We start from the raw sequence: 461,373 nt of genomic DNA on the forward strand, positions 1-461,373 counted from the left end.
TCGAAAATTTCTTCCTGTACATAGTAAGACGGGACAAGAAACAGAAAGGAAACGGTCATTGTAATGAGAAGACCGCGCCGGTAGCGGTCCGTTTGTCGGAAAAGTCCGATCTGCCCCGCCCATAATCCAAGCAGAAACAGTCCCCAAATCTCCAAAAGAAATACCGTAAAACAACCGGCGATCGTCAGGATAAAACCCGTCAAAAACACGACGGCCGGTTTTAGCTTAAAGAAAGGCATCAGCAGAAACCCGAGGATCGAATAGATCAAAAGTGCTTCTCCAGGCTGGAAGAAGTGATGCACCAGACCAATCGCCAGCAGCAGCAGCCTCCGCGTAAACAAGAGCATGGCGCGATCTCCCCGTTCTTTCGCCCGGGATACGAAAAGGTAGAAACCGACTCCGAAAAGAAAGGAAAAGATAACAAAAAAACGGTGACTGACAGCTATGTCCAAAAACGTATTGACAGCAGTATCCGCGGCATTTCTGTCCGTTGTCGCGAAAACCATCTGGCCGATATTAATGAAAATGATCCCGAGCAGCGCAAACCCTCTTAAATAATCCAGCGTTTCAATTCGGTTGTTGTTCTTCACGCTTGCCTCTGTTTTCATAAATCTAAACCATCCATTTGTTCAAGGTGCGCACGTAGCGCGAACGCACGATGACGAAGTAAACCGCCTGCGCGGCGAGAAAACCGGCCGATGCGATTAGGGCTGGGCCAAGCGAATTGGCAACCCCAAAACGGTTCATGACGGGGCCCAGAACGACGACGGTCTGAACGGTAGAGACGACGATCGGCGTAAAAAACAGCAGCGCGATCTGAACCGTCGCCGATTTTCTCATTTCGCCGGCGCTTAAACCGATCTTGGAAAGCGCGCGGTACATTTGGCTGTCCGCAGCCAGCTCCGTATGAAGCTTGAAATAGAGAAAGCTTGCGGTCGATATCGAGAAAATAAGCGCGATAAACACCCCGATAAACCGGAACAGCGATGTAGCCTGCTGCAGCTGCAAGAAGCTGTGGGCCCGGGTTGAAATGAAGCTGTCCGTTTGGCGCTTATTTTGAAGCTCGTCGTGCCATTCCAGCAATTTTTTGCCGGCAATCGATTCCGGGCTGTCGAATTCGGGCAGCTTGCCCGTGTTCCACTCGGGAACCACAAAGGCGAATCGCCGCGAGCTAATTCGGTTCTCTTTCTCGGACTCGGCTTTTAACCGTTTAAACTCGTTATCTTCCAAGACAAGCAGCGTTCCGGAGCTGAACATGGAACCGAGTGATTCCGCGGTCCGTGTCTCGGTGACTTTCAAAGCCCCCGGCAGATTTTCCAGTTCGATCGTGCCCGCCGGAATCTTCTTTCCCCCCGGATCTTTCGTATAAAATACCGCGGCTTCGCCTGATTGAAGAGCTTCCATTCTAGTCAGCTCGCGATTGTAGGTATCCGCGATCATATTAAACTGGCTGACCGAGATCGGTTCGACATAATAGCGTGGCATTCCTTTAAGAGAAGCATAGAAAGTCTCCGTCTCCAACTGCTTATAAGAGACACCGGCCGCCTTAAGTATGCCGTCTATGACTTTCACTTCTTTGTCTGTGTTCTCCAAGGCGTAGGAAGTGAACCGAAACGCCGATGGATCGTTTAAATAATACGCCCGGCTCTCCTGCTCGTAGGACAAGACGAAGCCCGCACTCATACAGGAAACGGACGTCACGACCGTCACAAGAAATAACATCCTGGCGTTGTCTTTGAGCTTGTAGCTGAACTCAGACACCCACAACAGCCGCGTGCCCCGCCACACTCTCTTCCGGCTGCGCTTCACGATACGGATGACCAATACGGTAAGCTGTGAATAAAACAGGTACGTACCCGCAATCCCCGTTACTGCCGCTATAAAGATATTGCCGGGTTCCAGTTCCCCGATCTGCAGCGCCATAAGGCCTGCTGTGAGCAGAACAATACCGAGCAGACAGAGCCAGATCGACAGCTTCGGCTCTTTTTTCGGCTTTTTGCTGCCGTTCAGAAGCTCCAGAACGTTATTTTTACGGATAAAAAGCAGGGTCAGCAGGGAAATAACGAGAAACAGAAGCGCGAAGGAACCCGCGGTCAGAAGAATAGCCCGGACCGGCCAGTAAAACGGCAAATCTTCCATTCCCGTCATTTTCATACTGATGAGCAAGAACAGCTTGGACAGAAAAATCCCGCTGAAAATGCCCGTAACGATGGAGGCGGCTCCGACCAGCATGTTTTCCAGGAAAATCAACCGGTTGATCTGGCTCGAATCCGCGCCGAGAATCGTTAAAATGCCGAATTCCTTGTTTCTCGATTTGAGAAACATGCTGATGGAATACAGAACGAAGAAAAATGAAAAAACGAACACGACATAAGCGGCGGCCTGCATCCCGGCTCGGGTCATCGGTCCCATCAAGGAACGGTCGAGCTGAGGATGATAAATGAATACGGCATACGTGAAAAAAATCATCACCGTAAACGCGCTGCTCAAAAAATAGGCAAAGTAAGCCCGGCCGTTGCGCTTGACGTTGTTAAACGCGAATTGAGGAAAGTTCATTCGTATTCCCTCCCCAGAAAGACAGTGTGTCGATGATGTTCTGGAAAAACGTCTGCCTGCTGTCGCCGCGGTGAATTTCGGCGGCCAGCTTCCCGTCCTTGATAAAAACTATGCGGTGACAGTAGCTTGCCGCGAGAGGATCGTGCGTCACGAGCATAAGCGTCGTACCTTCGCGCTCGTTGATTTCCGTGAGAGACTCCATCACGACGCGGGATGCGTTGGAGTCCAGCGAGCCTGTCGGTTCGTCCGCAAGAAGCAGGACCGGCGAGGTGATGACAGCCCTCGCGATGGCCGTCCGCTGACGCTGTCCGCCGGATATCTCGTACACGCGTTTGCCGAGAATATCCGTAATGCCAAGGCGCTCGGCAACTTCCTGCAGCTTGCGCTCCATTTCGCCGAGCTTGCGGTTGTCCAGCGTCAGCGGCAGCACGATGTTTTCCGCAACCGTCAATGTGTCCAGCAGGTTGAAATCCTGAAAGACGAAGCCGAGCTGCCTGCGGCGGAACACGGCGAGGTCTTTTTTCTTCATCCGGTACGGATTTTCCCCGTTGATGTTTACTTCCCCCGAGCTCGGCCGGTCAATGGTCGACACCATGTTCAGCAGCGTCGTTTTCCCGCTTCCCGAAGGGCCCATGACTCCGACAAACTCGCCTTTCCCGATCGTTAAATGAATATCCGTCAGAGCGTGGGTCACGACTTTGCCCGGATACGTTTTATGAAGGGCTTTGACTTGCAAAATATCCATGTTTCTCACTCCTGTCCCGGAATACTCTGTCCGGTTTCTGTTCGTGAATCAGCTAGCTTACTCCTACTGTACAAAATTCCGGGCTGACCGGCTATGGATTTACCTTAACGTATCCTTACAATCGCTGTAAGACTATGTTCGCCTTTCCGTTCGGAAGTATTCGCAGGCCGCGCCCCCACGGGCAGAAAAAAGAGCGCTGCAGCTTGCAGCGCCCTGCTTGTACGGGTTGCCTCCGGTCAGATTCGTTGTCCCGGCCGGAAAAGGATCCGCACGGTCGTGCCGGCACCCGCCTCCGATTCCAGCTCGACAGCGTGTCCGAGTTTCCCGGCGATCTCTTTGACCAGGTACAGGCCCATTCCCGTCGACTCGTGGTACTGCCTGCCCCTCTGGCCCGTGTAATACGGGTTGAACACCCGTTTCAAGTCTTCGCAGGCTATCCCGATTCCCTGATCCGTAATTTCCAGCACGGTGGCGTTTCCCTGTGTGAAAGCGGCAATCGAGACGCTGTCCCCTTTTCCGGCGGAATAGTTAACGGCATTGGTCAAAATCTGACCGAGCATAAAACGCAGCCATTTCCGGTCGGTGTACACTTCCAGACTCTCGCCGATATGAAGCTTCGGGGCAATCCCTTTGCGGATGAAAAGCCGCCGGTTTTCCGCCACCGACTCGCCGACCACCCGCAGAAGGTTCGTCGTTTCCACGCGAAAATCTTCGCTGAACCGGTCCAGCCGCGAGGTGTAGAGCACCATCTCCAGCCCTTTCCGGATGCGGTCGAGTTCCTCCTGAAGGCTCTGCATATGCTCGTCTTCCAGCTCCCGGAGCGTAAGCTGCATGACCGACAGCGGGGTTTTCATCTGATGGACCCAGCGGTTCATAAACTCGATATGCCGGTCCATCTTGCTCTGATACGCATGAAGCTGCTGCTCGTACGTCCGCTCCTTCGCGCGAAGCACTTCCCGGAACGCCTCCGCGAGCGCCGAGTCCCCCGGCATCTCAAAGCTGCCGTCCGCGGCGGACGAAGGATGGTCCAGGCTGTTGTAAAGCGCACTTTGCTGCCAGTACCGGAAAAGGAGATACAGCAGAAGCACGGCGAAGCTGATCGCCATCCCGTAAAGCACGATCCCGGGCGGGCGGCCTTCCCCGCTCAGCCAATAGAGGGCGGGCACCAGCAGCATCTGGGCCAGATAAAACAGCAGCAGCGGCCTGTGGTCTTTCCAGAACAGGCTCATACGGGTCCGGGAGGCGCTGCGCCGAAGCGGTAACCGGCCCCTCTTACGGTTTCCACGGCCTGCGGGCAGCCCAGTTCCTTGAGCTTTTTGCGGACCCGTGTGATATATACGTTCAGCGTGTTGTCGTCTATAAAATGCTGGTCTTCCCACATCAGGTCCAGCAGCCGTTCCCGGCCGACGACGCGTCCCTGCTTCTCCATCAGCGCCTCCAGCAGCACCGATTCCTTCTGCGTCAGTTCGGCGGACCGGCCGTCCACGCTGACGACATACCGCTCGGGATACAGCACGAGTGAACCGCACTGCACGGTTCTTTCCTCCTGCGTCTGAGCGTACGAGCCGTAAGCTCTCCGCAGATGACTGCGGATTTTGGCCAGAACGATCTCCATATCGTAAGGTTTCGTTATATAATCATCCGCCCCGTTCTCCAGCGCCATCACCTGGTCCATCTGGCTGTCCCGGGCGGAAATAAACAGAATCGGACAGACGGAATGGGCGCGGATCTGGCGGCACCAGTAAAATCCGTCATAGCTCGGCAGATTGACGTCCAACAGGATCAGATGAGCCCCGGACGCCAGAAACGCGTCCAGAACGCGGCCGAAATCTTCCGCTTCGTCCACCTCGTATCCGTACTTGACGAGATACGAACGCAGAAGGCCGGCGATTTTCGGGTCATCTTCCACGATGAAAATTTTATACATGACAGCCTCACAACCTCTTCAGCAGTTAAATAGTGGAACAGATTTACCTTACCATGCCGCTAAAAGAGGTGCAAAGTGAGGAGACATCAATCGTGAATTATCCTGAGTCTCTTGGCCACTGCGCTCTTGTTAAAGTTGATAGCTTGTCTATGATATTCTTCGGATGTCTGATCCTTTGCGGATCAATATCAGGTCCTCTGACTGGAACGAAAAACTGCCGATCCATGATGGTACCAGCAGCTGAATATTGAGTATTCCGCTGAGTTTTAATGCAAAAAAAGCCGCCGGTTTCCCGGCGGCCTTCGCGTATCTACAGCCTCTAGCTTCGTCAGAACGGCTTCATTCCCAGCGTATCCAGCTTCTCCCCGGAGATATCGACGCCCATCCGGCTCGTAATATCCCGGTAATGGGCCGCACGGCGGGTTTCAGGCTGATTTGCTTCCAGCCCGTTAAGCACCATCGTCGTAATGCCGAAACCGGCGGGCTTCAGCCCTTTCTCGGCCAGCTCTTTCGACGGTTTCCACTTGCCGATCATGACATCGTGCGCGGACGGCTTCGGCGCCTGAGGCGTCATCCAGAACAGAATCGCCGTCATGAACCCGATTTTGCCTTCGGCCGCCACGATCTCCGGATTTTTAAGCAGAATGTTCTTGTCTCCGTAAATGATCGAGCTGAACAGGCCGTAGTTGAAGTTCCAGCTGAGCATGATCGGCCCGCGCCCGTAATAACGCTTATCCCCGAAGCCCGGGTACAGCTTGGAACTGTCGGGATCGACGAAATTGGACATATTCTGCCCCGTTCGGCCGGCGATATTTTCATTCCAGAACAACCCCCAGCGCAGCGGTCCGCCCGGAGCGGCATCCCATCCGCCGCCCGTCTCGTGGGAGAGATGGGCCAGCAGAGCGGCAAGCTCCCGCTTGCGGTTTTTCTTCGTGCCTTCTTTCAGGAAGGTGCCGTAATCCACGATCTCGGTTTCGATGATTTTGCCCCGGTTGGCTTCCGAATTGAAATCGGCCGAACGGGAGACTAACGTTTCCGTCTTCCCTTCTTTGTCCAGCCGGAAAACCTCCTGCGAATTTTTGGACCCCTTCCGCGTCCCGACCTTGTACTTGATGTTTGCCGCCTCGGTTACGGCCTGAATGAGGTTCTCGTAAGAGAAATAATCGGTCTGGCTTTCCTTGTCGTACTCCTTCCCTTTGGCGGCTTCATGCCACTGCGCCGATCCGAGCCGGTACGAGAACAGCTCCTCGTAATCCTTTTGCGGCAGTGCCGCTTTGACGGCCTCTACGGCCTTATCCGGGCTGTATTCGGGCTCGATGCCGTCCCATTCTTTGCGGATTTCCTTGGAGCTGAGCACACGGCTTTCGCCGACCTCCAGCTGGCTTCCCTGAGTCAGACGCTTATGCTTGCCGCCTTTTCTGTAAGCGTTATCATTTTCGCTTTTATGAGAAGAAAAAGAATTTCCCGCCTCAACGGCATGCGACGTTTCAGATGCTGCAAGCGCTTGCAAAGGTGACAAAAGAATGGCGCTCCCCAAAGCAAAACAGAGGGCACGATACATAAACCGGGTAGAAAGCGGATATTTCCAATGAGACATAATCATTCTCCTTTAACTATAAATATTTGTTTGCATTACTAATCTATAGGAAAATGGATATTTATGTATATAGTCTTATAATCCTATCGAAATCGGGACCTTTTAACTAAGTAACGCGTTGCACATGCAGTTGTTTACCTAATTAAAGGAGCGGGATTAGTCGAAAAAAGGCGGTTCTCTTCTAAAAGCAGACAGCAGCCGTTGACGGACGCAAAAAAACGGCAGCGGGTGCGGCCGTTTTTCATGTCGGTCTACAGTTAAATGCGGCTGTCTCGGCGGTACTGTTCGGGCGTTTTGCCCTCGTTCTTCAAAAACGACCGATAAAACTGGCTTGCGCTTGAGAAGCCCAGTCCCGCACTGATCGCGGTGATCGTTTCGGATGTGCGGATCAAAAGCCGCCGGGCTTCCTGCATTCTCAGCTTCAGAATGGTCTGGTGGGGAGTCAATCCCGTCGCCGCTTTAAAGGACCGGATAAAATGATACCGGCTTTGCAGGGCAATGGCCGACAGAGTCTCCACGGGGATCGCGGATTTGTAATGTGCCCGCATGTAGTCCCAGGCCTCTCGCAAATGGGGGTCCGCTATGGATCGGATGAGCTCCGTGTCCGCGGCATGTCCGGTCGCCGGAGGCATCCCCGCTTCGAGCATCCGGCTTACATCGTGAACAACACGGTTTTCGACGGCCCGGAGGCTCTCGTCGTTACGGGAATTGATCATCCCCGACGTCCAGACTCCGAACCTTTCGACCGCTTCGGCCGGATTTACGTCGAACCGGTTCCCGCGGCCTTCCGGTACCGGTAAGAGACTCCCGTGCAGCTTGACAATCAGCACGCTCTCCCCCGGCCCCGTCCTGAAATGGTGCTCCTCCGCGGGACGCTGGAGCAGCGCTTCTCCTTCCGCCAGGCGATACGTCATGCCGGACTGCGTAAACTCGCAGGCTCCGCGGACAGGGATCGTCATCTGGAACCAGTCGGGATGGCGGTGCGGTTCGTTCACGTACGTTTCCTCGTATTTGTACAATTCAAGACGGCCGGTGGTCATTTCCAGCTTCATGGGCCTGCACCTCCTCCGCAATAGCGAAAATTGCTTTTTTAGGACACGGATCCAGCACAATTGGTATCGACAGCGCCCGCATCTCTCTTTATGATAAATAAAAAGCTTACGGGGCATCCCCGCAATTTTACGAAAATGGAGACGGATAACCATGGATACTGCAATCATCGAGCTTAAAGACGTTACCTGGAAAACAGGCAACAAGGAACTGCTGAAGAGGGTCAGCTGGACGGTTCGGCCCCAAGAACACTGGGCGCTTCTCGGGCTGAACGGGTCCGGCAAAACGACGCTGCTCAATCTCATTAACGGCTATATCTGGCCGACCCGCGGCAGCGTTGCCGTGCTCGGGCACCGGTTCGGTGAAATCGATCTGCGGGAGCTGCGGCAGTCGATCGGCTGGGTAAGCTCTTCCCTGCAGGACAAGCTGTACGGCACGGATCAAGCCCAAAACGTCGTCATCAGCGGCAAGTACGCCACAATCGGCTTGTACGAACGTCTTACGGACGAGGATTTAACCAGAGCCGAAGCCCTTATGCGCACGATGGGCTGCCTGCATCTGTGGGACCGCGAGTTCAGGACCTGCTCTCAGGGAGAGAAGCAGAAAGTTCTCATCGCCAGAGCGTTGATGGCCGATCCGAAGCTGCTGATTCTGGATGAGCCGTGCAACGGGCTCGATCTGTTTTCGCGTGAAAAGCTGCTGGAGAGCATCCGCGAACTGACGCGGCAGGAAGAGACGCCGACCCTGATCTACGTGACCCACCACACCGAAGAAATTCTTCCGGTGTTCGGACACACGCTGCTGCTCAGGAAAGGCGAAGTCGTGCGCCAGGGCGCGACCGGCGAACTGATGAACACGGCGACGCTGAGCGAGTTTTTCGAAGCGCCTGTCCGGGTGGACAATCACGACGAGCGTTTTTACGTACGCGTGCCGTGAACGGGTTCGCCGGACCTGTAAAAGCAACCGGGCGCCGCTAGAGGCTTCTCACTCTCGTTGACAAACCGTCATGCGACAGCTTGCGTTCGTCTCAAAGAGAGGCAGCCCCGCACGCATGCGGGTGAACAGAACCGGATGCCGGTGAGCATCCGCCATAGTGCGGTGAAGGACGCGGGCTAACCGCGTCCTTCGTCCGTTCCGCGCCAGTACTGGCGTGTTCCCTCGTCCCGGACAACGACGCCGAGCTTGGCGATTTCGCGCCGCAGATCCGCCGCTTCTTCCTTCTCCTTCTTTTGCAGCGCCCGTTCGCGCGCTTTCAGGAGCGCATTGACGGGCAGGCTGACGCCAGGCATATCGGGCACCCACCTCGCGTACCGTTCTTTGTACGGGTCCCCCTCTCCCGACCAGTCGTAGCCGAAAGGCCGCAAAGCGGCGGGCAGGCTCTCCGCGGGAGCTTCGTACGTTTCCCGGGCCAATTCCCGGCCGCCGGCTCCCAGAATGACCATTTGTTTGCCGTCCATAAATACGATCCGGACCGCCTCTTTGGGAATCGTCTGCACCCGGCCGTCCTTCTTCAGCTGAATTTCTTGCTCCGAGAGGGTAACGAACACGATTTCCTTAAACGCCTGCCCCGTAAACCACAAGCCCGCAGCCGCACCCAGCAAAGCTGTAACAAGACTGACCCAGGGCCCGTGAAAAGAAGTAAGAGTTTCAATGGGACCCTGATACGGGATCCAGGGTAATTTAAGCGCCAGTCTGGCAAGGCTGGGGATAAAGTAGCCCAGAACACCTCCCAGAAGGGCCGGACCTGCAAGCAGAATAATCCGCGACGCGCTGTCGAGACCGACCGTTACCTGCTCCGGTTGTGTAGAGAAGCTTGTCATAAGACATCACCTGCTTTGCTTAAAATAAACACAAGCGGCGCAACTGTTCATACAGCCGCGAGTTTTCAGGCACGGATCATAACGCCAGTGACAGCTTCCGCCCAGACTTCTCTCACATCCGGCTTAAAGCCCATCAGCATGAAGTTGCTTAAATTGTCGATGACGAGCGCAAGCACGTAAGCCTTCGCCGAAATTTTGTCCGGAGCGACGACGCCGAGCTCCACGCCTTTTTCCATTAAAGCCGTGAAGCCCAGCAGAAAGTCTTCCTCGATGTCATACAGCCGCTGCCGATAGACGTCTTGACGGCTTACAGCCAGCAGGAATTCGTTCAAAACTCGCAGGACGCTGTATTCTTCTTCTTCCTGCGGAAGCATTTTCAACCCGTTCTCGATAAGCAGCGTCTGAAAATTTTCCTTTGTAAATTCGTCGAGCTTGAAGTAATGGGAAAATGTATAGTCCCGGAATGTTTCCTCGAAAATAAACGCAATCAACGCCTCTTTCGAAGAAAAATGATAATAGATGGCGGGCTTGGTAATCCCGACTTCGGCCGCAATCATGGCGAGACTTGTTTTATCAATGCCGTGTTCCGCAAACAGTTTGAAGGCGGCTTCGAGAATCTGCTGGTGGGTCTGATTGTTGGACATGGATTTTTCTCCCTCATAGCTAGCCTGTTCGTTTTATTTTTACTTACCGATAGGTAAAATTATAACACAACACTTTCCTCACTTAAACCCTCTTTTTGTTATGCGGCATCCTAAACAAAAAACCGCCGGATGTCCGGCGGCCTTTCCTGTTCTAATCAAGGGAGCTTTCCATTAACGCAGCAGATCCGAAAGCTCGCGGAGATAACCAACTGCTGTCTGTTCGCGTTCTTTAATGAGTTCCAACAGTGAAACCGCTTTGGCGGAAGCATCCGATTCGTTAGGATCGCCGCCCTGCGGAAACGGGAACAGCTCTCTCAGAACGGAGAAATGCTCCACCGCTTCCTTGTATTCCCGAGCCGCTTTTTGCGCGAGGACAGGAACATCCGCAGAACCCCCCGCAGTTTCTCCGGCTAGAGGCCACTGCTCCGCCGCTTCGTTCAGAAACCGGACGGCATGAATCCGCGCGTCTCTTACGACCGCAATGTTGTAGGCATTCCCATTGGGTTCGATTTCTCCTCCCCGGAAAGCTCCGATCCAGGCATCGTACGCCGCCAGCCCTTTTACCGAGCCGGTACCATCATCCCGTTCTCTACCGTCGTAATGGTCTACGATCATATTCATCGCCCGGCCGAGCCGCTGCTTGAAGGTCGCCCCGGTGGAATCGGCGAGTGCCAGCACGAAAATCTCCTCTTTCACGCTGCGCCCCAAATTTTCGTATTCCAGCGTATCTTTCTTTCCGCATTCATACGCATGAAGCAAATGCCGCTCGTCATCGTATCCGTAGATAAGCCCGAATTCGGGCAGGAACAAGTCCCAGGCCAGCACGGGTATGCCCCTGTCGAGGGAACGGTGGATCAAGTCGAGAGCTTCGGGCAGCGCCTGGTTGATGCCGCGTTTGCTCATCGCTTCTTTGCCCAGAAGTGCCGGGTCAAGAAGATTCGCATTCGTTCCGAGCGTTCCGCTCATCCCGTCCACATAAGACGATCGATAGCCGATGGTCTCCAATCCCCTGGAAAGGACATCCCCAAAGCTGTAGGCGGTCGGGCCCGCAATATGAACGCTGGACGGCACGATGTTGAGCCGGAACGCATGCCCGGTAAGCCCCATAACCATCGAATGGGACAGCGTCTCGCCCGCGGCTTTCAGCATCGCATACAGGGCATCCGCCGCCGTGGTCCAGCTCTGAGCCTCCGTGAAACTTTCATGATCCGGTACCATAACCGTTTTCATATCTCCCATATCCTTTCTCGTTCTCATATAGGAGCCAACCGTTATGCGGATTCTTTCCTGCATCACTTTTTTCCGGGAACGGCTGATAATCTGGTACACATTCTCGGAGGAGAGCTCGAACAGCCCGGCGATTTCCTGCGGAGAGAGCTGGTCAAAGAAATGCGACTCGAAAATACGCCGTTCCCGCGGCTTTAAACAGCCGATGATCCCGGTCAGTATTTCCAGCGTTTCCTTCTGCATATACGCCTCTTCCGGGGTGAGCTGCGCATCCGCTTTAACGGCGGCCGTACGGCCGAGCCGGTCCAGAATGCGATCCAGGTCGCCCCACTCCCGCGATTCTTCGCCCGGACTCTTCAACGTCGGAGCAAGCTGCGAGAAAGCGCGTTCGCGGGCGGATGTGTTTTTCAGCCGGGTGAACGCCTGATTGCGCACAATCCGGTGTACCCAGGGCAAGAATTTGTCGGCCTCGACCAGTTTGCCCAGATGCAGAAAAGCTTTCACCAGCGCATCCTGGACAATGTCCTCCGCCAGAAAAGATTCACGGGTAATCGCCCGCGCATACCCGTACATGCGGGACCGGTGCCGCCGGACCAGTTCTCCGAACGCCTCCCGCTCCCCTTCCTGTGCCCGCTGCACCAGATTGTTGTCATCCATCTGTTCCCAGTTTTTTAAATCCGTTGTGGAGTGATTCAAGATAAGCACCTCGCAAAAAAGTTGACCTGTCATACAGACTCGGGAAAGGCGCTTTTTCTGACAAAAATGACGGAAGACCGGATTTTTTTATTCGGTCTGAGCCCCGAACCTGAGTTCCCGGCTGCTTATCCGATCAGCACAGCTTAAAACTTCCGGTTCGTCAGACGGATAACCTCGGCAAGATCCGCGGGCTGCCCCGTCTGTTCCTGATAAAAACCGTTCCGGACAATGCGGTCCACGAAAAGAATGCCGTTCAAATGGTCCATCTCGTGCTGAATACAGCGCGCCAGGTAGCCTTCCCCTTCCAGCTCACTCGTGTTCCCGCTCCGGTCGAGCGTCGTAATCTTCACATATTCCGCTCTCTTCACGATTCCCGCGTAGCCCGGATAAGACAAACACGCCTCAGGGCCGGTCTGTTCTCCGCGCATATCCACGATCTCGGGGTTAATCAGCTCGATAAGGCCCTCCCCGCAGTCCATGACAATGACACGGCGCAGAATGCCCACCTGAGGAGCGGCCAATCCCGCCCTTCCTTCCTCCGCGTACAGCGTATCCGTCATATCATCCAGCAATTTGATCACTCTCGCGTTAACTTCCGAAACGGGCTTCGCTTCTTTCCTTAGCATGGGATCTCCGAAAGGAAGGATCGTTTTCACGGCCATGGGCTTCATCTCCTTCTGAATACTGCCTGTTTATGCGCCTTTTCTGCCGGACGGCTTGTGGACCCACAAATCTCCCGGCGTACAATCGAGCGCGGTACACAAGGCGTCAAGCGTGTCCGCTTTCATCTGCCTGGGCGATTCATTCAGAAGGGCAGAAATTGAAGGAGCCGACAAGTCGTAACCGGCCTTTTCTTTCAGAAGGCGCGCAAGCGCCGCACCGGTCCACAGCCCTCTTTCCGCCATGATTTTCCGTAACATCCAGATCAGCAGAACACTCACCCCCAGCATGTATTAGGCAACGCCTTAATTATTTAGGTATTACCTAATATATCATATGCAGGTTTCCCTGAGAAGACGACGTTTTCCGTCTTTCAAGCTTTTAACTTCTACCGGTCCAAAATTCGGCTTCCGTACCAACCGGGCTGCGGAATCCTCATGGCTTTCTTCTCTCTCGACTGTGTGTATAATGAAGTGCAAAAGGAGAAAAAACGGGATGTGGATCTATGACGTTTTTCATCTTTGTATAAAAGGAGTCCGACATGAACATAACCGAGCATTTTCTGCGCTTCTATCCGCTGCAGGCCGGAGCGGAAATGTCCGAAGACGGGTCGTTTCCCGTTACCATCGAGCAGCTGGCAGACCTGCTGTGCTGTTCTTCGCGCAATGTGAAATTCATCCTCAGAAAGCTGGAGGACGAACAGTACATACGCTGGCAGCCCGGGAGGGGACGCGGGAACTCTTCCCGCCTGACGCTGCTGAAAGAACCGGAAGACGCTGTCTTTCCCCTGTTCCGGGAGCTGATGAACAAAGGCAAGTTGAAAGAAGCGATCGACCTTCTGTCGATGGAAGCGCTGCCTGTTTCTCTAAAACACCGGCTGAGAACGATGCTGGATTCGCACCTCGGCTTTCAGGTCGAGGAAAGCGGCGGGGTCCTTCTCGATGTGCTCAGGGTTACGCATAACAAGCGGTTGGAGACCCACGATCCCGCTTATATTTTCACCACGTTCGAATCCTATCTGATCAGTCAGGTATGCAGCCGACTGATTTCGTACGACCCCGCCGAAGGCCGGTTCGTTCCCGGCCTGGCCCATACCTGGCTAAGCAGCGACGACTGCACGCGCTGGACCTTTTTCCTGCGCAAGGGAGTCCGCTTTCATCACGGCCGCAGCCTGACGGTTCGGGACGTGCTGTTCACCGTGCGGAGGCTGAAGCGGCTGCCCTATTCGGCATGGCTGTGCGAAGATATCGGCGAAATCGAGACGGACGGCGAGTATGCGTTGACCTTTAAGCTGAGCCGCAGCAGCCTTTTCTTCCCCCATATCCTGAGCTCCGTTCAGTTTTCGATTCTACCCGGTGATCTCGATCCCTCCTCTCATAGGCTGACGGGGACGGGGCCGTTCCGGATTGCCGAACAAAACGAACGGCTGCTTGTGCTCAATGCGTTCGACGCTTACTACGGGCACCGTCCTCTTCTGGACCGTGTGGAGCTGCTGCTGCTGCCGGAAGATACGTCCAACGAGCGGCGCTATCAGATCAGCGGGAACGAGAACGACTCCGTGACCGCCATCGGCACGGAATCCGGGCAGACCGAGCTCAAAGTCAATTTAATCAATCCGGTAGCCGGTTCCCGCTACCTGCTGTTTAATTTCCGCAAGCCCGGCATCCATCATAACGCCGATTTCCGCAAAGCGATGAGGATGATTCTCGACCGGGCCGCGATGGTGGCGGAGCTGAAGGGCAACCGGATCGCTCCGGCGGACAGTTTCCTCCAAAGCGAGAGCGAGGGAGCCTCCTTCGAGGCTGCGCCAATCCAAGAAGCCGTCCGGTTGCTTCGGAAGTCCGGCTACCAGGGCGAGCCGCTCAAGCTCTTTTTTATGAACAAAAAAGAAGAAGAGGAAGAAGCCCGCTGGCTCCGGGACCGCTGCGCGCGGGCCGGGCTCCCGCTCACCCTGCAGCCGATGAAAAGTTACGAGCGCAGCCGGGTAGCCGCCGAAGCGGACCTGCTTGCGGCGGAAGAAGTGCTGGAGGACGACCTGGAGTGGGGCTTGATCAGCTACTACAAGAACCGCTCCAACTACCTCCATCACTTGCTCACCGAGGAGCAGCTCGACCTGCTGGACCAGATCCTGGACGGTTTCGCCGGATTTCCCGAACCTTCCAGGATGAAGCTGCTCCGGGAAGCCGAGCGAACCTTGAAAGACAACGACTGGCTGCTCTTCGGCTGCCATGTGATCAAAAAAGTCCATCTGCATGACTCTTTGCAAGGCAGGCAGATGGATTCGTTCGGGCTTATCGACATCTCGAAGGTGTGGATTCAACCATCACCCTCGCAAACCGGCGTCTGGCCGTTGTAAGAGGACTCCTGAAATTCATAACTCTCGACGCTTTATTTTTTGTTCAATATGTTATAATATTAATTCAATATATTGATTTTCCTTTCATAGAGGGCGAGGTGATTGCCATAAACCCCATTCATGTTATTGTCGGGCACAATCTCGAAAGAATCCGTAAAAAAAAGAGCCTAAGCCTCGATAAAGTCTCCGAGTTGACCGGCGTCAGCAAAGGCATGCTTTATCAAATCGAACGGGGACATTCCCAGCCGACCATCACCACGGTCTGGAAAATCGCAACCGGCCTGCATGTATCCTTCTCCTCGCTGATTGCGGAGGAAGACCTTGCCGTATCGGTCGTGTCCCCCTCGACCTCTCCCGTCCTCTCGGAAGATGACGGAAAGTGCCGGGTGTACGTGCTCTTCCCCTTTGACGCTCAGACACGATTCGAAACGTTTACGATTGTTCTGGATGCCGGCGGAGGTTATTTCTCTTCTCCCCATAACGAGGGCGTATACGAGTACATTACGGTCGTTTCCGGGAATTTCACCCTGCAGCTCGGGGACGAGTCCTACACCCTGTCGCAAGGCAAAGCGATTCGGTTCTCCGGCCATGTGCCGCATCGTTACAAGAATCTCTCCGGAGAGGAAACCGTCCTTCACGTCATGATGTACTATGCCGATCTGTAACCGGCTATTCTGATAAGGAAAGGAAGAAAAAAGATGTCGTCTTTAAAGGAAAGTGCCCGGCGAATCCAGGACAAGCTGTTGGAGCTGGGTCATACCGGCAAAGTCATTGAACTTCCGGACAATGCTAGGACCGCGCAGGAAGCGGCCGATGCCATCGGCTGCGAAACCGCGCAAATCGCCAAATCCATTGTTTTTCGTCTTGAAAGCACCGGCAAGCCTCTTCTTGTCGTAGCATGCGGAATCAACCGCATCAACGAGAAAGAAATCGGCGCAAAAGTCGGCGACAAGCTGTGCAAAGCCGATGCGGACTTTGTCCGCGAATCGACAGGGTATGTGATCGGGGGCATCCCTCCGCTCGGCCATAAGGAAGCCATCCTAACCTTGATCGACGAAGATCTATTCCGGTACGAGACGATTTGGGCCGCCGCCGGCCATCCTAAGGCGGTTTTTCAGCTAACGGCCGATGACCTGGTTTCTTTTACCCAAGGAGAACTTGTTTCCGTGAAATAGCCGTAAACCCGTCTGGATGAACCTCATAAACAAAAGAAAAACCCGCTGTCTCATCGGACAGCGGGTTTCCGGCATTCGGATGAGCCCCTCAGGGCTCATCTTTATTACGGCTGCGCGCCGTTCTTGTCCTCTTTGCCGCGTCCCCGTTCGGCCCTGGAATCGATTTCTTTAATCAGCCGACACAATTTGTTCAGCGAGCTGTCCAGCTTATCCAGCTTTTCGCCCATCGTCTGCAGCACGTAACGGAGCAGAACGAAGCAGAGCGTAAAGGGAAAGCCGACATTGGTCACCAGAGATACCAGATTCTCGGTATTCAGATCCATCCTTTTCTCCCTCCTTTCGGTCTCATTTTATAGGTAAAAAACGTGTCTTTTTTACAACAAATCAGGTATAATAAAGAGAGAAAACAAGAACATATGTTCTAAATTCGGTTGTAAAAAACCGGCTGGAATTACCCTATTAGATAAAGACGAAGGGGTGATTTTTTATGTCTCAGCAGTCTACTTTGGTGGAGAAATACAGAAAGGAAGTGTACCGGATCGGCTGGCGCATCCAGTATAAAGCCCGCGTCATCAGCAACCGCGAATATTCGGTTTCGGACAATGCCTACTCGTTTACGGCCGGGGGCTTTACCGAAAGCTCCGACAGCAGGCTGGACCTGCTCGCCTTGATCCAATCCCTCCCTTCCCGGACGGGCCGAATCGTCCTCCACGAGCTTTTCATTCAGGATAAGACGGAAGCGCAGGTCGCTAAGGACCTCAATATGACCCAACAGGCGGTGAACAAATGGAAAAGGAAAATGCTCCGCTTCCTATCTCAGACGAAGAATTCCTCCATCTCGTCCGGCTAAGCAAGGACGGAGATCCCGAAGCCATGCTCCGGCTGCTGCAAGTTTTTGAAGACGATATTCTGAAAATCAGCCGTTACATCCGGATGTCGCGCGAAGATGCCGTCCAAAGCATCGTGACGGACTTTATCGCGCTGGTCAAACAAAGCGATGACGTTCCTTCTTCTTCTGGCGAAAACTCGGACAAGACCTGACGAAAGCGCCATCCCGGCGAGCGGCTAAGTTTCAGAAAAATCTCCTTTCCGAAGGAGATTTCTTTAGTTCCGGTTGTTAAATCGGCTCCCCCTTTACCTACATAGATGAGAGGGAAAACGAGGCGGCGGAAAACGGAGGAGGAGTCCTTTCTTCCCGCTGCGACTCCATCGGGTTCTCGTCTACATTCTATTTGGAGGCTGATCGTATGAGTTACCATATTATTGCCAATTTCTCTGCCAACCGCGACAACAAAGGAACCTTGAAAATGTACGACGGAAGCGGAGCGCTTGTCTTCGGTCCGGTCGAAGCGCTGGGACGCGGATCGAACGATCCCGCCAACAACAACAATCACGCCAACTGGAAGATGACGAATGCCGATACGCCTACCGGCGAATATGCCGCTTCCGTTATCGGCGCCGGTACGCCTACGTCCTCGTACGGCCCGTACAGCCGGGTCAATCTCGATCCGACGAGCGGTAACGCGCTTATCGCCGAGAATAACGGCCGATCCGGGTTTATGATCCACGGCGGCGATGCTTCCACGGACTCTTCCGCTTCGTGGTACCCGCTCAGACCGACTTACGGCTGTATCCGTCTTTCCAACAGCAACCAGAATGCGCTGATCAACAAAATCAAATCCGTCGGCGGCAGCGGCAAGCTGACGGTCAACAACATCTGACGGCAAAAAAAGGCGGGGAGCATTCCCCGCCTTTTTGCCATGTTTGCAGTCATGCGCCGCTGCCGGCCGCATGATCCGCCCCGACCGCTTCGGACAGGCTGGCAAACCCGTCCCGCTTCAGTAAATCGAGCAGCTCGCTGCTGCACGCCCGGTTGATCCCGGGTCCTTTATAAATAAAGGACGTGTAAATTTCAACGAGCGAGGCGCCCGCACGGATTTTCTCGTACACATCCCGGGCCGTGAAGATGCCGCCCGACCCGATGATTTTCAGTGTGCCGCCGCTCTGCTTATAAATACTGCGGATGATTTCCGTCGATCTCCGGTGCAGCGGTTTCCCGCTGAGTCCGCCGGTTTGCTCCCGGTGAGGATGAATCAGCCCGCTCCGGGTCACGGTCGTATTCGCCGCTATGATGCCCGGGATTCCGTGTTTCATGATTTTGCCGATCATGTTTTCGAGCTCGCCGCCGCCCATGTCCGGCGCAATTTTGACAAAGACGGGCTTGTCCCTCCGGTGACGGGCATTCAGCCTCTCCGCCTCCGCCGTAATGCGGATCAGCAGTTCATCAAGCTCGCTCCCGTGCTGAAGCTTCCGGAGGTCGGGCGTGTTGGGCGAACTGATATTGATGATAAAAAAATCCGCGTACGGATACAAGGAACGGAGACACTTCGTATAGTCTTCATGCGCTTTCTCATTGGGCGTCTGTTTGTTTTTGCCGATGTTGATGCCCAATGGGATTTTGAGAGCGTTGCAGCTCTCCAGCCTTTCCTTCATGGCGTGAATGCCCCCGTTGTTAAACCCCATCCGGTTAATGAGGGCCTCATCGTCCGGCAGGCGAAACAGGCGCGGACGGTCGTTACCCGCTTGACCGATGGGCGTGACGCTGCCCACCTCCAAAAACCCGAACCCCATCGAAGAAAGCGCGGGCACGGCCCGGGCGTCTTTGTCCAGACCCGCAGCAAGGCCGATGGGACTGGGAAAGCGGATTCCCAGCAGTTCGCTGGCCAGTCCGGGCTCCTCCCTGACCCCGTACAGCTTCTCAATCAGATACAGAAGCCCGGGCTGCCGCTGAATTCTCTGCAAATTCCGCAGGACGAAATCGTGAGCTTCCTCAGGTTCCATTCTAAAGAGCATTGGCTTCACCAAGGCTTCATAAATCAACTGACTTCCTCCCCTTTTCAGACAAAACCGGGAAGCCGGACCTGACCGTGCAAGCGGGCCTCCCTTATAACGTTCAGGCGGTGCCGTGCAGCTGCAGGTAAGTTCCGATCCTGTCGAGCAGATCCTCCCTGCTCCCCTCTGTCCGCATGTAAGCCACAATATCCCGGATGCTCGCTACGGAATAGATGTTGACATCGTAGGTCAAGGCCGTTTCCTCCAGTGCGGACAGGCGACCCTCCTGGCCTTTTTCCTCCCGGTCCAGCGCTACCAGGAAGGCCGCAAGTCGTCCGCCCTCGCGTTCGATTAATTCCTTGGTATCCTTGATGGTCCTGCCCGAGGTCAGCACATCGTCTACCGCCAGCACGTTTTTGCCCGCGATGCCGGAGCCGATGATATTGCCGCCTTCCCCGTACGCCTTCGGCTCTTTGCGGTTGAAAGCGAAATTCGCGTTGATTCCGTATCCGTTAAACAAAGCGAGCGCAGTCGTCAGCGAAATCGGAATTCCTTTGTAAGCCGGTCCGAAAATCACGTCATACTCGATTTGTTCGCGCACAATCGTCGAGGCGTAAAACGAACCCAGGGCCGTTAATTTTCTGGAATCGTCGAACGACCCGAAATTAAAGAAATACGGACTGACCCGCTTCGATTTTAAAATAAATTCGCCGAACCGGATGATGCCTTCGTCCACGACGAATTTGGAAAACGCTTCTCTCGTAGGGTCCATTCTTTCTCCTCCGTTCTTTCTAAGAATCACGTCTGGCAGTCTTGCGCACAATTAGATTCCTCACACACTCAGGTTAAAGTCTCCTGCTTGCGCAAATTCGTAAACGCCTTTTGCTCCAGTCTCTCTCTCAATTCCCCTCTGCCGAGCAGCTTGATTTCTTTGGCGATCAGCCACTCGTCGTCGTAGATCTGGTCGAGGTAATTCGTTCCCGCGTCGGGAATGATCGCCAGTGCGGAGGAGGCGTCGCTGTGCTTGAGCCAGGCCAGCGCGGTATACACGGTCAGCCCGCCCGAGCCGCCCATCAGAATGCCGTGATCGCGGGCCAGCAGCCTGCAGACGGAGATGGCTTCCTGATCGCTTGATATGCTGACCGCATCAAGCACGGACGTGTCCGTGTTCGCGCTTCTCCAGCTGAGGCCGACTCCGTTGATCAGATAGGGCGCAAACGGTTGGCCGAATACGGCGGAGCCCGCCACGTCGCAGGCAACCACGTGCAGATGCGGCTTGTGGTTCTTCACATATTTTCCGATGCCGCAGAGATGGCCGCCCGTACTGACGGCCCCGACGATCGAATCGACGGGCAGATCCGCAATCTCCCTCGCCGTCGTCTCGGCGTGATAGGCCGGATTGGACGGGTTGTCGTACTGATTGGACCAGAAGGCCCCGGGATACTTGTCCAGCAGCTGCCGGACGCGGTTGATCCGGGCCCTCTGAAATCCGCCTTCCGGCGCGGGCGTCGTGACCATGTCGACCTCAGCCCCGTAAGCCTGATACCATTTCAGCAGGCTGGCGCTCACTTTCGGATCGACAACGATAATGACTTTAAACCCGTACACCGCCCCCAGCATCGCCAGGGATTTGCCGAGATTGCCGGATGTGGACTCGATCAGGATGGAGCCTGGCCGGATTTTGCCTTCCGCCATAGCCGCTTTGACCAGTCCCAGCGCCGTTCTGTCCTTTATGCTGAAGTTCGGATTAAAATAATCGAGCTTGAGATACAGCTTTTTGCCTGACGGTACAAGTTCATCATCCAGCGAGACGACCGGCGTGTTGCCAATGCACTCCGTAATATCGGTATGAATCATCATTTCACCCCACGATTTTGATTAGACTGGCATCCGCTTTGGTCAGGCGTACGCTCTCACCCCGGGTTACAAGAACCGGATCTTCGACATGCAGCGCACCCAGGCCAAATTCGTAATACGGCGTTTCAATAGAAAGAATCATTCCCTCCTCAATCACATCTGCGCTGCCCGGCGCCAGAATCGGCAGCTCGTACGGCTCCAGACCGATTCCATGACCGACGTGATGCCTTCTGTATGCGGGAAACCCCGCTTCGTGAACCGCGTCCATCGTAAGCTGAAAAACGTCGCTGCCCGTCATCCCCGGTCTCACCTGCCGGATGGCCTCCTGCTGCCCTTTATACAAAGCATCATACTTTGTATACTCGGGTTTAAGAGTCCGATAGGCGAATACCCTCGCGATATCCGCCCAATAACCGTCGCAGACGATATCGCAGTCGAACCAGAGCAGGTCCCCCGGCGTCAGCCGGATGTCCCGGCTCGGCCTGCGCTGCCCGCCTACCGCGTGCCTGCCTGCTTTAATCATGGGCAGGACGGCAAGACCGCCACGTGCCGCGACGGAGGTTGAAAAAACGGCCGCGATTTCATGCTCCGTAATGCCTTCGCGAAGCTCTCCGATCACCTGACCGATCGCATAGTCGATGCAGCCGGCCGAATACGCGAGGGCGTCGACTTCCGCCTGCGTCTTCACGGCCCTTACCTGCCGGAGCAGCGCTGCGCCTTCGACGAATTCCCCCTGCGGATGCCTGTCGCGGATCGCACCGAATGCGGCGGCCGTAATTCCGTCTTCGTCCAGCGCCACCCGTTCGGCGGTAAGATTCAGACGGGCGAGCAGAACCACCAGCGCTTCCTCGGGACCGGCCTGACTTTTGTTCACGTCCGACAAATATTTCAGACGCTCTTCCTCTACAGGCAGCGAGCCTCCATCCGGATGTTCGCGGTAGAACGTGCCGTACGTCACGACCTGCCCGATGCTTGAGCGGGCGTCGAGAATCTGATCGATTTCGCCCACGGAGTGCACGACGTGCACCTCTTCCGGCGAATCCGCCGTCACGATCGCGTAGCATTGCCCCCGGTACGGATTCAGCGTTTTCACTACCGGCTCGAAACCGGTCAGATAACGGATATTTTCTTTGGTTGTCGATATGATTGCCGCCAGATTATGTTCCTTCAGCTTCGATTGAAGCCTCTGCGCATTGTACAGCATAACTCACCTCGTATCGGATTCGGTTTCGTTCTTGATCGCCCGGACCAGGTCCACTACGGCGGGAGCCAGCAGCTCATGCCGGTCCATCTCGATCCAGCCGGCTTCACTGATCTCGGAGCACGGGGCGATTTGCCCGTTCCAGTCCGCTTCATAGCAGACGAGTTCGACCTGCGCGTCCTCTTTGTAGGCGGCGCCGATCACCGTTCTCAGATACGCGATGCTTTCGGGGAGAAGGTCCAGGTTGAGCTCTTCTTTCAGCTCTCTTTTCAGTGCGGCCTCGGGGTCTTCACCTTCCTCGATTTTTCCGCCGGGCAGGTACCACCGCTCATTGTCTCTTACCCGGACCAGCAGCAGCCTGGTTCCGTCCCGCTTCACGAGACAAGCGCATCTAATCCGCTTTGTTTGCACGAGCCAGCACCCTGTCGACCATCGACAGCATTCCGCTTTTGTCGTAATGAAGATAATGGCCGGCCGCAATTCTCATGGGGTCCCCCGCATGGAAAAACTCGTACACCAGCTGACGCTGACCGAACCCGTCCCCGGAGGCGTCCCAGGCCAGATTCAGGAGCTTCGAGCGGGTCGCGGCGTCCGTCTCTCCCGTAGACAGCGAGACGCCCAGTCCGCTGAGCTCCTCGGCCAGAAAGTCTTCGTAATGAGGGGTCGACAGCATAGAGCCCGCCGCCAGAGATTGGATCGTTTTCACCATTTTTTCGTACATTTTGGGGAAATTGTAACGGATCGCTTGTATGGCGTTGATGCTCGGCGTTTGTACACCCTCGTGGCTCACAGCGGAGTCGGCTTCGCTTAACAATATGCTCGCCCTCAGGAGCTCGACGTAGGAGGTCATCTCTCCCAGCTTCTCCTGAATGTTCACGAACCCGTCCAGCTTGAGCATCCCGGCAAGTTTGACGGCTATTCCCGTCAGAAGCTCCGCCTTGGACAGGCCGCGCACGATCCCCTGATGGCCCGTATGATTCCGCGCGAAGGTTTTGTCGTAGAACAGGTTCGATTTCGCTACGTCTTTAAACACAAACACTTTATTCCAAGGGATAAATACTTCGTCCAGGATCAGGTACGCGTCGATTTCGTCGAAAGAGTTGGCCAGCGGGTGGTCGAAAGCGTGGTAAGCCGATTTGATAAGCGGTTTGCGGCAAATGATTTTGACTCCGGGATAATCGACCGGCAGTGCGAAAGCCACGGCGTAGTCCTCATCCCCCGGCTTTAACCCCGGCATGTTAAAAATAAGCAGCTCGTCCGCGATCGGCGCAAGCGTGACAATCATTTTGGCGCCGGTGACGGTAATTCCCTCTTTATCGTGCCGGATCACCTTAACGCCGGCATATTCGTTGACCTGGGAACCGAGGGGCAGAGAGCGGTCGATTTGCGGATTGATCGCGCCGTGGCCGACGAAATAATTGTTCGTCTTGACGTGACGGTAGTATGCGTTCATATTCGCGGAAAAATCGGTGTACGCATTCTCTCCCAGCAGCTTGCTGTGGGCATGAAGCGTGGCAAGGGCCGCGTTGATAAAATCCGGCGTTCTGCCAAGCATGCCGTAAGACAGATCCGCGACTTCCTTGTAAGACTTTCCTTTTCTCTGCAAGTCTTCTACGGTTAAGGGTACGAGCAGGCTGATAGGAGCGCCGCGTCCTTCCTTGTCCTGAAAACAGTGAATCTCGGGCTTCTCCTCCTGCAAATCGTAGTAACGGCCCATGCACGCGATGGCTCCCGTAAATGCGGGCTCCGTACGTACATCGACTTTTGCTCCGTTGACATACACGGTATTCCGGTCCTTCAGTCTCTCCAGATACTGATCGGCGGCTGATTTTGCGGTAACTACCATTTGGAATGCCTCACTCCTGTCTGATCGTCACAAAATTACATTTTTTGTTTAATGAAACATATACAATTACATTTTGACAATTTTTTACTATATTTAAGGTTACCATGCCGCCTTCTTCTTTTTCAATAGATTTATGCAATTTTTACCAAAAAGAAAAGAAGATGACTTTTTCCGGCTTGAGGTTCGCATGATCGCTTCATATAGTGTACAATGCAAGAAACACCTGTTATCAAAAGTTTGGGTACCATTAGGAGATGTTTACATGGCAGAAGAACAAGTGATCTTAACCCCCGAAGGGATGGCTCAGCTGGAGCAAGAGCTGGAAGAGCTCAAAACCGTGAAGCGTAAAGAGCTGGCCGAGCGCCTCAAAACCGCGATCAGCTACGGGGATTTAAAAGAAAACAGCGAATACCACTCCGCGAAAGACGATCAGGCCTTTATGGAAACCCGGATTATCACGATTGAGCGGATGCTGAAGAAAGCCCGTGTTTCCGACAATACCGATACGTCTACCGTTAAAGTAGGCTCTATTGTCGTGCTGAACGATATCGAATTTTCCGAAAAAGTGGAGTACCGGATCGTCGGCCCGGCCGAAGCGGATGTAGCCGACAACAAAATTTCTTACGAAAGCCCGCTCGGGGTTTCCCTGATGGGGAAATCGGTCGGCAGTATTATCAGCGTGGACGCTCCGGTCGGAGTCATCAAATACGAACTTCTCGAAATCAGAGCGAAATAATCGCCCTTTGCCGGCAAAAAGGGGGCTGCCCGCCGAGTCATCTCAAATGACTTGGCGGGCTGCCCCCTTTAACTTTATTCCGGTCCGTCTCAGCCCGAATGCAGCCATTGCGGCTGCCCCGGACGTTGCCTGACATGAATCGTGCCTGATTTCGATGAACTGGACGGCGCAGGACCGCTGCGGTGGACGGCCACGTAAACTCCGCTACACTTGCCGGTCAGCGGGTTCGGGACGAAGCGCGAACCGCACGGCGCGGCTGATCAGCGGCGGCAGTACGGAGACGTGGCCCTCTCCCTCAAACTCCTTAAACTCCGTCACCATGCCGTATTCGCTTAACACCGAAAGCCGCTCACAAAGCTCGGACGCGTTCTCTCCGCCGCCGGTATGATGCGACTTTTCCAGTTCCCCGATGGCAAGGAACAACTTTATATCCGCAGCCCCCTCCGTCGACTGTCCGCCCGAGGCTGACAGCTTGGACGCGAAAGCCCGCTCCTCTTCGAGCAGCACCCGCTTGTTCCAGTGGATGGAGGGGCTTCCCGCTACGTAACATTGGAACGCTTCCGGCTTGGCGTACAGCATATGCAGCACAAAAAGTCCGCCCAGCGAATGGCCGAAGATCGTCTGCCTCCTGCGGTCGATAGGGTATGTCTCTTCGATCCGCGGCTTCAGCTCGTCTTCGATGAACGCCATGAAAGCTTCGGCTCCCCCATGCTCGGGCTGCTCCCCCCCTCGAAGCTTGAAGGGCAGATCCTCCAGACGGATTTCACGCGTGAAATCGTAATGCCGCGCGGGATGAAACGGTCCGTCCGTCGGATAGCCGATACCGACCACGATAGCGGGAATAACGCCGGTTCTCTCCGGCGCCCGGGACTGGACGCGGACCGCTTCCACCATCGTGCCGAAGACGGAATTGGCGTCCAGCACGTACACCACGGGGAATCCGGATGCAGGCGCTTCCCCTTCGGGGACGGCGATGAAAATCCGGTATTCCCGGTTTTCCGCGCGCGACCGCATGGTGCGCTGCTCGGACCGCGGCATCGTCACACGCTCCAGGACTCCGGCTGCCGCCCCTCCGGTTTCTGCATACTCTCGGTTGATTGTACTCAATCTATCTCACTCCTTCGCCTACCGCTTCTTTTTGCGGTTCCGTGCTGCCTGCGGCCGAAGCCGCCTTATTGCGCAAATAGCTTTCATAACCGTAGCAGACGGGTGCCCCGTTCTCCGGGTCCAGCATAATCCGGGCATCGATGTGGAACACCTGATTCAGCACTTCTCTGGTGATGATTTCATGAGGATGTCCGGTCGCGATAATTTGCCCGCTTTTCATAGCGACGATCCGATGGGAAAACCGAGCCGCATGGTTGATGTCGTGAAGCACCATGACGATTGTCTGCTTCCGCTCCATATTCATTTTCTCTACGATTTGGAGAACTTCCAGCTGGTGGGCCATGTCCAGGAAGGTCGTCGGCTCGTCGAGCAGCAGCACTTCCGTATCCTGGGCGAAAGCCATCGCCAGCCATACTTTCTGCCTCTGTCCGCCCGACAGGCTTCCGATCTCTCGATCCCGGAAGGAGGCCACATTCGTGACTGCGAGCGCCCACTCGATCACTTCTTTATCCTGGGGAGACAGCCTGTTCAGGTTTTTGCGGTGCGGATAGCGTCCGTACGAAACGAGTTCTTCCACTTTAAGCTCCGGAGGGGCGACTGGATTCTGCGGCAGGAGCGCGATATGCTGAGCAATCTTCCGGGTCGGGATCGCATTCAAATTCTGTCCGCGGAAAAAAACGTTCCCGTTCTTCTGCTTCAGAATGCGTCCGATCGTTTTAAGCAGCGTCGATTTACCGCAGCCGTTTGGCCCGATGATGGTGGTGACCTCCCCTTCCTTCACCTCAAAATTGAGATCACGGAATACGCTGTTCTTTTCATAACACGTTTCCAGATTCTCCACACGTATGATACTCAAGGACGAACACTCCCTCTATGCTTTAGCCTTAAACAGCAGGTAAATAAAATACGGAACGCCTATGATCGAGATCATGACACCTACAGGCAGTTCGACCGGCATAAATACCGTTTTGGCGATAAAATCCGATCCGATCACGAGCAGCATTCCGATAACCGCACTGACCGGCAGAACACGGTTATGATGAACGCCGACCAGACGTTTGGCGATATGCGGCGACATCAGCCCGATAAAGCCGATCCCCCCGGACACGGAAACGCACGCGCTGACAAGCCCGATGCTGCCCAGCAGAAGAATCCCCTTCTGCCTTTCCACATTTACCCCCAGACTTTTCACGCTGCTCTCTTCGAGCTGGAAAAGATCCAGGGTGTACGCGCTTCTGCGTATAAGCGGGATCAGGATAAGCAGCCACGGCAAAATGGAAACGACATATTTCCAGTTGGCGTTGTAAATGCTGCCCGACGTCCAGACGGCGGCCATTTCGAAATCTTTGGCATCCATCTTGAGCGTCAGGAACAAAGCCAGAGCGCTGAATCCGGCTCCGATTGCGATTCCCGTTAAAATCAGGCGCTGGGAATCGATCCGTCCGTTTTTCCAGGAAAACAGGTAGATGAGAACGGCGGACGCGAGCCCGCCGACCAGCCCGAACAGAGGCATCGTCATAATCCCCCACCAGCCCGTACCGTGCAGCTTGCCCTGGAAGAAAAACATGAAGATAACGATGGCTGCCCCGGCGCCGGCGTTGATGCCGAGAATGCCCGGGTCCGCCAGCCCGTTGCGGGTAATTCCCTGAATAACGGTTCCCGCAATGCCGAGTCCCATGCCGACCAGTCCCGCAATCACGATTCGCGGCAGCCGGAATTCGAGAATGACGAGATCGTTCTCGGGACTCGGATCGATCCGGAGGAGCGTATTCACCACGTCCCCGACCGTGATATCGAATGAACCGTTGGTCAAGCTTGTATAAGCGGTGATCGCGATAAGTCCTATGCCGGTAAGAAGGACCAGCATATAGCGGCTGAACGATTGTTTAGGCATGCTTTTCCCCGCCTCTCGTCCTCGCCAGATACAGGAAAAACGGCACGCCGATAATAGCGGTCACGACACCGATCGGCATTTCGTACGGATAATTCAGGAAGCGGCTGAGAACGTCCGCCAAAGCCAGGAAAATACCGCCCAGCACACCCGCGCACGGAATCACCCATTTGTAGTCGATTCCGATCAGGAAGCGGGTAATATGGGGAATAATCAGTCCCACAAATCCGATTTTGCCGGCCAGAGCTACCGAGATCCCCGTCAGAATAACGACCGCGCCCATCGCGACGATCTTGACCAGCAGCGTTCTCTGTCCCAGGTTAATGGCGACTTCTTCTCCCAGCGAGAGAATCGTGATCGATTTCGCGATCCGGAAGGCCGCGATGAGACCGATAACCGCAAAAGGAATGCACAGCAGAATCAGCTTGGGCTCCAGTTGATGAAGTCTCGCGTTGTACCAGAAGCTTATGTTCTGCGATTTCTGAAAATACATGGAAAGAGCCGCCGAAACACTGCTGAGAAACGTGCCGATGACTGTGCCGACGATCGCCATCCGCACAGGTGTCAGTCCGTTCGGGAGCAGCGAGGCGAGCCCGAATACAATGCCGACCCCGAGCGCGGAGCCGATCAAGGAATAGAAGATCATATCCAATGAAGACGAATTGGGCAGAAATATCATGCAAAGCGTAATGACAAACGCTGAGCCGTCGGTCACCCCCATGATGGAAGGGGATGCAAGGTAATTCCTTGTCATCCCCTGCATGAGCGCGCCCGATATGGCAAGGAACGCTCCGATTAGAAGCGCCCCCACTACTCTCGGCAAACGGGAGGTCCGGATGATCTGATGATCGACATTACCCGGATCGAAATGGAACAGGGCGTCCATGACCGTTTGCAGATGAATTTGTTTGGCCCCGTACAGAATGGACAGCACAATGATGAACACGATGATCACAGGTGAAGCCCATAAGATCCATTGAGGTTTTGCCAGACTTCTTTTCATATCGGATTACTCGTTTCGGTTTAAAATTTAGTTGGTCAGCTTCGGAAGAGCGGCCTCAAGGAACTTGAACTTGCTGTACGACGTTCCCCCTTGCGCCAGCGGGTCTACGACATTGATAAACACTTTTTGGTTTTTCACGGCCGTAATACTCTGCCAGATCGGATTCTTCTGAAGGTCTTCCATCACTTTCGGCTGCTCTTTATTCTCGTCTTCGGAGAACTGGATGAAGATATAATCCGGGTTAATTTCAGACAATTTCTCCATCGAAATCAATTGCTGCGCCTTAGCCTGCTTCACTTCTTCGGGCGCGGTGAGGCCCAGATCGCCGTACAGGGATGAATTGAAGAACACGCCTTCCGGATAAATGGCGATGCTGCCCGCACGGAGACGAATCGCCAGCACTTTTTTGTCTTTCAGCGACGCGCCGAGTTTCTCTTTTGCGGCGGCGGCTTCTTTTTTATATTTCTCGATCACTTCTTTAGCCTTGTCCTGATGACCGGTCAGTTCCGCCAGCACGTTCAGATTGGCTTCCCAATCGGTCGAAACGTGGGAAATCGGGAGCGTGACTTTAACCTTGTTCATCTTTTCCATCATTTCCGGCGGAAATTTGGTGGAACCGAGAATGACATCCGGTTTCAGTTTGAGAATCGTCTCCAGATTCGGCTGCGTTTTCTCGCCCACGAATTCCGCCTTGTCCGTAATGCTTTTAAACAGCTCGGGGAACTTGCCGCCGACTGAATTTGCGCCTACCGGTTTCACGCCGAGCACGAGTGCGTCTTCCATCGATTCGAAGGAGCCGGCCACTACGATGCGTTCCGCTTTGGACGGTACGGTATATTCCTTGCCGAGGTAAGTGATTTTACGCGTTTCGTTCGTGCCCGCCGCTGTCGGGGCCGGGCTTTTCGCCGCTTCCGCGCCGCCTGTCTTTGCCGCCTCTTTTTGCGCTCCGCATGCGGAAGATAATAGTGTTACGGCAACCAGACCGGCTGCCACCCATGTTTTTTTCATTTTTCTCTAACCCCTCTCTGTATCCGGAAAAAATGTGTTTGTATCCATACCGAAAATCCACTTCAATGCTTCGGGAAACTGTTCCACGAATACGGGAACTTGATGCTGCCCGCCCTCGCCGATAATGAGGCGCAGCCTGGCGCCGTTAAAACCGGAGTCCGCAAGCAGCGTGTAAGCCTGCCGGGTTCTGGCCATCATGGCACTCTGAATCGTCTTCTTGCCGACGCCTTCTTGATCCCCCACATACATGTAAAACCTTTGGCCTTCGTCGGCAATCATATGCCCCCGCATATACTCGATGATGCCTTCATACCAGAAGGACCCCGAGATGCTGCCGATTCTCCCGAAAACCGAAGGATGCTCGAACGCCGCAAACATCGAGATCAGACCGCCGAGCGAAGCTCCGATCATCCCCGTACCGGCAGGTCCCGCCAACGTCTCGTAGCGTCCGTCGATATAAGGCTTGAGTTCATGAACGACGAGATCCAGGTATTTTTTGCCGTAGCCGCCGAAATCTTGGACGGATTCCACCAGCGCCTTCGCCGGCCAAGGCGTATATTCATCCAGCCGCTCATCCGGCTCCAAACCGACGAGAATCAGTTCCGGCAGCTTCCTCTCCCGGAAAAGCTCTTCCATACGGGTAACCGCCTGGTTGGTGACCGTATCCATATAATCGGACGGATCGTTGACATAGACGACCGGGTAACGCTTGTCCGTCGAGCCGTAGGACGGCGGCGTATAAACGGTCAGCGTCCTGCCTTGAAAGACTTGCTGCTCCAGACTTCCTCTTTCTCTACTGCTTTCCATGCCATTCCCCCGACGCTCTCTTTGTAAAAACTGAGAATCATTATCACTTAATAACAAAAAAAAGAGGGAGGTTCTTTTTTGAATATTTGTATTGATAACAATTCTCAATTGAAATTATAACCCACGTTTCTTTAGCGGGACATGGACAATACACGGAATTCAATCTGGACTATTTCCGCAAAAAGAGCTTTTCCACTTCACCCAAAATACGCTCGTGCCCGGAAGCCGAGTATTCCCGCCAAGGATCGGAAGGGATTTCGTAAACCCGGTTCTGCCGCACCGCGTGGAGATCCCGCCAAAGAGCCGTCGCCTGCAGATCTTGCCATCGCCGGAGCGTCTCCGTTTCCTGGCAGACGTTGACGAGGATATGGTCCGCGTCCAGCTCCGCCAACTGCTCCGGTAGAATCGGCACATTGATTTGGTCCCGGGTGTAGTCAAAGGCCGGCTTCATACCCAGCTCGTGAAAAAACACGTCTCCCATGCTCCGGGTTCCGCATATCCGGATCTCCTGTTTATGTAAGCTGATCAGCAAAAAAGTTTCTTCTCCCGTCCGTTTACGCAGTCTGCCGCGGAGCGACTCCACGCGGCGGTCGTATTTACCGAGCCACGTTTCGGCTTCGGCCGTCCGGTCCAGATAAGCGGCGATAAGCAGCAGCTGCTCCCGCCAATCCGCCGGGCGATCGGGAATATACAGCACTTTTCCCGCCTGCTCGAGGCGCTCTTTTTCTCCCGGATTGAGGGTGTCCATCGAAAGGATAAGGTCCGGCTTCGTTTCCCGCAGCTTCTCGATGTTGTGCTCCCAGTCTTCGCTGTACCGGTAGGCGCTGAGATGAACGGGAATATCGGACCGGTAATTCTCGTAATAGTGGCCGGTCCATTTGGGATGAAGGGGCGCCGCATACGGAAGATGATGAATGGCCAACAATTGGCCGATCAGATGCGAATGATGGACCGCGATTTTTTTCCGCCGGTTCTTCATATAAACCGTGGGCGAGACGCCCACTTCCTGCTTAAACTTCCGGCTGAAGTAAAATTCATCCTGATAGCCCACTACGTGAGCGATGTCCTTTAGGCGGGATTGGGATAACGCCATTAACTGCTTGGCGCGGTTAACCCGCTGTTCGGTCAAGTAGTCGATTACGCTGAGGCCGTACGTTTTTTTAAACAAATCCCCATAGTATTTCGGAGATACTTCGGCCATTCGTGCGAGCTCGTCAATCGTGATGTTGGTCTGGTAGTGATTTTCGATATAGTGCCGGGTGCGTTCCAAAGCGCTTCGGGCATCCAGGTGGGATTCGTCCCGCATATGGGCGGAAATCGAATGGATCAATTCAAGAAAAGCCGCCTGGGCTCTCAGCCGGTCGAAAGGATCGGCACTGTGCCAGTAGGTAGAAAGTGCCTCGCTCAGCACGGAAAAATGCGAAAGAGAATGAACGGGCAGCACCTGCGGTTCGTTCCACGTTCCCTTCCGGCATCCTTCACCCGTCTCGTCCTCATAAAAAAGGTCGAATCCGACCCATGTCAGCTCCAGACCGCCTGCCTCCGTCTTCATTCCGATTACTTCGCCGGGCAAGCAGACATGTATGTTCTCTGCTTCCAGGCGGCTAAGACTGCCGTCCCGCTTCAAAGCTCCTTCGCCGGCCGTAACGACGATCAGCACATGCTGATCGATGAGCCGGTAATCCATTTCCCAGCCGTCCCCGGCCTTGATTGCTTCAACTTGACGTACTTTATAGGAAACGTCCGTAACGGCTGCCGATAAACCCGGACGCATTTTTTCGTTGTCGGTTATAGAGTCACTCAACCGTTTCTCCTCCCATTCTGTTGGAATATCGTTCTGTTCCCGAGTCTGCCGGGTTTAATATACCGAGATACATGTTTCTGATAATGATTCTCAATATCATTTGATTATAGCAGATGTTCCGTTCTTTGAGAATCCGAATGAAAAAAAAGACCGCACATGTCTGTGCGGTCTTCCATTGTTCCGGCGGTACCGGCCGGTATGCGGCTTTAACCTTGCGAAGCTTCCCATGTTCAGTCCCCTCGTAAAATGTTTCATACGCGGCTGCATAGGCTATTTGTTTTCCATCTGCTGTGGCACTTTGAAGCCTTGATTTATAAGGATTTTCTCGATTCTAATAGGGTTCTGTTTAGTTGTCATCTTGAACGAAGCAATTCAACTCTTTCAGGCATTCCATTAATAAATGATGCCCATTCCTCCTCGCCCTCCGATCTGCTGATAAGGCTGCTGCCGATAAGTTTGATTCCATCCTGATAAGTAAGCAAAAACAAAAGTAACACTCACTCTCAAATTTTTGCTCAAAAAAATATGATATCATGAGATTATGACAGTCTGGACAAATCTGCTCCTCAACAATCTTTGCAATTTCTTCTTTATACTGTTTTTGATCTTTCTCAAGAAAGGCGCTTCGAATTCGCGGAATCAACCCACTATATTTTGCCGATTTGTGCCATGCTTGAGTAGGATTTTCAGGAACGATTTCTTCAGAATATAAAAGCATATCCAATTCATTTTTATAGAAACGGGAAGATGATTAATTCTTTCAACCTTAGGACGGGTGTAATGAGGCAATAATTGTTGTATGTAAGCCGAATAGGTATCATTTAGCATTCGCTGGGATTCTGCTGCTAAAGTATCGAATATCAAAGAAGACTTGCCTGATCCTGAAACACCAGTAATAATGGTGACTTTCTTTTTAGGAATGTCAACTGAAATATTCTTTAAATTGTTTTCGTTAGCAGATCTTATCTCAATCATTTCATTCATTAGATTTTCTCCTTTCTTGGAAGGCTTGAGCCACTCTCAAACAAAACTCTGCAAATAAATAACGATCAATGACTTTGTAAATAAATTTAGAAGCAAAATAATAGCTCATGCTGCTTGAGCATGAGCTATACCAAGTTCGTTAATTTGAATTAAGGTTTAGGCGTTCCCGTTATTTGTCAACACGGTATGTCGACACTACACATTCAACATGACTGGAGTACGTAATATTGCGATGAATCTAGGCACTATTATCGTATATTGTTTTTTAGATAAATACAGAAACAAATTACCTATGATAAGGCGATTTCTTCAACTATCGTACCCGTTAGCTTAACATCAAAAAAGAACCTAATAAAACAGGCTATCATTCATATATTTTATTCATATACCATAACCCAATATTTTTCTTCTGGTTTACCTTCTTCAACAACTTTCTTCCAACCATTATTTTCATAGAATTTCATTGCCTTTTGATTTTCAGACACACACTTCAATCTTATTGGTTTATTCATTTTTTCTATGGAGGCATTAACCAACTGACCACCAACACCCTTACCTGAGAAATCAGGGCGAACAAATAAATTATGTATAAAATTATCTGGCAAGTACAAAGAAGCAAATCCAAGAATTTTAGCATCTTCCTCTGCTAAAATTATATACTCTCCTACAGTATGCTTATCAAAATCTTCTAAAGTCATTTCTTCTATATCCGCCCAATAAAAACTTTTACGACGTGATTCTAAGTATATACGTCTTAAAGCAGGGTAGTCTAATTCACTCGCTACTCTAATATTCATATTTTCACTCTCACTTTCTTTTACAAAGATAAATAATAACGTATCATTTAGAATTATTTCCATTTATATATTTTCGGGTTAAAATCTAGATTGTCCTTCTTCCACTAAACTGCCCCGTTAGCTTAATACCAATGCCTAAGTGTACACGATCATATCATTACAATCAATGCCTTTGAGCCGCACGGTCACATCTCAATTATTGTTTCAGAATCATCAATATTAGACACTCCACATGACTGGAGTACGTAATATTGCAATGAATCTAGGCCCTATTATCGTATATTGTTTTTTAGATAAATAGAGAAAAAAATCTTTTCCGTACACTTTATGTGTTTTTAGCTACTTCGCGGAAATGTGGAACAACTTCGGTCAATATGTCGTAGGCTTCTTGTAGCTTTTCAACCCCTGCGCCGTCGTTATACTTCGTAATCAGATCGGCAGCATGGCGTAGGTCGTTCGCGGTTCCTTCGTCGGGTGCAATGGTGGCGGCATCTACGTATATTTGCGGTTCAAGGTCGGCGGTCATTAGTTGAACGGGCGTAAGTGAATCGTAGTTATCTACAAAGGTGCCTAGGCGTTCGGTGGCTTCGGCCATGCGGGTTATGGGCGTCGTATCGTCGACCGTCCTAGATACTCAAGTAACAAGGAAGACAAGCCCGATAACCACCGCTACTAGGACAAGGGCGATAACATCACGCTTTAGGTCTTTTACTTCACGGCTAGTCATTGGCGAATCCCCCTCATTGTCTAAGGAAAAATAATCCTATAAGGTCATTATACATAAATGCCCAACAATAATGTAATCTTTCCTATTAACTATCCTGGCAGTTAGCTTAATATCAGTGCCTAAGTGTACCGATCATATCATTACAATCAATGCCTTTGTAGCTGGTATAGCTTAATAACAGAGTCGACGTGTACACAACCATTAAAATTAATACATTTGAGCGATACTGTCACATCTCATTAATTCAGTACCATCAATATTAAGCACTCCACATGTGTCGTATGCGCGAACATCCCGTCGCTCGTTAGAGAACCGCATGACGGGCGGTCTCAAAACCTGCTTTACTTCTCTACGGCTAATACCGCCTGATGAGATCAGGCCGTTTTTCTGTCCAATGCGAACACCCAGAGCGCAAGCAGCATGCCGATCAGGGACAAAACCGCTCCGGCCCAAGGAAGCGTCGATAAACCGGTTTGGTTAATGACCATGCCGCCGAGGAAAGCTCCTCCGGCATTACCGAGATTCAAGGCCGAATGATTGGACGTTGAAGCAAGGGCGGGAGCGTCTTTGGCCAGCGTCATAATCTTGACCTGAAGGCCGGGCAACACTCCGAAAGCGGCGACGCCCCATATGAAAATCGTCACTACAGCCGCAGCTGGCAGATAAACCGTGTAGGCAAAGACCGCCAAAATAAGCGCCAGTACGGCGAAACTGCCGATCATCACCGGCATCAGCTTCCAGTCCGCCAGCTTTCCGCCCAGAATATTGCCGAAGGTAACGCCGAAGCCGAATAAAACGAGAATCCACGTCACACTGTGCTCCGCATAACCGGTCACCTGCTCCAGGAGCGGGGCGATATAAGTGAACACGGTGAACAGGCTGCTGCAGCCGATAGCTCCCGTAAGAAGAACAAGCAGCAGTCTCGGCTGCGCCAGCGCCCGGATCTGCCGGACCAGGCTGGATGATTCCTCCCGGGGAATGACCGGAATCAGGGCCAGGATTCCGATGAGCGAAATAACGCCCATCACGGCCACTGCCCCGAACGATGCCCGCCAGCCCAGATTCTGGCCGATAAACGTGCCGAACGGAACGCCGATGATATTGGCGATTGTGAGTCCCGCCATCATTATGGAGACAGCCGCGGCCCTGCGGTGCGGCTTCACCAGATTGGCGGCGATAACCGAGCCGACGCCGAAGAAAGTGCCGTGCGCCAGCGCGGTCAACAGCCTCGCCCCCATCAGCAGGCCGTAATTCGGGGCGATGGCAGCTACCATGTTGCCGAGGATAAACAGCACCATCAGCAGGCAGAGCAGCATTTTCTGCGGCAGACGGTGTGTAGCGACCGCCAGCAGCGGGGCCCCGACCGCTACTCCGAGCGCATAGCCCGTAATCAGTTGTCCCGCATGCGGGATGGAGACATGAAGATCCCCTGCCACATTGGGCAGCAGCCCCATAATGACAAATTCGGTCATTCCGATGGCAAAGGCGCCGCACGTTAAGGAAATTAGCGCGAGCGGGAACCGGTCCTTGACCGTTTCCGTTTTACCCGCAAGTTGTGCATGATTCATGATGTCCGGTTGATCCCCTTTCCGCTATTCGATAAGACAATGATCTATGTTAGCACGCTTATTGAATAAACTCCACCCTGCAGGACCGACTGATAACGATTATTGATCGGCAATCGGACGGCAGCATTCGGCCGGAATCCGGTCCGCCAGCCATACTTCGTTCCCGGCATAATAAAACCGGACGCCTTTATGTCCAGCGAGGGCTGTATCCACCTCGAGAATGACGAGTTCTCCTCTCCTCTTTCCCGCTAAAGCAGCGAAATGCAGCCCTTCGGACAGGTGCACGTATTGGCGGGACATGGGCAGGAGCCCCTCGGCCATAATTAGGGCAACGGCCTTCCGGTTCGTTCCGTGATAAAGGACAGAAGGCGGTTCGGCCGCCTCGTACGTAATTCGTTCATGACTGTGCCCGTATCTGGCCCGGATATAGTCCTCCGCAATCTCGAACCGCTGTTTTTCGCATTCGCGGACTACTCTTTGAATGTCTTCGGGACGAACATCTTCGAAACCGGACACACGATTCAAAGCAGTCAAAAAATCCCCCAGAGAGCAGAAACCCTCTCCGTCGAGAACAAGTCTGAAATTTCCCGGCGTGTGTCGCAACATTTTGCTCATCAGCTTGCTTAAGCGTGTATCTTTCTTTGATGTCAGCATCTTTATCAAACTCCTTTGATGACAGCCATCGGCCTGCACTTGGCAACAACGGACGCGAGGCCCGCGCCGACGACACTTTCGATAATTTGATCCACATCCTTATAGGCCTGCGGCGATTCGTCGAGAATCGTTTCGAGGGAACGCTGGTTCACGACGACCTCGTCCTCCGTACCCACGCGCATACTGGCGGAAAATTCATCTACGGTTACGAGCCTTTTCGTAGCACTTCGGGACCGGATGCGCCCCGCTCCGTGGCAGATGGAATGATAATTGGCTTTTCCTCCGTCCGCACCCACCATAATATAAGAAGAAGTTCCCATCGAGCCCGGAATTAACGCGGGGTGGCCCGTCGAAGCGTAAGGCTCGGGATTATCCGGATGATTTGCGGGAAGCGCGCGCGTAGCCCCCTTGCGGTGGACGAATACCCGGCGGCCTTCATCTTCCGTATCTTCCTCCCAAGCGTAGTTATGCATCAGATCGTAGAGGGTGGTCAACTCGAATTTGGAACCGAACACGTCTTTGCCGGCTTCCCGGATGGCATACGCGATAAGATGACGATTTACGACCGCATAGTTCAGTGCCGAATACATCAGATCCGTATACTGTACGGCCAAAGGGTGATCCAAGGAGGCGAACAGCAGATTAGGATCGGCTGTCCCCATACCTTCGGCCCGCATCATTCGTTTGATGTCGCTTCCGCACAACTGGCTGACCGATCCGCCCCACGCACGCGATCCGGAATGGATCATGACGATGACCTGACCGTCAAACAACCCCCATGCTTCCGCCGTCGCCCGGTTTTCTTCCGCAATTTCCACCGACTGGATTTCGGCGAAATGATTGCCTCCCCCCAGCGTTCCGAGCTGGCGATGAGAACGGTGCCAGACGTTTTCCGGCAGCCGGTTCAGCGAATTCTCGTCAAAACCGAAGCGGCTCGATTCCACGTGAGTCAGCGATTTGGCTTTACGCGGCGTATAGCCGTCGGGAATGTACTTTTTCGGAAGGCCGTGAAGCCCTTTTTTCACCACCGTCTCCAAACGAATATCGGAAAAATGTCCTCGGGTATGGGAATCGACCGGCAAGTACTTCTCAATCGTGCGCACCAGCTTCTTCCGCAGCTTCAAATCCTTCAGCTCGTCCTTGTGCAGATTCGTCAGATGAACCCTCATGCCGCAGCCGATATCGCTCCCCACGATAGAGGGGGATACATACCCGTCCTCACTGTTCCAGACGGCCGTAGTGCCGATGCAGGTGCCGACTCCGACGTGTACGTCCGGTGTATAACTCATATAAACCCCGTTCGGGATTTGCAAATTGTTGTTTGCCATTTCGAATACTTTATAGTCCAGCGCCTCATATAAGGACGGTCCGGCGTACACGTGTACGATCCCCGAGGGCAGTTTTACCTGGCGGTAGTAGTTTTCTTTCATAGATAGACTTCCTTTCTTGGTTGAGAAACTTGATAAAAAATAAACGCAAAAAACCATGGACCTCGCGTCCATGGCTGTCTGCAGCACGGTTATTCAGGACGGCATGCGGAAAACATGCACCTGACCAACTTTCACATGATCCCGTCGAGACCGGTGAAATGGACTTCTCTGTTCAATTGAGTGCGGGAGATGGTAAATGTCATTGTTTCCGGCCTCCTTTCGAATAATTGTACCCATCATACGGTCTGCTACGGCAAATTGTCAATCCATACCACTGGGAAAAAATAATTATAATCATTCGAACCTTAAAAAATTTACATAAAAACGGGGCTGATCTACAATCAAGCATCCCTCTTTACTTTTGCTTAAAACGATCAAGAAATTTATAATGGCAGGAGGACACTAAGCTCATAAGAAGGAGAATGCACGATGAAGATTTATGCGGTTCTCTCGTTTAACGGAGAGAGTACGGAGAATGTGTGCGTGACGCCGGACGAAGAGAAAGCCATGGCGTTTAAACCGGAAGATTTCGAAGATTGCGATGCGCTGTTCCTGGAAATTTGGGAAGACGGCGAGAAAATAGACGATTACCGTCTCGTTTGAAAAAAAGAACCAGCCGGCCCTACTTTCCTAGGAAAGAAGGAGCTGTGCTGGTTCTTTTTATAACCTTCTCCGCTATGCGGACTCGGGATACTTAAAACAGGCCGGACTCCGTTACCGTTTTGTAGAAGTCTCCGAATTCCTTGAAATTCAGCTGCTGGGCAGCGTCGGAAAGAGCGGTAGCCGGGTCCGGATGGACTTCGACCATTACGCCGTCCGCCCCTGCGGCAAGTGCCGCTTTCGCACAGGGCGCCAAAATATCTTTGCGTCCCGTGGAGTGGGTGACGTCGACAAGCACCGGCAGATGGCTCTCCTGCTTGAGGATCGGCACGGCCGAAATGTCGAGCGTGTTGCGCGTCGCCTTCTCGTAGGTGCGGATCCCTCTCTCGATCAGCATCACCTGCGTGTTGCCCCGGGACACGATGTACTCCGCCGCATTCAGGAACTCATCGAGCGTGGCCGCCAGACCGCGCTTCAACAGAACGGGAACGCGCACGTCGCCGGCCGCTTTAAGCAGCTCGAAGTTCTGCATATTGCGCGCGCCGATTTGGATCACATCGATGTAATCGCAGGCGATTTCGATATGCGCCGGGTCGACGATTTCGCTGATCGTTTTGAGGCCGAATTCGGAGGCCACTTCTTTAAGAATTTTCAGCCCTTCGATGCCAAGGCCCTGGAAATCGTAAGGAGATGTCCGGGGTTTGAACGCCCCTCCGCGCATGACCGTCACACCGGCTTCTTTCAGAACAGCCGCGACTTGACGGACCTGTTCGTAGCTTTCGACGGAGCAAGGACCGGCGATCATGACAGGCTTGCCGTTTCCGACCGAAATTCCGTCACCCAGTGTGACGATCGTGTCTTCTCTCTTGTTTTTGCGGCTTACGAGCAGATGTTTCTTCTGGCCTTCCTCCTGCAAGTTAAGCGACGCTTTGAAAATCTGCTTGAACAGATGCCGGACCGTCTCATGGCTGAAGGGCCCTTTATTGAGCACCACCAGTTCATCGAGCATTTTCTTTTCGCGGACGGGATCGAATTTCGGGACTCCTTGGCGTTCTTTCTCCTGTCCGATCTCCTGAACGATTTCAGCCCGCTCCGAAAGCAGCTCCAGCAATTGGCCGTTAATCGTATCCAGCCGTTCACGCAGTGTATCTAAATTTCCTTGTGCCATCGTAATCTCTCCTTTTTATGTCCAGAAAATAAAAAAAGACCTCTCCTCCGCAAGGGACGAGAAGTCGTGGTACCACCCTTATTCGAGAGAACGGACTGCACAAAAAAGCTCGGTCCTCTCACTTTCGGCCCTGTAACGAAGGGAATACGGGCAACCCTAGAGAAAGCCGCTTGCGGCTGTCCATCAGGCACCGGCTCCGGAGTGAACTTCGGCGGGGACATTTTCTCGGACGCTCTCAGTCGGTGGCGGTCCGTTCCTGTCATAAATGTCAATCCGCTTACTCTCTCCTTCTCAGCCTGTTCAACAAGTAATTTTACTCATTCTACTCCAATGGGAAAAATAAAAGCAAGCTATCGGTTTAATGCGAGGTCGCTTTACCGTGATGAATCAACCTCCCAGCCCGGCAATCAGCCGAAGCGGACGAGCACGTGCCACAGCTGCTTCAAATATTGAAGCACCTCGGCCGGGGTCCCGAAGTCCGCCCATGCTTCCGGCTGACGATGCAAGCTGGCCGCGGCTCTGCCGATCGCGGCCGCATCGAACACGTCCGGGGATGCCGCCCCCGTCCCGTAGGACGCAGCGACTCGCCGCGCAAGCGGAGGCATAACGGGTCCGCGGAAATCTTCCGGCACCGATCCGGCGGCAAGCCGGAAGCCGGGATGCCAATAGAGCGGAATCCCGTAAGCCTCGCTCAGCGCGTCAAGCTGCGCGCCGGTGGCGGTGCCTTGAAAGGACGGGTCCGCGACGAGCGCGTCCACATCGGACTCCAGGCGGATCGCCCCGTGTATCTGCGCTTCGATGTAGGCGTCGAGAGCGCGGCCTATTCCGCCGGAGGCACCCGGACCGGGCAGCCCGTTTTTGCTCGCAGGCTCCGCCGCGCTCAGACAGCGGGCTGCAAACGCCCCCGCATCGCGCACATCCGAAGCGAGCGCCGAGCCCGTGGTCCGCGCCTCTTCGAGCAGGGCCGCCAGCACCGGCATAAACACCTTGCGGGTGCCCGCATGTTCCGGCTGCGCATGGCTGTCCCCGCAGGTAAACGTGCACCGGTCCAGGACGCCGGCTTTCAGCCGGAAATGGCAGGACCCGAAGCGCGGCGACGCCCCGTCCGCGTAGCGCATCACGTTCAGCGCGCCGTATTTCGGCCGGTCGCACGGCTGCACGCTCTCCGCCTGATACGCGCCCGCGAACAGGCTTCGCTCCCAGCGGTCGCGGTCCCCGCCCGGATAAGCGCTCAGGCCGCCGCTGGAGATGCGCGTTTCGAACTGGCTCCGGTATTCGCCGTCCTGCAGCAGCCCTTCCGCAACGGTAAGGCCCCCCGCAATGAGCCGGTCCGGGTGAAAATTCAGCGTGACGCGGGAGCGGGCCAAAACCGCTGCGCACAGCTCCTCCGCGGACAAAGCGTCGAAATCCGCCTCGCGCAAAATCCCGGCGGCCTTCTCCCTCGCATGCGGCTCCGCCGCCGCTGCTTTGGCCTCAATGGCCTCCAGTGCCCGCTCCTGGCAACGTTTCAGCTCCGTCATCGCGAATCCCCCTCTCCGCATCTTCTCGTGATGATACCTGACTTCCTGCAAACATCCTCATGTATCCGCGACGATGTCTGACTTACTACAGATTATAGGCCCGAAACACGACAAAGGCCAAGGGAAAAATCCCCCGGCCTTTGCGGTCATTTTACAGCTGCTGCAAAAACATAAATTGTTTATCGCCCATACCCGGAAGTCCCTCGTGAGCAAAATCGGGGTAGATCTCCAGCTGTATCGGCGCCCTCAATTTATTAAGCACCGCATACTGCGTGGACGGCGGGCATACGGTATCCATCAGGCCGATGCCGAACAAAATATCCGCCGTAATCCGGGAAGCCAGGTGCTGGATGTCGATATAGCCCAGCTTGTAGAACACTTCGTCTTCCCGCTTGTGCTGGGGATCGAAGAAACGGAAGTACGTACGCAGCTCCGCATAAGCGTCCTTGGCCAGATCCATTTCCCAGACGCGTTTGTAGTCGCTCAGAAACGGGAAGTTGGCCGCGACCTTGCGGATGCGCGGCTCCAGTGCCGCGCAAGCGAGCGCCAGCGCGCCGCCCTGCGATCCGCCCATCGTGGCGACGCGGCTGCCGTCCACTTCCTCGAAATCCATCACGATCCGCGCCAGACGGACCGTATCCAGGAAAACATGGCGGAACAGCAGCTCGTCGGGATGCTCATCCAGTCCGCGGATAATGTGACCGTGATGCGTATTGCCCGCAATCCCGCCGATATCCTGCGACTTTCCGCCCTGACCGCGTACGTCCAGCGCCGCTACCGAATAGCCGAGCGCGGCGTACGGAAGCCGCTCCAGCCAGTCTCCGGCATGGCCGGTATAGCCGTGAAACTGAAGGACCGCCGGATGCGGTTTGCCGTCCGATTTCGGTTTCACGTATTTGGCGTGAATCCGGGCCCCTTTTACACCGGTAAAATACAGGTCGAAGCACTCGGCGTAAGGGACCTTAAAGTCCGACGGAACCAGTTCCACCTGGGGATCTACGGAATCCAGTTCGGCCAGCGCGCGCTCCCAGTACTCGTCAAAGTCTGTCGGACGCGGATTTCTTCCCTGGTACTCTTTCAGCTTTTCCAATGGCAGATCAATTAAGGGCATTTTGAACTTTCCTTTCTTCTTGTATATGTATAATTGGAGGTTTTTTCCTAATCTACCTTGATCATATCACCCGGTTTAAACAAAAAACAACCACAATTTTTGCTCCGTCTAAAGCAGCACCATGTAAATGACTGCCGCCAGCACGAGCCGGTAAATCGCGAACGGAACGAGCTTAATCCGGTTGATCAGCTTCAGAAAGAAGCGGATGGAAATCAGGCCGAACACAAACGCGCTTACAAAGCCGACGGCGAAGAAAGGGATGGCCTCCGATGGAATCGAGTCCCAGCTTTTGAGCAGCTTCAAAAAGCTTGCGCCGGCCATGATCGGAACGGCCATAATAAACGTAAAATCGGCCGCCGCCTTGTGGCTCAGCCCCAGCAGCACTCCCCCGGATATAGTGGAACCCGAACGGGAGAAGCCCGGCCACATGGCAAGGCACTGGAACAAACCCATGCCCAGCGCTTGTTTATACGTCAGCCGGTCCACCGTATCGGTCTTCGGGCCGGCCGGCCGCCGCCATTCCGCAACCAGCATGAGGACGGCTCCGAGTACAAGCCCGATGACGACCGTGCGTGTGGAGAACAGATACTCGTCGATATAATCTTCGAAGAGAACGCCCAGAACGCCGAAAGGAATAAGTCCCACGATAACTTGAAGAAGGTTGAGGCGCGGACCTCCCCCGTCCTGACCCGGTAGTTTTTTCAAGCCGAACAGGTTCATAAAACGGTCCCGCATCAGAACGACTACAGCCAGGATGGAACCGAGCTGAATGACGACCTTGAAGGTGTTGGCCGCCTGTGGAGTAAACCAATCCTTGGTCTGAAACCAGGCATCATCCACGATAATCATATGGCCGGTGGAAGAAACCGGAGCAAACTCCGTAAGCCCTTCGACCAGTCCGAGTATAAACGCCGCAAAAGCTTCCCATAGATTCATAGCCGCATGCTCCTTTTATTGAATATCCGATTTGTTAAAGTAAATAATCGTTGCCGCCAACCCCGCGATAGACGCAGCCAGAATGGCAAGGACAGAGTACAGAACCGGATATTCGGGCACATATGCTTTGTTGGCGACGACGTGAACCGCCGACCATGGAAACAGAGCGCTGTACTTCTTATCTACAAGAGCTACGTTTGCCATAGTGGCAATGGCCGTGAAAATAATGGTCGGCACATAGTTTTTGAACCAGAACGTAACGAAAATTGAAGGGGTCGACAGCAGAAAGAGCAGGACCGCTCCGATCAGATACCGGCCCAGCGAGTACAGAATGACGTGGATCGTGAGCCCGTCGAATCCGCCGATCAGCCCGAAAACGAACGTAAATCCCCAGGATATCAGCGTCAGCGCAACGATCCAGATCAGCAGCATAAGCAGTTTGCTGAAAAGCAGGCTCGTGCGCGAAACGGGAATGGTCAGCAGATTTTTGAGCGTGTCCTCCACGTATTCCCGGTTGAACAGGTAAGCCGTTATGACGCCGTACAGCAGAGTTCCACTGAGCAGCAGCACATACATATTCGTGTTGTAGAAGGAGATTTCGTACGTAACGGATGTGTCCGGTTTTTCGCTTTTCATGTTAAGGAATCCGATAAACATAAGGACGGGCGCGGCGGCGGCTCCAATGACGCTGACCAGGAACATTTTCGCGCGTTTTAATTTCAACAGTTCGGTATACAGCAGATTAACCAATCGTTCCGCCTCCTATCAGCTTGATGAAATAATCCTCCAGCCTGTCTTCACTGATCGTAAGGCGGGAAACGTCGATGCCGTTCTCCACGAACAACCGGTTCAGACCGGCTTGACGGCCGATATGGGAATAGATGCGGATTTTGCCTTCACCCCGGACTTCGTAATCGTGAATGTCCAGCTCTTTTTCCAGCAGCATGGCCGCCTTGTTGTCGTCCGACACTTGAAACTCCAGATGTTTGCGGTTGCGTTTACGAAGTTCTTCGAAGGAAATTTCCTCCAAAAGACGACCCTGGTGAACAATCCCGATCTGATCGGCCAACTGTTCGATTTCGGGCAAAATGTGGCTGGAAATGAGGATCGTCATTTTCCTTTCCTCGGCGAGCGATTTGATCAGCCTCCGGATTTCCTTGATCCCGATGGGATCGAGACCGTTCGTCGGCTCGTCCAGGATAAGAAGCTCGGGATGATGCAGGACGGCTCTCGCTATGCCGAGACGCTGCTTCATGCCCATCGAATACTGTCCGACGAGCTTTTTCGGCTCCTGGTGGAGGCTGACGATTTCAAGCGCGTCCTGGATCGCCGTCTTCTTGTGGACCCCCATCAGCCTCGCGTTGATCAGGAGATTTTCGGCTCCGGTCAAATTTTCGTAAAAGCCCGAATGTTCGACGATCGAACCGATCCTTCTTAAAAGATTTCGTTTGTGTTTGAACAAATTTTCACCGAAAAGTTCGATCTGCCCTTCCGTGGGTTTAATCAGCCCCAGCAGCATCCGGATGGTGGTCGTTTTCCCCGCTCCGTTGCGGCCCAGGAAGCCGTAAATCTGTCCCTGCCCCACGGTCAGCTCCAAGCGGTCCACCGCTTTCTGGTCTCCGTAAGTTTTGGTCAAACCCGTTGTTCTGATAATGGCGCTCATGGTTCCCTCCTGCTCCGTATGGATCTTTTCTCTGTCTTTATTCAGGATAAGCAGCCGATTTTAAATGCCTCTTAACAAGTTCTTAATTGTTTCTTAAAATGTCGTCCGCGGGCTGAAGACCCTTGCCCGTTTCCGGCAGAGTCAGGTAAAAAGCGGTCCGTACGCCCGGCTCGCTGTCCGCTCCCAACGTTCCTCCATGCTTCTCGGCGAGAGCTTTCGCAATCGCCAGCCCCAGACCGCTCCCGCCGCCGGCCCGGCTTCTCGACGCATCCGTCCTGTACATCCGTTCAAAGACGAGGCCGCGCTCCTCTGCGGGAATACCCGCTCCGTTGTCCCAGACCGTCAGGCAGTACTTCCCCTGCGCGCAGGATAGTTCCAGGCCCAGCTTATTCCCGTCCGCTCCGTGCTTGACGGCGTTTTGAATCAAATTATTCAGCATCCGCAGAAGACTGACCCGGTCCGCGACAACGGGACAAGCTTCCTCGGGGAGCCGCAGAACCAGCTCCAGCCCCGCTTTATGCAGTTCCGGCAGGAACTCGATGACGGCTTCGCGTACGGCTTCGGCCAGATCAAGCCTGACGGGTTGAAGCCGGAGCTCATCCGCGTCCAGTTTGGCCAGCAGAAACACTTCGTCGATAAGCTTCTTCAAGGCCCCGGATTTACGGGCCAGCACATCCAGATACTGCCGCTTCTGTTCCTCGCTTCCCGCCACGCCGTCTCTCAAAGCGTCGATGTAGCCGATGATGGACGTCAGCGGAGTGCGGATATCGTGCGAAATATTCGAGAGGAACCTTTTGCGGCCCGTTTCGGTTTTTATCGTATAAACCTGGAGCTTGTCCAGCTGTCCGATCAATTCATTGACCGAGAAAATGACTTCGTTCAGAGCCGGATCGTCGTTCGCCAAAATCCGGGTGTTCACGTTGCCTTCAAGCGCCCTTGCCAATTGACGGTTAATGTCCCGGAGCCTGGCGGTATAACGGAATCTGGACATGAGCAGTCCCGCTGCGGACGCAAAAAGCGCGGCAAACAGCACCCCGCTCGTCAAGGCGCTCGGGGTGCCGACTGCCGTAAGCCCGGCAAGGGCCGCCAGTAAAATCAAATGGATCATGCCCAGCAGCTTAACGGGATCTCTTTTCATAGTCTCTCACCCGCGAATTTGTAGCCGATCCCCCAGACCGTTACGATTCTTTTCGGATCGGACGGATCTTCCTCGATTTTTTTCCGCAGCTTGCGGATATGGACCATGACGGTATTATCGTCTTCCAGATAATCGCTGTTCCAGACTTGGCGGAAAATCTGGGTTTTGGTGAAAACTTGTTCGGGGTTCGTCATAAAAAATTTCAGCAGCTCAAATTCTTTAGCCGTTAACGCGATCTCTTCTCCGTTTTTGGACAGCGTGAATGTCTTCGGGTCCAGCTTCAAGTCTCCGGAGGTCAGAGCCGTTTCCGCTGCCGGACTATTCTCGTTGTTTTCGCTGCCCAGCACTTTGTATCTCCGCAAATGCGCCTTGATCCTCGCGATCACCTCGTGAATACTGAACGGCTTGGTGATGTAATCGTCGGCTCCGATGCTTAGTCCGACCAATTTATCCACTTCCTGGTCTTTGGCCGTGAGCATCAGGATCGGCACGTTCGACGTCTGGCGAAGTCTTCTGCACACCTCGATCCCGTCTACTTTCGGCATCATCAGATCCAGCACGATTAAACTGTAATCGCGTTCCTCCGCAAGCCGCAGCGCTTCTTCGCCGTTATGCGCCGTGTCCGCCATGTATGTTTCTCTTTCCAGATACGTCTTCAGCAGCTCCCTGATTTCTTTCTCGTCGTCTGCAATAAGAATGTGAATTCCCGTCATCCGTGCACCTGCTCCGCAACAATTTTGCCTCTTCTTGTACACTCAGTTTACCGAAATCTCCTTTAAAAGCCAATAAACCGGCAAACACGCATATCCGCAAAAAGAATCGCAAAAAGCCTTTTTCTCCGAAACTCCGGGAAGCGGGCGGCAGCGCACATCCTCACAAAGCCTCTCATCCCGCCGGAGGCGGGAAAAGAGGCTCGTGCGGATACACTCGATTATGGCTGGGAATCCAGGGCATCACGCAGTCCGTCCCCGACAAAGTTTATGCTCAGAACGACCAGCAGAATCATCGCACCCGGCGGAATCCAGAGCCAGGGCTGTTCCGTCAGCACGGTCAGGGACTGGGCGTCCGTGAGCATATTGCCCCAGCTGGCGGTCGGCGGCTGGACGCCCATGCCCAGGAAGCTGAGTCCCGCCTCGCTCATAATGGCGGAAGCAACGCCGAACGTAGCTTGGACGATAACGGGGCCGGCCGCGTTCGGAAGGATATGCTGCAGCAGGATACGGGGTGTGCCGTAGCCCAGGGCTATGCCCGCTCTGACATAATCGAGCCGCTTGATCGTCAGAACGCTTCCCCTGACCAGACGGGCGACGCCCGGCCACGAAAACAAAGCCAGAACCAGAATGATCGTACGCATGTCCGAGCCCAGTACGGCAACGACAACCAGGATGACCATAAGAAACGGAAACGCCAAGAACATGTCCGTTATCCGCATGATCACCATATCCAGCCAGCCTCCGAAGTAACCCGAAACCAGACCGACCAGCGTCCCGAATGTCACATACAGAAATACCGAAGCGAAACCGACGATCAGTGAAACGCGGGTCGCATAAACCAATCGGCTGAATACATCGCGGCCGACTTGATCCGTACCCAGCCAATGCTCCGCGGAAGGAGCAGCCGAGAAAACGCCCGTCACTTCCTTCGGATCATACGGGACGATAACCGGAGCAAGCAGAGCCGCGGCAATCAGCAGCAGAGTCACGACAGATCCGGCTGCGGCCAGCTTATGCCGTCTGAACTTCCGTAAAGCTTGCCGCCACGGCCGCGGCGAATCGGACTCGGCTTCCGTCTCTGCCGTGCCGCTGCGGAAATTCGTTTCGCCCAGTTTCCATTCGGTCAGCGCCACAACTTCCACCTCCTATCCATTGTAACGAATGCGCGGATCCGCTGCGGAGTACAGAAGATCGGTCAACAAATTCGTTGCCAGAACGATACAAGCCGCCGCCAGATTCAGCCCCATGAGAGTGGGATAATCCCTGGAAAGTATCGATTGAATGGTCAACTGGCCGATCCCCGGCCACTGGAAAATTTGCTCGATCAGAATGCTTCCACCGAGCAGAAGAGGAATTTCCATCGCGATGACGGTAATCATCGGGATCAGCGCGTTCCGGAGCGCATGCTTGTTCGTGACGATAAAAGGATGCAGCCCTTTGGCCCGGGCGGTCCGCAAATAATCCTGCTTCAGCACGTCAAGCATACTCGCCCTCACGTACCGGACCTTCTTGCCGGCGATGAAAACGCCGAGCACAAAGACCGGAAGAATCATATGACGGATCAGATCCCAGACGCCTCCGCCGGTTCCCAACGTGTACATTCCGCCCGTCGGCAAAATTCTTAACTGGACGGCAAAAATATAAATCAGGCTGAGTCCGAAAAAAAACTGCGGGATCGAGGTCCCGATAAAGGACAGACCCGTCATGACATAATCAAACTTCGTATTTTGTCGGACCGCGCTAATAATGCCGACGGGAACGGCGATCAGCAGGCCGAGAACCAGCGATGCCGCCGCAAGCCCCAGCGTAGGCCCCAGTCTTTCGGCGATCATAGTGCTTACGGGGGCATATGAGCTGAACGAATAGCCCAGTTCTCCGTGCAGCAGGCCGCCGAGCCACTTGACATACTGCATCCACAGAGGATCGTTAAGGCCCAGCAGTTCTTTGCGCGCGTCCAGCAGCTCCTTGGGCATCGTCGGATCGATTAACATGTCGACCGGGTTGCCCGGAGCCATGTTGATCAGGAAGAAATTAATGACCGTGATGCCGAATAATACGGGAACCGCAATCAGAATCCGCCGGATCGTATACGGAAGCATAAGCGAGGCTCCCTCCTTTCTCTTGCCGCCAGCTCGTTATCCTCTTATTTCAAAACAGGTGATCTGCCGTTTCATCGAGCGGAAAATGACAGGCGGCGGCATGAGACTCGGCGCCCAGCGGCGGCTCGGCCGTTCTGCACAAGTCCCGGACATACGGGCAGCGCGTATGAAACCGGCAGCCGGACGGCGGATGTTCCGGACTCGGCACATCGCCGCGGATCAAGATCCGGCCCGCCGAACGCGCTTCCGGGTCCGGCGGCGGATAAGCATTCAGCAAAATCCGGGTATACGGATGCTTCGGATTCCGGAACAGCTCCTCTTTGCTTCCGATTTCAACGATTTTACCCAGATACATGACCGCGATCCGGGTGCTGATGTACTTGACCGCCCCTATCCCGTGAGCGATGAACAAATAGGTCAGCTTCAATTCCTTCTGCAGATCGCCGAGCAGATTCAGAATCTGGGCCTGGATCGACACGTCGAGTGCGGAAACCGGCTCATCGCACACGATCAGTTCCGGTTCAAACGAAATCGCTCTGGCGATGCCGATTCTCTGCCGCTGCCCTCCCGAGAACTCATGCGGGAACCGGTTTCCCGAACCGCGGGGAAGCCCTACCAGTTCCAGAAGACGGCCGACGCGCGCCGGAATGTCTTTTTTATCCGCAAGCTTGTGGGCGATAAACGGCTCGGACAGCAGCTCGCTTACTCTTTTGCGGGGATTCAGGGAGGAGTACGGGTCTTGGAAAATAATTTGCAGCCGCGTCCTTACCGGCTTTAATTGCCTTCGGGTCTTGGTCGTAATATCCTCGTCCCGAAAAAGTATCCGCCCGGAAGTCGGGTTTTCCAGCCGCACGATGGAACGGCCGATCGTCGATTTGCCGCAGCCGGATTCTCCCACAAGACCCAGCGTCTCCCCTTTGCGGATAGTCAGGCTTACATCGTCCACCGCCCGGACGTAGCCTGTCGTACGCGAGAAAACGCCGCTTTTGACGGGATAGTACGTTTTAAGATGCTCGACCTTAAGGAGAGGCACATCGTCCGCAGCAGTTACTTCAGGCCGGCCGCTCATAAGGCAGCCTCCTTGCGGACCGGCTTTTCGGGCAGCCTGCCCTCCACCTGGGAGACCCAGCATCGGACCCGGCGGCCTCCCTCCAGAGCGGTCAGTTCCGGCTGCTCTTGCGTGCAAACGGCGGAAGCCCACGCACACCGGGCATGAAACCGGCAGCCTTCCGGCATGCGGTTCAGGGAGGGCACCGTCCCCGGGATCGCCTCCAGTTGTCCGCCTTCTCCGCTAATTCTGGGCATGGAATTGAGCAGCCCTCTTGTGTACGGATGCAGCGGCTCTCGGAACAGCGTAAAAACATCCGCCTCCTCCACAATTTGGCCCGCATACATCACCACCACCCGGTCCGCCATCTCGGCGACGACACCCAGATCGTGCGTGATCAGCAGGATGGCGGCCCCGCTCTCTTCGCGAAGCTGCTTCATCAGCTCCAGAATTTGAGCCTGGATGGTCACATCCAGCGCCGTAGTCGGCTCGTCGGCGATCAGCAGCTTCGGCTTGCAGGCGAGCGCCATCGCAATCATGACCCTCTGGCGCATGCCGCCGGACAATGCGTGAGGGTACGATTTCATCAGGACTTCGGCGCGGGGAAGTCCTACTTTTCCGAGCATTTCAATGGCATAGGCCCGCGCTTCTTTGCGGGAGAAATCCATATGCCGCCGGATGACCTCCAGAAGCTGTTCTCCGATCGTAAAAACCGGATTAAGCGAACTCATCGGCTCCTGGAAAATCATCGACATGTCCCGTCCCCGGAGCTGTCTCAGCTCCGGATCCGACGACAGCGCCAAGTTGCTTCCCTGGAAAAGGATGTCCCCTTTCTCGATGCGGCCGCTTCTGCCCAGCAGTCTCATGACCGAAAGGGCCGTCACGCTTTTGCCGCTGCCGGACTCGCCGACAATCCCGACCGTTTCGCCGGGCAGAAGCTGAAAACTGACTTCATCTACGGCCGTTACTTCTTCTTGTCCCGTCTTGAAAACGGTCTGAAGACGGTGGATTTCCAGCACGGGCAGCATACATTCACCTCTCCTCGGATATAATTTGCAGTTCCCGCCCCGCGAGCCCGCCATGCGCGATGAGGCGCCTCATGGTGAATCATCCGCATGGGGTATAGCCGTGCGAAGCGTCCGACAGGCACCGGAGTATTCAGACTAGCACCGGCGCTTTAACGTCACCGGGTATGGCAGGCACATACCTGCGGCCGTTCGTGGCGCGCAGGAACTCCGCCCTGGCCTCGGCCAGCAGCACCCCGCCGTCCGTCAGCAGCTCGTAGGCCGCAAGCGCCAGGAGCTTGGACGCAAGGTGCATGCCTTTGAGGCCGATCGGCGAGCCGAAGGACGCCGTCGCCTGCCACGTATGCACCTGCACGCCAAACGGCGCGCACGTGGTGATGATCTGCCCGACCGGAGTAATCCACGAGACGTCGCCGACGTCCGTCGAGCCTCCGCCGAAGGTTTTGGGCGCCGGCTTCACGTTCACGAAACCGGCCGGCAGCAGTTCCCCGGCGGGAAGTCCGAGCTCTTCCCGCCGCCTCAGTGCCGACTCCCGGAGGTCCGGAGGCAGCGTATCCACGAGGGCGGAAGCCAGACGGATATCTTCGTCCGTGAACGAAAGCGGGCCCGCCTCATCCTTCTGTCGGTAAAGCAGGTCGTTGAGCGTATGGTTGACGTTCAGATCGTAGGCGCCCGCCTTAATCTCCCACGTCACCTCGGTTTCCGTCATCAGAGCGGCTCCGCGGGCGATGTTCTGCAAACGCCGGAGCAGCTCGTCGACGTGATCCCGGCTGGAGCCCCGCAGGAAATACCAGACACTCGCGTCTTCCGGCACGATATTCGGAGCCTGCCCGCCGTTCGTGATCGTGTACTGAATCCGCGAACCGTCCACCACGTGCTCCCGCAAATAATTGGCGCCGACGTTCGTCAGCTCCACGGCATCCAGCGCGCTGCGGCCCAAATGCGGGAAGCTTCCCGCATGGGACGCCCGGCCTTTGAAAGAAAACTCCACGGACGTAAGAGCCGACGTCGGCACGTTCCACGGCATGTTGGAGCTGCCGGGATGCCACGTGAGCGCCGTATCGAGGTCATCGAATACGCCTTCCCGGGCCATAAACGTTTTGCCCGAGATGACCTCTTCGGCCGGGCAGCCATAATACCGGATCGTACCCGGGAGCTTCTCTTCGCGGATGCGGCGGCTCAAAGCAACGGCGGCGGCCACACCGGCCGTGCCGAGCAGGTTATGTCCGCATCCGTGTCCGGGTCCGCCCGGAACGAGGGCTTCCCGTTCGGCGCTCACCTTCTGCGACAAGCCGGGCAGCGCGTCGTATTCCCCGAGGATGCCGATGACGGGTTTTCCGCTGCCGAACTCGGCAACGAACGCCGTGGCGGCGCCCCCGATACCGGAGCGGAGCGCGAATCCGGCTTCCTGCAGCACGGCGGCTTGCAGCTTCGAGGCGTACGCCTCCGTATAAGCGACTTCAGGTTGTTCCCAGATCCTCAGCGCAAGCTCTTCGAATTTTTCCTCATGGCCGTCCAGCCACTCCACCAAGTGCCGCTTTCCCATAGCCCTCACGCCTTTCTATTTTTTCAAATCCCACTCGTTCGAATTGTTGTACATCCCGATATCGCGGGGTTTTCCGACGAGAACGTCTTTGGATACGGCAAGCAGACGCTTCTCCGAGTAAACCGCGAGCGTAGGCACATCCTCATGGATGACCGCCTGCAGCTCGTTGTAGATCTGCCGCCGCTTCGCCGGATCGGACTCCGTCTCCCCTTTCGTAATCAGTTCATCCACCTTCGGATTTTTGTAGCTGTAGTAATTGCTTGAGCTGTCACTTTTGTACAAAGTGAAATACGAGCTCGGTTCAATATAAAAGTCCCGGTTGAAAATAGTAAGATCAAACTCTTTTTTGCGCACCTTCTGGATCAGCGTGGCAAAATCATACTTCTGAACCTGAACCTTCAAACCGACGGCCTGCAAATTCTGGACAAGAATATCCGCCGCCTGCTCGCGCACTTTATTGCCCACCGGAATCAGGAATTGGATAGGCTTGTTCGTGTCCCATTTCGCCTCCTGGAGCAGCTTTTTCGCCTTTTCCGGATCGTAGGGGTATGGCTGGATGTCTTTATTGAAATTGGGATGATAGCTCGGAATGCCGCCGTCAATCACTTCGCCCTGGCCTTTCAGAAGCTGATCGACAATAAGCTTGCGGTTGATCGCGTAAGCGAAGGCCTGGCGCACGCGGGAATCGCCGATATTGGCCGTGTTGAAGAAGAGTTCGGGCGGAATGGAAGGATTGCTCGTCGTAAGTTCCACGTTCGGCAGCGCCTTTACTTTCTCGTATTCCGTGATCGGAATGAGACCGACAGGCAGCGAATTCATATGAATTTCGCCCGTTTGCAGCTGTGCCACCAGATTGGCCGCCGGAAGCACTTTAATAAAGATTTTGTCGAGCTTGGCCGGCGGCAAATAATAGTTCGGGTTTTTGACCACCTCGGTATACTGGCCTTTTACGAAGTTGGCGAATTTGAACGCCCCGATCGTTACTTCGGGTTTCTGGAAGTAGGGGTGAGTCGCGATCTGTTCGGGGGGAACGTCTTTCAGGATGTGCTTCGGCAGGAAAAATACTTTCGTTCCGAACCGTTCTTTGAAAAGAAGTGGATCGACCGGTGTCTTCGTCCGCACTTCGAATGTGTGATCGTCCACGATTTTGAGGCCGCTGATTTCCGTTTTTCCTTCCTCCAGCTTACCCGCATTGTTCAGTCCTTCGATAAAATTCAGCTTAAAGTACGTCTCGACTTTCGGGTGCAGGGCGGTCTGGAGCGTAAAAGCGACATCGGCCGTCGTAAAAGGTTTACCGTCATTCCATTTCGCAGATGGATTCAGCTTCACGACGAAGGTCTGGTTGTCTTTCGTCTCGACGGACTCCGCTAGCTTCGGAGTAAATTCAAATTTCTCGTTCAGATTCAGCAGCGAATCGTTGAGGAGCGCGATCACATTGTCCGAGGCGGAGTCGCCCTGGTCGTTAATCTGGCTGAGCGTAATCGGTGCGTTCACAATGCCGATGTACACGGTCTTTTCGCCGGAGTTCGCTCCTTTGCCGGGCTCTCCCCCTGGATTCGGCGACGAGGCCGGAGAGGCGGCAGGCGCCCCGCAGGCCGATAAGCCGGTCATGAAAGCGGCCAGTACAATCAGCCAAGTAACCCGATGTCTTTTTTTCACCGTAACATTCCTCCACTTCAAATTTTCTTTAGATTCCCCGGAAAAGAAAACCGCTCTGCTCCCGTCTCGCCGGACGAATGAACGGGGTCTTCACGGTCCGTGCCGGACCCGCTCCGAAGGTTTTTGATCATGAAAACCAGTTGGTCGTCGGTCCCGAGATCCCTCTCGTAGAAGGGCTGGTAGCCTTTCCGCTCGTAAAAGGGAAGAAGCCACGGATGCTTACGTGAAGTAGCCAGCGTCGAAGCGGGCGACAAAAGCGTATCCCGCACGATTTCTTCCTCCACGTAACGGAGCAGGCGGCTGCCCACCCCTCGGGACTGCTCCGCCGGGTGAACGGCAAACATAAACAAGAACGGATACACGGATACTTCTTCCATGTATTTCAGCGAAAGGGTTGCGCTTATCCGTCCGCCGCGCTCCAGAACGTAGCACGCGTTTTCCTCGCTGTTTGTCCGAACGAACTCGTAATCCGCCCGGGTCGCCCTGAAGTCGATGTTCAGGTCCCGGATCGCTTGATAAGCCCCCTCGATAAGCGTTAACAGCTGTCCGGTGTCGCTTTCCTCCGCCAGCCGGAAAATGTCTCTCATTGTCGTCACCTCGCCTTCAGAACCTGCAGCAGCAGACCGTTTTACAGCGGATAATGGCAGGCCGCCGTATGTCCCGGGCCTACCTCTATCCATTCGGGCTGAACCTCCCGGCACAGCGCCGTTGCCGCCGGACAGCGCGTGTGGAACCGGCAGCCGGATGGCGGGTTGGCTGGGGACGGAATTTCGCCCGCGAGCCGGATCCTCTCCGGTGAGCCGCTGCGGTCGCGCCTCGGGACGGATGCCAGCAGAGCGGCCGTGTAAGGATGGGCCGGATGGCGGAACAACTCGTCGCTCGGAGCCGTTTCCACAAGCTTGCCGAGGTACATCACGCCGATGCGGTCGGACATATGCCGGACCGCATGAAGACCGTGCCCGATAAACAGATACGTGAGATTCTCCCTCTCCCGGAGTTCCTGAAGCAGATTCAGAATTTGGGCCTGCACCGATACGTCCAGAGCCGATACGGCCTCATCGGCCAGAATAAACCGAGGCTGCAGAGCCATCGCTCTGGCAATGCCGATCCTTTGACGCTGTCCCCCCGAAAATTCATGGGGATACCGTTCGCCTGCCGAAGGGGGCAGCCCGACCGAAACCAGCAGCTCCGAGACTTTCTCCCTGCGCTCCTTCCCCTGGTGCGTCCCGTGAACCGCCAAAGGTTCGCCGATACACTGCCCCACTGTCCAGCGCGGATTGAGCGAGCCGTACGGGTCCTGGAAAATGACCTGCATCTGCTTTCTCGCCTTCCGCAGCTCCAAGGCAGACATGGCGGAAAGCTCCTTGCCGGCAAAAAGAACTTCGCCTTCCGTAGGCGGCTCCAGATGAAGCAGCGTCCGGCCGAGGGTTGACTTGCCGCTGCCGGATTCGCCGACCAAACCGAACGTCTCTCCTTCCCGGATCGTGAAGGTGACGTCGTCGACGGCATAGATCGACCCTTTGGGCCGGCGGAGAAACCCGCCTCCGAGCCGGTATGTTTTCCGCAAGCCGTGGACGGAAAACAGCGGCGTCCGATCGCCGGAGATTTCGCCTGCGGTGTTTTCCTCCGGCGGAGCGGAAACGGCGGCGTCGGGCCGGATCACGGCGGGCGTGAACTCCACACGCCCCCGGACGACGTCCGCCGAGGCTTCCGCCGCCTGCGCATCCTCCTTCTGCCGGAGTTCCCCGGCAAGCCAGCACGCCGCCTCGCGTCCCGCGATCTCTTCCGGAGGCGGTGCGGCCTGCGCGCACCTCTGGACGGCATGCGGGCAGCGGGGGTGAAAGCGGCAGCCGGTCGGCGGCTCGGCCAGCGAGGGAATGCTTCCTTCAATGGAAGGAAGCCGGGAGCCCCTTGGCGTCTCCAAACCCGTGACGGAGCCGATGAGCCCCTTGGTGTATGGATGCAGCGGGGTCCGAAACAATGCATCCGCCTCACCGATCTCGACGATTCCGCCCGCATACAGGACGGCAACCCGGTCGGCGATCTCGGCCGCCACGCCCAGATCATGCGTGACGAACAGGATCGACATGCCGTATTCCTTCTGGATCTCCTTCAGAAGGGTCAAGATTTGCGACTGGATCGTTACGTCCAGTGCCGTTGTCGGCTCGTCGGCAATGAGCAGATCAGGAGCGCAGGACAGCGCCATTGCGATCATCGCCCTTTGGAGCATTCCCCCGGACAGCTCGCCCGGGTACTGCTTCATCCGCAGGCCGGGCTCCGGAATGCCGACTTTGCCGAGCAGACGGGCTGCGTGCTCCCGCGCCTCCTTATAGGAGACGCGGTTATGCCGAAGATACGCCTCGGCGATTTGCTTTCCGACCGGAAAAAGCGGATCAAACGCCGCCATCGGCTCCTGGAAAACCATCGCGGCCTTCCTTCCGCGGATTGCGCCCATCTGCTTCTGCGGACGCCGGGTTACGTCTTCCTGTCCCAGCCGGATGGTGCCATGCGTAATGCGCCCCCCTTCAAACTCCACCAGACGGAGGATCGCTTTGGACAAAATCGTTTTGCCGCTGCCGGATTCCCCGACCAGACAGAGCGTCTCGCCGGGCCTGATATGCAGGCTGACTTCCGATAGTGCCGTCAGGCTTTCGTTTTCTTTGGTAAATTCCACCCTCAACCGGTCAATTTCCAGAATCGGCTTTGCCATGATCGTCCCCTCCCCCCTCCGGGTTTTTCTCCCGTTCATTTTGCATGCCGCTTGGGATCGAGGGCGTCCCTCCAGCGGTCTCCCACCAGATTGACGGCCAGCACCAGGAGTGTAATCGCGAGTCCCGGAAAAGTCGCATTCCACCAGGCGACGGTCAAATAACCTCTGCCCTGCGAAAGAAGCGTTCCCCAGTCCGGAATCTCCTTAAGCACGCCCAGCCCCAGGAAACTAAGCGCAGAGCCGACCAGGATGGACGATCCGATTCCTATCGTCGCCATGACGAGCAGCGGAGAAAAGACGTGAGGAAGCACATGCTTCACGAAAATATGACCTTCGCCCGCGCCGATCGACCGGGATGCAGCGATGTAGGGACGGCTTTTGATGCTGATCACCTGACTGCGGACAACCCGGGCAAATCTGGGCACCAGCGACACGCTGACGGCCAGCACAATGTTGAGCAGGCTCGGCCCCAAGGCGGCCGCAATGGCCAGTGACAGCAGCAAACTCGGTATGGCCATGAGCACGTCAATGATCCGCATGAGCATTCCGTCCGCGAAGCCTCCGATGTAACCGGCCAGACTGCCGATCAGCATGCCTGCGGCCCCTCCGATGAGAACGGAGCCTGCGCCGATCAGAAGTGAATCTCTGGCCCCGTATATGAGAAGGCTGAGCATATCCCTTCCATAGTAATCCGTCCCGAACCAGTGGGCGGCGCCCGGCTTCTGGAGCAGGGCGTCCGCATTCATTTCCGCCGGCGGATAAGGTGCCAGCCATTGCGGAACGACTGCACTGAGCGCAATCGCCGAGACGATTAAGAGCGCCGCATAATACGGAAGATCCCCTTGGCGCAAAAAGCCCGGCATTCTCCGTCTTTGTTTCGGTTCCCGGCTCCGCTCCCGGGTGAGCTGTTCCGGCATGTAGTTTACTTCGGCTGCGGTTTTCATACCTCTCCCCCCTTTTCACGCGTCTCTTTGTCGGCCGCCTGCATCAGACAGCCCTTCTCACTCTGGGATCGATGAAAGCATAGGACAAGTCCACCAGCACATTTACAAGGACATACACGATTGCGGTAAAGAAAACGACGCCTTGTACAACCGGAAGATCTTTGGACAGGATGGCTCCCGCCAGCAGCCTGCCGATTCCCTGTCTGGAAAAGACCGTTTCGATCACGACGGCCCCGGCCATGAGTTCTCCGATCTGGATACCGATCATGGTAAGAGCCGGAATGAGGGCGCTGCGCAGCGCATGCCGGTACATGACGACTCTTTCGCTAAGCCCTTTGGAACGCAGAGTGGTAATAAACGGTTCATTCATAACCTCAAGCATGGAACTCCGTACCATGCGCACGATAAAACCCGATCCCACAAGTCCAAGCGCAGCCGCCGGCAGAACAAGCGACTCCCACCCTTCCGATCCTACGGCCGGAAACCAGTTCAACCGGACGGAGAAAACGAGGATCAGAAGGATGCCCGACCAGAAGGTCGGCATGGAAATTCCGAACAACGACACGATGCGGGCCAGGAAATCAATGAAGCTGTTGCGGTGAACCGCCGAAAGCACGCCGAGCCAGATTCCCGTCACAACCGCCAGGAAAGTACCCGCTGCGGTAAGCAGCGCCGTTGCGGGAAACTGCTCCAAAATTTTGGGGAGCACCGGGTCGTCGTTAACGAGAGATTTCCCGAAATCCCCCCGCAGCAAATTTTCCGCATAGACGAGAAATTGCCGGATCACGGGCTGATCCAAGCCCAGCTGATGCCGCAGATTCGCTGCCGTCTCCGCAGAAGCGGACGTCCCGGCCAGCATCATCACCACCGGATCTCCCGGGAGCAGGTACAGAATAAAGAAGACGAGAACCGAAGCGCCTCCTATGACAAGCAGCGAAGAGACCAGTCTTCTTGCGATGGCGTAAATCAACCCGGTTTCCCCCCGTCACGATTTTTTCAGGCTTACATCGTAAAACAACGGATATCCCAGCGAATCGAATTTAAGTCCGCTCACGTTTTTCCCGGCTGCGACGGTATACGGAAATACGTACACGGGGAATCCGTAAGCATTTTGGATCAGATACGATTGAACCTGCTTGTAAATCTCCGCCCGCTTCTTGGGATCCTGCTCTCTAAGCCCCTCTTCCAGCCAGGCATCCAGCTTGGGATCGGATTTGTGGGTGTGGTTGTGCCCCCACTTCCCGTCTTTCGGAATGGCATTCGTGTGAAAAAAACTCCGCAAAATGTCCGGGTCGCCCGAAACATTACTGACGCCGACCAGATCATTCGTCCCCTTGACCATAAGAGCTGTCGTCGTATCGGCCAAAATTTCCACTTCCACGGCGATTCCGGCTTTTTTCAGCTGCTGCTGGATCATCGCCGCAATGTCGTTGCGCTTCTCCCTGTTCGGCGATGCGTCGATGTAACGGATCGTCAGCTTCTTGCCGTTTTTCTCACGGATTCCGTCCGCCCCCTTAATCCAGCCCAGTCCGTCAAACAGGCGGCCCGCTTCGTCCGGATCGGGTTTGAGCGCCCCTTCCAAGGAGGGATTGTAGCCAAGCACGGACGGAGTCAGCGGAGACCAGGCTCTCGTATACGCGCCCAGATACAGCGTTTTGACGATGGCATCGAAGTCGATCGACAGCTGGACGGCCTTGCGGGCCTCCAGCTCGTTCCAAGGTGCATGATCCTGATTGAGCATCAGCGTGTAGGGAATGCCCGTAGACTCCGCCTGGAAAAGCTGCACGTTCGGGTCTTTCTTCAAAGAGATGAAATTCTGGGGAGGCACCGTCTCTCCGGCCGAAACCTGCCCGCTTTGAACGCTGCCGATCCGGGTCGCCTCTTCGGGAATAATTTTGAATACGAGCTTGTCTATGTACGGTGCGCCTTTATTGGCCGCCAGTTCCGGCGCCCATTTGTAGTCGGGATTGCGCTGCAGCGTGACGGCCGAATTCTCGGTCCAGCTCACGAATTTGAATGGGCCGGTGCCTACGGGGTTTTTGGTAAGCTGGTCCTTGTATTTCTCGGCAGCCGCCGGTGAAACGATTCCGAGAAAAGCCTGGCTGAGTGAACTCAGAAACGCGCTGTAAGGCGATTTCAGCCGCACCTTTACGGTGTATTCGTCAACCGCTTCGGACGATTCATAAGGACCCAGCAGGGTGACGGCGAACCTGGATTTGGTAGCCGGATTCACGATCCGGTCGAAATTCGCTTTAACGGCAGCCGCATTAAAGGGCGTTCCGTCATGGAACTTAACGTCCTTGCGCAGCTTGAACGTATACGCTTTTCCGTCGGGTGAAACCGTCCATTCCTCGGCGAGCCACGGTTTGATGGACTGATCGGGCAGCTGGACGACAAGACTGTCGTAAATGGAGCGCATAACCCGGTAATCGAGTGCGGCGGGCACCACGTTAGGATCGAGTCCGGACGGCGATCCGGCGAGCGCGTACGTAAACGTGCCGCCTTGAACGGCGGACGGCTGCCCGGCTGCTCCGTTTTCAGAGGCCGGAGGGATTGCGCTTCCGGTATTCCCCGCGTTTCCCCCGCAGCCGGACACGATCGCGAGAATAAGTACAGCCAAAACTGCCTTGTGAAAATTACGTCTGGATGAAATCATAAGTCCTCTCCATTTCATTAAGTTTAAGTCGCACTCTGCCGCCTCTCCCGGTGCCGGCTTATCCTGTCCCACAAAAAAAGGAGACACAGCTTCCCTCCGGGAAAGACCGTATCTCCAGTGACCTGGTCGATATCTGATTAAACCGATAATATTAGTATGTTATGATTATAGCCATCCCTCTTACTTCTGTCAATCCTTGGAAATCAAGACGTGTAAATAAAAAAATGGGACACTTCCTTTCGGAAGCATCCCGATCAAATCGGCTGTTACCCGGCTGCCTGCTCGGCTTCCTCCACCGGCTTGAAGCGTTCTTTGCCGAAGAACACGTGAAACAGAATACAAATCACGGTATAAACGACGGCTGTAATGCTGAAAGCGTAGGCATAGCCGTAGTAAGAACCGTACGTCGCCACAAGTCCCATGCTGACCGGAGAGGCCAGAAACCAGCCCAGATTGAACATCGCTTCCCCGGAGCTGGACGCAAGTCCCCGCATCGATCGGTCGACATACTTCATTTTGATCGTGCTGTAAAAAGGATTCGCCGCATTCATAAGCGCCTGTCTGAACAAGTATCCTACGCTGGCCAGTGTAAAATTAGACGAGTACGCCGTAATCAGCAGAAAAGGAATCGAGCTCAACTGGAGCAGGACGACCGCTCTCGCTTCGCCGATTTTGCGCGCAATGGCGGGGCCGAGCAGAAAAGCAAGCGCGGTAGCCCCTTGACCCAGCGACACGATGAAGCCGATCATCGTTTTGGAAGCATCGAACCTGTCCTCGAAATACACGTTCAAATAAGGCACGATCATCCCGCCCGCCGTCGATGACAGCAGACTCAGAAACGCAAACAGCCCGATAATCTGCAGCGAAGACTTGTGCCTGGATGCCGTTTGCCGCCAGCCGGGTTTAGGACCGGCCCCTTTATCCTCCCTTTCGTCTTTTTCTCCGGAAGCTTCCGATGTATACAAGAGCACGGGAATGAGTCCGAGCGCCATCGTCCCGACGCCGATCAGCAAAGTCGTTCTCAAGCTGAGCACTTCCGAGATGCCGAAGGCAAACTGGAACATGTCCGTCAAAACGCCGCCCAGCATATTTCCCGCCACGCTTGCGAACATACTTAGCGCCATGTTGAAGCTGAACAAGTGAACCCGCTGCCGGGGTGTCGAATTGTTGGCCATAAAAGGAATAATCGTAGCCGATACGACCGCCTGCGACATTCCGCCGAGAAACGAAGTAACGAGCAGGGCGTTTTTAAATTCGAAAAGAGAGCGGGCCGTGAGTGCCAGCAGCACAAAAAAGAGACCGGCGGATACGATCCGCTTGGGCCCGAATCTGTCGTTCATTATTCCCGCCGGGATTAATATGATTGCGGATGCTATGGCCGTCATCCCGACCAACTGTCCAACCATCGTCTGATCGTAGCCAAGAGCGCGGACGTACAAATTGTACACGAGCCCGAACATGCCGAGACCCGTATTCCACACGAAAATAAACACGAAAAAAAGACGAATGTTCCGGCTGTATTGGAGCAGTTGGGTTTTCCATTCGTTTAGAAAGTTCGTCATGCTCCTAGCATAACTCATTTCTCTGGTAAGCGGTATCTTTTTTCATCCGGCGGTGAATAAAAGGTTTCTTTCAAAAGATAAGTCCGCCCGGTTTCTTTCTCCGTCTTTGGATGCTACAATTTCTCTTAAATGCCGGGCGCAAATCGTCCATGGAGCAAGGAGATTGTGAAACGTATGATCCAATACCAGAGCGGACATGTCACTGTCTTTCAAAGCGCGATATACAAAACAACCTCGACCGTAATCGTGACAGATGATCTCGTCTTGATCGCCGATCCGAACTGGCTGCCTCAGGAGATCGAAGAAATCCGGCAGCATGTCGAAGCCGTGCGGGGCGACCGGCCGGTTTACGTGCTGTTTACCCACGGCGATTTCGACCATATCATCGGATATAAGGCGTTCCCGGGGGCTGTCACGATCGGAAGCGAAGGACTGCTGAACCACCCGGACAAAGAAAAAAAGCTGGCCCTCATCACTTCGTTCGATGCCGGCCACTATATCGACCGAGGCTATCCCGTGGAGTTCCCGCATGTTGATATCGCAGCGGCCGGAAACGGCCAAGTGTTCCAGCTCGGAGAAACCCGCCTGACTTTCTATCTCGCACCCGGTCATACGGCTGACGGGCTGATGACCGTGGTCGAGCCGTTAGGCGTACTGATCGCCGGGGATTATTTGTCGGACTTCGAGCTGCCCTTCATTTATGACAGCGCCAAAGCATATGAGCGGACATTGGACACTGTCCGGCACATTTACGGCGCCCATAACTTGGAGCTGCTTGTCCCCGGACACGGGCAGGCGACCGGAGACGTCCGCGAAATGGAGCGCCGGCTGGAGCTCGCGGACCGGTACCTCGCAAGCCTGATCGGGGCCGTTCAGGCTGACGACGGCGACGCTCTGCTGGCGCTCCGGGACGCGCACGCTTACCGCTCCGCCTTTACGGACGGCTGCCACGACGAGAACGTCCGGATCGTCCGGAGGGAGTACGCCGGCGGCTAGCGCGGACGACAAAAAGACCTTTCATGCCGCTGAGCGACTGAAAGGTCTTTTTGCATTCGCGCTCACGCGATCCCGCTCAAGACTGGATCTTCTCTTCCCGGCCGGCTTTGGCGAAGCCCTGGCTGCGCGAGACGATCCAGATCTGCCCGAGCAGCGCCACCGCAATCAGCGCGCCTGCCGCGATCGGCAGCTGGCCGGGTGCCAGCCCCGCGAGCAGAACCGCGCCGCCAAGGGCGGAGCCTACCGCGCTGCCGAGATAATTCGCGGAGCTGTTCAGCGCCACGGCGGCCGGCCCGTGTTCAGGCTGAAGGACGAGGAGCACATGCTGCTGCGGAGCCTGAGAAGCCCAGCCGGTCGCCCCCCACACGACGAAGGCCACGAAAGCGGCAAGCGTGTAGTGAATCCCGACCGGAAGGACGAAGACTGCCAGCGCCATCAGCGCCAGAATCACGGTCATCAGCAGCCCGGGGCGGCCCGTACGGTCAATGAGCGTCCCGATGGAAAAGCTGCCGATGACTCCGCCGATTCCCCACGCCCACAAGTACGGCGTGATAGCCTGGATGTCAGCCAGATCCTGCAGGACGGACGCCACGTACGTGTACAGCCCCAGACTGGCGACACTCGTAATAAATGTGATGCCGACAGTCGCGGCAACACGCCCGTTCGTCATCATGACAAGACGCTGACGCAGGGACGGCGGAGCCGCAGCCGGAAAGTTCGGAAACCAAGCGGTAATGCCGATTATCGCGATGACGCCGAGTGCCGTTACGGCCCAGAGCGTTCCCCGCCAGCCGATCTGTTCGGCAATGAGCAGCCCTACGGGGACCCCGATGACCGTCCCCATGCTCATTCCGCCCAGCGTCATGCCGAGCGCTCTCCCCCGTTTCTCGCTGGAAACGAGGGCCGCCGCAGCTGCCGCCGCCAGCGGCGAATACAGGCCCGCTCCGATCCCGGCAATCGCGCGGGAGAGCAGCAGAAGCGTATAGGTCGGCGCAAGAGCCGTTCCCGCGTTGGCCAGCGTGAACACGACGAGTGCCAGCAGGAGTATGCGCCTTACCGGCTTGCCGGCCAGTATCGTGGCGAATACCGGCGCCGCCAGTGCATAGCAGAGCGTAAACACGCTTACGGCCTGACCGGACTGCGATGCGCTGATGGCAAAGTCCGATCCGATTGCGGGAAGCAGACCCGCCACCACGTAGGCGTCAAAGCCCAATGCGAACATGCCGATGGTAAGCAGTAAAACTTTTTGCATGGAAATCTCCCTCGCTTATCTTGTTCGATGGTAGACCCGGAAGCTCAGCCGAGGCGTTCCCAGTTCGTTTCATCATTGAAAAACTCCCGTTCGGAGCCGACGACATACTGTACAGGGCCGATTGTCCTCGCGTCCGCGTCGATCGTATTGAGCAGCTTCTGGAGTTTCAGGGAGCTTGGCAAATCCGCGAAAGGCTGGGAAGGCTCCGCCCCTGAAGCGGCAAACCCCGCAGCATCGCCGACGAGCCGGATTAACTTGCGGATCGTGTTCAGCTCCGGACGGCTTTCGTCGATTTCCGTCTTGAGATCCACGATGACGCTTTCTCCAGTATTCGTTTTTTCCCAAATCCGCAAATAATCGATATCCCAGACCGGCGTGTCAAAAATCATTGTCGCGAAAATCAGCTTATTCGCCGGCGAGGCGAAGACAAGATCAACCTCCCGCTTGCGGAGAATATTGACGAAGCTGCTGTAACCCGTCACGACGGCTCCCGCCAGATTGGCGGTTATCGCCGCACTGTCCAGCACAGCCGTTCCGGAAATGGAGAAATCGGAGCGGATGCCCTGCAGATCCTTCAACTCCAGCTCCGCATCTCCGCCGCTCACCCACTGCACGAGATCGAGCGGATGAATAATCTCGCTGATCACCCCGCTTGTCGGCCTGTGGTCGTTAATCCGGTCCTTTCCCCAGTAAAAGTTGGCGCGTACGAGACGCAAATTATGATCCTTCACATACTGCTTCAATGTGATCGAGGCATCCGAGTACCGCTCCACTAGGTCCAGAGCGAATCCCGAGGTGTGCTCCAAGCTGGCCTCCACCTCTTTGAGATCGTCCTGAGGGTGCACCAGAGGTTTTTCGCAAATAACGAATCCGCGGTAGCCCCGGAGCTGTTTGATTACCTCGATATGATATTCGTCGTTTACGCTTACGACGACTACGGCAGGCTCGAATTCTTTCAGTGCCGTCTCTATGTCGGAAAAATACCGGTAGCCGTTCGATTTCGGGCTGCGGTTCACATAAGCGATCTCAACGGGTTCATTTCCCGTCACCGCCGGGTCCAGATTGGAGAAGGCTTGCGAGAAGCGGGTTCCCGCATAGCCCAGTCCGATAATTAGTACGTTCATACGCGTCCTCCCGGAAATCATTAAAATTCTTTGATCAGAAGATCTTCCCCCGATTCCGAAAAGCCCAAATTCTCATACAGCCGCTTGGCGGAGGGGGTCGTCTGGAGCGTTACCTTTCCTACTTCGTTGGCACGGAACCAGGATAAAACATAATTCATAATCCCTTCGCCCAGTCCTTGGCGCCGCTTGTCCGGATGAACGACCACAGTTTGAATCCAGCCGACTTTACCGTTCAGACAGCCTTTCATCGGCGCCCGGTCGTCGATAATGCCGATAGCGCAGGCGCAAATTCGTTCTTCGTCGTCCAGACTCGCCGCCGCCACGAGTATGCGGTCGTTTTCCTTCAGATTGGCTCGAAGCCAATTCCGGTACTCCGACTGCCAGGCGAGGTCTTCTTCGGCGGAGCGGGAGACATAATGCCCCTCGCCCCGGCTTAGCAAAATTTTACGGAGCTCCACAAGCTCACCTATATCTTCCAACGAAGCCCTTCTTATCCGCAGGGTCAGACTCGTATTCATGCCGATTCACTCCCGTTTCTTCTGTTGGCAGGCTGACGGAACCGACCTTTCAACCGGAAGATCGGGTCAGGCTTTCAAAGCCAGCGTTTTGATATCGAAATACTCGAACACTTCGGTTAAGGCGTTTACGAGTTCGTAAATGTGCTCTTCCGTATGATTCGGAGTCACATTCACCCGGAACCGCTCCGTACCGACCGGCACTGTCGGCGAGTTGATCGGCTGCAGGTAAACATGATGCTTCTCCAGCAGTCTGCGCGCAGCCAGCTTGCATTTCTTCGCCTCCCCGACCAGAACGGGAAGAATATGCGTCTCGCTGGATTCCATCACCGGAATGCCGGCCTCGGCCAGCGCATTGCGCAGCAGGGCCGTCTTGGCGTGAAGTGCGCCGCGCTCCGCATCCGAATGTTTCAAATGCTCCACACTGGCGTAGCAGGCCGCTACTACGGCCGGAGGCAGGGACGTTGTGAAAATGAAGCCCGAGGCGAAGGAGCGCACACTGTCGATCAGCGGTGCCGAACCCGTTATGTAGCCTCCGATAATCCCGATGCCCTTGGCCATCGTTCCCTGGATAAAATCGATGGAGTCCGCTACGCCGAGCTGGGCCGCGATTCCCGCGCCGCGCGGTCCGTACATCCCGATGGCATGTACCTCGTCGAGGAACGTGAGGGCCTTGTATTGTTTCGCTAACCGCACGATTTCACGGATCGGCGCGATATCCCCGTCCATCGAGTACACCGATTCGAACACGATGATTTTAGCCCGGTCGGTCGGCTGGGCGGCCAGCAGTTCTTCCAGATGCTGCACGTCGTTGTGCCGGAAAACGGCTTTTTCCGTTTTGGAGCTGACAATTCCGTTAATGATGGAAGCATGATTCAAAGCGTCCGAGAAAATGATGCTGTCGGGAAAGATGCGCGCCAGGCACTGGAGCGTGGCGTCGTTGGAGCCGTAGCCCGTCGGGAATACGAGAGCCGCTTCTTTGCCGTGCCATTCCGCCAGCGAAGCTTCCAGCTCCGCGTAATAGTGGTGAGAACCTCCGATATTCCGGGAACCGCCGGAGCCGGCTCCGTACAATTCTATTGCCTTGTGCATCGCTTCGATAACAACTGGATGTTGAGACATACCGAGATAATCATTGCTGCACCATACGACCACCGGGTGATCTCCCTGGTTATCGACAAGAGCCATAGGGTATTTTGTCCGCAGCCGGTTAATGGTGACAAACTCGCGATATTGGCCGCTTTCTTTCAATTGGTTCAATTTGCTTTCAGCAATTTCCGTGTACATCTTTCATCCCTCCAGTTTCATGATTTGTATATTTTTATATCATGTGGATCTCCTATCCAATTAATAGTATAGGTTAACTCGGATATAACAATCAAGAGTTTTTTTGTAAATTTGTACAATTCTGTCAATTATATTTTCCACTCAAACTGCTTAGTCTGGAACAACATACGGAAACTATAATTATACAAAGGTTAATTCTCTGCTTCTTCCATCTTAACGTGACAAGATTACAGGAGCTTCTTCACGGAATTAACTTTTCGTTAATTTCCAAGATAACGGTTAATTTATGGCGATCCCGGCTCTTCTTCCGGTTCGGGGATCTTAACTAACGTCCGCTCTTCGGGCCTCGGGTGACTTACAACCCCTCGTATAAACCTTCCGGAGGAAAAACAAAAAAACACCGCCCTTCGGTGTTTTTTTGTTTTGACGATTTATAGAAGGCAAGCCGGAATGAACAGGAGCGTCATCCCTTTTGGCGGGTGAACTCGTGCAGCAGAAAGTCGTACAAGTTCTTTCCCGCTCGCTTTAGCGGCAGATCAGCCGATCTGCAAATCAGGCCGCACGTCATGTTAATTCCGCTGCCCTCCATGGGAAGCGCTAACGTGCCTTCCGGCAAGGGATCGAGCACCATCCTCGGGACAAGCGCTGCGCCGAGGCCTTCGGCGACATAATGTTTCAGCGCGGACATGCTGCCGATCTCCATCGTATCCGGCGGAAAGCTTCCCTCTTCCCGGAGCGCCGTCTCCAGCTTTCTGCGGTAAGGACACGACTGTGCCGTAATAAGCAGACGGGTTTCGCGAAGCTGACCCAGCGTCACCGAGTCCGATTCCGCCCGGGCCAGCGCGTGATCTTGAGGCACAAGCAGGAGAAACTCTTCCGTAAACAGAGGCTCGAAATGGAGCTGAGCAGCCGAATCCGGGAACGAGCCTAGGCCGAAGTCCAGCTCGCCTTTAAGGATTTTATCCGTCAAAACAGACGTCCCGGCTATCTCAACGGAGATTCGAATGTTCGGGTACACATCCGTAAAACGCCGGATCAGTCCGGGAAACTGGTGACTGGCCGTCGGCTCCGTAACCCCGACCCTTACATGCCCCGCCTCGCCCGATGCGAGATCACCCAGCGTTTTTTGCAACTGCTCCATGCTTTGCAGGATCGGAATGCTTTGTTCATAAAAGAGGCGGCCCGCTTCGGTTAACGCAATTTTTTTGCCGCGTTCGAACAAGAGCACGCCCAGATCACTTTCCAGCTTCTGAATCTGGGTAGTGACAGTAGACGGGGAATAAGACAGTTCTTCGGCCGCACGGGCAAAGTTTTCGTGTTCGACGATTTTTTGAAAGGACTTTAACGTTTTGAAATCCAACCGGCGTTCCTCCTTCCACCTCATTCAATTATTTTGAACGATTTCTTCAAAACATTCAAGTATATGAAATTGCTCATTTCCTTTAAACTGGATACAGAAAGCCTGATTTGAATTCCTTGAAGGAGTGATCGTACATGTTCATGCAAAATAAAGTCGCCTGGGTAACAGGCGGGGGTACCGGCATCGGCAGAGCGACCAGTCTTGAACTGGCCAGACGGGGCGCCATCGTCGCCATCAGCTACTCGCAATCCGGAGAGGATGCGGAATCCACCGTGCGGATGATTGCCGAAGAAGGTGGGCGTGCCGCCGCTTTTAAAGCGGATGTGACCCGGGAAAGCGAAGTCAGGGAGCTTGCGGAACTGATTGCCGCCCGGTTCGGGAGCATCGACCTGCTCGTCAACAATGCCAGCGTCACCCGGCATATCCCGATGAGCGATTTGGATGCGGCCACGGAGGAAGTTTGGGATGAACTGTATGCGGTCAATGTCAAAGGCATGTTTACCTGCGCCAAAGCCGCCGCTCCCCGGATGAAAAAGAACAAAAGCGGCGCCATCGTCAATGTCGGCAGCATAGCCGGACTTACGGGTCTCGGCTCCTCCATCCCTTACGCCGTGTCGAAAGCAGCCGTCCATGGGCTGACCAAATCCCTGGCCCAAGCGCTTGCGCCGGAGATCCGCGTGAACTGCGTCGCGCCGGGCGCGGTAGCGACACGCTGGTGGAAAGGCCGCGAAGAAACGATGAACGCCCTCATCGGCAAACTTCCGCTCCAGCGGATTGCGACCCCCGAAGACATCGCCCAAATCATCTGCTCCCTTCTGGAGCAGGAGGCGGTTACGGGGCAGATTTTGACGGCAGATGCCGGGCAGACCTTGTAGCTTTAGAGTTCCAAGCTTCTATAATGAATAATATATAAAGGAATATTGGTTAGATCGGTCTACTAGGCTGGACGCGGTTTTCAGTCCCGGACTATCTTGAAAGTTCATTCATCAGGTCATTCAACTGTGTGAGCACTAGATAAAAAAGATCATGGCACCTATGTCCATGATCTTTTTGGTTTGGAAAGCCTTTGGATTTTAAAACTGACTCTTCGACGTTACTTTCATTGCTTTTCTAACTAAACTATTCCCACTCATATCATCACTCTCCCACGATAATCATGTATAGATAAAAAGGTATAGATAAAAGTATCTATACCTTTTCGGCGGTTATTGCTAATTGATCCGTGTAAACATCGCATGGATAGCGCTGATTACCGCTTCCGGCTTATTCAATTGAATATAATGGCCGGAGTCAAGGGTTGTGTGAACAACGTCGTTGGATAGGGCTGCAATTTTGTTTTGCAAGGAAGCCCATTTGGTTTCGTCGAACAAGCTGCCTGGGTTTTGCTCATTGCAGACACCGTGGCAGTTAGCGGAAAGAACCGTGATCGGTGTGTTACGAAGTGCATCTTGTGCATTCAGTTGACGGATTTGTTGATCAATTGTCAACCAGTCGGTCCATGCAAATTCGTCCGAGTACTCAAGGTCGCCGCGGATAAAATCTTCTCCGTATTCTTGAACGACATCTTCGTGAGTGGAATCAACAAAGATAATGCCAGCTACTTCGCCGGGATATAGAGTAGCGAAGGTACGAGCAAACACGCCGGAAATGGAATGGCTCACAAGCAGGTACGGGCCGGGAATATTTGCGTTATGAAGTAAGACGTGAAGTTGAGTTGCTTTTGTCACACCGTCCTTGGCAATGTTAGCGTCATCATCAGATTGACCACGACCGGCACGGTCATAGGAAACGGTCAATGTGCTTTGAGCGATTTGTTGTTGTACATAAGCTGTTTGCCATACAGTATGGTCATCACCGGCGCCGGAATCGAATACCACAGTTGGCTTACCGGGGACAGATGTTCCTTGGACGTCGATAAGAAGATCCAATCCGCTGCCAACATCAACCTTCGATGTTTGAGCGGACGCCGTTGTTACGGACAATAAAAGAATGACTACCATTAATAGTGCCATTTTGGAAAAACGTTTCATGATTTCTCATTCTCCCTTGTATTTGTTTTAATATCGCGCGATTGAATAACAATCTATTCATTTAATAAAAGATCTGAAAATGAAGGTTATGGAAGCTGTAGACAATGGGCCCTGCTTCTACTGAATCAACAGACTCACTATCGTCTTCTTCCACACGGCAAGAGAAACATATTCCCCTTGGGTCAGTGTCTTTCATCCTATAAATCTTAGCCCCCCTCATGTCGACTCCCGTACCACCAAGGCTGTCGGGAACAGAGTGACCTCGCGCTTCAACGGGAGTTCCTCCGTCAAGCAGGCAAGAAGCCTGGTAACGGCTTCCCTTCCCAGTTGCTCCACCGGAATGTCGATGCTCGTAATGGTCGGCGTCGTTACTCTGCAGATCGGCTGATTGTCGTATCCGATGACGGCCAAGTCACCAGGCACGCTATATCCGAGATTCACAGCCTGTTTGATCAACCCTGCCGCAACATGGTCACTGCCCGAGAAAAGCGCGGTCGGTTTCTTCTCTGGCAGATGGTGGATCCTGTCCATAATACGGATGCCGTCCAGGATCGAAAAGGCTCCGTCAAAGATCCACTCCTCACGATAAGGCAGGTTGTGGTCCGACAGGGCGGCCAAATACCCCTTCTTCCGCATGTTCTGCGCTTCGCTGTTGGCCGTGTCGAAGCAAAAGCCGATGTCCCGGTACCCTCTTTCGATCAGGTGCCGCACCGCGGTATATCCTGATTCGAATTCGTTGTAGCACAGAATGGGGACCGGCGCGGTTTCATGAAACTCGTTGCACATGAGGATGGGTCCTCGCTTCAGGTAAGGGGCGATATCGTCCCACATGTTCTCCAGTGCGCCAAGAATGATCCCGTCCACTTCCCTATTCTGAAGAAGCTTCATCAACTCAAGCTCGTTTTCTTTACCATAGAAGGTTTGAAATACGCACACCTTGTAATTGCATTCCAGCGCCTGCAGCGATATTCCCTTGATCAAGCCCGCAAAAAAAGGATGGTCCGCCTTGGGAACGGAGACGGCAAGTAATTTGGAGCTGTTGGTGCGCAGCCCTCTGGCCAAAAAATGCGGCGTGTAGTTCATTTCTTCAATAACCCGTAACACTTCCCTCCTTATCTTCTCGGAAACATACGGATGATTGTTCAAGACCCTCGACACCGTGGATGTCGACACTTTGCAGAGCTTGGCGATCTCTTGTATCGTAGGCATGGATTTTCCTCCAAAAAATGTCTTGACCTGTCATCGATTTCATAATTTACGATGATGGTGGATAGGAATTATCAAAAAATTCTGGAAACGGAGGAAAAACCGTGCTGACCACTAAAAACAAATATTGGGGAACAAGCAAGGACTATCTTCATCTGTTGGATTGCATCAAAACAGGTCGTGACGTAGAACCGGATTGCTTTGAAAACCATTTGGTGAACACGAAGTTACTAGAAAAATTATACATTTCAGGGAAAGAAAACACAATTAATACTTGGATTCGCTCCCTATTCCCCGCCCTCTCCGAATTCCGCGGCAAAGTCGACTTCCTGCCTTTGAACAGGCTGATCTCCGCAGAAGAGGTGGAAGCGATTCTGGCGGTGATGAGAGTGGTGCTCCCGACAGGGCAGTTCACCAGCGGGCCGTACGTGAATCGCTTTGAAGAAATCCTGTCAGGCTACCTGCGGAAAAAATATATCATCGCCACCTCCAGCGGGACGGATGCAGCGATGGTGGCGCTGCTCGCCTTGGGCCTTCGCCCCGGCGATGAAGTTATTATGCCGGCCAACAGCTTTGCCGCAACCGAAAATGCCGTGCTTGCAGTAGGCGGTATCCCCGTCTATGCGGATATCGATCCGCATACTTATACGCTAGACCCGGCAAGCACAGAAGCGGCCATTACGCCCCGAACCCGATTTATCCTCCCGGTACATTTATACGGGAAGAAAGCGAACATGGCGAGTCTCCGTGAGCTCGCGGACCGCTACCGCCTGAAGATTGTCGAGGACGCCTGCCAAGCAATTGGCGTAACGGAACTCGGACGGGAGGGAGATGCCCTGATTCTGAGCTTCAACCCGTACAAGAATGTGGGGGTATGCGGCAAAGGAGGCGCGATAGCTCTCGACGATGAAGAAGCGGCGCAGCGCTGCATGCAGTTCAGCTATCACGGATTTGAGGTCAACGCCAAGAACCGGAAAGTAAGGGACTTCGGATACAACAGCCGAATGGATAACCTGCAGGCCGCCATCGGAATCGAGCGGATGAAGCATTTGTCCCTGAACAACTTCAAACGGACGGTTCTGGCCGACCGGTACCGCCAAGGCCTGCAATCGCTGGCCGACAGCCAGAAAATCCGGCTGCCCGAATTGTCAGATGATCATGTCTGGCATCACTTCCCCATTCAAATCCTGAGCGCAGACAGGGACCTGGTTCGGCGTGAGCTGATGGACAAGTATTCGGCCGAAACCGATATCTACTATCCCGTACTGTCCCACAGGCAGAATACCCCGTTTGTGAATGCCCGCTATAAGGATGCGCGGCTTCCGCAAACGGAGCAGACGCACAGCCGGCTGCTGCATCTGCCCATGTATCCGCATTTGACCTGGGAAGAACAAGACCATCTGATGGAGGGACTGCGACGTGTTATCGGAGTATAAGGACAGCTTCATCCGGCTGGAACATCCCTTCAAGCCAAAGCACCTTGTGTTCTGCGACTTTGACGAAACTTATTTCCCGCACGTCCTGCTGGACGAGCACCGCAGGGAGCTGGAAGAGCTTGAAGCGTTCATTGAACGGAAGAGCCGCGAGGGAGAATTGATGATCGGCTGGGTGAGCGGCAGCAAACTCGAGGATATTTTGCGTAAAATGAGCGGGGGGAAATTCCGGATTTTCCCTCACTTTATCGCAAGCGACCTCGGGACGGAGCTGACCTATGTGACTCAGGAACGTTACGGCGCGAGGGATGAGCAGTGGGACCTCCGGCTTGAAAGCAGCGGTTTCTCCGAAGAAGCGGTCAAAACGCTGGTCCGGGAGTTGTCTCGGGAGTACGACGTGGACCTGACCCCTCAGACCCAGCTGGGCAGCTCCCGTTTCAAGTGGAATTTTTACTATAGGCAAAGGGACCCCTTGACGGACCTCCATACGATAAAGCACATCCGCGATTTGGCCGGCCGGTACCGGGTAGACGTCAATATCAACCGGTGCAATCCGTTGGCGGGCGATCCGGAGGACTGTTATGACGTGGACTTTATTCCGCTCGGGACCGGCAAGGCCGAGATCGTGCGCTTCATGTTGGAGCGGTACGACGTTCAACCCGAGCATGCATTTGCTTTTGGCGACAGCGGGAACGACCTGCTTATGCTCCAGGCCGTCCGGCACGGCTACTTGGTTCACAACGCGACGGAAGAAGCCAAAGGCCTGCATCCCCTGGTCTCCGAAGGGGCTTATGTGAAAGGCATTCTTCATGTACTGAAAGGACACCTGCAAGCGGGAGCATGACGATTCAAAGACCCTTTGTTTGATCAGAGAGAAAAACCACGGATAAGGGAGAGGAAATCAAGATGATCAAGATTGGTATTATCGGAGCCGGGAATATTGCCATGACGCATGCCAAAGCACTGTCAACGGTCAAAGAAGCCGTACTGACAGGCGTACATGATATCCATCAGCCTGCAGGCGAACGATTCGCGTCCACCTTCGGGGGACAGGCCTTCGAAAGGTACGAGGACTTGCTGGATTCCTCGGACGGCATTATTGTCGCTTCCCCTAACTTCAAGCATAAGGAGCATGCGCTGCAGGCCTTGGCTGCAGGCAAGCATGTCCTGTGCGAGAAACCGATGGCCATCACTCTCGAGGAAGCCCAGGTGATGCGGGACTATACGGAGAAAGCCCACGCCATCGCCATGATGGGATTCAATTACCGGTATTTGTCATTCGTCCATATCCTGATGGAGTTCATCCGCAACGGCGGACACGGCGGCATCATTTCGTTCAATATCTCCTTTAAGAAAGACAGCGCTCTGAGAAAAAAAACCTTCACTTGGAGAGACAGCGAAGCCAGCAAGCAGACTAGCGGCGCCCTGGGCGATCTCGGCATACACCTGATCGACATGATCTGGTATCTGTTCCGTTCGGATTTCCGGCCCGAATCGATCCGTGTCAAAATGGCCACCCATGTGAAGGAAAAAGAAAACAGGGAGGTCCAGGTCGACGACTATTCGGAGATTCTGGGACAGCTCCGTAATCAGGTGTTCATTCATATGGTTACCTCTAAGAGCACGGTTCCCGAGGAATGCGGGTTTGGCATCGAGGTCATCGGACACCGCAAAAATTTCCACTATCACACCCGCAATCCACTGAGTTATACCATCACGGAAGGAATCTCGTCCGCAAGCTTCGATCTCCCTCCCGCCTTATTGACGGACCCGGCAGGCGAGTTTCACGGATGGGCGGATTCATTCCGGATCGAGCAGATGGCATGGGTGGACGCCATTCTCCGGAAAAGCCGAATGGGTCTGCCGAGCTTTGCGGACGGGTACCGTTCTCAAGCTACGCTGAATCTGTTCTTCGAAACACACGCGAAGGATCTTTCAGGCACGCTTGTGATGCAGGCCTAATCCCCTGATTGCCTTCCGCAGATAGGAGGCCGACGATGCGAATCGTCCTTTGGATGGGCTGCGCCTTTTATTTTCTGGTTGGCGTCGTTCATGTGTTCATCGGCAGTTTGTCACCTCATTTTTTTGCACGCTACGACATTGGGGCCCAGGAAATCTCAGTGATCCTGTCTGTGCAGTTTATCGGGTTTCTCATCGGTGTCCTCTTCTCTCCCGTTCTATCCAAGAAAATCGGCCCGTTCGTCGTTATTACGATCGGACTGAGTATGGTCGGGGCCGCCTTGGCGGGTTATCTGTGGATCGACAGATGGGAATTGCTCTCTCTGACCGGGTTCCTGATCGGGTACGGGGCGGGCACGCTGGAGACGACCGTAGGGGCTTTGATCATAGCGCAGGGGGAAAACGGCAAGGCAGGGATGGCGAAGCTGGAGGTATTCTTCGGCTTCGGGGCCCTGCTCTTCCCCATCCTTATCCATGTGCTGGCCGGCGAAGACGTGCTTCCCTTGGTTCTGTACTCCCTGCTCAGTACAATTGCAGTGCTGCTGGCGGCTTGGGTGTCCTTGATATCAGTCGTCCGACCGAAGCAGCGGTTTCCGCAGCCCGAAGGAGCCGGAAGCGGGACGGAGGAGTTTTTCCCGGAAAGCGGATTGATGAGGGGGGAAAAGCGCAGCTTGAGCCTGCTCATTCTGTTCGCCTTCGTTTATGCCGGGATCGAGACCAGCTATGCGAACTTTTTGCCTTCACTGATGATTGTCGGCGGATTTGAGTCCTACAGCCTGATCGGAGTTTCCGTATTCTGGGCTTCGATGGTTATCGGACGAACCGTGCTAGCCGTTAAAGGGAAGAAGATTCCGCCTCTGCCGATGCTGCAAATTTCCGCTCTGTGTCTGATTTTACTTTTAGGCGTGTTCCCCTTTCTCCATGATGCAATCCTGGCGCTGGGGGTCATTTTTCTAACGGGCATTGCGGCATCTCCCCTGTTTCCGGTTGCGATTACATTTGCGGCTTCCGTGAAGCGGGGATATGTAGATGAGGTGACAAGCTACTTTATCGCTGCCGCGAGCTTGGGAGGATCGCTCATTTCGCTTCTAATCGGCTGGAGCTTGGCTCTGGAAGAGCTTTCGGTTACGCTGTTCCTATTTGCCGGACTGGCGCTTCTGCTTTGGTTCATTTCTTTCCGGCTGAGAAACACGGGTAACCGCTTCTATAAGCATGCAGGCAAGAGCATGGACCGCTAAGGTTCATGCTCTTACCCTTGTCGGAAAGCCGCTCCCGGCGCTTCTGTGGAAGCACTTGCGCATGCGGAGCAGCCAGCAGCGGGTGTTTGAGCGCTGCTGGAAGCTTTCAAACGAGCCGCTCCCATAAGAAAAAGCCGCTTAAAAAGCGGCTCATACTTGCTAATGCGGCAGGGTTCCGTTAACGCTCCTGCCGGGCTTACTGTCCGGCTGCTTCATTTGTTGCCGCAAGGCTGCCCACATTGTCCGCGTCAGACGCCGAACTGCGCTTTGTGCAGGCCGCTGTAAATACCTCCGGCGGCGACAAGCTCCCGGTGGGAGCCTTCCTCGGCTACTCCCCGTTCGGTTACGACGATGATGCGGTCGGCGTTCTTGATCGTGGCGAGCCTGTGTGCGATAACAAGAGTCGTCCGCCCTTTCGACAGCTCGGTCAGCGATTGCTGAATCGCCAGCTCCGTGGCCGTATCCAGCGCCGAAGTCGCTTCGTCGAGAATGAGAATCGGCGGATTTTTCAGGAAGATTCTGGCGATCGCGAGACGCTGCTTCTGCCCTCCGGACAGCTTGACGCCTCTTTCGCCGATCATCGTCTCCATTCCGTCCGGCTGCTTCAGAATAAATTCTTCCAGCTGGGCCTGCCGTGCCGCTTCCCAAATTTCTTCCTCGCTCGCTCTCAGCTTGCCGTAAGCGATATTTTGCCGGATGGTGCCTTCGAACAAGTACACATCCTGCTGCACAATTCCGATCTGGTTACGCAGAGATTCCAGCGTCATATCCCGGACATCCATGCCGTCGATGCGGATAGCGCCGCTTTTGCAGTCGTAGAACCGGGGAAGCAGACTGCAGATCGTCGTTTTTCCCGCGCCGGACGGCCCTACAAAGGCAATGGTTTCTCCGGCCCGAATGTTCAGGTTCAGCTTGTCGAGAATGTTCTTCTGGTCGTCGTATCCGAATGTAACCGAATCGAAGACAATGTCACCCTTAAGCTTATCCACGCTTACCGCGTCCTTGCCGTCCGCCACATCGGGTTCCGTATCGATGATCGAGATGTATCTTTTAAACCCGGCAATGCCTTTCGGATAGCTTTCCAGCACGGCGTTGATTTTCTCGATCGGACGGAAAAACACGTTGGACAGGAGCAGGAACGCGACAAACTGGCCGTACGACAATTCGCCCTGGATGACGAAATAAGTCCCGCACAGCATAACGAAAAGCGAAACGAAGCGCATCATCATGTAGCTGATCGACATGCTTTTCGCCATCAGCTTATAGGCAAGCAGTTTCGTCTGACGATACTGCTGGTTGGTTCCTTTGAACAGATTCTTTTCGTATTCTTCGTTCGCGAATGCCTGGACTACGCGGATTCCGCTGATATTGTTTTCGACCCGGCTGTTAAATTCGGCCACATTGCCGAACAGCCTTTCATACGTACGGGTCATTTTTTTGGTAAAATAGATGGCAAACCAGGCAAGCAGAGGAATGACAATAAACGTAAGCAGGGCCAGTTTCGTGTGGATCGAAAGCATGAGCAAGAAAGCTCCGATCAAGGTCATTATGGCGATGAAAACATCCTCCGGTCCATGGTGGGCAATCTCCCCGATTTCGTTCAAATCGTTAGTAATTCGGGTCATCAGGTGACCGGTCTTGTTATTGTCGAAGAACCGGAACGAGAGCTTCTGGATATGATCGAACAGTTTCTTCCTCATATCCGTTTCGATGTTTACCCCGAGCATGTGGCCCCAGTACGTGACGACGTAATTGAGGACCATGTTCAGCAAGTAAATCGCCAGAAGAGCGATGCAAGCCCAAGTGATCAGGGACCAGTCCCCGCTCGGAAGAAGTTTGTCCAGAAACAAGTTCACCGCAAGCGGAAAGCCGAGCTCAAGCAGCCCCGCGATCACGGCACAGCCGAAATCCAGAATAAACAGTCCTCTGTAAGGACGGTAATAAGCAAAAAAACGTTTCAGCAATCCTATCCCTCTTTCTTTCTCTATCTTTTAACCGCGATGCACAGACCTGTCTAATATTGTAGTCCAAACCTGCCGAACAACAAAGATAAAATTCGCTTTTAACCGAACCTTCCTGCGTTCCGAGCCGTAATCTATGAATAAATTTGCTAAATCTACGAAAATAAGGGTTGTCAAATTTTAGCATAGATTGTATGATACGGGTATAATATTTCTGGATAAACGACTCTGTCTTCTCGGTCTAGGTTTTTTTAACCTCAATTTTGTAAGCGCTTAAACCTGTTTAAGCGGCGCCTCGATAATTGCCTAGTCAACCTGCCATTGACCCCGGAATGCCGGTCAACTCTGCCTGCTCCGCCTTCTGCATCTCGCACGCAAACTATTCCAAGCTCCCGGTTTCCGCCTATTCTCTATGTATATAAGCTCCCAGGAGTTTATATAAATCCACCTGTTTTAAGGAGGGATAGCCTAGCGTTGCCCCGCGAAATTTCCGTTCTGCACGTTGTGCAAGCACAGAAAGGAGATGATCCAGGACTGCCGCTGCCAGGATAATGACTTTTCAAGCCGTTCTCTTAGCATTCCCCATTAAAAGGAGGCCAATTATATGTCAACTGTTCGTATCTCCCGCTCTGGCACGACCCGGATTCTGTTTGCCGCCGGATTGTCCCTGATCCTTGCGTTCTGTATGCTTTTACTCGCTCAAAAAGCGTCCGCCCACGGCTATGTCGAATCACCCGGCAGCCGTGCTTACCTCTGTAAGCAGGGAACCAACAAAGACTGCGGAGCTGTCGTTTATGAGCCTCAAAGCCTTGAATATGCGAAAGGCTTCCCGGCTGCGGGCCCTGCCGACGGTAAAATCGGGAGCGGGGGCGGAACTTTCCCGAAATTGGACGAGCAGTCCGCAACCCGCTGGAGCAAAGTGAACATCTCCTCCGGCACGAACACGTTCACTTGGAAGCTGACGGCCGCCCATGCGACGACAAGCTGGAAATATTACATCACCAAAGCCAACTGGGATCCGAATTCCGCACTGACCAGAAACTCTTTCGATCTGACGCCGTTCTGCTCCGTGAACTATGGCGGTAAACAGCCGCCGTTCTCTTACTCCGATACTTGTAACGTTCCGGCCAGAACAGGTTATCAGGTCATCCTGGCTGTCTGGGAAATCGCCGATACAGCGAATGCTTTCTACAACGTGATCGACGTTAATTTCGGCGGCAGCAATCCTTCCGACACAGTCGCTCCGACAGCACCGTCCGGCGCAGCCGCGTCCAACGTGACGACAACGGGCGCTACCCTGACTTGGGGCGCTTCGACGGATAACGTCGGTGTAACCGGGTATCAGATCTATAACGGTTCCACGCTCGTTACGACAACAAGCGGATCCGCTACCTCTTACAATGTAACCGGCCTCACTCCGAATACGGCTTACACCTTCACGGTGAAAGCTGTCGATGCGGCCGGTAACACTTCTCCGGCCAGCAATTCGGTTACGTTCACGACGGGATCTGCTCCTGTCGATAACCAGGCGCCAACGGCACCTGCCGGTCTGACAGCCGGAACGGCTACATCCTCGTCGGTTGCCTTGAGCTGGAATGCCGCCACCGATAATGTAGGCGTTACGGGCTACCGGATTTACAAGGGCACAACGCTTGCGGGCACGGTTTCGGGCTCGACGCTTACGTATACCGTGTCCGGCTTGACGCCAAGCACCGCTTATACGTTCACAGTGCGGGCGATTGACGCCGCCGGCAACGAATCCGCTAACAGCAACGCGGTGTCGGTAACGACAGCTTCCGGCCCGGCGGTTGCCGCTTGGGCGGTCAACACGGCTTACACAACAGGCAATCTCGTGACGTACAACGGCTCGACTTACGAGTGCCGTCAGCCGCACACCTCGATCGCAGGCTGGGAGCCTTCCAACGTTCCGGCGCTGTGGCTGCTGAAATAAGCGGCTCAACCCCAAAAAACCGATTTCCGGATCTTTGCCGGAAATCGGTTTTTTTACTTGTCGATGCGCGCGATCCGTCGCTGCCTGGCAAGCGGTGGTCCCCTGTCGGAACTGCCGCAGCGAACGCATCCTGCCGGAACGGCCCTGGCATGTCAGCCCTGACCGGACCGTACGGGCGAATTTACGAGCCAGCGGGTTGGTTGTCCGCTGGGCCTGGGCCCGAGGCTGAACTCGCTCCCGGCGCTGCCGCTGCAGGATTTTCCACGCCGCCTGTCCCCTCACTCCGCAAAAAATCCAGAAACCGCTTGAATGCTTCCGTTTTAAACAAATCCTTCCGGTAAATAAACACGACGTTGATTTCCCGGAATTCCTCCGGAATGGGATGCAGGTAAACCTCCCTCGCCTGAACGATTCTGCTGATCGACGAACGGGGAAGCAGCGAGACGCCAAGCCCCGCCGAGACGCCTCCGATGATAGCCTCCAGGGTACCGAACTCGATCATGTGGCGAGCCTCGACGCCTTCCTTAACCAGCAGCCGCTCGACTCTGTCGCGGTGGGAGCAGCCCGAACCGAAAAACAGCAGAGGTTTCTTCAGCAGCTCGGCAAGATCCGTTTCTTTCGGCTCCGAAATCAACACCAGTTCTTCCTCGAACGCGGGTTGGCATTCAAGCTCTTCCTGTGAGACCGGTCCGTACACGAAGGCTCCGTCCAGCTCGTAATCTTTGATTTTGCGGATAAGCTGGTGCGAATCGGAGGTGATCAGCGAAAGCTCGACCTCCGGATACAGACCGTGATACCGAGTCAGCAGCTGCGGCAGGTGGATGGCGGCCGTCGTTTCGAGAGAGCCCAGCCGGAGCGGGCCTTTCGGAATATCCGTCGCTTGGGCGGATTTCACGGCTTCTTCCAGCAGAACCACAATTTTATCGGCGTACCCAAGCAAATTTTGACCGGCCGCCGTCAGCTTCATCCCTTTGCTGGACCGGTAGAACAGCTGCGTGCCCAGTTCCGTTTCGAGGAGCTGTATCCGGTTGGTCACATTGGACTGGACATAGTTCAGAATATGCGCCGCCTTGGTGATACTCCCCTCCCGGGCCACCGTACGGAATATTTTCAAATCACCGCTCTCCATCCGAACCTCCCTGACATTCCATTAGTGAAATCGATACCTTTGTTCATTTCTAATGATTTTACTTGATGACCGGCTCTCTGTAAAATTCAACGTGTCAGAACTCATTGATTCAACAAGATTTTATACCGGAGGGATTTGTTATGAAAGCTGTTCTGCATAGAGAAAAAAGCGGAGTAGACGGACTTGTCTATTCCACAACGGAAGACAGGCATCCCGGATACGGGGAAGTTAAAGTCAAGCTGATCGCAGCGGGTCTCAATCACCGCGATTTATTCGTTATAAATGACCGGAATGCCGGAGACAGACCGCTAATACCCGGTTCGGACGGAGCGGGAATTGTGACGGAAATCGGCGAAGGCGTTTCCCCCGACCTTCTGAACCTGGAAGTTGCGCTGAATCCGACTTTAAACTGGAAAAAAGCGGATTCCTTGCCGGAAGATCTTCAAATCATCGGAAGTCCCTCCGACGGGACTTTTGCCGATTTTATCATCGTGCCCGCAGAAAATGCCGTCGCTAAACCTTCTCACCTCACTTGGGAGGAAGCCGCCGTTCTCGGGTTGTCCGCGTTGACCGCTTACCGCGCGTTATTTACCCGGGGCGGTCTTAAGACAGGGCAGCACGTCGTCATCCCCGGTATCGGAGGAGGTGTCGCTACGATCGCGCTCCAGATGGCCAAGGCTGCCGGGGCCCGGGTCAGTGTCTCGTCCCGAAGCGAACACAAGCTGGAGCTGGCCCGGCAGCTCGGTGCCGATTTCTGCTTTGAAAGCGGCGGAAGCTGGAAAGCCCGCTTCGAGGAAACGAAGGCGGATTTGGTGCTGGACAGCATAGGTCCCGCCACCTTCCCCAACTATTTCGACGTCCTTAAACCGGACGGGCGTATCGTCAGTTTCGGAGCCAGCTCGGGAGATGCCGTCGAACTTCCGCTGCGCGCCCTCTTTTTTCCCCAACTGAGTGTGATCGGAACGTCTATGGGCAGCTCGGAAGAATTCCATGCGATGCTCCAATTTGTGGCGAAACACAACCTCAAACCTGTCGTGCATAAAGTGTTTCCGATGCGTGACGCGGTCCAGGCTTTCGCCTGCATGAAGGAGGGCCGGCAGTTCGGCAATCTGACCCTGATGTCAGGTGATAAAAAAGTCTTGAACTAATTTAGTTGATTTTGCTGAGTTTGCCTCGGCACGTGATAAGCACGAAAAAAGTATGTAGGGAACCGATTTAGAACCATAGCAACCCATTATGAATTCTAATTGGTCAATTGTTTCAATAATAATCCGGTCTGAATTTGAAGACGGTTCTGCCATTTTGTTACGTCAAAGCAGTGATTTTAAATTGACTTTTGAAATGCCGTCGATAACAAAGAGTCGGGGTGTTTCAACACACTCGAATTGTATACGGCATTGTCCATACAACTCAAAGTAATCTTTAAATGCCTGAAATCCGTCTTCTTGAAATGATCCATATCCGTAACAAAGTAACTGAAATCGTAGTCCTGAAATTCGTCCGGTGGGATATTTACGTTAGTGAGTGAGCCTTCTAGCGTAAAAATTCTGATCTTCTCGTTATCCAGAGCAAATTTCATACCCAGACCCGTCATTTCTTCCTTGCTTCTCGCATGCACCACCTCTAATACAATTTTATGTATCCATAATTTGTGAATCCATATAATTACAGCTCAATCAAAGAGGATGAAAAAAAGACACGGGATGACCTTCCGTGTCCTGCAGTTCTCTTTAGCCCTATAGATTGTACTCTGTTAAAAGTTAAAGCCGCAGCCCTATCTCAGATGAAGCTCAATCACCGTATCGCTCTCATCCGGAAGCCTGGATCCGGCAAGATTAATGAAGGCGCCGTTCTCAATGTCGGAGTATTCCAGCGCCATCCATGGAACTTCTACCTTAAGTTCGGTCCCATCCCGCAGCAGTCTGGCTTTCTCAATCTTGCCCTTCAACCCTTCGAAGTAAATTGGGCCTATCCCCCGGTCATATACATGGGCATACAACCTGTTCCCGTTCTGGGTGTAGCGGCCCCACTCGGGCTTCGGCAAATCAGCCGCCTTACAGCCATAAATGCTGTCACCGTTCAGTCTCAGCCATTCCCCTACTTCGTCCAGCACCTCCAGTGTCTCCCGGTTGATCTCACCCTTCGCATCCGGGGCCACGTTAAGCAGCAAGTTCCCGTTCTTGCTGACGCATTCGACCAGGGTACGGATCACCTGCTTGGCTGACTTGTAGTTCTTGTCCGCAGCATGATAACCCCAGTTATCGTTAAGGGTGATACACGCTTCCCAAGGGACAACTTCCCCCTTCTCATCCACGATGCCACCAGGTGGAATGATCTGCTCCGGGGAGAAGAAATCCCCGGCATATTCCTCGGGTTCTGCCGCCCGGATATTACCGCCCAGGCGGTTATCAATGATGATATCCGGCTGGATGGAACGAATCATCCGAATCAGCTCGGTCGCTCTCCATTTCTCGCCGGTCATATCATCATAGGAGAAATCGAACCACATGATGTCAATCTTGCCGTAGTTCGTGAGCAACTCCTTCACCTGACCATGCATGTAGTCCAGATATCGGTCGAAGTCGATTGGCTTGTTCTTGGCCGCTTCATTGTCCCGATCCGGGTGCGCTTTGTCCCCATATCCCGGGTAATCGTCATGATGCCAGTCGATGATCGAATAATACAGTCCGACCGCAATGCCCTCCTCGCGAAAAGCATCTACATATTCACGAACCAGGTCTCGTCCAGCCGGGGTGTTCGTCGCCTTGAAATCCGTCAGCTTACTGTCGAACAGACAGAAGCCGTCGTGGTGCTTGGTCGTCAGCACCGCATACTTTTGTCCTGCAGCCTTGGCGGCCTTCGCCCATTTCTTCGGTTCATACCGGGATGCGTCGAACTCGTCAAAATACACTTGATACTGCTCATAACTCATCCGCTCGTTGCCTCGAATCCATTCTCCCCTGGCGGGAATGGAATATAATCCCCAGTGAATGAACATGCCGAACCGGTCCTGCAAAAACCACCGGGTCCTTTGCTCTCTTGTGCTCATGCGACAATCCCCCGTCTCCTTTGAAGTGATTCTAAATACACACAACGGCTGAAAAGACTATTCCGGATGCGGAACGTTCTTGCGAACGCTGTTGTCTCCAGATTTCTGGATTATACCGCTTAGCGGGTGAAATCCGGGACAAAGGCGAACGCTGCGCTTCTTCAGAATCGTTCCGCCCCCTCCGTTACTTAGCATAAAGTTCATTAGTTCCCGCTTAAGTCAAGTATGAAACAAAGCCGCGGCTCCGATCAGGCCGACGTCGTCCCGCAATCCCGCAGGCACGATCTCATACGTGCCACGGTATGGCTTCATGACCAGCTTCCCGGTCTCCGCCTTAAGCGCCGGGAACAGCAGGTCGCCTGCCTTGCTTACGCCGCCGCCGATTACAATCCGGTCGGGATTGAATGTATGAATCGCGTTGGCCAAGCCCAGCGCCATGTAATGAACCGCCCGGTTCACTACTTGGGCGGCGATGGGGTCACCCTGACGGTGTGCTTCGAACACATGCTTGGCCGAGATCTCTTCACCGCTTGCAGCCGCCAGTTCTCCAATCACGGACGGGTTGCTCAGCATAAGTTCCAGCGCCGAGTCGCGGATGGCGGTTCCTGAAGCGTACATCTCCCAGCAGCCATTGTTCCCGCAGATGCATGCCGATCCATCCGGCACAACAATGTTATGGCCCAGCTCCCCGGCAAAGGAAGTCGCGCCCAGGAACAGCTTCCCGTCGAGGACAATGCCCGCACCGATGCCTGTACTGAACGTGATGTATACCATGTTCCCGGAGCCTTTTCCCGCACCCCGGACATACTCACCCCATGCCGCTGCGTTCGCGTCATTAACGACCTCCACCACGACGCCAAGTGCGTCTCCCATCCACTTTTTCAGAGGAACGTTGTTCCATTCCGGCAGGTTCGTGCCCTGAAGCACGATACCGTCCTTACTGTTCACGGTCCCAGGCGAGGCCAGACCTACGCCGCATACCGGGTGTTCCATGGACACGGAATGAATCATCTCCACCATGCGCTGCACGACTTCTTCCGCTGTGCGGGCGTTCGCCGTCTCCATGCGTTCGCGGTTCAATATCTCACCGTCAGCATTAAAGAGAGCTGCGGCGATCTTTGTTCCACCAAGGTCAATTCCCACTACATATTTGTCTGTGTTCTGCAAATCAATCACCTATTTTCAGATCTGTATGGATGGGACTTAAGACAACGTTCGCTCTATATTTCATGCATTTCTTCCCCGCTTTACCCGCTGCCCTGGTTGACTCATTGCTGTTGAAGCTTCAGCTTGCTTCATCTGCTTGCCGTTGCTTCATGCAGATTTAGGAATTTCGCACGGACAGCGCTGATCAAGATCAGGAATACTGAGCAAGGCTGTCGGCCAATGCCCGCAGCTGCACCGGATCAATCGGTGCAAGACCGGAACGTCCGTAACGGACTGCGGAGCCGAAATGAACTTCTAGAACTCCGGTCTGTTCGATGAAAGACCCGGCCGCTTCCGGAGTCAGGCCGTTCCCGGCAAGAATTCGAAGCGAGCGGCCTTCGGTGGCCTCAACAAGTCTGCGAATAGCAGGCATTGCCTCGGTTGCGGGCTTCAGTCCGCCCGAGGTCAACACCCGGGTAATTTGCGGGTAGCGCATTAGCGTCTGCAGGCCTGCAAGCTGATCCTCCAGTTCATCAAAAGCCCGGTGGAAGGTGATCTGCATCCCGTCCGCCCAGGGAAGCAGATCACCCAGCGCGTTTTCATCAATCAGCCCTTCCGCCGTGAGTGCACCGACTACAATGCCTGCGGCACCAGCCGCGTTAATGGCCTGGATCTCGGCTATCATCGTCTCCAGATCAAGCTTGCTGTACACAAAGCTGCGGCTGTGCGGCCGGACCATCACATGGACCGGAATCTGCACAGCCCCTACAACCTGGCGGATCAATCCGATGCCCGGCGTCAACCCGCCTTCGGTAACGGCCGTGATCAGCTCCAGCCGATTTGCCCCATTTTCTTCAGCCCTTAACGCATCGTCAATACAGGTAGCGATGACTTCCAGGATCATAACGAACCCTCCTGTTTCCGGGATTCATTTACGGATACGTCCCCTGATACTAACCCTGCTGCATCCCTTGCTTCATTCCTTGATGTATTCTCTGACACATCCTCTGATACGTCCTCTGTTGCATTCCTTGCTCCATTCCCTGATGCCTTTCCCGCGTCACACTTCCGGGCATAATTCACCGCATAATCAGCCAGCAGTCTTGCGCCATACCCTGTCGCTCCCGCCTCTGCGTAACCGACATCCTGCTTGTACTGCACCGTGCCGGCCATATCAATATGGACCCAGTTCATGGATTTGTCGACGAACCGCCGAATAAATAACGCTGCTGTGATGGCGCCAGCCAGCGCAGAGGTGCCCACGTTACGCAGGTCGGCATAATTGCTTCTCAGCTCGGATTCATAATCATCCATAAGCGGCATCGGCCACAGCCGCTCGCCATTATGCTCGCCAATCTGGGCCAGCTCGCGCGTCATATCGGCATCGCCCCATATGCCGGCGATCCCGAGTCCCAGCGCATCCCCGACATTGCCCGTTAGCGTGGCAATGTCGATCGCCTGCGCTGCGCCAAGCCCGGCCGCATGGATCAGCGCGTCTGCCAGCACGAGCCGGCCTTCTCCATCCGTATTTGCAATTTGAACGGTCAAGCCGTTCGGATAAGCAACCACGGATGAAGGTAGCGTGGCGCGGGCATCCGGCAGGTTATCGGCCACGGCGATCAGGGCCGTGACCCGGACCTTGGCCTGCTGCCGGACCAGAATGTCCAGCGCGCCGATGACGGCGGCCGCTCCGCCCATATCCATCCGGGCATCGCTGATGTCCCGGCCCGTCTTCGCGTTCATGCCGCCCATATCGAAGGTGATGGCTTTGCCGACCAAGGCCAGCATCGGGGCATCCGGGCAGGCTTCGTACCTCAGCTCGATTAGCGCCGGAGCGTGCTTGCTCCCGGCACCCACTGCCAGCAGGCCGTTCATGCCGCGCTCAGTTAGCTCCTGTCCCCGGTAGACATAAATATTTACCGGCCTGTCTTTGAAGAGATCCTGCGTCCATTCCACAAAAGCATCCGGGTTCAACGTACCCGGCGTCTCATTCACCCAGTCCCGGGTCAGATTTGTCGCCTCCGCCCGGTGGATGGCCGTCTGAATGACCGAATTCAGTCCGGCCGCGGACAGTTCAGGCCAATCTGCAGACCGCAGATTCAACTTCACACTGCCGCTTATTTTCGTGACATTTCTATATTTATCGAACCGGTATAATCCAAGCAGCCAGCCCTCAATCCAGGCCTGCAGCCACGCGGCCGTTGACTCTATGCTCTCACTGCTTCCAACTCCAACTCCAATTACTGTGCCCGGATGTCTGAGCAGCGTTGCGCTGCCCCGCCCTTCCTGCAGCAGAGTCCGTGCCGCGGCGCCCCCGGCGCGGCGTACCCGTTCCAGCGTTACGGCACAACGCTCCCCCAGTCCGGCGGCGAGCACATCCGCTTCACCTGCAGAACGGGCGTACAGCCAGGTCATGGTGCCCTGCCGCTTGCGCGCTTCATTCAGCGCATAGGGAAGCGATTCCCCCGCATATACCGGATGAATGAGAACATCCGCCAGTTCAGTCATATCTAGTGTAATGTGCATGGCGATCCTTTCCTTAGGCATTGTAATAAGCCGCCTAATCAGGCTTCATTATAGAGATGGCAGGCAACCTGATGCCCGGGTTCCACTTCCCGGAACACCGGCTCCTGCTGCCTGCAAATATCCATGCAGGCCGGGCAGCGGTTATGGAACCGGCAGCCGGAAGGCGGATCAACCGGACTCGGCAAGTCCCCTTTCAGAATAATGCGCTCCCGCTTCTGATTCGGATCTGGAACCGGCACGGATGACAACAACGCCTGGGTGTACGGATGAAGCGGACGGTCATAGAGCGTGTCTTTGTCCGCCGTTTCCACCAGCGTACCCAGATACATTACACCGATGCGGTCGCTAATATGTTCAACTACACTCAGATCATGGGAAATGAACAGATACGTCAGGCCATACTCCTCTTGCAGATCCTGCATTAGGTTCAGCACCTGGGACTGGATGGACACATCCAGCGCCGAGACCGGCTCATCCGCCACGATCAAGCTCGGACGTACGGACAGCGCCCGGGCAATCCCGATCCGCTGCCGCTGGCCACCGCTGAACTCATGCGCATAGCGCTCGGCATGAATGCTGCTGAGGCCTACTGTCTCCAGCAGTTCCCGGGCCAGCTTATCCCGCTCCTTCACGCTGAGCTTCGTATGAATCAGCAGCGGTTCAGCCACAAGCTCCTTCACTTTCATTCGCGGATTGAGCGATGCGTATGGATCTTGAAAGACCATCTGCATATCTTTGCGCATTGGACGCATCTGGTTGTCGGAAAGGTTGCTGATATTCTGTCCGTTGAACCATACTTCACCGCTTGTTGGCTTCAGCAGCCGATTCACAAGCCGCCCGGTCGTAGACTTCCCGCAGCCGCTCTCCCCGACCAGACTGAACGTCTCCCCTTTGCGTATAGCGAAGGACAGACCATCCACTGCGCGCAAGTATTTGGCCGCGCCGAACCAGCCCTTTTTCACGGCAAAAGATTTGCGTAGCCCCTTTACCTCAACCAGCGGAGTCTCTGTGTGTGACTGTATCATTGGTTGTCTCCCCCTTCCGATGTATCCATCTGCGTCAACCAGCAGCGGCTTTTGCGCTGCTCCTGTCCTTCCACAGACAGAAGCTCCGGTTCCTGAAGGCACCGCTCCATCGCATACGTACATCGCGGCATGAATTTGCAGCCTGGAGGCATCGCACTTAAGTCAGGCACATTGCCCTGAATGGATTCCAGACGGCGAACCTTCTGGCGCAGCTTGGGAACGGATTGGATCAGGCCTTTGGTGTACGGATGCTGGGGATTTGCGAATAACTCCTGAACCGGTGCCTCTTCCACAACCCGTCCCGCATACATAACAACCACCCGGTCACACATTTCCGCCACAACACCGAGATCGTGTGTAATCAACAGCATGCCCATCTCCTGTTCTTCCTTCAATCGCTTCATCAGGTCCAGAATCTGCGCCTGGATGGTCACATCAAGCGCCGTTGTCGGCTCATCGGCAATAAGCAGCTTCGGGCCGCACGACATGGCCATCGCAATCATCACACGCTGCCTCATTCCGCCGGACAGCTGATGCGGATATTCATCGGCCACGTCCTCCGCCCGGGGAATCCCGACCAGCTTCAGTGTATGAATGGCGTGCTCCCGTGCACGCTTCCGGCTGTATCCGAGATGCAGCATAATCGGCTCCTCCAATTGACGTCCGATTCGCAGCACCGGGTTCAGGGAGGTCATCGGCTCCTGGAAGATCATCGCCAGCTCATTGCCACGGAACTTCCGCATCTCCTTCTCCTGAATCTGAGTCAGGTCGGTGCCTTCAAACCGGACTGCCCCGCCAGCAATCCTTCCCGGTGTATCCTTGAGCAGGCGCATAATCGACAGGGAAGTCACACTTTTGCCGCAGCCACTCTCGCCGACCAGCCCCAGCACTTCACCTCTATTGATGTGAAAATCAATGCCGGACACTGCCATTACGCTTCCGCCATCACGTCTGAACTCTGTCTTCAATCCTTCCACTTCAAGCAGTCTGGGTGTCATGGCCCTGTCCCCCTTTAATTTTTCGTCTTGGGATCCAGCGCGTCACGCAGTCCGTCCCCAACCAGGTTAAAAGCAAGTACAGCCAGAAAGATCGCTACCCCGGGAAAATACACAATGTGCGGAGCGATGCTCAAATAGTCGCGCCCCATGCTCAGCATCGCGCCCCAATCCGGTTCGGTCGGCTTCGCCCCCATACCCAGGAAGCTCAAGGAGGATGCCGCCAGAATCGCACCGCCGATCTTCATCGTTACGTTCACGATCACACTCGGCACGGTCTGCGGAAAAATATGCTGCCATATAATGCGCACGTTCTTCGCGCCCATCGAGCGGGCTGCTTCCACAAATAAAGTCTCTTTGGCGCTTAAGGTGACACTGCGGATAATCCGCGCAAATGACGGCGTGCCAAACACGGCAACGGCAATGACCACATTGGACAGTCCCGGGCCCAGAATCGCCACAATCCCGATGGCCAGCAGCAGATCCGGGAAGGAGAACAGCACATCGCTGCCCCTCATGATGAGCCGGTCGAGCCAGCCTCCGTAATATCCGCTGAGCAATCCAAGCACGGTACCCAGCACAGCCGCAATCAGCACGGAACTCAAGCTGACCGCCAAGGTCAACCTTGTTCCGTCAAGCAGACGGCTCAGGATATCCCTGCCATATTCATCGGTTCCGGCCCAATGCGCGGCCGATGGACCAGTCATGAGCGCATCATAATCCGGCACATTCGGATCATAAGGTGTAAGATGCGGACCGAAGATCGCTATAATCGTCAGAAAAATAATAAAAATGCCTGCTGCAAGCGACCCTCTCTGCTTGCAGAACTTGCTGAAGAACTCCGCTGCACGGCCTCTGGTCGGCTTCGTCACCAGGGTCACACCAGCCTCTGAGGAGTCGGCTCCCATCACCGTTGTATTGTTGTCCATCCTATTCCCCTCCTAGCTAGATGCATACCTGATTTTCGGATTCAGCACACCGTACAGCATATCAACGATAAGATTAATAAGTATGAATTGGGTCGCAAACAGCAGTAGCAGCGCTTGAATCACGGTATAATCCCGAAAAGAAATCGAATCCACAAGCAGCCTTCCAAGACCCGGAATACTGAAAACCGTCTCCACCATCACGGAGCCGCCCAGCAGGAACCCGAATTGCAGACCCGCCACCGTGACAACCTGAATCAGCGAGTTGCGCAGCGCATGCCGTCCAACCACGATGAACTCTCTAAGCCCTTTCGAACGTCCCGTCCGGATATAATCTTCCCGCATCGTCTCCAGCATGGATGAGCGGGAGAACCGGGCAAGCATGGACATAATTCCCGCTCCAAGTGTGAGGGAAGGCAGAATATAGGACTTCCAGGAATCCACTCCGCCGGTAGGGAACCAGCCGAGCTGTACCGAGAAGATCTGAATCAGCACCAGCCCCAGCCAAAAGCCTGGGATGGAGATCCCTGAAATTGCGGTCAGCATGCCCACGTAATCCGGCCACCTGTTGCGGTTAACCGCAGAGATCGTACCGATCAGCAGACCGATGATTAATGCCCAGCCCAAGCTCAAAAACGTTAAAATAAGAGTTGGCGTCAATCTGCTCATCAGCATGTCGGATACCGGCAGGCCGGACCGCAGAGAACTGCCCAGATCGCCATGCAGCAACTTGCCCATATAATTGAAATATTGCTGCCATAGCGGCAGATCCAGCCCGAGTTGTGCCCGTATGCCGTTAATCTCCTCCAGCGTGGCTTCCTTGCCCGCGACAAGCCGGGCCGGATCGCCGGGGATTAAGTGTATGAACATGAAGACCAGCACCGATACGACAAACAGCAGCGGAATGACTCCAAGTAGTCTTTGTAGCGCGTATCTTCCCATCATGTGAGCCCCCTTCATTGAACAAGTACATAAGAGGGGCCGCTCCTCAGCTACAGACAGAAACGGCCCCTTGCTTTGCATCAACAGCCCCAAGCTATTGCTTGCTCAGTGCTTCTAGCTTCTTACTTTCTGCTTCTTGCTCCCTGCTCGTATCCCCTGACTTGTTCGTCCTTAAGTAACGATTACTTCACTTCCACATCACGAACGGTGATGGAGCCGTCCGGTAATACTTTTACGCCGCTCAAGCTGGCTCTCTTGCCTGAAATCACCTGATCCACACCCATGAAGGCCCATGGGGCATCAGCCCAGATTGTTTTTTGAATATCCGCATAAATGGATTTCGCTTTTTCTGGATCGGTCGCCTTGTTGGCATCGGCAATCCATTGATCCACGTTCGGATTCTTATAGTACGCCGTATTGGCTCCTGCCGGAGGGAACATTTCGCTGCTGAACAGACCTCTTGTAGCGCCGTCTGCGTCACCGGAAGACGGGGACCAGCTTACATACCACATTTGGATCTTGGCCTGCTCTGGTGTAGCAGCGGAGTTAATCTGCTGAGACAAGGTACCGCCTTCCATCGACTTCACATCCAGCTTGATGCCAACAAGAGCCAGTTGCTGCTGAATGAACTGCATGCCTTTCATTGTCTCAGAATCATTCTCGCCCCAGATCTCGGCCGTGAAGCCATCAGGATAACCGGCTTCTGCAAGCAGGCTCTTTGCTTTCTCCACATTGTAGTCGTAACCGCTCTGCTGGGAGTAGTACTGCGTCTTGGAAGACATGGTAGAATCCAGCTTCACACCCAGACCGGATTTGACGACTTTGATGTAAGCTTCTTTGTTAATCGCATAGTTAATCGCTTGACGAACCTTCACATCATCGTACGGCTTCTTCATCGTGTTGAGTGTGACGTAACGGACAATTGTGGAATCCGTTTTATCTACCACAATATTGCTGTCCCCCTTTACTTCGGAGACTTGTTCAGTTGGCATCGGATAGATGAAATCCGCTTCCCCTGTCTTCAGCATCGCAATCCGGGAACCGTTCTCCGGTACCGGCTTGAAGGTGATGCTCTCCACCTTCGGCAGATCCTTTTGCCAGTAATCCGGGTTCTTCACCACCACAAGGCGGTCGCCCTGCACCCATTCCTTAAATTTGAAAGAACCTGTACCTACCGGATTTTTACCGATATTCTCGCCCTGCTCCTTCAGTGCTTTAGGGCTTACGATCAGGGCCATCGCCATTTTGTTCAGGAAGGCGTTATACGGTTCGCTTAAGGTGATGACTACGGTTTTGGCATCCGGAGCCTCAACTTTGCTGACTTTGGCGAAGCTCTTGCGCATCTTCAGGTTGTTCTTCTCATCACGGATGCGGTCCAGATTCACCTTAACTGCTTCGGCGTTGAAATCCGTACCGTCGTGGAATTTGATGTTCTGCTTCAATGTAAACGTGTATACCAGACCGTCATCACTAATTTTGTAGGAGTCGGCCAGCACTGGAACGACTTTCATGTTCTCGTCGAAGCCCATCAGGCCTTCAACCATGGTTCTTGCTCCGGTAATCGAATGAGTATCGCTCGTGTTGTGAGGGTCCAGTGTAATAAAGTTAGCATTAATGGCAATAACAACATCTTTTTTGTTTTTGGATACGGTCTTAGTACCTTCACTCTTGCCCGTATTCGCACTTTCCTTGCCAGCCTCCGTATTGCCTCCGCAGCCTGCGGCAACTACCGCGAAGATCAGCAGCAGCATTAGTGTGGACCACATTTTCCCTTGAACCTTCATTCGTCTCACTCCTCAAAAGTAGTTAATATAGAATCGCTCCATGTCCGGTATGCTTACTTGCAGGATTGGAGGTTATTCCCTGGATGAAGGCTTCAGTTCGAACACCGCCCGGCGTTCTCCCACTTCCGTTCCCCCGTCATTGACGATGGAATTCGGTACAAGCTTGTATAAGCGGTTAATTGTCTCTTGATTGCTGTAGCCGAGGCGCTCGAGGATCGAAGCGATAATGCACGGCCACACCTGTTCGGAACCGTCGGACACCTTAAGGGAGATTCCGAGTCTTTCGTTTCTCAGCCCAATGCCGTACACTCCCTTTGCGCCGCCTTTGGCCGACAGGTTCGGGTCCTTGAGCAGTTCCGAGCAGACGAACCGGGTATCCGCGATCATATCGGGGTACTCATTCATCAGCCGGGCGATCCGGGCCGCCGCCTCCCGTGTCTCCTTATCTTCAATGAGGTCCGGACAGGCCAGCTTCAAGAAGGAATAGGCGATCTTGTGCAGCGGCAGTGCAAAGATCGGCAGTCCGCAGCCGTCAATCCCTTGCGGGATCGAAGCTTCGGGAACCTCTGCAATATAAGCAAGGGTCTCCACAATCTCCTTCTGAACAGGATGCTCAGGTTCGTAATACGTCCGCTCATCCCAGCCCATATGCTTGCTCAGCGCAATAAGTCCGGTATGCTTGCCCGAGCAGTTATGGAAGATTCTCCGCTTAGGTTCGCGGTCCCGGTGGCGCTCGGCCTTCGCATCTTCATTGAGCGGATACGACTCACAGCAGTGCAGCCCTTCCTCCTTGATGCCTGTCTTCAGAAGCATGGATTCCAGCGCATCAATATGAAAGCGCTCTCCACGGTGGGATGCAGCAAACAAGGCCGCCTCCTGTCCGGTGAGTCCGCACACCTCGTCAACTTTTCTTTTCATAACCGGAAGCGCCTGGAACGGCTTGGCAGCCGACCTTAGAAACGTGAGATGTTCAGGGTCACCTGCCGAATAGAGGATTCGGCCCTTCTCATCCACGATGCTGACCGCTCCGTAATGCACGTTCTCCAGCACACCGCCGCGGTATTCCTCAACTAATGGTGTAAATCTCATCGATGTCCCCTCCTTAATGTCCAATCCTGCTCTCCCCTGCTTAACTGCTCTGACTTATTCCAATGCAAAAAAACAATTTTGCGAAATCAATCCCGAGCCGATGACTACGCCCTGCTCATGCAGTTCAGACTTCAGAATCCGGAAGGCACCCCTGAGGGGCTCCCACACATATTTCGAATAACACAGGTCGACCACCTCATCGAGGATCTCCGGGAATTTGTCGGTCAGTTCCCCGCTAAGGATGACACTGTCCGGGTTGTACATGCAGACCACATTGTTAATGGTGATCGCCATGTACATCAGCGCGCGTTCGATCAGATGCAGTGCCCAGCGTTCCCCTGCCTTCTTGGCTTCAAAAAGGTCCTCGATCGAGCGGACCGGCCGGATCTTGTTCGCTTCCGACAACAATGATTTGATATTGATGTAAGTCTGAAGGCAGCCCGCCTTCCCGCAGTCGCACAGCATGCCGTTCGGATCAATCGTCGTATGGCCGATTTCACCGGCGCTGTTCGTCCTGCCCCGGTAGATCTCCCCTTCCATGATGAACGCCGAACCTACTCCATTCCCGAAACCAAGCAGGACGGTCCGCTGTGAGCCAATCGCCGCGCCCTTCATATGCTCGGCCAGGGCCTTGGCCTTGAGCTCGTTGTCCACCGCCACATCATAACCGGTGATTTCTTTAAGGCGTTCAGCAAGCCGGACATTTCTCCAACCGAGCTGTACGGAGAACATAACTTCTCCCGTGTCATTATCTATAATCCCGGGAAGGCCTACACCAACTCCGATGATCCGCTCACAGTCGATCTCATTGGATTTCGTAAGCTGGTCAATCTCTGTTCCAACGCGTTCCAGCGTAACTTCGGGACTCTCTTCCACTGACCGCGGATATTGGCTCATGGCTACAACATTGCCCTGCAAATCCACAATGCCAATATTTACTTGATGGCGGTCCAGCTCAACGCCTACCGAGAGCACGGCGGCATCTACCATTTCAAGCAGCATGGACTTCCTGCCGAGCCCGGCAGAGACCTGTTCGGACTCCAGCAGATACCCTTCCTCTGCAAGCTCCGCCACAATGCGGCTTACCGTAGTTGGGCTCATCCCGGTCTGCTTGGCAATGGAAGCCCGGGAGATGGGCTGCTGGTGCTTGATGATCTCAAACACCGTCAGCCGATTCTGGCGTTTCATAAAATCCTGGTCATGTTTTTTCACTATTCATTCTCCATTATTTTTATCAATGAATTAATTAATGAGGATTTTGACTGTAAACTGATGTTTTTAACGAATATATAACAAAAACTTTGTCTTTTTTTCTTTATATTCTCCAGTGATATTTATAATAATAGTCATAGCCTTATACGGTGTCAATATAAATAACATGAATTATAAATAAAATTTTTAAAACAAAATGTAAGCGATTAAATTTAATTGGAATTTTATTTTAGTGACCAAAATGATTACTAAGTCGCATATACATAACATGAATATGACATATGAAACTTTTTTAGGCTTCATAAACGCAAATGACTAAAAATACACACGGTCAATTGAACCTTGAATTTCAATAGATTTTAGCTGGATGTGTAAGGAGATATGACTAGTAGGTAAGATTTTTACCACGGAGAAATTAATTGTGAGGTAATGGCATTCTACTGCCGGAAAGCTAGGCGAAAAGCTGCGTTGAGAGAAAGTCTTAAGGCCCCTCTATGGAAGTTTGAGGAAATCTTTATCTTTTTCCCACCTCTCCTCTATCATTCGATCTGCAAACTTGATATTTTCGAATGAACGTTATATTGTTAACCTGTATTTATCATATTAGGTTGACAATTAAAACGGAAGGATGCGGTTTGCTTGCTTGCAGACTACGAGCAATTGGCTGAACTGAACAAAGCCCACCTCTGGCACCCCTTTACGCAGATGAAGGATTACAACGCTGCCGATCCCGTCATTATCGAACGCGGAGATGGCGTCCGGATTTTTGACACAGAGGGAAAAGCTTATTACGACGGTTTTTCATCCGTCTGGCTCAACGTGCACGGCCACTGTGTTCCGGAACTGAACCAGGCGATTATCCGGCAGCTTGAACTCGTTGCACACTCCACCTTGCTCGGACTAAGCAATATTCCCGCCATCAAGCTGGCCGCTAAACTGTCGGAAATCGCACCTGACGGGCTCCGTAAAGTATTTTTCTCGGATTCTGGCGCAACCGGCGTGGAAATTGCCCTGAAAATGGCCTATCAATACGCGCGCAACAAAGGCATGGAAAGCAAACGAACGTTTATCACGATGAAAGAAGCTTATCACGGAGATACGATCGGCGCGGTTAGCGTAGGAGCGATTCCGCTGTATCATGAGGTTTTCCGTCCGCTGCTTTTTGACGCTCATACGATCCCTTACCCGGATTCTTTCCGGCATCCGGGCGGCGCCTCCGGCGCGATGTCCGAAACGCTGGAAACGCTGCGGCTGCTGCTCGAAGCACGAGCCGATGAAATAGCCGGTCTCATCGTCGAGCCGGTTGTGCAGGGCGCCAGCGGCATCATCGTCATGCCTGAGGGCTGCCTTCGCGAAATCGCCCGGCTGTGCCGCAAGCACGGCGTACTGCTGATCGCCGACGAGGTGGCGACCGGATTCGGACGCACGGGCGCTATGTTTGCCTGCGATCTCGAAGACGTGGCACCGGATCTTATGGTGGTGGGCAAAGGCTTGACGGGCGGCTATCTTCCGGTAGCGGCTACGCTTGCCACCGACGACGTGTATGACGCCTTCTATGCGGATTACGAGGAGCAGAAAACGTTTTTCCACGGTCACTCCTTTACGGGAAATCCGCTGGGCTGCGCGGTCGCCCTGGAAAATCTCCGGTTGATGGAAGAGCGCCGTGTGGTGGAAGGCGTTGCCGCCAAAGCCGAATTTGTAGCCGGCAAGCTCTCTTCCCTGAAAGCAAGCCCCCACGTGGGCGATATCCGGCAGCAAGGTCTTCTCGTCGGAATTGAACTGGTCCGCGACAGAAAGACCAAGGAGCCCTACGCCTGGGAGGAACGGATTGGCGTTCATGTATGTGCGCGGGCCCGGGAACTGGGGCTGCTGACGCGGCCGCTCGGCAATGTAATCGTCTTCATCCCTCCGCTGGCAAGCACACGGGAAGAGCTGGGGGCCATGACGGACATCATCGCCGTTTCTATCCGTGACGTTACGGAACAGGGTTGGCGGCCATGAGCGGAATCCGGGGAATTTTCGTAACCGGGACGGATACCGGAGCCGGCAAGACGGTCGTCACGGCCGCCTTGGCCGCCGCGCTGCGCTCGGAAGGCTGGAACGTGGGCGTCTGGAAGCCGGTGCAGTCCGGCGAACCCATCGGCAGCGGACTGAGCGATGCCGAAAAACTTGCGGCGGGAAGCGGCATTTCCGAGCCGCCGGAAGAAGTGGCGTCCTTTACGTTCCGCGCTCCGCTTGCGCCTTTACTCGCGGCAAAGGCAGAAGGCGTTCGTCTGACGATGGACATGCTTTATGAAGCCGGGCAGCCCTTGTGTTCACGCTACGATGCGATGCTCGTCGAAGGAGCGGGCGGGGCGGCGGTCCCCTTGACGGAAGACGCTCTGCTTGCGGAATGGATCGCCTTCCTCCGCATGCCGGTGCTGATCGTAGCCCGCGCGGGACTCGGCACGGTCAACCACACCCTCCTGACGGTCTCGTTCCTGAGGCAGCACGGGGTTGACATTCTGGGGGTTGTGCTCAATGAAGGCGCCTACGCTCCTGGGGCTCCGAGGGTTCTTGAGGCTGCGGACGTACAAAACGCGCCAGACGGGCTGGACCCGAGCGTTGCCGGAAATGCCGCCTTAATCGAAACATTCGGCGGCGTCAAGGTTTTGGGCCGTTTTCCGCCTATAGGGAATGGGCCGGGGCCGCACCTGCTCGCGGAGACCGTACATACGACACTGGATCTGGCTCCAGTCCGCTCCTTTTTGTCGAAGTGCCTGGAGCCGTCACCGAAACTCTCCGGAGAAGGTTCCGAGGTGCGGATATGAACACAATGAGCTGGATCGATAATGAACTGCAGACGTTGGCGGACGAATCTCTGGAGCGGACGCTGACGGATACCGGAGTATCCCGCTCGTTTCCCGGCCATTTGATGCGCGGAGGGCAGATTCTTCTTGATCTGACTTCCAATGATTATCTGGGCCTGAGCCGTCATCCGGACATCGCGGAAGCGATGCGCGGCGCGCTGCTCGAGGAATGCGGATCGGGAGCGGCGGCTTCCCGGCTTCTTACAGGCAACCGGCCGCCTTACAGCGAACTGGAAGCCGAGCTGGCCGTCTGGCAGAAGAAGGAAGCCTCGCTCGTCTTCGCTAACGGCTATATGGCCAACCTCGGTACGATACGCGCCTTGGTCGGCCGGGGAGACGCCGTTTTTTCCGACCGGCTCAATCACGCCAGCATAACGGACGGCATCATCCTGAGCCGGGCCGGACATGCCCGCTACCGGCACAACGATATGGAGCATTTGGAACACCTACTCAAAAAATCCGATAAAGCAAGGCGCAGGCTGATCGTAACGGATTCCATCTTCTCTATGGATGGAGATTCGGCGCCCCTCCACAAGCTCGTGGAGCTGAAACACAATTACGACGCGATGCTCATGGTGGACGAGGCTCACGCGGAGGGGGTGTACGGACCGAACGGCGAAGGACTTTGCCACGCCATGGATGTGCACCGGGAAGCCGACGTCATCATGGGAACGTTCAGCAAAGCTTTCGGCGTGTACGGAGCGCATATTACCGGCAGCCGGACTCTGATCCGCTGGCTGGTCAATAAAGCTCGCCCCCTCGTTTATTCGACCGCTCTGCCGCCGTCCGTTGCTGCCGGGATATACCGGGCACTGGGAATTGTGCAGACCGCGCATGACCGGCGGAATCATCTTCGGGCAGTTTCCGGCCGGTTCCGCCAAAGGCTTGCGCAAGCCGGACTGAGCGTGATGCCGGGAGACTCGCCCATCGTTCCCGTGATTGCCGGAAGCAGTCGCGCTTCGCTTCGTTGGTGCGAAGCGCTCGAACGGCACGGTATCGCCGCCCCCGCCATACGCCCTCCGACTGTTCCGGCCGGCAGCGCCCGGGTCCGCTTCTCCCTTTCGGCGGCGCATAGCGATGCCGTATTGAGCAAGGCTGCCGAAAGTATCGCGAGCGCGGCAGCGGAAGCGGAGATTCTCGCATGAAGCGTGCCCCTTCTCAAACGCCCAGCCGGGGCGTTCACCCGGTGAAGGAACACGGCGGCGCAGAACAGCGTGCAAAGCACTCTACACCCATTAACACGGAGTTTGGCCTCAAACCAGATGCATATTATGAACGTCCCCTTGCTTACTCGAAAAAAATCGGTTCGATCCTATGGCTCAGCGGCTGGAGCATGCCGCCTGCAATCTTCCATGATGTCCAGCGGGAACTTCCGGAATTCCGACATTTCTGTGCGGATTACGGCTCGGCGGAATCCCCTAGGGCTATCGCGGATTCGGTCCGTCGCCTCGCTTTGTCTCTCCGGGATCGCCAACCGCATGGCGAACCGCATGAGAGAGCGTTTCCGGCTCCCTTGCTGATCGCGGGCTGGTCACTGGGCGGGCTGCTCGCCCTGCGGCTCGCTTCCGAAGGATTAGCGGACGGGCTGGTGTTGATCGGAGCCACCTCCTGTTTTGTACGCCGGCCCGCCGAGCAACAGTCAGGCTGGGCTCCCGATTCCGTGCAGGCCATGATTCCCGCGCTCCGTCAAGATGCGGACCGGGTGCTTCAGCAGTTCCGCAGGCTGATGTTCACGAAAGAGGAGCGGCGGGACGGACTTGACGCCAGACTTCCCGAAGCGAGCGGTTGGAGCGTGCCGGGGCTTATCGCCGGCCTAGAGCTTCTCGTCGCCGAGGATGTGCGGGACGTGCTGCCGGACATTCACTGCCCGGCCCTGTTGATTCACGGTACGCACGATAAGGTATGCCCCTACGGCGCGGCATTGGAAATACAAGCGGGTGTTCCGCAGGCCGTGCTCGTGGAAGCCGCCGGATGCGGACATGTTCCCTTTCTGCAAAAAGAACGGCAAACCGCCGAAACGATAAGGAGCTGGTGGAATGACTCATCTGAGCGGCAGAATCCGCCGTCAGTTTGACCGGAGCGCAGCCGGGCTTTACGACCAAAATGCCGCGGTTCAGCGATTTATGACCGTGCAGCTTACCCGGCTGATCCGGGACGAGCTGCAACCGCCGCCACATAGCCGGCTTGCCCGTATTCCAGCAGGCTATCTGCCGGTGCTGGAAATCGGCTGCGGCACTGGCCTGCTCACGGAGCGGCTGGCGGCCTTGCTGCCGCCCGGCGGCGAAATGACCGCGGCCGATCTCTCGCCCGCCATGCTGGATGCGGCGAGAAACCGGCTGAGTGCCCGCAGCGGGCGAAACGATCGCGGGTCCGGCGCTCCCCGGGAATCTTCGGCGCCGGCGCCTACTTCGTCCGGCTTCCCGGACAACCGGCCCGACTCCGTCCGGTTCCTGCAGGCCGATATCGAAAAATGGGCCGCCGATGCCCCCTCTTCTTCTTACGGGCTGATCGCTTCCAGCGCCTGCTTCCAGTGGTTCGCCCGCCCTGCGCAGACGCTGTTTCACCTGCGCAGGCTCCTGAAGCCCGGCGGCAGGCTGATGTTTGCCACCTTCGGCCCGGCTACGTTTACCGAGCTGCACCATTCTTTCGACAAAGCTTACCGGTCTATGGAAGTCCCGCCGCAGCGGCACGGTTTGTCTTTTCACGGCGGGGACGAGTGGACGGATATGCTCCGTCAAGCAGGCTTCGGCGAGATTCGGACGACGCGCCTCGTACGGACCGAGTATTTTCCCAACGTCGCCCTCTTCTTAAAAAGCGTGAAATCACTCGGCGCAAGCACGACTAGCGCCTTACAGCTGCCGGGCCTGAGCCCCAGACGCCTTTTCAGCGACATGTTTGAACATTACGAAAAAGATTACGGCACACAGGGACGCATCCCGGTTACTTACGAGCTGCTGTTGATTCGGGCCACTTGAACCGATTTAAGCCTTCGTTCGACCCTTTTCTTTTTCCCTCGATAGTTTAGAAATAAATGATTGAGTCATCATGGTAAATGATGTATATTTTAGTTATAAAAGGCTTTTTCGCCTCCATGGAGCTTACTTTGTAAGTCTCCTCCTCCGTTTAATGTAAGCGTTTTATCTCCCCGGCATTCGAATCCGGTATAAGCTCTCACGAGAGTTTATATACCACCACTTCCGAAAGGAGGCTGACAGGCAACCTTGCACCGCAACCGTCCGCAAACTCCCGTTTTACCGAAAGGAGGTTATTGACGAATCTCTAAGCGATCGTGCGCAGCGCCCCTTCGTTCCGGTTCATCCTTTGTGTGATAACTCGATGAACATGAATCCCAACCCATTCAAGGAGGCTCTATTATGACCCCAATCTCGCTCCGCAATCCTGTACTGGCCAAGTGTCTGATCGCAAGCGCACTGGCACTGGCTTTGGCGTTCTGCCTGCTCCTTTTTACCGAAAAAGCGTCGGCACACGGATACATCGAATCACCGGGAAGCCGCGGTTACCTGTGCGCTGCCGGCAAAAATAAAAACTGCGGTGCGATCATTTACGAGCCGCAAAGTCTCGAAGCCTACAAGGGATTCCCCGCAGCCGGACCGGCGGACGGCAAAATTGCCAGCGCAAGCGGCCTGTTTCCGGAATTGGATCAGCAATCGGCCACACGCTGGACCAAAGTGAACATGTCTTCGGGAACGAATACGTTCAAATGGACCATTGAAGCCAATCATGCGACTACCAGCTGGAAGTACTACATCACCAAGCAGAACTGGGATCCGAACGCGCCTTTGAGCCGCGCTTCCTTCGATCTGCAGCCTTTCTGCTCCGTCAACTTTAAAGGAAAACAACCGGGATTCACGTACACGGACACCTGTAATGTGCCAAGCAGAACGGGTTACCAGGTCATTCTGGCCGTTTGGGAAATCGCGGATACGGAGAATGCCTTCTACAACGTAATCGACGCCAATTTCGGCGGCAGCGGACCGGCCGATACAACAGCACCGACTGCACCGTCAAACGCATCTGCTTCCAACATTACGGCGACCGGCGCGACGATCAGTTGGAGCGCTTCAACGGATAACGTCGGTGTGACGGCCTACAAGATTTATAACGGCTCCACTCTCGTCGGCACGACTGCGGACGGAACGACGCTGAGCTACAACGCGGCCGGATTGACGGCGAACACGTCCTATACGTTCACGGTCCGCGCCACGGACGCGGCCGGCAATGACTCGGCTGCCAGCAACGCCGTGACGTTCAAAACAACGGCTGCCGCAGCCGATACGACAGCGCCTACCGCTCCGTCCGGGCTGCAAGTCGTCGGTTCGCCGACTTCTTCGTCCGTTTCGCTTAAATGGGGCGCTTCCACCGATAATGTCGGTGTAACCGGCTACCGTGTCTATCAAGGCGCTGCGCTCGTAAAATCCGTCTCCGGCACAACGCTGGATACCGTGGTGAGCGGATTGAGCGCCAGTACCGCTTACACGTACACGGTGCGCGCTTTCGATGCGGCCGGCAACGAATCGGCTGACAGCAATGCCGTTAGCGCTACGACCTCCGCTCCTTCGGCAGCCGCTCCGTGGGCTCCGAACACCGCTTATACGGCGGGCACGCTCGTAACGTATAACGGCAGCACATACGAGTGCCGGCAGTCGCACACTTCCCTGGTCGGCTGGGAGCCTGCCAACGTCCCGACCTTGTGGCTGAAAAAATAAACTCCGGTGCGAGCGCTCCTGCTCGCCGCCCCTATTGAACGAACAAGAGCGGCCCTCCCGTTATCCGACGGAAGGTGCCGCTCTTGTTCTGTGACGTTAAACCGGTTCAGGTGTACGCACGCACCCATCGTACCGTATGCATAGCCGTCCGGCAGCTCGTAAACGAACGAGGAATAGGAAGCCGGAAGTCCCGTCATTCTTGCCGATCGGCCCATTCCGTCAGTCCCTTCAATCCCGTCGATCCGGTCAGGTGAAATTTTGCGTCAGTTTGTTCCAATACGTGGATGGATGCAGGGCAGGGTATTTAAAAAAGATTTCCGGTCCGGAGATTTTCTCCGATACGCTTAAATCATAGTCGATCATTTTTTTAACATGATCCGCAAACGATCTGCCTTTGACCAGCACCCCCAGCTCGAAATCGTGGCAGGCGCTTCGTTCATTGATATTGTAGGAACCGTGAAACACGCAGCCGGACCGCTTGTCATAGGTGATTTTCCAATGAGAAAATCGCTCCGTATGACTGTAGTCATAGAACGCGACGCCTTTGAGAAAAGGCTCGTACATGTTGCTGCGCACCGCCGATCCGTTGGTCGGATGGTCGTTGACACGCAGGGGATTGCATAACGCGATGCACCCCGACCTCTGCTCATCCAGGCTTTTCAGCTCGTTCCAGAAGGCTTGGTCGATCAGGTACGGATTGACGATCACCGTTTCGTCACCGGCATACGTGAGCAGGGACAAATAATACTGCTGGATCACGTTTACCGGATTCCCGGGAAAGCTCGCGTACAGCGTGCATTCTTCGTCACCGAAGCGCATATCTCTCTCCGGCTTGTAGAAAGAATCTTCCGGATCGAACACGTCGCCGCCAAGCACCGTCCATTGTAAGGAAAAGATCCGGTTCAGCGTTATTGCTGCGGCTCCCCGGATTCGAAAACATCCGTCGTGCCACTCTTCTTCCCGGGCCGGTACGCCAAGCCTCGGACCTCTGTCCCCTTCCGCATAAATTTGTCCGGGATCGGTCAAAACCGGCGTATCGAACAAATATTGATCCCCTACATTCACGGAGCCGACGATGGAGCTGATTCCGTCGACAATCATAAATTTCCGGTGATTTACCACGTTGACTCCCATCGTCATCTGCTCTTGGACATAATCCTGGAGAAACAAGCTGCTTTCGGGCACCCCCCGGGAAGCCAGCTCCGCTCTCTTGGCGGGCCACTCTTCGTTGCCGTAGCACGTTTTGAACGTATTGATGACCTGGCCTCCGGCTGTTTTGAGTTTTTCGATCAATTCCTCCATATCCCCGACGTCGAGGCTCTTGTTGTAGCCCAAGGCGGTAATTCCGAAATCGGCCATCAGCCGGACTTTGACGCCCCGCTTCAGCGCCTCCAGCAGCGCTCCGGCGATTTTTTTCCCGGATTGGTCGTTAAAAAACAGCATCACGGAAAAGTGGATATACCGCTCCGCTCTACCGATCTCGTCCAGCAGGACGCGCAGGCAGTCCGGACCGTTCACGTAGGCGTCGACCCTGTTACCGGACGTTGTCTGCGGCAGCAGGGCGTTCAGCTTGGCCAGATCCAAACGCTTCACATATGAACCTAGTTCTTCGATTACCTCCTGCCCGACGCCGGGTATAGACAGAAGCTGCTCATAACTCGTAAAAATGCCCCCGATTTCCTGCCGGTAACGGGCAGCCGCCTCGAACGGGATGTTGGCGGAGGCGAAATCCACGGCCTGCTGAGCCCCGTCGATCACCTTCTCCACCGGTCCCCGGGAAAGCAAATAATTAATAAAATTTTTAATTCCCTCCCGCACCGCTGTCGCGTCCTCACAGGAATTTTGTTCCGTATCTTTGTTCGGCTTTTCCATCGTCAACCCTTCTCTCCCTTAGCTGCGGCCATTGTCTACTATACTTTTAAACAAAAAAAAGAGCGGTCACCCGCTCTTTTTCATCCAAAATCAGGAGATGCTCTCCCTGTATCGATTTGATGCCGTTTCTTCAGCGCGTTTCCCTGTGCAGCGTGTGGCGCTTAAGGCGCGGACAGTATTTGCGCAGTTCCAGCCGGTTCGGCTGAGTCTTCTTGTTTTTCGTCGTCGTATAGTTGCGGTCGCCCGTTTCCGTGCACGCCAGCGTAACCGTCACTCTCATGCCCTTTCACCTCCTCTTTATCATCTTCCTGTTCCGTTTAAAAAGAGGTCTCGTTCAGCTCACCGACCACATTAGGCAGTTCATCCGCAAACCGGCTCCAGTCGCTCCGCATTTCTTCTTCGGTCAGCAGACAGGCGTCCAGGGAACGGACAATTTCCCCTTGATCCAAATCAAGCCCGATAAACACCACTTTGTTGATGCGATCCCCATAAACAGGGTCCCAGCGCAGGATGGAATCTCCTTCTTCGGCAAGGATTGCCTGTTTCTCCGTTTCGGGAAGCGCGGCCACCCAATAGCCCGCCGGTCCGAACCGGATCGAAGGCCCCGCCTGGCTGAGATTCTGGGCGAACTTGTTCCGGGTAGCAAGCCACATGATTCCTTTGGCCCTCACGATTTCCGCCGGCCAGTCCTCCATCCAGCTTTTCAGACGCCGGGGCTCGAAGGGCAGGGTGCGCTCGTATACGAAAGAAGAAATTCCGTACTCGTCGGTTTCGGGCGTATGCTCCTCCTTCTCCATTTCCCTTATCCAGCCGGCGGAAGTGCTGGCTTCTTCGAAATTGAACAGATTCGTGTTCAAAATCTCGGCCGGAGCCACCTCGCCCATAACGGACCGGATGAATTTCGCTCTCGGCTGAAGGGAACGGAGAACGCGCTCCAGCTCCAGAAGCTCGTCCGGGTCGATCCTGTCGCACTTGTTAAGCACAAGCACATCGCAAAATTCAATCTGGTCGATCAGCAGATCCACCACGTCCCGATTGTCGTCGTCGCTGACGGCCTGGTTGCGGTCCAACAGCGTTTCTCCCGAAGCGTAGTCATGCCAGAACCGGAAAGCGTCCACGACCGTAACCATGGTGTCCAGACGGCAGTACCGGGTCAGATCGATGTTCTGCTCCTCATCGATATAAGTAAAAGTCTGAGCTACAGGCAGCGGTTCTCCCACCCCGGTCGATTCGATCAGAATGTAATCGAAGCGGTTTTCTTTGGCCAGCCGCTCCACTTCTTTCAGCAGATCGTCGCGCAGGGTGCAGCAGATGCAGCCGTTGGACATCTCGACGAGGCTTTCGTTCGTCCGCGAAATCCCACCGCCGTCGCGGATCAGATCCGCATCCATATTCACTTCGCTCAAATCATTGACGATAACGGCCACCTTTAAGCCGTCCCGGTTATTCAGCACATGATTCAGCAGCGTTGTTTTTCCGGCGCCCAAGTAGCCGCTTAATACCGTAACGGGTATTTTGTTATCCATTTTTTCGTACTCCTTTATTCGGTATTATTAGCGCGTCACGATAACCGAACTCCGCCTCGTTAAAGCGGCGATTAGCATGTCCGTCTTCTTTTCAGCCCCGCTATGTAAGGGCAAATGGCGTTATCATTACTTTAATAGTAATCGTTACGATTACGTATAACGGAAAATATACCGTCTTTCGTTTCCCCTGTCAACATCAAATTTTCAGTATTTTACGGAAAATAACGGAAATTGTCTTCATTTGGCATGAAGAAAAAACAAGCTGCCACAGGATGGAGTTACGCGCAACAGTGGAGCGGGCAAGCCGGGTTTCCGTCCGATAGCGGCGGATGGGGGTTGAAACCGGAGCAAACCTGGTATATACTAAGCAAAATCATTATATCGGTATCACGCCAGTGAAGAGATTCCAACTCGGAGGCGTTATCGCCAAGGAGAAGCACGGCGCTTCCCCTAAGTTAACCGGGTCCGCCCGTTACCGCGGAACTAAAGTGGATTGGACGCCGCAAACGTCCGGTCAATTTGGGTGGCACCGCGAGAACATAAAAGCGCTCCTCGTCCCATGAAGACGAAGGGCGCTTTTTGTATACCCAAATAAAGGAGTGCGGTGCCATGTTAGACGTAAAATGGATACGGGCCCATCAAGCGGAAGTCGAGTACGCAGCCCGGCACAAAGGAATCGAAGTTTCCATCCCGGAGCTTCTGGAACTGGACGAGGTGCGGCGGAGCCGGCTGGCCGAGATCGAGGCGTTGCGGCAGTCGCGCAATACGCTTACCGAAGAAATCGGCATGCTTCTTAAGCAGGGCGATCAGCCCGAGGCCGCCCGTAAGAAACAAGCGGTGAAGGACATTCATCTGCGGCTGAACGATCTGGAGGCGGCGTACCGGCTAACCGATCAGGCTTACACGGCGGCGATGCTGCGCGTGCCGAATCCCGTGTCGCCCGATACCCCGGCCGGACAATCCGACAAAGACAATATCGAGCTGTACCGGGCAGGCACTCTCCCCGACTTCGCATTCGAGCCGAAGGATCACGTAACGCTGGGGAGCCTTCATCGCATGATCGACATCCCGCGCGGCGTGAAAACCGCCGGCCCCCGCCAATATTACTTGACGGGCGCAGGAGTTCTGCTGCACCGGGCGGTTCAGCAGCTTGCTCTGGATCTGCTCACCGAGAAAGGCTTTATGCCCGTGGACGTGCCGCTTATGGCCCGCGGGGAAGCCCTTCTAAACACGGGCTACTTCCCCCTCGGGGAAGATCAGACTTTCAAGCTGGCCGATGAAGACAAATGGCTGGTCGGCACCTCGGAGGTCCCTCTTGTCTCCTACTACAGCAATGAAATCGTGGATCTTGCCGAGCCTGTAAAGATGGCGGCCGTCTCCCTCTGCTTCCGGAGTGAAGTCGGATCGGCCGGAAGAGACGTCCACGGGCTGTACCGCGTCCATCAATTCGCCAAGGTGGAGCAAGTCATTATTTGCGAAAACAGTCTGGAAAAATCGGATGAGCTTCTGCGGGAAATTACTAAAAACGCGGAAGAATTGATGCGGCTGCTGGAGCTGCCGTACCGGGTCGTGGCGGTTTGCTGCGGGGATATGGGGCAAAAAACGTATAAACAGGTCGACATCGAAACCTGGATGCCGAGCCGTAATGCCTACGGCGAAACGCATTCGTCGTCCAACCTGCTTGACTTCCAGGCCCGGCGTTCAAACATCCGCTACCGCAATGCGGAAGGGCGGCTGACGTACGCCTACACGCTGAACAACACCGCGGTCGCTTCGCCGCGTATTCTGATTCCGTTGCTTGAGAATCATCAGCGGGAGGACGGTTCGATCCGTATTCCCGAGGCATTGAGAAAATACATGAACGGAATCGGGGAGATCCGGGCCGTACACGAATAAAAAAACTGCCGGAGAATGTCCGGCAGCCAGAGTCCCTTCCGTCAGGAAGGGACTTTTTGACGCGTACAAGAAGGTTTACGGAGCCGCCGTAATGACTAAAGCTTCCCAGGCTCCGCCGACGGAGTCCCGGTTCGCGACCAGCACGGCTCCCTGATTCAGATCGGCGCTAACCACTTTGTTGTTCGCCAGCGCTTTCAATCCCACGCTTCCGTCCGGCAGCGCGATTTGCCGGAACTTCTCCCACTGCTGGATGGAACCTGCGGACGCGATAAGCTTGCCGCCTTGATTCAAATCCGCGCTGACGTATTTGTTGTTGGCTTGCGAAAGCAGGGACAAAGTACCGTCCGGATTCGGTATGATTTTGAATTTCTCCCATTCCGCGACACTCGTCCGGTTTCAAGCAACCCCGTTTTCATCATCATTTCCTCCCCGCTTCATGGTTAAGTGAACGTTCTCACGTCCCGGTGTTTCCTGCCTCTTCCCCTCCACCCTCCTCTCCTTCCGGAAGTCCGTGCGAAGCTGACAGCCGGTGTATCTTTATCATACTTCCGACGATCCGGGCTTAATTAGGCCTCGTTTTACTGCTAGATGTCCGTTATTTCGGGTTATCCTTCCATGTACCGTTTGGCGCGGTATTCCTGCGGAGTGATGCCTTCTTTTTCCTTAAAAACCCGGGTAAACAGCTTCGTATTCTCAAAGCCGACCTGTTCGGCGATTTCATACACTTTGGAATGACTGCTTTCCAGCAGCTCTTTGGCCCGGGAAATGCGGATTTTTTTAAGATAGCCGACGAAATTGTCCCCGGTATATTCCTTAAAAATTTTGCTGAAATACGTATAGTTCAGCGATACATAGTTGGATACCATCGCCATGTTGAGATCCCGGGCATAATTTTCTTCCATGTATTTGACCGCCCGCTTGATTTCGATATGATCGACGTGCACTTGTTTCATCCGGCCGACGTATTCGTCCAGCAGCTCGACCAGACGTCCTGCGCAATCCGCGTATTCGTGGTAATGTTCGAAACTGTCGATCGTGCCGGCTTTTTTGTATATTCTCAAAATCTCCACGGATTGCTCCCCGTACGTATGAAAAACCTGATCGAACACATCCTTGTTCAGCAGGCTGGAGACCGCTTCCACGTAGGCAACGCCTTCTTCGCGCGCTGTACGCGCGTCCAGTACATGCGCAAGCAGCGCTTTGATTTCCCCGAGTCGTCCCGTGCCGAGCTTGTTGGAAATTTGCCGGATGTGCTCGCGCGGGATTTCTCCGCGGTCCCGCTTCTCCTCCAGCTCCTCAACAAGCTGCACGCAGCCGCCGGCCGAAGCAATAAAGGTGCTGCGGAGAGCGCTCAGCGCCTCGCGGTATGCTTCCTTGAACAGCGCCGCATCGCACTTCTCCCGGCTGACGCCCGCGCGCAGCAGCGGGCTACTCCCGTCCGGGACAGCGGCCCGCAGCAGGCGCAGCACGCCGTCGGCCGGCGCCAGCAGGACAAGGCTGCGGTCCTTGTCCATGAAGACGAACGTGCTCGCGCTGTTCAGAAGCGGCTGCAGGTCCCGCGGAACCAGCCGTTCCAGCCGTGCGAGTCCTTCGTCCAGCTCGCGGGGGCGCAGATCCGGCGGAAAGCGCAGCAGCCCGAGCCTCCAGCTGCTGCCGTTGCCGTTGTGCGCGAATCCTACGGTAGCCAGCCGCTGCCTGATCTCGGATGCATCCATCTCCGGATGCATCAGAATGTAATTCAGCTGGCTCGAATGGAACGATTCAAGCTCGCCGGAGCCGGCGGAATACTTACCCGGCCGCGCTACTTGCCGGGCTTCCTGCCGATCCAGCTCCTTCTCGGCCTGCTGCAAGGCTTCGTAAAGCACAATCGGCTTCAGCAGGTAGCCCTTGACGCCGTTGCGGATCGCTTCCTTGGCGTAGGCGAAGTCGTCATGCCCGCTCAGAATAAATACGAGCGGCTTGACGGGGAATGTTTGCAGCTCCCGTAGGAGCGCTATTCCGTCCATTCCGGGCATGCGGATGTCCGTAATGACGATATGGGCGCCCGCATCGCGCACAATCCGCAGCGCTTCCTCTCCGTCCGAGGCGAGTTCAATCTCGTAAGTTCCGGCAAATTCCCTCCGGATCATGGAGGAAACCCCGAGCCGGATGTTCTTTTCATCGTCTACAATCAACAATTTGCGCATAAGCCGCTATCCCCCTCCGGTTAATGAAAGCAGCGGCAGGCTCAGGACGACCTCCGTCCATGCCCCTTCCCTGCTGGTTATCTGCAGCCCGTACTCCTTGCCATAGTAGAGCCGGACGCGCTGGTTCACATTCCTCAGGCCGATTCCGCTGCCCTCCCGCTCGCGAAGGTCTCCGGCGGAATGCCGGTGCCGGAACGCTTCGTCCTCCATGCTCATCGCGAGCCTGAGCTCCTCAAGCTTACGCAGCGTCATCCCTCTGCCGTCATCGTGAACGCTGATGAACATGCGGCCGTCGAGCTCCCGCGCTTTCACGGTAATCACCAGCACATCTTCGCCGCCCGCCGAGCGGATTCCGTGCTTGACGGCATTTTCCACAATCGGCTGGAGAGACATCTTGGGCAGCTTCTGGTCCCAAAATCCAGGCGGAATCTCAAGCTGCAGGCGCAGCTTATCGTCATAACGGATGTTCATAATGGCGATGTAATTGCCGATATGCTGAATCTCGTCTGCCAGCCGCACATAATCGCTGGTCCATTTCAGGTTGTACCGCATCATGCCGCCGAGCGAGGTCAGGGCGTCCGACAGCGCGTACTGCTCCCCGATTTCAGCCATCATTTTCAAATTTTCCAGCGTGTTGTACATAAAATGGGAATCGATCTGGTTTTTCAGCGAGTTCAGCTCGGCTTCTTTCGTCGCCGCCTGCTTATTGACCGCCTCCACGATGAGCTCGTTAATTTTGCGCAGCATGAGCCGGAAATGATGAGCCAGTTCCCCCACTTCGCCTCCCCCGTGAATGTCGATGTCGAAATGAAAATTGCCCTGGCGCACTCTTTTCATCGAATTTTGCAGCACGTGAAGCTTTTTCAGAATGAGCGACAGCAGAAAATACGTCGTCACCGCCAGCATCGCGATCAGGCCGATAACAGCCAGAATCAGGTTATTGCGCGTCTTCGCGATATCCGAAAACGGCTCCTCCAGGGAGACGATGTTCAGCATAAAGGCGCCGAGCCGGTCGAGCTTCGCGTACACGCACAAATACCGTGTTCCTTTGCTTGTAAATTCAAAGCTGCCGCCGAGGGAAGCGTCCCGGTTCAACCGGTCGAGAAATTCGGACGGCGCCAGTTTACGGAAGAAAGCGGTATCATAAAGCGTGTGAACGGTCCCGCTTCCGTCGACGATCATCATCTGCGACTGTCCGTCCTGCACCCGGCTGAACGTTTTCGGGAAGAAAAGATCGAAGAACATATCGACCTGCACGATCGCCTCATGCCGACCTTTAACGAAGCTGACTTCCCGCAGCAACGATACTTTCCCCCGCTCATCCATCGAGGGGACAGACGTATCCCGGATGAGATCCGGGTCCGAATGCCCGAAGATCCACTGGACAGTGCCCGAGCTTTCTTTTACTTGTTTGTACCAGGGCTGGCCGGTAACCCGGGATTCGCTGAAAAAAACCGGCCATATTTCCTTCACGTTCGCATTGCTCGTGAACAATCGGATATGAGCGAGATTCGGATTGTTAAACTGAAGACGCAGCAGGTTGTCGTAAGCGTTCCGGCGGTATTCGAGCAGCTCGTTCACTTCGAGATTGCGGTTGCTTTGCAAATATTCCGCGACGGCCGTATCGGAAACGATCAGTTGGGCGGTTCTCTCCATCGTTTCCATATGATTGTAAATATTGGTTTTCTCCACTTCCAGCATTGACTCGTTCGATTTGACAATTTCCCGGATCGTGCTCTGGTAAAAGGAATTAAACAAGTACATCGACAGCAGCACAACCGGAATCAGCATGATAAAAATATACGAGACGATCAAGCGGGTCTGCAGCGGAACGGCGCCTGCCGCCTGGATCGTCCTGGCTTTCCAGCCGGATAGCCGGCTTGTCATATCCACCGCATCACATCCTAGTCGAGTATCGAAAAAAAGAAAGCCCGATCGGGCAGCGCAAAAGCAAAATTATGGCAATCGGACTAATTCCAGTATATCGCCAAAACTCCAAAAAACCCAGAAGTCTGGGTTCTCTGAAAATCTTATTTCAAAACTGCTGAAGCTTCTTTAGATTGTCCTCGTACACTTTCTGCCGGTACGCTTCCACCTTGGCGATGCCTGCGTTTTCGCGATCCTTCAGAAACTTGGCGAAAATCTGGTCGAATTCCCCGTCGCTCTTGGCGAGCAGCAGCTTCGGCAGCGCCTTGCCCCACAGCCCCGAAATTTTGCCCGCGATGATCCCTTCCTCGGAACTTCCCGTCGGATTCACTTGATCGAATTGAGAGAAGCTTTTCGTCTTCCCTTTCGTCCAATCTTCCAATTGCTTGAACGGTTCCACGGCGGGCGGCGCCCATTTCAAGTTCATCGTCGTATCCATCAGCATCCAGAATGTATAGGCGGACCCGTACCGTTTGTCGAACGCCGTGCGGTCTTTGTTGAGCAGAGCGAGCGCCTCCGGTTTGAACTGGTCTTTGCCGTCAATCGTATCGTAGGAAACGCCTTTCTCGCCGAGATAGAAATCTTTCTGACCTTCTTCGCTCAGCATATACGTCAGAAAACGGATGGCCCTGGCTTTATCCTTCACGTCTTTGGAAATCAGCGTGACCGTCCAGCCGGAAATCGTGCCCCCGCTCAAGACGGGCGGGTCCTGTTTCGCATTGCCGGGACCGTTCACGGCGATATACACGGAGTTCGGGTCCTTGGCATACAGCACATTCTGCTGAGCGGCGAAGTCCGTACGCTGATACATCATCGCGAAGTAACGCCCCTGGGCGATTTTCTCTTCCATCTGCGGCCGCTTGTCGATAAAAATGTCTTTGGCGAGCAGGCCCGTCTCGTTGGCCTTGCGGAACGTTTTCAGCCATTTGACGTACTCGGGGTCCGTGGTGCGGTCGTACAGCTTGCCGTCTTTTTCCATCGGAATGGCAAGGAAGTTCTGGAGAATGGAAGAACGCTGGTTATAATCTTCCAGCGAATAGTTGCCGGAGTCCCCGAATTCGTGCAGTCCGAGCGGAATGAGCGGCTGTCCCCCCACATCGGGAAACTTTTCCTTCGCGGCCTTCAATGCGCCCATGAAGCCTTCCGGCGTCCGCATATCGGGCCTGCCGAGCGCCTCGTACATATCTTTGCGGACCAGGAAGGTCTGGTTCGACGTCTGTTTGTCCCCCGAAGTCTCGTAATCCTTAGGAGAAGCCGCGGCGTTCGGATAGCCGTATACGTTCCCGTCCGGCTGCGTATACCACGACACCTTGGCGGGGTCCGCCACCTTGACGAAATACGGATCATACTGGCCGGCAAGCTTGTTGAGAGGAAGCACCATCCCGCCCTCGATCATTTTCTTGACCCCGTCCTCATACCAGCCGAGCGTGATAAAATCCGGCAGCTTGCCCGACGCGATCATCGTATTAAGCTTCTCGTTCTCGTTGCCCGCGGGTACGATCAGGTTAAGATTCACGCCGGTTTTCTTGGTGATATACTGCGAGGTCGGATCGGCTCCCCACTTGCTCCCGAACCAGGAGAAATTCAAGTACCAGTCGAACGTGACGGGCGACGTGTCGCTCTTCCACCCCGGCGCGTTCGGGTCGATCTTGACTTCGGCGGCCGTGGACTCCGGCCTGGACGTTTCACCTCCCGCCCCTCTTTGCGTGCATGCCGCGGCCGTTAAGGCCAGGACGGCGCTGAGAACCAGAGGAACCAGCCTGCTCGTTTTGCGCATAAGATCGGTCTCCTTTTACACGAATCATGAATACTTCAATCTAACCTTTGATGGAACCAATCATAAACCCTTTCACAAAATATTTTTGCAGAAACGGATAGGCCAGAACAATTGGGAGCGTTGTGACCACCATCGTCGCCAGCTTGATCGATTGGGAGGTGACGTTCTTGGCCATCCCGCCGGGAGCCGCGGCCAGCATCTGGTTCGAGCTGGATTGGGCCACCACCCTGTAAAGGAAGGTCTGGATCGGCTGAAGATCGGGATTGTTGATGTAGATCATGCCCGTAAAATAATCGTTCCACTGATAGACCCCGTGAAACAAGGCGATCGTAGCCACTACCGGCATGGACACAGGGAGCACGACTCTGCAAAAAATCGTAAAGTCGCCGGCTCCGTCGATTTTCGCCGCTTCTTCGAGCCCCGCCGGAATTTCCCGGAAGAAGGCGAGAAAAATAATCAGATCGAAGAAATTGAACATCGCGGGAAGAATGTATACCCAGAAGCTGTCCAGCAGTCCCAGGTCACGGATGAGCAGATAGGTCGGGATCAACCCCCCGCTGAAAAAAAGCGTCACCGTGCCCAGCATCATATACACCCGTCGCCCGAGCAGCTCCCTGCGGGAGAACGCGTACGCGACCATCGAGGTGAAAAACACGTGTGCCGCGGTGCCGATTACCGTTTTTGCCGCCGTAATGCCCATGGCCTTCATAATCCCCGTATTTTCAAAAACGGCCCGGTAATTGTCCAGACTCGGCACCCTCGGCCACCAATAAATCCCGCCCTGCATCGCATCGGTCCCGTTGTTGAACGAATGGACCAGCACGTACCAGATCGGATAGAGCGTCACAAAACAGACAAGCAGCATTACGAACCCGTTTAAACCATCAAAAGTCGTTTCCCCCGCTGTTTTCCGTTTAAACCGAATCAATTCCAAGCCTCTTTTCTTCAGAAAAGTGATGTCTGATTAAATCGTTTGGTCACGTAATTGGCTCCTAGCAGAAGCCCCAGGGCAATGACGGATTTGATGAGTCCGACCGCGGTCGCGTAAGAAAACCGGCTGTTTGCGATACCCATCTGATACACATAAACGTCAATCACATTGCTAGCGCTTTCATTCAAGGAATTCCGAAGCACCAGAATCTGGTCGAAGTTGGAATTGAGCACACCGCTGATGGCGAGAATAAACAGAATCGTGATCGTTCCCTTAATCGACGGGAGCGTGATGGCCCGCATTTTCTGAAAACGCCCCGCCCCGTCCATCGTGGCCGCTTCGTAAAGTTCCGGGGAAACCCCGGCCATCGCCGCCAAATAAATGATCGCTGACCAGCCCAGCTCCTTCCAAATGTCGGTCGAAACGACAATGCCCCAGAAATAAGCCGGTTCGGCCAGATATGCGACCGGTTCACGAAGAATTCCGAGTCCTTCCAAGAGCTTGTTGATCAATCCCGTATCCGCCAGCCAGGTGGACAAGATTCCGCCTAGAATGACCCAGGACAAAAAGTGCGGTAAATACGAGATCGTCTGAACCGTTTTTTTGAAGCGCACCGATCTCAATTCATTCAGAAAAAGAGCGAACAGGATCGGAAGCGGGAATCCGATGACCAGCTTGAGCAGACTCATTCCGAGTGTATTCCGGATGACGTGGAGCAAGTTATCGTCCTCCAGGAAAGCCCGGAAGTGTTCGAATCCTACCCAGGGCGCCTCGGAGACGGGCTTAATGATGCTGAAATTTTTGAAGGCGATCAAAATCCCATACATGGGTATGTAGTTGAAAACGAGAATCCAGGCGACCCCGAGAAGAGCCATCGTCTGCAGCTGGCGCTGTTTGTAAAACAAGCGTATCCAGCCTGCCGCTCCCCGTTTGCTCTGAAATGCCGCCGGCGTACGGGAGCGATTGCTGCTTGGCAAGTATCCGCACCTCCTGTCGGTTAAAGTGGAAATCCCGGTTCCTTTATTGTACAGGGGGCGGATAGCGGTCATAAGGCCTCTTTTTTTTCATTGGGGATTAAAATTTCAGGTAGCCGCACCCGAACGGCCGCCAAAAAAAGACATAAAAAAAGTGCCCTCCGGCACCGTTTCGGATCAAACTCGGAACAAACAGACACGTAAATAGGGACCCCGGTTATCCGTGATAATCGGCAGGCCCCTATGCTTGATTGAACGTATTCAATTGTCCGTTTACACTCCATTCCGCTTCATTCGTTTCCTGGGTTCCCGCATGCCTCCGCTTCAATTATTAAGGGCATGCTTCGCTAACTGGGTACAACGGATTCATCTCCCTTCCTGTAGTCTGGACTTCTGGTAGTTATGGTCCTATAGGGATCACCCCTGACTGTCAAGTTGAAGTGTTTATGTCCTTATACCCATTTAAAATTTGTGTTCCTCCTTGGCTTTATCTTACCTCAAATATTAAACTATTGTAAATATTCAGAAAATATCGAAAATAGGCGAAAGAACCGTTTTACCGGTTTCATTCACCCTTTTTCTCGTATTTTCTAACATTTTCTAAGATTTTGTAAGCGTTTCAATGTTTCTTGCTTTGGCCGGAGTCAGACGCTCGAAAAACGAATTACGCAAAGGATTATGGGCGATTTGTATACCCAGCACATTCTCCAGATCCTTGAAATGAATATACGCTTTGCGCGATTTTAACAGAAGGGGATGTTTGAGCGGAATTTGTTTCCCTGCCGTTTCAATCGTTCCCGATTCCGGATCCAGCTTATAAGGCTTGCCATGAAGGTAGAACGTAATCGTACGGTCCTTGTTCCTGGTCATTGTGCCGCCCAGATCCTTCAGCGTGTCCCGCAGGGGCACGTAATTATAATCCTGGCTGAAGTCCATCACATTGCGCTGGATAGTCCGGTTCAGGACCTGGGGCGTGATATCCGGGCTACCGGCCGTGATGCGCGAAATCTGCATAGGATCGTCGGCTCTTGTCGTCATTTCGCTGAGAACCGTGAAGCCGTACTTATACCCGACACTCTGGAGGAGCGAGGTAGCCCGGTCATCATAATAGCCGTAGGGATACGCGTAGGAATCGACTTCCTCTTCCCCCGCTTTTTTCAGTTTCTTCATGCAGTCGAGGGCGTCGTTAACCACCCGCTTCTTATACTGTTCCTCCGTCTCCTGCTTGCCGTCCACCACAATGTTCGTCGTCAGCAGAGGTTTGCCGTTCTGTTTGTCGTGCATGCTGTCGGAATGACACTGACAGGAAATATTGGCGTCGCGATCCGTTGCGATCGTTCTCAGCTGCCGCTCGTCGAGAAAATGGAGCTTGCGCGCACGAGGGTCCGCCAGCGTTCCCGTGATCTCGAAATTAACGGCCGGAACCTGAAGCTCCTTCAGCACCGGATAAGCCTGGTCGTATAGACTTTCGTACCCGTCGTCGAACGTAACCAGGACGGCATTCTCCGGCACATTCCCGCCCGCCATAAAGCTTCTGAACTGCTGGAGCGTGATAAAGTGATAATTTTCTTTCTTTAGAAAAGTGAGCTGGCTGCGGAACAACGCCGGTGTAATCGTGACGTTGCTCGTGTCCGTATCGCTGATGTGGTGATAAAGCAGGACGGCAACCTGATCTTTGTAGGTAAAACGCGGGGCGCTCTGGCGCACCAGGTAAATCGATCCTGCAACGAGGAGAAGAGAAAGAAAAATTTTGAGTGCTTTCATCATACTGCTTATAACCCCTTTTTCAAAATAAAGAAGACTTTATAAGGTTCCATCTTTATCCGTCCGCTTCCTTCCGCATTCGGCTTCGTAAAACATTAATTTTTTGTAACTTTTTTATCCAATTTATTCCATTATAAAAAATCCGCTTTTTCCGCCTCCCTCTTCCATTCAGGCGTTTCCCCTTACGGGTCAAACGCACAATCGCCATCCCTCCCTTCGTCATATGTTGTAGGGTAATGTCAATCAAATTAAGAGGAGTTGGATCGATATGGGATACGTTGGAGGAGTAGGAGCAGGAGCAGGTTGCGGCGTTGGTTACGGTGGACTTTTCACTAGCACGGCGGTAATTCTGGTTCTCTTCATTCTGCTGGTTATCGTCAGCCGCACTTTCCTGTACTAAGTTAAAGAACGCACTATAAACGGATCCGAATCAGCAGACGACCGTTTGAACAGGCGCCTCTAGCAGGTGCCTGTTTGTTTTTTTCGCGCCTCCCCCGGCCGCACAACTATCCGGGATTTTTTTACATACACTGATAAGAACGATTGGAAATGAAAAAAGTTACCGGTTTCCGCTGTTTATTCGATGACTACCGATTTTGTAAAAAGGGGGATGTAATCCGATGCGTGTTATGCGGGAGGTCGCTCATGCCATCCACAGCCTTTCCGAATGGCTGCTGGGAAAACAGGAAAAGGACGGAACGTGGAAATTTTGCTACGACAACGGAATTTCAACGAGCGCCTACCTGATTATTCTGCTCCGCACGCTGGAAACGGAAAATGCGGACGATGAGGCGCTGATCCGACGGCTGCACGACAGCATCGTCCGCACCCAGCAGCCCGACGGCTCCTGGAAGCTGTTTGCCGACGAGAAGGACGGCAATTTGGCCGCAAGCGTGGAAGCCTATTACGCCCTGCTCTTCTCCGGCTATTCGGACGACAGTAGTCCATCCCTGGTGAACGCCCGGGCCTTTATCCGCTCCCGGGGAGGGATCACCGGCGTTACGAATGTCCTGACACGCGTCATTCTGGCCGCAACGGGACAGATTCCGTGGCCGGCGGCGTACTCGATCCCCCTGGAGTTCCTGCTCCTGCCGGCGTCGGCTCCCTTGAGTTTCTTCGATTTGTCCGCCTACGCGCGGGTTCATCTGGCGCCCGTTCTGCTGATGGCGGACCGCAACTTCTCCGTCCGTACGAGCCGGACACCGGACTTGTCCGCGCTGGATGCGCGCCGGGACGAGGACGGGAAGAACGGCGCCTCATCCGGGTCGGTGCCCGGCTCTTCCGCACAACCGGATCGCGGCCCGGGCGGGCTGCTGGCGGCCATCCAGGCGGGGATCTCGCAGCTCGCCGCGCTTCCCGGCCAGCTTCACGGGAGCGCGGTGAAGAAAGCCGAGCGGTTTATGCTCGAGCGGATCGAGCCCGACGGAACGCTGTACAGCTACGCCAGCAGCACGTGCCTGCTCGTCTTCGCGCTGCTCTCGCTCGGCTTCGAGCGCCGCCATCCGACTATCGCGCAGGCGGTAAAGGGCCTGAAGGCCATGCTGTGCGTGTCCGAAGGCAGGCTGCTTATGCAGAACGCCCCGTCCACCGTATGGGATACGGCTCTGATCACCTATGCGCTGCAGGAAGCGGGCGCCCGGCCGGAAACTCCCGGAATCCGGAAGGCCGCCTCCTACCTGCTCGCCAAACAGCAGCGGAAGATCGGCGACTGGAGCCGGAAGGTTTCCCATCCGGTACCCGGAGGCTGGGGGTTCTCCCCCTCCAATACGCTCAATCCGGATGTGGACGATACGACAGCCGCTCTCCGCGCGGTTAAATTTCTGCGCTCCGAAGGGGCTGCCGGCCGGGAAGCGTGGAACAGGGGCTTGTACTGGATCATGTCCATGCAGAACCAAGACGGGGGCTGGGCCGCTTTCGAGAAGGACACGGACGAAAGGCTGCTCACGCTCCTGCCCATGGAAGGCGCGAAGCATGCGGCAATCGATCCTTCTACGGCCGACTTGACAGGCCGGACGCTGGAATTTCTCGGCGGCACAGCGGGTCTGGACGTTAAGCACGTCTGGATTCGTAGAGGGGTCGACTGGCTGGTCGCTAACCAGGAAAAGGACGGTTCCTGGTACGGGCGCTGGGGGATCTGCTACCTGTACGGAACGTGGGCTGCGCTGACGGGGCTGGCGGCGGTCGGCTTGAAACCGGATCATCCCGCTATTGCCAAAGGGGTACGCTGGCTGCTCAGCGTTCAAAATCCGGACGGGGGCTGGGGAGAATCGTGCGGCAGCGACATTGTGGGCCGCTACGAAAGTCTCGGGGCCAGTACCCCGTCCCAAACCGCATGGGCCCTCGACGCGCTGATCGCGGTTCATCCCCGGCCGTCGGCGGCAATCGACCGGGGCATACAGAGACTCGTCGCCGCTCTCGGTGAGCGGGATTGGACTTCCTTATACCCGACAGGGGCGGGACTGCCGGGCAGCTTCTACAACACCTACGAAAGCTACCGGTACATCTGGCCGCTCCTTGCCCTCAGCCATTACCGCAATAAATACGGAGAGAAGTCCGTCAAACCCGAATAACCCGCCTGGTACAGCAGGCGGGTTATTCTCTGTCCTTCAAGACTGGTCTTTGGAGGAATCCGGTCCTTTTACCTCCAATAAATGCGTATACCGGTCGTACCGGCCGTCAAGCTCTTCGGCCATTTCGCGGTACTTCCGGGTTTCCTCGACCACGGGATCAGTCGTGGCCTGTATGCGGATTTCCGTCTTGGCCAGAAGCCGTTTTCTCGCGGATTCCTCTCTGTCTTCTTCCTTCATCTCGCCTTCCGTCAGTTTGCGGACCAGCTGTTCTTCCATTTCTTTGGCATCCATCCCGGTACACTCCTTTCCTAAATCGTCCCCGTTCGGGAAGGGAACCTCTTCTTTTATAGTACCCGGTTAAAAGAGACCCTACACCACGCCGTCCCGACCGCGCTGCAGGCACAGGCGCAGGCGAAGACTCTCTTCTTACGCAAAGAGAGCCTTTTGCCTGCCGATAGTTAATTGATTCCGTTCGCATACTGCTGGAAGACGGCTTTAACCCTTGAAGTGATATAGCCGCTCCCTCCTCTTCCTTTTACATCCTCGATCATCATCGACACGAGAAGCTGCGGATCGGCCGCATCGAAACCGACAAACCAGCCGTTCTCCTGGCCTTCTTCCCCTTTGCTCTTTTTAAGCTCGGCCGTGCCCGTTTTACCTGCGATAAGTTTGCCCGGTACAGCCGCTCCATGTCCCACGCCGCGCGGATCCTTGACCGCTTCGACAAGGTCTTTTTTCAAAAGTTCAGCCGTTTCGGGCTTCATCGCCGATGGTTTCCAGTACTTCTCCTTGCCTTTGTCTTCCTTCAAAAGCGAAGGATAAATGATATTGCCCTGATTAACAAGCGCCGAGTAAGCCAGAGCGATGTGCAGGGAAGTCATGGTCACTTCGCCTTGTCCGTAACCGGAATCGGCCAGTTGAATATCGTTTGCGATCTGCTTGTTGTACAGCTGCGAGGTATCGAACGCATACGGCAGCGGAAGCTTCTCGTTGATGCCGAATTTGGCGGAAGCCTCGACAAACTTGTCTTTCCCCAGCTCCAGAGCGGCCTGGGCGAAATAAATGTTGTCGGAGTTCGTCAGCGCACTCTGCAGATTGACCGGACTCGCATCATGCACCCGGGTTACGTAGTAGCTGCCCCAGGATGCGTCCTTCGTCCAGCGAAGCCCTTTGATCGGCTTCTGTTCGTCGGGGTTCAGCACCCCTCCGTCGATCGACACCGCTGCCGTAAGCATTTTGAAAGCCGAACCGGGCGAGAAGGTTTTCGTAAAGCGGTTCAGGAACGGCTTCTTGGGGTCCTCGTTGAGCTGCTTATACTGCGTGCCGGATATACCCTTCACAAAAGCGTTCGGATTGTACGACGGACTGCTCACGAGAGCGAGTATTTCACCGGTAAGCGGCTGGATTGCGGCAGCCGATCCGGCATCTTTTTTCATCTGCTCGTAGACCAGCTTCTGGAGATTAGCGTCGATGCTTAGCGTCACGGTCTGACCCGGGACCATTTTCTTCTCGGCCAGTGTATCTTTCTCGGCGCCGTCGGCCCCCGTAATGAAGATTTTATAACCGGGCTGGCCCTTGAGCTGCTTCTCGTAGATCTGCTCCAGCCCCGCCTTGCCGATTACGTCGCCCGTACGGTAGCCTTCGCTCTGAAGCTTTTTCAGCTCCTCCGCGCTGATCTGTCCGATATATCCGGTCAAGTGAGCCGCCGCTTCGTCAAACGGATAGGCCCGGATTTCTTTGCTGCTGAACGTGACGCCGAGGAGCTTCGTGTAAGCTTCGGCTGCGCCGTCCTGAATGTACGCGAGCGGTACGAACGATTCCGGCTTCACCCAGGATGCCGACAGCTTCTGGTTGATCTCCTCCACCTTCATCCCCAGCTTATCCGCCAGCTTCGCTTTGGTCTGCTCCGCCGCATCGCCCAGCTTGCCCGGTACGACTCCGATTTGCTTGGCCGGGCCGTTGTAGGCGAGCTTGTTGCCGCGCCTGTCCACGATTTCGCCCCGCACTGCTTCGGCGCTCTGGACTCTTACTTTATCCCCGTCCTTCAATTGGGGGAACAAGTAGGAAGGCGACCAATCGACCTGCCAGACGGTGTCTTTCTCTTTCTTGCCCTTCACCAGACGGGCGGTCTGATCGAATTTCACCGGGCCGGCGAGCGTGTTCAGCTCCACATGAAACGGGACGGAAACCTCGTCCTTATTCTTGACCGGTTTTTGCAGTTCTTCCGGAAAAGCCGGTTTTACGGTCAAATCCGTCATTTCAATCCCTTTATAGACGCTTTCGTATTTTTTGACGAAATCGTCCTTGCTGATTTTAGTCTGCGATGCCGGTGACAGCTTGTCGTACATCGCTTCGTAATTGAGTGCTTTCCAGCCGCTCACATAGGCCTCGAAAGCGTGCTGCGGCGTTTCTTCCTGACTGCAGGCCGGCAAAAGCAGCAGAAGGAGAATGCCTCCGATTCCCGCCAGCGTCTTTCCGTTTCTTATCATGAGATCGCCCCCTGAATGTTCGAATACTTCGGTTGCTTCGGTTGCTCCGGTTCCCTTCCCGTTTTCTTCGTGATTCGCGCTTGCGCATTGGCGTCGGTCAGTTCCAGAGCTTCATGCTGCGCAGGACTTCTCCCGCGATTTTGCGGGTCGTACTGCCGTTTGCCTTCATATCCGCCTCTATATTAAGGGCAAACACATACTCCTGCCCCTCCTTCTCAAGGTGTCCCACGAACCAGCCCAGCACATCGTTGCGGGGTTCCGTCATCGCCCTGACTCCTTCACGTTCCGTATCCTTCTATCATACCGCACCCGTACAAAAAAATCAGGTCCTCCCGCTTCGCGGAAGAACCTGATTCCCGATTCTGCGAGCCTCTTCGGGCGCAGCCGGCTCGTTAGCTTCGTTTATTCTACCCGCATCCGGAGAGTGGACTCGCCGAGGGCGACTTCCTCCATACCTTCCGCGTTCTCGTAACGGATCGTGCTGACCAGCACGTTATCCCGGAGTACCTGTTCGTACCGCAGTAAGGCCTCTTTAAGCAGCGGATCGGCATCCAGCACAAGAGTGATGCGCCGGTCAATCGGCAGATCCAGCTTTTTGCGGTAATCCTGAACGGCGCGGACGACTTCACGGACGGCCCCTTCCTGCTTGAGCGCTTCGGTCACTTCCGTATTCAGGGCGACGGTAAGGCCGTAGCCGGATGCGGATGCGAAGCCTTGCTTCGCCGTTTTTTCCACGAGCAGTTCATCCAGCGTCAGGTGCACGCTTTCCCCCTGTACCTCTGTATCCAAAGCACCCCGGCCGACCGCTGCGGCAGCTGCTTCAGGAGAAAGATTTTTCAAATAACCTTGCAGGGGACCTACTAATTTGCCGTATTTTTTGCCGGCCGCTTTCAGGTTCAGCTTCAAAGCAAACTGGACGAAACCGGCATCGCTTTGCTCCAGACGAACTTGCTTTACATTGATTTCCTCCTGGATGATCGCTTCAAAACGGTCCAGCGCAAACTCGCGGTCAAGCGAAATCAGAAGCTCCGACAACGGCTGGCGGGTCTTAATCGCCGTTTCGTTGCGGACGCTGCGAGCCAGTTCGACGATCTGCCGAGCCGTCTCCATCTCTCTTTCCAGCGCGGTATCGACGGCGGCTTCGTCCGCTTTCGGATAGTCGGCCAGATGCACGCTGCCTTTCCCTCCGAGATTGCCGTATACGTCTTCGGCGATCAGCGGAGCGTACGGCGCGATCATCCGCGCCAGTGTGAGCAGAACTTCGTGGAGCGTCTGATACGCCTCCACTTTGTCTTCCGGCATGCCGCTTCCCCAGAAGCGGTCCCGCGAACGCCGGATGTACCAGTTGCTCAGCTCATCCACGAATACCTCGATCTGCTTCGCCGGATTAAGGAAGTCGTTCGCGTCCAGTCCTTTGACGACACTTGCGAGCGTGCTGTTCAGCCGCGACAAAATCCAGCGGTCCAGCTCATTACGCGGCGGTTTCCGCTCGAACGAACCCGGATCAAAGCCGTCGATATCGGCATACAAGGCAAAGAACGCATGCGTATTGTGAATCGTATCGATGATCTTCGATTTTGCTTCCGCGACGATCTGCTTGGAGAAACGTTTGCTGTTCCAGGGGGCGCTGTCCGACAGAAGCGCCCAGCGGAACGCATCCGTCCCGAACTCTTCGATAATGTTCCACGGGTCGAGGACATTCCCCTTGCTCTTGGACATTTTCAGCCCGTTCTCATCCAGCACGTGCCCCGTTGAAATGACCGCCTTGTACGGCGCCCGGCCGTTATACAGCGTCGAAACCGCCAGCAGGCTGAAAAACCATCCGCGCGTCTGGTCGATGCCTTCGCAGATCATATCCGCGGGATACTGCTCGTTGAACGTCTTCTCGTCTCCGAACGGATGATGATACTGGGCGAACGGCATGGAGCCGCTGTCGAACCAGACGTCGATCACTTCCGGCGTTCTCTCCATCACCCCGCCGCACGAACAACGAAGCTTGACGTCATCCACGTACGGTTTATGAAGCTCAAGACTCTCATCCACGGGATCGACGGCACGATCGCGCAGCTCCTGGTGGCTTCCCGGAGCAAATTCCTCTCTGCAATCCCCGCAGACCCATACGTTAAGGGGCGTGCCCCAGTACCGGTTGCGGCTGATATTCCAGTCCACCAGCTCCTCCAGGAACTTCCCGAAACGGCCTTCGCGGAGATGGCCCGGATACCAGCTCACTTCGTTGTTGTTCGCGATAAGCTGGTCTTTGACCGCCGTCGTCCGGATAAACCAGCTTTCCATCGCGTAATACAGCAGCGGCGACTTGCAGCGCCAGCAGAACGGATAGCTGTGCTCGTAGCGTTCTTTGGAGAAGAGCAAACCTCGTTCGGACAGCTTTTTCACGATATCCACGTCGCAATCTTTCACAAAACGGCCCGCGAAATCGGTAATTTCCGCAGCGTAGGTGCCATCCTGCTTCACGACATGGACGAAATCGATCCCATGCTGGCGTGTAGTGCGGTAATCGTCTTCCCCGTGCGCGGGCGCGATATGCACGATCCCCGTTCCGCTCGAATCGCTGACATAGTCGGCGTCTACGACCAGATGGCCTTTGTTCAGCTTCAAATAGCCGAAAGGCGGCTCATATGCGGTTCCGACGAACTCGGCCCCTTTATGCACGGAGAGGACCTCCGCTTCGCCTCCGAACACCTTGTCGGCGAGATTCTGCGCCGTCACGTACACGTCTCCGTTATGCTTCACTTTGACATAATCGAGATCTTTGTTTACCGCCAGCGCCACGTTCGCCGGAAGCGTCCAGGGGGTCGTCGTCCATGCGAGAAAATATTCGTCCGCGGCCTTGCTCTTGAACTTGACCGTGGCACTCAGATCTTTGACGTCTTCGTAGCCCTGCGCCACTTCGTGCGAGCTTAGCGTCGTCTGGCAGTCGGGGCAGTACGGGCTGACACGGTGGCCCTTGTACAGGAGCCCTTTCTTATGGATGACCGACAGCACATGCCAGACGCTCTCGATGTAATCGTTCGTCAGCGTCACGTACGGATGTTCCATATCGGTCCAGTAAGCGATGGCTTCGGTCAGTTCGCGCCACTGTTTTTCATATTCGAACACGCTGTTCTTGCACGTTTCCACAAACTTGGCCACGCCGTATTCCTCGATCTCCTGCTTGCCCGAAATGCCCAGCTGCTTCTCGACGCCCAGCTCGACCGGCAGTCCGTGCGTATCCCAGCCGGCCTTGCGGACGACGCGGTAGCCCGACATCGTTTTATAGCGGCCGATAAAATCCTTGATGACCCGGCCGAGCATATGCCCGATATGCGGCTTGCCGTTCGCCGTAGGCGGACCTTCGTAAAAAACGAAGTTCGGCTTGCCTTCCCGGTTCTCGATCGACCGGCGGAACGTATCGTCCTCCCTCCACTGGTTCAGGACCCGCAGCTCCCGGGTTCTTGCTTTTTCTTTGACATCGACTTTGTTCATGTTCCGTCATCCTTTCCGGCTTCGGTTCTTAAAACAACAAAAAAATCCCGTCCCATAAGGGACGAGATTGTATCTCGCGCTACCACCCTTGTTCCGCCAAAGCCTTGTGGATAAAAGCTATGCGGCACCTCATCTGCGTACGATCATACGCGTCCCTTGTAACGGCGGGATCCCGGGTCAGCTTACTAGCCTGCTTCAGCTTTCCTTCTCGGAGAGGATTTTCTGCTCATTCTTGTCCATTGGCTTTCAGCGCGGGGCCAACTCTCTGGGGAACAAGGGATCAGCGTACTCGTTCTCGTCAATGAATTTCTCGGGTTCATTTTCAGATATTCCATTTTTACAGCATTTTCGGTAAAATGTCAACCCGCGTTTGTCCTTCGGCGCTGCGGCGGTAATTTCGTTGTCCCGCTCTTTTTTTACCTGGCTTCCCCATCCGGCACTTGTATGACTTTCCATAAGGAGGTAGTCTGGAATAGAAAAATCAATCGGACTTCTATTTGATGAGGTGGTGCATGCATGAATGTCGAGGCTTATTTGAAAAGAATGGACACGAGCCGTCCGGCCAAGCCGGATATGGCTGCTCTGAAGGAGCTTCAGCTCCGGCATATGCTTCACGTGCCTTTTGAAAATCTGGACGTAATCCGTCAAGTACCGATCACGCTGGACATCGCTTCCTTTTATGAAAAGGTGGTCGGGCGCCGCCGCGGAGGCTTCTGTTACGAGCTCAACGGACTTTTCAGCACACTTCTCAAGGAACTTGGTTTCACGGTGCGCCTGATTGCGGCTACCGTCGCCAAGCCGGACGGAACTTGGGGGATGCCTGAAAGCCATGCGACCATTCTGGCGGAACTGGACCGATCCTATCTGGTCGACGTCGGCTTCGGCGACTCCGCCAGATCCCCGGTTCCGCTGGACGGAACACCGGTGGAGGATGCAAGCGGCGTTTACCGGGCCGTGAAAGTGCCGGAAGCGGACGGCCTGTACGATCTCCAGCGCGCCGGCGAAGACGGGGCCTGGAGTGCGCTGTACCGCTTCTCGGCGGCGCCCCGCTCTCTGGGGAGTTTTGCCGAAGCGTGCACGTTCAACCAGACGTCCCCCGAGTCCCATTTTACGCAGAAGCTGCTTGCGACAAAAGCGACCGCGACGGGACGGGTGACGATTTCGGGCGACCAGCTGATCGAGACGGACGGTGACGTCAAAAGCAGACAGCCGCTGGCCCCGGAGGAACTGGAAAAGACGCTGATCAGCCGTTTGGGCCTGTCCGTCTGAAAGACGGAAAGCCGGTCTGCTCGCATAGAGCGGACCGGCTTTTGGTGATTGCCGCCGGGGCGATACTTCGGCGCCATGGGTTTGCTGCGGCGCTTCAATACTGGAGACGCCGGGTGTCCGCATAAAGCTGCCAACCATTTTTCTGACGCTTGCCACAGCGGCGATTTCTTTCGATTTGCAGCAACGCTTGGAACGCGAAAAATCGGTATGCTCGCATAGAGCATACCGGTTTTGGGTGCTGCATTCCGCTTCAGCGCTCTTCCGGACCGGCTTCCTGCCGGCGTTCCCCAACTGCGCCTTGGAGGCGTGCCGCTTCTTTGTTAAAGGGCCGCAAGCTTGTTTCTCAGCCGCGCCGCCGCAAACATTCCTTCCGCGTCGTGCAGGACATCGCCCGGTTTGTTCCCCTTGCCTAGGATATAGCCCTCGAAACGGATGCCCATAAAGTCGAAAATATACTGAAACTGCTGAATCATCGGCAGTCCCTTGATTTCCGGCAGATCGCCTCCGACGGCGATGACGTAGGCCTTTTTGGCGGCCATCGTTTTTTTGAAATCCGGGTAGTCCCCGTCCCTCATCATCTGCGACCAGCGGTCCACGAAGTTTTTCATGATCCCCGACATGCTGTACCAGTACACCGGTGTCGCAAAAATAAGAACGTCCGCGGCAAGTACCCGGTCGATCACTTCTTTGTAATCGTCGTTCATCTCCGGAAATCCCTCTTCCGCATGACGCCCGTCGATAATCGCCCGGATTGTGTAAGTGTTAAGCTGAATCCGGTCGACTGTCAGACCTTTGACGGCTTCCTCCGTCAGTTGCTCCGTATTTCCATCGGGACGTGTTCCCCCGTAAATGACTGCGATTGACATGGCTGCGTTCACTCCTCGGTTCGATAAGTCGGCAGGCTCTTGCCCGTCCGCAGTGCAGGCGGGGGATGCCTCGTTCTCTTTATTTCGCGATTTGTTCCGGTGTTTCAGGTCTTGCCGGACACTACCCTCTCATTTTACAATAAAGAGAACGATCAACAAAGACGATTATTTCGATGTCATCAATCAACTTTTTCGATGAAAGAGAGAAGCAGCGATGGAAACCAAACAACTTCTGACGTTTAAAACCGCCGCCGAAAACCTGAATTTTACCCAGACGGCCCGGATGCTAAACTTTGCCCAATCCAGTGTGACCGCGCAAATCAAAGCGCTGGAATCCGAGCTTGGAGCCCCCTTGTTCGAACGGCTCGGCAAACGGCTCGTTTTAACGGAAGCGGGGCGCCAGTTTAAATTGTACGCCGACAAAATCATTACCCTGACGGAAGAGGCCAAACAGGCCGTCCGCGGGGACGAAGAACAAGCCGGAACGCTTGTGATAGGCGCCCAGGAAAGCCAGTGCACGTACCGTCTTCCCGCTTTGCTCAAAGAATTTAAAGCCCGCTTTCCGAATGTGAAGCTCGTGTTCCGGCCTTCGAATTCGGATGCTCATGCCAGGGAGCAGCTGCTGGAAGGCGTTCTGGATATCGCCTTTATCATGGACAGCTGCAAGCCGCGTGATGCACTGCATATCGAAACGCTGATCCGGGAGGAGCTCAAAATCGTCGCCTCGCCCGATCATCCGCTCGCGGACGTGAAGAACCTGACGCCGAAGGATCTGGAGCACGAAACGTTCCTGCTGACGGAAGCCGGCTGTTCCTACCGGACCATCCTGGAGCGGTCCTTCAGCTCCGTATCCGTCTATCCGCTAAACAAATTCGAATTTGCAAGCATCGAAGCTATCAAGCAGTGCGTCATGTCCGGCCTCGGAATCGCCATTCTGCCCGGCATGGTTGTAGCCGCCGACCTGCGTGAAGGGAAGCTGACCGAGCTGGCTTGGAAAGCGCCCGAGGGCGCGTTGTTCACCCAAATCGCCTGGCACAAGGACAAATGGATGACACCGCCCCTGTTGGCTTTTATCGAGCTGACACGGAAAGTATTCCATGCCGGCGAGATGGTTCCGGAGCACAAACCGGAAGCGAAGCCGGCGGAAGTAACGCTCACTTCCTGACGGCGAAAACGCGCATGACCTGCTCGGCCGTCTGTTCCAGCAGCTCCGGAGTGCGGCGCATCGCCTCTTCGAGGGACATCGGCCCGTTTACGAGGCTGAACACGGCCGTGACTCCCTGCCCGTAAAGCTCCTCGATCCCTTCGCCCACGGACCCGGCCAGCACCACGGCCGGAACGCCGTGCTTCGCGGCCAGCCCGGCGACTCCGGCCGGCGTCTTGCCCCTTGCCGTCTGGGCATCTGTGCGGCCTTCTCCGGTGAGGACCAGAGCGGCTCCCTTGACCGCCGCTTCCAGTCCCGCAACCGCGGAGACGACCGAGAAGCCCGATTCCAGCCTGGCATTCAAGAAAGCGAGAATGCCGCCGGCCAAACCGCCCGCCGCTCCCGTTCCGGGCTGCCCGTGCAGGGCCGTGCCGGTAGCCTCCCGGATCACATCCGCAAAGCGGGCAAGGTTGTTCTCCAGCCGGTCGACCATGTCCGGCGCCGCTCCCTTCTGGGGCCCGAACACGGCGGATGCGCCGTGAGGACCCGTGAAGGGGTTGGTCACGTCGCACGCCAGCGTAAAGGTGCAGCGGGCCAGCCGCTTGTCGAGGCCGTCCGCGGAAATACCGGCGACCTCGCCCAGCGCCCCTCCGCCTGCCCCGGCCGCGAGAGGCCTGCCTCCGCTGTCGAGCAGCTCCGCGCCCAGGGCCTGGAGCATCCCCGCTCCCCCGTCGTTGGTGGCGCTTCCGCCCAGGCCGAGTATAAAATGGCGGCAGCCTTCATCCAGCGCAGCCGCAATCAGCTGCCCGAATCCGTACGTGGACGTCAGCAGCGGGTTCCGTTCGGATTCTTCCAGCAAATAGAGCCCCGACGACTTGGCCATCTCGATGACCCCGGTCCTGCCGTCACCGAGAATGCCGAAGACAGCGGATATGTCCCGGCCCAGCGGGTCCTTCACGACGGCACGAACCATCCGGCCTTTAGAAGATTCCATGAGACATTCCAGGGTCCCTTCGCCGCCGTCCGCCATCGGAATAACGGAAGTCGTGATGTTCCCGATGCCTGCCCGGCGAACGCCTCTTTCGATGGCAAGCCCCGCTTCCTTGGAGGACAGGCTGCCTTTATAGGAATCCGGCGCAATGACGATTTTCAAGGGAATTCGCTCCTTTTCCTTATAGTGGCTGTTACACTCTCTTGCCCGTATCTGCCGCAGCGGATTGATTTTGTTTGGCGCCAGAAATCTTCCCGGAAGCAGTCGGGCTTCTCCCGTTTCAACTGCGTGACGCTAAAAGACGGCTGCGGAATCTCCTACCGAAAATTGTTGCATGTCCGGCCCGGCTTCGTCAATTACCCCAACTTCGTCGTACTCTGCCGTAAAAGGAGGTGTCGGCGAAGTCCGAACAAGTTATGAAGGTAAGGGTACGGGTTAGAGTGGACTCTAAGTCTAGCGCAGACATGCAAAGCAGGCCATAAAAAAACAGCCCGGCCTAGAGGCCGGACTGCTGTTTGCACTTGGTTTCGTTACGGCAGCATCTTCACATACTCGCCGTAAACGTAAGCGATGCTTCCTTTATAGGATACTTTCACCCAGCCGTAGCTGGTGCCGAGCACTTCCAGAATCGTCCCTTTCGGTACGGCGGTAATGATTTTCGCTGTTGCGGAAGCCTTTGTCCGCACATTCAGGAAGTAGGACGTCACCTGGGCCTGCTTCTTAACGGCCGGCTGCGGCTGCGGCTCCGGTTTTGGTTCCGGTTTTGGCTCTGGTTTTGGTTCCGGTTTTGGCTCAGGTTTCGGTTCCGGCTGCGGCTGAGGCCTGGTCGGTTCTCCGCTGCCGTTTCCGGCCGCTTTAACCGCCGCGTTCAGCTTGCGGTAAAATTCGCCTTTGGCCTGAACGCCGTCGAACAGGCTGCCGTCCACCTTGGCTTTTCCGGCAAGAGCGGAGATTTCTTCTTTCGTGACGGCGTCCAGGATATTGATGGACTCCACGTTTGTGTACTTGCCGTCTTCCGTCTTCGGTACCGACAGGATACCCGAATTGATCAGCTCGACCACATCGGCCCGTTCGGGGGAAGTCGTGTCCACGCCGATAATTTTCCAGTTGTTCTGGACTTGCGGCTCGTAGACCCCGTTCTTCACTTCTTTCAGGTAAGCGATCGCGCGGCTGCGGATCGTACCGCCCATCTCACCGAAGGCGGACGCGTCTTTCGACGACCAGAGCTGCTCGAAGTTGCGGCCTTCCAGAGCGCCGCCTTTCGCTTTCAGCGCGTCCATCCGGTAAGCGTTCATGCCCAGCTTCAAACTGTCTTCCGGCCGGATGGCAGTGCCGTCCATTTTACGAAGATTCGTAATGCGGCTGCCGTAAGGCTTCGTCAAATCAATGTCATACTTGACCCCGCCGAAGAAATCATTCGTACTGTATTTGGACGCGCGGCGTTTTTTGTCGAAGCTGACGGTCACGTCGCCCGGACGGGTGGAATTGAAATACCCTACCGCCCATTCCATGTAATCCTTCACATCTTTGCCCGTTACTTGATATACCGTAATTTCGCCGAGGGCGAACTGGTAGTTGTACGCGATATCCTTCTTCTTGATCGGCCCGATATCCAAACGCGCCTTGTCGTTGTCGATCTGGTGCGCGACTACGTCAGCCTTGCTGTAATGCAGCATCACTTCACTGAAAAAGTCCGATAAAGGCGTCTCCTGGATTTGTACGCTCGGAATGCCTTCAATCTCGTTTTTCGGAACGAGGTTCATGCCTTTCAACTGGGCCACTTCGATATTGGCGTCCGCTCGCGCAAAGTCGTGAAACGGCTTCAGCGTTTTTTCCAGCTCGGGATCGGAAACGGCTGTAACCCCGCTTGCGTCTTTGACAGGGAGAGCGGCCGCTTTCTTGTCCTTAAGGACCATTTTCCCGTCCTTCTCCGTAAAGGTCAGGTCGATCCGGGAAACATGTGTGCCGTACTTGTCAGGTTCGGCGATAAGAACGCCGTTAACGGTCTCCGATTTGACCAGCTTATGCATATGACCGGCAAAGATCGCGGCCAGTTCCGGGTTCGCATTGGCGACGTCCGCAACACCGGTTCCCGGCACGCCGTTCTCATTCTCGATCCCCATGTGCATGAGGCCGATCATCACGTCGACTTTGCCTTCCAGCTCTTTTACGGCTTTCTTCGTCTCTTCCACCGGGTTTTTGAACTGGATTCCGTCCAGATGGTCGGTTCCCTTCTCGAACTCGGCTGTCATAGGGGTGTCCATCCCGATAATGCCGATTTTCACGCCCGCTTTTTCGATAATGGTATACGCCGGGAGAAATCTGTCCCCGTTGTCTTTGTAAATATTGCCGCCGAGCATTTGTCCTTTGTACTGCGAAGTAATCTTTTTGAATACGTCGAGCCCGAAATTAAATTCATGGTTGCCCATGACCCAGGCATCGTAATTCATTTCATTCATGGCGACCATCATAGGAGACTTCGGCTGGTCGTTGAACAGCTCCGCGGAGTTGTCCTGAATCATGTCCCCGGCATCTACAAGAACCGTGTTCGGATTCTCCTGCCGCACTTTTTTGATCATGGTGAAAAGCTGGGTCAGACTTCCGTTCGTGTTGGGCCCATCCAGCGCATAATCCCACGGCATGAATCGTCCGTGAATGTCCGAGGTTCCCAGAATGGAAATCTCCGTGTCGGCCTTAGCCGGTTTAGCCGGTTCAGCCGTTTCCGCCGCAGCCCGGCCGCTTGTGAAAACGGTTCCGAATAATAGCATAGCGGATACAGTCAGACTCACTGCTTTCTTTGCCTTCATGATGACTCTCCCCTTTGGTGGTGGTAAAGTTGGCGGCCGCTTCCGATTTAGAAACAGCCTCTGCTTCCCGCAAAAGGCTATGCCAAAATTTTCTGCCTTTTTGAAACATAATTCCGATTTTACAACAGAAGCGGCGATTTGAATATGATTTTATTTACGAAACCTTTACAATTGTTTTTCATAGTGTCTCAGGAGTCCCGAATTAACGGCAAAAACCACAGAGCCCGATAGCCCTGCGGTTTTCGTTGTGTAAATCGGCCTTCAGAATCGCTGTGCATATAGATTGCTCGCCAGCAGCCCGCGTGGTCTTACTAGGCGTTCGCCTTCCCGCGGGAAAACACGTTTTCCAAAGCCAGGAATTGCTTGCCCGTAAAGAACAGACCCAGGGACATGCCGAGCAGCGCCAGCTCCAGCTCATAGCCTCCGGTGAATCCTTGGCTCAGCTTCGCCGTAAAGATCGCCACCAGCATGATAACGGCAAAGGCCGCCGCAATCCAGCGCGTTCCAAGTCCGATCAGCATAAGGATGCCGCCCGCGAGCTCGATAACCGCTACCACGTACGCCATGAACCCGGGAAGTCCCAGACTGCCGAAAAACCCGGCAACGCCGCTCAGCCCGCCTTCAAACTTCTGATAGCCGTGAACCAGAAAAATCAATCCCAGAACAATCCGTAAAATAAACGCTCCATATTGCCATTTGTTAATTGAATTCATTTTTAATTTCCTCCTTGTTTTTAACACTACAATGTGTAGTGTTTATAGTCGCAAGAACACTACGAATTGTAGTGTCTGTGCTCAAAAAATTTTCAGAACAAAATCTGAACGAAAAGCCACGTCAGTACGACCAGCACATAAACGGAGATCATGGTCGGTGTCAGCGGCGGCCGAAAAGAAATCGGGGATTCCGGATCGACAATTCTCCTGATTCTGTAATTGATCGAGGTATCCGCGAAGGATGCGTACGCGAACGGCATGGCAACCGTACCGCCTCTTCGGAGCAGCTTCAGCAGTGCGCTGCCGAGATCGCGGGAAGTGCCTTGACGCGAAATCGCATAATTGTCCGCAAGTATCTCCCGCGCGATCTTGTACTGGTGATGGAACCATTTCAGTACGGGAAGATACCACAGCACCGAAGCCAGGAACGAGACAAGGAACATGCTGCGCGGATCTCCTGTCTGCTGATGATGCAGCTCATGGTGGATAACGGCTTCGGCCTCACCCGGCTCCAGCAAGTTCAGGAGTCCGGTGGACAGGACGACCGCCGGCCTGCCGAACCCCATCGTCAGCGCGATCGGCTCGTCCGACACGACCACGACGATGTCCCCCCGCGCTTCGGGATACATCCGGTTCAGCTCCGCAGACAGCTTCGTATGCTGGCACGCGGCCAGCTTGGCGAAGATTCTTCGCGACAAGACGAACTGCCGGCAGATTTGCCACAGACTGTAAGCAAACGTGCCGATCACGAAGGCGTCCAGCAGATGGGCGATGGATAAAATACCTTTGGAACGCATCCATTCGGTGCAGACATCCAGCACGTTAAACCCGATTCTGAGGCCGAACAGGACATGGAGGGCATACATGGTCATCTGAAACAGGACAACGCCCGCAATCAGAACCGACGAACGGAAAATGAATCTGGACCGGGACTGCCACATGTTACTTGTCCTTTTGGAGATCCAGGATTTTCTGTTGCAGCTTCTCAATGAGCATGAGATCCACCTCTTCCAGGGCATCGAGCATATGGTTGACCACCAGAGACGATCCGAATTCCTCCATAAGCTCGTGGGTCAATTCTTTCGACTGGCATTCGAGAAACTCGTCTCTGGATTGGACCGGCCTGTAAAGCGACGTTCTTCTGTCCATTCTTTTCGACAAGATTCCTTTATCCAAAAGCCGGTTCATGACCGTCATAACGGTGTTGAAGTTCACAAGCTTCTCGCGTTCCAGCGCGTGCTGGACGTCCTTGATCGCCATCTCGGGTCCGTCCCACAAAATATTCATGATCTTGGCTTCCAGAGGTCCGAAAAACCGGTTAAGCCCGCTTTCGTTCGTTTTAAACGTATGAATTTTCACGAGGGCGCCCCTTTCCACTACCCATTGTAGTGTTGACTGCGTCACGGTGTCAAGTGCACATCCGTGGAGTCATATATACGGAGCCTGAGGCAGTAGAAGCGAAGATATGCTATAGTAGTAAAAAAGGTACCGTGAAAGGAGGCCGTCCCATGGAAATTATCCCCGAGCAGTGCAAAGTGGTCGTGGCTCTGGACATGATTGTCGGCAAATGGAAACCTCTGGTCATTCAGCATTTAATCAGCAAAGATACGCTGCGGTTTAACGAGCTCAGAAGATTGATGCCCGATATTACCCAGCGGATGTTGACCCTGCATCTCCGTGAGCTTGAGGAACAGGACATCGTCCGGCGGGTCGTTTATCCCCAGGTTCCCCCCAAAGTGGAATACTCCATTACGGAGTATGGCCGGACCCTGGAGCCCATCCTCCATTCCATGCACGTCTGGGGCGCGGCCCATGTCGAGCATATGAAGCATCGCAACGCGGAATCCGCCGCGGACGCGGAAAGCCGGGCGGCTTCGGCCAGGCCGTAACAATCGGCTGCCCGCCCGTGCCGGCACCGCAGCCGGTTGACAGACCCTGCGGCAGGCCGCAGACGCGACGGATAGCCCCGTGCTTGCCCCTCAAGCGCAAAAAACCTCCTTCCCTGACAGGGAAACGGAGGTTTTTTGCGCCTGCCGGGGTGTTCCCGGCTGGCAGCTCTGGCTCCAGGCCGGAGGGTGATTAGAAGCGTTTCGCCGCTTCTTTCGCTTTGGCGATAGCCGCTTCTTTGATCGCCGGAGCTTTATCCGGCATAGCCGCCATGCCTTCCACGAAGATGCCTTCAAAGGAAGGTACGCCGTGGAACTGCATGATTTTGTTCAGGAAGCTGTGTCCGCTCTCGAAGCTTGCGGCAGGGCCTTCGGAGTAGACGCCGCCGCTTGCTTGGATATGAATGGCTTTCTTGTCGGTCAGCAGGCCGACCGGGCCGTTTTCCGTGTACTTGAACGTTTTGCCGGCGATGCAGATGGCATCGATGTAGGCTTTAAGCACCGGAGGGAACGAGAAGTTCCACATCGGGGATACAAAAACATACTTGTCGGCCGCAATATACTGCTCCACGATGTCGTTCAGACGCTGAACTTTCGCCTGCTCGGAAGCGGAAAGCTGGTCGAACGAAGAACCGGAGCGCAGCTTGCCCCAGCCGCTGAATACGTCCGCGTCGATTTGCGGAATATCCGAGTTATAGAGATCGAGGGCGATGACTTCATCGGCCGGATTGGCTTCGCGGTACGCCTCGATAAATTCTTTTCCTACCGCCATGCTGTAAGAAGTCTGGTGATCGTGCGGGTGAGCCGTAATGTATAGGACTGTTGCCATAATTGAATTCTTCCCTTCTTGTCGGAAATAATCTTAACTTCAAACTAATTATGTCTCATATTTTCCATTCTGGGAAGTAGGCACATCCATGTGGGTTAGGATAAAAAAAGGTACTGTAAACGTGCGGGTAACAGAATAAGTCCCATTTCTGCGGGAGAAATGGGGCTTCAGGTCGGGTTCGCCGGTATTATTTGGCTATTTTGACCCGTTCCTCAACCGGTTTATATTCCTTGTTGCCCGCAGGCGCCGTCGGCTTGCCGAATGGCATCTGGGCGATCAGCTTCCACGATTCCGGCAGGTTCCAGGTGCTTTTCACCTTCTCGTCGATCAAAGGATTGTAATGCTGAAGCGTCGCTCCAAGCCCTTCGCTCTCCAGCGCCGTCCAGATAACATATTGCAGCATGCCGCTCGACTGCTGGGACCAGCTCGGGAAATGGTCCTGATAGCTCGGGAACTGCTTCTGCAGACCCTCGATGACAGACATATCCTCGAAAAACACAACCGAGCCGTGACCGCTGCGGAAACTGTTCACCTTCTGTTCCGTGGCGGCAAACTGGTCTTCCTTGACGATCGTACTAAGAATATCTTTGACGATGTCCCACAGCTTGTGATGCTGCTCGCCGAGAAGCACGAGCACTCGGGCGCTTTGGGAGTTAAAAGAGGAAGGCGTGTGTTTGACCGCTTCCTTCACGATTTCCACAATCTTGTCGTCTGAAACCGGGGATTCTCCGCTAATTGAATAAATAGAGCGTCTTTCCCGGACCGCTTGAAAAAATGCTTCCGCTGACATACGTATCCCTCCGTTTTTCGTAGAAGTGAACTGATTGTAATTTGCCGCGTTGTACCCGTTTCTATGCAAAGCCTATTATTCACGACGGGTTAAAGGACAATCCTCCCTTATTACCCGCAGCGCCGCGTTAGGAATCTTCTTGACCTGTAACGGAAAGGACGGTATCCAAAACCTAAGCCGCACGTTCAAATTCTCGCTACGCAGGAGGCCGATCCCAGCCAAGTATGGGGATTGCCGGCCCAGCACCAGCCCAGCTTCGGCTTGCCGCCGCTAATCCACAGTGCGCTTACCCTCCGGTCGCCGCATCTGGAACCGCATAAAGAAAATCCGTGGTTTTTCTGCAAAACGTCCGGGAAATGGGTAATCACGGCAATTCCCTCTTCGATCGTCAGCGGAGTCCGGTTCCATTCCGCAAACGACTTCATGGCTTCATCCGGCGTCCGGTTCAGCGTTTCCGAGCCCGTATCCACGTCCAGGAGCAAGTATGCTTCTCCTTCGGGAAGCTCCACGCCTTCGATAGGGCTGAACCTCGCGAGATCTTCGGCCTCCATGACGCTGAAGCCGTTTTTCCCGCCGCGTTCCACCCGCTGCATCATCTCATCCCGTGGAATTGTCCCGGACGCCATGACCAGGACGAAAGGCAGGCTGCCCTCTCCCGTCTTAAAATCTTCCCGCATCCGTTTGGCGGCTCTTTCTTGTAACGGGACGAAAAGTTCGCGGAAAGCCGCTTCCTCCAATCCCGCATAACCAGGATAGCCTTTGTCTATTAAATTCCGGATCTGTCTTTCAAATTCCTCTTCAAACGTCATCAGTCCGCTCCTCTCCGTTCGGTTATTTATTTGAGCTCTCCAGCTCTCCATTCTCTCATTTTCATTGTATAACATGCGTGCGAATTCTAAGTTTTCAAAACTTAAATCCTTTGAAACCGTACTTTTTTTGATAAAATACTTATAACCTTACTTGAAGGTTAGATTCCCTCTGGAGGTCATTCCCATGAATTTCAGACCCGTCGATATCGCCCGAAAGCTGAACGTCAGCACGAGTGCTTTAAGAAATTACGAAGCCGCAGGACTCGTCCCTCCCGCAGATCGGACCGCTTCCGGTCACCGGACCTACACGGAGCTGCATGCGGCTTATTTCGAGTGCATCCAGGCGATGTCGCCCGGCTTCGGCATGGACATCACCGCGGAAGTATTGCGCCGGCTCCAGAAAGGAGAGTGGGCCTCCGCCCTCTGGTGCATGACCGAAGCCCAAGCCGCTCTCTTCCGGGACAAGCGGAGAGCCGACGACACGCTGGCCTATCTGGAAAGCGGGGAAGCCGCAGCGGCTCGGGAAGCCCAAGACCCGGGCGGCCAAAGCATCGGCCGGGTGTCGGCGGAAACCGGCGTCCCGCGCTCCGCTATCCGTCACTGGGAGAAAGCGGGGCTCATCACCGCCTCCCGGAATCCGGCCAACGGATACCGGACGTTCAGCCGCCTGCAGGTGCGCAAAATCCGGCTGATCCGCACGCTCCGGCAGGCCGTTTATTCGCAGGAGCTCGCGGAGCTGAAAAAAGCGATCGGGCTTCTCGACCCTGACAATCTGGAAGCGGCCAAAGCCATCGCCCACGATTCGATCCGGTATCTGGAGCGGACGAATCTGCATCAGTTGAAGGGTGCGTACTGTGTCTACCGTCTGTGCGAGAGGCTGAATGTGCCGCTTTCCCCCTTTCATAGAGAATAATGGCAATCCCGTTGGAACACATTATGGATATCGAATCCAAAGGGTGTGTATCGCATGAGTCTCTATCGCAAGCTTCTCCGAGCTGCCCGGAACTCAGGCCCGGGTGAAAATCTACAGGAACCGGAAAAGCCCCCCCAGGCTTCCGATTCTATTGCCATCAATATCGGTTATCTTCAGCATGGTCTATGCTATACGGAAGATATGAAGCAGCAGCCTCTCCCCTTCGCCGGAACGGACGGGATGCTGGTTTACCTCGAATCGCTCGTAGATCAGGACAAAATACAGCTTCATGTGGTCCAGCCTCTGCACGAAAACACCGGCCAAGAGCTGGATAACTTGTTTAATATTTTGGAAACGACCCGCGAAATTCCGCTGGAGAACGCCGTCAAAGCGCTGATTCAGGGAAAATGCGTTTATTTTCTGGAAGGTCTTCAGGGATTTTATATTTTGGCAACCGAAGCGGTTTACAAACGGAGCGTGGAAGAACCCGAAAACGAAGGCGTGATCCGGGGTCCGCATTACGGCTTCATCGAAGTTCTGAACGTGAACTTGTTTCTGATCCGCAAGCTGATCACAAGCCCTTATTTGACGGTTCGCTACTATAAGGCCGGCACGCATACGCAAACCCGGATAGCTATTGTTTATATGAATAATATCGCCAATGCCGAGCTCGTTCAGGAAGTCGAGGAACGGATCCGGGCCATTTCCGCCGACGCCGTGCTGACAACGGGAATTATTCAGGAGATGACGGAGGATCACCCGTTCTCCGTGTTCCCGCAGCATTTGGCCACCGAGCGTCCGGACCGGACCGCTTCCAATTTAATGGAAGGACGCATCGCGATTCTTACGGAAGGAAGTCCGACCGTTCTTATCGTTCCCGTCACCTTCTTCGCCTTCTACCAATCGCCGGACGATTATAACGGCCGCTGGATCGTCAGTTCTTTTGTCCGGATGATCCGGATGTTCAGTTTTCTGCTGGCATTCACGCTTCCGGCTATTTACATCGGAACCGTTTCCTTTCACCCGGATATTCTGCCGCTGGAGCTTGTTCATACGATCAAAAGCTCGCTGGAACGCGTGCCGTTTCCCGCTATCGTTGAAGCCATGCTGCTCGAACTCATCTTCGAGCTGCTCCGCGAGGCGGGAATCCGGCTGCCCAGCCGGGTCGGACAGACGATCGGCATCGTCGGCGGTTTGGTCATCGGGGATGCCATCGTACGGGCCGGACTCGTGTCCTACACGATGATCATCGTCGTTTCGCTGACCGCGATCGCCTCTTTTCTCGTCCCGTCCCATGAAATGAGCTCGGCCGTGCGGATTTTGCGCTTTCCGCTGATGATTGCCGCTTCTATTTTCGGATATGTGGGAATCGCTTTCGGTCTCATGCTCCTGACGATCCATTTGTGCAAACTGGAGTCTTTCGGCACGCCCTACTTCTCTCCTTTCGCACCGCTGAGAATAAAAGATATGAAGGATGTGTTTGTCCGCTTTCCTTCTTGGCTGCTCACCGCGCGTCCCCATGACGCCAATCCTAAAATCATGAAGCAAGAAGAGGCGACCTCAAGGAGCTGGAAACGGGATGAAGATTGAACCCAAAGACACCATTACGCAAGGCCAGCTTTTTCTGCTCATTATCAAGCTCCAAATCGGTGTCGGAATCCTGTCGCTGCCGTACCGTCTGCACCAGCTCGCCAAAGGCGGAGGCTGGATATCGGTCCTGATCGCCGGTGTCTTCCTGCAGCTGATTCTGGTTATGATGTGGATGCTGATGAAACGGTTCCCATCCTACAGCGTGTTCCGGATCGCGTCCGCCGTAACGGGCCGATATGCGGGCGCTTTTATCGGAATTGCCTACGTCGCTTACTTTCTTCTGGTCGGCGGCGTCGTCATGATGGGCGCGTTCGATATCATCAACCGCTGGATTCTCCAAAACACTCCGCGCTGGGCGGTATTGTTCCTGTTTATGCTGACGGGCGTTTATTTGATCCGAGGCACGTTTCGCACCATTGCGCGCATCTTTATCCTGTTCACGTTTCTCATCGGGCCTATGATGTTCCTTATCGGGTACGGTGTACACCGCGCGAATTTCCTGTACCTGCTTCCGCTTAACGAGGCGGGAATCTGGAAAATCATTGTAAGCTCGAAAGAAACGATCACCGCCATGTACGGGTTCGAGCTGATTCTGATCATTTATCCTTATGTAAAAGGAAACCATGCGGGCAAACTGAAAGCCGTGTCGGCAGGCACCTGGTTTGTCGTTTTGTTTTACGCTTTTACGGTGTTTACCTGCATGACCGTTTTCAGTCCCCATCAGTTGAATATGATTCCGGAGCCCGTCATGTATCTGCTGCGTTCGCTGCCATTCGGGGCGATGGACCGCGCGGATCTGCTGTTCCTCCCCATCTGGATGATCTCCATGGTAGCCTCCATGACCGGCTACTGCTATGCGGCCGCATTCGGCATCGGTCATCTGCTAAAGCATAAGGACCATAAAAAAGCCGCGCCCTTTGCGGTGATCATCTCCTGTGTCATCGCGTATCTGCCGCAGACAAAGGATCAGTTCGAGCTTTTCTCGTATATCGCCGACGCGTCGGCTTATTTCTTCCTCATCGGATTCCCGCTTCTGCTCCTGCTGCTATCCTACGCACTCAAGAAGAAAGAAGGTGATCCCGCATGAAACGGGCCGGACGTATCGGGACCGTGCTGCTCCTGCTCGCCCTGCTGCCGGGCTGCTGGGATGAGGACAGCTTGAGAAATGCCAGACTCGGATACGGAGCGGGGTATGATCTCACACCCGACGGCAGGCTGATGCAGACGATGGAAGTTGTGGATGAGTCCAAACAAACCGAGCAGCAGGGTTCGGCGAAGAACGAGGTCGAGTCCGGCGTCGGTTATTCCGTCAGGCAGACGAGTGACATCATCCGCACCAAGGTAACCGGGGATATCCGGTACTTCAAATACGGCTTTATGCTGCTCGGCCGAAGTGTGGCGGAAAAGGATCTTTATCCGTACCTGGATATTTTGTACCGCGACCCCCGCAATCCGACTTCACGGGTTAAAATCGCCGTCGTGGACGGCTCTACGAATGAAATGCTGCGGCTGAAGAAGGCCGGAAACATTCTCATCGGCGAATTTATTACAAGGAAAATCGAAAGCCTGGAAGAGATGAGCATTTTTCCGGAATTATCGCTGGAAACGATGCTCACGCTGCTGCTCGACCCCGGTCAGGACTTCGTGCTTCCCTATCTTAAACAAGACGGTAAAAACGTCGATGCCATAGGGGTCGCTCTGTTTAACGGTCAGCGGATGACAGGCAGCCTGAATGTGGAGGAAGCCATTCTGTACTCGCTTCTATCGGGATCTCACAAAGATACGGCAAGATTTGTACGGAAAATTAAAGAGGGGGACCGGAGTAACCTGGAGAATTACATCACATTCGATGCAGGAGGAAAAAAAAGCAAACGAAAATTGAAGGTTCAGGTCCAAGACCGTAAGGTCGATGTGTATCTGGACCTGAGGCTTCCTGTGAGAGTGACGGAATTTGCCGAAGATCATCTGCATAAAAAGGATATGGTGCACCGGCTGAACGAAGACTTGTCCGCTCTCCTGACCCGGGACGCCGAAGCGGTGATCGAGAAGCTGCAGGAAAGCGGCTGCGATGCATTCGGGATCGGCAGACAGCTGATGGCCCGCCATCCAAAGTTGTGGAAGTCCATGGATTGGCTGCAGGAGTATAAAAACGTCCGTTTCCATCCGAAAGTCAACGTGGAGATTGTGGGTTCGGGCGTCTTTAACTGACCCGCCGGCCTTGCAGGCCTCTGCCTGTTATACGCCCGGATTCCAAGAGGCGCTGCCGTCCTCCGGCATCCCCGGCAGGATCAAGCCGCCGTCTATCCGCAGAGAAATGCCGGTCACGTAAGACGCCTGCCCGGATGCCAGCCATACCGCCGCTTGGCCGATATCGTCCGGAAGCCCTATCCGGCCCAGGGGGATCGTCTCGGCGAACTTGTCAAGCTGCGGCTCCGGTTCCCGCACAAGTACGGCGCCGGGAGCCAGGCAGTTGACGCGGATTCCATAAGGCGCCAGATCGAGCGCGGCAGCTTCGGAGGCCCGTTCCAAGCCGGCCTTGAGTCCGCCGTAGGCGGCATCCTTCGGATACGCCCGCTCGGCCCGCGAGGAGGTAATGTTCAGGATGCACCCGCGAATGCCGCGCTCAATCATGTGGCGGGAGGCATCCCGCATCAGAAGCAGCGGAGCGCGGAAATTCAGTCCGTATAAGCTGTCCAGGTTTTCCGCGGGCAGCTCCTGTATGCGGCCGTACAGCCCGATGCCGGCATTGTTTACGAGAATATCGAGGCGGCCGAGCATTCGCAGGGCATCCGGTATGGTCGCTTCGGCTGTTTCAAGCTTCCTCAGATCACCCTCGATAACTTCGCATGGGACTTCCGACAAGCGCGAAATCTCCTCGGCCGCTGCCGCTGCAGCATCCCCATCCTGATAATGGGTAATCGCGACTCGGTAGCCCGCCGCGGCAAATGCAAGGGCGATGCCCCGGCCTATTCCGGTGCTTCCTCCCGTTACGAGTACGGCGGGGTTTTGTCCGTTCTGTTTCTCGGGCATACTATTCTCCTCCTTCGTCTATTCAATCGTCAAGCGGGGGGCTTACGGGTCCGGTGTTCAGCGCCGCTTCCACGGCGCAAAGGATGAGCTCGTGATCCTCGATCACGTGCGGCAGCTCCCCGGGCTCGACCCAGATGCGGGCCGTACACTCGTTTCCCCGGGTGAAAGGGTGGCAGGCGGTTATATCCATCCGGTAAAAAACCTGATAGCCGATGAGCGGATACTTGCCGCCCGGATCGAAATTCGGGTTGTTCTCATGGCTCACCTCAATCATCCCGACCGGACGGATCACCCCTTCCACGCAGCCTTCCTCCAGGCATTCGCGGTGCAGGGCCTCCCGGGGTGTCTCGCCCGCCTCCACGTGCCCGCCCGGCAAGTTAAAACCGCGGGTTTTGACGCGGACGAGCAATATTTTGCCTTCGTAAAAGCAGACGCCATGCACACTCGTGACATCCTTTTCGGGAGGCGCTGCGGCAGCAATCCAGGTCAATTTTACAAGATGGCCGCCCCAATCGGCCTCGATCGTCTTCGGTTTTAACATAGTTTGCCTCCGTTTGTCTCCTGCCGGTTCGGATTTTCGCCTTGCGGTTTTGTGTTGCGGTGCCGGCACCCGCACCGGTGCCAAGTTCTCAAACCGGTTGCTTCTGATTTTGCGGCGGCCTATAATCCAGCCATTTCTGCCAAGCCAGATCAAGCTGGCTCAGCACGATACCGATATCGACGGGTTTCTTCATTCCGCTTCCCTCCGCTTCAAGGCTCCTCCTAAAGTAAGCGCCTTCATTTAAGTCCTCTTTTAAATATAGCGGTTTCGGCCGAAAAAAAGAATCTGCCCGGGGTTAAAACAGGTTCAGTTTCTGTAAACCAGCCCTCAGCCTGCTCCAACAGCCCCAGTCCCTAAAAGAGAGGGCTGAAGCTGCTTTTGCATACTTTTTCATTTCCGCTTCCCTATTTGATTACGTGCCGCGTACCGCTTTTCTTCTCGTAAAACAACTGCCGGTTGCGGTTAAATACACAGCGCAGGACGTGAATAGCGAACCAGGCATTGAACAGGAACATGGCGAACGTCGCGATGACCATCAGGATATCCGGAAGATTCTCGATCCCCGCCCGGATGTACAGCTGATTCAGTCCCCCGACGAAGAGGTACAGAAACCCGTAGCGGACGAAGAGCTCATAGATCGTTATTTTATCGGATTTGCCGGTGAGACGGATGCGGACGATCCATTTGCCGAGCGTCTGGCCGTTCGTGAAATAAGGCAGCACGATAAAATACAGCACGACGCCCGCCGCATAAGGGAGCGGCACGTTCAGTACAGCCAGAATGGCAAGTACCGGACTCATCACGAACCAATCGAATAGGAACGCCAGCCCGCGCCGGGTGTAAGTGACGCGTTTGACCGCCAAGTCCACTTTGTCATCGAGGGATTCGATCTTCGGCAGCAGGGAAGAAAGCCATTCCGCCGCCACATATCCGATCATGCCCCCCGCCGTATTCATCATAATGTCGTCGACATCGAAGAGCCGGTACGGATAATCGTAGATGCCGTACAGGCCGGTGACCTGCGTGATTTCGAAAAATAGAGACAGTCCTAAGGAGAACAACAGGCATTTGACCCAGCTTGTACGGAAATAATACCGCAGAAAAATACCGAACGGCACTGTCAGCAGCACGTTAAAGAACACTTGAAGGAACGCTCGTTCCTTCAGCAGATGCAGATAGGTGCGCGGCTGGTCCGCCACTACGGCCGTTTCCTTGAGAATATCTTCCAGGAAGTGGAACGGAATCCACTGGGCATACGACTCCACCGCCGGAGGCGCGTTGTGGATGCTCGGAGGAAGCGGCAGAATGATCAGATATAGGGCATTCATCATGTACAGAAGAAACAAGTAAAGCAGCAAAGCCCTGTAAAAGTGTACATACCCGTACTTGCGGTACTGGACGATCAGAAAAGGAAGCGTGAACAGGACCGCCGCAATCGGAAACGTTAGAAAAGCGTACGAAATCGGAAACAAATAGAAACTGAACATGAAAACACCTGCTGTAAGAGATTTGATAAAATCTGATTTTAGCACAAGTCATGCCGCTATGCACATCATGCCATAAGTCGTGACTGCGTATGCACGTTAAAAAACATTCGGAAAGCATCGCGAAAAGGCCGGACATCTTCCAAAGCCGGAATGAGAAAAATTTATTAAAATCTTTTTTTGTCCCCGTTGAAATTACTCATCGTACGTAATACGGGATGTGTCGAATCAGGTCGAAATTATTCAGTAAGCCTTCGCCGGTCAGAGCGGAAATTCCTTTTAAAAACGATCCAAAAACGCCAAAAAAGCTGATTTTTCGCCGTTTTGTGTGATTTTTGTGACACTTGCGGAAACTTGAAAATAACTGTTAACTTTATGAGTACCCTTGTCGATATAGGTCTTACAACCTACAACGAAGAGGTGCGCGAACTTTGGAGAAATCTTCTATTATTGGTATCATATTGGCGATTATCGCCGTAGGCGTCGGCATGGTTTTGAAAGGGGCCAGCCTGACTGCTCTGTTCAACCCCGCCGCTCTGCTCATTATTTTCGTCGGGACGGCGGCCACTCTTTTTATCGGATTTTCGGGCGAAGAACTTAAAAATTTTCCTAAATTGTTGAAAATCGTTTTCACCGAGCAAAAGCTTATGCCCAAAAAAGACCTCATTAATATGGTGGCGGACTGGACAGCTCTTACCCGCCGCGAAGGCCTCCTTTCTCTCGAAGAAAAAGTGAACGAAATTGACGATCCCTTCCTTAAAAGCGGAATGCGGATGATTATCGACGCCAATGATCAGGACTTCGTACGCGAAGTGTTGATGGAAGATATTGCGGCTATGGAAGATCGGCACCGGAACGGCGCTCAAATCTTTACGCAGGCGGGAACGTACGCCCCTACTCTGGGGGTATTGGGAGCGGTTGTCGGCTTGATCGCGGCGCTGAGCAACCTGAACGAAATCGAGAAGCTCGGCCATCTGATCTCCGCGGCTTTCGTCGCGACTCTTCTCGGTATTTTTTCCGGTTACGTTCTCTGGCATCCCATCGCCAATAAACTGAAACAGAAATCCAAAAAAGAAGTCATGCTGAAGCTGATGATGGTGGAAGGACTCCTATCCATTCAGGCCGGTATTTCTTCTTCCGCCGTCAAACAGAAGCTGCTCGTATTCGTCCCAAGCTCCCAGCGTGAAGACGAGGACTCCTCGAAACAATCGGGTATGGACGATGAGTAAAAAGCACAGGAAAGAACATCATGAGGAGCATCTGGATGAGTCCTGGCTCATCCCTTATGCCGACCTTCTGACGCTTCTGCTGGCCCTGTTCATTATTTTGTTCGCTTCCAGCCAGGTGGACTCGAAAAAATACGACAGTATTATGCGGGCTTTGAACTCCGCTTTTACCGGGGGAACCGGGACGTTCGAAACTTCCGCCAAAATCCCATTGAACCGGGACACCAGTACCGCACTCAAGCAGCATGACAACCCGAACCCGTCGGAAAGCGACGCGCTGCAAAAGCAGTATGAGGCCGAGCAGGCCGATCTCGAGAAGCTTAAACAGAAGCTCGATCAATACATCACGGACAACAAGCTGGGCTCCGAGCTGACTACGACCCTGAACGACGATCAGTTAATGATCACGATCCAGGATAAAGCGCTGTTCGCCTCCGGGTCTGCCGTAATCAAACCGGAATCGCGCCTTCTGGCCCAGGCCATGACCGATATGCTGAGCCAATATCCGAAATACCGGATCGAAGTGGCCGGACATGCCGACAATGTGCCGATCAGCAACAAGGAGTTTGATTCGAACTGGGATTTAAGCTCCAAGCGGGCCCTGAATTTCATGAAAATTTTGCTTGAAAATAAAGCCATCGACCCGAGCCGATTCCGCTCGATCGGATACGGCGAGTACCGGCCGGTGGATTCAAACGGCACGTCCGAAGGCCGGTCCAAAAACCGCCGCGTCGAGGTAAGCATTATGCGCGGCATCAAAGCGTCGGATGTGAAAAAAACCGCCGCGGGCGAGTAGCACTCAAAAAAAGCAGGTTCCCGATTGATGAGGGGAACCTGCTTTTTTTGAGTGCCGAAGGGCGTTGTCGGGGTTTGGCCTCCGGCGATGCAGAGCCGGCTCAGCACGCCCGGCATTTTAGCGTGCTAGTGTGATTTCGAATCGCGCGCGCTTTCTTTTTGCATTCGGGGAGCCTTTAACGGACAACTGCCGCGAACTGCTTTTTCTGCCTATCAGGATGATTCGGCCAGCGCCACTTTATACGACTGCATGGCAGCCGGCACACCTTTAAACCTTAGCCGTCCATCGCTAATCAACGTCCACAGCCGCCGGTATTCGATGAACTCCAACATAACGGCGCCGCCCCAGCTCTCCAGCGCTTCCATAATCACCCGGCTGGCCGGGATGAATTCCTCCTCGTCATCGCTGCCGCCACGCTGCATTTGACCGACAAGAGCTGCGAGCGTCTCGTCGTAACTGTCTTCGGGAGCCGCTACTATTTTGCCGTCCGACCAGATATGAAGCTTCGCATCGGAAGCCGACAGCTCTTCCCATTCCCGGACGTACTCTTGCCTTGCTTGCTCCGATAAAGGCTGCTTTCGCTTTTCATGCAGCCGCACGATTTCTTCAATCGCTTCTATGGAAAGAAAGCCGAATGCGTAAGAATGCGGCACCGGATCGAAACGAGCGGCTATCCCTTCATACAGCTGCGAAACATGGCCGATATAGACGTTATTCGGAGCATCGCGAAGGACAGACAGGGCAAGACGCATCCCGATCTGCTCGTGGGCGTGATTACCGGTCCAGATTGTAATGTCCTTATCGGCGGGTAAGCTGCGCATAGTCTCCAGAATGGTATCTGAACCGTGCCGGATCCCTGTTAGCTGGGCGTGTCCATACCCTTTGAAACGTTCGGACATCCATTCCAGCCGGAACTTCCGCCCTTCCTCCGTCTCCAGTTCCCGGATCGGCCCTTCGGAAAAACAATCGTTGAACGCCAGGATCTCGCTTTCCTTCCTCCTGCTCAGGCTGCTGAGCGCAGATTTCAAAGCTCCCGCTTCGGACAGTCCCATCACAATGTGGACATGGCCTGCTCTTCCCTCGTTCTCCGCCCGTTTTCGGGCCAAGTGTCCATTCCATATCTCTAAAATTTGTTTTTGAAGGGCATGTTCTTTCTCCAACAGCTCGTCGTAACGCTGTGCTTGCTCCAGCATTTGCAGCAGCAGGCCCTTGGCTTCATTGGGATGAAGGGCATGAATCTCGTCAAGCATAGCCGGGCGCTTCATTTCCGTACACCTCACTTAGCGGGATTATGTAAAATAATGGTATTGTGTTTATTTTAGCATAGCATCCTTCCGGAAATCCGGCTATACTCTCCCGCACACCTGTCTGAGGTTCAACTAAAGTCAATTCTTTCGCTCCCTGCAAGTGGAGTTCCGCTTTCGGTGGATATAAAAAAAGACCGCCGATTAGGCAGTCTTTGGGATGCGTTGCAATTAAACGGTCGAAGCGTCTAGCTTTTCGTTGGCGCCGGACGCGGCGGCTTTACTTTCCGGGGTGCGTCCCATAAACCACAACGTGGACCAGATCAGAAGGAAGCCGGCCAGCTGTCCGATTGTCAGGGCCTGATCGAATACGAGCCAGTTGATCAGAACACCGACGGCCGGGAAGGACAACTCCGCGATCGTCGCGAGAAACGCCTTGGTCGAGGACAACCCTTTATAGTAGAGCAGCATGCTGATCAGCCCCGGGAAAAACGCCTGGAACAGCAAGTTCACAACAATGAGCGCCCACTCGCCCGTTCCTTTATGAAGCTGCCAGGCGTCCCCGCTCGCCATCAGCACGATAAACAGCAGCGGAATGGCCAGTAAAAACCGGAGCGAAGTTACGATCGGGAAATCGAGATTTTTTTGCAGCAAATATTTGCCCATGACCGTGGACCCGCCCCAGAGAATTGCGGCCAGAATCGACAGCAGACAGCTCATGGTGCCCAGATCTTTGAGCCCCAGCGACGGGGATTGAAACCCGAACGTCAGCAAATACGTGCCCCCAAGTGCGAAAAAGATGTATTTAAAAAATCGGGCCGGCAGAGCTTCTTTCAGCAGTACGCGCGCCAAGGTAATTGCGAATAAGGGTTGAAGCTTTTGTAAAAGCAGCACGGCATTCGCGCTCCCATGAGCAAACGCCGACGTGAACAAAATCGTGGCGATTGCCGATCCGCCCCATGAAATGAACAGCAGCGCGCCGATGACAGCCAGCGTCAGCTTCCCGGTCAGTTGTTCGCGGTACCGGATCAGGACCGGAAGCGCGTAGCAGGCGAGCAGCAGGTGTTCGATGAACACGATCTGCGCCGATGTTAAGCTTTTCAGCAGCAGGATGCGGAAAAGCGGATCGAGTCCCCACAAAGTGGCGCCCAGCGCGACATACCAGATGCCGTTGATCCCTTTTCCTTTCGTTAATGCGGACTTTCCGTTAAGACCTAAAGCATTCTCCAATTCAAAAACCCCCTGTGGAATGTTTTGAATTGAACCTTCCGAAAAGAGACGATGCCCCCGCTGGAAGTTCAACGGGGGCATCGACAAACAGACTTCATTAAAATGAAAATTTTAATGAAGCTGCTTTTCACCTTCTCCCATCCGGACTTTACCGTCGGCCTTGGAGTCGCACCAAGTCAGTCCCGGCCGTAAAAGCCGGGAGTCGCGGGCTTAGGGTACTTGCGTACCCATCACCGCCGGTTGGGACTTTCACCCTACCCCGAAGGTTCAATATTCAATTTCGTATGTTTTTTGGGTGGCCTTTAGCAGTCGTTTCGTTACCCGAAACCCTTGATACCACTAGGTTTGTAGCAAATCTTCGTTTCCGTTGATGATCTGGCGTTACCTCTGATATCATCCCGTTTCAGAACAAAATCCTACCAAAAACCTGCCGAAAAAACACTTAACTGTAATTGAAATATTAACACTCTAAATTAAAAAAAGCAAGGGCTTATGCCCTGCTTTCTTTGCCTTCTAACCAATTGAAAATCACGTCTCTAGATGCGTTTATCATAGCTGTTTTACCTACCCGTCTTACTGGAAACGGAGGTTTCTAAAATTAGTATTCGTTCCTTCTTCCAAAGCCTAGAACCTGAATAATTTGTTCTACTGTTAAAACTAGAGGCAGATCTGCTTTGTTGATATTAAATTTTAGATTTTTATTTTCCATGTGTATCTTCTTTTAGCATCTTAGCACAAAATATAACACGCGCTATCGACCCGTCCTTTTTATATTTGGCTGTTCCCATTTTTGTACAACTTTAAATCCGCGACGTTCATTATCGTGTATCGCTTGATTTAACTGCTCTCTTTCTTTTACTTTTTTATGAAACAACTTGTGATCCATTCTTCGAATTGATCTTCTATCTTAACCCATTTGCCATCAAAAACAAAAATACTTCATTTCTAGTTCTCTTGCCAATCTTAAATACTGAATTAAACTTAGTGGTAGAATCCATAACCATGCTTGTTGTTGGATTGCTAAGTTCGTTGTGAAGATGATAAACGGTGTAGTTATCTTTCAGTAAAATCGCCTTCATGTATCGCATATTTTCATTTATATAAATAGCCGTTCATCAATTTATCTTTTCATTAACCAATATAGAACTTTACATATTTTACTATATATAGTATATTGATTGCGTTTCAATAATCATCTCTAAGCCCTGTGAGTGCGTTTCACAAGGCTCCCTCTATTCGAATTTTTATTCTTTTACACCAAGGAGAGTGAAAACTATTCGTAAAATTTGGCTTATTGTGTTATTTGTCTTAATGTTGGCTATAGGTTTTTTTATTGGAGATTATTACGGAAGTGAAATAAAAATCAACACTGCAATCAGTCAATCTCTTGAAAAAAGAACAGTAGAGCATCTTAAAACCAAGGGTTTTGAAGCAAAGGACTACACATTCAAAACAGTTAAGGCGCAAAAATTTGTTGGTATTAATGATTACGCAGTTGCGGTTCAATTTAAGGATGAACCTGAAAACACTTATTACTATAGTGAAGATACAGATGGAAAGATATATCAATCAAGCAGAAATGGACAGAAGCATATTGAGTAATAATTAAAAGGTAAATACAAGCATGTTTGACTCAATTATATTAATATGGTAAATTTATCTAGTTGGCCAGCGAATAAGATATGTGGGAGAGTTAGAATGTCTAAAAATATTTCAAAAATACTATCTCTAGTAATGGCACTGATTTTTATTTTTCCTGTTACTATATTTGCAAACGAGTCCACTTCTGACAATACAGTTTACTCTGTTCCTCCTGGTGGTGGACGTGTTTATCCTGGAACCAGTGTTAGTGTAATTCCTGGAGACGTTTTGGTTACAAATGATACTCGTAGTTCTGGACTACACGGGCACGCAGCTATTGTAGGCGACTGGGATGGTGTAACGGTTAGCATTGAAGGCTCGGGTTACAATCCAGGACTTACATCTTTAGACGATTGGTTTAAGAAGCGCCCTAATACTAAAGTAATGCGATGGACAGGTGCTTCCTCTCAGGCTATTAATGCTGGGTTTTGGGCAAAGAGCTATGTAAGCACTCATCCAAACGCAACGTTCAGCCTAGTCAATACGTTAGGAGATCAAGATAAAGTTTATTGTTCAAAGATACCTTGGATGGCTTTTTATTATGGTTCTAATATAGCTATAGATGGTCATAGTTATATTGCCAATATGGTATACAGCCCGTATGCCTGGCTATCTGCTAGTAAAATGAGTGCGGTTGCTACAATTGGTGCTATGTAAATACAATAAAGACTTTAACGCCCTCAAATAGAGGGCTTTCTTCATATCTTCGTACAATAAAACCATAGTTTTATTGTCTAAATATTAGTTCGACCAAACAGCCTGTATTTCATTCGAACTTATATAGTGTCACATCATAATCAATGAAAACTTCCTCAATGATTTGTCCTACTATATCCCAATCTCCACCAGCTAAGCCGCAACCAATATTGTACGGCAGAGCAATCGACTGATCCGATTTCATCGCTAAAGACTTTAATTCGTTTAATGCTCCACGCAATGCAATATAGTCCGTATGTCTTTTTTGAACTCCATATCCATATTGTCCAAATAAATTAGCAATGCATTTTTCATTCTTTGTTGGTACGATCTGACAACGACCTAATAACTCCCCTTTGTTACTACATGATAGTTTATATTGTTTAAAAGCCTCTGGGTAGTCACGTTTTTGTAATTATTTTTTCTACTGTAATTAACCTAATCTATTCTCAATTACATATACATAATGCATCAATTTATTAATTCATCAAAAACTTTAAAAGTAACATTTTATTGTATGAGTGCATTCAAAACAACACTATAAAAGCCGTATATGGTATTATTATCTTGAATCTTTTTAATCCAAAGGAGTGAGTAAAATAGCTACTACAACATTTAAGGCATCGGCACACTTGCAAGAAGGTGTAGTTGTAAAAGTTAGTTCAAGAAATTTTGAGTTTACTATTGACGAACCTAAAAGTCTGGGAGGAACGGACACTGGGATGAATCCAGTTGAAGTGTTACTTGGTTCATTAGGTGCGTGTCAATCAATTGTAGCCAGAGTATATGCTAAAAAGTTTAATATAAATCTTGAAGACTTTCGAGTAGAAGTCGAAGGTGATTTGGATTTGGATGGATTCTTTAAGAAGGCAGATGTTCGTCCAGGATACTCTGACATTCGTTACACTTTTTATATCAAAACAGATGCGCCTAGAGAACGAGTTGAGGAATTCGTTAAGTTCGTAGAAGAAACTTGCCCTGTAGGAGATACAATTGCAAACTTGGTCAATCTCAAATTAAACGGTATTGTAATCGAAAATTAATCTTAAGATACATTTACTTAGCACCCAGTTTGGGTGTTTTTGTTTCCTGTCTATTCTATAAAATTAAAATTTCGTAGTGATCTATTAGTTTCCGTAATAAGATACAACTTCGCCCGTTACGCTGTCATGATGCGTTATAATAACATAGCCAATCTTTTCGGGCTCTTTTTTGAATGACTGAATTCTGTATTGAGCACAAGGTTCTATTCAATCTGTCCGACATTATTTCACCTCTTTTAATTGCTTCTTCGGGAATCCAAACTTCACATTTGATCCTGTGGCAACCCTTGCTCTTTCCTTTTTGAGTAGGAGCATGCATAGACATATTTCCACTCGACGGAATAACTACTAGCGCATTATCCTGGCGCCGCTCCACCATTACCTCCGATAATTGTTTACTCACTCGATGCATCAAGCACTACTCTTTTACTCCGTCATATAAATGATTAAAAAAACGGACAGTTGATAAGATTTTCGAATAGTTATCATTATCATCTATATATATTAAATTCTTAACTATATTTTGTTCCTAATCTCACATGGGTAGGTCTGCCCTAAAGACACACATTAATCATTATTTAAGATCAAATAATATCAATGGATGGGGGATAGCCCCATCCATTCTACATTAGTTATGAATTTGAATTAATTCAAATAGTCTACTGAGATGTGAGTAGCCTCGTCAAAGTTGCTTACTGGAACCAATCGACTTATCTCAACCATATAGCATCAAATTTAATTTAATTATACTATTTATTTTTATTTATTTAATCTATTCTGCGTATTTGCTTCAGTTAATATATATTTAATTCTTTTGTTATTTAAAGGGAGAAATAAATAATTATTTGTCTTCCCTTAAAGCTTTTCTGAAACTTAAACCCACATGAATTCTAACTGTGTCACTGTTAAGAACTAAACCCAGACCTTTAAAGCTAAGCATACTGTCAACTTGCATTTTAGAGTAAACTTCTGCATATCCAGATTCTGGACCTTCGTAATACTTACCAAACTCCATAATTGGTTACGTTTATAGATGAACCCCAAAAGGTTCGCCCATAATCACCTTCTCCATATGTCGCTTTGGCTTTCACGCCTCTTTCGAAGCTACTCCCATTTTACGCGTCTACTCACTCCTAATGTTTCTTTACAATACTTTTTTACACATCTTTTTGCTCTGTATAGTGTGAAAGGTGACTTCAAAGCATTCCCTTCACAAACTGAGTATTGTATCTGTATGTGCTTTTGTCATATATGTTTTGTTCTCTCTAATACCCGCCCTTGCATGTACACCAGTTTCGAATCCAATTTTGGTTCATTGTTTATACTTCCATATATTATTTCAATAACATGTAAATAAAATGTTTACAAATAATTTAAAGCTATTTATTTAAATATGTAGTACAATATACAAGTATTTACAATTGAAGGAGGATTACTATGAAAAAATCTATTGTTTCATTTTTATCGGCTGCCTTACTTCTTAGCTCTGTATCATCCGTAGCTTTTGCAGAACAAAATGCTGTATCTCCTCAAGGATTAATTACACCTCTGGCAGATTCAGGATGGCAAACTAAAAATAACATCAGGGCAAGGGTTTACACGGACGCTAATAGTTACGGACCTGGCACGAGCAAAATCAAAATTACAGCAGAAAAATCAACCACAGGTGCAGCTTACTACGAACTCTATCTGGATAATGGTAAAGAGATGGTTAAGGTAGGAAGTGGAACAATAGGTTCCTCAGTCACTCTCGACGCGTCTGTATCTAGTATAGTTCCCGTTAATTCACAAGCATCCCTTACAGTCCTCCTTAAAATTTATGCATATGGGGATTGGGATAAATGGCTTGGCGATTGGGAGACCGGTAGTTTTACTGTAGTAAGAACAAATTGATTTGCGGGAGTCCTTGCTTTCTAGCAGGGACTCTTTCATTTTATTTTCTCGCATTAAACTCTTCATTTTATTGAAAAGAAAGGGGTGTGGAATAATTCTTCAAGACATTAATAATGAAGCATTTATTTACCGCTAATCATTTTACATATATTACTTTTTTTTACAATATTGGAATTTCCTATTATACTATGCTTATGTTCTCAGTATATTTAGGTTACCAGAAATAAAATAATTCATGGAGGGAAACAATATGAACAACTTAAAGAAAATTGCAACATTTGGCGTTGCCTTTGCATCTATTATTTCATTCGCTGCTATTGGTAATGCTAAGACACCAGCTACGTCAGATTCCCAGAAGCAGATAACTGCACCAAAGATTTCTGAATTGGTAGCCCCACAAGATGAGACCGGGTTTTCTTATGAATTTTCCGATTTAGGAAGAGCGTCTGATCCATTACTTACTAAAGGGACAACAACCTTCAACACAACGGCGGCGGTCTATATTACTCTAGTACAGTGGTCTACCGATTATTATAACGGTGCAACTGGAAAAGTAGATATGCTCTACGAACTTATTGATGTAAAAACTAATAAACCGTTTCAATCGGAAAGAGTATATGACCAATTAACATCTCAAAATAAAACCATTGGCTGGTCAAATGTACCAGCCGGGTCTTATAAGGTTAGATTAACAAACAAAGGTGCAGGATATGGCCATGGTAATGGTTTTGTTCGAGCTTATCCTCAATAATAGTAAATAGTAGAGTCAAGAATATACTGAGAACACACTTGATTTATTTTTTATTTTTTTGGTAGAACAATAATTTTCTAGTCCGATAATGTTTGTTGAATGCTTGTCGATGTTGTAAAACTATACTTTCTATCATCAATCGTATAAATTTTGATTAAATAGCGGTTTGATCACTCTTGGTTCTTGATTAAAATAACACCTACTTTTAGGAAAAAGGAGAAGGCGATTTTGAGTAAGGTAAATGAAGTAAAAAGTGATCTTTGTTCTGGATGAGTCGCAGAAAGATCAGTTTCTCTAAGCCCGAAGAAGTGTTTGATACGAAGAAGAATATTGTCGAGTTTTTAGTTAACATACGAAGATTCTGGTTTCGTTACCAGTTCAATTGAAGACAACTCATATGAAGGTGCGATGTTAAACAGTGTCCAGGAGAACACTTTATGATGCCCTTCTTACTGAACAAAATAAAGTAAATGAGTCATTTGAATAAATTCTTATGAGGGAATTCCCCCCTTTTTTATTATGATTTCTGGAAAATTCATTTCAGTACGCTGTCGGCTTCTTATCTCATAAATGATTCGTTTTATTGTATTTTTATAAGGTCTGAATATATAAGCCGCTTGTTCCTGGGCAATTCAACGTTTTGATGAAAGTGACCAAAATACCACCGTTTGTACTTCAGTTTCTGTTCAACCTCATAAAAATAAGGATGCATTTCATCCTTCTCCATGTGAATGTTGAATACCGATGAAATATAATCTAGATCCGAAGTAGAACAAGTATGGGTGATCACATAATCTACATTCCAATTATTCCTTTTAAGATTTTCTAAGCCTTCTTCGTATTCATCTTTAGAAGGCATTTCTCTCCTCCACCAAGACCTCCCTTCTTTGCGATACTCTTTATCATGTGACGCAGCTCCACCAAACGTAAAAAACTTATTATTTTCTATTGTGAATACCTGTCCTCTCATCAAGTGAATAACGCTACTATTGATTTTATGTACTTTCCCACCATTCCAAATTTCAACAGGGTACTGGTCCAGTAAATCAAAGTTTTCATGGTTCCCATCAATAAACAGAGTCGTAAAAGGCTTTTCTTTATCAAGCCACTTTAGCCAGTACTGGTCCTCTTTACTCCCATCCCATATTAAACCAAAGTCACCGGCAACGATTACGTAATCTTTTTTTGTTAAGGATTTTTGTTCTGGAAAGTTCCTTTTATTAAGCCTACTACCCACGCTTATGGTTCCATGTATGTCTCCAGTTATATAAATCATGTGCTTCTCACCTCAAGACAAGTACTTATAATGATTTACGCTTCGGTATGCTCATAATTTTATCTACTTATCTAGGTACGCTTCCTAAGGTGCTTTGAATATCAACGTGTCTAAACTTTCTTTTGAGTTTGCGATTATGATACCACCTAGTAAATAAACTTCTAGTTTCATTTTTTGATCTTTCCCAGTCATATTTTAATAACAATCCAACCAATAGGGTTAATTCCTCAAGATCTTCAGGAGTCGACTTATAATCAAGAATTTTATTGAGTATCTTCAGAATAGTAGTGTCCAAAATATTTTCTTTGCCGCCAAGCGGATTTAGACTTAATTTTAATTTTGTTATAACTGCTTTCCGGCCTTCGTCACCGTATTTATTAGCGCATATTTTAGAAACACTATCTTTAACAAATTCTCTCCACTTCGCTCTCTCCTCAGTGATATATTTAAGAGATTGATTCTTGTCATTGGTTACTTTGTTAAATAGACTTGCCAAAATTGCAGTAACAACAGAAGCCGGGAAAGCAATTGTTAGTAGTTTATTCATAATATCTACTGTCTCGGGTGTCATTAATATTCTCCAATCTAAATGAAAGACTCATTTCAAGCAAAAACATCTTCATCTGAGAACATTTTTTGAGACCTTTTTTTTATGTTCTCCAATAGTTCAGGATCATTAATGGAGTCACTTATAAAATCAGCAATACCATGCCTAAAGGCTTGAACTATGTTTTCTATCTTTAGAACAATAATTTTGGTCTCCAATAAATTTACCTTACTCTCCAGCTCTTCTACTGTACGATTTCCCCAAACATAAACGATAGGGTTTGCCCTTCCATTTCGAGACATTGACGATTCGCTTCCTAATGAATGAACTACCGAGCATCTTGCGGCGTATATATCTGTACCGTTACATGATGCCGTTAATCTAGAAACAAGATATTTATCAGCCCACTTAATAAAATCAGATTTTTGCGCATCTCTTTCCTCCATTACTGAGAGAGATGATACGATATCCATTGCACTATAAAGTAAAATCAGCGATGGTGCCACCAATTGCTCTTTCATTAGTAAATCAATGGACTCTACCATTTGAAAAATATTTTTTAACATATGCTCCATTATTTTCTCACTCTTTTTCACAAAAGGATTTTTTATTGACTTGTATTATCGTTTAATATAATCGCTGGACCTTTCGAGCAGAGAGTATTTCATGATGATCACCCCATAAAAATAACTTTTTATTGTTCAACCATAACCGTACATACTAATTCATCGGAAAGCCAGATAATTCCTTTTTCTTATGGTGTTAATACTAAGTACTCGCAGGAAAAATTTCACTTTTAAAACCAATTTTCAATTTCTCGTTCGATAATAGAATTATAAACCGCATCCCTCGATACACATATAATACCTAGCCAGTAGCCGTATACGGGCCGTCTGATTGAACTTTCAAATTTGCGTTTAAATGAGTCTAATTGACCATGGTACAAATACCATTATATGGTATTTGTACCATGGTCAAACTAAAGGAGGAACTTATTTATGAATTTCAAAGCTTTAACTATTGGCGCCCTAGTAGGAGTATCTTTGGTTTTTGGAAGTGTCGGGGCGTTCGCGTCCCCAGTAAATGCCAATGCCAACGCCGTAATACCTCACGCAAATCAAAATCTGATCCTGCGTGTCGGTGAAGTTTATAACACAATTGGATTGGCAACCATTCTTTATAACCCCCAGAATGCAGTCGTCGTAGAATTCCAATCGTATATTAAGGGGTTGCAGCCAGGACAGGCTACCATCAGTGTATATAAAAATGGCCAAACAACTACTTACGACGTTTTCGTGAAGGCATTTTGAGCGGTGGGGAGGTATTTCCTCCTCTAGTTGTTGTTTAAAGTTCCGTTCGTCTTAAATGAAGATTGATTCAGGAATCTCCCCCCCTTTTTTATTCCCCTTATCTGCACCTCCAGTGAAATGTTAATTTTTTTATTTTTGGTAATTATTATACAACTGGAAAAGATCTTCGTATTTTTCTGAAAAACGAGGGAAGCACCTGCTTCTCATATACGGTTAAACTCCCCAACGGAGATGTATTGGACAGCGGTAATCTTACTCCAGGACAGCAGGTAACAGAAAATCATTACTGGTATACCTCTCCAGAACCATCTCCACTCCAAACTGGAAACTACACCGTATATATCCGGAACAGCGACGGCTCTTATGGTTCATATTGGATTGCTGTGCGCAGCCTTGAGTCCTAAAATCAACAAAATCCCCCGCTCAATGAGAATCGGAGATTTTCTATGTAGTGCCTCTTCTATTAACAATTCAGCAAAAATAAATGATCACTTTCTGTTACAAGCAATGCGGCGAAGTGAATTGGTTTCATTTCATCGATATTAAATTAAAGCCCCATTCATTCGAATGGGGCTTACAGAAATATTTGATTGATTGCCGATTAGCCTTCGATTTGTTTTATGCGACTAATAATAACGGCTGCCTCAGCCCGGGTGGCAACTGCCTTAGGACCAAAGGTACCTCCGGGTAATCCTTGGATGATCCCTTTCTGAGTCAGAAATGCGGCAGCCTCTCTGGCATACGGAGCAATGGTTTCCCTGTCCCCAAATTTAGCAAGAGCTTCTTCAATATTGCCGGCTGTAGCACCCGAAGTAATCTTCATGGCATTAGCCGATATTTTAGCCATTTCCTCGCGCGTAATCGCTCTGTTTGGCTCAAAATAGCCCTCACCTGTTCCTTCTGCCAGTTTTAAGCCGACTGCAGCTTTTACATAGGTTTCATACCAGCTTGCTGGGGGAACATCTTTAAAGGAGATATTTTCCTTTTGGTCGTATAGATTGAAGGCTCTCACGATCATCGCCAAAAACTCGACGCGGGTTACTTTCTTTAGCGGTTCAAAACGTCCACCATTAAACCCATTTACCAATCCTAGACGGGCCAATTCGTGTATCCCGCTGCCCGCCCAAGACTCTACTGATTGTAAATCACTGAACTCGACTGCTGATTCGGAACCTTGGTTTCGGTTAGAAACGGCGTTAAATATCGAATTGGCAAGGAGACGGAACTGGTGCTGCGAATGGGCACCATTGGTCAGATCGTTGGAGAAAACCGTCACGTTTTTATTATTTTCCTTATAAGTAAAGGCCATAATCTGTCCCTTGGCAGCTTCGTGTCCGGGCCACCAGCCCGCCTTGTAGAAATCATCATTACTGCTTATCGTCGCAAGAATATTTGCTGTCTTAGGAACCGTTTTGATATAAGAACCTGTAATGGTATAAAAATACTCCTGTTTATCGTAAGGTGCTGTAATGACGCTGTCTTGCTTGACGTCGGCCAGAAATACTCCCTCATATCGCTTCCATTCGGGTCCCCCGAACGAAAATCCGGGAATCCAATCTTGAACGTTTACCATTCCCATATTTCCGTACGCGATGTATGGCTTGCCTTTCCCCACCTGCTCGGAAGAATCAAATGTATTGACAAGAACATCCGCCTGCGCCTGGTCTGAAGTCACCTTAAACCCTAAGTTTTCCAAGACATACGCCGGCTCACCGAGTGCTCCTACAAGAGCGCTTTTAAGCTCTTTACCAACCGGCATATGATCGCTAAATGAACTCACATCAAGCAGGTATTTGGAAGCCAGCGGGTTCAGATCGTCATAAGAGATGACAAAATCTCCAGCCTCATGTTCCGATTCGGTCTTTGTGAGCATCGTTACGTGTTTTCCAGATGCCAAGAGCTCATTAACAGCTTTTATCGCATCGTTGTTCGTATTTCGAAGGAGAACGTAATCGGATGGTTTGTCTGGCATGGCAGTAGCCGGAATCGTTACCGATATTACCGGAGCGGTTTTACCCTCAAAAACGCGGGGTTCTCTGATAACATATCGATTAAATCCGCGCAGAACCGGAAAATCCTGAACGATCTCACCTGCAACCGACTCATAGTCCGACACATCAATACCATCATAAAGAACCGAGTTTGCATAGCCGTGGTAAGACTGATGCATGTCGATGACAAATGATCCCGCAGGATAAGTTGTCCCGGAGACGGTTACGGGCTTTATTGATCGTTCCACCTTAATTCCGTTGCGAAGAAAGTATTCGATCATGCGATAGGTTTCGTATGCATTTTTCTGAATGCTTCTGTCGATTGGCAGTACATAGTACTCCGGGAAGAAGTTTTGATTGCCTGAACGCGGACGGCCGATGATTTCATCTTTGGCATTGACCAAATATGGATCTACTGCACGATCATCCTTATTATCTATCCCGCGTTCGTATATTTTCAACTGATTCATGAACAGCTTCTCTTTGTTCTCCATCACATAATGGGTAGCCCCCGCCACGCTGTAATACAGTGCTTTAGTCGACTCTTCGTTTGATTCAGGGACTTCCAGCGTGTGTCCCAACGCCCCATGATGCATGGCAAATACCGCTGTATATGCGGGAGTTGCGTCATCCCAGCCTGTTGAGATGCCTTTAGGTACATATTTCGGATCCTTCACGGATTTCTGATGTTCTTCGTAAGGAATGTAATAATCGTTATACTTTGTATTGGCAATTCCGGCCTCGCCCATCGCCTTCGCTTGTTCCAACATACTGTCAATCAGCAGATCATATTCGATGTTTGGATCATGCGGCGGCGTAGTCGGTTCAATCAGGAAGTTGGAATCAAATCCATGCAGGTCCAAAAAAGATAAAGGGGACCATTTTGCAATTTGTTCCGTAACACTGCGTGTTTCAGGCTGGGTTTGATAAGAATTGTCTCGGTTTAAATCAAAATAATTGGGGTTCGATCGTGTTGTGTGAACACGTCCATCTGGATTGTCCGTATAAACGAACAGGAAAATGACTTGGTTAAGTGCTTTGTCCATGTTTAAATTGATCTTGCTCTTCTGGCCATTAGATCCCTTCGTATCATAAGATATGCTGTCATCTAACGCCATAGATTTAAAGAAATTGAAAATAAAGTCGACTCCTGGAGCTTCGTTCGGATGAATATTATTCAACCAGATCGGTACCTTATAGTCGCCAAAAGTACCTGATTGAATATCAGCCTGAAGCTGCTTGGGATTATTCATCATGGCTGGGTGAGTCACATTTTGATATTGATCTACCGAGGCTTTATCTTTGGCAAGGATCGTTAGATAAATATCACGGCCTTCGACTGATTTTCCAATCGATATGGTTTTAATATACCGGTCATTCTTCTTAGCCGCTTGTGCTGTAACCGCATCAATATCCGTTTTTAGCTCATCATAAGTGTGGAAGCTGTCATACGGCGTTAACTTAACCGGTGTCTGGGCAATAACTTGTCCGTGAGCAGTTGCAGCGAGCTCATAGGTACCCATCAATGAAGCATATAGGGGACGCTGTAAGCGAGGCTCGGACAGATTATCAGTGTCATAGGGTAGATCGAAAGTGATATTCGCCGTGTATTGCCCGTCTTTCGCCTTACCATCGCTTACCGTTATAAAGGAGGGGCCCGTATAATCCCGCTGCGCGAATTTCTTCCATTCAGACAGCGGCTTACCGCCATAGGTCCAGCTTATGCTTTTACTATCCACATTTTGGGGCAGCGTAAACTTGACTTGAAAGGTTCTTTTCTCCGTCATGGATGCAACATGATGATTCATTTTTAATTCTTGAACTGCTTTACCCCGTGCGAGTGTCTTATTCTCCTTTTGATCGTGGGATGCCATTTTGCTTTCTACATCCTGAATGGGTTCCGCCTTAACATGGCCTGGATCCACGGTACCGATCATTAGGGAAAATGAAATCATTAAGCCAAAGGCATGTTTGTTTAACTTCTTCTTCAACTTCTGCTCCCCCTCTTTCATTCGTTCATCCCAGCAGAAACTCCTGATTCCCCAGTCTTCAAGGAATCTTTAGATTCGGCGGGAACAGATTTTTCCGCTTCCATTATGTTCTGAACAAAGTCTTTCAGCTCTTTGCGGCTCGATACATCCAGAACGGCTGCTTGGCCCATATAGGTCTCCTTAATCAGCTTCATTGGCGGAATCTGTTCACTTCCTTCCAGCTTGCTCTGATACCCTACCGATGCCAACTTCCAAATGTCATTTACCGTTAGATTGGTATCTATATAAGGACTAACTTTCTCAAGAATGGAAGGGAGTTTCATAATAGATGTTGTGTTTTTCATTTTCTGGGCCACCGCATCGGCGAAGTCCCGTTGGCGTTTCGTCCGGGAGTAATCCGATAAGGCGTCATGACGAAAGCGAACGTACTGTAATGCTGTTTTCCCATCCAAATGCTGCTTTCCTTCGGTAAGATGAATATCATATTCATGCTGATCGGCTGCGCTCTCATAGTTCATGTCCTTCTCGACATAGAAATCAACTCCCCCTATTTCGTCAACTAGTTTTATAAAACCCTGAAAGTCTGTATATACGTAGTACTGAACAGGGATTCCAAGCAGATCGCTTACCGCTTTCATAGCCGTGTTAGGCCCATGCGTGATTGCCGTATTAATCCGATTTTTGCCGTGATCAGGAATATCTGTATACGTGTCGCGAAGAATTGAAAACAAATGAATTCTTTTACGCACAGGGTCCAGAGAGACAACCATCATGGTGTCTGATCTGGGGATCTCTCCTTTATTGACTCCACGAGCATCTACCCCCATTAATAAAATATGAACCGGCTCAGTTCCCAGCCATTTAGGAGGCTCTACGTACTCAACCTCCGCTGCGTTAACAGCGGCAAATAGAGACTTTTGGCTATCTGTTTTATTTAAACCTTCCAACCCTTTATATAGAGAGTAGAAATAGCAGACAACCGCACCGGAAAGCACAATCAAAATCAAAGCGAGAACGGCTGCTATCCTCTTCGTTTTTAATGACATTTTGTTTCTCCTTTCTTGAACGATAACAGGAAACTACGCTTACTGTTCTTGCAAGGCTTCGATCAGAAGAGATGCATAATATCTCGATCCGTCAGGCTTTAAATGAACCCCGTCTTCATAAAAAATATCTTTTTTCCCTTCACTGGCTGCATACCAGTCGACAATTTTAACATGGTGGAATTCACCGGATACGTCCTTGATAGTTGTATTGACCGTGTCCTGCCATCCTTTAGAAACTCTCGTGGTGACTACAAATACCTGCTTGTCCGAAAGAGACTGAAGCAGACTGCGAAGACTCTCTTTGTTAAAAGGTCCATTGGTGCCGAGTTCGATAATAATGCGATCACCTAATTTCCCTTTGGCTTTTAATTCATCGATTAGCTTCTGAGCTTGGGACATTTGTCTTCCAACCTTGCCATCAACCGTAATTTTGGGTAGTTTTTCTTTCAAATAAGGCTCAATACCGACTATGACCGAATCTCCAATGACAGTAATTCCTTCTCCATCGAGAGATTGAGGAGGTTTCTTGTTCTCCGTTTTTTGGGGAGCAGATTCTGAGGATGCTTTGATCTGCTGTGGTGCTGTGATTTGTTGTCCCCCTAGTTCTCCCTGCTCTGTTGTTTTCGAGCTCTGATGACGCTGACTGAAATATCCAGCAGCTAATAGGATAATGATAAAAACCCATGTTATCCGTACTTTATGTTTCTTCATTTTCATTTCATCCTTTCAAAAATAGATTCAATTTGTTTGTGGTTACAAGGTAGAGTTGTTCAGTTCCTTGGAGCGAGTCCACCATAAACGTCCTCTTCGAATCGGTTCTTCAACAAACCTGTAGGACAGAGCAGACAACATAAAAATGAGCGTTAGCTGCAGCAAAATGTCAACGAATCCGGGTTCCCTGACATTCGCCGCCGGACTTGATAATATAATGACCGGATAATGCCATATATAAAGACTGTAAGATCGTTTCCCGATCCAGCTTAGTGGTTTGGCTGCCAGGATGGATCCCAATTGACTGGCTGGATGCACCAGCACGGCAATGATAACCGCAGTAAATACAGACAGAAACAAGAAGCCGACCGGGTACAGCGAAGAATCATATTCATTCGTTTGATTCATCATGATAAACAAGATCAACATCGCCACCGCTCCCAATAAATCTAAAAACAGACGGGCCCCTGAGGAAATTCGGTCCGTTAGCCTCCAACTTGGCCATACAACAGCTAACGCTGCTCCAATCAGGATAGCGAATGCCCGGGTATCCGTTCCGTAATATACTCTGCTAGGATCCGTCCCTGGCACATACAGGAGCGCCATTGTGATGGCGGAAACGGCAGCACCGGAAAGAATAAATACAGCAAGTCTACCCCGGCGCCCTAAAAGCCTGACTAGAAAGAATAACAGAAGCGGCCATATTACATAAAATTGCTCTTCAATAGACAGCGACCAAAGATGTCCGATTGGAGAAGGCGGACCGAAACTTTCAAAATACGATACCTGATGAAAGATGAGATACCAGTTATTCACATAAAAAACGGAGGAAAGGAAATCTCCTCTCAATGTTTGCATTCTGGAAGGATCTATGAGAATCAACCCTAATGCCACGACCAAAAGCATGCTGACCATCGCCGGCAGTAATCTGCGTATTCTTCTAATCCAAAAATGCAATAAAGAGATTTTGTGTTGAGTTTTCCACTCCCATAAAAGTTGATCAGTGATCAGGTAGCCGGATAGAACAAAGAAAACTTCTACTCCCAGCAGCCCGCCCTCAGCCCATTTCAAATTGAAGTGGTACGCAATAACAGCTAATACGGATATGGCTCTTAAACCGTCTAATCCAGGCATATAACGTTTCAACAATTGCTTTTGCTTCCCCAACATTTATGTTTCATCCTTGTCTGTGTATGGGCTGTTTATTACTCTTTTAATATAGCTACCGGATGTCGCTAAAGTTTGATCAGGATGTAAACAAGTTGTCACAAACTCTGCTCCTTTTTAGACAAAAAAATAACCTTATTTACGATTTGATCCGTAAGCAAGGTTAGTTTTTAGGTATTCAGGCTCATTAAATTGAATCATAAACGAGGCTTATTGGAATTCGATAAGCAGTACCTGTCCATCCGTTGTCATCGTTTGGGTATTTGATGAAGGTGAATAAAACTTTTGCCCATAGACAAGTAAACCTTTTTCGCCAGGGCTCCAGTACATTTGAGATGGTTTCAAACCATGATAAACAGGTTCGTTAGACAGAACATTATTCCCTTGAATCCTTCCTGCGTAAATCGTGTCCTGGTCATAAGTTGAATAGGCAATACATTTCCTGTCTTTTGACAGTTTAAATCCCTCCACTTTTTCCAGTAGCACAGATAGTTCTTTGGTACGTTGATCATACTCGAATAACGTACCATCGGTTCCAAGGAATACAAACTGATCGTTATTCAGCCAAGCCACTTGGTCTTCATCACTCTGATGTTCGTATTGGATGTCGATTGAATTTCCATTGACCGTCCCCAGCATGATGATGTTTTTCTTGGTCTTACCGTTTTGAAAGGCGCTTAATAGTACACTGTGTCCGTCATCAGATACGTTGATTTTTGTAAGGCTGTTTCCCTTTCCGTAGTTTTTTATCGTATATGTTGTGGAGGATTGGTTACCGACGTCCAATAAGTGAATAAAGGCTTTTCCACTTTCAATCGGATCAATTACCAAATAACAAAGATATTGGTTGTTGTTGGACCATGCGACATTCTGAATATACAGATCCTTATTATTGCTGAAATTTGCTACCTCGGTTTCTTTGCCGTCCTTTAGTGATATCAGCTTCAATTTAGTTCCATACCTTGTGATTGAGATCTCACGGATGAGTGAACCATCAGGAGACAGTTCGATAAGAGGCGAATCCATTTGAATTCCAGAAATAATCTCACTTTTTTCGTAAGGAGGAGCCATACGCTTTAATACGGTTTGTTCTGATAGGTTAACTTTCTTATTCGAAGCAATTACAGAATCTTTACCGGACCATCCTAATATTTGACCAGCGTTTGTGAATTCATCAGGTAGCCGATAGATTGTCTTTACCTTGAAGGGTTGTATCCCTTCATTTTCGGTCTGCTTCTCTTCCTGACTCGGAATTACAATCGTCTCTGTTTCGGGTTCGAACAGAGCGCAGCCGGATAAAACCAAGATTAGAAACAAGAGTACTGCTATTGCGAAAAGTGCATTCTTCATATCGGCTTTCCGTCCTTTCGGACCTTCATATATTCTAATTCTACCGTAACTATCGTTTGATTGTTTTCGTTCGTCATACGGATGTTCCCGCCGTGTTCATCGACAATGGATTTGGAGATGCTGAGCCCCAGCCCGACACTTCCCTCCTCAGATACTTGACGGTTGCCCAGATTAAATGGCTGAAATAAATAAGCAATTTGATCGGTCTCGATTGGATCGCTTGGGTTGCTAAAAACAAATTGAATTTTCGTGTCAGCCCTCTTCGCCGTTACGAATATTTCTGCTTGATCCGTACTGTATTTGATAGAGTTATCCAGTAGATTAATAAAGAGCTGGCGTAATCGGTTTCCTTGTCCATATACGATCAATTCATTTTGGATCTCGTACCGAATGCTTTTCTTATAGCGTTGAGCCCGGATCCCCATCGATTCGCACACGTCTTTCAAAATGCTTCCCGCATCGACCCTTTCAGGCTCCATAATCTGAATGTTTGGGCGCGACGCCTCCAACAGTTTCAGAACCATGTCATGAAGACGTCTGCTTTCCTCTATGATATGGTTCATGCCCTTTTCGAAAAAATTTCGGTCCGCTTCTCCTTTTTTACGTATAATCTCAGCGTATCCTAATATCGAAGTTAGCGGAGTCTTAAGTTCATGGGTGATGTTGTCAAAAAAGCGCTTCTCCTGTTCATGAAGAGCCTGAAGGTGATCCCGGTCTTTTCGGATAATCGTCATCTGCCTGCTAATTTGATCGATCATTTCGTTAAAGTTGTCTGCAAGCCTTCCAATCTCATCCTTCCGCCTGAACTGGATCCGCACTTCCAGGTTTCCGCTTTTCACCTCATTTGAGGCTCGAGTTAGTCTGACAAGGGGGATGGTAATGTGCCTGGAGAGGATATATGAAAAGAGGAAAGCTGCCGCGAAAATAGCCATCGCAATGTAAAAGATGATTTCCTTAATCCGTCCGCTTTGTTCATAGAGCAGACTGAAATCTCTGGAAAACCGTAAAATTCCAACCTTCGTTCCATCAATGAAAACAGGGTACGAGAATAGAACGGATGCTTTGTTTCGATCGTAAGTGATGCTGTATGCAGTCTTCCCCTCTATTGCTTCTTTTAAGTCTCCATTTGTTAGATGCGGAATTGACTTATCCGATGAAAACAGCAGTGCCCCGTCCACTGTATATACGCTGACGCTGCTGCCAGTGGCATGATTCAAGTCGTTAGCCATTTCCTCAGCCATTTGCCCAAAGTAAAGCCTATTGTTCGAAAAATGATTGATCAGAAAAGCTTGTCGTACATAAATGTTACTGTTGTTCTTCAGTCCAATTAACTCCGAGGTCACTATTTTTTTGTTACTGGTCCGAATAGACTCCTTCACGGTTTGATTTAACACCAGAAAAGAGAGCGAAAATATTAAGAAGAAACCGATAATAAATTTGACGCTAATATTTCGAATCATTCGTTTTACCGCCTATTTTCGAATTTATAGCCTATTCCAAATACAGTGGCGATTAGATCGCCGGCATCCAGCTTTTTACGAAGCCTTTGGATGTGAGTATCCACCGTACGGGTATCTCCCTGAAAATCATACCCCCATACGATATCTAACAATTCCGCACGTGTGTACGTTTTTCCTCGATGTCCAATCAGTGTCATCAGTAAATCAAACTCTTTTGGAGTCAAATCAACTGCGTGACCATCTTTTTGAACAAGACGTTCTTCCACAATGATCTCGATATGCTCAAGCCGAATCACTTCCCGCTGATCATCATGTCTTTTGTTCGCTTGATCAACCCTCCGGAGGATTGTCCGTATTCTGGCAACTACTTCCCGCAAATCAAATGGTTTTGTTATATAATCATCCGCGCCGAATTCCAGTCCGAGTATTTTATCCGTAATATCCGATTTCGCGGTAATCATCATGATCGGTAAATTATGATTTGCCGTTACCTTCTTGCAAATATCCAGCCCGCTTTGGTCCGGTAGCATCCAGTCGAGAAGCAGGAGATCGGGTTGAAATTGCTGAAGCTCCATCATACCCTCGGCTCCACATGCCGTCGTTTTCGTTTCGAACCCTTCCATAGAAAGTCCGTATGATAGTAAGTCAGCTATTGCTGCGTCATCTTCAATAATGAGAATTTTTGCTTGATTCATCGTAACCCCCGTTTTTTTGTAAGGATCATCCATACTTTTCCCTAAAGCTAATGACTCAATTAGTGAATATTCAAATCGTAACAAATTATAGTTCGTTATGCCCCAAAAACGCAGATTTGAAATGAGAATGGTCTTCTTTTGGGATTATTAAAATGACAGATTAGCCTCATTTTTCAATATAGCAAGCAGATGTCACTATCGTTTGATCAATTTGTAAACAAAATGTCACAGCATTGGTTTGTGACACTTTGTTTACAACGTGATCAAACTTTGGCGACATCCTCCCGATATAGTGGAAACACATTGCGACAAGTGAAATCAGCACTAGTGAGGAGGAATCGAATTTGTCAGATCGTTTCAAAATGACGCATGAGAACGGCAATGAAAAGGAGAAAGGAACGGGCAGCGGACACAGACGACCGGAAAACGCCTTCCCGAATGGACGAGGCAACCCACAAGGAGCCGGGCGTCTTCTGGCGCTGGATGCTGCGAGAGGTTTGGCGGTTATCGGTATGTATTTGCAGCACTTTGCATCGAACGAAAGGATTACTACCATCGTTTCCGGAAACACAACGTTATTGTTTGTACTCTGCGGCGGGATTTCCTACTCCATCATGGCTCAGCGCATGAAGGATCGACAAAAGGATGCAACCGCCTTTCGGGCAAAGATGCTGGCTCGCGCGGTATTCGTCGATATTATGGGATATTTGCTCATCATGTTGAATACCCCTTTCGGAGTGATTTTGCCCGCCTACGCTGCCATGTTCGTCTTAGCATTGATACTGGCGGGTCTTTCAAACCGCACACTCGTTACGACTACCGTTGCACTGATGTTTCTAGCCCCCCCACTTATGCTTCTGGGCATGAGTGCCCTATCTGGAGCATTTCTGCTTCGAGACGTTGCCGGCGGTCCGATGTCCACCCTAGCACTCGCCCCTGCTTTCGTAGCTGGAATGGCAATCGGGAGCCTTGACCTGACCAAAAAACGAACCGCATTTTTACTAGCGATCGGCGGCCTCATGTTGCTCATTATAGGTAAGACACTGGCCGCTTATGTCCTCCCTGAGCTTAGCCGTTCATTTGAATCGTGGCTTGTCACTGTTCAAGGTACCGCCGCTATGCCAGACCCGTATGCCATCTGGCCGCTTAACATGGAACAGCCGATGTGGCATATGCTTCTATGGACGGTTCCGCATAGCGCTTCAACGTTCCAGACGCTGACCGGGCTCGGGTTTGCACTGCTGGTATTGGGAATCGTATTCCTCGTACCAAAGAAAACCAACGCCATGTTGGTCCCTTTTGCGGGAGTCGGACGCGTGGCGTTGACAATGTATGCGGCTCAGTTCGTCGTCGTTTGGCTGCTTACGCTATCAAGAATCGACTATAGTTTGGATGGAGTTCCCCTCGGTGATCTGCTAGTTGCCATGATAACATTGGTAGCAGGTTGGTTAATCTCACGGCTACCCCATGGTCCGCTTGAGTCATCTATGCGACATTTTGACCGGTTGTTCAGTGTCCCTCGCTCGATAAATGCACCTAAATAGGAGCCCCTTAATAGAATCTACTGTATGGAATTTTGCTCAAATATCCCACCTATCGGTGGGATATTTTATGGTTAAAGACAATTGGAACCACTCGTTAGCTTTGTGTTCGGTATTATATCTTCGATCCCCCTGATTTATCAATTTTATATTCATCAATTAAATCGTACATCCCTTATACCGCCTTCGAATCTTCACCTGCTGCATAACAAAGGAAACACTTGGTCATAACATTTACCAGTTCATGGGGGATTTTTTGGCGTACAACATATGGAATAGGTGGAGGAAACAACGTGGCTAACGGCGTCTCGCGACTGCAGTTTATTTTCCTTATCCTGATGGCATTAGGGATCACGAATGCTTTGCAGAGACTATGGCTGATCAAGTCATAGTCTTTTTTTGTGTCAAAAAATAGGGGGAGTTCTTTTCAGCTTACAAAAAAGACCTCTGGAAAAGGTTTTGATCCGCATGGCCGGTTATGAATACTGGTAAGATAGTATCCTGTCGTTTGTTACGCTTTTAAAATGTCTGAAGAAGGATTCCCTCTGCCGGTAACAGCCTCAATCACTCTCCCCCGTCCTGCTCCGCTCAGCCTGACCGCTGCTTTCAATCACTCCCTGATGCATAAATCCCCAGCCGCACATATCCGCGAGTATTGTGCTCAGCGTACGCCCGTGATCGGACATCGAATATTCCACTTTGGGCGGAATTTCCTGATAGATTTTGCGTACGATCAAGCCGTCGCGCTCAAGCTCGCGAAGGTGATTGGTCAGCATCCCCTGGGTAACGGACGGAAGGAGCTTCCTGAGTTCTCCGAACCGCTTGGTGCCCTGATGAAGCAGGATAAACAAAATCAGCGGCTTCCACTTGCCTCCGATCACATCCAGCGTGGTCATAATTCCTTCGGTCGTCCCCGGCTGTCTATCATTTAGCGGCATCCGATTCCCCTCCGTCATTCATTTTTTTGATAACTTCTTTGTTCTGTTACTTTACCAAATCGGCCCGTTTAATAAAAGTACTTCTCTTTTTCGTACATAGTCTTATTTTTCGTACTATGCGCGGCTGTTCAAGGTATGATTTTACAGACTAAGTCCGATTAAAAATCCTACTTCTCAAAAATAAGAATCTAAACAATAATGAGAAAGTAATTCGGATTGCCCTACGATTTCCAATTTACTTTGAAAGGATGCTTGATCATGAAAATAATGGTGATTACGGCTCATCCCGACTTAACTGCTTCCAGAGTTAACCGGGCTTTTGCCCGCAAAGCTTCTACAGTTCCCGGCGTCTATGTACGCGACCTTTACCGGGAATATCCCGAATGGACGATTGATGTGGAAAAAGAGCAGCGGCTGCTCACTGAACACGACCGGATTGTTTTCCAGTTCCCTCTTTACTGGTACAGCTCTCCGGCCCTGCTGAAAAAATGGTTTGACGATGTGCTCACCTACGGCTGGGCGTTCGGAACGGATGGCGTCCATTTGACGGGAAAAGAATTTATCGTCGCCACGACAACGGGCGGAACCGAAAATCAATATCGTTCCGGAGGTTCCAACCGGCACACGCTAAGCGAGTTTATGAAACCGATTCAGAGCACTCTTGAGAAATGCAACGGCGTTTTTCTCCCCGTGTTTGCAGCCTATCATTTGTCGGATGCGCCCGAGGCGGAACTTCAGGCGGAAGCCGACCAGTATGCGAAACACATCGTCAGCCTTCAAGCGGACCTTGCCAATTAACCTGAAAAAATAGAGAACAAGTTCGTATGAACTTGTTCTCTTTTCTTTTGCTTGGATATATACAGCCAAGTTCGATCCCAGCCTTGTGATGCTTTCGCTTGAGAGCTGCGCGGCGAGCTCAGGAATGGTGTGACTCTTCGGCCGTGCTGCGCTTTATTGGTATAAAGTGACATGTTTGGGGCAATCTACAGACAAGTTTGCGAGAAGGAGGGAGGCACACGCGTGAAGCTATTCAGACACTTATTCCATATGAACAAAAAAAATGCTCCGGCTCCGGCTCCGGCTCCGACTCCAGCTCCAGTTCCAGCTCCGGCACAAGAAACGGCGGATACCGTCACCATCAAATCCTCCCTTGCGGAAAATGAACGGTACCTCGATCAGGTGCTGTTTCATACCGATGATTTAGTGAAGCTCTCGCTTACGTATCAAAATCAGGCTCTGCTGGTCTGTTATCTTGATCCGATGTGCGATGAGGTTAAAATCCGGAGCTTTATTCTGAAACCTCTGGTGGAGTCGGAGGAAGAAAATCTGGCCGATGTGTTCACCGCTCCCAGGGTTTACGCGCAAACTTCGCTGGACGAAGCCGCCGATACTCTGCTGCAGGGGCAGGCCGTTCTTTTCAAGGAAGGCAGCACGGAGTGCTATACGATTACGGTCAATGCGGAAGTCAAGCGGACAACGGAAGAGCCTGAGAACGAAAAAACAGTCCGCGGCTCCCATGAAGGTTTTGTCGAAAATTTGACCGTCAATCTGCATCTGATCCGCAAACAGATCAAAAACCGCCATCTGGTCATTCGCCGGTATACGCTCGGAAAAGAAAGCCGCACCGAGGTCGCCTTGGCTTATCTGAACCATGTCGCCAAGCCGGAGCTCATTCTGGAAATCGACAAACGCCTCCGTACTATCGCGGGTGCCAACACACTGTCAACTGACCTGATGGAGGAATATATCGAAGACCGGACGCTGTCTCCTTTCCCCCAGATTCTGACGACAGAGCGTCCGGACAGGGCCGCCGCCAACCTGCTCGAAGGCAGAGCTGTCCTGATGTCCGCCGGGACGCCCAGTGCGCTGGTCATGCCGGTGACGTTTTTTTCGTTCTATCAGTCCCCGGACGATTATTACAGCCGCACGCTTGCCGGCTCGTTCATCCGGTTCATCCGGCTGCTGAGCTTCGTCATTGCGATTACGCTGCCCGCTTTTTATATCGCGGTCATTACGTTTCATTACGAGGTGATTCCGGCCGAGCTCTTGTTCCAAATTAAAGGAAGCGTGGAGATAGTGCCTTATCCGCCGCTTCTGGAGGCCATGTTCATGGAGCTGACGCTGGAGCTGCTGAGGGAGGCGGGAATTCGCCTGCCGGGACCGATCGGACAGACGATCGGCATCGTAGGAGGTCTTGTGATCGGGGACGCGGTCGTGCGGGTCGGACTCGTATCGTATCCGATGATTATCGTCGTCGCTCTCACCGCCATTTCTTCCTTTATCGTCCCTTCTCACGAGATGAGCGCATCCGTGCGGCTGCTCCGATTTGCCGTTATGATTCCGGCGGCTTTGCTCGGCTTTCTCGGAATCGTCTTCAGCCTGATTTTCATCCTGATCCATCTGTGCAAGCTGGAGTCGTTCGGCACTCCGTACCTGGCCCCGGCGGCTCCTTTCCGCCTGAAGGACTGGAAAGACACCCTTTTCCGGTTCCCGCTATGGAAAAAAGACAACCGCGTCAACATGGCAAAACCTTCGGTGAAGAAGGACAACGCGGATTCAAAGGAGCTGCAGGAGAATGACACACAATTCGAATAAAATAAGTCCGAAGCAGATGCTTTTTCTCGTTCTCCAGACCCAGATCGGCGTCCAAGTGCTTTTCATGCCTTCCCGAGTACAGGCGTTTGCCAAAGGCGACGCGTGGATGTCGGTCCTGCTCGCCGGTTTGTTCAGCCAACTGATTATTCTGATGATGTGGGCCCTGAACAAACGCTTTCCCTCGGCTACTCTGTATGACTTTATGCCCCGTTTGACAGGCAAAGCGGCCGCAGCGTTCCTTCAGGTCCTGTATATCGTTTATTTTACCGTCCAGAGCAGTCTCATTCTGATGTTTTTTTACGAAGTGATCCGCGATTGGGTCTTTCCCGAAACGCCGGAATGGCTCATTACCGGTCTCATGGTGCTCGCCTGCATTTATCTGACCCAGGAAAATCTGCAGATCATCGCCCGGTTCTTTCTGCTGGTCAGCATCGTGATTCTCGTCATGATCTTTATATCCGTGTATGCTTATACGCATTCCAATCTGCTGTATATTTTCCCGATCGGGCAGGCCGGATTTCTCCCGGTTGTACGGGGGGCGCACGAAGCGATAAATACGCTGACCGGCTATGAATGGATTCTTTTTTGCTATCCGTTCGTGGAAGGGACACCCCGGCGGAAGCTGGCTGCGGCATCCGCGGCCAACGCTTTCTCGACCCTGTTGTACACGTTTCTCGTCTTTACGAGTATCGTCGTATTCAGCCCTTCCGAGCTTGGCCTGCTGCCCCATCCGGTTCTGTATATGGTTAAAGCGCTGACGTTCACGATCATCGAACGTCCCGACCTGTATTTCCTCTCCGCCTGGATCGTCGTGGTCGCGACGTCCATTATGGCTAGTCTGTATATGGCTTCGACGGGTATCTCCCATTTGTTCGGCATGAGCAGCCACCGCAAGCCTGTTCTGTTTACGGCCGTCGCGTTCTTGGCGATTGCGCTGCTGATTCATGACCAGGCTGTGATGAAAACTTTGGGCAAAATCGTATCGCTGTCGAGCTATTTTTTCCTGGGCTTCGTTCCCCTCCTTTTACTTCTGATTTCGCTTGCTTTGCATATTCGCGAGGGAGGGAGGCGGCTCGTAGAATGAACCGATTTTCCAAAACCGCGGCAAGCCTGGTGACTCTTCTTCTGCTCAGTGGATGCTGGGATCAGCAGCTTCTCAAAAACTCCCGTATCATACATATCGGGGGATTCGACAAGGGAGAAAACGGTAAGCTTAAAGCTACCGTCGCCTTTCCGGACGTATCCAGTATTGAAGGGGGGCGAAACGAAACCAACGAAATACACACGGTAACGAGCAATACGACTCAGCAGGCCCGCGGATTTTTCGATCATGAAATATCGGGGAATTATTCCCCGTCCAAGCTGCTTGTGCTTCTGCTCGGCGAAGAGTGGGCGCGCGCCCAAAATATTATGCCTTACATGGATGTGTATTACCGCGATCCCAAAAGCCCGTTGAACGCCCGCCTTGCGGTAGTCAACGGAACAGCGGAAGGTTTGATCGACTTGAAAAAGGTCGGAACGAAACTCCTCGGACGCTTTCTGGATGCACTGCTCGAAAACATGGAGGAAGGTACCGTCATCCCGCGGGTCAATTTCCAGTCGATCGGCCCTGTCAAGCCTGGACAGGACTTTGCCCTCCCCTATGTGTCGATTCACAACAAAAAGCCCGTTGTTCAAGGTGTAGCGCTGTTTCACAACAATGTAATGACGGCCACCCTCTCCTCGGAAGAATCTCCCATTTATCTGCTTCTCAAGGGACAAAAGGGAAAAACGGCGCGCCTCACTCTTCCCGTGAACATTGGGGAGGAGGAAGAGCACGAGACAAAAGCGGACCGCTACATTACAGTCGACCTCCATAAGTACTCGCAGAAAATGAAAGTGGAGCTGACGGAGAGCGGCGGAGTCAGAGTCAAGATCCGGTTGAAAATCAATGCCGCGGTTATCGAATACCCGCTTGACCGGCTGAACAAAAAAGAGACGATTCAGAAACTGGATGCAGCACTTTCCAGACTGCTGACTGCCCGGGCCAAAGCCGTTACACGCAAAATGCAGGAAGCCAATCACGACGGATACGGTATAGCGCTGAGGCTGATGGCTTTTCATCCGGAAGCCTGGAAGAAGATGAACTGGGAGGAAGACTACAAGGAAGTGCAGTTCGAGCCGGACATCCGGCTGAAAATCGAGCGTAAGGGCATTACGTTCTAGGGGAAATGTTTTGCACGATTAACCGTAATAAAAAACCAGGAAACTCTAGGAAGAGTTCCTGGTTTCTTCATGAGGTCGTGCCGCTTCAAGCGGCTGAACCGGGCCTCGCCTCTACACGATTCCGGCCATGGAAGCCTGCTGAAAATCGGCCAGGCTCACACTCTTGCCGCCGTTCAACCGCGATTCTTCCGCGCCGAACGCCATCAGGTGGCTCTGCAGCGAAGCGGAGGCGGATGTCCGGCTTGCGGCAGGGGCGCGGCCGTATTTCCGGACGTCCTTCAGGAAAGAGGCGACCATGCGCTCGTCTCCTCCCCCGTGCCCGTCCCCGGCGATGTTGCAGCGGACCTCGACCGCTTCTCCGGTAGCGAAACGGTGAAGGGTATACGAGCCTGTGTCCATATCGCCCAGGATCTCGCCGCGGGTCCCCATGATCTGGACCCGTCTGCCGCCGCCCTGGGTAAAACCGGACATCGTGAAGGCCGCGGTCGCTCCACCGGCAAACTCCAGGTTCACGACCTGGTGATCCACGACATCGTTATCGCAGCGGTACACGCAGCGTCCGAACGGTCCTTCCTTCAACGCCTTCACGATGCCTTCCTGGGACAGGTCGTGTGTCATGTAACGCGCCCACGGATGATCCGGCGGCTGAATGTAGAGCTTGAGCGCGGAGAACGGGCATTCTTTTTCAACCTCGCAGCCTTCGATGCATCTGTCGGTCGATCCCGCGGGGGCGTTCTCCTTCTTGAAATGAAACAAGGAGCCGAATGAACTGACGCTCTTGCACTCCCCGCCCATGAGCCACGAAATAATGTCCAGATCGTGGCACGATTTGGCCAAAATCATGGGACTGGTTTCTTCCGCACGGCGCCAGTTGCCCCGCACATAGCTGTGAGTCATATGGGCGTAGCCCACATTTTCGGTCAGCTGGACGGACGCGATATCACCGAGTTCTCCGGCATCCAGGTGCTGTTTGATTCCCGCCCAGAACAGGGAGTACCTCAGAACGTGGCTGACGACGAGAAGCCGGTCATGGGCTTTGGCCGCCTCGACCAGTTGCACGCACTCTTCCAGCTTAGGCGACATCGGTTTTTCCAGCAGAACGTGATAACCGAGCTCCAGCGCCTTCATAGCCGGCACGAAATGCATCCGGTCCAGCGTGCTGATAATCATAATGTCGGCGATTTTTCCCCGCTCGAATGCTTGCTCCCATGACGAATATACATAGTCGGGCTTGATTCCGTGTATCCGCGAGATGAGTTTCCGTCTGCCTTCATCGGGCTCCGCTACGGATATAATGTTGAGCTCGTGGGGATATTTCTCCGCGTACGGTCCATAAATGTAACGTCCCCTGCTTCCGGCACCGAGCAGTACCGCTGTTAATGCTGCCACTCTACTTCCTCCTCTTGCTTCGGCTTATGTTCCGATTGTACAAGAGAGAGACTTCGGCCTAAAGAGATCGTTGGTTACTTTCATATACTTCTGTTGACGTGGGTGCCTGCCGATCAGCCGCTGTCGCCGCTTGCCCGCCGGCTCCGGTATTCCTGTGGAGTAGATTCGTTATGCTTTTTGAAAAACCGGATAAAAGCCAGAGCCGAATTGTAGCCCAGCATAGAGGCGATTTCCCCTACCCTCATCGGACTGCCGAGCAGCAGCTCCTTGGCCTTCAAATTCCGGTAATCGTTAATGTAATCGGACAATCCGATCCCCGTCATTTGTTTATAAAGCCGCGACAGGTACGAGGGATTAAGGCCGACGTGGTCGGCAATGGCATTCAGCGAGATATCTTTCGCGAGATTGGCCGCTATGTAAGTATGAACCCGCTGGACAAGCTCGTCGGGAAAATGAGCCGCCTGCTCGCCGTTCCAATCGAATATGAGCTCCGCCGTCTGCAAAAAATAAGCTTTGAGCGCGGCCACGGTCGTATCCGCTTCACAGTGGAACAACGTCGACAAATCGTGGCTGCTGTTCAGGTACGCCCTCAGTTCGTCATTTTTGTTCACATACGCCAAAAAAACAGCGGAAAGCGAATGATACACTTCTCTTTTCCGTTCAAACGGCCATTCGTCACTTTCCCATAGATCGCTGATCTCCTTGTACACGTTAAAAAATTCGCAGCGGTGCCCGTTCTCCAGGCATTTCCCGAGCAGCTGCACGCGGGCGGCCGTAAAAAACTCGCTCCGCTTCTGCGCGTGGCCGGTTTCCCCTTGATTATCCGACGCGGGTTCCGTTAAAATGATTTCATTTCCGAGGCCCGCTCCGAACAAAAAGGTATATTTCAGCTCATGGAATTTGTCGGAAATATCGTCCCAGGGAACCGGATTTTTGCCCACCACAAAAGAAACCGGCAGCTTCAGCAGATTTTTGCAGGCCCGCTGGATCGTTTCAAGAGCATTTCCCACGAAACGCCGCGTACTGTCCCAGCTGTCCCCGGAGACGTCCGTGTCAGGACACGATGATTCCGCCGGCTGAATAAACCAGGCGACTTTCACCTGGTCGTAAACATAGGTGTACACGCGTGCACCCGGCGACAAAATCTCTTCCGCGATATTTTGTACGGCATACACGAAGAGCGCTTTATCCGGAGGCGTCAGCATTTCTCGCCACACGTCCACTCTTCCCAGAAGCAGCAAAACCGGCTCTTCCCCTTGAAGCGGAATGCCGATCTCCCGGAAATGCCGGTCAAGCTGCTCCCCGGCCGGCCTTTTTCCCTGAAGCAGACTGCTCACATACTCTTTTTGGAGAGAAGGGAGCGCCCGCTTCATGCTTTCCTCCGCGCGCTCAATCATCTCTTCACGCGCTTTTTCTTCATCGAGCTTGTCGATCGCTCGCGTAACGGTGGCAATGATTTTCTCGTCGCTTTCAATTTTCAGCAGATAATCGAAGCCGCCGTATTTAACCGCACTCTGCACATATTGAAAATCGTTATAGCCGGTCAGAAAGATCACTTTGCACGAAGGCCAATTCGTTTTAATTTCCCGGAGCAGACCGATACCCTCCAGCCCGGGCATTTTAATATCCGAAATGACAAGGTCGATCCGCTTGTTCCGCAATACTCCCAGCGCCTCTTCTCCGGAATACGCGGTATGAATTTCCAGGGAAAGCTGTGTAGTTTCTTCGAAAAGATCCTTCAGACCCTCCACGATAATCGGGATATCGTCTACAATCAGCAATCGGTACATTCGGTCTCCTCCTCTAGCTGTTTCCGATGTGAATGCCTGCTTTCAGGCCGCCCAATTCCGATCTGTCCACCGTGATCCCGTAGCCCTGCCCGTAGCGGAGCTGGATTCTCCGGTGAACGTTCACGAGACCGGTCGTCTCTTCAAGCTCGTGATTTCCGTCCGCAAGACGTCTGCGGAGTTTGCCGAGTTCTTCGTCCGTCAATGTCGTACCGTTGTCTTCCACATAGATGGTAATGCCTGTGGCGTCCATCCTGCTCCAGATCCGGAGAAACCCGGCGCCGGGCGTGCTTCCGAGCGCGTGTTTGTAAGCGTTCTCTATAATCGGCTGCAGGATAAGCCGGGGAACGCGCGTGTCAAACTCCTCAACCTCGAACACCGCTTCAATGCGGTCTCCGTAGCACACTTTTTGCATATCCACGTAGGTACGCGAATGGTTGATTTCTAGCGAAAGCGGAATTTCATCCTCGTCGTTCCGGGTAATAAAATGAAAATAATCCCCGATGTACAAGCAGAACTGGTACGCTTTCTCCTTATGCTCCGATTTAATCAGGCGGCACAGGACGAAGAAGCAGTTATACAAAAAGTGCGGATTAATCTGGGACTGCAGCCGTTTCAGCTCCGAACGCTGACTGCGGATTTGCTGCTCGTAATTTTGCTCGATCAGCTCCCGCAGCGAATGGATCGTCTGATTAAACGCATGGTACAAATACCCGAATTCGTCGTTGCCCCGGTCGACCGGAATAAGCTCCAGCCGGTTTTGCTGGACGCGTCTGAACGACTGCACCAGCTTTAACAGCGGCCGGTAAATCAGCCGGAACAGGAAGAACGAGAAGAACAGGACCACCGCAACCGCCAGAACGCACGCCCACCTGAACCATACGCGATAAGTCTGGATGGGGCCGAGCAGCGTTTTTTCGGGAATGCAGCTGACCGAATACGAGTTCCACAGGGCCGAGTAGTTGTAGACCGCCAAATACCGGTCGCTGCCTACGGTAATCGTCTCGTAGCCCTGTTTGTTCCCTTCCGCGCTTTTCTCCCCGATAAAAGCTTTCGCCGCCGTCAGCAGCCGCGGGTCATTCCCGCTCTGAAAATTCCACCCGCGATCCGTGTTGATCAGCAGGGTTTCCCCGCCGAAGGAGCCGCTGATCTGCGCCAGCGACTGCCTGATCTTGGCCGTCGACAGCTCGACGCCGATGACGTACAACGGCTCCCGGGTCGAATTCGACGGCACCTGCATGCTCAGGAACAACCGGTCGTCCCAGAAAATAAACGGCTCGTCGGCCCGCTTATTCCGCAGCTGGAGTGCTTCATATTCCTTCAAATCCACGAAGGTATCGTACTTGACGCTGAGCAGCGTCCGCTGAATAAGCGGCACATAGGCTTTCACTTCCTGAATAAACGCGCTGGAATCCTTGGTCAGATTCAGGCGCTTCTGAATACCGAGTATTTTCTCGGAACGGTCGTAATCCGACAATTCATTACCCATGGCCGCGATTTCCTGCAAATCGCTGTCCGTGACGTAATTCGGCAGAAACCGGTTGATCCGGTCCGCTTCCTTGTCCAGCGAATCCAGATAATACCGGGTCGTATTCAGGATGGACTGGGACCTTTCCTGGCGGATGCTCTCCGACCCCTTTTCGTTAATCAGCCAGGTAATGGCCATGATCGGAAGCAGGGCGGCCATAAATACCGCCATAATTTTTTTGAAAATGGAGGAGTCCTGCAAGCTGAGATTGAGTTTCATGAATACCGCTCCCCTTACGCTCGAATGCCCGTCCCGTTATTCTTTGACACTCCCCATCACAATTCCTTTAATGAAAAAACGCTGAAGGAACGGATACACCAGAAGAACGGGGAAAGCGGCGACGAATATCTGGGCGGCTTTGCTGGTGCGGTCCGACAATTTAACCAGCAGTTCGGCGTCCTGCGCTTTGATAAACCGGAAATCCATGTTGATGATAATGGTCTGCAGGAAGGTCTGCAGCGGATATTTATCGGGATGGTTCATGAGAATCATACCGTCAAACCAGCTGTTCCAGTGGCCGACCACCGTGAATAAGCCCGTCGTCGCCAGTGCGGGAAGAGAAAGCGGAGCATAAATCTTCCACAAGGTCGCAAAATGGCCGGCGCCGTCAATCCGGGCCGATTCCTCGAGTTCCTTCGGCAGACTCCGGTAAAAGTTCAGCAGGAGAATCACATTAAATACGGGCAGCGCACCCGGAAGAACCAGCGCCCAGACCGTATCGATCAGGCCGAGCGTTTTGATCGTCATGTACCACGGAATAAGCCCTCCGCTGAACAAGATCGTAAAGACGAAGACCCAGACGTAAAAGGTGCGCATGCGGAATACGCGAGGGTCCTTCGACAGCGGATACGCCGTGAGGATCGTCAGAAACATGCTGATCGCCGTACCCAGCACGACCCGCTGAACCGATATCCAGAACGCCCGCAAGTATTCCGGCTTGCCGAACACGTTATCGTAGGCGGCCGTCGTAAAGTCGACGGGCCACAGCAGAACCTTCCCGGCGGAGGCCGCCGCTCCCGAACTGAGCGAGATGGCCAGGATGTGAATAATGGGCATGAGGCACGCGAAAGAAATCAGGGCCAGGAACACGACGTTGCCGATCAGAAACAGTCTCCTGCCCATGGTCAAGTGGTGGCGCAAGGCAATCCCTCCTCAGAAGATCCGGTAATTGGCGAAACGGTAAGCAAGCAGGTACGATACCGAAATCAGAACGAAAGAAACGATCGACTTCAGAAGTCCGACCGCCGTAGCGAAACCGAACTGCGACTGCTGCACCCCCATGCGGAAGACGAACGTGTCGATAATGTCCGCGCTTTCATAAACTTGAGGGCTGTACAGATTGAAAATCTGGTCGAACCCGGCATTGAGCACGTTGCCGATGTTCAGCGTAAGCATGAGCACGATAATCGGCATCATTCCCGGAAGCGTGATGTAGAGGGTCTGTTTCCACCGGCCCGCTCCATCCATCTCCGCAGCCTCATACAGCGACGGATTGATCCCGGTAAGGGCAGCCAGATACACGATGGTGCCGAAACCGAACTCCTTCCATACGTCCGACACGACCATCACATAAGGAAACCAGGCGTTATCTCCGAGAAAAAAAACGGGCTGCATCCCGAAGACGCCGAGAAGCTGGTTGACGATCCCCGACGACGGCGAAAGCACGTCGACCAGAATGCCGCTCAGCAGCACCCAGGACATAAAATGCGGCAGATAGACGAGCGTCTGAAACGTCCGTTTGATCCACTGCCTGCTCAGTTCATTGAGAAGAATGGCGATCGTAATGGGCACGATTAAACCCGCCGCTATTTTCATCGTCGCAATAAACAGGGTGTTGAAAAAAATTTGTCCGATATCCGGGTATTCCATCAGGAAACGGAAATTTTTCAATCCCACGAAAGGTGAACCGAACAGCCCTTTGGACGGGATGAATTTCTGAAAAGCCATCATAATTCCCGCCATCGGGATATAACTGAATATAATCACGATAATCAGACCCGGCACTACCATCAGATGAAGAGGCCACTCCCGCCTCCAAGTCCGAAACCTCGTATGCATACCCTCACCTGCCTTATCAGCTTCATGTAGATAGAAAAAGAGGGATCGCATCCTTTCCGATCCCCCTTGAAGGATTTTGACTGAACTCACCCGTACGGGCGGCAGCCGCCCTATTTGTTCTTGTTGTACCAGTCATTGACTTCTTTCGTGATCTCGTTGCCGCCCATGCTTTTCCAATCCGCAACGAATTTGTCGAATTCATCGGCCGGCACCTGATTCATGATGATTTTGACGAACACTTCATCCCGCTTTTTGTTCAAAATCGCTCCTTTTTCCACCATGGTCGGTGTCGGCGCTCCGTAAAACTTGTTCTGTTCGAACTGGTTGTTCTTCTTCATTTCCGGATACAGCGAGACGGCGCCATGGGGTCCCGAAATCAAGTACTCCCACCAGAGGCTCGTATCTCCGTTGACGTATTTCATGGCGCGTCCGTAGCGGGTCTTCTGATCTTTCGTCTGCAGCTTGCTTTCGTCTTTGTTCGCGATCGCATCGGGAAGCACTTCCCCGTTATTGTTCGTCTGGTTATTGACGAAGATCGGGTTCAGCAGCCAGTAGTTGCTCGATTTTTCCACTTTGTCTTTGCCGAACTCATACACCTTGCTCTCTTCGCTCTGGCTGTTGTTCACGACGATCCAGTGGTTCAGCAGCTTGATGACCGCCTCCGGATGTTTCGCTTTCTTGGACACGACGTAGTACTTATCCACGCCCAGCCCGATCTGGGACTTGGCGGGTTTGCCGTCCGAGGATGGAAGCGGGAACACGCCCCACTCCTGCACGACTTTGCCGTCCTTGACCGCTCCGCTCGCCAGTTGGGCCGGCATCCATTCCGCCCCGAAGACCATGCCGATGCTGTCGTTATACAGCATTTCGGAAGCTTTAGTCGCATCCTTGACCGCAAACTCCGGATCGATCAGGCCTTTCTTGTACAGATCTTGAAGACCTCGCAGCGCGTCTTTCATCTGCGGCTGAACATCCCCGAACTGGAGCTTGCCGGTTCCGTCATCCAGCCACTGGTTCGTGTAAGCGTGATATCCGTTCAGGAAACCCGTGACACCAAGGGCGCCGTCGAACAGATTTTTGTTGAAGGCCAGGCCGTAAGCTTTTCCCGTTCCTCCGGGGTCCTTCGTTTTAAAAGCCTCCGCGATTTTGGCAACGTCCTCCATCGTTTTCGGCTCGGGCAGGTTCAATTTCTTCAGCCAGTCCGTCCGCACCCACAAGAACTGGGCGTAATAAGGATTGGATGTCGAGGGAATCGCCATCAGCTTGCCGTCGAACGTGGCCGACTTCATCTGAAGGCCGCCGTCCATGGTCATCATTTTCTTTGTGTTTTCGGTGGCGACCTTGTCGTATACGGGTGTCAGATCCAGGATCATGTCCGCTTCGATAAGCTGCTGAAGCTGAGCGGCATCGACGGGAAAGAAGTCCGGAATCTCGTTGGAAGCGATAGACATTTTCAGCTTTTCCGCGAACTGGCTTCCGTCCGCCACCCATTTGTTGATGATTTTAACCCCGGTTTCTTTCTCGTACGCCGCGTAAACCGCATTGTTGTCGAAGGTTTCGCCCGGATCGAATTTCAGATACGGATCGCTTGCCCGGACCGTGGATACTTCCATGACTCCGCCCGTTTCCGGCGTTTTCGCCTCTTCGGGCGCCGTGCCGCTGCATGCTGTAACCGTTAACATCGCGGCAATGACAGCGGCCGGCAGCAGCCCTTTATGTCTGTTTTTTCTGCTCAATGCAATCCCTCCTGGGTATTGTTCCTGTGCGGGCCGCTATGACCGGCCTCTCGTTCCTTGCGTAGCTTAAGTATAAGAAACGGGGTGCCGTGCTTCCATATACTCCTATTTACATTCGTATACACCTCTTGACTGACCTTTGTTCAATAAAGCGCCGGGAACGCCGGACCATGCCGCATTAAGCCTCGGATCTCCGCTTCTTAACGGCTTTGCTCCCCGTTCCTATCTTGTGTGAACTCACCCAGTTTTTGATATTGTAGAACGGGGTCGAATAACTTAGAATGATGAAGGAACTATGCGGTCGAAGGGAACTAGAAAATGTCTATAAAACGATTATCCGCCCTGTTTTTAGCTGTTATTCTGGCCATTTTGCTCATCAATGACAGCGTCTTTTATTATTCCACGAAGAAATCCCTAACGGCGAACATGGAAACGGAGCTGTTTTCTCTTTCCCAGCAAATCCAGTTAAGCATTGACCACGTGGAGTATTCGTCTCAAACCCGGGATAAACTCTTGTCCGATTCGTTAAGGCAAGTGGCCCTCGGCGTCAAAGCCGCTCTGCCTCCCCGTTACCGGGATATCGACAACAGCATGCTGGCGGAGCTAAGAGTCAAGTATAACGTAAGCAATCTCACCTTATTCGCCCAAATCGGGGATGAGATCGTCAGCGTCCGTTCCTCGGATCCCAAGGAAATTAACCTGAATGCGAAATATTGGGGTAATTACCGGACAGCGCTCGAACAGCTGTTCAGACTGGAAACGGTTACCGTATCCGAAGGCACCACGCTTCAGAGCTTCTGGGCGGGTAAAATATCGGGCTCCGCCTCCAATCCCGGTTCAAAAAGAAACAAATTCGGCTTCTATTACGACGGAACGACCGACTATATCATTAATCCGACGATGAACAGCTCTCTCATCGAGCAGTTCGATCAGAACGACGGCTCGGAGTTTATCGTTGCGGAGACGTTAAAGAACAACAAAAGCCTGCTCGAAATTACCGGATTCAATCCGCGCACCTTCTCCAAGCCGGATGACGATCCCAGTTTTTATACCATAACGAACGGGTCCAAAAACATCCGGTACTCCGAACGCAAAATTTTGTTCGGCCAGTACAACAACAGGTCGCCGGAGGACGTCTCCCTGATCGAGCAGGCCGTTAAACTCGATAAGCCGATCTTCTTCCCTACGAAAATCAACGACAAAAACGTGTTGAAAATTTTTTATCCGGTTAAGAGCGAACGCGTTCAGTTCCCTTACGTAATCGGCCTGGTCAACGACATGGAGTATATTCACAACTCCTTGAACAAACAGCTGCTGAATTTCTTCCTCGTCATCGTTTCGGTTTCGATTGCCAGCCTGATCATGGTCTACTTTATTTACAAAGGGGTTAACCGGACGAAAGACGCCGTCGCCCAGACGATCCAAGAGAATTATACGGATGAAATGAACAGTCTGATGGTCGCGATCAAAGGACAGAATCACGATTTTACCAACCATCTGACCACGATCAGCTGTATGGTCCAGTTGAAAAAGTTCGACGAGACCAAGAAATATATCCACGAGCTTGTGGAAGAAACCAGACTCGTCAACAGCATCGTCCATGTCGGGCATCCGGCCCTCGCTTCCCTGATCAGTTCCAAGATTACGCAGTCGCAATTGAGAAAAATAAACTTTACTTACGAGCTGGACTTGGCGGACGATCTCACAAGCATTTCCGGACTGAAATCCGTCGATCTCGTGAAAATTTTAGGTAATTTGATCGACAACGCTTTCGACGAAGTGAGCGGAATGAACGTGGAGCAACGAAACGTGCATCTTCTCGGCTATACGGAAGAGAACCAACTGATCTTCAAGCTGTCCAACCATATCAGCAAAAGCTTGTCCGAGAAGGATCTGCAAGCCATGTTTACAAGCGGTTACTCCACGAAAAAAGACGGCGTCCACAAAGGTCTCGGTCTGGCCATCGTAAATCAGCTTGTTCAGCGGTACAAAGGAACGGTCTCCGCTGAAATTTCCGGAGCGAACACGATCCAATTCACCGTGATTCTGCCGATTTATTCCTAATCCGGAAGAACGGAAGATACGGATTGGACGGCCGTATCCCGTGCCGCAAGCTCCGCCGTTCCGCCAAAAAGAAACTCGGCCTGCTTCCTGCAGGCCGAGTTTTTTCGCTTAACGGTTCAATTCGTGAAGGGCGGCTTCGTACTTGCGCATTCTTTCGCGGTCTTTGGAGGTCGGTTCCTTGATGCGGGTCATGTCCATGTTATCGTGAACATCGGCCAGTTTGACCTCTCGGGCAAGGGGATTTTTCTTCGCCCTCCGGACGAAGTCCAGGTAATCCTCGCCCGGCTCCCGACTCAAAGCGGTCACCGCTTCAACGATGTCCGGCGAGAATCCTTCCCGCCGTAAATCTTCGGCGCTTATCTCCGAATCCTCCAGAACGTCATGGAGGACAGCCACGATGCGCGCATCGGTTGTCCGGACGCTCTGCATAACCCGGAGCGGGTGCAGAATATACGGCTGGCCGGCTTTGTCGGTTTGTCCGGAATGGGCCCGGGCGGCTACAATAATCGCTTTTTCCAAGGTGCTCATTTTTTCGCCTCCTCCCTGAACCTGTGATGTAACCCAAATTATACCACGCCCGTCCCTTAATCACACGGGCACCCACTTACGACTGGAGGCCAGTGCGCTGCAAGCCCGTTTGTAAGGCTTCATGGTGTGGCGCCTGTTTCACGCGTTTTACCTCTTCCTTATCCTTCCTGTATACTGTGAATGAACCTTTTATTCATGCCGTTACAGGAGGAACCGGAATGATCAAGCGTCACATCGACAGATTGGAGCAGCTGCTTCCCTTCAAAGTGGGAGAAGACCGTCAAGAAGAGTACGAAACCTACCTCAAGCTTGAAGGCGCAGGAGAAGAACAGTTTGCTGTCCTGGAAAGGAAATACGGCCTGACCCTGCCCGACGATTTCAAGGAATTTTACCGGCACAAAAACGGCAGCGGCTATCATTTCCATATTTTGTATCCTTCTTACGATGAAGGGGCCGTTTCCCCTTTTTATCTGCTTTCTCTGGAGGAAATCGACGAACTGAAAGCTTATTTCTGCAGCGAGGACATCCTGCTCAGCGAGCATTTCGAGGAAGACGAAATCGCACGGCTCGATAAACGGATCCGGCCTTACTACAGCAACCGAAAATGGCTTCCCATTGCGCAGCTCGCCGGAGGCAGCCTGTATCTGATGCTGGATTTCGACCCTTCCGAGCAGGGCAAGGCGGGACAAGTGATCGCATTTGTGCATGACCCGGACTTCATTTACTATGCGGCGGACAGCTTTACGGAGCTGCTGGATATTTCCAACAGGAACCTCGAAGAATGGGAAGAAATCGATTATTAAAACGCGAGACCGGGCCGGTCGGCTCTACAGTCGGCAAAAAATTAAAACGGAGTGCGGAGCCTGAGCTCGAACACTCCGTTTCGTTTGTTTCAAGGCAGGGCTTGTCCCGCTCCTACGCTGGCTTTAATCATTTGAATGAACCGCTCCGCCGGGGGCGACAGAACCTCATCTGTACGCGTACATACCGCGATGATATTTTTTAACCGGATGTCCTTCACATATACCCGGGCCAATTCCCCGCGCTCCACATGATCCCGGACGACCAGCGAGGAAATAAAGTTCGTCCCGTACCCGGCCATCACCGCGCTGATCGTCTCATTCAAGCCGTTGAACTGCAGGGCAATCTGGGGAGGACTCACGTTATGCACCCTGCATAAGGAAAAAAGCCACTCCCGCGTCGAGCTTCCCTCTTCCCTCATAATGAACGGCTCCTTCACCATCTCGGCCAGGGTGATGTGCTCATTGGCATATTTGTGACGGGCGGGCACGACGAACCACAATTCGTCCTCGAAAAGCTCCTCCCAATGGATGCCGGGCTGCCTTTCGCCCGCTCCGCCGTAAACGGCAATTTCGGCTTCGTAATTGAGCAGGCTGTCGAAAGCGCCCCGGGAATTGGTCGTGGTGATGACGAAATCTACTTCTTCATGGTCCCGTTTGAATTTGGCGACCCAGGCCGGAAGCAAGAAATTGGCCGGCAGATAGGTGGATACGAGGCGAATCGCACCGTTTCTTCCCGAGGTATACCCGTCGATAAAAGCTTCCATTTCCTCTTCCAGGGCAAACAGCTTTCTTGCATATTCCAGCAGCTTCCGTCCGGCATCGGTTAAGGAAATTCCTCTTCCCCGGGCAGCGAAAAGCCGCATCCCGATTTCCTTTTCGAACCGTTTGATCTGGGAAGTGACAGCGGGCTGGGAAATCCGAAGCGCCTCGGCCGCCCCCGTTATGCTCCCCGATTTGGCCGTTTCGTAAAAAATCCGCAGAGCGTGAAGATTCATTTCGCACGCACCTTTTCTTAACTAAAATTTATACTTTAATAATAATTATATATTTTATTTATGTATCAATCCAGCATACAGTAGAGGTAGATTCCCATACGAAAGGAGTTTTACTCTTATGACGCTTTCAAATGAATCCCCCGAAGTCCGTAACGAACCCGCCCGGGCGGACCTGTCCGGCAAATGGTCGCATGTGGATGCCTGCCTGAACGAATGGCTTGTCCCCGCCGATCCCGTTATGACGGAGGTTCTCGCCAATAACGCCAGAGCCGACCTTCCGCCTATTGACGTGGCGCCCAACCAAGGGAAGCTGCTCCACCTCCTCGCTAAAATCCAAGGAGCCCGCTCCATCCTGGAAATCGGCACGCTTGGCGGATACAGCACGATCTGGCTCGCTCGCGCGCTGCCCAAAGACGGCAAAATCGTCACGCTCGAGTACGATCCTCATCATGCGGAGACGGCCCGCCAAAATCTGAGCCAGGCGGGCGTAAGCCATCTCGCGGAGCTGCGGGTCGGCGAAGCGCTCGGGTCGCTGGAGCAGCTTTACGCGGAAGGGGCCGGGCCGTTCGATCTCATCTTCATCGACGCGGATAAACCGAACAACCCCGATTACTTCAAATGGGCGCTGAAGCTGTCGCGCCCGGGCAGTCTCATCATCGGGGACAACGTCATCCGCGACGGGAAAGTCGCCAATCGGCACAGCACAGACCCACGCGTTCAAGGGGTCCGCACCTTCCTCAAGCTGATCGCGGCCGAACCGCGGGTTACCGCGACCGCGTTGCAAACCGTCGGCAGCAAAGGCTACGACGGGTTTGTCCTCGCGCTGGTGACGGCATAAAAAGGGCCCCGGCAGCCAATCCTAAACAAAATCCCCTCTCTTTAAAGAGAGGGGATAAAGACAATCACTTCGGTTCCGGCATTTACTTCACTGGCAAGATCAATGGTTCCCCCGTGATGCCGGATCATATTTTTAGCGATCGCAAGACCGAGTCCGGTGCCGCCTGACTTCCGATGCCGGGAGGAATCCACCCGGTAAAAACGCTCGAATACGCGGGATAGTTCCTCTTGCGGGATTCCGATTCCATGATCCTTAACCCTGATCTCGACTCCATGCTTACCGGAAACCGGATCCGTCTTCTCGGATACATGCAGCTCGATCTTGTCTTTGCTGTATTTCATAGCATTGTCCAGAAGAATAAGCAGCAGTTGATTGATGGTAGACGCATCCACTTCTGCTGTAATTTCCTTGGAAGAGGAAATGACCTCTATTTCCCGCCTGTGAGTCTTGCTCAGCAAGTGGGCTGTCTGTTCACAAACCGTAACAAGCTCGACGTTCTGGACCGTTAAAACACGCTCCTGTTCGCTCGACGCTAAATCTAGAAGCTGCTGGGTCATTTGCTTCATTCTGACGGCCTCAGAATGGATAGACTCCACAGCTTCTTTCCCTTTCGCTTCATCTTTCAGCCCCCATCTGCGAAGCATATTGGCATATCCCTCAATTATGGTTAAAGGGGTCTTTAATTCATGGGAAGCATCGGACACGAACTGCTGCTGGCGCACGAAGTTTTCCTCGAGCCGGTCAATCATCCGGTTAAAAGTAGCCGCCATCGCGCCGAGTTCATCTTTGGAGCCCTCACCCAGCGGTATTCGATGGAAGGCTAGGCTTTTCTCAATTTGTTCCATCGTTCGGACCATCCCGGAAATGGGCCGCAGAATCCAGCGGGACAAATACACGCCTCCGATGAGACTCAAACCTATCGCCCCCAGACTCGACAGTGCAAGGATTGAAATCAAAATCCGGATGTTGTCTTCCAGCGAATCCAGCTTCTCCGCCATTTCGATCGAGCCGATCGTGTCACTTCCCGAATGAATAGGGACACGTACCAGCAGAACGGCGCTTTCCCCTCTGTAATACACCTCGGTTTCAGAATGTTTAACCGTCTCAGTCTTCAGAGGAAGAAGATCCGAATCGTTCTGAACGGTTTGAACCACCTTTCCTACCTTGTCGAGAAGACGAATCATCCCTTGATCCGGCAGGTAGCTTTGCAGAAGTTCGGTACTTTGTCCCGATATTAGGTCGGCAGGGTCCGCCTTTTCCAGAAGAGTATGGACTCGGTTCATAAACAAATCTTTTTCGTTCTGCGTCGTAATGCGCAGAAAAGCAAAGTAGACGGTCACGTTCACAGCCAGCAATATACCGATCAACCATAGGGTCGTTAGAAGAACGATTTTCTTCTGGATACTCATTTGCCGCTCTCCTTGATCGAATACCCTACTCCGCGATGTGTATGAATAAGCGCTCCTTCAAACGGATAATCGATTTTTTTGCGGAGATAACGGATATACACATCAACCACGTTCGTATCTCCCATAAAATCATATCCCCATACGTGGCTGATAATCTGATCCCGTGTGAGCACCTGATTCCGGTTTTCGAGTAAATAAACGAGCAGCTCGAATTCTTTAGGGGTCAGCTCCACAATGATCTCGCCGCGTTTAACAGTCCGTGTCGTCGGACTGACGGTTAAATCTCCAATCGCCAGAACAGGGAAGGATTCTGCCGGTTTCGTGTCCGTGGCAGAATTGCGGATGCGGATGCAGGCTCTGATCCGGGCTAGCACTTCCTCGATCTCAAACGGCTTCGTAATATAATCATTGGCGCCTTGATCGAGCCCGCTTACTTTATCCGGTGTCGCGTCGCGGGCAGTCAACAGGATAACCGGAGTTGAGGTGTCCGTCAGACGGAGCCGCCGCAGCACCTCTGCTCCGCTGAGCTCAGGCAGCATAATATCGAGCAGAATAACGCTCCAGGTTCCGGACAGAGCCTTGACCAAACCTTCTCTTCCTGTCGAAGCCCGCTCGACCTCGTATCCCTCATAACCCAGTTCCATTTCAAGAAGCCGGGCAATTTTATCTTCATCTTCCACGATCAGAATGTTCGCGTTCATGGCCGTCCCCTCCCCTCTGCTTTCTTGTCCGAATATAGGTCACCTACGACTATGGTTCGTTTGAATCCGAGCCGATTCCTGCTCAGCACAACATCCCCCTGTAGAGCAGGGGGATGTTCCTAGGGACCGCCAGGGGTTCGTCTTGTTCCACGTCGGGTTGTTTCCACCCGAACTTCTCCCCTTCTAGTATTCCCTAAACCCTTTCTATGTAACGCCTGTACAACCTGATGGAAAGAGCGACCCAGCACCCTCTGACCAAAAAATCCAACAGATTCTCCTGAATCGGTATGAAGATACGATTGTGAGCACGACAATGGGAAGGCCCGCCCCGATTTCGGTAAAAAAACTTTATGACAGCGGTCAGTTCCGGAGCCTCAAGACCTTGTATCCCCGAAATGATGGCCGCATCAAAGGCAGCAATCTTTTGAACATGGATCAGAAGAGCCAGACTTACATTGCCAACCGCACAAAAACACTGAACATAAGGCGGGGGTCCAAATTTTTTTGAAAATCACAAACCGTTCCTCCCGGGTTCATCCGTTACCTGATCAGTATAGTTCACTAAAATGAAAATTTAATGAGAAGAACAAGATCGCTCCTAAAAAAGAAGGAGACCCATGCCGGAAAAAGAGCCTGATTTCTCTGGCTCTAGCGATTTATAAATATATAAATACTGTGCGGAAGAGATGAATTCCCCGTTGAGCGACCGGCTTAAGAAGGATAGAGTTCAAAATCAATCAGTGGGATATTGAGGATGCGTCTTCTTCGGCCACACCCGTTCCTCCAGTTTTTCGTAGACGCGAATTCCTGCTTCAAGCCACTTGTCTTCGGAGGCCCAGCGCTTAACCGACAAGTATACCGCGGTAGCCGAGACAGTTCCGAGAAGTGCTCCGGCAAGTACATCGCCGGGATAATGAACACCGGTCCAAACACGGGAGAACGCCACACCCAGGGCAAGCAGGAGCCATACGGCTCCTTCCTTTTTGCGGTACAGCCAGATTGACGTCGCAATGACGAAAGCTCCGGTCGCATGATCGCTCGGAAACGAAGCGTTGGCGGCATGGCCGATAAGCTGATAAACCTCATGGGTTACGAAAGGCCGGTCCCGATAAAACACCTGTCCGATGATTCCGCTTACGCCAAGCCCTACGCAAGCCGAAACTAACGCTAGAATGGACATTTTACGATTACGCCGGCTTCGTGTGAACCAATAAAATAAAATACCCAGGTAAAATAAATATTCCGCGTCTTGAGCGAGAAAACGCATAACGGAATTCAGAAACGTTCCCATCCCCGCTAATTGATTAATGTTTTGAAAAAGAGTGTAATCCCATGTAGATAAAGACATCTTAAATTCCGCCTTTCTGATCCAGCAATTTCTTTGCTGTCTTCTCCCTTCAATCTATCAACTGAAAATAATAAGCCCATGGGAGCAAGATTAAAATTAGCTGAGTAACGAGTGGTGAAGAAGTGACTTGAAGAGCACCGAGCTAAAAGGAGCTGAATACCAAAAGCAGGTTTATTGGGACAAGTCCCTTTCGGAGCCCTGTAAAAATGAGGTATACTGAACTGGCAATACTTAGCCTGAGGAGACTGTTGGCATGAAACCCTTTGACGATAAATGGTTGTTTGAAATAGCCTACGAGAACGCGCCATTTGCCATGGGCGTTTATTCGCTGGCGGAAGACCGCTGGTTACGGGTCAACCCCTCCTTTTGCCGCATGCTCGGGTATACGGAAGACGAGCTGGCGAAACTCTCCGACAGGCGGATCACTTACCCGGAAGATATCGCGCTGTCCTCTGATGATCCTTCCCTTTCCCACTTCGAGAAAAGATATGTGCGCAAAAACGGCGGGATCGTCTGGGCTGCCGTCGGCCTCTCCCCGCTTCCTGCGGAATCCGCGAAATCTGCCGCTCTTCTGGTTCAGGCCGTTGATCTGACGGCCAATAAGATGCGGGAAGAGCAGCTTCTCGACAGCGAACGCAAACACCGTCTCATAACGGAAGCTTCGCTGGACTGGATCTCCAGGCACGAGCCGGACGAGCTGGCGACCATGACTTATTCCTCTCCCATCTGCCGAACCATTTTCGGCTATGAACCTGAAGAAATGGTCGGGCAGGGGGCTCTTCCTTTTATTCATCCCGATGACCTGGATAGAGTCGTTTTATTTCTGGAACAGAACCGGAATACGGAGGGCGACAAGGTAACGTTCCGGTTGCGCTGCAAAAACGGCGATTACGTCTGGCTGGAATCGACTACCCGCTACACATACGATAAAGACGGGAATCTGGATGAGATCATTTCCATATCCCGCGACATTACCGGGCGCAAAAAAGCGGACCAGCAGCTTCAAGAAAGCGAACAGCGCTATAAATCGTTATTCGATCACAACCCTGCCGCGGTGTATTCCATGAACCTCGACGGCGATTACTTGACCGCGAACAAGAATCTGCAGAAAATTACCGGCTTCACGCTGGAAGAGCTGATCGGGATGTATTGGGGGCCGATCGTCGCTCCTAAAGACCTGCCCAAAACGCTTCACCACTTCGAACTGGCCAAGCAGGGCTTTCCCCAAAGCTACGACTTGACCCTTACCCATAAAGACGGGCACCCCGTCGAAATCAATTCGACGAATATTCCGATCATCGTCGATAACGAAGTCGTCGGTGTCTACGGCATCACGATCGATATTACGGAACGTCAAAGATATCTCGCCCAGATCGAGAAGCTTAGCAGCGAATATACGCTGATTCTCAACTCGGTGACGGAAGGTATATTCGGGGTGGACTCCACGGGCAACGCGATGTTTATTAATCCGGCCGGGGCGGAAATGCTCGGATTCGTCCCCGAGGAACTCATCGGCAAGCCGTATCTGGGGATGCTGCAAAATACGTTCGGCACCCCCGCCCAACAGTCCGAGGATGAACAGGTTATTTACCGCGCCATCCGGGAGGGCCGCTCCTACCATAACAAGGAAGCCGTGTTCTGGCGCAAGGACGGCTCCAGTTTCCTCGCCGACTATCACGTGACGCCGCTCATCGATAACGGGGAGCTGCGGGGCGCCGTCGTCGTCTTCAAAGATATTACGGGCGAGAAGGAAATCATACGGGCTAAAGAATCCGCGGAAAAAGCCGATCAGGCCAAGTCCGAGTTTCTGGCCATCATGAGTCATGAAATCCGGACGCCGATGAACGGAATTATCGGGATGGCGGATCTGCTGGCGGAAACGGAGCTGTCCGAGGAACAGCAGAGCTATGCCGACATTATTTTGCAGAGCAGCTACGCTCTGTTGCGGATTTTGAACGAGATCCTCGATTTCAGCAAAATCGAAGCCGGTAAAATGGTGGTTAATCACGAGCCTTTCGATGTCCGCTCCGTATTGGACCATGTCGTGGAGCTGTTTCATCCGAAAGCCGCGGAGCGCGGCATCCGTTTGACGTACGAATTGGACGGCGGCATTCCTTCGACACTGATCGGAGACGAGGGCATTTTGCGGCAGATTATCGTAAATCTGGTCGGGAATGCGATCAAGTTTACGGAGAAGGACGGCCATGTTTCCCTCTCAGCCAAGCTCGACAAAATGCCCGGACGCAGCGATGCCGTGCTGCAATTTTTCGTCCGGGATACGGGCATTGGAATTCCTGCCGACAAGCAGAGCCAGTTGTTCCAGTCCTTCTCGCAGCTCCACCCGACCATTAACCGCAAATACGGCGGCACGGGGCTCGGGCTTGCCATCTGCAAGAAGCTGGTGGAGCTCCTGGGCGGAGCGATCGGCGTCGACAGTCAGGTTAACGTTGGTTCCACGTTCCATTTCGTGCTGCCCTTCGAGCTGCCCGGTGAATCGCCTGCCCCGTACTCCGCTCCGGAAAAAACGCAGCGCAGCAAACCGGCACCGGCGTCATCGCTTGTAAGCGGCAGAGAAAGCGGCGCCCTTCCTCCGCCCGAGTTCGGTCCGATGAAACTGCTCGTTGCGGACGATAACCCCGTAAACCGCCTGCTGCTGATTACCCTGCTCAAAAAACTCGGATACGAAGCGGACTATGCGGAGAACGGCGCGGAAGCGCTGCAGGCGGTCCTCTCCGACACCTACGATATGGTGTTTATGGACCTTCAGATGCCGAAAATGGACGGCTTCGAAACGACCGCGGCCATCCGCCGGTTGAAAGGAGACGCCTCGCGCCCGGCGATCGTGGCGGTGACCGCTTTTGCCCAGAAAGAAGATATGCAGATGTGCCTCGCTTCCGGGATGAACGATTTTATAAGCAAGCCGGTGTTTGCGCCGGAAGTTGAACGCGTCCTGAAGATATGGTCGCCTCACCGCAAGCAGGACCAAACCTGATCCTCCAAATCTTGAACATCTTCGCCTCGGCGGAGGTGTTTTTTTGTGATTGCCTTTTACACCTGGCATGAATACACATCTCACACATGGACCAAACGGTCCTGTTGACAAGTGAACGTGCAGCGCATATACTGAGAATGTAAACAATTAATTTAACTTAACAATTAAGGTGATGACATGGACGAACGCTTATACCAGACCGTAAAGGAGATTAACGAAGCCGAATACACGGCCAACTTGCTCCTTTTACAAGAGTACAACGAGCTCCTGCAAGCAGATCTGACCTCCAAGCAAGCGGTCGTTCTGGAACACATTCACAAACACAAGCGTTTGACGGTCAAAGAACTGGCCGACCTGATGCTGATCACTTCCAGCGCGGTTAGTCAGCTCATCGGCAAACTCGACAAGGAAGGCTACCTCAAGAGAGAAATTAACCCGAACAACCGCCGGGAAATTCTCGTCGAGCTCGATCAATCCGGGTGGGATTATTTCGAACGTCAGCAGAAGGTCGAGAAGAGTATCGCGGAACGCTTTTACTCCAAACTGGACCCTGAGGAATTAAGCGCGCTGCGCAAAATCACGTTCAAGCTTCAGAAAATTATCGAAGCTGAACTAAGGTGACGTCCTGCGTCCCTTTTTGCCCAATACGTAAGACATCTTAATTATTACGTTAGCTTAATTATTTTTATAAAAATAGGATAATTGGAGGGATTACCATGCAAAACAAACAGAAACAGCTTCAAGAACTTTTTGCGGCCATGTCGGCGAAAGGAATTTTCAACGGAGCGTTTTTAGCGGCGGATAAAGGAGAAATTGTCTTTGAAGGCGCGTATGGCCTCGCGGATAGAGAGACCGGGCGCTCTCTGACCGTTCATTCCGTCTTCGAACTCGCTTCCGTTTCCAAAACCTTTACGGCCATGGGCATTCTTATTCTCGCCGAACAGGGAAAACTTTCTTTGAGCGATTTCGTGGAGCAATGGATACCGAACTTCTCCTACAAGGGCATCACGGTGAAGGACCTTCTCCGGCATACCTCCGGCCTGCCTGACTATACACCGCTTTTCATAAAAAACTGGGACCGCTCCAAAATCGCCACGAACTGGGACGTCCTGGAGTATTTTAATGTCCATCAGCCTCCGCTCCAGTTTCAGCCGGGGGAAAATTGGGAATACACCAATACGGGCTATGTTTTGCTGGCCCTGCTGATCGAAAAGATTTCGGGTCTCTCCTTTGCCGACTATATGAGCGAAACGTTGTTCAAGCCTCTGGGCATGCATTCCACCCGCATTCATAACCGGCGTCTTTCCGGAAACGTGCCGCCGGATTTCGCTTTCGGATACGTATATTCTTTCGAGACGCACAGCTATCACCTGCCGGACGAACAGCCTGCGACCGATTTTGTCGTATACCTGGACGGAATCCAGGGGGACGGGACCGTAAATTCCACGCTGCACGATCTACTGCTTTGGGATCAGGCCCTGTATACGGAGAAATTGGTCAGCAAAAAGACACTCGACGAAGCTTTCACTTCCGGAAAACTGCCGGATAACAAACCTTATTCGTACGGGTACGGCTGGATCATCGAACAGAAGGAGCACCTGGGTAAAGTCGTTTCCCACAGCGGCGGCTGGCCCGGCTACAGTACGAATCTGACCCGTTACACGGATCACGGAAAAACGACGATTTATCTTTCCAACACGGATCGTCAGCTGGACATTCAGCAGCGGATTATCAACGAGGCGGAGAACATTCTGTTCGGGCTCCCCCACTCCGTTCCCGATGTTCCGGCGGAGCTGAAATCCGTTAAGATCGACAAAACCGTGTATACGCTGTACCGGGGAGTTTACAAGATGGATATGGGACTCGACCTCAGCGTGACGACCGGTCCCGAGCAAGATCAGCTGTTCATCCAGTTGAGCGGGCAGCCCCAGTACGAGATTTTACCGCTGTCCGAAACGCGTTTCTTTGTCCGGGAGCTTCAAATCGAAATTGAGTTTGCCGCCAAAAAACCGGGCAAACCCGCCGACGAGCTTACGCTGTATCAATACGGCGAACACCGGGGCGTACGGGCCAAGTAACGCGTGATCCCTGTCAAGCGGGCGCAATACCGCACGCCGAAGCTGCGCGCGATGCGTCAAGTAAGCGCCGGAAAGACGCCAAAAGGATTCCCCTGCACGTTTAGCGTGCGGAGGAATCCTTTTTTTAACGGAGCCGGTGGTTCAGTTGTGCCGCTTTATTACGGATATACGGCGCCAAAAGCGGGGGCTTCATAAAGATCTTCATTCCTTATTCCCGTAAGCTGTTCGACAAAGGCAGGAATAGGCTTGGGGGAGTATACCAGACTGTTGAATGAATCGCCCGCCGCTCCGTCTTGATTTACACGCGCCGCCGCCATTTGGGTCACATAATCATCCGCCGTATGAATGCCTGTCCCCTCTAAATCAAAGATACAAAACGTCTGTCTGTGCAGATCAGGAATACATATATCGCGAATCAGATAGTGATCTTCCCTCATCCGTATGTTCATTATGCCCCACCCACCCGTTCAACCGTCGAACCTTTAACAAAGATCTGTCCCGCCCATCGTCGCATGAGCAGCCCCTTATTGCGAACCTAATCTGCCGTTGAACCCGTCATCTTCAGACCGACACAAACGTTCCGTGCAGCGGGATTACCTGCAGAACCGGTTTTAACGGAATGCAGATCTGCACCTTGAGTCCGCTCTTGTCCGACACGCACTGAATTTCTCCTTGAAGACTCCGCACTCTTTGCTGCATCCCGTAAATCCCCATACTTCCGTGTCCATACTCCTTCTGTGCCCTTTTTGCCGTGCCTCTCCCGTTATCACGATAGGACAGAAGCAGATTCTGTTTCCCCCCTGATAAAGTCACATGAACTTCCTCGGCCTGGGAATGCTTCATCGCATTGGACATGAGTTCCTGCGTAATCCGGTACACCGCAATCCGCTGTTCATCGTTCAAATAATCTCTGAAATGCTCCGACTCGAAATAAATCGTAAAATCCGCATGAAGCTGGATGTGTTCGAACAAGGCTTCCAAAGCCTGAACAAGTCCCCACTCTTTAAGAAAAGGGGGCCTGAGTTCGTTGCAGGTCAGGCGGATCTGGTACATCACATCGAGAAGTCCGTCTCCGATTTGAGCCAAGCCTTCTTTAAGTTCATCCGGGCCAAGGCCCGAAGTCCGCAGCTGCTCCAGCTTCCGGTACCAGATAATTTGCTCCTGCAGGGCGGCATCGTGCAAATCCTGGGACAGCCGCTTCCTTTCGTGCTCGGACAAGCTGAAGAACAGGCGCAGCAGCCATGGAGGGGTCTCCTTTTCTTCCATCGTCCGCTTCAGTTCAGCCGATAAATCCTCAATGACCGTTAAGTTTTCATAGACGACATTTACGTAACGGATGAGGGTTTTAAGCCAAATCCTCTTGGCGGGAAGGCGCGTACTGTCCGTCTGCACTCCGAAAACGAGCCAGAACGTTCTGCCCTTAGACTCCCCGATTTTCAAAAAAGATCCCTCTTCATATTCGAAAACTTCACCTATCGAGAGCGGTTGACTCTGATGCTGGCGAATTTTGTTCAAAATAGCCCGGGGCACTTCGCCCGTTCCCGCTTTAATCGAGTAGGACGGATAACTGTCGTGGGTTTCGATCAGGGAAACACAGTCGATTTGAAAGATCAGCTTCACTTCAGCCAGCAGCCGCGCCTCCAGCTCAGAAATTTTCATATTGCCGAACAAATCGTGAGAAAAACTGTCGAGACTCGATTGAAGCGCGGAATACCTCTCATCACTTCGGCGCAGCTGTTCCCTGATTATATGAAGCTCCGAATTGATCATATTCAGTTCGGCCGCATAATAACGGGCTCTATCGTAAAAACCGCCCAGGAAATAGGCGATGAAACTGCAAAAAACGGCTCCCGCCGCCAGCATCTCCCATGTATCCCCGACTACGAAATAGTCATATAGAAAAAACACAATGCCTACAACGGCAGTAAATCCGGCGCCCGCAAGACGCCCAGTCCTTTTCATCCGCAACGTTCAGCTCTCCTTCAAACTACTTGGTGCACATCTTCGTCAATATATCATCCCCGAAACGAACCGATCACGCAAATTTGTTGCGTGCGCACGCAAAAATTTCCGATCCTGTAGAATCCGAATTGTGTCCAGTGCTATGATTCTAGTTAACCCGAGCCCCCTGACACAGGAGAAACGATAAAAATGGAAATTCCAATAGAAAAGGGTCAAGAAGAGCTTCCCTTTTATCGGACCCTAATTACAGCCCTGATCGAACATGCGCCAGTCGGCATCTATATGATGGAAAACGGCGCCTTAACATATGCGAACGATTCTTACGCCAAGCTTGTCGGCTATGCCGCGGAAGAAATCCGCCGGGAGAAGTTTGGTTTTCTCGAGCTTGTTCACCCGGATGACCGTCTCCTGACCGCCCCTCTTTTTTCCGAATCGGACGACAGACGGAAGGGCGCACCTGTCCGTATCCGGACGCGTCATAAAGACGGACATTGGATTTATACGGAAATCCATCCGTCCACAGCCCTTGTAAACGAAAAGAAGGTCCAATGCGGCACCGTGATAGACATTACGGAGCAAGTGCTGGCGCAGCGGCAGCTTCTGGAATATCATGAAGAGATTAAAGCGTTATTTACCCATAGCCCGGACGCCATCTTCTCCTTGGACGAGCATGGGAGATTTACAAGCACGAATCCCCGGTGCGAATCCTTGACGGGATACACGAAAGACGAGCTGGTCCATAAGCCTTTCTTCACGCTCATTGATCCGGATGACCTGCAATCCGCCCTGGACCGTTTCGGCGACGCAAAACGCTTTATTTCCGGCAGCACGAATTTCCGCGTCATCCGTAAAGACGGAGAAAAAATTTCCGTGAGTGTGACTCACTTTCCGGTAAAGATGGACAGTTTCCTTAGCAGCACATACGGAATCGCACGGGATACGACCGACCAAGCAGCGGCGGCCCGAAAGATGGAAGAATTCGCCTATGCCGATCCGGTTACCGGATTGCCTAACCGCAAGCTGTTCGAAGACCGGCTGGAGCAGACGATCCGTTTCTCCAAAGGCGGACGTCTTCCTTTTGCCGTCCTTTCGATTAATTTGAACCGGTTCAAATTAATTAACGATTCCTACGGTCATCAGTTGGGAGACGACCTGCTGGTTCTAGTCACCGCCCGTATCCAGGGGCATTTGCGGCTGACGGATACATTGAGCCGGTTTGCGGCAGACCAATTCACCCTCATTCTGCCCGAAACGGCGCAGGAAGAGGCCATGCGTCTCATCCGTTCCATCCTCGGCGGAATGCGGGAGCCTTTTGTGCTGCACGGTCATTCCGTAGCCTTGACGGTCAGCATAGGGATCGCATTCAACAAAGGAAACGGGGAAAGCGCTCAAGACATGATCCGGTACGCGAACATGGCCATGGATCACTCCAAGAAGCTTCGTACGGACGCTTACACCGTGTATACGGAAGAAATGGATCTCCAGACCTCCTACAAGCTGCAGATTCAGAGGGATCTGGAAACAGCTTCGGCCAAGAACGAGCTGGAGCTCTTTTACCAGCCTATCATGGCGTTAAAAACCGGCAAGCTGACCGCGATGGAAGCTCTGATCCGTTGGAATCATCCACGGCTCGGGTACATTCCGCCCTCGGATTTTATTCCGGTGGCCGAGGAATGCGGCCTGATTTTGTCCGTCGGCATCTGGGTTCTGCAAACGGCCTGCAGGCAGGCCAAAAAGTGGCAGGCTTCGGGAGCCGCTCCGTTCAAAGTCGCGGTTAACGTTTCGACCAAACAACTGCAGCAGCCTTTTTTTGCCGAACATGTCCTGTCGATTATGAAAGAGATAGAGCTTGAACCCGCTTGGCTCGAACTGGAAATTACGGAAAGCGTCCTGCTGGACGATGTCCATGCGATTAAGGAGTGTTTGTTGAAACTTAAAGAGGCGGGGATTTGCATTTCTATCGACGATTTCGGGACAGGATATACCTCCCTGAACTATTTACGCGAATATCCTTTCGATAAAGTAAAAATAGACCGGGCGTTCATCGAAGACATTAACCGAGACCTGAACGGGAAACGGATCGCGTCCGCCATCATCTCACTCGCGCACAGTCTCCATATGGACGTGGTCGCCGAAGGCATCGAAAACGAGCTCCAGTACAAATACCTGCTCGGCGAAAACTGTAATGAAGGGCAGGGCTATTATTTCAGCCGCCCCCTTCCCGCAGATTCTCTGGCCGGCTTGCTAAACCGCCCATGAAAACAAAACGCCTGCGCAAAGGGCTGACGCTGCGCCTGATTTTAAGTCTTCTCGTTCTTGCTACCTCTTTCCTGACGGCCGCCGTAAGCGGATATGCGGCCTATGAGGCCAATTTGAAATCCCTGTCCGCGAGCTACCTGGATAATAATTCCCATTATGCCGAGAAGCTTTCCGCCAACACGGGCACCCTGCTCAATCTGATGCAGACGAGTATGAACTCGATCGCGCAGTTAGCGGGAAAGCAGTCGTTTACGGAAAAGGATCTCGAAATATGGTTCGCGTTTAACCGGCAGTACTTTAACTCGGTTTTTATCGCGGATGACGAGCGGGATATAGAAGCGGTTCTGCCTGCCGAGGCCGGTGCCGTTGTAGGCACACGGCTGCTGTCCGAAGCGTCCAAACGTGCGGTTGAGTTTAAAAAACCGTTTATTTCCGAGCCTTATGTCGGCACAACCGGACGCCTGATCGTGCTGGTCTCCTCGCCAATTTTTAACGGAGACGGGTCCTATGCCGGCTTTGTCGGCGGCACGATCTATCTGGAGGAAGAAAACGCCCTGAGCAAGCTGCTTAAAGAGCATTTTTACGGGAACGGGTCCTACGTCTATGTCGTCGATAAAAAGGCCCGGCTTATTTTTCATCCCAACAAAGAACGGATTTATCAGATTATCTCCAGCAATGAAGTCATTCAAAAAGCGCTGGCAGGCAAAAAAGGCTCCCAAAAAATCGTAAATTCGGAAGGAAATGAATTTTTCGCAGGCTATGCGTTTGAGCCGATAAGCGGGTGGGGAATTGTTTCCCAGACGCCTACCCGAGTGCTCGAGGAACCGCTTGAACAAATGATTTCAAACTTGCTGATGCAAGCGCTCCCCCTGCTCGGCGTTGTACTGACCGTCGCCTGGTGGCTGGCTAGCTGGATCACGAGACCTCTGTATACGCTTGCCCGGTATTCGGAAGAGTCGGCCGTCCACGCAAACCTGACGGTACCCGCTTCCCCCAGCATTCATTCCGGACTTTACGAGGTCAGGCAGCTGTACCAGAGCATCAATTCCAATCTCAACCGGCTGAAAGCGGAATCACTTACCGACGGATTGACGGGCCTTGCCAACCGTAAAGCTTTCGATCTGCTCATCGCCGAGTGGGCGGAGCGGAAGGTTCCTTTTACCCTTATTCTGATGGACGTCGATCATTTCAAAAAAGTCAACGATCTTCACGGACACCTGATCGGAGATGAAGTGCTGAAATATTTGGCTTCGACGCTTCACGCTTTTTCAAGAGAAGAAGATTTATGCTTCCGCTATGGCGGAGAGGAATTCGGGATTTTGCTGGAAGGGTGCGATCTCGGCCGAGCTACCCGTATTGCGGAGCGGTTGCGTGAAAAAGTGGAAAGAAGCAAAAGTCCGATCGCTCAGCCCCTGACGGTTTCGATCGGGGTCTCCTTTTCTTACAGCCGGGATACGGACGTCAAAACCATCATTGAAATGGCGGATAACGCGCTCTACCAATCCAAAACCGACGGAAGAAACCGGATAACGATTTATTCGTGACGGGGCGCATAAGAAAAAACGGCGGAGAGCTCAGGCTGCAGCATGCAGCTTCTGTCTTTCCCGCCGTTTTTTGTTTGCCGAGTCCGCCTGCTGTATTCTCCCGCGGGGCGTCAGCCCAGCTCCAGCCAGGCCGTCATCTCCGCGTCGAGCCGCGCCTGCAGCTCTTCCCGCTCGCGCCACCGCGCTTCCAGCAGCGCGGTATCGCCGCAGCCGCCGAGCTGCTGGAGCTCCGCGTCCGATGCGGCCAGCTGTGCTTCCAGCGCAGCGATCTGCGCCTCCAGCTGCAGCCGCTTCCGCTCGGTTGCCCGCGCCTCGGCCGCCGCGGCTTTCGCTGCGGCGTTGGCCTCCGCCGCGAAGAGCGGCTGCTCGCCCGCGCGTACCGCGGGGCTGGCTGTGCCGGGCGCGCCCGTCGGCGACTGCTCGCCTGCGCGTACTGCGGCGGCAGATGCGCCGGTCGAGCCTGCCGGCGGACGTCCGTGACCGGCAGCCGTCTGCTCCAGCTCGCGCTTTTTCGCCCGGTATTCGTCAAACTGTCCGATATAGCTCGTTATTTGTCCGTCTTGAAGCTCCCAGACCCGCTGCGCAAGACGGTTGATGAAATACCGGTCGTGGGAGATGGCAAGCACGGTTCCCGGATACTCCTCCAGCGCCTCTTCAAGAGCTTCGCGGGAAGCAATGTCCAAATGGTTGGTCGGCTCATCCAGCAACAGCAGATTCGGCTTCCGCCGGACAAGCAGCGCGAGCCGGAGACGGGACCGCTCTCCTCCCGACAGCATGCTCACCGGTTTAAACACATCCGTCCCATAAAAGAGATACTTCGCAAGAATGCCCCTTGCTTCTCCTTCTTCTACTCCGGCCTCCAAGCGGAAGTAGTCTAGGACTGTCTTTTGAGGGTCTCTCGTTTCCTCCTGCTGGGCCATATAGCCGATCTCCACTCGCGAGCCTAGGTCCAGCTCTCCGCAATCCGGAACTTCCTGCCCAAGCAGCAGCTTAAACAAGGTTGTTTTCCCCGTTCCGTTGTCTCCGACCAGAACGATCTTCTCGCCGTAATGAAGGCTTCCTTCCGCACCTTTCAGAATCCGGCGATCTCCGTACGATTTATGCACGCCGGAGAACTCCGCTACCCGTTTCGCGGAGCGGTCCTGGAGGCTCAAAGCGAAATCGGCGCTTTTCTGCTCCAATACTGGACGCTTCATTACCTGCATCCTCTCCAATGCTTTACGCATTGAAGCCGCCCTTTTGAAAAACTTTTCGTTGTCCCCGATCCGCCCCCACTCTTCCAGCTTCCGGATCGTTTCTTTCATTTTTTTGATAACTTTCTGCTGTTCCTGATACTGCGCGAACTGCTGCAGCAGCCGTTCTTCCTTCTCTTTCATATATCCGCTGTAGTTCGTTTGGTACGTAAAAGCTTCTCCGTCTTCCAGCTCAATCATTTTAGAAGCGGTACGGTCAAGAAAATAGCGGTCATGCGAAACAAGGACACAGGCCCCCGCGTAACCTTGCAAAAACTGCTCCAGCCACTCGATTCCCCTTAAATCCAGATGATTCGTCGGTTCGTCAAGCAGCAGCAGATCCGGCCGCATGATTAATTGGGAAGCGAGCGCGATCCGTGTTTTTTCTCCGCCGGAAAAGGTAGAGAACTGACGGGCATACGTCTCTCTCGAGATCTGAAGCCCGATTGCAACGGAGTCTATAGCGGCATCCATTTCATAGCCGCCTCCGCGCTCGAAGCGTTCCTGGACCGACGCGTACGCGTTCAGCAGCCCCTGCATACGAACTGAATCAGCCGAAGCGCCCGGCTCTGCCATGTCATGTTCCAGCGCCGTCATCTCCTGCTGACACGCCGTCAAATGCCGGCAGCCGTAAGCGAGCACTTCATATACCGTAAGCCCTTCGAACACCACCGGTATTTGCGGCAAATAACCGATCGTGAGCTCTTTTTTGAGTGCCAGCATTCCCTCGTCTATGCTCTGATGGCGGGAGATGAGCTGGAGCAGCGTCGATTTGCCACTGCCGTTTCGGCCGATCAGACCGATTTTTTCTCCAGCATGCACTTCGAATGTGACTCCATCCAGCACGAGGTTAGCCGCGTGGTATTTCTTTATCTGTTGACCGTTAACAAGTATCATAATGGATCCTCCTAGGAATGAAGACCCTTTTCCATACGACAAAAAAGAGCCGCGGCAACAAGCCCGCGACCCTTCTTCGGATGTGAAACTATCCGTATCGGTTAAGGTAGGCGTCTTCTCGCGATTGGGTGTACCGTATTCGTGAAAATGGACAGACTTCTCCCGTTAACCGGAAAAGCATGAACAATGCCAGCCATAGCAATCGGCAGCTGGCTAATACGGTCGTTAACCTTCTCGAGATTCACCTACCTCACCTCCTCATCATTAAAGTTACGTTTACTTTAGCATGAAAATTGTAATTTTTGCAAGTTCCGTTCACTAATTTTACAAGTTCCGCTCTCCAAAACAGACTCATGCGCTCTTTGGGGGCTTGAATGCTTGGTCTTGGACGGTATCCGGATACTATCAATCCAGATAGCTTGCAATCCCTTTTTCCATGAGAAAGTCCATTTCGGCGTCCAGAATATTATCCACTGTCATCTCATCCAGCTTGATATCGGGCCTGCTCAACACATAGTCGGCAATATCATCGCTGTCGATGTCGACCTCACCCTTAGCATTTTTGTGAGCTTTGTTGATAAAATCTTGCTCGTATTTCAGCACCGATTTTATTTTTTGTGGGTCCGCTTTAGTTTTTCCCGCTATGTAAGCTATGAGCTCCTGCTCGTTGATCTGTTCTGCCATCAATCGCCATCTCCTCGTCCATTCGGTGTCCAACTGCCATTGTACCACATCCGAGGAGAAAAAATTAAATCAAAGAAGCTCCCGCCCGTAACGGGAGCGGCGGATAAAACGGCTGCGGTAAAACCTACGCGGACATCCGCAGACTGCTTGGCAAGTGAGGCACGGCGCCTGTACGGCGTCTGCCGCTGGGCAGAATATGATTCTGGGCGAGACCCAAGGCAACAGCCGGCTCCACTTCATCACGCTGAGCAAGCTCGACAAGGAGAGCGATATCTCCCATTTCATAAGCGGCCGCCATCATACGCAGGTAAGCTTTCATTCCGTTCTCAGCCGGTTCGACCTGCGTGCCGGTCTCCATGTCTCTTCTAACGGCTTCCAAGGAGTGACGAGCGCGGTACAGAGCCGCTTTAACCGCTCCTTCCGTAGTTCCGAGCCTAACAGCTGTTTCAAGACTGGAAAACCCCAGCACATCCCGGAGCAGGAAAACCGTTCTTTGCAGCGGGGGCAAATGCTTAAACAAAGCGCGAAAGGCTTCTTCGATTACCAAAAGCCCCTCGTCCCGCCGCGATACTGCCTGCGTCTGTTCGCTTTTCATAATGCGGGCCAGGACCTGCTTTCGCCGCGATTGGTCGATCCACGTATTTTTAGCAATGCGAAGCAGCATAGCTTCTACGTTGGCGTGCCCCTTTCCTTGTGAAGACATCGCTCTCAACCAGGTCTCCTGGGCCAGATCCTCCGCATCCCATGAAGATTTTGTCATGGACAGGCAGTACCGTTTTAACGTCTGTTGAAACTGGTTGATCCGGGTGCTGTCCTTTTCTTTTCCTTTTAATAGAAAATCGGCTGTCGCCATCCGAATTCGCCCCCTTTTTTTCCTGCAGCCGTTCAAATGCATCCGGCTCCCGGCCTGTAATGAACCTTTTTATATCCTGAGCGTCATTTTCCGGTTTTATTAATCCTTCTGCAAAACGGCTTCATTTTCTTCTTGTATTCGAATCTTAACGGCAAAGCCGTTGTAATCAGTAAACGAACGAACGTCCGAAAAGGATACGCCGTTTCACACATTCTTAAAATATTTTCAGGATTTAAAACTCTGTGCTGTCCTTCGTATCTTTTGGAGGGCTACATTCGTTTACAAGGAGAAATGCCATAACGAAACACATTGGAGGTTTTTGACGATGAGTAATTACGTCCCTTACGTCGTGGAGCAAACGAGCCGTGGTGAGAGATCCTATGATATTTATTCCCGGTTGCTGAAAGACCGGATCGTATTTCTGGGAGCGGCGATTGATGATCAGGTAGCCAACAGCATTATCGCCCAGCTTTTGTTTCTCGAAGCCGAAGATCCGCAAAAGGAAATCAGTCTATATATCAACAGTCCCGGCGGTTCAACGTCGGCCGGATTTGCCATTTATGATGCGATGCAGCTCGTGAAGCCGCCTGTGCATACGATTTGTACGGGTTTTGCCGCTTCTTTTGCCGCTATTCTACTGCTGGCCGGAGAAAAAGGCAAGCGCTTCGCGCTGCCGAACAGCGAGATCATGATTCATCAGCCTCACGGAGGCGTTCAGGGCCAGGCAAGCGACATCGCCATCAGCGCCAAGCGGATACTCGGCATACGTGAAAGACTGAACCGGATCACCTCGGAGCGCACCGGACAGCCTGTCGATAAAGTTGATCGGGACATGGATCGCGATTATTTTATGTCCGCTGAAGAAGCCAGGGAATACGGGATTATCGATCAAGTTGTAACGACAATTTCCTGACGAAACAAATCTGTCTGTAAGACGTACGGTTCCCCTAACAACCAGCACAGGTTCTATCTTCCGTTAAGGGCCTGTGCTCCCTTTTCTCCGAATTTCGATTCACCGGAACGGCATTTCGGCGGATACGATTTTTACATAGATTCCGTTTTCAGACTTCCTGCGCGCTTCTTCCCCCCATTTTTTCACGTTTTCGGATAATTCGGATGCTTTCCATAACCTATTCCCCCTCATCACGTCAGGGTCGATCAGCCTCATTTTATTCGTCCGGTGCAGATCGTAATCGTTCACATCTTCTTTTACTCGTACGTTGCGGTGAAGGTGTTTTAGAAGCCGCTGAATATCCGGCTCATCCGATGCATGCATTAAACTCAGAACCTCCTCATCTGTCAAAAGCAGGTTGCTGAGCGTAATCACCTTTTTTGCCAATGCTGTTTTGAGCGCTTCCGCCAAAAAGTGGCAGCTGTATGCATTCAAAGGGTGCATAAAGAAATCGATCACTTCGCGATAATAGGTTTTAACGAACCATTCGGCGGACTCTATTCGGGTGAGCACCATTTTTCCGTCAGCTGCCGTTAAGCTTTCCAGGAAAAATCCTATCTCTTCCGTGGTAATTTTTCCGTCATGAAACTGATCCCGCAGTGTATAGTCGACCCGGTCTGCGCATAACGCGGGGGCAGGCTGTTCAAGAAGCATCCATTGGGAGTCTTCAAGCAGCAGATTTCGGTATGTATAACCATATTTCTTCAGAAGTTGAGGAATTTCGGATTCTTCGATAAACTGCTCATAAATGTTCTCATGATAGTTTTCTTCCCTTTTGTCCAGCGCATAGTCAACCACATGTGAAAATGCCGTATGGGAAACATCGTGGAGCAGTCCGGCGATCTGCTCTTCAAGGGAACCTCCAAGCTGCCGGATTAAAAGCATGACCCCTACGGAATGCTCGTACCTCGTCACATCCCATGTATCGTTCACCAGATAGCTCGCTCCGCCTTGGTAAACGCCTTTTAACCGCTGCAAGGGTTGGCTGAGAACAAGCTCTTCCAGTAGTCCATCCACCACAAATTCTCCGTAAATAGGATCCGATATACGCAACTCGCACCTCCGCTAAACTCAACAGCAAATAGATAAATTGAGCCTACCATAAGTCATGTGCTTTGTTAAAGAGGCGGGCTAAGGTCTTCTTAGGTCTTTTCACCGGGCACAAAAAACGACCTCCCGCTTCAAGCGCAAGAGATCGTTTTCCGAATAAAAACCGGTATAAGACGCTGCTTTGGTTTACAGAAATTCTTTAACAACCGCGCCTTTACCGGCAAGGTTATCTTCCGTTTTTTCTTCGGAGGTTTCCGAAGGAATCTGGAATGTCCTCACCGCTTTTAACGCCAACAGCAAAACTCCGCATGCGACAATGACCAGAGCGCTGATGAACAAAACGCTGTCCAGTTCGAAACGCAAAGCGAGAATACCTCCGATAAACGCTCCCAGCGGTAAAGCCGCGTTGGACAGCGTATGCAGGAAGGCCATCACCCGGCCCATCAACTGAGAAGGAGTGATGATTTGGATCAGCGAAGTCTGCAGCACATTAATAATACCAGTAAACACGCCCATCAAAAGGATTGCGGAAAGCTTCATCCACAGCGCGGGAACAATCGCGAACAGATACAGCGAAGCGCCCATAAGCAGCCAGGATATAGCGATCATAAGCCCGTTTTTTTTGAGCACGTTAATCAGCGCTGACCCTACGAATATGCCGACGAAAAAGGCGATGTACAGCAGACTGTAATAAATCGGCGATCCGTAGGAGACCGACATGGACGGAACGGTGATGATGAGAATGGACATGGAAAAGTTGGTCAGTGCAAAGAACGGCAGCATGATTCTAAGAAACGGACTGCTCGCGACAAACCGGTAGCCTTCCACAAGCTCGCTTGTATACTCTCTGATCTTCAGCGGACCCTTCGGCGCGCCTCCTGCGGTTTTCTCAGGCTCCATCTGTTTCTTAAGCTGCACATAGATGAGTCCCGACAGGAAAAGCATTCCGCTGGCCAGATAAAACGTGTTTTTCATCCCCAGCAGCAAAATAATAGAGGCCCCGACCAAGTATCCCGCTACATTAATTAGCTGGTCCGTGGACGAGATCATGGCATTTGCTTTGACAATTCTGTCCGGTGACTGGATCAACTGCGGAAGCATTTTATTGTTCGCCGGATAGAACAGCATCGAAAAGCAGGATGCAACGAACACAAGGATAAGTATCGCTAGCAAATTGGCGCCTCCATCGGTGATCAGAAACGGTACCGCCAAAATCAGTACGGCCTGAACGAATAAGGAGATGCTGGCCAGCAGCGACGGAGAATACCGGTCAACCAGCGGCCCCAACAGAAAGCTAAAGATAGAAGCCGCCGAAATAGCGGTAAACGTAAAGCTCGTAAACGAAACGGAAGCCGTCGATTTCTGAACGAAATACAGCAGGACGATCGAATAAATGCTATCCGCGATGTTGGCGGAGGTTCTGGACAAATAAAAGCGGACAAACAAACTGTTTTTAAACAAAGACATCTCATTTCAACCCCTTACTGCTTGATGGTCTGGAAGGTTGGAATCACGGACTCGAACATGCGGCGGATCGTTTCTTCGTCTTCCTCATAAGGCAGCAAGAGAGAAATGTGCAGAAGGTTGCCCGTATGCTGTACGGTGAAATAAATGACAGGCCGAACTTCCGTCGAATTAATGTCCGGATCGTCCAGTCTTTGGAGAAGTCCTCCGTCTTGCTGGATTTCGCCGAGATAATTCACAACGATCGGCAGCTTATGGAGACTGTTCTGTAAATAATAGCCGGACAGCGGGTAATCTTCTGCCGTTTCCCGGTTATAGATCAGGTTGAAAAAGTTCAGATTATGCGTCGAAGCCGCATGAAGAAGATTTTGTACGGAGCGCTTCTCTTCACCGGATATTCTGTCAAGCAGAACCGGAATCTGATCGATGCATTCGCCGATCGTATCGTAATAATGGCGCCCCATATAATGCCTGCCGTAATTCGTAAGCCAGACCGGCACTTCTTCCAAGCCGAAATACCTTGAGAAAAACCGTTCCGCAAGATCAATAGCCTTATGCCACATACGCTCGGCGAGATCCGTTCCGGCAGCCTGCCCCTCCATATTAATCTCATGCACATACTTTGTGGCTTTGGAGCGGTTTTTCCTCTGTAGGGCTTCTCCGATCACCAATGTTTGCTGGTAAAAAGATTCCAATCTGAAGCGTTCGTTAATCTCGGCATCGCCGATTCCAGCCGGACCTTGCCGGACTTGACCAACATAGCTGCGGTACGAGTGGTCAGGCCTGTTTATTTCGTGCCTTGAGGCCTGCTCCTCGTCCGCGTTGTAAAACGCAAGCACATCTGTTCTCAGAATTTCACTGCTCATGCCGTCAAAGATGATGTGCGAACACGGAAGCAGCAGGTAATGCTCCCGCAAGTTGAGCGAAACCAGGGAAAACCGGTATAGGGCGCTGTCTCCCAGCTCATAAGGGCGGAAATAAAGCTCCTTCAACAGCCCTGACATGATACGCTGCTGCACGGAAGGCGTGTATGCCGATAAATCAATGACTGGAAGTGCAAATCCCGGTGATCTTTCTTTCAGTTCCCAGCCCCACTGTTCCCCCGTCTGCACGAGTTGGCTTCTCAGCAGATCATGCTTCCCGATTACCCGCTGCAAAGCCGCATTTAACCGCTGCGTATCGATCATTTCGTCAAAAGATAGGAGCGTGCCCGATGCTTCGGGATAAGCCAGATGATACTCTTGGATCGGCGCCAGCGAGTACTGCTCGGCAGCCGGCATCTGCGCCAAGGCGGTTCCCCAAGCCTCGTGGGAAGATGAGAGTTCTTTCAGAGCATGCATCAGAGTATCCTGCAGCTCCGAGTCCGTTAAATTAAGCGCTTCTGCTGACAGTTCTTGCCCTGCCTGTCCATTCTCACCGGCTGCACTCTCCCCGTTTCCATCTTCAGAAACGACCTGCGGTACGATGAAGTGAGGATGAAGATCTTTATGGAAGTTGGAGCGGATAAGTTCAGTAATCTCCGGCAACCGCTTCTCGTGATCCGGAATGAGCTGTAGAAGCACCACCTTTTTGCCCTCACGCATGTCTGCCTTTAACCTGAATCCGGGACCGAACGTGACGTGCAGTAGCTGCTCCGCTTCTTCGAAAGTCTTAACGCCGGCATTGTCCCTAACATGGACGGAATGCTTGCGGGGCGACTCTGATCCGGCTTCTTCAGCCTCCTTAAAGGCAGGAAGAAGTTCCGACAATCCGCGAATCGTCTGCACCTGGAACAACTGGTGCATCCCTATTTCCAGACCCAGCTCCTGCGCTTTGGATATAAGCTGGATAGCTTTGAGGGAGTGGCCGCCGAGTTCGAAGAAATTATCGTCGAGACCGACTCTCTCCACACCGAGTACGCTTTCCCATACACCTGCCAGAAGTTTTTCCTTGGTGCTTCTCGGCGGGGCATACGGGGATGAGGAGAGCCCGTCCTGCTCCGGCTCTGGAAGTGCGCGGCGGTCGATTTTGCCGTTTTTCGTGAGCGGCAGAGAAGGCAGGAACACGTAACGGGCAGGGATCATGTAATCGGGAATGCGTCCGCTCAAGTATGCTTTCACCTCAGACGGCGTGAGGTATTCGCTTGTTCCGATATAAGCGCAAAGGAACTTTAGACCCTCGCCGGATTCTTTAACGGCGACAAATGCCTCGCGCACAGATTCGTGCCCAAGCAGCCGGGTCTCGATTTCTCCCGGTTCAATCCGGTAGCCCCGTATCTTGACCTGCTGGTCCATCCGCCCCAAATATTCGATGCTTCCGTCCGGCAGCCACCGTCCCAAATCGCCGGTCCGGTACATTCTTTCACCGGGGCGGAACGGATTCGGCACGAATTTTTCCCGGCTCAGATCTTCACGGTTCAAGTAGCCCCTGGCCAGCCCGTCACCGCCGACGCAGATTTCTCCTTGAAGACCGACAGGCAGCAGCCTGCCCGACAGGTCCACCACATAGGCGGTGGAATTCGCGATCGGTCGGCCGATCGGAATGTTCGCATACTCCCGGTCGATAGGAAAGCAGCAGGAGAACGTCGTATTTTCCGTCGGGCCGTAGCCGTTGATAACCGTGAGCTGCGGACAAGCGTTTCTTACGGAAGCGATCATGGTCGGCGACAGCACATCTCCGCCTACGAGCAGATACCGAAGCGGCGCAAACAAGGCCGGATTGGTTAACGCCAGCTGATTGAAAAGCGGCGATGTCAACCACATCGTGGTAATTCCGTACGCTTGCAAAGCTTCCTCCAGCTTGCCGGCGTGAAGGAAAACGGATTCCGGTACAATGCATAGCTGGAGTCCGTTAAGCAAAGCGCCCCAGATTTCAAACGTGCAAGCATCGAACACAAGCGCGCCGGTAAGCAAAATGCGGTCCGACGGTTCAAACGTAACAAAGTTGGTGTTTTTGACAAGACGAACAACGCTTCGGTGCTCAATCATGACCCCTTTGGGACGCCCTGTCGAACCTGATGTGTACATGACATAAGCAAGAGATTCCGCGTCCGCTGTGCGCGGTAAGTTGCTTTCGCTGCCGGTATACACAGAAGGGTCTGCCAATCCCAAAACGGTCCCTTTGAAGCCGCTAAGCAAACTTTGAGCCGAATTCGGGTCTCCTGCAAGCATAACAGCTGCCGAACTGTCATCCAGCATATACGCGATGCGGTCTTCGGGGTACGAAGGATCGATGGGCAGGAAAGCTCCTCCCGCTTTGAGAATGGCTAATATTGCAACGATCATTTCGGGCGACCGTTCAGCCATAATCCCCACTAGCGTATCCTTTCCGACACCAATTTCACGCAGCTTCCAGGCAAGCTGATTGGCTTTCCGGTTAAGCTCGGCGTAGGTGATCTCCTTGTCTTCAAAAAGAACAGCCGCTTCGTCCGGCCTCAGCGCAGCCTGTTCTTCAAACAATTCATGTGCGGCGGCGTCCCTTGGATACTCTGTCTTCGTCGCATTGAATTGTTCCAGAATCAGGTCCCGTTCACTGACGGTTAATAAATCAATATCCGACAGTTTTATATCCGGGTTCTGTGAAATTTGCTTTAATAGTTCCACATAATGATCGGCAAATTTTCGTACAGTGTCTTCTTTGTACAGCTTTGTCGCATATTCAAAACTGAAAGAAAGAAGCGGGCCTTCCGAGCTTTCCGTTTCCTGGGCGGTGAGAGTCAGATCAAACTTGGAAATTCCGTTGTGATGCTCAACCGCCGCAAACTCGGCACCCTCCGCTCCTAGCTCGCGGGATTCCGTATTTTGAAGTACAAATACGGTATCGAACAGCGGGTTGCGGCTAACATCCCGGCGCAGCTGAAGTTTCAGAATCAGGTCCTCAAGCGGTACCAGCTGGTTTTCAAACGCCTGCAGGGCGTTCTGCTTCACCTCATCAAGGAAAGCTGCGAACGTCTTCGAACCTGACGGATAATTACGCAGAGGAAGAGTGTTTACGAACATGCCTAAAACGTCCTCTAAATCTGCATGAGGCCTTCCGGCTACAGGAGTGCCGATAACCAGATCATCCTGTCCGGAATACTGGGCAAGCAGCGCGTTATAAGCGGCAAGCAGAATCATATAAAGCGTTGCACCCTGACGGGAAGCGGCCTGCTGCAGCCGCCGTGTAAGTTCGTGATCCGTCTCGAAACCATAGACGGCCCCTTCAAAGCTCTGCAGTTGGGGACGCGCATAATCCGAAGGAAAGTTCAGGACGGGAATCTCGCCGCTGAACGTATCCAGCCAAAACTTTTCCTGACGTGCCACGGTACCGTATGCCGATAACTGATTCTGCCACATCGTGTAATCTTTGTACTGGACAGAAAGCTCCTCTAGTTCTTCTCCCCGATAAAGCCGGGTAAACTCCTCGGTCATCCGTTCAAGAGAAGTGCCGTCGGTAATAAGATGGTGCATATCGATCAGCAGCAGGTGACGCTCGGCCTCCGTCTTTACGAGACCCGCACGCAGAAGAGGGGCCGTTCCCAAGTCGAATGGACGGATAAAGCCATCTGCAATTGTTTGTATATGCGCTTCACTTTGAACGTCCGTCCAATTGGTGGACAAGTTAGCAAGCTCCGTAACCTCTACCTGAAAAGAGATCTGCGCCGGATCATGAATAACCTGCACATATTCCTCCTGAATTCGGGTGAATGAAGTTCGAAGCGCTTCGTGCCTTGCAATCAGCTTACGGAAGGTCTCATTAACCTTCTCCGGATTGAGCGCCCCTTTTACCTCGAGAAGCAAAGGAACGTTATAGGCCGTTGCGGCTCCCGATATTTCCTGTACGACCAGCAATCTGCGTTGGGCCGGAGATACCGGATACCAGGGTTTTTCGGAAGCCTTAGGGATCGGTGCATATGCTGCCTCCGTTATGCCCTTTGCGGTGATTGCAGTCGCCTGTGCTTGCAAAGTCTGGGCCTCGAATATTTTTCGGAGAGGAAGCTCAACGCCGAATTCCTTCGAGATTCTGGCAAGAAGAAGCGCAGCTTTCAGAGAATGCCCGCCTCGTTCGAAAAAATTATCGTGGAGGCTCACACGCTCCGCGCCAAGCACTTCCTGCCACAGCGAAGCCAGACGAACTTCTGTCTCGGTTTCCGGTGCCGTATACTCATCGGAAGCTCCACTGGACGGATCGGGCGCTTGGAGCGCTTTTCTGTCGATCTTGCCGTTAGGCGTCAGCGGAAACTCCTTCAATGGGATAAAATGAGCCGGCACCATGTAAGACGGCAAACCCGAAGCCATATGTTCGCGAAGCTCGGAGGCAGCCGGAGAATCCCCTTCGGAGGTGTAGTACGCGCACAGTGTTTTTTCCGATGAGATTTCGTGAACGAGAACAATCGTCTCCCGTACCCGGCCGTGCTGCAGTAGTCGCGTTTCGATTTCACCGAGCTCGATACGGTAGCCCCGGATTTTGACTTGGTGATCGATACGGCCCAAATATTCCAGATTGCCTTCAGGCAGCCATCTGGCAAGATCGCCTGTACGATACATTTTCCGCCCGGGCTCAAAAGGATTCGGAACGAATTTTTCGCCGGTGAGAGCTTCACGATGCAAGTAGCCGCGCGACAAAGCTTCTCCGCCGATACAAAGCTCTCCGGCCGTTCCCCGGGGTACAAGCTGCAAATCGGCATTCACCAGATACACCTGCGTATTGTAAAGCGGCTTGCCGATCGGAATCATCCGGTGATTTTGCACGGCAGTACCCCGCTTAGCTTCCCATACAGTCGCGCAAATCGTCGCTTCCGTCGGACCATAAGCATTAAAATAATCCACATGCGGACTCCATCTGCGGACCAGTTCCGGTGAAGACTCGGAACCGCCCGTAATCAATATCCGCAGTGACGGCAAACGTCCGGGGTCCAGATAAACGGCGAAAGTGGGCGGAAGCATGGCAAGCGTTATTCCGTTATCCCGCACAAACGCTTCAAAGGAATCCAATTGAACCAGCTTTTCTTTCGGGGCCAGGTATAGTCCTCCGCCCATAAAGAGCGCCATATACATTTCCCAAACGGAAGCGTCAAATGAAAAACTGGCAAATTGCACGATACGGTCTTCAGGGCCCAATCCCAGCGTATTCTCGTAGAAAAGCTTCATGTTTGCCATACCCCGATGTTCGATCATGACGCCTTTTGGCTTGCCCGTAGTTCCTGATGTATAGATCACATAAGCGAGATGGTCAGAGGTGACGGAAACGTGCGGATTGGTTTCAATCCCCGTATACCACTGCTCGTCCTCCATAAAGACCGTATGCCCGGTAAATTCCGTATTGCCCGCAAGATGCCGGTGCGTCAGCAAAATCCGGGTTCCGCTGTCCTCGAGCATGTACGAGATTCTCTCCTGCGGATACTCGGGATCTACCGGGAGATAGGCGCCTCCCGCTTTTAAAATGGCGAGAATGCCGATCACCATTTCGGGAGAGCGTTCGGGCATAATAGCTACAATGGTATCCGGCCCGACACCCAAATCTTGCATTGCGGCCGCCAGCCGGTTGGAACGTGCATTCAGTTCGTTGTAGGTATACCGCCGATCCTCAAACGACACGGCGATACGGTCGGGGTGTTTTTCCACCTGCTCTTCGAATAAGCCATGTATCGTTGAGGTTCGAGCGTACGGTGCGGCCGTCTCGTTCAGTTCTTCCAGAAGCACCCGCCTTTCGTCTGCGGATAGCATGCCGATTTGCGAGAGCATTAAACTCCTGTTCGCCGCAATTTCCCGGAGAATCTGTATATAATGGCCGGCTAACCGCTCGACAGTCTGTTTTGCGTATAGTTTGGTCGCATACTCGAAAGTAAACGCCAGCTCTTCGTCCTCCTCCGCCAAAAGCGAAAGATCGAATTTGGAAACGCCCGACTGCGCTTCATAAGGCTCCAGGAGCAATCCGTCCATTTCCATCGACTGGGAACCTTTAGTCTGCAAGGAAAAAACCGTATCGAAAAGCGGATTGCGGCTGACATCCCTGCGTAGGCCCAGCTTTTCAAGCAGGCTTTCCAGTGGATACTCCTCGTGGTCAAAAGCTCCCAGAGTTCCATCCTTGATTTCGTTCAAGAAGGAGAGGAATGTTTTGGATCCGGCAGGTGTCTGGCGGATGGCCAGCGTATTCACAAACATCCCGATCAGCGGCTGAAGCTGCGTATGAGTCCGGCCTCCGACCGGAGTTCCGATGACGATGTCTTCCTGATCGGTATATTTATGAAGCAAAACGTAATAGGCCGCAAGCAGCACCATGTACAGCGTAGAACCGGTCTCCGAGGCCAGATGGCGGAGTTTATCCGCAAGCCCCCGGTCCGTCTCAAACTCGAAGCGTCCGCCTTCGAAGCTTTGCAATTGAGGTCTCGGGTAATCGGCGGGCATGTTCAGTACGGGAATTTCACCCTCGAACACGTCCAACCAGTATTTTTCCTGCTTGAGGAATACACCGTCGCGTATTCGCTCCTGCTGCCAATACGCGTATTCCTTGTAGTGCACGGGCAGTTCGGACAGAATTTCACCACGGTAGATCCGGTTGAATTCTTCCGCCAGAATTTGCAGCGACAGGCCGTCTGACACAGCATGATGCATATCCGTCATCAAAAGATGCCGCTCCGGCGCCAACCGGATCAAGGCGGCTCTGAACAGCGGTGCCCGGCGTACATCAAACGGACGGATAAAAGAGGAAACGCATCTTTCGATGACGCCTCTCTCTTCTTCCACGCCGGAAACCGTTTCTTCCGAATAATCCAGCTTAAACAAGATCTCGCCCGGATCATGAATGATCTGTTCGTACTCCCCATCCCTCTTCCGGAAGGAGGTACGCAGCGTTTCATGACGGGAAATCAAGGCTTCAAACGCTCCTTGAATCTTCCCGACATGTACCGGCCCTCTTGCTAGCAGGACGAAAGGCATATTGTAGGCGGCGGCCGTATCTCCGATTTCCTGAATCAGAAGCAACCTTTTCTGGCCGGCCGATACCGGATAAGCGTCCATTTTCTCCAGTGGACTCGGCCCGGCCGACGTGCCCGCCCCGCGTCCCGCCGGGCGGGACGCGGACAATCCTTCCTGAGCGAGCCTCGCTTCCAGAAGTTTACGTTTTTCCGGCGAGAGACTGGCTATTCGCTTCGATAAATCCACTTGGCGCACTCCCCTCTCCTGGTCTGTACCGTCTGCACCCTCTACACCTGTTCAAGCGCTTCAATTTCCCGTAAAATTTCCTCCAGCCTGCGAATCTCATCCAATTCCTTCCGGAGATGCTCTGCTATCTCCGCGATAGTCGGCTGCCGGAAAAGCTGGCGCAGCTCCAGCTCGATTCCCCATTGTTCACGGACTTGGGCAACGAACAAAGACGCTTTGAGCGAATGTCCGCCGAGCTCGAAGAAATTATCGTGAACTCCCACCCTGGTAGCACTCAGAATGCCTGCCCACATGGCGGCTAATTGCTCCTCGATCTCGTCTCCGGGAGCAACGTAATCCGCTGCGGAAGTTTGCACGGCATCCAGGCCGAGCAGCGCTTTGCGATCCGTTTTTCCGTTCGGCGTCAAAGGGAACTTCTCAAGCTGGGCGAATGCGGCCGGGATCATGTAATCCGGCAGGCTTTGTCCAAGGAAGGTACGGATTTCCGATGCCGGAATCTCCGTTTTCACAACGAGATATCCCGTTAACGTGTGTCCGCCGGAAACATCCTCTCTGGCGAGGACGACAGCTTCTTCCACGGCTTCATGACGGACGAGAGCGGTCTCGATCTCGCCCAGTTCGATACGATACCCTCTGACCTTGACCTGGTGGTCCAAACGTCCGAGAAACTCGAGGCTGCCGTCCGGAAGCCACCGGGCAAGGTCGCCTGTCTTGTACATGCGCCCCCCGCCTTTGCCGAACGTGCAGGGAACGAATTTCTCCGCCGTCAGATCAGGCCTGTTCCAGTACCCGCGTGCCAGTCCTTCGCCCGCAATACAGAGCTCGCCCGGCACTCCGGCAGGCTGCAGCTTGCCTCCGGCGTCGACAATATAAATCTGCGTGTTGGCGATGGGCCTGCCGATATCGATGGAGGCGGCATTCGTCAGGTTCTGCACGGCAGACCAAACCGTCGTTTCCGTCGGTCCGTACATGTTGAAAATGTTCAAATCCGGGAATTCCTGCAGTGAACGCAGAAGCGCAATCGGCATAGCCTCGCCGCCTACGAGAATATTGCGGACGTTCTGCAGGCTTGAGGCCCCTTCAGGGCTCCCGAGCAGCATTTGAAGGCGCGAAGGCGTAATCTGCAGCGTATCCATACCGTGAACGGAAATCAGGCCGCTGAGCGCTCCCGGTTCCGTCTGATGCAGGGTTTCCGCAAGGACGACGCTCATCCCGCAGGTGAGTGGAAGCAGCGTCTCCAGCACGAAGATATCGAAAGATACGGTCGTTAAAGCCAAAATTTTACGACCGGGGACAAATTCGATTTTTTCCCGCATCCCGGTAAAAAAGTTCGATACGGAACGGTGCTGAAGCATGACCCCTTTCGGATTCCCCGTCGAGCCCGACGTGTAGATGACGTAAGCGAGATGATGAGGTTCGCTGGCAGGCTCCAAATTGCCGGTCTCGCCGCTGTAAACTCCTTCCTCATCGAGGGAGATGACCGCATCCACAGTCTGTAAACCTTCCGCCAGGGCTCCCTCGGTCAGAAGCACACGGGCATCACTGTCTTCCAGCATGTAGGTAACGCGTGCCGCCGGGAAATCGGGGTCAATCGGCACATAGGCGCCGCCCGCTTTCAGAACAGCCAGGAGGCCGATCATCATCGAAGGAGAGCGCTCCGTCAGCAGCCCGACGAGCCGGTCCGGTCCGACTCCGTGACTTTGCAGCGTGCGGGCCAGCGAATTCGCTTTTTCGTTCAGCTGCCGATAAGTGAAGACCTGATCCCCGAACAATAAAGCAGGGGCGTCCGGAGTCAAGGCTGCCTGTTCTTCAAACTGACGGTGAATCGTTTTTTCATAGGCGAATGCAGCGGCCGTATCGTTAAATGACTCCACAAGCATGTGTCGTTCCCGTTCTTCCAGCATATCGATTGCCGACAGTTTAATGTCCGGATTGCGAACGGCAGCCTCCAGTATGCGAAGATAATGACCCGCAAGCCGTTGAACCGTTTCTTTTCTGAACAAGCCGGTTGCATATTCGAAGTGGAAATCGATGCCGCCGGTTTCGTTTTCTTCCGCCTGGAGTGTCAGATCCAGCTTCGCTACCGCATGCCCGAACTCGTAAGACTGGAACAGTTCACCCGGCTGGCCGATCTCTTCGATACCGAGATTTTGAAAAATAAACATCGTATCAAACAAAGGATTGCGGCTTAAATCGCGCTTGAGAGACAGCTTGTCCAGAATCGTCTCCAAGGGTATTTCCTGGTTCTGGAACCCTTGAAGCGCGGTTTGCTTGACCTCTTCAAGTAACTGACTGAACGTTTTATCCCCGGCGGGAAAGCTTCTCATCGGCAGCGTATTGACGAACATCCCGATCAGCGGCTGCAAATCCGCATGCGTCCTTCCGGCGACGGGCGATCCGACAATAATGTCTTCTTGTCCCGTATAGCGATGCAGCAGCGTGTTGAATGAAGCGAGCAGGACCATATATAAGGTCACGCCGGCACGGGCTGCCCTTTGCTTTAATACCTTGGTTTCACTTGATTCGAGCGTGAAGACAAACTGGTCTCCCTCGAAGCTCTGGAGCGGTGGCCGCATATAATCGGTCGGGAAGTTCAGAACCGGCAACTCGCCGCTCAGCTTCTCCGTCCAATAAGCTTCCTGGGCGTCCAAAACGCCACTGGAGCTGCGTTTTTGCTGCCAGACGGCGTAATCCTTGTACTGGATTTTAAGAGGGGCCAGCTCTTCTCCGGCATAAAGCCGGTTAAATTCATTGGCAATAACCGCCATGGAAACACCGTCGGCTATAATATGGTGCAGATCGATTAGAAGCGCCGTTCCCCCGCAGGTCAGATCCGCCGCTCCAACTCGAATGAGCGGAGCCTCCGCAAGGTTAAAAGGACGGATGAACCCTTCGATAACCCGGTCAAGCGCCTCTTTCTCGGCAGGTGTAAGGATATCTTGTACCACAGTCCGATTTTCCGGATGATCGCTCGCTCCGTTACCGCCCGTATTTTCCAGCGCGATCTCTTCAGCGGTTTTCAAAATCTCCGATAATCCTGAAAATGCCGGAATCTCCTCAATCCCGCTCTTCTCCTTCATTTCCCCGCTTCCGCCAAGTTCCGTTAAGGAAGGTACCTCCGCTCCTGACAAAGAGACTTCTTCTACTTCAAAAACCACCTCCGGGTGATTTCTCTGAACGATATCGGATTCAATCTGCTCAAAGGAAGTACGGAGCGGCTCATGGCGGGCGATCAACTTCTCAAAAACGGTTTGGAGGCGTCTGCGATCCAATGGAACCCGGCTGATCAGCACATGCGGAATATGATAAGCCGTGCTCTCTTGTTCGAGCTGATCCAGCACCATTAATCTTTTTTGCGCCGAAGTGACAGGATAAACGTCTCGTGGTTCGGCAGGTTCGATAGCTTGATGAGCCGAGTAGGCTTCCTTGCGGATCGCCTCGGCCATCGAACGGATCGTAGGCGACTCGAACACCTGACGCAGTGGTAGATCAACCTGCAGCCGCTGATGAATTTTGGAAACCAGCAGCGCCGCTTTCAGGGAGTGCCCGCCCCGGTCAAAAAACGAATCGCCGGCACCGAGGTGTTCCACCCCTAGCACTTCCTTCCAGATGGCGGCAAGCGCTTCTTCCATTTCGCCCTCGGGCGGAATATACCCGCTTTCATCCCAAACCGTGTCCGGTGCAGGAAGCGCTCTGCGGTTCACTTTGCCGTTGGATGTGAGCGGCATTTCCGGCAGGAATACGAAATAAGAAGGAATCATATACCCTGGAAGCTTTGCTGCAAGAGACTCCCTCAGAAGTACCGTTTCCGGAGCCGGGTCCGGACCGCAAACGAGATAGGCGCACAACACCTTCTGTCCCTGTCCGTCGGTCCGGTCCATCACGAGTGCTTCCTTTACCATCGTATGCCGGAGCAGCGCCGCTTCGATTTCGCCCAGCTCGATCCGGTAGCCACGGATTTTGACCTGGTGATCAAGCCGGCCGAGATACTCGATGTTGCCGTCCGGGAGCCATCGGGCCAGATCACCTGTTTTGTAAATGCGGCCGGAAGGATCGAAATCCGCTGACGCGAATTTTTCAGCTGTCAGTTCGGGCCGGTTTAGATAGCCTCTGGCCAAACCCGTACCTGCGATACAGAGCTCGCCCGCAACTCCGACAGGCTGGAGGCGGCCCGCGTTATCCGTAATGTAGAGTCGGATATTATCAATCGGTTTTCCGATCGGCACGCGATCCAGCGGATTTTTTCCAAAGGAACAATCAAAATAGGAAACATCAATGGTCGCTTCCGTCGGTCCGTACAGGTTGATCAGCCGAGAGCCGTTGGTCCGGTAAAACAGCGAATTAAACCGGTTCGCCTGTTGAGGATTGAGTGCTTCTCCGCTGGCGAATACATAGCGCAAACTAGCCAGAGCACCCGGTTCCAGCCGGCTCTCCGCATGGTCGAGAAAAACGGATAGCATGGAAGGCACAAAATGCATCGTCGTCACATTGTACTTGTCGATAGCCCTTGCGATCTGCGCCGGATCTTTTTCCGCGCCCGGTTCCAGAAAAACGACTTTAGCCCCGTACGCCCCCCACCAGAACAGCTCCCAGACGGATACGTCGAAGCTGTAAGGCGTTTTCTGCAAGATGACGTCTTTTTCGTCCAACGGGTAGCGTTTCTGCATCCAGTGAAGGCGGTTGATCAGGGCGCGATGCTCGATCATGACCCCCTTCGGATTTCCGGTCGTACCTGACGTATAAATGACATAAGCTAGATGCTCCGGTCCCGATCCGCGAGAAAGATTACTTCCGTCACCCGTCAAAAGATTTTCAGCATCGAGCTCGACAGTTTCTGCGCCGGCCGGAGCACGTTCCAACAGATCCTTCTGCGCGAGTACAAGAACAGCCCCGCTGTCGGCAAGCATGTAATCGATTCTTTCCTGCGGATGCCCCGGATCAATCGGGAGATAGGCCCCGCCCGCCTTCAATATGGCCAGCAGCCCGACCATCAACTCGATGGACCGCTCGCAAAGAATACCGACCACTGAGTCCGGCTCCACGCCCTTTAAGCGCAGCTGCCGGGCGAGACGATTGGCGCGCACGTTCAGTTCACGGTACGTAAGACGCTTCTCGCCGAATATGACGGCGATTTTTTCCGGTGTCATGGCTGCCTGAAGTTCAAACCAGCCGTGCATGGTTTTCTCGGCAGGATAGGAAGCACCCGTGTCGTTAAACGCACGCAGTTGGCCGCGTTCTTCATCCGTGAGCAGATTTATGCTGTCCAACGGAATGTCAGGCGTTTCCGTAATTTGCTCCAGCACTTGGTGCAGATGCCCGGCAATCGCGCGGATTCCCGCATATTCAACATTCTCCGCATTAAAGCTGAATTTGATTTCAAGCTCTCGTCCCGGTATTACCGTCAGCGTAAGCTCATAGTTCGTCTGCTCGAAGCCGTCCACTTCCGTGATGCGCAGGCTGTTTTGGGCCGGTTCCCCGTCTGTCCGCCGGCTTCCTCCGGTTTCATCTCCGGTTCCGATCAGTTCTTCGGATATCGGATAATTTTCGAACACAACGAGATGACGGATCAGATTGTGCTTTAACTGGGACTGCGCCTGGATGTCCGCAAGCGAAAGATAAGAATACGCGTTGGATTCCATCCAGTCGCTCTGCACACGGCTCAATAAGGCGGCAAAACTTTCGCTCTTCTCCCCGCTGATGCGTAATGGAATTGTATTAATGAACAGCCCCACCATGTTCTCGATACCCTTAATTTCTTCGGGCCGGCCCGAAACGACGGTGCCGAACACAACATCCGTGCTGTTGTTATACCCTTGGAGAAGCATACCCCAGGCGGTCTGGAAGACAGTGCTTACCGTAACCTGCTGGCGCTTTGCGATCTGCTCCATCTTGTGTGTAAGTGCGGCGTCCAGCTTCAAAGAATGATGTTCAAGCCGGAAAGGGGTGTTACCCTCCGCCCGGCTGAACCCGGGAACTGTCGTTTCGTTTTCCAGGCCATCCAAGTACTTGCTCCAATAAGCTGCGGCTTCTTCCCTGTTCTGATTTTCCAGCCACTGGATAAAACTGCTGAACGGATACACCGGCTCCAGGTTGGCCCGAATTCCGTCCCGAAGCGAAGTATACAGGCTGAAAAAATCGTTGGCGACGATGCCGAGGCACCAGCCATCCATAACGATATGGGGAAAACTCCATACGAGTTTGCAGGTAGTCTCGCTCCATTTAAATAAAGCCAGACGAAGGGGAACGTCCTTTTCCAAATCGAAACCGTTCGTCCTGTCGCTTCCGGTAAACTGTTCAAGCGCAGCCGTTTTGCGAGCCTCGCTCAAGCCGCTAACGTCTTCCGTATGGACGGAAGGCGCCTCCCTCTCCTGAAGCACTACCTGAAGAGGACGCTCCGTTTCTTTATATACAAACACCGTGCGGAAAATATCGTATCTCTCTATAAGCAGTTGAAGGCTCTTCTGAACCAGCTCACGGTCCAACACTTCACCGACGGTAATGATATTTTGCTGAAAATAAGCTTCGGAATCCCGATCCAGCATGGAATGATACAGCATGCCTTCCTGCATGGGGGACAGCGGATAGATGTCCTTAATCTTCACTTGAGACACAATTTCACTCTCCTTTAAACTTCCGGCCGTCCCGCAGGACAGCCTGGAAGCGTATGTCCGCCTTAAGCGGTGAAACGGGGAGGACCAAAGGTTTTTAAAGCTTTAGTTTGCCGGCCAACTGGGCCGCCATATTCTCGAACTGTCCGATGGACAGGTTCTGGTAAGTAAAGTCGGTCGGGCTCTGCTCGGCGGTCTCTTTTTCGCAGCAGTGGCGGATCAGCTCCAGCAGGTATTTCTTGAATCCTCCTGCCAGCTTCTCGACCGTGTCGTCCCGGTACTGATGACGGTTGTAATTGAAGGTTAAGCGAAAAACTCCATCCAAGACCTGCCCGTTGATATCGAAAGCGAACGGTCTCTCGCTGCCACCGCCGATTTCATCGCCTGACTGGTGAGAGGAAGGTCCGAATCTTGCTCCGCCGTCACCCTCGCCGTCGAATTGTCCCAGGTAATTAAAACTGATTTGCGGTTCTTCGAAAGCGAAAGGGAGTTCCTCGAGATTGATACCTTCTGTTAAATAGTGCAGAATGCCGTAGCCGATTCCTTTGTTCGGTACGCGTCGCAGCCCGTCCTTTACCAGCTTGATCTGATGCCCCAGGTCTCCCTGACCGCTCATATCAAGCACAAACGGATACATGACGGTAAACCAGCCGACGGTACGGGATACATCCACATCTTTCATAATTTCTTCCCGGCCGTGCCCTTCGATGCTGACGGCAATCCGGGAAAGTCCGCTCCATTCTCGGAAGGACAGCCCTAACGCCGTAAGGAGCAGATCGTTAATTTCGGTGTTGTAGGCTTGCTGCGCGTGTTTAAGCAGCTTTTCCGTGCTGTCGCGGTCGAGCTCGATTTCAAAGTCTCTGCCGTCTTCGACTTTATCCGAAGCTATCTTATTATCGTACGGCAGCGAATCCGGAATCTGCGATGAGACAGCGGACCAATAACTCAGTTCCGATTGAGCGCGGCTGCTGTTCGCATATTCCGCCAGCCGGGCAGCCCACTCGCGGTAGGAATCGGTTTTGGCCGGAAGTGAAACGGCATGGCCGTCCAGTGCTTGTCCGTAGGCGGTTTCCAGATCTTCCAGCAGGATTCTCCAGGAAACTCCATCGACAACCAGATGATGAATAACGATCAGAAGATGGTCGCTTTCGGCTGTGCGGAAAAGAGCGAGCTTCACAAGCGGGCCGCGATTCAGCGCGAATCCGCTTTGCAGCTTATCCGCAAGCGTCCCGATCTCTGGGCCGGGTTCTCGCGCAAGAGTAAGATCATAGGCTAGCAGCTCGTATGTCTCTCCCTCTTTCCAGTCCCGCGTTTCAGCTGTAACGCTACCTTCTTCCGTAGGCCGAAATACGGTGCGGAGCGCATCGTGGTGCAGGGTCAGCTTATCCCAAGCCTGGCGAAGCGCTTCTTCGTTCAACCTGCCTTTGCTTTTCAGCATAACGGCCTGATTATAATGATGCCGGTCCGTATGGTGACGCTCGAAAAATCTCCGCTGAATAGGAGCAAGCTCCGTCTGCCCTTGGACGATCCCTTGGGGAATTGTCCGCTGCACAACCTGGATATAAGGAATCACCAGCTCGATCTGTGGATGGCGGAACAAATCCCGCAGCTCCATTTTGAGCCCTCTGCCGTTCAAACGCGCGGCAATCTGCAGAGCTTTGATCGAATCGCCGCCCAGTTCGAAGAAATTATCGCGCACTCCCACCTTCTTGATTCCCAGCACGTCCTGCCAGATTTCGGCCAATGTGTGTTCCATCTCCGTTTCCGGCTGGACGTAATCGGCCGTCAGCCTAACCGAGCCGTCCGGTTCCGGGAGGGCCCTGCGGTTGATTTTACCGTTGCTTGTGAGCGGCATCGCATCCAGAAAAACGAACTGCGCGGGTATCATATAATCCGGCAGTCTTTCGGTAAGTCCGCCGCGAATCTCGGAAACCGTCAGCTCCGCATCTTCCGCGCAAACCAGATAGGCGCACAAATATTTCTGTCCGTTCGCGTCCGTCCGGTCCATTACAATCGTTTCTTTTATTTCGTCCCGGTTCAAAAGCCTCGCTTCGATCTCACCCAATTCAATCCGGTAGCCGCGAATTTTGACCTGATGGTCGATCCGCCCGATATATTCCACACTGCCATCCGGCAGCCAACGGGCCAGGTCTCCCGTTTTGTACATCTTCGCCTCGGGGCGGTGCGGGATCGGTACGAACTTCTCCGCCGTCAGCTCGGAACGATTCAGGTAACCTCTGGCCAAGCCCGTTCCGGCGATGCAAAGTTCCCCCGGTACGCCTATCGGCTGGATTTGATGCTTGGCGTCCACGATGAACAGCTCCGTATTGTCAATCGGTTTGCCGATCGGCACCTGCTCCAACTGTTGACCTCGCGGACAGTCAAAATACGTCACATCGATGGTCGCTTCGGTAGGACCGTACAAATTGGCCAGTACGGCACCGCCCGGAGTGCCGATCAGCCGGTTAAACCGGTTTGCATGCTGGGCCTGAAGCGCCTCCCCGCTGGCGAAAACATAACGGAGCGAGCCCAAGTCTCCCGCCTGCCGGTTTTGCTCGATATGATCAAGAAAGACAGACAGCATGGAAGGAACGAAATGCAGGGTGGTCACGCGGCTTCGCTTGATTTCATCCACAATAAGCTGCGGCTCTTTCTCTCCGCCGGGAGCCAGGAATACGACTCGTGCGCCCTGTGTCCCCCACCAGAACAGCTCCCATACGGATACGTCGAAGCTGTAAGGCGTTTTTTGCAAAATGACATCGTCGCGGCCGATCGGGTATTTTTTCTGCATCCAGTGAATTCGGTTCACCAGCGCCCGGTGCTCGATCATAACGCCTTTCGGATTGCCGGTCGTACCCGAGGTATAAATGACATAAGCCAGATTTCCGGGCCCTGCCGCTCCTTCGGAAGACAGCGGGCTGAAATCTTCATGATAAGACTTCTCCTCATCCAGCAGGATGCACTCGTACCCGGCAGGCAGTTGCTCGGCCCGCTTCGATACGGTAAGCACGATACGTGCTCCGCTGTCATCCAGCATGAAGCCGACCCGATCACGGGGATGAGCCGGATCGACCGGCAAATACGCACTGCCCGCTTTAAGGATGGCAAGGAGACCGATCATCATTTCGGCCGATCTCTCGGTCAAAATGGCGACAACTCCGTCTGTCCGCGCCCCTTTGGCCCTCAGAGTACGGGCGAGGCGGTTCGCACGCTCGTCCAATTCCCCGTAGGTGAGCCGGTTCCCGCCGAAAACGACGGCAATCCGGTCCGGATCCTCCGCGGCCTGCTCCTCGATCCACCCGTGGATCGTTTTATCTTCCGGGAACAGGGCCTTCGTATCGTTAAATTCCACGATAATCCGGTGTTTTTCCGTTTCGGTCAGCAGCTCGATATCGGCGAGATTCACATGCGGATTGCGGACGACGGTTTCAAGAATATTAAGGAAATGACGACTCAGCTTCTCGATAGTTTCCCGCTTAAACAGCTTGACCGCATATTCGAACGATAAGCCGAGTCTATCGGGGAACTCTTCGACGCTCAGCGTCAGATCGAATTTCGCGATCCCCATTTCGAACTCAACCGGCCGGAACGTAATCCCGTCAAACTGGAACTGGTTCATGCCGGTGTTCTGCAGGACGAACATCACATCGAACAGCGGATTGCGGCTCACGTCACGGCGCAGCTGCAGACGCTCGACGACTTCCTCGAACGGAATATCCTGATTTTCGTAGGCATGCAGCGCTCTGTCTTTTACTTCCTTCAAAAAATGCGTAAACGGCTTATCGGCGGAAGGAAAGTTCCGCATCGGCAGCGTGTTGACGAACATTCCCAGCATCGTCTCCAGATCAGGGTGCGGGCGGCCCGCCACCGGAGATCCTACGACAATATCTTCCTGCCCGGTGTATCTGTGAAGCAGGGTATTGAAGGCAGCGAGAAGGACCATGTACAAGGTCGTCCCCGTCTGGGCGCACAAGCGGTGCAAGTCGGCGGTCAGTCCGCTGTCGATTTCATAGGTCAGGCTGTCGCCTTCAAAGCTTTTGATCGCCGGCCGGATATAATCCGCGGGCATGTCCAGAACAGGCACGTCTTCTCCGCCGCCGAAAAGCTCCTTCCAGTACGCGGCTTGTTTCTCGGCCGCCCCTTGGGCGATTTGCCCGTTCTGCCACGCGGCAAAATCTTTGTACTGGATGCGGAGCGGAGGAAGCGTCTCGCCGGCATAAAGACGGCTGAACTCCTCTACAAACACTTCGATCGAGATGCCGTCGGTAATAATGTGGTGCATGTCGGCCAGAAGCAGATGCCTTCCTTCTTCCAGCTTGATCAGCTCCGCACGTATAAGAGGCGCCTGCTCCAGATTGAACGGGTGGATAAATGGCCTGATAAGAGATTCCAGCACCGAATCCGGCTGCTTCGCTCCGACTTGCACACCGCCTGAGACGGCTTCGGCTTCTGCCGTGAGCCCGCTTACAGATGCCGTGGCGGCTTCAGCGCGGGCTTCGTGGTGCCCTTCCGAGTCCAGCTCGCGGTAGGAAACCCGGAAATCCAGCGCTTCGTGGATACGCTGCACGGGTGCTCCGTCGATTACGGCAAAAGACGTTCGCAGGGACTCATGGCGGCCGATCATCGTCCGGAACGCCTCTTCCAGCCGCTCTCTGTCAAGCGGACCTGTCATTTCCAGCGCGGCGCACATGTTATAAGCGCTCTCCGCGTCTCCCAAACGGTCGATAATGAGCAGTCTTTTCTGAGCCGGCGATACCGGATGGTATTCCTTCTCGCCGACTGGTTCTATGTCCGCAAAGGCGCTTTCCTCCGAACCGGCGATTAACGGGGCCAGTCCGCGCACGGTCGGATGGGCGAAAACCTCCCGCAGCGGCACCTCGACGCTGAACTGCTTGGCGATGCGGCCGATGAGCAGAACCGCCTTGAGCGAGTGCCCGCCTAGCTCGAAGAACGAATCGTCGATGCCGACGGTTTTGACGCCGAGCACTTCCTGCCACAGCTCCACGAGCTGTGCTTCCGTTAAAGTGCGCGGTGCGGCGTAAGCCGACACCGGCGCCGGATCCCCGCTCGGCGCAGGCAAAGCCTTGCGGTCAATCTTGCCGTTAGACGTAAGCGGCAGGCTATCCAGCCGCACGATATGGGCCGGAACCATGTAGCCCGGCAGCTCCGCGGCGAGCCGCTTTCGCAGCCAGGCCTCGTCGGCATGTCCCGCCACATAAGCGCACAAATACTTGTGCCCGCTTGAATCCGTGCGGTCGGTGACAACGGCCTGCGCGACTCCTTCGAGCTTCAGCAGCGCCGATTCTATCTCGCCGGGCTCGATGCGGTATCCGCGGATTTTGACCTGGTAGTCGATCCGGCCGATAAAATCGACGCTTCCGTCAGGCATCCAGCGGGCCAAATCTCCCGTCCGGTATAAACGTCCACCTCCCGCAAACGGGCTTGGGACAAACTTCTCGGCCGTCAGCTCCGGCCGGTTGAGATATCCGCGAGCCACGGAATCTCCGCCGATGCAGAGCTCGCCCGCCACCCCGGCGGGAACCGGCCGCAGTGCGGAATCCACGATGTAGAAGCGGTGATTTCCCAGCGGCTTGCCGATTGGAACGTTGCCGGATTCCGGCAGCTTTTCCGCAGCTTCCTCGTAAAAGCTCGAATCGATGGCCGCTTCCGTCACACCGTAGCTGTTCATGATCCGCATGCTTCCCGCAAAACGCGACAGCAGCGTCCGGTAATCGTGCACACTGCAGCTGTCGGAGCTCGTGATCAGCAGCTTCATCGCGCTGATGTCCGTCCCATGATCGTGCACGTGCTCCATAAGCGGCAAAATGAGAGCCGGCGTAGATTCGAACACCGTGATCCGGTGTTTTTCCAGATAACTCGCCAGCGCGGAAGGATCGATCCGCACCTCCTGGGGACAAATAACCATCGTTCCCCCGTTCACGAACGTCCGTGCGAGATCGCCCGCAAATACGTCAAACGAAAAACTCGCGATCTGCAGGAGTTTTACATCAAATTCCCCCAAACGATACCCGTACCGGTATCCGAACGAAGTGTTCACATAATGCCGGTGTTCGATCATCACACCCTTGGCATTGCCCGTCGTTCCGGACGTGTAGATCACATAAGCAAGGTCATCGGGTTTATTGACCGGCTCAAGGTTGCTTACCGCTTCTTCCGGGCTCAAGCCGGAAAGCCAGGCCTTCTCCTCGCCTGAATCCGAGGCCTCTTTCGCCCCCGTTTGTAAAGGCTTTACAAAACCTTGATTTTCTGCGGCTTCCAGAAAACCCTGCATATCGAGAATACTTCCTAGATAGTCGGCTCCATGGAGCAGACCGGTCAATTTTGCCTGGGTAAGCAGTACCTGAGCACCGCTGTCGCGGAGCATGTATGCAATGCGCTCTGCCGGATAAGTCGGATCGATCGGTATATAGGCACCGCCCGCTTTATGAATGGCGAGAACTGCCGTCACCATATCAGCCGAGCGCTCAAGCAGAACGGCGGCCGGACTGTCCGGCCTCACGCCCTGTTTTCTCAGAATACGCGCCAGCACATTCGCCCGCTCATTCAGCTCCCGGTAGGTCAGCGAGGTCTCTTCGTACACGACCGCCGTTTTGTCCGGAGTTTGTACCGCCTGTGCCTCGAAAAGCTCATGAAACGTCCCTTCCGGATAAGAGGCCGAAGTACCGCTCCATACTTCCGCAAGTTCTTTTCGCTCCGGCTCGGACAAAAGAGTGAATTCGGAGACGATTTTTTCCGGCTGGCTGGAGGCTTGGCCCAAAACCGTCTCCAAGTGCCCCTGAATTCTCACGATTTCCGCTTCGCCGTATGTGTGTCCGTTATAGGAAAGCGTAATGTTTAAAACATCCCCGTCTTCTACCTCGATATTGAAATCGTAAGGAGTCTGCTCGGATAATCCCGCCTCCGTAATAGCGAATCCGAGCCGGTTTTCCAAATCCTCCTGACCGATCAGCTCCTGCAGCGGATAATTTTCAAATACGACGATATGCCCGATAAGATCCTGTTTCAAGGCCGATTGAGCCTGGATTTCCGCCAGTGAATAATAGTCGTACGCACGTGATTGAACCGTCTGCCGCTGAACTTCCTTCAACAAACCGGTAAACGTGTTGTCCGACTGCAGCGAGATCCGCACGGGAACCGTATTAATGAACAAACCCACCATCCGCTCGATGCCTTCAATCTCCGGCGGTCTGCCTGACACGACAGTCCCGAAAACGACATCCTCGCTTCGGTTATAGCGTCCGAGAATGAGTGCCCACGCGGCCAGGAACAAGCTGCTGATTGTCGCACCGCTGCGTTCCGCAATGCCGCGGAGCTGGCGGGCCGTATCCGCCCCGACCGTAAACTTCCGCTCCGACGGCAGGTAGCCTTTACCGCCGGATATCACGGTATTGCCAGGCAATCCCGACGGTTCTTCCACGCCTTCCAGCAGAGCCCGCCAGTAATCCGATGCAGCCGTCTGATCCTGCTTTTGCAGCCACTGCACATAAAGACTGTAGGGCCGGACCTCAGGAAGGGACGCTTGCCGTCCGTTTTTTTCGGCTTCGTAGTAACTGAGAAGCTCTTCCAGCACAATGCCGATGCACCAGCCGTCCATGATAATATGGTGAAACGTGAAGAGCAGCGTATATTCCTGCCGGCTTGTCCGAAGGACAGTTAACCGCACCAGCAGTTCCTTGCTTATGTCAAAAGGACGATTTTTATCGGCTTGGATCAACGATTCAAGTTCGGCATTCCGTTCGCTGTCCGGTAACAAGGCCAGATCCTCGAAAAAGACAGAAGCCTCCCGTTCTTTGAATACGATTTGCCGGGGCTTCGCGACATTTTTGTGATACATATTCGAACGGAGCGTTTCATGCCGCTTCACAAGAAGGCAGAAGCTCCTTTCCAGCGCCTGCACATCCAGATCTCCGCGTATGGACAGGCTCACCTGCTCCAGGTAGGCGTGCGAATCGGGATTCATCAGCGCATGAAACAGCATGCCTTCCTGTAAAGGCGTCAAATGGGACATTTTCTCAATTTCCAGCCCTTTACTCATCCGTAACTCCCCCTCTGCAACCCTTATACGCTCTCGTAAAATTGTTTAATGTCCTCGAACTCATCGAGATCCAGATCGTTTGCCCCGACATCGGCCGGCGTTAACTCCCTCTCTGTTTTGGCCTCGCAGTGGCGCAGCACCTCATCCAAATTTTCTTCCAGACGATGAAGCAAATCCGATGCTGTCTGTTCCGTGTACGCATGGCCGTCATAATCGAGCCGGAGGGTGAGGGCGCCCGATTCGAGCGTGCTCTTGAGATACCAGCTGTACTCCCGTGCCGCCCACAAATCGTCTCTTATTCTTTCGCCCGCGTTAAGCGAATCAAAATAAGGAGTTGCGACACCCGAAGGCTCCAAGTGGACGAACCCGATCCGCGGCTTCTTCCGGACTGCGGTCTCTTCTACTTGCCGGCGTGAAGACGCAAGATCGTACAAAGCCCCGTACCCGATGCCTCCGTCTGGGACTTGACGTACCGTTTCTTTAACTTGTTTAAGATAGCCCGCCAAGTCACCGGAATTCGAGGTATCCAGCACAAGCGGATACTGCGTATCGAACCAGCCCACTGTCCGCGAGAAATCCAGCCGCTTGTCTGCGCACAGCTTTCTGCCGTCTGCCGTCAGTTCGACGTGTAAACGTTTGAGTCCGGACCAATCGCCGAATGTTTTGCCGAGTGCGGATAAAATCGCTTCGCGGGCCTCCATCGAATAAATATCCTTCACCCCAGCGAGCAATTGGCTCGTCTTTTCCGCCGGGATAACCGCGCAGACCGAGTTTCGGAGCGGCGGAAGTCCCGCCTCGGTTTCTTTATCAAGCGGAACAGTCCATTCGTCCGCATTGCCTGACAGAGTCCAGTACTCCCGACCGGCCTGCACCTGGCTGCTCTCCGCGTATTTTTCCAAATGGGCTGCCCACGTCCGGAAAGCATCTGTTTTCAAAGGGAGCGACACGCTTTCTCCCGCCACAAGCTGTCCGTAAACGGTCGCCAAGTCTTCCAAAATGACTGAAAAAGAAGTATCGTCGGTAATCAGACGGTGGATCGCGATCAGAAGATAGTCACCTTCACCTGTCTTGAACAGCACGCTTTTCGCCAGCGGTCCTTCTTTCAGGGAGAGACCCGATTCAATCGCTTTGCTTTGCAGTTCAACGGCCGCTCTGAGATCGGGCTTGTCCCCCTCCAGACGAATGACGCTCAGTCCCGCAGCTTCTTCCTCCAGGGAATGGTGTTCCAGCTTCAAGTCCCCTTCTTTCAAAACGGTACGCAAACGAAGGGCGTCATGCTGTTTCAGCACCTTGTCCCAAGCCGAACGGACATGGTTTTCTTCCAGACCGGCTTCCGAAAACAACAGTGCCGAAAGCGACGAGGCGGATTCGTAACCGCCTTGTTCGAAATACCGGTTCTGCACAGGGGTCAGCACCATTTCTCCTTCGATTGGTCCTTGCGCGATTTCACGGACGGACGACTTCACGTACGCGCCGAGATCCCCGATGGACGGATGCTCGAACAGCTGCTTGATGTCCAGCGCATACCCTTCCGCTCTCATACGGGCCACGACCTGGATACCTTTGATCGAATCTCCTCCTAGGAGGAAGAAATTGTCGTGAATGCCGATGCCGTCCCGGCCCAGCACATCCTGCCATACGCCGGCCAGCGCCTCTTCCACTTCATTGCGGGGAGGGGCGTACTCCGTATCCGGACGGAACAGGTCATCCGGTTCGGGAAGCGACTTCCGGTCGGTTTTACCGTTTGGCGTAAGCGGAAGCTTGTCTAGAAATACATAGTGCGACGGGACCGAATAGTAAGGCAGCTGTCTAGCTAGCTGCTCCCTGACCTCCGCCGCGCTTATCGCCGAATCCGACTTTGGCACGACATACGCGCACAAAACGGCCTCATGTCCGCCGCTTTGATTGACCGTAACAGCCGCCTCCTGAACGGATGGCAGCCTTATCAAAGCATTTTCTATCTCCCCGAGCTCGATGCGGAAGCCTCTTACTTTCACCTGGTGATCGATCCGGCCCAGGAATTCCAGGTTCCCGTCCGGCTTCCATCGGGCAAGATCGCCCGTTTTATACATTTTTGTTCCGGAGACAAACGGATTGGGCACGAATTTCTCCGCCGTGAGATCTTCACGCTTCCAATACCCCCGTGCCAGTCCTTCTCCGGCTATGCACAATTCGCCCGGCACTCCGACAGGCTGCAGGTTGGAACGCGCATCGACGATATACACCTGCGTATTGGCGATCGGTCGGCCGATATCGATCCGGCTTGCCTGAGTCAGCTCCCTAACCGCGGACCATACCGTCGTTTCGGTCGGTCCGTACATGTTGTAGATCCTCAGTCCGTCAAGCGCCTGCAGCTGCTCCAACAGCGCATGCGGGAGGGCTTCACCGCCGACCATAATTTCCTTCACTCCGCTCAGCGCCCGCTTGCCTTCTTCGTTGGCGAGCAGCATTTGCAGACGGGAAGGCGTCATTTGCAGCATATCAATCCCATGCGAACGGATGAGTTCACCGAGAGCTTCGGCTTCAAGCTGATGATGCCGGTCTCCGATGACGACTGTCATTCCCGTCAGAAGGGGCACTAGAGATTCCAGAACGAATATGTCAAACGAGATGGTCGTTAACGACAAAATCGTTTTATCCGAGCGGAAAGCAATCTGTTTTTTCATCCCGGTTACGAAGTTCATGACGGAACGATGCGGCAGCATAACACCCTTCGGATTCCCTGTCGATCCCGACGTATAGATGACATAAGCCAGATGCTCAGGCTTTGTGCCTCCAGCGTCCAGATTGGAACCGTCGTTCCGGTAAATTTCTTCCTCATCGAGGAACAGCACGTTTCCATCGTAGTCCAGGTCCTCGATCAAGCTGCGGCTGGTCAGCAGCACCCCTGCTTCGCTGTCCTGGAGCATATAGAGAACACGTGCCGAAGGGTAATCCGGATCGATGGGCACGTACGCGCCTCCGGCTTTCAGCACGGCGAGCTGGCCGATGATCATTTCGGCCGAGCGCGGCATCATCAGCCCGACAAGCCGGTCGGGTCCCACTCCCAGCTCTCGCAGCGTCCGGGCTGCGGAATTGGCGCGTTCGTTCAATTCCCGGTACGTCAGGCTCCGGCCCTCGAAAACGAGCGCGGAAGCTTCCGGCGTTTTCGCAGCCTGCTCCTCAAGCGCATCGTGGATCGTTATGCCAGAAGGAAACTCCGCCGCCGTGGCGTTAAACCCGCTGATCAGGTCCTCTTTCTCCGAAGCCGTGAGCATCCCGATTTCCCCAAGCAGAATATCCGCCGATCCGGCTACCGTCTCCAGGATGGCCGAATAGTGCCGCGCCAGACGCTCCACTGTTTCACGTGCGAACAGATCTGTAGCATACTCCCAGGTAAACAGCAGCCCGTCTTTTTGCTCCGTAACATGCAAGGAGAAATCAACTTTGGAGATGCCTGTATTAAACTCCCCGGGCTTAAAGGAAAGCTTGCCCGTCTTCACGACGTCCGTTCCTACATTCTGCAGGCTGAAAATCGTATCAAAAAGAGGGTTACGGCTCAAATCCCGTACGAGCTGCAGCTTCTCGACAATTTCCTCGAAAGGATATTCCTGATTTTCGAACGCTTCGAGAGAGTGGCGTTTCACCTCTTGCAAAAATTGTCCGAAAGCCAGAGAGGATTCGGGCTTGCTGCGGATCGCCAGCGTATTTACGAACATCCCCGCCATATTCTCCGTATCGGCGTGTCTTCTCCCTGCGGCGGGCGTACCGACAAGGATGTCCTCCTGACCGGAATATTTGGCCAGCAGCACATTATAGGCAGCCAGCAGCACCATATACAGAGTCGTTTCATTGTCTTTCGCCAGGCTGTACAGCGCCTTTGTCAATTTCCCGTCCGGAAGCTGGACAAAGCTGTCCCCTTTAAAGCTTTGAGCGGCCGGGCGTGGATAATCCGTCGGCATCTGAAGGACGGGAAGCTCGCCTTCCAGCGTCTGGAGCCAATAAGCTTCCTGTCCGCTGAATTTGCCTTCGGCCAGCTGCTCGTTCTGCCAGATCGCATAATCTTTGTAATGCACATTTCGCGGAGGCAGAAGCCTACCCTGATAAAGCTGGATAAAATCATCCAGAAGCACGGCCATGGAGTAACCGTCCGCCACAGCATGGTGAACATCGATCAGCAGAACGCTGCCGCCCGTTTCAAGCTCGAACAGACCGGCCCGGAATAAAGGCGCTTGCGCGAGATCGAACGGCCGGACGAACTGCATCTGCAGCGTCTCTATCTCTTCCGCCCGCACTTCCGAAACGGGAACATCGAAATCGGCCTCTTCCGCGATTTTTTGTACCACTTCCCCGTTCTCCAACTCGAAATAGGTCCGAAACGATTCATGACGCGCCACCGCCTGCCGAAGTGCCCGGATAAGGCGCTCCCGGTCGATTTCTCCTTCTATAAAAAGGCGTCCCGGCACGTTGTAAGCTGTCCCTCCGCCGCCCAACTGATCAAGGACGTACATTCTTTTTTGAGCCGACGAGACCGGATAAGACCGCTTCCGCTGAATCGGTTGAATAGGCTCGTACGTTTGTGCGGAACCGCCCGTGATGTACAGTTCCAAGTCCCCGACCGTCTGCAGGGCAAAAAGCTCGCTTAACGGAATGTGAATGCCGAATTCTTTGTTTACCCGGGAAAGAATGACGGTCGCTTTTAACGAATCACCGCCCAGCTGGAAAAGATTGTCCGTGGAATTTACATGAGCGGCGCCAAGCACATCCTTCCAAATAGCGGTGAGCTTGTCCGTTACGGTTCCTTGCAAGTTTTGTTTGCCGGGAACCGGCAAATTGCCGCCGGTGGGAACAGGCAAAGCCGCAAAATCCGTTTCTCCATCAGGCAGCAGGGGAAGCTCCGCCATCGGAATCACATACCGGGGGACCGCATAATCCGGCAAGGTTTCATGCAGCAGAGAAAAACTTTCTATTTCTTTCCATATTTTTGAAGGGTTGGAAACGATGTAGGCCGTCATATAGTCAACTGCTTCATTTTCAGGGCGGAGATGAGCGGTTACGGCACATGCCTCAAGGTGAAGCGTGTGCAGCAAATGCTCTTCGATCTGATCCAAAAACACGCGGTTTCCGCGCACTAGGACAGAGCGCGAAGTTTTTCCGAGCCGTTTAATGGCCCCGCTGGCGTAACTGTAGGCCCATTTCCCCGTACTCGTGAAACGGTTCGACGGAGATTCGACCTTTCCGCCAGAAACCGCGTAAACTTCGCCGATCGTTCCGGGCGGAGCCGGATACTTGTAGACGTCCAGAATACATTCGTAGCTCCCGTTCTCATCCGCATGTAGGGCCCATCTCGCCCACACCCGCTCACTTTCCTCCGCACTGAGGAGAGACAGTTCGGGCAGGCGTTTATCGCCCTCTTCGGCGATAGATTCGAGCAAACGAATGAAATAACGGGACCAGGTTTCAACCGTTTCGGGCTTGAAAAGGTCCGCATTATAATCGAAATCGAGCCTCAGCTCTTTAGAAATCTCCGTCACGTTCAGGAAAAGCTCGTACTTGCAATATGCCGGATCATGTACAATCAGTTCCGTGTCAAGCTCGTGAAAAGCGAGCTTCGGCAGCGGACGGTCCATGTTGAATACGGCCGTAAGGACAGGCAGATTGCTTAGCCCGCGCTCCGCCAGCGCCGCAAAGCTGTATGCCTGATAAGCGTCCAGCTCGTTCATTCTTTGCTTGATAGAACCCGCATAAGCGGCAAAGCTTTGCTCGGAGGAAGCCCGGCTAAGAACAGGGAGCAGATTGACGCAGTTTCCCATCAGAAAAGGAGCTTCCATCTGCGCCTGCCCGGCCGTGGGTACTCCGACCGTAATATCGCTCTGACCCGTTAACCGGTGCAGAAAAAGATGAAATCCCGAAAGCAGCGTCACAAAAAGACTGCTTCCGAGTTTTATGCTGGTTTTTTTCAGTTCTTGTACAAGAGAGGCCTGGAGTACAGTTGTATGCCTTCCGCCCCGGGAGGTCGGAAGAACCGTTCCCCGGACGGGGGAAGGCAGCTCGACCACGGGAACCTGCTTCTCGAAAAGTCCGTTCCAATAAACGGCGGCTTGAGCGCTCTGCGGTTTCTTCAGCTGCTCGGACTGCCAGGCGGCATATTTTCTGAAAGGTGCCGGTTCCGGCAGGCGATGAGCTTCCCGACGGACAAGAGCGGAATAAATCCGCTCCAGTTCCTGGACGAACAGAGCCATGGACCATCCGTCGGCAATCAGGTGATGAAAAGTGAACACGGCCGTATGCTCGTCAGCCGATGTACGGAGAAGATGAATACGGAACAGCGGTGTCTCCTGCTCCAAATCGAACGGCGTTTGACTCTCGCGATGGAGCCAATTCCGCATCTGGCGTTCCTGTTCCGAAGGATTCAAACCCGTTAAATCCACAACCGGAACCGGCACATTCAAGGCATCCGTTACGTTCTGGGTTTCACCGTCTTGGCTGATGACGAGACGGAGAGCTTCATGTCTGGCGGTAACAGCCTGGACAGCCTGCTCGAACACCTCATTCCGCAGCGGTCCGCGAAACCGCAGAAGTGCGGTTTCGTGAAGCGACGGGGAATCCTTGCGGTTGGAAACGGAGGCGAACCAGAGCTGCTTCTGGTCCGGAGTCAGCGGAAACGCTTCTCCTTGACCGCCTTCCGGCAGCTTGTCGGCGGGACGCCGGCTGCCGGAAGGATCGTCATCGTCCGGGGACGGGTCCCGGTCGGGAAGAAATCCGCCTTTTCGCAATTCGCCGATGCTGTCTTTGACAGCTTGTATAATGCGTGAGATATCTTCTTCCGAGTGGGCGGTGGACAAGAAGCAGTTGCGCCCCTCCCAGATGTAAATGCCTTTATCGAGCATGTGATAGTAGAACAGCTCAAGGTCGCCTTTAAGTACAAAGCGGAAAAGCGAACCGAAGTGCACCACCTTGATCGGCACGCCTTCCCGACCGAAATACGTGTTCAGCTCATCGGCGAACCGTGCCGTGCGCGCATTCAGCTCCGCCTGGACTTGGCCTCCCGAGGCTTCCAGATGGTTCAGCACGGCGAGGGATGCAGCCATAGCCAGCGGATGATGGCAGAACGTACCTGCTACGAACGTTCTCCGGTGTTCGTTCTGCGGGAAGGAATCGTCGCCGAATTTCCAGGTTCCTCCGTCAATGCCGTCCATATATGCCGAGGAACCGGCAACGATACCGATCGGCATGCCGCCCCCGATGACCTTGCCGTACGTGACCAGGTCCGCTTTAATGCCGAACCATGCCTGAGCGCCGCCCGGATGCAGGCGGAAACCGGTAATCACTTCATCGAAGATGAAGGCGGTGCGGGACTGAGCCGTGATACGACGGATTTCTTCGAGGAATGCTTTCGGCTGGAAATCGGGCCGGCGGCTTTGCACGGGCTCGACCACCACGGCAGCCAGTTCATGGGCGTGCGTACGGATATATTCCAGCGAGTCTTCGCTTCCGTAATTGAGCACGACCACGTCGTCGACCATATTTTGCAGAATGCCCGGAGCCAGCGGGGTCGAATGCTCCTTGTTCGTTCCCGCGCTTCCCAACGCGAGCACGCCATCGAACGTACCGTGATAAGAACCGGCGAAAATAACGACCTTGGCACGGCCGGTTGCGGCACGGGCAAGCCTCAGGGCAACCATAACGGCTTCCGTTCCGGAATTGTACAGCGCGATGCGCTCCACTCCGGTCATTCTGCAGATGGATTCGGCGACCTGACCCGCGAGATTGGACATAGGGCCCAGGCACATGCCGTTCGCAAGCTCCCGCTCAATCTTTTCGCGCACGAACGCAGGGTTATGTCCGAACAGATTCACACCGAATCCCATCGTCAAATCGACATACTCGTTGCCGTCGAGATCCCACAGTTTGGAGCCCTCGGCACGTTCCGAAATGATCTGGTAAACCATTTCTTTCAAAAGAGGCCGGAAGCCGGCGACATTGCGGTTGTTCGCATACACATCGCGGTACTGCTGGGTGTAGGCTTTCGTACGACCCGTCCGTGCCGTGTACCGTTCTATCAGCTCGCGGACATGCTTTTCCTGTCTCTGCGACAGCGATTCGCGGGCTTTCAGGTCCAGCGCTTTATAAGGAACGTAAGGCTTCGGCTCCTCGCCGTTTACCTGTTGCGGGGCCGGTCTCGTTTCGACGGCTGCGGCGACTTCTCTCGTCGTTCCCGCATGCAGCCGGGCGTCAGGCCGCGCCGGAGACGCCGCAATCACCCTCACGGCAGGTGCCGGTACGGGCACGGCGGCCGGTTGAACGGACAGCGGCGCTAGCACTGCCGGACGGCTTCCGAGCACTTGCAGCTGCTGTGACATCAGCTGGAGCTGCTGCTCCACGATGCGCTCGACTGCGGAAGAAGCTGAGCTTCCGGCGACACCTGCGACCGTAACGGACGCGGCCTCTGCCTGCCCTTGTCCGCCTGCCGCTCCGGCAGGCTCGCTGTAGCTGTACGGCTCCGCAGGAACAGTCCGCTCGTAAACGGCAGACGCCGTCTCGGCGGGAGGCGCTTGCAGGGCCGCTTCTGAACGGATACCGGACGCGGTTTCGGCCTGCGGCACCCGTTCGACGATATAGGCCGTCAGCAGGTCCAGGTTTGTGAGCGATTCGAAGAAATCGCTCATGGGAACATCCAGTCCGAACGCGTCTTTAATGCTGTGACGGACCTGGGATAAATTGATGGAGTCCAGTCCCAGCTCAAGGAAATGTGTCTGAGGCTGAAGCTCTTCCGTACTGAGCTGCGATACGTTGCCGATCATCGTAATCAGCGTCTGACGGACGGAATCGGCGTGACGGGCGGAGGCTGTTTCCGCCTGTAGCTGTTCGTTCACCACACTCACCTGCTCCTTTGCGGATATATATTGTTCCCGTTCCGATTGCCCCGTTGGCGCCGAATGCCGCGATTGCGCCGCAGATGCTGCCTGTCCGGCCTTGACGGGAACGTCGATCCAGCATCTTTTCCGCTGGAACGGATACGTCGGAAGGGATACTTTTCTGAATGAGCCTTTCGCATACAGGGCCTTCCAATCTACGGATGCTCCCTGTACATACTGACGGGCCAGTTCTTGCACAGCTTCCGCGCCAAGATCGGCGAGATTTCCCGGATGCGTGTATTCTTGCGCTTGAGCGCTGTCTATTTTGCCGATATAAACGCCGTCCGAACCCTTGCCTTCCCTGTGAAGACGCTGCAGTTTCTGTTTCAATTCGGCTGCGCCGGCTGCCGTAACCGCCAACCGGTAAGTCAGATGGCTGCGGCCCGTGCCGGCCGTATAACATACATCCTGCATATCGAGTTCATCCGTACGGGCAAACAGCTTGTCGTAATCCCGGATAAGCTCCTGCAATCCTTCCTCGGTTTTAGCCGACAGGGTGAGCAGCAGCGGGACGCTGCCTTCGGATCCGCCATTTGCCGCAGATGCTTCGGGCAGAGCTTCGCGGGCTCCGGTGTACTCTTCCAGTACGACATGGCAATTGGTTCCGCTGAAACCGAACGAGCTGATCCCGCATCTTCTTGGAGCGCCCTCCGTTTGCCACTCTTTTAACCGGGTATTCACATAAACCGGCGATTCCTCGAAACTGATTTTCCGGTTCGGAACCCGGTAATGAACGGAAGGGGCGATTTGCTTGTGCTGCAGGGAAAGCACCGTCTTGATCAACCCTGCGATGCCGGCCGCTTCATACAAGTGACCGATATTGGATTTAACCGTGCTGATGGCACAGAATTGCTTGCGTTTCGTCCTTCTGCGGAAAGCCTTCCCGATTCCGTCGATTTCGACCGGATCGCCGAGTTTGGTTCCGGTTCCGTGAGCTTCGATATAAGTTACCGTCTCCGGATCGATCCGTGCATTGCGCCAGGCTTGGGAAATGACATCCGCCTGGGAGGATGCGTTCGGGGCCGATATGCCCACGGTGCTTCCGTCCTGGTTAATCGCGCTCCCCTTGATCACCGCAAGGATGTTGTCCTTGTCTTTGATCGCTTTGCTGAGAGGTTTCAGGAAAACGGCGCCCACGCCTTCGCCCCAGCCCGTGCCGTCCGAACTGTCGTCGAAAGCCCGAGCACGGTCGTCGGAGGATTCCATGCCGATGCCCGCCTTAAGCGGCAGCAGGATCGTTTTCACGCCGCCCGCAAGCGCCATATCGCAGTCTCCGCTCAGAATCGCTTTGCAGGCCAGATGAACGGCCACCAGCGAGGAAGAACAAGCGGTATCAACGGTGACGGCAGGTCCCTTAAGATCAAGCAGATATGATATCCGGCTGGAAATGATCGAGGACAAATTTCCGATCGCGAAATTCGGCAGAGAAGCCGGGGACACCTCGGACAGAAGCCGCTCGTATTCAAAGCTGGTTTTGGAAAATCCGACGTAAACGCCTACTCGTTTGCCGGAAAGATTGGAACCGCCGTAACCCGCATCTTCGATCGCGCTCCATACGGTTTGCAGAAAAAGCCGCTGGTTCGGATCCATCAGCGAAGCTTCGCGCGGCGTCAGCTTGAAGAACGAATAGTCGAACGTATCGATTTCGTCCAAATAGCCGCCTTCCGCCAGCAACAAATTCCGGCCCTCCGTATTCAAATGAGAAATGAACGCTTCGGCGTCCTTTCTCCTCTTTTCGCCATACGGGGCGATACAGTCACGGCCCTCGGAGATGTTCGTCCAAAACTGCTTAAGGTTGTCCGCCTGCGGGAATTTTCCGGACATTCCGATAATCGCGATATCGCCGTCGGTTTCCTGACCGGAATCCGCCAATCTATCGCCCTGCTCGAAATGTTCGGCCTCATCCCCCTGGGAGATAAAGGCGGCCAGCTTCGAAATCGTCGGATAGGAGAAAAAGTCCGTCACGGACACTTGAACGCCCAGTTGGGTTTCGAGCTCTTCGACGATTTGCACGAGCTGGAGGGAGCTGGCTCCGATATCGAAATAGCTCTCGTTCGTATCAATCTCGTCAACCTGCAAAATTTGCTTCACAATGGCAAGCAGCTTCTGCTCCGCTACGCTGCGCGGAATGACAGCCGCACGCGCACGCTGCTTTTCCTGCTCCCAAATTTTCTGGAGTCCCGCAAGCGTTTCTTCAAACTTCCCGTCCGTGTAGTCCTGGGCAAGCTTGTATCGCTGCACTTTGCCGCTGGTCGTTTTGGGAATCCGCCGGATGGGGAGAACCGCTTGAATGTCCCACCCTCCCCGGTAATTCAAGTGACCCTTGAGACGTTTGGCCAGCGGGGCGAAATCTTCGATTTTTTTCGTGTGCATGACAAAAACGATAATCCGGTCCTGGCGGGTCGCCGGATCGTAAGCGCCGCAAACCGCTACTTTCCCGAGCTCCACGCCTTCCACTTCTTCCGCAACCCGCTCGATGTCGTGAGGATATACATTTTGCCCGTTCGCAAAAATGATATCTTTCGCCCGGCCCGTAATAATGAGCCGGCCCTCGCGCATAAAGCCCAGGTCGCCCGTTATGAGCCATCCGTCTGGAGTGATAACCTTGGCGGTCGCTTCGGGATTGTTGTAATAGCCGGACGTTACGTTCATACCGCGGATTTGAATATTCCCGATCACGTAATCGTCCAGAGGCAGGTTCGCGTCGTCGCAGATACGGATGTAGCTGCTTCGCAGCGGATAACCGACATCCACAAACGTCAAGCAACGATTATCCGAAGCTTCGATCTGGAGCACCTGTTCGCCGACGTTCAGATGTTCCCTGTCCAGGTGAAGCCGCCTGAAATTTTCTCCCAGAGGCGGGAGAGACATTCCCACGCTTGCCTCAGCCATGCCGTATACGGTAAACATTGCCGTACTTCTCAGGCCGTGTTTGCTCATCGCCTCCATAAACACATCGCAAAGCTCGCTGGAAATCGGTTCTGCCCCGTTATAAATCAGACGCAGCCCGGACAAGTCCCAATCCGCCGCATTTTCCGGTTTATACTGGGCCAGGAAAAATTTATATCCGAAGTTGGGCGAGCAAGTCTGGGTGGCCTTATGCTCCGACGCTTTCTTCATCCACAAAGACGGGCGACGGATAAACAGCGCGGTCGGCATAATAAGCTGTCTGGTGTTGGACATGACGCAGGTCAGGTGAAAAGCAATCAGTCCCATATCATGCGTGAGCGGCATCCAGCCGAGGTAGGCATCCGTTTCGTCCATCTCCGCCTGAACGGCCATGTCCCGCGTGTTATAAATCAGATTTTCATGGGTCAGCATGACCCCTTTCGGATCCCCCGTCGAACCTGACGAAAACTGGATAAACGCCAGATCGGACGCCTTCGCTTCGTGAATAACCCCCTTATTCCCAGTGAAATAATGTACTTTATCCGTAAAAAGAGACACTTCCCTGACCTTTTCGAACACCTCCTCTTTTCCGTTTTGGAGGGCATATTTCTCCAGGTTGTCCAATGCTTTTCCTTCGGTGATCAAGTAAGGATTGTTCAGGGTATCCCATATTTTAAACAGTTTCATCTTGTGCTCGTCATTATTGCCGACCGTTACCGGTACCGGGATAATTCCCCCCAGCAGGCAGCCCCAGAACACATTCAGAAAAGACCTGTTATCGTCGATTTGCATAAGAAGCTCGTCGCCCGCTTTCATGCCCGAGCTTTGGAGATGGTGAAGGACGCCAAGCGCGTCTTCAAGCAGCTCTCCGTAAGTAATACTCTCTTCGTTCTGGTCACCGTTAATAAAGGTTATTCCGCTGGACTTCTTGTCTCCCCTGTCCCGGATAACGTCAATCAGTGTCTGAAATTGTTCCACCTTCATCCCTCCGCAGTTATCCCGTTGTCACAAGTTTTTTGTAAAAGAGCCCGTAAACAACCGGCGAATCGTCTCGTCTTGTTCCTTCTCGGATACCTTCTTCGTCCGAAGCACTTGCCGGACGCATTCCTGTACGTCCTGCCTCAGACCGTAGGCATCCCGGACCGAACCGTTCGTTTCCGTGTAAGAACTCAGCATTTCACGCACGCGTCTGACCGGCTCCAGCACTCCCTGCGCATACTCTTCCTCGTCCCAGTTCGTATTGGGCGCCGAAACCGCGGCAGAGAATCCTTCCTCGATAAACTGCCGGATCGGAAACAGGTCCGCCAAACTCCCCGCATCCGCTTCCCGGTCATAAGCGTAAGGCCGGATCTGTTCCGAGCTGTCCCGGGTCAAGTTTTTCAGAACCGTTCTCGGACCCAGTTCAACGGCCAGTTCAACGCCTTCTTCCGCTAAAAACCGAACCGTTTGCAGCCACTTCACCGGTTTGGTCATCTGATCGACAAGACCCCGGCGGATAGCCGCCGCATCCGGGTAAGGAAGCGCCGTGGCATTGGAAATGACCGCCCAGCGGCCCTCCTTGAATGTGACCTTGTTCAGCTCTTCTTCCAGGCTTTCCGCCGCAGGCTGCATAAGCACGCTGTGGAACGGTCCGCTGACCGCGAGCCGGGTCACTTCGATGCCGAGCCGCTCCAGTTCCTCCGCTGCGCTTGTCACTGCGCTCCGGTGGCCGGAGACGACCAGCTGGCTGCCGGAATTGTATCCGGCAATGGCCGCCGGCTGCCCGTCGGAAGAATGCCTGCGGCACAGCTCCTCCAGCATAGGCTGATCGGACGTGCGGACAGCGATCATGGAGCCGAGGCCGGCTTCCGCCGCCTCCTCCATGAACTTGCCCCTCTGGATGACCAGCCCCAGCGCCTCCGCAAATGTGAGGACGCCGCTGCTCACCAGCGCGGAGTATTCACCGAGGCTGTGCCCGGCCGAGTATCGGGGTTCGATCCCGATCTCGTGCAGGTATACCCGGCTTGCCAGAACGCTTATCGTCAGCAGCGCCGGCTGTGTGAAAGACGTTCTGGAGAGCCGGGCGGCGCTTCCTTCGAAACACAAAGATTTCATATCGTAGCCGGCCAAGTCGCTTGCTTCTTCGAACAATGCTTTCGCCCCGTCGTAACGGGCATACCAGGCAGCCCCCATGCCGACATACTGGGAACCCTGCCCGGGAAATAACCAGGCGGTAGTAACCATACCCCGCTCCTTTCTTACGCGTACAAAGATGAGTAACGGATTCCCAGGGAAGCGTGCAGGATATCCACGATCTCTTTCTGGAAGTCATTGATGAAAAAATGCCCGCCGTCAAACGAATGAGCCGTAAAAGCGCCCGTCGTATGACGCCTCCAGTCGAGCACATCCGTTTCCCGCATCGTATCCCGCTTCCCCGCCAATACCGTCATGGCACAGTCCAGCTTCTCCGCTTTCTCGGCGAAAGCGTATGTTTCGACAAGCCGGAAATCCGCCCGGAGAAGAGGTAAAAACAAATTCATCAGTTCTAAATTTTCGAATAATTGGGGAGGAGTCCCCCCCAAATCCGCAATTTTCGTTTTGAACAATTCCGGCTCCAGCCCGTGCAAAGGAGGCTCTGTCCGCTGTATATGAGGAGCCATCCTGGCCGCCGCGAAAAAATGCAGCGGGTTTTGTCCGTGCTTTTCCCTAATGCGGTGGATGAGTTCAAAGGCAATCAGGCTGCCCATGCTGTAACCGAAAAAAGCAGCCTGACCTTTGTCGAGATAAGGTTCCACTACGGGCAGAAGATCATTTACGGCTTCGTCCACATTTTCGTAGAAAGACTCGCTAATGCGCCTTCCCCGGCCCGCCAGCTCCAGCGGTACCAGCTCAATGCCGGAATCCAGCAGGGGCTTCCACCTTGTGTAAATGACCGACGACCCGCCCGCATAGGGCAGACAAAACAAGAAAATCTTTTTCATCCTGTCACCTGCCCCATTCGTATCCAATTTGTAAAAGCTTGCGGAAGCCGGTTAAAAATTAAACCGGCTCAAGCGTCGCTTCCTTGCTCGTGGACAGCCCAGCCTGCTCGAAATAAGCGGCAAGCGCTTCTTTGACGATCGTGCAGCCCTGCTCCAGCAGCTCGGAATCAATCGTCAAGGCAGGCATCAGTTTCACGACTGTGTCATTTCTTCCGGACCGTTCGATAATGAGACCCTGGTCGTAGCAGCGGGACGCCACGAATTTGGCTGCCTGCTCGCCGCCTTCCAGTCCGCCCAGATCGATTCCCCAGATCAGGCCGAGTCCACGGACTGTGATGGCCGGGTGCAGGGGAACGATCTCTTTTTGCAGATAGTCGCTGACCCATGCTTCCTTCTCTTTCACCGATTCCTCCAGGTTCGAAGAAATTCTGAACTCCAGCGCCGCCGTCGCGCCGACGAAAGCAAGCTGGTTTCCGCGGAACGTTCCGTTATGCTCGCCCGGCTGCCATACGTCCAGCTCCGGCTTCAGGAGAAGAAGCGACATCGGGAGCCCGTAACCGCTGATCGATTTCGACAGCACGACAAGATCCGGCTGAATTCCCGCCCGTTCGAACGAGAAGAACGACCCCGTACGTCCGCAGCCGACCTGGATATCGTCGACGATAAGCAGAATGTCATGCTCTTTGCACAGAGCGCTCAGCCGCTGCAGCCACTCCACCGGAGCCACGATTACGCCGCCTTCGGCTTGAACTGTTTCAAGAATGACGGCAGCGGGCTTCTCGATACCGCTGTTCGCGTCCGTGAGCACATTCTCCATATAGCCGATCGTGTCGAAAGACTCATTGAATCCGTAAGGATACGGCATGAACGTCACGTTGTGCAGCGGAGCGCCTGCGCCCCCGCGGTTGTACAAATTGCCCGTTGCAGCCAGGGCGCCGTAAGACATACCGTGAAAACCGCCGCTGAACGAAAAGATACCGGTCCGTTTCTTCGCCTTTCTCGCCAGCTTCAGAGCCGCTTCGACCGCATTTGTGCCGGTAGGCCCGCAGAACATCAGTTTGTAGTCCAGCCCTTTCGGCGCCAGGATCAGTTCATTGAACGTTTCGATAAAAGTCCGCTTGGCCGTCGTGTACATATCCAGACCATGAACTACCGCATCGGACCCGATATATTCCAGCAATTTCCCTTTGATAAAATCGGGATTATGCCCGTAATTCAAAGCCCCCGCTCCAGCGAAAAAGTCGAGGAAGCATTTGCCTTCTTCCGTAAACATCATGGAATTTTTAGCCGTGCGGAACACATCCCCAAATACCCTGCTGTAAGATCTTACATTTGACTCCAAAAGTTCGAACGAGTTCATCATTTCATCCTCCATCTGTATTTTTTTTGCAGGACAAATAACCGCTGATAAAGCAGCATTTTAAAAAAATGCTCGAGGTCAGCTTCAATCCGAAAAGCTATTCAGGCAGTTCATGATGAGGGCAGATCTTGTTCCAGTAATGTGGGCTGGGTTCTTGAGGTGTCCTTAGTCCAAACGCCCGACTAAACGTAAGACTAACGAATCATGTGAGGAGTTCTGGGAGGTCTAAAGTAGCAAAAGAAAGTCGAATTTACCAATTCTTTCATAAATTATGATAGAGTAGGTTTACAAATGTTGTCAATGCATTTTCAAATAATAAAAAATTGAAATTATTGTTACTTATTTTGTCTTTTAATGAATTAATTTTTAATTATAATGTTTTGGTAAATATGTCTTTTTGATATAGACATTTCCATTTTTAATGTGTATACTCTTTTTTGATATCTGGTTATTTTGTTAATATTTGTTAGATGCGAGGTGGCCGACATCCTACTTTCAATGAGCAATATCGGTAAGCAGTACCAGGAAAATGTATGGGGGCTCCGCCATGTCGATTTAGAGGTACAGCCCGGCATTCTAGGTCTACTCGGTCCTAACGGAGCCGGGAAATCTACCTTGATGCGGCTATTAGCCACCATTTCGGAGCCTTCCGAGGGCACCATTACGTGGAACGGAGTCGGCATTGGTGAAAATCCCGAAGAAATTCGCCGTATTCTCGGCTATCTTCCGCAAGATTTCGGTGTCTATCCGCATCTCAGCGCCCATGAATTTCTGAACTATATGGCGGCGGTAAAAGGGATAAGCGGCAAGGCCGCGGAGAAGCGCATCGACGAGCTCCTCGGACTGCTGCATCTGCATGACGTGCGCAAGAGAAGAATCGGCAGCTTCTCGGGCGGCATGAAACAGCGAATCGGCATCGCCCAGGCCCTGCTCAACGATCCCAAGCTGCTTATTATCGACGAACCCACAATCGGGCTGGATCCCGCCGAGCGCTTGTCGTTCCGCAATCTGCTGACCGACCTGTCAGGGGAACGTCTTATTATTTTCTCCACTCACATCGTATCGGACATTGAAGCGACGGCGGACAGAATCGCCATCCTCTCCAAAGGCCGGCTGATCAGCGATTCCAACCCCGGCGAGCTTCTGCGGCATGTACAGGGGAAAGTATGGAACGTTGTCATACCCGAAAGCCAGCTCCAGGAAGCCCGCGCCAAGTGGCTTATCAGCGCAACGGTCCGGCGCGAAGACGGGCTGCTGCTCCGCGTGGTGTCGGAGACTCCGCCAAACGAGCAGGCGACAGCGGTTCATGCGGGAATTGAAGACGCCTACCTCTATTTGAGTGCAGGATAAGGAGGCGTGACGCGTGATGAACGCATGGAAGATTACATACCAGGTAGCCCTGGCGGATTTTCTGGAAAGAACCCGGCGGTTCAGCTTTCTCGTTACGCTCGGTTTGACGATTCTTGCAGCTTATCTGTTCGTGCCTCCCTCGGATGCCGGATATGTTACGCTGTATTTCGAAGAATTCCGGGGGATCTATAACTCGGCCTGGGTGGGCGGAACAACGGCGGTTTCGACCTCCTTGTTTTTATCCTTTTTCGGCTTCTTTCTGGTCCGAAACGGCATCGAGCGCGATAAAAGGACCCGTGTGGGCCAGATCATCGAAGGCTCCTCGCTGAAAAAATCCCATTATCTGCTCGGAAAAGCACTCAGCAATTTTCTGGTTTTGGCGGTGATTGCCGCCGTTGTCATTCCCGTCGCGATTTGTATGCAGTGGGTCCGGGGCGAAGACTACACGCTTCACGTGGGTGCTTATCTGGCCCCGTATCTGTTTGTTGTGATTCCTGCCCTGGCGGTTGTTTCAGCCATGGCCGTCCTGTTCGAAACCCGTCCGGTGCTCAGAAGTCCGTTCGGCATCGTGCTTTATCTGCTTTTGTTTACCGGCGTTACGATGTCCACACTGTATTCGGGCATGGGGAACGACGTCATCACCAAGGCGATGCGTGAGAAGCTAATGCTCACTCACGCCGATTATGAAGGTACCTACGGGCAAGGAATTCTGTTCCTGGAAAGCCCGCTTAAACTATTCGTCTGGGACGGCATAAGCTGGACCTGGGACGTAGTGATCAAACAAGCGGCTCTGCTGCTTGTCGCGGTCCTGGTCTGCCTGCTGGCCTCCCGCCTTTTTCGCGGATTCAAGGAGAGCCCGGTCGTCGTCCAAGGGCCCGGTGCCGGCACCGCCGCCGGTCAGGCCGTACCAGCCCGTTCCCGCGGCGGCAGAGCGCCAGCCCCGGAGCAGGCGAAAAAAGCGCCGGCGGAACCCGCTGCAGCGAAAAGCCCTGCCCTCACATCGGCAGCCGAGCTGACGCCTGTGCGGGTGAACAACCGGTTTCTGCCTCTCGTCGGAGCGGAGTTCCGGCTTCAGCTCGCCAGTTTTCCACCCGGCTGGTACGTAGTGGCGGTGATTCTCGCTCTTCTGTGCCTGTTCCTTCCCTTTACGACGGCACTGAGATGGATTTGGCCGCTTGCCTGGATCTGGCCGATTTCACTCTGGTCTTCGATGGGCAATCGCGAATACCAGTACGGCACACTGTCCGTACTCGCTTCGTCACCCGGCTATGTCAGAAGACAGATCCCTGCCGTGTGGCTGTCCGGTTTCCTGGCCGTGCTTCTTACAGGGAGCGGGATGCTCATCCGTTTTATCGTAACGGGCGATGTGGTCCATCTGATTTACGCTGTCGCGGCTGCGTTTTTCGTACCGAGCTTTGCCTTAGCTTTGGGCATATGGACGGAATCCAAACGTCCCTTTGAGCTTATTTACATGCTCCTGTGGTTCCTCGGTCCTTTCAACCAGCTGTTTTATGCGGATTTTATGGGCACCGCTGTCCCCGCCGGCTCCGTCAACCATCTTTCTTCCGCTTCCCTGCTTATTATTGCCGTTCTTTTGGCGGCATCGGTTCTGCTTGTTGTGGCGGCGTATTCAAAACGGAAATTAAAGGTTAAATAAAATTGTTAACCTCACCCATATTTTGAAGGGGTATCCTTTTGAGGATCGTCTAAGGGTTAAGAAAGTAAAAAGAGGCAAGTGAAGGAGGCGTTTGACAATGGCTTCATATATTTTCCGGTTTTTAAAGCCGTTTGTTCTGCTGGGAGTCATTCTTGGGGTCATCGTGTTTATTCTGAACGTGCTGGGTCTGGAAATTCCGATGGTCGTCGGAAATACGACCTACCGCGGTACAGAGGCTGCCATCATGGAACTGATCGGAATTCCGATCGCCCTCGTTCTGTTGGGTACCATCATCGGGTCAATCGCTTATATGTCCAATAACAGTCAGAAATACTAAACACCTGCCGCTCAAATATTGCGGCAAACAAAAAAAGCCTGAGAACCAGGCTTTTTTTGTTTATTTTATTTTAGAACCGACGCGCTGCCGTTGATCCAAGCCGCGATATCTGCGACAACCGTGTCCGGTACGTTCGCGGGAATCTTGTAATTCCCGATGCCGTTCTCCAATTTGCCTTCCGTAAACAAATGCGTCAGCTTCGGGTACGTTTTATAGGTAACGGCCGCGTTCCCCGCGTATACTTCCTTCCAGCCCTTCAGGCTCGCCAGCGGCACCTGAAAGTCTTCTTCTCCCTGCAGCACCAGCATGGCTGCGCTGCGGAGTTTGGCTTCATCGGCCGGTGAATAACCGCGGATATCGTGCCACCAGTAAGGATTCGGCGGCAGCTCGAAAGCGGCCGGAGGCGACTTGGGATCGAAAGAATCGGCCTTCACCAGCTCCAGCTGCTTTCGGTAATAGGCCAGTTGTTCTTTCGGAATCATCCCGCCGAGTTCTTCGTGCTCGTAAGAATCGATCTCCGTGTAGCGAGGATCGGCTCCCGCCAGCACTACGGCTCCTTTGATAAGCGACTCCGTGTCCTTTGCCAGCAGCCGCGGTATCATCCAGCCACCGCGGCTGTGGCCTGCCGCGTATATTCGGCCGGGATCGATGTCCGGATCTAAACGGGCCGCCTTGACCGCCGCAAGTACCGGTTCCACGAACTCGTCCCCGATCGTGTAATGACCGTTAAGCTGCGCGAAATGCTCCCGGGTCGTCTTGTCCATCCGGAGCGTGGCTACCTGGTGATTTGCCAATCCGACGGCGAGATCCCGGAACGGCTTTTGGGCGAACACCGTGCTGTCCCGGTCCAGTTCCCCGTCGCCCTGCAAGAGAATCACCAGCGGAAACGGGCCCGTTCCGGCCGGAACGGTCAAGGTGCCTTCTACGGCATGATCGCCGGTTCCGATAACCATCCTGCGCTCATTATAAGCGCCGGGCTTGTCGTACGAAGGCGCCTTATACCCTGCGAAAGACATCCCCGCATAAAAATCGTCCACATAACCGTCCTTGTCGAACCGGATCTCCAGATCGAAATTCATCTGCGGGCTTTCAGAGGTGAGGATGACAGTCCGGTGGACTGCGTTGCTTTCGATCCGCTCTTGGGTAATCGGAAACTGTGCAAGCTGTTTAACCAGTTGGACCGTTCCTTCCGGAAGTCCGGCTTCCTTGAATGTGTCGTTCGTTAGGGCGTTTGTGCCTGCACGGTTGTTTTTTTGAAGCTGCGTTACAAAGGCTCGGGCTCTTGCAGCAAGATCGCGGGTCGGGATCTCCAGCTTTCCGCCGCGCCAAGCCGCTTCAACGCCGAACGCTTTAACGGCTGTTTCCCGCTTAATATAGGCGGTGTCGTCAAGCAGGATCACTTCATCCGGCGCTAAAGGTAGGCCTTCCAGGTCGGCCGCAGGCATACCGGAGTTGGCAAGAACGAAGCTAAGAACATGCTTGTCTCTGGCGGCCGTTACGGTCCGTTTGGCTTCGTCCCAGTCAATGGGAATGCCTACCCATTCGCAAAGCGCGCGAAGCGGCAAGTAGTCTTCTCCGGCAGCCGAAGCCTGTGAAGCGAGTGTCTGCGGGATTTTCCCGTCCTGGGATGCCATGGCGGATACAGGTATGCAGCTGCCGATAATGGCGGCTGACAAGAAGATAGTAAGCATACGCGGTGGTTGTGTTTTCATCGGTGACTGTACCCCTTTACTGGTATCGTGTTGCTTCCAGCGTAACGGATTCCCGAGGAAGGTCCCATCGATTTCCATGACAAAATACAGGAAAGCAGCTTACAAAATTGTAAGCTGCCCTTGTTGATCGCCAAACAGGCAAAAGCCTGCCGGATAAAGCCGGCAGGCTTCGAGACGTTTTAATCGAGAATTTTAAACATGCGATAATACCCCGGGACAGGCACATAACCGAGCTTCCGGTTAATGGCAAGCATCGGCGCATTCTGGGAGTCGTTGTTCGTCCGGATATAGCCGTAGCCCCGCTCCTTTGCCAAAGAGATAGACGCGCGTTTGAGTGCAAGAGCGATGCCCTTGCCTCTGTAATCCCCGTCTACACATGTATAGAGATTATAAACGCTGTTGGTTTCCTTCATTTCATACAGCTCGGCGGCTCCGACCGGTTTGTCTCCGTCCAAAGCGAGCAGAAACAGCGACGGATCGAAGCTTTCCCGTTCCAGGTTTTCTTTGCGCCACTGGCTGTACCACATAAATTCTCCCTCGGAGCCGGGAATGTCGGGGTGGGTTTTCCGGTAGAGCTCATAGACCCGCTTCTCCATCTCTTCTCCCGGAACTTGCGCCAGCGTGGTCAGCGTGATCCCTTCCGGCGCGTCTGCCGATCCGCCATCTGTCTCAGGCGCCAGCCCGTCCAATTCGATGAGGGATTCAAACTGGTGACGGTCCCTGACAAAACCGCGTCCGGACGCGTAAGCTTGAGAATCCCGATCGTCATCGCGGACTTCGCCTACGATTTTATTAGCGCCGCTTTCGTCCGCATAGGCAGCCAGCTTCGCGTAAATTTCGCGTCCTATGCCGTTTTTCCTTTCCGCCGGATCGACGAGGACCTTTTGGTACAACGTACCCGGAGCCGTCCAGGGAGCCCGCCAAGAACAGCCGTAGCCGATAATTTTACCCGACTCGTTTACAGCCACAAGACGCTGGCGGTCATGGCCGGTCAGTCTTCCGTTCTCGTCACGTGTCAACGCGCCCTTCTGTGGAATCGCGGCATCCTCTTCACGCATGCGCTGTACCGTAATCGGCTCTGAATAGAATGTACTAAGCAAAGCGGCCGTACCTTCGTAGTCTTCGGGTATGCGAAAGTTTCGGATCGTAATAACCATTTTATTTCTCCTTAATGACTGTTTTCCCAGATCATACCACGATCACCGGTAAAAAAATGGGTGAATTTTATTTTACATAAAGTTTACTTGGGATGGAGGATTTCATAAAAAAAAGCCCCTCTTCCGGATGAAGAGAGACTTTTTGCCTGATGGTATGGGGAGGCAATTTTCTTATTTAAACGATGCGTACCCTTGGTCGACCATGACTACGCTGCCGTTAATGGCATCCGCTTCATCCAGCGAAAGGAGGTAGACGGAGTTTGCAACCGTTTCCGGCTTCGTTAACTCGCCGCCCATCACTTTGGCTTTCATGCTTTCGAGCATGCCGTTATCTTTGAAGCCCTGGATGATCGGTGTATCCACCGCTCCCGGCGCTATCGCAATGACACGGATGCCGTAAGGAGCAAGCTCCAGTGCCGCCGATTTCGACATCATGATAACCGCGCCTTTGGTCGCATGGTAGGCAAAAGTTCCGGGAGAAGCAAGGAAACCGAAGACCGATGCGGTATTGATGATCACACCTTTAATGCCAAGTTCTTTCATTTTGTTGCCTGCGGCCATAATACCGTATGCGACTCCGTGCTGATTGACCGCGATCGTTTTGTGATACAAATCCATATTTTGAGTTAAAATAGGTCCAGCGCCGCCGATTCCCGCATTGTTGAACATCACGTCGATACGGCCGTACTTGGCAACCGCTTCATCTACGAGAGCTTGTACGCTTTCTTGACTGGAAACGTCGACTTTGACGAAGACCGCCTCTCCGCCTTCTTTTTTTATGTGCTCGACGGTTTCAATACCGCCCGCTTCATTGAAGTCCGCTACGACGACTCGGTCGCCTTTGCGGGCAAATTTTAAACAAGCTTGTCGGCCGATACCGCTTGCGCCGCCTGTGATTACTGCTACACGTTGAGTGGTTGTCATAAAAGTTCCGCCTCCAAAAAAATCTCGTCTGGTATATCTGTCGGTGGTGTGCGCTTTGTCACACGTTGACCTTGATTAGATCGTATCATATACTCAAGATTAATTATATTTCACATTAGTTAACTAACCTTAACTCAAAGTTAACATCAAGGAGACGTCGGAATGAATCTGGAACAACTGGAATTCATCGTAGAGGTAGCCCGGGCGGGAACATTGACCCAAGCTGCTCACAATAAACATATGACGGTAGCGGGAATCAGCCGATCGATATCTTTCCTGGAGAAAGAACTCGGCGTACGCATCTTCAACCGGTCGCGTACGGGAGCGGTTCCGACACCGGAGGGGCAAATGATTCTCGGCAAAGCGGCGGCAATCCTAAGCCAGGTCCATCAGCTGCAAGCGGAGGCGAACAGCTACGGAAAGCTGCAAAACGCGAGGCTCCGGGTGGCTACGATTCCGGGCCCCGTCTCTCTGCTCGTCGATACGCTGACGGAACTCAAAAAAGATTTTCCCGGCATCCGGCTGGAAATGATTGAGAAGGGCACCAAAGAAATTATCGAGGATGTGCGCCATAACCGCGTCGATATCGGGTTTATTTTGTTTCCGGATACGATTCTGGAAAAAAACGCATGTTTGCATGCCGATCCGCTTGTCGAAGGGCGCATGGTCGTCGGCGTGAGCCGGCATTCCGCCCTGGCCTCGGCAAAATCACTCTCGCTGAACCAGTTGGCCGATCATCAGCTTGTCCTTTACCATGACGAGTATATTGCCCGGTTTATCGCCACGCTCGGCGATTCCGTGAACGTGCTGTTCACGAGCAACAATATCGACGCGATCATGAAAGCGGTCCGGGAAGGAATCGCCGTCACTCTCGGAACGGATTACACGTTTTACGGGAACCCGGATTACGAAAACGGCGATATTGTGATGGTGAACGCGGAGCTCCCGGGCGAACAGCCCTCGTATCTTTGGTGCATCCATCCCAAAGAACAGCCCTACTCCCAAGCCGCTCATCTGTTCGTCAACCGGCTCAAAATGCAGCTTAAAAGGCGGCGGTAACACTTCGGAAGCTCCTCATTTATTAGCCCTACCCTAATCAGTAGTTTGTTTTCAAAACTGAGCAGCGAGCCAAATAGAAAGAGCATTTCCCAACGATTTTTCCCGTTCAAGAAAATGCTCCTTCTATACCATACCACCATAAACTAACTTATCGTTATTCTACTTTTCTTGCTATTTCCTTATGATCATTCCTATCTTTTAAAGCTAATTCCCGGTATAACGATGAGCTCTTCATCAATTGTTCGTGATTTCCTTGATCAACGACTAATCCCTTATTAAAAACATAAATAATGTCTGCGTTGTAAATCGTCGATAACCTGTGAGCAATAATTACAGTAGTTTTATTTTTTCTCATTTTGTCCAGTTCAGAAAGTATGATTTTTTCTGTGGCAGTATCCAGTGCAGAAGTTGCTTCATCCAAAATGAGAATTTCTGGATTACTTATCATAGCTCTTGCCAAAGCAATTCTTTGTCTTTGTCCACCAGATAATGTTGTTCCTCTTTCACCAAGAATGGTATCGTATCCATTCTCTAATTTATTTACAAAGGAATCTACTTGCACTAATTTGCATATATGAAGCATCTCTTGATCTGATATCTGATTATTACCAAATTTTATATTGACTCTAACTGTATCTGATAATAAAAAAGGCTCTTGAAGTACAATATTTACTATTTTGGACCAACTTACGCGATTTATTTGTGTTAATGGAATATCATTTACTAGTATTGTTCCTGCTGTAACATCAAAAAATTTAATTAATAAGCTTCCTATAGTAGATTTTCCAGATCCGCTCATGCCTACAAGTGCTATTTTTTTTCCCTGAGGAATGATCAAATTTGTTGAATGAAGGACATCTTCACTATCAGCTTTATATTTAAAAACAACATCTTTAAATTCGATTGATTGTATTTGCTCACTGATACTCATGTAACCCGGATTAATAGATTCATTCTCTGTTAGTTTTCTCAATTGTTCCGCACTGGCCATATTGTTACTACAATACATAATAGAATCAAACAATTTCTGAAAAGAACCTAACATTAATTTAGATAATTGATAGACGATAATGAAGGTACCAACGGTCATTTGACTTTCTAAAACTAACCATCCGCCGAATCCCAAAATAAAAATGGTCGCTCCCCAGTCTAATGGATCTTTGACAAACAGCTGTTTATTTTTAACTTTAATTCCTTGCATGGCAGCTTGATAATAATGCTCAAAAAAATTTTTGTAGTTTTTTGCTTCCCATGCCTCACGCCTATAAGCAATGACTTCCTTGGAGGATGATATAGCCTCCTCAATATTTGTAAATAATTGAGATCTTTTTTTCAACATATTTTTAGTCACTAATTTTTCCTGTTTCAAAAACAGATATCCTATAACAGCATAAACAATGCTAATGATAATCAAAACACTATTCAATATCCAATGTCCTGTATGAATCATGGATATGATTACAATAATATGAACAAATTGAATGACTACATTAATAACATTGCTTCCAATTAAATCTACTGTAACATTTATATCATATGTAAAATGATGAATAAACTTTCCGATACGTTCATTTTGAATTTTCGAAATTGGTAATACATGCATTTTTTTCATCATTTTTTCTGCTATCAAGTATTTGGCTTTCGACTTATTTATGGAAGTAATAAAATTTGATAGGGTAAAAATTATGATGTAAATGATATATGCAAAAGCAATTTGCAAAATGATGTTTACAAAAAGAGATTGCTGACCATTAATAAATACCTGATCGATTAAAGTTTGCTGAAGTCTAATGGCATAGGTCTGAGCAAATATTTCAAAAAATGAAATGACAACTGCTAAGATCATAAACCATTTTAATTGATTTATATAATTCATAATCCATTTAACATTTTTCAAATTCTATCACTCCTTCCACACGTTTATTAGCTTTCAATAAGTGATAGAATAATCCTTGTTTATCTATTAATTCATCATAATCTCCCATTTCAACGATCATCCCATCTCGCATAGCAACGATAAGATCATAATCAACGATAGTTGAAAAGCGATGTGCAATAGTGAGTATGGTACGATCTTTACATAATTCATTTAACGCTTGTTTAACATGATATTCACTCAGGTTGTCAAGGGCAGAGGTAGCTTCATCTAATATGATGATACTAGGATTTTTAACAAACATACGAGCAATTGCGATACGTTGTTTTTGTCCTCCGGATAAAAGTACGCCACGTTCTCCAACGATAGTATCGTATCCATGCTCTAATTCTAAAATAAAATCATGTGCAAAGGCAGATTTTGCTGCAGCAATAATATCATCATCGCTACAATCCGGATTACCAAACCGAATATTTTCTTTTACTGATGTACCAAACAAATAAGTTTCTTGAAAAACATAACCTAAAGCATTTCGTAAAGTGTCAAACGATAATTGTTGAATCGGAACTTTATCGAGTTGAATCTCACCTGAAGTCACATCGTAAAATCGACCGAGTAATTTTAGAATCGTAGACTTCCCGCACCCACTTTCACCTACCAATGCGATTTTTAATCCCGGTCGAATAGATAAGTTAAAATTTTGAATGATGGGACGGTTTGGTGAATAAGAGAAACTTATGTTCGAAAAATTTATTTCTCCTTTTACTTTGTCTAAAGAAATTGTTTTTTCATGCTCGTGTACGTCAGGCTTTATATGATAAAAATCATATACTTTACTAACTTGCCCCATACTAACTTTTAATTTAGTTAAATTCGCGGTAACCTCCTGCAATTTATTTAAGGCAGTAAAATAATATAAAGTAAATGCAACAAATGCTCCTAACGTAATTTCTTTCTCGTTTACTAAATAAAAACCATATATAAAGATTGCAATACTACCGATATAGTGACATAGCATTCGATTGGCATGAATCAAAGTTTGAGAAAAGAAGGTTAGGACTGACTGTTTATTTAAAGCCGCTACTTTTTTTAAATAACGTTGCAAGTCCCATTTTTCAGCTCCATATGCCCTTAATTCCGTTAAAGCAGATAAGCTCTCATATACCTTTTGGCCTTCATTCATTCGCGAAGATGCAAATGACTTACTGTTCCTCGCAGTTTTTTGTTCTAATTTAGGGCCAAGTATGTAGTATATTATAAAGCTAATAATTACAATTAAACTTAATTTAAAGCTCGTAGAAGTCATAAGTATGAGAGATAGAATGGAATATATGGTTGCATCTATAAGTGTAGGAAACCCAGTGCGGTATGTACGAATCATTTCTTGAACTTCCGTGTTCAATAATGCTAGCGTTTCACCAGTGGGATGCTTTTCGATATAGGACAAACCTAACTCTCTAAGTTTCTTCACCATGGTGTGCATAATATCTTGCATGACTCTGGATTGAATTTTTAATAAATATATATTGGAGAGGGCTTTCGCAATGGTCACTGTTACAGTGAGAAAAATCAAGAAAAAAATTAGTTGCACAAATAATTCTTTATTTCTAGTTGTAACAATATGATCAATAAAAAAAGAAATATATTTAGGTAAAAGTAATGCAATACCTGATATGAGAAAGAGTGAAATTAATAAAATGACCAATTCCCGTTTATAAGGCTTTACAAATGAGAGTGTCCATAAATAAAGTCTAAGAATACTAACATCCATAGTCTTAGCCTTAGAATCTTTGATTTTCCTTTTTTTATTATCCAAGGTCATCTATATACTCCTTTAAATTAGAGCATCTTCAATTACTACATAGGAATAGAAGATGCTCTTTTTATAACATCATTTACATCATGTATATCGTGAAATTCAGGTATGTCAAGCAGGATGGATACTAGATAGGGTAGTATTCTGAGGTGTCAATAAACAGGTCTTAAGGTAAAACCATTCTTTATTGTGGGGATCTGTTTCAATTAGATAATTACTGAAAATATTCATTGGAATCTGCAGGTAGTTTTTGGGTGATCACGTCAAACTAACATGTACAGCCTGAACATGCTCACATAGTTGTTCAATGGTGGGATAATTTAACAAATGTCTAATTTCTGTTTTGTATCCATTTTGAATCAGTTTAAACGAGACTTGTATAGTCTTGATGGAGTCTCCACCCAATTCAAAAAAGTTATCGTAAATACCTATTTTATCAATATCTAGTACAGATTGCCATACTACTGCAATTATTTGTTCAACAGAATTACGTGGTGCGACATATTCCGTGGTTAATCGCATATTTTTATCCGGTTCCGGTAATGCTTTACGATCAATCTTTCCATTAGGTGTAAGTGGAATTCGTTCCAATTGGATAAAATAACTTGGAATCATATAACTTGGTAAATTTCTAGATAACACATTTCTTATTTGATTAATAGATAATTCACCTTTTAACACGAAATACGCGCATAGTGCTTGGCTGCCTTGTTTATCTTGATGTGCGACAACAACAACGTCCAGAATGTTATCTATCTTGTTAATTTCTGATTCCACTTCTCCAATTTCAATTCGATTTCCCCGAATCTTAACTTGATGGTCTATTCGTCCAATCAGCTCAATATTTCCATCGGGCAACCATCTTGCCAAATCCCCTGTTCGATACAGTCGCTCCCCTTCTTCAAAAGGACTAGAGATGAATTTTTCTTCAGTGAGTTCCGGTTGTTTGAAATATCCTCGTCCAACTCCCTTTCCTCCGATAAATAATTCTCCTATTAAACCAACAGGCTGCATTCCGAGATCACTATTCAATATAAACATTCTGTGATTTAAATACGGCTTCCCGATAGGTATACAATTATAATCATCCGACGCTGAATATTCATAATAACTATTATCTACGGATGCCTCGGTTACTCCGTAACTGTTAATAATTTTCATGGTCGAACCAAACCTAGATGTCAGCACTTTAAATGCGTCGATAGAACATTTATCACCGCCTAGTATTAAAGTCTTCAAACTATCTATTTTTAACTTATTTTGATATATATAATCCATCAACGGGATAACTAAGGAGGGTGCGGATTCTAAAATATCCAATTGGTGTCTATCGATTAGCTCATATATCTTGGTGATATCTCGTTTGTAATCAGAAGGACAAATTACCATTTCACCACCATATAATAAACATCGCACATAATCACCAGTAAAAGCATCAAATGAAAAGCTCGCGAGTTGTAGTTGTCTCACATTCCTTCCTTCATCCAATCGGTATTCTTTTTCCCAACCTAAGATCATCGAAGTGAGATTCCTGTGTTCAATCATCATCCCCTTTGGTTTTCCAGTTGTTCCTGATGTATAGATAACATAAGCTAAATTACGACAATTCAACTCCAGATCTAAGTTTGTATTCATTTCATGATAGGAATTTTGATCATCGATAACTATACATTTTTGGGGGAAGTTTATTCGATCTTTCAAATGGCCATGAATTAATAATATTTCACATTCGGAGTCTTCTAGCATACTTTCGATTCGCTCATCCGGATATTCCGGATCAATGGGAACATAAGCTCCACCAGATTTCAGAACGGCAAGTACACCTACTATCATTTCAAGCGAACGTTCAGCCATAATACCAACAAGTTGCTCCTGTCTAAGACCGTTAGCTAACAGTGTCCGCGCTAATTGATTTGCTCTGTCATTTAACTGACGATAAGTTAATTCTTCTTCCCTATATACAAGGGCAATTTTATTTGGGCTTCGTTCTACTTGTTCTTCAAATAACTGATGGAGCGTTTTCTCAGTTAAATAATTGACCGGACCATTAAACTGCTCTGATATCTGTAATTTTTCTTTTTCAGTGATCATTTCTAATTTGTTTATTTGAGATTCAGGATTTGCGATAACATGATCGACTAATTGTAAAAAATGCAAAGCCATTCGTTCAATCGTTACTTTGTTAAATAGTGATGTCGCATAGCCAATATCACATTCGATTTGTCCGTCTTTTTCATATGCGGCTAAAACCAAATCAAATTTTGCAATAGAATATTTTGAGCTGTATAAGTTAATTTCCAGTTCTAAGAGTTTATTTTGCACACGATCTATTTTCTGAAAAGTAAACAATACATCTACCAGGGGATTTCGGCTTGCATCTCTATCTAACTCGATACTGTCAACTAATTCTTCGAATGAAAAGTCTTGATTCTCAAATGCTTTTAAGGTATTTTTCTTCACTTCTTGAAGAAAGGTCGTAAAGGCTTTGCTGCTTGTTGGATTATTACGCATCGCTAACGTATTCAGAAACATACCAATAAGCGGCTCTAACTCGGCGTGGGATCGACCAGCAATCGGACTGCCTACAATGATGTCCGTTTGACCGCTGTACTTTGATAACAAAATCGTATAAATCGCTAACATAACCATGTATAGTGTAGTATTTGTTTGATTCGCAAGTTGGATAAGCCCTTCACTTTGTTGCCGGGTAAGAACAAACCTGATATCATCCCCGGCGAAACTTTTTTCTTTGGGTCTGATATAGTCCGTTGGTAATTGTAACACAGGAACTTTTTCTTGAAATCTGTCTATCCAGTATGCTTTTTGCTTTTTCATAACTTTTTGTTGTTTTTGACTTTGTTCCCATGAGGCATAATCTTTATATTGAATGCGTAACGGTGATAACTCTCTTCCTTCGTATAACTGATAAAACTCTTTTTTAAATATATCGATGGATACTCCATCAGAGACAATATGATGTGTATCAATCAATAAATAATATTTAGATGGAGCTACTTGTATAAGTTTAATTCGCAGTAAGGGTGCTTTAGCTAAATTAAACGGTTTAATAAAATCTTGAATATAGGAATCTATAGATGTTTCTGTACTATGCTCTACAAATAATTGAAACGTTATATTTTTGTGTACCTTTTGGACTAATTCTCCGTCAATAACTTCAAAAGATGTGCGAAAAGATTCATGTCTGTTTATCATTGTTTGAAAAACATTTTCTAAACGCATTAAATCTAATTTGCCTTCTAATATCGATACTGAAGGCATATTATAGGCAACATCTTCTAGCTGACTCACAATATACATTCGTTTTTGCGCGGATGAAACTGAATAATATTCAGATTCAGGAATCCTAGGTATCATGGTGTACAACCTAATCTCTTTATTTTCTATTACATTGGCCATTTGTTCCAATACGGGGTAATTAAATACATCTTTAATCGACAATTGCACACTCATATCTCGATGTATTTTAGTTGAAAGAAACATTGCACTTAGTGAATGACCACCAAGATCGAAAAAATTATCCAACAAGGAAATGTGGTCAATATCTAATACTTCCTTCCAAATTTCCAATAATTTTTTTTGTGTTGGCGTATTTGGCGTAATATACTCAATACCTGTTTGTACATTGTTATGTGGCTGAGGTAATGATTTTCGATCAATTTTCCCATTCGGAGATAAAGGTAATTGATCTAACTGTACATAGGAACTTGGAATCATATAACTGGGTAAATAAGCTGATAGTTCATCTCTAATTTTTCTTATTGGCAACATGGTGTTTGCCACAAAATATGCACATAAAACTTGCTCATCTCTTTTATTTTTATGCGTAACAATTACAACTTCCTGGATTTCTTCGATCTTATAAAAAGCTGATTCTATTTCACCAATTTCAATGCGGTATCCCCGAATTTTTATTTGATGGTCTATTCTTCCGATAAATTCAATATTCCCATCAGGTAACCATCTGGCAAGATCACCTGTCCGATACATTCTTTCTCCTTCTTTAAATGGATTCGGAATATATCTTTCTGAGGTAAGCGCCGGCCGTTTGTAATATCCCCTGCCTACCCCTTTTCCACCTATGAATAATTCACCTACAACACCGATAGGCAGTAAATTAAAACTATTATTTAATACATATAGTTCATCATTAATATAAGCTTTGCCGATTGGTAAGCAGTTATAGCTATTATTCGGCACATGTTCATAATAACTATTATCTATACAAGCTTCTGTAACGCCATAACAATTGATGATGCGTATAGTTGAACCGAATCGTTCATTTAGTTTTGTGAATGCATGTAAGGAACATTGATCTGAACTTGTAATCAAAGTCTGCATGGAGCTAATATTTAATCTATTTTTATAGATATAATCCATTAGTGGAATAATTAATGCAGGTGTAGATTCAAAAATATTGACCTTATGCTTATTGATAAGTTCATATATCTTTGTGATGTCACGCCTCGAATCGGTTGGACAAATTACCATTTCCCCGCCATGTAATAAACAGCGTGCATAGTCACCTGTAAATACATCAAATGAAAAGCTGGCTAATTGAAGTAACTTTATATTTCCATCATCCAATCGATAAGCATGTCTCCAACCTTCACACATGGCCGTCAATTGTCGATGTTCGATCATAGCACCTTTTGGATTTCCAGTTGTGCCAGAAGTATAGATAACATAAGCCAGGTTTGTTGAATCCAAATCTAAATTTAAATTTGTACGGATATCCTGGTAAGAATCTTGATCATCAATGACTATATTTTTTTTCGGAAAAAATACTCGATCTTTCAAATGACGATGGATCAACAAAATGTCACAATCAGAGTCCTCCAACATGAATTGGATTCTCTCATTCGGATATTCGGGATCAATCGGTACATACGCTCCACCGGCCTTTAATACCGCAAAAACACCTACCATCATTTCAATCGAGCGTTCAACCATAATACAAACAAGTTGTTCCCGTTGTAATCCTCTGGCTATAAGAGTCCGCGCTAATTGATTCGCACGCTCATTTAATTGTTGATATGTAAGGTATCTATCTTCGCACACTAATGCTACTTTATGTGGTGTTTGGTTTACTTGTTCTTCAAACAATTGGTGAATCAGCTTGTGACTTTTAACTAGCTCAGATGGATAATTAGATGGCTGTTTAAATGTAGGTAACATTTTAGATTTCTCTAAATCGTTTAAAAAATCTACCCGCTCAAATGCAAGGTCAGGCTGAAATAGAATAACAGTAAATAGTTCATTTAAATGATTTATTATTTGATTAACATACTCATACTCATAATAATTAAGAAAAGTTACATTCAAATTAATTTTAGTTTTATTTTCAATCTTAAAAGCAAATAATAATTCATAGTGAACGGTATTTTTAAAATCCAATGAGTTCAAATCATCTAGCATTACGATTGTATTAATGGTAGGTAAATGATCTTCATTATATTGAACACTAAGACCTTCGATCATTTTTCTGAAAGGGATGTCATGATTCGCGACAGCTTCTTTGATAAATTTATTAATTTCTTGAAATGCGCTTTTAAAAGTACTATTATGCTTAATCCTACTTTTTATCATGAATATTTCATTACGCATAGAATCCAGAAAACTTGGCATGCCGACAATAATATTTTCATTAGTCGTGTATTTGTTAAGTAAGCAATTAACCCCTGTTAGTAAAATCATATAAATTGCTAATGGTGAGTGATTAGCGAGGGAAGCAATTCTCTCTGAACATCTGTCCGAAAGAGAATACATGATTTGTTTGTATTCAATTGGCTCCTCGCAGCTCTGGGAATGTTTAATATGAGGTATTGAAGCAATCTGATCCTCGTAATCAAATACAGTATTCCAAAAAGATTCTTCTTGTATAAACTGAGACACGTTAACACCTCTTTCTTCAGAATCCCAATAAAAGCACCTTTTGAACTTAGAAAAAGTGTGTAATAACACTTTTTCTAAGTTCAAGCTAGAAATTAAAAGGAGAGCTCGAATAAGTCTATATCATTATTATGGTTATTAGAGACTTTACTTAATACGATTTGATTTATGTTTATCTCTGGATTCATTGTTACGGTAGATAAGATTGTTACCAATTCGGTCCACATAAATTCAATTGTCTTTTTCTTAAATAGCTTCGTACAATAAGAAATAGTACCTATAAGTTCCTCTGTACTAGCCATAAACGAAATTGAAAGATCAAATTTGGCAACCGTAAAGTTTTGTATAAGCTGGGTAAAAGTTAGCTCACCTATATCAAACTTAGACTGGCCTTTATTATGAAGTTCAAACATGGTATCAAATAACGGATTTCGGTTTATAGATTTATTTGCATTTACTATTTCCACCAATTGTTCAAAATCATAATCTTGATTTTCGTAAGCATCTAACATCGTTTGCTTTACATCGTTTAAAAACTCTAAAAAAGTCTTGTCGCCGGTCGGAAAATTTCTGATGGCGAGAGTGTTTACAAACATTCCGATCACTCCACCAATATCTGCATGAGTTCTTCCAGCTACCGGAGTGCCTATAATAATATCTTCCTGGCCGCTATATTTAGATAATAAAATAGAATAAGCAGCCATCAATACCATATACATAGTACTGCCTGAACGTACCGCTATTTCTTTTAGCTTTCCGTAGACATTTATATCTACATTGAATCGTTCTAGGGAACCTTGAAAACTTCGTTCTGAAGGTCTTTCATAATCAATCGGCATCTCAAGTTGAGGAATTTCCCCATTGAATATACGCTTCCAATATCTCTCCTGTTTTTTCATTCTTTCACTCAAAATCTCTGATCTCAGCCAGCATGCATAATCTTTATATTGGATTCGATTTTCTGGAATCTGCTCACCCGAGAATAAACTAGCCAATTCCTTCATGAAAATTTCCACAGATATCCCATCCGAAATAATATGATGCATGTCCAACATCAGCACATGAGAAGTGGGACTCAGTTTAAGCATCTTTACTCTTAATAAGGGTGCACCAGATAAATTAAATTCACGAACGAATCGGGCTATTTGATGTTCGAGTTCCTCTTCAAATATCTCAGTAAATTCTAATGAAAAATCAACCTGGTTATGAATGAGTTGCACGATCTCACCATCTACGATTTCAAAACTTGTGCGGAAAGAATCATGACGTTGAATGATTTGATGAATGGCGGACTCTAGCTTTTGGAAATTTAACAAGCCAGCAATTTGTAGGACAAATGGCATATTATAGATTGTCTCATTTCCTGGTTTCTGACTCGCAATATACATTCTTTTCTGAACCGATGTTATAGGATAATATTCCCTGAATTCCACTAAAGGAATAGAAGTAAATAACTCTTGATTTAAGAGTTCAATATGTCTCGCCATCTGTTCAATTGTGGGATGACTAAAAATGTCCCTAACCGAAATATTGATATTCATTTCCTTCGTTAGTTTGTTTATGAGATTTATTGCACTTAAGGAATGTCCACCGATGTCAAAGAAATGATCTTCTATTCCAATTTGATTTACGCCAAGTACTTGTTTCCAAATACCCAATAATTTTATCTCTACCGGTGAGCTTGGAGCGACATTTTTACCAGCTTCAATAGAGCTGCCTGTCAATGGAAGAGCCTTACGATCGACTTTACCATTAAGAGTCAACGGCATTCGAGGTAACTGTATAAAGAAAGTAGGAATCATATAATTGGGCAACCTATCTGCTAAGTGCTTTTTAAACTCACTAACAGAATAAGCTTGACTAGCAACGACGTACAAATATAGTACATTATCCTCATTTTCACGTTTATGTACCATAACGACTGCTTCTTGTACTCCATCAACTTGCAGGGCTGCCATCTCAATTTCGGGAGTTTCAATCCTATATCCCCGCACTTTTACTTGATGATCCGTTCTGCCTAAGTAAATAATATTGCCGTCTGCTGACCATCTCGCTAAGTCTCCTGTTCTATACATGCGCTCTCCCGCGGCAAACGGGTTATCGACAAACTTGCTATCGGTTAATTCGTTTTGTTTCCAATACCCTCTCGCTAAACCATCACCTGCTATACAAAGTTCCCCGGTAACACCAATCGGTTGAAGTTCGTTATTTCTACCCATAACGTATAGTTGTGTGTTGTTAATCGGCTTTCCTATGGGGACTGCATTATAATGTCCATTCTTATCACACTCAAAATAGGAGACATCAATGGTTGCTTCAGTTGGCCCGTAAAGATTAATTAATTTTATATCATTGGCAGAATTAAAGAGCTTATAGAATTGATTAACATGAAGAGGCAGTAAGGCTTCTCCGCTTGTAAACACTTGACTCAACGATGATAATTTTTCTGCACGTATCTCAGCCGGTATAAGCTCTAAGTATTCTAAAAACAAGTACAACATAGATGGTACAAAGTGGATCGTGGTTACACACGTATCGGAAATTGTATTTAAAAGGACTTCCGGATTTTTTTCACCGTCTGAAGGTAAAATACAAACCTTTGCTCCTACAAGAGACCACCATAACAATTCCCAAACCGATACATCAAACGTATACGTTGTTTTGTGTAGAATCGTATCACCTGCATCAATCGGATACTGTTGCTGCATCCACAGTAAGCGATTAACAACAGAACGGTGCTCAATCAACGATCCTTTAGGCTGTCCAGTTGATCCGGATGTATAAATAACATAAGCTAACCGGCGACTTTGACCTTCATACTGCAGATTGGAACCATTTTGTGCATAGACATGCCTATCATCCAAATTAATTTTCTTACCTGTAAAATGAATACGGTTTTGCAAATGGTTCTGCAATAACACGACTTTGACATCCGCATCCCGAAGAATAAAGTCAATACGTTCATCAGGAAAATTCGGATCAATTGGCACATAGGCTCCGCCTGCCTTAAGTATGGCAATTATACCCACTAACATTTCAAAAGAACGGTTTACCAGAATCGCTACCAACTGTTCTTCCTTAACACCTTCTGCTCGAAGTGTTCTTGCCAGTTTATTTGCACGCTCATTTAGCTCGCTGTACGTTAATTGTTGATTGTCATATATGACTGCTACTTGATCTGGTGTTCGACCTACTTGTTCTTCAAACAGTTGATAAATCATCTTATCCCTCGGATAAACTGTTGTTGTATCATTAAATATTTCGAGAATTTGCTTCGTCTCTTCCTCTGTAATCAAAGTCAGTTCAGCGATTTTCACCTGAGGATTTGCGAGTATTTTTTCAATCAACTCTTTAAAATGTTTGGCCATTCTTAATATGGTAGATTCTTGGTACAAGGATGTGGCATATTCCAATATACACCGCAGCTCTTCACCATGTTCAAATGTTACTAATGTCAAATCAAATTTAGAGAAATTGTATTTCACTTTACAAGGTGTCATGGTGACACTTTCTATACTTCCTACAGATGGCTCCATGTTTTGCATGATAAACATAACGTCGAATATGGCATTACGACTTAAATCTCTTTTTACGTCTAACTTTTCTACTATATCTTCAAAAGGACAGTCTTGATTTTCAAATGCTCTTAGCGCTTGTTCTTTTACTTCATTTAAGTAATTCTCATATGTTTTATCTCCTAGTGGATAACTTCTCAATGCAAGGGTGCCCACAAACATCCCAATTACATTTTCTAAATCCACATGAGTTCTTCCAGCTATTGGACTACCTACAATAATGTCATCTTGCCCACTATATTTCGACAACATAATCTTATAAATAGATAAAAGAACCATGTACATGGTGGAGCCGGCTTCTGCCGCTAATTGTCGTAAGCCGGCACTGATTTGAGCGTTAATAACAAACTCAATGTGACTCCCTTTAAAATCCTTAACTGCCGGTCTAATTCCATCCGTTGGCAATTGCAGAACAGGAAGCTCTCCTCCCAGCGTGTCTAACCAATACGTTACCTGTTTTTGAATCAGTTTCTGCTTCGCTTCACTTTGCTGCCATACCGTGAAATCCTTGTATTGAATTCGCAGGTCAGGTAACGCTTCTCCTTTATACAATTGCGATAGTTCATTCATGAATGTATGCTGGGAAACTCCATCAAAAATGATATGATGCATATCCATCAATAGTATGTGCTTGGATTCTTCAAGTGCAAGTAACTCTATTCGTACTAAAGGAGCGTGCTTTAAATCGAACTCCCTAATGAATCCATTTAAATAGTTTTCCGCTTCTTCTTGCTTTAGATGATGAACAACAACATTAAACTCGATCTCGGAATGCACCCGTTGCATCAAAGTACCATCGATAACTTCGAAACTTGTACGTAAGGATTCGTGTCTAGCAATCATCTGCTTAAATGCAAACACTAACCTTCCACGATTTAATTTTCCTTCAATCATTAACATACTAGGAATATTGTAACTTTGTTTGCCACCTTCCAATTGATTCAACACATACATTTGTTTTTGTACAGAAGAGGCCGGATAATAATCTCTTGGTTGTAAAGCGGTAATACATTCATGACTCTCTAACTCAACTTCATTAATCCTAACGGCTAATTGTTCAATGGTTGGATAATTAAACACATCTTTTACAGAAACATTAACGTTAAAATATTTACTCATTCTTGATACTAGTCCCATTGCCCGAAGTGAATGCCCACCTACATCAAAAAAATGATCTCTTACACTCAATTGCCTTAATCCAAGTAGATCTTGCCAAATTTCAGCTAACTTCACTTCTATATCGTTACGTGGTAATACAATTTCATTATCTCTTTGCAATTTCTCTTCAGGAAGTGGAAGTGCCTTTCGGTCAACCTTGCCATTATAATTTAATGGCATTTGATTCAATTTCATAAAATGAGACGGAATCATATAATAAGGTAAACTAAAAGCAAGCTTTTTCTTTAATTCTTCTGTAGATAAAGAATCGTTCGCGACAAAGTATGCACATAAGGTTTTATCACCGTCCTGCTCATTGACGATGACGACTGTTTCTTTAACCGATTCCACATTTAATATAGCCGACTCTACTTCACTTATCTCTATCCTGTATCCACGTATCTTCACTTGATGATCTTCACGTCCGATGTATTCAATATTTCCATCAGAACACCAACGTGCTAAGTCTCCTGTACGATACATCTTCTCGCTTGATTTCCATGGATGTGCAACGAATTTTTCTGACGTTAATGGATCTAGATTATGGTAACCTCTCGCTAAAGGCACTCCGGCAATACATAATTCCCCGGCAATTCCTATAGGCTGTACTTGATTTTGCTTATTTAGTATCCATATTTCAGTATTTGAAATGGGCTTCCCAATAGAAGGAAACATATCGTACTGTTCGGCCTTTATTGTATTTACCGTCACCACATGAGTTTCCGTTGGGCCATAATGATTATGAAGTCTCACCTGATACTTACGTAACATTTGATCTAGTAAAGGATTCACAACCAGGATATCTCCTGCCGCAACAATGTGTTTGACGCAGGATACAAGTTTCTCCAAAGAAGTTTCGTTGGATGCAATGTAATTCAAATATGCGCTTGGTAAAAATGCAGTTTGAATTTGATGATTTTGTAAATAGTTGTTGAATTGAGAATCGTCTTTTTTCTGATCATTATCAATGATAAATAATGTTCCACCTGACGAGAGCGTACAGCATATCTCCTGATAACACACATCAAAACTAAGTGAGGCAAACTGTAATACCCTGTCATATACTAATTCTGTTGCCGTTTGAAGATAATGAACCAAATTGATCATTGTTTTATGTTCAATTTGAACACCTTTTGGCTTTCCTGTTGTGCCTGAAGTATACAACACATACAACAGATCACTTTCTGAACCACTTGTTTGTATGTCCTCTAGCTCACCAACAACTTGCGTGATAGTATCAAGAAAAATAACATCTCCCTCATAAACGATGTTGTTTATCAATTCGTTTCGTGTGAGTACTATCTTTGTACCACTATCATGAACCATATAGGATAACCGTTCAGCTGGGAGTTCAGGATCAAGGGGTAAGAATGCACCGCCTGCTTTCATAATTGCTAATATCCCAATCATAAATTCAATTGAGCGTTCCATCATAATTCCAATGATTTGATCACTTGAAACCCCTTGCTGAATCAATCTTCGCGAAATTATGTTTGCTTGTGTATTTAGTTCCCTGTAAGTTAAACTTTTGCCCTTATATACAACCGCTACATGATCAGGGGACTGTCTCACTTGACCTTCAAACAAATGATGAATCAACTTGTTATTTTGATATTCCGCTTTCGTGTCATTAAATACTTCAATAATTTTCTTTTGCTCTTCCTTAGTAATCAAGCTTAAATCTTTAATTAACATCGTTGGAGTTAGTACAACTTGTTGAATGATATGGATAAAATGTTTACTTATCTGTTCGACATTCTCACGCTTATATATGTTTGCATTATATTGAAACTTAATTTTCAATTCATTCCCCGGTAGTATCAGAATATTAAAGTCATAATTGATTTGCTCCCCTCCTTGAAAGTCTGTAATTCGAAGCCTCTCTTTATCAGCGGGAGCAATATCGGGATCAAACGGATAATTTTCAAATATTAATACATGATTAACTAAATCTTGTTTTTGTGGTACGTGCGCTTGAATTTCAAACAATGGATACATATCGTAATTGTTCGAGGTAATTGCTGAATCATGTAAACATTGCATCAATTCTTTGCAAGTCATTCCCTGCTCACTTCGAACACGAACAGGAATTGTATTAATAAATAGACCTAACATATTTTCGATATCCGGGATCTTTTCAGATCTTCCTGATACAACGCTTCCAAATACAACGTCATGACTATTGTTATACTTTTGTAATAAAATGCCCCAAATTGATTGCATGGCAATATTCAACGTAACTTGAAATTGATTGGCAAGCAGTTGTAAACTCTCCGTCAACGATATCCCTAAAGAACATATCAACGACTCTGCTTGATACGTTTCGCTGCGATTAGCCGCTTTGAAAGGCAATACCGTTTGATTCTCATAATCTCTCAAATAAGTAAGCCAATAATTCCTGGCTTCTTCTTTATTTTGTTCTTCTAACCACACGATATACTCGCTATACGGGGTGATTGGATTAATCTTCACTACCCGTTGGTTGATTATTTCCTCATACATTGAAAACCACTCATTGAGAAATAAAGGGCAGCTCCATCCATCCATTAGGATATGATGAAAACTCCATACCATCTGGTGTTTGTTTTCTTCTGTTCTAAATAATGCAAAACGATACCAATGCTCAGATGTAAGATTAAACTTTCTTTCTTGATCAAATTCCATGTATAAACGGATGTATTCTTGACGTTCTTGTTCACTCATTTCGCGAATATCTTCATACTTAATAGAGCATGTTTTTTGCTTAAATACGATTTGTAGAAAAGTATCTTTCCATCCATGATAAAGATTCGTACGAAGTATTTCGCATTTCTGGACTATCAAATTTAAACTTTCGACCAAGGCCGTACACTTTAAATCTCCTTCTAAATCAATGAGGAATTGTTCGAAATATGAGTTGGAATCAGGTTCCGATAAACGGTGAAAAACCATTCCTTCTTGCATCGGGCTTAACAAGTATGCGTCATCAATCTCTCCAATATGTTTGGTTTGTTTAATCATCTGATCCAATTCTTCTATCGACATTCCTTTAAGCGTTAAATCACTTGGCGTTAGTTCAACATGATCTTTATTTTCACAATGCATAATAATCCTTAGAAGACTTCTTTTAAATTCATCAGCCAGCCGTTCCATAGTCTTCCTGTGATATTGCTTACCGCTATAGAGAAGTGTAAAAACCAACTTTCCTTCTTGAACCATTCCATTAATATCAATGGTATTCAGCATTTTCATGTCTTCGCTCATTAGATTGCCAACTGCGTAAGGAGATAGTTGTAATAGATTACCTGATATATCCTGATCAAATTGTCCCAGATAATTAAAGTTAATTTCAGGTTTAATCTGATTCGTAAACACTCTGTCTGATTGGGAAAGATACCGCAATAAACCATACCCCATCCCTTTTCTAGGAATGCTGCGCAACATTTCTTTTACATTTTTTATTATGGCGGACAAATCTTGATTTTCTTTTATCCTCAAAATTATAGGATACATGGTGGTAAACCACCCTATAGTTCGAGTGGTATTCGTGTTCGGGATAATATCCTCTCTACCATGGCCTTCTAAGTTTACCCTAATATTTTGTACCCCTGCCCAATCATGAATCGCTATCCCCAAAGCGGATAAAAGTAAATCATTTATTTCCGTCGTATACACTTTATTGGAGTGTTTTAATAACCTCTCAGTTTCTTTGGTTGTCCATTGAACTATTACCTGTTCACGATCATGATTCAATGAAGACTGGTTTTCTTCCATATCTTTTGGAAGTAAATCATACTCAGTAAGTTCAAATTTGGACCAATATCTCCAATCCTCATCAAGGTTTGGACTATTGGCGTAGTTAAGAAGCCGTTCTGCCCACAGTTTATAGGAATCCGTTTTTTGGGGAAACTTGATACTTATCCCTTGCAATGCTTGCTTGTATCCATTAGAAAAATCCTCTAACAATATACGCCAGGAAACCATATCAATAACCAAATGATGAATGGCAATAAGTAAATGATCTCCGTCTGGGCACTTAAATAATCCAAGCTTTACCAAGGGGCCTTCGTTAATATTCATGCTACTTTGTATTTGATTTGCTTTCTCTTTCACAATTTCTTCACAATCATAATCATCTTGCAGATTATAGACTTCCAACTTACAACTAGCGCTATCAATAATCCTTCGATTATATGCTTCTACCCCATTATCCGAATCTACAAAAACCATACGTAATGCATCATGATGCTCAATTATTTTAGTTATCACTTTAAGAACAATTTTTTCATTAAAGCGTTCTAGATGGTAGAGCATCATTGCTTGATTCAAATAATGATCCTCAAATTCTTGCTCGAAAAACCATTTTTGGATCGGCGTAAGGGCTGCTCTTCCAATAATTTCACTTTGTTCAGCAACAGTAGTATTCAAGTATACGTATCCACTAAGTTGAGAAATCGTTGGATTTTTTAATAAATGTTTGATTTCTACTCTTAGTCCATTTTGCAACAACCTTGAGGCAACTTGTATGGACTTAATCGAGTCACCGCCAAGGTCATAGTAGTTATCCCAAATTCCTATTTGCTTTACTCCTAGTACAGATTTCCAAACTTCGGCTATCGTATGTTCTACAGGAATTCGCGGTGCCACATATGTTGTTTCAGGTTTAGTATGATCATCGGGGACAGGCAAAGCGTTGTAGTTAATTTTTCCGTTTTTAGTAAAAGGAAACTGAGGTACTTGCATCCAATAGGTGGGTATCATGTAAGTCGGAATGATTTCAGATAATCGGGTTTTTAGTTCACTTACAACGTATGGCTTATTCGCAACGATATACGCCAATAATGACTTATCCCCATTCTCATTCGCTCGTGCAATCACGATTACTTCTTGTATCTCTTCAAGTTGAAGTATTGCTTTCTCAACCTCTCCGATTTCAATACGGTAACCCCGAATTTTCACTTGATGATCCAATCGTTCCAAATATTCAATACTTCCATCTGGCAACCACCGAGCAAGGTCACCGGTTCTATACATTTTTTCATTTGGGACAAACGCATGTTCTACAAATTTATCATTTGTAAGCTCAGGAGAATTAAGATATCCATTAGCTATTCCATCCCCCGCAATACATAATTCTCCTGAAACACCAAAAGGCTGAAGCTTATTGTCCTTATTCAATATATAAATACTCGTGTTACTTATAGGTCTTCCAATTGGTATAGTCACAGCATTATTTTCTAAATAATCAACATCATAACAGGTAGCAAATACAGTTGCTTCTGTTGGTCCATAAACATGTTTTATTTTATTGGGACCCAAGTGTCTTAAAGCTTTTTCCACATGATGGACAGAACAACGTTCCCCTCCAAAAAGAACGTTTCGAACATGGCGTAAGCTATCGACATTAAAATCTACAAGAACATTAAACAGAGCCGTAGTAACAAACATAATTGAAATACGTTGATCTTCTATTAACTTTGCTAACTTACTGATGTCAAGTATCGTTTCCTCTGCTACTAAAGTTAACCGCGCTCCGTTTAATAAACTGCCAAAAATATCAAAGGTAGCTCCATCGAAAGAAAAGCTCGATAATTGAAGTACATTATCTTGCGGAGTAATAGTGATAAAGTTAGTGTTACATACAACTCGCACAATATTACGATGTGTTGTTAAAGTTCCTTTCGGTTTACCTGTTGTCCCTGAAGTATAAATGACATAAGCCAAATCAGTTGCTTTCAAAGTGCTTGCCACATTATTTCCATCAGCTTGGTAATAGCTTTCATCATCCAAGTTCAAAAGTGTGCCTTCAAATTCTACTTTATTCCGCATTTGACTGCTTGTTAGTAACCAAGAAGTTTTTGAGTCTTCCAGTATATAGCGAATTCGATCTTCCGGATATTCCGGATCAATAGGAACATACGCACCACCGGCTTTTAAAATACCCAGTATACCCACGATCATTTCCATTGATCGATTCGTCATAATGCAAACAAGCTGCTTGACTTTCATTCCTTTTAATTTAAGGGTGTTTGCCAGCTTATTCGCTCTTTCATTTAACTCTTGATACGTATAGTTTTTCCCTTCATAAGTTAAAGCAACATGATTAGGTATTCGTGAAACTTGTTCTTCAAACAATTGATGAATAGTTTTATCTTGTGGATACTCTTTTTTCGTATTATTAAATTCATACAATATTTTTCTTTTTTCTTCATTTGTCACCATTTCAATATTTGAAATAATCGTATCAGGGTGTGAAATCACACTGTCTACCAGTATCTTAAAATGCTGAATCATTCGATCAATCGTACTCATTTTGAATAATGAGGTTGCATATCCAATCTCACACTGAATACGACCTTCATTTTCTATTATTTCCAATGTTAAGTCAGCTTTGGCCGCATAATATTTCATTTCGAATGGTTTAATTTGCGGTATTGAAGGGTAATCAGGTCTCGTCATATTCTGGAACACAAACATCACATCAAAAAGTGAATTTCGCCCCGTGTCCCGCATTATCTCAATATTTTCTACCAACTCTTCAAATGGAAACTCTTGATTTTCATAGGCTTTTAAGGCATTTTCTTTTACTTCTTCAAGAAAAGTTGTGAATTTTTTATTTTGCTCGGGATAGTTACGTATAGCTAATGTATTTAAAAACAGTCCTACCATCGGCTCTAATTCGGCATGTATTCTTCCTGCAATCGGGCTGCCTACAATAATATCTGTTTGACCACTGTACTTCGATAACATGATGGTATAAATGGATAGCATAGTCATATATAAGGTTGTATTTGTTTGATTCGCGAGTTGATATAGCCCTTCACATTGTTCTTCAGACAAATCAAAACTAACACTAGTACCTTCAAAGCTTCTTACTAATGGCCTCCTGTAATCAGTCGGTAACTGCAGTACAGGAATTTCATCTTTAAATTGGTTGAACCAGTAATTCTTTTGGTTCATTAGATTTGATTTTTGTAATTGATCTTGTTGCCAGATTACATAATCTGTATACTGGATGCGTAACGGCTCTAGTTCTTTTCCTTGATATAAGTGCATCCATTCCTTCATAAAGGTATTCATGGAAACTCCATCGGAGATCATATGATGCATATCGATTAGTAGAGAGTATCTTTCGTTACCCAATTCCAATAACTGAATCCTTACTAAAGATGCTTCAGCTAAATTAAACGGCTTGATAAATTCTTTAACATAAAAATCCAGTTCAGATTCATTTATCTGTACAACATTTAAATGAAATGGCACTTGATCATTAATTTTTTGAACAATCTCACCTTCAACCATATCAAAAGATGTACGGAAAGAATCATGCCTCTTGATTAACTCTTTAAAAACATCTTCTAAAAGTTTGATGTCCAGTTTACCTGTTATTGCTGTTGTAGACGGCATATTATAGGCAAGTTCCGCACCCTCATATTGACAGGAGATAAATATTCTTTTTTGTGCTGATGATAATGGATAATGTGTATGTACTGGGTTCTTTGGAATCGTTGTATAGTGGTTTTCTTCCATAGTGGTAATCCAATTTGCCATTTGTTCAAGAATAGGGCTCTCAAAAACTTGTTTAAAAGACAACTGTATGTTCATGTCTTTGTGTATTTTAGACAATAGAGTCATGACTTTTAATGAGTGACCGCCTACATCAAAAAAATGATCTAATACAGAGACTCGCTCCAACCCTAAGACTTCTTTCCAAATTATTGATAATTTTTTTTCAATTAGCGTTCTTGGTTCAACATGCTCCGCGCCGATCCGCATACTTTTATTAGGTACTGGAAAAGCATTGCGGTCCACTCTTCCATTGGCCGTTAACGGAAATTGATCCATCTCTATAAAATAACTTGGAATCATATAAGTCGGCAGTTTTATCGCCAAAGCATCTCTAATTTGTTTAATGGTTAGTTTTCCAGTTAGGATAATATAAGCACATAATTCTTGTTCACCTTGCTCATCTTTTTGCGCAATAACAACTGCTTCTTTGACCTTCTTTACTTTGTATATTTCTGATTCAACCTCACCAATTTCAATCCTGTATCCTCGAACTTTTACTTGATGATCCATCCTGCCTAAAAATTCGATATTTCCTTCAGGTAACCATCTGGCTAAATCTCCAGTCCTATACACTCTTTCCCCATTTAAAGGATTAATGATAAACTTTTCCGCTGTAAGTTCCGGACGATTGTAATAACCCCTTCCGATTCCTTTTCCACCGATAAATAGTTCCCCAATGCCCTCAATTTGCAAATTGAAATTTTCATCTAAAATATATATATCAACATTATTGAAAGGCTTACCGATAGGTAAACTATGGTACGTTTCAGACGGAATTTCGTCATAGTAACAATTATCAATACAAGCTTCCGTCACACCATAGCTGCTAACAACCCGGATATCTGGGCTAAAACGTTCGCAGATTAATTTAAATGCTTTTATGGGTACGATATCTGTGCCAATAATCAAAACTTTCATGCTATCCATATTCAGATTATAACTATGTACATATTCCATTAATGGAATTATTAAAGCCGGTGTATAGTCAAGCATACTTATACGATGTTTACTTATGAGCTCATATATATTCACAATATTGCGTCGAGACTCCGCTGAGGTTATAACCAACTGTCCTCCATTAAGTAAAGATCGTGTATAGTCTTGTGTGAATAAATCAAATGAAATACTTCCAAGCTGAAGTACTTTAACATTTTCATCTAATTGATAAGCTTGATTCCAACTCTCAAACATAAAAGTAAGCTGCCTGTGTTCAATCATTACTCCTTTCGGATTTCCGGTTGTACCTGATGTATAAATGACATAAGCCAGATTTTCACTATTCAGTAGCAGATCTAAATTCGAACAATCTTTGTGAAATGCTTCTGGTTCATCGATGATAATTTTATTAGTTTCAGAAGTTATACAAGATTGTAAATCACGATGAATCAATACAAGCTTACATTTTGAGTCCTCTATCATATATTTAATTCGTTCATTAGGAAGCTCCGGATCAATCGGAACATACGCTCCCCCGGCTTTAAGTATCGCAAATATACCAATAATTACATCAATAGAGCGATCCAATAATATACCGACCAGTTCTTCTGTTTGTAATCCATTTGCAATCAATGTACGAGCTAATTGATTTGCACGTTTGTTAAGCTCTAGATAAGTTAATTGGTCATTTTCACATATAACAGCTAAATCATTCGGCCTTTGTTCAACTTGTTCCTCAAATATTTGATGAATCATTTTCTCGCTAGGGCATGCTGTCATATCAATATCGCCTAACGCCACGTTCCTATTATCCAGCAATTTTTCTACTAAATTAGTAAATTCTAGAGACATTTTTATTATTGTTTCAGGCTTAAATAATTCTGTTGCATATTCAAATATACATTGCAGTTGTTCGTCTTTTTCTTCTGCAATCAAAGTCAATTCGACACTGGTCGGTATATTTTCTATAAAGTAAGGATTGGAAACTACATTGTCTATCTCAAAATTTACAAATTGAGCATCGTCCATAACAAACATAGCACCAAAGATCGAATGAACACCTGTATCCCCATGTTCAGAAATATTCATCATGAGCTCATCAAATGGGTAGTCTTGATTTTCATAAGCTTTAATTACATAATTCTTTACTTCTTCCAAGATTTCCGGGAATGTTTTTTCATCTGAAGGATAACTTCTATATACAATAAGATTGCTAAATAAACCTATCAAAGGTTCTAAATCAAGATGTGTTCTCCCTGCTGTTAAACTACCTACAACGACATCATCTTTTCCACTAAGCTTGGATAACATGATCGTATAAATAGTGAGCATAACCATAAATAATGTTGTATTGGTCTGATGAGTCAATTGTTTTAATTTATTGTATTTGGATTTATCAATCACAAAAGAAAATCGAGCTCCCACATAACTTTGCTTTAAAGTACGGGCAAAATCTGTAGGCATTTCTAATACGGAAGCGTCGTCTAATACACGAAGCCAATATGCTTCTTGCTTTAACATATCATCGCTATCTAACTGCTTTTGTTGAAATACTGCATAATCCTTATATTGAATTGCAAGCGGAGATAAATTATCTCCACGATATAACTGATTAAACTCGTTTATTAATATCGTTAAAGATAATTGATCCGAGACTAAAGGATGCATATAAATGATCAAAACATGGCTAGTTGCTGTTATTTCTATCCATCCAACTTTGAATAGTGGAGCCCCAGTAGAATCAAAAAAATTAGTTAATTCGGTAATCGTCTTTTCCAACAACTCCATTTTGCTCTGTCTATACTCCAGATCAAATGTTACTTCATCATGAATATATTGTTGAATCAGACCATCCATCATTTCAAAGCTCGTTCGCAGTATTTCGTGTCTTTGAATTAATTTTCTAAAAGCACTTACGATTTCATAAACGTTAACGTTTCCATCTAATTTAAACGCATGACAGATCGAATTACATTGCGATCCCATGTTGAATTTCTTTAATTTAATTACTCTTTTTTGGTTCGACGATACCGGATAATAAGCTCTATTTTTAACTTGCGGGATAGTTATAGCTTCCGGTTTGTTATTCATTAAATAGTTTGCCATCTGCTCGATAGTAGGATATTGAAATATATGTTGCAAAGTTAAACCTTTATTCATCCATATACCTCCTAATTTGAAGAAGAATCCAGCTGTTACAGAAAAACAGTTCCATTCTTTTTTTAACCCTCCAGTTAATTTTTAGCGAATAATTCATTAATACGGTTAAGAATGCGAGTGGCTTGAACGGAATTTCCTCCTAGATGCAAAAAATTATCATCTATATTCACATTCGGGACATTAAGAACTTCTGCATATATTTCACATAATTGTTTTTCGATTTCCGTACGAGGTTGACGCCGCGCTGTATCTTTTTGGGGAATTTTTATTTTTCTGTTCTCATCGCTAATTTGGATGTCAATTAATCCTATTGGTTTATCGAAGTCAGTTAATAGTGTGTTTTCTAATAATTGGGTCCAATGATTATGATGAATGTTAAGATCATCCATACTATAATTAGCAGCATTAGCATCTATGTCGATACGTAATCCATTACTATCTGAACGATCAATAATATTAAAAGCGATATCTTCTATAGGCCCGGTTGAAAGATTATGGGTTATTCCCAGACATCCCCCGAAGTTTAAATGATAATCAAAATACATAATATTAATGACAGGCCCAAATAACCGTTTATTATTTGCGATTAACTTTAGATCTCTTCGTAAATATTCATGACGATATTTTTGATGCCTTTGAATTTCACGAATTTCTTGAGCCGCCAATTTAGCGACTTCAACCATGCTCATTTCTGAGTTTAAATATAAACGCAAGGGTAAGGTATTTGAAACCAATCCAGGAATTCGTATGGATGCCGATCCAAGTCGGCACATTAGAGGAAAGCCAAGAATAATATCATTTTTACCTGTATGACGAAATAAATAAGTTGCCAATGCTGCAATGATAATATGTGGCCAACTTATCCCTTCTTTATTTGCTAATTCGTGAATTTTTTTTGTTTTATCTTTATCAAAACATGTTGATTTCCTAATAAAATGATAATTTGAGTTGCTGATAAATTCTTCCGTTAAACTTGGAATCTCCGGGAAATTATGAGAACGATCTATCCAAAATTGTCGGTCACGTTGAAACCTATCTGATGATTTATAATTTAAATCTTCCTCGATTATTGCAAGGAATGATCCAAATACATTAGATGGATAAGGCACCTGATTAACTAGTGATGTATATATTTCCGCTACTCTTTTTGATATTAAAGAGAAACTATATCCGTCGATTGCGATATGATGAATTCGTTGATACCAATATATGCGATTTGTAGCTACTTGAAAGATAGCTTGGGTAAATATTGAGCCTTCATCTAGTAGATTAACGGGTTGATTCAGATCATTTTTCATCCAAGTAAGTGCAGTCTCGTGTGAGTTTATTTCATTTGTCAAATCAAAAACATGTATGGGCGGATCAAAACAAGTTTTAATCGTTTGAAAAATATCTTCTTGATTCTCTTCGAAACACAAATGCAATGTCTCCGTCTCAATTATCGTTCTGCGAATTGCTTCTTTAAAATGAGTTAAATCAATATTTCCTTCGATTTCTGTATACTCACCTGTATTGTAAATAGGATTATCAGAATCAATTTTCTGAGCAAACCACATTCCAAATTGAGCACTCGTTAACGAATGACGCTCATATTCTGAATTAACCAAATCCTCACCTCCAAAATTACAAGAGTTCCCTTATTTTAAAATTACAGTTCATTATTATTCAACTTTTTGGGCGCATCCTAAAACGGATAAATTGTTCAATAGAATCTATATGAAGATATATGTTTAGTTGCATGACATCTATAAACGGTAGCCCTGGATTTTCACCATATGAATGACCCGGAAATATGCGAACATTGGGTTGAAGAAGCGACTTTATTTTTTGTATGCTCTCAAACATTTGCAACGGGTCTCCCCCATGAATATGACACACTCCACATCCTTCTATAAATAAAGTGTCACCTGTAAAAAAATTATCCCCTATTAAATAGCACAAAGAGCCAGGAGTATGTCCCGGAGTCCAAATTGCGTGAATGTATCCATCTCCGAATAGTATCTTTTCTTGATCTGAAACGGTATATAAATTTTTACAATTGTAATTGGAGAAATTCACTTCGTTTTCTCCCATAAATACTTGTGTTTCAAATATATTGCTTAAAGGTTCAACTAAGTTAACGTGATCATAATGGGAATGTGTTAATAAGATTTTTGTTAATTTCGCCTGAGAATCGTTAATGATTTTTATTATTTTATCTAGTTGCCATGCAGGATCAATTATTATAGCTTCTCTAGATTGTCTGTTTACAACAAAATAACAGTAATTCGCTTCATTATTGTTATCTAATACTTCTATAGGGATAACTTGAAAACTATTCATTTTGTTCTCTCACTTCTATTTTTTTTAAATAAGATTATCATGTGGCGACCTGTGGTCTGCTTCAAGATTAGCGCCTCTTATTTCAAAGAAGAAACCATTGCTGTCCGAATCGTTACTGTAAAATAATAGAATGAGTACAGTTCCCAAGTCATTTATAAAGCCGTTTCTGAAGAAACGGCTCTTTTTGAATAAAACCTATTTTTTATCTTTGAGGTCCGTACCTCTACCACACTTTTGATTAAAAATAAAAGGTTCACTAATTCTTAATGCTCTGATCATGTTCCTTTCTTGCAGTTCATGAGAATCATCCGTATATACATCTTTTACACGTTATACCTATCATTTTTGTCATGAATGAATTAATCCTTACACGTATATGGTTTCTATTGACTCGTGCGATATTTCACTATGTATATCTTCTTCGGACGCATATGTAAAAACTATAACTGTTCTATTCGAGTCAGACGTTATAGGACTAACGCGATGCAATGTAGTATTGGATTTCATAAAATAGCAGTGATTTTCATTGACATACATTGACTTAACTTCTCTAGATTGTAGGAGATTTTCGATATGTTGTTTCGTGTTTTCTTTATCCCACTCTGTATGCGGAATAGTTTCAACATGTCCGCCATCAGAAGGATCTGGAGCTTCGACTACCCAAATTAAAGCAAAAGTATAGTCATCCCAATGCCAACCATGAGTATCTCCTCTTATTTGAAGACTATTTATTAAATATTCTTCTGGGGCATAAGGAACTTTATAAACATTTTCTTTATAGATGGATTGTAAAAAATCCAAAATCACTTTGGACTCATAAAAAGCACGAATAAATACTCCATTATTTTTAATCATATCCCTGACTACCATATTAAATTTACGAGGCGTATGGCCACTGACTTTTACTATTAAATCTCTTCTCTTTCCATGATTATACAGTAAAGATTTGGCTTCCAATGATATAGCCGATTTCAATATATCGGGTAGTAGACTATCAAGGATTACAACATTATCTTTCTTAAAAATTGCCGATAAGATTTCAGATTCTTCTGTAGTGAATTTGGCCAGATGTTGTCTGACAATCTCATCAAACTGCACTTGAATATCCATGAAAACGCCTCCAATTTATAATAAACAATAGGTAGAAAACTCCGTAAAAAGGTTTTTACGTAATATCAATAAATGAAGTCGATAAGTATTATGTCTAGTAAATTCATAAGACGACAATAACCTAGCAATTATTCCCTTGAATACTATGATATAAAATTGGAAAGAAAGGACTTTGATTAGAATATATGCATTCTAGTCTCATAATTTATCATAAATTGTCATATTTTAACATAGATGTTTTCCTCTTTTTCTTTGGATTATTTCCAGATATTGTTTCCGTCTTTCGGATGATATTTTCAGATATATTCATCCACTTCTGTTGGGCTTATAAAGTTTAGTCTCAACAAAAAAACCTATGTCCATGGACATAGGTTTTTTTGTTTAAAACGGAGCCGCTACCGTCTGCGAAGAACGCGTCCGAACACGAACAGGATGGGCAGCAGCAAGACCGCCGCGGTCGTAAGCGACGCCCGGACGGACAGCCGGTTGCCGATCCAGCCTACGAACGGACCGCCCGCGGTCTGGCCGAGCGCATCGGATTGGCTCATCATGGAGAGCACCGTCGCCCTCGCCCGGCTCTCGATGTTGAGATTGAGCCAAGTCTCGAAAAGCGGAGCGCTCACCGTTCCGATGACTCCCACGGCGAGCAGAGACACCAGTGCCCAGCCGAAATTCGGCGAGAAGGCGAACGACAGGACGGCTGCGATCCGCAGCGCCGTCAGCACGAACATGCTTTTGAATACGACACGCTCATCCAACGTATTCAGCCGCTTCTCGGCGATCCACATCGCGAGCATGCTCAGCAGGATCGTCAGGACGGAGATAAGTCCGAACCAGAGAGCGGCGGACAAAGGCAGTTCGGCCGGGAACGTAATCTCTTTCAAGAGATGCGCTTCCCACAGCCGGTCATAGCCTTCGGATGCCGCCCCGCTAAATACGGTCACCGCCAGCATCATCAGCAGGACGGGCCGTGAGGAAATCTCCCGGGCACCGGCGAGCCAGGTAGACTTGAGTTCCGTCCACGGACCGCTTCCCGGCGGCCTCTCTTGACGGACGAACTTGGTCTCCTTCATGTGAAGGAGGAGGTATACACCCAGTGCCGCGTATAAGACGCCGCCTGCCAGAAACGGCAAGTTCGTAGCCAGCGTAGAAAGACCCACGCTGATTCCGATTCCGAACAAAGCCGCGGTCAGCGTCCATCTTTTGGCACGCATAAAGACCGGGCCCGCATGTTCTTCACCGACTTCGTCAACGAACCAGGCGGTATCCGCGCCGCTGAGGAACGTTTCTCCGAATCCGCGGATAGCCTCGGAAATAAGCACCCAGACGAACAACGAGATAACAGGCACGGCAGCACCGGCCCCTATCACGCTGCCCTCCAGCAAAAAACTGCCGCTCATCACGAACATTCCGAGGATGACCGACTTTCTGCGGCCATACGTATCCGCCACTACCCCGGTAATTCCTTCGAACAGGAGCACGGTCAGTTCCAATACGGTTCCGACGAGCAGGAGTTCCAGCGGTGTCAGACCCAGCGTCTGGATAAAATACACCGCATACGTCGTAAACATGACACTGTTGGCCAGTGCAAGGCCGAATTTTAATCTTAAATAAACTTGTGACGCGTGTAGATTCATGAATCGGTCCGCCTTTCAGGCAGACGGCACGTCACGTTTTTTGTATCAACTTATCCGCTCATCGGCAAGCTTATCGTACGTGCCGTCTTCCCCACTTTTTGGTTTGTTCTTTTCTGCGCGGGGTTTTCATTTGAGCTTTGCTGCATGAACGACACCTCCTGAATATATTGCTTTCTATTATAAACGGCCATTGCCGAAATGTAAGGATAAAGTTTGATTATAATTAAAAAAGCCCGCCGGATTTCGGCGGACTTTTTCCATAGCTTATATGATAAGGGTCACTACGCGTCCGATTGTTTGCAGTTAGATTAGTCGCGGTCGCGCTGGCGGGCTCTTGCTTCGCCGCCTTTGCGTCCGGCTTCTTCGCGGCTCATTTTACCGTCGCCGCTGTTGCCGTTGTTTCCGTTATTGCCGCGTGCTTCGCCGCCTTTTTGACCGATTTCCTGGTAGAAATCTTTGTCATGGTTGCGGGAAGTAGCTTCGCCGCCCTTTTCACCAATTTCCTGATAAAAGTCTTTATCGTGGTTTCTTGAGGTTGTTTCTCCACCCATACGTCCTGCTTCTTCACGGCTCATTTTGTTGTCATCATTACGTGCCATTTTGAATCACTCCTTACAGGTATTGAATTTTTTTGGCATTGTGGCGTTGCCTATGTCTTATTTACCCTTGGTCATTTTTTTGAAACAAGGTTTCTGTTTTCGATGTACGGGGTTCCTTCGGCACATTTTCGCAGTACGCCTACCGTAAAAAGAATGAATACCCAGTCGGCGACTTTCTCCGAAAAGCAAAAAAGCAGGCCCGAAACCGGCTCCTGCTCCAATTTGCTCCGATATTCTATAAGCGGAAGCGATAGCCCGCTCCCCATACGGTTTCGATATACTCGGAGTTCGAAGAGTCCAGCTCGATTTTCTCCCGCAGCTTTCGAATATGGACGGTAACCGTCTGAGAATCGCCAAGCGAATTCATTCCCCACAACTTCTCGAAAAGATGATCCTTGCTGAACACCCGGTTGGGGTTGCGCGCGAGAAACCAGAGCAGATCGAACTCCTTCGTCGTCAGCGTGATTTCACTGCCGCGCAGAAAAACCCGGCGGGAATCGAAATGGATCACAAGCTCCCGGATGGACACTTCCTCCTTGCTTTTCGGGGGTCCGATCAGCCGCTCGTAACGGGACAAATGCGCCTTCACACGGGCAACGAGTTCGGCGGGTTTGAACGGCTTGGTGATGTAATCGTCGGCCCCGAGGCCCAGACCCCGGATAATGTCGATGTCTTCTTTTTTGGCCGTGACCATCAGGATCGGAATGTCCCTTTCTTCCCGGATTTTCCTGCATACCTCAAACCCGCCGATGCGGGGAATCATGAGATCCAGGAGGATCAGATCGTAGTTTCCGCTCAAGCCGAGACGCAGTCCGTTCTCCCCGTCCTCCGCGATTTCGACTTGGAACCCGTGAACCTCCAGGTAATCTCTTTGCAGCTCGGCTATAAGCCGCTCGTCTTCCACGATCAATATGGATTTCATACGGAATCACTCTCTTTATTCGTTCGGATCGGAAGCATGATCGTAACACAGCTGCCCTCGTCGGGAAGGCTGCTTGCACGGATCGTACCCCCGTGACCGTCGATAATCTGCTTGGAAATGGCGAGACCGAGGCCGCTGCCTCCGGTATCGCTGTTGCGCGACGGGTCGGCCCGGTAAAACCGCTCGAAGATATACGGAAGAGATTCGGCATCGATTCCCCGGCCGTTGTCGGATATTTCGATACGGACTTCCTGCCCGGTTCCCAGGACCTTCAGGCCGATCTGCTTATCGGGTTTATTCATATATTTGACGCTGTTATCGACAATATTCACGAAAACGCGCTTGATTTTATCCCGGTCTATCGCCAGTTCCGTATGCGGTTTCAGCCTGATATCGGCCGAATAACGGATGCCTTGTTTACCGAGCTCGAATTCCAGCTCCGAAGATAAATCTTCGATAAACGCGTGCAGATCAACCGCCTCGAAATTGAACGGCAGCCGCTTTAAATCAAGCTTGGAGTATAAAAACAGCTCGTCGATCAGGTGATCCATCTCCTCCGCTTTGGAGGTAATAATGCCGATATATTTCTCCCTTTTCTCGTCGGTATCCGCAATTCCGTCCCCGAGCCCTTCAACGTACCCCCGTATGGCCGTCAGCGGAGTGCGGATATCGTGGGAAATATTCGAGATGAGCTCTTTGCGGTTTTCTTCATATTGAAGCTGCGTCTGGATGGATGCTTTAAGCTTCACCCTCATCTGCTCGAAGGCCGCGCTGAGCTCCCCGATTTCATCCCTGCCCGAAGGCACGACCCGGGAATCCAGATCGCCAGCCTCTATCCGCTTCATGGCGGCTTTCAGAGTATTCAGCGGTTTAATGATGCTTCTGGAAACGAAATAAGTCAGCAGCGTATGCGTAAGAATGAGAATGACGATTAAAGCGATAAACAGGATTGGGAAAAACTTCCGGGCGAAAGTGACGAACGGGCTTACGGCCGTCACGACGAACAGGCTGCCTTTCTGACCGTCTTCAAACTTGAAGTCCGCATGAACGACTTCGACAAGCTGCTTGCCGATCCGCTCGGGTTTGGACATGACCACGTTCCCCGGCCGCTCATATGCCGGCAGCTTCTTAAGAAGCTCCGGATAAGGAAAGGCGGCGGCCGCGTAGGCGATCTCATCGCCTTTGCGCAGGATTAGATTGGACTGGTTCCGCTGCAGCTCCCCGTCGATTTCCGCCAGGTAAGACGCATCTGTCCACGCCGCGGGGTCAATTTCCGTCGTGCGTTTGATTTCTTTGAGCAGCCGCTCGATGCCGCGGTTCTCGAAACGGCTTTCGCCTTCGCCGTACTGGTCTTTGATCGACTGCAAATCCCCGCGGAACACCACGACGAGAAGCATTGCCGTTATAAGCATCATAACAAGCGGGATAACAAGCATCGCGGCATACGAAAGCAGCAGCTTGAAACGGATAGACATAGGCTTTTCCCCGTTCACACTTCTTTTCGATCAAATTTATAATAACCGAGGGCAAAAAACAAGAGGCTGCTGGAAAGAAGAAACAGAGCAGCCGTCATCCGTCTTCCCGCCGGTACCCCGTCATTCAGCCAAAGCAGATGCCAATCCGTGTAAGACGCGGGTGAGAACGCCGGGAAAGATTGGACAAGGAAAGGAGCCAGCTTGGCGGCCGCATACAAAACGATGCCGAAGACGACGAATCCGCTGGCGCTTTTGAAAAACTGCGCGGCAAAAACAAATACGGCCGACAGGGCAAGCATGGCGGCAAACGCGGCCGCATACGCTTTGACGGCTGACAGTCCTTCGGCTAAGCCCAAAGGCGTTCCCGTGAACATCGCGCACAGCAGCGTAACCGCAAAGAGCAGCACCAGCAGGACAGCGACGGCGGTTCCCTGGGCGGCCACCTTCGCGGTGAATACGTGAAAGCGTGTGTTGGGACGCAGAAAAGCGAGTTTAAGCGTCCTTGAGGCGACTTCGTGAGGAAACTGGTCGCCCGTAAGCGTCAAAATAAAGAGGGGAACCCACAGCGCCGTGTAGAAACCGAGCGTCTGAATCGGAAAAGACCGGCTAACCGCCATCAACCCAAGCACGGGCTCAAGCGCTTGTAACGAGACGGCAAACAGAATAGGAAGCAGGACGGAGACCGCCCCGAAAATGCCGATCTTTTTCCGGTACAGCAGCAAATAAAGCTCGTTCACGTAACCCGCTTTCCATCTATGCACCTTGAAGCTCCCCCTTGTCCCGGATTTCTTTCATGTAAAAATCTTCGAGCGTCCCGCCTTCCAGCACCAAACCGGAGACATCCGCTTCTATCCTCAGGCTGCCGCCTGCCAGAATTCCCGCCCGGCTGCAAAGCTGCTCGAGCTCGTGGATCATATGGCTGGAAATAAGGAACGAGGTCCCTTCTTCCGCCGACATCTTGCGGATCAGACTTCGGAACACCACTGTTCCCTCGATATCCAAGCCATTCGTGGGCTCATCCAGCAGCACAAGCTTCGGCCTCGGCAAAACGGCGGCCGCCAACGCCAGCTTTTGTTTCATGCCTGTCGAGAAGCCTTTGATTTTCTCCTGCCGAACCCGAAGCAGTCCGACGGTATCCAGCACCTCCTCCATCCGCTGTCCCGTCACCTGCGGATAAAAGCGCGCGGACTGCCGGAGATACTGCCAGGCCGTCAGAAAATCGGGTAAATCGGCCGATTCGATCATGCAGCCCACATTCGCCATCGCCTGCTCGTGATGGAGGTTCCTGTCGGCGCCGAACAGGGTAACCGTGCCGCCATCGGCCCGGACCAGACCCGTGATCAGCTTCAGGAGCGTGGTCTTTCCCGCTCCGTTCGGGCCGAGCAGACCATAGACGTCGCCGGCCTCCAGCCGCAGGCTGACCTCTCTTATTCCGCGTCCGCTTCCACGGTATAGCTTCGTTAAGCCGCTGACCTCCAAAATAGGTTGCATCCGTATAACCTCTTCCTTTCTCGTCCGGCAGCCGATAGACGTCCGGTAACCCGTGTCTATCGGCTGCGGACGAAACAATATGCGGCTGGTTCAGCCGTTTTTGCCCTGCCACTTGTTCCGGTGCTCGGACTTGATCGGCTGTACGTTTTTGCCGTTCAGATCCACCGTATCCGGCGTGGTGCTATCGTATCCGGACAGATCCGCCTGAAGATGTACGACGACTTGATGAGTTTTGCCGCCGGCATCCTTGCCGGATACGGTCAGTTCCGCCTCCTGATGCTGAATATAGTTCGAAGGACTGATCGTCGCGTTAACGGCCACCTTCTCCAGGCGAATATCATCGGTCAGCTCGGGAGCGACACCCTTCAGAAAATCTTTGCCGAACGGGATGTCCGCCGTGTCTGCTTTCTTCTCCGGCTCTCCGTGCTCTTTAGACGCCTGCTTGATGACGATCGGCGCAATCGCCTGAACAACAGCGGGCAGCTGAGCGCCGTCCAGCTCCGCCGATACGCGCTTGCTCCCGTCCTCTTTCACATCAACGGCGACATAATCTTTCAGATTGCCGACCAGCGCGTCGACCACGGTTTCCACGTGCTGCGGTATTTCTTTTTCCGCGGAGTCTTTAAAACGCTTATGCGATTCGGCCGCCGCATCTTTTACATAATACACATCGCTGCTTCCCGGTTTGAAAATGGCTTGATCGCCCTGCTTGTAAAATTGAAGCGCTTGTTTCGCGCCTCCGGCGGAAACTTCACCCGCACCGCTTGCCGAGCCGCCTTCCCGGCTCATTTTAAACGTCCCGTTTGCGCTCAGAGCCACATTTCCGTTGTCCTGCAAAGATCCTGTCGCCTGAACAGTCACACTTTGGACTGTCTTGGTGTTCTTCAACGCGGACTTGTAGGCGTCGTACCCTGAAGTTCCGGCCATGGCGCTTATTCCCGTCGTGACCATCATGAGACTGCTGATTCCGATTACGCTTCCCAGCACAAGCCATTTCTTGTTCATCTTCATCCTCCTGAATCATTCGTATTTAACTTCCACTGTCATCATAGGCAAAAAAAATAAACCCCTTATGAAGCATCTATTAAAACTTTCTTAAATCACTTTCCAAGGATCGTTTTTCAAATTAATCGCATAAAAAAAGCCCCTTTCGCAGGGGCTCATTTCATTCCATTCCATCCGGTCAGACGGCTTTTAACGGCGCTGCCCAAAATCGGATAGGAAAAGAAGGCTTATTTTTTATGTACTTTATCGGGATATAACCCTTCCGCCAGCGTCTGCAGAGCGATCGGGGCGCGGATTCCTTCGGAAGCGGCCGATAGAGGGAGAACGAGCAGCCGCTTGTTCTTAATCGCCGGAATATCGGCCAGCTCCCTTTTACCCAGGAGAAGCTCTTTCTTCTTCTCTACCGGCGTGTCGCCGTAATCCATAATGACAATCACGTCTGGGCTGCGGCTGACCACCTCTTCCCAGCTGACTTCGACCCAGCTTTTCTGAATATCGTCGAAAATATTTTTGCCGCCGATCATGTTGATCAGGCTCGTAATGTAGGTGTTGGCCGCCGTGAAAGCTTTGTCTTCGCCGTTGTCGTAAATGAACACCTTCTGAGGAGTCCCGACCGTGCCGATTTGCTCCTGAATGTCTTTCAAGCGCTGCTTTATGCCATCCACAAGCTCATTCGCTTTGGCCTCCACCCTGAAAATGCGGCCGATGTTCAAAATATCCCGGTACACATCCTCCAAGGTCGGAGCGGCTTTATTGGAGGATTCCTGCAAATAGGTCTGAATCCCCTGTTTGGCGAGTTCTTCCCGGGTGCCCAGACTTTTCTCCGTAAACGCGCTTTTCCAACCCGCATAGGCAAAATCCGGAGCGGCCTCCGCGAAAACTTCCTTGGACGGATATGTTTTGGCGAGAACGGGAACCCGTTTGTAAGCTTCCTGCAGCTCCGGGAGGATCTGATCGTCCAGGTATGCGGTGCCGGCCATGTTTTTCTCCAGACCGAGCGCAAGCATTACTTCCGTGGCATGCTGATTTAAAGTCACGGCCCGTTTGGGCGCTTCCGAAAAATGAAGCTTCTGCCCCATATTATCAAGTTCTACGGCTGCCGCCGGTGTTCCCGTTGACTCCGCAGCCCCTCTCGGTACAAGTTCTTTGGTTGAATCGGAAGCGGAGCAGGCGCTTATAGCGGCCATGCACACAAGAGTGAGGCATAAGAATAAAGAAAGTTTAAGAGATCGCATAAGATTCAAAAGGATTCCTCCGTCTGTTTTAGTCTGGCGTTATAAAAAGATTCCGGCAAGTACGTAATGACCGGCTTGCCTGTCAGGGCGTGCCGGTTCACCTCGGCGTGAACGCCGAATATGTCCCGGAGAACAGCAGGGACGAGAAGCTCCGCTGGCGTTCCTTCCGCCGCAATCCTTCCCTCGCTGATGATGTAGAGACGGTCGCAATAGTAAGCCGCCATATTCAGATCGTGAAGGGCGGCCAGCGTCGTGATCCCCAGCGAGCGGACAAGTTCCATGATCTGGAGCTGGTAGCGAATATCCAGGTGGTTCGTCGGCTCGTCCAGAATCAGAAACTTCGCCTGCTGAGCCAGCGCCCGGGCGATAAGCACCCGCTGCTTCTCGCCGCCGGACAAGGTCGCGAAGCTGCGTTCTCCGAAATGTCCGAGCCCGACCGTGTCCAAGGCCCGGAGGCATATTTCCCGGTCCGCTTCCGTATCGCTTTCGTACCATTTCTTGTGGGGATATCTTCCCATCAGAACCATGTCCGCCACGCTGAAATCGAACTCGACGGAAGATTCCTGGCTGACGACGGCCATCAGTTCGGCCGCTTTTTTGTAGGGCAGATTCAGCAGCTCCCGCTCATCCAGAAACACTTGTCCCGCGTCCGGCTTAAGCTCGCGGTAGACCGTTTTGAGCAGGGTCGATTTCCCGCTCCCGTTCGGGCCGATCAGGCCAATAAACTCGCCTTCGCGGACGGCCAGGTTTACGGAGTCGAGGATTTTCCTGGCGCCTATGCTCAAAGTGAGATGCTTCGCTTCCATGTTCATTTAGAAGCACCTCCGAACGCGTATGAACTTCTGCGGAGCAGCCAGATGAAGAACGGGCCTCCGCATATCGCGGTGACGATGCCGATCGGCAGTTCTTCCGGCGCAAGCACGAGCCTGGCCAGAACGTCGGCCCATATGACGTAGACCGCCCCGAAAAGGACGCTGACCGGAAGCACCTTGCGGTGGTCGGAGCCGAGCACCAGCCGGACGATATGGGGAATCATCAGGCCGACAAAACCGATTGAGCCGCTGACGGACACGATCGTTCCCGTGATCAGCGCGGTTACGATCACCAGACAGGTCCGGAACGCCGGCACATTGACCCCCATCGTTCCCGCTGCGCCTTCCCCCACGAGAAGAGCGTTCAACGACCGATGCTGAAAGAGCAGGAAAACGATACCGGACACCACGATCAGAGCCGGTGCGGTGAGGTATTCCCACTTCGCGCCGGCCAGGCTGCCCATCAGCCAGTAAACGACGGAGCGGATGCCTTGTGCGTTCGGCGCCATCGTGACGATGAAGCTCGTAAACGCCGACATCATGCTCGCAACGGCTGTTCCCGCAAGCAGCAGCCGGGTGGTCGAAATGCGGCCTCCTACCTTGGCGAAGGTAAAGACAAGCGCCATCGCGACGAGGGAGCCGATAAAGGCTGAAACCGGCAGCGCGTATGCGCCAAGAAACGAGAAGCCGCCGAACAGCAGAACAAGGGTAGCCGCAACCGACGAGCCGGACGATACCCCGAGTATATAAGGATCGCCGAGCGAATTGCGGATTAACGCCTGGATCGTCACTCCGACCGCGGACAGGCCCGCTCCTACGACAAGACCGAGCAGGACGCGGGGAAAACGGATATTCCAGATAATATGCTCCTGCGCTTTCGTCCAATCCCGCTCGACCAGGCTGCCGATTCCCGGCATGTGAGATAGAGCGATCTTCCAGACCGTGACGGGCTCGATCCGCACGGAACCGAGCATGACGGCTATCGTCACGGAGATCACAAGGAGAAGCGACAAGCCGCCCAGCAGGAGCGGAAAAGCGGTTAGGGTGCGCGCCGTCCCGTATTTTTTTGCGGATGCGGAGCGGGCGCCCCCGGCCTCCCCGGTCTCCCCTACCGTTTCTTTGTTGCAAACCGATTGCAAGTCCTCACCTCGACCGTTGATATTTTTAGGGCTGTCCATGCAAAAAAGCGCCTCCCCCTTCGTTTGCAGACAAAGGGAAAGACGCTCGTAATTTCAGTACAGAACGCATCTAACACCTCCCTATCTCCCGTAGGTTGCTCGTGTTACGGATACAGGCAGGTCTCCTGGCTATCAGCGTCATCATCGGCAGCAGTCTTCCCGGCATGGATACCAGTGACTGTGGTTGCTGCGACTCTTCTGTTACAGTGGCGGGACCGCGCCGGTATTGCACCGGACTTCCCTATTAAGCTGTACCGCGTTAAGATTCCAGCGGCAAGCACCTGTACCGAGTTATTCAATTCATCGTCCGGCCTGTATTTTACACGAAATACGGAATGTGAACCGGAAGCATCTTGTCTATCATAGCGGATACGTCAAGAATCGGCAACATTTGACATCCCGCTTAATCCGGCAGCAGGCCCTGGATCTGCTCTCTGACCGTAGGATTATCCAGATCATGACCGAGAACGGACACCATGCCCCGGTCATCCCGTGACCGGATTAACCGCCCGATGCCCTGCCTCAGGCGGAGCAGCATGTAGGGCATGTCGACGTCTTCGTACGGCTGAGCCGAATCTTTCCGCTTGGCCGCAAAGACGGGATCGTCCGGAGGAAACGGAAGCTCCCAGACGATTACATGGGACAAGGACGGTCCCGGAATATCCAGTCCTTCCCACAGCGTTACCGCACAGAGGACACTTTCCTCGTCGTTCTGAAACGACGAGATGAGGTGGCTGATTTCCGCCGAGCCCTCAAACAAAAACCGGTAATCGGCGGACTCGGGATACCGTGTCATGTTCCGTTTGAAAGCGCCCAGCGCCTCGCGGGACGGGAACAGGATAAGCGCCCGCCCGTCGGATTCCTTGAGCAGTTCCAGAACCCGTCCGGTCTTGTCCTCTTCCGGCTTGTCGGGATACAGGTTCGCCTTCATTTGGGCGCTGTAATCGTAAGGGGAGGGAACGGAAAACGAAAGGAAGCTTTCGATGCCTAGACTGCCCGCCATATAGTCAAAAGAGCCGTTGACGGACAAGGTCGCGGAAGAAAACACGACCGGCATTTTTTTCGAAAAGACGCGGTCACTTAAAATCTCCTTGACCATTTTCGGCATGATAACCAGGGTGATTCCGTCGGAATCCTCCGTAACCCATGAAATGAGCTGACCGGGCTTATCGAACAAGCTCAAAGCAAGCTGAATCATTTCCAGGTGCTCCTCGACGATTTTGAGCTGGTAATCGTCCAGCGTGGACAGTCCGCTCTCGAATACGAGCTCTTCCTCGATCACGTCGATCAGCTGCCGGAACCGGCTTACTTGCCGTTTCAATTCTTCGCTCCAGGCGAATTCCTTGCGGTCCGAGGCCGGGACGGAATAACTGCTCTCGTCCAGCACGCGGAACAGCGTTTCACTCTGGACGATGGCCTCCTCGATGGCCAGGGCCAGCGTTTCTCTGACCTCGCCTTCCAGAAGCCGGATGACGATGCTTTCGAATACCGAATGTTTCAATTTGTAGGTGAGCGCGTTTTGCGCGGCCGTTTCAAGCAGATGCCCTTCGTCGAATACGACGGAGCTGTGGTCCGGCAGAAGAGGAAGCTGGCCTTCCCGTTTGCGGGCCTCGTAGGTCCAGACATGTTCCATGTAGAAATCATGGGAGCAAATAATCAGGTCGGCGGACTTGCGGTAATGCTCGCGCGACAACGTCTGGCCGCAGCGGTGCCGCTGGCTGCAGACGAGGCAGTCCTGGAACACGTCCCAGCCGATACGTTCCCACTGCTCGTCCGTAAGCTCAGGGTACTCCTTACGGTTGCCGTACGGATAAAAGGACTGGAGCGTGTCCGGGTAGTGGACGAACGAAGGAAGGCCGTGATAAATCTCGCTGAAGACTTCCTCATCGTCGGAGCCGCCGCCCCGGGTATCGTCCAGTTTATTCAGGCAGATATACTGGTGCTGCGACTTGCCCATCCGGGCGTCAATCGTCAGATCGAGATGCCGGGCGAGCTTGGCGATGTCCCCTTCGGGTTTGACCAGCTGCTCGATCAGCGACTCGTCCGCACAAGCGATAATCGCGGGCTTTCTCGTATAACGCGCATACATAAGAGCGTAAAGCAGATACACCAGCGTTTTCCCGGTTCCCACTCCCGCTTCCGCAAAGATGGTCTGTTTCTCCTGGTAAGCCCTCTCCAGCTGAAACGCCATATAAATTTGTTCGTCTCTCACTTCAAAACCGGCTTCCGGCAGAAGCTCGTAAAACACGTCGGCAATCCAGTCGCTTGCCTGCTGAATAAAAGGTTTTGTCGGATCAAATGCAAATGGATAATTTCTCAATCTGGCCGTGCCTCCACATCATCGTTACGTACATCTGTCCATTATACCGCAAAAGATCCCCCTGCGAATCCTCCTTTTTTTAGATGGTTTAGCAAGTGAATTAATTTTTTATATAAGTGGATGGAGTTAGATCTGTTTTATAAGTAATTATTCCTTGAGCTACATACCGGTTCTTTAAAATATGTCTTATTGTTTCATAATGCAGTTTAATTTTATATTTATCCAATTCCTTGTTAATATCCTTTAATGTGAAGTGAGTACCTGCCGGTAACATTCTTATGTAATTGTCAATAAACTTATGTGAATCTAAAGAGTGCTCTTTCTCTTCGTATATGACTGCCTGAACGGACTTTTCTGCGGCAGTTTTCAATTTTTCATCAATAATATTCATTATATCTTCTTTACTCAAGCCTTCTGTAAGCGCCCTATCTATCTGATCCTTTGTTTCATTATTAATTTCTTCAAGCTCGTCTCTTAAGATTTCTTTCTTGTCCATTTTATCAAGCTTTATGTCCATTTGGCTGGTTCTTTCACGCAGTTCCCCTAAAGCCGCATTTATTTGATCCTTAACGGCATCCGTTTTAGTCGCCTCTCTGACGGATATAAAAATAGCCACCGCTCCCAACGCAAATGAAACAAAGGTGGATACATAGGAAATAAAACCCATAAACATTTCCTTATAAACAAAACCAAATCCTAAAGCATAAACCAAAAAAGCCATGGACCAAAACCAATCTTGTGTTCTCCACCATTTCAACAATTTCCACCCCCCTTCCATATATTGCATGACACATTCCGTTTGTGCAACAAAAAAAACCTCCCGTCGCCGGGAGGCTTTTCCTTCTACACTTGCATGATTTTAATCAGATTCGTCGTTCCCGTCTTGCCGATCGGCACCCCTGCCGTGATCACGGTGTAATCGCCGGTTTGCAGCAGCCCCTGTGCGGTGCCGCTGGATACCGCGGCCTGAAACATGTCGTCGGTCGTCTGTACAAACTCGCCTTTCACGGGCAGCACGCCCCACAGCAGGCAGAGCTTATTCAAAACCTCGTCGCTAGGCGCAATGGCGATGATCGGCGCTTTCGGTCTGTGCTTGGACACCATCCGGGGGGTGTACCCGCTCATCGTCGGCGTCAGAATCGCTTTCGCTCCGATCGCCTCCGATGCGCGGACAGCCGCCTGACTGATGATCTCCGTCACATTGACCTCTGCGGGAACGCCCGCCTGCTGACGGCCGGTCTCCTCCATGTAAAGCCCCTCGGCTTTCTTGGCGATCGTGGCCATCGTGCGCACCGATTCGACCGGATACTTGCCGGCGGCCGTCTCGCCCGACAGCATGATCGCGTCGGAGCCCTGAAGAACGGCGTTCGCGACGTCGCTCACTTCGGCCCGGGTCGGCCGCGGGTTGACCTGCATCGAATCCAGCATTTGAGTGGCGACAATAACCGGCTTGCCCGCGCGGTTGCAGGATTCGATCATCACTTTCTGGAGGACCGGAACATCCTCGACCGGAATTTCAACCCCCAGGTCGCCCCGGGCTACCATGATTCCGTCCGATGCCTCCACGATGGCTTCCAGCTCGTCTACGCCTTCCTGGTTTTCGATCTTGGAGATGATCTGGATATGACCGCAGCCTTGATCCTCAAGCAGCTGCCGGACCGTAAGCACGTCCTCCGCTTTGCGCACGAAGGACATGGCGATAATCTCAATCTTTTCGCGGATGCCGAATTCGATGTGGCGGATGTCCCGCTCCGTGACTCCGGGGAGCGTCGTATGCACGCCCGGCAGGTTAACCCCTTTGCGCGGCTTGATGACGCCGCCGTTAATCACTTCGCACGACACTTCCGTTCCCGCCGCCGAAACGACTCTCAGTTCGATCAGCCCGTCGTCGATCAAAATTCTGTCCCCGGCCTTCACGACTTGCGGCAGTTCGGCATAATTGACCGAGATGCGCGTGCTGTCTCCCGCGATTTCTTCGCTTGTCAGCGTGAGGCAGTCCCCCGCTCTCACTTCGCACGACGCTTCCTTGAGCAGGCCGATCCGTACTTCCGGTCCTTTGATGTCCATCAGCACCGGTACGATGGCGCCCGTTTCTTTCGCCGCCTGACGGATCCGGCTGATCTGCAGGCTGTGATCCTCCAGCTCTCCGTGAGCCATGTTAATTCTCGCCACGTTCATTCCGGCTGCGATCAATTCCTTCAATACCTCGACGGAGCGGCATGAGGGCCCCATGGTGCAAACAATTTTTGTCTTCCGCATATGATCGGTCCTTCCTCTTCTTTGGTTGTCCCTATTGTAATTCGTTTCCGTTCGGGAGAAAATGAACTATAGTATTGCAATTGTACTATAGTACGTTCTATGAAGAGGGAACCATGATCAAATTAACAAACATCCGGCACGACCGGCTGGCGGAATGGTACGAGGAAAGCGAGCCCGGCGGCAGTGCGGCCGCTTCGTTCATCATGCTGAGCTACGGCCGCTGCCTGTACTGGATCGGAAACGACAAAATTATGCTGGAGCAAGGCGACCTTCTCCTGATCGGAGAGGGTGTAGCCTATTACGGCAAAAGCATTCCGACCTTCCTGCACAACAAATATGTCGCAAGCTTCCAGATTACGGATACCGGTCACGAGCTGCCGCTGCTGAGCAAACCATGGGTAAAAATCCGCTCCGGCATGGCCGAATTTTTGCTTGAACGAACCCGTAAGTGCTACTCCGATTGGAAGGAGAACGAACCGTACGCGGCAATTCGCGGACAAGCCATTCTCCTGGAAATGCTCGCTCTGCTCAGCCGCGAGGCGGATCAAGCGACGGTTTCGTCCGAAACGGGAAAACATGCGGAACGGATGAAGCAGTATATCCGCGACCATTACCGCAAGAAAGTGACGAAAGACGAGCTGGGCGAATTTATCTCGAAAAGCCCCAACTATGCCGCCGCTCTTTTCAAAAAAGTAACGGGGCAAACCATCAGCGAATATGTCCATGCCGTACGCGTGAAAAAAGCCGTCTATATGCTGATGGATTCGCTGCTGACGATCGCCGAGATCGCGGAATTTGTCGGGTACGAGGACGTTTCGTATTTTCAGCGGATTTTCAAAAAAACGACCGGCCGCACCCCTTCCTCCTATATGAAGGAAAGGCCGCCGAGGAATTGACCCGCGTGTGCGGATGAATCGAATGATCACGGCGGGGTTTAACTTATTTTACTGGCCCAAATTCTGGATCTTCTCGGTAAGCTGCTTCATTTCGTTCACCTGCTGAATCACCGGGGACTGGAGAAGCGATTTATAATCGAGCACCTGGCTGTTAAGCTGCTCCAGATGTCCGTTAATCGTGCCCAGCATCGTTTCGTTGTACCCGACGATCTGCTTATGCAGGTCTTCGGCGAAGCCCGGCGCGTCCAGCCCGTTAAAACTGGAAATATTCTCTCTCATCGCTTCCAGTTCTTTTTTCACTTTCTCCCCCGCCTGGGGATCGGTTAAGGCTTCCTGGGCGGCGGCGGGCAGGTTTTCGGCGAAAGCGGCCGCTTCCTGGAGATACGTTTTCGCTTCGTCCCCATAGTTCAAGGTGCTGCTCACGCCGTCCAGAAGCGAACAACCCGATAGCATCAAAACGGTCAAAACCGCAAAGACGAGTCTGATTTTCATAAATCGAAGGCCTCCTTTTGTTTCGGTTTATACGGTAATACTGTTTTGGCGGGATTCGGTTTCGCTATGCGGAGACCCTTCTTACAAGCCTCTGCCCTGTTTTAAACACAAAAAGAGCCGCACAACGCAGCTCTTGGACATAGTTACTTTCCTTATTTTCCAAGCACAATGCCAATCCGGCCGTCCTTAATTTCCAGTTCGTATTTCTTCACCCGGGTCCGGTCGCTGAACAAGGACTTCCCGGTTTTGATATCGAATTCCCAGCCGTGCCAAGGGCAGCGCACAATCTCGCCCTGGCGGCTGTAATCGTATTCGTAGACGTCCGACGGAAGATTCGTTCCGGAGACAAGCCCCGCGCACATCGGCGCCCCCTGGTGCGGGCAGTAATTGTGAAGCGCGTAGAACTCCCCGCCCATCCGGTAGATGCAGATTTCCCGCCCTTCCACTTTGACCACGACATGCCCGCCTTCGGGAACGTCTTTCACATTCAGCACCTCGTGTACCGCCATGATCGAATGGCCTCCGTTTACGATAAGTTGTAGAGCTTTTTCGCGTTCTCGTAAAAAATTTTGCGCCGGGCTTCCGGCTTCAGCTTGCGAAGGATCATATCCGGCGCATCGAAGTCCCAGTGCGGATAGTCGCTGGAATAGAGAATCATGTTCTCCGCGTCGAACATGTTAAATAAGTCGACCAGATGCTGCGGATTGTCCGGCTCCTCAATCGGCTGCGTCGTCAGGAAGCAGTGCTCCGCGACATATTGGCTCGGCATCTTCGTCAGCCAAGGAACGGTGGAGCGGAGCGCCTTGTAGTTCTTGTCAAGCCGCCACATCAGCGGCGGCAGCCAGGCGATGCCGCCCTCGACGAGCACAACCTTCAGGCCGGGGAACTTGGCGAATACCCCCTCGCATACGAGGCTGACCAAATGAGCCATGAACATTTGGGACAGGCACGTATGCCACTCGATGTATCTCGCCGGATACCCGGCCGCCGTAGGCGCGGTCGAGCTGCCCCCTCCTTCGGCACCCGGATGGATGGCGACGGGCAGGCTGTGCCGCTCCGCCGCTTCGTAGATCGGGTGGTAGAAGCGGTGCCCCAGCGGCCAGCGTGCGGCGCTGGAGATGATCACTTCGACGATGTCGGGATGATCCCCGACCCGGTCGATCTCTCTGGCGGCTAGCTGCGGGTCGAGCGTCGATACCGCCAGGGCGCCCTTGAACGCCTTATGTTTGCCGAGCCATTCGGCGATAAGGAAGTCGTTGTAGGCGGAGCAGACGGCCGCCGCGTAATCCGGGTCGTGCGTCGTCGAGATGTTGTAGACGACGCCCGTCAGGACGGCGTACTCGACGTTGTAGCCTTCGATGAGCTGCTTGATCATGAAGTCGGGATCGGAGCCCGCTTTGCCTCCTCCCGGCGGAATCGAGTCCTTCTTCATGACGCCGATCGGCGAGTAATAACCGGAGCCCGAGTAACCGATGCCCGTTGACGAGACCCTGGATTTCCAGGGCTCCGGCAAATACGGGATCAGGGCCGAGTCGTTCTGTTCATTGTGAACGTCGGTATCGATGACTTTCAGCTTTTCCGCTGCTGCCACAGCTTTCCCTCCTTCGTACTGATGCTTCCCTTGTACCCGGGCTCAAGATCTACTTCTTGCCGTACGTCCGGGTATAGGCCGTATTGTACATGTTCAGCAAATCGTCCGCTCCCATCTTCTTAACCTGATCCAGGAACTGCTGGTAAGTCGTATCGTTGATCGGTGTTTTTCCGATGACGAACTCCGTTAACTTCTGCTCTAGGAATTTGTTCAGGTTGTTCAGCTTCGATTTTTCCAGCTCCAGCTCTTCCTGCGTTTTTACGATCTGTTTCGGGGACGGCACGATAAACGGCTCATACCGCTTGTTGATATCCTTGCTCTTGTCGCTCAGCCCGCGTTCCCAAACTTCCCGGGATTTCGCATTGTCCAGAGTGATCAGGTCGTACCAGACGCCCCAGTCCTTACGCAGCGTATTGAACGGGGAAGCGCCGAATTCTTTCATATAAACGGGCTTGCCGTTTTCCATCGTGTACGTTTTGCCTTCGATGCCCAGAGACAGATAGTTCGAGCCTTCCTCGCTGACAAGATAGTCCAGGAACTGGACCGCCCTTTCCTTATCTTTGACTTTGGCGGAAATCGCGCGCCCGACGGCTCCGATTACGGGACGAGAGAACTGGTAATTTTTAATGCCGTCCGCGGCAAACTGCGGGATCGCGTCGAGCTCGAAGGCGGAGGTGCCCGCTTTGCGGCCTTTGTCCGTTAGCGACTCCAGATCCGCTTTCCAGAAATAGGTCACGAGCGACTTGCCTTTCAGAATGCGTTCCTCCCACTGGGCCTGGGTGAGCAGGGAATACTCGGGATCGAGCAGCTTTTCGGTATACAGCTTATTCAAAAAGACAAGCGAGTCTTTGTAGCCTTTGTGATACGGAGCGAACGCATATTTATCGGTCGTCGGGTCGATGTTGAAGAAGCCTTGGATGCCCGTAAACGCCCGGCCGAATACCGTATACAGCCCCGTATCGCCCACGATCGCATTGGGAATGAGCGGATACGAGTTCGGTTCTTTTTCCTTGTACGCCTTCAGGAACTGGTAAAATTCATCCAAGGTAGCCGGCGGCTTCAGACCGTACTTATCCATGAGATCTTTGCGGGTATACCAGATGAAGTTAAAGCCTTTGCCCTCGGCATCCCCTTCGATCACGGGCACCGTGTAAATGCCGCCGTCCGCTCCGCTGGCGACCGCTTTGGCTTCCGGGTATTTCTCGTAGAAGGCTTTCAGGTTCGGCGCTTTGTCCAGGTAGTCCTTCAAGTTCAGGAATACTTTGTCGGGACCGTGTTCTCTGCCCTCCTGGGTGCTCACCTGGATAAAATCCGTGACGGAGTTCGTGGCGATCATGATCTGTCTTTTCTCGGTGAGTCCTTCCTGGCTGACAATCTGGAAATCGACGCTGACGCCTGTCTTTTTCTCGATCTCTTTGAAAATCTCCCAGTCCTGCCGCACTTTTCCCTCTACCCGGTCATAAGCCAGCCATGAAAATTTGACGGGTTTCTTGGCGTCCGATCCCCCGCCCTCCCCCGGTGAAGCTCCCTGATCCTTGCTGGAACATCCCGCCGCAACGACACCGGCAAGCAGAGCGACTGTCAAAATCACGGCAAACGGTCTTTTTTTCATTTCCGAACCTCCCCATAATGGTAGCTTCTGGTCTACTGGCTAGCTTTACTGGTCCTGCTGGTCATGCTGCTCATACTGGTCATGCTGGTCATGCTGGTTATGCGGTTCCCGCCAGTCTTACCGGCAATGCCGGCATAACCGCCGCTTTTTGCGGCCTCTTCATGCTCTATAGCCATGAATTCCGCCGGGAATTCAGAACTATCTCCATATCCGCCTAGCCTTTGATGCCGCCGATCATGCTTCCCTGTACGAAATACTTCTGGATAAACGGATAGACGCACAGGATCGGAAGCGTAGCGATCATGATCATCGCGTATTTGAGCGTCTCCAGATGATTCAGATCCCCCTCGCCCTGAACGCTCGTTCCGGCGATGAGAATGTTGCGCAGCATAATCTGCAGCGGATACATGCTTCTGTCATTGAGATAGATCAGCGCGTCGAAGAAAGCGTTCCACTGGTTGACCGCCGTGAACAGGCCGATTGTCGCCATGACAGGCATGGAAAGCGGCAGAACGATCCGCAGCAGCACCTGCAGGGAACTGCAGCCGTCGATCGTGGCGGCGTCCTCCAGCTCCTCGGGCAGCGCTTCGAAGAACGTCCGCATGATAAACAGGTACCACGTCGAAATCAGGGACGGCAGGACGATGGCCCAAATCGTATCGAGCATGCCGAGCTTTTGAACGACCAGAAAGGTCGGAATCATCCCTCCGCTGAACAGCAGGGTAAACGCGGCCAGGAGCAGAATGGTCCTGCGGCCCGGAAGCCATTTTTTCGATAAAGGATACGCCATCGCCGCCGTCACGATCAGGGTAAGCGCCACATGAAGAACGGTGTAGCGGATCGTATTCCAGTAGCTGATCCACAGATCGGGATTGGTGATAAGCCGCTCGTAGGCGACCAGCGTGATCTGCTTCGGCAGAAGCAGCACCTCTCCGCTCGCCACCAGGGCGTTATTCGAAATCGAAGCCGAAAACACGTACACCATCGGATAAATCATGACGATGACGAGCAGCAGCATCAGAACGATGTTGAGCGTGTCAAACACTCGGGATGCCAGGCTGGTTTTGATTTTCATCTCGGTCCTCCTCCTACCACAGACTCGTTTCGGAATATTTGCGGACGATCCGGTTGGCCGTTACGACCAGGACAAGCCCGATGATAGACTGGAACAGGCCGACGGCCGTCGCGAAGCTGAAATCGGAATCGAGAATGCCCCGCCGGTACACGAAGGTGTTGATGACGTCCGACGTTTCGTAGTTCATGGAGTTGTAGAGAAGCAAAATTTTCTGGAAGCCCGTCTCCATAAAATGACCGAGCGTCAGCACGAACAGGACGATCATGACCGGCAGCATACCGACAAGCGTAATATGGCGGATCTGCTGAAACCGGTTCGCTCCGTCCATTTTGGCCGCTTCGTACAGCGTGGGGTCGATACCGGCGATAGCCGCCAGGTAAAGGATCGTTCCCCAGCCGATCTTCTGCCAGATTTCGGAGCTTACGTAAATTGTCCGGAACCACTCGGGAATGCCCAGGAACATGACAGGCTCCATTCCAAATACCTTCACGAGAAAATGGTTGACGACCCCGGTCGTCGGAGACAGAAACGTCACGAGAATGCCCGCGATCACAACCGTGGAGAGAAAGTGAGGCATATAGCTGATGCTCTGGACAAATCCCTTGAACCATTTGTTTCGCAGCTCGTGGAACAAAATGGCGAGAACGATCGGAGCCGGGAAATGGAACAGCAGGTCGTACACGTTGAGCATGACCGTGTTGCGGATCAGCTTCCAGGAATCCGGCGTGACGTAGAAGAATTCGATAAAATGCTTCAGCCCTACGAATTTGCTTTCGAGGATGCCCCGGCCGATGGAAAAATCCTGGAAAGCGATGATGATGCCGTACATGGGCACGTACTTGAAAATGATATAGTACAAGATCCCCGGAAGCATCAGCAGGTAGAGCGCTTTGTGTTTTCTGACGAGATACCAGAAGCGGGCACTCTTCGTCATGGCCTCTTCCTCCTTTCAAGTAAGCGCTTGCAAGTGGTGATGGCCTAACTATAGAGAACCCTGCCGTTACCGGTAAAGCGTGCATATTTGTGCCCGGGTGCCATTTCCTCTCTGCCTTGCGGGCCGGGGCTTTCCGGGTATGTTCAGGAAAAAAAAGAGACTCCGGAAAATTAGGAGTCCTGCCGTATTCACTGATGAATCGTCCGGTATTTCGCGGGGGTAATGCCTTCGTATTTCCGGAACATCCGGATAAACGAATTTCTTCCCCAGTAACCGACTTTTTCGGCGATATCGTCCATTTTCAAATCCGTTTGAAGAAGCAGTTCTTTCGCTTTGACCAGCCGGTATTTGGCGATGTACTCCACGTACTTCTCCCCGACTTCCTCCTTGAAGGTCCGGCTGAAATGGCCCACGGACATATTCATGGAATTCGCAAACTGTTCGATCGACAACTCTTCATCGTAATGCTCATGAATATATGCCAGGATGTCGGTAAATTTGCAGGCCCGCTCATCCGGCTTGGCAGGTTGGAAAAGCAGCTCGTGAAACTCCAGGAAGCAGCGCTTCACTTCCTCCAGCGTCATGCAGGCGTTGACCTTGTCGAACAGGCCCGCATAAAAAGGCACGTTGAAGTCTTTACGGTCGGTTTCCGCCGCCCGTACCCACGTATTTAAAATGTCCGTGCACAAATATTTGATCTGAACGGCCGTGGCGTTTTTGCGTACGGCTTCTTCCACCATTTCGTAGGCCGACTGCAGCAGCTTGTCGTAGTCGCGCGTTTTGCAGCGGTTCAGAATGCGGCCCACCTCCTGCACGCTCAGGAATGTATCGCACTGGGTCGAATCCGGCGCGCTCTGCCCGCTGCAAATCTCGACGCCGGCGCTCAGTCCGCGGCGCTGCAAAACCGATACGGCCTGCTCGTAAGACAAGTGAAGCTCCTCAATGCCGTATACCGTCCTGCCAATACCGATCGTCGCTTTGAAATAGCTGCCGTACAGCTGCAGAGCCGCCCGGATCAGATTCGCCTCCTCCTCCGGGCTCCGGCTGAGGAAAGGGTCCTTTTGAATAACGCAAACGAGCAAGTCGGACTTGATTCCGCACAGCCAGATTGTCGAGGGCACGAGCTGGAGAATGCGCTCTTTCAGCTCCGCTGTCAGGAACGATTTGGACGTCTCCGAAAGCCGGTCGTACACGTCCGGGTCATAGTGCAGCGCTATGCCGAGCACGGTCCGCGCCGCTTTTTTCGTATAGGTAAAACCGATTTCTCCGGCGTATGTCTGAATGGAGAGGGCGTCCCTGTATTCGCCCAGCAAAATTTTGGTCACAAAATGCTCCTGCACGATCGGAAACATGCCCGTCACCCGCTGGTTAAGCTGTTTGTTTTCCGAAATGATCCGCTGCGAAAACCGTTTGATCACATCGTAATCGTTCCCGTCGCTTCGCATTTGCAGCGCCTGGGCAGAGCCGTGCGATTTGAGGCCCTCTTTGATCTCCAGGATGGGCCGGTACATGCGGCGGCTCAAATAATACGAGACGAAACTCCCCACCACAATGAAAAAAGCAAGAAAAATCCAGCTGATAAGCCGCGTAAGATGGGCAGGCTTCATGAGCGTAGGCAAATCGACAAGGCTCAAATAATAGGACGTGTCATCAAAACCCGATTTGACCAGCGAAATCGCTTTGTCCTCCGTAATCAGAAATTTGGAGTCGCCCGAGGCGTCCGCCAGGGGCGACGGAATCCGGTTGATACCGTCCGACACAACCCCGTTCGAGCTGATGATTTCTCCCCGGCTTCCTAGAATCGCGGTACCGGCCACCCAGTTTTCCCGGATGTTGATCAACCGCTGCAATTTCTCCCTGCTCACATCCACCACCAGATACACTTCGGGAACATTTGTATTAAACGGGTAGCTCATCAAGGCGGACAAGGCGGAGCCGTCCGGCTTCGGTTCCGTAAACTCCATCATTTTCTTGTTTGTAAACTTGGCCAAGTATGCCGCCTTCTCCTCCGCCCCCATCGGATAGCGGAAATCGAAATAATACGATTTATCGGTATACGTATCCACATCAATGACAAGGTCATGATGAACGAACACCAGATACGCTTTCGTCACCAGCTCATCCGATTGCAGCTTAATCAGCTGCTCCCGCAGAGCGTGGATCAGCTCCATACGCTGGGGGTTCTCGCCGGACAGATCTCCGGCTTCTTTAAGCAGGCTGCGGATATTGGAGGTGCTGAGCATGTTAATCATGTTCGTTTTCAGGGAATTGAAAGCGGTGTCCGTCTGTTCGGAGAAACGGCTCATAATGACACGGTTTAATTTCTCCGCATCCTTCTCGATCAGGGAGACAACGAGGAAATGGGCCAGCGTGCAGGCGACAATTACGGGAATCAGAATGACGACGAAATAGTTGGCAAAATGACGCCAGAACAAGGCGATACGGAAAGAACGCGGTCTCGGAATCGGAATCATGGTCTGCCTACCACCTTTTCACGGAAGGTTGAAAGAAAGGAATGCAGGAGAGTAATCGGGGACCAGAAAAAATGGGGGACGAGGAACCGGTATCACCGGAAACGATCAGATAAAGGCACAGCATCCCGACAGGACGTAATGAGAGCGCTCTCATGCCGCCCTTTAGTTGTATTATAGTGGGAGTGAAATAATAATTCTACAATTTTGTGAATTTTGAAATAATATTTTTTGAACCACGTGAAAAAACCTATTTCCTCCAAGGGGAAATAGGTTTCATGCGGACCGTCAGGCCATTCGTTTTGCTTCTGCGACAGACAGGTCATAAAGAAAGGGTCATCGTAATCGTTCTCGGGGCGAAGCCCAGTGACTCGTACAGATGAAGCGCATGATTTCCGGCATACACGCTGAGGCGTACTTCGGGATAGCCCAGGCTTTTGAGCTGCTCCACCGCTTCCTGCATGAGTTTTCTGGAGATTCCGCGTCCTCTGAAAGGTTCAAGCACATAGAGCTCGTATACAAACCCGATAATCCGGTCGGTAAACGAATCTTTGCTCTCCCCGATCAGAACCCATCCGGCCAGCCGCTTCTCTTCCGCTGCGATCAGATAGTAGCAGCCTTTTTTCAGAAGGGGATCTACGAGCTGCCTCACTTTGTCCCGGTTCGGTTCGGCATTTCCGAGCGTTCCCTCCGCTAAGGCCTGCGGCGAAAGCCTCCGGATCTGCTGAATTTCCTCCGGTATCGGTTTGCGGATTTCCATCTCGTTCGCTGCCCCCTTTGCGTTCCCTTGTGCCCGGTTTCTTCTCTTCCGTACGGTATAACATACGACCCCGCAGGGCGGGTTCCTTCTTTTACCCGTAAAAATCAAGAAGCTTCTGCACGTTGTGCTCCAGCGTGTCCCCGTTCGTACGGATAACCAGCTCCGGGTTTTCCGGAGCTTCGTACGGGTCGCTGATGCCGGTAAAAGCCGGGATTTCGCCATTTCGCGCCTTCGCGTACAGCCCTTTCACATCCCTGCGCTCGCATTCCTCAAGAGGACAATCCACGAACACTTCGATAAAACGCGGCAGGTTTTCCCTGGCGTACGCCCGCATTTCGCGGTACGGGCTGATCAGGCTGACCACGGTCGTGACGCCGTTGCGGTTAAGCAGACCGCTTATGTAGACGGCCCGCCGGACATTCTCCATCCGGTCCTCCCTGCTGAAGCCGAGGCCCGTGCCGACCTGCCGCCGGAGCTCGTCCCCGTCCAGACATTCGACGGCGTGCCCCCGGGCCGCAAGCCTTGCTGCGAGGGCCTTGGCCGTCGTGGTCTTGCCCGAACCGGAAAGTCCCGTCAGCCAGTAAGCGAGGCCGGCTTGTACCGTTTGGTTAAGCGTGTGCGTCACAACTCTCCACTCCTTCTTCGTAAACGCGCGGCATCTGCCTCTGTGAACCGGCCCCTGCGATGCGTTCGAGCAGCCCGTCGCCGTACCGTCTGCGAAGCTGCAGGTCCGGCATATGAATGTAGCCGATGTAGCAGTCGCAGAAGTCCATCCCGCACGGGCGCGGCTGTGAAAGCGCGTCCAGGCCGTCCCGGTACAGATGGCCGATGACACGGCGGTCTTTGTAGCAGCGCTTCACTATGCCGGGCCCCTGCACGTAGAAAACGTCGAGACCCGTGCCGCACGCCCGTCCCCGGCTCTCGTAATCCTCGGCGTTCAGGTCGAAAAGCGGATCGAGGCCCCTCAGGAAAGCCAGATCTTCATCCGTGTAATAATCCCGCTTGTCTTTGAACGCATTGACCCACATATACACGTCGGCAGGCAGCGAACGGCGGAGCGATTCCAGCCGGCTGAAGGCGCTTTTGACTCCTACCGATCCGACGCTGAACGGAATCCCCCGTTTGTAGAGCTGCAGAACCTGCCCCAGAAATTTCTCTTCCGTCGTCTGTCCGGGATGATACGTGACCCAGAAGGCGGTCTTCTTCGGATCCAGTTCCCCGGTCCACGCGAGACCGGCGGACAAATTCGTCTGGATCGCGACTTTATCCACGTGCTCCATGTGCGAGAGCCGGACCATGGCCTCCTTGTACCAGCGGTGAGTCAGCCCTTCCCCGTAAGGATTGAAGAAAATCGACAGGCGGTGGCCTTCGGCTCCCTGGCTCTCCGCCCAGCCCGTAAAAGCTTCGACCTGTCGCCGGTCCTTCGCCAGCGTGGCTGCGCTGTCCTTGTTCTTGCTGAACGGGCAGTACGGGCAGTCGTAATTGCACGACGACAGGCTCCCCCGGTAATACAGCGCCGCCTTCATGCGAAGGTGTATCCTTCCATCAGGGTGCGGGTTTCCGGGGAGATGAACCAGTCTCCGATGGAATCGGAAAGGGCGATCCCGTCGTCCGTCAGACGGAAACAGCCGCCGCCTGTTCCCGTCTGCTGAACCCGCTCGGCCAGCCCCGTCTCCGTCAGCCGGTTCAGCTCCGGATGGTCCTCCAGCGCCTCCGTGCCGAACCGGCGGGCGTAGGACGCGAGCTCCAGCCCCTCGCGGTGAAGGAGCGCCTTCAGAATGAAGCGCCGCTTCCGTTCCGCCTCGTTCAGGATGAAGCCGTAGTCGACGAGGTCATGACGCTCCGCAGCGACATAGTCGGCGATAATGCCGGCCGTCGCGCTGCGGCTCACCGCATAGCGGGTCGCGTAGTGCACGCTGTGTGTGTACGAGCGGGCACCGCAGCCGAGACCGACCATGCCTTCCTCCTGACAGCCGTACGGCAGGAGCGTTTTGGGCGATGAGGCGCTCGCACGCGCGAACCTCCTCATCGAATACTGCGTATACCCTGCGGCCAGAAGACGGTCGCGCGCCGCCGTGTAGCAGGCCATGCGGATATCCTCGCCCCGCTGCCGGATCTCTTCGGGCTTGACGATCGTATGCTCCCGCGTATACAGCGGGTAAATAAAAATTTCCTCCGGCTCGTAGGCAAGCGCCCGCTCCAGGGAGTAAAGCCAAGTATCCACGGTCTGGCCCGGCAGTCCGTAAATAAGATCGAGATTGAGGATCGGGAATTGGTACCGCTTCAGTTGTTCCAGTGCCTTCTCGACCACCAGCGGCATTTGCGGACGGTAAATGGCCGCCGCCTCCGCTTCCACAAAGCTCTGGATCCCCATGCTCACCCGGTCCACTCTGTGTGCTTGCAAAATATCCAAGCGCTCTGCGGTGACCGTCTCCGGCGAAGTTTCGACGGAGATGGAAGCTTCTCCGCTGTCGAGTCCCATAACGTCCTCCGCTATCCGGAATACGCGGTCCAGCAGCGCCGGTTCCAGCAGCGTAGGGGTTCCTCCTCCGACGGCAAACCGCGCAAACTTCTTGTGCCCCACATGGGGAGCCCACTGGCGGGCCTGCCGCTCCAGCGCATCGACATACTGCTCGTGGGCGCCGGTCCGCTTGTCCGGCAGGGTGAACAAATTGCAGAAGCCGCAGCGCGCCCCGCAGAACGGGATATGCATATATAAGAAGAAGGTTTCCGCCGGCTCGTCCGCCCACAGCTCCTGCAGCGGGATTTTTCTGTCCAGCTCGCGATAAGCCGTCTTGTGCGGATACGAATACAAATACGAGCGGTATGGCGCCGAACGAAGATTTTCTTCCCAAGCGGAAACGGACATTTCTTCAGCTGCCGGTACCGGTTGGTTCCCCAATTGAGAAGAGGACATCGGCCGTTCACTTCCTTTTCGTCAATTTACAAAATAAACTCGCGGTAAGGCACATTCCAGACCGCTTCGTGCGCGAGCCGGTGGCCTTCGTAGCCGTCTTCGCCGTAGCACGTTCCGTGGTCGGAGAAGGCCAAGCAGAACACAGGCCGCTCCCGCTTCCTCATCGCTTCGAACAAACGGCCCAACTGGCCGTCCACGTAGCGAAGCGCGGCCCTCTGACTCTCGACCGAATCTTTTTTCGCGCCGGGAAGGAAATAATGATTGGGCCCGTGAATCGCCGAAACGTTCAGGAACATAAACAGCTTCTCGCTTTGTTCCGTCCGTTCGAGAAGCTTGAGGGCATGATTGACCTGATGCTCGGTGGAGCGCGGGTTCGTCACCCCGAAGGTCATCCGCCAGTAACTTTCCTGGAAATAGCCGGGGAGCACCCGGGCAAGCGGAACTTTTTTCGTAAAAAAAATTACACCCCCGATACAGATCGTCCGGTAGCCTTCTTCCTGAAGACCGGACACCAGATCGGGTGTGTCGAAGAGCCATGTATGGGGATGGGTTTTAAGCCCCGTATTCTTGGAGTGGAAAAGCCGGATATGCTGCGATTTGTCCGTCGTCGCCGGAGTCGGCAGAAAGCCGCCGAAAAAAGCGTGATGCGCCGCATACGTAAAGCTGCCGGGGGTGTGGCGCTTCTCCCAGGAACCGCCGCCGCACAGATTCCGGCAGTTGGCTTCCTCCAGCACGGCGGCGTCGTAACGCAGCGTGTCCAGCGTAATCATCAGGATATCGTGGGTACCCACGATTTCGTTCATATTCATCCTAGCGTTCCTCCCTCGCCCGGAGATCCCGCTGCGGCTTTAGGCTACCCGGAAGCTCCGGTTCCGGCAGACCCGGTCAAACCGGCACGCCCAGAAGCCTCGAAAGCCCCGGAAACTGCGGCAGCTTCCGCGGAACCGCTTGCGAGCCGGCTCATCTGCCATTCGTAAGGGTCCATTCCCTTGTGAACGACCCGGTACAGCAGATCTCCGAACGGATTCATGTCAAGTATGTAAGGCGCATGTGACGCGCTGTCGAGCAGAACATCGACTCCCGCTGCGAGGGAGCGCGGAAAAGCGGCCAGCGCTTTTACGGCGCAGGCCGCAGCTCCTGCCCGGATGCCCGGCGCCAGACCGAGGTCATCCACGCTCACCCTTTCGCTGCGCAGGTGCAGGTTCGTGATCGGCGTCCGGCTTACCCGGGCGATGCTGTGGCAGGCTTCTCCCGCCACGACAAGCTGACGGATATCGAACGTCCGGTCGCCGTAAGCAGCTTTGGCGATCCACTGCTCGACGTGGGCGCCGTGCCTCAGGAGCCAGCTCAGCACCTGGCGGATCGCGGACGGGTCCGTGTAACGCCGCAGCTTCATCGCGTTATAGAATACCGGGGCGCGGGCGCCGTAGTTCTCGACGCCGACGGTCGTAACCGCCTGCTCCGCGCCCGTACGCGGGTTGATGCGGTAAGCGACGACGCCGCAGGCGCCGGAGCCGGAAGCGAGCTTCACGAAGACCCGGTGAACCCGCCGGGAGAGCATCAGCGCGCGAAGCGCCTCGCAATCCGCGATCTCCTCCGGCGGAGCCAGGAGGCGGGGCACCGGCACGCCGGCAGCGGACAGGATGCGGTGCGTCTGCCGCTTGTCGAACATGCCGGCGATGTCCTCCGGCGCGTTCGTCCACTGCGGCTGCGGCCACAGCTCCTCCGCTTCTCGCCGCAGGCGGGTGAGCAGCCGCGCGAAGCCGCGGAACCATTGGGACGGGTGGTACTGCCGTCCCTCTTGCTCCGCGAGCGCGAGCGCGGACCGCACGGAGAGCGGCTGCGGATCGCTGCGGCGCCCGAACGGAAGCAGGCGGTCGCCGTACGCCGCCTCTTCGTGGTCGGGAGCGCCCAGGGCGATCAGCCCGCGCTCCACCGCGAAGAGCTCGCCGGGCGCGTCCAGCCGCAGCAGCGGGGCCGGTTCGCCCGCCCGCTGTGACGCCGCCCCGGCGAGGCTTGCGGCCTGCGCGAGCGATGCGCTGCCGTCCAGCAGCCCGGCGTACGGCAGTACGACGGCCGGAGGCAGTCCCAGCTTCGCTCGGGCGTTCTGCAGCCCCGCCGTGCGGCGGTTGTCCGGGTTGCCGATCAGGATCATCCTCTGCGGCATAGCCGTTATTCCGTGAGCGACGGATACCGGTAATCGTCGTCTTCGTCCATATCCTGCTGATCGTCCGTGTTCACGTTAAGGCCGGACGATTTCCAGCGGTTTACCATTTCATCGGACATATAATGATGGCTTAAGTCCAGGTACTTCAGCTTTTTTACTCGCTCGCTGTTCAGCAGCGCTTCCGCCCCTGTATCGGACAGCGTTCCGTCCGACATATCAAGGGTATGCAGCTGATCCAGAATCGGGGCATCCGCCAGTGCGATTGCCAGCTCGTCCTGAATTTCGCTGTTTTTCAGACCGAGATAAGTCAGTTCGGGGAATTTGCCGGGCTCCGTCAGCTTCAGCACATCTTCCAGGCTGCCGTCGAATCCGTATTCGTCCACGCCGAGATACAGCTCCAGCTTTTTGAGACGCGGAAAAGACCCTTCGTAAATTTGATGGATCACGTCCTTGCCCAGGCCGCCGCAAATAATGGTCAGCTCCTCCAGGTTTTCGTGACGAGCCGGGTTCAGATCCAGTCCCGTGCTTCCTTTGATCGTGAACGACCGGAGAGCGGGATAAGCCTCCAGCAGCGGGGCCAGGTTGGTCTGCATAATCCAGGACACTTCGCATTCCTCGAAGCCCATGTCACCGATAAACAGATTCGTCAGTTTCGGAAACCGCTCCTTTAGAGCGACAAGCGTCTCGACGGTTTCTTCGGAATCGTTCTCGTAAGCACCGCCCCAATCGCCGATAATAAGGCTTGTCAGCTCCCCGCTTTGCGGGCTGTCCGCAAGCTCCTCGAGCAAATCTTTCATTTTCTTGCCGGCTTCGTACTGATCGTAATCGATCGTTAATTTAACCTCGGACATAACGGTCCCTCCCATGTAATCTTTTTCCTTCTATGTACGATATAATCCTTACTATAAACGATTCTAAAAAAGACTTGCAAACATTTCCGGACAACCGGACACGTCTTCCGCCTTGTTTCTTTTTCGTTTTTCAGGGTCTGTTTCGTATGGAAGCCTCACCGGATGCGGGTTTTGCACGATGGATAACGTCTTCTTCCCATGGATATATTCGTAAAAAAAACCGCCGTGCGGAGTGCGCGGCGATCGAATGAACTGCCAGGTTCACAGACGGTAACCGCAGCGCCAGGCAGTGGCTCCCCCTGAGAACCAACCTGGAATGTCAAGGTTTGCTTTTCTTAGGCGCCAGCCCGTCTTTTTCCGTCACCACCTCGATCTCGAAGCCGTCGGATACAAGCAGAATATTCCCGTTGAGTCCCGTGGAATAGACTTTTGCGTATTTCTTTTCCAGCCGCTCCTTCAAGTTCGGGCTCTGAAAATTGGTCTGGCTCATGACCACGATTTGCGGCGAAACGGCGTTCAGAAAAGCTTCGGATGACGATGTCGATACGCTTCCGTGATGAGGGGCGTCCATCCTATCGGACTTGAGTTTGTCTTTTCACGGTCCGGAGGACAGCTCGATTTCACGGTGTTTATAAATATCCGCCATAAACAAAAACGATTTTTCGCGGAATGTCATTTTCAGTACCATGGAGTAATCGTTGATTTCCGGTGCGGAAAATACTTTAACCGCACGATTAGATGAAGATAATAGAGTTAACCTGACAAAAAGTATCGCCGCAAAATAAAAAATCCGCTCCCTGGCGGATTCCAATAAAATTCACTAAAATGCTAAGAAAAAGGCTAACGACCTTATCGATAGCCTTTTTCCATAGCCTTTCGGCTCCTTTATTACACGGCCTTCGGCTCCGAAACCCCACCTTCTTCCGCATTCTTCTTCTGGAATATCATCCCTTTATCCTTGAAGAACAGGAAGAACACTAGCGCGACGACAGCCGCCACGACAGCCGGGTAAATCCAGAACTGCTGCCACTGCTTCAGCGCAGCCGCCCCTTGATCCACGACCGTATGATTGAAGATATAACCTGTGATCGAAGAAGCGAACAACAGCCCTAGCCCGTTCGAGATCATGAACTTCAAGCTCTGTGCCTGCGCTTTAATCGTCACGTCCGCTTTATTGTCCACATAGATGTCTCCCGCCGTGAAGAAGAAATCCCAACAAATCCCTTGCAGTGCCAGCGCAATGACGATGACGAGAATGCCTGCATCGACTGCTGCGAAGGAGAACAACAACGAACGAAGAACCCACGTGATCGCGCCCCACAGGATAATCTTTTTGAATCCAAATTTGAAGAGAAACAGAGAGAGTAAGAACATAAAGATAACTTCCGTTGCAATACCGATTTGCATAATCGTAGCTGCATTATTAAACCCTAGCGCGCCCAGGAATACCGGCACATAAGCACTGTAAGCTGTTTTAGGAATCATCAAGAAAATCGTACAGACCATGAATACCGTAAAGTTCTTATCCTTGAACAATGCGAGCGCATCAAGACAGAGCAGGTCCTTCATCAGGAACTTCTTACCCTTGCCAGCTGCTGGTGTATTCGGAAGCGTGAAGCAATAGATCCCGAGCACAATAGCAGAGATTGCTGCAATTTTGAAGGTCATAACACTGCCCGAGAAGCCCATCTGTCCGAGCAGGAACCCGATCACCATAAAACCAAATGTTCCGAACACCCGAATCACCGGAAATGTTTTGGCGCCATGAATATGTCTGAAGCTGATGCTATTCGACAGTCCCGTCGTAGGATAGAACAACACACCGACGATAAAGATCAATACGAGGAACATCGTCGCGTTGCCCGATTGAATCTGAGACGGAATCGCTAGCAACACACAAGCATTAACAACATGCAGGATGCCCATAATTTTCTGGGAGGCGATGAACCGGTCCGCGACCATCCCGATGAACAGCGGTGACAGAATCGTCGCGACGCCGAGCAATGCATAAGAAGTACCGATGATGGAAGATAAGCCCGATGTGCTGAGAACTAACCCTAAAGTCATATTCCAAGCGCCTTGAACGAAATATTGCAGAAACATCATAATTAATAGTCTCGGAACGATAGTAGTCTTCATGTGTAATATCCCCTATTAAATAAATTTGATGAGACCGTCGTAAGCCACTTCGATACCGTGAGGCTTGAATATGTCCACAAGCTCGTCATGCATGAAACCGCTGTTATGAGATAAATGCGAGACGATGATCTGGCTCGATGCCGAGTGAATGCCGCTATCCAGCAATCGCTTCTGTGTCTCCAACACGGTCTCAATGCTCATATGACCATCGGAATGCGGATTCTGATTGTAACCATGTGTACATTCGAGTACCGTCAGATCGATATGCTTGTCCGCAAGCCACGACCACGTCAATTCCGGGAACCATCCTGAATCATGACCATACAGCAATGTCTTGCCTTCCTTTTCGATAAAATAGATCAGACACGTCTCCCACTTAGCATGATTGGCGAGAAGCGGCGTAATGCGCGCTCCGCTGGACTCTACTGTCACGAATGGAATCATCCGAGTGAATTGAAACCGCTGCGGACTATAACCGGACAACACATCCAGACAACCATTAACAGCACGATCATTCCCGAAAATATGCAGCGGATGCGTAACGTGGTGACCATACCCTTCCATCCGACTGAACAAATCTCCTGCGTTAAAATGATCGGGGTGCGTATGCGTGAAGAGCAATTCCGAAATACGAGTAACATCCACATCATCCCGCATGACTTGGTAGCTGTATTCTGGCGGGAAATCAATCTGCATCGTATCATCAACAATCGCAGCTGACCGCGTTCTTATATTTTTCCCTTTCTCGCTTCGCGTCTTCTCGCAAACCTCGCATTTGCAAAATGGATTCGGTATCCCTTCTGACGCGGCAGATCCTAGAAAATGAACTTTCATACAAATATCTCCTTTTCGATTCACAGGTATGCAGGAATTCAGATACATTCCTTCTCTTGTTGTTTCCTGGCAGCATCATTGCCGCTTCTTGATTTCCGATCATCTCCCGGGTTGTTCATCGGAAGAAATCGACTGATTCTTGCAAGGGAAAAAGTTAAGACGACGGAGAAAATGACGATGCCATAGTACCCCGCTCCAATGCCAATTCCGACGCCGCCTGAGAAAAATATCATGGCCGCCGATGTTAGCCCCTTAACCCGTTCCCCATCCTTAAGAATGACCCCCGCTCCGATAAATCCTAAACCAGATACGATTTGAGCCGTTAGTCGCATCGGATCGGCGCGCATGAGTTGGCCCGCTTCATTGTAATGACTGGCGGTAGAGATGGAAATAATCGTAATTAACGTACAAGCCACTGAGGTATAGGTATACGTCTTCATACCGGCGGGCTTATGTTTATGTGATCGATCCCAGCCAATAAACAGGCCCATCAATGCACTCGCAAGGATTCTGACATACATCTCCCAATGTCCGAACATCTGGCCATACTGGATTGGATCCACGGCGTTCCTCTCCTCCTTTAATCATGATGTCTTGCAAATCTTGATCAGCCGTACTGACAAACGATCAATCCAGATATGATGTTAACGCTTTCTTGAATAGAATTCTAACACATTTTTGGAACGAGTCAATAAATATTTGAGAGGATTTTTTCACTAAAACGCGATATATCTGCATAAAACATTGCAAAAACAACACTTCAACGTTCATTCGGAACACTTTTAATTATTGGAACGTGTCAAAATAGTGTGATGGCATATCAAAAGAAGACCCGATATAATTAATTTAGCCAAATATGATCAAAAAGGGGGTAGATGGAGCATGCCTACGATCAAAGATATCGCCAAAGCTGCGGGGGTATCGCATGGAACGGTATCGAATGTGCTGAACGGAAGAGGAAATGTAAGTCTGGAGAAAATCAATCTCGTGGAAGAAGCCGCTCGTAAAATGGGTTACCAGATCCACGCGCGGGCTAAATCTTTACGTGAAGGAAGCACGACAACCGTCTCCCTCATCTTGCCTAACATTTCATCGGATTCCTATAACAAGCTATATATCGCAATCCATAGCACCCTTCTCCGTGCGGGGTACACGACAAATTTATATCTCACACAAGATCAGAAAGAGAATGAACAAGCCCTTCTGCAAGAAATTGCTGCAAATCGGGACTGCGCTGTAATCACGGTCTCCTGTGTGGACGATGCCATGGAATATTATGACCTGCTCGGCATTCCACGGGAGAACATCATTTTTGTCTATCGTAAATTGCAAAACACAATGAAATTCGCCAGCTTCGATGCGGGTACATCCGGACGAACAATTGCTCAGAAAATAAAAGAAAAAGCGCACCAGAAGATCGGAATATTCACCGATTTGCTTCAATATTCCTGTGATCGGGATTTTAGAAATGCCATCATGGAAGAACTATCCCCTCTGGATTTGCGCATACATACGATTGCTGCCGCGCAATCTACGGCCTATAATCATGCATTTGATTTCTTTGCAGGGGATGCCTTCGATTGCATTGTGACCAGTGATCTGGAACGAGCGCGCTATATCAAAAATGCCCATTTCTTAGGGAGTACGGGCCAAAGTCCGGAGATATACAGCTTGGCCGATTCCGAGTTTTTAACCGAGGATTTCATTAACAAGTATCACATCAATTATCAGTGGCTAGGCAAAGAAATCGCCGAGACGATTCTACGTCATGAGACGACGGACCAGCGTGACGGAGCCCCGATCATCGGGTTGAATCGCGGGTTTATGTTCGATGACCAAGCGCTTGGTCATCCAACGGCGAACAAGACGCTGAACATTCTTACGATCCCGAGTCCAACCACGGATGCGCTCAAGAAATTAGCGCCGCATTTTAAGAAGACGACCGGTATTGATCTTCGACTAGCTGTCTATTCGTTCGAAGAAATTTACGACATCTTATCCGATATCGACAACCATAAGCATTACGATATCATTCGTGTTGATATGGCCGGGTTATCTTGGTTCGCGGGCCAGACTTTAAAGCCGTTAAGCCCGGAGATGCAGGAGTTGCTGACGAATTATCCTTCACAGCTTATTGATCGGTATGCTTATGTGAACGAGATCCCTTACGCCGTACCTTTCGATCCGAGCATTCAAATGCTCTTCTACCGTAAGGATATTTTCGAAGATACCAAAGTGCGAAGAATGTTCTATGAGCAGTATAAAGCCGAACTGCGAACGCCCTCCGACTTCGAGGCGTTCAATCGGATTTCTGCATTCTTCTCTCAAGCGAGTAACCCCGAGTCGCCTTTATCCCATGGATCCTGCGTAACGACGGGAAATTCAGAGATTATCGCTTCCGAATTCCTAGTCAGGTATTATGCCGAAGGCGGACATTTGATCCAAGAAGACAATAAGCTGGCTCTATCCAAAGAGATTGCGATTGATGCCTTTCATAGCTATATCGATCATTTATCCATAGCTAGGAACTTACCTGCCAAATGGTGGGACGAGTCCATCTCGTTATTCGAAGACGGTCAGATCGCGATGCTCATCGTGTATATGAACTTATTCTCGAATATCGCCCACAGCGAGATATCCCCGCTCGTTGGGTTCGCAGAGGTCCCTGGCCAACAGCCGCTGCTCGGCGGAGGCTCGCTAGGCGTATCAAAATATTGCCGGAAGGACGACGAAGTCTCAGCCTTCTTCCGTTGGTTCTATGATCATGATATTGCCGAGCAAGTCACCCTGCTCGGCGGCGCTTCGGTCAACGATTTCATCTACAGCAACCAGAATGTCATGGATCAATACCCTTGGCTGAAGTTCGCCAAAGACTTAGAGTACCGCGGGGTTCGAGAATCCGCCTTCCCGACAGGACATAACTTCAATCTGCGGAAAGTCGAGAAGATTCTCGGTCTCGGCGTGAAAAATGTGATGAATCAGATGATGAGCATCGAGGAAGCGATTGATTATATTAATGCAAGGTTATCCGAGAAAGAGTTTCTTGCCTTATAGGAGATGCAGCTCTTAATAAAACAGGAAAAAGACAGGTCAATGATCGCCGCGATATTCGCTGGGTGTCTGACCTGTTTTTTGTTTACAAACATGGAATGCTTGGGGCTCTGGTACCCCGATAACCTCGCAACATCGAAAATTTTCATCGTGGTCGAGGATAACAACTGCGTCAATCCGTCCATCGTCCGCATCCGTATATCAGTAATAATCGCGTCTACCATATGCGCGGACAGATAATCCAGCGCTTCTTAACCATGAGATGCGCTGTGAACGATGCTAAAATCACTCGCGACTTGTTCAACGGCACTGCGAATCCCTTCACGTATCACTTCCTCGTCTTCAACCAACATCAGCTTGATCATCCGAATCATCTCCTTCCCGTATAGGCAATGTAATCGTGAATGAAGCGCCGCCTATACTGCCGTCGATACTCATCTCATACGCGTCATCAAAGAGCAGTGTAAGTCTCTGATGGATGTTCCGCAGAGCAATTCCATGATTCAGATTAGACACGACGTTCTGCGTCGGCACTCGCAACCGGCCATACAGCTGATCGATTTGCCTGTCAGATAGCCCGGTTCCATTATCTCGTACCGTCAATAACAACATGCTGTCAAACCGGGAAACCGATATCCAGACAGTCCCGCCGCGTTCCAACATGTCCAGTCAATGTGTAATCGCATTCTCAACGAGCGGCTGGAACAACAGCAAACTGCTAGGTTTCAACCGATCTGATTACTTCGCTAAGTATTCCTTCAACAAGTTAAGTGTAACCTCAGAAATATCCAGGTCTCCTAGTTCTCTTAGTAGCATCTTGTGCTGAAGGGCGTAGGCTTTCAATGTACTTGAACTAAAGCCCTGGATACGCTTATCAGCTTCGTACAGTCGCCATAACTCACTTAAAATCATAAATAAAACCTCCCATAAGAGCTAGCTTGTGCACCATGAGATTCTTTTGCCATATCGACATGAGATGGTCTTCAATGATTAACTATTTACCTCTTTAACTCTAAATAATTCATATTATAATCTTCTCCTAAGAAATTCATCACTCCAGAAAATCCATTTAATTCCCACTCTCCATTTTTGTTTGGAGTTAACATGTATTCTCTATTCCAATCCTTTAAATTCTCATCATCACCAACATATTCTTCCTTAATGCTTAGTCTAGTTTGATTAAAAAACTCATTCTCGAAGTAACTCTTATAAATGACCGCATTTGTTATAGTTATTCCTTTATGAAAGACAGTTGGGTATAATGTGTTCTGTTGTACATACATATCTGACTCGGGATCGGAATCCATATTATTGATAAATAATATAGATAAAATATCCTTAGCATGGTCTCCAAACTCTTCAGTAAAAGATTTCTCTAATTCCTTATACTCCAGTTTTGACACCTTTTCTCTCAACGCTAAATCAATGATCATTTTTTCTTTCTTCTCAACCATTTCAATTGCAGTGTTTATGTCGAAATCAATTGTTTCTTCTTTTATCGGCTTTAATTGTTCTGATGATTGACAAGCCGATAAAAACAAAATAACCATAATAAGTAAAAATAAGCAGAATCCCCTCATAATTAGCTACTCCCCCCTACAATTACTCCCTTTTTTTAATGTATATAAATTATAGTTTTCACTAAATTTGGACATGGTCGCGTGATTCTTAAATTATAATGTTCTCCGTAATCAGTCTTCCTCCTCTTTGTTCCACTAATCTGCTCGTTAGCGCAACACGGCTGCCGATTCATACCGGTAGCCGTGTTTTAGTCAATTTATTGAGCCATCGTGTCCCGTTAGCGCAATACCTACATTTCCGTTCGAGCAAATGCCCATGAAAAAAGAAAAAGGACGCCCACAACCTTGCGGGCGCTCTCCTTTGATTCTGGCGTTCTGACAAAGTATGTTCACCATAAACACCTCGTTCGGCACATCGAATTGCTATAGTTCAAAGCCGTGTGGTCTCGCTTGTTCGAAACCGAATTTTAGGTAGTACGACGGGTGCCCGATGAGAATCACATGCGTGCCGCATGAAGTAACAAGTTATTTTTTCTTCACCGGAATCCAAATCTCCCCAGTAACATACTCTGCCGTTCCATAGATCGCGTGAGGAGTATCTTTTATGGCAATTCGGAATTGACGGCCAAATGACGGTTGCCCCGTCCGTTCCCTCTCACTTCCCGGCCGGTACATGCTATACTGGATCAAAAAAAAGAATCGGGGCTGAATCATGACGACTTACCTCGCCTTATTGAGAGGAATTAACGTAAGCGGCCAGAAGCTGATCAAAATGGCCGAACTCAAGAACATGTTTGAAGCGATGGGATTTCTCGTGGTAAAAACCTATATCCAAAGCGGAAACGTTCTGTTCCGTTCAGACCTCGCGAATTCAGAAGAGGCGCTCCGGGAGCGGATTGAAAATGAAATCGCCGCCGTCTTCGGCTTTCAGGTTTCCGTTATTATACGAACGGCGGAGGAATGGGAGCAGATTATCCGGGACTGTCCCTATGACGCGGCAGATCTGAAAGAAGGCGAAAGCATCTACGTGACGCTGCTGGCAGACCGGCCTGCCCCGGAAGATTTGGGGCGTGTGCCTGAGCCGGACCCCCGCCTGGAGGAATACCGGGTGGTCGGACGCGAGGTATACCTCCTGTTTCATCAAAGCATTCGCGATTCCAAGCTGGCCGCCAGCCTGCATAAGCTGAAAACCCCCGCAACGACGCGAAATTGGAACACGATGAACAAGCTGCTTTCGTTGGCCCGTTCCCTCTAGGCCGTCACTTTTCCGAAGGCAGCCTTATCTCCTGCTCGGCTCCCGGACGGGTCGGATCCGGGACGGGTCGGGTCGGGACGGATCAGGCCTGCGAAAACGAAAAAAAGCCGCCGATCGGCGGCTTTCCTTGTTCCGTCCCGCGGCGCGGCGTTCCCGCAGCTCCCTGCGCTCGGCAGAGTCCGGGTTGCCGCGGCACAGCTCTCGTCCGGGACAGATATGTACATGCGCACGGGGTGCATTTTTGTGTCTTATTGGCCTGCTTTGCCGATCTTTCTCTTTTTCAGCTCATAGGAATTTACGCTGGTAGAGATGATATACTCAGGCTTCGGCTGCCCTCTTTTCTCGCGGTGCCCCTGGATATGCTCTTCGCTCTTCTCCCAGTTCTTCCAGGCTTCTTCCGATTCCCAGCGAATCAGGATCAGCACTTCCTCGTTCTCTTTCTTCGAACGGTTAACCATCACACTGACGTCGATAAGGCCTTCGCGGCTGTCTATGGCGCCTTCTTTGCTGAAACGCTCGACAACCTGCTCGGCATTTCCCTTTTCCACTACGACGGATCTCGTTTGAATGAACATGAAGATACACTTCCTTATTTATGAAATATACCTTCATTGTAATTGATAAAGATTATCATTGTCAATTTGATCCGCTTTTCCACAGACCGCCGGGACACGGCTTAAACCCGCTTTTTTCGTAAAAAGAAGCATGCGCTTCGGCAAATGTGACGGTTACGATCTCAAGTCCCGTTCTGTCCGCCTATCCCAGCCCACACTCTGCCGCAGATCGGGAACTTCGAAATCCTGTATCGGCAAATTGATTTTCACTTCATCGTTCATTTATTCTACTCCTTTGCTTGCCCGCCTCTTCGCATCCCGCCGGTTACCGGTCCGTAGACAGGAGTCCTTGTATAGTTCAGACGTATTCCGTCATTTTTCCTAAAACCTGTCCGGAAAGGACATAAATTTTCCACTTTCTGCAAACTCTATGGAAGCGGCTGTGTAAAAGCCCGTTATCACTTGAGGAAGGCGGTGGTCCTATGGCACAATCAGGCGGAAAAATATCGTTTTTACAGCTCGTCATGCTTCTTCTGCTCGTTAACGGACTGATGAATCACGTTATTCTCAATCCCATTGTTCTGGATGCCTCAGGCCGGGATGCGTGGCTCGTCCCTATCTTCTCCGCCTTGTTCCTTCTCCCGTGGTGTCTTCTTCTCGCTTATTTCATGAAAAAATCCGGGCAGCAAAAACTTCAGCCCTGGCTGGCGCAGCGGACGCATCCGGCCGTCTCCTGGATTCTGATTGTCCCGTTGTACATTCAAATCTACCTGATCGGCATGACGACGCTGCTGCACACGGGCATCTGGACGGTTACGAATTACCTGCCGGCCACTCCTCACTTCGCTTTAAGCCTAACTCTCATTGCGGTGTGCGCATACTGCGCGGTATCGGGGCTGCGGACGATCGCGATCAGCGCGGGTGTTCTCCTGCCATTCGTGGTTGTGCTCGGTTACTTCGTCATGATAGCCAACATGCCCAACAAAGAATACGACCGGCTCTTTCCCATGCTGGAGTTCGGCATGAAACCGGTTATGAACGGGATGCTCTATGCGGGCAGCGGTTTTATGGAATTCGTTCTTATCCTTGCCCTTCAGCAGCACTTGAAAACGAGAATCAAGAGCTGGCAGATTCTCATCCTTGCCCTGTTATTCATTCACATCATGCTGGGTCCCATCGTCGGCGCCATCACCGAGTTCGGGCCTGAGGAGGCAGCGAAGCAGGCGGAATCGCCCTATGAACAGTGGCGGCTCGTCAAAGTGGGAGACTCCATCGAGCATGTCGATTTTTTCTCTGTCTTTCAGTGGCTGGCAGGAACTATGGTCAGAATCAGCTTATCCTTGTTTCTGCTCGGGGATCTGCTCCCGTTTACCCGGGCGAAATACCGGAACCGCTTTATCGCCTGCATGGCGTTAAGTTACCTGCTCATAACCCTGCTGCCGATTACCCAGCAAAATTTGTATGAATTTATGCACCAGTATTACTTTCACCTGTCTCTTATTGTGATACTGGGCTCGACCCTAGTATGGACGCTTATATCCGTCACGACTAAAACGGGCAAGGAGGGGACTTCCTGATGGTACAAAGCAGCGGCAATGCGGAAATATGGACAGCCGGACAGCTCGAGTATTTGTTCGACCAGAGTGAAGATGTCGTTTTGCTTACCCATACTTTCGGGGAAAACGGCGCGAACTCTGCGGAAGTTCTTCTACTGTACGGCGAGGCAACCAGCAAAAGCCAGCTCATCGGCGAGTTGGTTTTGCCCGGGCTTGAAATGGCCTTTGACAGGGATCAAGGCTTCCCGACGGCCGGGACCGTCCTAAGCTCCTGTCTGCCGCTTCTTCCCTTTACCGGTCCCATTACGGCCGAAACGATCTCGGAGAGCTTGTTTGAAGGCAAGCTGCTGCTTGTTTTCCCGCATCTTCGTTCGGCTTTCCTTATGAATATAAGCAGTTTGCCGGAGCGGAAGCCGGAAGAATCCAATACGGAACTATCCATTAAAGGACCGAGGGACGGTTTCGTGGAAAACCTTTCGGTTAGCATCGCCTTAATCCGCAAGAGAATCCGCAGCCATACGTTGTGCTGCGAGAAGTTCGTGATCGGCAGAAGGACGAGAACCAAGGTGGCCTTGATGTATGTCCGGGACATCCTCTCGCCCGAAGTTCTCTTTGAAGTTCGCAGCCGGCTGGAGTCCATTGACGTAGACGGCATCTACAGCATTTCCCAGATCGAGGAGATGGTCACGGACCAGAAGTTTTCCCTGATGCCCCTGATGGATTACACGGGACGGCCCGATTTTGCCGTCAGCGCTCTCCTCAACGGCCGATTCGTCCTGATTGTCGACGGCAATCCCATGGTGCTGATCGCGCCCTCGACCATGGCTATGCAGATTAAATCGCCCGAGGATCTGCATAATAATTTCTACTATACGTCTTTTTCCCGTCTGGTTCGGATACTCAGCATTTTCCTGTGTGTACTGCTGCCGGGTTTCTGGGTTTCGCTGGCCGCTTTTCATCAAGACCAAATTCCGTTCAGGCTGCTCGCCACCATCACGATCGCCCGTCTCGGCCTGCCCTTCTCCGGGCAGTTCGAGCTCCTGATCCTCCTGATCCTGCTGGAAGTTTTCCGCGAAGCGGGAATTCGTCTGCCCAGCGCCATCGGTCAGGTATTGACCGTAGTGGGCGGCCTCATTATCGGCGACGCGGCTATCCGGGCGGGGCTCGTCTCCCCCTCCGTAGTCGTAGTCGGCGCCATTACGGCCGTAAGCAACGCCACCCTGGTCAACCAGAACTTAAGCTCAGCCGTCAGTCTGCTGAGGTTTTTCCTGTTCTTCCTTTCCTGCATACTCGGCATGTTCGGACTTATCATGGGGATTATCCTGGTGACGGTTTATTTGTCCAAGCTGAGATCGTTCGGGGTTCCCTATCTGTCCCCGTTCTCGCCGCCTATTTACAGCAACTGGGTGCCCGCCTTTATGCGTCTTCCCTGGACCTTGATGACCGGAAGGCCCAAAAATCTGCATACGCAGGACAAGAACCACAAGGAGGAGGATAACCCGTGAGTATCGTGAAAAGGAGCGCCTGGCTGGGTATTCTTCTGCTGCTGACCGGCTGCTGGAACTCCAAAGATCTCCAGACGATGGCTTATGCGACAGCCTTGGGCATCGATTACGCAGACGGAAAATATATCACCTATGTCCAGATCTTGAACTTCTCCAATATTGCCAAAAGCGAAAACAACCAGGTCGGAACCCGTATTCCGATCTGGGTCGGCCGCGGCGAAGGGAAGACCGTTTCGGAGTCGCTTACGTCCATCTACTCCACCTCGCAGCTGCGCTTGTTCTGGGGGCATGTCAAAGCCGTCATCGTAAGCGAAGCTTTGATGAAAAAAGGGCTTCCGGACGTCTACGACATGCTCAACCGGTACCGCGAGATCCGGTACAACATTTTGTTCTACGGCACGAACAAACCTTTGGATAAGTTGTTGTCCCTAACGTCCATGCTTAATTTTTCGCCGATCGAGTCCTTATTGACCCGACCCGAACAGTACTATTCCCAGAAATCTCTGATCCTGCCCGTTTACGGGTACAAATTCATAGCCGATCTGAACGAAGCCGGCAATTCGACCATGCTGCCTTCTCTCACGGCGAACTCCGTCGTATGGGAAGAAGACCAGTCGAAGGTTTCCTTGTACGAAATAAACGGCGCTTATTTTTTCAACAATGATAAATACACGGCCTGGCTGTCGCAGGAAGACCTGAAAGGAGCACGCTGGCTTCAAACTAAACTGGAGCGTACCCCTCTAAGCGCTCCCAAAGAACATCCTATCGCCGCGCTTATTTTGGAAAGTCCCAAATATACAGTCGGCGCTCATGTCGTAAACGAAAAAATACGATTTACCATTTCATTGGAAATCGAAGCGTTTATCGACGAATTCCGGGAGCGCGCGACGGAGGCGGAAATTGAAAGCGTAGCCGAGACCGAAATCAAAAACGAAATCCTCATGTCCTTCCATAAAGGGGTCAACAAGCGAGTCGATGTCCTGAAGCTGAGCGAAACGCTGTACCGCAAGTATCCGGACGTATGGAAAACGCATTTTAAAGGAAAAGAATTTCCGCTGGACAAAGATTCTATCGAGAAGGTCGACGTGAAGGTAGACATCTCTCATTCCGGCAAGTATAAAGAGAGAAAATAGCGATGGTTGAATCTACCCGGGAGGCTGAGCATTACGGAAACGAATCACCGAAAAAAGCGAAACGGACGAAGCCAAAAGAGCGTCGCGCAACGGGTTCAGATTCGGCACAATCCGCAGTTCGGCTCCCGTCGCCGTCAGCTTGTCAAGCAAATCCCCAACAAGCTCGACCGATAAAGGCGTTACCGGCCGCTCGGCCGTGTAGTAGCCCGCTGTCGCATCGAGCAAACGGAAGTCCCGTTCGTCGAAGGTGTACCGATACAGAACCGTTTGTCTCAGCCGCTCCAGCCAGGCGCTCTCGATCGCGATGACCGTATCGGAGGCAGCCGGACCGAACAGCAGCCGCTTATCCTCCCCGCCGACATCGCCGTTCAGCGTGTAGACGATGCGCGGGCACTCTCTCGGGAAGTAGTACAAATGCGCGTGGCCTTCGTCCACCGCCCAGACTACAGGCGGCAAATCTTCGCGCCCCGGCGGCTTTCGGGGAAGGAAAGCCGAGATACCGGGTTCTTCGCTGAAATGATACAGCATCGGGCCGCCTCCTCTTCTCGGTTGTTCAAAAAAATTCATCCAGCCAGATGTAATACTTGACCTTGTCTTCATCAAGCCCGTCTAACCCGTAAAGTTCCAGGAAAAGCGCTTTGTAGCGGTCGTCGCCGTAGTCGTGCCGGAGGCTGCGGATCGCCAGGCTGATGTCCTGATAGCGGTCCGCCACGCCCGCACGTCCGAGATCGATAAATCCCGTCAGCTTCTCTCCGTCGACAATCAGATTCGGTGCACAGTAATCTCCGTGCGCAAAAACCAGATCTTCGGTTACCGGCATACTCTCGAGCAACAGCCGGTACAATTCCTCCGGCGTGCAATCGTACTCCTCTTTTATATCAGTCGGGTCCACCAGGCTCTCATCGACTATCCTTTTCGCATCCCGAAGCTTCTTCTCCAGCCCGTTCGACAGCGGACATTCGCGGATATCGAGGCCGTGTATGTTTCGGAGCCCTTCCGCGTACAGCTTCACGAAGAGTTCCGGCTTCGCCTGGATCGTTTCGTGGGAGCCGTCTTTTCCGGCGAGCGCCCCCATCAGCAAGTAGTCCATCCCGCCGTGTTCGGCCGTGTACAGAATTTTGGGGACTGGGAGCTTCCCGTCCAGCCAAGCGAGCGCCTCAATTTCGGGCCGAAGCGTTCTCCACCAGACACTGGGGGCGATTTTCAGAAATGCGGGGGCGCCCCTGTACTCCTTCACGTGATAGACGTGATCTCCGGAATATCCGATTTTGTTCACGGTTAATTCCGCCTGCCCGAGAAGTTCAAGAAGCTCCTCCGGCCAATTACGCGTACTTTCGTTCATTTGTCAGTTCCTCCTTAAAATTCGGCTTATTACGGATCTTGATCCGCCTGCAAGGCCCGATTCGTCCTCCGGCCCTAATTTCCTCAGTAAAGCGCGTTCCGTGTACAGTTCCGGCAGATTTGCAAAAAAGCTTGTACATTCATAGCTGATCCCCCCGATCATTGCCAAGTAAAGAACCGTACAGGAAGAATCCTCTCCGCTTTTAGTAAGGTCCCGCCTTTAAACGGAAATTACTGTTATTCGCCGTTAGGAACAAAATTCCTTTTTAAGATCTGTTTTCCAGATCTAGGATTTAGAAATCTTTATAAACCCATCCTTTCGAAGGAGGTCTCCCGGTTGCTGTACTCCGCTGTTTGCCTCATTGTTGCAACGATCTGAGCAGTTGTCATGAAGAAAGCGAAAGTGGATGCCGTTTACTCGAATACTGTACTCATTCCGCTTCTTTGTGCACGGGTCACCACCGCCAGCGGCCTATCGCAAAATTATACCCAAAGTCTGATTCCGGAAGCAAATGATGGAAGTGGAATAGCCACCGAGACGGCCTATTGGATCATAGGGGACCGGTCGGAATTCGTGATCGGCTGAAAACGGAATATCGAAAAGGCGCATACCTGAGTGGTATGCGCCTTTCCGGGTTTAAACCGGCACGCGTGCCGCGGAGCCGTGAATGCGCAGATGCGCCTAGTTCACGAAACCGGCTGTCTGCAGAAGCCGTTTCAGCACGACCGCGCCTTCCGCACGGGTAGCCGTGCCGTCGGGCACGAAGCGACCGTCCCCGCGCCCGTCCAGCAGGCCGGCTTCCACCGCCTGCGAGACGGCGGCGGCTGCCCAGCCGGAGATGTCGCCCCGGTCCGCGAAGACCGCCAGCGCACCGGCCGTGGAGTTCTCCTCCGTCCGGATACCGGCCAGCTTCACGGCGCGCATGAGCATCACGCTCATCTGCTCGCGTGTCAGCACCTCCCCGGGGCGGAACTCCCCGGTCTCGAAGCCGTCCGCGAGCCGGGCCTGAACGGCCGCGCCGACGGCGCCGGCATACCACGCGTCACCGGGGATGTCGGTGAAGTCCGCCGCGGCCGGCGCCGGATCGAGCGCGAGGGCCCGCGTCAGCAGGGCCGCGAACTGCGCCCGCGTCAGCGCTTCGTCCGGCGAGAAGCCTCCGGAGCCCATGCCGTCGACGATGCGCTTCGCGGCCAGCTGCTCGACATCCTTGCGCGACCAGTGGGACGCAAGGTCGGGGAAGCTGACATCGGAGGTGACCACCGCGTAGGTCCCCCCGCTTCTGTCGCGGATAACGGCCCGGTGCGCGCCCCCGGACGATTCGAAACGGGACGGCACGAAGCGGAGCTCTCCGGAGGCCGGGGCCAGCTCTACCGCCGTGGCGCGGTCAGGGTCGACCGCCCCCGGCAAGTTTACGGTTCTTCGGACGTAACTTCCGAAGCCGCCGATTTCCTTTGTTTCGCCTCCGGTTTTCAGCGAAACGCGGAAAGCAACCGGCATGCCCTGTACCTGCATGCCTTCTTTCGCCGCCCGGGCGGCAAGGTCTGCGGTCTCGCCTGCCGATGTCTGCCCGATCTGCACAAGCAGATCGAAGCTGCCTTCCGCGGGAAGATCCGCTTCCAGAAGGCCGGCCGGAAGCTCGATAGCGCCGAGATGCGAGGTTACGCTAAGAATCGCGCCCGGCGATCCGGCAACCGCTTTGCGGAGCGCCGTTCCCGGCAGCGATACGATTCCCGCCGGCTCTCGGCCGGGGATCTCGTAGGAAAGGGCCGGGGCCGCCTTTCCTTGCAGCCCCGCGATTTCCGCTTCCATTACGCCGGCATCCGCCGAGACGAGCGTCAAGTTCCGTCCGTCGGAACCTTTCGTCTCCGTCACCGACGTCCGTTCCGGGCCGGACGGGGACGTGCCGCCTCCTCCGGCGGAACCGCCCCCGGAACCGGAGCCCGTATCCGAGCCGCCCCCGGTGCTCCCGGAGGTTACGTTTACCCGGGCCAACGCGGTATGTCCGTCATAGGTCGCCTGAACGGTGCCGCTTCCTTCCCGCAAAGCGGTGATCCGCCCGGTAGTATCCACGGAGACAACGGCCGGGGCGAGGGAGACATAAGCCGCCTTTCCCGTCACGTCCGTGCTGGAATTGTTGTATTCCGCGGTGACGGCCAGCTGGAGACTCTCGCCCTTGTTCATGCTGTACGTGCCGCGGTCCAGTTTCAATGATTTTACCGCTGCTTCATCCCCGATGATCGTGACGGTCTTCTCATTCGTCTTGAAGCCGTCCACCCGGACGGTGATGACGACCGGATTCGCCCCCGGACGGATGACGGTATCGGCTTGGAACGTGCCGTCTTCCCGAAGCGCCGCTTCCTGTCCGTTTACGGTGACGGAGGCGTTACCCGGTCCCAGTACGTCCACCTTCCCCCGGAAGGTCACGCTGTCGGCGGAGGTTCTGAGTCCTTCGTAAGCAAGGAAGCCGCTGAGAGCCGCCGCTCTTACGGAGTCACCGGTCTCGTAAGCATTCGCGACGAGCTGCCGCTTGGTGCGGATCCCGGAAGCGTCAAGCGTCGAGACGACGAAGCCGCCTTTCGGGATGACGCTGTTGGTTTCGTCCGGCTTGCCCCAGTTCCACGTCATGGCCTGGGTTTTATTCGGCACGGACGTCACTTTGCCGGAGCTGTCCACGACCGCTTCCACGCCGAAACGGCTGTTGCCGGTCGAATAGCCGAAGGTGCCCGTGAGCACGCCGATGTTATTTTCGATCAGATTGGTGTTGTAGTAGCTTCCCTCTAGGAACGAATCGGGCGAGTCCGGAAGGGAGATGCCGAGCTGATAGTCTCTCACGTAAACGAGGTTGCGCAGGGCCGCGCCGGCTACCGGCCAGTTCACCTGAGACGCGTCGAAAAGCATAAGCCCGTGCGTATTTTCCAGACCCGCCTGGAAAACGTCCCGCTGGAGAGCCGGTTCCTGCACATTCGTGAGGGCGATGCCGGCGTAGAGCGGCACTTCCCCGTTCGTTACGATATTGCCGAGTGTAATGTAATGCTCGATTTCGGGAGCGGTCGTCTGATAGGCGCCGATCATAATGAAATCGAGATTTTTGACGTAACCGCTTTCATAGTAACCCGGCGTGTATACGGATTCGTCTTTCATCCGCAGACGCTCGTCGTAGCGGAATTCCGTGCTGCCCCAGTGTACCCCGTTCAAGTAATACGATTCGAACCAGGAGCCTACATAGGCGGATACTTCGATTTTTTTGCCTTTCTCCGCTTTAACCCGGTCGGCCAACTGCCTTACTTCGGAGGTAAAGCTTTTGATCGTTTTCGACCGGAATTCCCACCAGTCCTGGATAAGCGGACCGTCTTTGCGCACGTTACCCGCGTACGTGAATACGTCGTCCGGCCAGTTTTGAAGCTGTTTGCCGCGCGCGCCGAGGAACGATTCGAACTTGGCTTTCGTCAAGTCGCTGAAATCCGCGCTTTCATTGTCATACCGGGCACGGTCCAGTACAACGCCGTCCACATCGTAATTTTGCAGCACCTCCTCGATCGTTTTCAGTTGGAAATCGCGCACCTCGTCGTTGGACGGGTTCACGAATGCGACCGCGCCCTGCTTGGCCGACTCGCGGAGACGTTTGATCTGCCCCTTGTCCGCCGCGTTGTACACACGCTCTTCCCAGTCGAGATGGCTGTTCAGCACTGCGTATTCATTGCTGGCGATAGACCCCTCCGCGAAAATGTTAAAGGCGACGTGGATATCGAGCCCCAGCTCACGGCTGTAGCGGATAAATTCCTGGAGCAGATCGAGATCCGGATTGGAGCCCGCTTTTTCAGGCGCTTTAATGGCGCTTACGTACGGACGGCCGGTCAGCGTGCTTTTCTTGTACGATACGTACCCCTCCACGCCTTTTACGTCAAAAACAACGGAAGTCACGCCGTTCTCTTTCGCAGTCCGCAAAAAATTCTCCACATTGTCACTGGTTTGGAATTTCCTTGCGTTCGCGGCCTGATCGACCCACAGGATCACCTTCTTCTCGGTCGAAAAGCCCGGACGGCTGTATACCACGAGATCTTTGGAATCCTGTTCCTTGCCTTCTTTCGTAACGACAAGATCGAGGTAATTGATGCCTTCGGCAAGCGTGTACGAAGTCTTGAACTTTCCGTCCGGACCGAACGGAAGCGGGGTTCCGTTCACCGTTAACGCGATTTTGGAAGGATCGTCCATATTCGTAATCGTTCCGGAAAGCTCGGTGGACGGCTTCGTCTCCGTATACATCGCGTAATTGTCGAGCGTCAGCCGGGCAATCGGCCCTCCCGTTCCCATCAGATCCTTGACCGGGACCGCGAAGCCGTTCTTCCGGAGTTTGATCGCATCCCCGACTTTGAAATACGTCGCCAAATATTTCTTGATGTTTTTGCTGGCGTAGCTCGTATCCTGCGCGACCAGCACATAGCCTCCGGGCGGTATTTCAAGGTCCGTGGGACCGGTCCAGGCCGGCGTTTTGCCGTCTATGGACGGGTTGACGACCTTCGTCACTTTGCTCCCCGCATCCACCTGCACCGCAACGTTAAACTGGGGAACGGTAATCTGCGGCCCCCAATCGTTCGTGAAGAGCGCCACGGTGTCGTCGATTCCGGCGATATCCTGGTCCACGTAGCCGATCGCGTGGCGCGGGCCTTCGATGCTGATCGTAATGTCGATCGGCGCCGCCTCGACTTCAATCAGGTCAGCCGGCTGTTGAGCGTCGTTATACGTCACCGTTACTATGGACGAAACGATCTCCCGGCCGTCTTTCAGCAGCTTGACGGGTATGGCGTTCGTCCCCGCGGTCAGCCGGACCACGCTTTGGAAAGCTCCATCCGCCTTAAGTGCGGCTTCCGTTCCATTCACGGTCAAGGAGATTCCCTGTCCGCTGCCGTAACGGATCACCTGCCCCGATACCGTAAAATCAGGCGATGTCACCGTTGTGCCGGGTGCCGTCACGAGATTCAGGCCCGGGTCCGGGTTCAGAAAATCACCTGCGCGCACAACTTGTCCTCCTTTATGTAAAGACACGGTGTCTCCGGTTTTGTAATGCTCGAAAAGCGGTTTCCGGGTTACGGACGTCCCCCAGGAAGAATCGTTGGCGAGAAGTACGTATCCGCCCTCCGGTATGAGCAGGTTCTGGTTCTCCTCCCACGTGGAGCCTGTAGGCGGAACAGCCGTCGGCCCGATGACGCGGATCACCTGATCGTGCTTATCCACGGCAATCGCCGTGTTCGTCTTCTTAACGAACACTTTATCGGTTTCCGCCGAATTCGTCACCTGGGCTCCGCTCGTAAACAGGGCCACATAGTTCGTCTTCTGGGGCGGCGCATCGACATTGACGTTGATGTGCCCGACCGGCAGCCGGAACGAACCGTCCTGCGACAGGACATACACATCGTCCGTCACACCGGAGGCGGCTTGGGGCTGAACTCCCCCGCTCTCTTGCCCGAGGCTTTGCGCCGAGGCTCTTCCCCATGCGGGAGTAAGCAAAGAAATCACCAAAGCGATAATCATCATCCCATTCCACTTGCGAAGCAAGCTTTTCATAGCGGCTCCCTTCTTTCTGTCAAAGTTTAGAGTCGAACCCGGCCGGGGCCGGTGAAAAAAACGGCAGCCGCTCGTAAGCCGCTGCCGGATGTGAATGATTCTGGATGTGTGTTATTTTTTGGCGCTTTTGAACCACTCGTTGGCCGCTTTAATCATCGCATCGCCGCCATCTGCCTTCCATTTGGCCAAAAATTGATCGTAATTGGACAGTGGATCCGATCCGCTGATAAATTTCAGCATGCTGTCGATCTGGAACTTGTCGAGCTTTTGCTTGCTTTTGGAAATGTCCGCAATCGGCGGTGCCTTGGCAAGCGGATCGGTGACTATGATGCCTTCGGCGTTTTTGTTGACCTGTTCGAAGAACGCTTGCAGAGCGGGATCTTTACGCACACGGGCCTGCCAGTAGTCCGGATATTTCTTGTAATCGACACCCGTCAGGAAACCGCTTCCGTTGTTAAGCTCGTCGTTGAACTTCGGCAGAATCGGGTAGTATTTGCCGTCTTTGATCTCGTGATGCTCGCCCTGCTTGCCGATGGCAATTTCGATGAAATTATCCGGCTTCAGCTTCAGATCCAGAAATTTCACGGCATCTTCCTTGTGCTTGGAAACCTTCGGAATGGTGACGAACCAGGTCGTGTTCGCTTTGACGAACGTGGACGCTTTGCCGGATTTGTCTTTCAGGAAAGGAATGATGGCCGTTTTTGCGTTAGGGTCGTTCTTTTTAAGCGCTTTCTCCGTCGTTCCCGCGTTCCAGTAAGCCTGTTTGAAAATGGCCGCTTTGCCGCTGGAAAACTTTTCGATCGCCTTGGCGCTCGTATTGATCGGCATTTCCTGATCGATCAGGCCTTCTTTGTACAGCTTGTTCATGTAAGTCAGGAATTCTTTCATCGCCGGTGTCTCCACCTGATGGACGAGCGTTCCGTTCTGGTTCACCCAGTCCATGGTAACGCCGAAGGCTGCGCCGATATCGCCGATAATGGATTCCTTCGAGTCTTTGGAACCTGTAAGCGGTGCGATGTTTTTCTTTTCCTTGATCGTTTTCAACACCGTGTACAGCTCGTCCGTGTTCGTCGGCGTTTTCAGACCGAGCTCATCCATCCAGTCCTGGCGGACAACCAGTTCTTCCCCGACCGAGAGACCGGAGCCCGTTTCCGGAATGGCGTAGATTTTGCCGTTTACTTTGGCGCTTTCCCACGCAGCCGGGTCGATGGCCGCTTTAATGTTCGGGCCGTACTTTTCCAGCAGGTCGTCGAGCGGCTCCAGGGCCCCCGATGTAGCCAGCTTCTCGAATTGAGGCGCGCTCAGCTTCATCACGTCGTATTCTTCTTTGTTCGCCATCAGCAGGTTCAGCTTCTCATCCGGATTTTCCGCCGGAAGCATCTCGTAATTGACCGTATAGCCCGTTTTCTCCGAAATCGTTTTGGCAGTGAATTCTTTGTTCGGATCGAAATTTCCGTACTGCATAAGCTGGCGCATGGCCGGCTTGGCTCCTCCTGCCGGTGCCGGCGAAGTACCGCCTGTCTGGGTCTCTTTTCCTCCGCCGCATGCCGCCGTCGTGACGCCAAGCGCTGCGACCGTGAGCAGAAGCGCTGCTTTTTTTAACATTGATGTAAACCTCCCTTTTAGTTGAACAACAAGACCGAGCCGAGTTCCGCAAGCCTCAAAAGAAGGGCCTCACCGCCTTTCAGGATGAAGTGTCGTGTCAGCCTTTGACGGAGCCGACCAGAACACCTTTCACGAAATACTTCTGCAGAAACGGATAAACGAGCAGGATCGGCAGCGTTGCCAGCAGAATCGAGGCCGCCTGAATCGACTGTGGGGTCGTATTCATGGAAGAATCCAGATTGTTGTTCCGGAGGAAATCCCCGGTGGACGAAATGAGCAGTTCCTTCAGAAACAGCTGCATCGGCTTCAGACTCGGATTCGTAATGTAAATCATAGCGGCAAAATAATCGTTCCAGAAATACACCGCGAAGAACAGCGCGATCGTAGCCAGAACCGGCAGGGAAAGCGGAAGCATGATGCTGAACAAAATGCGCAGGTTGCTGGCCCCGTCCATTTTCGCCGATTCCTCGAGACTCTCGGGCAGTCCTTCGAAATAGTTTTTGATGATGAGCATGTTATACACGTTCACCATAGCCGGCAGGAAAAGAGCGGGCAGCGTGTTGACCAGATTCAAGTTCTGCATAAGCAGGTACATCGGAATGAGCCCGCCGCTGAACAGCATCGTGAAGATGAACACCAGCAGCAGCCATTTCCGGCCTCGCAGCCTTGTTTTCGAAAGCGGATAAGCCGTAATCGTGGTCAGAAAAAGACTGAGCAGGGTGCCGACGACCGTGATCAGGATGGATATTTTAAACGAATTCAGGAACATCTGATCCTGCAGCACATAGGCGTAGGTGCTTAGCTGAAAGCCGACCGGAAACAGACTGACCTGTCCGGATATGACAGCGGATTCATCGCTCAGCGATTTGGAGATCAGGTTCAGGAACGGCAGCAGTGTAGCTACTCCGAATAGGATAAACAATGTGTAATTGATCAGATGGAACAGCTTCTCGGACCAGGTAGTCCGGGGTTTTCTGCGTTTGTGCGGCTTTACGGCAGGCAGGGCTGCGTCTGTATTCATATGTGTCTCTTCCTCTCTACCAGATTCCGCGCTGCAAATATCTGCGGCTCAAATAATTGCCGGTGATGACAAGCGAGAAGGCGATAACCGATTCGAAAAGTCCGACGGCGGTCGTAAAGCTATAATCCTGGTTGCCTAGACCCATCCGGTACACGAACGTGCCGATAACGTCGGAAACGTTGTAAACGGTAGGGTTATACATCACGAGAATTTGTTCCGTGCCCGCTTCGAGAACGGAGCCCAGACGGAGGATGAACATCAGGAGGATCGTCGGCAAAATTCCGGGCAGCGTGATGTGCCAGATCTGCTTAAGGCGCCCCGCGCCGTCCATTTTGGCGGCTTCGTATAGCTGAGGGTCGATCGTCGAAAAAGCGGCGAGGTAAACGATGATGCCCCAGCCGGTTTCCTTCCAGCCGGCCGATGTGACAAGGACGCTGCGGAATACGCTGCTGTCCATGAAGAAGGCGATCTGTTCCAGCCCCAGGCTGATCAGCACTTTGTTGACGAGTCCTCCGTTCGTGGACAACAGGTCGATGAAAATTCCGCTGACGATGACCCAGGACAGAAAGTGCGGCAGGTAAATGACCGTTTGGATGGTGCGCTTGAACAGCATGTTTTTCATTTCGTTCATCAGAATGGCGACGACAATGGGAAGCGGAAACAAGATGACGATTTTCAGCAGAGAGATAATAAGCGTGTTGACGAAAACACCGCCAAACTCCTGCGAGGTAAACAGTTTTTTGAAATGCTCGAGTCCTACCCACGGGCTTGCCGCCATTCCGTCGAAAATATTGAAATCCTTGAACGCGATGACGAGGCCGTACATCGGCGTGTATTTGAAAAGTAAAACAAACAGGATACCCGGCACGAGCAGCAGATATAAATCCCAATCCTTGCGGATATCCGACCCCAATTGTCTGGAATAACTTTGTTTCGACCGGGAGACGTTTACTTCAGAAGCAGGCTGTCTCATCGAATCCCCCCTTATGCGCTTTCGCTTTTGTATAGTACTAAGTGTAGAACCTGCGCGAAATCCGTAGTAGAGGACACTCATTACTATTTGTGGTACTTTGATAGCGCGCTGGCACTTACTGAAAACACCCCGGATGCAAACGCGTCCCATAAAAAAAAGCCGCACGCCCGAATGCGGCGGATAGCTTTTTTTCACTTTTATTGATGTAATCCCAAAAGGTAACAAAATGCAAACGCAACCTCGCTCTGGCCGTGCGAATCCGCCTTGGTCTTCATCAAGAAATGCGATACTATCCACGAGCGAATCCAATTCGGACAAAGATGCCAAAAAACGTACGTTATCAAGACCTAAATTATAAAATCCTTAAAAATAAAGAAAAGCACATATTAGTCATGTATAATATGTGCTCTTCTTTTATTCAAATTAACGGAGTAGTAGCTGATGTAAAACAAAGGGAGAGTTTCGTAAGTCAATCCTTAAAAATAAAGCCGCATTTTTGAAATCCATCGTGTTGAGGGCTATAGTCAAGGACTTCTTTCGTTTTTGAAATATCAAGTCTTTTAAAACGATTATTAGAAACAGCGTGAACAATTTCAAAGGGCTTTTGTAAGGGAGTTATAACACACTGTTCTATTAAATGACACATATCCTCGGGGCTGATATAAGCACTCATATCTCTCGCTGTCAAATCTGTACCTACTTGAGAAACTTCATCGAATGCCCCGATTCTTATCGCGATACTAGGAAGATTTTCTTGGTAAGCAAAATAAGAAGCAAGTGCTTCTCCAAAAGATTTGCCCACACCATATAAATTTTTTGGGCGAACAGGCATATCCGGCTGTACTTGTGTATCAATTGGATACCCCTCTACAACCTGAGCACTGCTTGCAAATACAACTCGACTGCAACTTTCTTCCTGAGCAGCTTTGAAAATATTATAAGTTCCTTCAATATTAACTTTCAGCACAGATTCAAAACTTGCATGAGGAGAAGGATCCCCTGCTAAGTGAATAACAGTATCAATACCTTTACAAGCCTGTCTACAGGATTCTATATCCCTAATATCTAAATCAACCAATTCATGTCCATCATGTACCCACTTTTGCAGTTTAGATGTGTTTATATCACCTAATGTAAGACTGTACTTATCATTTAGATAAGGAATGAGCGCTAATCCAATTCTACCTCCTGCACCAGTGATCAGAATTTTTCTGGTTGGATTCATAAAAAGGCCCCTTTCTTGATTACTTGAGTATAATTTTAACATAACGGTTTATCTGTTCGAATCCTCATGGAAGAAAAATATACGGATCGGGGAATACGAAAGATATTGGCTAAATATTCGGAGGAAGCCGGCCTTGTACAAAACTTGTCACCTCACAAACTGCGACATTTCCTGTTGACCTGGCTTAAAAAGCAGGGCATCGATGACGCGCTCATACAGCCTTATTCCGGTCATGAAAGCCGCAAGTCGTTGGAGGTCTATTCAAAGCTTGCAATCACCGATGCCCAGCAGGAATATAACGAAGTTATCAATAAATTCCCCATTTAATTACATCTACTTTGCGGGTGGTGTCAGCTTCGCTGGTACTACCCCTGTACCTTGCCCCGTCCCCTGACACTAGGGCTTCATTTCGCCCGGAGTGACGCCCCAATATTTGCGGAACACTTTCGTAAAATAGCTGACGTCCCGGTAGCCGACCATCCTGGCCGCATCGTACACCTTGGCGCCTTCCAGCAGCGCCGCCTTGGCGCGGTCCATTTTCCGCTCCAGCACGTACGTGGAAAACGCGACACCCGTTTCCTGCTTAAACAAACGGCTCAAGTACGAGGAATTGACATAGAGCCGGTCCGCCACGCTGTGGAGGGTGATGTCGCTGTCGATCTCCTTCTCGACTATGGACAGGATCGTTTTCACGACGCCGTGGCTCGTCGTTTTGCGCTGTTCCTGCAGATAGGCCGAGTAATGGAGCACGGAACGCTCCAGCCAGGCCCGGATCTGCTGTTTCGTGCTCAGCATCGTGACGTCCCGGTAGTACGGGTAGTCGTCCTTCACGACATCCTGAACGCTCCAGCCCTGTTTATGAATGAGCCGGATCATAAGGCTCGTCCAGTACATCAGCGCCTCGTGCATGCCCGCAGCGGTCTCCGTTCCTTCCATCGCCTGATCCCACAGCTCCGAGAGGGTATCCATGGCCTTGTCCTCATCGCCGGTTTCGAGCGCGATCTCCAGCGTCTTCTCCAGGCCCGGAGAAAGCGGCACCGATGTGCCGGCCGCCGGCTTGTCCCGGTACGGAACCGCGATGTCGGCCCCGTACACGATGCGGTCCTGCAGCGCCTGGTACGCCTGCGCGTACAGCTTGCTGATCTCCGTGAGGCCGCCGGTCCCTCCGCTGATTCCCGCGCTGCAGGTGACCTTCAGGCATTCCTTGGCCTGGGAGAGCAGCTTCACGACCGCGGCATGCACGCGAAGCATCACGTCGTTGGGCGAATCGTCCGCCGGCATGGCGAAGAGCACCAACGTGTACCCGCTTGCGTCCGTATTCACCCAGCACGAATGCGGCTGGAGAAACTCGCGGGCGACACACTGCAGCGAGAAGCGCAGCAGCGGCATATCCCCGCTTTTGTAGCGGGACTCTTCGGGGCCGAGCGGATCGACGTCGGCTACGGCTACGGCGTACTGCATGCTTTCGTCCAGATCAAGCAGATAGTCCCTGCTGATCTTGCGGATTTCCCAGAGGGCGTACTTGCCGCCGATCAGGTTTTGGAAAAACGCGCTCTGCAGCTGGGGCAGATGCTCCGACCATTTCTCCTGGAGCTCCGACTGGCTGTGCCAGCGCTCCAGCTCCTGCCGGAGCTGTTCGGCTGCGCTCAGAACCGCTTCCAGAATTTCCCCGTCCCCTGCGGGCTTAAGCAGGTACTGGGAAACACCGGCTTCGATCGCTTTCTGGGCGAAGCCGAAATTATCGTGCCCGCTGAGAATAATCATCTTGACGAAGGCATCCTTCTCGCGCAGCTTGCGGGCCAGCGTAAGCCCGTCCATCTCCGGCATCTGGACATCGAGCAGCACAATGTCCGGCTTTTTCCGCTCGAACAGAAACAGCGCCTCCGTCCCGCTCGCCGCCTGGGCAATCACTTCGATTCCGTTGTCTTCCCACGGAATATTGTTTACGAGCGAAGTGCGCAGGCGCACTTCATCCTCGACGATCATTACATTCATGTTCCCGTCTCCTCCTTGTAGTCGATCATGCTGTCCGCACCGGGACTGAAATCTTCTCTGCAGCGGACCAGGGGAAGCTTGAGCGCCGTGCAGGTGCCTCCGCCTTCTATACTGTCGATGCTCAGCTCCGCGCTTCCGCCGTAATACAGCTTGATCCGGGACACGACGTTCCTGAGCCCGAACAGGTCGTCCACACCTTCCTCATCCAGCGAGTACAGCTTGCCCTTGCGCCTGTGGAGCCTGCCCAGCTCCTCCTGGATATAGGCCAGCCGCTCTTGCGGGATGCCGCTTCCGTTGTCCTTCACTTCCAGCACGAGAAACCCTTCCTCTAGCCGGGAGGAAACAACGAGGCGGCCGCCGTCTTCTTTTCCGTCCATACCGTGGAGGATGGCGTTCTCTACCAGCGGCTGGAGCAGCAGCTTGAGTAGCGGGACCCCTTTCGCCGCGTCTTCCATCCGGTACTGCACCTCGAAGTTTTCAAGAAACCGGATCTGCTGAATCCGGATATAGTAATGCAGGTGCGCGAAGCTTTCTTCCACCGAAAAAACTTCGCGGCCTTTATTCAGGCTGAGCCGGAAAAACCGCGACAAATTCAGAACCATTTCACTGATTTCGTCCGCCTCGTAGTTTTTGGCCGTCCAGTAGATGGAATCGAGCGTATTGTACAGAAAATGAGGATTGATCTGCGACTGCAAAAATTTCAGCTCCGTCTTGGCCAGCCTCAGCTCCTGCTCGTAATGATCCTCGATCAGATGCTTCTGCTGCTGGGCCATCTGGTTGAACGCCTCCGTCAAATAACCGAATTCGTCCCTGCGCCTGTTTTCCAGCTGGATGTTCAGCTTGCCGCTGCCGAGCCGCTTGATTCCGTGCGACAGCTTCTGAAGCGGCGACGCGATGCCCGTGTAGACGATCCATGAGATCCACAGCGCGAGCAAAATACTGATCGTAATAATGCCGTACATATACAGCGTGACCTGCTCCGTTTTGCTGTACAGTTCGCTCTTCGGCTGGATCATCGTCAGCTTCCATTTGGACGTGTCGGATGAAATCGTGACCGACAGCATGTCCGGTTCGGAGGGCAGGTATTTGTCTCGGGTCTCCCCTTCCTGGCCGATCCCCGCGATCAGGCTGTTGTTGGCGTTGGTCAGATAGATCTTAGTCTGGGGCGAAGGAAGCAGCGGCTTGATGAGATTGAGCAGCCGCGTTTTGTTCAGCGTAACAAGCAGTACATTCTGCTCCCGCTGAGGGTTGTACAGGTCCATCGAGCGGACCAGGGTCACGCTGTCCGACATCATCAGGTCTCCGAAGGTGGTGCTCCCGTAAATGATTTCGCCGGGCAGCATGTACAGAATACCCGTGCCGTTTTGGAGCGTCATGCTGTGCATAAACTCCTGCTGGCTCTTATCCAGGCGTCTCGTGCCGTAATTCGTGGAAATCATCATGGTGGACGGGTAATGGTAAATGGAAATCTGGGCGGCAATGTGATTGATGGAATTCATGTTGGACAACTGCTTCATCATTTGCGAAAAGTCCATCACGGATCGGGGAGTCAACTCCCCGCCGTTGCGCGACAAGGTGCCGATCAGCTCTGAGTCCGTCGAAATCAGTGTCGACAGCTCCTCGACGCTCTGCAGCGTCAAATCGATGTAGTCCATCGCGGAGTTCAAAGCCAGCTGGGATCTCTCCGCAGCCTGCTCGACGAGAATCTGCTGGGAACGCTCATTGGCGAAGAGACTCACCAGCACGAGCGGCAGCAGAATGAGCAGAAAGTAGCAGGTCAGCCGGACTTGTATATTCCGCTGAAACTTGTCCCGTAACCAGCGCAGCGTCTTCCTCATCGCACACCCTGCGGGATGCCCTGCATCTTGTACCACTCGTTCACTTCCCGGGTCATGTCATCCCCGCCTTCTTTCCTCCACCGTTCCACGGACGTTTCGAACGAGTCCAAAGGCTCGACGCCTACAATGATACGTACGAAATGCTCCATCAGTTCCTTCCCCTTGATGTTGTAGTATTTGCTCATCGACGGAGTCGACGAGCCGTAGAAGGCGTTCGGGATCAAATGACCTTCGATTCGTCTTAAATTGTCGTACAAATGAAAATCGCCCAGAGAATCGAGCCGCATTTTCGAAATCTCCTTGTCTGGAACATCTGCCATCGCCTGATATATTCCCCGGTACAAATGCTTGTCGTGTTCCTCGAAGTTGGTGACCATCTTCCCGTTCTGCATCGACCAGATTTCGTTCTCGAAGCCCAGCTTCAGCGTCTTGTAGCCATCGCCGGCGATGAAATTCAGATACCGGATGACACCCTCGGGATTGGTGCTCCCTACCGGAATCACGTTGTACGAACGGATTAGGCTGGTCGCATAGACGCCGCTATGTCCATCCGGGCCTGTCGGGTATTCAAGCGGAATCCAGACGGCCCGCGGGTCTTTCTGCATATTGGCCGCAATCGGCCCCCGTGTATCGTACCAGGCGGCGGAGAACAGGCCGACCTTGCCGTTCTTGACTTTGTCCATCATGCTGGCATTTCGGTTCAGCGGAAATTCGGGGTCCAGAAGCTTCTCGCGGTACAGCTTTCTCAAAAAAGCTAGAGCCTCTTTCGTCTCCGGCAGTGTACTGGTGTAAGCAAGCTCCCCGTAACGGTCCGTCCACTGATCGAGCTGCACGCCGAACGCGCCGAAGAAGGGCGCCGAACGGGCAAGAGACTCGCCGAACGTCAGCCCGATCGTGTCGTTAACCCCGTTGCCGTCCGGGTCGTCCAGCGTAAAAGCGCGGATCACCTTGTAATAATCGTCCAAGGTGACGGGCGGAGCGAGTCCGAGACGGTCCAGCCAGTCTTTACGTACGTACATCAGCTCCAGCCCTTTCACTTCGTTCAGACTCGGAACCGCGTAAATTTTGCCGTCGACGGTGACCTGATCCCACGCTTCTTTCGGAATCTTCTCCTTGAGGTCTTTGCCGTAGCGGTCGATCAGCCCGTCCAGCGGCATCAGTTTGTTCTGTCTGGCGTTACCGTTCATCCATACTTTATCGGAATAATTAATAAGATCCGGCGTATTGCCCGAGGCCATGATGACGTTCAGCTTTTCGGGATACACATCCTGCGGCGGCAGGGTCACCTTAATGTTCAGTCCGGTGTTTTTTTCAATATAGCGCAGGTAGGGATTATTGTTCTCGTCCAGCCCTTGGGGAAAGCTCAGCCCGATCGCGTTCGTCACAATCGAGATGGAATCGGCGGGAGATGCGGAACCGGGCGGAATAAGTCCGCCTCGGGCCGCTTCCGGCGCACGTTCACAACCTGCGGAAGCGGCGGCTAGCGCCCCCAGGAGGAGCGAACTTCTCAGCAAAGCAAGCAGACGGAGCGGACGGAAGCCGAGGCGGCTCGATATGCGCATACGCGGTCTCACTCTGCCTGCAAGCATCGGTTGAATACCCGGAGAAGTCCGTCCGCCATCCGTTTAAAGCCGAGATCGGTCGGGTGAATCCCGTCTACCGTACACTCGTCCCCGTCTTCGCCGAGCAGAGCCGATCCGTCGAAGAACGTGATGAACGAGTCGCCCTTCGCGATCCGGTCCTCAACGATCTGCCGCTGTATGGCCCGCCGGTCGTCCAGTTTCTTGCGGACATCCGGGTCAAACCTGGCGGCAGCGAACTCGATGCAGGAGAGAACGAGAATCGGAACTTCGGGGTGCTTTTCCCGGTACAAGTCGATAAAAACCGGCAGTGTGGCCCGGATGTTCTCCGGCTCTCCCGTGTTGGCCTCATAATCGAGGACCAGCAGAGCGGGATTCCCGATCTCGCGGATCACCTCGGCTACTTCCGGCTCGCCTTTGCCGCTGCCCGAAAAACCGAGATTGATGAACTCCCGGTTTATTTGCCGGCTCAAAATGCCCGGATAGCTCATGCCCGGCCGGTTCGCGCAGCCGCCCTGGGTGATCGAGGTGCCGTAGATGATTACCCTGCCCGGACTTTCATAGGGGAGCGGTTCTTCTACAAGGGCATCCTCGTCCGTTCCGATCCAGACCTCCTCCACCCCTTGGTAGAGAGGGAAATTCAGCGTGATGTGCCGCATCCGCTTCTCCCCGAACCGGTAGAGCCGGGACGTGTACTCGTGGTCTTCCGGCTTAAAGGAAGCGGTTGCAGCATAGCGCTGATTGCCCGGTTCCCCGATGTAGCAGTCGAACCCGCACTGGCCCAGTGCCGTCATATGAGGCATGGCGGCATTGCCGCCGAGCCGGACGCGGACGGACAGCTGCGCCGTATCGGTAATAAAGCGGATTTGCCCGCCCGCCGTGCAATCCGCGAGCCGGTCGACCGCTTCCGGCAGCTTGCGGTCCGGATTTACGGGCAGTCTCCGGTACACGCCTTCCGTCTCCAGCCACGGAAATCCCGAAATCGTAAACGGAGCCCGGCGGGGATCATGCCACACGGCTGCCTCATCGGCCATCGTGTCCGTTTGTAAGTTCCGGTCGTACCGGGCGATATCTATTTTTCCCGCTTGCTTCACTTCCACTTCCATCACTCCCCCGTTTAGTTAAAAGGTCTTTCTTTAAACTTACCTTCGACTTTCCCAACGTGTAAAGAAGTTTTTATAAATACTGTTCTATCAAAAAGAATCCTTTCTCCATAAACGGAAAAAGGATAGGACGAGTTACAGTTCCCTGAAATCCACGAACCGGAATCAGCCCTTCGGCGGAAACGGGTCATTGCCGCAGCTGTCGGATTCCGAAATTTTGCCGTCCCGGGGATCACTCAAAGAGCCGGACGAAAAAAACAGGATGAGGTCCATGGACCCCCATCCTGCGCAGCAAAAAGCATTATTCGTTAAATCTCCCCATCACAAGGGTGCTGTAATAGCTGCCGTCCGAAAGAATTTTGTCCTTTTTCAGGACCCCTTCGATCTCAAAACCAAGCTTACGATAGAGTTGTGCCGCCTTCTCGTTCGTTTCCAGAACCGTCAGTGTCATTTTCTTGATTCCGTTGGAATCGGCCCAGTCGATGGATGTCTTTAATAGATTTTTTCCGATGCCGTGCCCCCAAAACTCCTTGAGCACGCCCACCCCGAATTCGACTTTGTGGGAAAACCGGATCAGATGATTTCCTTCGCATCTGGAAAAGGCGACAACCCGGTCCTCTACGGCCGCGACCAGAAACAAGTTTCTCGGGCTGTCCGAATCCGCTTGAATCAGCCGCTCGAAGCCAAGCGCGTCGATGAACGCTTCCCCTTGTTCCCGGTCCATATTTTCGGTTTCTCCGTCGATCTGCACTCTTAGCCAGGACAACTGCTCTGCATCTCGGACGGCTGCTGACCGGATCGTATACGATAATCCGTTCACGTTAAAGGGTCGGTCGGCGATAATCATGGCCATCTCCAATCATCCTGTTTTCTGAAAAATAAATTTTCGATAAAGATAGTTTATCACAGGTCTTTCCTGTCAGGCGACGGGGCAGCCGGATGTTTTTTTAATAAACGAACGGCAAGATTCCGGTACCATGAAGGAGAAAAGGAAAGCTGCTCATCAGGAATTGCTTCGCCCGGCTAAGCGAGCATAATCCGGCCGCGCTTGTGCTCGCGCATAAGCGTATCCGTCAGCCGCAGAAAATCCATCGAAGCCTGCAGATCGTCCAATTTGGGCCGGATCCGGTAAGCTTCGCCAGTGAGCAGGTTGTAGGCTTCGATCTGGCCCGGCAGTCTGCCGAACGCCTTGTAGGCGAAAACGAGCGACAGCTGAAGGTACGCCTTCACGACGCACCAGTCCTCGTCCAGATAGTATCGCTTCAGCGTATAGGACCCGTTCGCCCATTCGCCTACATGCAGGTGCATGACGAGCTCCAGGTCCAGTTCTTCGACCTGTACCGACAGCGTCTCGAAGAGGAACAAAGGAGGTTCCGTCTTCTCTTCCTGAAACAGGGCGAGAATCAAATATTTCGCCAAATTCTTCTTCATGCGCAAATAATCTTCCATGACAAGCCCCGACTCCTCCGGGCCGATGAGGTACATTTCCAGTCTCTCCAGGATAATGTCCGCCGTCCGCCGGGAAGCGTCGATGCCGTAAAACTCGCGGATGATCCGGTCGGCCGCAGTTCTCGCGCTCTCGCGCCACGGCTCGCTCTCCTGACAGTTTCCGCCGGAATAGAAGCAGCCGGGGCAGCGGATAAACTGCTCCAGCCGCCCGTCCTCCATCCGGCCTGCCGCTGCCGCGCCGCTCACAGGGCCCCCTGGAAACGCAGTACCGCCTGCCGTCCGAATTCTCTGCACGCTTCGCGTTCGGGAGCCGACGGGCAGAGCTCGATTTTCAGCCCTTCCTGCATCGTGCAGCCGAGGGATTGAAGCTTCTCCGTCAATAGATCGACGGCCGCTCCGTACTGGGCGTAGCTGGAATCACAGGAGCCGAATACCGCCCCGATTTTGCCGTTTAGCTTCAGCTCATCCATCTCTTCGTAAAAATCCAGAAACTCGTCGGGCAGCTCTCCGTCTCCCCATGTGTAAGCTCCGAGCACGATGCCGTCGTAGGCTTCCAGTTCAGCCGCACGGGCGTCCAGAATATCCTTGACCGTCACCGTTCCGCCGGCCTGTTTGATCCCTTCCACCACAGCGTCCGCCATTTCCTCCGTATTGCCCGTTAAACTTGCGTACACGACTATAAATGTGCTCATCCGTCACTCGTCCCTCCATCTATGTAAATTGATTATGACTGGTCTCATTTCGTTGATAATGATTATCATTTTCATAATCAGTATAGAGGGTCTCCGCTCCGTTTTCAATCCCTAATTGAAAATTATTCTCAATGAAAAAAAAAAAGAACCGCAGTTTCTCTGCGGCTCTTCGCTTATCCATCTATCTGCCTATCCGGCGGCTGGCGGCTCTAGCGTACTCTTTATTTCCGAAAATGTTTAACGACCCGCTTACCTCTTCCGGACCGCATAGCTCAAACAGTCCGTTTTCATAATGACGGGCGTTTCGCCCCGGTTGATTTCGATATCCAGCGGCTTATGGGACACATCAAGCTCCTCCCACCCGGAGTATGCCTGCCGGAGTTTTTCGAGCGCCTGCTCTTTCGTCAAAATCAGCTCGATCAGCGTTTCGCGCCCTTGACCGGTTTCCGCATCCACTTCTCTTATGTTCGTATTCATGAGGATGAAGTTGATGCCTCCGTCCTTGGTCCCCGCCGCAAGGCCTGCCAGCACCTTATCCAGGGCGGATTCGGAACGGACATGCTCAAGACTGGATGCCGCGAGGATGTAATCGAACGTGTTCTCGGGCAACTCGTATTCGCTGATGTCCGCCCGCCCGGTTTCGATGACCTCTTTCACGCCGTACTTGCCGCTGTTTGCTTCAAGCTGCTCCAGCGCTTTGTCCAACAGATCCACGCAAACGATTTTTCCGCCTGTCGGCTGGAGCTTCCGGGCCAGCGGAATGGAGTTCCGTCCGACCCCGCATCCCAGATCAAGCATCCGCAGCGGTTTCCCGTCTTGAAGCATCTCTAAATAGTCCAGAACCCGTTCATCCGGCTCTTCCAGCCAGCTGTCTTTCTCGTACAAATCGTGCTCTTCAAAATACTGCTCGTGATACGCCTTCTCTTCCCGCCGGATACGCTGTAAGCGTGCCGAATTCATGCTCATCATCCTTCCGCTGTTTTTTCGCTACCCATGCTTACCCCAAAAAATGCCGGGTTGAAGCGTCTGACGGCGGAACGGAAGGAGAGCGGCTTCGTCCGGGAAGTCAATCCGGGACCGATGTCCGTTATTGCGCCATTTTTCTCGCCCGAAGCGCCCGGACAACAGCGGCAGTCTTAAGCAAACCGGTACAAACCAGCAAGATCGCCATAAAATACAGCCCGTGGGACAGCCCCGGCAGGAAAACCATCAAAACCGGCCAAGGCGCATGAAGCAGCTTGGGCAGCATCAGGATGCAAACCGGGAGCAGCAGGTGAACCCCCGCAATTCCCGCCGCGCTGAGCGCGATGCGGCCGGCCGTCGGCTTTACGCGTTTTTTCCTTCGGAACAGGGTGTAAAAACTGCGGACGGCAAGTGCAAGCACGGCAGCCATCGCCATATCGGCCAGCGCATACGTCCGGATATAGTTCGGCAGCGACTCGACGGGAGCGTCTTCTCCCTGCAGAATCCCGTATATCCCCATCACGATTTGATCGTACGGCACAAGATAATCCATCGTGTTGAGAAGCAGAATAATCCCCGTGTCTCCATGAATAACCATAAACGAATACGTGTTTTCGGTCGCTCCGTCATGAAAAAGAACCCCGTTTTTGACTGTCCATCCCATCGCGTAGGAAGCGCCGCCGCCCATGGAAGCTTCCGGTTTGTGAAGCGCCGCGTTGCTCTTTTCGCTCCAAACCGGCTTCTCCTTGTAACGGCCCCCGTTCATCTGCGCGCTGAGATAATGGGTCATATCTTCCGCCGTGGAAATCAGATAGCCTGAAGGCACCGTGCCGGTATGCGCAAGCTGCCGGGTCGGAGCTTTGAAGCCGAAAACCGACTGATACCCCGCCGCCATGTCCGCTCCGCCCACCTCTTGCGGCGAACCGAAGCTGTTCTTCATTTCGAGCGGTTCGAAAAGATAGTCTTTTACATAAGCTGAGTAGGGCGTTCCCGATACTTTCTCCACCAGGCCGCCCAGCACGTTATAGTTCAAGTTCGAATATTCGAAACCGGTTCCGGGGTCCCGGACAAGCGAAATGCTGCTTAAACCGCCGATATGGGCTCCGATTGTCGAATCCCCCTGCGTCAGAGCGGCCACACCGTCGTATTTCGAAAACCCGCTCGTCTGGTAAAGCAGATCCTTGACCCGTATCCGGTCGGAGCGCTCCGGGTCCGCCGTCTTGAAGTCCGGCAAATAGCGGCGCACCGGCGCCTCCAGATCGATCTTTCCGCGCTCCGCAAGCTGCATCACGGCCGCAGCCGTTATCGATTTGCTTGTCGATCCCAGCACAAAAGCGGTCTGCGCGGTCGCTTTTGCGCCGTCCGGACCGCTCGTGCCGTAACCCTGAAGATAGACGGTATCGCCCTCCTTCACGATTCCGAGCGCCGCTCCGGGGATATGCAGCCTGCTCATGGCCGCTTCCATGTAAGCGTCGATCCGCGCGGCGGTATCCGGCTTACCGGAAACGCTCCCCGCCGCTTTGGCGGGTTCCGGCACCGCAATAAGAAGTGCCGCAGCCGCCGCAAGCAGGGTCCGCGCCCCTATTCTCTTTCGTTCTTTCCGGGTCTTTGCAAGTTTGGTTATAGCTCCTAGGTTCATTCTCATCCAGTCTCCTCCGGGATTATCACTTCCGCTGATGGAACCAGTTTAAGACAATAAGGAGAAGCGACCCATCGATTTCCCTTGCAAAACACGCGTTTCCGGCTTACAAAATCGTCACCTGAGCGGCTTCCGTCTTCCATCGGAACTCCCTGAAAAACCAAAAAAGCCGCCAGATATCCTGACGGCTTAAAACATGTTTGATTTTGTTAAATAGAAATGGTAAAATAAAAAACCGCTGTCAATACTAGTAAATTAAAAGTATTGAGCGCTTTTATCTGATATTATCGTACCACCTTAGCGCAGCTTTGTCAACTTTTTTTGTATTGCCGCTTATGCGGGTTGTTTTTTCACGTTTAAGGAGGGGTTTTCGTGTCGGTTTCCAAAGAAGAATGGCAGCATGAACAGCAAAGGGTCGGTCTTGTCAGAACCAAGCTTCGGCAGCAGCTGGATAAAATCGAACCCGATGTCGGGCAGCTCAAGTCTCAAGTTGTCGATATCCGCAAACATTTTTGGGATGAAGTGACCGTCAATCTGGCTCATGACGACGATATCCTGGATACGTACCTCAGCCTGAGGCAGCAGGCCGAAGTTTTATCCGAGAGAGAGAGAACCCACCGTCAGCTCAAGAAGCTGGCCGACCGGATGAACCGTCTTCTCCCCTCCCCTTATTTCGGGCGGATTGATTTTAAAGAAGACGGCGCGGGCCGGACCGAGCGCGTGTACGTCGGCGTGTCTTCTTTTCTCGATGAGGACGGCGAAACCTTCCTCGTCTACGATTGGCGGACGCCCATCGCCAGTCTTTATTACGACTACGCGCCCGGTCCGGGCGAATACGATACGCCCGGAGGCCTTGTGGAGGGCGAAATCGAACTCAAGCGCCAGTTTATCATCCGCGACGGCCGTATCCATTTCCTGTTCGACACGGGGATGATGATCGGCGACGAGCTGCTCCAGCAGGTGCTGAGCAAGGGAGCGGGCTCTCAGATGAAGACGATTGTCGCCACCATCCAGAAGGAGCAGAACCGCATTATCCGCAACGACAGCTCACGGATGCTTATCGTGCAAGGCGCGGCCGGCAGCGGCAAAACGTCCGCGGCTCTCCAGCGAGTCGCCTATCTGCTATACAAACACCGGAAAACCTTGACCGCCGACCAGATGGTGCTCTTTTCTCCCAATCCGCTTTTCAACAGCTACGTGTCCACCGTTCTGCCCGAACTTGGCGAGGAAAATATGCAGCAGACGACGTTTCAGGATTATCTGCATCACCGGCTCGGCAGACGGTTCAACATCGAAGATCCGTTCGATCAGATCGAATATGTGCTAGCGGACGAAGAGACGCCCGGGTATGCCGCAAGAGTGAGCGGAATCCGCTACAAGGCTTCCTCCCGCTTCCTGCACGTCATTCAAGCGTATAAAGATCAGCTTCTGAAGGAGCATATGCTGTTCCAAGACATCGTTTTCCGGGATCAGGTGATCCTGTCCCGGCAGGCCTTATCGGACCGCTTCTACGGCTACGATGCTTCCATCCGTCTGGCTAACCGCATCGAGCTTATGAAGGAATGGCTGCTGGAAGAGCTTGCGGCCTATCAGGAGCGGGAGATGCAGGAAGACTGGGTCCGCGACGAACTCGACTTCCTCGACAAAGAGCAGTATCAGCTCGCCTACAATCAGCTGCGCAAGCGCCGGGGACGCGCCGAAAGCTTCGACGATGCGGACGTGGAAGAGCAGCTTCTGCGGAAAATGATCGTCCGGGAGCATTTCAAGCCCCTGCGGACACGGGTAAGGCGGCTCCGCTTCGTCGATGTTCCCGGCCTATACCGGCAGCTGTACGAGAACAAGCCGCTGTTTCAGTCCCTGCACCTGGCGGCTGCGGCGGCGGATGCCTCGGTTCCCGCGGAGAACGCCGATGACAGGGACGGACTTCCTGCCCGGTGGGATGAAATCTGCGCGTACACGCTGGACCGGATGAACCGGGGCGATCTGCCGTACGAAGACGCGACTCCGTTCCTGTACCTGCAGGAACTGACCGAAGGCTTCCGCACCAACACGATCGTCCGGCATGTCCTGATCGACGAAGCCCAGGACTATTCCCCTTTTCAGTTCGAATTTCTGAAAAGGCTCTTCCCGCGCTGCCGCATGACCGTGCTCGGAGATTTCAACCAGGCCGTATTCGCCCAGGCGACGACGCTGGAAGGAAGCACGCCGGTTGCCGGCCTGTACGGTCCCGGCGAGACCGAACAGATCGTGCTGCACCGCAGCTACCGGTCGACGCGGGAGATCGTCGAGTTCACGCGCGGCATGCTGAAGGACGGCGCCCTGATCGAGCCGTTCGACCGGGAAGGCGGCAAGCCCGTTGTTTTCACGGGCGCGGGCACGGGCACGGGTACGGGCACGCGCGCAGACGCGGACGCTCTCGTTCGCCGGATGACGGCGGAAATCAAGGCGCTGCAGGCGGAAGGCAGCGCGTCCATCGGCGTCATCTGCAAAACCGCCGCCGAAAGCGAGCGCGCCTTCGAAGCGCTGAACGGCCTGGATGAGCTCCGCCTCATCCGCAAGGATACGCCTTCGTTCGAGAAAGGCGTCATGGTCATCCCGGCTTATCTCGCCAAGGGGGTCGAATTCGACGCCGTTCTCATTTACGATGCCTCCGCCGGCGCCTACAGCCGCGAAAGCGAGCGGAAACTGTTTTACACGGCTTGTACGCGGGCCATGCACAAGCTTCAGCTCTATTCCGCGGGAACGCTGACCCCGTTCGTCGCGGAGCTGGATCCGGCCGTTTATACAGTGGAAACTGTGGAATAATTCTCCCGGATTTTGGCCAACGAACAGGTCGGAGAAGCCGGCTCGGCAGGCTTGTTTGAGAGTAGGATTCGCACTGTGATAAAATAAGGAAGGGGAGACCCCTCCCCTTCCTTATTTTTCTTACACAGGCGGTGTATGTTAACCATGCTCAGCACTCCCATCGGGCGCTTGCGCGTGATCGGCTTTCTCGAAGGAATTTCATTCCTCCTGCTGCTGTTCATCGCCATGCCGCTCAAGCATTTCGCGGATGTCCCTCAGCCCGTCACGGTCGTAGGAGGCTTGCACGGACTGCTGTTCGTCCTCTTCCTGCTCGCCGTCGCACACGTCACATTCGTCCACCGCTGGTCGATTATCAAAGTGTTGACCGCCATCCTGGCCTCCTTCCTGCCGTTCGGCACTTTCGTGCTGGACGCCCGTTTAAAGAAGGACGGCTGGTCCTGACTCGTAAAAAAGCGAACGACAAAAAACCTGCCGGGCCTCATGCCTTGGCAGGTTTTTTTATGGAGCGGAGTTTCCGGCAGGCGGATTTCTGCGGAAGTTGCCCGCAAGCAAGAGCAGAAAAGAAAAGGAGACAATCGCCCCCGTCCAGCACCAGGCGAGCGCATAGTCGCCCGAATCGACCGCGGTATAGATGGCCGTCGGCACCGTCTGGGTCCGTCCCGGGATATTTCCCGCGATCATAATCGTGGCCCCGAATTCCCCCAGCGCCCGGGCAAAACCGAGCACAAAAGCGGTCACGAGCGCCGGTCCGGCAAGCGGCAGCGTAACGTGGAACAGAACCTGCCGCTCGCCCGCTCCCATAGACCGGGCGGCTCCTTCCAGGTCCCGGTCGATCGTCTGGAAGCCCGTTTTGGCCGATTGGTAGACAAGCGGAAAAGCGACGACCGTCGCCGCGATGACCCCCGCTCCCCAGGAGAAAACGACCGGCTGGTCCCAGAGCCATTCCGCCAGACGGCCGATCCAGCTTCTCCGGCCGAAAGCGAGCAGAAGCAGAAAGCCGATAACGGTAGGCGGCAGGACAAGAGGCAGCATAAAGACCGTTTCCAGCAAAGTCCTCCCCCTGAACGGGCGTTTATGTACGAGCCGAGCTGCCGACACACCGAATACGAAGGCGAGAACCCCCGACAGAAGTGCGATTTTCAGCGACAGCCAGACGGGAGGGAGGAACATTTCCATGTTCATCGGCATGGCTCAGGGACTTTTTAAGCCGAAGCCGTATTTCGTAAAAATATCCCGCGCCTCCGCTCCGGACAAATACTCATAAAACTTCCGGGTCTCCTCCACCTGCTTCGTGCCCGAAACGATTCCCGCCGGATATTCGATCGGCGAACTTCCCGCCGCTTCTTTTGCCGTATACACCGTTTTCACCTTGCCCGAAGTCAGGGCATCCGTTTTGTAAACGAAACCCGCGTCCGCATTTCCCGATTCCACATAGGCCAGCACTTGGCGGACATCCTTGGTCCACACGATTTTGGGCTGCAGCTTATCCCAGATCCCGGCTCCGTTCAAGACTTCTTGCGTGTAACTGCCCGCCGGAACCGTTTTGGGTTCCCCGACCGCGATCTTCTTCACCAGCTCTTTCAAAAGATCTTCCGGACCGGCAATGTTTGCTCCTGAATCCCCCGGCACGATCAAAACCAGCTCATTGGTGAGCAGAACGCCGGAATGTTCCTTGTCGATAAGCTGCTTATCCAGCAGAGCCTTCATCTGCGGCACTCCCGCCGAAATGAAGAGATCGGCGGGGGCCCCCTGCTCGATCTGTTTCTGCAAGGTGCCTGACGATCCGAAATTATAGAGCAGCTTAACGCCGCTATTGGCGCTTTCGTAACGCCGGCCGATCTCCTCCAGCGCATCTTTGAGACTGGCGGCTGCGGATACTGTCAGTTCCGCCGCCTTCCCGTTCGCTTCCCGGCTTGAGTCCGGTTTGCCGTCCAGGCTGCCGGTTTGTCCGGCCGAGCATGCGGCGAGTCCCAAGAGCAGGACTCCTGCCGCAATCGCTTGCCCCACCCGCTTCATAAGCACAGCGGCACCTCCATTCCTTTCAATACGTAAAATTTATACCGTTCGATGTCGAGACTTCCGGTCAGCCAGTGACCCGAGCTATCGGCAAATCTTCACCTGCACCAGGTAGGATGTCCCCTACTGTCCATCTGTCCCGTCGTCTTCCACGACGACAAATTTCATTTTCGGATTATGGAACATTTCGTTCCACTGATTATCCAGGTCCTCACTTGGAGGAATGACGGGGTCCTCCGTATTGAGCTGCCGGTCCAGCTCCAGAAGCTAGTCCAGCTCGTCGTGCCGGATTAGCCGGATGATCGCTGTTTCGTTCATATACGTACCTCTTTTACGCCTATTTGTCCGTCTTCGGACTATTTACGCGGCTTCGCCCGGCTGGTCGGAATCGCTTCAAGCGGATCGTCCGGCCAGTAATGCTTCGGGTAACGGCCTTTGAGATCTTTTTTCACTTCAAAATAAGCCTCTTTCCAAAAGCTCTCCAGATCGCGCGTAACCTGCACCGGCCGCTGCGCCGGAGACAGCAGGTGAAGGGTCAAGGGCGCACGTCCGCCGCCGATGGCCGGCGTAGCTTGGAGCCCGAACATTTCCTGAAGCCGAACATGCAGAGCCGGCGCTTCCGGCGTGCTGTAATCGACCGGGATGCGGGAGCCGCTCGGCACGGTCAGATGGGTCGGCGCCTGCTCATCCAGCAGCCTCCGCTGCTCCCAAGTGAGCATCGCTTCCAGCACAGCCGACAGATTCAGACGCTGGAGGTCGCCCCGGCTTTTCATCCCGTACACGTGCGGACCCAGCCACTCCTCCAGAGCAGCAAGCAAAGCTTCGTCCGAGACATCCGGCCACCGGGCATCATGATGCGCCATAAAGCTCAACCGCTCGCGCAGCTGCCTCGCCGGTTTGCTCCAGCCCAGCGCTTCCAGCCCTTGGCTTCTGATCCCCTGAAGCAGGGCATCCCGCATAAGTTCGGGGTCCGGAGCGGCAATAGTGATCTCCCGGAGGGCGAGCATGCCGAGCGATGTTCTTTTCCGGGCCCTTACAGCCTGAGCCTGCCTATCCCAGCTTACCGTTATTTCCTCGACGATTTCATGGGCAAAATGCTCTTCAAGCTCGTCCCGCCGCACGGGAGCTCCCAAATAAATGGTGCTTTCCGCGCCCTGATCGTCCAGGTCGGCGCAAACGAGCCAAGGCTCCGGCGAGAGGCGCTGCATATCGGGCAGCACGGCCCCTCTGCCGCTGCTGAGAGTAAACCGCCCGGGCGACCGCTGTCCCGCAATGCGGTCGGGAAAAGCGAACGCGAGCAGCAGGCCCGTCCGTTCCGTACCGCCGGATTCGCCCTCCGGGACGCCCAGCTCGCGCTTCCAGCGGGCCGCATCGCTCACGAGACGGCGCAGCACGGAGACATCCGCGCTCCCCGGCGCAGACACGTCCGCGAAGCTTTCCGGCTCCGCAGCGGCAGCGCCGGCGGCGCCGCTGTCGTGCGGCGTCCGCCTCGTCCCGCGCCCCGGGCCGGTGTAGGCCCGCAGAGCCTCGGCGCGCAGCCGCAGGTCCGCATCCCGGGCCGACGGCGTGCCGCGGAGAATGTCGCGCTCGCCGAGCAGCGCCGCCAGCTCGCAGGCAAGCCCTCCCGCGCCCAGCGGAAGCGCCCGCAGCGCCATGTGCGCCAGGCGCGGGTGCATGCCCAGCGCGGCGACCCTGCGGCCGTGAGCCGTGACGGCGCCCGATTCGTCCAGCGCCCCGAGCCTGCGGAGCAGGCTGCACGCCTGTGCGTATGCGGCCGCCGGTGGTGCGTCGAGCCAGGCCAGCTCGTCCGGCCGGGCTCCCCACACGGCGAGGTCGAGCGCCAGCGGAGCCAGATCCGCCTCCGCGATTTCGGGCCGTCCGGCAGGGGCCAGGCGCCTCTCTTCCTGCTCCGTCCACAGCCGGTAGCAGACACCCGGCGCAAGGCGGCCGGCGCGGCCGCGCCGCTGATCCGCGGAGGCGCGGGAGACCGCCGTCGTCTCCAGGCGGCTCATGCCCGTTCGCGGCGAGAAGCGCGGAACGCGCACGAGGCCGCTGTCAACGACGATGCGCACGCCTTCGACGGTCAGGCTTGTCTCAGCGATCGTCGTCGCCAGCACGATCTTGCGCCTTCCCTGCGAGTCCGGCAGAATCGCGCGATCCTGCTGCTCCTGCGTCAGACTGCCGTACAGCGGCGCAACAAGAGCCTGGCCGGTCGGCAGTCGGGCGGCGAGTTCTTTTTCCGCCCGCCGTATTTCGGGAGCTCCCGGCAAGAACACGAGCAGATCCCCTTCCTCCTCGCGCCAGGCTTGCAGAACGGTATCCAGGACGGCCGCTGCCACGGGTCCTTTTACGGGTTCCCGTCTGTAACGGGTTTCGACCGGGTACATTCTGCCCTCGCTCGTTACGACCGAAGCGCCGTTCATGAGCGCCGCCACAGCGTCTCCCTCCAAAGTTGCGGACATAACGAGAAGCTTCAGGTCTTCCCGCAGCAGAGACTGGGATTGCAGGCAGAGGGCCAGGCCCAGATCCGCGGCCAGATTCCGCTCGTGAAACTCGTCGAACAGCACGATTCCCGCTCCTTCAAGAGAAGGATCGCGCTGAAGCATGCGGGTAAGGACTCCTTCCGTAATGACCTCGACGCGTGTCTTCGGCCCGACCTTCGTATCCGAGCGCATCCGGTACCCGACCGTCTCGCCCGTCTTTTCCCCCAGCAGGGACGCCATATAAGCTGCGGCAGCCCTTGCCGCAATTCGCCGCGGCTCCAGCATCAAGATGCGTTTGCCGTCCAGCCAGGGCTCCTTGAGGAGAGCAAGCGGCACACGTGTCGTTTTACCCGCTCCTGGCGGTGCGATAAGGACGGCGTTCTGCTCCCGCCTCAGCACATCCAGCAGTTCCGGGAGCACTGCCTCCACCGGTACGTTCATATCTGTATCCCCCGTTTAATTCATCAAAAGTCAACGTTTGCTTTTCTTTATCATGCAATGGCCCCGTCGTTTATCCTGCAGACAAAACCTTTATTCGCCAGGATCGGTCTTTCGCAGCCGAACCCCGGCCGATCCTGTTTACTGCCGGGCTTGCAGGTTTGCGCCGGATCGTTTTTTTCAAAAACACGAAAGAACCGCTCCGTTGGCGGCCGGTCCTTGTACCCGGTTCCATCCGGCAAAGCAAATGACCGGAAGTTCTTTTCACAGCATAAACCAAATGACCGCTTCCCGTCCATTCACCCGGTTGCACAAAAAAGAGGACGATTCTATCGTCCCCTTGGAATGAACACCTTGCACGCGGCCCCCTCCTTCTCTATTCCTTGACCAGCGGTTCCACATTAACAGTAATAACGGCTTCGCTACGGTCCCCGCGGAAGTTGGCGGCCTCAATCGTGAAGAAATCCATTCCCGTAAAGTTCGAGCCAGGAGCGTAGATCCAAATCCCGTCCGCGCTTACCGTGGATTTTCCGGATCCGGCGGATCGTTTCAACGAATAGGTCAGCGGCAGCCCCAGCCTGCTCAACGCCCGCACTCTGCCCTGAATCGCCGTATTCACCGGAGTCATAAGGGTCTCGCTTCGTGCCGTCAGTGTATCGGGGACGGGTTCTCCGTTACCGCCTCCGCCATCCTTCCTTTCGACCGTTATAACAACCAGCGCTATAGAAACGCCGCCCCTGCCGTCACGAATAAGGATCGTACACCGGTCGCTTCCCGTGAAGCCCGGATCCGGCAAGTAAATAAATCTGCCACCCGCCCCGACGCTGACTTTTCCCGACTCCGGCGGCAGCAGAAGTTCGAACCGCAGCGGACCGTTACCGGGATCGGCCGCCTGTATTTGCCCGTCGAGCGGAGTGTCCGCATACGTGGCGAACTCCTGGTCCGATACCGCGGGAGGGCGGTTGGACGGCGGCAAAGCTTTCGACGGATTGACGGTAATCCTGACCGCCGCCAGCGTTTTTTCACCGGTACGCAGGCTCGTGACCGCCGCCGTAAACACATCCGTTCCCGCGAATCCCGCAAACGGCGTATAGGTGAACGTTCCGTCCGGATAGATCACGACCGTTCCGTATGAAGGTGAACCCTGCAGTTCAAAGAGAAGCTGCCCTCCTTCCGGATCCGCGGCGGGAATCCGTCCGGTTACCGGCTCCCCTTCACGGGTAGCGAGTTCAATATTGCCGGCTACCGGCTGCTCGGTGACGGGCAGTATCGTTACGGTCACTTCCAGAACGCTGGAGGCCCCGTAAGAATCCGTCACTTCCACTTCAAAAACATCGTTCCCCGCGAAGCCCGAATAAGGCGTATAGCGGAAGCTTCCGACCAGCTCAAGCTCGGCAGTACCGTGTGCAGGCGGCCTTTTGACCGTAAAAGCGATGAGGTCCGAATCCAGATCGGCAGCGGACAGCTTCCCGTAAACCGCCGTATCCTCCGGTGTCGAATAAGAAGCATTCTCGGCAACGGGCGGCAAATTTGTGAATACGGTATTCACGGTAATCAGCGCTATGCTGACAGCTCCACCCGCGTCCGTTACGGCGACCGTAAAGGAATCCGTCCCCGTGAAGTTGCGGCTGGGCGTATAGGTGAACGTCCCGTCCGTACGGACCGATGCCGTCCCGTTAAGAGGCAGGGTATTCAGGTTATAAAAGAGCGCTTGCCCTTCCGGATCGGTCGCCGTAATCGTTCCTGAAACCGGCACATTCCTTGTCGTTGAGCTTTGGACATTCCCGACGAGCGGAGCTTGGTTCACCGGCAGGACGACAACTTTAACCAGAACCGTCTGCAAAGTGCCTGCCTCCGTGAGGACAAACGAATCGCTGCCCGTGAAGTTTTGATTAGGGACATACGCAAAGCTTCCATCGGCATTTACCGTTACCGAACTGTTTGAAGGCGGTATGCTCAACTGATAGACCGCTGAAACTTCCGGTACGAGCGGGACCCTGCTGGTAAGAGAAGTATTTTGCAGCGTCTTTAAAGTGGTTTCGACGGATGAACCCGTGAAAACCGGCGACACTTCGACGGTAATTGCCGCCGTCGCTGAAGCGCCCGACTCGTCGGTGACTCTGACTTGGAAAGAATCGGTTCCCGTAAAGGTTGGATTCGGCACATACGTGTACGTATTTCCAGGTCCTGCCGTCGCCGTACCGTTTGCGGGAGGGGTGTCCAGCGAGTAGGTCAGGACATCACTGTCGCTATCGGCCGCATCGATCGTACCGCTAACCGTCTGATTCACGAATGTGGATTGGGATACATTGCGGACCCGAGGCGGATCGTTGACCGGAGTCACCTCTATCGTCACCAAGGCGGTATCCGTTCCTCCGTTGCCGTCACTGACGAGGACCGTTAAACTGTCCGTTCCATTGAAATTGGTATCGGGTGTATACGTATAGGAACCTTCCGGATTAACGACGGCCGTGCCGCTGACCGGAGGACCCGCAAGACTGTATGTCAACGGGGCTCCGTCCGGATCGACAGCGGTAATCTGGCCGTCGGTCGGCATATCCTCCGTGCGGTCCGATACATCACTCGTTACGGGCGGATCGTTCACCGGAGTCACTGTAACGGTCACATTGGAAATTGCCGACCCGCCGTTGCCGTCGTTGGCTACAATCGCGAAACTGTCCAATCCGTTAAAATCGGATGCGGGCGTGTACGTAAACGTGCCGTCTTGTAAAACGGCTGCAGTTCCATTTGTCGGAACGGTCCCGAGTAGAAAAGTAAGGGCATCCCCGTCCGCATCCGTTGCGGTCACCGCGCCGGTAAGCGGTGTATCTTCCGGCGTCGTCAGCGCCAAATCCGTCGTGACCGGGGCATCGTTCACGGGCGTAACCGTAACAGTAACAGAGGCTTCCGCCGTTCCTCCGTTGCTGTCGCCGACGATGACAGCAAACGTATCCGTTCCGTTAAAGTCCGCTGCGGGCGTATACGTGAAGGCTCCGGCCGCAGTAACCGATGCCGTCCCGTTAGCAGACGGCGTACCCAGCGCGAACGTCAACGTGTCCCCGTCCGCATCGGTGGCCGACACTTGCCCGTTCACGGGTGTATCTTCCGGAGTTACCAGTATGATGTCTGCCGCAACGGGCGGATCATTCACCGGCGTGACCGTCACGGTCACCACGGAGATGGCGGTCCCTCCGTTCCCGTCCCTCACCTGTACGGCAAACGTATCGGTCCCGTTAAAATCGGGGAACGGTGTATACAAGAATGTGCCGTCCGCATTCACAACCGCGGTGCCGTTCGACGGAGGAGCCGCCAGTGTATACGTCAACGTGTCTCCGTCCACGTCCGTTGCCGTCACGGTTCCGCCGGCGGGGGTATCCTCCGGTGTCGTCAGACTCACGTCCGTCGTAACAGGCGCGTCATTTACGGGAGCCACCTGCACCGTTACCTGCGCTTCGGCGGTTCCTCCACTGCCGTCGCTGACGGTCACCGTAAAGCTGTCCGTTCCGTTAAAATTAAGCGCCGGGGTGTAGGTATAGGCTCCGTCCGTTCCCACTATCGCCGTCCCGTTTAAGGGAGGCGTTCCCAAAGCGAACGTAAGCGCGTCCCCGTCCGCATGTGTCGCCTCGACGCGCCCTTGGACAGAGGTGTCCTCCAGTGTGAAAACAGCTTTATTTGGCGCGACCGGAGGATCGTTAACCGGGGTGACCGTAACCATCACATTCGAAATGGCCGAGCCCCCGTGCCCGTCATTCACGACGACGGTGAAGCTGTCCGTTCCGTTAAAATCCGGAGCGGGAATATACGTGAACGTTCCGTCGGCCGCAACCGTCACGCTGCCGTTTACCGGACTCGTGCCCAGTACAAATTGGAGCGCATCCCCGTTCGGATCTGCAGCCGTTACCGCTCCCGCCAGCGGGGTGTCTTCCGGGGTCGTCAGATTCAGATCCGCCGTCACGGGCGAATCGTTCACCGGCGTGACGGTAATCGTCACGGTAGCGGTATCCGTTCCGCCGTTCCCGTCGTCAACAGTCACGGTAGAGCTGTCGGTGCCGTTAAAATTCGGATTCGGCGTATACGTGTACGTGCCGGCTGCGGTAATGACCGCCGTTCCGTTTGCAAGCCGGGGGCCGATGGCAGACGTCAGCGGATCGCCGTCCGGGTCTGTCGCCTTAACCTGATCCGTTACAGGTATATCTTCCGGCGTCACATCCGCAAAGTCCGCGGCAGCGGGTAGGTCGTTCACAGGCGTAACCGTAACGGTTACGCTCGATAAAGCATGCCCGCCGTTTCCGTCGCTCACGCCGATTACAAAAGAATCGGTCCCGTTAAAGTCCGATCCGGGGGCATATACAAACGTCCCGTCCGGATTCAGCGTAACGGTGCCGTGTCCCGCGGCGGCTTCCACGGTGAAAGCGAGGACATCACCGTCGGGATCCGTCGCGACAACCGCTCCGCTGACCGCCGTATCTTCTGGCGTAGTCAGCGTCAGCGATTTCGGCACGGGCGGATCGTTCACCGGAGTCACTGTCAAGTTCACATTGGAAACGGCCGTCCCTCCTCGGCCGTCACTTACCTTGACGGCGAACGAGTCGTTTCCGTTGAAATTAAGCGCCGGAACATAAGTAAACGTTCCGTCGGGATTCAAGGAGACGGTGCCGTTCGATGCAGGTGCCCTCAACGTGTAGGTCAACGAATCACCGTCCGCATCCGTTGCGGCCACCAGACCGCTTACCGGCGTATCCTCCGCGGTCGTCAGCGCGACATCCGAAGCCGTGACCTGACCGCTAACCGCCGTATCTTCCGGCGTCGTCAGCGTCAGCGATTCCGGCACGGGCGGGTCGTTGACCGGAGTCACCGTTACCGTCACCGCCGCGGAATCGGTTCCGCCGTTTCCGTCGCTGACGGTAACGGTGAAGGATTCCGTCCCGTTATAATCGCGCGCAGGCGTGTACGTATAGCTCCCGTCCGCTGCCAGCACGACCGTACCGTTGAGCGGCGCGGTGCCCAGCGCATAGGTCAGCGCGTCGTCGTCCACATCGCTTGCGTTAATTTTTCCGCTGACCGGAGTGTCTTTCGGCGTGACGACACTTCCTCCCGAGGCGACCGGCGGGTCGTTGACGGCCGTCACCGTAATCGTGACGTTGGAAACGGCCGTACCGCCTTTCCCGTCGCTTACCCTGACGGCAAAAGAGTCCGTACCGTTAAAATGAAGACCGGGCGCATACACGAACGTTCCGTCCGCGTTCAGCGTGACGCTTCCGTTCGTAACGGGAGCCGCCAGCGTATACGTCAGACTGTCTCCGTCCACGTCCGTCCCGGGAACGGCACCGGTGACAGGCGTATCCTCCGCCGTCGTCAAATTCACATTGGAGGTGACCGGAGGATCATTCACCGGCGTAACCGTAATGGTTACGGAAGCCGTGGCAGTGCCTCCGTTTCCGTCGCTGACCGAATAGGTGAAACCGTCGGTCCCGTTGTAATTCGGGCTGGGCGTATACGTGAACACCCCTGTCGGACCGAATACAACCGTCCCGTGCGCGGGGGAAACGGCCAGACTGAACGTCAGCGAATCGCCGTCCACCTCGGTCGCCGTTACTTTTCCGCTCAGCGACGTATCCTCCAGCGTAGTGAACGATAGATTTTGGGCAGCCGGGGGGTCGTTCACCGGTGTGACCCAGATGGTGACTAGCGAGTTTTCCGTCCCTCCGCTGCCGTCGCTGACCGCAACGGAGAAAGAATCCGTCCCGTTGAAATTCAGATTCGGCACGTACGTAAACGAGCCGTTGGCGTTAAGCGTAACCGTCCCGTGTGCGGGCGGGCTTGCGACTGTATAAGACAAAACCGCAGATTCGGGATCCGAGGCCGGAATTTGTCCCGTAAAGGACGTATCCTCGGCGATTGTGCCCGTTACGTTGGAAGCGGCCGGCGGGTAATTCCCGGCCGCTGCGGTCACAACGGAAGAGGCGGCCGTACCGTTGAAAACCGTCCCTCCGGTTACACTCTGGAACTGGTAAGTGACCGTCGCCTGATCGGCGGACTGCGCCGGGGAGGCTGGACGCGACGTGACCCGGCTTTGAAATTCGACGACGATCGACTGGCTGTTCGCCAATTCTCCTAGGGAAATTCCCGTGCAGGGATTTGCCGAGGCTTGAGCCGTGCCGTTGACAGTCACGCTTCCCGCAATAAAAGCCGTGCCCTCCGGCTGCTGGTCCGTGAGCGTAAGCGTATTGGCCGTGGCGCTGCCGGAGTTCGAGATCGTAACTTTGTACGTGATTGCCTCATTAATGTAAGAGGTCGTCTTGCTGGATTCCTTCGTTACGCTAATGACCGGAGCATTGATGTTCACCTGAAGGGCAAACGCATTGATCAGATACACGTCGCCGGACGTTGTTCCCCGGATGTTGGCGGACGTCTGCGAATGAATCAGTTTGGACGATACGTCCACATTCGTGATGTCCCATCCCTGACGGCCGCCGGATATGACGGAACCCGTAGGATGATTCCGGTCCCCGAACGTCCCGGTCGTGTCTAGCAGGCCGCTGTCGTTATTGATCTGCGAGCAAAAAAAGTTGCTCACGGGATTGTTCGGCCCGTAGACCGGCGCAAGATCGGCGGCCGTCGGCCCGAACTGCATCTGGTCGCCCGTAAGCGGAGAATCCCCTTCCTGGGCGCTGACGAGCAGCCTCCCGCTGAGCGGACCGCTTGTCGGGGTGGAAAATCCGCTTACGACGGCCGAGTTCGTGCTTGAAGGGGTGTCCATCATTTCATTGCCGACGAAAATGGTCATGTTCCGCGAGGGAAGCGTCGCATTCTGATAAATGACGGCGAGCGTCCAGCCCGCATGATTGGTGCTGTTCTCACTGTCTCCCTGCGTACCCGGAACTTTACCGACCGTATAGGTCCCGCCTCCGCCCGCCTGGACAAGACTCGTCACATTGGCGGACCTTACATAAAAGAAGCGGGATGTATTCACGCTCGCCGTAGCCGTATCGGGCGCAACCGTAAAAACACCGGCGCTGTTCGTGAGCGAAACCGTATTATTGAGCGCGCTGCTCACGTTCTCCCCGCCCAGGTTGTAACTCCCTCCCCAAATCAGCTCCGCATACAACACGGTGCTCTGGGAAGGCAGGACGAGGATGGCCGAAGAAGAATTCAGCCGGTAATCGGACGTGGTCCCGAGCGGGTAGGTGCCGTCCTGCAGACTTGTATTGACCGTAGTGAACGTGCCGATGGAGCGGGCCGTTCCCGGCGCGTTTGCGTTATTCTGTTTGCTGAGGCCGAGCGTATTGCCCGTAAACGTGATGGCTCCGTTGGTGGTGGTCGAGTATCTGTTTATAAAAGGCATCCCGTATCCCTCCTTTCCGCTATAGGTAACTTATGCTGCGCTCTCCGCCGATTTGCTTCGACAAAGCTCGACCACTGGAAAAAAATTTAAAAAAGCGCCGTGCGGAACACTCCGCACAACGCTTTCTGCAGCTTTACATGTAGCTGATCTGTTTCAGGATTTTATTCGTCTTCATGTTTTCATTCCTTCTAAATCCAGCCGCTCTCTTTCATCTTCTCCCTCTCAAAGTGCGGAGGCGACTTTGCTTTTGGCGGCCGTATTGGGGGTAGACGCAAGCTTCGGAAGGATGGAGCCCAGAAGCAGCAGGCCCGTCAGGCCTGTCGCGAAGAGCACCAGGGCCATTCCCCACGCGGGCAGGAACCCGCCGATCACGACATTGATGGCGCAGATGAAATGGGCGCCGCTGTACAGCATTCCGTTGACCGCCATATACGAACTGCGCGCATGGTCCGGAACGATGTTCACGAGGAACGCCTGCTTAATCGGAACATAGATCAGTTCGCCGAAGGTGGCGATCAGCATCAGGACAAGGAGAGCCCAAGGGTGATTGCCCATGGCCAGGTAGCTGTAGCCCGCAATGTTCAGGAAGAGGCCGACGAACATCGTGCGGGTGCCTCCGTATTTTTTGAGCAGATAACCGGTAAAAAGCGATAGGACAACGATGGCCAACGTATTCTCGGTCCTCAGAATGCCCAGAAGCTCAAGACCGTTCAAACTCGTCATGCCCGGCAGCAGAACGGCTCCGTGAATGTCCCTCTCCAGGCGGATTCCAATGTACTCGGTCAAATTAAACTCCACCGAAACCAGGAGGAGGCTGGCCAGGACGTAAACCATAAATGTCCGGTCCCGGAATACCTCTCCATAGCTTTTCAGAATATGAAAAGGTCCGCCGGTTTTCGGGACGTCTTCCTGCTCTGCGTGCCTAACCGCCGGCTGGAGCGTTTCAGACAACCAGATCAGGGTAACGAGGTAAGAGATAAACGTAACCGCCGATACCCCGAGCAGCAGTTCGAACAAGTACGAGCTGAACAGAAACGCCCCGATAATGCCCGCGATCGAGATCGACAAGTTATTCAGCCAGTAGGTAATGCGGTACATAAATTTACGGGCGCCGGGCTCGGTCACGTCGATCAGCATAGCGTCCGCGGCGGGCTTGCTCAGTCCCCAGCCCGCTCCGATGACAAGGCTCATCGCCAGGGTCAAGTACGGCGACTGGTACCAGGGCGAATTCGCGGCCGCCATCACCGCGTAAGCCGCGGTACAGACAAGCTCGCTGATCAGCATCAGCTTCTTGCGTCCGATGCGGTCCGCGTAATATCCGCCGATAAACGTCGCGGCGACTCCCGCGATAATGTTGCCCATGACCGCTAATCCGGCGGTCGTCGTTCCGAGCGTTTTGGCGAAGTAAACCGCCATGAACGGCAGAACCATACCGCTTAGGATCCCCGTCACAAAGTGCATCGTTATCCGAATTTTTACATTGGGGTGAAAATCTCTGAATCTCATGTTCGTTTCCTCATCTTCCGTCGGTACTGGGTGCTTGTTTTCGTTTCCCCAGTCTACCAAATCGTTCCCGACTAAAAAAGGTAAATGAACGGAAACGGATTTCCCCTTTTCTGAACCGGTTTTCTTCTTTTGCGCGTATTACTGAAAAACACGAAATTACACCTGGAGGTCTGGCCATGCACCCGACGGAAACAAAGGACGAACTTCTCCTACAGCTCAAAGAAATCGACAAATGGGAACAAGAGCAGAAAGATATTTTTTTCTGGGAAAAGCTCGGCCGTCTTCCCTTCGCCCTGCTGGACAAGGTTACCCCGCGCTTTCTGCAGAACCGCATCGGACAACTTATCGATGAAATCGGAAGCTACATTCAAACCGGCGGAAAATATCTCGTTTCGGAGAAAGGCATGCTCGACCATCTTTCCAAACATACGGCGGAGGAAAAAGAGGCCCGCCAAGACGTCCCGTCCATCCGGGAAGCCGCGCTTCTTCCGCTTGCTATCATGGATCGGGCCGCGGATTCCCTGGCCGAATCCAGATCCGCGCTCGCAACCGTGCAAGGAGCAACCACGGGCTTCGGCGGCATTTTTACGCTGGCGATCGATATTCCCGCCCTCCTGGGCCTTTCCCTGAAAGTGCTCCAGGAGATTGCCGTCTGCTACGGTTATGACCCCAATGACAAGAAGGAACGTATCTTTATTATCAACTGTCTACAGTTTTCGTCCTCCGATATCGTGGGAAAGAAAGCCATCCTGGAAAAATTGTCCGTTTACGATGCGGAAGGCCGGCAGTCCGTCTCCCAGCTTCAAGGCTGGCGGGAAGTCGTCACCACATACCGAGATAATTTCGGCTGGAAAAAGCTGTTTCAGATGATTCCCATCGCCGGTATGCTGTTCGGAGCGTATTTTAACCGGGGTACGATACGGGACGTCGCCGAAGCCGGCAAAATGCTGTACCGGAAACGCCGCATTCTCGAAAGGTTGAACGATGCCGCTTAAAGGAGTATCTTCATAGATATCTCGTATGAAAGGGGCGTAACCACAATGAGCTCAACCCTAGTACGGGGGCGCTTCGCCCCTACTCCGTCCGGCGAACTTCATATCGGCAACGCCCGTACCGCCCTGCTCGCCTGGCTGCAAACCCGGGCGGCGGGCGGTACGTTCGTCCTGCGGATGGAGGACATCGACAAGCCCCGCTGCCGGCCCGAGCTGGCCGAACAAATCACCGAAGACCTGCGGTGGCTCGGCCTCCACTGGGACGAGGGCCCTGGCCCGGGCGGTCCCTTCGGGCCTTACGAGCAGAGCGCCAGAGGGCGCCTCTACGAGGAGGCGCTCCGGACGCTGCGGGAGCGCGGGCATCTGTATCCCTGCTACTGCAGCAGGGCCGAGCTTCACGCCATCTCCAGCGCTCCTCACGGCCTCTCCTCCGAAGGACCATCCTATCCCGGCACGTGCCGCTTCCTGACGGAGGCCGAGCGTCAAGCTCGCGCGGCGGACAAAGTGCCCGCGCTCCGCTTCGCGATGCCTGCGGAAGACATCGCTTTCCGCGATCTGGCCGCGGGAGCGCAGGTTTTCCCCGGCGGGGCCGGAGGGGACTTCGTCGTGCAGCGGGCGGACGGCATCGTGGCCTACCAGCTTGCCGCCGCCGTCGATGATGCCGCCATGGGCATCACCGACGTCCTGCGCGGCTGGGATCTGCTCGACTCCACCCCGCGCCAGCTGATGCTGCTGCGCGCCCTGGGGTACGAGCCGCCGCGCTACACGCACGTCCCGCTGCTCTACGGGCCCGACGGCCAGCGCTTGTCCAAGCGGCACGGCTCCTTGTCCGTGTCCGCCATCCGCCGCGCGGGAATCCCCGCCCAGACACTGCTCGGCGTCCTCGCCTACCTGTCGGGTCTGACCGACCGGCCGGAACCGGTGCAGGCTGACGAGCTGACGAGGGATTTCCGGCTCGCGGCATTCCCCCGGCATCCCGTGCAGCTGAACCGGCAGCTCCTTCGTCTGCTTTCCGCGGGCTGAAGCGTCGTCCGCTCTCATCCGTTCAGGAAGCCGCGAGAGACGCCTCCGGCCGGCAGGATAAAATTCCTCTCATCTGCACAAAGTATTCCTAGCTTTTGGCGACCGGATCACCGGAGATTCTGAGGAATTCTGACCGAGGAGAGTGAATCCGCCTTATGGAGGCGAAAAAAAAATGGGATCTCATTTCTGTGGCATCCATCCCGCTGATCATGACTCTTGGAAACTCCATGCTCATTCCGATTCTGCCTTTGATCCGTGAAAAGCTCCACGTGACCTCGTTTCAGGTCAGCCTGCTGATTACGGTCTATTCGATTGCAGCGATAATACTTATTCCGGTCGCCGGGTTCCTGTCGGACCGGTACGGCCGTAAAATCGTTATCATTCCCAGTCTGATTATCGCCGGCATCGGCGGCGCCGTCTGCGGATTTGCAGCCTGGTTTATGCCTAATCCTTATATGATCATCCTGCTCGGCCGTCTGCTGCAGGGTATTGGAGCCGCCGGCGCGGCTCCTGTCGCCATGCCTCTCGTCGGAGACATGTTTACGGAGGAAAGCGACGTCAGCAGCGGCCTGGGCGTTATAGAAACGGCCAACACGGGAGGCAAAGTGCTGAGCCCCATTCTCGGGTCCGCGCTTGCCGCCCTGGTCTGGTTCCTGCCTTTTATGGCCATTCCCGTTTTCTGTCTGATTTCCGTCCTGATGGTCCTCTTTCTCGTCAAAAAACCGGAGAAAAGCGGCGGCAAGGAAGCCGGCTCAGACCAGAAGCGCGCGAACACGGGAAGCAAAGCGGCAGAAAAAAACAGAAAGCCGCAAACGGATTCCGCCAAAGAATCCGATAACACCGACGGAGCGCCGATCTCGCTCCCGGTTTTTCTCAAAGATCTGAAATGGATCTTTTCCAGGAAGGGAAGGTGGCTGTACGCGATTTTCGCCATCGGCTGCATCTGTATGTTTTTGCTTTTCGGGGCTCTTTTTTATTTGTCGGAGCTGCTCGAAGAGAAATACAATCTGCACGGCATTCTGAAAGGCTGCGTTCTGGCGATCCCGCTGACCCTGCTCTGCCTGACGTCTTTTATTACCGGCAAAATCATCGGTCAGCATAAGAAACGGATGAAATGGCTGACCTTTGCCGGCAGCCTGCTTGCTTTGGGCGCGACTCTGGGCTGCCTTTTCTTCAACTTGCTGTACGGCCTGCTAACGATGCTTTCCCTGCTCGGAATCGGAATCGGGCTCGCTCTTCCCTGTCTGGACGCTTTCATTACCGCGGGAATCGACAAAGCCCAGAGGGGCACGATCTCTTCTTTCTACAGTTCCATGCGGTTCATCGGCGTTGCGGTCGGTCCTCCCGTCGTGTCCGTTCTGCTGTCCAAATATCCGACTATTCTGTTCTATGTACTCGGTGCGGCCTGCCTTCTGGCAGCTCTTCTCGCTTTATTCGCCATCCATCCGTCCACGGATGAAGAGCCCCGGCCCAAACCGGAGCCTTCCCCCGCCTAGACTTGAGGAGGCTTGTCCTCAAGGACAAGCCTCCTCTTTTTTACGGAACCCTCATTCATTCTCGGAACAATCCTTCCTTCTCCCTTGCCGCTCACCTGTCACTCTTTGATCCAGGCAACTTTTAAATTCATCTCTTCTATACAATGCGATTCGTCCAGCTCCAGGTTGGAAATGGCGGGCGTGACGGGATAGGCTTCCATCGCTTCGGCCGGAAAAGGCTTGAGCAGCGGGATCAGCCGGTCGGTATCCATCGCCCCCTGCGACATCCATTCTCCGGTCGAATGCTGATTCAAAATAACCGGCATCTGGTTATGGAAGGAAGTGATCAGCGAGTTCGATTCCGTCATCAGCAGCGTACAGGTCCGAAGCTCCTTCCCTCTCGGGTCGCTCCATACATCATACAAACCGGCGATGCCGAAAACTTCACGACTCCGGGGCACCACGCGAACGGGAAAGCTTTTCTTCCCTTCCGTCTTCCAGTAATAAAAGCCCGAGCACGGAACGATACAGCGCTGGCGCATAAAAATTTTACGGTAAGCAGGGTCCTGGTGAACCGACATCCCGTCCGCATTAACCGCATCTCTTGCCCAAAAAGGAACGAACCCCCACCGGTATTCATCCAACACAAGCTCCCCGTTTACGGAAACGATTACAGGCACATGCTGTCTGGGCGAGATGTTATACCGGGCTTTGTACGGAACCGCTATCTTGTCCACTTGGAACCGGTTCTGAATCTCGGTTAAGTCGGCCGTCAGCGAATATTGTTTGCACATGGAAATCACCATCCTTATGCGCTTTATTGTGCCGTTTCCCAGGAAATATATTCTAAATAAACTTCCTTTTTTAGACATTTACCGACATTTTCAGACAAAATAATTGGTCAATCTCCCTTTTTGGGGTACAATAGTCCAGAAGAATATGGGGGTTATCGGTTCTTTGTTAATAAATAGACTTTTTCAATATAAATGGGTATTGCATCAATTAAAGTCTTATATCCACGATTTGGGTTGACATGAAAAGGGACTCGTTCATAATTCCTTAATATTTTTCTTGTATAAAGAATAGATCGAAAGGAAAGGAGCCTATTGCATGAGCATTCGATGGAAAGAATGGTATAAAAGCATGTTTGTTTGGACGATCGTGCTGCTGCTTGCCAAGATGGCACTGTTCCGGATCTTGGTCTATGACAAACTGACCCTGGACAAAATTTTAATAGACGCCTTCGATGTGGTGGTAGCAGCCTGTCTAATCGAGCTGTTCCGGCCCGGGCGTTTAAAAACAGCACTTTTTTGGATTTTCAACATCTTAGTCAGTTTGGCATTGCTCGCATCCGCTATTTACTTTCACAATTTTGGAACAGTCCCTATCTACACAACGTTAAAGCAGCTGCATCAAGTGGGACAAGTTTCTTCATCCGTACGTTCGATTATGAGACCGGAGGACCTCTTGTTCTTCGCGGATATTCTCATCGTACTGCTGTTCAAACTCGTCGTGCGTAAAAAACCGAAAAGAAACTACGTTCCTTTCCGGCTTCCGTCGCCGGTTACTTATGCTCTATTGATCGTGAGCGTTTTGCTGACCTCCAGTTCCATAGCGGCCGCTTCCGGCACGAAAAACGAACTGAAAAAAGGAGAAGAACTCGGTTTCTTCGCTTATCAGGCCGTTTCTTTGTTTGACGGACTCCGTGCCAACCGAACCAATTACGCGGACATTTCCGAGGTGAAACAAAATCTGACGGAGCTGGAAGCCTCCTTCCCTCGCAGCGCCCCATTGGCGCAAGGTGCGGCGCCTAATTATTTCGGCACGGAAAAAGGGAAAAACGTGATCGTGGTCCAGCTGGAAGCGTTCCAGAACTTCCCGATCAATCTTGAAGTGAACGGCCAGGCCATCACGCCGAATATGAATGAGCTGCTCAAGTCCAGCTTCTATTTCAATAACTTCTTCCAGCAGGTCGGGCAGGGCAACACCTCGGACGCCGAGTTTATTTCCAATACGTCCATTTACCCGACAGCAACCGTGGCCATGTCCAGCGGCTTCAACAACCGCGAGCTACCCGGTCTGCCGAGAGCGCTCAACGCCCTCCAATACGAAACGAATACGTTTCACGTGAATGACGTCAAATTTTGGGACCGGGACAAGATGTATCCCGCACTCGGATTTAAACAGTATTTCGACAAACCGTCCTTTACGAACGATAACTTCAATGCCTTCGGCGCATCGGACGAAGAACTGTACCGGACCGGCATGAAACGGCTCGTTGAGCTGAAGAATGAAAATCAGCCGTTCTACGCCCAGTTTATTTCGGCCTCCAGTCACCATCCGTTCAAAATACCCGCGGATAAACAGACGCTGGATCTGCCGGAGAACATCAAGGGCAAGCAGCTCGGTGACTATCTGGAAGCTGTCCATTACACGGACTATGCGATCGGAACCCTGATCAATCAGCTCAAAGAGAACGGCATGTGGGATAATACCATTCTCGTAATGTACGGGGACCACTTCGGCCTGCAACCGCAGGATAACGATCCGAAGATGGTCAGCGAGGCGCTCGGAATCGACTACCATGAGCAAATTTCCCGCTACAATATCCCGCTCATTATCCACGCCCCTTCCCAGCAGGAAGGCAAGCAGATCGAAACGGCCGGCGGCCAGCTGGATATTATGCCGACCGTAGCCAATTTGCTCGGTATCCGGCTGGAAGAAACGGGAATTGTGCCGTTCGGGCACGATTTGCTCAACGTGACGAAGAACGTTTCCGGAATCCGGTACTACCTGCCGACCGGCTCCTTCGTCAACAACGATGTTCTATTCGTGCCGGGCGAAGGCTTCGACGACGGGACCGCGGTCTCGCTCAAAACGCACAAGCCCGTGGCCGATATCAGCCAGTACCGCAAAGATTACGACTACATCATGGACCTGATGCAGCTATCCGATGAATATGTGAAGCTGCTTCCCGTCCGCAAATAAAGGTTCGTTAAGGTAACAGGAGCCGGGATATCCTGCAAAGCACCTGTACAAGAAGGCAGCGCCCTCCAAGGGCGTCGGCCTTCTTTCTTTTTTGGCCCGGAAGCGGCCTCGGTGCGATTGGATAAATGTGGAGAATCTTCCGTTTTGATTTGTTTGACATGTTATTTGTTCCGTAGCATAATATTTACTATCGAATGTTTCACTTGTGAATCATTAAACAGTGCAACGATAGGAGGCGAAAGCATGGAGAGCCCGCTTTACCCCATCTATACTTCTTTTCGTGAAGTTAGTCAGACGATCAAGCGTATCCTTCGCACGAATGCGGAAGCGATGGGGTTATCCCATGTGCAGTTCACGATTCTTCGGCTCCTGCAAAATTGTCCCGACACCAATGTGACGGAGCTCGCCGAGCGTATGCAGCAGACGAACAGCTCGGTCAGTGTCGCCATCGAACAATTGGTCGGGATGGGACTTGTGAATCGGATCCGCAGCGACGAAGACCGCCGGAACGTCAAATTAAACTTGACCGATAGAGGTACGGAGAAGGTAAGGCTGTCAATGAATGAAGATTCGCATCTATATAAACAGCTTGTACGGATCTTGGAAGTCCCGCCTCAGGAGATTCAAAGCATGCTGGACACGCACCAAAAAATTTTAGATCGGCTAAACGCCAAGGAGGAATAAAGTAAGATGGGTTACACCAGAATCGTTATCACCAACGTAGTTGTCATTATTGTTTTAATTGTCGCCGCTGTTACCGGCTATTATTTCTATAATCAGTCGACCACTTATATCAAAACCGAAAATGCGCAGATCGCCGGCCAGCAAATGCTGATTACCGCTCCCGCCACAGGCAAGCTTGAGGATTGGAAAGGGAAAGTCGGCCAAGTGTTTAAAGCCGGCGACGTGATCGGTACCGTTCAAACGGCCGGAGCTCAAGGAACTACCGCCGTGAACGTGTCTATGCCTGCCGACGGCACTGTCGTACAGACAAGCGCTTATGACAATGAAACCGTAGCTCCCGGCACACCGCTCGGTTATGCCTACAACATGGGCAGCCTTTTCGTAAATGCCAACATTGAAGAAACACAGCTCAAAAACGTGAAAGTCGGCCAGACCGTCGATATCTATGTCGATGCTTTCCCGAACAATACGCTGACCGGAACCGTGAATCAGATCGGCCAGGCTACTGCCGGCACGTTCTCCATGCTTCCGCAAAGCAACAGCAACGCGAACTACACGAAAGTCACTCAAGTTGTCCCGGTTAAAATCATGCTGACCGATAATCAAGGGGTTGCACTCGTACCCGGTATGAGCGCCGAGGTCCGCATCCATAAGTAAGGAGCGATTAAGGAATGTCTGAAACAAAAGCATTAGTTGTCTATAAGGAGAAAGAACCCGAAGAAGACATGACGAAGCATCGTGGTACGGTGCTTCTCGTTTTAATTCTGGGTGCCTTCGTCACCATTCTTAATCAGACGCTTCTCAATGTGGCCCTGCCCCATTTGATGAATGATTTCAACGCGTCTGCGGACACCATTCAATGGCTGTCCACCGGTTACATGCTGATTAACGGGATCATTATTCCGGTTTCCGCATTCCTGATCGGTACGTTTACGACCCGGCAGCTGTTCATCTCCGCGATGATTTCCTTCACCGTCGGCAGTTTGATATGCGGCATGGCGCCGAACTTCACCATTATGATGATCGGCCGTATCGTACAGGGCGCGGGCGCCGGTATTATTATGCCGCTCATGATGACCGTTATTCTGAACATCTACCCCCCTCAAGTAAGGGGACGTGCCATGGGTATGATCGGGATCGCCATGTTCTTTGCTCCGGCTGTCGGCCCTACTCTGTCGGGCTGGATTATCGAGCACTGGACGTGGAGAATCCTGTTCTACGTCGCCATGCCGATTGCCATCGTCGATATTATTTTTGCTTTCTTTGTGCTGAAAAACGTCACGAAAGTAACGAAGCCCGTATTCGACTTCCTCGGATTCGTTACGTCGACGATCGGCTTCGGCTCGCTCCTGTACGGCATCAGTGAAGCCGGCAGCAAGGGCTGGGGTTCCGCTCCGGTCGTCTCTACCATCGTCATCGGCGTCGTCTTTATCGCCCTGTTCATCGTTCGCGAGCTGACCGCCAAAAACCCGCTTCTGAATTTGCGGGTTTTCAAGTACAACATGTTTTCTCTCAGTACCGTCGTCAGCTGTATCGTGAACATGGCCATGTTCGGAGCTTCTATCCTCGTTCCGATCTATGTCCAGAACATCCGCGGGTACAGCCCGATCGAAGCAGGTCTGCTTATGCTGCCCGGCGCACTCCTGATGGGGGTCATGTCGCCTATTTCAGGCGCTTTGTTCGACCGGTTCGGCATCAAGCCGCTGGCCTTTATCGGCCTTACCATTACGGCCGTCACAACTTGGCAATTCGCTCATCTTAATGCGGATACGACCTATTCGACCCTGATGTGGCTGTACACGATCCGTATGTTCGGCATGTCGTTCATTGCGATGACGATCATGACGACCGGACTCAACCAACTGCCCAGAGAGCTGGCGAGCCACGGCACGGCGGCTTCTAATACGGCGCGCCAGATTGCCTCTTCCATTGGTACGGCGATTCTGGTTACCATCATGACAAATCGCACAACCTATCATGTCGGACAATATGCCAACGACCTGTCTTTATCCAACCCGAACTACAATCCGTCCGGGCTGGACAGCATGGGTGCAGCATTCGCCCAGCAGATGGGCCAGTCCCTTGCGGCAGGCAAAGCGTATGCCAGCCAGGTGCTGTACGGGCTCGTTACGAAGCAATCGACGATTCAAGGTATCAATGACGCCTTCGTCGTCGCAACAGGACTTACGATTGTCGCATTGGTTGTCTCCTTCTTCTTCCGCCGCGTCGCTCACGGCAAATCCGCCAAGAAAAAATTGGCCGAGAAGCCGGCAGAACCGATTGAATTGACGGATTCGAGAGGACAAACAGCGCGGGTGTAACATCCGCGCTTTCTCATTTGACCCTGTCAGGAAAGGAAGTCTATTATGAAAATTTACGTAGTTTACGACAGTGAAAGCGGCCATACGGAAGCCCTCGCCCGCTCCATCGCGGAAGGCGCAGCCGCTCATCCGGAGGCGGAGGTTCTGCTCCATCACGTTAACGAGGCTCGCATAAGCGACCTGGAAGACGTGGATGCGATCATCTGGGGCTGTCCGGGCCATTTCGGCACGATCAGCTCCGGGCTGAAGAGCTGGATCGACAAGCTCGGCTACATGTGGGCCAAAGGCGAGCTCATCGGGAAAGTCGGCGCCGCGTTCTGCACAACGGCCACTGTCCACGGCGGCATTGAAATGACGCTTTGGAACTTGATTACACCGATGCTCCACAACGGCATGATCATCGTCGGCCTGCCGAGCAACGTACCGGAAAATGTGCTTTACGGCTCCTATTACGGCGTCGGCATCACTTGTCCGGTCGAGGCGTCCAAGGATGCTCCCCCCAACCTGCCGACCGAATCGGATCTGGCTCTGGGACGCGCCCTGGGCAAACGGGTTGCCGATATCGCCCAAAAGCTAGCCTAAAGCGTTAAGGAAAGGATGATACCCGTTGGACTTATTTTATTTTCTGGCCATTGTGGTCATCGGCCTTCTGGTGCTCATCCCGGTTAACCTGAAGTTGTTCCGCAAGTCGGCACAAAGCCAGCAGCCGGAGAAACCGGCCGAGGAGCCAGCTTCCGGTAGCCGGGTCAACAACTTAACGGACGGACACGCTCCCGAAACCGCCGAGCCGCATGGAGAAGTTCCTTCTGCAAATGTCGGAACAGGAGCCGCTGCACCTGCAGCCGCTCCCGCTCCTGACCTTACGGACACGCCCCGTGCCGGCACGCATCCCGATAGCCTGGAAGAACAGCGCACACCGGAACTAACCGTTCCGAGCGCTTCTTCCCGGGAGCCGGATACCATCCCTGCACGTCCGGGCACGGCTGCCGCTCCTGCTCCTGTAGAGCAGGAGGAAGCACGCTTCGCCCCTGCGGCCGAGGAAGCCTTCCCTCCGCTCGCGCAGCCGGAAGCCGAGCCGGAGCTGCCTCCGCGCAGCCAGCGGCACGCGGGCCACACGCACGGCCGCAAAGCGTCGCTGCGCGGCAGCAGCATCCGTCCGGCAGCGCAGACTCGGCGTGCCGAGGCGTCGCTGCCGGCGGAGCAGCCGCATGAAGCGGCCGAGCCGTCCGCAGCCGGAGCGCTTGCCTCGGCGGACGCCGCAGGAAGCAGCGCTGCGGAAAGCGTGGCCGCTTCCGCCGGGGAAACGCCGCGGCTGCAGCTGCACCCGTTCGCGGACCGGAAGCGCAGCTCCGAACCGCTGCACGCGGAAGGCTCGAACGGTGCAGCCAGCCTTCGGGCGGACGAAACGCCGGCGGTACGCCCGGCGCCGTCCGCCCCTGCGCACGCAGCCAGTAGCGCCCCGGCAGCGGATCGCGCGCCATCGGGCGTTCCCGCTCCGCATGCCGCCGAAATGACGGCGGCAACTCCCGCTGCCCCGGCCGCAAGGTCCGGATCAGCGGGTGAAGACGGCGGCGTCCATTCGGACATGGACTACCGCGACGCGCTTCGCCGCGGACTCCGTCCCGAACCGGAGCCGGAAATCGTGCCGGAACCGCCGAAAGACGAGAAGTACGACGACCGGAAATACCGGGACACGCTCCGGGATATGTTCCGGGAAGCGGCGCAAAACGCCGGAAACGGCGGTACGGACAACTGCAAGTAAGGCCCTGACCCAGTAAACGCGCAAAAACCCGCCTACGGAGATTTTCTCCGCATGCGGGTTTTTGTTCGATGCAAGTGAGGCCTTAACGATGAAAAACTCCTCAGTTTCCGCCGCCGTACACACGGTACGCCGAATGAAGCGTCGGGCCTACGTACTGGTTGAGCGGGAACGAATGACGGATCGCTTCGGTGATGAAAGCTTTTGCCGTGTGAACGGCTTCTCTCACGGATTTGCCTTTGGCCAGCTCCGCCGTAATCGCCGCCGAATACGTGCAGCCTGCGCCGTGCGTATTCGTCGTTTCGATGCGATCGGACTCCAGCAGCTCGAACGTTTCGCCGTCGTACAGAACGTCAACCGCTTTGTCGTGCTGAAGCTTTCCGCCGCCTTTAACGAGCACATATTTGGCGCCGAGCTTCTTGATCGCCGCAGCCGCTTCCTTCATATCTTCCACGGTGCGCAGTGGAGCGTGTCCGCTAAGCTGGGCCGCTTCGAACAGGTTCGGCGTCACGATCGTGGAACGCGGCACCAGGACGTCGCGCAGGCTGACGGTCGTCTCGGGATGAAGCGCCTCGTCGTTGCCTTTGCAGACCATAACCGGGTCGATCACGACATTTCCGACGTTCTCCCGGTCGATGGTACGGCCTACGAGTTCGATGATTTCAACCGAACCGAGCATGCCTGTTTTCATGGCATCCACGCCGACACCGTGAAGAACCGTCTCCAACTGCGGCGCAAGCACCTCGGTGGAAATCGGGAAAACCTGATGGGCCCAGCCGTTGTGCGGGTCCATCGTGACAATCGTGGTCAGGGCGGTCATTCCGTATACGCCGCGCTCCTGGAATGTTTTCAGGTCGGCTTGAATGCCGGCTCCTCCGCTGGTATCGGAACCCGCAATCGTTAATGCTTTGTACATAGTCTTGTCCTCCTTGCGATAAGGTCTTCGATGTCGAATCCAGGTGCGATTTTGTAACGATCCAACTCGAAAATCGTCTACTCTCTATCCTACGGCACGGTGTGAAAATGTGCAATATGCCCGTGAGCCTGCAGGAGTCCACAGTTGTTTCCATACTAAACCTAAACGAAAAAACCGCCTTTCGGCGGTCTTTCGCGTAAATGCGTACCCTGAGCGGGACACCTTACAGCAAATTTTTGAAATCGTCGTCCGCGGGTATGCCCTCTTCCACCGCAAACTCGAAATCGTCCACATCGTAAATCTGCACCGGAATTTCCGCCTGAATGATTTTTTCCACCAGCTCGACCTGATCGGTCAACATAGGCACCTTTTCGTGCAAGGCGGTCAAAATCAGTTCGGTTTCCACCGGATCGAACGATTCCCCGTAATGAGCGTTGTCCACGGAATTAATAACCGTGAAGGATACCATATCGTTCACGAGGATCGGCGGGCTTTTACGCCACGGAACGGTCAAGGCCCGTTCGATTTTTTTCTTGTTCAGCGGATCCTCGAAAAAAGTGATCAGCTCTCCGATCATCTCTTTTACATGCGCGTCCTCCTGCGGATCGGGCATAACCGGCTCCGGGCTGTCCTTCAACTCGTACAACTCGGCAACGGTGGAGTAAGGCAGAATATACTCTACCGGACGCCCGGGCACCAGCAGTTGTCCATATATGGCAACCAGGACGGACTCGATAATAAAGCGTCGGCCCATCGTTTCTTCCCCCTTTGTAAATCGGCACAGCCAAAATAGTCAACTACCATCATAACACTTCCTGTAGGGTCCTTCCAGCATTATGGGAATATTTGTCGTACTTCTCCAGTCTCATGCTCGGTACAGGCTCTCTCCACTGGAATTCGCCCGCAAGCTTCATTTACCTGCCGAAGCGCTTCCTATAAATCAGGGAAGAAATAAAAAAGCAGCTCCCTTACGGGAACTGCCTGATTTTTATCCGGCCATCAGATTTTTGGCATCCTCGGGACTGTATACTGAGATGTGATCCACCTTGCCGGTTGATTTCGGAATGACGAATTTCAACTGATACTGGCTTCCGGCTCCGTACGTATAAATCGTGTCGCCGCCGTTGACCGTTACTTCCGCAGGCTCGCCGAGCGTCTGTTTGATATCCGCTAGAGCAAGCTGCTGCAGAGCTTTGTCATAGGAACGGACATCGAAGATCAGCATCCCTTTGTTAAAGCCGAAAGCGACTCCGCGCTTCGTATAGGTCGCATACTGGCCTTTTCCTGCGCCTTCCTGCTTGTCGGGCTTGCCCCATTTCTTCTCCACGTCGTCAAAAAGTCCCGTGTGGGCGGCATATTCCACGCCCGCAATCTGACCTTTGCGCGCCAGTTCCATTATCCCTTTAACTTGCGCCGCTTTATCGGAACCGGTCGAACCCGCTTCGCCCGGCTTGGCCGACGGAGCCGGCGTTGCGCTCGGCGGCGGGCTCCCGCTCGGACTTGCGGACGGAGTCGGTGCGGCGGATATGGTTGGCGCGGCCGTAGGACTGGGCACGGCTTTCGAATCCGAACCGCATGCCGCCAAGGCAAGCGGCAGGGACACTACGGCTGCCATCATCAGCATACGGCTTTTATGCGATAAGTTTGAGTTCATGACTTCAATCACTCCTCGGATCGGTTTCAGGGAGTCTGCGCTCCCCTTTCTTTTCTGGACTGCGATCGACGGATCTGACGTTGGCCGGGTCCGCGTTACGGCTAGCCGAATCGGTTTAAGGCTGGCCCAACGGTTTGCGGTTCGTCGGGTCCGGGTCAGGATCAGTTCGGGGTCCGGTTCGGCCGATTTCGCTAGCTTCCGTTTCCCCCCCTGCCGATTTGATCTCGGACGGGAGCTTGACTATACTAGAGGCTGGATACACCATCCAGATCCTATGTCGAGTATACTCCAGGAGGACAACCATGATCAAACAAGCGGGCACGATTGCGGTTTATGTGGATGACCAGCAGGCATCCCTCAAATTTTGGACGGAGCGGGCCGGGTTCGCCGAAGTGGCCAACCATCCGATGGGTCCCGATGCGTTCTGGATAGAAGTAGCGCCGCCCGGCGCCCAGACACGCCTCGTGCTTTATCCCAAGGCCATCATGCCGGGGTGGGAAGAGCAGAAAGCCGCCGTCGTTTTCGAGTGCGACGATATTCAGGAAACCTACAAGACGTTGTCCGCCAAAGGCGTCCGTTTTCTCGAAGAGCCCAATCAGATGCCATGGGGAATCTACGCGCGTTTCGAGGATATCGACGGAAACGAATTTTTGCTGAAACAATAGGATTTCAAGAAAATCCGATTGAACCGGTCAGCCGCACAAAAACACCCGCCTTTACGGACGGGTGTTTTTAACTTTTTTATAAAACGGACCACGATTTACCGCCGTCTTTGGTCTGTACGAGAACGGACCTCTTCTGATCCTTCGTTTCGAGAAGAATCCAGCCCACATTTTCCGAAATAAATTGGAGCTGCGTCAGTTGAGGGTATTTGCTCCATGTTCTGGACAAAATTTTGTCCTCGTTCAGCGGCGCCCACGTTTTACCTTTGTCGGTCGTATGGTAGACGATATTTTTGTCCAGGTACCACCCGTCGGTCTCGCTCAGGAAAAAAGGCAGCGTGAACGCGTTGGACTCTTTGTCGGTTCCGACTTTGAAAGGCGCGTAATTCCAGTTGACGCCCCCGTCCTCCGTGAACAAGCCGTGGAACTGATCCGCCTCGCTGCTCGGGCAGCTGAACGGAATCCAGCCTTTGCTGCGATCCGATCCGAAGAATACCGGCTGCAGCACGTCCACAACCTCGCAAGCTTCGCTGCTCCGAGCTGCGGCGATCACCTTGCTTTCCTTCCAGGTCCGCCCGCCGTCCTCGCTCCGGTACATTTTCGGCTGCCCTTTCACTTCCATGGAGAGCCAGCCTGTCCGCAGATTCTGAAAAGTCAGCCCTGTAATGGTCCCTTCCTGGGGAAGCTGGGCATCGGCGGTCCGCTGCCAGGTCGATCCTCCGTTGGAGGTGGAGTAAAGGATGTGGCCGGAGTCCGCCTTGGACGGGTCCGTGATGCTGAGCATCCAGCCGTTCTGCGGCGTCTGAAAATCCAGCACGACGGGATTCATCTGTTCGGGCAGATCCACGGCTTTCCAGCTTCCTCCCCCGTTCTCCGTCTGCCAGATTGTCGTCTGTTTGCCCTCCAGATCGCTGCGTACGATCCATCCTCTCTGCTTGTCGAGGAAAGATATCGCTTGTCCGTAGCCCGGTGAAAATTTAAAATTGCCGGCTGACGGCGGGGATACGTTCTGCCAGGTCTGCCCGCCGTCCAGCGTCCGGTACATACGCAAAGACTGATTCGTCACGCCCCAGGCGTAGCCCGTCCTTTCATCGATCAGATGAAAATCGAGCAGCCTCGTCTGGATCTGAAACTCGGAAGGCGTATCCTTCTTGGTGTCCGCTCCCGGTTTTACCGTCGGCTGCGGTTCGGGAGTCACCGTAGGTTCCGGCGCCTGAGGCGCCCTGGCCTCGTTGGAGCCAGTACTCAGGCAGCCGCTTAACATTCCTGCAAGCAGCAGGCCTATCAGGAGCAGGGTGCTTCTGCGAATCATGCTGATACCTCCTAACCGGTCAAATACAACCCTTTGTATAATCCTGTTGATGTGCCCGTTTGTATGCCGTTTTGCCGGCAATCGGCACTCTTTCTATGGATAACATCCCTACATAAAATTTCGCGGGGTTAAATACCTCACTCTATTGTAAAGAATTTTTCGCTTTCATTCCACCCCCCGGCGAATCAGATGCCTGAACAACACTCCTTTTTCCTCTCTCCGAAAGTTGTCCGGCACCAACATAGTGGACCCGGCCCATGTTTTCAGCCGGGGGTCAACACTGTTTCTCTAGACCCACACGGGTATCGTCCGGTACGATAGAAGTCCAGAACTAAAGCAGGGCAATGGAGGCAGCGCAAGTGGAAGCATACAACGACTTAAAACAAGGCGAACGGGGTGCCTGGACATCCATTGTCGCCTATATCGCACTGACTGTGCTTAAACTCGGCATCGGATATAAGGCCGGTTCGGAAGCGCTCACGGCCGACGGTCTCAACAATGCCACGGATCTGATCGCTTCCGTGGCGGTCCTGATCGGGCTGCGGATCTCCCGCAAACCGCCCGACAGCGATCACCCTTACGGCCACTTCCGCGCCGAAACCATCGCGGCGCTCATCGCTTCTTTTATCATGATTGCCGTCGGCATTCAGGTATTTATCCAGGCGATAAGCTCTTTCACAGGACCGAAGCTGGAAGCCCCCGGCTTGCTTGCCGCTTGGGTCGCTTTGCTGTGCGCGGCGATTATGTACGGGGTGTACGCCTACAATATCCGGCTTGCCCGCAGGATCAACAACAAGGCGCTGCTGGCCGCCGCTTACGACAACCGTTCCGACGCTTTCGTCAGTCTGGCCGCATTCGCGGGTATCATCGGTGCGAGGCTCGGGCTTCCCTGGCTCGATCCCGTTGCCGCCGTTCTCGTCTCCTTGCTGATCTGCAAAACGGCCTGGGGCATTTTCATCGACGCCGCTCATGCCTTAACGGACGGCTTCGACGACAAGAAGCTTGTGCTCTATAAACAGACGATTGCCGGAACACCAGGTGTGGAAGCCATCGAAGACGTCAGAGCCCGCGTTCACGGCAATCAGGTGCTTCTCGACGTCGTGATCGTCGTGGATCACCAACTGACCGTCGCCCAGAGCCACGATATCGCGGAGGACGTGGAGCAGCGGATGCTCCGCAAGCATAAAGTCGGTCATGTACACGTGCACGTAGAGCCGACCCCGATGTAAAGCGTAGACGATTTTCTCTTGAACCTGACGCTGCGTCATGTGTTATTCTCCATGCATAGACATGAAGCAGAGGTGATCGCCGGGTGTTGGATTTTATTTTACAGTACAAGTGGGCGTTCTTTATCGGAGGAGAAGCGATTTTCTGGGGCAGCATCGCGTGCTTTCTCCTTCTTCGCTACGTCTGGAACTACCGGAAGCTAAGCAAGCTGTTTATCCTGCTTTTCCTGTTCAGCGATTTGTGGATGGCGGCCATCGGTTACCTGGATTACAGACGGACCGGACAATTCGAGACCTTTCAGCTGGTGATCCTGATCTTTCTCGTTTACGCGCTGTTCTTCGGACGGAACGATCTGCGCAAGTTGGATGCCTTCATCGCCAGAAAGACGGCCAAATGGCGGGGCGTACCGGAAAACGAACTTCCTCCCGCGGAGCTTAAATTAACGGGAGCCGCACATACACGCCGCGAGCTGAAAAACTTCTCCGTTCATTTCGCTCTCTATGCCGCCGTTACGGCCGTCTTGATCGTGATGTACGGAATTTTGCCTGCTGAATCGCTCCCTCCCGAACCTTCGGGTCCGCTGGCGCTCCGCCTGGCCTTGGCCGGCATCGTGAACCACGAGACTGCGGCATCCGTTTTGAAAGTATGGAGTCTCATCCTGGCCGTTGACGCCGCCATTACGTTGTCGTATGTGATTTTTCCCAAAAAGCCGAAAAAGACCGCGGCTTCGGGGTAGCGTTTTGTCCGCGGTATGGTCGTTATAAAGGCCCGGGCGTATGTCCGGCCGCTTGAAAGCAGCTCAAAAAGCCCTGGATGAAGCAGGGCTTTTGTCTTTTTGCAGGACCGCTGCCGTAGGCGCCGCACCTATCCGCGGATTCAGCCGGGCCGGCAGGTGTGCAGAACCACGCGTAAACATCAGATCACGAAATCGAGCACCTCGCGGTAGGGCAAGTACGCTTTCGTCCCCGTTAAGGGAGGCGAATACACGTGAAGGCTTACAATCCGCTGCTCATGTTCGTTGCGCATTTCGTGAATTTGCCCGCGTGGAGCATACATACACTCCCCGCCTGCGACGGGAGCCGCCATAAAAGGCTCGGGATAACCGCCCCGGTCCAGTTCGTACCACACATTGAGCATCTCGCCTTCAATAACGCGGGCGCAGCCGATCGAAGACCCGTGATCGTGAATAGCCGTTTTGCTGTGCCCCGGCAGATGGATCACGACGACCTCCACATCGTCTGTCCGCAGCAGCACATGCCGGCCGTAGGCCAGCCGCTCCGGCTCGGTAACGTGCGGGGCGATTTTGTCACTCGTCAGAGACAAGGCTTCCAGCCCGGCCCGCAGCTCGTTCATCGTCGGTTTTTTTAACCCGCCGAACGATTGTTCAATCGATTGAAGCAGATTCATGCCGCATCCTCCTGTATATCAGGTATTCTTATGGAATGAATAACGGGAATTGATATCAGGATATGGGCGGAACAGCGGGTTGGTGCCTGATTACGGCAGCCGAATATTCAAAGGAGTCCGGCGTGCGGGGCTCCGCATCGTTAAAAGGCCCGTCCGGATATCCCGGACGGGCCTTTTCGCGTTGTGGCCGTTGGCCGTCAGCGTGCCGCACCGGGCACAGGGTACTTCGCGCCGGGTGAGCCCGTATGGGCGGCACTCCCGTAAAACGCCTGCGGACCCGGCAGGATCACGCTCCCGCTCCGGAAAACTTCCTTTCCGGGGGTGGGATTACGCTCCTGCCGGGTCCGTTCCGGCTGACGAACCGCCGGCCGTCCTGCCGCTGTAGGAACGGACGGGGCTGGCTTCGAAAGCCGGGAAACATCGGCCGACCGGCGGCCCGGCCGTCAGACTTGCGCTTCAGCCGCCTCATTGCCGCGGCGGCTGCGGTTGTGCTCCAGAACGGTCGTCACCATCTCCGCCACCGACGAAGTCGTATGACCCGCACCCGCCTTTACCTCATCCCGGCTTTTCATCATCGCAAAGCTGTGAGGCGTCAGGGCGAACATCGGCAGATCGTTATAGGAATCGCCGACGCAGGCAGCCTCGTCATGCTTCAGCCCCATCTCTTTAAGCAGCCGGGCCAGGCCCGTTCCTTTGGAAATCCCCGCCGGCATCAGGTCCATACAGTCATGATCGGAAATGACGGCTTCCACGCTTCCCGCATATTTTTCCATCAGTTCCTCGCGAAAAGACAGAAGCTTCTCCATATCGCCGAACAGGGAAAACTTGCAGGGCTTCACCTGCCCCGAGCGGATCTCCCGGCCGATATCGGCCTGATGATGGACGGGGCTGAGCTGACTCTCTTCATAAGGCCGGGAAGCGTCCGTACTTTTATGAAGGCGGATCGTTTCGTCCGAGCAGCAGACGAAGAATACCATTTCCCGCTTCGAGACAATCTCGAACAAGTCGGACGCGCGGTCCGCCGGGAAATGCGAGGCATCCAGCTGCTCCCCTTCCCGGGTGTAAACCGCGGAGCCGTTCTGGCTGATGCCGTATGCCTCGACCCCGACACGGTCCATAATCTTCCGGATATCAGGATACAGCCGGCCCGATGCGATGCAGATCTGCACGCCCTGTCCGGCCGCCTCCCGCAGCATACGGGCATCCGCGTCCGCAACTTCCAGATCGGCATTCATGAGTGTACCGTCCAAATCCGTTACGATCAATTTAATCATGCTGATTGTCCCCCTCTACGATGAGCAGCTCCACATCATGCCTTTCCAGCAGGCGGAGCATACTTTCTTCCGGTTCCCGGTCCGTCACGATCACATCCAGATCGTCCAAACCCGCAACTTTATAAAACAACTGCTTGCCGAACTTCGTATGGTCCGCCAAAACGACGACACGGTCGGCTCTGCGGATCATCTCGCGTTTGATGGAGCCGTCCTCTTCATGCGGGTAAGACAATCCGTCCGGACTGATTCCGCAGGCGCCGAGAAAGAGGGTATCGACGTAATAATCCGCCAGCTGCGCCAGAGCGGTCGCTCCGAACAGAAACCGGTGCTCCAGTTCCAGCTGCCCGCCGAGCATATGCACCTTCAAACTTTTATTGTCCGCCAGTTTCGCCGCAATATCGATGGAATTCGTCACGACCACGTTGCCCGTCGTCCGAATGTGCTCGGCGACCGTCGCAACCGTCGTGGATGTGTCCAGAAACAAGTAATGCCCGTCGCGGATCAGCTTGGCGGCTTCCCGGCCGATCTGCCTCTTCTCGTCCGGAGCCCTCTGCATCCGGTCCTTATAAGCGGTCACCGCGCGGTTAAGGGTCGGCAGCATAGCGCCTCCGCGGGTCCTTACAATTAGCCCGAGCTCATCCATCCGGACGAGATCCCTGCGGGCGGTGTCCCGCGACACGTCAAATCTGTCGCAGATTTCCTTGACGTCCATCCGGTGATGTTCCCTTAAGTATTCCATAATCGCTTCGATTCGTTCTTCCTGAAACATATCGGCACACCCTTAAGTGAATTCATGCAATATGATAATTGTTTATAAGTAATTATAAGTGTTCATAAGCGAATTTGTCAATCAAAGCGCATATCACCTTAAAAACATATTTGCAGCATACAAAAAAGCGGCTGATATCCAGCCGCTTTTTCAACGTTTTATTCACATACTCTATACTTGTTCATGTCTCTCCGCTTACAGGCGTTCCGAAATGGAATCGATCATTTCCCGGATCTTGGCTCCCGATTTGCGCAGATTGTTCTCTTCCTCTTCACTTAAGGGCAGCGTGATAACCTCCCGCACGCCCGTACGGTCCACAATACACGGAACCCCGAGGTAAACGTCAGACAACCCGTGATAATTGGAAACAAACGTCGAGACGTTCAGCACCGCGCCTTCATCGCGCAGAATCGCCGTACAGATCCGGTCAAGCGCCAAAGCGATCGCGTAATACGTCGATCCCTTCGCCTCAATAATCTGGTAAGCCGCGTCCCGCGTATTTTGGAAAATTTCGTCCTTATCCTCTTGATTCAGCTCGAGAGGCAGTCCGGCAAAATTAGCCAAGCTCCACAAAGGCACTTCCGAGTCTCCGTGCTCCCCGATAATCGCCGCGTGAATGCTGCGCGGGTCCACTTGAAGCTTCTCGCCGATCAAATAGCGGAAACGCGCGCTGTCCAGCAAAGTTCCCGAGCCGATGACACGGTTAACGGGCCATTCGGATTTTTTCCATGTAAAATAAGACATGATATCAACCGGATTGGTCGCCACCAGAATAATGCCTGTCTGGTTGTACTTCGTCACATTCTCGACGATGCCGTTAAAAATGTCGACGTTGCGCTTGAGCAGATCGAGACGGGTCTCCCCTTGCTTTTGCGCGACGCCCGCACAAATAATGATAATATCGGCGCCTTCACAGTCGGAATAGTCCCCCGCCCATACTTTTACCCTGCCCGTAAACGGCAGGCCGTGGTTCATATCCAGTGCGTCCCCGTTCGCTTTCGCGTGATTATAATCGATGAGGACAAGCTCGGACATCCGCTCTCTGAGCAGCAGGGTGTACGCCGTGGTGGAACCTACGGCACCGGTTCCGATGACAACGATACGTGATTTTTTAGATGTTTCCTGGTTGTTCAATTCATTAGTAGACACGAGAACCAATCCTTTCAGGGGAATTCTGGTATTATTGTAGGCGAACTCCCCCCCAAAAGCAAACATTCCGTCCTATAAAACGACAAAATAAGCCCGGGATTCTTCAAAAAGCACCGGCTGATCCAGCTGAAATCCGGTACCGGCTATACGCTCGCAAGCCTGAAGCGGGGCAAGGCGCGCCGGTTCGGGGCTGCTGCCCTCTTCCAGCCAGTTCGCTCCCAGCACTGCAGCGGTATGCTCCCATAAGCAGCAGGCCGGACCGATCAAATAATCTTTATGCATCGCCAGCGTCATTCCTTCCTGCCGGAGCATGCACGCGTTGCGCAAATCATCCAGCAGAGAGCCGCAGCAGCCGGGGTGAAGCTCCCGCTCGGCTTGGAAGAGCCGGCTTACCGGAAACTCGCGGTCCGCCACAGCGTGGCCGAAGCCCGCATCCTGTCTGACGCGAGAAGAAACGTGCGATTCCGTGTCCGGCCAAGAGCCGCCGCCGTCACTCCGGGCAGCAGCCGTTTCCAGGCGGAAGGAGCCGTTTCCGGAACGTCCGGCACTTCCGAAGCTGCTGAAACCGCTGAAGCTTCCGAGAACGTCCACGAACGGTTTGCCCTGCGATCGGGCCTTCAGATCGTACAAGGCCATTTCCACCAGATCCGCCTTCACATTCCCCCAGAGAACGCGGTACAAGCGGACAGTGTCGAGTGCTTGCGCCAGCGTGCTTTTTTGAAGGCGGTACAGAAACCGGGCCCAGTTCACAAGATCGAAATACTTCTCGCCCACAGACATCAAGCATTCTCCCCAGCCTGTCTCTCCGCCCTCGTCCGTGAGTTTCAGCAGCCCGTACCTGCAGTTCTCCAGCTTTCCTTTGGCATGATGGTAACAGCAGGGTACATCGAATTCAAACAATTCAATCCGGATAATTCGTCGGTCCATTTCTTCCTTTTTCACTCCTTTTCTCCCAATGACGCTTGCGAGGTTAGCTGCCGGGTTCGGATTTGAGAGGCCCCTACGGAATAAACATTCCGATTCACCCCAGTTCGTGGGTCCCCCGCTTCTCTTACGAGAATTAAGCGCGCAGATGAAGATGATGATATGGCCGCCGCCGGCGTCCGGACATGGTGTCCGAAGCCTGATCTGACGGACCATGAGAGTATGTTACCCCCCCGAATCGGGCCTGTAAACAAACCCGGAGGACAGCCCGCTGCCATTCTATGCCATGTAACCCTATTCATTTGAGTGTTGCTTCTTCAAGCTGATTCAAGCTCATTCTTTCTCCGTTTAACAAAAAAAAGCCCCGGATACCCGGGGCTTTTTTGAAGAGCGTTCTATAGTCCGATCAGATATGGGCGCGTGTCTTGCCTCCTCCGAGGGTAGGGTTTGCGCCGTGATCTCCGCGATGGCGAAGGAGCTTGCGGATGTAAGGAAGGATGTAGTAGTCGGCTCCGAACTTGCCGGCGTTGGCTCCGGCGGCGATGACGATGACACCGAGCAGGATCATCCAAGGGTTAGTGCTTACGGTACCTGCGAAGAGGAACATGAAGTTCATCAGAACCCCGAAGAATGCTGCCGCCGTTGTTAGTGCGCCGAGGACAAGACCCAGTCCTACCAGAAACTCTCCGAGCGGAATCAGTACGTTAAACAGTTTGGCGTTCGGTAGTGCAAAGTTTTCCAGGAATGCGGTGAAGGTCGGATAGACCAGCTCATTGGTCGCTTTATCGACAATCGGCTTCGCTACCGCGCCTTTCAGGAAGCCCGTGGCGTCAAACCCGCCTATCAGCTTGTGCCATCCTCCCGTAATCCATGCGTATCCGAGATAGAAGCGGAGGATCAGCATCAGACCTGCCGCATAAACGTTCGTTCTTAACCAGTTAAACATATGAATTTCCCCTCTCAAGCTGCGTATTCTGTATTGGATGTTGAGTGTGTTTCCAGTATTTAGAGCCAGTACTGCTCGATCAAGCCGCATTCCGCTTCCAGAGGAAGAGGAAGTCCGGTTTTGCCTGCTTTTTGCGCCTTGACGGTTTGCCAGGTCTGCACACAGTCGAAGCACAAATCCTTATAACCCTCGGGGTGTGTCTGAAGCCGGGCGCCGCATGCCTGACAGTGTGCGGGTGCTGCGTTTACAAGATGAAGGGCGGTCATGATACTCGCATCCTTTCGTTTATCCCGTATTTTATTGTGAATATTTTCACATTGTTAGCCGTAAGAAGCTTTCTCTTCTTCCTGAATCATTCAGGAAGATCGGATGAGCCGGCGGAGCCTTCAGCTCTGGATACCAGTGGCTTTAACCGGCAGTCTTCGCAAACCCAGGGGGACTCTGTTTCTTTGGCAGCGAGGATACCGGAACCACACTGCGGGCATCTTCCTTGCTGAACTTGCGGGTCAGCTGTCTCTTTCATGGCTCCTTCACCTTCTTTCGTGTGTTGTTCTCTCTTTCTGACTTTAGTATAGTCCTCCCCAAGAGGGATGTATGTGATATTTATCACACTTAGCCCAAAATAAGTGATTATAATCATGTTCAAGCATTCTTCATAATGAAAGCCGTTACTTAATAAGGACATGTGAATAATATCACAATCTCTTAAAACAAGAAGTTCTATACTTCCTTTAGAAAGCCAAATTCCCGTAACAGCCGCATCCAGGCAGGTTTGGCTGCTTGCGTTTCTTCTATAGTAATAAAACCAAATTTGCACAAAGCGAGATGACTCCTATGCGAAACCCGACTGCCGTGTTTTTTACCAATGTCCGTTTTTTCCTGATTCTGCTGGTTGTTCTGGTCAACCTGCTGCTTACCCTTCCCCCTCTGCCGGAGGCAGCGCAAGCTGTGGTGACCGCCATCTTCACTTTTCATCTGCCGGTGTTTGTGCTGGTAACCGGTTATTTCGCCAAAAAGTACTGGCAGACACCCGAGGCGGCAGCCGGTATGCTGCGAATCGCCCTGCAGTATCTCTTCTTTCAGACCCTGTACTCGGTCCTGGATCTGTTCTGGCTCCACAGCCCCGGCATCCGGTATTCGTTCTGGCTTCCGTATTGGATGCTCTGGTTTCTGACCGCGCATTTCGGCTGGAAGCTTCTGCTCATCCCGTTCGCCCGGCTCAAGCACCCGGTGGCCGCCGCCGTCCTGCTCGGCGCGGCAGCCGGCTTCCTGCCGGCGGAAGCGGGCGCGTGGCTCGGCTTGACGCGCACGCTCGTGTTCTTCCCGTTCTTCCTCGCCGGATACTACTGGCGGGAAGAACGGGAGCCCCGTCGGCGCACGGTCCCGCAGCGCCGCGCGATCCGGGCCGCCGCGGCGCTGCTGCTGCTGGCGCTGCCCGCGTTCTGGCACGCGGCAGGCGCAGACACCGCCGCTCAGTGGCTCGCCGGCGGCGGCAACTACGCGCAGCTCGGCGTCCCTGCCGCGGCGGGCACGATGCTGCGCCTCGGCTGCTATGCGGCGCAAGCCGCCGCATCGGCCGCGTTCCTGCTGCTGCTCCCTCGCGCGGAAAGCCGCTTGACCGTCCTCGGAGGACGGACGGTCTATGTCTTCCTGCTGCATGGCGCCGCCATCAAGCTGCTGGGCGCAGCCGGGCTCCTGCAGCTGCTCGCCCGGCTGATGGACGCGGGAGCGGCGGGAGCTGCCGCGGCTCTTACGGCGGGATGCGCGGCAGCAGCCGCGGTCGTGGCCGCGCTGTCGGGCCGCCGGTTCGCCGCGGTCATGCGGCCCTGCATCGAGCCGGACGCGGCCCGGGCCCTGCGCTGGCTGCAGCGGAGGCTGCCCGGCCGGGCGCGCAGCACGTACTAGCCGCCGCGCAGCAGCTTTCAGCGCGCGATGCGGTCCCAAGCGGCGAGCGAAGTCTCCAGCCTGTGGTGCGGCGCCAAGCGGCGGCAGATCAGCCGCGTGTCTGGTGTGTCAGGTTCCATCGCATACCGAAGCCGTGCTTTCAACACTAGCCGCGGAGCCTGGCAACCCGACTCCTTTCCAGCCGGTCATGGACTATACCGGCGCGACTCATCTTACGAGGCATCAACATCCGCATCCCAATAAGCCCGGCCTGAATGATTCAGGCCGGGCTTATTCAATGCCGTTATGTTAACCTTATTTCCGAACTGTATGGGCCCCGCTTACTCCGCATAGTTCGCGTATCGTACAACGTTTTTTTCAACTACTCTTTAGGACTTCGTTAATGTCACGACTGAGCCGCACTCTCTCTGCGCCAGGTTACGCTCCTATCGCTCATTTCGGCGCTCCGTTCATCTCGCAAGGCTGGATCTGCTTCGTCTTGGTCCCAGGTCTACCGCCGCTTAATAAGATATCGGCTGATCCGTTTTGCCTTGAAGCCCCGCCATCCTCATCAGAACGATGGCCGCCTGCGCCCGCGTCACTGCGTCCTGCGGCCGGAATTCGCCTCCGATGTCCTGCAGCAGGCCCAGCTTCATGACGAGGAAAACATCGGCTTTGTTTTTGACGCTGCCTTCATCTGTGACGGAAAGATTGCCGAGCGGCTTATCCAGCAAGGACGACAGTTTCTCGTACCGGAGCTCGTTCACAAGCGCCGATGCCAGCTTCTCCCGCGTCAAAGGCTCATCCACGCCGAGTTTTCTGTCCGGGTCCGGCTGCAACCGGTTGATATCCGTCAGCAAATTGACGGTCCTGTAGTATGGACTCCCCGGCTGCACATCCGCATAAAGTGCCTCAACCTTCCGGTAGCTCTCTCCGTAATACGAATCCGGTCTGATTCCGCGGGCGAACATCGCCAGCCAGTCTCCGTAAGTAAGAACGGCATCCGGCTTCAGATTACCGCCCTCATCGGGAACGAGAACTTGGAGACGGATGAGCTCGGCCAACTCTTTTTGCGCCCAGTGTCCCGTAATATCTTTCCCCTCGGACGGCTTGGCGGCAGCCGGGAGCGGCCTCAAATCACGCAGCTTACCCGACGCGGCATCGAGAACCTGCCAGGCCGACTCCACCTCGGAACCTTGCCGGTAGACAAGCAGCAGTTTTCTTTCCTTATCGTCGCCGCCCGTGTAAAACGCTCCGTTCATCGTATAGGATAAGCTCACCCGGCCGTCAGCCTGAAGCCGCTTCAGCGCTTCTTCCTTCGTAACGGCAGCAGGTTTCACCGCCTTCAAAGCCTCTTCAATCGCTTCCTGCTCATATGGAAGCTGGAGGGTGTAGAGACTTCCGTCTCCGTTCAAATGAAGGATAATCTGCTGATCCTGGACGGGAATCCCCTTATAGACCCGCTGAAACTGGTACGTAAACGGTTCGTTTTTCTTAGATGAGACGTTGTCCTTTACCGCACTGTTCTTCTTCACCAGTTTCCAATTTTCAGAAGCCTGTGGAACGAGTTCGTCAAACAATTGGAGCGCTCTCGCATCCGCGGATTCTGTCGGTATGCTTCGCGGCTTCACATTCGGATTTTGGTTCCAAGGCGGATAAATCCCGTTCTCGCTCAGTTCCAGGATTTGCCCCGTCCGGGTGTCGACAATCGCATGGGTATCGTGTCCGTTCTCATCCTTCCAGTTCAGACTCCAGACGAGCTGCCCCGGCGTACGCCAGCCTTCCTGCTCGGACTTCTGGGCAAGCTTGCTTCCCTCCGGAACGTACCCCGTCGCTTTTACGAGTTCTTCGGCTTGCTCCGAACTTAACGGTCCTCCCATATGCGCTTTGAAAGAAGTTCCTGTTCTCGGGACATCCGCATAGGCCGAAGTGCCGTACGCGGCATACAGCCCTTCAAATACATACTCTCCGGTTTGAGCGTCGACAGGGGCATAAAATAACGGGTTACGCACATAACCGAGTATCCATTCTTTTGGGCCCGATCCGTTCTGAAGCCTCACATATTGCAAGTCGACCGCAAAATCTTTCTTATATTTGGCGGCGGCTTCCCGCTCGCTTATTTTGGGAGTCGGGGAAGGATACGAGCTTTTGTGCAAACTGGCGTTCAGCCCCGTAACCCGGCCGTCCCCCCTCACTTGAACGTTGATGCCTTCGAAATCGACAAACAGCCCGTTCACTTTGCGTCTGAATGAAAAATCGTACAGGACCGGACCGAAAAGCGCGCTTTGCGAACCGTAGGAAAGAGAGGGTTCCAGCGTATCGTTTTGTAAGGACGGAATCGCCTTTTTCACGAGCTCCAGCGCGATTTGGGCAGCTTTCTCCTGGTTGACTGCCGGCGGATAAAAGCTCTCTTCCTCTTTAATCCATTCTCCGGGAAATGAAGTCGACCAAACATCTCCTGTCAAGGCATCCACCACACTGTGAAAGGAAGAAGTGGAATTCCCCTTCGTCACGGACCAGGATATGGTCCATACAAGCCTCGGAACAGGGGGATAGCGAACTGTCGACTCACCTAGGCTCGCAGACGATACTTCCGCATTTTTCAGGTCGGGAAATAATTCTCTCAGTCTGCCGATCGCCTGTTCCTTTGAAATCTTTGCCTCTTTCTCCAGCATGGCGCTGGCTGAGGATTCGGCCGACGGGGCCGGTCCGCTTCCGGACACGATTTTCGCGTCCTCCTGAAACCTGTACACTGGAGCGGAGTCATTCGCCGCATTTGTCATTCCGGGCAATAGAAGACCGACTCCAAGAGAGCCGGCCACCGTAAGCATACCCGCTTTACGCAAGCGGGACGCGCGTTTGTTGTTCACCTACATCCCTCTTCCCATCTGTTAGAGTTTTCCATTTTATTTAACGCATGGGAGAAGGAATAGTTTCGTTATAAGAGAGAGACCGTCTTATTTTCGTCTACCAGATTTTCGTGCCGATGCTCCAATTCTTTGCTGAATTTTTCGGAGATCTGCTTTTTGTTCCCGTATACGTACAGAACATCGCCCGCTTCAATTCGGGTATCGGAGTTCTCGCTCCGTCTCCGGATTCTTAACGGCCCCCGCTGGACAAAGAGCAGGTTAATGTCTTCATCGGCCGTGCACAGATCGTCGATAGGACAATGCTTGTACTCGGAATTTTCGATAACGGGAATATCAATGATCCAGTCTTCTTCGTCCTTATACAGCAGTTCGCTTACCGGCAGCTCCTCCACGCCTTCATCTTCCTCCAGAGGCGCATGAAGTTTTTTGCTCAGCCGTTTTTGCATCGGTTTTACTTTTAAAATAACCAGCAGAAAAGCCAGAATGCCCGTTATGACCAGCAGCTCCGGCAGCCTGAACCGCTTTTCGAGCAGGTTGGACACCAGCGTAATGATGACGGCAAGAGAGAACACGCCGAATAAAATCAAAAAAATACCGATTCGCCTGCGAACCGGATGCCGGATAATAAGCTCGGATTCCTGTGTGGTGAAGCCCGTGCCTGTCAACAGGGAAGTGACTTGAAAGCGGGCAATTTCGTTGTCAAGCCCGGTGAGCATCATCAAAACCGCCGAAATTTCGATAACGAGCAGGACGATCCCCAAATAGATGACGATTAACAGCAGCTCCATGATACGCCTCCCAGCCTCTACACCTTTTCAATAACCGTTCCTGCGGGTATGTGAAACTAACAGCATTTACCTTTCATAGGCACATTTACCATTTTCCAAGGCGCTTATATAGCCCGTCCCGCCGGGAATTTCCCGGCCGATTGACTCGGCCGCACCTGCAATGCGATAATGAGTTCGTCATCTTGAACCATCTGAAGGGAGTTACTGCATGTGACGTTCGGAGCCAGAATGTTAAAGACGGGCATGGCCGTCACTCTAGCTTTGTACTTAAGTATGCTTTTGCATACGACCGCCCCGGTTATTGCCGCGGTTGCCGCGATTTTCGCCCTGCAACCGTCCATTTACCGCTCCTGGCGTTATTTTCTCGATCAGCTGCAAACCAACACACTGGGAGCCGCGCTCGCTCTCGTGGCCGGTACGTTTTTTCCCAAGCACCCGATCGCGATCGGGATCGTTTGTATTCTGGCCATCATGATTTGTCTTAAAATGAAAATGGAAGCGAACATCGGCCTCACCCTCGTAACGGTTATCGCCGTGATGGATGCTTCCGGCGGCCACTGGTGGTTCGCCGTTAACCGGTTCCTGCTCACCTCGCTCGGAGTCGGGTCCGCTTTCGTCATTAACGTGCTTTTTTTCCCGCCTAATTGGCAGAAACGGTTTATGGAAGAAGTTCACGGGGTCTTCAGTCAGATATCGCCTCTTCAGAGGACGGTCATCTCCAATGAAATGAAAGAATCCGTTTTTCAGGAAACGAAAGACGGTGTCGTGGGCGCGCTGTTCCGCCTGGAGGAGAAATACAAGCTCTTCGAAGAAGAGCAGAAAAAACTCAAGCGGCTGAAATACAGCCAGTCCAAGCGCCTTGTCGTCTACAAGCAGATGCTTCACACCCTGCGCAAAGGCGTGGATATTTTACAGCTGGTCGAAGAGCATTATTTCCAAGCATCGCGCACTCCAAACATGAACGCGTTCGTCGACGAGCATTTGGAAGCCCTTACTCAATACCACGAGTATGTCCTTATGAAATTCGAGAAGAAATACAAGAACGAGTCCTACGAGAAGCTCGAAGCGATGGATCTCAAGAACGACGCCTTCCTGAGACTCATTACGGACGCCTCCAGCAGTACCGGGGACCTGCACCGGCTCGTTGTGGTCGCCTCCGGGATCTACGACTACGGTCACCAGATCGTGCGTCTGGACAAACTGGTCGAGCAATTTTTCAAAGGCGCGGAAGAAAACGAAAAACAGACGGGACTTAAGTTTTTTTAAGGTCCCGCCTGTTTTTTCTTTTTTATAATCCGGTCGGACCCGGAACATACTAAAACCCATCACGGCCTCTCTGCGGAGGTCTTTTTAAAGGAGATGTTCCCTATGACCGACAATCACGATCCCAATTTCGCAGTGGGTGCCCCGAGTTCCTCTGTGGGTAATGCCGAAGCCGCATCCGCAGAAGGAACGGAACTGACCAGAGAGCAGTTCCTCCAGTCTTACGAAGCCGGAACCATCGAAGACGACGATGGCTTGGGCGAGGAGGCGCAAGCGGAAGCCGGCTACCGGCCCGAATCCTCGCCGGACAGAGCCTGAACCTTCCGCCGAAGACGGCGTACGGCGGCTTTAGCCCGGCAAGGCACGGACGCTCCAAACGCCGGGACCAGCCATGCAAAAACCCCCGCAGTTTCAAGGCCTTAAGGCTTCTGCGGGGGTTTTGTATGTGCTTTTCCCGGTGCTCCGGCTCGTACGAGCTTGCGCTTGAGGCGTTTACTCGACGGCGTGAAGACCGCTCAGACGCGAGACGGTGAGCAGCAGTTCGTCGCGCAGCGGAACGATGAATTCCACCGCGCCCATCGTAAAGATGCCGCTTCGGTTATGAAGCCTTACGCCGCTGACGCTAAGCCTGTAATGCGGAAGGCCCGCTGACATCGAGGTCAGCTCGCTCCCGCCTCCGTTCCGGGAAGACAACGTGAGCAGCGTGCGTCCTTCGGCTTCGAACGGCACGATGCTGAGAATCGCCTGCAAAGGGATATAGTAATTGACGTGGGGTTTCTGGACGATGAGTTCTTTCGTCGTGACCGTAAGTCCCAGACCATTTTTCTTATGGGAATATTTCAATTCGCCGTCTGTCATCTGGATGGAAATAAAATCGGGATTCATTCCGTCTGGCGCCCCCTTCAAAAAAAGGATGTATGTCCACCTTAGCATACCGCTCTTGGACTGACAACCTTACGGGGCTTCATCCCGGACGGGCGAAACTCGGAAAATGCGCTACGATGCGAGCATCAGCACCTGAAAATCCATCTCGATGCTTTGAGCCGACATCAATCCGCCCAGCAATAGTTTGGCCTCCGTCAAACGGGCGAGATCCCCGCGCAGAATCAGATGGGACCGGTGTCTCTTCCCGGGCGTTTTCCAGGCCAGCAGAGGAGCCAGCATATGTTGTTTCAAGGTTCGGATCACCGTATGTAATTGTTCCTGTTCCGCCACTTTGACGATCAGAAATGTATGGTCCATCACGATCTCCTCCGGTCGTTAAAAAGAATGTGCGTTTCCGGCCGAAATCAGGGCGCATCGCGCCGAGAGCCGGGGATTGAAGTCCACAGCATAAAGCCATCCGCGAGCAGCAGCGGACGGCAGCCTTTCCATCATAGGGTGTTTGGTTCAAGGAGTCAAGTCGGATGGCTTACTTCCCTGCTCTTCCGCCGGTGTGCCTCATGAGGCTTCCCGGATTAACGACTGTCACTGTACCTGTGTAATCCCGTTTGAAACAGTTTCTATGTATTTTTTTATTCTACCACATCAATTGGAGTTTTTCTTCATTATTCTTCACACGGAGTCCAGTCTCGTTAAACCGGCTCTCCCCGGTATGAAAATTCACTCCCCCACAAAACGGAACAGCTTCCAGAAAACGATCACATTGACGATCAGCAGCAGCGGAATTCCGTATTTGAACGTGAAATGTCTGGTTTTGTGCTTGTAGGCATACATGCCTGCCCAGATACCGGGAGCCCCCCCGATAAGAGCCGTCAGGAACAACCGCTTCTCCGGTACCCGCCATTCTCCGCTGCGCGCTCTGCGTTTGTCGGCGCCCATCCAGACGTATGCGACAAGATTAACGACAAGAAGATATAGGACAAGAATCTTGATGAAAAACACCTCTACTTTAGTATAAAGTCCGCTTCTCTATTAGTTTACAATTATTTGGGTAAAAAGCGAAGACCGGAGCGAGAAAACTCTGGTCTTTCTATTCTTCATACATCATTTTGCGGGTCATGCCTCCGTCAATGACAAGATTCTCTCCGGTAACGAAGTCGTTCGCGGGATCCGTCAAATAAAAGCAGGCCCTGGCGACATCGTCGGGTGTGCCGACGCCGCCCGAAGGGTGCTGCTTATGATCGGACGGCTTCAGCGCCCCGTAGTCCCCGGTCTCGATCCAGCCGGGGCTGATGCAGTTCACGCGGATGCCGTCCGGGCCCAGCGATATCGCGAGCGCATGCGTCAACGCCGCGATTCCCCCCTTCGAAGCGGCGTACGCTTCCGAGGACGGCTCCGACATCAGCGCCCGCGTGGACGCGATGTTCACGATGCTGCCGCCTCCGGTTTCACGCATCCGCTTCGCCGCTTCCCGCGCGCACAGGAACGTGCCGCGCAGATTCGTGTGGAGGACGCGGTCCCACTCCTCCACCGTCAAGTCGTTCGGCGACTTCCATTCGGAGACGCCGGCGTTGTTGATCAGGCAGCCGAGCGGGCCGTACGTCCCGGCTGCCTGCTCGATGAGGCGGACGATGTCGCCGGGCCGGCTCATATCCGCCGGAACGAACAGCGCTTCCCCGCCTCCTTCGCGGATCGTCCGCGCGTTGTCATCTCCGCGGGCCTCGTCCGTATCCGCCAGGACGACGGCCGCTCCTCGCTCGGCATAGCGGCGCGCGATTACGCGGCCGATGCCGGAGGCCGCTCCCGTCACAATAACGGCTTTGCCGGCAGGTTCTGTTTTCATGAAGGAAACCCTCCCGGAATCGAATTTATTTTTGAGCCTGTTCGCTTTCGCTCCTTACCCGCTTCTTGTATAATCAGGAGAAAATTCTCATGTAAAGGCGGGATCGGGATGCAGATTACCCATCATTATCTCGAATTGTGCCGAGCGTACAGCGCGGTGCCGCAAGGGCTTCCCGTCTCCCTCACCCTGGAGGAACTGGCCGAACGGCTCCACTGCACGGTGCGCAACGTCAAACTCGTGATCCGCAAAATGTCCGAAGCCGGCTGGATCACCTGGGTTCCCGGCCGCGGCCGAGGGAACAAATCCGAGCTCCACTTCCATTATACCCTGGAAGAAATGCTGATGAAGCAAACGGCCGAATTTGCCGAGAAAGAACAGTATCAACACGCTTTCGAATGGATACACCAGTATGCGGATACGCCTTTAATGAAAGAACAGCTTCTCCAGCATGTCTCCCGCTATTTCGGATACAAGGCGAAAGACACGGAGCAGGACGCCGACGTGCTGAGGCTGCCCATTAACAAAACCTACCGGACGTTCGACCCGGCCGCCCTGCTCTTTGCCAATGATGTCCATTTAAGCCGGCAGTTATTCGATACCATCGTTCGGTATGACAGAGCCGCAGGCGACTTCGTGCCGAGTCTCGCCCATCACTGGGAATCGGATGAAACGTGCACGATCTGGACGTTCTACCTGCGCAAAGGCGTGCTCTTTCACCACGGCCGGGAACTGGAAGCGGCCGATGCCGCATACTCCATCCGCAGGCTGCTGAGTCCCGAGGTGTTCTCGCCCCAGCGCTGGATGCTTGAAGATGTCCGGCAGATCCGCGTTCTGAGCCGGATGGCCATCCAGTTCGTGCTGGACAAACCGCACGTGCTTTTCCCGCACTGTCTGACCTCGCCGGCTGCGGCGGTTCTGCCCCGGGAACTTTGCGAAGCGGACCCCGCGGTCTACTTCACTTGCCCCGTCGGTACCGGTCCTTTCCGGCTGGAGATCCGACCCGGCTACGGGTATCTGCTGCACGCCAACGAACGCTACTACCTGGGACGCCCGTTCCTGGATGTCGTCGAGCACATTCTGCTCCGCGATACACCGGAACTGGTGGTGATGACGGACGCCTGCAATATGGTCCAGCGCGCCCCTTATGCGCCCGGCTCCAAGCCCCAGCATGACTGGCAGGCGGTAGAATGCATTTCCTCGGGATGTGCGCTTCTTTCGTTCAACCGCCGCAAGGAAGGCCCCTTGCAGGATGCCGGACTCCGCCGATACGTGCGTTCCGTCATTCAAGCTTGCGCGATGGTCGAAGAATTGGGAGAGAGCCGCGCCATTGCGGCCGCGAGCTTTTTGCCCGATAAAAGCCTGCAGATAGGCTCTAACCCGTACCTGGAGGAGAAGGAGAAAGAAAGCGCCGGTATTCCGTTCTCCTCCGCCTACGCCGGAACTGAACTGACCCTCCACTGCAAAGATTCATACAAAACGTACGAAGACATCGACTGGATCGTAAACCGCTGCCTCAAAGCCGGACTCCACATCAAGGTGGTGCTCCATGAGCGGGATGAATTCCTCACACCCGATGTCATGGATGAGGCCGATCTCGTTCTGTATGAAGTCGTATTGGACGAAAGCGAGACGCTCTCTTTGCTGGAGCTGTTCATGCAGGAGGAAGGGTCGATCCGGCGCATGTTCGACGATCCGCTGCGCGCGGAGCTGAGCCGGAGAGTGGGCAAACTGCTTGCCGAACCCGATCCCCGCAAGCGGCTGGACCTTTTCGATAAGCTGGAATCCCTTCTCACGGAAGACAGCGCGATCCATTTCCTCTATCACCGGAGAATGCAGACCACTTACCACAAAAGCGTACGCGGGCTAAGACTGAACGCCTTCGGCCATATCGATTACCGTCACATCTGGTTCGAGCCGCAAGATCCGCTTGCCGGACATACAGCCTCGATGGACACAAGCCCCACGTTCAGGACGATTCACTGAAAAAAGCGCCCTCAAGAGGCGCTTTTTCTGTTGGTGCCGATATCTGTGCCTCACCGTATTCTCAGGCATTGGGCCGCCATACCGGCTCCTCGATCAGCCAGGAATCTTTGGTTGCCCGGCCGTCACCGGTGATGGGAATCACTTCCCCCAAGTAAGTCGGCTGCGGTTTGAAGAACCGGATCAAAGCGAAATCTTTGCTTCGCGCCGCCATTTCGCGGGCCTTGAATTTCGCCATGCCCCGGTATTCCTGGCGATCTGCCGCCACACCGTACGCTTCAACGCCGAGTCCCTCCGCATCATACAGCGCCCGCGCCAGATGATAATCTTGAGTGACGACGATCGCTTTGCGGATCTGAAAAATAGCCTTGGCCCGGTACATGGACTCATACGTATTAAAACCGGCATGATCCATAAAAATGCGCTCTTCGGCAATCCCTCGCTCAAGCAGAAAATTTTTCATCGCCCCTACTTCGTTATAGCCGAGTGTTCCATGATCGCCGGACACGAGGATTTTGTCCGCCTTTCCGCTCTCATACAGCTCCGCGGCCGTGATCATCCGGTCCTTTAACATATCCGAAAGCCGCCCGTCCGGATGGACTTTTGCTCCAAGCACGATAATCGCTTCGGCAGAAGGCGCCTGTTCCGCGCTTATTTTACGGGCCGCCCCTTCTTTTCTCACTTCGTAATCCGAGGTAAACAACCAAATCCCGCCTGCAATCACAGCAGCTCCAAGGCCGTATGCCAGCCCTCTCCAGCGCAGTTTCATCCCCAGCTCTCCCCGTACCATAATCTTGCCTAAATTCCGATCCGACTTTAATGAAATGAAGAGGATACCGAGGTTATTATACCTTAATTTTCCTTTTTTTCGCTATACAATAAAAAGAGGGTTCCTTCTTATCCGGCGTTAAAGCCTCACAAGCTGAACGCGGCGTCTCGACAGCCAAGTCCGCTTCTTAGCGGCCGGTTAGAAATTATGACTAATTTGTAAATTTTACCTGCCTTTACGGCCGGGCATTTTCTATAATAGAGAAAACCGTTAAAAACGGCGGAAAGGATGAATATTTACATGAACATCCGGCTTGTCAACCAGGAAGAGATGCGGGAGGCCGCCGATTTGGCGGATTCGATTTTCCGGGATTCCGAGCAGATTTCGATGGCGGAAGGTTTCCCGTTCCTCTTCTCCGCTCTACATTCCCAATCCGTAGGAGCTTTCGAAAACGGGCGGCTCGTCGCCTTCATGGGCCTGCTCCCGTCTGTCATCCGCATCGGTGCCGCACGGCTTGCCGTCTACTCGCTGGGCTCCGTGTGCACGCACCCGGAAAGCCGCGGAAAAGGCATCGCCGGCGAACTGTTCGCCGCCGCCCGCGGGCAGGTGGCGCGTTCGGGCGGCTCCCTGCTGCTCGTCTCCGGCGGCCGCTCCCTCTACACCCGCGCAGGCTGCCGGCCGTTCGGCTCCCTCCGCCGCTATGCGCTGGGCGGCGGTGCTGCCCTGCAGACGGACGAGTCCGAAGGGGGCTACCGATTGCGGCCGTACGAGCGGGGCGACCTGCCGGCCATGAGCAGACTGGCCGCCGCCCGCCGCTCGGCTTTCGAGCAGAGCCCGTGGGATCTCGGCAGCCTGATCGACGCGCGTGCTTACGCCAGCTGCCTGAAGCTGCGGCACGAGACGTGGATCGCCGAGAAGGACGGTGAGCTCGCGGCCTTTATCGTCGCGGCCGTGCCGGATCCGGCCGTGACGTCCACGAGGTTTCCCCGGCTGATCGAGTGGGCCGGGGCACCCGATGCGGCCGCCCGGCTCCTCGCCGGTCTTACCGCCCAGCTGGAGCTGGCCGAGTTTCAGGCGGCGATCCCGTTTTATGAAACGGGACTGCACGAAGCCCTGCGAAGTTTCCCATCGGAAGAAAGCCGGAATGAAGGCACCCTTCTCGTGACGGACGCGCAGCTTCTTCTGAAACAGCTCCGTCCCTACCTGGACGAACAGAGCGGGAGCAGGCTCGGTGAGCGGCTAGGCGTAGGCGAAACCGGAGAAGGCGGCGTACGGCTGACGCTACGCGGACTGCCGGATCTTCTCCTGAGCGTGGACGACTGGATGGAGCTGCTGTTCAATCCGGACGCCGCTGTCGAGATTGCGCCTGCCCAGTGGCAGGAAGAGCTTCGGTCCGTCTTCCCGCTCCCTTTCCCGTATACGGCAGGGCTAAACTACATTTAAAGCTGTACGGTACGACGGCTTACAAGAAGTACGCTTCACGCCGCTAAAAACCGTTTGAACCGCACGGGATGAAGACGGAAACCGGCGGCCAAGGAACACAAACGATTTCCCTCGCCCCGTTCCCTATTTATTTCATAGAAAAAATCCCGGCTCGCGCAGGATCCTGCGTGCAAGAGCCGGGATTTTTTTTCGGCCAACCTGTCTGAATTCCCAAGCGGGCGGCTTCCGTTTTATTCGGAAAGACTGTTCTGGACAATCCGCTCCCACTCGTCCTCGGTTAGAATCCCCTTCTCGACGACAAGCTGACGAAGCGGCTTCTGCGTTTTCAGCGACTCCTTCGCAATCTCAGCCGCTTTATCGTAGCCGATAACCGGATTCAGCATCGTCACCAGGGACAAGCTGCGGTCCATCCAGTAGCGGCACTGCTCCTCGTCGGCTTCAATTCCTTTCACGCAGCGTTTGCAGAACGCTTCCGCCGCGGTGCTCAAAATGTGCGCCGATTGCAAAACATTGTGGGCGATGACCGGCATCATGACGTTGATTTCAAGCTGGCTGCCTATCATCGCCGTCTGGACGGCCGTGTCGTTGCCGATGACCTGGCAGCAGACCATATACAGCATCTCCGGCAGAACCGGGTTAACCTTGCCCGGCATAATGGAAGAGCCGGGCTGCACGGCAGGCAGCCGGATTTCGGCAAGGCCCGTCTGCGGGCCGGAATTAAGCAGGCGGATATCGCTGGACAGCTTGATCAGATGCACAGCCAAATCCCGGAGAAGCCCGCTTACGCGCAGAGCCGCCGACGGGTTCTGCATAAAGGCGAACCGGCTCGGAGCCTGCCGGTAAGGCGTGCCCGTGCGGCGGCCGATCTCCGCCACCATCCTGGCGGCATATTCGGGATGGGTGTTCACTCCCGTGCCGACGGCATTGCCGCCGATGCCCAGCTCCAGGAGGCCGTCCGCGGCCTGCTCCAGCTGTTTTCGCATCTGACCGATCGTGGCCGCGTAACCTTCGAACTCCTGTCCCAGGCGGAGCGGAACCGCGTCCTGCAAATGGGTGCGGCCCGATTTTACGACCGAATGGAACTCCCTCGACTTGTTCATGAGTTCGCCGATCAGCTTATCCAGCGCGGGCAGGAGCTTCCGCTCCACGGATTCGTGCACCGAAATGCAAATGGCCGTCGGAATCGTATCGTTGGTCGACTGGCTTTTGTTCACATGATCATTGGGATGGATCTTGTCCTTGCGGTCGCGTTCCAGTCCCAGTTTCTCAAGCGCAGCATTGGCGATCACCTCGTTGGCGTTCATGTTTTGCGACGTTCCGGCCCCGGCTTGAAAAGCGTCGACGACAAACTGGCTGTCCCAGCGCCCTTCGATCACTTCGTCCGCCGCCGCCAGGATGGCATCTGCGATATCGCCGTCCAGTTCGCCCAGTTCTTTATGTACGGCAGCGGCCGACGCTTTAATAATGCCCTGGGCTTTAATAAACTCCCTCGGCAGTCGGTATCCGCTGATCGGGAAATTCATCACCGCGCGCTGAGTCTGGGCTCCGTAATAGGCATCGGCCGGGAGCTGAACCTGACCCAGAGAATCGCCAGCGGTGCGCCGCTTCGTATTTTTCTCCATGGATGGTTGTTGTTCTGTCATGATCTCACCCTTCCTTCCGTTCAATCTTATTCGGTCTCTCGTGACAAAAGCGTGTTGACAGTTCCGATAAATCCCCGCTTATTTGCTCTTAGTCCTGCCGGATGCCTTACCGATTTGCGGTAAAAGCCTCCTTTCATAGATACCCGTTTTAGCTGACGCTGATACCCGTAATATGGAAAGGATCGGCCGCTGTTGATAAACTCCCCTAATCATTCTCGGGATGAAGAGGCATTTTCCACGGGCTGTCTCTCTGCCGCAAACCCGCCAAAGCACTGAAAAAAAAGCCGCAGGAGGTCTGGTGTGCGATCGGCTTTGGGAAGGGGTATAATAAATTAAGGAGACCGGTTAGCGAAAAGCTTTACGGGCTCCGCCTGCTTTCATTTGCCCGGCATTCACTCCATGTGCCGCTTTTCAGAAAGGCGATTTTGCGCCTTTTTTACTGTGCAAGCTTTTTTCGTAACAAAAAGGAGGAGATCTTCATGACTACGACAACTTCCGGCAGCGCTTCCGAACGCTGGTTGAATTACGTGAACGGCCAATGGATCGAAGCGGACAACGGTAAGACGATTTCGGTCGTTAACCCTTCCACTCTGAGCGAGATTGCGACCGTACCGGATTCGGGAGAAGCCGAAACGAAGGCCGCTATCGAAGCGGCTCATACCGCTTTTCAATCCTGGAGCACTTTATCCGCTTACGAGCGTTCCGATATGCTGATGCGCTGGTACCACCTGCTGATGCGGCATCAGGAAGACCTGGCCAGAACGATGACAGCCGAACAGGGCAAGCCGTTATCCGAAGCCAAAGGCGAAATCGCCTACGCGGCCAGCTTCATATCCTGGTATGCCGAGGAAGCCAAGCGGCTTTACGGGGACATCATCCCGGCAACCAGCTCGGGCAAGCGGATGTTTGTCCTTCGTCAGCCCGTCGGTGTCGTGGCCGCGATCACGCCTTGGAATTTCCCCGCCGCCATGATTACGCGCAAGGTAGGTCCGGCGCTCGCGGCAGGCTGCACCTGCATCGTCAAGCCCGCGGAGCAGACGCCGTTAACGGCGCTGTACATGGCCAAGCTGGCCGAAGAAGCCGGAATACCCGCCGGGGTACTCAACATCGTGACCGGAGAAGCCTCCGTGATCGGCGATACGCTGTTTGCGGACTCTCGGGTGGCGAAAGTGACCTTCACCGGATCGACGGAGGTCGGCAAGCACATCATGCGCGCTTCCGCCGATACGATGAAGAAAATATCGCTGGAGCTGGGCGGTCACGCCCCGGTGATCGTGCTGGACGATGCCGACGTAGAGCTGGCCGCCGAGCAGACCTTGCTGTCGAAGTTCCGCAATGCCGGACAAACCTGCGTATGCGCCAACCGGATTTACGTCCAGAAGGGCATCCGCGCAGCGTTCGAGAACCTGTTGGCGGACAAAATCCGGGCCCTGAAGGTCGGCGACGGCATGGACCCCGACTCCGCAATCGGTCCCGTCATTGACGAAGACGGCCTGAACAAGATTCAGAAGCACGTGTCGGATGCCGTGGAACGCGGAGCAACCGTCATTACGGGCGGCAGCCGGAAAGAAGTGCCTGAGCGTGCCGGCTACTTTTTCGAGCCGACTCTGCTTACGGGCGTAAATAGCTCTATGCTGATCATGAAGGAAGAAACATTCGGACCTGTTGCGCCGATCGTGGAATTTACCGATCCGGACGATGCCGTCCGGCAGGCGAACGATTCTCCTTTCGGGCTCGCGTCCTACGTGTTCACTTCCAACATCAATCACGCCATCCGCCTCGCCGAACGGCTCCAGTACGGCATCGTCGGCGTAAACGACGGCCTGCCTTCTTCCGCCCAAGCCCCGTTCGGAGGCATGAAGGAAAGCGGCCTCGGCCGGGAAGGCGGCAAATACGGAATCGAGGAGTACGTGGAGATCAAATACATCTCGCTCGGCCTTTACTGACCCTAAGGCGAAAAACAACGGCCTTCCGTTAAAAAATAAAACGTCCTGCAGCGACCCCGAACTCTCACCGGTCAACTGCAGGACGTTTTTTCATATCTGCTTTCCCGCTACATGCTTCCCCATCTCACACCGCGGAAATCTTCCCTCTTCCCGTGTCCGCCGTCTGAGGGCCGTCCGGCTTCTCTTCGAAATACCGGACGATCTGCTCCTTCAGGATGGCAAAATCTCGCTCCTTGCAGGACAGCCGGACAGGGTCCATCGCGCCCGCTACGATAATATCGATCACGGGGCCGTTTCCTTCCGCGACCTCGTACGTGATCAGCCGGCTGCGCTCGTAAAATTTCGTCCCGGCCTTCAGCCCCTCCGCGCCCAAATAAAAACGTTTAAGCCATTCCAGATAGAACACAAAGCCGGAAAATGCGGCAAACCACAAACTCAGCTTACCGAAGATCCAAAAAAGAATAATCGTACCGGCGGCAAAAATCCAGAATTCGAGAAGATACATCGGTCCCTTAGCCACCACAACGCCTACCTTCTTAAAAGCCTGCCGGGCTTGATAAGTCTTCCACGCAACGAAGCCCAACAAAAGCAGACCAACCACCGTGCCGGTAACCATTATGAAGATCACATCCCTGATTAGATGATTCCATAATACCTTTTTTTGGTATTTTTGTTAAGCTCTGATTATACGGCCGACAACTAAAAAAACAGACCGCTTTCGCGGTCCGGTCTGCTCCTCAGGATGTAGCGGGTTCTTTAATCAGGCCCCGGGAAGTATCGAGCCAGCTTATCACGTCTTCCATCACTTCTTCGCGGTTCACTTCGTTCAAAATCTCGTGACGTTTGTTCTCATACAGCTTGCAGTCCACCTGCTCCAGCCCCAGTTTATCGTACAAGGCCGCAAGACGTCTCACGCCCTTGCCCTGCCCGCCGACGGGATCTTTATCACCGGCCAGAAGCAGGACCGGAAGGTGCTTCGGAATGCTCCGCATATGACGTTTCAGATGAATATCGGACAGATGGATAAAAAAGTCTTTAAAAAATCCCGCTGTGCAGATGTACCCGCAAAGCGGATCTTTCACGAATTTATCGACCTCCGCCTCGTCCGTGCTGAGCCAGTCGAATTCCGTCCGGTTCGGGCGGAAAGGCCGGTTAAAGCTGCCGAGCGCCGTGTGGCTCAGGAACTTGCTGCGGGCGCGGTCACCGCTGCGGGAAACGAGCATTTTCGCCAGCAGAATGCCCGCTTTCAAAATCGCGCCCTTCGGTCCGTTCGTCCCGAGAAGGGCCACGCCTTCATAAAGCTGCGGAGCCCGGTACATGACTTTCTGGGAAAGGAACGATCCCATGCTGTGCCCGATCAGATACAGAGGCAGCCCGCCCTGTTCCTCGTGTATCCGTCTGCCCAGATCGATCATATCGTCCGTCATCCCCGCGAACCCGTCCGGCCCCGGGTATCCCAAGTCGTTCTTGTGGGCGGCCGTTTTTCCGTGCCCCCTGTGGTCACTGGCGTAGACGATATAACCGCGGGCCGTGAGCTTCTCCGCAAACCGCTTGTAGCGCAGCGCGTGTTCCGCCATGCCGTGCGCGATCTGTACGACGCCTCGAAGGGGAGTGCCCCGTTCCGGCTCCCACCGGTAAACAAAGACAGGCATCTCCGTCTCTTCGTTTAAATGAAAATGTGTTTCCTTCATCCGATCACCCTTGTTTTTCGGTTTGAGCGGGACGGGGATCAGCCGTGGAAAAATCCGATCTGCACAATAAACAGCGCAGCGAACACGTAAAGCACAGGATGGATTTCCTTGAACCGTCCCCGGGCCGCCTTCAGCACAATGTAAAAAATAAACCCGATTCCGATGCTCGTCGATACACTGTACGTCAGCGGCATCGTAACAAGAACGAGAAAAGCCGGGAAAGATTCTTCGAAATCTTTCCAGTCGATATGCAGCAGATCGGTAATCATATAATACCCGACCACAATCAGCGCGGGCGCCGTGACCGATGGCAGGTTAGCCAGCGTTTCCGCCACGGGAGCCAAAAACGACGTGGCGGCCAGCAGCGCGCAGGTGACGACCGCCGTTAAGCCCGTCCGGCCCCCTGCGGCTATTCCCGAGCCCGACTCGATCAGCGTCGTAACCGGGCTTGTCCCCATTACGGCACCGGCCGTAACGCCGGCAGCGTTCGCCATCAGCGCGCTTCGGGAACGGGGAAAAACGCCGTTTTTCATGAGTCCCGCCTGCTCCGCCAGACTGACCAATGTTCCGGTCGTATCGAACACCGAGATCAGCAGAAACGTAAACGTAACGGCAAACAGTCCCTGCTCGAATACGCCTTTCACGTCCATCTGCATTAACGTCCCCGTCATCGTTCCGGGCCAGGCGAACCAGTGATCCGGTAAAATCAGCAGCCCCATCAGCCAGCCGATCGCGGCCGTCAGCAGCATTCCGATAAAAAGCGCCGCACGGACGCGGTATGACATCAAGACCAGTGTGAGCACAAGTCCGATAACGGACAGCAGAGCCGCCGGCTCGTGCAGACTTCCGATTGTGACGAGCGTATCCGGTGAAGCGACGATCAGCTTCGCGTTTTGCAGCCCTACAAAACAAATAAACAATCCCGTGCCGGCTGTAATCGCATATTTTAACGAGGCCGGAATGGATTCGATCAACAACCGGCCGTGCCGGCTGAGTGAAATCAGCATAAATAGAAGTCCGGCCAAAAATACGGAGCCCAGCGCGACCTGCCAGGATACCCCCGCTCCCTGGACGACGCCGAAGGCAAAGAACGCATTGATGCCCATGCCTGGAGCTATGACGATCGGGTAGTTGCCCGCCAGTGCGATAATGAGCGTCGAAAATATAGTCGTCAGGATCGTTGCGATGAAAACCGCATGAAAATCCATGCCCGATGCGCTTAAAATGCCGGGATTCACGATCACTACGAACGCCATCGTCATAAACGTCGTACATCCCGCCAGCACTTCCGTCCCGATCGTCGTCTGGCGTTCTTTTAATTTAAACCATGCTTCTGCCTTGTCCAATCAATTCCAGTCCTTTCCTTGCCGCTAATCAAGAATTGTATCATGGATTGAGATAGACTTCACGCTGAATTTATTTCGTGCCTTGAATGGCCGCACCTTTTCCGATCCCTATATCTAACATTATTTCCCATACAGGTTCGTTTCAAGCCATTTCGACGAAAAAGACCCGCTATCCTCATGGATAACAGGTCTTCATTAAGTACAGGATTCAGGAAAAAGGAGGCTATCCCCGGCCTTCGCTCGCTTTGCGCTCGATATGCAGCTTGGCTTCGGCGCCGACCGCGCTCCGCTTCGTTTCATTGTCGAAACGTTTCCGTTCCGTCCGCTCGATTTGAGCGACCCGGCCGTCATGAATAATGATTTGAACGGTTCCGTACTCCAATCCGTTAATGCTTTGAATGATCCGGTCAATCCAGACTTCATTCAGTTCAACAGGTTTGGCCATAATTCTCATCCTCTCTACCCTCGATTCAAATCATCCAATCGTACCATTCTTTTTTACGCTTCTGCAGGTCTACCAGCCAAGCGGACGTTTTGCCTATTAAAGTAAAGGTGGCGTCCCGGTTCGAGAACGTATGGTCGGCCTGGAAGATGAGTTCCAGATCGCAGCGTCCATCCGCCCGGAGCCAAAACATTTTTTGATAAAGCGGGGCGTAATCTACTGGTATGTCTTCGTCCGCCGTGCCGTGTGCGATGAGAACATCTCCCCCGAATTTGCGCAGCTGCTCGAACGGTTGATGCTTGGAGAGAGAGTCGAAAAAAGCCGGGGTAAGCAGGTACCCCTGATAGTCGATGCCTTTGTCCGGCTCCAGCTGGCGATAAGCTTCCTTGCCTACAATTCGTACAATGTCATTGTGCGGGTGGGCTACGGCCGACCACATCACCAGGGTCCGCACGCGGTGGTCGGAAGCGGCCGTAAGCAGGGCGACCGCACCGCCCAGGCTGTGGCCCAGCAGCGTCACGCTGCCGGGATCCACGCAGTCCAGGCTGAGCGCGTAATCCAGCACCCGGCGGGTCTGGGCGATCATCGGATCGAGTCCTCCCGCTCCGTAATCGCCGGTGCTTTCGCCGCAGCCGCCGTAATCGAAGCGGAGCACCATGTAGCCCTGGCTGCTCAAAGCCCGCGCCGTCTTGACGAACAGCCGGTCGACGCCGATCCGGTTGCCGATAAAGCCGTGGCAGATAATGACAACCGGCCATTTGCCCGCGCCTCCTCGGCAGTCGGCGCCCTCCCCGTCCGTCGGATAGTGCAGCGTTGCTGCCAGTTCCAAATCCCCGCTCGGGATTGTGATGTGATGTTCCATAGCCCTAGTCCTTTCTGCAAGTGCGCTTCTGTGAGGTCCGGATCAGATATGAACCGGCATGGGATCGTTTTTTAAGGCATTTTCAACGGTTCTTGTCTGATTGCCGTCGAAGATGTACAGCCGGTGGACCAGAACATGGACATGGTCCCCCGCTTCCAACTGGGGCAATTCCAGCGAACGGTAACCAACCAGTCGGTAAGGTCCGCTCTCCACTTCGACCTGCCAGTTTGATCCGCGGAAATAGGTGCTTCTGACAACGGCCTCCGCCGCTGCCGTCTGGCGGCTGATTTCGCCGGGCAGCCCGATCTCCACGAATTCGGGCCGGACGATAGCGGACGCGTCGCCCGCATCGGCGAACCCGATCAGGGAGCCGGCTTCCTCAAGCGGTGAAGATTCGCCGATAAAGGAAGCGACGAACGGAGTCAGCGGTTCGCGGTAAATGTCGATCGGCGAGCCTTTCTGCTCGATCCGGCCTTTGTTGACGATCATGATTTCGTCGGCTACCTCGACCGCTTCTTCCTGGTCGTGGGTGACGAAGATCGTCGTGATGCCGACCCGGGAAATCATTTCCCGCAGCCAGCTGCGCAGCTCCTTGCGGACTTTCGCGTCAATGGCCGCGAACGGTTCATCCAGCAGGAGCAGCTGGGGCTCGGGAGCGAGCGCCCGGGCGAAAGCCACCCGCTGGCGCTGTCCGCCGGAAAGCTGATGCGGCAGCCGCTTCTCAAGCCCCGCCAGACCGGTCAGCTGCAGCAGCTCATGGACGCGGGTGCGGATCTCCGCTTTGCCGCGCTTCTGCACCTGGAGGCCGAAAGCGATGTTGTCGTACACGGACATGTGCTTGAACAGCGCATAGTTCTGGAAAACAAACCCGATATGGCGTTCCTGCGGCATAAGGGCATTCACCTTTTCGCCGTGGAACAGGATCTCTCCCGAATCAGGCGATTCCAGTCCCGCTAGCATCCGGAGTATCGTCGTTTTGCCTCCGCCGCTCGGGCCCAGAAGGCCAATCAGCTTGCCCTGCTCAATGTCGAACGAAATATTTTTGGCGGCTTCGTAGGAGCCGAATGACTTGTGAATTCCTCTTACACTGATGTGCATGGGTTAGCTCCCCTCCGTTATGTGGTTTAAGCCGGAATCGGTTTGCTGACGGTTGGACTGGTGGAACTTCCATTCGGCCAGACTTTTCACGATCAGCGTCAGCACGGCCAGCATGACGAGCAGGGAAGCAACCGCAAATGCAGCCGAAAATTGATATTCGTTGTATAAAATTTCGATATGGAGCGGAACGGTATTCGTCTTGCCCCGGATATGGCCCGAAACGACCGAAACGGCCCCGAACTCCCCCATCGCTCTCGCATTACATAAAATGATTCCGTACAGCAGTCCCCACTTGATGTTGGGGAGGGTCACTTTCCAGAAAATGCGCCAGCCCTTGGCGCCGAGTGTGGCCGCCGCTTCTTCCTCCTGCGTGCCCTGAGCCTGCATAAGCGGAATCAGTTCTCTGGCAACGAACGGGAAGGTGATGAAGACGGTCGCGAGCACGATGCCCGGCAGGGCAAACACGATCTTGAGATCGTGATCGGCCAGCCACGGGCCGAACCAGCCTTTCGTCCCGAACAGCAGGATAAACATGAGACCGGCAATGACGGGCGAAATGGCGAACGGAAGGTCGATCAGCGTAACCAGTACGTTCTTGCCGCGAAATTTAAACTTCGTGATTGCCCAGGCGGCCGCCACGCCGAACACTACGTTCAGCGGAACGGCAATCGCCGCTGTCGTCAGCGTCAGCCGGATGGCCGCCCATGCCTCCTTCTGGGTCAGAGCCGCCAGATAGACTTCGGTGCCTTTTTTGAACGCCTGGATAAAAATCGTCGCAAGCGGCAGCACCAGAAGCAGGGCGAGGAACAGCAGGGCTCCCCCGATCAGAAGCCACTGGACGGCCCTGGGCTCGGTGATATGCTTCGCCGGTTCCGAGGAAGGCCCGCTCAAATTTGCAGCTACATTGCCTGCCATGTTGCTTCAGCTCCTTTCGCGTTCATCCGCTCACCCGCCGGTTGGATTTCATTTGCAGCGCGTTGGTGACGAGCAGCAGCACGAACGAGATGATCAGCATGACCAGAGCAATGGCCGTCGCCCCGGCATAGTCGTACTGCTCGAGCTTCGTCATGATGAGCAGCGGCGTAATCTCCGTCTTCATCGGCATGTTGCCGGAAATGAAGACGACGGAGCCGTACTCGCCGATCGCCCGGGCGAAGGCGAGGGTGAACCCCGCCAGCAGCGCGGGCACCAGCTGCGGGAAAATGACGCGGCGGAACGTACGCCAGCGTGAAGCGCCGAGGCTCACGGCGGCCTCTTCCGTTTCGTGCTCCAGCTCCTGCAGCACAGGCTGCACGGTGCGGACCACGAACGGAAGCCCGATAAACGTGAGCGCGATGATGATGCCAAGCGGCGAATACGCCGCCTTGATGCCGAGCGGAGCGAGCAGGCTGCCGATCCAGCCGTTGTCGGCGTACAGGCTTGTCAGCGCGATGCCGGCCACGGCCGTCGGAAGCGCGAAGGGCATGTCGACCAGCGCGTCGACGAATCGCTTGCCCGGAAAGCGGTAGCGCACAAGCACCCAGGCCACGAGCAGGCCGAATACGGTGTTGACCAGCGCTGCCGCTAAAGAAGCTCCGAAGCTGAGCTTGTAGGAAGCGACCACCCGTTCATCGGTAACTGCCTGCCAGAACTGGTCGAAGGTCAGCCCCGTCGTTTTCCACACGACCGCGGAAAGCGGGAAAAGCACGAGCAGGCTCAAGTAAAGCACCGTAAAGCCCATCGACAAGCCGAACCCGGGTAAAATACGTTTCGTTTTGTTTCGTCTTCCCATTGCGAACACGTCCCCTTGATCGCAGACCGAGTGGTGCCGGTTTGTACCGTCGCACCCGGGCACGCATAATTATTTCGGTTTGTAAATCTGGTCGAATACGCCGCCGTCGGCGAAGTGTGTTTTCTGGACTTTGGCCCAGCCGCCGAATTCCGGATCGTCGATTTTAAACAGGTTCACTTGCTTGAATTGATTTTCGTACTGCTTCGCAACGGATTCCAGACGCGGCCGGTAGTAATTTTTCGCGGCGATTTTCTGTCCTTCCTCCGTGTACAGGTAGTCCAGATAAGCCTGGGCCACTTCTTTCGTGCCTTTCTTGTCGGCGTTCTTGTCGACTACCGCTACCGGAGGCTCCGCCAGCACGCTGATCGAAGGCGTCACGATCTCGAACTTATCCTTGCCCAGCTCGTTGAGCGACAGGTAGGCTTCGTTCTCCCACGCGATCAGGACGTCGCCGAGTCCTCTTTCCACGAAGGTAGTCGTTGAATCGCGCGCTCCCGTTCCGAGCACCGGCGCATTTTTGAACAATTGGGTGACGAATTCCTTGGCTTTGGCCTCGTCGTTGTTGTTTTTCTTGAGCGCGTAGCCCCAGGCCGCCACGTAGTTCCAGCGCGCTCCGCCGGAAGTTTTCGGATTGGGGGTGATGACGGACACGCCGGGCTTGATGAGATCGTCCCAGTCCTTGATTCCTTTCGGATTGCCTTTGCGTACGAGAAATACGATCGTGGATGTGTATGGAGTGCTGTTATCTTTTAATTTCGTTTCCCAGCCTTTATCAATAAGACCCGCCGCTTGAACCTGATCGATATCGTAAGCCAGCGCAAGCGTAACCACGTCCGCTTCCAGTCCGTCGATGACCGAGCGGGCTTGTTTGCCCGAACCGCCGTGAGACTGGCTGACCGTTACGGTCTGGCCTTTCTTTTCTTTCCAGTACTTGATGAATGCTTCGTTGTATGCCTGGTACAGTTCTCTCGTCGGGTCATAAGATACATTAAGCAGTTCGACCGATTTTGGTGCGGAGCCGCCGTTTTCGGTTCCCGTTTTCGTAGATGTTGTTTCGTTTCCTCCGCCGCATGCGGTCAAACCGGTGAGCAGCGAAGTCAGGGCAAGGACGGAAACGGAGCGTCCGAGAACCCTTTTGAAAGAATGCGATTTTAAAGCAGCCATGTAAATATACCCCTTTCGAATTTGGCACCTCGTTGTCTAACTTTTCACATTCCCTACTGAACTTTTTTTTCGCGTCTCCGGTGATCCGGTGGACAAAATAAACAAATCCTATAAGTTTAGTAAGAATTATTTATACATCAATATAGCATCGCCTATAAATCGTGTCAATACGTTTTTTTGTAAAAATTGTAAGTGCCCGTCCGCCCGACTCCGAGGAAAAAAATCCCCGTTTCAAACGCTCTTGCAGCGTGTAAGAAAGGCGTGGGAGTTATCTTGGAAACAAACGCGCAAGCTTTTGAAATCACTTGCTCCATTGGAGGTCAAAAAAAGATGAACAACAACTTAACGGCTGACGCCGAACGCGTTTTAATCGTTTATTTGAATCATGATATCGTGGTGGAAAATATACCGGGCGAAGTCGATGTGGACTCTTATCTCGACGAACAGGATTACGACGCGCGCCAAGTCGAGCTGATTTCGATGGGCGAGTTTAACGAACGCCTGGATGAGATGCTGCTTCATTATTGATTAAAACAGAAGCCTCCGGGCTTTTCACATAAAAAGGCAGTTCCTTTCATCAGAAAGGAACTGCCTTTTTCAATGTGTATGCGCAGGCTCGCTTGGCTGTGGAGAAAGCGGGCGATTAAACCAACAGGCCCCCGCGCGGAAACTCTTAAATCGCCAGCCGTTCTCTGACAGCGGGAACGCTGGCTGCTTGGAGCTTTGGCAGCACTAGCGGCATTCGAACAGATTGCCGAGGCCCCCGAGCACGCTGCCTTCTTCCTTGCCCCGGATAGCTCCGCCCAATACCCTCTCGGCCAGGCGGCTGAACGGTAGGGACTGCAGCCACACTTTGCCGGGGCCTCTCAAAGTGACGAAGAACAGCCCCTCGCCGCCGAAAACGGCCGTTTTGATGCCTTTTACGAACTCGATGTCATACTGGACGTCCGGCGTCATCGCAACGAAGCAGCCCGTATCGACACGTAGCACCTCACCCGGCTGAAGCTCGCGCTCCAGAATAGAACCGCAGGCGTGCACGAAGCCCAATCCGTCGCCTTCCAGCTTCTGCATGATGAAGCCCTCCCCTCCGAAAAAGCCCGCTCCCAGCTTGCGCTGCAGTTCGATACCGATGGATACGCCTTTGGCCGCGCACAGGAACGAATCCTTCTGGCAAATAAGCTTGCCACCCAGCGCGTGCAGATCCATCGGAATGATTTTGCCCGGATACGGGGCGGCGAACGTGACGTGCTCTTTGCCCCGCCCGTTGTTGGTGTACACGGTCATAAACAAGCTCTCTCCGGTAAGCAGCCGCTTGCCCGCTCCCATCAGCTTGCCCATCAGACCCCGGCCGCCGCCGCCCGATCCGTCGCCGAAAATCGTTTCCATGCCGATGTTGCCTTCCATCATCATCATGCTGCCGGCTTCGGCAATGACGCTTTCCTGCGGGTCCAGCTCAATCTCCACGTATTGCATTTCATTGCCGTGGATCGTGTAATCAATCTCGTGAGCGTTCAAGTGCAAGCACTCCTCTGTTCATTGGAATAGGAACCGATATCGATAGCACGCACCTTTACCTGTTGGTACGGCTCGGAAAGACGCCGGTTCCGGTTCCTGCCAAAAAATTTAAGCACGCGCCGATTCTTCAATCGGCTTCCCGCTCCGCCTTGCGTTTCCTGCGCGCCTCGTAGCGTGCCGGGGCGGATTCGTGCAGGCGCATTTCCCGTTCCGTCTCGGGCAGGACCGCAGGAACGGGAGTCGGCCGGCCTTCGTCATCCAATGCCACAAACGTGATAAACGAGGTGGCCGTGGTCCGCCGTTCGCCGGTAAACATGTTTTCGGCCACCACACGCACATAAACTTCCATGGAACTCCGGTGCGTCCAAGATACGAAGGCTTCAAGCTCTATGGCTTCCCCCAGGTGCACGGGGGCCAGAAAGTCGAGACTGTCGCTCGACGCCGTAACGACGCCGCGCCGGCAATGGCGCATGCTTGCGATGGTCGCGATCTTGTCGATATATTCCATAATTTTGCCGCCGAAAACCGTTCCGTGATAGTTCGTATCCAGCGGAAAAATAACTTCAGTCATAATGGAGCGGGAGATGCTCGTCGGTTTCGCTTCCATATGGGTCAAAGCCTCCTTCTCGTCGGCCGGAGCGAAAGCCTGTAAACTTCAACTTCCGTCCCGGCTGTACGAAACGCTAACGTGCAGATCTGCGGGTACGGGCTTTATTCCCCGTACCGGATAAAAAGCTTGCCCGCCGCCTCGGCGGCCATGGCTCTTGCCGTTTCCGTGTCCTGCGCGGCGGCAAGGGCAACCGCCATCCGGCGGCCCGGTTTCGTTTCCGGCTTGCCGAAAATCCGCACCTGGACATCCGGCACCGCGAGCGCCTCTTCCAGCCCGCCGATTTCGAAATCGGCGCTGCCGCGGTCCGCCTTCAGCGTATGGGAAGCGCCTGGCGTAAGCAGGCGGATTTGCGGAATCGGCAGCCCGAGAATCGCTCTGGCGTGGAGCGCGAATTCGGACAGATCCTGAGTCGCCATGGTGACCATGCCCGTATCGTGCGGACGCGGCGAAACCTCGCTGAAGTATACGCCTTCGCGCGTGAGGAACAGCTCGACGCCGAAGATTCCGTAACCGCCGAGCGCATCGGTGATCGTCCGCGCCATCTGCTCGGCTTCCGCGATTTGGGACTCGCTCATCGCGTGCGGCTGCCACGATTCGATATAGTCGCCTTCCTTCTGCACATGACCGATCGGAGCGCAGAAGGAAGTGCCGCTTACGGAGCGGACGGTGAGCAGCGTAATTTCGGACTCGAACGTGACGAACGCCTCGACGATGACGCGAGCTTTTTTCGCCCGTCCGCCTTCCAGTGCCGTATTCCAGCAGGCCTCGATGTCCGCTTCGGACCGGCATACGCTCTGGCCCTTGCCCGATGAGCTCATAATGGGTTTGATAACGCAGGGCGTGCCGATTTCCGCTACCGCGGCATGGAGCTCATCCAGCGTATCGGCAAAGGCGTACTTCGCCGTACGCAGACCCAGCTCCTCGGCAGCCAGCCTGCGGATGCCTTCCCGGTCCATCGTCAGGCGCGACGCGTTGGCGGTCGGGATGACACGATAGCCTTCCTTCTCCAGCTCGACAAGCTCCTGAGTGGCGATCGCTTCAATCTCGGGCACAATCAGATGGGGCCGCTCCCGCTCGATGAGTTCGCGAAGCGCCTGTCTGTCCAGCATGTCGATGACATAGCTGCGGTGCGCCACCTGCATGGCAGGCGCGTGATCGTAGCGGTCGACCGCGATCGTTTCGATTCCGAGCCGCTGCGCCTCCAGAATGACTTCTTTGCCAAGCTCCCCGGAACCGAGCAGCATGATTTTCTTCGATTTCCCTGATAGCGGTGCTCCAAACATACGGTGTCCTCTCCCCTGAGTGCAGCAATGTGCATCTATATTTTGTCGGTTTGCGGTTAGGCAAGTATTCCTATGTGCGATAACGTTCTTGACGGCAGGCGCCGAAAAAGAGCCCCCCGATTATTCGGGATGACGCCCTACCCGCCGCTGCGCAGAAGCAGCTTGCGCAGCAGCGGAGCGAGATGCTCCGGCAGCTCGGCGGCGTGCGGGACCACGATCCCGTGCCTGCCGTAGATGTTGCGCATCGTGGTCCGCTGCGTTTCGTGCACCTCGCCGCTGGCTAGGAAGACGCTGATGACGTCGATCCCCAGCCTGCGGCATTCCAGGACGGCCTCGTACGTGTCGAGAATGCCGTCCTCCTGGTATTCGGCGGCGGAAGGCTCGCCGTCGGAGAAGACAAGCAGCACGCGCTGCTTCTCCGGGCGACGCAGCAGCCGCCGGGCGGCGTGACGGATCGCGAACCCGTCACGGTTGTCCTGCTGCGGCTCCAGCTGCAGCAGAGCGGCGCCGCTCCGCGGAGCCGAGGACGAGCCGAAGTCGATGACCGTGTGAAACACGTTCGGCGCTTCTTCGGCCGTGACCCGCTCCGCGTCTTCCCAGAAGCCCGTCACCTCGTGCGGGATGCGCAGAGTCCGGAGCGTCTCGTGAACGAGCGAGATGCCCAGCTTCGTCTCTTCCATCTTATCGTACATGGAAGCGGAGCAATCGACAAGAAGCGAGAAGGCCGCATCGAGCTCGGGCGCGGGGTTCTGCTTCTTGGTGAAGAGCCGCGGCGCTTCGTCCGTCACGTAGCGCAGCAGCTGCCTCCGGCCGAGCCGCCCGTAGAGCAGATCGCTCCGCGGGGCGACCCGCTTACGCTCCAGCGTCAGCCTCACCGTGCGGGTCAACTGCCTCGTCAGCGGGTCCACCGCACGGATCGCTTCGCGGTAAGCGTCTTCCTCCGCCGGGGTAGGCCTCCGCGGGGCTTGAAACTCGGCGGTGGCGCGCAGCCCGGAGGGGCCTTCCCCGCTTCCGGCGGAAGCGCCGGACGGTAGGAACGGCGCGCTGCTGTCCGGCGGCGGCTCGGACTTCCGCTCGGAGGCGGCGGAACGCCCGCGTGCGGCGGCCATAGCCTCTTCGGACGTATCGTCTCCGGGCCTCGCCGCCGCCCCGCTGTACCGCGCGGTCCGCGTGCCACGCTCAACCGACTGTTTCAGCGCTTCACCGGCGGTGCTCCGCGTCTCCCGGTGCCACATCGACTGGCGCTCGCTTCTGCGGTCTTTGTCCTGCCGGGGGCTAAGCCGCTCCGCATCGTCATTCGCGAGGCGTTTCGCCTTCTTGCCGGCAGGACGTTCGCCGCGCCTCAAGGGCGCGTCCGTACCGCTTCCGGGCTGGACCGAGAAATACGCGTCCGCCGCATCGCGCTCCAGCCGGTATTCCAGCAGCTCCAGCATATGCAGGCACAGCCGGGCGTTTTCTGCCGTCGTCTCCGCCGTTTCGGCCTCCTCCAGCAGCGGCTGCACAAGCCGGAGCAATTCCTCTGTGCGCATCGCTTGTCCGGAAGCTTCCGCTTCGCTATAGAGCGCATGCGTGTCAGTCCCTTTAAACCAGAGATAAACGGAAACGAACAGCGCGTCCGCGAGCTCGTGACGGGCGAGGTGCGTTCTGAATTTGTGCGTGAAATACCCTTTATACACGTCCGCTCTCTCCTCAAACACAGCTGAGGTACCGGGACGGATGCGCCGGCAGATCTGTTCCAGCCGCAAGTCCTCGCAGAGGGCAAACAGCTCCATGCCGAGCCTGGAGAGCGGCGACTTCGCAACGGACTCCAGAAACGCTTCGGTTTCCCGCCTTCCCGAATACCACGCACTGCCGAGCGCACGGAGATAGACGTCGCTTTTCATTCCAGCTTCCCGCTGCGCCGGTTTCCAGTCCCGCCAGAACTGGCTGACCGTCAGCAGCGCCTTACTTTCCTCATAATGGGAATGAAAAGCGAGCTGAAGCTCCAAATCCCCGTTCCGGGTAAAGGTCCGGGCCAGATCCACAAGCTGCATAAGCATAAAGGCTTCCAGCCGGTTATCAAGCAGATTCAGCTTCCCGACGAACATCGCTAAAAGAGCGTCTCCGCCACGTTGCGCACGGCGGCCCTTTCGCGTTCGTCTTCCAGCTTGGCGGCAATGGCCCGTTCCACGGCCCTCCGGGGCGGCATGAACGCGGCGAGATCGCACGCGTCCAGCAAGGCGCGGATGGACGCCGCTTCGTCGGACAGCTGACCCATCTGCACGAGAGCGAGCAAATCGGCGGACAAGGCCGCAAACGCTTCGAGAAGACGGGTGTCCCGCAGTTCCGTACGCTCCGTCAGCAGGCCGAGGAGCGCTTCTCCTTGAAGGTAAGGGACGTCGACAGCCACGAAACGATTTTTCAGCGCTTCGTTAAGCGGAACAGTCCCGATGTATCCTTCGTTAATCGCCGCAATGACGCGAAAATCTTCGTGAGCCGTGACCGTCTCGCCCGTAAACGGATTGGTCAGCGTTCTCCGGTGGTCGAGAACTCCGTTAATAAGCGGCAGTGTCTCGGGCTTCGCCATATTTACTTCATCTATGTAAAGAATATGCCCGGCTTTCATGGCGGTAACGACCGGCCCCGGCACAAATTCAATCGTCGTGCCTTCCCCGGACCGGCTCAGGGTCTTGAACCCGAGTAAAGCTTCCGCGTCGAGATCCGTGGAACAATTGACGCTGTGCATCGGCTGACCCGTCAGAAAAGACAAGTGCTCGGCCAGCTTCGTTTTGCCGGAACCCGTCGGTCCTTTCAGCAAAACGGGCTTGCCGAGCGCCAAAGCGATGATCGCGTCTGTGAGCACTTCGGGCTGTGCGGGGACAAACCCCGGTTTTCCGATTAAATGGAGCTGTTCCTCAGCCAACCGGCCGGATTCAATCCGGCTGCGCAGTGTAAGGAGTCGGTTTGTAATCTTATCTGGCAATTCCCATTGCCGCATCATAGCGGCAGGAGTCAAATTCATCCGGCGTCTTCCTTCCCGTGTTGCGTTCTCTCTTTTTAACTATCTGTCAAAAGAGCAAGCGGTGTCAAGTTCCCAGCTCCTCGGTAAGCGCAAACGGATAAAAATGCAAATCATTTCCGCAGGAAGGACAGCTCATATAGGAAGGGATGTCATTGAGCATCAGCGCCATGGCGTAAGAAGACTCATAATTGACCGCCCGGATAATATCACGGGGATGCACATACGCGCAGGAGGAAGATCCGCAAGTCGCGCGGACTTTATATGCGTTTGCCACTGCCGGCCTCTTTTCCGGAGGACGCAGGCGTTAAGCCTTGTCCTCCCCTTTTTTGCGGTTGAAATCCAGATTCAAGATGACCGTAAACCGGTCGGGCTTCGTCGGCACGATCGAGGCGATCTCGATATAAGAGGTGCCGAATTCATTCTCCGCCCGGTCCACGAGACTGTTTAGACTATCGCTCAGCGTTGCGCTCTCATCCAGTACGACTTCGGTGAAGTATTGTTTAATCATGCCCGTTCTCCGTTCCCGGCCCGCTCTTTCTCGAAAGCGATCAAAGTGATCGGTTCCCCTGTCTGTTCTTGCAATTTGCTTTCCAGGCTGCGGATCTCTTCTATTAGTTCTTTTTTTTCGTTCAATTCGGCAAACGTATATCCGTTCATTTTCATGTGTTAAGCCTCCTGTCGGATGTCTTCCCGTTGAATGTTTTCCGGCCTGAGCCGTACCGCTTCTTATTCTTCCCATGCCTGTTCTTTTTTAAAAGTTACCCTTTCCCCGTTACCGGGCTCCAATAAAAAAAGCATCCTCGCAAGGATGCCTTCGTATAATTTGGGTACTTCGACCCTTATTAGGACAATAAATCCTCATTATAATGTTAATTATCTGCAACTAATGTAAAAACTTAACGTAAAATAAAGTGACTAACCGCCTGAATGGGTTTTTCACCTCCCGTTTTCAGGTGACCTAATCCCGAAGAGGAGTGAGAATGATTTGAAAAAGAAACTAGCAGCAACCGCAATCGGTGCCGCCATGGTACTGAGTATGGGAACCGGAGTGTTGGCCGGAGCCAATCTGCAGGAAATTAAAGCCTATCTGAACGGTTCCATTACGGTCAAATATAACGGTTCCCCTGTCCAACTACAGGATGAGCAGGGAGCTGTCGTGCTTCCGATCACGTATGACGGCAACACCTATCTGCCTGTCCGGAGCATTGCCAAAACCTTGAACGTAGCCGTCAATTACGACGGAGCAACCAACACGGTCCTGTTAGGCGAGCAAGCGGAAGGGGTCGCACTGGCCAAGGACTACAGAGATTCTCTCTACCATACCAAAGATCCTAATCTGACTACATACGCCGGCAAAGATTACAAAGACGTCTACTTCGATAATGCAAAGGGAAGCCGTTCCAGCAGCTTCATGCTGTATCCTAAAGGCAACTACCAGAAGCTTGTGCTTCAGGTAGCGGCTACCGGAAATGATATCGAAAGATTCTTCGTGGAAGACAGCAAAAAAGACATCAAACTGAAAGAGTCGACGGTTGCCGTTAAAGACGGTTTGAAAACGATCGAGGTCGATATTGCCGGCGTCGAAGAGTTGTACATCTACGCGGATATCAAGGGAGACGGCGGCATGTTCGTACCTCTCACCACTTCGTACTTTAAATAAATGCATTCATAGTACGTCTTCATCTCCTTGCGCATGGCGTAAGGGGATTTTTTTACTTTCTGTAGATGGATCGGCTTCTTTGGCGGATCACCTTTCTCCAGCCAATGGATTGGAAAAAAAGCGCCCCCGCAAGGACGCTTCCCGTAACTCTTATTTCAAGTCATCGAGCTCGCGAAAAAGCTTTCTTACCGCCTCTTCGTCCACTTTGCCCGCCTGCTTCATTTGGAGCAGCCGTTCCCGGACTTCCCGGGCAAAATGTTCATCCGCATCGGTATCCTCGGCGTAAGCGGGATCAAACCAGATGTAGAACCCTTCGGGACCGTTGCGCAGGAAAGGCCGATTCCAGGCGTCCGGATATTCGTACGGCTGTTCCGAGAACAGGATTCCGAGCACATCGTCGCTCTCTACGGGGAGCAGCTGATGAAACTGCTCTTCTTCGCCCACACCCGAAATTTGCCTGTGTTTGTACGCGTAATGCACGTAGTGCTCCCCGGTTTCCTTATCTTTGGACAAGGCGTACATGTCCAGCTCGCCCTGCTTCAAATCTTTGACCGTTTCTAGTCTTTCCTGCAGAAGATCCCCTGAAATTTTGCCGTGGGCCGAGAAAGATTCAGCTGACATCGAACTCTCTCCTTTCTTCCTGCAACGCGGGAGGCCGCTGTTTGTTCGGCACGTCATTTTGCTGCAGCAGCGTCCGGAGAGAACGGCGCGGAAGTTTCCATTTGAAGATCACAGAGAACATCCGGGACACGACTACGATCATGAACAAAATAATCAGACCGAGCGGATTCTGGGGCCAGCCGATGCCGATAAGAAAGCCGGCCAGCATGGCCCAGACCGCGTAGATTTCATCTCTTAAAACGAGAGGCTTGCGCCCGGCCAGGAGATCGCGGATAACCCCGCCGCCGATTCCCGTGAGTACGGCCGCAACGATCGAGGCGCTCACAGGAAGCCCCTGATTGGACGCGTAGAGCGCCCCCTGAATCGAGAAGGCCGCCAGACCGATGGCGTCGAAGAACGATTCCCAGGATTTCCACCGCTTGATCCAGGCCAGCGGAAATATAAAGACCAGCGTCATTGCGGCCAGCGCAATCGTGAACTGGAACCCCTGCTGCCAGAGCATCGTCACTTTCTCTCCGATCAGCAGGTTGCGGACCACCCCTCCGCCAAATGCGGTTACAAAGCCCAGGACATAAACGCCCAGGATATCATAATCTTCTTCCATTGCGACAATCGCGCCGCTGACGGCAAACGCGATCGTTCCGATTAAGCTTAACGCCATCCAATCCACTTTTCTGCAGCTCCCCCGGGTTAGTTAGATAAATCCCAGTCCAGTTCAACCTCTTTGCCGGTACGGGACGATTCGTAGATTGCATTGAGAATCAAGTTGTTCGTATAGCCCGACATGACGGATGTCATCGGTTCGCTTCCGGTCCGGATGCATTCCAGAAAATGCATGTTCATCAGGAGGCGCGGATCGGTCTGCTGCTCGGGCAGCTCAAGCTCCACGTCGATTTCTTTATCGAACATTTCCGCAAACAGTTTACCGTAGGAGCTTCCTCTCAAGGTGGCCCCGCCTTCCGTGCCGAGAAGATGAATATACGGCTGATTGTCGGTTTCGGTCAGTGCCGCCCAGCTCACGTCGAGCGTCAGCGTGCTCCCGTTGTCCATCTTGATCAGGGCTGTCGCCAAGTCTTCCACGTCATAGCTGCCGCTCCAGTTCGGTTTGCCCCAGCTGCCGATTCCGCGGCGTTTGGGACCGAATTCCGAATAGGTAGCGCCGTAGACGGAAACCGGACGGGGATTTCCCATCAACGAGAGAGACAAATCCAGCATATGGACGCCGATATCGATCAGCGGGCCTCCGCCCGATTTGGACATCTGGGTGAACCAGGTGCCCCAGCCCGGAATTCCTTTGCGGCGCAGCCAGCCGGTTTTGGCATGGTAGATGCTGCCCAGCTTGCCGCGCTGTACGAGCTCCTTCACCTGCATATTGAGCGGTTCCCAGCGGCGCTGGTGCGAAATCATCAGTACCTTGCCGCTTTCTCGTTCGGCCAGGACGATTTCCTTCGCGGCCTTAACATCGATGGCCATCGGCTTCTCTAGCAGGACGTGCTTGCCGGCCTGAAGCGCTTTTACCGCAAGGGGGGCGTGCCATTCGTTCGATACGGCGATAACCACTGCATCTATGTCGGGATCATGGATCAAATCTTCACCATTTCCGTAAACTTTAGAGATCTGATGTTCTTTGGCCCGCGCTTCGGCAAGCGGAAGAAACACGTCGGCAACCGCAGCTACCGAAACGCCCGGGGTTTCAAGCAGCCCTAGTATGTGTACGTTACCGATATTGCCCGCGCCGATGACGCCGATTCTGATCTCATCATTGAGTGCCATTGTGCAAAACCCTCCGATATCACGATAAAGTAAGTTCGGCTTTATTTTAACACAAATGGAGGACAGCATCAGCCTTCCGGCCATATTTTCAAAAGGATTTCTCCGAGCGGTTTTCGAAAGAATAAAACGCTGTCTTTTTTATGCGCGGACATATAAAGAACATTTTTTCCGTGATATACTAAAAAAGTGAAATATTTTAACTTCCATACGACTCATAAGCCCGTCCCCGAAATGCCCATCCTAACGGAAAGCAAGGAGGAATGACGACATGAACAGTTGGAAAAAGCACGGCCCAGGTCCTTGGCGGAGCAATAGAAGGTTGGTTCAAACACTTACGCTGATGATTCTGGTGACACTCCTCACTCACCTTTTGTCGGCCGTGCCCGCACTCGCACAGGAAGATTTGACAGCCCCGTCCCCTCACTCCAAAGCAGCGGAGAAAAAACGCAAAGAAGCCGCCCTGAAAGGCCCTTCCATCCAGGTTGATCCCTCTTTTCCCTATTATCAGAACCGGACACCCGAAAGCATAGCCGACGAGCTTCTTCAGCACGGGTACAAAACGGTACATTATTTTGTCGTCAACGAAAATGATGTGAATCGCGCCTTTATCGAAGCCCTCCAGGCAAAAGGCATCGGGGTATGGGCGCTCGTCCTCGGTAACGGGAGCTATTCTACGGCACGTTTTCCGGCGGATTGGCCTTCATGGCAGATGGAGCTGCTTAAGCCTCTGAACGACGGGTATTACCGGTTCTCTCCCCACAGCCCGGCCTATGTCCAGTGGAAAAAGCAGGCGCTGGCTAAGCTCGTGCGCGATTATCCTTTCGACGGGATTGAGGTCGCCGAACCCTACTTTCCCGAATGGGACGGAATCAACCGCGGCGTGTACGGGGACGTCGGGCCGCTCGCGCAGAAAGCGTTCCGCGACAAAACTGACCTGGAGATGCCCGATTTTACCAACGCCTCCTCGCCCCGCTATTATTTAACCGACACGGCGGCCTACCTGAAGTGGGTCGATTTCCGGGTTGAAGCCGTGAACGATTTCCTGAACGAGCTGATGAACGGGAAAGGCGGAGTGCGGGAAGCCCGTCCAGGCATTCTGGTGGCGACCTGGTCTTTGGCTATAGACGCCGGTCCTGGTTCCTTTGACAAGCTGAGGGAATGGCAGGGCCTCGATGCCGCGGCCATGGTCGACCGGGTTAAACCGGACATCCATTTCCTTCAAACCCACTGGCCCGACTGGCTCAAACCGCAGGAGAGTCTTCCTCCCGATTACGCGAAGCATTACAAGGTTTTTGCGGATAAAATCAAAGCGGAGCATCCGGATCTTCCGCTCGGGGTTCAGGCGGATATCGGCTCGGCCCTCTTGATGGTTAAGGACGGCGGGTGGGTGAGCGCTTTTTCCGATTCCGTCCGTGCACTCGGCTATTCCACCTGGACCGCGTACGAATACCACCTGGGCGGCTATATGTACAAGGAAGCCCCCGTCCCCGGCAAAGCGCAGCGGCTTTCACGCACGGAAGTAAAGATCCCTTTTCAGAAAAGAATCGACGAAGGCTCGGCGAAAGCCGAAGGAAATGTGACGGTTTCGGCAGGCGCGGAAAGCTTTACCCTTAATCCCGGGGAAATCTCGGTTGACGGCAGCAATCTGCTGATCCGGTCGGGCCGCCTGCCCAAAAAAGAATTCCGGCTGAATTTACGCGGTATTAAAGACACGCCTGGCTTCTGGTTCTATAACAAGACGCAAACGCCCAACGTAATCGGAGGGAATGTTGTCGTGGAAGTGCCCAAGCATTAGTCCTCGCGTGAATACCCGCTCCAATAAATGAAGCGAATAGCCTATTACGAGCCTCTTCCCGAATACGAAACATACAGAAAGGCGTAAAAAGCAAAAAAATCCTGTTCACGATTCGTGAATGCAGGATTTTTTTGCTTTTTAACGGATTTATTTACGCATGTTATCTGTTTATCCTGACTCTAAAACTTGTACAGCCGACCGAATTACTGCGGAAAATATTCGCGATGCAGCTCTTCCAGCTCCGCAATGGAACGCCTTGCCCACTCCTCCGTCTGATGCAGCATGTTCAGCTCGCGTTCGAGGGCCTGCTGGAGCGAAAGGGTGTAATCCGGAACATTCCCGTGGTAGGCATGGATGCTCGACAGCGGCATCAACGCAATTTCCTGATAGGCCAGCGCGCGGCGCTGGTGAAAGAACGGCACATCCCCCTGCTGCGGATTATGAAGATCCCCTTGCGAAGGATGCTTAACGACCGCAAGAACCTGAACGGCTGCTTTTATATTGGACGGCGGTTCCACGATGCGGCCTATATACTCCCCTGTTTTGTAAGATGCTATGACCAGATCACCGACGGAAGCAGTGCTTTCGTTTCTATAGTTCATAAGTGGATGCTCCTCTCTGTTACGGAGTATTTTCCGGAAAATCCGACGATGTGACGATCCTCAAATGCTGCATCCCCGTCAAATGACGAAGTTCGGCCAGCAAATAGTCGACCGATTTCACGGCGTAAATGAATCGTGCGGCAGTTCCCTTCTCTACCACCACTATACAGGGGATGGACGAGATTTTCCACTTTTGCACGGACGCCCCCGCGTAATTCGCGTTGCAGGCTTTAAGGGGCAGTTCCGGCTCGATCGTCAGAGCCACGTCCAGCATTCGGCCGGCGACTTTGCAAGTTCCGCAAAAAGGGGTATGAAAAAATACGGCGAACGACTGTTTTTCTATGAGAGCCTGCTTGATTTGGTCATCGTTCCATTCCTGCATACCAATCTCCTTTCCATAAAAATCTCCTTTCCATAAAAGCCGTGTTCCGGCTGAAAGCCCGGGAGCATCTAAGACTAAGAGGTTCCCTAACGGGCAGAAGCCGGGCGCAAAAAGAGGGGGCCCGACCCGTTTCAGGAAGCATGTTTGTCCCTGAGCATGGACAGCGACAATAACGTATGTTCCAGCAGCCCTTCGAAGTCATCGAGATGGCTTTCGTTGACCTTACGGCCGAACTCAAGCAAAACCTCATTGTGCCAGCCTTCGTTTTCGGAACCGAACACATAAGAAAGCGTCTGGGTGATGAGCGGCCTTCCGCTCCAGATGGATTCCAGGGACGATCCGACCGCGGGACAGTCCCGCGAGGGATCGCCGACAAGAAATCCGAATCTCACCGTAAGCGCACAACCCGGCTCGGCTCCTTTGCGGCTCAGCAGCTCCGCCGCTAAATCTTCCAGTTCAGCCGCCAGATGAAGCTCCGCCCACGGAGAAGCCGTGTTCTCTTCACCGCCGCGGAGGACAAAACGGATACGATACTGGCGGCCCAAGCTGGATAAATCCATGACGTCCGACCGGTTCGTAACCAGAATCTCCCCGGACAGATCCAAATCGTAGACAGCGCCTTCCAAAACGACTTTTAAATTCTCGTAAACCGTCGGATCAAACATACCGGGCAGCTCCTTTTCGATCAGTGTTCATTGCGTTATGACAGTGCGGCAGCGGCAAGCGGATAATCCGTCTGTTCCCGCATCTCCGGAGCGCAGCAAAGGCGCCCGGATGATGAACATCCAAGCGCCTCTTCTGTGTATCCCGTTCGTAAGCCTCTGCTGTTTAAGCGTAATACTCTTCACGCAGACGGCGCACATCTTCGTTTTCCAGATATTCATCGTAAGGCATCATCCGGTCAATCACGCCTTTAGGCGTAATTTCGATAATGCGGTTGGCAATCGTCTGAATGAACTGATGGTCATGCGATACGAACAGCATCGTGCCGTCAAAGTCGATCAGCCCGTTATTGAGAGCCGTAATGGATTCGAGATCCAAGTGGTTCGTCGGCTCGTCGAGAATAAGAACGTTGGCGCTTGCGAGCATCATTTTGGACAGCATGCAGCGCACTTTCTCGCCCCCGGACAGAACGCTCGCTTTCTTAAGCGCTTCTTCACCGGAGAAAAGCATCCGGCCCAGGAAGCCGCGGATAAACGATTCGTCCTGATCTTTGGAATATTGACGCAGCCAGTCGACGAGGTTCATATCCACACCCTCGAAGTACTGCGAGTTGTCTTTCGGGAAATAAGCCTGGGTCGTTGTGACGCCCCATGTATAAGTGCCTTCATCCGCTTCCGTTTCGCCCATCAGAATCTGGAACAGGGTCGTTTTCGCGTGTCCGTCGGGACCTACGAAAGCGATTTTGTCGCCTTTGTTCACGGTGATGGAAATATTATCGAGAACTTTCTGGCCCTCAACGGACTTGCTGACACTGTCAATCGCCAGAAGCTGCTTGCCCGCTTCCCGCTCCGGTTTGAAATTGATGAACGGATATTTGCGGTTGGACGGTTTGATGTCGTCCAGAGTAAGCTTCTCGAGCTGTTTCTTACGCGATGTCGCCTGCTTCGACTTGGACGCGTTGGCGCTGAATCTCGCGATAAACGTTTCGAGTTCTTTACGCTTCTCTTCGGTTTTCTTGTTCTGCTCTCTGGCAAGCTTCAAAGCCAGTTGGCTGGATTCGTACCAGAAGTCGTAGTTGCCGACGTACATCTGAATTTTGCTGAAGTCGATGTCCGCGATATGCGTACAAACCTGGTTCAGGAAGTGACGGTCATGGGATACCACGATGACGGTGCCTTCGAATCTGGCCAGGAAGTTCTCCAGCCATTGGATCGATTCGAGATTCAAATGGTTGGTAGGCTCATCGAGCAGTAGAATATTCGGACTGCCGAACAAAGCCTGCGCAAGAAGGACCCGGACTTTCTCGTTGCCGTCCAGATCTTTCATCTTCTGGTCGTGAAGCTCTTTCGGAATGCCGAGACCGATCAGAAGCTCGGCCGCGTCGGACTCCGCCTGCCAGCCGTCAAGCTCGGCGAATTCGCCTTCAAGTTCGCCCGCACGGATACCGTCTTCTTCGGAGAAGTCCGATTTCGCGTAGAGAGCGTCTTTCTCTTCCATAATCTGAAAGAGGCGCGCATGACCCATCATGACCGTTTTCAGAACATCGGTTTCATCGAATTCGTAGTGGTTCTGCTTCAGAACCGCCATACGCTCGCCCGGAGCGATATGAACGTCCCCTTTGTTGGGTTCGATTTCGCCGGACAAAATTTTCAGAAACGTGGATTTTCCCGCTCCGTTAGCGCCAATCAGGCCGTAGCAGTTGCCGGGAGTAAATTTAATATTAACGTCTTCGAAAAGAGCGCGTTTGCCGTATCGAAGCGTTACATCCGTTACAGTGATCATAAGTGCGGTTAACCTGCCTTTTTGTAGAATCACGGCTTCTTCCAAGCCAATTCCTTTTAGTATACCATAAAAAAGGGCTCCCCGCTCGTAATAGCGGGAATGAGCTTACTTGCCGCGTTCGATTTCCTCCACGAGCTCGGAGAGGACGGTCCAGCGTTCCATCGCCTGCTCCAGCTCTTCACCGGCGGCGATCTCCTCGGCGTACAGCTCCTGTACCCGGCCGTAGTCGCTTCCGGCCTTCGCGATATCGCTCTTGATCCGCTCCAGCTTCTCTTCAAGCGCCGCGATGCGGTCTTCGATCGTATCCCATTCCTTCTGCTCGTTGAAGGAAAGTTTTTTCTTCTTGGCGCGTTCCCCGCCGGAGACCGCTCCGGTTGTACCCGTGGATGGAGCCGATGATGCGGAGGCCTGGGTCCGGGCTTTTTCTTTAGCGTCGGGCTTAAGCTCGGAAGCTTCACGCTGCTGTTTGAGCTCCAGGTATTCGGAATACGTTCCGATATACTGTTCGATCTCTCCCTCGCCCGTAAACGAGAACAGATGGTCGGCGGTCCGGTCCAAGAAATAACGGTCATGGGATACCGTGATGACGGCCCCCGGAAACTGCTCCAGATAATCTTCCAGAATGGACAAGGTCTGAATATCCAGATCGTTCGTCGGCTCGTCGAGCAGCAGGACATTCGGCTCTCCCATCAGTGTACGCAGCAGATAGAGCCGGCGCTTCTCGCCTCCGGAAAGTTTCCCGATCGGCGTCCACTGGAGATTCGGCGGGAACAGGAATCTTTCCAGCATCTGCGCCGCCGTGATGCTCTCTCCGTCCTTCGTTCGGATGACCTCGGCCGCCTCCCGGACATACTCGATGACACGCTGCTTGTCATCCATCTCCACACTTTCTTGTGTGTAGTAGGCAAGCTTGACGGTGCTCCCCCGCTCGATTTCGCCGCTGTCCGGGCCGAGGCGTCCGGCCAGCATATTCAGCAGCGTCGATTTGCCGCTTCCATTGCGGCCGATAATGCCGATCCGGTCGTCCGGCAGCACGATGTAGCTGAAATCATGGATGAGCTCACGGCCCTCGTAGCCTTTGCTCACCTGCTTGAGCTCGATGACTTTGCGGCCGAGGCGGCTGCCTGCCAGAGCCATATCGAGCTTTGCCGCAGGCCCGTCGACCTTGCGGTCGCGCAGCTCCTCCGCCCGCTCGACGCGGGCTTTCTGCTTCGTCGTGCGGGCTTTCGCGCCGCGGTGCAGCCAGGCAAGCTCTCTGCGGAGCAGGTTGCGCCGCTTGTCTTCGCTGGAGGCTTCACGCTCCATGCGTTCGGCCTTTTTCTCCAGAAACGTCGTGTAATTGCCTTCATAGCTGTATATGCTGCCGCGGTCGAGCTCCAGAATGCGGCTGGTCACGCGCTCAAGGAAATAGCGGTCGTGCGTGACGAGCAGCAGAGCGCCTTTCCATTTGCTTAAAAACTGCTCCAGCCAGTCCACCGTCTCGTTGTCGATGTGGTTGGTAGGCTCGTCGAGAATAAGCAGGTCGGCGGGCTGGATCAGCACGCGGGCCATCGCGACACGCTTCCGCTGGCCGCCGGACAGTTCGCCGACGGGCTTGCCGAATTCCGTGATGCCCAGCTTCGTCAGGACTGTCTTGGCCGTTGTGCCGGCCTCCCAGGCGTCCAGCTCGTCCATTCTCGCCTGCACCCGCATCAGCTTCTGCTGGGCAGCCTCGTCCTCGGGGCTGCTATCAAGGGCCGCGAGCGCCTGCTCGTAGTCGCGGAGCACTTTCATAAGCGGCGTTTCTCCGTAGAAAACCTGCTCCAGAACCGTCGAACGCTCATCAAACTCCGGCTGTTGAGGCAAGTATTCCACTTTGAAATGATTGGAATGAACGATCGATCCGGAGTCCGGCGTTTCCAAACCGGCCAAGATTCTCAGCAGAGAAGACTTGCCGGTGCCATTGACACCGATCAGACCGATCCGCTGTTTTTCCGAGATGGTAAACGATATATCGTCGAAGAGAACTTTCTCTCCGTAAGTTTTTACTAGATGTTCGGCATGAATAATACTCATGAGTTCCTCCGTCCTTAAGCGCCGCGCCAAATGAATCCGGCTGCCCTCATACCCGCCGTCGGGCGTAGGGATGAGACCAGCCGGATGTAGAATCGATTTCTTCGGATTTAAACCGGGCTGACCGGATTTTCCGGCTGTTCGGGGTCGCTCGCTGCCGCGGCCGGGTGCAGAATGTATTGCAGCAGCAGAGAGGCCGTTCCCGCGATGGCGTCCACATGTGTGCGTTCCATGCCGTGGGAGGCATGAACGCCGGGGCCGATCAGCGCGGCACGGATGTTGCTGCCTCCGCGGAGCGCCGCCGAAGCGTCCGAACCATACTGCGGGTATACATCCACCACGTGGCGGATCCCGGAATGTTCCGCGAGGCGGATAAGCTGAGAGGTCATCGCGTAGTCGTAAGGACCGCTGGAATCTTTTGCACAGATGGAGACGTCCTGCTCGGTGCAGGTCAGATCGTCCCCCATGGCTCCCATGTCGACGGCAAGGAGCTCGTCGATGTCGGCCGGGATGTAGGAAGCCCCGTGGCCGACTTCCTCGTAAGTGGTCACAATGATTTTAACGGTGCAGGCCGGTTCGATCAGCTCGTTCTTCAGAAGATCCATGAGCGCGAACAGGGCGGCCACGCTCGCTTTATCGTCGAGATGACGGGACTTGACATACCCGTTCTCCAGCATGCGGACCCGCGGCTCGAATGACACGAAATCCCCGACACGAATTCCCAGCTTCTGTACCTCTTCCTTGTTGAAAGCCAGTTCGTCCAGGCGAACTTCCATGTTCTCCTCGACGCGTTTATGGTCTCTCGCATCCGGAAAAACGTGAACCGAAGGCTTGGTCGTTAAAATAGTGCCTTCATAACTGAGTCCCTGGCGCGTATGAACGCGGCAGTACTCGTTTTCGATGGCAGCCATCATAAAACCGCCCACCGACGTGAGGCGCAGACGCCCGTTGTCCTTGATGGACCGCACCATCGCCCCGAGCGTATCCACATGAGCCGAGAGCCCGATCGTGTAATCGCTCCGTTTGCCCGGAATCGTAATGATGCCGCAGCCTTTATTCGTCAGTTCCAGCTTGTAGCCCAGCTTCTCGGCTTCCGCCTTCACTTTATCCATAATGTGGTGGGTGTATCCGCTCGGGCTTGGCGTTTGCAAAAGCATGTCCAGCACTTCCAGCAGATACGTTCTGTTTACTTGCTCCATAAACTCAACCTCTCCTTTTCTATCCCGGTACGAGTAGTGTCGCTCTTCAAACGAAACCGTTCAAAGGGAAAGCTCTCCGCCTGACCGGCGGCCGGTTTCCGTTTCTGAGCGCTATGTAAAGACTTGCTTCTACTTAATACCCCGAAAATTCCTCTATCTATCAACCCAAATTGTCGCACATCCGCCGGATTCTATCTGTCCGGACAGTTTTGCCGAGAAAGTTAACCGGTGAAGTTCCTTTTAAAGATCTCACTTATTTACAATCTTGCAAATTCCCATAAAAAAGACTGTAAATTCCGGAATTTTACGCCAATTAGCATGCCTTCAAAAGCGTTCTCTTACTGGTGATACTACACTGTTTCCCCGTTGTTTTCAAACGATAAACCCGTTTCCGGAAAAACAATCCGGCCGTGGCTGGAAAACTTTGTCCCGTGAAATCTAGCAAATCGCATGCTAGGATTAAAAGGCTTCTTCCGAGAGAGAGTGCAGAGCAGCGCGTCATGCAGGCTCCTCTTCTCAGACAGAAAGCAAAAAAACAAGGCCGAAGCTTCTCCGGAAGCACGGGGGAACCCATTTTTGGGGTGAAGCCATGATGCTCATGGCCGGGTGATTGCTCTTTGACCCGAATCCGTCAGCTAACCTCGCAGGCCGAAAAAAGGAGAGATTTTACTTTGAAATCTATCAAAAAAGCAACTCTCGTTGGTGTTTTTGCCCTTACGTCCGTTTTCGGAGCAGGCGCCGCATCCGCATCCGCCGAGCCGTGCAATGTTTCCGGCGGGGACACACTCGCGACCCTTTCGAATAAATACGGCATTGATCTCGCCTCTCTTCTTACATCGAATCCGCAGTTGAAAAATCCGAATTTCATTTGGAAAGGCATGCAGATCGTTGTTCCGCCTGCGGAAAAACCGTCTGCCGAGGCACCGGCCGCGCCAACCGCGCCCGAAAAGAAACCGGAAGCCCAGAAACCTTCTGCACCACCGGCAAAGCCGAGCAAGCCCGCTCCGGAAACTCAGGCACCCGTAAACACGCCGAAACCGACAACCAAGCCGTCCGCACCTGTCGCGACTCCGGCACCGAAACCGGCTGAAAAACCGGCCGCTTCCCAATCGGAATTCGCGGATCAAGTCGTAACGCTGGTGAACCAAGAACGTGCCAAAGCGGGATTAAAACCGCTCGCTTCCGACAGCGCGCTTGCCGCGATGGCTTTGGACAAAGCGAAGGATATGTATACAAATAACTATTTCGACCACAACTCTCCGAAGTACGGATCTCCATTTGATATGATGAAATCTTATGGCATCTCTTATACGTATGCAGGCGAAAACATCGCCAAAGGACAGCGCACTCCGCAGGATGTAATGAACTCGTGGATGAACAGCCAGGGTCACCGTGAAAACATTTTGAGCCCGAACTTTACGAAAATCGGAGTCGCTTACTATAACGGCGAATGGGTTCAAGAGTTTATCGCGAACTAATTCGATTTTGCAAATGCACGAATGCGAATATACAATTTAAGGCTATAATTTGATCCTACAATCCAATCTAATGCAGCTTTGTGAAAAGCGGCCCGTTCCTGACCCGGAACCGGCCGCTTTTTTTGCGAAAAAACAGGCGGCTAGGAGCCTATTGCCCCGGGCAGAAGTAAGGAGTCATAATACAGAAGGCGTGGGGGAAACTAAGCGGGACGATTTCTGGACGATTTATTGAAGTACGGCATCGGTTAATCCTTCGGCAGCATTAAAATAAAGGGATTCTGCAGTAAAGCTTTATGCTGTTGTGTTACTTCAGATGGCGTTGCAGTGGCATTGCGCTACTCGGAAAGAGGCTTCCGGCGTTGAATGACATCGGTGCATAGGAATTCGCTCACCTAGAGATGATGGCAGCCATGACTTTCACATCGAGTGTTTTGCCGGCGGCTGCACCATAAAAAGAACCTGCCGCGAAAAACGGCAAGTTCTTACGAGTTTTACCTGATTTTTTTTGAATAAATTAGCTTTCAAAGTCTACGCAGGGAGCGACGCCGTCTTTGGCTTCGCCCATATAGGCGAGCACATCCTGGTGGACGGGGTGCACATTATAAGCTTTGAGATCTTCAAGTGAGTTAAACTTTGTGATCAAAGCCAGGTCATAAGAACGTTCGGAATGGATCACATCCGCGCCCACTTCGATATGCAGCAGTTCGGAAATTTTGCCTTCCATGTTCTGCAGCTTGGCTCTTGCTTGTTCGACGGACTCCGGGCTGCGGTCTTTAAGCTTGAAAAACACGACATGTGTAATCATTGGACATTCTCCTCTTTCCCGTTTCTTCAACAACCCGTCCATTATACCATTATCATTCCACGACAGGAACCGGTCAGCCGAATCGGAAGGTAAATTCGGTGTGAATGATCCGCACCATATCCCCGTCTTTCAAAGCGACCATTTGATAAGGAACAAGCATCCCGTCGTTTAGAAACGTACCGTTTCGCGAACCGAGGTCTTTGACCGCATAACCTTCCGGCGTCCGTAAAAATTGCGCGTGAATCCGCGAGATCCCGAGTACATCTTCGATATAGTCGGCATCTCCTACCCCTCTCCCGATAATAAAAGAATCCGCGTCGAGCAGAATCGTTTCCTTCCGGCCTTCCCGCAGCACTTCGAGCACGGGATGGCGGAACTTCGCATGCGGCGGGGCTGACTCGGCGCCGAGATAAACGGTTTCATCTGCGTTGTTCACCGCAGATAGCGGCGGACCCAGGAGCGTCGTACGTTCGCCCAGTCCGGCGTAGTACTGCTCGAGCGACACCGGCTCCTGTTCCGCCGCAGGCGGATACGGGCTTCTGCCGGAGGGTGCCGCTTCTTTCAACTGGCTGCTGCGTCGGCCCGGAAGGCCGATTGCCAGCAGTACGTAAGCGGCATCCAGCACCAGCAGCGTCGCTCCGCTGCTGATGTACAGCAGCGGGGGCCCGGGCGCGCTGAAATAAGCGTTCCAGATCATCCCGATGATCAGGAATGCGCCTCCCAGCGCGAGGATTTTGCCGCGGGACCCGGGAAGCGGTCCCGCGGAGGCAGCCGCTCCGGCGAGCGCGGCTTGCGGCTGCGGCGCTGCGTGCGGCTGCGGCGGGTGCCCAGCCGCCTGCACGCCGAGGCCGGTCTGCCGTCGGCTGAGCGGCACAGCCGCAGCAGGTTGGGTTTGCGACGCAGCAATTGGAGCTGCAGTTGGCGGTGAGGCGGTACGCGGAACTGCCGTACGGAGAACAGGCGCTCCGGTGCCAGCGGGAGCTACCGCAGTGCTCGCGGAAAAGCGGGTTACGGCAGCGGCTGCGGATGAACCTACTGCAAAGGTTGCCGGAGTCAAATCGGGACCCGGAGCGGAAGCGCCTATGTCCGGCGAGACCGGGTGCGCATAGCTCAAAGCGGCAGAAGCAGATTCCATATAGTTCTCTTTGACAGACACAGGATAATCAGAGCCGTCCGCAGCAATTTGTTGACGTCTTTGGATAAACTTCTCTGCTGCACCCCGCGGCTTGGGATCTGTAATGCTTTCACCCACAAGCTTATGAGGCGACCCAGTCCTGTCTTGGGCCATATGTGTACGCTCTCTTCGCAAAAGCCCCTCATCAACAACATCGTTACTTTCTTTGTGAAGCTGCAGCGGTTCCGTTACAGGGCTACCTTGCCCTGACTTATGCAACACAGAAAACGCATAAACGCTCCGCTCACTGAACTGTGCAGGGTCCTGCATTTCTGAGTCCGGAACGATTGAAGTTCGAACAATCGAGTCCGACTCCATGCCTCCTTTCCCGCTGTCTTCCTCAATACTTAGCCCGTCCCCACTTATTTCCAGGTAGATTTGCCTTTTAAACTCTCGAACGGAGAAGTTTTCACGCTCACAGTACTTGGCAAGTCTCTCGAGACTTCCACGCTCTTTCGCTTTAAGCCGACTGCCCAAGTCTCGAACAAGCGCACTCCACATGACAGAGGCAGATACAGCCGGAATTTCCTTTATAGGGAGGCACAGCAACGTGACGTCCGCCCAGCCCCTTTCGATATATATGTAATTTTTATCCACCACAAACTGGGCCTCATTTAGCATAAAATTGTCACTATCGCTTACACAAGCCGCCGTTTCGTGCAGCAGTTGAAGACATCCGCCGGGATCTGGACTGCGATCTTTAAGGATAGCTGCCAGAGACCGTCTTGAAGCCAGGTTATAGAGCAGCCTGACATGACTATCGATCTCTTCCACTTTCAAAGGCAGTACCCGTGGAATAGGGTTTTCTGCAAGCATCTTTAGCTGCACGGGCGCTAGGCGTTCAATGTTCAGCTCTTCTTCCAAGCCCACTTCCAGCCATCTGCCTTGCGACAACCGTATGCTTGCCTGCAATCCGAATATTTCCATAGCTTCATCCTTTCGCATCTCTGACGGGCTTCTCTTAAAAAGCAAGGCTTCCGTACCAGTAAGCAGCCAGAACCCCCGGCAATACCGCATACATAAAAGGAAACCGCAGCTGATCACTTTGTTTCAAGCTTTTCCAGAACGACAAATCTTTAAGAAACAAACATAGGGCCAATCCGCCGAATAAGCGCCCGAGCCGTTTGGCTCCTTCTTTTCTCGCAAGAAGCAAGCACAAGCCGATCGCTCCCGCGAATAATAAAGAATAAAGCGCGCACGTAAAAACATAGACCCCGCCCGTTAAAGCTCCAATCGCCCCGAACAGCTTAACGTCCCCCGCACCGAGCGCCCCTGCCGCATACAAAATAAAAAGCGCAATAAAACCGGTCGTGCAGCCCGCCAAAGAAAAAACAAGTCCGCTCCAGCCATTTGTAAGAAGATGGTACATCAGTCCGGTACCGGCACCTGTGGCAGTCAAGACATTCGGAATAATCGATTTTCGTACATCGGTTACAAACGCGGCCAGAATAAGAAGAGAAAGCAGCAGCTCCTCCATTAGTGATGTCTCCTTTTACGCGCCCAGCCAGACCCGCTCCAGCGCTTTCTTTTTCAAAACAAGCGTACGGTTGAAGAAAGGAACGGCAAGGGGGAAATCATAGGTAACTTCGAATCCGAGATAAGCCCGTTCCCGGTTCGTTAAACTGGGTAGTGTCACCCCGCCGATGCGGAACCGGTCCTTCTTCAGAATCCGTTTGTCCGCAAAACTGTACACAACCGGCTTCATGGCATCACGCAGTGCCGAACTTGCCGCTTCCTTTACCCCATCCGCACCGCTTTCACCCGCTTGGCGAACCCATGCCAAAAGTCCGACTACCGGATCCGGGATGTAGGCTTCAACCGAGTCGATAAATTCTCCCGCTTGCGCGGCTTGTTCTCTTAAGTTTTGAAGAGTATCGACTACATTCTGAGCCCCTGATGCGAGAGCCGTCTGGTCGAATGATTGTTCACCCTGCCTGTACAGTACCTCCGCCGGATAAAGCCCCGCGGCCAAAACCTTCGTAGATTCACTTACCGCAGACCGCAGCGCCATATCCGCTACCGCTATCTGGATGCATACGATAAGGGCGACGATAAAACCGACGAACATCGGCAGAATAAGCGCCGCTTCCAGCACCATTCCCCCTTGCTCGCTTTTTCTAAACATGCGCATACGCATCGCTCCCGTCCTGTTCGGTTCGCGTGTTATCTAATACGCCAAATCCGCACGACTGATAAAACGGCATCGGTTTTCTCTTACTTCGCAGGAAGAAATGCCCGTCCCGTTCATCAGTTTCATTAACCCCGGCAAAAACCATAAGGATACGGAGGATTCAGCGGCCCCCTGTATGTAAGTTACAGCGTGATCCAACGTCCGCTCTGTATTCAGTTCGATCAAGGATTGAAGGCGCGCCAACAGGTTCGTGTCAGAGCTGTGCAGGAGAAGAAAGATCCGCAAGTAGTCTTTATAAGTGAAAGTAAACAAAGGATTCGTCAGTTTGCTTGATATCGGAACTGCTTTTCCTTCGGTTAAGCTGTCCATATCCGCCAGTGCTTTAACAGCTGCCTCGGCAGCACTGACCAGCAGTACCAGCAGCGGAGAACCTGCCTGAAGCAGTTCGTTTTTCGGATCCATCAATTCTTCCACCATCCGGACTGCAAAACGGAAAGCGAACATTTCACCATAAGCCGATGACATGTTTTTGGCACAAGAATTGAATCCGTACAATAAGTACTCGACTTCTTGGCTGGGAAGCTTATGGCCTGACGGCTCGGACAACGCGTGAAGCGGCTTTGGCTGCCCCGATCCGTCCAATTCCCGCCCGTACGTTCTATAGTTAAACTGAGACAAGGCATACTCGTTTACGAACAGTTCATTGCGGATACTTTCCCCCGTTTGGCCAAGCCGCTCCAGCAAACTCATGGCATGCTGAATTTCCGTGTCGGGTTTGCCCTCGAGATCGTACACCAGGCTGGCGCCTGCATTCGAAGGACTCTCGTTTAGAGTCATGTATTTTCGGTATAATCCGTCTTCACCCTTCCCCTCCAAAATCTCATAGAAAGTCGAAACCGGTCCAGCCGTCTGATCCGTGCCGCAGTCTCCCATCGCCTGCTTGGCCCGATCCAACGCCGCTTGTATTTTCAAGCGCTGCTTTTCTTTTTCTTTACGGATCGTTTCGTTCCGCCTGTTTCGCTCCGTTTCGATGACAAGCTGTTTTTTGTAGGTATCGTCCATTTGGGCCTGGTAGGCGTCGTTTGCGGCGTGTATCTTTTGAGCGTTGGCGTTCGTGAATAGATTAGTGCTTTCGATGCCGCTGCGAAAACCGCTGAACAATGCCGCGCTTGAAGCGATTCCTGTCTGATAAGTACGGAAATCGTCTTCACTAAGAACTTTCAAGCCGTTGAACGCTTCGAAGGCTTTAAGTTCATTGCCCGTAGTGGATGATACGCGTTTTAGCTCCGTGTTCAGCTCATCGTTTGCTTTCTTCGCTTCACCGAGCAGCTCTTGAACGGATTTTTGCAGATTTTGCACTTTCTCGTCGTCACTGACGATTTCAAGCTTAGTTGCCGCCAGAAGGGCGGTGTATTTCACAATATTTTCAAGCAGCGTCTTCAGATCGGAAAGCCTGCTTTGCAGTTCGGTCAGCTGGTCCTGAAGCGAACGAATGCGGTCCATCATCCCTTGAAGAGCGGCGGCCGCTTCCGGTCCTGCTGCCGCAGCAGCTGCAAGGGAGCCGTTCAAACTTGAAATGGAGTCCGAGAGCGAACGGATTTGTTCTTCCAAGGTTTTGATTTGCGACCTTACCCCGTCCGCGGTGTTTAAACCAATCAGCTCCGAAAGGCGGTTCAGCTCGGTTATTCGTGCCCGATATGTATGGTGCCGGCCATTCAGCTCTTCCTTCAGCTTGACCGTTTCCGCCCATGCCCGATCGAGCGATTCTTCCCGCTTGGCAAGCAGTTTTTCGATTTTCTCCGCTTCTTTGGCGTATGCCGAGCCGTTTGCCAGCGTTTTGACCGCACCGGGTTTTTGAAGCTTATCCGTTATCTCCAGCACGAATTCGATCGGCGCCGTATATTTCATATGTTCAAGGATTTGTTCTTTAAACACCGGATGATTGGCAAGCGTGTATAGTGAAGTCAGTGACGCGCGCCCCTCTTCCGGCTTTGTATCCAACATTTTATAAAAACCACCGCTTGAACTGCCGGAAAGATTTTCTTTGTATATCGTGCTGAAAAGGGATTCCGAACTTTCCGGCTCTCCGGTAAGTCCGAACAGTCCGTATTTTTGAAGCTCCGTATCAAATGCGGAAAGAACGGAACGGACCGCGGCCCTTGCGGCCGTATCCACTTCTCTTTCAGCGGCTTTTACTCGTGCGAAATCGATCAGAACCGCTTGCAGAAAAAAAATAGGGACAAGAATAATGATCAAATAAATGGAAACGGTACCCGTCTCGGAGTTATAGAAACTTCTCAAAACACGCTCCTTTCCGGGCAGCCGAAGCCGCCCTTGATTTATTCATGCAAAATGACGGAGATGCCGTTCTGAGCCAGCTCCCGCTGGATAGCTTGTGAAGGCGCCTTTCCCGACTTGGTTTTGAAAAAGTGCCACACGATCCCTTTAACCTGTGTCCCCTCCTTTATCAGAAGAACGTCTTTACGCATTTGTTCCTTAAGGTTCTTCTCATTGAACGTGTAGAAAGCAAGATGTGCCGTACCTCCGGCATCTAAAGCGTCAATCGTTCTTTTATCTCCCTCCGGGGTAATCACCTCCGTTTTTCGTCCGCTGACCAGTTTCCGGATATAAGCGCTTGCCTGCGCTTCGCTAGTGATGACGCTTGTCGGAGGGATAGCCTCGGGTGCGGGCTCGGTCAGCACTTCTCTGGCCTTTGAGGCGGTTATGCGGTTCTTTATCGCCGGGATGTAGCTGCGGGTCAGATCAACAGTCCGGATCAGTTCCACGGGGTCCACTACGTGGGAAATGCCTTGACCCGTCACTTGATCGCGTATGACGTTCCCGGGCAGAAAAGAACGCGTCCGGAAAGGCTCTTCCAGCTCGGCCGAAACTTTCCGTTCCCATATGTGATTCACGTAAGACATCGAGCCATGCACCCCCGGCGGAAGGAGAGCGGCCGCACGCGACAGTTTACCCGCAGGACCGCTTCCATTAGATGTGCCCGGAACTTGGACAACCGAAGATTTTCCGCTGTAGCCGAAAATGCCAAGGATGCCGTCCTGCGTCAAACGCCAGTACAGCCCGTCACCGGCTCCCGGTGTAAAAGCTCCTGTCACAGGATCTTTGCGGCTGTTGTTCCACGAAAACGCGGCTCGTTCGGAAGCGACGCCGGCTTGCTGCTGCAGGGCGACCCGATTGTACACAAACATGCCGAAAATGATAAGGGTTAAAGTAATTAAGATCACTACCGGAAACAGCAAAGTCCCTTCCAGGGTAAAATTACCGGATTGGGAACGGAACAAGCGAATCCGGGCCCCGTATTTCCGTATTTCCGTGAGCATCCAGCTACGGCGTTTTAATGGCATCATCGCTCTTGGAATTGTTAAATTCCGTGTCCGCTTTACCAATCAGCTCGTTGAACCATTTAATAATCCACTTCCGGAATATAACGGCTACGGCTATGAGTACGGCGACGATGAGCAAAATTTCAAGTGTTCCCAGCCCTTCTTCGTCGTTCCAGAAACGAATCATGGACATCTGTAATCGGCTTTTCATTGTTTATGACCTCCCAAAAAGTGTGGATCGGTTTATCCGTCAGCCGTTTATGGACAGGACGGCCGGCGAAGCAACGATAATCATGACAACCAGAAAAATAGCAACCATCGGGAACACCAGCTTCGAGGAAGCTTCCTCGCCCAGCTTGCGGGACTCCGCCTTGCGGCGGTCCCATAATTCCTTCGCGAGCGAACGCAGAGCGATCAGAAAATCTTCTCCTCCCCTCCGGTAATTCAGCAAAATCGTCGTTGTGAACAGTGCCATTTCCTGCATGGCGCACCGTTTGCTCAAATCTTCAAGAACCTTGGGAAGCGAAACATTCATTTCCAGCTCACGCACCGCTTGCCCAAACTCGGCATGCAGCGGGGATGCCGCCACCCGCGATATATCCACACTGCGGATAAGCGCCTTCTGGACGGTTTCACCGGCATTAATGAGCAGAATCATCTTACTCAGCACTTCCGGAAGCTCCAGAACAATCCGGCGTTTTCGCAGCCTGATTTGCTGATCGAGCTGTCTCAGCATGAGCAGAGGAGTCAAACCGGCGCCCAGCAGACCCAGGAGAGCGACAGCGGGGTCTCCGCCTCCCGCAATTCCCAGCAGGCCGCTCAGCAGCAGAACGAGCAGTGCGGTCAGAAGCATGTCCCCCATCACAAGCTTGGCCATGACCAACGTATCCTTATGACCGTAAAGCGAACGGATTCGCTGCATAATCCGGACGCCCGCATCCGGGAAACGCTCCATGGTTTTGAACCGTTCAACCGCATACAGACCTGCGGGAGCCAGCTTTTTCATATGCAGTGTACAGGGATAGTCCGTCCTCACATCTTTAAAACACCTGGAGCCCAGGACGAACAAAAGCAGCAGCATCAAAATCGAACCCATACTTAAACACAGCAGTACAAGCATGTCGTCACACCTTTATGTCCATAATCTTGCCGGTCAGCCACAAGCAGCCTCCCAGAGCAAGCAGCCCTCCCGTCATAATGAGCGGTCCCGCCCCGCTGTACAGCGGGGCCATATAGTCGGGGGAGCTGAAACTGAGTACAGCGACCATACAAACGGGAGCGGCAAGGAGAACACGCGATTCCAGTTTTTTCTGGGCCACCATAACCGAAATATCCTGCTCAATGTCCAGCTTATCTCCGATAATGCCGGCAGTTCGGCGGATGACCTCCACCAGGTTGCCGCCCGTTCTCTTGCAGGTCGTGAATACATCGGAAAAATTCGTAATATCGTCGCACTGCGCCCGTACCGCAAAATCCGTAACGGCATGTTCAATCGGCTCCCCGTTGTCTAGCCGCCTTACGATGATTTCGAATTCCCGGACAATGAGGCAGTTCGGATCGGGATAGAGCAGCTGAAGATCTTTCCATGCTTCGCGGAATGAATTTTCTACGGACCTTCCGGCTGTAAGAGACGTGGACATGCAGTACAGAGCCTGCTTGAACTGAAGGATCAATTTCGCCTTCCGCCCGGTTATCAGCCGTACTTTGCGGAAACGGGGAACTAGCAAGCCGAGCAGCGCACAAAGCAAAGCAAGCAGAGGCTCCTTGTAAAAAATGTACGCGATCCCCGCAAAAACCAGTCCGGATAAGCCGGACGTCAGCAGCATTTCGCGGCCCGTCATCCGGTAGCTGCCGTAATCCGTAAGGCCCGCGGGAGCAGGGCGTGCCGCCGTTTTCCTTTCAGGAGGGGTATTTTCTTTCGGGGACTGCTGTCTACTCCCCTCATGCCCGCCTCCCTTCGCCAATTTCCGCCGTTTTCTTCTATCCTGCGTCAATAAAACAAGCCAGAGAACCAACCCAGCCAGACAGGCTGCAACCGGAAGCATCATGACGCCGCCTCCTTCTCACGGGCGATCCAGTCCGGAAACTCCACTCCCGCCATGCGGCATTTCCAGCCGTGAACGAGCGGATTCCCCGTATAGATCAGCTTCCCTATCACTCTGCCGTTCTCATCCTCCCCTTGGTCTTCAAACCGGAACAACGGGCTCAACAGGATTTCGCCATTGGTTAGTCCAGCCAGCTCGCTGATCTCAACAACCTTACGGGAACCGTCCCGCATCCGGGACAAATGAACCATGAGATCTATGGCCGATGAGATTTGCTTGCGGACTACCTCCACCGGAAGGTCCGCCGCGCTGAGCACCATCATTTCCAGACGACTCAGCATGTCGGCGGTTGAGTTACTATGCCCCGTGGAAAAGCTTCCATCATGGCCAGAATTCATGGCCGTCAGCATATCCAGCGCCTCAGCTCCGCGGACTTCCCCGACGATAATCCGGTTCGGGCGCATTCTCAGCGAGGAGCGGATCAAATCCCGGATGCCGATTCCGCCTTTGCCTTCGGTATTCGCGTTACGCGTTTCCAGGCTCACCAGATTAGGAACCGTGCGGATTTGCAGTTCGGCCGAATCCTCAATCGTGATGATCCGCTCGTCCGCCGGTATTCCTTGGGACAGAGCGTTAAGAAAAGTCGTCTTGCCGGAACCGGTGCCGCCTCCGATAAAAATATTGTATTTCGCCTTCACAAAAACGCCGAGCAGCTCCGCTGCCTCCTGCGTCAACGCTCCTACGGCAATCAGATCGCTCATGGTCAGCGGCTGTGCCGGAAACTTACGGATCGTCATCGTCGGGCCTTGAAGCGCCACAGGGGGGAGCACCACATTGACACGGGAACCGTCCTGCAGTCTGGCGTCTACGATCGGCGACATTTCATTCACGGTCCGGTTCACTTTGGCGACGATGGCCTGGATGATGTCCTCCAGTTTCTCCCGGCTCTCGAACCGGGCTTCGTTCCGGCTGACCCGCCCGTCACGTTCGATAAAAATATCCCGGTGGCTGTTGATCATAATTTCCGTTACGGACGCATCGTCGATTAAGGGCTGTAAAATATCAAGACCGCGGTAGGAGTAGAAAATCCGCTGCACCATCTCCCACTTTTCTCCTGCCGTCAGCCGTCCGTCCCCTGTTTCCCGAAGCACCACCTCCTCGATCAATTCCATCAATTCTTCGTCCGAAGTGGACTGGGTCGGATCCAGACGAGCGTTGACGGCTTCCTTGAACGTACGAACCCATTCTTCATTCACAACGCCTCAGCCCCCTCGGAAAACCTGCGCAGCATATGGCCGACCTGCGCGGCAAAAACAGGCTCGCCGAGCCAGTCGGCGGGGTCTGAAACGGTCTTCCAGGCAGGAATATAAGGAAGCGTTTCGAATATCGCAACGTCATATTCCTTCGCCAAGCCAAAATCCCCTCCCGTATATTTGTTCAAAATAAACAAGCTTTTGTCGGCGCAGGACTTCATGGACTCGCTGATCCCCAGGGCTTCCCTGACTTTCCGGGTTTTGTACAAAGCGTGCGCGTCTTGCATAACCAGCCACACGACGATATCGCTGGCCTGCAGGGCGCCTAAGGTCCTCGGCTGGACGGCACTGTCCAGATCGAGCAGCAGGACGTCACAAATCCCGCTGTCGGCTATGCGCCCGACCAACCCGCTCACGTCCTCCGCCTGCAATTCGTCCGCTTCCCGGATGTTCGGCAGAGGAGCCAAATAATCGAAGCCGTAAGCGGGATGACGGCATTGAAGCAGATCCGTATAGTCCGCAGTCCGGTCCGGGGACTTCCTCCACGCATAAAGAAGCCGCGAAAAGGAATCCGCCGGGCCGTCCTTCATCAGCAGTGCGGAAGAACTCACCGCTTCCAGAGACATATACAGAACCTTCTTTCCCTGTGCGGCAAGCTGCGCCGCCATATTCAGCGCAAGAACGCTTTTGCCGCTTCCGCCGAAAGCCGAATACACGGCGAAAACGTTCGTACGGCCGCTACGGAATCCGGTCCTCCCGAGTCCGGGACCGCCGGTTTGTTCGGCCGCGCGCAGCAGCAAATCTCTGAGCATCGTTCGAAACGGCTGATACCGGTATATCCGGTTCCCGGCCGGCAAATCCGCGCGTTCCGGGGTCTCCGACAAACAGTAAACAAGGCCGTTATGTCCCTCGCCGAGCCAACGGATGACCTCTTCATCCGCAATGGTTTCCGCACGAAGGATCAGCAGGGGCTCCCCCCTGTTTTGCTCCACAAACGTTCCGGTGTGCTCGCAATGGGTAACCGACCGGATATCCAGCCGGTCACGGTATTCCCCTTCCCGGATAAACCGTTCCATTGCGGACGCGAATTCCTTGTCGGGCCCGATCAAGATCAGCAGTCTTTTCATCTTTCAGCCTCCTTACCATCCAGTCCACTGTACGATCCCGCCAAGTATGAGCACCGCGCCGGACACGCCTGCGGCAAGCGCGATACGCCATTTGGTTTGCCGTGTCATCGTTCACCTCGCTTAGTACCGGAAATGAACACAAAAAAGCACCACTGACAGGAAGAAACGTGTTCTTCCACATCAGCGGTGCTTCCGCTTTTGTGCATCCGGTTGTTTAATTACCGCTAATTATACCATAATTACCCAGATGGTCAACGATTATTTTTCGTTTTTACAGGCATACCTGTCCCGCATTCCCATATACCTATACTAATGGACAAACAATCCGGGAGGGGGTGCCTTTTTGTTCTACCCATTTATGCTGGCCACCGTTGTCACGTATGGACTCTTTCTCTTGTCCGCCGCTCTTTTTCCTGCCGATATTCGGTGGTATTCTTCCGTCAAAAAACCGGCATGGGCTCCTTCCGGACAGCTGATCGTCAGCGCAAGAGGCTTTATGCACGCCTGTATGGCCGCATCCGTCGCGCTCGTCTACGTAAAAACGGGCGGATTTCAAAATGTGGGGATCGCCTGGATTTTCGTTGTGATCCTCCATTATTTAGCCGGCCAGGCTTATGGCTTTTTTCTTTTCAAAGCGAAAAGTTACGGGTTGGCTTTGGCAGACAGCATGATCGCCGCCCTTACGGGCTGGTGGATGCTAATTCTGACTGCGCCGCTGTCGAAAGAAGCCGCCTGGCTGCTCCTGCCTTATCTGGTCTGGAGCTGCCTGACGACTCTTTTTACGTGGATCATACGAATGATGAACACCGAATAACTCCGGCAGGCTTATTTTTTGACAAAATAAAGCGTAAGCTCTTCGCGGTTGTGAAACAATTGTTTCGCCTGCCGCAGTTCCAACTGCCCTTCAAAATCCTGCTTCAGCTCTTTCACCGTCTGAAAGGGTTTTTTGTGCATCAGTTTCGCCGTGATGATCGCCGTCCCCTCGCTTCGCAGCGCAGGAAGGAGATCGAGGATTAGCCGGCTCATCTGCCGCGGGCTCCAGCTCATATCGCAGACGAGCAGATCGAACTCGTCCTGGCGCAGCTTCACGTCCGCGGCATTCTTGCCGTGGTACGTAAGCCGCGGGTGCTTGATGAGACTCGGATGCATTTTGGCCGGGTCGATCGCGGTCACGTGAAGCCCACGCTCCAGCAGCAGCGAAGTCCAGCCGCCGGGAGCCGCGCCTACATCGACCGCTTTGCGGAAATCCGCAAAATGCAGATGAAACTTGCGCTCCGCCTCGAGCAGCTTGAATTTCGCGCGGGAGACCTGGTTCTCTTCGCGCTGAAAGCGGATGGCGCCGCCGCTCCAGTCGGACAAATTCTCTTCCGGTGCGGAGACCCCGGCATAAATCGCCTGATGCCCGACATAGACCGAAAGGATCTTGTCCGCATGACGCACCAGCGTCTCCGCCCCCGTCGCCTCGCCCATCGCGATCTCGCAAGCCGCGCGGACATCGGAGGCGCCGTAAGGCACTTCCGTGCCGTCGGCGATTCTCACCTGGACCGTGGAGCTGCTTCCGGCGTGCAGACGGCCGAGTTCGGACGCCAGTTCGGCGGCGGCCAAAATATCCTCGTCCGTTCCGGACAAAACGCGCTCCCCCTGGACAGGCTGCATATGCCGCAGAAAAATCGGCTCCTGCGCCCGGATGGCTGCCGAGATTTCGTCCCAGCTTCCGGGCGCTTCCGCAAGAAACGTCTCCGTCGGAACAAGCGTCCGGAATTTCACGCCGGGTATAAGCCGCCGGATTTCTTCCTGGGCATGCTGGGCGAACCCGCGGTTGGCCGTGCCGATGAGGCGGGCCGTGTTTGTAGTCGAATCATGTTCTGTCATTCCTTACAGCACCTTTATCCATGGTCTATTGCGGAACCACTCCACTTCGAGCGGAACCTGAAAAGCTTGGTAGAGATGTTCCGGCGTCAGCACTTCTTCCTTGGGTCCGGCCGCAATGATCCGTCCCTGTTCGATCAGCGCGACATGCGTAAACATCGGGATGATTTCTTCGATATGATGCGTGACGTAAAGCACGGTCATATCCTGATCGCTGAATTCGCGGATCGCCGCCAGCAGCTTTTCGCGTTCGTATAGGTCCAGCCCCGAGCAGGGCTCGTCCATAATCAGGAGTTCCGGTTTCTGCATCATGGAACGGGCCAGCATCACTTTCTTGCGTTCGCCCTGCGAAAGCGTTCCGATCGACTGCATCGCGACATGCGGCAGTCCGATTCTTTCCAGCATGCCGATCGCTTTCTTTTTCACATCCTCAGGGATTTCCTGGTAAAAGCGCAGATAGGCGTACTCGCCGGTCGCTACCGCTTCCCATACCGTATCCGCCAGATTCATTTTCTCAAACAGAGACTGGGAAATATAACCGATCCGCTTGCGGACTTCGCGCACATCGACTTGTCCGTATCGGTTGCCCAGCACCTCGACTTTGCCCCTGGAAGGAAACTGGTAGCCGTTCATAAGCTCAAGGAGCGTCGTTTTGCCGGACCCGTTCTTGCCCAGCAGAACCCAGTGCTCGCCTTTTTCCGCATGAAAAGATACATCCTGCAGGATATGCCGTTCTTCGCGTATAAAATGAATATCGTTCAAATGAATCATGTCGAAGACTCCTCTCTTCTCTAAAAAAACGTATAAATGAGTCAGCCCCCGGCAAGCTCGGCCAATAAACCGGCAGGCGGAGGTCCCGGATGAAGAGAGGTTCTGGAAGGAACCGAAGCGTACAAAGCCTGGTACATCCGGTTCCGGCCTTCCAGGCTGGACGTGTGCAAATAAATGCGGGCCGGAAAAGTGCCGGTCCCGATCATCCAGGCTACGATATCCCACCCGGATTCGTCCCAGCCCAAATCGTAATCAAGCGACAGGATGTCCACCTCGCATTCCTGCAAAAGCAGCCGGCATTCCTCCACATTACGCGCAAGAGTAAAACCGGCCGGACATCTGCGTTGATCGTCCAAAAAAACGTGAATCTTCATCAGGATTCCTTTCCCGCCGCCCCGGCTGTCTGCATGACTAGCGCAATCTCTTTCCTGTGCGTACCGTCCGGGCCGCTGCCCGTTTCGAGTACAAGCGGAATCCCCCGCACGATATCCGAAGCCAGTAAGGATTTGAATCCTTCCAGGCCGATATATCCGTCGCCGATATTGGCGTGACGGTCCTTGCCGGAGCCGTGGGGATAGAGGGAATCGTTGAGGTGCACGGCCTTCAAATGGTCGAAATACCCGAGCTCGCCGCCTCTTGTCTCCACCTCGTCCCAATCGTCCCCGTGCCAGAGACCTGCCGCAAACGCGTGACAGGTATCCAAGCAGAAGCCGATTTTGTCCGGATATTCCGAAAGCTGTCTGATCCGGGCCAGTTCCTCCATGGTCGTGCCCATCTGGGAACCGCTGCCGGCCTGGTTTTCAAGCAGGAGAAGCGCGCTGCCCCGCCACTGGCTCAGCGTCTTATTCGTACATTGTATTATATTTTTATAGCCTTGTAACGGATCTTTTCCGGAAAACTTCCCGAAATGCACGACCAGACCTACGGAACCGCACGCATCCACAATCTCCAGCGCGTTGAGCATCGCTTCCACCATCACGTCCTGCCGGCCGCCTTCCACGGCCGGATTGAGGGGATAAGGCGCATGCCCGATGGAAAGAAGGCCGTTCTCCCGGGAATATTCCGCGCACCGCCGGGCGTCGTCCCAGTCTACATTTGTTTTCAGAATGAGGCTGCGGGGATTTTTCGGAAAATATTGAAAAGCCCCGGCTCCGATTGCGGAAGCGGTCACTGCGGCCTGGTAAAACCCTTTTCGGGTGCTGATATGAGCTCCGACGTGCAGATCTTTTTTCTTTTTGCGCGCCATGGTTCTTCTCTCTCCCTCCGCTATTATGACTGGCAATTTCCGCAAAAGAAACATTTACGCGAAGACAGCGTCTGAAACACAATCGGGCTCCCGCATCTTACGCACGGTTCGCCGCCCCGGTCGTAGACACGGCACAGCTCGTTGAATCCGCCCGTCCGCTCATCCCCATCGTAGAGAGGCATTTCCATGTAGCCGCCTGCTCTGAGCGCTTCGGTAAGGACGCTGCGCATGGACGTGTACAAACGGGCGGCCTCGTGCTCATCCAAAGCAGCCGGACGTCTGGAAGGCAGGAGACCCGCAGCAAAGCAAATTTCGTCGGAATAGCAGTTGCCGATTCCGGCCAGCCAGTGCTGATCGGTCAGGCACGTTTTCAGATTGCCCTTGCCGGTTTTCAGCATGTCTGCAAACCGGGCGGCGGTCAGATCCGCGTCAAACGGCTCCGGTCCCAGGGATGCCAGCTCCGCTTCCAGTCCCTGTTTGCCGTACAAATGCAGATACCCGAGCCTCAGCCCGATAAAATAAAGCGCCGTCTCCCCGAAGTGAAGCTCGATCTGCGTCGTCCGGTCGGGCTTGTCCGCTTCCGTGCCGAGAACCATCATTCCGCCCAGCATAAGATGAAGGAGCAGATAGCTTTCTCCGCTCAACACGAAAACGAGCTGCTTCGCCCTCCGGTCCACGCGCTCCACGACCGCTCCCAGGACGGCCGCGCGAAACTCTTCTTCCGGAACGTTCAGTGATTTCGGTCTATTAACGGTAATCCCGCTGATCGTGCGGTTTTGAATCCTTTTGTTCAATTCCTGCCGATAATGTTCCATTTCGGGCCATTCGGGCATAAGGCCACATCCTTTCTCCGGCTTCTTACTGGTATGTCCGCGCTCTCCCCCCTTTAAACGTCAGATTCTTCTTCAGCCCGCCCGCAAAAAACAGCGTGGACCGTGGGAGACGGTCCGCGCCAGGCAATACTCTTCGTTTTCGGTTATCCGAATCACGGATTCGGATGCCCACGGCCGATACGACGGGCGCGGTCTGAGCGCTCCGCAGCTCGGCGGTATTCGTAAACACCGTTCCGGGCTCGGGAACCCTCGGGCAGACGGAACGGGACGACCTGCCCCTGGCTTTCTCCGGGGGCCAGCGAACACAGCGAAAACGCAGCCTCCAGCACCGGATCGGTGACCCGTTGGCAGACATTCTCCGTTTTTATTTAATAAAAAAGCAAAACGCCCTGCCCGTAATGGGGCATGACGTTTGGAAAAATCGGACTGCGTAATTTTATTCCGCGGTAATTGAATTCTGACGGGGGCAAACGGCGACGCTGCCCGCCGGTTCAGCCGGGGTTCCGGGACACGTCGAACAAACTCTCGGCCGCATAAGCGGGCCGGGGCTTGCCGGACGGCTTCGCGGACCTGGCTTGGACGGGGGGCTTGGACGGCTTGGACGGAATAGCGGCTTTAGCGGATGCTTTTCTCTCCGAAACGGACTTGCCGCAATCCCGGAGTTTGCGCTGCAGCCGTTCGATCCGGTGCGCGATCCGCCGCTCTTCGTCGGCCGACTTCTCGCTGCGCCGCAAGAGCCTGCGTCTTTGGCGCAGGACATCCAGCGCTTCGCGCGACAACTCCAAAGCGAGCGCATAATCTTTGCAGCCGTGCTCGTAGTGCATCGCGAGCTCGATATAGGCTTCCACCGGCGCCGCAGCCGCCGATCCAGCCTGACGAATCAGCCGGGTCCACAATTCGACGGCTCTATCGCGGACACCGGCTTTTTTATAGTAGGCCGCGTAACGGAGAAGCAGATCGCCGCTGACCGTTTGCCCCACTTCCCCCTGCTTTTGCAGTCTGGAAAATCCCAGTTCCAGAATCTTCTCGGCGGAAGGGAGGCGGTTCATTTTCAGCAGCCACTGACCCAGACGGAACAGGTCTCCGGGCGATTTTGGCTCCAGAGGCTCTTCATCGGCCAAATACCGTGTAATCAGAGCGGATAATGCCGCAAGGGACACGATATCCCGCTCGTTATGGACGAAGACGCCCCGCAGCACGTCCGTCTTGCCTTCGGCCAGATACAGGACATACAACTCGGGAGCGAACGCCCCGGAAACGTCGTCTTCGCGTGCATACCCGAGCTGCGCTTCTTCCACCTTGCCCAGCCGTACGGACGGCATGGAATGCTTCCACAGGCTGCGGGAAGGATGCAGCAGATCCAGATGCAGCAAACGGTCGATATCCGGCCGCATCCGGTTCAGAATAAACCGGTTCTGCAAAATCGGCCAGTCGAAGGTCCTCCCGTTGTAAGAGACGACATGGGTGAACCGCTCCATTTTCTCCTCCAGATAAGCCAGCATCGCACGCTCTTCGGCCGGATGCCGGATAAAAAGCTGCTCGACGACAAAACGGCCGGCTTCGTAATAGCCGATGCCTACGAGAAAGGCCACATTGCCCGCCCCGACTCCGAGACCGGTCGTCTCCGTATCGAAGAACAGGAGGCCTTCCGCATGGACCGGCTCCGCTTCGGGGTGGAACGCCCCGAGCTCCCGGACATGCTCATGGAGCGCGTCGAGCCGGTACCGGCCATGGTAAGCATCCATCGGGTAGGTGCATACGCGCCGTACGAAGGACCCTGCCGGGAACTCGTAGAGCTCCGCGCC

General features: G+C 52.7%; 357 protein-coding genes, 3 pseudogenes, 4 riboswitches and 1 other annotated feature (2 of these 365 cut by a window edge). Of the genes and pseudogenes, 91 read left to right on the forward strand and 269 right to left on the reverse strand.

Translation table 11 applies throughout. The annotated features are described in order from the left end of the window. From AC2TF6_RS15345 to AC2TF6_RS15375, 7 genes are all read right to left on the reverse strand, one after another. Positions 1–608, reverse strand: partial view of a DUF418 domain-containing protein gene (locus tag AC2TF6_RS15345; RefSeq protein WP_491307483.1) — the 5' portion only. 394 nt of this gene lie to the left of the window's left edge; the window shows 608 of its 1,002 coding nt (coding positions 1–608); the start codon lies at positions 606–608; its stop codon lies beyond the left edge, outside the window. Between the two features lie 4 nt (positions 609–612). Next, a complete protein-coding gene (locus AC2TF6_RS15350) occupies positions 613–2,556 on the reverse strand; it encodes an FtsX-like permease family protein (RefSeq protein ID WP_491307484.1) in 1,944 nt (647 codons plus the stop codon). Further along, positions 2,531–3,301, reverse strand: coding sequence for an ABC transporter ATP-binding protein (locus tag AC2TF6_RS15355; RefSeq protein WP_491307485.1), 771 nt, complete (start codon positions 3,299–3,301; stop codon positions 2,531–2,533). Before AC2TF6_RS15355 ends, AC2TF6_RS15350 begins: the two co-directional genes overlap by 26 nt. A gap of 236 nt (positions 3,302–3,537) precedes the next feature. After that, positions 3,538–4,530 carry a sensor histidine kinase gene (locus tag AC2TF6_RS15360; RefSeq protein WP_491307486.1) on the reverse strand — a complete coding sequence of 331 codons (993 nt, stop codon included), beginning with the start codon at positions 4,528–4,530 and terminating at the stop codon, positions 3,538–3,540. After that, positions 4,527–5,228 carry a response regulator transcription factor gene (locus AC2TF6_RS15365; RefSeq protein WP_369996266.1) on the reverse strand — a complete coding sequence of 234 codons (702 nt, stop codon included), beginning with the start codon at positions 5,226–5,228 and terminating at the stop codon, positions 4,527–4,529. Before AC2TF6_RS15365 ends, AC2TF6_RS15360 begins: the two co-directional genes overlap by 4 nt. 328 nt (positions 5,229–5,556) lie before the next feature. Continuing rightward, the gene (locus AC2TF6_RS15370) at positions 5,557–6,825 is read right to left on the reverse strand and encodes a chitinase (protein WP_491307487.1); all 1,269 of its coding nucleotides are present in this window, start codon (positions 6,823–6,825) and stop codon (positions 5,557–5,559) included. Between the two features lie 257 nt (positions 6,826–7,082). Then, positions 7,083–7,877, reverse strand: coding sequence for a helix-turn-helix domain-containing protein (locus AC2TF6_RS15375; RefSeq protein ID WP_491307488.1), 795 nt, complete (start codon positions 7,875–7,877; stop codon positions 7,083–7,085). Between the two features lie 151 nt (positions 7,878–8,028). Between AC2TF6_RS15375 and AC2TF6_RS15380 the strand changes: the two genes are divergently transcribed. After that, complete coding sequence (locus AC2TF6_RS15380; protein ID WP_491307489.1) at positions 8,029–8,811, forward strand: ABC transporter ATP-binding protein; 783 nt, start codon at positions 8,029–8,031, stop codon at positions 8,809–8,811. Positions 8,812–8,987: 176 nt separating this feature from the next. On the opposite strand, the gene AC2TF6_RS15385 is transcribed toward AC2TF6_RS15380, so the two are convergent. From AC2TF6_RS15385 to AC2TF6_RS15405, 5 genes are all read right to left on the reverse strand, one after another. Then, a complete protein-coding gene (locus AC2TF6_RS15385) occupies positions 8,988–9,695 on the reverse strand; it encodes a YqeB family protein (protein ID WP_491307490.1) in 708 nt (235 codons plus the stop codon). 65 nt (positions 9,696–9,760) lie between these two features. After that, positions 9,761–10,339: a TetR/AcrR family transcriptional regulator gene (locus tag AC2TF6_RS15390; RefSeq protein WP_491307491.1), complete on the reverse strand. Its 579-nt coding sequence runs from the start codon at positions 10,337–10,339 to the stop codon at positions 9,761–9,763. Between the two features lie 171 nt (positions 10,340–10,510). Then, positions 10,511–12,295, reverse strand: a complete 1,785-nt coding sequence (locus AC2TF6_RS15395; RefSeq protein WP_491307492.1) for an RNA polymerase sigma factor — start codon at positions 12,293–12,295, stop codon at positions 10,511–10,513. 110 nt (positions 12,296–12,405) lie between these two features. Next, positions 12,406–12,924: a peptide deformylase gene (gene def / locus AC2TF6_RS15400; protein ID WP_491307493.1), complete on the reverse strand. Its 519-nt coding sequence runs from the start codon at positions 12,922–12,924 to the stop codon at positions 12,406–12,408. A gap of 30 nt (positions 12,925–12,954) precedes the next feature. Continuing rightward, positions 12,955–13,194 carry a helix-turn-helix domain-containing protein gene (locus AC2TF6_RS15405; protein WP_491311666.1) on the reverse strand — a complete coding sequence of 80 codons (240 nt, stop codon included), beginning with the start codon at positions 13,192–13,194 and terminating at the stop codon, positions 12,955–12,957. 269 nt (positions 13,195–13,463) lie between these two features. On the opposite strand from AC2TF6_RS15405, the gene AC2TF6_RS15410 reads away from it, so the two are divergent. The 3 genes from AC2TF6_RS15410 (at position 13,464) to AC2TF6_RS15420 (ending at position 16,453) form a co-directional block, all read left to right on the forward strand. Then, positions 13,464–15,278, forward strand: a complete 1,815-nt coding sequence (locus AC2TF6_RS15410; protein WP_491307494.1) for an ABC transporter substrate-binding protein — start codon at positions 13,464–13,466, stop codon at positions 15,276–15,278. A gap of 98 nt (positions 15,279–15,376) precedes the next feature. Beyond that, the gene (locus AC2TF6_RS15415) at positions 15,377–15,943 is read left to right on the forward strand and encodes a helix-turn-helix domain-containing protein (protein ID WP_491307495.1); all 567 of its coding nucleotides are present in this window, start codon (positions 15,377–15,379) and stop codon (positions 15,941–15,943) included. A gap of 33 nt (positions 15,944–15,976) precedes the next feature. After that, the gene (locus AC2TF6_RS15420) at positions 15,977–16,453 is read left to right on the forward strand and encodes a YbaK/EbsC family protein (RefSeq protein WP_491307496.1); all 477 of its coding nucleotides are present in this window, start codon (positions 15,977–15,979) and stop codon (positions 16,451–16,453) included. A 104-nt stretch (positions 16,454–16,557) separates the two neighbouring features. On the opposite strand, the gene AC2TF6_RS15425 is transcribed toward AC2TF6_RS15420, so the two are convergent. After that, on the reverse strand, positions 16,558–16,776 hold the full coding sequence (locus AC2TF6_RS15425; RefSeq protein ID WP_491307497.1) for a hypothetical protein: 219 nt from the start codon (positions 16,774–16,776) through the stop codon (positions 16,558–16,560). 164 nt (positions 16,777–16,940) lie between these two features. Between AC2TF6_RS15425 and AC2TF6_RS15430 the strand changes: the two genes are divergently transcribed. The 3 genes from AC2TF6_RS15430 to AC2TF6_RS15440 all read left to right on the forward strand — a co-directional run bounded on the left by AC2TF6_RS15430 (position 16,941) and on the right by AC2TF6_RS15440 (position 18,174). Next, on the forward strand, positions 16,941–17,303 hold the full coding sequence (locus tag AC2TF6_RS15430; RefSeq protein ID WP_491307498.1) for a sigma-70 RNA polymerase sigma factor region 4 domain-containing protein: 363 nt from the start codon (positions 16,941–16,943) through the stop codon (positions 17,301–17,303). A gap of 23 nt (positions 17,304–17,326) precedes the next feature. After that, entirely contained in the window at positions 17,327–17,494 is a 168-nt protein-coding gene (locus tag AC2TF6_RS15435) for a hypothetical protein (protein WP_491307499.1), read from the forward strand. Positions 17,495–17,700: 206 nt separating this feature from the next. Further along, a complete protein-coding gene (locus tag AC2TF6_RS15440; RefSeq protein ID WP_009673902.1) occupies positions 17,701–18,174 on the forward strand; it encodes a L,D-transpeptidase family protein in 474 nt (157 codons plus the stop codon). A 49-nt stretch (positions 18,175–18,223) separates the two neighbouring features. Here the strand turns inward: AC2TF6_RS15440 and AC2TF6_RS15445 are convergent, their stop codons facing one another. From AC2TF6_RS15445 to AC2TF6_RS15470, 6 genes are all read right to left on the reverse strand, one after another. Beyond that, a complete protein-coding gene (locus AC2TF6_RS15445; RefSeq protein WP_491307500.1) occupies positions 18,224–19,333 on the reverse strand; it encodes a quinone-dependent dihydroorotate dehydrogenase in 1,110 nt (369 codons plus the stop codon). A 73-nt stretch (positions 19,334–19,406) separates the two neighbouring features. Next, complete coding sequence (gene pyrE, locus AC2TF6_RS15450) at positions 19,407–20,057, reverse strand: orotate phosphoribosyltransferase (RefSeq protein ID WP_491307501.1); 651 nt, start codon at positions 20,055–20,057, stop codon at positions 19,407–19,409. Between the two features lie 68 nt (positions 20,058–20,125). Continuing rightward, positions 20,126–21,142, reverse strand: coding sequence for a PLP-dependent cysteine synthase family protein (locus AC2TF6_RS15455; protein ID WP_491307502.1), 1,017 nt, complete (start codon positions 21,140–21,142; stop codon positions 20,126–20,128). 4 nt (positions 21,143–21,146) lie between these two features. Next, positions 21,147–22,346: a M24 family metallopeptidase gene (locus AC2TF6_RS15460; protein WP_491307503.1), complete on the reverse strand. Its 1,200-nt coding sequence runs from the start codon at positions 22,344–22,346 to the stop codon at positions 21,147–21,149. 3 nt (positions 22,347–22,349) lie between these two features. Next, a complete protein-coding gene (locus AC2TF6_RS15465; protein ID WP_491307504.1) occupies positions 22,350–22,754 on the reverse strand; it encodes an NUDIX hydrolase in 405 nt (134 codons plus the stop codon). Further along, a complete protein-coding gene (locus AC2TF6_RS15470) occupies positions 22,735–24,189 on the reverse strand; it encodes a 4-hydroxyphenylacetate 3-hydroxylase family protein (protein ID WP_491307505.1) in 1,455 nt (484 codons plus the stop codon). The genes AC2TF6_RS15465 and AC2TF6_RS15470 overlap by 20 nt, the downstream gene beginning before the upstream one ends. A 262-nt stretch (positions 24,190–24,451) precedes the next feature. Here AC2TF6_RS15470 and greA point away from each other — a divergent pair, with 262 nt between their 5' ends. After that, entirely contained in the window at positions 24,452–24,925 is a 474-nt protein-coding gene (greA, locus tag AC2TF6_RS15475) for a transcription elongation factor GreA (protein WP_491307506.1), read from the forward strand. 204 nt (positions 24,926–25,129) lie between these two features. Here the strand turns inward: greA and AC2TF6_RS15480 are convergent, their stop codons facing one another. The 13 genes from AC2TF6_RS15480 to AC2TF6_RS15540 form a co-directional block, all read right to left on the reverse strand. Further along, positions 25,130–26,032: an alpha/beta hydrolase gene (locus tag AC2TF6_RS15480; protein ID WP_491307507.1), complete on the reverse strand. Its 903-nt coding sequence runs from the start codon at positions 26,030–26,032 to the stop codon at positions 25,130–25,132. Position 26,033: 1 nt separating this feature from the next. Next, positions 26,034–26,888 carry an ABC transporter ATP-binding protein gene (locus AC2TF6_RS15485; protein WP_491307508.1) on the reverse strand — a complete coding sequence of 285 codons (855 nt, stop codon included), beginning with the start codon at positions 26,886–26,888 and terminating at the stop codon, positions 26,034–26,036. A gap of 15 nt (positions 26,889–26,903) precedes the next feature. After that, positions 26,904–27,899, reverse strand: a complete 996-nt coding sequence (locus AC2TF6_RS15490; protein WP_491311667.1) for a FecCD family ABC transporter permease — start codon at positions 27,897–27,899, stop codon at positions 26,904–26,906. A 19-nt stretch (positions 27,900–27,918) separates the two neighbouring features. Next, entirely contained in the window at positions 27,919–28,926 is a 1,008-nt protein-coding gene (locus tag AC2TF6_RS15495) for a FecCD family ABC transporter permease (protein WP_369996240.1), read from the reverse strand. A 27-nt stretch (positions 28,927–28,953) separates the two neighbouring features. Further along, the gene (locus AC2TF6_RS15500) at positions 28,954–29,934 is read right to left on the reverse strand and encodes an ABC transporter substrate-binding protein (RefSeq protein ID WP_491307509.1); all 981 of its coding nucleotides are present in this window, start codon (positions 29,932–29,934) and stop codon (positions 28,954–28,956) included. 6 nt (positions 29,935–29,940) lie between these two features. Then, positions 29,941–30,741, reverse strand: a complete 801-nt coding sequence (locus AC2TF6_RS15505; RefSeq protein ID WP_491307510.1) for an alpha/beta hydrolase — start codon at positions 30,739–30,741, stop codon at positions 29,941–29,943. A gap of 169 nt (positions 30,742–30,910) precedes the next feature. Further along, on the reverse strand, positions 30,911–32,545 hold the full coding sequence (locus tag AC2TF6_RS15510) for an ABC transporter substrate-binding protein (protein WP_491307511.1): 1,635 nt from the start codon (positions 32,543–32,545) through the stop codon (positions 30,911–30,913). Positions 32,546–33,184: 639 nt separating this feature from the next. Continuing rightward, positions 33,185–33,529, reverse strand: a complete 345-nt coding sequence (locus AC2TF6_RS15515; protein WP_491307512.1) for a P-loop NTPase family protein — start codon at positions 33,527–33,529, stop codon at positions 33,185–33,187. 377 nt (positions 33,530–33,906) lie between these two features. After that, positions 33,907–34,326 (reverse strand): GNAT family N-acetyltransferase, encoded by a 420-nt coding sequence (locus AC2TF6_RS15520; RefSeq protein ID WP_491311668.1) that lies wholly within the window; start codon positions 34,324–34,326, stop codon positions 33,907–33,909. A 325-nt stretch (positions 34,327–34,651) separates the two neighbouring features. Further along, complete coding sequence (locus AC2TF6_RS15525) at positions 34,652–34,921, reverse strand: hypothetical protein (protein WP_491307513.1); 270 nt, start codon at positions 34,919–34,921, stop codon at positions 34,652–34,654. A gap of 506 nt (positions 34,922–35,427) precedes the next feature. Continuing rightward, positions 35,428–36,621, reverse strand: a complete 1,194-nt coding sequence (locus AC2TF6_RS15530) for an MFS transporter (protein WP_491307514.1) — start codon at positions 36,619–36,621, stop codon at positions 35,428–35,430. Between the two features lie 99 nt (positions 36,622–36,720). Then, entirely contained in the window at positions 36,721–37,275 is a 555-nt protein-coding gene (locus tag AC2TF6_RS15535) for an RNA 2'-phosphotransferase (protein ID WP_491307515.1), read from the reverse strand. Between the two features lie 5 nt (positions 37,276–37,280). Then, a complete protein-coding gene (locus AC2TF6_RS15540; protein ID WP_491307516.1) occupies positions 37,281–38,705 on the reverse strand; it encodes an RtcB family protein in 1,425 nt (474 codons plus the stop codon). A 429-nt stretch (positions 38,706–39,134) separates the two neighbouring features. Here AC2TF6_RS15540 and AC2TF6_RS15545 point away from each other — a divergent pair, with 429 nt between their 5' ends. Next, on the forward strand, positions 39,135–39,308 hold the full coding sequence (locus AC2TF6_RS15545) for a hypothetical protein (RefSeq protein ID WP_491307517.1): 174 nt from the start codon (positions 39,135–39,137) through the stop codon (positions 39,306–39,308). Between the two features lie 91 nt (positions 39,309–39,399). On the opposite strand, the gene AC2TF6_RS15550 is transcribed toward AC2TF6_RS15545, so the two are convergent. The 20 genes from AC2TF6_RS15550 to AC2TF6_RS15645 form a co-directional block, all read right to left on the reverse strand. Continuing rightward, on the reverse strand, positions 39,400–40,473 hold the full coding sequence (locus tag AC2TF6_RS15550) for a bifunctional 3-deoxy-7-phosphoheptulonate synthase/chorismate mutase (RefSeq protein WP_491307518.1): 1,074 nt from the start codon (positions 40,471–40,473) through the stop codon (positions 39,400–39,402). Between the two features lie 407 nt (positions 40,474–40,880). Continuing rightward, entirely contained in the window at positions 40,881–41,993 is a 1,113-nt protein-coding gene (locus AC2TF6_RS15555) for a DUF3626 domain-containing protein (protein WP_491307519.1), read from the reverse strand. Between the two features lie 151 nt (positions 41,994–42,144). Beyond that, positions 42,145–43,104, reverse strand: a complete 960-nt coding sequence (locus tag AC2TF6_RS15560; RefSeq protein WP_491307520.1) for an alpha/beta fold hydrolase — start codon at positions 43,102–43,104, stop codon at positions 42,145–42,147. A 108-nt stretch (positions 43,105–43,212) separates the two neighbouring features. Continuing rightward, positions 43,213–44,040 (reverse strand): undecaprenyl-diphosphate phosphatase, encoded by an 828-nt coding sequence (locus AC2TF6_RS15565; protein ID WP_491307521.1) that lies wholly within the window; start codon positions 44,038–44,040, stop codon positions 43,213–43,215. A gap of 15 nt (positions 44,041–44,055) precedes the next feature. Continuing rightward, positions 44,056–44,790, reverse strand: coding sequence for an ABC transporter permease (locus tag AC2TF6_RS15570; protein ID WP_491307522.1), 735 nt, complete (start codon positions 44,788–44,790; stop codon positions 44,056–44,058). Further along, positions 44,783–45,703: an ABC transporter ATP-binding protein gene (locus AC2TF6_RS15575; RefSeq protein WP_491307523.1), complete on the reverse strand. Its 921-nt coding sequence runs from the start codon at positions 45,701–45,703 to the stop codon at positions 44,783–44,785. The genes AC2TF6_RS15570 and AC2TF6_RS15575 overlap by 8 nt, the downstream gene beginning before the upstream one ends. Before the next feature lie 82 nt (positions 45,704–45,785). Further along, positions 45,786–46,841: a sensor histidine kinase gene (locus AC2TF6_RS15580; RefSeq protein WP_491307524.1), complete on the reverse strand. Its 1,056-nt coding sequence runs from the start codon at positions 46,839–46,841 to the stop codon at positions 45,786–45,788. Further along, positions 46,838–47,554 (reverse strand): response regulator transcription factor, encoded by a 717-nt coding sequence (locus tag AC2TF6_RS15585; RefSeq protein WP_491307525.1) that lies wholly within the window; start codon positions 47,552–47,554, stop codon positions 46,838–46,840. The genes AC2TF6_RS15580 and AC2TF6_RS15585 overlap by 4 nt, the downstream gene beginning before the upstream one ends. A gap of 218 nt (positions 47,555–47,772) precedes the next feature. Further along, the gene (opp4C, locus tag AC2TF6_RS15590; protein ID WP_491307526.1) at positions 47,773–48,687 is read right to left on the reverse strand and encodes an oligopeptide ABC transporter permease; all 915 of its coding nucleotides are present in this window, start codon (positions 48,685–48,687) and stop codon (positions 47,773–47,775) included. 12 nt (positions 48,688–48,699) lie between these two features. Then, complete coding sequence (locus AC2TF6_RS15595; protein ID WP_491307527.1) at positions 48,700–49,653, reverse strand: ABC transporter permease; 954 nt, start codon at positions 49,651–49,653, stop codon at positions 48,700–48,702. A 49-nt stretch (positions 49,654–49,702) separates the two neighbouring features. After that, a complete protein-coding gene (locus AC2TF6_RS15600) occupies positions 49,703–50,722 on the reverse strand; it encodes an ABC transporter ATP-binding protein (protein ID WP_491307528.1) in 1,020 nt (339 codons plus the stop codon). Next, a complete protein-coding gene (locus AC2TF6_RS15605) occupies positions 50,719–51,729 on the reverse strand; it encodes an ABC transporter ATP-binding protein (protein WP_491307529.1) in 1,011 nt (336 codons plus the stop codon). The genes AC2TF6_RS15600 and AC2TF6_RS15605 overlap by 4 nt, the downstream gene beginning before the upstream one ends. 130 nt (positions 51,730–51,859) lie before the next feature. After that, a complete protein-coding gene (locus tag AC2TF6_RS15610) occupies positions 51,860–53,272 on the reverse strand; it encodes an amidohydrolase (RefSeq protein ID WP_491307530.1) in 1,413 nt (470 codons plus the stop codon). A 15-nt stretch (positions 53,273–53,287) separates the two neighbouring features. Beyond that, positions 53,288–54,931, reverse strand: a complete 1,644-nt coding sequence (locus AC2TF6_RS15615; protein ID WP_491307531.1) for an ABC transporter substrate-binding protein — start codon at positions 54,929–54,931, stop codon at positions 53,288–53,290. 17 nt (positions 54,932–54,948) lie between these two features. Then, positions 54,949–55,518 (reverse strand): GNAT family N-acetyltransferase, encoded by a 570-nt coding sequence (locus AC2TF6_RS15620; protein ID WP_491307532.1) that lies wholly within the window; start codon positions 55,516–55,518, stop codon positions 54,949–54,951. A 41-nt stretch (positions 55,519–55,559) separates the two neighbouring features. Further along, positions 55,560–57,641, reverse strand: a complete 2,082-nt coding sequence (locus tag AC2TF6_RS15625; protein WP_491307533.1) for an ABC transporter ATP-binding protein — start codon at positions 57,639–57,641, stop codon at positions 55,560–55,562. 35 nt (positions 57,642–57,676) lie between these two features. Further along, positions 57,677–58,585, reverse strand: coding sequence for an ABC transporter permease (locus tag AC2TF6_RS15630; RefSeq protein ID WP_491307534.1), 909 nt, complete (start codon positions 58,583–58,585; stop codon positions 57,677–57,679). Positions 58,586–58,628: 43 nt separating this feature from the next. Next, the gene (locus tag AC2TF6_RS15635) at positions 58,629–59,555 is read right to left on the reverse strand and encodes an ABC transporter permease (protein WP_369996204.1); all 927 of its coding nucleotides are present in this window, start codon (positions 59,553–59,555) and stop codon (positions 58,629–58,631) included. Between the two features lie 15 nt (positions 59,556–59,570). Further along, positions 59,571–61,241: an ABC transporter substrate-binding protein gene (locus AC2TF6_RS15640; RefSeq protein WP_491307535.1), complete on the reverse strand. Its 1,671-nt coding sequence runs from the start codon at positions 61,239–61,241 to the stop codon at positions 59,571–59,573. Between the two features lie 266 nt (positions 61,242–61,507). Next, on the reverse strand, positions 61,508–62,803 hold the full coding sequence (locus AC2TF6_RS15645) for an MFS transporter (protein ID WP_491307536.1): 1,296 nt from the start codon (positions 62,801–62,803) through the stop codon (positions 61,508–61,510). A gap of 174 nt (positions 62,804–62,977) precedes the next feature. Between AC2TF6_RS15645 and AC2TF6_RS15650 the strand changes: the two genes are divergently transcribed. Next, the gene (locus AC2TF6_RS15650; protein ID WP_491307537.1) at positions 62,978–63,799 is read left to right on the forward strand and encodes an MBL fold metallo-hydrolase; all 822 of its coding nucleotides are present in this window, start codon (positions 62,978–62,980) and stop codon (positions 63,797–63,799) included. 76 nt (positions 63,800–63,875) lie between these two features. Here the strand turns inward: AC2TF6_RS15650 and AC2TF6_RS15655 are convergent, their stop codons facing one another. The 5 genes and pseudogenes from AC2TF6_RS15655 to AC2TF6_RS15675 all read right to left on the reverse strand — a co-directional run bounded on the left by AC2TF6_RS15655 (position 63,876) and on the right by AC2TF6_RS15675 (position 69,337). Further along, on the reverse strand, positions 63,876–65,051 hold the full coding sequence (locus tag AC2TF6_RS15655) for an MFS transporter (RefSeq protein ID WP_491307538.1): 1,176 nt from the start codon (positions 65,049–65,051) through the stop codon (positions 63,876–63,878). A gap of 860 nt (positions 65,052–65,911) precedes the next feature. Continuing rightward, a pseudogene (locus AC2TF6_RS15660) lies at positions 65,912–66,196 on the reverse strand (Gfo/Idh/MocA family oxidoreductase); the annotation flags it as partial. Continuing rightward, entirely contained in the window at positions 66,196–66,693 is a 498-nt protein-coding gene (locus AC2TF6_RS15665; protein WP_491307539.1) for a GNAT family N-acetyltransferase, read from the reverse strand. The pseudogene AC2TF6_RS15660 and the gene AC2TF6_RS15665, both read right to left, overlap by 1 nt. 66 nt (positions 66,694–66,759) lie before the next feature. Next, positions 66,760–67,977 carry a 5-aminolevulinate synthase gene (gene hemA / locus AC2TF6_RS15670; RefSeq protein WP_491307540.1) on the reverse strand — a complete coding sequence of 406 codons (1,218 nt, stop codon included), beginning with the start codon at positions 67,975–67,977 and terminating at the stop codon, positions 66,760–66,762. 463 nt (positions 67,978–68,440) lie between these two features. Then, positions 68,441–69,337, reverse strand: coding sequence for a LysR family transcriptional regulator (locus AC2TF6_RS15675; protein ID WP_491307541.1), 897 nt, complete (start codon positions 69,335–69,337; stop codon positions 68,441–68,443). Positions 69,338–69,471: 134 nt separating this feature from the next. Here AC2TF6_RS15675 and AC2TF6_RS15680 point away from each other — a divergent pair, with 134 nt between their 5' ends. Further along, a complete protein-coding gene (locus tag AC2TF6_RS15680) occupies positions 69,472–70,212 on the forward strand; it encodes an SDR family NAD(P)-dependent oxidoreductase (protein ID WP_369996195.1) in 741 nt (246 codons plus the stop codon). Between the two features lie 336 nt (positions 70,213–70,548). On the opposite strand, the gene AC2TF6_RS15685 is transcribed toward AC2TF6_RS15680, so the two are convergent. Both AC2TF6_RS15685 and AC2TF6_RS15690 read right to left on the reverse strand, forming a co-directional pair. Then, on the reverse strand, positions 70,549–71,367 hold the full coding sequence (locus AC2TF6_RS15685; protein ID WP_491307542.1) for an alpha/beta fold hydrolase: 819 nt from the start codon (positions 71,365–71,367) through the stop codon (positions 70,549–70,551). A 216-nt stretch (positions 71,368–71,583) separates the two neighbouring features. Next, a complete protein-coding gene (locus tag AC2TF6_RS15690; protein WP_491307543.1) occupies positions 71,584–72,576 on the reverse strand; it encodes a LacI family DNA-binding transcriptional regulator in 993 nt (330 codons plus the stop codon). A gap of 104 nt (positions 72,577–72,680) precedes the next feature. On the opposite strand from AC2TF6_RS15690, the gene AC2TF6_RS15695 reads away from it, so the two are divergent. The 4 genes from AC2TF6_RS15695 to AC2TF6_RS15710 all read left to right on the forward strand — a co-directional run bounded on the left by AC2TF6_RS15695 (position 72,681) and on the right by AC2TF6_RS15710 (position 77,203). Further along, complete coding sequence (locus AC2TF6_RS15695; RefSeq protein ID WP_491311669.1) at positions 72,681–74,009, forward strand: DegT/DnrJ/EryC1/StrS family aminotransferase; 1,329 nt, start codon at positions 72,681–72,683, stop codon at positions 74,007–74,009. Continuing rightward, the gene (locus AC2TF6_RS15700) at positions 73,993–74,850 is read left to right on the forward strand and encodes an HAD-IIB family hydrolase (protein WP_491307544.1); all 858 of its coding nucleotides are present in this window, start codon (positions 73,993–73,995) and stop codon (positions 74,848–74,850) included. Before AC2TF6_RS15695 ends, AC2TF6_RS15700 begins: the two co-directional genes overlap by 17 nt. A 62-nt stretch (positions 74,851–74,912) precedes the next feature. Then, on the forward strand, positions 74,913–75,968 hold the full coding sequence (locus tag AC2TF6_RS15705; RefSeq protein ID WP_009673798.1) for a Gfo/Idh/MocA family protein: 1,056 nt from the start codon (positions 74,913–74,915) through the stop codon (positions 75,966–75,968). Between the two features lie 35 nt (positions 75,969–76,003). Then, positions 76,004–77,203, forward strand: a complete 1,200-nt coding sequence (locus AC2TF6_RS15710) for an MFS transporter (protein WP_491307545.1) — start codon at positions 76,004–76,006, stop codon at positions 77,201–77,203. Between the two features lie 248 nt (positions 77,204–77,451). Here AC2TF6_RS15710 and AC2TF6_RS15715 read toward each other — a convergent pair whose 3' ends face one another. Further along, complete coding sequence (locus AC2TF6_RS15715) at positions 77,452–79,167, reverse strand: ABC transporter ATP-binding protein (protein ID WP_491307546.1); 1,716 nt, start codon at positions 79,165–79,167, stop codon at positions 77,452–77,454. 601 nt (positions 79,168–79,768) lie between these two features. Between AC2TF6_RS15715 and AC2TF6_RS15720 the strand changes: the two genes are divergently transcribed. Then, positions 79,769–81,115: a lytic polysaccharide monooxygenase gene (locus tag AC2TF6_RS15720; RefSeq protein WP_491307547.1), complete on the forward strand. Its 1,347-nt coding sequence runs from the start codon at positions 79,769–79,771 to the stop codon at positions 81,113–81,115. A gap of 181 nt (positions 81,116–81,296) precedes the next feature. Here AC2TF6_RS15720 and AC2TF6_RS15725 read toward each other — a convergent pair whose 3' ends face one another. Beyond that, positions 81,297–82,244: a LysR family transcriptional regulator gene (locus tag AC2TF6_RS15725; RefSeq protein ID WP_491307548.1), complete on the reverse strand. Its 948-nt coding sequence runs from the start codon at positions 82,242–82,244 to the stop codon at positions 81,297–81,299. Positions 82,245–82,384: 140 nt separating this feature from the next. Between AC2TF6_RS15725 and AC2TF6_RS15730 the strand changes: the two genes are divergently transcribed. Then, positions 82,385–83,392 carry a quinone oxidoreductase family protein gene (locus AC2TF6_RS15730; RefSeq protein ID WP_491307549.1) on the forward strand — a complete coding sequence of 336 codons (1,008 nt, stop codon included), beginning with the start codon at positions 82,385–82,387 and terminating at the stop codon, positions 83,390–83,392. Positions 83,393–83,679: 287 nt separating this feature from the next. Here AC2TF6_RS15730 and AC2TF6_RS15735 read toward each other — a convergent pair. From AC2TF6_RS15735 to AC2TF6_RS15790, 12 genes and pseudogenes are all read right to left on the reverse strand, one after another. Beyond that, positions 83,680–83,838: pseudogene (locus AC2TF6_RS15735) on the reverse strand (aminoglycoside 6-adenylyltransferase); the annotation flags it as partial. A gap of 180 nt (positions 83,839–84,018) precedes the next feature. Beyond that, positions 84,019–85,293 (reverse strand): alpha-L-fucosidase, encoded by a 1,275-nt coding sequence (locus AC2TF6_RS15740; RefSeq protein ID WP_491307550.1) that lies wholly within the window; start codon positions 85,291–85,293, stop codon positions 84,019–84,021. A 219-nt stretch (positions 85,294–85,512) separates the two neighbouring features. Beyond that, entirely contained in the window at positions 85,513–86,469 is a 957-nt protein-coding gene (locus AC2TF6_RS15745; RefSeq protein ID WP_491307551.1) for an ROK family protein, read from the reverse strand. Positions 86,470–86,650: 181 nt separating this feature from the next. Beyond that, positions 86,651–87,343 (reverse strand): copper homeostasis protein CutC, encoded by a 693-nt coding sequence (locus AC2TF6_RS15750; protein ID WP_491307552.1) that lies wholly within the window; start codon positions 87,341–87,343, stop codon positions 86,651–86,653. Beyond that, the gene (locus AC2TF6_RS15755; RefSeq protein ID WP_491307553.1) at positions 87,340–88,986 is read right to left on the reverse strand and encodes a leucyl aminopeptidase family protein; all 1,647 of its coding nucleotides are present in this window, start codon (positions 88,984–88,986) and stop codon (positions 87,340–87,342) included. The genes AC2TF6_RS15750 and AC2TF6_RS15755 overlap by 4 nt, the downstream gene beginning before the upstream one ends. Before the next feature lie 17 nt (positions 88,987–89,003). Next, entirely contained in the window at positions 89,004–89,990 is a 987-nt protein-coding gene (locus AC2TF6_RS15760; RefSeq protein WP_009673582.1) for an ABC transporter ATP-binding protein, read from the reverse strand. Beyond that, positions 89,987–90,988 (reverse strand): ABC transporter ATP-binding protein, encoded by a 1,002-nt coding sequence (locus tag AC2TF6_RS15765; protein WP_491307554.1) that lies wholly within the window; start codon positions 90,986–90,988, stop codon positions 89,987–89,989. The genes AC2TF6_RS15760 and AC2TF6_RS15765 overlap by 4 nt, the downstream gene beginning before the upstream one ends. A gap of 14 nt (positions 90,989–91,002) precedes the next feature. Continuing rightward, positions 91,003–91,914 carry an ABC transporter permease subunit gene (locus AC2TF6_RS15770; RefSeq protein WP_491307555.1) on the reverse strand — a complete coding sequence of 304 codons (912 nt, stop codon included), beginning with the start codon at positions 91,912–91,914 and terminating at the stop codon, positions 91,003–91,005. A gap of 12 nt (positions 91,915–91,926) precedes the next feature. Then, a complete protein-coding gene (locus AC2TF6_RS15775) occupies positions 91,927–92,853 on the reverse strand; it encodes an ABC transporter permease subunit (RefSeq protein WP_317957151.1) in 927 nt (308 codons plus the stop codon). 182 nt (positions 92,854–93,035) lie between these two features. Continuing rightward, positions 93,036–94,637 carry a glutathione ABC transporter substrate-binding protein gene (locus AC2TF6_RS15780; protein ID WP_491307556.1) on the reverse strand — a complete coding sequence of 534 codons (1,602 nt, stop codon included), beginning with the start codon at positions 94,635–94,637 and terminating at the stop codon, positions 93,036–93,038. A gap of 72 nt (positions 94,638–94,709) precedes the next feature. Further along, entirely contained in the window at positions 94,710–95,726 is a 1,017-nt protein-coding gene (locus AC2TF6_RS15785; protein ID WP_491307557.1) for an asparaginase, read from the reverse strand. Between the two features lie 54 nt (positions 95,727–95,780). Continuing rightward, on the reverse strand, positions 95,781–96,938 hold the full coding sequence (locus AC2TF6_RS15790) for an ROK family protein (RefSeq protein ID WP_491307558.1): 1,158 nt from the start codon (positions 96,936–96,938) through the stop codon (positions 95,781–95,783). A gap of 639 nt (positions 96,939–97,577) precedes the next feature. Between AC2TF6_RS15790 and bioA the strand changes: the two genes are divergently transcribed. From bioA to AC2TF6_RS15820, 6 genes are all read left to right on the forward strand, one after another. Then, positions 97,578–98,939: an adenosylmethionine--8-amino-7-oxononanoate transaminase gene (gene bioA / locus AC2TF6_RS15795; protein ID WP_491307559.1), complete on the forward strand. Its 1,362-nt coding sequence runs from the start codon at positions 97,578–97,580 to the stop codon at positions 98,937–98,939. Continuing rightward, positions 98,936–99,748: a dethiobiotin synthase gene (bioD, locus tag AC2TF6_RS15800; protein ID WP_491307560.1), complete on the forward strand. Its 813-nt coding sequence runs from the start codon at positions 98,936–98,938 to the stop codon at positions 99,746–99,748. The genes bioA and bioD overlap by 4 nt, the downstream gene beginning before the upstream one ends. Next, positions 99,745–100,932 carry an 8-amino-7-oxononanoate synthase gene (gene bioF, locus AC2TF6_RS15805; protein WP_491307561.1) on the forward strand — a complete coding sequence of 396 codons (1,188 nt, stop codon included), beginning with the start codon at positions 99,745–99,747 and terminating at the stop codon, positions 100,930–100,932. Before bioD ends, bioF begins: the two co-directional genes overlap by 4 nt. Then, complete coding sequence (locus AC2TF6_RS15810; protein ID WP_491307562.1) at positions 100,929–101,861, forward strand: alpha/beta hydrolase; 933 nt, start codon at positions 100,929–100,931, stop codon at positions 101,859–101,861. Before bioF ends, AC2TF6_RS15810 begins: the two co-directional genes overlap by 4 nt. Continuing rightward, a complete protein-coding gene (locus AC2TF6_RS15815; RefSeq protein WP_491307563.1) occupies positions 101,824–102,762 on the forward strand; it encodes a methyltransferase in 939 nt (312 codons plus the stop codon). The genes AC2TF6_RS15810 and AC2TF6_RS15815 overlap by 38 nt, the downstream gene beginning before the upstream one ends. Before the next feature lie 399 nt (positions 102,763–103,161). After that, entirely contained in the window at positions 103,162–104,514 is a 1,353-nt protein-coding gene (locus tag AC2TF6_RS15820) for a lytic polysaccharide monooxygenase (RefSeq protein WP_491307564.1), read from the forward strand. A 246-nt stretch (positions 104,515–104,760) separates the two neighbouring features. Here the strand turns inward: AC2TF6_RS15820 and AC2TF6_RS15825 are convergent, their stop codons facing one another. The 3 genes from AC2TF6_RS15825 to AC2TF6_RS15835 form a co-directional block, all read right to left on the reverse strand. Then, on the reverse strand, positions 104,761–106,386 hold the full coding sequence (locus AC2TF6_RS15825) for a phospholipase D-like domain-containing protein (protein ID WP_491307565.1): 1,626 nt from the start codon (positions 106,384–106,386) through the stop codon (positions 104,761–104,763). A 130-nt stretch (positions 106,387–106,516) separates the two neighbouring features. Beyond that, a complete protein-coding gene (rpmG, locus tag AC2TF6_RS15830) occupies positions 106,517–106,666 on the reverse strand; it encodes a 50S ribosomal protein L33 (RefSeq protein WP_009673609.1) in 150 nt (49 codons plus the stop codon). Between the two features lie 37 nt (positions 106,667–106,703). Further along, positions 106,704–107,912 (reverse strand): GTP-binding protein, encoded by a 1,209-nt coding sequence (locus AC2TF6_RS15835; protein ID WP_491307566.1) that lies wholly within the window; start codon positions 107,910–107,912, stop codon positions 106,704–106,706. Positions 107,913–108,521: 609 nt separating this feature from the next. On the opposite strand from AC2TF6_RS15835, the gene serS reads away from it, so the two are divergent. After that, the gene (gene serS / locus AC2TF6_RS15840; RefSeq protein WP_491307567.1) at positions 108,522–109,808 is read left to right on the forward strand and encodes a serine--tRNA ligase; all 1,287 of its coding nucleotides are present in this window, start codon (positions 108,522–108,524) and stop codon (positions 109,806–109,808) included. A 75-nt stretch (positions 109,809–109,883) separates the two neighbouring features. Here the strand turns inward: serS and AC2TF6_RS15845 are convergent, their stop codons facing one another. From AC2TF6_RS15845 to AC2TF6_RS15875, 7 genes are all read right to left on the reverse strand, one after another. Beyond that, a complete protein-coding gene (locus tag AC2TF6_RS15845; protein WP_491307568.1) occupies positions 109,884–110,144 on the reverse strand; it encodes a fascin domain-containing protein in 261 nt (86 codons plus the stop codon). A gap of 269 nt (positions 110,145–110,413) precedes the next feature. After that, the gene (locus AC2TF6_RS15850) at positions 110,414–111,994 is read right to left on the reverse strand and encodes a response regulator (protein WP_491307569.1); all 1,581 of its coding nucleotides are present in this window, start codon (positions 111,992–111,994) and stop codon (positions 110,414–110,416) included. A gap of 6 nt (positions 111,995–112,000) precedes the next feature. Next, the gene (locus tag AC2TF6_RS15855) at positions 112,001–113,881 is read right to left on the reverse strand and encodes a cache domain-containing sensor histidine kinase (protein ID WP_491311670.1); all 1,881 of its coding nucleotides are present in this window, start codon (positions 113,879–113,881) and stop codon (positions 112,001–112,003) included. Between the two features lie 148 nt (positions 113,882–114,029). After that, positions 114,030–115,697: an extracellular solute-binding protein gene (locus AC2TF6_RS15860; protein ID WP_491307570.1), complete on the reverse strand. Its 1,668-nt coding sequence runs from the start codon at positions 115,695–115,697 to the stop codon at positions 114,030–114,032. Positions 115,698–115,737: 40 nt separating this feature from the next. Beyond that, positions 115,738–116,562, reverse strand: a complete 825-nt coding sequence (locus AC2TF6_RS15865) for a carbohydrate ABC transporter permease (protein ID WP_491311671.1) — start codon at positions 116,560–116,562, stop codon at positions 115,738–115,740. Positions 116,563–116,642: 80 nt separating this feature from the next. Next, the gene (locus AC2TF6_RS15870) at positions 116,643–117,605 is read right to left on the reverse strand and encodes an ABC transporter permease (RefSeq protein WP_491307571.1); all 963 of its coding nucleotides are present in this window, start codon (positions 117,603–117,605) and stop codon (positions 116,643–116,645) included. 597 nt (positions 117,606–118,202) lie between these two features. Further along, positions 118,203–119,369, reverse strand: a complete 1,167-nt coding sequence (locus AC2TF6_RS15875) for a polysaccharide deacetylase family protein (protein WP_491307572.1) — start codon at positions 119,367–119,369, stop codon at positions 118,203–118,205. Positions 119,370–119,634: 265 nt separating this feature from the next. Here AC2TF6_RS15875 and AC2TF6_RS15880 point away from each other — a divergent pair, with 265 nt between their 5' ends. Then, complete coding sequence (locus AC2TF6_RS15880; protein WP_491307573.1) at positions 119,635–119,766, forward strand: YjcZ family sporulation protein; 132 nt, start codon at positions 119,635–119,637, stop codon at positions 119,764–119,766. 220 nt (positions 119,767–119,986) lie between these two features. Beyond that, the gene (locus AC2TF6_RS15885) at positions 119,987–121,936 is read left to right on the forward strand and encodes a terpene cyclase/mutase family protein (protein WP_491307574.1); all 1,950 of its coding nucleotides are present in this window, start codon (positions 119,987–119,989) and stop codon (positions 121,934–121,936) included. Positions 121,937–121,972: 36 nt separating this feature from the next. On the opposite strand, the gene AC2TF6_RS15890 is transcribed toward AC2TF6_RS15885, so the two are convergent. From AC2TF6_RS15890 to ileS, 4 genes are all read right to left on the reverse strand, one after another. Next, positions 121,973–122,227, reverse strand: a complete 255-nt coding sequence (locus AC2TF6_RS15890; protein ID WP_491307575.1) for a hypothetical protein — start codon at positions 122,225–122,227, stop codon at positions 121,973–121,975. 167 nt (positions 122,228–122,394) lie between these two features. Further along, complete coding sequence (locus AC2TF6_RS15895; RefSeq protein WP_491307576.1) at positions 122,395–124,425, reverse strand: penicillin-binding transpeptidase domain-containing protein; 2,031 nt, start codon at positions 124,423–124,425, stop codon at positions 122,395–122,397. 97 nt (positions 124,426–124,522) lie between these two features. Continuing rightward, positions 124,523–124,690 (reverse strand): hypothetical protein, encoded by a 168-nt coding sequence (locus AC2TF6_RS15900; RefSeq protein ID WP_491307577.1) that lies wholly within the window; start codon positions 124,688–124,690, stop codon positions 124,523–124,525. Between the two features lie 137 nt (positions 124,691–124,827). Then, positions 124,828–127,908 carry an isoleucine--tRNA ligase gene (gene ileS / locus AC2TF6_RS15905; RefSeq protein WP_491307578.1) on the reverse strand — a complete coding sequence of 1,027 codons (3,081 nt, stop codon included), beginning with the start codon at positions 127,906–127,908 and terminating at the stop codon, positions 124,828–124,830. Between the two features lie 54 nt (positions 127,909–127,962). Continuing rightward, positions 127,963–128,219: a binding site (T-box leader), on the reverse strand. Positions 128,220–128,424: 205 nt separating this feature from the next. Here ileS and AC2TF6_RS15910 point away from each other — a divergent pair. Continuing rightward, positions 128,425–129,177 (forward strand): arylamine N-acetyltransferase family protein, encoded by a 753-nt coding sequence (locus AC2TF6_RS15910; protein ID WP_491307579.1) that lies wholly within the window; start codon positions 128,425–128,427, stop codon positions 129,175–129,177. Positions 129,178–129,497: 320 nt separating this feature from the next. Here AC2TF6_RS15910 and AC2TF6_RS15915 read toward each other — a convergent pair whose 3' ends face one another. Beyond that, complete coding sequence (locus AC2TF6_RS15915) at positions 129,498–130,043, reverse strand: flavodoxin family protein (RefSeq protein ID WP_491307580.1); 546 nt, start codon at positions 130,041–130,043, stop codon at positions 129,498–129,500. 214 nt (positions 130,044–130,257) lie between these two features. On the opposite strand from AC2TF6_RS15915, the gene AC2TF6_RS15920 reads away from it, so the two are divergent. Then, on the forward strand, positions 130,258–131,208 hold the full coding sequence (locus AC2TF6_RS15920) for a LysR family transcriptional regulator (RefSeq protein ID WP_491307581.1): 951 nt from the start codon (positions 130,258–130,260) through the stop codon (positions 131,206–131,208). Here the strand turns inward: AC2TF6_RS15920 and AC2TF6_RS15925 are convergent. The 5 genes from AC2TF6_RS15925 to AC2TF6_RS15945 all read right to left on the reverse strand — a co-directional run bounded on the left by AC2TF6_RS15925 (position 131,198) and on the right by AC2TF6_RS15945 (position 137,057). Continuing rightward, positions 131,198–132,340 (reverse strand): glycerate kinase, encoded by a 1,143-nt coding sequence (locus tag AC2TF6_RS15925; protein WP_491307582.1) that lies wholly within the window; start codon positions 132,338–132,340, stop codon positions 131,198–131,200. The genes AC2TF6_RS15920 and AC2TF6_RS15925 overlap by 11 nt on opposite strands. Positions 132,341–132,708: 368 nt before the next feature. Further along, positions 132,709–134,946, reverse strand: coding sequence for a 5'-nucleotidase C-terminal domain-containing protein (locus tag AC2TF6_RS15930; protein WP_491311672.1), 2,238 nt, complete (start codon positions 134,944–134,946; stop codon positions 132,709–132,711). A gap of 350 nt (positions 134,947–135,296) precedes the next feature. Next, a complete protein-coding gene (locus AC2TF6_RS15935; protein WP_491307583.1) occupies positions 135,297–135,698 on the reverse strand; it encodes a DoxX family protein in 402 nt (133 codons plus the stop codon). Between the two features lie 92 nt (positions 135,699–135,790). Next, the gene (locus AC2TF6_RS15940) at positions 135,791–136,639 is read right to left on the reverse strand and encodes a M56 family metallopeptidase (protein ID WP_491307584.1); all 849 of its coding nucleotides are present in this window, start codon (positions 136,637–136,639) and stop codon (positions 135,791–135,793) included. Position 136,640: 1 nt separating this feature from the next. Continuing rightward, positions 136,641–137,057: a BlaI/MecI/CopY family transcriptional regulator gene (locus tag AC2TF6_RS15945; RefSeq protein WP_491307585.1), complete on the reverse strand. Its 417-nt coding sequence runs from the start codon at positions 137,055–137,057 to the stop codon at positions 136,641–136,643. A gap of 149 nt (positions 137,058–137,206) precedes the next feature. Here AC2TF6_RS15945 and AC2TF6_RS15950 point away from each other — a divergent pair, with 149 nt between their 5' ends. Further along, positions 137,207–137,587: a winged helix-turn-helix transcriptional regulator gene (locus AC2TF6_RS15950; protein ID WP_369996137.1), complete on the forward strand. Its 381-nt coding sequence runs from the start codon at positions 137,207–137,209 to the stop codon at positions 137,585–137,587. 190 nt (positions 137,588–137,777) lie between these two features. Here AC2TF6_RS15950 and AC2TF6_RS15955 read toward each other — a convergent pair whose 3' ends face one another. The 3 genes from AC2TF6_RS15955 to AC2TF6_RS15965 all read right to left on the reverse strand — a co-directional run bounded on the left by AC2TF6_RS15955 (position 137,778) and on the right by AC2TF6_RS15965 (position 140,012). Beyond that, the gene (locus AC2TF6_RS15955) at positions 137,778–138,413 is read right to left on the reverse strand and encodes an FMN-dependent NADH-azoreductase (RefSeq protein ID WP_491307586.1); all 636 of its coding nucleotides are present in this window, start codon (positions 138,411–138,413) and stop codon (positions 137,778–137,780) included. Between the two features lie 187 nt (positions 138,414–138,600). Continuing rightward, entirely contained in the window at positions 138,601–139,203 is a 603-nt protein-coding gene (locus AC2TF6_RS15960; RefSeq protein ID WP_491307587.1) for a nitroreductase family protein, read from the reverse strand. Positions 139,204–139,388: 185 nt separating this feature from the next. Continuing rightward, a complete protein-coding gene (locus AC2TF6_RS15965; protein ID WP_491307588.1) occupies positions 139,389–140,012 on the reverse strand; it encodes a DUF5701 family protein in 624 nt (207 codons plus the stop codon). Between the two features lie 184 nt (positions 140,013–140,196). On the opposite strand from AC2TF6_RS15965, the gene AC2TF6_RS15970 reads away from it, so the two are divergent. The 4 genes from AC2TF6_RS15970 to AC2TF6_RS15985 are packed head-to-tail and all read left to right on the forward strand — an operon-like array spanning position 140,197 to position 144,723. Then, complete coding sequence (locus AC2TF6_RS15970; RefSeq protein ID WP_491307589.1) at positions 140,197–140,925, forward strand: MerR family DNA-binding transcriptional regulator; 729 nt, start codon at positions 140,197–140,199, stop codon at positions 140,923–140,925. A 54-nt stretch (positions 140,926–140,979) separates the two neighbouring features. Next, on the forward strand, positions 140,980–142,515 hold the full coding sequence (locus AC2TF6_RS15975; protein ID WP_491307590.1) for a spore germination protein: 1,536 nt from the start codon (positions 140,980–140,982) through the stop codon (positions 142,513–142,515). After that, complete coding sequence (locus AC2TF6_RS15980; protein ID WP_491307591.1) at positions 142,505–143,602, forward strand: GerAB/ArcD/ProY family transporter; 1,098 nt, start codon at positions 142,505–142,507, stop codon at positions 143,600–143,602. Before AC2TF6_RS15975 ends, AC2TF6_RS15980 begins: the two co-directional genes overlap by 11 nt. Then, positions 143,599–144,723, forward strand: a complete 1,125-nt coding sequence (locus AC2TF6_RS15985) for a Ger(x)C family spore germination protein (protein WP_491307592.1) — start codon at positions 143,599–143,601, stop codon at positions 144,721–144,723. The genes AC2TF6_RS15980 and AC2TF6_RS15985 overlap by 4 nt, the downstream gene beginning before the upstream one ends. 27 nt (positions 144,724–144,750) lie before the next feature. On the opposite strand, the gene AC2TF6_RS15990 is transcribed toward AC2TF6_RS15985, so the two are convergent. From AC2TF6_RS15990 to AC2TF6_RS16000, 3 genes are all read right to left on the reverse strand, one after another. Beyond that, a complete protein-coding gene (locus AC2TF6_RS15990) occupies positions 144,751–145,545 on the reverse strand; it encodes an SDR family NAD(P)-dependent oxidoreductase (protein ID WP_491307593.1) in 795 nt (264 codons plus the stop codon). 22 nt (positions 145,546–145,567) lie between these two features. After that, the gene (locus AC2TF6_RS15995) at positions 145,568–146,086 is read right to left on the reverse strand and encodes an NUDIX hydrolase (protein WP_491307594.1); all 519 of its coding nucleotides are present in this window, start codon (positions 146,084–146,086) and stop codon (positions 145,568–145,570) included. A gap of 404 nt (positions 146,087–146,490) precedes the next feature. Further along, the gene (locus AC2TF6_RS16000; protein ID WP_491307595.1) at positions 146,491–147,573 is read right to left on the reverse strand and encodes a VanZ family protein; all 1,083 of its coding nucleotides are present in this window, start codon (positions 147,571–147,573) and stop codon (positions 146,491–146,493) included. Between the two features lie 428 nt (positions 147,574–148,001). On the opposite strand from AC2TF6_RS16000, the gene motA reads away from it, so the two are divergent. Together motA and motB are read left to right on the forward strand one after the other, a co-directional pair. Continuing rightward, entirely contained in the window at positions 148,002–148,799 is a 798-nt protein-coding gene (gene motA, locus AC2TF6_RS16005) for a flagellar motor stator protein MotA (RefSeq protein ID WP_491307596.1), read from the forward strand. Next, positions 148,792–149,592, forward strand: coding sequence for a flagellar motor protein MotB (gene motB, locus AC2TF6_RS16010; RefSeq protein WP_491307597.1), 801 nt, complete (start codon positions 148,792–148,794; stop codon positions 149,590–149,592). The genes motA and motB overlap by 8 nt, the downstream gene beginning before the upstream one ends. Before the next feature lie 212 nt (positions 149,593–149,804). Here motB and AC2TF6_RS16015 read toward each other — a convergent pair whose 3' ends face one another. Beyond that, positions 149,805–150,857, reverse strand: a complete 1,053-nt coding sequence (locus AC2TF6_RS16015; protein WP_491307598.1) for a DUF1835 domain-containing protein — start codon at positions 150,855–150,857, stop codon at positions 149,805–149,807. Between the two features lie 210 nt (positions 150,858–151,067). Then, positions 151,068–152,066: a DMT family transporter gene (locus AC2TF6_RS16020; RefSeq protein ID WP_491307599.1), complete on the reverse strand. Its 999-nt coding sequence runs from the start codon at positions 152,064–152,066 to the stop codon at positions 151,068–151,070. 125 nt (positions 152,067–152,191) lie between these two features. Then, positions 152,192–152,337, reverse strand: a riboswitch (FMN riboswitch). Positions 152,338–153,332: 995 nt separating this feature from the next. Here AC2TF6_RS16020 and AC2TF6_RS16025 point away from each other — a divergent pair. From AC2TF6_RS16025 to AC2TF6_RS16045, 5 genes are all read left to right on the forward strand, one after another. Then, a complete protein-coding gene (locus tag AC2TF6_RS16025; protein WP_491307600.1) occupies positions 153,333–153,668 on the forward strand; it encodes a DUF3139 domain-containing protein in 336 nt (111 codons plus the stop codon). Positions 153,669–153,764: 96 nt separating this feature from the next. Then, complete coding sequence (locus tag AC2TF6_RS16030; protein WP_491307601.1) at positions 153,765–154,364, forward strand: hypothetical protein; 600 nt, start codon at positions 153,765–153,767, stop codon at positions 154,362–154,364. A 638-nt stretch (positions 154,365–155,002) separates the two neighbouring features. After that, the gene (locus AC2TF6_RS16035) at positions 155,003–155,446 is read left to right on the forward strand and encodes an OsmC family protein (RefSeq protein ID WP_454236754.1); all 444 of its coding nucleotides are present in this window, start codon (positions 155,003–155,005) and stop codon (positions 155,444–155,446) included. A 1,437-nt stretch (positions 155,447–156,883) separates the two neighbouring features. After that, positions 156,884–157,339: a cell wall-binding protein YqgA gene (gene yqgA, locus AC2TF6_RS16040; protein ID WP_452532315.1), complete on the forward strand. Its 456-nt coding sequence runs from the start codon at positions 156,884–156,886 to the stop codon at positions 157,337–157,339. A gap of 250 nt (positions 157,340–157,589) precedes the next feature. Beyond that, the gene (locus AC2TF6_RS16045) at positions 157,590–158,090 is read left to right on the forward strand and encodes a hypothetical protein (RefSeq protein ID WP_491307602.1); all 501 of its coding nucleotides are present in this window, start codon (positions 157,590–157,592) and stop codon (positions 158,088–158,090) included. 580 nt (positions 158,091–158,670) lie between these two features. Here AC2TF6_RS16045 and AC2TF6_RS16050 read toward each other — a convergent pair. The 3 genes from AC2TF6_RS16050 to AC2TF6_RS16060 form a co-directional block, all read right to left on the reverse strand. Continuing rightward, positions 158,671–159,366 (reverse strand): metallophosphoesterase family protein, encoded by a 696-nt coding sequence (locus AC2TF6_RS16050; RefSeq protein WP_491307603.1) that lies wholly within the window; start codon positions 159,364–159,366, stop codon positions 158,671–158,673. A 67-nt stretch (positions 159,367–159,433) separates the two neighbouring features. Next, a complete protein-coding gene (locus tag AC2TF6_RS16055) occupies positions 159,434–159,937 on the reverse strand; it encodes a hypothetical protein (RefSeq protein ID WP_491307604.1) in 504 nt (167 codons plus the stop codon). 32 nt (positions 159,938–159,969) lie between these two features. Beyond that, a complete protein-coding gene (locus tag AC2TF6_RS16060) occupies positions 159,970–160,488 on the reverse strand; it encodes a hypothetical protein (RefSeq protein ID WP_491307605.1) in 519 nt (172 codons plus the stop codon). Positions 160,489–160,911: 423 nt separating this feature from the next. Here AC2TF6_RS16060 and AC2TF6_RS16065 point away from each other — a divergent pair, with 423 nt between their 5' ends. After that, entirely contained in the window at positions 160,912–161,223 is a 312-nt protein-coding gene (locus tag AC2TF6_RS16065) for a hypothetical protein (RefSeq protein WP_491307606.1), read from the forward strand. 601 nt (positions 161,224–161,824) lie between these two features. Here AC2TF6_RS16065 and AC2TF6_RS16070 read toward each other — a convergent pair. From AC2TF6_RS16070 to AC2TF6_RS16100, 7 genes are all read right to left on the reverse strand, one after another. Beyond that, entirely contained in the window at positions 161,825–165,226 is a 3,402-nt protein-coding gene (locus tag AC2TF6_RS16070; RefSeq protein ID WP_491307607.1) for a M14 family metallopeptidase, read from the reverse strand. Continuing rightward, entirely contained in the window at positions 165,223–166,251 is a 1,029-nt protein-coding gene (locus AC2TF6_RS16075; RefSeq protein ID WP_491307608.1) for an LCP family protein, read from the reverse strand. Before AC2TF6_RS16075 ends, AC2TF6_RS16070 begins: the two co-directional genes overlap by 4 nt. A gap of 39 nt (positions 166,252–166,290) precedes the next feature. Next, positions 166,291–166,962, reverse strand: coding sequence for an SGNH/GDSL hydrolase family protein (locus AC2TF6_RS16080; RefSeq protein WP_491307609.1), 672 nt, complete (start codon positions 166,960–166,962; stop codon positions 166,291–166,293). A 42-nt stretch (positions 166,963–167,004) separates the two neighbouring features. Next, complete coding sequence (locus AC2TF6_RS16085; protein WP_491307610.1) at positions 167,005–168,132, reverse strand: acyltransferase family protein; 1,128 nt, start codon at positions 168,130–168,132, stop codon at positions 167,005–167,007. Between the two features lie 207 nt (positions 168,133–168,339). After that, positions 168,340–169,479: a WD40 repeat domain-containing protein gene (locus tag AC2TF6_RS16090; protein ID WP_491307611.1), complete on the reverse strand. Its 1,140-nt coding sequence runs from the start codon at positions 169,477–169,479 to the stop codon at positions 168,340–168,342. Further along, a complete protein-coding gene (locus AC2TF6_RS16095; RefSeq protein ID WP_491307612.1) occupies positions 169,476–170,939 on the reverse strand; it encodes a HAMP domain-containing sensor histidine kinase in 1,464 nt (487 codons plus the stop codon). Before AC2TF6_RS16095 ends, AC2TF6_RS16090 begins: the two co-directional genes overlap by 4 nt. Before the next feature lie 5 nt (positions 170,940–170,944). Then, positions 170,945–171,634, reverse strand: a complete 690-nt coding sequence (locus AC2TF6_RS16100) for a response regulator (RefSeq protein ID WP_491307613.1) — start codon at positions 171,632–171,634, stop codon at positions 170,945–170,947. 344 nt (positions 171,635–171,978) lie between these two features. On the opposite strand from AC2TF6_RS16100, the gene AC2TF6_RS16105 reads away from it, so the two are divergent. Then, on the forward strand, positions 171,979–173,178 hold the full coding sequence (locus tag AC2TF6_RS16105) for a DUF418 domain-containing protein (RefSeq protein WP_491307614.1): 1,200 nt from the start codon (positions 171,979–171,981) through the stop codon (positions 173,176–173,178). Between the two features lie 557 nt (positions 173,179–173,735). Here the strand turns inward: AC2TF6_RS16105 and AC2TF6_RS16110 are convergent. Further along, on the reverse strand, positions 173,736–174,113 hold the full coding sequence (locus AC2TF6_RS16110) for a winged helix-turn-helix transcriptional regulator (RefSeq protein WP_369996093.1): 378 nt from the start codon (positions 174,111–174,113) through the stop codon (positions 173,736–173,738). A 258-nt stretch (positions 174,114–174,371) separates the two neighbouring features. On the opposite strand from AC2TF6_RS16110, the gene AC2TF6_RS16115 reads away from it, so the two are divergent. The 4 genes from AC2TF6_RS16115 (at position 174,372) to AC2TF6_RS16130 (ending at position 178,913) form a co-directional block, all read left to right on the forward strand. After that, positions 174,372–174,911, forward strand: a complete 540-nt coding sequence (locus tag AC2TF6_RS16115; protein ID WP_491307615.1) for an NAD(P)H-dependent oxidoreductase — start codon at positions 174,372–174,374, stop codon at positions 174,909–174,911. Positions 174,912–175,133: 222 nt separating this feature from the next. Beyond that, entirely contained in the window at positions 175,134–176,708 is a 1,575-nt protein-coding gene (locus AC2TF6_RS16120) for a spore germination protein (RefSeq protein ID WP_491307616.1), read from the forward strand. Beyond that, on the forward strand, positions 176,689–177,792 hold the full coding sequence (locus AC2TF6_RS16125) for a GerAB/ArcD/ProY family transporter (protein WP_491307617.1): 1,104 nt from the start codon (positions 176,689–176,691) through the stop codon (positions 177,790–177,792). Before AC2TF6_RS16120 ends, AC2TF6_RS16125 begins: the two co-directional genes overlap by 20 nt. Then, positions 177,789–178,913 (forward strand): Ger(x)C family spore germination protein, encoded by a 1,125-nt coding sequence (locus tag AC2TF6_RS16130; RefSeq protein ID WP_491307618.1) that lies wholly within the window; start codon positions 177,789–177,791, stop codon positions 178,911–178,913. Before AC2TF6_RS16125 ends, AC2TF6_RS16130 begins: the two co-directional genes overlap by 4 nt. Positions 178,914–179,024: 111 nt before the next feature. Here AC2TF6_RS16130 and AC2TF6_RS16135 read toward each other — a convergent pair whose 3' ends face one another. From AC2TF6_RS16135 to AC2TF6_RS16160, 6 genes are all read right to left on the reverse strand, one after another. After that, a complete protein-coding gene (locus AC2TF6_RS16135; protein ID WP_491307619.1) occupies positions 179,025–180,302 on the reverse strand; it encodes a Gfo/Idh/MocA family protein in 1,278 nt (425 codons plus the stop codon). A gap of 113 nt (positions 180,303–180,415) precedes the next feature. Next, positions 180,416–182,092, reverse strand: a complete 1,677-nt coding sequence (locus AC2TF6_RS16140; RefSeq protein ID WP_491307620.1) for a response regulator transcription factor — start codon at positions 182,090–182,092, stop codon at positions 180,416–180,418. Between the two features lie 13 nt (positions 182,093–182,105). Beyond that, a complete protein-coding gene (locus AC2TF6_RS16145) occupies positions 182,106–183,836 on the reverse strand; it encodes a histidine kinase (protein ID WP_491307621.1) in 1,731 nt (576 codons plus the stop codon). Positions 183,837–183,872: 36 nt separating this feature from the next. Continuing rightward, on the reverse strand, positions 183,873–184,739 hold the full coding sequence (locus tag AC2TF6_RS16150; RefSeq protein WP_317953929.1) for a carbohydrate ABC transporter permease: 867 nt from the start codon (positions 184,737–184,739) through the stop codon (positions 183,873–183,875). Between the two features lie 30 nt (positions 184,740–184,769). Continuing rightward, the gene (locus AC2TF6_RS16155; protein WP_491307622.1) at positions 184,770–185,675 is read right to left on the reverse strand and encodes an ABC transporter permease; all 906 of its coding nucleotides are present in this window, start codon (positions 185,673–185,675) and stop codon (positions 184,770–184,772) included. Positions 185,676–185,785: 110 nt separating this feature from the next. Further along, positions 185,786–187,411, reverse strand: a complete 1,626-nt coding sequence (locus AC2TF6_RS16160) for an extracellular solute-binding protein (protein ID WP_491307623.1) — start codon at positions 187,409–187,411, stop codon at positions 185,786–185,788. A gap of 318 nt (positions 187,412–187,729) precedes the next feature. Between AC2TF6_RS16160 and AC2TF6_RS16165 the strand changes: the two genes are divergently transcribed. Further along, the gene (locus AC2TF6_RS16165) at positions 187,730–189,475 is read left to right on the forward strand and encodes a sensor histidine kinase (RefSeq protein ID WP_491307624.1); all 1,746 of its coding nucleotides are present in this window, start codon (positions 187,730–187,732) and stop codon (positions 189,473–189,475) included. Between the two features lie 108 nt (positions 189,476–189,583). Here the strand turns inward: AC2TF6_RS16165 and AC2TF6_RS16170 are convergent, their stop codons facing one another. After that, positions 189,584–190,003: an HD domain-containing protein gene (locus AC2TF6_RS16170; protein WP_491307625.1), complete on the reverse strand. Its 420-nt coding sequence runs from the start codon at positions 190,001–190,003 to the stop codon at positions 189,584–189,586. A 218-nt stretch (positions 190,004–190,221) separates the two neighbouring features. Here AC2TF6_RS16170 and AC2TF6_RS16175 point away from each other — a divergent pair, with 218 nt between their 5' ends. Beyond that, positions 190,222–190,806: an SMI1/KNR4 family protein gene (locus AC2TF6_RS16175; RefSeq protein WP_491307626.1), complete on the forward strand. Its 585-nt coding sequence runs from the start codon at positions 190,222–190,224 to the stop codon at positions 190,804–190,806. Positions 190,807–190,895: 89 nt separating this feature from the next. Here the strand turns inward: AC2TF6_RS16175 and AC2TF6_RS16180 are convergent, their stop codons facing one another. After that, positions 190,896–191,801, reverse strand: a complete 906-nt coding sequence (locus AC2TF6_RS16180) for a LysR substrate-binding domain-containing protein (RefSeq protein WP_369996072.1) — start codon at positions 191,799–191,801, stop codon at positions 190,896–190,898. A gap of 118 nt (positions 191,802–191,919) precedes the next feature. Here AC2TF6_RS16180 and AC2TF6_RS16185 point away from each other — a divergent pair, with 118 nt between their 5' ends. Then, the gene (locus AC2TF6_RS16185; RefSeq protein ID WP_491307627.1) at positions 191,920–192,639 is read left to right on the forward strand and encodes an O-methyltransferase; all 720 of its coding nucleotides are present in this window, start codon (positions 191,920–191,922) and stop codon (positions 192,637–192,639) included. A 41-nt stretch (positions 192,640–192,680) separates the two neighbouring features. On the opposite strand, the gene AC2TF6_RS16190 is transcribed toward AC2TF6_RS16185, so the two are convergent. From AC2TF6_RS16190 to AC2TF6_RS16200, 3 genes are all read right to left on the reverse strand, one after another. Continuing rightward, positions 192,681–194,048, reverse strand: coding sequence for a HAMP domain-containing sensor histidine kinase (locus AC2TF6_RS16190; protein ID WP_491307628.1), 1,368 nt, complete (start codon positions 194,046–194,048; stop codon positions 192,681–192,683). Then, complete coding sequence (locus tag AC2TF6_RS16195) at positions 194,045–194,749, reverse strand: response regulator transcription factor (RefSeq protein ID WP_491307629.1); 705 nt, start codon at positions 194,747–194,749, stop codon at positions 194,045–194,047. The genes AC2TF6_RS16190 and AC2TF6_RS16195 overlap by 4 nt, the downstream gene beginning before the upstream one ends. 733 nt (positions 194,750–195,482) lie before the next feature. Then, positions 195,483–196,097 (reverse strand): undecaprenyl-diphosphatase, encoded by a 615-nt coding sequence (locus AC2TF6_RS16200; RefSeq protein ID WP_491307630.1) that lies wholly within the window; start codon positions 196,095–196,097, stop codon positions 195,483–195,485. A gap of 253 nt (positions 196,098–196,350) precedes the next feature. On the opposite strand from AC2TF6_RS16200, the gene AC2TF6_RS16205 reads away from it, so the two are divergent. The 3 genes from AC2TF6_RS16205 to AC2TF6_RS16215 all read left to right on the forward strand — a co-directional run bounded on the left by AC2TF6_RS16205 (position 196,351) and on the right by AC2TF6_RS16215 (position 201,167). After that, complete coding sequence (locus AC2TF6_RS16205; protein ID WP_491307631.1) at positions 196,351–199,089, forward strand: PAS domain S-box protein; 2,739 nt, start codon at positions 196,351–196,353, stop codon at positions 199,087–199,089. Positions 199,090–199,266: 177 nt separating this feature from the next. After that, the gene (locus AC2TF6_RS16210) at positions 199,267–199,710 is read left to right on the forward strand and encodes a MarR family winged helix-turn-helix transcriptional regulator (RefSeq protein ID WP_491307632.1); all 444 of its coding nucleotides are present in this window, start codon (positions 199,267–199,269) and stop codon (positions 199,708–199,710) included. A 95-nt stretch (positions 199,711–199,805) separates the two neighbouring features. Next, positions 199,806–201,167, forward strand: a complete 1,362-nt coding sequence (locus AC2TF6_RS16215) for a serine hydrolase domain-containing protein (RefSeq protein WP_491307633.1) — start codon at positions 199,806–199,808, stop codon at positions 201,165–201,167. A 158-nt stretch (positions 201,168–201,325) separates the two neighbouring features. On the opposite strand, the gene AC2TF6_RS16220 is transcribed toward AC2TF6_RS16215, so the two are convergent. Beyond that, positions 201,326–201,616 (reverse strand): exonuclease domain-containing protein, encoded by a 291-nt coding sequence (locus AC2TF6_RS16220; protein WP_491307634.1) that lies wholly within the window; start codon positions 201,614–201,616, stop codon positions 201,326–201,328. 112 nt (positions 201,617–201,728) lie between these two features. Then, positions 201,729–203,129: a sensor histidine kinase gene (locus tag AC2TF6_RS16225; RefSeq protein ID WP_491307635.1), complete on the reverse strand. Its 1,401-nt coding sequence runs from the start codon at positions 203,127–203,129 to the stop codon at positions 201,729–201,731. A gap of 189 nt (positions 203,130–203,318) precedes the next feature. Here AC2TF6_RS16225 and AC2TF6_RS16230 point away from each other — a divergent pair, with 189 nt between their 5' ends. Together AC2TF6_RS16230 and AC2TF6_RS16235 are read left to right on the forward strand one after the other, a co-directional pair. Continuing rightward, complete coding sequence (locus AC2TF6_RS16230; RefSeq protein WP_491307636.1) at positions 203,319–205,388, forward strand: sensor domain-containing protein; 2,070 nt, start codon at positions 203,319–203,321, stop codon at positions 205,386–205,388. Further along, positions 205,385–206,932: a sensor domain-containing diguanylate cyclase gene (locus AC2TF6_RS16235; protein WP_491307637.1), complete on the forward strand. Its 1,548-nt coding sequence runs from the start codon at positions 205,385–205,387 to the stop codon at positions 206,930–206,932. The genes AC2TF6_RS16230 and AC2TF6_RS16235 overlap by 4 nt, the downstream gene beginning before the upstream one ends. Positions 206,933–207,042: 110 nt before the next feature. Here the strand turns inward: AC2TF6_RS16235 and abc-f are convergent, their stop codons facing one another. The 4 genes from abc-f to AC2TF6_RS16255 all read right to left on the reverse strand — a co-directional run bounded on the left by abc-f (position 207,043) and on the right by AC2TF6_RS16255 (position 210,598). Then, entirely contained in the window at positions 207,043–209,061 is a 2,019-nt protein-coding gene (gene abc-f / locus AC2TF6_RS16240) for a ribosomal protection-like ABC-F family protein (RefSeq protein ID WP_491307638.1), read from the reverse strand. A gap of 101 nt (positions 209,062–209,162) precedes the next feature. Then, the gene (locus AC2TF6_RS16245; protein WP_170318615.1) at positions 209,163–209,306 is read right to left on the reverse strand and encodes an RAxF-45 family protein; all 144 of its coding nucleotides are present in this window, start codon (positions 209,304–209,306) and stop codon (positions 209,163–209,165) included. Positions 209,307–209,466: 160 nt separating this feature from the next. Next, positions 209,467–209,745 (reverse strand): hypothetical protein, encoded by a 279-nt coding sequence (locus tag AC2TF6_RS16250; RefSeq protein WP_491307639.1) that lies wholly within the window; start codon positions 209,743–209,745, stop codon positions 209,467–209,469. A gap of 124 nt (positions 209,746–209,869) precedes the next feature. Next, positions 209,870–210,598, reverse strand: coding sequence for an RNA polymerase sigma factor (locus AC2TF6_RS16255; protein ID WP_491307640.1), 729 nt, complete (start codon positions 210,596–210,598; stop codon positions 209,870–209,872). A 325-nt stretch (positions 210,599–210,923) separates the two neighbouring features. Between AC2TF6_RS16255 and clpP the strand changes: the two genes are divergently transcribed. Beyond that, complete coding sequence (clpP, locus tag AC2TF6_RS16260) at positions 210,924–211,511, forward strand: ATP-dependent Clp endopeptidase proteolytic subunit ClpP (RefSeq protein ID WP_009672474.1); 588 nt, start codon at positions 210,924–210,926, stop codon at positions 211,509–211,511. Positions 211,512–211,610: 99 nt separating this feature from the next. On the opposite strand, the gene AC2TF6_RS16265 is transcribed toward clpP, so the two are convergent. The 9 genes from AC2TF6_RS16265 to ectB form a co-directional block, all read right to left on the reverse strand. Next, positions 211,611–212,603 carry an HD domain-containing protein gene (locus tag AC2TF6_RS16265; protein WP_491307641.1) on the reverse strand — a complete coding sequence of 331 codons (993 nt, stop codon included), beginning with the start codon at positions 212,601–212,603 and terminating at the stop codon, positions 211,611–211,613. 183 nt (positions 212,604–212,786) lie between these two features. Then, on the reverse strand, positions 212,787–214,067 hold the full coding sequence (locus AC2TF6_RS16270) for an MFS transporter (RefSeq protein ID WP_491307642.1): 1,281 nt from the start codon (positions 214,065–214,067) through the stop codon (positions 212,787–212,789). Positions 214,068–214,081: 14 nt separating this feature from the next. Beyond that, positions 214,082–222,184: an amino acid adenylation domain-containing protein gene (locus AC2TF6_RS16275; protein ID WP_491307643.1), complete on the reverse strand. Its 8,103-nt coding sequence runs from the start codon at positions 222,182–222,184 to the stop codon at positions 214,082–214,084. Between the two features lie 41 nt (positions 222,185–222,225). After that, a complete protein-coding gene (locus AC2TF6_RS16280; protein WP_491307644.1) occupies positions 222,226–228,795 on the reverse strand; it encodes an amino acid adenylation domain-containing protein in 6,570 nt (2,189 codons plus the stop codon). Positions 228,796–228,889: 94 nt separating this feature from the next. Then, a complete protein-coding gene (locus AC2TF6_RS16285; RefSeq protein WP_491307645.1) occupies positions 228,890–236,848 on the reverse strand; it encodes an amino acid adenylation domain-containing protein in 7,959 nt (2,652 codons plus the stop codon). Between the two features lie 23 nt (positions 236,849–236,871). Continuing rightward, complete coding sequence (locus tag AC2TF6_RS16290; RefSeq protein WP_491307646.1) at positions 236,872–249,612, reverse strand: amino acid adenylation domain-containing protein; 12,741 nt, start codon at positions 249,610–249,612, stop codon at positions 236,872–236,874. A gap of 27 nt (positions 249,613–249,639) precedes the next feature. After that, positions 249,640–250,857: an ACP S-malonyltransferase gene (fabD, locus tag AC2TF6_RS16295; RefSeq protein ID WP_491307647.1), complete on the reverse strand. Its 1,218-nt coding sequence runs from the start codon at positions 250,855–250,857 to the stop codon at positions 249,640–249,642. A gap of 14 nt (positions 250,858–250,871) precedes the next feature. Beyond that, positions 250,872–251,594 (reverse strand): thioesterase II family protein, encoded by a 723-nt coding sequence (locus AC2TF6_RS16300; RefSeq protein WP_491307648.1) that lies wholly within the window; start codon positions 251,592–251,594, stop codon positions 250,872–250,874. 58 nt (positions 251,595–251,652) lie between these two features. Then, positions 251,653–252,954, reverse strand: a complete 1,302-nt coding sequence (ectB, locus tag AC2TF6_RS16305; protein ID WP_016424054.1) for a diaminobutyrate--2-oxoglutarate transaminase — start codon at positions 252,952–252,954, stop codon at positions 251,653–251,655. Between the two features lie 498 nt (positions 252,955–253,452). On the opposite strand from ectB, the gene AC2TF6_RS16310 reads away from it, so the two are divergent. The 3 genes from AC2TF6_RS16310 (at position 253,453) to AC2TF6_RS16320 (ending at position 256,298) form a co-directional block, all read left to right on the forward strand. After that, entirely contained in the window at positions 253,453–254,304 is an 852-nt protein-coding gene (locus AC2TF6_RS16310) for an ABC transporter ATP-binding protein (protein WP_491307649.1), read from the forward strand. A 16-nt stretch (positions 254,305–254,320) separates the two neighbouring features. Further along, positions 254,321–255,961 carry a Tat pathway signal protein gene (locus tag AC2TF6_RS16315; protein WP_491307650.1) on the forward strand — a complete coding sequence of 547 codons (1,641 nt, stop codon included), beginning with the start codon at positions 254,321–254,323 and terminating at the stop codon, positions 255,959–255,961. Positions 255,962–256,058: 97 nt separating this feature from the next. Then, positions 256,059–256,298: a hypothetical protein gene (locus AC2TF6_RS16320; RefSeq protein ID WP_491307651.1), complete on the forward strand. Its 240-nt coding sequence runs from the start codon at positions 256,059–256,061 to the stop codon at positions 256,296–256,298. A gap of 65 nt (positions 256,299–256,363) precedes the next feature. Here the strand turns inward: AC2TF6_RS16320 and AC2TF6_RS16325 are convergent, their stop codons facing one another. From AC2TF6_RS16325 to AC2TF6_RS16335, 3 genes are all read right to left on the reverse strand, one after another. Next, entirely contained in the window at positions 256,364–258,010 is a 1,647-nt protein-coding gene (locus AC2TF6_RS16325; protein ID WP_491307652.1) for an alpha/beta hydrolase family protein, read from the reverse strand. Positions 258,011–258,189: 179 nt separating this feature from the next. Beyond that, positions 258,190–259,167 carry a GNAT family N-acetyltransferase gene (locus AC2TF6_RS16330; protein WP_491307653.1) on the reverse strand — a complete coding sequence of 326 codons (978 nt, stop codon included), beginning with the start codon at positions 259,165–259,167 and terminating at the stop codon, positions 258,190–258,192. A gap of 171 nt (positions 259,168–259,338) precedes the next feature. Beyond that, entirely contained in the window at positions 259,339–260,091 is a 753-nt protein-coding gene (locus tag AC2TF6_RS16335) for an SDR family NAD(P)-dependent oxidoreductase (RefSeq protein WP_491307654.1), read from the reverse strand. Between the two features lie 162 nt (positions 260,092–260,253). Between AC2TF6_RS16335 and AC2TF6_RS16340 the strand changes: the two genes are divergently transcribed. Next, positions 260,254–261,150, forward strand: coding sequence for a LysR family transcriptional regulator (locus AC2TF6_RS16340; protein ID WP_491307655.1), 897 nt, complete (start codon positions 260,254–260,256; stop codon positions 261,148–261,150). A 154-nt stretch (positions 261,151–261,304) separates the two neighbouring features. On the opposite strand, the gene AC2TF6_RS16345 is transcribed toward AC2TF6_RS16340, so the two are convergent. From AC2TF6_RS16345 to pyk, 20 genes are all read right to left on the reverse strand, one after another. After that, positions 261,305–263,047: an ABC transporter ATP-binding protein gene (locus tag AC2TF6_RS16345; RefSeq protein ID WP_491307656.1), complete on the reverse strand. Its 1,743-nt coding sequence runs from the start codon at positions 263,045–263,047 to the stop codon at positions 261,305–261,307. After that, the gene (locus AC2TF6_RS16350) at positions 263,034–264,848 is read right to left on the reverse strand and encodes an ABC transporter ATP-binding protein (RefSeq protein WP_491307657.1); all 1,815 of its coding nucleotides are present in this window, start codon (positions 264,846–264,848) and stop codon (positions 263,034–263,036) included. Before AC2TF6_RS16350 ends, AC2TF6_RS16345 begins: the two co-directional genes overlap by 14 nt. A gap of 252 nt (positions 264,849–265,100) precedes the next feature. Beyond that, positions 265,101–270,755, reverse strand: a complete 5,655-nt coding sequence (locus AC2TF6_RS16355) for an amino acid adenylation domain-containing protein (protein ID WP_491307658.1) — start codon at positions 270,753–270,755, stop codon at positions 265,101–265,103. A 92-nt stretch (positions 270,756–270,847) separates the two neighbouring features. Further along, positions 270,848–286,129, reverse strand: a complete 15,282-nt coding sequence (locus AC2TF6_RS16360; protein ID WP_491307659.1) for a non-ribosomal peptide synthetase — start codon at positions 286,127–286,129, stop codon at positions 270,848–270,850. A gap of 74 nt (positions 286,130–286,203) precedes the next feature. Further along, positions 286,204–287,736, reverse strand: a complete 1,533-nt coding sequence (locus AC2TF6_RS16365; protein WP_491307660.1) for a condensation domain-containing protein — start codon at positions 287,734–287,736, stop codon at positions 286,204–286,206. A 58-nt stretch (positions 287,737–287,794) separates the two neighbouring features. Then, the gene (locus AC2TF6_RS16370) at positions 287,795–288,451 is read right to left on the reverse strand and encodes an MBL fold metallo-hydrolase (protein WP_491307661.1); all 657 of its coding nucleotides are present in this window, start codon (positions 288,449–288,451) and stop codon (positions 287,795–287,797) included. Positions 288,452–288,817: 366 nt separating this feature from the next. Further along, positions 288,818–289,561 (reverse strand): HalD/BesD family halogenase, encoded by a 744-nt coding sequence (locus tag AC2TF6_RS16375; protein ID WP_491307662.1) that lies wholly within the window; start codon positions 289,559–289,561, stop codon positions 288,818–288,820. Positions 289,562–289,956: 395 nt separating this feature from the next. After that, complete coding sequence (locus AC2TF6_RS16380) at positions 289,957–291,198, reverse strand: MFS transporter (protein WP_491307663.1); 1,242 nt, start codon at positions 291,196–291,198, stop codon at positions 289,957–289,959. Positions 291,199–291,506: 308 nt separating this feature from the next. Beyond that, positions 291,507–291,797, reverse strand: a complete 291-nt coding sequence (locus AC2TF6_RS16385; protein WP_491307664.1) for a KGG domain-containing protein — start codon at positions 291,795–291,797, stop codon at positions 291,507–291,509. Positions 291,798–292,032: 235 nt separating this feature from the next. After that, complete coding sequence (locus AC2TF6_RS16390; RefSeq protein WP_491307665.1) at positions 292,033–292,719, reverse strand: response regulator transcription factor; 687 nt, start codon at positions 292,717–292,719, stop codon at positions 292,033–292,035. Further along, positions 292,716–294,194: a sensor histidine kinase gene (locus tag AC2TF6_RS16395; RefSeq protein ID WP_491307666.1), complete on the reverse strand. Its 1,479-nt coding sequence runs from the start codon at positions 294,192–294,194 to the stop codon at positions 292,716–292,718. Before AC2TF6_RS16395 ends, AC2TF6_RS16390 begins: the two co-directional genes overlap by 4 nt. A gap of 14 nt (positions 294,195–294,208) precedes the next feature. Then, positions 294,209–294,955, reverse strand: a complete 747-nt coding sequence (locus AC2TF6_RS16400; RefSeq protein ID WP_491307667.1) for an ABC transporter permease subunit — start codon at positions 294,953–294,955, stop codon at positions 294,209–294,211. Beyond that, positions 294,948–295,685, reverse strand: coding sequence for an ABC transporter ATP-binding protein (locus tag AC2TF6_RS16405; protein WP_491307668.1), 738 nt, complete (start codon positions 295,683–295,685; stop codon positions 294,948–294,950). The genes AC2TF6_RS16400 and AC2TF6_RS16405 overlap by 8 nt, the downstream gene beginning before the upstream one ends. 90 nt (positions 295,686–295,775) lie before the next feature. Beyond that, the gene (locus AC2TF6_RS16410) at positions 295,776–296,690 is read right to left on the reverse strand and encodes a hypothetical protein (RefSeq protein ID WP_491307669.1); all 915 of its coding nucleotides are present in this window, start codon (positions 296,688–296,690) and stop codon (positions 295,776–295,778) included. A 227-nt stretch (positions 296,691–296,917) separates the two neighbouring features. Further along, on the reverse strand, positions 296,918–297,925 hold the full coding sequence (locus AC2TF6_RS16415) for an ABC transporter substrate-binding protein (RefSeq protein WP_491311673.1): 1,008 nt from the start codon (positions 297,923–297,925) through the stop codon (positions 296,918–296,920). A 5-nt stretch (positions 297,926–297,930) separates the two neighbouring features. Beyond that, positions 297,931–298,737: an ABC transporter ATP-binding protein gene (locus AC2TF6_RS16420; RefSeq protein ID WP_491307670.1), complete on the reverse strand. Its 807-nt coding sequence runs from the start codon at positions 298,735–298,737 to the stop codon at positions 297,931–297,933. Beyond that, positions 298,734–299,915, reverse strand: coding sequence for a FecCD family ABC transporter permease (locus tag AC2TF6_RS16425; RefSeq protein ID WP_491307671.1), 1,182 nt, complete (start codon positions 299,913–299,915; stop codon positions 298,734–298,736). The genes AC2TF6_RS16420 and AC2TF6_RS16425 overlap by 4 nt, the downstream gene beginning before the upstream one ends. Before the next feature lie 98 nt (positions 299,916–300,013). Further along, positions 300,014–300,215: riboswitch (cobalamin riboswitch) on the reverse strand. A gap of 103 nt (positions 300,216–300,318) precedes the next feature. Then, on the reverse strand, positions 300,319–302,235 hold the full coding sequence (locus AC2TF6_RS16430) for an ATP-dependent DNA helicase (protein ID WP_491307672.1): 1,917 nt from the start codon (positions 302,233–302,235) through the stop codon (positions 300,319–300,321). Between the two features lie 100 nt (positions 302,236–302,335). Next, a complete protein-coding gene (locus tag AC2TF6_RS16435) occupies positions 302,336–302,995 on the reverse strand; it encodes a hypothetical protein (protein WP_491307673.1) in 660 nt (219 codons plus the stop codon). Between the two features lie 83 nt (positions 302,996–303,078). Beyond that, positions 303,079–304,494 (reverse strand): pyruvate kinase, encoded by a 1,416-nt coding sequence (gene pyk / locus AC2TF6_RS16440; protein WP_491307674.1) that lies wholly within the window; start codon positions 304,492–304,494, stop codon positions 303,079–303,081. Positions 304,495–304,607: 113 nt separating this feature from the next. Between pyk and AC2TF6_RS16445 the strand changes: the two genes are divergently transcribed. Further along, positions 304,608–305,390 carry a helix-turn-helix domain-containing protein gene (locus AC2TF6_RS16445; RefSeq protein ID WP_491307675.1) on the forward strand — a complete coding sequence of 261 codons (783 nt, stop codon included), beginning with the start codon at positions 304,608–304,610 and terminating at the stop codon, positions 305,388–305,390. 48 nt (positions 305,391–305,438) lie between these two features. Here AC2TF6_RS16445 and AC2TF6_RS16450 read toward each other — a convergent pair whose 3' ends face one another. The 18 genes from AC2TF6_RS16450 to AC2TF6_RS16535 form a co-directional block, all read right to left on the reverse strand. Beyond that, entirely contained in the window at positions 305,439–305,882 is a 444-nt protein-coding gene (locus AC2TF6_RS16450) for a DUF6376 family protein (protein ID WP_491307676.1), read from the reverse strand. 152 nt (positions 305,883–306,034) lie between these two features. After that, a complete protein-coding gene (locus AC2TF6_RS16455) occupies positions 306,035–306,391 on the reverse strand; it encodes a Rieske (2Fe-2S) protein (protein WP_491307677.1) in 357 nt (118 codons plus the stop codon). A 17-nt stretch (positions 306,392–306,408) separates the two neighbouring features. Then, positions 306,409–307,473: an amidohydrolase family protein gene (locus tag AC2TF6_RS16460; protein ID WP_491307678.1), complete on the reverse strand. Its 1,065-nt coding sequence runs from the start codon at positions 307,471–307,473 to the stop codon at positions 306,409–306,411. Positions 307,474–307,522: 49 nt separating this feature from the next. Next, on the reverse strand, positions 307,523–309,085 hold the full coding sequence (locus AC2TF6_RS16465) for an extracellular solute-binding protein (RefSeq protein ID WP_491307679.1): 1,563 nt from the start codon (positions 309,083–309,085) through the stop codon (positions 307,523–307,525). 214 nt (positions 309,086–309,299) lie between these two features. Continuing rightward, positions 309,300–310,160 carry a carbohydrate ABC transporter permease gene (locus AC2TF6_RS16470; protein WP_369996015.1) on the reverse strand — a complete coding sequence of 287 codons (861 nt, stop codon included), beginning with the start codon at positions 310,158–310,160 and terminating at the stop codon, positions 309,300–309,302. 13 nt (positions 310,161–310,173) lie between these two features. Next, complete coding sequence (locus AC2TF6_RS16475; protein ID WP_491307680.1) at positions 310,174–311,094, reverse strand: ABC transporter permease; 921 nt, start codon at positions 311,092–311,094, stop codon at positions 310,174–310,176. Positions 311,095–311,282: 188 nt separating this feature from the next. Continuing rightward, entirely contained in the window at positions 311,283–313,568 is a 2,286-nt protein-coding gene (locus tag AC2TF6_RS16480; RefSeq protein ID WP_491307681.1) for a helix-turn-helix domain-containing protein, read from the reverse strand. 319 nt (positions 313,569–313,887) lie between these two features. Next, complete coding sequence (locus AC2TF6_RS16485) at positions 313,888–314,325, reverse strand: GNAT family N-acetyltransferase (RefSeq protein WP_491307682.1); 438 nt, start codon at positions 314,323–314,325, stop codon at positions 313,888–313,890. 91 nt (positions 314,326–314,416) lie between these two features. Beyond that, entirely contained in the window at positions 314,417–314,950 is a 534-nt protein-coding gene (gene cysC / locus AC2TF6_RS16490) for an adenylyl-sulfate kinase (protein WP_491307683.1), read from the reverse strand. Then, positions 314,934–315,851, reverse strand: a complete 918-nt coding sequence (locus AC2TF6_RS16495; RefSeq protein ID WP_491307684.1) for an STM4011 family radical SAM protein — start codon at positions 315,849–315,851, stop codon at positions 314,934–314,936. Before AC2TF6_RS16495 ends, cysC begins: the two co-directional genes overlap by 17 nt. Beyond that, positions 315,848–317,242, reverse strand: coding sequence for an STM4012 family radical SAM protein (locus tag AC2TF6_RS16500; RefSeq protein WP_491307685.1), 1,395 nt, complete (start codon positions 317,240–317,242; stop codon positions 315,848–315,850). The genes AC2TF6_RS16495 and AC2TF6_RS16500 overlap by 4 nt, the downstream gene beginning before the upstream one ends. Positions 317,243–317,268: 26 nt before the next feature. Further along, positions 317,269–318,051, reverse strand: coding sequence for an STM4013/SEN3800 family hydrolase (locus tag AC2TF6_RS16505; RefSeq protein ID WP_491307686.1), 783 nt, complete (start codon positions 318,049–318,051; stop codon positions 317,269–317,271). A 44-nt stretch (positions 318,052–318,095) separates the two neighbouring features. After that, a complete protein-coding gene (locus tag AC2TF6_RS16510; RefSeq protein WP_491307687.1) occupies positions 318,096–319,409 on the reverse strand; it encodes an STM4014 family protein in 1,314 nt (437 codons plus the stop codon). A gap of 5 nt (positions 319,410–319,414) precedes the next feature. Continuing rightward, positions 319,415–320,260 (reverse strand): STM4015 family protein, encoded by an 846-nt coding sequence (locus AC2TF6_RS16515; protein ID WP_491307688.1) that lies wholly within the window; start codon positions 320,258–320,260, stop codon positions 319,415–319,417. Positions 320,261–320,579: 319 nt separating this feature from the next. Further along, a complete protein-coding gene (locus AC2TF6_RS16520; RefSeq protein WP_491307689.1) occupies positions 320,580–320,831 on the reverse strand; it encodes a hypothetical protein in 252 nt (83 codons plus the stop codon). A 317-nt stretch (positions 320,832–321,148) separates the two neighbouring features. Next, complete coding sequence (locus AC2TF6_RS16525) at positions 321,149–322,399, reverse strand: MFS transporter (RefSeq protein ID WP_491307690.1); 1,251 nt, start codon at positions 322,397–322,399, stop codon at positions 321,149–321,151. Positions 322,400–322,414: 15 nt separating this feature from the next. Beyond that, the gene (locus AC2TF6_RS16530; RefSeq protein WP_491307691.1) at positions 322,415–323,233 is read right to left on the reverse strand and encodes an MBL fold metallo-hydrolase; all 819 of its coding nucleotides are present in this window, start codon (positions 323,231–323,233) and stop codon (positions 322,415–322,417) included. A gap of 38 nt (positions 323,234–323,271) precedes the next feature. Then, the gene (locus tag AC2TF6_RS16535) at positions 323,272–323,772 is read right to left on the reverse strand and encodes an MgtC/SapB family protein (protein WP_491311674.1); all 501 of its coding nucleotides are present in this window, start codon (positions 323,770–323,772) and stop codon (positions 323,272–323,274) included. A gap of 343 nt (positions 323,773–324,115) precedes the next feature. Here AC2TF6_RS16535 and AC2TF6_RS16540 point away from each other — a divergent pair, with 343 nt between their 5' ends. Further along, a complete protein-coding gene (locus tag AC2TF6_RS16540) occupies positions 324,116–326,287 on the forward strand; it encodes an extracellular solute-binding protein (protein ID WP_491307692.1) in 2,172 nt (723 codons plus the stop codon). Positions 326,288–326,626: 339 nt separating this feature from the next. Here AC2TF6_RS16540 and AC2TF6_RS16545 read toward each other — a convergent pair whose 3' ends face one another. The 3 genes from AC2TF6_RS16545 to AC2TF6_RS16555 all read right to left on the reverse strand — a co-directional run bounded on the left by AC2TF6_RS16545 (position 326,627) and on the right by AC2TF6_RS16555 (position 327,864). Continuing rightward, the gene (locus tag AC2TF6_RS16545) at positions 326,627–326,947 is read right to left on the reverse strand and encodes a sensor histidine kinase (protein WP_491307693.1); all 321 of its coding nucleotides are present in this window, start codon (positions 326,945–326,947) and stop codon (positions 326,627–326,629) included. 75 nt (positions 326,948–327,022) lie between these two features. After that, entirely contained in the window at positions 327,023–327,196 is a 174-nt protein-coding gene (locus tag AC2TF6_RS16550; protein ID WP_491307694.1) for a hypothetical protein, read from the reverse strand. An 86-nt stretch (positions 327,197–327,282) separates the two neighbouring features. Then, positions 327,283–327,864: a hypothetical protein gene (locus tag AC2TF6_RS16555; RefSeq protein ID WP_491307695.1), complete on the reverse strand. Its 582-nt coding sequence runs from the start codon at positions 327,862–327,864 to the stop codon at positions 327,283–327,285. Between the two features lie 652 nt (positions 327,865–328,516). Here AC2TF6_RS16555 and AC2TF6_RS16560 point away from each other — a divergent pair. After that, positions 328,517–329,059 (forward strand): DUF1697 domain-containing protein, encoded by a 543-nt coding sequence (locus AC2TF6_RS16560; RefSeq protein ID WP_491307696.1) that lies wholly within the window; start codon positions 328,517–328,519, stop codon positions 329,057–329,059. Positions 329,060–329,307: 248 nt separating this feature from the next. Here AC2TF6_RS16560 and AC2TF6_RS16565 read toward each other — a convergent pair whose 3' ends face one another. Next, complete coding sequence (locus AC2TF6_RS16565) at positions 329,308–329,634, reverse strand: antibiotic biosynthesis monooxygenase (RefSeq protein ID WP_009672436.1); 327 nt, start codon at positions 329,632–329,634, stop codon at positions 329,308–329,310. Positions 329,635–330,095: 461 nt separating this feature from the next. Between AC2TF6_RS16565 and AC2TF6_RS16570 the strand changes: the two genes are divergently transcribed. The 3 genes from AC2TF6_RS16570 to AC2TF6_RS16580 are packed head-to-tail and all read left to right on the forward strand — an operon-like array spanning position 330,096 to position 333,807. After that, positions 330,096–331,190, forward strand: coding sequence for an endospore germination permease (locus AC2TF6_RS16570; RefSeq protein WP_491307697.1), 1,095 nt, complete (start codon positions 330,096–330,098; stop codon positions 331,188–331,190). Next, positions 331,190–332,674 (forward strand): spore germination protein, encoded by a 1,485-nt coding sequence (locus AC2TF6_RS16575; protein ID WP_491307698.1) that lies wholly within the window; start codon positions 331,190–331,192, stop codon positions 332,672–332,674. Before AC2TF6_RS16570 ends, AC2TF6_RS16575 begins: the two co-directional genes overlap by 1 nt. Then, positions 332,671–333,807, forward strand: coding sequence for a Ger(x)C family spore germination protein (locus AC2TF6_RS16580; RefSeq protein ID WP_491307699.1), 1,137 nt, complete (start codon positions 332,671–332,673; stop codon positions 333,805–333,807). Before AC2TF6_RS16575 ends, AC2TF6_RS16580 begins: the two co-directional genes overlap by 4 nt. Before the next feature lie 12 nt (positions 333,808–333,819). Here AC2TF6_RS16580 and AC2TF6_RS16585 read toward each other — a convergent pair whose 3' ends face one another. From AC2TF6_RS16585 to AC2TF6_RS16615, 7 genes are all read right to left on the reverse strand, one after another. Further along, positions 333,820–334,335, reverse strand: a complete 516-nt coding sequence (locus AC2TF6_RS16585) for a DUF6886 family protein (protein WP_491307700.1) — start codon at positions 334,333–334,335, stop codon at positions 333,820–333,822. Between the two features lie 25 nt (positions 334,336–334,360). After that, positions 334,361–335,149: an aminoglycoside O-phosphotransferase APH(3')-IVa gene (gene aph(3')-IVa, locus AC2TF6_RS16590; RefSeq protein ID WP_491307701.1), complete on the reverse strand. Its 789-nt coding sequence runs from the start codon at positions 335,147–335,149 to the stop codon at positions 334,361–334,363. A gap of 681 nt (positions 335,150–335,830) precedes the next feature. Continuing rightward, positions 335,831–340,711: an S-layer homology domain-containing protein gene (locus AC2TF6_RS16595; RefSeq protein WP_491307702.1), complete on the reverse strand. Its 4,881-nt coding sequence runs from the start codon at positions 340,709–340,711 to the stop codon at positions 335,831–335,833. 111 nt (positions 340,712–340,822) lie between these two features. Then, positions 340,823–342,316, reverse strand: coding sequence for an extracellular solute-binding protein (locus AC2TF6_RS16600; RefSeq protein ID WP_491307703.1), 1,494 nt, complete (start codon positions 342,314–342,316; stop codon positions 340,823–340,825). Positions 342,317–342,413: 97 nt separating this feature from the next. Continuing rightward, the gene (locus AC2TF6_RS16605; protein WP_491307704.1) at positions 342,414–343,337 is read right to left on the reverse strand and encodes a carbohydrate ABC transporter permease; all 924 of its coding nucleotides are present in this window, start codon (positions 343,335–343,337) and stop codon (positions 342,414–342,416) included. Positions 343,338–343,353: 16 nt separating this feature from the next. After that, positions 343,354–344,310: an ABC transporter permease gene (locus AC2TF6_RS16610; RefSeq protein ID WP_369995931.1), complete on the reverse strand. Its 957-nt coding sequence runs from the start codon at positions 344,308–344,310 to the stop codon at positions 343,354–343,356. 469 nt (positions 344,311–344,779) lie between these two features. After that, positions 344,780–345,535, reverse strand: a complete 756-nt coding sequence (locus AC2TF6_RS16615) for an NAD-dependent epimerase/dehydratase family protein (RefSeq protein WP_491307705.1) — start codon at positions 345,533–345,535, stop codon at positions 344,780–344,782. Between the two features lie 105 nt (positions 345,536–345,640). On the opposite strand from AC2TF6_RS16615, the gene AC2TF6_RS16620 reads away from it, so the two are divergent. After that, positions 345,641–345,862, forward strand: coding sequence for a tyrosine-type recombinase/integrase (locus AC2TF6_RS16620; protein ID WP_491307706.1), 222 nt, complete (start codon positions 345,641–345,643; stop codon positions 345,860–345,862). Positions 345,863–345,931: 69 nt separating this feature from the next. Here the strand turns inward: AC2TF6_RS16620 and AC2TF6_RS16625 are convergent, their stop codons facing one another. The 9 genes from AC2TF6_RS16625 to AC2TF6_RS16665 all read right to left on the reverse strand — a co-directional run bounded on the left by AC2TF6_RS16625 (position 345,932) and on the right by AC2TF6_RS16665 (position 356,800). Further along, a complete protein-coding gene (locus AC2TF6_RS16625) occupies positions 345,932–347,530 on the reverse strand; it encodes a response regulator transcription factor (protein ID WP_491307707.1) in 1,599 nt (532 codons plus the stop codon). Then, complete coding sequence (locus tag AC2TF6_RS16630) at positions 347,527–349,404, reverse strand: sensor histidine kinase (RefSeq protein WP_491307708.1); 1,878 nt, start codon at positions 349,402–349,404, stop codon at positions 347,527–347,529. Before AC2TF6_RS16630 ends, AC2TF6_RS16625 begins: the two co-directional genes overlap by 4 nt. Further along, positions 349,365–350,930 (reverse strand): extracellular solute-binding protein, encoded by a 1,566-nt coding sequence (locus AC2TF6_RS16635; protein WP_491307709.1) that lies wholly within the window; start codon positions 350,928–350,930, stop codon positions 349,365–349,367. Before AC2TF6_RS16635 ends, AC2TF6_RS16630 begins: the two co-directional genes overlap by 40 nt. An 8-nt stretch (positions 350,931–350,938) precedes the next feature. Then, the gene (locus tag AC2TF6_RS16640; protein ID WP_491307710.1) at positions 350,939–352,054 is read right to left on the reverse strand and encodes an SGNH/GDSL hydrolase family protein; all 1,116 of its coding nucleotides are present in this window, start codon (positions 352,052–352,054) and stop codon (positions 350,939–350,941) included. A 298-nt stretch (positions 352,055–352,352) separates the two neighbouring features. Then, positions 352,353–352,898 carry a GNAT family N-acetyltransferase gene (locus tag AC2TF6_RS16645; RefSeq protein ID WP_491311675.1) on the reverse strand — a complete coding sequence of 182 codons (546 nt, stop codon included), beginning with the start codon at positions 352,896–352,898 and terminating at the stop codon, positions 352,353–352,355. A 176-nt stretch (positions 352,899–353,074) separates the two neighbouring features. After that, positions 353,075–353,746, reverse strand: coding sequence for a hypothetical protein (locus tag AC2TF6_RS16650; RefSeq protein ID WP_491307711.1), 672 nt, complete (start codon positions 353,744–353,746; stop codon positions 353,075–353,077). Beyond that, the gene (locus AC2TF6_RS16655) at positions 353,743–354,192 is read right to left on the reverse strand and encodes a flavodoxin (RefSeq protein WP_369995920.1); all 450 of its coding nucleotides are present in this window, start codon (positions 354,190–354,192) and stop codon (positions 353,743–353,745) included. The genes AC2TF6_RS16650 and AC2TF6_RS16655 overlap by 4 nt, the downstream gene beginning before the upstream one ends. A 249-nt stretch (positions 354,193–354,441) precedes the next feature. After that, complete coding sequence (locus AC2TF6_RS16660) at positions 354,442–355,152, reverse strand: class I SAM-dependent methyltransferase (protein ID WP_491307712.1); 711 nt, start codon at positions 355,150–355,152, stop codon at positions 354,442–354,444. A 127-nt stretch (positions 355,153–355,279) separates the two neighbouring features. Then, positions 355,280–356,800, reverse strand: a complete 1,521-nt coding sequence (locus AC2TF6_RS16665; RefSeq protein WP_491307713.1) for a serine hydrolase domain-containing protein — start codon at positions 356,798–356,800, stop codon at positions 355,280–355,282. Between the two features lie 366 nt (positions 356,801–357,166). Between AC2TF6_RS16665 and helD the strand changes: the two genes are divergently transcribed. Together helD and AC2TF6_RS16675 are read left to right on the forward strand one after the other, a co-directional pair. Continuing rightward, positions 357,167–359,599, forward strand: coding sequence for an RNA polymerase recycling motor HelD (helD, locus tag AC2TF6_RS16670; RefSeq protein WP_491307714.1), 2,433 nt, complete (start codon positions 357,167–357,169; stop codon positions 359,597–359,599). A gap of 144 nt (positions 359,600–359,743) precedes the next feature. Next, entirely contained in the window at positions 359,744–360,040 is a 297-nt protein-coding gene (locus AC2TF6_RS16675) for a DUF3817 domain-containing protein (RefSeq protein ID WP_016424041.1), read from the forward strand. Positions 360,041–360,097: 57 nt separating this feature from the next. On the opposite strand, the gene modB is transcribed toward AC2TF6_RS16675, so the two are convergent. The 5 genes from modB to AC2TF6_RS16700 all read right to left on the reverse strand — a co-directional run bounded on the left by modB (position 360,098) and on the right by AC2TF6_RS16700 (position 373,387). Next, positions 360,098–360,787, reverse strand: a complete 690-nt coding sequence (gene modB / locus AC2TF6_RS16680) for a molybdate ABC transporter permease subunit (protein ID WP_491307715.1) — start codon at positions 360,785–360,787, stop codon at positions 360,098–360,100. A gap of 3 nt (positions 360,788–360,790) precedes the next feature. Beyond that, complete coding sequence (gene modA, locus AC2TF6_RS16685; RefSeq protein WP_491311676.1) at positions 360,791–361,615, reverse strand: molybdate ABC transporter substrate-binding protein; 825 nt, start codon at positions 361,613–361,615, stop codon at positions 360,791–360,793. Positions 361,616–361,971: 356 nt separating this feature from the next. After that, a complete protein-coding gene (hrpB, locus tag AC2TF6_RS16690; RefSeq protein WP_491307716.1) occupies positions 361,972–364,539 on the reverse strand; it encodes an ATP-dependent helicase HrpB in 2,568 nt (855 codons plus the stop codon). Between the two features lie 373 nt (positions 364,540–364,912). Further along, positions 364,913–371,881 (reverse strand): Ig-like domain-containing protein, encoded by a 6,969-nt coding sequence (locus AC2TF6_RS16695; RefSeq protein WP_491307717.1) that lies wholly within the window; start codon positions 371,879–371,881, stop codon positions 364,913–364,915. Positions 371,882–372,103: 222 nt separating this feature from the next. Continuing rightward, positions 372,104–373,387: an MFS transporter gene (locus AC2TF6_RS16700; RefSeq protein WP_491307718.1), complete on the reverse strand. Its 1,284-nt coding sequence runs from the start codon at positions 373,385–373,387 to the stop codon at positions 372,104–372,106. Positions 373,388–373,563: 176 nt separating this feature from the next. Here AC2TF6_RS16700 and AC2TF6_RS16705 point away from each other — a divergent pair, with 176 nt between their 5' ends. The 3 genes from AC2TF6_RS16705 to AC2TF6_RS16715 all read left to right on the forward strand — a co-directional run bounded on the left by AC2TF6_RS16705 (position 373,564) and on the right by AC2TF6_RS16715 (position 376,898). Beyond that, complete coding sequence (locus tag AC2TF6_RS16705; RefSeq protein WP_491307719.1) at positions 373,564–374,382, forward strand: EcsC family protein; 819 nt, start codon at positions 373,564–373,566, stop codon at positions 374,380–374,382. 45 nt (positions 374,383–374,427) lie between these two features. Next, positions 374,428–375,402, forward strand: a complete 975-nt coding sequence (gene gluQRS, locus AC2TF6_RS16710) for a tRNA glutamyl-Q(34) synthetase GluQRS (RefSeq protein WP_491307720.1) — start codon at positions 374,428–374,430, stop codon at positions 375,400–375,402. Between the two features lie 155 nt (positions 375,403–375,557). Continuing rightward, a complete protein-coding gene (locus tag AC2TF6_RS16715) occupies positions 375,558–376,898 on the forward strand; it encodes an MFS transporter (RefSeq protein WP_491307721.1) in 1,341 nt (446 codons plus the stop codon). A 98-nt stretch (positions 376,899–376,996) separates the two neighbouring features. On the opposite strand, the gene AC2TF6_RS16720 is transcribed toward AC2TF6_RS16715, so the two are convergent. Then, complete coding sequence (locus tag AC2TF6_RS16720; RefSeq protein ID WP_491307722.1) at positions 376,997–377,671, reverse strand: SOS response-associated peptidase; 675 nt, start codon at positions 377,669–377,671, stop codon at positions 376,997–376,999. Between the two features lie 316 nt (positions 377,672–377,987). Here AC2TF6_RS16720 and AC2TF6_RS16725 point away from each other — a divergent pair, with 316 nt between their 5' ends. The 6 genes from AC2TF6_RS16725 to AC2TF6_RS16750 all read left to right on the forward strand — a co-directional run bounded on the left by AC2TF6_RS16725 (position 377,988) and on the right by AC2TF6_RS16750 (position 384,632). Beyond that, positions 377,988–379,865 carry an LTA synthase family protein gene (locus tag AC2TF6_RS16725; RefSeq protein ID WP_491307723.1) on the forward strand — a complete coding sequence of 626 codons (1,878 nt, stop codon included), beginning with the start codon at positions 377,988–377,990 and terminating at the stop codon, positions 379,863–379,865. Positions 379,866–380,108: 243 nt separating this feature from the next. Further along, a complete protein-coding gene (locus tag AC2TF6_RS16730) occupies positions 380,109–380,549 on the forward strand; it encodes a MarR family winged helix-turn-helix transcriptional regulator (RefSeq protein WP_491307724.1) in 441 nt (146 codons plus the stop codon). A gap of 6 nt (positions 380,550–380,555) precedes the next feature. Continuing rightward, positions 380,556–381,206, forward strand: coding sequence for a beta-barrel domain-containing protein (locus AC2TF6_RS16735; RefSeq protein ID WP_009672433.1), 651 nt, complete (start codon positions 380,556–380,558; stop codon positions 381,204–381,206). 14 nt (positions 381,207–381,220) lie between these two features. Then, positions 381,221–382,870 carry a DHA2 family efflux MFS transporter permease subunit gene (locus tag AC2TF6_RS16740; protein ID WP_491307725.1) on the forward strand — a complete coding sequence of 550 codons (1,650 nt, stop codon included), beginning with the start codon at positions 381,221–381,223 and terminating at the stop codon, positions 382,868–382,870. Positions 382,871–382,915: 45 nt separating this feature from the next. Beyond that, positions 382,916–383,452: an NAD(P)H-dependent oxidoreductase gene (locus tag AC2TF6_RS16745; RefSeq protein ID WP_009672476.1), complete on the forward strand. Its 537-nt coding sequence runs from the start codon at positions 382,916–382,918 to the stop codon at positions 383,450–383,452. Positions 383,453–383,477: 25 nt separating this feature from the next. Next, a complete protein-coding gene (locus AC2TF6_RS16750) occupies positions 383,478–384,632 on the forward strand; it encodes a hypothetical protein (protein WP_491307726.1) in 1,155 nt (384 codons plus the stop codon). Between the two features lie 100 nt (positions 384,633–384,732). On the opposite strand, the gene pdxK is transcribed toward AC2TF6_RS16750, so the two are convergent. From pdxK to AC2TF6_RS16765, 3 genes are all read right to left on the reverse strand, one after another. After that, positions 384,733–385,545, reverse strand: a complete 813-nt coding sequence (gene pdxK, locus AC2TF6_RS16755; RefSeq protein ID WP_491307727.1) for a pyridoxine/pyridoxal/pyridoxamine kinase — start codon at positions 385,543–385,545, stop codon at positions 384,733–384,735. 223 nt (positions 385,546–385,768) lie between these two features. Next, the gene (locus AC2TF6_RS16760; protein ID WP_491307728.1) at positions 385,769–386,299 is read right to left on the reverse strand and encodes an ADP-heptose synthase; all 531 of its coding nucleotides are present in this window, start codon (positions 386,297–386,299) and stop codon (positions 385,769–385,771) included. A gap of 234 nt (positions 386,300–386,533) precedes the next feature. After that, the gene (locus AC2TF6_RS16765; protein WP_491307729.1) at positions 386,534–387,199 is read right to left on the reverse strand and encodes a YjgB family protein; all 666 of its coding nucleotides are present in this window, start codon (positions 387,197–387,199) and stop codon (positions 386,534–386,536) included. Positions 387,200–387,501: 302 nt separating this feature from the next. Here AC2TF6_RS16765 and AC2TF6_RS16770 point away from each other — a divergent pair, with 302 nt between their 5' ends. Then, positions 387,502–387,864 (forward strand): VOC family protein, encoded by a 363-nt coding sequence (locus AC2TF6_RS16770; protein ID WP_491307730.1) that lies wholly within the window; start codon positions 387,502–387,504, stop codon positions 387,862–387,864. Between the two features lie 76 nt (positions 387,865–387,940). Here AC2TF6_RS16770 and AC2TF6_RS16775 read toward each other — a convergent pair whose 3' ends face one another. Beyond that, the gene (locus AC2TF6_RS16775; RefSeq protein ID WP_491307731.1) at positions 387,941–389,173 is read right to left on the reverse strand and encodes a WD40/YVTN/BNR-like repeat-containing protein; all 1,233 of its coding nucleotides are present in this window, start codon (positions 389,171–389,173) and stop codon (positions 387,941–387,943) included. Positions 389,174–389,532: 359 nt separating this feature from the next. Between AC2TF6_RS16775 and AC2TF6_RS16780 the strand changes: the two genes are divergently transcribed. Further along, entirely contained in the window at positions 389,533–390,402 is an 870-nt protein-coding gene (locus AC2TF6_RS16780; protein ID WP_491307732.1) for a cation diffusion facilitator family transporter, read from the forward strand. Between the two features lie 83 nt (positions 390,403–390,485). Then, positions 390,486–391,136, forward strand: coding sequence for a hypothetical protein (locus AC2TF6_RS16785; RefSeq protein ID WP_491307733.1), 651 nt, complete (start codon positions 390,486–390,488; stop codon positions 391,134–391,136). A 179-nt stretch (positions 391,137–391,315) separates the two neighbouring features. On the opposite strand, the gene AC2TF6_RS16790 is transcribed toward AC2TF6_RS16785, so the two are convergent. The 8 genes from AC2TF6_RS16790 to AC2TF6_RS16825 form a co-directional block, all read right to left on the reverse strand. Further along, positions 391,316–391,807 (reverse strand): cysteine dioxygenase, encoded by a 492-nt coding sequence (locus AC2TF6_RS16790; protein WP_491307734.1) that lies wholly within the window; start codon positions 391,805–391,807, stop codon positions 391,316–391,318. 443 nt (positions 391,808–392,250) lie between these two features. Next, a complete protein-coding gene (locus AC2TF6_RS16795) occupies positions 392,251–393,081 on the reverse strand; it encodes an HAD family hydrolase (protein ID WP_491307735.1) in 831 nt (276 codons plus the stop codon). Next, on the reverse strand, positions 393,074–393,850 hold the full coding sequence (locus tag AC2TF6_RS16800; RefSeq protein WP_491307736.1) for a DeoR/GlpR family DNA-binding transcription regulator: 777 nt from the start codon (positions 393,848–393,850) through the stop codon (positions 393,074–393,076). The genes AC2TF6_RS16795 and AC2TF6_RS16800 overlap by 8 nt, the downstream gene beginning before the upstream one ends. A gap of 195 nt (positions 393,851–394,045) precedes the next feature. Next, entirely contained in the window at positions 394,046–394,984 is a 939-nt protein-coding gene (locus AC2TF6_RS16805; RefSeq protein ID WP_369995981.1) for an L-lactate dehydrogenase, read from the reverse strand. 87 nt (positions 394,985–395,071) lie between these two features. After that, a complete protein-coding gene (locus AC2TF6_RS16810) occupies positions 395,072–395,941 on the reverse strand; it encodes a hypothetical protein (protein ID WP_491307737.1) in 870 nt (289 codons plus the stop codon). A gap of 2 nt (positions 395,942–395,943) precedes the next feature. Beyond that, positions 395,944–396,076: riboswitch (cyclic di-AMP (ydaO/yuaA leader) on the reverse strand. A 253-nt stretch (positions 396,077–396,329) separates the two neighbouring features. Further along, positions 396,330–396,869 (reverse strand): DoxX family protein, encoded by a 540-nt coding sequence (locus tag AC2TF6_RS16815; RefSeq protein WP_491307738.1) that lies wholly within the window; start codon positions 396,867–396,869, stop codon positions 396,330–396,332. Between the two features lie 59 nt (positions 396,870–396,928). Further along, positions 396,929–397,135: a hypothetical protein gene (locus AC2TF6_RS16820; protein ID WP_491307739.1), complete on the reverse strand. Its 207-nt coding sequence runs from the start codon at positions 397,133–397,135 to the stop codon at positions 396,929–396,931. An 86-nt stretch (positions 397,136–397,221) separates the two neighbouring features. Further along, entirely contained in the window at positions 397,222–397,686 is a 465-nt protein-coding gene (locus AC2TF6_RS16825; RefSeq protein ID WP_491307740.1) for a hypothetical protein, read from the reverse strand. A gap of 17 nt (positions 397,687–397,703) precedes the next feature. Between AC2TF6_RS16825 and AC2TF6_RS16830 the strand changes: the two genes are divergently transcribed. Next, complete coding sequence (locus tag AC2TF6_RS16830; RefSeq protein WP_491307741.1) at positions 397,704–398,774, forward strand: acyltransferase family protein; 1,071 nt, start codon at positions 397,704–397,706, stop codon at positions 398,772–398,774. Between the two features lie 500 nt (positions 398,775–399,274). On the opposite strand, the gene AC2TF6_RS16835 is transcribed toward AC2TF6_RS16830, so the two are convergent. Then, positions 399,275–401,623, reverse strand: coding sequence for a YcdB/YcdC domain-containing protein (locus AC2TF6_RS16835; RefSeq protein WP_491307742.1), 2,349 nt, complete (start codon positions 401,621–401,623; stop codon positions 399,275–399,277). A 68-nt stretch (positions 401,624–401,691) separates the two neighbouring features. Further along, on the reverse strand, positions 401,692–402,411 hold the full coding sequence (locus AC2TF6_RS16840; RefSeq protein ID WP_491307743.1) for a potassium transporter TrkA: 720 nt from the start codon (positions 402,409–402,411) through the stop codon (positions 401,692–401,694). 210 nt (positions 402,412–402,621) lie between these two features. On the opposite strand from AC2TF6_RS16840, the gene AC2TF6_RS16845 reads away from it, so the two are divergent. Together AC2TF6_RS16845 and AC2TF6_RS16850 are read left to right on the forward strand one after the other, a co-directional pair. Further along, a complete protein-coding gene (locus tag AC2TF6_RS16845; RefSeq protein ID WP_326052908.1) occupies positions 402,622–403,677 on the forward strand; it encodes an FUSC family protein in 1,056 nt (351 codons plus the stop codon). Between the two features lie 102 nt (positions 403,678–403,779). Then, positions 403,780–403,992 carry a hypothetical protein gene (locus AC2TF6_RS16850; protein ID WP_491307744.1) on the forward strand — a complete coding sequence of 71 codons (213 nt, stop codon included), beginning with the start codon at positions 403,780–403,782 and terminating at the stop codon, positions 403,990–403,992. Between the two features lie 174 nt (positions 403,993–404,166). Here AC2TF6_RS16850 and AC2TF6_RS16855 read toward each other — a convergent pair whose 3' ends face one another. The 4 genes from AC2TF6_RS16855 to AC2TF6_RS16870 form a co-directional block, all read right to left on the reverse strand. After that, positions 404,167–404,559, reverse strand: a complete 393-nt coding sequence (locus AC2TF6_RS16855) for a hypothetical protein (RefSeq protein WP_491307745.1) — start codon at positions 404,557–404,559, stop codon at positions 404,167–404,169. 111 nt (positions 404,560–404,670) lie between these two features. After that, on the reverse strand, positions 404,671–404,916 hold the full coding sequence (locus AC2TF6_RS16860) for a hypothetical protein (protein ID WP_009672463.1): 246 nt from the start codon (positions 404,914–404,916) through the stop codon (positions 404,671–404,673). Positions 404,917–405,276: 360 nt separating this feature from the next. Then, positions 405,277–405,558 carry a DUF1294 domain-containing protein gene (locus AC2TF6_RS16865; RefSeq protein WP_009672406.1) on the reverse strand — a complete coding sequence of 94 codons (282 nt, stop codon included), beginning with the start codon at positions 405,556–405,558 and terminating at the stop codon, positions 405,277–405,279. Positions 405,559–405,646: 88 nt separating this feature from the next. Further along, positions 405,647–406,399, reverse strand: a complete 753-nt coding sequence (locus AC2TF6_RS16870) for an SDR family NAD(P)-dependent oxidoreductase (RefSeq protein WP_491307746.1) — start codon at positions 406,397–406,399, stop codon at positions 405,647–405,649. A 108-nt stretch (positions 406,400–406,507) separates the two neighbouring features. On the opposite strand from AC2TF6_RS16870, the gene AC2TF6_RS16875 reads away from it, so the two are divergent. Continuing rightward, a complete protein-coding gene (locus AC2TF6_RS16875) occupies positions 406,508–408,382 on the forward strand; it encodes an ABC transporter substrate-binding protein (RefSeq protein WP_491307747.1) in 1,875 nt (624 codons plus the stop codon). 61 nt (positions 408,383–408,443) lie between these two features. Here the strand turns inward: AC2TF6_RS16875 and AC2TF6_RS16880 are convergent, their stop codons facing one another. Beyond that, on the reverse strand, positions 408,444–409,148 hold the full coding sequence (locus AC2TF6_RS16880) for a SanA/YdcF family protein (RefSeq protein ID WP_491307748.1): 705 nt from the start codon (positions 409,146–409,148) through the stop codon (positions 408,444–408,446). Between the two features lie 300 nt (positions 409,149–409,448). Here AC2TF6_RS16880 and AC2TF6_RS16885 point away from each other — a divergent pair, with 300 nt between their 5' ends. Beyond that, the gene (locus AC2TF6_RS16885; RefSeq protein ID WP_491307749.1) at positions 409,449–410,591 is read left to right on the forward strand and encodes a GNAT family N-acetyltransferase; all 1,143 of its coding nucleotides are present in this window, start codon (positions 409,449–409,451) and stop codon (positions 410,589–410,591) included. A gap of 230 nt (positions 410,592–410,821) precedes the next feature. Here AC2TF6_RS16885 and AC2TF6_RS16890 read toward each other — a convergent pair whose 3' ends face one another. Then, positions 410,822–412,234, reverse strand: a complete 1,413-nt coding sequence (locus tag AC2TF6_RS16890; protein ID WP_491307750.1) for a class II fumarate hydratase — start codon at positions 412,232–412,234, stop codon at positions 410,822–410,824. 479 nt (positions 412,235–412,713) lie between these two features. On the opposite strand from AC2TF6_RS16890, the gene AC2TF6_RS16895 reads away from it, so the two are divergent. After that, entirely contained in the window at positions 412,714–414,180 is a 1,467-nt protein-coding gene (locus AC2TF6_RS16895) for an NAD-dependent succinate-semialdehyde dehydrogenase (RefSeq protein ID WP_491307751.1), read from the forward strand. A 124-nt stretch (positions 414,181–414,304) separates the two neighbouring features. Here AC2TF6_RS16895 and AC2TF6_RS16900 read toward each other — a convergent pair whose 3' ends face one another. From AC2TF6_RS16900 to AC2TF6_RS16940, 9 genes are all read right to left on the reverse strand, one after another. Further along, positions 414,305–414,796, reverse strand: coding sequence for a hypothetical protein (locus AC2TF6_RS16900; RefSeq protein ID WP_491307752.1), 492 nt, complete (start codon positions 414,794–414,796; stop codon positions 414,305–414,307). 121 nt (positions 414,797–414,917) lie between these two features. Then, positions 414,918–415,871, reverse strand: a complete 954-nt coding sequence (locus AC2TF6_RS16905; RefSeq protein ID WP_491307753.1) for an alpha/beta fold hydrolase — start codon at positions 415,869–415,871, stop codon at positions 414,918–414,920. Positions 415,872–415,909: 38 nt separating this feature from the next. Beyond that, positions 415,910–417,217 carry an NCS2 family permease gene (locus AC2TF6_RS16910; RefSeq protein ID WP_491307754.1) on the reverse strand — a complete coding sequence of 436 codons (1,308 nt, stop codon included), beginning with the start codon at positions 417,215–417,217 and terminating at the stop codon, positions 415,910–415,912. A 223-nt stretch (positions 417,218–417,440) separates the two neighbouring features. After that, complete coding sequence (locus AC2TF6_RS16915; protein WP_491307755.1) at positions 417,441–417,662, reverse strand: YezD family protein; 222 nt, start codon at positions 417,660–417,662, stop codon at positions 417,441–417,443. Positions 417,663–417,687: 25 nt separating this feature from the next. Beyond that, positions 417,688–418,521, reverse strand: coding sequence for an alpha/beta hydrolase family protein (locus AC2TF6_RS16920; protein WP_009672569.1), 834 nt, complete (start codon positions 418,519–418,521; stop codon positions 417,688–417,690). Positions 418,522–418,563: 42 nt separating this feature from the next. Continuing rightward, entirely contained in the window at positions 418,564–419,619 is a 1,056-nt protein-coding gene (locus AC2TF6_RS16925) for a sulfate/molybdate ABC transporter ATP-binding protein (protein WP_491307756.1), read from the reverse strand. A 3-nt stretch (positions 419,620–419,622) separates the two neighbouring features. Then, on the reverse strand, positions 419,623–420,534 hold the full coding sequence (cysW, locus tag AC2TF6_RS16930) for a sulfate ABC transporter permease subunit CysW (RefSeq protein WP_009672465.1): 912 nt from the start codon (positions 420,532–420,534) through the stop codon (positions 419,623–419,625). A gap of 22 nt (positions 420,535–420,556) precedes the next feature. Then, a complete protein-coding gene (gene cysT / locus AC2TF6_RS16935; RefSeq protein ID WP_218230023.1) occupies positions 420,557–421,390 on the reverse strand; it encodes a sulfate ABC transporter permease subunit CysT in 834 nt (277 codons plus the stop codon). Between the two features lie 69 nt (positions 421,391–421,459). Next, positions 421,460–422,554, reverse strand: coding sequence for a sulfate ABC transporter substrate-binding protein (locus AC2TF6_RS16940; protein ID WP_491307757.1), 1,095 nt, complete (start codon positions 422,552–422,554; stop codon positions 421,460–421,462). Positions 422,555–422,884: 330 nt separating this feature from the next. Between AC2TF6_RS16940 and AC2TF6_RS16945 the strand changes: the two genes are divergently transcribed. Further along, a complete protein-coding gene (locus AC2TF6_RS16945) occupies positions 422,885–423,082 on the forward strand; it encodes a hypothetical protein (protein WP_491307758.1) in 198 nt (65 codons plus the stop codon). Between the two features lie 204 nt (positions 423,083–423,286). On the opposite strand, the gene AC2TF6_RS16950 is transcribed toward AC2TF6_RS16945, so the two are convergent. The 8 genes from AC2TF6_RS16950 to AC2TF6_RS16985 all read right to left on the reverse strand — a co-directional run bounded on the left by AC2TF6_RS16950 (position 423,287) and on the right by AC2TF6_RS16985 (position 429,626). Beyond that, positions 423,287–424,069, reverse strand: coding sequence for a TIGR00266 family protein (locus tag AC2TF6_RS16950; RefSeq protein ID WP_491307759.1), 783 nt, complete (start codon positions 424,067–424,069; stop codon positions 423,287–423,289). Positions 424,070–424,196: 127 nt separating this feature from the next. Then, positions 424,197–424,676, reverse strand: a complete 480-nt coding sequence (locus AC2TF6_RS16955) for an acyl-CoA thioesterase (RefSeq protein WP_491307760.1) — start codon at positions 424,674–424,676, stop codon at positions 424,197–424,199. Positions 424,677–424,780: 104 nt separating this feature from the next. Beyond that, entirely contained in the window at positions 424,781–425,962 is a 1,182-nt protein-coding gene (purT, locus tag AC2TF6_RS16960) for a formate-dependent phosphoribosylglycinamide formyltransferase (RefSeq protein WP_491307761.1), read from the reverse strand. Positions 425,963–426,099: 137 nt separating this feature from the next. Beyond that, complete coding sequence (locus tag AC2TF6_RS16965) at positions 426,100–428,049, reverse strand: vWA domain-containing protein (RefSeq protein WP_491307762.1); 1,950 nt, start codon at positions 428,047–428,049, stop codon at positions 426,100–426,102. A 2-nt stretch (positions 428,050–428,051) separates the two neighbouring features. Continuing rightward, entirely contained in the window at positions 428,052–428,963 is a 912-nt protein-coding gene (locus AC2TF6_RS16970; RefSeq protein WP_491307763.1) for an AAA family ATPase, read from the reverse strand. Positions 428,964–429,027: 64 nt separating this feature from the next. Further along, on the reverse strand, positions 429,028–429,237 hold the full coding sequence (locus AC2TF6_RS16975; RefSeq protein ID WP_491307764.1) for a hypothetical protein: 210 nt from the start codon (positions 429,235–429,237) through the stop codon (positions 429,028–429,030). Positions 429,238–429,267: 30 nt separating this feature from the next. Then, entirely contained in the window at positions 429,268–429,471 is a 204-nt protein-coding gene (locus AC2TF6_RS16980) for a hypothetical protein (RefSeq protein ID WP_491307765.1), read from the reverse strand. Continuing rightward, positions 429,468–429,626, reverse strand: coding sequence for a hypothetical protein (locus tag AC2TF6_RS16985; RefSeq protein ID WP_491307766.1), 159 nt, complete (start codon positions 429,624–429,626; stop codon positions 429,468–429,470). The genes AC2TF6_RS16980 and AC2TF6_RS16985 overlap by 4 nt, the downstream gene beginning before the upstream one ends. Before the next feature lie 322 nt (positions 429,627–429,948). Between AC2TF6_RS16985 and AC2TF6_RS16990 the strand changes: the two genes are divergently transcribed. Then, positions 429,949–430,623, forward strand: a complete 675-nt coding sequence (locus tag AC2TF6_RS16990; RefSeq protein WP_491307767.1) for a stalk domain-containing protein — start codon at positions 429,949–429,951, stop codon at positions 430,621–430,623. 150 nt (positions 430,624–430,773) lie between these two features. Here AC2TF6_RS16990 and AC2TF6_RS16995 read toward each other — a convergent pair whose 3' ends face one another. Genes AC2TF6_RS16995 through AC2TF6_RS17005 form a run of 3 tightly spaced genes read right to left on the reverse strand, consistent with a single transcriptional unit; the run spans position 430,774 to position 433,017 of the window. Next, entirely contained in the window at positions 430,774–431,244 is a 471-nt protein-coding gene (locus AC2TF6_RS16995; protein ID WP_491307768.1) for a hypothetical protein, read from the reverse strand. Then, positions 431,234–431,914 carry a trimeric intracellular cation channel family protein gene (locus AC2TF6_RS17000; RefSeq protein ID WP_016424035.1) on the reverse strand — a complete coding sequence of 227 codons (681 nt, stop codon included), beginning with the start codon at positions 431,912–431,914 and terminating at the stop codon, positions 431,234–431,236. The genes AC2TF6_RS16995 and AC2TF6_RS17000 overlap by 11 nt, the downstream gene beginning before the upstream one ends. A 20-nt stretch (positions 431,915–431,934) precedes the next feature. Beyond that, positions 431,935–433,017, reverse strand: coding sequence for a Gfo/Idh/MocA family protein (locus tag AC2TF6_RS17005; RefSeq protein WP_491307769.1), 1,083 nt, complete (start codon positions 433,015–433,017; stop codon positions 431,935–431,937). A 268-nt stretch (positions 433,018–433,285) separates the two neighbouring features. Here AC2TF6_RS17005 and AC2TF6_RS17010 point away from each other — a divergent pair, with 268 nt between their 5' ends. After that, a complete protein-coding gene (locus AC2TF6_RS17010) occupies positions 433,286–434,812 on the forward strand; it encodes an N-acyl-D-glucosamine 2-epimerase (protein WP_491307770.1) in 1,527 nt (508 codons plus the stop codon). Positions 434,813–435,015: 203 nt separating this feature from the next. Here the strand turns inward: AC2TF6_RS17010 and kapB are convergent, their stop codons facing one another. From kapB to AC2TF6_RS17040, 6 genes are all read right to left on the reverse strand, one after another. Continuing rightward, positions 435,016–435,414 carry a kinase-associated lipoprotein KapB gene (kapB, locus tag AC2TF6_RS17015; protein WP_009672499.1) on the reverse strand — a complete coding sequence of 133 codons (399 nt, stop codon included), beginning with the start codon at positions 435,412–435,414 and terminating at the stop codon, positions 435,016–435,018. Between the two features lie 19 nt (positions 435,415–435,433). Next, the gene (locus AC2TF6_RS17020; protein ID WP_491307771.1) at positions 435,434–435,796 is read right to left on the reverse strand and encodes a thioredoxin family protein; all 363 of its coding nucleotides are present in this window, start codon (positions 435,794–435,796) and stop codon (positions 435,434–435,436) included. 131 nt (positions 435,797–435,927) lie between these two features. Continuing rightward, positions 435,928–436,461: a hypothetical protein gene (locus AC2TF6_RS17025; protein ID WP_491307772.1), complete on the reverse strand. Its 534-nt coding sequence runs from the start codon at positions 436,459–436,461 to the stop codon at positions 435,928–435,930. 163 nt (positions 436,462–436,624) lie between these two features. Further along, positions 436,625–438,241, reverse strand: a complete 1,617-nt coding sequence (locus AC2TF6_RS17030) for an ABC-F family ATP-binding cassette domain-containing protein (protein WP_491311677.1) — start codon at positions 438,239–438,241, stop codon at positions 436,625–436,627. Between the two features lie 105 nt (positions 438,242–438,346). Further along, positions 438,347–440,296, reverse strand: a complete 1,950-nt coding sequence (locus AC2TF6_RS17035; protein WP_491307773.1) for an ABC-F family ATP-binding cassette domain-containing protein — start codon at positions 440,294–440,296, stop codon at positions 438,347–438,349. 107 nt (positions 440,297–440,403) lie between these two features. Then, positions 440,404–441,492, reverse strand: a complete 1,089-nt coding sequence (locus tag AC2TF6_RS17040) for a M42 family metallopeptidase (RefSeq protein ID WP_009672382.1) — start codon at positions 441,490–441,492, stop codon at positions 440,404–440,406. A 529-nt stretch (positions 441,493–442,021) separates the two neighbouring features. Beyond that, positions 442,022–442,157: riboswitch (cyclic di-AMP (ydaO/yuaA leader) on the forward strand. 6 nt (positions 442,158–442,163) lie between these two features. On the opposite strand from AC2TF6_RS17040, the gene AC2TF6_RS17045 reads away from it, so the two are divergent. After that, the gene (locus AC2TF6_RS17045; RefSeq protein ID WP_491307774.1) at positions 442,164–442,970 is read left to right on the forward strand and encodes a CAP domain-containing protein; all 807 of its coding nucleotides are present in this window, start codon (positions 442,164–442,166) and stop codon (positions 442,968–442,970) included. 514 nt (positions 442,971–443,484) lie between these two features. Here AC2TF6_RS17045 and AC2TF6_RS17050 read toward each other — a convergent pair. The 12 genes and pseudogenes from AC2TF6_RS17050 to AC2TF6_RS17105 all read right to left on the reverse strand — a co-directional run bounded on the left by AC2TF6_RS17050 (position 443,485) and on the right by AC2TF6_RS17105 (position 454,849). Beyond that, positions 443,485–443,775: a Dabb family protein gene (locus AC2TF6_RS17050; protein ID WP_009672411.1), complete on the reverse strand. Its 291-nt coding sequence runs from the start codon at positions 443,773–443,775 to the stop codon at positions 443,485–443,487. A 73-nt stretch (positions 443,776–443,848) separates the two neighbouring features. After that, positions 443,849–444,910: an FHA domain-containing protein gene (locus AC2TF6_RS17055; protein ID WP_491311678.1), complete on the reverse strand. Its 1,062-nt coding sequence runs from the start codon at positions 444,908–444,910 to the stop codon at positions 443,849–443,851. Between the two features lie 624 nt (positions 444,911–445,534). Next, a pseudogene (locus AC2TF6_RS17060) lies at positions 445,535–445,966 on the reverse strand (DUF6382 domain-containing protein); the annotation flags it as partial. Then, positions 445,911–446,426 (reverse strand): A24 family peptidase, encoded by a 516-nt coding sequence (locus tag AC2TF6_RS17065; RefSeq protein ID WP_491307775.1) that lies wholly within the window; start codon positions 446,424–446,426, stop codon positions 445,911–445,913. The pseudogene AC2TF6_RS17060 and the gene AC2TF6_RS17065, both read right to left, overlap by 56 nt. A gap of 15 nt (positions 446,427–446,441) precedes the next feature. After that, positions 446,442–447,080 carry a hypothetical protein gene (locus AC2TF6_RS17070; protein WP_369995841.1) on the reverse strand — a complete coding sequence of 213 codons (639 nt, stop codon included), beginning with the start codon at positions 447,078–447,080 and terminating at the stop codon, positions 446,442–446,444. Between the two features lie 36 nt (positions 447,081–447,116). Beyond that, a complete protein-coding gene (locus AC2TF6_RS17075) occupies positions 447,117–449,381 on the reverse strand; it encodes a hypothetical protein (RefSeq protein WP_491307776.1) in 2,265 nt (754 codons plus the stop codon). A 38-nt stretch (positions 449,382–449,419) separates the two neighbouring features. Then, a complete protein-coding gene (locus AC2TF6_RS17080; RefSeq protein WP_491307777.1) occupies positions 449,420–450,382 on the reverse strand; it encodes a TadE/TadG family type IV pilus assembly protein in 963 nt (320 codons plus the stop codon). 43 nt (positions 450,383–450,425) lie between these two features. Beyond that, positions 450,426–450,635, reverse strand: coding sequence for a Flp1 family type IVb pilin (locus AC2TF6_RS17085; protein ID WP_491307778.1), 210 nt, complete (start codon positions 450,633–450,635; stop codon positions 450,426–450,428). Positions 450,636–450,674: 39 nt separating this feature from the next. After that, positions 450,675–451,544: a type II secretion system F family protein gene (locus AC2TF6_RS17090; RefSeq protein ID WP_491307779.1), complete on the reverse strand. Its 870-nt coding sequence runs from the start codon at positions 451,542–451,544 to the stop codon at positions 450,675–450,677. Between the two features lie 4 nt (positions 451,545–451,548). Then, a complete protein-coding gene (locus tag AC2TF6_RS17095; RefSeq protein WP_491307780.1) occupies positions 451,549–452,472 on the reverse strand; it encodes a type II secretion system F family protein in 924 nt (307 codons plus the stop codon). Further along, a complete protein-coding gene (locus AC2TF6_RS17100; protein WP_491307781.1) occupies positions 452,469–453,725 on the reverse strand; it encodes a TadA family conjugal transfer-associated ATPase in 1,257 nt (418 codons plus the stop codon). Before AC2TF6_RS17100 ends, AC2TF6_RS17095 begins: the two co-directional genes overlap by 4 nt. Next, positions 453,722–454,849: a nucleotide-binding protein gene (locus AC2TF6_RS17105; RefSeq protein WP_491307782.1), complete on the reverse strand. Its 1,128-nt coding sequence runs from the start codon at positions 454,847–454,849 to the stop codon at positions 453,722–453,724. The genes AC2TF6_RS17100 and AC2TF6_RS17105 overlap by 4 nt, the downstream gene beginning before the upstream one ends. 343 nt (positions 454,850–455,192) lie before the next feature. Here AC2TF6_RS17105 and AC2TF6_RS17110 point away from each other — a divergent pair, with 343 nt between their 5' ends. Continuing rightward, positions 455,193–455,663, forward strand: coding sequence for a TspO/MBR family protein (locus AC2TF6_RS17110; protein ID WP_491307783.1), 471 nt, complete (start codon positions 455,193–455,195; stop codon positions 455,661–455,663). A gap of 11 nt (positions 455,664–455,674) precedes the next feature. Here AC2TF6_RS17110 and AC2TF6_RS17115 read toward each other — a convergent pair whose 3' ends face one another. The 6 genes from AC2TF6_RS17115 to AC2TF6_RS17140 all read right to left on the reverse strand — a co-directional run. Continuing rightward, positions 455,675–456,721, reverse strand: coding sequence for an SAM-dependent methyltransferase (locus AC2TF6_RS17115; RefSeq protein ID WP_491307784.1), 1,047 nt, complete (start codon positions 456,719–456,721; stop codon positions 455,675–455,677). A gap of 3 nt (positions 456,722–456,724) precedes the next feature. Continuing rightward, positions 456,725–457,489, reverse strand: coding sequence for an ABC transporter ATP-binding protein (locus tag AC2TF6_RS17120; RefSeq protein WP_042228077.1), 765 nt, complete (start codon positions 457,487–457,489; stop codon positions 456,725–456,727). A gap of 41 nt (positions 457,490–457,530) precedes the next feature. Continuing rightward, positions 457,531–457,863 (reverse strand): cyclic-phosphate processing receiver domain-containing protein, encoded by a 333-nt coding sequence (locus AC2TF6_RS17125; protein ID WP_491307785.1) that lies wholly within the window; start codon positions 457,861–457,863, stop codon positions 457,531–457,533. Beyond that, positions 457,863–458,735 carry a deoxyribonuclease IV gene (locus AC2TF6_RS17130; protein WP_491307786.1) on the reverse strand — a complete coding sequence of 291 codons (873 nt, stop codon included), beginning with the start codon at positions 458,733–458,735 and terminating at the stop codon, positions 457,863–457,865. The genes AC2TF6_RS17125 and AC2TF6_RS17130 overlap by 1 nt, the downstream gene beginning before the upstream one ends. Positions 458,736–458,758: 23 nt before the next feature. Further along, a complete protein-coding gene (locus AC2TF6_RS17135; RefSeq protein WP_491307787.1) occupies positions 458,759–459,568 on the reverse strand; it encodes an Fpg/Nei family DNA glycosylase in 810 nt (269 codons plus the stop codon). A 491-nt stretch (positions 459,569–460,059) separates the two neighbouring features. After that, positions 460,060–461,373: the 3' portion of a ribonuclease H-like domain-containing protein gene (locus AC2TF6_RS17140; RefSeq protein ID WP_491307788.1), read on the reverse strand. Its footprint extends 282 nt past the window's final position; only the last 1,314 of its 1,596 coding nucleotides appear in the window; the start codon falls outside the window, past its right edge — the gene reads right to left on this strand; the stop codon is at positions 460,060–460,062.

This window comes from Paenibacillus sp. JNUCC 35, from assembly GCF_058269095.1.

Coding starts and splice junctions, on each gene's coding strand:
- AC2TF6_RS15640 (WP_491307535.1), bottom strand. CDS start 61,241: ATGATTTCATCCAGACGTAATTTTCACAAGGCAGTTTTGGCTGTACTT.
- AC2TF6_RS16535 (WP_491311674.1), bottom strand. CDS start 323,772: ATGTTCGGACATTGGGAGATGTATGTCAGAATCCTTGCGAGTGCATTG.
- AC2TF6_RS15540 (WP_491307516.1), bottom strand. CDS start 38,705: ATGAAAGAAAACTACTACCGCCAGGTAAAACTGCCCTCGGGGATCGTA.
- AC2TF6_RS15990 (WP_491307593.1), bottom strand. CDS start 145,545: ATGCCCGAGAAACAGAACGGACAAAACCCCGCCGTACTCGTAACGGGA.
- AC2TF6_RS16090 (WP_491307611.1), bottom strand. CDS start 169,479: ATGAAGAATGCACTTTTCGCAATAGCAGTACTCTTGTTTCTAATCTTG.
- AC2TF6_RS16625 (WP_491307707.1), bottom strand. CDS start 347,530: ATGAATGTAATGATCGTCGAGGATGAAGTGCGCCTGCGCACTTCGCTC.
- AC2TF6_RS15595 (WP_491307527.1), bottom strand. CDS start 49,653: ATGCTTCCGTATACGATCCGGCGGATTCTGATTGCGGTTCCCGTATTA.
- AC2TF6_RS16140 (WP_491307620.1), bottom strand. CDS start 182,092: ATGTACCGATTGCTGATTGTAGACGATATCCCGATTATCGTGGAGGGT.
- AC2TF6_RS16905 (WP_491307753.1), bottom strand. CDS start 415,871: ATGAAGGAAACACATTTTCATTTAAACGAAGAGACGGAGATGCCTGTC.
- AC2TF6_RS15500 (WP_491307509.1), bottom strand. CDS start 29,934: ATGAAAAAAACATGGGTGGCAGCCGGTCTGGTTGCCGTAACACTATTA.
- AC2TF6_RS16360 (WP_491307659.1), bottom strand. CDS start 286,129: ATGAATAAAGGTTTAACTTTGCAACATATATTTCAATATCCTACTATC.
- AC2TF6_RS16350 (WP_491307657.1), bottom strand. CDS start 264,848: ATGACCTTGGATAATAAAAAAAGGAAAATCAAAGATTCTAAGGCTAAG.
- rpmG (WP_009673609.1), bottom strand. CDS start 106,666: ATGAGAGTGACGGTTACGCTGGCGTGCACGGAAACGGGCGACCGCAAC.
- AC2TF6_RS16520 (WP_491307689.1), bottom strand. CDS start 320,831: ATGGACGCCCCTCATCACGGAAGCGTATCGACATCGTCATCCGAAGCT.
- AC2TF6_RS16655 (WP_369995920.1), bottom strand. CDS start 354,192: ATGAGCACATTTATAGTCGTGTACGCAAGTTTAACGGGCAATACGGAG.
- AC2TF6_RS16575 (WP_491307698.1), top strand. CDS start 331,190: ATGGTACAAAGCAGCGGCAATGCGGAAATATGGACAGCCGGACAGCTC.
- AC2TF6_RS17105 (WP_491307782.1), bottom strand. CDS start 454,849: ATGAAAAGACTGCTGATCTTGATCGGGCCCGACAAGGAATTCGCGTCC.
- AC2TF6_RS16585 (WP_491307700.1), bottom strand. CDS start 334,335: ATGCTGTATCATTTCAGCGAAGAACCCGGTATCTCGGCTTTCCTTCCC.
- AC2TF6_RS16505 (WP_491307686.1), bottom strand. CDS start 318,051: ATGAATATGAACGAAATCGTGGGTACCCACGATATCCTGATGATTACG.
- AC2TF6_RS15755 (WP_491307553.1), bottom strand. CDS start 88,986: ATGCCTAAGGAAAGGATCGCCATGCACATTACACTAGATATGACTGAA.
- AC2TF6_RS16220 (WP_491307634.1), bottom strand. CDS start 201,616: ATGAACATACGGATGAGGGAAGATCACTATCTGATTCGCGATATATGT.
- AC2TF6_RS16410 (WP_491307669.1), bottom strand. CDS start 296,690: ATGAACAAGAAATGGCTTGTGCTGGGAAGCGTAATCGGAATCAGCAGT.
- AC2TF6_RS16095 (WP_491307612.1), bottom strand. CDS start 170,939: ATGATTCGAAATATTAGCGTCAAATTTATTATCGGTTTCTTCTTAATA.
- AC2TF6_RS15720 (WP_491307547.1), top strand. CDS start 79,769: ATGTCAACTGTTCGTATCTCCCGCTCTGGCACGACCCGGATTCTGTTT.
- fabD (WP_491307647.1), bottom strand. CDS start 250,857: ATGGTTACTACCGCCTGGTTATTTCCCGGGCAGGGTTCCCAGTATGTC.
- AC2TF6_RS16565 (WP_009672436.1), bottom strand. CDS start 329,634: ATGTTCATTCAAACGAGATCCGTCGTAGTGGAAAAGGGAAATGCCGAG.
- cysT (WP_218230023.1), bottom strand. CDS start 421,390: ATGGGAAGACGAAACAAAACGAAACGTATTTTACCCGGGTTCGGCTTG.
- AC2TF6_RS15940 (WP_491307584.1), bottom strand. CDS start 136,639: ATGTGGCAGTCCCGGTCCAGATTCATTTTCCGTTCGTCGGTTCTGATT.
- AC2TF6_RS16660 (WP_491307712.1), bottom strand. CDS start 355,152: ATGAATTCGGCACGCTTACAGCGTATCCGGCGGGAAGAGAAGGCGTAT.
- AC2TF6_RS15610 (WP_491307530.1), bottom strand. CDS start 53,272: ATGGGAAAGCGGCACTTGGTGGAGTGGCTGGACGGCCATGAGGAAAAA.
- AC2TF6_RS15985 (WP_491307592.1), top strand. CDS start 143,599: ATGAAACGGGCCGGACGTATCGGGACCGTGCTGCTCCTGCTCGCCCTG.
- AC2TF6_RS16995 (WP_491307768.1), bottom strand. CDS start 431,244: ATGTCAGCTGAATCTTTCTCGGCCCACGGCAAAATTTCAGGGGATCTT.
- AC2TF6_RS16380 (WP_491307663.1), bottom strand. CDS start 291,198: ATGAATCTACACGCGTCACAAGTTTATTTAAGATTAAAATTCGGCCTT.
- AC2TF6_RS16725 (WP_491307723.1), top strand. CDS start 377,988: ATGAGCATTCGATGGAAAGAATGGTATAAAAGCATGTTTGTTTGGACG.
- AC2TF6_RS16330 (WP_491307653.1), bottom strand. CDS start 259,167: ATGGTTATTACGATCCGAAACTTTCGCATACCCGAAGACTACGAAGGT.
- AC2TF6_RS16250 (WP_491307639.1), bottom strand. CDS start 209,745: ATGGCAGAACAGATCAACGAGCAGGAGCTCATAGCTTACATAGCGGGA.
- AC2TF6_RS15385 (WP_491307490.1), bottom strand. CDS start 9,695: ATGACAAGCTTCTCTACACAACCGGAGCAGGTAACGGTCGGTCTCGAC.
- AC2TF6_RS15565 (WP_491307521.1), bottom strand. CDS start 44,040: ATGAATCTATGGGAAGCTTTTGCGGCGTTTATACTCGGACTGGTCGAA.
- AC2TF6_RS16370 (WP_491307661.1), bottom strand. CDS start 288,451: ATGAATAGTTTTCAAGTTATCCCTATAGAAGTATTAGATAACAATAAT.
- AC2TF6_RS15460 (WP_491307503.1), bottom strand. CDS start 22,346: ATGCTGTACAATGCGCAGAGGCTTCAATCGAAGCTGAAGGAACATAAT.
- AC2TF6_RS16465 (WP_491307679.1), bottom strand. CDS start 309,085: ATGAAAAAAAGACCGTTTGCCGTGATTTTGACAGTCGCTCTGCTTGCC.
- AC2TF6_RS16715 (WP_491307721.1), top strand. CDS start 375,558: ATGGAGGCGAAAAAAAAATGGGATCTCATTTCTGTGGCATCCATCCCG.
- AC2TF6_RS16515 (WP_491307688.1), bottom strand. CDS start 320,260: ATGTCCGAGGTTAAATTAACGATCGATTACGATCAGTACGAAGCCGGC.
- AC2TF6_RS15780 (WP_491307556.1), bottom strand. CDS start 94,637: ATGAAGGTTCAAGGGAAAATGTGGTCCACACTAATGCTGCTGCTGATC.
- AC2TF6_RS15880 (WP_491307573.1), top strand. CDS start 119,635: ATGGGATACGTTGGAGGAGTAGGAGCAGGAGCAGGTTGCGGCGTTGGT.
- AC2TF6_RS17090 (WP_491307779.1), bottom strand. CDS start 451,544: ATGCTTGTACTGCTGTGTTTAAGTATGGGTTCGATTTTGATGCTGCTG.
- cysW (WP_009672465.1), bottom strand. CDS start 420,534: ATGGCAGGCAATGTAGCTGCAAATTTGAGCGGGCCTTCCTCGGAACCG.
- AC2TF6_RS15490 (WP_491311667.1), bottom strand. CDS start 27,899: ATGCTGGTCCTTCTTACCGGCATAGGACTTATCGCGATCACCGCTTAT.
- AC2TF6_RS15375 (WP_491307488.1), bottom strand. CDS start 7,877: ATGAAGCTGGAAATGACCACCGGCCGTCTTGAATTGTACAAATACGAG.
- purT (WP_491307761.1), bottom strand. CDS start 425,962: ATGTTTGGAGCACCGCTATCAGGGAAATCGAAGAAAATCATGCTGCTC.
- AC2TF6_RS17095 (WP_491307780.1), bottom strand. CDS start 452,472: ATGATGCTTCCGGTTGCAGCCTGTCTGGCTGGGTTGGTTCTCTGGCTT.
- AC2TF6_RS16895 (WP_491307751.1), top strand. CDS start 412,714: ATGACTACGACAACTTCCGGCAGCGCTTCCGAACGCTGGTTGAATTAC.
- AC2TF6_RS16405 (WP_491307668.1), bottom strand. CDS start 295,685: ATGCAACCTATTTTGGAGGTCAGCGGCTTAACGAAGCTATACCGTGGA.
- AC2TF6_RS16285 (WP_491307645.1), bottom strand. CDS start 236,848: ATGAGTAAAGGGCTGGAAATTGAGAAAATGTCCCATTTGACGCCTTTA.
- AC2TF6_RS16045 (WP_491307602.1), top strand. CDS start 157,590: ATGAACAACTTAAAGAAAATTGCAACATTTGGCGTTGCCTTTGCATCT.
- AC2TF6_RS15820 (WP_491307564.1), top strand. CDS start 103,162: ATGACCCCAATCTCGCTCCGCAATCCTGTACTGGCCAAGTGTCTGATC.
- AC2TF6_RS15900 (WP_491307577.1), bottom strand. CDS start 124,690: ATGACGGAACCCCGCAACGATGTGCTGGGCTGGTTCGTGGGACACCTT.
- AC2TF6_RS15350 (WP_491307484.1), bottom strand. CDS start 2,556: ATGAACTTTCCTCAATTCGCGTTTAACAACGTCAAGCGCAACGGCCGG.
- AC2TF6_RS16300 (WP_491307648.1), bottom strand. CDS start 251,594: ATGAAAAAGATTTTCTTGTTTTGTCTGCCCTATGCGGGCGGGTCGTCG.
- AC2TF6_RS15585 (WP_491307525.1), bottom strand. CDS start 47,554: ATGACGGGAATTCACATTCTTATTGCAGACGACGAGAAAGAAATCAGG.
- AC2TF6_RS15970 (WP_491307589.1), top strand. CDS start 140,197: ATGAATTTCAGACCCGTCGATATCGCCCGAAAGCTGAACGTCAGCACG.
- AC2TF6_RS15530 (WP_491307514.1), bottom strand. CDS start 36,621: ATGAATCATGCACAACTTGCGGGTAAAACGGAAACGGTCAAGGACCGG.
- AC2TF6_RS16395 (WP_491307666.1), bottom strand. CDS start 294,194: ATGTCTATCCGTTTCAAGCTGCTGCTTTCGTATGCCGCGATGCTTGTT.
- AC2TF6_RS15645 (WP_491307536.1), bottom strand. CDS start 62,803: ATGACGAACTTTCTAAACGAATGGAAAACCCAACTGCTCCAATACAGC.
- AC2TF6_RS16075 (WP_491307608.1), bottom strand. CDS start 166,251: ATGTCATTAAAAACGAAGAGGATAGCAGCCGTTCTCGCTTTGATTTTG.
- AC2TF6_RS16700 (WP_491307718.1), bottom strand. CDS start 373,387: ATGAGATTCAGAGATTTTCACCCCAATGTAAAAATTCGGATAACGATG.
- AC2TF6_RS15435 (WP_491307499.1), top strand. CDS start 17,327: ATGCTCCGGCTGCTGCAAGTTTTTGAAGACGATATTCTGAAAATCAGC.
- AC2TF6_RS15545 (WP_491307517.1), top strand. CDS start 39,135: ATGAAGATTTATGCGGTTCTCTCGTTTAACGGAGAGAGTACGGAGAAT.
- AC2TF6_RS15665 (WP_491307539.1), bottom strand. CDS start 66,693: ATGAATACGAGTCTGACCCTGCGGATAAGAAGGGCTTCGTTGGAAGAT.
- AC2TF6_RS17005 (WP_491307769.1), bottom strand. CDS start 433,017: ATGGCACTCAATGATGAGATCAGAATCGGCGTCATCGGCGCGGGCAAT.
- AC2TF6_RS16210 (WP_491307632.1), top strand. CDS start 199,267: ATGGACGAACGCTTATACCAGACCGTAAAGGAGATTAACGAAGCCGAA.
- AC2TF6_RS16385 (WP_491307664.1), bottom strand. CDS start 291,797: ATGGCACGTAATGATGACAACAAAATGAGCCGTGAAGAAGCAGGACGT.
- AC2TF6_RS16325 (WP_491307652.1), bottom strand. CDS start 258,010: ATGAAAACACAACCACCGCGTATGCTTACTATCTTCTTGTCAGCCGCC.
- AC2TF6_RS16310 (WP_491307649.1), top strand. CDS start 253,453: ATGAGCAATATCGGTAAGCAGTACCAGGAAAATGTATGGGGGCTCCGC.
- AC2TF6_RS17035 (WP_491307773.1), bottom strand. CDS start 440,296: ATGAGTATTATTCATGCCGAACATCTAGTAAAAACTTACGGAGAGAAA.
- AC2TF6_RS16800 (WP_491307736.1), bottom strand. CDS start 393,850: ATGTTTCAGGAAGAACGAATCGAAGCGATTATGGAATACTTAAGGGAA.
- AC2TF6_RS15855 (WP_491311670.1), bottom strand. CDS start 113,881: ATGACAAGCCGGCTATCCGGCTGGAAAGCCAGGACGATCCAGGCGGCA.
- AC2TF6_RS16255 (WP_491307640.1), bottom strand. CDS start 210,598: ATGGCGACAGCCGATTTTCTATTAAAAGGAAAAGAAAAGGACAGCACC.
- AC2TF6_RS16195 (WP_491307629.1), bottom strand. CDS start 194,749: ATGAACGCGAACATTCTGATCGTGGAAGATGAAGATAAAATTGCCCGG.
- AC2TF6_RS15835 (WP_491307566.1), bottom strand. CDS start 107,912: ATGGATAACAAAATACCCGTTACGGTATTAAGCGGCTACTTGGGCGCC.
- gluQRS (WP_491307720.1), top strand. CDS start 374,428: ATGAGCTCAACCCTAGTACGGGGGCGCTTCGCCCCTACTCCGTCCGGC.
- clpP (WP_009672474.1), top strand. CDS start 210,924: ATGAGTAATTACGTCCCTTACGTCGTGGAGCAAACGAGCCGTGGTGAG.
- AC2TF6_RS16925 (WP_491307756.1), bottom strand. CDS start 419,619: ATGCACATCAGTGTAAGAGGAATTCACAAGTCATTCGGCTCCTACGAA.
- AC2TF6_RS16270 (WP_491307642.1), bottom strand. CDS start 214,067: ATGTCTTTGTTTAAAAACAGTTTGTTTGTCCGCTTTTATTTGTCCAGA.
- AC2TF6_RS16425 (WP_491307671.1), bottom strand. CDS start 299,915: ATGGACAGCCCTAAAAATATCAACGGTCGAGGTGAGGACTTGCAATCG.
- AC2TF6_RS15740 (WP_491307550.1), bottom strand. CDS start 85,293: ATGAGCACAAGAGAGCAAAGGACCCGGTGGTTTTTGCAGGACCGGTTC.
- AC2TF6_RS15690 (WP_491307543.1), bottom strand. CDS start 72,576: ATGCCTACGATACAAGAGATCGCCAAGCTCTGCAAAGTGTCGACATCC.
- AC2TF6_RS15380 (WP_491307489.1), top strand. CDS start 8,029: ATGGATACTGCAATCATCGAGCTTAAAGACGTTACCTGGAAAACAGGC.
- AC2TF6_RS17115 (WP_491307784.1), bottom strand. CDS start 456,721: ATGACAGAACATGATTCGACTACAAACACGGCCCGCCTCATCGGCACG.
- AC2TF6_RS16525 (WP_491307690.1), bottom strand. CDS start 322,399: ATGAAGACTACTATCGTTCCGAGACTATTAATTATGATGTTTCTGCAA.
- AC2TF6_RS16030 (WP_491307601.1), top strand. CDS start 153,765: ATGTCTAAAAATATTTCAAAAATACTATCTCTAGTAATGGCACTGATT.
- AC2TF6_RS15410 (WP_491307494.1), top strand. CDS start 13,464: ATGAACATAACCGAGCATTTTCTGCGCTTCTATCCGCTGCAGGCCGGA.
- AC2TF6_RS15920 (WP_491307581.1), top strand. CDS start 130,258: ATGGAAACCAAACAACTTCTGACGTTTAAAACCGCCGCCGAAAACCTG.
- AC2TF6_RS16855 (WP_491307745.1), bottom strand. CDS start 404,559: ATGAATCCCGATTTTATTTCCATCCAGATGACAGACGGCGAATTGAAA.
- AC2TF6_RS16125 (WP_491307617.1), top strand. CDS start 176,689: ATGACACACAATTCGAATAAAATAAGTCCGAAGCAGATGCTTTTTCTC.
- AC2TF6_RS15440 (WP_009673902.1), top strand. CDS start 17,701: ATGAGTTACCATATTATTGCCAATTTCTCTGCCAACCGCGACAACAAA.
- ileS (WP_491307578.1), bottom strand. CDS start 127,908: ATGAACAAAGTCGATGTCAAAGAAAAAGCAAGAACCCGGGAGCTGCGG.
- AC2TF6_RS15980 (WP_491307591.1), top strand. CDS start 142,505: ATGAAGATTGAACCCAAAGACACCATTACGCAAGGCCAGCTTTTTCTG.
- AC2TF6_RS16480 (WP_491307681.1), bottom strand. CDS start 313,568: ATGATTCCGATTCCGAGACCGCGTTCTTTCCGTATCGCCTTGTTCTGG.
- AC2TF6_RS16320 (WP_491307651.1), top strand. CDS start 256,059: ATGGCTTCATATATTTTCCGGTTTTTAAAGCCGTTTGTTCTGCTGGGA.
- AC2TF6_RS15370 (WP_491307487.1), bottom strand. CDS start 6,825: ATGTCTCATTGGAAATATCCGCTTTCTACCCGGTTTATGTATCGTGCC.
- AC2TF6_RS15625 (WP_491307533.1), bottom strand. CDS start 57,641: ATGGCAAAGCCGATTCTGGAAATTGACCGGTTGAGGGTGGAATTTACC.
- AC2TF6_RS15525 (WP_491307513.1), bottom strand. CDS start 34,921: ATGGCCGAAGCCACCGAACGCCTAGGCACCTTTGTAGATAACTACGAT.
- AC2TF6_RS15770 (WP_491307555.1), bottom strand. CDS start 91,914: ATGGACAACAATACAACGGTGATGGGAGCCGACTCCTCAGAGGCTGGT.
- AC2TF6_RS17055 (WP_491311678.1), bottom strand. CDS start 444,910: ATGGAATCTGCTTCTGCCGCTTTGAGCTATGCGCACCCGGTCTCGCCG.
- AC2TF6_RS16945 (WP_491307758.1), top strand. CDS start 422,885: ATGAACAACAACTTAACGGCTGACGCCGAACGCGTTTTAATCGTTTAT.
- AC2TF6_RS15850 (WP_491307569.1), bottom strand. CDS start 111,994: ATGCGCAAATTGTTGATTGTAGACGATGAAAAGAACATCCGGCTCGGG.
- pyrE (WP_491307501.1), bottom strand. CDS start 20,057: ATGGACCCTACGAGAGAAGCGTTTTCCAAATTCGTCGTGGACGAAGGC.
- AC2TF6_RS16790 (WP_491307734.1), bottom strand. CDS start 391,807: ATGAATCTGCTTCAATCGATTGAACAATCGTTCGGCGGGTTAAAAAAA.
- AC2TF6_RS16570 (WP_491307697.1), top strand. CDS start 330,096: ATGGCACAATCAGGCGGAAAAATATCGTTTTTACAGCTCGTCATGCTT.
- AC2TF6_RS17070 (WP_369995841.1), bottom strand. CDS start 447,080: ATGCGCATGTTTAGAAAAAGCGAGCAAGGGGGAATGGTGCTGGAAGCG.
- AC2TF6_RS15775 (WP_317957151.1), bottom strand. CDS start 92,853: ATGGGAAGATACGCGCTACAAAGACTACTTGGAGTCATTCCGCTGCTG.
- AC2TF6_RS16640 (WP_491307710.1), bottom strand. CDS start 352,054: ATGGAAGTGGAAGTGAAGCAAGCGGGAAAAATAGATATCGCCCGGTAC.
- AC2TF6_RS16965 (WP_491307762.1), bottom strand. CDS start 428,049: ATGTTCGTCGGGAAGCTGAATCTGCTTGATAACCGGCTGGAAGCCTTT.
- AC2TF6_RS16605 (WP_491307704.1), bottom strand. CDS start 343,337: ATGAATACAGACGCAGCCCTGCCTGCCGTAAAGCCGCACAAACGCAGA.
- AC2TF6_RS16145 (WP_491307621.1), bottom strand. CDS start 183,836: ATGAAACTCAATCTCAGCTTGCAGGACTCCTCCATTTTCAAAAAAATT.
- AC2TF6_RS16170 (WP_491307625.1), bottom strand. CDS start 190,003: ATGAGCACCTTGGAAAAAGCGATTATTGTAGCCGCCCGGGCCCATTCC.
- AC2TF6_RS15390 (WP_491307491.1), bottom strand. CDS start 10,339: ATGTCCAACAATCAGACCCACCAGCAGATTCTCGAAGCCGCCTTCAAA.
- AC2TF6_RS16175 (WP_491307626.1), top strand. CDS start 190,222: ATGATCAAGCGTCACATCGACAGATTGGAGCAGCTGCTTCCCTTCAAA.
- AC2TF6_RS16155 (WP_491307622.1), bottom strand. CDS start 185,675: ATGCATACGAGGTTTCGGACTTGGAGGCGGGAGTGGCCTCTTCATCTG.
- AC2TF6_RS15930 (WP_491311672.1), bottom strand. CDS start 134,946: ATGCTATTATTCGGAACCGTTTTCACAAGCGGCCGGGCTGCGGCGGAA.
- AC2TF6_RS15860 (WP_491307570.1), bottom strand. CDS start 115,697: ATGCGCAAAACGAGCAGGCTGGTTCCTCTGGTTCTCAGCGCCGTCCTG.
- bioF (WP_491307561.1), top strand. CDS start 99,745: ATGAACACAATGAGCTGGATCGATAATGAACTGCAGACGTTGGCGGAC.
- AC2TF6_RS15580 (WP_491307524.1), bottom strand. CDS start 46,841: ATGAAAAGAGATCCCGTTAAGCTGCTGGGCATGATCCATTTGATTTTA.
- AC2TF6_RS16870 (WP_491307746.1), bottom strand. CDS start 406,399: ATGAAAACAGAACCTGCCGGCAAAGCCGTTATTGTGACGGGAGCGGCC.
- AC2TF6_RS16850 (WP_491307744.1), top strand. CDS start 403,780: ATGACCGACAATCACGATCCCAATTTCGCAGTGGGTGCCCCGAGTTCC.
- AC2TF6_RS15395 (WP_491307492.1), bottom strand. CDS start 12,295: ATGACAGGTCAACTTTTTTGCGAGGTGCTTATCTTGAATCACTCCACA.
- AC2TF6_RS16455 (WP_491307677.1), bottom strand. CDS start 306,391: ATGGCGGTACACGAGGTGCTGAATGTGAAAGACGTTCCCGAAGGCGGG.
- AC2TF6_RS15955 (WP_491307586.1), bottom strand. CDS start 138,413: ATGGCAACAGTCCTATACATTACGGCTCACCCGCACGATCACCAGACT.
- AC2TF6_RS16885 (WP_491307749.1), top strand. CDS start 409,449: ATGAACATCCGGCTTGTCAACCAGGAAGAGATGCGGGAGGCCGCCGAT.
- AC2TF6_RS16085 (WP_491307610.1), bottom strand. CDS start 168,132: ATGTTGGGGAAGCAAAAGCAATTGTTGAAACGTTATATGCCTGGATTA.
- AC2TF6_RS16745 (WP_009672476.1), top strand. CDS start 382,916: ATGAAAATTTACGTAGTTTACGACAGTGAAAGCGGCCATACGGAAGCC.
- AC2TF6_RS17050 (WP_009672411.1), bottom strand. CDS start 443,775: ATGATTACACATGTCGTGTTTTTCAAGCTTAAAGACCGCAGCCCGGAG.
- AC2TF6_RS16815 (WP_491307738.1), bottom strand. CDS start 396,869: ATGTTTAACTGGTTAAGAACGAACGTTTATGCGGCAGGTCTGATGCTG.
- hemA (WP_491307540.1), bottom strand. CDS start 67,977: ATGTACACGGAAATTGCTGAAAGCAAATTGAACCAATTGAAAGAAAGC.
- AC2TF6_RS17125 (WP_491307785.1), bottom strand. CDS start 457,863: ATGAAGATTCACGTTTTTTTGGACGATCAACGCAGATGTCCGGCCGGT.
- hrpB (WP_491307716.1), bottom strand. CDS start 364,539: ATGAACGTACCGGTGGAGGCAGTGCTCCCGGAACTGCTGGATGTGCTG.
- AC2TF6_RS16185 (WP_491307627.1), top strand. CDS start 191,920: ATGACGCTTTCAAATGAATCCCCCGAAGTCCGTAACGAACCCGCCCGG.
- AC2TF6_RS16940 (WP_491307757.1), bottom strand. CDS start 422,554: ATGGCTGCTTTAAAATCGCATTCTTTCAAAAGGGTTCTCGGACGCTCC.
- AC2TF6_RS16675 (WP_016424041.1), top strand. CDS start 359,744: ATGCTCAGCACTCCCATCGGGCGCTTGCGCGTGATCGGCTTTCTCGAA.
- AC2TF6_RS16705 (WP_491307719.1), top strand. CDS start 373,564: ATGCACCCGACGGAAACAAAGGACGAACTTCTCCTACAGCTCAAAGAA.
- AC2TF6_RS16840 (WP_491307743.1), bottom strand. CDS start 402,411: ATGGAGCTGCTGTTAATCGTCATCTATTTGGGGATCGTCCTGCTCGTT.
- AC2TF6_RS15630 (WP_491307534.1), bottom strand. CDS start 58,585: ATGAAAACCGCAGCCGAAGTAAACTACATGCCGGAACAGCTCACCCGG.
- AC2TF6_RS16735 (WP_009672433.1), top strand. CDS start 380,556: ATGGGTTACACCAGAATCGTTATCACCAACGTAGTTGTCATTATTGTT.
- AC2TF6_RS16540 (WP_491307692.1), top strand. CDS start 324,116: ATGCCTACGATCAAAGATATCGCCAAAGCTGCGGGGGTATCGCATGGA.
- AC2TF6_RS16475 (WP_491307680.1), bottom strand. CDS start 311,094: ATGACGAAGAGTGCCCGCTTCTGGTATCTCGTCAGAAAACACAAAGCG.
- AC2TF6_RS17025 (WP_491307772.1), bottom strand. CDS start 436,461: ATGTTTGATCCGACGGTTTACGAGAATTTAAAAGTCGTTTTGGAAGGC.
- AC2TF6_RS15910 (WP_491307579.1), top strand. CDS start 128,425: ATGAATGTCGAGGCTTATTTGAAAAGAATGGACACGAGCCGTCCGGCC.
- ectB (WP_016424054.1), bottom strand. CDS start 252,954: ATGAACTCGTTCGAACTTTTGGAGTCAAATGTAAGATCTTACAGCAGG.
- AC2TF6_RS17040 (WP_009672382.1), bottom strand. CDS start 441,492: ATGGAGCAAGTAAACAGAACGTATCTGCTGGAAGTGCTGGACATGCTT.
- AC2TF6_RS16740 (WP_491307725.1), top strand. CDS start 381,221: ATGTCTGAAACAAAAGCATTAGTTGTCTATAAGGAGAAAGAACCCGAA.
- AC2TF6_RS16730 (WP_491307724.1), top strand. CDS start 380,109: ATGGAGAGCCCGCTTTACCCCATCTATACTTCTTTTCGTGAAGTTAGT.
- AC2TF6_RS15685 (WP_491307542.1), bottom strand. CDS start 71,367: ATGAAACGTTTTTCCAAAATGGCACTATTAATGGTAGTCATTCTTTTA.
- AC2TF6_RS15550 (WP_491307518.1), bottom strand. CDS start 40,473: ATGGCACAAGGAAATTTAGATACACTGCGTGAACGGCTGGATACGATT.
- AC2TF6_RS15710 (WP_491307545.1), top strand. CDS start 76,004: ATGCGAATCGTCCTTTGGATGGGCTGCGCCTTTTATTTTCTGGTTGGC.
- AC2TF6_RS16770 (WP_491307730.1), top strand. CDS start 387,502: ATGATCAAACAAGCGGGCACGATTGCGGTTTATGTGGATGACCAGCAG.
- AC2TF6_RS16230 (WP_491307636.1), top strand. CDS start 203,319: ATGGAAATTCCAATAGAAAAGGGTCAAGAAGAGCTTCCCTTTTATCGG.
- serS (WP_491307567.1), top strand. CDS start 108,522: ATGTTAGACGTAAAATGGATACGGGCCCATCAAGCGGAAGTCGAGTAC.
- motB (WP_491307597.1), top strand. CDS start 148,792: ATGAGTAAAAAGCACAGGAAAGAACATCATGAGGAGCATCTGGATGAG.
- AC2TF6_RS15965 (WP_491307588.1), bottom strand. CDS start 140,012: ATGACGTTTGAAGAGGAATTTGAAAGACAGATCCGGAATTTAATAGAC.
- AC2TF6_RS16985 (WP_491307766.1), bottom strand. CDS start 429,626: ATGAAAATGAACGGATATACGTTTGCCGAATTGAACGAAAAAAAAGAA.
- AC2TF6_RS16550 (WP_491307694.1), bottom strand. CDS start 327,196: ATGATTTTAAGTGAGTTATGGCGACTGTACGAAGCTGATAAGCGTATC.
- AC2TF6_RS15815 (WP_491307563.1), top strand. CDS start 101,824: ATGACTCATCTGAGCGGCAGAATCCGCCGTCAGTTTGACCGGAGCGCA.
- AC2TF6_RS16060 (WP_491307605.1), bottom strand. CDS start 160,488: ATGGAGCATATGTTAAAAAATATTTTTCAAATGGTAGAGTCCATTGAT.
- AC2TF6_RS15470 (WP_491307505.1), bottom strand. CDS start 24,189: ATGGTAGTTACCGCAAAATCAGCCGCCGATCAGTATCTGGAGAGACTG.
- def (WP_491307493.1), bottom strand. CDS start 12,924: ATGGCCGTGAAAACGATCCTTCCTTTCGGAGATCCCATGCTAAGGAAA.
- AC2TF6_RS16635 (WP_491307709.1), bottom strand. CDS start 350,930: ATGCGCATATCGAGCCGCCTCGGCTTCCGTCCGCTCCGTCTGCTTGCT.
- AC2TF6_RS15730 (WP_491307549.1), top strand. CDS start 82,385: ATGAAAGCTGTTCTGCATAGAGAAAAAAGCGGAGTAGACGGACTTGTC.
- AC2TF6_RS16860 (WP_009672463.1), bottom strand. CDS start 404,916: ATGGACCATACATTTCTGATCGTCAAAGTGGCGGAACAGGAACAATTA.
- AC2TF6_RS15995 (WP_491307594.1), bottom strand. CDS start 146,086: ATGTTAAAACCGAAGACGATCGAGGCCGATTGGGGCGGCCATCTTGTA.
- AC2TF6_RS16980 (WP_491307765.1), bottom strand. CDS start 429,471: ATGATTAAACAATACTTCACCGAAGTCGTACTGGATGAGAGCGCAACG.
- AC2TF6_RS15875 (WP_491307572.1), bottom strand. CDS start 119,369: ATGATGAAAGCACTCAAAATTTTTCTTTCTCTTCTCCTCGTTGCAGGA.
- AC2TF6_RS15600 (WP_491307528.1), bottom strand. CDS start 50,722: ATGAGCGGCCGGCCTGAAGTAACTGCTGCGGACGATGTGCCTCTCCTT.
- AC2TF6_RS15725 (WP_491307548.1), bottom strand. CDS start 82,244: ATGGAGAGCGGTGATTTGAAAATATTCCGTACGGTGGCCCGGGAGGGG.
- AC2TF6_RS15960 (WP_491307587.1), bottom strand. CDS start 139,203: ATGTCAGCGGAAGCATTTTTTCAAGCGGTCCGGGAAAGACGCTCTATT.
- AC2TF6_RS17120 (WP_042228077.1), bottom strand. CDS start 457,489: ATGATTCATTTGAACGATATTCATTTTATACGCGAAGAACGGCATATC.
- AC2TF6_RS15620 (WP_491307532.1), bottom strand. CDS start 55,518: ATGAGAGACATTTTCCGGCTGGCGGAGGAAAGCGACACCGGACAGCTG.
- AC2TF6_RS16375 (WP_491307662.1), bottom strand. CDS start 289,561: ATGGATATTCAAGTGCAGTTTGATGAGATTGTCAGACAACATCTGGCC.
- AC2TF6_RS16080 (WP_491307609.1), bottom strand. CDS start 166,962: ATGAAGAAACATAAAGTACGGATAACATGGGTTTTTATCATTATCCTA.
- AC2TF6_RS16100 (WP_491307613.1), bottom strand. CDS start 171,634: ATGAATCAAGCAAAAATTCTCATTATTGAAGATGACGCAGCAATAGCT.
- yqgA (WP_452532315.1), top strand. CDS start 156,884: ATGAAAAAATCTATTGTTTCATTTTTATCGGCTGCCTTACTTCTTAGC.
- AC2TF6_RS16225 (WP_491307635.1), bottom strand. CDS start 203,129: ATGAAAAGGACTGGGCGTCTTGCGGGCGCCGGATTTACTGCCGTTGTA.
- AC2TF6_RS16890 (WP_491307750.1), bottom strand. CDS start 412,234: ATGACAGAACAACAACCATCCATGGAGAAAAATACGAAGCGGCGCACC.
- AC2TF6_RS15360 (WP_491307486.1), bottom strand. CDS start 4,530: ATGAGCCTGTTCTGGAAAGACCACAGGCCGCTGCTGCTGTTTTATCTG.
- AC2TF6_RS15750 (WP_491307552.1), bottom strand. CDS start 87,343: ATGATCCTGGAAGTCATCGCTACCTGTATTGACGATGCGTTAAGGGCT.
- AC2TF6_RS16560 (WP_491307696.1), top strand. CDS start 328,517: ATGACGACTTACCTCGCCTTATTGAGAGGAATTAACGTAAGCGGCCAG.
- AC2TF6_RS16450 (WP_491307676.1), bottom strand. CDS start 305,882: ATGAAAATCAGACTCGTCTTTGCGGTTTTGACCGTTTTGATGCTATCG.
- AC2TF6_RS15760 (WP_009673582.1), bottom strand. CDS start 89,990: ATGATACAGTCACACACAGAGACTCCGCTGGTTGAGGTAAAGGGGCTA.
- AC2TF6_RS16955 (WP_491307760.1), bottom strand. CDS start 424,676: ATGGAAGCGAAACCGACGAGCATCTCCCGCTCCATTATGACTGAAGTT.
- AC2TF6_RS15785 (WP_491307557.1), bottom strand. CDS start 95,726: ATGAGATTTACACCATTAGTTGAGGAATACCGCGGCGGTGTGCTGGAG.
- AC2TF6_RS15425 (WP_491307497.1), bottom strand. CDS start 16,776: ATGGATCTGAATACCGAGAATCTGGTATCTCTGGTGACCAATGTCGGC.
- AC2TF6_RS16415 (WP_491311673.1), bottom strand. CDS start 297,925: ATGCGATCTCTTAAACTTTCTTTATTCTTATGCCTCACTCTTGTGTGC.
- AC2TF6_RS16335 (WP_491307654.1), bottom strand. CDS start 260,091: ATGACAACCACTCAACGTGTAGCAGTAATCACAGGCGGCGCAAGCGGT.
- AC2TF6_RS16215 (WP_491307633.1), top strand. CDS start 199,806: ATGCAAAACAAACAGAAACAGCTTCAAGAACTTTTTGCGGCCATGTCG.
- AC2TF6_RS16445 (WP_491307675.1), top strand. CDS start 304,608: ATGATCAAATTAACAAACATCCGGCACGACCGGCTGGCGGAATGGTAC.
- AC2TF6_RS15650 (WP_491307537.1), top strand. CDS start 62,978: ATGATCCAATACCAGAGCGGACATGTCACTGTCTTTCAAAGCGCGATA.
- AC2TF6_RS15655 (WP_491307538.1), bottom strand. CDS start 65,051: ATGCAAAAAGTTTTACTGCTTACCATCGGCATGTTCGCATTGGGCTTT.
- AC2TF6_RS16420 (WP_491307670.1), bottom strand. CDS start 298,737: ATGAACATGGAAGCGAAGCATCTCACTTTGAGCATAGGCGCCAGGAAA.
- AC2TF6_RS16610 (WP_369995931.1), bottom strand. CDS start 344,310: ATGAGACAGCCTGCTTCTGAAGTAAACGTCTCCCGGTCGAAACAAAGT.
- AC2TF6_RS15520 (WP_491311668.1), bottom strand. CDS start 34,326: ATGAATATTAGAGTAGCGAGTGAATTAGACTACCCTGCTTTAAGACGT.
- AC2TF6_RS15825 (WP_491307565.1), bottom strand. CDS start 106,386: ATGGAAAAGCCGAACAAAGATACGGAACAAAATTCCTGTGAGGACGCG.
- AC2TF6_RS16000 (WP_491307595.1), bottom strand. CDS start 147,573: ATGTTCAGTTTCTATTTGTTTCCGATTTCGTACGCTTTTCTAACGTTT.
- AC2TF6_RS16695 (WP_491307717.1), bottom strand. CDS start 371,881: ATGCCTTTTATAAACAGATACTCGACCACCACCAACGGAGCCATCACG.
- AC2TF6_RS15950 (WP_369996137.1), top strand. CDS start 137,207: ATGGAAATTATCCCCGAGCAGTGCAAAGTGGTCGTGGCTCTGGACATG.
- AC2TF6_RS15430 (WP_491307498.1), top strand. CDS start 16,941: ATGTCTCAGCAGTCTACTTTGGTGGAGAAATACAGAAAGGAAGTGTAC.
- abc-f (WP_491307638.1), bottom strand. CDS start 209,061: ATGATACTTGTTAACGGTCAACAGATAAAGAAATACCACGCGGCTAAC.
- AC2TF6_RS16880 (WP_491307748.1), bottom strand. CDS start 409,148: ATGAAACTGCGCTGGAGAGGGCTGGCATACGGCCTTGGAGCTGCTGTG.
- AC2TF6_RS16050 (WP_491307603.1), bottom strand. CDS start 159,366: ATGATTTATATAACTGGAGACATACATGGAACCATAAGCGTGGGTAGT.
- AC2TF6_RS16970 (WP_491307763.1), bottom strand. CDS start 428,963: ATGAATTTGACTCCTGCCGCTATGATGCGGCAATGGGAATTGCCAGAT.
- AC2TF6_RS16205 (WP_491307631.1), top strand. CDS start 196,351: ATGAAACCCTTTGACGATAAATGGTTGTTTGAAATAGCCTACGAGAAC.
- AC2TF6_RS16915 (WP_491307755.1), bottom strand. CDS start 417,662: ATGGCCAAACCTGTTGAACTGAATGAAGTCTGGATTGACCGGATCATT.
- AC2TF6_RS16235 (WP_491307637.1), top strand. CDS start 205,385: ATGAAAACAAAACGCCTGCGCAAAGGGCTGACGCTGCGCCTGATTTTA.
- AC2TF6_RS15890 (WP_491307575.1), bottom strand. CDS start 122,227: ATGGATGCCAAAGAAATGGAAGAACAGCTGGTCCGCAAACTGACGGAA.
- AC2TF6_RS15455 (WP_491307502.1), bottom strand. CDS start 21,142: ATGATTCATACCGATATTACGGAGTGCATTGGCAACACGCCGGTCGTC.
- AC2TF6_RS16340 (WP_491307655.1), top strand. CDS start 260,254: ATGAATCTGGAACAACTGGAATTCATCGTAGAGGTAGCCCGGGCGGGA.
- AC2TF6_RS16165 (WP_491307624.1), top strand. CDS start 187,730: ATGTCTATAAAACGATTATCCGCCCTGTTTTTAGCTGTTATTCTGGCC.
- AC2TF6_RS17065 (WP_491307775.1), bottom strand. CDS start 446,426: ATGGAGGAGCTGCTGCTTTCTCTTCTTATTCTGGCCGCGTTTGTAACC.
- AC2TF6_RS16055 (WP_491307604.1), bottom strand. CDS start 159,937: ATGACACCCGAGACAGTAGATATTATGAATAAACTACTAACAATTGCT.
- AC2TF6_RS16545 (WP_491307693.1), bottom strand. CDS start 326,947: ATGTTGGAACGCGGCGGGACTGTCTGGATATCGGTTTCCCGGTTTGAC.
- AC2TF6_RS16070 (WP_491307607.1), bottom strand. CDS start 165,226: ATGAAAGAGGGGGAGCAGAAGTTGAAGAAGAAGTTAAACAAACATGCC.
- AC2TF6_RS16110 (WP_369996093.1), bottom strand. CDS start 174,113: ATGCCGCTAAATGATAGACAGCCGGGGACGACCGAAGGAATTATGACC.
- kapB (WP_009672499.1), bottom strand. CDS start 435,414: ATGAACTATAGAAACGAAAGCACTGCTTCCGTCGGTGATCTGGTCATA.
- AC2TF6_RS16830 (WP_491307741.1), top strand. CDS start 397,704: ATGCGAAACCCGACTGCCGTGTTTTTTACCAATGTCCGTTTTTTCCTG.
- AC2TF6_RS17020 (WP_491307771.1), bottom strand. CDS start 435,796: ATGCAGGAATGGAACGATGACCAAATCAAGCAGGCTCTCATAGAAAAA.
- AC2TF6_RS15560 (WP_491307520.1), bottom strand. CDS start 43,104: ATGCCCTTAATTGATCTGCCATTGGAAAAGCTGAAAGAGTACCAGGGA.
- AC2TF6_RS15895 (WP_491307576.1), bottom strand. CDS start 124,425: ATGATAAGAAACGGAAAGACGCTGGCGGGAATCGGAGGCATTCTCCTT.
- AC2TF6_RS15680 (WP_369996195.1), top strand. CDS start 69,472: ATGTTCATGCAAAATAAAGTCGCCTGGGTAACAGGCGGGGGTACCGGC.
- AC2TF6_RS15915 (WP_491307580.1), bottom strand. CDS start 130,043: ATGTCAATCGCAGTCATTTACGGGGGAACACGTCCCGATGGAAATACG.
- AC2TF6_RS16775 (WP_491307731.1), bottom strand. CDS start 389,173: ATGATTCGCAGAAGCACCCTGCTCCTGATAGGCCTGCTGCTTGCAGGA.
- AC2TF6_RS15975 (WP_491307590.1), top strand. CDS start 140,980: ATGAGTCTCTATCGCAAGCTTCTCCGAGCTGCCCGGAACTCAGGCCCG.
- AC2TF6_RS16150 (WP_317953929.1), bottom strand. CDS start 184,739: ATGGGCAGGAGACTGTTTCTGATCGGCAACGTCGTGTTCCTGGCCCTG.
- AC2TF6_RS16765 (WP_491307729.1), bottom strand. CDS start 387,199: ATGAACTCAAACTTATCGCATAAAAGCCGTATGCTGATGATGGCAGCC.
- AC2TF6_RS15535 (WP_491307515.1), bottom strand. CDS start 37,275: ATGCTGACATCAAAGAAAGATACACGCTTAAGCAAGCTGATGAGCAAA.
- AC2TF6_RS16470 (WP_369996015.1), bottom strand. CDS start 310,160: ATGAAAATCAAAACCAGCCTGGCATCCCGAGTGTTTGACACGCTCAAC.
- AC2TF6_RS16820 (WP_491307739.1), bottom strand. CDS start 397,135: ATGACCGCCCTTCATCTTGTAAACGCAGCACCCGCACACTGTCAGGCA.
- AC2TF6_RS16485 (WP_491307682.1), bottom strand. CDS start 314,325: ATGGAAATCCGCAAACCGATACCGGAGGAAATTCAGCAGATCCGGAGG.
- AC2TF6_RS15865 (WP_491311671.1), bottom strand. CDS start 116,562: ATGCTGCTTGTCTGTTTTGTGACGCTCTATCCGATCTGGTACGTGCTG.
- AC2TF6_RS17135 (WP_491307787.1), bottom strand. CDS start 459,568: ATGCCCGAATGGCCCGAAATGGAACATTATCGGCAGGAATTGAACAAA.
- AC2TF6_RS16200 (WP_491307630.1), bottom strand. CDS start 196,097: ATGTCTTTATCTACATGGGATTACACTCTTTTTCAAAACATTAATCAA.
- AC2TF6_RS16500 (WP_491307685.1), bottom strand. CDS start 317,242: ATGTCCTCTTCTCAATTGGGGAACCAACCGGTACCGGCAGCTGAAGAA.
- AC2TF6_RS16900 (WP_491307752.1), bottom strand. CDS start 414,796: ATGGTTACCGGCACGGTGGTTGGTCTGCTTTTGTTGGGCTTCGTTGCG.
- AC2TF6_RS15495 (WP_369996240.1), bottom strand. CDS start 28,926: ATGAAAAGAAGTCTGGCAAAACCTCAATGGATCTTATGGGCTTCACCT.
- AC2TF6_RS15765 (WP_491307554.1), bottom strand. CDS start 90,988: ATGACACCCAGACTGCTTGAAGTGGAAGGATTGAAGACAGAGTTCAGA.
- modA (WP_491311676.1), bottom strand. CDS start 361,615: ATGAAGCGGGTGGGGCAAGCGATTGCGGCAGGAGTCCTGCTCTTGGGA.
- AC2TF6_RS15935 (WP_491307583.1), bottom strand. CDS start 135,698: ATGAATTCAATTAACAAATGGCAATATGGAGCGTTTATTTTACGGATT.
- AC2TF6_RS16615 (WP_491307705.1), bottom strand. CDS start 345,535: ATGAATCCAACCAGAAAAATTCTGATCACTGGTGCAGGAGGTAGAATT.
- AC2TF6_RS16130 (WP_491307618.1), top strand. CDS start 177,789: ATGAACCGATTTTCCAAAACCGCGGCAAGCCTGGTGACTCTTCTTCTG.
- AC2TF6_RS15505 (WP_491307510.1), bottom strand. CDS start 30,741: ATGGAAAGCAGTAGAGAAAGAGGAAGTCTGGAGCAGCAAGTCTTTCAA.
- AC2TF6_RS16180 (WP_369996072.1), bottom strand. CDS start 191,801: ATGAATCTTCACGCTCTGCGGATTTTTTACGAAACGGCCAAATCGGGG.
- AC2TF6_RS16645 (WP_491311675.1), bottom strand. CDS start 352,898: ATGATTATCGCCGACCGACCCTTTAACGTGAACGGATTATCGTATACG.
- AC2TF6_RS15705 (WP_009673798.1), top strand. CDS start 74,913: ATGATCAAGATTGGTATTATCGGAGCCGGGAATATTGCCATGACGCAT.
- AC2TF6_RS16665 (WP_491307713.1), bottom strand. CDS start 356,800: ATGAGAATGAACCTAGGAGCTATAACCAAACTTGCAAAGACCCGGAAA.
- AC2TF6_RS16530 (WP_491307691.1), bottom strand. CDS start 323,233: ATGAAAGTTCATTTTCTAGGATCTGCCGCGTCAGAAGGGATACCGAAT.
- AC2TF6_RS16595 (WP_491307702.1), bottom strand. CDS start 340,711: ATGAAAAGCTTGCTTCGCAAGTGGAATGGGATGATGATTATCGCTTTG.
- AC2TF6_RS15885 (WP_491307574.1), top strand. CDS start 119,987: ATGCGTGTTATGCGGGAGGTCGCTCATGCCATCCACAGCCTTTCCGAA.
- AC2TF6_RS16510 (WP_491307687.1), bottom strand. CDS start 319,409: ATGCCGCAGAGGATGATCCTGATCGGCAACCCGGACAACCGCCGCACG.
- AC2TF6_RS17130 (WP_491307786.1), bottom strand. CDS start 458,735: ATGGCGCGCAAAAAGAAAAAAGATCTGCACGTCGGAGCTCATATCAGC.
- AC2TF6_RS16065 (WP_491307606.1), top strand. CDS start 160,912: ATGAATTTCAAAGCTTTAACTATTGGCGCCCTAGTAGGAGTATCTTTG.
- AC2TF6_RS15355 (WP_491307485.1), bottom strand. CDS start 3,301: ATGGATATTTTGCAAGTCAAAGCCCTTCATAAAACGTATCCGGGCAAA.
- pyk (WP_491307674.1), bottom strand. CDS start 304,494: ATGCGGAAGACAAAAATTGTTTGCACCATGGGGCCCTCATGCCGCTCC.
- AC2TF6_RS17030 (WP_491311677.1), bottom strand. CDS start 438,241: ATGATCACTGTAACGGATGTAACGCTTCGATACGGCAAACGCGCTCTT.
- AC2TF6_RS15575 (WP_491307523.1), bottom strand. CDS start 45,703: ATGAGCGCCATTATCAGAACAACGGGTTTGACCAAAACTTACGGAGAC.
- AC2TF6_RS16720 (WP_491307722.1), bottom strand. CDS start 377,671: ATGTGCAAACAATATTCGCTGACGGCCGACTTAACCGAGATTCAGAAC.
- AC2TF6_RS16760 (WP_491307728.1), bottom strand. CDS start 386,299: ATGGGCCGACGCTTTATTATCGAGTCCGTCCTGGTTGCCATATATGGA.
- AC2TF6_RS15420 (WP_491307496.1), top strand. CDS start 15,977: ATGTCGTCTTTAAAGGAAAGTGCCCGGCGAATCCAGGACAAGCTGTTG.
- AC2TF6_RS16115 (WP_491307615.1), top strand. CDS start 174,372: ATGAAAATAATGGTGATTACGGCTCATCCCGACTTAACTGCTTCCAGA.
- AC2TF6_RS15515 (WP_491307512.1), bottom strand. CDS start 33,529: ATGAATGAAATGATTGAGATAAGATCTGCTAACGAAAACAATTTAAAG.
- AC2TF6_RS16190 (WP_491307628.1), bottom strand. CDS start 194,048: ATGAGTATCCAGAAGAAAATCGTTCTTCTAACGACCCTATGGTTGATC.
- AC2TF6_RS16875 (WP_491307747.1), top strand. CDS start 406,508: ATGCAGATTACCCATCATTATCTCGAATTGTGCCGAGCGTACAGCGCG.
- AC2TF6_RS15605 (WP_491307529.1), bottom strand. CDS start 51,729: ATGCTGCCCGTGCTGGAAATCCACCGTCTTCAGACCGTTTTCAAGACG.
- AC2TF6_RS16015 (WP_491307598.1), bottom strand. CDS start 150,857: ATGAAGCGCCCGGCTATGCTTGACGAGATTCATGCCCTTCATCCCAAT.
- AC2TF6_RS17085 (WP_491307778.1), bottom strand. CDS start 450,635: ATGAAAAGCCGATTACAGATGTCCATGATTCGTTTCTGGAACGACGAA.
- AC2TF6_RS16600 (WP_491307703.1), bottom strand. CDS start 342,316: ATGTTAAAAAAAGCAGCGCTTCTGCTCACGGTCGCAGCGCTTGGCGTC.
- AC2TF6_RS16390 (WP_491307665.1), bottom strand. CDS start 292,719: ATGAAATCCATATTGATCGTGGAAGACGAGCGGCTTATAGCCGAGCTG.
- bioD (WP_491307560.1), top strand. CDS start 98,936: ATGAGCGGAATCCGGGGAATTTTCGTAACCGGGACGGATACCGGAGCC.
- modB (WP_491307715.1), bottom strand. CDS start 360,787: ATGCCGATGAACATGGAAATGTTCCTCCCTCCCGTCTGGCTGTCGCTG.
- AC2TF6_RS15810 (WP_491307562.1), top strand. CDS start 100,929: ATGAAGCGTGCCCCTTCTCAAACGCCCAGCCGGGGCGTTCACCCGGTG.
- AC2TF6_RS16795 (WP_491307735.1), bottom strand. CDS start 393,081: ATGATTAAATTGATCGTAACGGATTTGGACGGTACACTCATGAATGCC.
- greA (WP_491307506.1), top strand. CDS start 24,452: ATGGCAGAAGAACAAGTGATCTTAACCCCCGAAGGGATGGCTCAGCTG.
- AC2TF6_RS16315 (WP_491307650.1), top strand. CDS start 254,321: ATGAACGCATGGAAGATTACATACCAGGTAGCCCTGGCGGATTTTCTG.
- AC2TF6_RS15555 (WP_491307519.1), bottom strand. CDS start 41,993: ATGACGGAGCTGAAACGTTGCCAGGAGCGGGCACTGGAGGCCATTGAG.
- AC2TF6_RS16920 (WP_009672569.1), bottom strand. CDS start 418,521: ATGGAACATCACATCACAATCCCGAGCGGGGATTTGGAACTGGCAGCA.
- AC2TF6_RS16555 (WP_491307695.1), bottom strand. CDS start 327,864: ATGAGGGGATTCTGCTTATTTTTACTTATTATGGTTATTTTGTTTTTA.
- AC2TF6_RS16495 (WP_491307684.1), bottom strand. CDS start 315,851: ATGAAGGCGGCGCTGTATTACCGGGGGAGCCTGTCGTCGTGCAATTAC.
- AC2TF6_RS17010 (WP_491307770.1), top strand. CDS start 433,286: ATGAACAGTTGGAAAAAGCACGGCCCAGGTCCTTGGCGGAGCAATAGA.
- AC2TF6_RS15365 (WP_369996266.1), bottom strand. CDS start 5,228: ATGTATAAAATTTTCATCGTGGAAGATGACCCGAAAATCGCCGGCCTT.
- pdxK (WP_491307727.1), bottom strand. CDS start 385,545: ATGTACAAAGCATTAACGATTGCGGGTTCCGATACCAGCGGAGGAGCC.